This is a genomic window from Pedobacter frigiditerrae (assembly GCF_032678705.1).
GTDB lineage: Bacteria > Bacteroidota > Bacteroidia > Sphingobacteriales > Sphingobacteriaceae > Pedobacter > Pedobacter frigiditerrae_A.
In genome coordinates this window covers 1,095,760-1,557,132 of sequence record NZ_JAVTSS010000002.1, presented here as the reverse complement: position 1 = coordinate 1,557,132, position 461,373 = coordinate 1,095,760, and the positions used below count along the sequence as shown (strand labels likewise).

The 461,373-nt window shown below is 35.6% G+C and carries 371 protein-coding genes, 5 tRNA genes and 1 riboswitch (1 of these 377 only partly in view); of the genes, 108 read left to right on the top strand and 268 right to left on the bottom strand.

Annotated elements, in window-relative coordinates; all coding sequences use genetic code 11:
- The 5 genes from R2Q59_RS17365 to R2Q59_RS17345 all read right to left on the bottom strand — a co-directional run.
- On the bottom strand, positions 1 to 765 hold the 5' portion of the coding sequence (locus tag R2Q59_RS17365) for a hypothetical protein (RefSeq protein ID WP_316786529.1). The gene continues 126 nt to the left of window position 1, outside the view; 765 of the gene's 891 nt are visible here — the first part of the coding sequence; its start codon is at positions 763 to 765; the stop codon falls past the left edge of the window.
- A gap of 64 nt (positions 766 to 829) precedes the next feature.
- Positions 830 to 1,534, bottom strand: a complete 705-nt coding sequence (locus R2Q59_RS17360) for a DUF2490 domain-containing protein (RefSeq protein WP_316786527.1) — start codon at positions 1,532 to 1,534, stop codon at positions 830 to 832.
- 236 nt (positions 1,535 to 1,770) lie between these two features.
- A complete protein-coding gene (gene odhB / locus R2Q59_RS17355; RefSeq protein ID WP_316786526.1) occupies positions 1,771 to 2,988 on the bottom strand; it encodes a 2-oxoglutarate dehydrogenase complex dihydrolipoyllysine-residue succinyltransferase in 1,218 nt (405 codons plus the stop codon).
- A gap of 69 nt (positions 2,989 to 3,057) precedes the next feature.
- On the bottom strand, positions 3,058 to 5,856 hold the full coding sequence (locus tag R2Q59_RS17350; protein ID WP_316786525.1) for a 2-oxoglutarate dehydrogenase E1 component: 2,799 nt from the start codon (positions 5,854 to 5,856) through the stop codon (positions 3,058 to 3,060).
- 110 nt (positions 5,857 to 5,966) lie between these two features.
- Complete coding sequence (locus tag R2Q59_RS17345; RefSeq protein WP_316786524.1) at positions 5,967 to 7,253, bottom strand: DASH family cryptochrome; 1,287 nt, start codon at positions 7,251 to 7,253, stop codon at positions 5,967 to 5,969.
- 487 nt (positions 7,254 to 7,740) lie between these two features.
- On the opposite strand from R2Q59_RS17345, the gene R2Q59_RS17340 reads away from it, so the two are divergent.
- Together R2Q59_RS17340 and R2Q59_RS17335 are read left to right on the top strand one after the other, a co-directional pair.
- Positions 7,741 to 8,658, top strand: coding sequence for a TIGR01777 family oxidoreductase (locus R2Q59_RS17340; protein WP_316786522.1), 918 nt, complete (start codon positions 7,741 to 7,743; stop codon positions 8,656 to 8,658).
- Complete coding sequence (locus tag R2Q59_RS17335; protein ID WP_316786521.1) at positions 8,642 to 9,943, top strand: deoxyribodipyrimidine photo-lyase; 1,302 nt, start codon at positions 8,642 to 8,644, stop codon at positions 9,941 to 9,943. The genes R2Q59_RS17340 and R2Q59_RS17335 overlap by 17 nt, the downstream gene beginning before the upstream one ends.
- 49 nt (positions 9,944 to 9,992) lie before the next feature.
- Here R2Q59_RS17335 and R2Q59_RS17330 read toward each other — a convergent pair whose 3' ends face one another.
- From R2Q59_RS17330 to R2Q59_RS17255, 16 genes are all read right to left on the bottom strand, one after another.
- Positions 9,993 to 10,841 (bottom strand): FKBP-type peptidyl-prolyl cis-trans isomerase, encoded by an 849-nt coding sequence (locus tag R2Q59_RS17330; protein WP_316771303.1) that lies wholly within the window; start codon positions 10,839 to 10,841, stop codon positions 9,993 to 9,995.
- A gap of 7 nt (positions 10,842 to 10,848) precedes the next feature.
- The gene (locus R2Q59_RS17325) at positions 10,849 to 11,319 is read right to left on the bottom strand and encodes an FKBP-type peptidyl-prolyl cis-trans isomerase (RefSeq protein WP_316771301.1); all 471 of its coding nucleotides are present in this window, start codon (positions 11,317 to 11,319) and stop codon (positions 10,849 to 10,851) included.
- Between the two features lie 157 nt (positions 11,320 to 11,476).
- Positions 11,477 to 13,267 (bottom strand): acyl-CoA dehydrogenase family protein, encoded by a 1,791-nt coding sequence (locus R2Q59_RS17320; protein WP_316786519.1) that lies wholly within the window; start codon positions 13,265 to 13,267, stop codon positions 11,477 to 11,479.
- A 119-nt stretch (positions 13,268 to 13,386) separates the two neighbouring features.
- Positions 13,387 to 14,562: an acetyl-CoA C-acyltransferase gene (locus R2Q59_RS17315; protein WP_316786517.1), complete on the bottom strand. Its 1,176-nt coding sequence runs from the start codon at positions 14,560 to 14,562 to the stop codon at positions 13,387 to 13,389.
- Positions 14,563 to 14,697: 135 nt separating this feature from the next.
- Positions 14,698 to 15,048: a four helix bundle protein gene (locus tag R2Q59_RS17310; RefSeq protein WP_316771295.1), complete on the bottom strand. Its 351-nt coding sequence runs from the start codon at positions 15,046 to 15,048 to the stop codon at positions 14,698 to 14,700.
- Positions 15,049 to 15,152: 104 nt separating this feature from the next.
- On the bottom strand, positions 15,153 to 17,558 hold the full coding sequence (locus R2Q59_RS17305) for a 3-hydroxyacyl-CoA dehydrogenase/enoyl-CoA hydratase family protein (RefSeq protein ID WP_316786516.1): 2,406 nt from the start codon (positions 17,556 to 17,558) through the stop codon (positions 15,153 to 15,155).
- On the bottom strand, positions 17,539 to 17,994 hold the full coding sequence (locus tag R2Q59_RS17300; protein WP_131551086.1) for a MarR family winged helix-turn-helix transcriptional regulator: 456 nt from the start codon (positions 17,992 to 17,994) through the stop codon (positions 17,539 to 17,541). Before R2Q59_RS17300 ends, R2Q59_RS17305 begins: the two co-directional genes overlap by 20 nt.
- A gap of 604 nt (positions 17,995 to 18,598) precedes the next feature.
- Positions 18,599 to 19,918, bottom strand: coding sequence for an OmpA family protein (locus R2Q59_RS17295; RefSeq protein ID WP_316771290.1), 1,320 nt, complete (start codon positions 19,916 to 19,918; stop codon positions 18,599 to 18,601).
- A gap of 241 nt (positions 19,919 to 20,159) precedes the next feature.
- On the bottom strand, positions 20,160 to 21,893 hold the full coding sequence (locus R2Q59_RS17290; RefSeq protein ID WP_316786514.1) for a DUF885 family protein: 1,734 nt from the start codon (positions 21,891 to 21,893) through the stop codon (positions 20,160 to 20,162).
- A gap of 310 nt (positions 21,894 to 22,203) precedes the next feature.
- Positions 22,204 to 22,452 carry a GIY-YIG nuclease family protein gene (locus tag R2Q59_RS17285; protein WP_316786511.1) on the bottom strand — a complete coding sequence of 83 codons (249 nt, stop codon included), beginning with the start codon at positions 22,450 to 22,452 and terminating at the stop codon, positions 22,204 to 22,206.
- A gap of 232 nt (positions 22,453 to 22,684) precedes the next feature.
- Positions 22,685 to 24,403: a gamma-glutamyltransferase gene (ggt, locus tag R2Q59_RS17280; protein WP_316786509.1), complete on the bottom strand. Its 1,719-nt coding sequence runs from the start codon at positions 24,401 to 24,403 to the stop codon at positions 22,685 to 22,687.
- A complete protein-coding gene (locus tag R2Q59_RS17275; protein ID WP_316771282.1) occupies positions 24,375 to 26,150 on the bottom strand; it encodes a long-chain fatty acid--CoA ligase in 1,776 nt (591 codons plus the stop codon). The genes ggt and R2Q59_RS17275 overlap by 29 nt, the downstream gene beginning before the upstream one ends.
- Positions 26,151 to 26,360: 210 nt before the next feature.
- On the bottom strand, positions 26,361 to 27,938 hold the full coding sequence (locus R2Q59_RS17270; RefSeq protein ID WP_316786507.1) for a S8 family peptidase: 1,578 nt from the start codon (positions 27,936 to 27,938) through the stop codon (positions 26,361 to 26,363).
- A gap of 46 nt (positions 27,939 to 27,984) precedes the next feature.
- Positions 27,985 to 28,569 (bottom strand): pentapeptide repeat-containing protein, encoded by a 585-nt coding sequence (locus tag R2Q59_RS17265; RefSeq protein ID WP_316786505.1) that lies wholly within the window; start codon positions 28,567 to 28,569, stop codon positions 27,985 to 27,987.
- 299 nt (positions 28,570 to 28,868) lie between these two features.
- Positions 28,869 to 29,243: a response regulator transcription factor gene (locus R2Q59_RS17260; RefSeq protein ID WP_316771276.1), complete on the bottom strand. Its 375-nt coding sequence runs from the start codon at positions 29,241 to 29,243 to the stop codon at positions 28,869 to 28,871.
- Between the two features lie 120 nt (positions 29,244 to 29,363).
- Positions 29,364 to 30,608: an MFS transporter gene (locus R2Q59_RS17255; protein WP_316786503.1), complete on the bottom strand. Its 1,245-nt coding sequence runs from the start codon at positions 30,606 to 30,608 to the stop codon at positions 29,364 to 29,366.
- A gap of 75 nt (positions 30,609 to 30,683) precedes the next feature.
- Here R2Q59_RS17255 and R2Q59_RS17250 point away from each other — a divergent pair, with 75 nt between their 5' ends.
- Together R2Q59_RS17250 and R2Q59_RS17245 are read left to right on the top strand one after the other, a co-directional pair.
- Complete coding sequence (locus tag R2Q59_RS17250; protein ID WP_316786500.1) at positions 30,684 to 31,967, top strand: DUF2130 domain-containing protein; 1,284 nt, start codon at positions 30,684 to 30,686, stop codon at positions 31,965 to 31,967.
- 146 nt (positions 31,968 to 32,113) lie between these two features.
- Positions 32,114 to 32,845 (top strand): DUF4184 family protein, encoded by a 732-nt coding sequence (locus R2Q59_RS17245; protein ID WP_316786498.1) that lies wholly within the window; start codon positions 32,114 to 32,116, stop codon positions 32,843 to 32,845.
- A 152-nt stretch (positions 32,846 to 32,997) separates the two neighbouring features.
- Here the strand turns inward: R2Q59_RS17245 and R2Q59_RS17240 are convergent, their stop codons facing one another.
- The 5 genes from R2Q59_RS17240 to R2Q59_RS17220 all read right to left on the bottom strand — a co-directional run bounded on the left by R2Q59_RS17240 (position 32,998) and on the right by R2Q59_RS17220 (position 38,256).
- Complete coding sequence (locus R2Q59_RS17240; protein ID WP_316786496.1) at positions 32,998 to 33,480, bottom strand: GNAT family N-acetyltransferase; 483 nt, start codon at positions 33,478 to 33,480, stop codon at positions 32,998 to 33,000.
- Positions 33,481 to 33,603: 123 nt separating this feature from the next.
- The gene (locus R2Q59_RS17235; RefSeq protein WP_316786494.1) at positions 33,604 to 35,976 is read right to left on the bottom strand and encodes a phosphocholine-specific phospholipase C; all 2,373 of its coding nucleotides are present in this window, start codon (positions 35,974 to 35,976) and stop codon (positions 33,604 to 33,606) included.
- Positions 35,977 to 36,270: 294 nt separating this feature from the next.
- Positions 36,271 to 37,137: an aldose 1-epimerase family protein gene (locus tag R2Q59_RS17230; RefSeq protein WP_316786491.1), complete on the bottom strand. Its 867-nt coding sequence runs from the start codon at positions 37,135 to 37,137 to the stop codon at positions 36,271 to 36,273.
- Positions 37,138 to 37,198: 61 nt separating this feature from the next.
- A complete protein-coding gene (locus R2Q59_RS17225; protein ID WP_316786489.1) occupies positions 37,199 to 37,558 on the bottom strand; it encodes a hypothetical protein in 360 nt (119 codons plus the stop codon).
- A 2-nt stretch (positions 37,559 to 37,560) separates the two neighbouring features.
- Positions 37,561 to 38,256: a LytTR family DNA-binding domain-containing protein gene (locus tag R2Q59_RS17220; RefSeq protein ID WP_316786488.1), complete on the bottom strand. Its 696-nt coding sequence runs from the start codon at positions 38,254 to 38,256 to the stop codon at positions 37,561 to 37,563.
- A gap of 401 nt (positions 38,257 to 38,657) precedes the next feature.
- Here R2Q59_RS17220 and R2Q59_RS17215 point away from each other — a divergent pair, with 401 nt between their 5' ends.
- Positions 38,658 to 39,254: an insulinase family protein gene (locus tag R2Q59_RS17215; protein ID WP_316771257.1), complete on the top strand. Its 597-nt coding sequence runs from the start codon at positions 38,658 to 38,660 to the stop codon at positions 39,252 to 39,254.
- Here R2Q59_RS17215 and R2Q59_RS17210 read toward each other — a convergent pair.
- The 4 genes from R2Q59_RS17210 to R2Q59_RS17195 form a co-directional block, all read right to left on the bottom strand.
- Positions 39,249 to 40,199, bottom strand: coding sequence for an FAD:protein FMN transferase (locus R2Q59_RS17210; RefSeq protein ID WP_316786487.1), 951 nt, complete (start codon positions 40,197 to 40,199; stop codon positions 39,249 to 39,251). The two genes, R2Q59_RS17215 and R2Q59_RS17210, sit on opposite strands and share 6 nt — an antisense overlap.
- Before the next feature lie 71 nt (positions 40,200 to 40,270).
- Complete coding sequence (locus tag R2Q59_RS17205) at positions 40,271 to 41,593, bottom strand: Gfo/Idh/MocA family oxidoreductase (protein ID WP_316786485.1); 1,323 nt, start codon at positions 41,591 to 41,593, stop codon at positions 40,271 to 40,273.
- A gap of 31 nt (positions 41,594 to 41,624) precedes the next feature.
- Positions 41,625 to 42,554, bottom strand: coding sequence for a formylglycine-generating enzyme family protein (locus R2Q59_RS17200; protein ID WP_316786483.1), 930 nt, complete (start codon positions 42,552 to 42,554; stop codon positions 41,625 to 41,627).
- A gap of 373 nt (positions 42,555 to 42,927) precedes the next feature.
- Positions 42,928 to 44,496, bottom strand: coding sequence for a M20/M25/M40 family metallo-hydrolase (locus tag R2Q59_RS17195; protein ID WP_316786481.1), 1,569 nt, complete (start codon positions 44,494 to 44,496; stop codon positions 42,928 to 42,930).
- Positions 44,497 to 45,399: 903 nt separating this feature from the next.
- Between R2Q59_RS17195 and R2Q59_RS17190 the strand changes: the two genes are divergently transcribed.
- Together R2Q59_RS17190 and R2Q59_RS17185 are read left to right on the top strand one after the other, a co-directional pair.
- Positions 45,400 to 47,367, top strand: a complete 1,968-nt coding sequence (locus R2Q59_RS17190) for an NACHT domain-containing protein (RefSeq protein WP_316786480.1) — start codon at positions 45,400 to 45,402, stop codon at positions 47,365 to 47,367.
- Positions 47,368 to 47,543: 176 nt separating this feature from the next.
- Positions 47,544 to 48,008, top strand: a complete 465-nt coding sequence (locus R2Q59_RS17185; protein WP_316786478.1) for a helix-hairpin-helix domain-containing protein — start codon at positions 47,544 to 47,546, stop codon at positions 48,006 to 48,008.
- Positions 48,009 to 48,306: 298 nt separating this feature from the next.
- Here R2Q59_RS17185 and R2Q59_RS17180 read toward each other — a convergent pair whose 3' ends face one another.
- Both R2Q59_RS17180 and R2Q59_RS17175 read right to left on the bottom strand, forming a co-directional pair.
- The gene (locus R2Q59_RS17180; protein ID WP_316786476.1) at positions 48,307 to 49,581 is read right to left on the bottom strand and encodes a DUF1501 domain-containing protein; all 1,275 of its coding nucleotides are present in this window, start codon (positions 49,579 to 49,581) and stop codon (positions 48,307 to 48,309) included.
- A gap of 7 nt (positions 49,582 to 49,588) precedes the next feature.
- A complete protein-coding gene (locus tag R2Q59_RS17175; protein ID WP_316786474.1) occupies positions 49,589 to 51,553 on the bottom strand; it encodes a DUF1800 domain-containing protein in 1,965 nt (654 codons plus the stop codon).
- A gap of 331 nt (positions 51,554 to 51,884) precedes the next feature.
- On the opposite strand from R2Q59_RS17175, the gene R2Q59_RS17170 reads away from it, so the two are divergent.
- Positions 51,885 to 55,700, top strand: coding sequence for a caspase family protein (locus R2Q59_RS17170; RefSeq protein ID WP_316786471.1), 3,816 nt, complete (start codon positions 51,885 to 51,887; stop codon positions 55,698 to 55,700).
- Between the two features lie 59 nt (positions 55,701 to 55,759).
- Here the strand turns inward: R2Q59_RS17170 and R2Q59_RS17165 are convergent, their stop codons facing one another.
- The 10 genes from R2Q59_RS17165 to R2Q59_RS17120 form a co-directional block, all read right to left on the bottom strand.
- Positions 55,760 to 57,214, bottom strand: coding sequence for a glycoside hydrolase family 30 protein (locus R2Q59_RS17165; protein WP_316786469.1), 1,455 nt, complete (start codon positions 57,212 to 57,214; stop codon positions 55,760 to 55,762).
- A 368-nt stretch (positions 57,215 to 57,582) separates the two neighbouring features.
- Positions 57,583 to 58,848, bottom strand: a complete 1,266-nt coding sequence (locus R2Q59_RS17160; RefSeq protein WP_316771234.1) for an MFS transporter — start codon at positions 58,846 to 58,848, stop codon at positions 57,583 to 57,585.
- A 4-nt stretch (positions 58,849 to 58,852) separates the two neighbouring features.
- Positions 58,853 to 59,077 carry a hypothetical protein gene (locus R2Q59_RS17155; RefSeq protein ID WP_316771232.1) on the bottom strand — a complete coding sequence of 75 codons (225 nt, stop codon included), beginning with the start codon at positions 59,075 to 59,077 and terminating at the stop codon, positions 58,853 to 58,855.
- Positions 59,078 to 59,081: 4 nt separating this feature from the next.
- Complete coding sequence (locus tag R2Q59_RS17150) at positions 59,082 to 59,672, bottom strand: TetR/AcrR family transcriptional regulator (protein WP_316771231.1); 591 nt, start codon at positions 59,670 to 59,672, stop codon at positions 59,082 to 59,084.
- 48 nt (positions 59,673 to 59,720) lie between these two features.
- Positions 59,721 to 61,025: a M23 family metallopeptidase gene (locus tag R2Q59_RS17145; protein WP_316786467.1), complete on the bottom strand. Its 1,305-nt coding sequence runs from the start codon at positions 61,023 to 61,025 to the stop codon at positions 59,721 to 59,723.
- A gap of 576 nt (positions 61,026 to 61,601) precedes the next feature.
- A complete protein-coding gene (locus tag R2Q59_RS17140) occupies positions 61,602 to 61,907 on the bottom strand; it encodes a GNAT family N-acetyltransferase (RefSeq protein WP_316786465.1) in 306 nt (101 codons plus the stop codon).
- An 11-nt stretch (positions 61,908 to 61,918) separates the two neighbouring features.
- Positions 61,919 to 65,377: a TraB/GumN family protein gene (locus R2Q59_RS17135; protein ID WP_316786462.1), complete on the bottom strand. Its 3,459-nt coding sequence runs from the start codon at positions 65,375 to 65,377 to the stop codon at positions 61,919 to 61,921.
- Between the two features lie 97 nt (positions 65,378 to 65,474).
- On the bottom strand, positions 65,475 to 68,324 hold the full coding sequence (locus R2Q59_RS17130; protein ID WP_316786459.1) for a glycosyl hydrolase: 2,850 nt from the start codon (positions 68,322 to 68,324) through the stop codon (positions 65,475 to 65,477).
- Positions 68,325 to 68,335: 11 nt separating this feature from the next.
- A complete protein-coding gene (locus R2Q59_RS17125) occupies positions 68,336 to 69,175 on the bottom strand; it encodes a sugar phosphate isomerase/epimerase family protein (RefSeq protein ID WP_316786457.1) in 840 nt (279 codons plus the stop codon).
- A 5-nt stretch (positions 69,176 to 69,180) separates the two neighbouring features.
- Positions 69,181 to 69,996: a phytanoyl-CoA dioxygenase family protein gene (locus R2Q59_RS17120; protein ID WP_316786455.1), complete on the bottom strand. Its 816-nt coding sequence runs from the start codon at positions 69,994 to 69,996 to the stop codon at positions 69,181 to 69,183.
- A gap of 122 nt (positions 69,997 to 70,118) precedes the next feature.
- Here R2Q59_RS17120 and R2Q59_RS17115 point away from each other — a divergent pair, with 122 nt between their 5' ends.
- A complete protein-coding gene (locus tag R2Q59_RS17115) occupies positions 70,119 to 70,991 on the top strand; it encodes an AraC family transcriptional regulator (RefSeq protein ID WP_316771220.1) in 873 nt (290 codons plus the stop codon).
- Here the strand turns inward: R2Q59_RS17115 and R2Q59_RS17110 are convergent, their stop codons facing one another.
- The 4 genes from R2Q59_RS17110 to R2Q59_RS17095 form a co-directional block, all read right to left on the bottom strand.
- Entirely contained in the window at positions 70,992 to 71,672 is a 681-nt protein-coding gene (locus R2Q59_RS17110; RefSeq protein ID WP_316786453.1) for a GNAT family N-acetyltransferase, read from the bottom strand.
- 112 nt (positions 71,673 to 71,784) lie between these two features.
- A complete protein-coding gene (locus tag R2Q59_RS17105) occupies positions 71,785 to 72,009 on the bottom strand; it encodes a CDGSH iron-sulfur domain-containing protein (protein ID WP_131552474.1) in 225 nt (74 codons plus the stop codon).
- Between the two features lie 143 nt (positions 72,010 to 72,152).
- Positions 72,153 to 74,027, bottom strand: a complete 1,875-nt coding sequence (locus tag R2Q59_RS17100; protein WP_316786450.1) for a RagB/SusD family nutrient uptake outer membrane protein — start codon at positions 74,025 to 74,027, stop codon at positions 72,153 to 72,155.
- A gap of 13 nt (positions 74,028 to 74,040) precedes the next feature.
- The gene (locus R2Q59_RS17095; protein WP_316786448.1) at positions 74,041 to 77,115 is read right to left on the bottom strand and encodes a SusC/RagA family TonB-linked outer membrane protein; all 3,075 of its coding nucleotides are present in this window, start codon (positions 77,113 to 77,115) and stop codon (positions 74,041 to 74,043) included.
- 376 nt (positions 77,116 to 77,491) lie between these two features.
- On the opposite strand from R2Q59_RS17095, the gene R2Q59_RS17090 reads away from it, so the two are divergent.
- Complete coding sequence (locus tag R2Q59_RS17090) at positions 77,492 to 78,109, top strand: DUF2306 domain-containing protein (protein ID WP_316786446.1); 618 nt, start codon at positions 77,492 to 77,494, stop codon at positions 78,107 to 78,109.
- Between the two features lie 431 nt (positions 78,110 to 78,540).
- Here the strand turns inward: R2Q59_RS17090 and R2Q59_RS17085 are convergent, their stop codons facing one another.
- Positions 78,541 to 79,317: an alpha/beta hydrolase gene (locus R2Q59_RS17085; RefSeq protein ID WP_316771209.1), complete on the bottom strand. Its 777-nt coding sequence runs from the start codon at positions 79,315 to 79,317 to the stop codon at positions 78,541 to 78,543.
- Between the two features lie 98 nt (positions 79,318 to 79,415).
- Positions 79,416 to 79,985 carry a dihydrofolate reductase family protein gene (locus R2Q59_RS17080; RefSeq protein WP_316771207.1) on the bottom strand — a complete coding sequence of 190 codons (570 nt, stop codon included), beginning with the start codon at positions 79,983 to 79,985 and terminating at the stop codon, positions 79,416 to 79,418.
- 256 nt (positions 79,986 to 80,241) lie between these two features.
- Between R2Q59_RS17080 and R2Q59_RS17075 the strand changes: the two genes are divergently transcribed.
- Positions 80,242 to 81,618, top strand: a complete 1,377-nt coding sequence (locus tag R2Q59_RS17075) for a caspase family protein (RefSeq protein ID WP_316786444.1) — start codon at positions 80,242 to 80,244, stop codon at positions 81,616 to 81,618.
- Between the two features lie 89 nt (positions 81,619 to 81,707).
- Here the strand turns inward: R2Q59_RS17075 and R2Q59_RS17070 are convergent, their stop codons facing one another.
- The 8 genes from R2Q59_RS17070 to R2Q59_RS17035 all read right to left on the bottom strand — a co-directional run bounded on the left by R2Q59_RS17070 (position 81,708) and on the right by R2Q59_RS17035 (position 93,769).
- Positions 81,708 to 82,598, bottom strand: a complete 891-nt coding sequence (locus R2Q59_RS17070; protein ID WP_316771205.1) for a helix-turn-helix domain-containing protein — start codon at positions 82,596 to 82,598, stop codon at positions 81,708 to 81,710.
- Between the two features lie 74 nt (positions 82,599 to 82,672).
- Positions 82,673 to 83,491 (bottom strand): SDR family NAD(P)-dependent oxidoreductase, encoded by an 819-nt coding sequence (locus tag R2Q59_RS17065; RefSeq protein ID WP_316786443.1) that lies wholly within the window; start codon positions 83,489 to 83,491, stop codon positions 82,673 to 82,675.
- Positions 83,492 to 83,874: 383 nt separating this feature from the next.
- Positions 83,875 to 84,774, bottom strand: a complete 900-nt coding sequence (locus R2Q59_RS17060) for an AraC family transcriptional regulator (protein ID WP_316786441.1) — start codon at positions 84,772 to 84,774, stop codon at positions 83,875 to 83,877.
- A gap of 96 nt (positions 84,775 to 84,870) precedes the next feature.
- Positions 84,871 to 85,719, bottom strand: coding sequence for an SDR family oxidoreductase (locus R2Q59_RS17055; protein WP_316786440.1), 849 nt, complete (start codon positions 85,717 to 85,719; stop codon positions 84,871 to 84,873).
- A 112-nt stretch (positions 85,720 to 85,831) separates the two neighbouring features.
- Positions 85,832 to 89,047 (bottom strand): PAS domain S-box protein, encoded by a 3,216-nt coding sequence (locus tag R2Q59_RS17050; protein WP_316786438.1) that lies wholly within the window; start codon positions 89,045 to 89,047, stop codon positions 85,832 to 85,834.
- 299 nt (positions 89,048 to 89,346) lie between these two features.
- Entirely contained in the window at positions 89,347 to 90,522 is a 1,176-nt protein-coding gene (locus R2Q59_RS17045) for a cation:proton antiporter (RefSeq protein ID WP_410478922.1), read from the bottom strand.
- A gap of 91 nt (positions 90,523 to 90,613) precedes the next feature.
- Entirely contained in the window at positions 90,614 to 92,743 is a 2,130-nt protein-coding gene (locus tag R2Q59_RS17040) for a polysaccharide lyase family protein (RefSeq protein WP_316786434.1), read from the bottom strand.
- 177 nt (positions 92,744 to 92,920) lie between these two features.
- A complete protein-coding gene (locus R2Q59_RS17035; protein WP_316786431.1) occupies positions 92,921 to 93,769 on the bottom strand; it encodes a hypothetical protein in 849 nt (282 codons plus the stop codon).
- Positions 93,770 to 94,004: 235 nt separating this feature from the next.
- On the opposite strand from R2Q59_RS17035, the gene R2Q59_RS17030 reads away from it, so the two are divergent.
- Positions 94,005 to 96,479, top strand: a complete 2,475-nt coding sequence (locus R2Q59_RS17030; protein WP_316786429.1) for a mechanosensitive ion channel domain-containing protein — start codon at positions 94,005 to 94,007, stop codon at positions 96,477 to 96,479.
- A 108-nt stretch (positions 96,480 to 96,587) separates the two neighbouring features.
- On the opposite strand, the gene R2Q59_RS17025 is transcribed toward R2Q59_RS17030, so the two are convergent.
- From R2Q59_RS17025 to R2Q59_RS17015, 3 genes are all read right to left on the bottom strand, one after another.
- Positions 96,588 to 98,003, bottom strand: coding sequence for a Gfo/Idh/MocA family protein (locus R2Q59_RS17025; protein WP_316786427.1), 1,416 nt, complete (start codon positions 98,001 to 98,003; stop codon positions 96,588 to 96,590).
- Positions 98,004 to 98,391: 388 nt separating this feature from the next.
- Positions 98,392 to 99,129 carry a hypothetical protein gene (locus tag R2Q59_RS17020; protein WP_316786425.1) on the bottom strand — a complete coding sequence of 246 codons (738 nt, stop codon included), beginning with the start codon at positions 99,127 to 99,129 and terminating at the stop codon, positions 98,392 to 98,394.
- On the bottom strand, positions 99,122 to 102,187 hold the full coding sequence (locus tag R2Q59_RS17015) for an Eco57I restriction-modification methylase domain-containing protein (RefSeq protein ID WP_316786423.1): 3,066 nt from the start codon (positions 102,185 to 102,187) through the stop codon (positions 99,122 to 99,124). Before R2Q59_RS17015 ends, R2Q59_RS17020 begins: the two co-directional genes overlap by 8 nt.
- A gap of 215 nt (positions 102,188 to 102,402) precedes the next feature.
- Between R2Q59_RS17015 and R2Q59_RS17010 the strand changes: the two genes are divergently transcribed.
- The gene (locus tag R2Q59_RS17010) at positions 102,403 to 103,854 is read left to right on the top strand and encodes a hypothetical protein (RefSeq protein WP_316786421.1); all 1,452 of its coding nucleotides are present in this window, start codon (positions 102,403 to 102,405) and stop codon (positions 103,852 to 103,854) included.
- A gap of 96 nt (positions 103,855 to 103,950) precedes the next feature.
- Here the strand turns inward: R2Q59_RS17010 and R2Q59_RS17005 are convergent, their stop codons facing one another.
- From R2Q59_RS17005 to R2Q59_RS16985, 5 genes are all read right to left on the bottom strand, one after another.
- Positions 103,951 to 104,604 carry a J domain-containing protein gene (locus tag R2Q59_RS17005; protein WP_316786419.1) on the bottom strand — a complete coding sequence of 218 codons (654 nt, stop codon included), beginning with the start codon at positions 104,602 to 104,604 and terminating at the stop codon, positions 103,951 to 103,953.
- 475 nt (positions 104,605 to 105,079) lie between these two features.
- Positions 105,080 to 105,151, bottom strand: a tRNA-Glu gene (locus R2Q59_RS17000).
- An 81-nt stretch (positions 105,152 to 105,232) separates the two neighbouring features.
- A tRNA-Met gene (locus R2Q59_RS16995) sits at positions 105,233 to 105,305 on the bottom strand.
- Positions 105,306 to 105,404: 99 nt separating this feature from the next.
- Positions 105,405 to 105,476: transfer RNA gene (locus tag R2Q59_RS16990), tRNA-Glu, on the bottom strand.
- An 82-nt stretch (positions 105,477 to 105,558) separates the two neighbouring features.
- Positions 105,559 to 105,631, bottom strand: a tRNA-Met gene (locus tag R2Q59_RS16985).
- Positions 105,632 to 105,743: 112 nt separating this feature from the next.
- Between R2Q59_RS16985 and era the strand changes: the two genes are divergently transcribed.
- From era to R2Q59_RS16970, 3 genes are all read left to right on the top strand, one after another.
- The gene (gene era, locus R2Q59_RS16980) at positions 105,744 to 106,634 is read left to right on the top strand and encodes a GTPase Era (protein ID WP_316771187.1); all 891 of its coding nucleotides are present in this window, start codon (positions 105,744 to 105,746) and stop codon (positions 106,632 to 106,634) included.
- 296 nt (positions 106,635 to 106,930) lie between these two features.
- Entirely contained in the window at positions 106,931 to 108,232 is a 1,302-nt protein-coding gene (gene der / locus R2Q59_RS16975; protein ID WP_131552172.1) for a ribosome biogenesis GTPase Der, read from the top strand.
- Positions 108,233 to 108,524: 292 nt separating this feature from the next.
- Positions 108,525 to 109,043 carry a GNAT family N-acetyltransferase gene (locus tag R2Q59_RS16970; RefSeq protein ID WP_316786417.1) on the top strand — a complete coding sequence of 173 codons (519 nt, stop codon included), beginning with the start codon at positions 108,525 to 108,527 and terminating at the stop codon, positions 109,041 to 109,043.
- Positions 109,044 to 109,269: 226 nt separating this feature from the next.
- Here R2Q59_RS16970 and R2Q59_RS16965 read toward each other — a convergent pair whose 3' ends face one another.
- Positions 109,270 to 110,877 (bottom strand): S41 family peptidase, encoded by a 1,608-nt coding sequence (locus tag R2Q59_RS16965; protein WP_316786416.1) that lies wholly within the window; start codon positions 110,875 to 110,877, stop codon positions 109,270 to 109,272.
- A 191-nt stretch (positions 110,878 to 111,068) separates the two neighbouring features.
- On the opposite strand from R2Q59_RS16965, the gene murQ reads away from it, so the two are divergent.
- The 8 genes from murQ (at position 111,069) to R2Q59_RS16925 (ending at position 120,731) form a co-directional block, all read left to right on the top strand.
- Positions 111,069 to 111,872, top strand: coding sequence for an N-acetylmuramic acid 6-phosphate etherase (gene murQ, locus R2Q59_RS16960; protein WP_316786414.1), 804 nt, complete (start codon positions 111,069 to 111,071; stop codon positions 111,870 to 111,872).
- Between the two features lie 107 nt (positions 111,873 to 111,979).
- Positions 111,980 to 112,546 carry a hypothetical protein gene (locus R2Q59_RS16955; protein ID WP_316771181.1) on the top strand — a complete coding sequence of 189 codons (567 nt, stop codon included), beginning with the start codon at positions 111,980 to 111,982 and terminating at the stop codon, positions 112,544 to 112,546.
- A gap of 35 nt (positions 112,547 to 112,581) precedes the next feature.
- Complete coding sequence (locus R2Q59_RS16950) at positions 112,582 to 113,337, top strand: Bax inhibitor-1/YccA family protein (protein WP_316786413.1); 756 nt, start codon at positions 112,582 to 112,584, stop codon at positions 113,335 to 113,337.
- A 120-nt stretch (positions 113,338 to 113,457) separates the two neighbouring features.
- A riboswitch (SAM riboswitch) is annotated at positions 113,458 to 113,560 on the top strand.
- A gap of 115 nt (positions 113,561 to 113,675) precedes the next feature.
- Positions 113,676 to 117,404, top strand: a complete 3,729-nt coding sequence (metH, locus tag R2Q59_RS16945; RefSeq protein ID WP_316786412.1) for a methionine synthase — start codon at positions 113,676 to 113,678, stop codon at positions 117,402 to 117,404.
- 111 nt (positions 117,405 to 117,515) lie between these two features.
- Positions 117,516 to 118,469, top strand: a complete 954-nt coding sequence (metF, locus tag R2Q59_RS16940; RefSeq protein WP_316786409.1) for a methylenetetrahydrofolate reductase [NAD(P)H] — start codon at positions 117,516 to 117,518, stop codon at positions 118,467 to 118,469.
- A 30-nt stretch (positions 118,470 to 118,499) separates the two neighbouring features.
- Positions 118,500 to 119,897: a pyridoxal phosphate-dependent decarboxylase family protein gene (locus tag R2Q59_RS16935; protein WP_316786407.1), complete on the top strand. Its 1,398-nt coding sequence runs from the start codon at positions 118,500 to 118,502 to the stop codon at positions 119,895 to 119,897.
- A 62-nt stretch (positions 119,898 to 119,959) separates the two neighbouring features.
- Positions 119,960 to 120,274 carry a hypothetical protein gene (locus R2Q59_RS16930; protein ID WP_316786405.1) on the top strand — a complete coding sequence of 105 codons (315 nt, stop codon included), beginning with the start codon at positions 119,960 to 119,962 and terminating at the stop codon, positions 120,272 to 120,274.
- A gap of 43 nt (positions 120,275 to 120,317) precedes the next feature.
- Entirely contained in the window at positions 120,318 to 120,731 is a 414-nt protein-coding gene (locus R2Q59_RS16925; protein ID WP_316786403.1) for a hypothetical protein, read from the top strand.
- Between the two features lie 107 nt (positions 120,732 to 120,838).
- Here R2Q59_RS16925 and thrC read toward each other — a convergent pair whose 3' ends face one another.
- The 3 genes from thrC to thrA all read right to left on the bottom strand — a co-directional run bounded on the left by thrC (position 120,839) and on the right by thrA (position 125,673).
- Positions 120,839 to 122,146 (bottom strand): threonine synthase, encoded by a 1,308-nt coding sequence (gene thrC / locus R2Q59_RS16920; RefSeq protein WP_316786401.1) that lies wholly within the window; start codon positions 122,144 to 122,146, stop codon positions 120,839 to 120,841.
- Between the two features lie 74 nt (positions 122,147 to 122,220).
- Positions 122,221 to 123,150 (bottom strand): homoserine kinase, encoded by a 930-nt coding sequence (locus tag R2Q59_RS16915; RefSeq protein ID WP_316771166.1) that lies wholly within the window; start codon positions 123,148 to 123,150, stop codon positions 122,221 to 122,223.
- A 66-nt stretch (positions 123,151 to 123,216) separates the two neighbouring features.
- Positions 123,217 to 125,673, bottom strand: a complete 2,457-nt coding sequence (gene thrA / locus R2Q59_RS16910) for a bifunctional aspartate kinase/homoserine dehydrogenase I (protein ID WP_316786399.1) — start codon at positions 125,671 to 125,673, stop codon at positions 123,217 to 123,219.
- 592 nt (positions 125,674 to 126,265) lie between these two features.
- On the opposite strand from thrA, the gene R2Q59_RS16905 reads away from it, so the two are divergent.
- On the top strand, positions 126,266 to 126,685 hold the full coding sequence (locus R2Q59_RS16905) for a hypothetical protein (protein ID WP_316786397.1): 420 nt from the start codon (positions 126,266 to 126,268) through the stop codon (positions 126,683 to 126,685).
- Positions 126,686 to 126,889: 204 nt separating this feature from the next.
- Positions 126,890 to 127,810, top strand: a complete 921-nt coding sequence (gene rsgA / locus R2Q59_RS16900) for a ribosome small subunit-dependent GTPase A (protein WP_316786395.1) — start codon at positions 126,890 to 126,892, stop codon at positions 127,808 to 127,810.
- A 67-nt stretch (positions 127,811 to 127,877) separates the two neighbouring features.
- Here the strand turns inward: rsgA and R2Q59_RS16895 are convergent, their stop codons facing one another.
- Both R2Q59_RS16895 and R2Q59_RS16890 read right to left on the bottom strand, forming a co-directional pair.
- The gene (locus R2Q59_RS16895; protein WP_316786393.1) at positions 127,878 to 130,373 is read right to left on the bottom strand and encodes a hypothetical protein; all 2,496 of its coding nucleotides are present in this window, start codon (positions 130,371 to 130,373) and stop codon (positions 127,878 to 127,880) included.
- The gene (locus tag R2Q59_RS16890; protein WP_316786391.1) at positions 130,330 to 131,343 is read right to left on the bottom strand and encodes a hypothetical protein; all 1,014 of its coding nucleotides are present in this window, start codon (positions 131,341 to 131,343) and stop codon (positions 130,330 to 130,332) included. The genes R2Q59_RS16895 and R2Q59_RS16890 overlap by 44 nt, the downstream gene beginning before the upstream one ends.
- Positions 131,344 to 131,407: 64 nt before the next feature.
- On the opposite strand from R2Q59_RS16890, the gene dtd reads away from it, so the two are divergent.
- The 3 genes from dtd (at position 131,408) to R2Q59_RS16875 (ending at position 133,179) form a co-directional block, all read left to right on the top strand.
- The gene (gene dtd, locus R2Q59_RS16885) at positions 131,408 to 131,866 is read left to right on the top strand and encodes a D-aminoacyl-tRNA deacylase (protein WP_316771154.1); all 459 of its coding nucleotides are present in this window, start codon (positions 131,408 to 131,410) and stop codon (positions 131,864 to 131,866) included.
- Between the two features lie 9 nt (positions 131,867 to 131,875).
- Positions 131,876 to 132,202, top strand: coding sequence for a nucleotide pyrophosphohydrolase (locus tag R2Q59_RS16880; protein ID WP_316771152.1), 327 nt, complete (start codon positions 131,876 to 131,878; stop codon positions 132,200 to 132,202).
- A gap of 128 nt (positions 132,203 to 132,330) precedes the next feature.
- The gene (locus R2Q59_RS16875) at positions 132,331 to 133,179 is read left to right on the top strand and encodes a hypothetical protein (protein WP_316786389.1); all 849 of its coding nucleotides are present in this window, start codon (positions 132,331 to 132,333) and stop codon (positions 133,177 to 133,179) included.
- Positions 133,180 to 133,258: 79 nt separating this feature from the next.
- On the opposite strand, the gene R2Q59_RS16870 is transcribed toward R2Q59_RS16875, so the two are convergent.
- Positions 133,259 to 133,648: an HIT family protein gene (locus R2Q59_RS16870; protein ID WP_316771148.1), complete on the bottom strand. Its 390-nt coding sequence runs from the start codon at positions 133,646 to 133,648 to the stop codon at positions 133,259 to 133,261.
- Between the two features lie 75 nt (positions 133,649 to 133,723).
- Positions 133,724 to 134,197 (bottom strand): transcription elongation factor GreA, encoded by a 474-nt coding sequence (greA, locus tag R2Q59_RS16865; protein WP_131552149.1) that lies wholly within the window; start codon positions 134,195 to 134,197, stop codon positions 133,724 to 133,726.
- A gap of 190 nt (positions 134,198 to 134,387) precedes the next feature.
- Between greA and R2Q59_RS16860 the strand changes: the two genes are divergently transcribed.
- Positions 134,388 to 136,271 (top strand): M1 family metallopeptidase, encoded by a 1,884-nt coding sequence (locus R2Q59_RS16860; protein WP_316786387.1) that lies wholly within the window; start codon positions 134,388 to 134,390, stop codon positions 136,269 to 136,271.
- A gap of 122 nt (positions 136,272 to 136,393) precedes the next feature.
- Here the strand turns inward: R2Q59_RS16860 and R2Q59_RS16855 are convergent, their stop codons facing one another.
- The 3 genes from R2Q59_RS16855 to rsmA form a co-directional block, all read right to left on the bottom strand.
- Positions 136,394 to 136,870, bottom strand: a complete 477-nt coding sequence (locus R2Q59_RS16855) for an OsmC family protein (protein ID WP_316771144.1) — start codon at positions 136,868 to 136,870, stop codon at positions 136,394 to 136,396.
- A gap of 97 nt (positions 136,871 to 136,967) precedes the next feature.
- Positions 136,968 to 137,897 carry a 2-hydroxyacid dehydrogenase gene (locus tag R2Q59_RS16850; protein ID WP_316786385.1) on the bottom strand — a complete coding sequence of 310 codons (930 nt, stop codon included), beginning with the start codon at positions 137,895 to 137,897 and terminating at the stop codon, positions 136,968 to 136,970.
- A gap of 3 nt (positions 137,898 to 137,900) precedes the next feature.
- Positions 137,901 to 138,686, bottom strand: coding sequence for a 16S rRNA (adenine(1518)-N(6)/adenine(1519)-N(6))-dimethyltransferase RsmA (rsmA, locus tag R2Q59_RS16845; protein ID WP_316786383.1), 786 nt, complete (start codon positions 138,684 to 138,686; stop codon positions 137,901 to 137,903).
- Between the two features lie 219 nt (positions 138,687 to 138,905).
- Here rsmA and pdxA point away from each other — a divergent pair, with 219 nt between their 5' ends.
- The 14 genes from pdxA (at position 138,906) to R2Q59_RS16775 (ending at position 154,025) form a co-directional block, all read left to right on the top strand.
- Positions 138,906 to 139,985: a 4-hydroxythreonine-4-phosphate dehydrogenase PdxA gene (gene pdxA / locus R2Q59_RS16840; protein ID WP_316771138.1), complete on the top strand. Its 1,080-nt coding sequence runs from the start codon at positions 138,906 to 138,908 to the stop codon at positions 139,983 to 139,985.
- A 273-nt stretch (positions 139,986 to 140,258) separates the two neighbouring features.
- On the top strand, positions 140,259 to 140,885 hold the full coding sequence (locus tag R2Q59_RS16835) for a hypothetical protein (protein WP_316771137.1): 627 nt from the start codon (positions 140,259 to 140,261) through the stop codon (positions 140,883 to 140,885).
- Positions 140,882 to 141,718, top strand: coding sequence for a sulfurtransferase (locus R2Q59_RS16830; RefSeq protein WP_316786382.1), 837 nt, complete (start codon positions 140,882 to 140,884; stop codon positions 141,716 to 141,718). The genes R2Q59_RS16835 and R2Q59_RS16830 overlap by 4 nt, the downstream gene beginning before the upstream one ends.
- Positions 141,719 to 142,203: 485 nt before the next feature.
- The gene (locus tag R2Q59_RS16825) at positions 142,204 to 142,737 is read left to right on the top strand and encodes a DUF177 domain-containing protein (RefSeq protein ID WP_316786380.1); all 534 of its coding nucleotides are present in this window, start codon (positions 142,204 to 142,206) and stop codon (positions 142,735 to 142,737) included.
- 15 nt (positions 142,738 to 142,752) lie between these two features.
- Positions 142,753 to 142,944, top strand: coding sequence for a 50S ribosomal protein L32 (rpmF, locus tag R2Q59_RS16820; protein ID WP_131552139.1), 192 nt, complete (start codon positions 142,753 to 142,755; stop codon positions 142,942 to 142,944).
- 95 nt (positions 142,945 to 143,039) lie between these two features.
- Positions 143,040 to 143,978: a phosphate acyltransferase PlsX gene (gene plsX / locus R2Q59_RS16815; protein ID WP_316786379.1), complete on the top strand. Its 939-nt coding sequence runs from the start codon at positions 143,040 to 143,042 to the stop codon at positions 143,976 to 143,978.
- 16 nt (positions 143,979 to 143,994) lie between these two features.
- A complete protein-coding gene (locus R2Q59_RS16810; RefSeq protein WP_316786377.1) occupies positions 143,995 to 144,990 on the top strand; it encodes a beta-ketoacyl-ACP synthase III in 996 nt (331 codons plus the stop codon).
- Between the two features lie 162 nt (positions 144,991 to 145,152).
- A complete protein-coding gene (gene accB, locus R2Q59_RS16805) occupies positions 145,153 to 145,629 on the top strand; it encodes an acetyl-CoA carboxylase biotin carboxyl carrier protein (RefSeq protein WP_316786375.1) in 477 nt (158 codons plus the stop codon).
- A 32-nt stretch (positions 145,630 to 145,661) separates the two neighbouring features.
- Complete coding sequence (accC, locus tag R2Q59_RS16800; RefSeq protein ID WP_316771128.1) at positions 145,662 to 147,002, top strand: acetyl-CoA carboxylase biotin carboxylase subunit; 1,341 nt, start codon at positions 145,662 to 145,664, stop codon at positions 147,000 to 147,002.
- Positions 147,003 to 147,249: 247 nt separating this feature from the next.
- Positions 147,250 to 148,131: a twin-arginine translocase subunit TatC gene (gene tatC, locus R2Q59_RS16795; protein WP_316786374.1), complete on the top strand. Its 882-nt coding sequence runs from the start codon at positions 147,250 to 147,252 to the stop codon at positions 148,129 to 148,131.
- A 178-nt stretch (positions 148,132 to 148,309) separates the two neighbouring features.
- Complete coding sequence (gene rpiB / locus R2Q59_RS16790; protein WP_316786373.1) at positions 148,310 to 148,750, top strand: ribose 5-phosphate isomerase B; 441 nt, start codon at positions 148,310 to 148,312, stop codon at positions 148,748 to 148,750.
- Between the two features lie 54 nt (positions 148,751 to 148,804).
- Positions 148,805 to 150,451 (top strand): M28 family peptidase, encoded by a 1,647-nt coding sequence (locus tag R2Q59_RS16785; RefSeq protein WP_316786370.1) that lies wholly within the window; start codon positions 148,805 to 148,807, stop codon positions 150,449 to 150,451.
- 108 nt (positions 150,452 to 150,559) lie between these two features.
- On the top strand, positions 150,560 to 151,954 hold the full coding sequence (locus R2Q59_RS16780) for a LutB/LldF family L-lactate oxidation iron-sulfur protein (RefSeq protein WP_316786369.1): 1,395 nt from the start codon (positions 150,560 to 150,562) through the stop codon (positions 151,952 to 151,954).
- A 94-nt stretch (positions 151,955 to 152,048) separates the two neighbouring features.
- Positions 152,049 to 154,025 (top strand): dehydrogenase E1 component subunit alpha/beta, encoded by a 1,977-nt coding sequence (locus R2Q59_RS16775; protein ID WP_316786366.1) that lies wholly within the window; start codon positions 152,049 to 152,051, stop codon positions 154,023 to 154,025.
- An 89-nt stretch (positions 154,026 to 154,114) separates the two neighbouring features.
- Here R2Q59_RS16775 and R2Q59_RS16770 read toward each other — a convergent pair whose 3' ends face one another.
- The 7 genes from R2Q59_RS16770 to R2Q59_RS16740 all read right to left on the bottom strand — a co-directional run bounded on the left by R2Q59_RS16770 (position 154,115) and on the right by R2Q59_RS16740 (position 163,026).
- Positions 154,115 to 155,407 carry a secretion protein HlyD gene (locus R2Q59_RS16770; protein ID WP_316786365.1) on the bottom strand — a complete coding sequence of 431 codons (1,293 nt, stop codon included), beginning with the start codon at positions 155,405 to 155,407 and terminating at the stop codon, positions 154,115 to 154,117.
- A gap of 61 nt (positions 155,408 to 155,468) precedes the next feature.
- On the bottom strand, positions 155,469 to 157,667 hold the full coding sequence (locus tag R2Q59_RS16765; protein WP_316786363.1) for a peptidase domain-containing ABC transporter: 2,199 nt from the start codon (positions 157,665 to 157,667) through the stop codon (positions 155,469 to 155,471).
- Between the two features lie 147 nt (positions 157,668 to 157,814).
- Positions 157,815 to 158,960 (bottom strand): TlpA family protein disulfide reductase, encoded by a 1,146-nt coding sequence (locus R2Q59_RS16760; protein ID WP_316786361.1) that lies wholly within the window; start codon positions 158,958 to 158,960, stop codon positions 157,815 to 157,817.
- A 58-nt stretch (positions 158,961 to 159,018) separates the two neighbouring features.
- Complete coding sequence (locus R2Q59_RS16755; protein ID WP_316786359.1) at positions 159,019 to 159,282, bottom strand: hypothetical protein; 264 nt, start codon at positions 159,280 to 159,282, stop codon at positions 159,019 to 159,021.
- 399 nt (positions 159,283 to 159,681) lie between these two features.
- The gene (locus R2Q59_RS16750) at positions 159,682 to 160,761 is read right to left on the bottom strand and encodes a TlpA disulfide reductase family protein (RefSeq protein ID WP_316786357.1); all 1,080 of its coding nucleotides are present in this window, start codon (positions 160,759 to 160,761) and stop codon (positions 159,682 to 159,684) included.
- Between the two features lie 256 nt (positions 160,762 to 161,017).
- A complete protein-coding gene (locus R2Q59_RS16745; protein ID WP_316786355.1) occupies positions 161,018 to 161,377 on the bottom strand; it encodes a hypothetical protein in 360 nt (119 codons plus the stop codon).
- Positions 161,378 to 161,430: 53 nt separating this feature from the next.
- Positions 161,431 to 163,026 carry a cysteine peptidase family C39 domain-containing protein gene (locus R2Q59_RS16740; RefSeq protein WP_316786353.1) on the bottom strand — a complete coding sequence of 532 codons (1,596 nt, stop codon included), beginning with the start codon at positions 163,024 to 163,026 and terminating at the stop codon, positions 161,431 to 161,433.
- Between the two features lie 301 nt (positions 163,027 to 163,327).
- Here R2Q59_RS16740 and R2Q59_RS16735 point away from each other — a divergent pair, with 301 nt between their 5' ends.
- Positions 163,328 to 163,600: a helix-turn-helix transcriptional regulator gene (locus R2Q59_RS16735; RefSeq protein ID WP_316786351.1), complete on the top strand. Its 273-nt coding sequence runs from the start codon at positions 163,328 to 163,330 to the stop codon at positions 163,598 to 163,600.
- Positions 163,601 to 163,821: 221 nt separating this feature from the next.
- Complete coding sequence (locus R2Q59_RS16730; protein ID WP_316786349.1) at positions 163,822 to 164,637, top strand: hypothetical protein; 816 nt, start codon at positions 163,822 to 163,824, stop codon at positions 164,635 to 164,637.
- Here the strand turns inward: R2Q59_RS16730 and R2Q59_RS16725 are convergent.
- From R2Q59_RS16725 to R2Q59_RS16685, 9 genes are all read right to left on the bottom strand, one after another.
- A complete protein-coding gene (locus tag R2Q59_RS16725) occupies positions 164,589 to 165,200 on the bottom strand; it encodes a SprT-like domain-containing protein (RefSeq protein ID WP_316786347.1) in 612 nt (203 codons plus the stop codon). The two genes, R2Q59_RS16730 and R2Q59_RS16725, sit on opposite strands and share 49 nt — an antisense overlap.
- Before the next feature lie 388 nt (positions 165,201 to 165,588).
- Positions 165,589 to 167,691 (bottom strand): ferrous iron transport protein B, encoded by a 2,103-nt coding sequence (gene feoB / locus R2Q59_RS16720; protein WP_410478287.1) that lies wholly within the window; start codon positions 167,689 to 167,691, stop codon positions 165,589 to 165,591.
- A gap of 13 nt (positions 167,692 to 167,704) precedes the next feature.
- Entirely contained in the window at positions 167,705 to 167,920 is a 216-nt protein-coding gene (locus R2Q59_RS16715) for a ferrous iron transport protein A (protein WP_131552127.1), read from the bottom strand.
- Between the two features lie 126 nt (positions 167,921 to 168,046).
- Positions 168,047 to 170,827, bottom strand: coding sequence for an outer membrane beta-barrel family protein (locus R2Q59_RS16710; protein ID WP_316786345.1), 2,781 nt, complete (start codon positions 170,825 to 170,827; stop codon positions 168,047 to 168,049).
- A 265-nt stretch (positions 170,828 to 171,092) separates the two neighbouring features.
- Entirely contained in the window at positions 171,093 to 171,413 is a 321-nt protein-coding gene (locus R2Q59_RS16705) for a VanZ family protein (RefSeq protein ID WP_316771095.1), read from the bottom strand.
- Between the two features lie 78 nt (positions 171,414 to 171,491).
- Complete coding sequence (gcvH, locus tag R2Q59_RS16700) at positions 171,492 to 171,872, bottom strand: glycine cleavage system protein GcvH (RefSeq protein ID WP_316771093.1); 381 nt, start codon at positions 171,870 to 171,872, stop codon at positions 171,492 to 171,494.
- A gap of 97 nt (positions 171,873 to 171,969) precedes the next feature.
- Positions 171,970 to 179,133, bottom strand: coding sequence for a cell surface protein SprA (sprA, locus tag R2Q59_RS16695; RefSeq protein ID WP_316786344.1), 7,164 nt, complete (start codon positions 179,131 to 179,133; stop codon positions 171,970 to 171,972).
- A gap of 15 nt (positions 179,134 to 179,148) precedes the next feature.
- Positions 179,149 to 179,733, bottom strand: coding sequence for a Holliday junction branch migration protein RuvA (gene ruvA / locus R2Q59_RS16690; protein ID WP_316771089.1), 585 nt, complete (start codon positions 179,731 to 179,733; stop codon positions 179,149 to 179,151).
- A 6-nt stretch (positions 179,734 to 179,739) separates the two neighbouring features.
- Positions 179,740 to 182,058 (bottom strand): NADP-dependent malic enzyme, encoded by a 2,319-nt coding sequence (locus R2Q59_RS16685; RefSeq protein WP_316786343.1) that lies wholly within the window; start codon positions 182,056 to 182,058, stop codon positions 179,740 to 179,742.
- 509 nt (positions 182,059 to 182,567) lie between these two features.
- Here R2Q59_RS16685 and R2Q59_RS16680 point away from each other — a divergent pair.
- The 3 genes from R2Q59_RS16680 to R2Q59_RS16670 are packed head-to-tail and all read left to right on the top strand — an operon-like array spanning position 182,568 to position 188,513.
- Positions 182,568 to 185,855: a TonB-dependent receptor gene (locus R2Q59_RS16680; RefSeq protein WP_316786342.1), complete on the top strand. Its 3,288-nt coding sequence runs from the start codon at positions 182,568 to 182,570 to the stop codon at positions 185,853 to 185,855.
- Between the two features lie 24 nt (positions 185,856 to 185,879).
- Positions 185,880 to 187,655, top strand: coding sequence for a RagB/SusD family nutrient uptake outer membrane protein (locus R2Q59_RS16675; RefSeq protein WP_316786341.1), 1,776 nt, complete (start codon positions 185,880 to 185,882; stop codon positions 187,653 to 187,655).
- A gap of 21 nt (positions 187,656 to 187,676) precedes the next feature.
- Positions 187,677 to 188,513, top strand: coding sequence for an endonuclease/exonuclease/phosphatase family protein (locus R2Q59_RS16670; RefSeq protein WP_316771081.1), 837 nt, complete (start codon positions 187,677 to 187,679; stop codon positions 188,511 to 188,513).
- A 248-nt stretch (positions 188,514 to 188,761) separates the two neighbouring features.
- Here the strand turns inward: R2Q59_RS16670 and R2Q59_RS16665 are convergent, their stop codons facing one another.
- The 12 genes from R2Q59_RS16665 to R2Q59_RS16610 all read right to left on the bottom strand — a co-directional run bounded on the left by R2Q59_RS16665 (position 188,762) and on the right by R2Q59_RS16610 (position 200,822).
- Positions 188,762 to 190,183 (bottom strand): lytic transglycosylase domain-containing protein, encoded by a 1,422-nt coding sequence (locus R2Q59_RS16665; protein WP_316771079.1) that lies wholly within the window; start codon positions 190,181 to 190,183, stop codon positions 188,762 to 188,764.
- Between the two features lie 89 nt (positions 190,184 to 190,272).
- A complete protein-coding gene (gatA, locus tag R2Q59_RS16660; RefSeq protein ID WP_316771077.1) occupies positions 190,273 to 191,694 on the bottom strand; it encodes an Asp-tRNA(Asn)/Glu-tRNA(Gln) amidotransferase subunit GatA in 1,422 nt (473 codons plus the stop codon).
- Between the two features lie 30 nt (positions 191,695 to 191,724).
- The gene (locus tag R2Q59_RS16655; RefSeq protein WP_316771075.1) at positions 191,725 to 191,925 is read right to left on the bottom strand and encodes a twin-arginine translocase TatA/TatE family subunit; all 201 of its coding nucleotides are present in this window, start codon (positions 191,923 to 191,925) and stop codon (positions 191,725 to 191,727) included.
- A 36-nt stretch (positions 191,926 to 191,961) separates the two neighbouring features.
- Entirely contained in the window at positions 191,962 to 192,345 is a 384-nt protein-coding gene (gene tatA, locus R2Q59_RS16650; protein ID WP_316771073.1) for a twin-arginine translocase TatA/TatE family subunit, read from the bottom strand.
- Between the two features lie 47 nt (positions 192,346 to 192,392).
- Positions 192,393 to 193,682, bottom strand: coding sequence for a murein hydrolase activator EnvC family protein (locus R2Q59_RS16645; RefSeq protein WP_316771071.1), 1,290 nt, complete (start codon positions 193,680 to 193,682; stop codon positions 192,393 to 192,395).
- A 21-nt stretch (positions 193,683 to 193,703) separates the two neighbouring features.
- Complete coding sequence (locus R2Q59_RS16640; protein ID WP_316771069.1) at positions 193,704 to 194,498, bottom strand: DUF4292 domain-containing protein; 795 nt, start codon at positions 194,496 to 194,498, stop codon at positions 193,704 to 193,706.
- Positions 194,476 to 196,173: a tetratricopeptide repeat protein gene (locus tag R2Q59_RS16635; RefSeq protein ID WP_316786339.1), complete on the bottom strand. Its 1,698-nt coding sequence runs from the start codon at positions 196,171 to 196,173 to the stop codon at positions 194,476 to 194,478. The genes R2Q59_RS16640 and R2Q59_RS16635 overlap by 23 nt, the downstream gene beginning before the upstream one ends.
- Before the next feature lie 108 nt (positions 196,174 to 196,281).
- On the bottom strand, positions 196,282 to 196,713 hold the full coding sequence (dut, locus tag R2Q59_RS16630) for a dUTP diphosphatase (RefSeq protein ID WP_316771065.1): 432 nt from the start codon (positions 196,711 to 196,713) through the stop codon (positions 196,282 to 196,284).
- On the bottom strand, positions 196,713 to 198,200 hold the full coding sequence (locus R2Q59_RS16625; protein WP_316786337.1) for a lipopolysaccharide biosynthesis protein: 1,488 nt from the start codon (positions 198,198 to 198,200) through the stop codon (positions 196,713 to 196,715). Before R2Q59_RS16625 ends, dut begins: the two co-directional genes overlap by 1 nt.
- Positions 198,201 to 198,277: 77 nt before the next feature.
- Positions 198,278 to 198,562, bottom strand: coding sequence for an acylphosphatase (locus R2Q59_RS16620; RefSeq protein ID WP_316771061.1), 285 nt, complete (start codon positions 198,560 to 198,562; stop codon positions 198,278 to 198,280).
- A 138-nt stretch (positions 198,563 to 198,700) separates the two neighbouring features.
- Complete coding sequence (locus tag R2Q59_RS16615; RefSeq protein WP_316786335.1) at positions 198,701 to 199,654, bottom strand: nitronate monooxygenase; 954 nt, start codon at positions 199,652 to 199,654, stop codon at positions 198,701 to 198,703.
- A gap of 4 nt (positions 199,655 to 199,658) precedes the next feature.
- Positions 199,659 to 200,822 (bottom strand): amidohydrolase family protein, encoded by a 1,164-nt coding sequence (locus R2Q59_RS16610; RefSeq protein WP_316786333.1) that lies wholly within the window; start codon positions 200,820 to 200,822, stop codon positions 199,659 to 199,661.
- A 237-nt stretch (positions 200,823 to 201,059) separates the two neighbouring features.
- On the opposite strand from R2Q59_RS16610, the gene R2Q59_RS16605 reads away from it, so the two are divergent.
- Both R2Q59_RS16605 and R2Q59_RS16600 read left to right on the top strand, forming a co-directional pair.
- The gene (locus R2Q59_RS16605) at positions 201,060 to 201,365 is read left to right on the top strand and encodes a hypothetical protein (RefSeq protein ID WP_316771055.1); all 306 of its coding nucleotides are present in this window, start codon (positions 201,060 to 201,062) and stop codon (positions 201,363 to 201,365) included.
- A gap of 68 nt (positions 201,366 to 201,433) precedes the next feature.
- Complete coding sequence (locus R2Q59_RS16600; RefSeq protein ID WP_316786331.1) at positions 201,434 to 202,750, top strand: sigma-54 dependent transcriptional regulator; 1,317 nt, start codon at positions 201,434 to 201,436, stop codon at positions 202,748 to 202,750.
- Here R2Q59_RS16600 and R2Q59_RS16595 read toward each other — a convergent pair.
- Positions 202,735 to 205,200, bottom strand: a complete 2,466-nt coding sequence (locus R2Q59_RS16595) for an ATP-binding protein (protein WP_316786329.1) — start codon at positions 205,198 to 205,200, stop codon at positions 202,735 to 202,737. The two genes, R2Q59_RS16600 and R2Q59_RS16595, sit on opposite strands and share 16 nt — an antisense overlap.
- Before the next feature lie 110 nt (positions 205,201 to 205,310).
- On the opposite strand from R2Q59_RS16595, the gene R2Q59_RS16590 reads away from it, so the two are divergent.
- From R2Q59_RS16590 to R2Q59_RS16555, 8 genes are all read left to right on the top strand, one after another.
- Positions 205,311 to 206,000, top strand: coding sequence for a YafY family protein (locus tag R2Q59_RS16590; protein ID WP_316771050.1), 690 nt, complete (start codon positions 205,311 to 205,313; stop codon positions 205,998 to 206,000).
- 685 nt (positions 206,001 to 206,685) lie between these two features.
- Positions 206,686 to 207,183 carry a DinB family protein gene (locus tag R2Q59_RS16585; protein WP_316771048.1) on the top strand — a complete coding sequence of 166 codons (498 nt, stop codon included), beginning with the start codon at positions 206,686 to 206,688 and terminating at the stop codon, positions 207,181 to 207,183.
- Positions 207,184 to 207,677: 494 nt separating this feature from the next.
- Entirely contained in the window at positions 207,678 to 208,655 is a 978-nt protein-coding gene (gene rluF, locus R2Q59_RS16580; RefSeq protein WP_316771047.1) for a 23S rRNA pseudouridine(2604) synthase RluF, read from the top strand.
- 119 nt (positions 208,656 to 208,774) lie between these two features.
- Positions 208,775 to 209,008, top strand: a complete 234-nt coding sequence (locus R2Q59_RS16575; protein ID WP_316786327.1) for a DUF2683 family protein — start codon at positions 208,775 to 208,777, stop codon at positions 209,006 to 209,008.
- Positions 208,990 to 209,271, top strand: a complete 282-nt coding sequence (locus R2Q59_RS16570; RefSeq protein WP_316786325.1) for a Txe/YoeB family addiction module toxin — start codon at positions 208,990 to 208,992, stop codon at positions 209,269 to 209,271. Before R2Q59_RS16575 ends, R2Q59_RS16570 begins: the two co-directional genes overlap by 19 nt.
- A complete protein-coding gene (gene rlmN / locus R2Q59_RS16565) occupies positions 209,272 to 210,330 on the top strand; it encodes a 23S rRNA (adenine(2503)-C(2))-methyltransferase RlmN (RefSeq protein ID WP_316771043.1) in 1,059 nt (352 codons plus the stop codon).
- Positions 210,331 to 210,532: 202 nt separating this feature from the next.
- Positions 210,533 to 211,231, top strand: coding sequence for a ComF family protein (locus tag R2Q59_RS16560; protein ID WP_316786323.1), 699 nt, complete (start codon positions 210,533 to 210,535; stop codon positions 211,229 to 211,231).
- 3 nt (positions 211,232 to 211,234) lie between these two features.
- Positions 211,235 to 212,620, top strand: a complete 1,386-nt coding sequence (locus R2Q59_RS16555) for a hypothetical protein (protein ID WP_316786322.1) — start codon at positions 211,235 to 211,237, stop codon at positions 212,618 to 212,620.
- 186 nt (positions 212,621 to 212,806) lie between these two features.
- Here R2Q59_RS16555 and R2Q59_RS16550 read toward each other — a convergent pair whose 3' ends face one another.
- Both R2Q59_RS16550 and glyA read right to left on the bottom strand, forming a co-directional pair.
- Positions 212,807 to 215,578, bottom strand: a complete 2,772-nt coding sequence (locus tag R2Q59_RS16550; protein WP_316786320.1) for a PAS domain S-box protein — start codon at positions 215,576 to 215,578, stop codon at positions 212,807 to 212,809.
- Between the two features lie 10 nt (positions 215,579 to 215,588).
- The gene (gene glyA / locus R2Q59_RS16545; protein WP_316771035.1) at positions 215,589 to 216,860 is read right to left on the bottom strand and encodes a serine hydroxymethyltransferase; all 1,272 of its coding nucleotides are present in this window, start codon (positions 216,858 to 216,860) and stop codon (positions 215,589 to 215,591) included.
- Between the two features lie 230 nt (positions 216,861 to 217,090).
- Between glyA and dxs the strand changes: the two genes are divergently transcribed.
- Both dxs and R2Q59_RS16535 read left to right on the top strand, forming a co-directional pair.
- Positions 217,091 to 219,019 carry a 1-deoxy-D-xylulose-5-phosphate synthase gene (gene dxs / locus R2Q59_RS16540; protein ID WP_316786318.1) on the top strand — a complete coding sequence of 643 codons (1,929 nt, stop codon included), beginning with the start codon at positions 217,091 to 217,093 and terminating at the stop codon, positions 219,017 to 219,019.
- 205 nt (positions 219,020 to 219,224) lie between these two features.
- Positions 219,225 to 220,151 (top strand): GDP-L-fucose synthase, encoded by a 927-nt coding sequence (locus R2Q59_RS16535; RefSeq protein WP_316786316.1) that lies wholly within the window; start codon positions 219,225 to 219,227, stop codon positions 220,149 to 220,151.
- 207 nt (positions 220,152 to 220,358) lie between these two features.
- Here R2Q59_RS16535 and R2Q59_RS16530 read toward each other — a convergent pair whose 3' ends face one another.
- From R2Q59_RS16530 to R2Q59_RS16510, 5 genes are all read right to left on the bottom strand, one after another.
- Positions 220,359 to 221,453 carry a mannose-1-phosphate guanylyltransferase gene (locus tag R2Q59_RS16530; protein ID WP_316786315.1) on the bottom strand — a complete coding sequence of 365 codons (1,095 nt, stop codon included), beginning with the start codon at positions 221,451 to 221,453 and terminating at the stop codon, positions 220,359 to 220,361.
- Positions 221,454 to 221,615: 162 nt separating this feature from the next.
- Positions 221,616 to 223,202, bottom strand: a complete 1,587-nt coding sequence (locus tag R2Q59_RS16525) for a gliding motility protein RemB (protein WP_316786312.1) — start codon at positions 223,200 to 223,202, stop codon at positions 221,616 to 221,618.
- Between the two features lie 14 nt (positions 223,203 to 223,216).
- A complete protein-coding gene (locus tag R2Q59_RS16520; RefSeq protein ID WP_316787316.1) occupies positions 223,217 to 225,157 on the bottom strand; it encodes a nucleoside-diphosphate sugar epimerase/dehydratase in 1,941 nt (646 codons plus the stop codon).
- A gap of 302 nt (positions 225,158 to 225,459) precedes the next feature.
- Positions 225,460 to 226,860, bottom strand: a complete 1,401-nt coding sequence (locus R2Q59_RS16515) for an undecaprenyl-phosphate glucose phosphotransferase (protein WP_316786310.1) — start codon at positions 226,858 to 226,860, stop codon at positions 225,460 to 225,462.
- Positions 226,861 to 227,040: 180 nt separating this feature from the next.
- A complete protein-coding gene (locus R2Q59_RS16510; protein WP_316786308.1) occupies positions 227,041 to 228,375 on the bottom strand; it encodes an undecaprenyl-phosphate glucose phosphotransferase in 1,335 nt (444 codons plus the stop codon).
- A 704-nt stretch (positions 228,376 to 229,079) separates the two neighbouring features.
- On the opposite strand from R2Q59_RS16510, the gene R2Q59_RS16505 reads away from it, so the two are divergent.
- Complete coding sequence (locus R2Q59_RS16505) at positions 229,080 to 229,379, top strand: GIY-YIG nuclease family protein (protein ID WP_316786306.1); 300 nt, start codon at positions 229,080 to 229,082, stop codon at positions 229,377 to 229,379.
- Between the two features lie 848 nt (positions 229,380 to 230,227).
- Here the strand turns inward: R2Q59_RS16505 and R2Q59_RS16500 are convergent.
- The 28 genes from R2Q59_RS16500 to R2Q59_RS16365 all read right to left on the bottom strand — a co-directional run bounded on the left by R2Q59_RS16500 (position 230,228) and on the right by R2Q59_RS16365 (position 261,574).
- Positions 230,228 to 231,217, bottom strand: a complete 990-nt coding sequence (locus R2Q59_RS16500) for a UDP-glucuronic acid decarboxylase family protein (RefSeq protein ID WP_316786304.1) — start codon at positions 231,215 to 231,217, stop codon at positions 230,228 to 230,230.
- A complete protein-coding gene (locus R2Q59_RS16495) occupies positions 231,217 to 232,614 on the bottom strand; it encodes a nucleotide sugar dehydrogenase (RefSeq protein ID WP_316786302.1) in 1,398 nt (465 codons plus the stop codon). The genes R2Q59_RS16500 and R2Q59_RS16495 overlap by 1 nt, the downstream gene beginning before the upstream one ends.
- Before the next feature lie 247 nt (positions 232,615 to 232,861).
- Entirely contained in the window at positions 232,862 to 233,755 is an 894-nt protein-coding gene (locus R2Q59_RS16490; RefSeq protein WP_316786300.1) for a glycosyltransferase family 8 protein, read from the bottom strand.
- A 23-nt stretch (positions 233,756 to 233,778) separates the two neighbouring features.
- Positions 233,779 to 234,990 (bottom strand): acyltransferase, encoded by a 1,212-nt coding sequence (locus tag R2Q59_RS16485; protein ID WP_316786298.1) that lies wholly within the window; start codon positions 234,988 to 234,990, stop codon positions 233,779 to 233,781.
- 101 nt (positions 234,991 to 235,091) lie between these two features.
- Positions 235,092 to 236,309 (bottom strand): WcaI family glycosyltransferase, encoded by a 1,218-nt coding sequence (locus R2Q59_RS16480; protein ID WP_316786297.1) that lies wholly within the window; start codon positions 236,307 to 236,309, stop codon positions 235,092 to 235,094.
- A gap of 3 nt (positions 236,310 to 236,312) precedes the next feature.
- Positions 236,313 to 237,128, bottom strand: coding sequence for a glycosyltransferase family 2 protein (locus R2Q59_RS16475; RefSeq protein WP_316786295.1), 816 nt, complete (start codon positions 237,126 to 237,128; stop codon positions 236,313 to 236,315).
- Positions 237,129 to 237,150: 22 nt separating this feature from the next.
- Positions 237,151 to 237,717, bottom strand: a complete 567-nt coding sequence (locus tag R2Q59_RS16470; protein ID WP_316786293.1) for a WcaF family extracellular polysaccharide biosynthesis acetyltransferase — start codon at positions 237,715 to 237,717, stop codon at positions 237,151 to 237,153.
- 2 nt (positions 237,718 to 237,719) lie between these two features.
- On the bottom strand, positions 237,720 to 238,874 hold the full coding sequence (locus tag R2Q59_RS16465; protein ID WP_316786291.1) for a glycosyltransferase: 1,155 nt from the start codon (positions 238,872 to 238,874) through the stop codon (positions 237,720 to 237,722).
- Between the two features lie 11 nt (positions 238,875 to 238,885).
- Positions 238,886 to 239,548 (bottom strand): hypothetical protein, encoded by a 663-nt coding sequence (locus R2Q59_RS16460; protein ID WP_316786290.1) that lies wholly within the window; start codon positions 239,546 to 239,548, stop codon positions 238,886 to 238,888.
- Positions 239,545 to 240,684 carry a glycosyltransferase family 1 protein gene (locus R2Q59_RS16455; RefSeq protein WP_316786289.1) on the bottom strand — a complete coding sequence of 380 codons (1,140 nt, stop codon included), beginning with the start codon at positions 240,682 to 240,684 and terminating at the stop codon, positions 239,545 to 239,547. Before R2Q59_RS16455 ends, R2Q59_RS16460 begins: the two co-directional genes overlap by 4 nt.
- Positions 240,685 to 242,010, bottom strand: a complete 1,326-nt coding sequence (locus R2Q59_RS16450) for a hypothetical protein (protein ID WP_316786288.1) — start codon at positions 242,008 to 242,010, stop codon at positions 240,685 to 240,687.
- Positions 242,007 to 243,245, bottom strand: coding sequence for a glycosyltransferase family 4 protein (locus tag R2Q59_RS16445; protein ID WP_316786287.1), 1,239 nt, complete (start codon positions 243,243 to 243,245; stop codon positions 242,007 to 242,009). The genes R2Q59_RS16450 and R2Q59_RS16445 overlap by 4 nt, the downstream gene beginning before the upstream one ends.
- Positions 243,246 to 243,250: 5 nt before the next feature.
- Positions 243,251 to 243,844, bottom strand: coding sequence for an acyltransferase (locus R2Q59_RS16440; RefSeq protein ID WP_316786286.1), 594 nt, complete (start codon positions 243,842 to 243,844; stop codon positions 243,251 to 243,253).
- Entirely contained in the window at positions 243,832 to 244,953 is a 1,122-nt protein-coding gene (locus R2Q59_RS16435; protein WP_316786284.1) for a hypothetical protein, read from the bottom strand. Before R2Q59_RS16435 ends, R2Q59_RS16440 begins: the two co-directional genes overlap by 13 nt.
- Positions 244,954 to 245,030: 77 nt before the next feature.
- The gene (locus R2Q59_RS16430) at positions 245,031 to 245,864 is read right to left on the bottom strand and encodes a glycosyltransferase family 32 protein (RefSeq protein WP_316786282.1); all 834 of its coding nucleotides are present in this window, start codon (positions 245,862 to 245,864) and stop codon (positions 245,031 to 245,033) included.
- A gap of 10 nt (positions 245,865 to 245,874) precedes the next feature.
- A complete protein-coding gene (locus tag R2Q59_RS16425) occupies positions 245,875 to 246,465 on the bottom strand; it encodes an acyltransferase (protein WP_316786279.1) in 591 nt (196 codons plus the stop codon).
- A gap of 19 nt (positions 246,466 to 246,484) precedes the next feature.
- Entirely contained in the window at positions 246,485 to 247,561 is a 1,077-nt protein-coding gene (locus tag R2Q59_RS16420; RefSeq protein WP_316786278.1) for an acyltransferase, read from the bottom strand.
- The gene (locus R2Q59_RS16415; protein ID WP_316786276.1) at positions 247,542 to 248,720 is read right to left on the bottom strand and encodes a glycosyltransferase family 4 protein; all 1,179 of its coding nucleotides are present in this window, start codon (positions 248,718 to 248,720) and stop codon (positions 247,542 to 247,544) included. Before R2Q59_RS16415 ends, R2Q59_RS16420 begins: the two co-directional genes overlap by 20 nt.
- Before the next feature lie 6 nt (positions 248,721 to 248,726).
- A complete protein-coding gene (locus tag R2Q59_RS16410) occupies positions 248,727 to 249,674 on the bottom strand; it encodes a glycosyltransferase family 2 protein (protein ID WP_316786275.1) in 948 nt (315 codons plus the stop codon).
- Positions 249,664 to 250,737, bottom strand: coding sequence for a glycoside hydrolase family 99-like domain-containing protein (locus R2Q59_RS16405; RefSeq protein WP_316786274.1), 1,074 nt, complete (start codon positions 250,735 to 250,737; stop codon positions 249,664 to 249,666). The genes R2Q59_RS16410 and R2Q59_RS16405 overlap by 11 nt, the downstream gene beginning before the upstream one ends.
- Positions 250,734 to 251,567, bottom strand: a complete 834-nt coding sequence (locus R2Q59_RS16400; RefSeq protein WP_316786271.1) for a glycosyltransferase family 2 protein — start codon at positions 251,565 to 251,567, stop codon at positions 250,734 to 250,736. Before R2Q59_RS16400 ends, R2Q59_RS16405 begins: the two co-directional genes overlap by 4 nt.
- Positions 251,568 to 251,611: 44 nt before the next feature.
- Entirely contained in the window at positions 251,612 to 252,850 is a 1,239-nt protein-coding gene (locus R2Q59_RS16395) for a glycosyltransferase (RefSeq protein WP_316786270.1), read from the bottom strand.
- Positions 252,843 to 255,059 carry a polysaccharide pyruvyl transferase family protein gene (locus tag R2Q59_RS16390; RefSeq protein ID WP_316786269.1) on the bottom strand — a complete coding sequence of 739 codons (2,217 nt, stop codon included), beginning with the start codon at positions 255,057 to 255,059 and terminating at the stop codon, positions 252,843 to 252,845. The genes R2Q59_RS16395 and R2Q59_RS16390 overlap by 8 nt, the downstream gene beginning before the upstream one ends.
- Before the next feature lie 320 nt (positions 255,060 to 255,379).
- Positions 255,380 to 256,636, bottom strand: a complete 1,257-nt coding sequence (locus R2Q59_RS16385; RefSeq protein WP_316786267.1) for a polysaccharide ABC transporter ATP-binding protein — start codon at positions 256,634 to 256,636, stop codon at positions 255,380 to 255,382.
- Between the two features lie 46 nt (positions 256,637 to 256,682).
- Entirely contained in the window at positions 256,683 to 257,540 is an 858-nt protein-coding gene (locus tag R2Q59_RS16380; protein ID WP_316786265.1) for an ABC transporter permease, read from the bottom strand.
- 26 nt (positions 257,541 to 257,566) lie between these two features.
- Complete coding sequence (locus R2Q59_RS16375; RefSeq protein ID WP_316786264.1) at positions 257,567 to 259,936, bottom strand: polysaccharide biosynthesis tyrosine autokinase; 2,370 nt, start codon at positions 259,934 to 259,936, stop codon at positions 257,567 to 257,569.
- 29 nt (positions 259,937 to 259,965) lie between these two features.
- Complete coding sequence (locus tag R2Q59_RS16370; protein ID WP_316786263.1) at positions 259,966 to 260,751, bottom strand: polysaccharide biosynthesis/export family protein; 786 nt, start codon at positions 260,749 to 260,751, stop codon at positions 259,966 to 259,968.
- A 94-nt stretch (positions 260,752 to 260,845) separates the two neighbouring features.
- A complete protein-coding gene (locus R2Q59_RS16365) occupies positions 260,846 to 261,574 on the bottom strand; it encodes a tyrosine-protein phosphatase (RefSeq protein WP_316786262.1) in 729 nt (242 codons plus the stop codon).
- A gap of 399 nt (positions 261,575 to 261,973) precedes the next feature.
- On the opposite strand from R2Q59_RS16365, the gene R2Q59_RS16360 reads away from it, so the two are divergent.
- Complete coding sequence (locus R2Q59_RS16360) at positions 261,974 to 263,845, top strand: acyltransferase family protein (protein WP_316786261.1); 1,872 nt, start codon at positions 261,974 to 261,976, stop codon at positions 263,843 to 263,845.
- Positions 263,846 to 264,034: 189 nt separating this feature from the next.
- On the opposite strand, the gene R2Q59_RS16355 is transcribed toward R2Q59_RS16360, so the two are convergent.
- The 5 genes from R2Q59_RS16355 to R2Q59_RS16335 all read right to left on the bottom strand — a co-directional run bounded on the left by R2Q59_RS16355 (position 264,035) and on the right by R2Q59_RS16335 (position 268,064).
- On the bottom strand, positions 264,035 to 264,499 hold the full coding sequence (locus R2Q59_RS16355; RefSeq protein WP_316786259.1) for a hypothetical protein: 465 nt from the start codon (positions 264,497 to 264,499) through the stop codon (positions 264,035 to 264,037).
- Positions 264,496 to 265,170, bottom strand: coding sequence for a peptidoglycan-binding protein (locus tag R2Q59_RS16350; RefSeq protein ID WP_316786257.1), 675 nt, complete (start codon positions 265,168 to 265,170; stop codon positions 264,496 to 264,498). The genes R2Q59_RS16355 and R2Q59_RS16350 overlap by 4 nt, the downstream gene beginning before the upstream one ends.
- Positions 265,089 to 265,463: a hypothetical protein gene (locus tag R2Q59_RS16345; protein ID WP_316786255.1), complete on the bottom strand. Its 375-nt coding sequence runs from the start codon at positions 265,461 to 265,463 to the stop codon at positions 265,089 to 265,091. The genes R2Q59_RS16350 and R2Q59_RS16345 overlap by 82 nt, the downstream gene beginning before the upstream one ends.
- A gap of 157 nt (positions 265,464 to 265,620) precedes the next feature.
- Positions 265,621 to 266,379, bottom strand: coding sequence for a hypothetical protein (locus tag R2Q59_RS16340; RefSeq protein ID WP_316786253.1), 759 nt, complete (start codon positions 266,377 to 266,379; stop codon positions 265,621 to 265,623).
- Between the two features lie 773 nt (positions 266,380 to 267,152).
- The gene (locus R2Q59_RS16335) at positions 267,153 to 268,064 is read right to left on the bottom strand and encodes a hypothetical protein (protein WP_316786250.1); all 912 of its coding nucleotides are present in this window, start codon (positions 268,062 to 268,064) and stop codon (positions 267,153 to 267,155) included.
- A gap of 273 nt (positions 268,065 to 268,337) precedes the next feature.
- Between R2Q59_RS16335 and R2Q59_RS16330 the strand changes: the two genes are divergently transcribed.
- Positions 268,338 to 268,718: a hypothetical protein gene (locus R2Q59_RS16330; RefSeq protein ID WP_316786248.1), complete on the top strand. Its 381-nt coding sequence runs from the start codon at positions 268,338 to 268,340 to the stop codon at positions 268,716 to 268,718.
- Positions 268,719 to 269,176: 458 nt separating this feature from the next.
- A complete protein-coding gene (locus tag R2Q59_RS16325) occupies positions 269,177 to 269,398 on the top strand; it encodes a helix-turn-helix transcriptional regulator (protein ID WP_316786246.1) in 222 nt (73 codons plus the stop codon).
- A 665-nt stretch (positions 269,399 to 270,063) separates the two neighbouring features.
- On the opposite strand, the gene R2Q59_RS16320 is transcribed toward R2Q59_RS16325, so the two are convergent.
- From R2Q59_RS16320 to R2Q59_RS16095, 46 genes are all read right to left on the bottom strand, one after another.
- Positions 270,064 to 271,713, bottom strand: a complete 1,650-nt coding sequence (locus tag R2Q59_RS16320; protein WP_316786244.1) for a capsule assembly Wzi family protein — start codon at positions 271,711 to 271,713, stop codon at positions 270,064 to 270,066.
- 30 nt (positions 271,714 to 271,743) lie between these two features.
- Positions 271,744 to 273,348, bottom strand: coding sequence for a capsule assembly Wzi family protein (locus R2Q59_RS16315; protein ID WP_316786242.1), 1,605 nt, complete (start codon positions 273,346 to 273,348; stop codon positions 271,744 to 271,746).
- 39 nt (positions 273,349 to 273,387) lie between these two features.
- The gene (locus R2Q59_RS16310) at positions 273,388 to 274,212 is read right to left on the bottom strand and encodes a 2OG-Fe(II) oxygenase (protein WP_316786240.1); all 825 of its coding nucleotides are present in this window, start codon (positions 274,210 to 274,212) and stop codon (positions 273,388 to 273,390) included.
- Between the two features lie 137 nt (positions 274,213 to 274,349).
- The gene (locus R2Q59_RS16305; protein ID WP_316786237.1) at positions 274,350 to 275,402 is read right to left on the bottom strand and encodes a glycosyltransferase; all 1,053 of its coding nucleotides are present in this window, start codon (positions 275,400 to 275,402) and stop codon (positions 274,350 to 274,352) included.
- A gap of 6 nt (positions 275,403 to 275,408) precedes the next feature.
- Positions 275,409 to 276,551 (bottom strand): glycosyltransferase, encoded by a 1,143-nt coding sequence (locus R2Q59_RS16300; RefSeq protein WP_316786235.1) that lies wholly within the window; start codon positions 276,549 to 276,551, stop codon positions 275,409 to 275,411.
- Positions 276,544 to 276,813 carry a DapH/DapD/GlmU-related protein gene (locus tag R2Q59_RS20600; RefSeq protein ID WP_410478930.1) on the bottom strand — a complete coding sequence of 90 codons (270 nt, stop codon included), beginning with the start codon at positions 276,811 to 276,813 and terminating at the stop codon, positions 276,544 to 276,546. The genes R2Q59_RS16300 and R2Q59_RS20600 overlap by 8 nt, the downstream gene beginning before the upstream one ends.
- 304 nt (positions 276,814 to 277,117) lie before the next feature.
- Entirely contained in the window at positions 277,118 to 278,005 is an 888-nt protein-coding gene (locus R2Q59_RS16290) for a glycosyltransferase family 2 protein (protein WP_316786231.1), read from the bottom strand.
- A gap of 20 nt (positions 278,006 to 278,025) precedes the next feature.
- Positions 278,026 to 279,528: a lipid II flippase MurJ gene (locus tag R2Q59_RS16285; protein WP_316786229.1), complete on the bottom strand. Its 1,503-nt coding sequence runs from the start codon at positions 279,526 to 279,528 to the stop codon at positions 278,026 to 278,028.
- Positions 279,525 to 280,343 (bottom strand): glycosyltransferase family 2 protein, encoded by an 819-nt coding sequence (locus R2Q59_RS16280; RefSeq protein WP_316786227.1) that lies wholly within the window; start codon positions 280,341 to 280,343, stop codon positions 279,525 to 279,527. Before R2Q59_RS16280 ends, R2Q59_RS16285 begins: the two co-directional genes overlap by 4 nt.
- Positions 280,344 to 280,627: 284 nt before the next feature.
- Entirely contained in the window at positions 280,628 to 281,656 is a 1,029-nt protein-coding gene (locus R2Q59_RS16275) for a UDP-GlcNAc--UDP-phosphate GlcNAc-1-phosphate transferase (protein ID WP_316786226.1), read from the bottom strand.
- 19 nt (positions 281,657 to 281,675) lie between these two features.
- Positions 281,676 to 282,569 (bottom strand): NAD-dependent epimerase/dehydratase family protein, encoded by an 894-nt coding sequence (locus tag R2Q59_RS16270; protein ID WP_316786225.1) that lies wholly within the window; start codon positions 282,567 to 282,569, stop codon positions 281,676 to 281,678.
- Positions 282,566 to 283,438 carry a glycosyltransferase family 2 protein gene (locus tag R2Q59_RS16265; protein ID WP_316786224.1) on the bottom strand — a complete coding sequence of 291 codons (873 nt, stop codon included), beginning with the start codon at positions 283,436 to 283,438 and terminating at the stop codon, positions 282,566 to 282,568. Before R2Q59_RS16265 ends, R2Q59_RS16270 begins: the two co-directional genes overlap by 4 nt.
- A 198-nt stretch (positions 283,439 to 283,636) precedes the next feature.
- Positions 283,637 to 284,341, bottom strand: a complete 705-nt coding sequence (locus R2Q59_RS16260; RefSeq protein ID WP_316786223.1) for a glycosyltransferase family 2 protein — start codon at positions 284,339 to 284,341, stop codon at positions 283,637 to 283,639.
- Between the two features lie 125 nt (positions 284,342 to 284,466).
- Positions 284,467 to 285,327, bottom strand: coding sequence for a glycosyltransferase (locus R2Q59_RS16255; protein ID WP_316786222.1), 861 nt, complete (start codon positions 285,325 to 285,327; stop codon positions 284,467 to 284,469).
- Positions 285,328 to 285,356: 29 nt separating this feature from the next.
- Positions 285,357 to 286,523 (bottom strand): O-antigen polymerase, encoded by a 1,167-nt coding sequence (locus R2Q59_RS16250; RefSeq protein WP_316787314.1) that lies wholly within the window; start codon positions 286,521 to 286,523, stop codon positions 285,357 to 285,359.
- A 257-nt stretch (positions 286,524 to 286,780) separates the two neighbouring features.
- A complete protein-coding gene (locus R2Q59_RS16245) occupies positions 286,781 to 287,638 on the bottom strand; it encodes a glycosyltransferase family A protein (RefSeq protein WP_316786221.1) in 858 nt (285 codons plus the stop codon).
- A 1-nt stretch (position 287,639) separates the two neighbouring features.
- Positions 287,640 to 288,620, bottom strand: coding sequence for a glycosyltransferase family 2 protein (locus R2Q59_RS16240; RefSeq protein WP_316786220.1), 981 nt, complete (start codon positions 288,618 to 288,620; stop codon positions 287,640 to 287,642).
- A gap of 14 nt (positions 288,621 to 288,634) precedes the next feature.
- Positions 288,635 to 289,999, bottom strand: a complete 1,365-nt coding sequence (locus R2Q59_RS16235) for a hypothetical protein (RefSeq protein ID WP_316786219.1) — start codon at positions 289,997 to 289,999, stop codon at positions 288,635 to 288,637.
- Between the two features lies 1 nt (position 290,000).
- Complete coding sequence (rfbH, locus tag R2Q59_RS16230; protein WP_316786218.1) at positions 290,001 to 291,305, bottom strand: lipopolysaccharide biosynthesis protein RfbH; 1,305 nt, start codon at positions 291,303 to 291,305, stop codon at positions 290,001 to 290,003.
- 32 nt (positions 291,306 to 291,337) lie between these two features.
- On the bottom strand, positions 291,338 to 293,056 hold the full coding sequence (locus R2Q59_RS16225; protein WP_316786217.1) for a thiamine pyrophosphate-binding protein: 1,719 nt from the start codon (positions 293,054 to 293,056) through the stop codon (positions 291,338 to 291,340).
- Between the two features lie 6 nt (positions 293,057 to 293,062).
- Positions 293,063 to 293,974, bottom strand: a complete 912-nt coding sequence (locus R2Q59_RS16220) for an NAD-dependent epimerase/dehydratase family protein (protein WP_316786216.1) — start codon at positions 293,972 to 293,974, stop codon at positions 293,063 to 293,065.
- Positions 293,967 to 295,046 carry a CDP-glucose 4,6-dehydratase gene (gene rfbG, locus R2Q59_RS16215; RefSeq protein ID WP_316786215.1) on the bottom strand — a complete coding sequence of 360 codons (1,080 nt, stop codon included), beginning with the start codon at positions 295,044 to 295,046 and terminating at the stop codon, positions 293,967 to 293,969. Before rfbG ends, R2Q59_RS16220 begins: the two co-directional genes overlap by 8 nt.
- 3 nt (positions 295,047 to 295,049) lie before the next feature.
- A complete protein-coding gene (rfbF, locus tag R2Q59_RS16210; RefSeq protein ID WP_316786214.1) occupies positions 295,050 to 295,826 on the bottom strand; it encodes a glucose-1-phosphate cytidylyltransferase in 777 nt (258 codons plus the stop codon).
- Complete coding sequence (locus R2Q59_RS16205) at positions 295,823 to 296,857, bottom strand: ferredoxin--NADP reductase (protein ID WP_316786213.1); 1,035 nt, start codon at positions 296,855 to 296,857, stop codon at positions 295,823 to 295,825. The genes rfbF and R2Q59_RS16205 overlap by 4 nt, the downstream gene beginning before the upstream one ends.
- Positions 296,858 to 297,955: a lipopolysaccharide biosynthesis protein gene (locus R2Q59_RS16200; RefSeq protein ID WP_316786212.1), complete on the bottom strand. Its 1,098-nt coding sequence runs from the start codon at positions 297,953 to 297,955 to the stop codon at positions 296,858 to 296,860. It abuts the gene before it with no gap.
- 45 nt (positions 297,956 to 298,000) lie between these two features.
- Positions 298,001 to 300,463, bottom strand: a complete 2,463-nt coding sequence (locus tag R2Q59_RS16195) for an SLBB domain-containing protein (protein WP_316786211.1) — start codon at positions 300,461 to 300,463, stop codon at positions 298,001 to 298,003.
- 785 nt (positions 300,464 to 301,248) lie between these two features.
- The gene (gene gmd, locus R2Q59_RS16190) at positions 301,249 to 302,385 is read right to left on the bottom strand and encodes a GDP-mannose 4,6-dehydratase (protein WP_316786210.1); all 1,137 of its coding nucleotides are present in this window, start codon (positions 302,383 to 302,385) and stop codon (positions 301,249 to 301,251) included.
- 93 nt (positions 302,386 to 302,478) lie between these two features.
- Complete coding sequence (locus R2Q59_RS16185) at positions 302,479 to 303,759, bottom strand: nucleotide sugar dehydrogenase (RefSeq protein ID WP_316786209.1); 1,281 nt, start codon at positions 303,757 to 303,759, stop codon at positions 302,479 to 302,481.
- Between the two features lie 292 nt (positions 303,760 to 304,051).
- On the bottom strand, positions 304,052 to 304,912 hold the full coding sequence (gene rfbA / locus R2Q59_RS16180) for a glucose-1-phosphate thymidylyltransferase RfbA (protein ID WP_316786208.1): 861 nt from the start codon (positions 304,910 to 304,912) through the stop codon (positions 304,052 to 304,054).
- 155 nt (positions 304,913 to 305,067) lie between these two features.
- Positions 305,068 to 305,934 (bottom strand): dTDP-4-dehydrorhamnose reductase, encoded by an 867-nt coding sequence (rfbD, locus tag R2Q59_RS16175; RefSeq protein ID WP_316786207.1) that lies wholly within the window; start codon positions 305,932 to 305,934, stop codon positions 305,068 to 305,070.
- On the bottom strand, positions 305,934 to 306,476 hold the full coding sequence (rfbC, locus tag R2Q59_RS16170; RefSeq protein ID WP_316786206.1) for a dTDP-4-dehydrorhamnose 3,5-epimerase: 543 nt from the start codon (positions 306,474 to 306,476) through the stop codon (positions 305,934 to 305,936). The genes rfbD and rfbC overlap by 1 nt, the downstream gene beginning before the upstream one ends.
- On the bottom strand, positions 306,476 to 307,528 hold the full coding sequence (rfbB, locus tag R2Q59_RS16165; protein ID WP_316786205.1) for a dTDP-glucose 4,6-dehydratase: 1,053 nt from the start codon (positions 307,526 to 307,528) through the stop codon (positions 306,476 to 306,478). The genes rfbC and rfbB overlap by 1 nt, the downstream gene beginning before the upstream one ends.
- Positions 307,529 to 307,647: 119 nt before the next feature.
- Positions 307,648 to 308,211: a DUF3109 family protein gene (locus R2Q59_RS16160; protein WP_316786204.1), complete on the bottom strand. Its 564-nt coding sequence runs from the start codon at positions 308,209 to 308,211 to the stop codon at positions 307,648 to 307,650.
- A 106-nt stretch (positions 308,212 to 308,317) separates the two neighbouring features.
- On the bottom strand, positions 308,318 to 309,088 hold the full coding sequence (locus R2Q59_RS16155) for a DUF3108 domain-containing protein (protein WP_316770931.1): 771 nt from the start codon (positions 309,086 to 309,088) through the stop codon (positions 308,318 to 308,320).
- Between the two features lie 34 nt (positions 309,089 to 309,122).
- Positions 309,123 to 309,638 (bottom strand): DUF2480 family protein, encoded by a 516-nt coding sequence (locus R2Q59_RS16150; protein WP_316770929.1) that lies wholly within the window; start codon positions 309,636 to 309,638, stop codon positions 309,123 to 309,125.
- Between the two features lie 64 nt (positions 309,639 to 309,702).
- On the bottom strand, positions 309,703 to 311,793 hold the full coding sequence (locus R2Q59_RS16145; protein ID WP_316786203.1) for a SurA N-terminal domain-containing protein: 2,091 nt from the start codon (positions 311,791 to 311,793) through the stop codon (positions 309,703 to 309,705).
- Between the two features lie 132 nt (positions 311,794 to 311,925).
- Positions 311,926 to 312,417: a hypothetical protein gene (locus tag R2Q59_RS16140; protein ID WP_316786202.1), complete on the bottom strand. Its 492-nt coding sequence runs from the start codon at positions 312,415 to 312,417 to the stop codon at positions 311,926 to 311,928.
- A gap of 86 nt (positions 312,418 to 312,503) precedes the next feature.
- Complete coding sequence (locus tag R2Q59_RS16135; protein ID WP_316786201.1) at positions 312,504 to 313,835, bottom strand: hypothetical protein; 1,332 nt, start codon at positions 313,833 to 313,835, stop codon at positions 312,504 to 312,506.
- Complete coding sequence (locus R2Q59_RS16130) at positions 313,816 to 314,553, bottom strand: type III pantothenate kinase (RefSeq protein ID WP_316786200.1); 738 nt, start codon at positions 314,551 to 314,553, stop codon at positions 313,816 to 313,818. Before R2Q59_RS16130 ends, R2Q59_RS16135 begins: the two co-directional genes overlap by 20 nt.
- Before the next feature lie 98 nt (positions 314,554 to 314,651).
- Positions 314,652 to 315,542: a DUF6427 family protein gene (locus R2Q59_RS16125; RefSeq protein ID WP_316770923.1), complete on the bottom strand. Its 891-nt coding sequence runs from the start codon at positions 315,540 to 315,542 to the stop codon at positions 314,652 to 314,654.
- 348 nt (positions 315,543 to 315,890) lie between these two features.
- Entirely contained in the window at positions 315,891 to 316,877 is a 987-nt protein-coding gene (locus tag R2Q59_RS16120; RefSeq protein ID WP_316786199.1) for a glycosyltransferase family protein, read from the bottom strand.
- A gap of 28 nt (positions 316,878 to 316,905) precedes the next feature.
- Complete coding sequence (locus R2Q59_RS16115) at positions 316,906 to 317,757, bottom strand: UDP-2,3-diacylglucosamine diphosphatase (protein WP_316786198.1); 852 nt, start codon at positions 317,755 to 317,757, stop codon at positions 316,906 to 316,908.
- Positions 317,758 to 318,172: 415 nt separating this feature from the next.
- The gene (locus tag R2Q59_RS16110) at positions 318,173 to 320,668 is read right to left on the bottom strand and encodes a YfhO family protein (RefSeq protein WP_316786197.1); all 2,496 of its coding nucleotides are present in this window, start codon (positions 320,666 to 320,668) and stop codon (positions 318,173 to 318,175) included.
- A gap of 141 nt (positions 320,669 to 320,809) precedes the next feature.
- Positions 320,810 to 321,067, bottom strand: coding sequence for a DUF4834 family protein (locus R2Q59_RS16105; RefSeq protein WP_316770914.1), 258 nt, complete (start codon positions 321,065 to 321,067; stop codon positions 320,810 to 320,812).
- Positions 321,068 to 321,158: 91 nt separating this feature from the next.
- Positions 321,159 to 321,677: a TonB-dependent receptor plug domain-containing protein gene (locus R2Q59_RS16100; RefSeq protein WP_316770913.1), complete on the bottom strand. Its 519-nt coding sequence runs from the start codon at positions 321,675 to 321,677 to the stop codon at positions 321,159 to 321,161.
- A 148-nt stretch (positions 321,678 to 321,825) separates the two neighbouring features.
- Entirely contained in the window at positions 321,826 to 322,023 is a 198-nt protein-coding gene (locus tag R2Q59_RS16095; protein ID WP_316770912.1) for a YwbE family protein, read from the bottom strand.
- Positions 322,024 to 322,694: 671 nt separating this feature from the next.
- On the opposite strand from R2Q59_RS16095, the gene R2Q59_RS20595 reads away from it, so the two are divergent.
- Positions 322,695 to 323,243 (top strand): RDD family protein, encoded by a 549-nt coding sequence (locus tag R2Q59_RS20595; protein ID WP_410478921.1) that lies wholly within the window; start codon positions 322,695 to 322,697, stop codon positions 323,241 to 323,243.
- Between the two features lie 11 nt (positions 323,244 to 323,254).
- Here the strand turns inward: R2Q59_RS20595 and uvrB are convergent, their stop codons facing one another.
- The 3 genes from uvrB to R2Q59_RS16080 all read right to left on the bottom strand — a co-directional run bounded on the left by uvrB (position 323,255) and on the right by R2Q59_RS16080 (position 328,670).
- Complete coding sequence (gene uvrB / locus R2Q59_RS16090; RefSeq protein ID WP_316770908.1) at positions 323,255 to 325,291, bottom strand: excinuclease ABC subunit UvrB; 2,037 nt, start codon at positions 325,289 to 325,291, stop codon at positions 323,255 to 323,257.
- A 375-nt stretch (positions 325,292 to 325,666) separates the two neighbouring features.
- On the bottom strand, positions 325,667 to 328,075 hold the full coding sequence (locus tag R2Q59_RS16085) for a M1 family metallopeptidase (protein WP_316786196.1): 2,409 nt from the start codon (positions 328,073 to 328,075) through the stop codon (positions 325,667 to 325,669).
- Between the two features lie 10 nt (positions 328,076 to 328,085).
- On the bottom strand, positions 328,086 to 328,670 hold the full coding sequence (locus R2Q59_RS16080) for a HupE/UreJ family protein (RefSeq protein ID WP_316770904.1): 585 nt from the start codon (positions 328,668 to 328,670) through the stop codon (positions 328,086 to 328,088).
- Positions 328,671 to 328,758: 88 nt separating this feature from the next.
- On the opposite strand from R2Q59_RS16080, the gene R2Q59_RS16075 reads away from it, so the two are divergent.
- The 11 genes from R2Q59_RS16075 (at position 328,759) to R2Q59_RS16025 (ending at position 336,786) form a co-directional block, all read left to right on the top strand.
- Positions 328,759 to 329,268, top strand: a complete 510-nt coding sequence (locus R2Q59_RS16075; RefSeq protein WP_316786195.1) for a DUF6702 family protein — start codon at positions 328,759 to 328,761, stop codon at positions 329,266 to 329,268.
- A gap of 79 nt (positions 329,269 to 329,347) precedes the next feature.
- A complete protein-coding gene (locus R2Q59_RS16070; RefSeq protein WP_316786194.1) occupies positions 329,348 to 330,655 on the top strand; it encodes a polysaccharide deacetylase family protein in 1,308 nt (435 codons plus the stop codon).
- 164 nt (positions 330,656 to 330,819) lie between these two features.
- Positions 330,820 to 331,464: a uracil phosphoribosyltransferase gene (upp, locus tag R2Q59_RS16065; protein ID WP_316786193.1), complete on the top strand. Its 645-nt coding sequence runs from the start codon at positions 330,820 to 330,822 to the stop codon at positions 331,462 to 331,464.
- A 21-nt stretch (positions 331,465 to 331,485) separates the two neighbouring features.
- Positions 331,486 to 331,788, top strand: a complete 303-nt coding sequence (locus R2Q59_RS16060; protein WP_316786192.1) for a DUF4160 domain-containing protein — start codon at positions 331,486 to 331,488, stop codon at positions 331,786 to 331,788.
- 2 nt (positions 331,789 to 331,790) lie between these two features.
- On the top strand, positions 331,791 to 332,033 hold the full coding sequence (locus tag R2Q59_RS16055; protein ID WP_316786191.1) for a DUF2442 domain-containing protein: 243 nt from the start codon (positions 331,791 to 331,793) through the stop codon (positions 332,031 to 332,033).
- Positions 332,034 to 332,042: 9 nt separating this feature from the next.
- Complete coding sequence (locus tag R2Q59_RS16050; RefSeq protein WP_316770892.1) at positions 332,043 to 332,732, top strand: YjjG family noncanonical pyrimidine nucleotidase; 690 nt, start codon at positions 332,043 to 332,045, stop codon at positions 332,730 to 332,732.
- 26 nt (positions 332,733 to 332,758) lie between these two features.
- On the top strand, positions 332,759 to 333,286 hold the full coding sequence (locus R2Q59_RS16045) for a DinB family protein (RefSeq protein WP_316786190.1): 528 nt from the start codon (positions 332,759 to 332,761) through the stop codon (positions 333,284 to 333,286).
- Between the two features lie 4 nt (positions 333,287 to 333,290).
- Complete coding sequence (locus R2Q59_RS16040) at positions 333,291 to 333,878, top strand: hypothetical protein (protein WP_316770887.1); 588 nt, start codon at positions 333,291 to 333,293, stop codon at positions 333,876 to 333,878.
- A 30-nt stretch (positions 333,879 to 333,908) separates the two neighbouring features.
- Entirely contained in the window at positions 333,909 to 335,228 is a 1,320-nt protein-coding gene (locus R2Q59_RS16035) for a flippase (protein WP_316786189.1), read from the top strand.
- On the top strand, positions 335,225 to 335,872 hold the full coding sequence (locus R2Q59_RS16030) for an FkbM family methyltransferase (RefSeq protein WP_316786188.1): 648 nt from the start codon (positions 335,225 to 335,227) through the stop codon (positions 335,870 to 335,872). Before R2Q59_RS16035 ends, R2Q59_RS16030 begins: the two co-directional genes overlap by 4 nt.
- A gap of 14 nt (positions 335,873 to 335,886) precedes the next feature.
- A complete protein-coding gene (locus tag R2Q59_RS16025) occupies positions 335,887 to 336,786 on the top strand; it encodes a glycosyltransferase (RefSeq protein WP_316786187.1) in 900 nt (299 codons plus the stop codon).
- Between the two features lie 135 nt (positions 336,787 to 336,921).
- Here the strand turns inward: R2Q59_RS16025 and R2Q59_RS16020 are convergent, their stop codons facing one another.
- Both R2Q59_RS16020 and R2Q59_RS16015 read right to left on the bottom strand, forming a co-directional pair.
- Positions 336,922 to 337,671 carry a class I SAM-dependent methyltransferase gene (locus R2Q59_RS16020; RefSeq protein ID WP_316770879.1) on the bottom strand — a complete coding sequence of 250 codons (750 nt, stop codon included), beginning with the start codon at positions 337,669 to 337,671 and terminating at the stop codon, positions 336,922 to 336,924.
- Positions 337,672 to 338,101: 430 nt separating this feature from the next.
- Positions 338,102 to 341,299, bottom strand: coding sequence for a S41 family peptidase (locus R2Q59_RS16015; protein ID WP_316786186.1), 3,198 nt, complete (start codon positions 341,297 to 341,299; stop codon positions 338,102 to 338,104).
- Between the two features lie 74 nt (positions 341,300 to 341,373).
- On the opposite strand from R2Q59_RS16015, the gene R2Q59_RS16010 reads away from it, so the two are divergent.
- The 4 genes from R2Q59_RS16010 to R2Q59_RS15995 all read left to right on the top strand — a co-directional run bounded on the left by R2Q59_RS16010 (position 341,374) and on the right by R2Q59_RS15995 (position 344,750).
- Entirely contained in the window at positions 341,374 to 342,654 is a 1,281-nt protein-coding gene (locus tag R2Q59_RS16010; protein WP_316786185.1) for a glycosyltransferase, read from the top strand.
- Positions 342,651 to 343,406: a glycosyltransferase family 2 protein gene (locus tag R2Q59_RS16005; protein ID WP_316786184.1), complete on the top strand. Its 756-nt coding sequence runs from the start codon at positions 342,651 to 342,653 to the stop codon at positions 343,404 to 343,406. The genes R2Q59_RS16010 and R2Q59_RS16005 overlap by 4 nt, the downstream gene beginning before the upstream one ends.
- 5 nt (positions 343,407 to 343,411) lie before the next feature.
- Positions 343,412 to 344,116: a hypothetical protein gene (locus R2Q59_RS16000; RefSeq protein WP_316786183.1), complete on the top strand. Its 705-nt coding sequence runs from the start codon at positions 343,412 to 343,414 to the stop codon at positions 344,114 to 344,116.
- A 73-nt stretch (positions 344,117 to 344,189) separates the two neighbouring features.
- Complete coding sequence (locus tag R2Q59_RS15995) at positions 344,190 to 344,750, top strand: type 1 glutamine amidotransferase domain-containing protein (protein WP_316786182.1); 561 nt, start codon at positions 344,190 to 344,192, stop codon at positions 344,748 to 344,750.
- A 76-nt stretch (positions 344,751 to 344,826) separates the two neighbouring features.
- On the opposite strand, the gene R2Q59_RS15990 is transcribed toward R2Q59_RS15995, so the two are convergent.
- The 9 genes from R2Q59_RS15990 to R2Q59_RS15950 form a co-directional block, all read right to left on the bottom strand.
- Entirely contained in the window at positions 344,827 to 345,426 is a 600-nt protein-coding gene (locus R2Q59_RS15990; protein ID WP_316786181.1) for a thioredoxin family protein, read from the bottom strand.
- A 27-nt stretch (positions 345,427 to 345,453) separates the two neighbouring features.
- Positions 345,454 to 346,170, bottom strand: a complete 717-nt coding sequence (locus R2Q59_RS15985) for a 3-ketoacyl-ACP reductase (protein WP_316770865.1) — start codon at positions 346,168 to 346,170, stop codon at positions 345,454 to 345,456.
- Between the two features lie 126 nt (positions 346,171 to 346,296).
- The gene (locus R2Q59_RS15980) at positions 346,297 to 347,223 is read right to left on the bottom strand and encodes a lysophospholipid acyltransferase family protein (RefSeq protein ID WP_316786180.1); all 927 of its coding nucleotides are present in this window, start codon (positions 347,221 to 347,223) and stop codon (positions 346,297 to 346,299) included.
- A 433-nt stretch (positions 347,224 to 347,656) separates the two neighbouring features.
- Positions 347,657 to 349,459 carry a translational GTPase TypA gene (gene typA / locus R2Q59_RS15975; RefSeq protein ID WP_131551968.1) on the bottom strand — a complete coding sequence of 601 codons (1,803 nt, stop codon included), beginning with the start codon at positions 349,457 to 349,459 and terminating at the stop codon, positions 347,657 to 347,659.
- Positions 349,460 to 349,797: 338 nt separating this feature from the next.
- The gene (locus R2Q59_RS15970; protein WP_316786179.1) at positions 349,798 to 350,577 is read right to left on the bottom strand and encodes an alpha/beta hydrolase; all 780 of its coding nucleotides are present in this window, start codon (positions 350,575 to 350,577) and stop codon (positions 349,798 to 349,800) included.
- Between the two features lie 76 nt (positions 350,578 to 350,653).
- Entirely contained in the window at positions 350,654 to 351,241 is a 588-nt protein-coding gene (locus R2Q59_RS15965) for a Crp/Fnr family transcriptional regulator (RefSeq protein WP_316786178.1), read from the bottom strand.
- A gap of 86 nt (positions 351,242 to 351,327) precedes the next feature.
- Positions 351,328 to 352,107 (bottom strand): ion transporter, encoded by a 780-nt coding sequence (locus R2Q59_RS15960; RefSeq protein WP_316770852.1) that lies wholly within the window; start codon positions 352,105 to 352,107, stop codon positions 351,328 to 351,330.
- Positions 352,108 to 352,170: 63 nt separating this feature from the next.
- Complete coding sequence (locus R2Q59_RS15955; RefSeq protein ID WP_316770850.1) at positions 352,171 to 352,614, bottom strand: nuclear transport factor 2 family protein; 444 nt, start codon at positions 352,612 to 352,614, stop codon at positions 352,171 to 352,173.
- A 61-nt stretch (positions 352,615 to 352,675) separates the two neighbouring features.
- Positions 352,676 to 353,494 carry an alpha/beta hydrolase gene (locus R2Q59_RS15950; protein ID WP_316786177.1) on the bottom strand — a complete coding sequence of 273 codons (819 nt, stop codon included), beginning with the start codon at positions 353,492 to 353,494 and terminating at the stop codon, positions 352,676 to 352,678.
- A gap of 197 nt (positions 353,495 to 353,691) precedes the next feature.
- Between R2Q59_RS15950 and R2Q59_RS15945 the strand changes: the two genes are divergently transcribed.
- From R2Q59_RS15945 to R2Q59_RS15905, 9 genes are all read left to right on the top strand, one after another.
- Positions 353,692 to 354,396, top strand: a complete 705-nt coding sequence (locus R2Q59_RS15945) for an esterase family protein (RefSeq protein WP_316786176.1) — start codon at positions 353,692 to 353,694, stop codon at positions 354,394 to 354,396.
- Between the two features lie 92 nt (positions 354,397 to 354,488).
- Positions 354,489 to 355,580, top strand: coding sequence for a hypothetical protein (locus R2Q59_RS15940; RefSeq protein WP_316786175.1), 1,092 nt, complete (start codon positions 354,489 to 354,491; stop codon positions 355,578 to 355,580).
- A 26-nt stretch (positions 355,581 to 355,606) separates the two neighbouring features.
- Positions 355,607 to 356,710 carry a carboxylate-amine ligase gene (locus tag R2Q59_RS15935; RefSeq protein WP_316770843.1) on the top strand — a complete coding sequence of 368 codons (1,104 nt, stop codon included), beginning with the start codon at positions 355,607 to 355,609 and terminating at the stop codon, positions 356,708 to 356,710.
- Positions 356,711 to 357,538, top strand: a complete 828-nt coding sequence (locus tag R2Q59_RS15930) for a glutamine amidotransferase-related protein (protein ID WP_316786174.1) — start codon at positions 356,711 to 356,713, stop codon at positions 357,536 to 357,538.
- A 92-nt stretch (positions 357,539 to 357,630) separates the two neighbouring features.
- A complete protein-coding gene (locus R2Q59_RS15925; protein WP_316786173.1) occupies positions 357,631 to 358,815 on the top strand; it encodes a hypothetical protein in 1,185 nt (394 codons plus the stop codon).
- A gap of 127 nt (positions 358,816 to 358,942) precedes the next feature.
- Positions 358,943 to 359,104 (top strand): FeoB-associated Cys-rich membrane protein, encoded by a 162-nt coding sequence (locus R2Q59_RS15920; protein ID WP_316770838.1) that lies wholly within the window; start codon positions 358,943 to 358,945, stop codon positions 359,102 to 359,104.
- A 6-nt stretch (positions 359,105 to 359,110) separates the two neighbouring features.
- Positions 359,111 to 359,698, top strand: a complete 588-nt coding sequence (locus R2Q59_RS15915) for a Crp/Fnr family transcriptional regulator (RefSeq protein WP_316770836.1) — start codon at positions 359,111 to 359,113, stop codon at positions 359,696 to 359,698.
- 185 nt (positions 359,699 to 359,883) lie between these two features.
- Complete coding sequence (locus R2Q59_RS15910) at positions 359,884 to 360,414, top strand: YceI family protein (RefSeq protein ID WP_316770834.1); 531 nt, start codon at positions 359,884 to 359,886, stop codon at positions 360,412 to 360,414.
- A 43-nt stretch (positions 360,415 to 360,457) separates the two neighbouring features.
- Positions 360,458 to 361,324, top strand: a complete 867-nt coding sequence (locus R2Q59_RS15905; protein WP_316770833.1) for a pirin family protein — start codon at positions 360,458 to 360,460, stop codon at positions 361,322 to 361,324.
- A 220-nt stretch (positions 361,325 to 361,544) separates the two neighbouring features.
- Here the strand turns inward: R2Q59_RS15905 and ispF are convergent, their stop codons facing one another.
- Together ispF and porV are read right to left on the bottom strand one after the other, a co-directional pair.
- Positions 361,545 to 362,030: a 2-C-methyl-D-erythritol 2,4-cyclodiphosphate synthase gene (ispF, locus tag R2Q59_RS15900; protein WP_316770831.1), complete on the bottom strand. Its 486-nt coding sequence runs from the start codon at positions 362,028 to 362,030 to the stop codon at positions 361,545 to 361,547.
- Positions 362,030 to 363,211, bottom strand: a complete 1,182-nt coding sequence (gene porV / locus R2Q59_RS15895; RefSeq protein ID WP_316770830.1) for a type IX secretion system outer membrane channel protein PorV — start codon at positions 363,209 to 363,211, stop codon at positions 362,030 to 362,032. The genes ispF and porV overlap by 1 nt, the downstream gene beginning before the upstream one ends.
- Positions 363,212 to 363,510: 299 nt before the next feature.
- On the opposite strand from porV, the gene R2Q59_RS15890 reads away from it, so the two are divergent.
- Entirely contained in the window at positions 363,511 to 365,103 is a 1,593-nt protein-coding gene (locus tag R2Q59_RS15890) for an SUMF1/EgtB/PvdO family nonheme iron enzyme (protein WP_316786172.1), read from the top strand.
- A gap of 57 nt (positions 365,104 to 365,160) precedes the next feature.
- On the opposite strand, the gene R2Q59_RS15885 is transcribed toward R2Q59_RS15890, so the two are convergent.
- The 29 genes from R2Q59_RS15885 to R2Q59_RS15745 all read right to left on the bottom strand — a co-directional run bounded on the left by R2Q59_RS15885 (position 365,161) and on the right by R2Q59_RS15745 (position 391,991).
- The gene (locus tag R2Q59_RS15885) at positions 365,161 to 365,661 is read right to left on the bottom strand and encodes a biotin/lipoyl-containing protein (RefSeq protein ID WP_316786171.1); all 501 of its coding nucleotides are present in this window, start codon (positions 365,659 to 365,661) and stop codon (positions 365,161 to 365,163) included.
- Between the two features lies 1 nt (position 365,662).
- On the bottom strand, positions 365,663 to 366,247 hold the full coding sequence (locus tag R2Q59_RS15880; RefSeq protein WP_316787312.1) for a DUF4159 domain-containing protein: 585 nt from the start codon (positions 366,245 to 366,247) through the stop codon (positions 365,663 to 365,665).
- A gap of 116 nt (positions 366,248 to 366,363) precedes the next feature.
- Entirely contained in the window at positions 366,364 to 367,065 is a 702-nt protein-coding gene (locus R2Q59_RS15875) for a 16S rRNA (uracil(1498)-N(3))-methyltransferase (protein ID WP_316786170.1), read from the bottom strand.
- A gap of 13 nt (positions 367,066 to 367,078) precedes the next feature.
- Complete coding sequence (locus tag R2Q59_RS15870) at positions 367,079 to 368,482, bottom strand: hemolysin family protein (RefSeq protein WP_316770819.1); 1,404 nt, start codon at positions 368,480 to 368,482, stop codon at positions 367,079 to 367,081.
- Between the two features lie 17 nt (positions 368,483 to 368,499).
- The gene (locus R2Q59_RS15865; RefSeq protein ID WP_316786169.1) at positions 368,500 to 369,051 is read right to left on the bottom strand and encodes an inorganic diphosphatase; all 552 of its coding nucleotides are present in this window, start codon (positions 369,049 to 369,051) and stop codon (positions 368,500 to 368,502) included.
- Positions 369,044 to 369,718: a DedA family protein gene (locus R2Q59_RS15860; protein ID WP_316770815.1), complete on the bottom strand. Its 675-nt coding sequence runs from the start codon at positions 369,716 to 369,718 to the stop codon at positions 369,044 to 369,046. The genes R2Q59_RS15865 and R2Q59_RS15860 overlap by 8 nt, the downstream gene beginning before the upstream one ends.
- A 45-nt stretch (positions 369,719 to 369,763) precedes the next feature.
- Positions 369,764 to 371,137 (bottom strand): NADH-quinone oxidoreductase subunit N, encoded by a 1,374-nt coding sequence (locus tag R2Q59_RS15855; protein WP_316786168.1) that lies wholly within the window; start codon positions 371,135 to 371,137, stop codon positions 369,764 to 369,766.
- Between the two features lie 4 nt (positions 371,138 to 371,141).
- The gene (locus tag R2Q59_RS15850) at positions 371,142 to 372,593 is read right to left on the bottom strand and encodes an NADH-quinone oxidoreductase subunit M (protein ID WP_316786167.1); all 1,452 of its coding nucleotides are present in this window, start codon (positions 372,591 to 372,593) and stop codon (positions 371,142 to 371,144) included.
- A gap of 19 nt (positions 372,594 to 372,612) precedes the next feature.
- Positions 372,613 to 374,514, bottom strand: coding sequence for an NADH-quinone oxidoreductase subunit L (nuoL, locus tag R2Q59_RS15845; protein ID WP_316787311.1), 1,902 nt, complete (start codon positions 374,512 to 374,514; stop codon positions 372,613 to 372,615).
- A 23-nt stretch (positions 374,515 to 374,537) separates the two neighbouring features.
- The gene (nuoK, locus tag R2Q59_RS15840) at positions 374,538 to 374,867 is read right to left on the bottom strand and encodes an NADH-quinone oxidoreductase subunit NuoK (RefSeq protein ID WP_131551942.1); all 330 of its coding nucleotides are present in this window, start codon (positions 374,865 to 374,867) and stop codon (positions 374,538 to 374,540) included.
- The gene (locus R2Q59_RS15835) at positions 374,860 to 375,366 is read right to left on the bottom strand and encodes an NADH-quinone oxidoreductase subunit J (RefSeq protein ID WP_131551941.1); all 507 of its coding nucleotides are present in this window, start codon (positions 375,364 to 375,366) and stop codon (positions 374,860 to 374,862) included. The genes nuoK and R2Q59_RS15835 overlap by 8 nt, the downstream gene beginning before the upstream one ends.
- Before the next feature lie 101 nt (positions 375,367 to 375,467).
- Positions 375,468 to 375,965, bottom strand: a complete 498-nt coding sequence (locus tag R2Q59_RS15830) for an NADH-quinone oxidoreductase subunit I (RefSeq protein ID WP_316786166.1) — start codon at positions 375,963 to 375,965, stop codon at positions 375,468 to 375,470.
- 9 nt (positions 375,966 to 375,974) lie between these two features.
- On the bottom strand, positions 375,975 to 377,012 hold the full coding sequence (gene nuoH / locus R2Q59_RS15825; RefSeq protein WP_316770799.1) for an NADH-quinone oxidoreductase subunit NuoH: 1,038 nt from the start codon (positions 377,010 to 377,012) through the stop codon (positions 375,975 to 375,977).
- Positions 377,012 to 378,022, bottom strand: a complete 1,011-nt coding sequence (locus tag R2Q59_RS15820; RefSeq protein ID WP_316786165.1) for a 2Fe-2S iron-sulfur cluster-binding protein — start codon at positions 378,020 to 378,022, stop codon at positions 377,012 to 377,014. Before R2Q59_RS15820 ends, nuoH begins: the two co-directional genes overlap by 1 nt.
- Positions 378,023 to 378,024: 2 nt before the next feature.
- Positions 378,025 to 379,401 (bottom strand): NADH-quinone oxidoreductase subunit NuoF, encoded by a 1,377-nt coding sequence (gene nuoF, locus R2Q59_RS15815; RefSeq protein WP_131551937.1) that lies wholly within the window; start codon positions 379,399 to 379,401, stop codon positions 378,025 to 378,027.
- Complete coding sequence (locus R2Q59_RS15810; protein ID WP_316786164.1) at positions 379,401 to 379,916, bottom strand: NAD(P)H-dependent oxidoreductase subunit E; 516 nt, start codon at positions 379,914 to 379,916, stop codon at positions 379,401 to 379,403. Before R2Q59_RS15810 ends, nuoF begins: the two co-directional genes overlap by 1 nt.
- Positions 379,909 to 381,123 (bottom strand): NADH-quinone oxidoreductase subunit D, encoded by a 1,215-nt coding sequence (locus R2Q59_RS15805; protein ID WP_316786163.1) that lies wholly within the window; start codon positions 381,121 to 381,123, stop codon positions 379,909 to 379,911. The genes R2Q59_RS15810 and R2Q59_RS15805 overlap by 8 nt, the downstream gene beginning before the upstream one ends.
- Before the next feature lie 6 nt (positions 381,124 to 381,129).
- Entirely contained in the window at positions 381,130 to 381,630 is a 501-nt protein-coding gene (locus R2Q59_RS15800; protein ID WP_316786162.1) for an NADH-quinone oxidoreductase subunit C, read from the bottom strand.
- Positions 381,630 to 382,172, bottom strand: coding sequence for an NADH-quinone oxidoreductase subunit B (locus R2Q59_RS15795; protein WP_131551933.1), 543 nt, complete (start codon positions 382,170 to 382,172; stop codon positions 381,630 to 381,632). The genes R2Q59_RS15800 and R2Q59_RS15795 overlap by 1 nt, the downstream gene beginning before the upstream one ends.
- Positions 382,173 to 382,335: 163 nt before the next feature.
- Positions 382,336 to 382,707, bottom strand: coding sequence for an NADH-quinone oxidoreductase subunit A (locus R2Q59_RS15790; RefSeq protein WP_131551932.1), 372 nt, complete (start codon positions 382,705 to 382,707; stop codon positions 382,336 to 382,338).
- A 78-nt stretch (positions 382,708 to 382,785) separates the two neighbouring features.
- Complete coding sequence (locus R2Q59_RS15785) at positions 382,786 to 384,495, bottom strand: hypothetical protein (protein WP_316786161.1); 1,710 nt, start codon at positions 384,493 to 384,495, stop codon at positions 382,786 to 382,788.
- Between the two features lie 90 nt (positions 384,496 to 384,585).
- Positions 384,586 to 385,494, bottom strand: a complete 909-nt coding sequence (locus tag R2Q59_RS15780) for a substrate-binding domain-containing protein (RefSeq protein WP_316770783.1) — start codon at positions 385,492 to 385,494, stop codon at positions 384,586 to 384,588.
- A 246-nt stretch (positions 385,495 to 385,740) separates the two neighbouring features.
- On the bottom strand, positions 385,741 to 386,562 hold the full coding sequence (locus R2Q59_RS15775) for a TonB family protein (protein WP_316770780.1): 822 nt from the start codon (positions 386,560 to 386,562) through the stop codon (positions 385,741 to 385,743).
- A gap of 23 nt (positions 386,563 to 386,585) precedes the next feature.
- Positions 386,586 to 387,137, bottom strand: coding sequence for a biopolymer transporter ExbD (locus R2Q59_RS15770; protein WP_316770778.1), 552 nt, complete (start codon positions 387,135 to 387,137; stop codon positions 386,586 to 386,588).
- A 9-nt stretch (positions 387,138 to 387,146) separates the two neighbouring features.
- Positions 387,147 to 387,767, bottom strand: coding sequence for a biopolymer transporter ExbD (locus R2Q59_RS15765; protein WP_316770776.1), 621 nt, complete (start codon positions 387,765 to 387,767; stop codon positions 387,147 to 387,149).
- Between the two features lie 83 nt (positions 387,768 to 387,850).
- Positions 387,851 to 388,732, bottom strand: coding sequence for a MotA/TolQ/ExbB proton channel family protein (locus R2Q59_RS15760; RefSeq protein ID WP_316770775.1), 882 nt, complete (start codon positions 388,730 to 388,732; stop codon positions 387,851 to 387,853).
- Between the two features lie 291 nt (positions 388,733 to 389,023).
- Positions 389,024 to 390,628 (bottom strand): phosphoenolpyruvate carboxykinase (ATP), encoded by a 1,605-nt coding sequence (gene pckA / locus R2Q59_RS15755; RefSeq protein ID WP_316786160.1) that lies wholly within the window; start codon positions 390,626 to 390,628, stop codon positions 389,024 to 389,026.
- A 132-nt stretch (positions 390,629 to 390,760) separates the two neighbouring features.
- Entirely contained in the window at positions 390,761 to 391,111 is a 351-nt protein-coding gene (locus R2Q59_RS15750) for a translation initiation factor (RefSeq protein ID WP_316786159.1), read from the bottom strand.
- A gap of 1 nt (position 391,112) precedes the next feature.
- Complete coding sequence (locus R2Q59_RS15745) at positions 391,113 to 391,991, bottom strand: diacylglycerol kinase family lipid kinase (protein ID WP_316786158.1); 879 nt, start codon at positions 391,989 to 391,991, stop codon at positions 391,113 to 391,115.
- 229 nt (positions 391,992 to 392,220) lie between these two features.
- Here R2Q59_RS15745 and metK point away from each other — a divergent pair, with 229 nt between their 5' ends.
- A complete protein-coding gene (gene metK / locus R2Q59_RS15740) occupies positions 392,221 to 393,507 on the top strand; it encodes a methionine adenosyltransferase (RefSeq protein ID WP_316770767.1) in 1,287 nt (428 codons plus the stop codon).
- 54 nt (positions 393,508 to 393,561) lie between these two features.
- On the opposite strand, the gene R2Q59_RS15735 is transcribed toward metK, so the two are convergent.
- Positions 393,562 to 394,098 carry a biopolymer transporter ExbD gene (locus R2Q59_RS15735; RefSeq protein WP_316786156.1) on the bottom strand — a complete coding sequence of 179 codons (537 nt, stop codon included), beginning with the start codon at positions 394,096 to 394,098 and terminating at the stop codon, positions 393,562 to 393,564.
- 113 nt (positions 394,099 to 394,211) lie between these two features.
- Here R2Q59_RS15735 and R2Q59_RS15730 point away from each other — a divergent pair, with 113 nt between their 5' ends.
- Together R2Q59_RS15730 and R2Q59_RS15725 are read left to right on the top strand one after the other, a co-directional pair.
- Positions 394,212 to 394,559: a hypothetical protein gene (locus R2Q59_RS15730; protein WP_316770764.1), complete on the top strand. Its 348-nt coding sequence runs from the start codon at positions 394,212 to 394,214 to the stop codon at positions 394,557 to 394,559.
- 131 nt (positions 394,560 to 394,690) lie between these two features.
- Complete coding sequence (locus R2Q59_RS15725) at positions 394,691 to 395,713, top strand: LacI family DNA-binding transcriptional regulator (RefSeq protein ID WP_316770761.1); 1,023 nt, start codon at positions 394,691 to 394,693, stop codon at positions 395,711 to 395,713.
- A 37-nt stretch (positions 395,714 to 395,750) separates the two neighbouring features.
- Here the strand turns inward: R2Q59_RS15725 and R2Q59_RS15720 are convergent, their stop codons facing one another.
- Complete coding sequence (locus tag R2Q59_RS15720) at positions 395,751 to 397,097, bottom strand: Gfo/Idh/MocA family protein (RefSeq protein ID WP_316770759.1); 1,347 nt, start codon at positions 397,095 to 397,097, stop codon at positions 395,751 to 395,753.
- A 96-nt stretch (positions 397,098 to 397,193) separates the two neighbouring features.
- On the opposite strand from R2Q59_RS15720, the gene R2Q59_RS15715 reads away from it, so the two are divergent.
- Positions 397,194 to 397,613: a DUF5655 domain-containing protein gene (locus R2Q59_RS15715; RefSeq protein ID WP_316770757.1), complete on the top strand. Its 420-nt coding sequence runs from the start codon at positions 397,194 to 397,196 to the stop codon at positions 397,611 to 397,613.
- Positions 397,591 to 398,019 carry a hypothetical protein gene (locus R2Q59_RS15710; RefSeq protein WP_316770755.1) on the top strand — a complete coding sequence of 143 codons (429 nt, stop codon included), beginning with the start codon at positions 397,591 to 397,593 and terminating at the stop codon, positions 398,017 to 398,019. The genes R2Q59_RS15715 and R2Q59_RS15710 overlap by 23 nt, the downstream gene beginning before the upstream one ends.
- A gap of 60 nt (positions 398,020 to 398,079) precedes the next feature.
- On the opposite strand, the gene R2Q59_RS15705 is transcribed toward R2Q59_RS15710, so the two are convergent.
- From R2Q59_RS15705 to R2Q59_RS15685, 5 genes are all read right to left on the bottom strand, one after another.
- Positions 398,080 to 400,080, bottom strand: coding sequence for a RagB/SusD family nutrient uptake outer membrane protein (locus tag R2Q59_RS15705; RefSeq protein ID WP_316786155.1), 2,001 nt, complete (start codon positions 400,078 to 400,080; stop codon positions 398,080 to 398,082).
- A 31-nt stretch (positions 400,081 to 400,111) separates the two neighbouring features.
- The gene (locus R2Q59_RS15700) at positions 400,112 to 403,342 is read right to left on the bottom strand and encodes a TonB-dependent receptor (RefSeq protein WP_316786154.1); all 3,231 of its coding nucleotides are present in this window, start codon (positions 403,340 to 403,342) and stop codon (positions 400,112 to 400,114) included.
- Positions 403,343 to 403,817: 475 nt separating this feature from the next.
- Positions 403,818 to 403,891: transfer RNA gene (locus tag R2Q59_RS15695), tRNA-Asp, on the bottom strand.
- A gap of 137 nt (positions 403,892 to 404,028) precedes the next feature.
- Positions 404,029 to 405,102 carry a peptide chain release factor 1 gene (prfA, locus tag R2Q59_RS15690; protein WP_316770748.1) on the bottom strand — a complete coding sequence of 358 codons (1,074 nt, stop codon included), beginning with the start codon at positions 405,100 to 405,102 and terminating at the stop codon, positions 404,029 to 404,031.
- A gap of 197 nt (positions 405,103 to 405,299) precedes the next feature.
- Positions 405,300 to 406,046 (bottom strand): UDP-2,3-diacylglucosamine diphosphatase, encoded by a 747-nt coding sequence (locus R2Q59_RS15685; RefSeq protein WP_316786153.1) that lies wholly within the window; start codon positions 406,044 to 406,046, stop codon positions 405,300 to 405,302.
- Positions 406,047 to 406,217: 171 nt separating this feature from the next.
- Here R2Q59_RS15685 and R2Q59_RS15680 point away from each other — a divergent pair, with 171 nt between their 5' ends.
- The 3 genes from R2Q59_RS15680 (at position 406,218) to R2Q59_RS15670 (ending at position 409,856) form a co-directional block, all read left to right on the top strand.
- Entirely contained in the window at positions 406,218 to 408,344 is a 2,127-nt protein-coding gene (locus tag R2Q59_RS15680) for a prolyl oligopeptidase family serine peptidase (protein ID WP_316786152.1), read from the top strand.
- Between the two features lie 141 nt (positions 408,345 to 408,485).
- Entirely contained in the window at positions 408,486 to 409,496 is a 1,011-nt protein-coding gene (locus R2Q59_RS15675) for an NAD(P)/FAD-dependent oxidoreductase (RefSeq protein ID WP_316770741.1), read from the top strand.
- A 36-nt stretch (positions 409,497 to 409,532) separates the two neighbouring features.
- The gene (locus R2Q59_RS15670; protein ID WP_316786151.1) at positions 409,533 to 409,856 is read left to right on the top strand and encodes a 2Fe-2S iron-sulfur cluster-binding protein; all 324 of its coding nucleotides are present in this window, start codon (positions 409,533 to 409,535) and stop codon (positions 409,854 to 409,856) included.
- A 160-nt stretch (positions 409,857 to 410,016) separates the two neighbouring features.
- Here R2Q59_RS15670 and R2Q59_RS15665 read toward each other — a convergent pair whose 3' ends face one another.
- From R2Q59_RS15665 to R2Q59_RS15625, 9 genes are all read right to left on the bottom strand, one after another.
- Positions 410,017 to 410,997, bottom strand: coding sequence for a DUF1735 domain-containing protein (locus R2Q59_RS15665; protein WP_316786150.1), 981 nt, complete (start codon positions 410,995 to 410,997; stop codon positions 410,017 to 410,019).
- 13 nt (positions 410,998 to 411,010) lie between these two features.
- On the bottom strand, positions 411,011 to 412,627 hold the full coding sequence (locus tag R2Q59_RS15660) for a SusD/RagB family nutrient-binding outer membrane lipoprotein (protein ID WP_316786149.1): 1,617 nt from the start codon (positions 412,625 to 412,627) through the stop codon (positions 411,011 to 411,013).
- A gap of 14 nt (positions 412,628 to 412,641) precedes the next feature.
- Positions 412,642 to 415,779 carry a SusC/RagA family TonB-linked outer membrane protein gene (locus R2Q59_RS15655; RefSeq protein ID WP_316786148.1) on the bottom strand — a complete coding sequence of 1,046 codons (3,138 nt, stop codon included), beginning with the start codon at positions 415,777 to 415,779 and terminating at the stop codon, positions 412,642 to 412,644.
- Positions 415,780 to 416,020: 241 nt separating this feature from the next.
- Positions 416,021 to 417,712 carry a S41 family peptidase gene (locus tag R2Q59_RS15650; protein ID WP_316786147.1) on the bottom strand — a complete coding sequence of 564 codons (1,692 nt, stop codon included), beginning with the start codon at positions 417,710 to 417,712 and terminating at the stop codon, positions 416,021 to 416,023.
- A gap of 53 nt (positions 417,713 to 417,765) precedes the next feature.
- Complete coding sequence (locus R2Q59_RS15645) at positions 417,766 to 417,981, bottom strand: hypothetical protein (protein ID WP_131551886.1); 216 nt, start codon at positions 417,979 to 417,981, stop codon at positions 417,766 to 417,768.
- Positions 417,982 to 418,032: 51 nt separating this feature from the next.
- Complete coding sequence (locus R2Q59_RS15640; protein ID WP_316786146.1) at positions 418,033 to 420,675, bottom strand: gliding motility-associated C-terminal domain-containing protein; 2,643 nt, start codon at positions 420,673 to 420,675, stop codon at positions 418,033 to 418,035.
- Between the two features lie 65 nt (positions 420,676 to 420,740).
- Positions 420,741 to 421,532, bottom strand: coding sequence for a DUF4397 domain-containing protein (locus R2Q59_RS15635; RefSeq protein ID WP_316786145.1), 792 nt, complete (start codon positions 421,530 to 421,532; stop codon positions 420,741 to 420,743).
- 19 nt (positions 421,533 to 421,551) lie between these two features.
- On the bottom strand, positions 421,552 to 423,099 hold the full coding sequence (locus R2Q59_RS15630) for a SusD/RagB family nutrient-binding outer membrane lipoprotein (RefSeq protein ID WP_316770721.1): 1,548 nt from the start codon (positions 423,097 to 423,099) through the stop codon (positions 421,552 to 421,554).
- An 11-nt stretch (positions 423,100 to 423,110) separates the two neighbouring features.
- On the bottom strand, positions 423,111 to 426,194 hold the full coding sequence (locus tag R2Q59_RS15625; protein WP_316786144.1) for a SusC/RagA family TonB-linked outer membrane protein: 3,084 nt from the start codon (positions 426,192 to 426,194) through the stop codon (positions 423,111 to 423,113).
- A gap of 233 nt (positions 426,195 to 426,427) precedes the next feature.
- Here R2Q59_RS15625 and R2Q59_RS15620 point away from each other — a divergent pair, with 233 nt between their 5' ends.
- Positions 426,428 to 427,174: a DeoR/GlpR family DNA-binding transcription regulator gene (locus R2Q59_RS15620; RefSeq protein ID WP_316770716.1), complete on the top strand. Its 747-nt coding sequence runs from the start codon at positions 426,428 to 426,430 to the stop codon at positions 427,172 to 427,174.
- Positions 427,175 to 427,210: 36 nt separating this feature from the next.
- Here the strand turns inward: R2Q59_RS15620 and R2Q59_RS15615 are convergent, their stop codons facing one another.
- The 3 genes from R2Q59_RS15615 to R2Q59_RS15605 all read right to left on the bottom strand — a co-directional run bounded on the left by R2Q59_RS15615 (position 427,211) and on the right by R2Q59_RS15605 (position 432,940).
- Entirely contained in the window at positions 427,211 to 428,506 is a 1,296-nt protein-coding gene (locus R2Q59_RS15615; RefSeq protein WP_316770713.1) for a RagB/SusD family nutrient uptake outer membrane protein, read from the bottom strand.
- Positions 428,507 to 428,522: 16 nt separating this feature from the next.
- Positions 428,523 to 431,555 carry a SusC/RagA family TonB-linked outer membrane protein gene (locus tag R2Q59_RS15610; protein ID WP_316770711.1) on the bottom strand — a complete coding sequence of 1,011 codons (3,033 nt, stop codon included), beginning with the start codon at positions 431,553 to 431,555 and terminating at the stop codon, positions 428,523 to 428,525.
- Between the two features lie 185 nt (positions 431,556 to 431,740).
- Positions 431,741 to 432,940 (bottom strand): anhydro-N-acetylmuramic acid kinase, encoded by a 1,200-nt coding sequence (locus tag R2Q59_RS15605; protein WP_316786143.1) that lies wholly within the window; start codon positions 432,938 to 432,940, stop codon positions 431,741 to 431,743.
- A gap of 147 nt (positions 432,941 to 433,087) precedes the next feature.
- Here R2Q59_RS15605 and nagB point away from each other — a divergent pair, with 147 nt between their 5' ends.
- From nagB to R2Q59_RS15585, 4 genes are all read left to right on the top strand, one after another.
- A complete protein-coding gene (gene nagB, locus R2Q59_RS15600) occupies positions 433,088 to 435,007 on the top strand; it encodes a glucosamine-6-phosphate deaminase (protein ID WP_316786142.1) in 1,920 nt (639 codons plus the stop codon).
- A 104-nt stretch (positions 435,008 to 435,111) separates the two neighbouring features.
- Complete coding sequence (locus R2Q59_RS15595) at positions 435,112 to 436,260, top strand: acyltransferase family protein (protein ID WP_316786141.1); 1,149 nt, start codon at positions 435,112 to 435,114, stop codon at positions 436,258 to 436,260.
- Between the two features lie 55 nt (positions 436,261 to 436,315).
- A complete protein-coding gene (locus R2Q59_RS15590; RefSeq protein WP_316786140.1) occupies positions 436,316 to 439,159 on the top strand; it encodes a M16 family metallopeptidase in 2,844 nt (947 codons plus the stop codon).
- Between the two features lie 110 nt (positions 439,160 to 439,269).
- Entirely contained in the window at positions 439,270 to 440,508 is a 1,239-nt protein-coding gene (locus R2Q59_RS15585) for a hypothetical protein (RefSeq protein ID WP_316786139.1), read from the top strand.
- Positions 440,509 to 440,554: 46 nt separating this feature from the next.
- Here R2Q59_RS15585 and R2Q59_RS15580 read toward each other — a convergent pair whose 3' ends face one another.
- On the bottom strand, positions 440,555 to 442,093 hold the full coding sequence (locus R2Q59_RS15580) for a glycoside hydrolase family 10 protein (RefSeq protein WP_316786138.1): 1,539 nt from the start codon (positions 442,091 to 442,093) through the stop codon (positions 440,555 to 440,557).
- Positions 442,094 to 442,317: 224 nt separating this feature from the next.
- Between R2Q59_RS15580 and R2Q59_RS15575 the strand changes: the two genes are divergently transcribed.
- Positions 442,318 to 443,223: a hypothetical protein gene (locus tag R2Q59_RS15575; protein WP_316770702.1), complete on the top strand. Its 906-nt coding sequence runs from the start codon at positions 442,318 to 442,320 to the stop codon at positions 443,221 to 443,223.
- 4 nt (positions 443,224 to 443,227) lie between these two features.
- On the opposite strand, the gene R2Q59_RS15570 is transcribed toward R2Q59_RS15575, so the two are convergent.
- The 4 genes from R2Q59_RS15570 to R2Q59_RS15555 form a co-directional block, all read right to left on the bottom strand.
- On the bottom strand, positions 443,228 to 446,986 hold the full coding sequence (locus R2Q59_RS15570; RefSeq protein ID WP_316786137.1) for a HAMP domain-containing sensor histidine kinase: 3,759 nt from the start codon (positions 446,984 to 446,986) through the stop codon (positions 443,228 to 443,230).
- 36 nt (positions 446,987 to 447,022) lie between these two features.
- On the bottom strand, positions 447,023 to 447,904 hold the full coding sequence (gene fabD / locus R2Q59_RS15565; protein ID WP_316786136.1) for an ACP S-malonyltransferase: 882 nt from the start codon (positions 447,902 to 447,904) through the stop codon (positions 447,023 to 447,025).
- Between the two features lie 124 nt (positions 447,905 to 448,028).
- Positions 448,029 to 448,664, bottom strand: a complete 636-nt coding sequence (gene folE / locus R2Q59_RS15560) for a GTP cyclohydrolase I FolE (protein WP_316770697.1) — start codon at positions 448,662 to 448,664, stop codon at positions 448,029 to 448,031.
- Between the two features lie 11 nt (positions 448,665 to 448,675).
- A complete protein-coding gene (locus R2Q59_RS15555; protein WP_316786135.1) occupies positions 448,676 to 449,086 on the bottom strand; it encodes a 6-pyruvoyl trahydropterin synthase family protein in 411 nt (136 codons plus the stop codon).
- Positions 449,087 to 449,199: 113 nt separating this feature from the next.
- Between R2Q59_RS15555 and mqnB the strand changes: the two genes are divergently transcribed.
- Both mqnB and R2Q59_RS15545 read left to right on the top strand, forming a co-directional pair.
- Positions 449,200 to 449,838 carry a futalosine hydrolase gene (gene mqnB / locus R2Q59_RS15550; protein WP_316770695.1) on the top strand — a complete coding sequence of 213 codons (639 nt, stop codon included), beginning with the start codon at positions 449,200 to 449,202 and terminating at the stop codon, positions 449,836 to 449,838.
- Positions 449,839 to 450,015: 177 nt separating this feature from the next.
- Positions 450,016 to 450,867, top strand: coding sequence for a 1,4-dihydroxy-6-naphthoate synthase (locus R2Q59_RS15545; RefSeq protein WP_316770694.1), 852 nt, complete (start codon positions 450,016 to 450,018; stop codon positions 450,865 to 450,867).
- A gap of 279 nt (positions 450,868 to 451,146) precedes the next feature.
- On the opposite strand, the gene R2Q59_RS15540 is transcribed toward R2Q59_RS15545, so the two are convergent.
- The 8 genes from R2Q59_RS15540 to R2Q59_RS15505 form a co-directional block, all read right to left on the bottom strand.
- The gene (locus tag R2Q59_RS15540) at positions 451,147 to 451,710 is read right to left on the bottom strand and encodes a ferritin-like domain-containing protein (protein WP_316770693.1); all 564 of its coding nucleotides are present in this window, start codon (positions 451,708 to 451,710) and stop codon (positions 451,147 to 451,149) included.
- Positions 451,711 to 451,726: 16 nt separating this feature from the next.
- Positions 451,727 to 452,107 carry a hypothetical protein gene (locus R2Q59_RS15535; protein WP_316770692.1) on the bottom strand — a complete coding sequence of 127 codons (381 nt, stop codon included), beginning with the start codon at positions 452,105 to 452,107 and terminating at the stop codon, positions 451,727 to 451,729.
- A 1-nt stretch (position 452,108) separates the two neighbouring features.
- Positions 452,109 to 453,341, bottom strand: coding sequence for an ABC transporter permease (locus tag R2Q59_RS15530; protein WP_316770691.1), 1,233 nt, complete (start codon positions 453,339 to 453,341; stop codon positions 452,109 to 452,111).
- A 76-nt stretch (positions 453,342 to 453,417) separates the two neighbouring features.
- Positions 453,418 to 454,056 carry an MBL fold metallo-hydrolase gene (locus tag R2Q59_RS15525; RefSeq protein WP_316786134.1) on the bottom strand — a complete coding sequence of 213 codons (639 nt, stop codon included), beginning with the start codon at positions 454,054 to 454,056 and terminating at the stop codon, positions 453,418 to 453,420.
- An 80-nt stretch (positions 454,057 to 454,136) separates the two neighbouring features.
- Positions 454,137 to 454,721: a gliding motility lipoprotein GldD gene (locus R2Q59_RS15520; RefSeq protein WP_316786133.1), complete on the bottom strand. Its 585-nt coding sequence runs from the start codon at positions 454,719 to 454,721 to the stop codon at positions 454,137 to 454,139.
- Position 454,722: 1 nt separating this feature from the next.
- The gene (aroE, locus tag R2Q59_RS15515; RefSeq protein ID WP_316786132.1) at positions 454,723 to 455,466 is read right to left on the bottom strand and encodes a shikimate dehydrogenase; all 744 of its coding nucleotides are present in this window, start codon (positions 455,464 to 455,466) and stop codon (positions 454,723 to 454,725) included.
- Between the two features lie 81 nt (positions 455,467 to 455,547).
- Positions 455,548 to 456,315 carry a phosphosulfolactate synthase gene (locus R2Q59_RS15510; protein ID WP_316770685.1) on the bottom strand — a complete coding sequence of 256 codons (768 nt, stop codon included), beginning with the start codon at positions 456,313 to 456,315 and terminating at the stop codon, positions 455,548 to 455,550.
- Between the two features lie 66 nt (positions 456,316 to 456,381).
- Positions 456,382 to 457,785 (bottom strand): tetratricopeptide repeat protein, encoded by a 1,404-nt coding sequence (locus tag R2Q59_RS15505; protein ID WP_316770682.1) that lies wholly within the window; start codon positions 457,783 to 457,785, stop codon positions 456,382 to 456,384.
- Between the two features lie 245 nt (positions 457,786 to 458,030).
- On the opposite strand from R2Q59_RS15505, the gene R2Q59_RS15500 reads away from it, so the two are divergent.
- Complete coding sequence (locus tag R2Q59_RS15500) at positions 458,031 to 458,501, top strand: nuclear transport factor 2 family protein (RefSeq protein WP_316786131.1); 471 nt, start codon at positions 458,031 to 458,033, stop codon at positions 458,499 to 458,501.
- Positions 458,502 to 458,718: 217 nt separating this feature from the next.
- Here the strand turns inward: R2Q59_RS15500 and R2Q59_RS15495 are convergent, their stop codons facing one another.
- Complete coding sequence (locus tag R2Q59_RS15495; protein WP_316786130.1) at positions 458,719 to 461,229, bottom strand: M1 family metallopeptidase; 2,511 nt, start codon at positions 461,227 to 461,229, stop codon at positions 458,719 to 458,721.
- Positions 461,230 to 461,373 lie beyond the last annotated feature (144 nt).

The window sequence follows — 461,373 nt, the reverse complement described above, 5'->3', positions numbered from 1 at the left end:
TTGAATATAGAACTTTTTAGTGAAGTGAAATTTCAATCCTGCTTTTGCAGAAATACCATAACCAGCAATATTCCAGAAATTATTTTCGCCAACTCCGAATAAGCGCACATCAGTTCTTGGTATCATTAAACCAACCCCAACACCTGTTTCCATCGTTAACATATTCTTCTGCGATTTAGCTACCCAAATGTCATCATAACGCTCCAATTCTGTGCTTACGTAATTGAAACCGTCTGTATGTTCAAACTTTAACATATCACCTTTAACTGTTAACGGTGTGTTGTTATAAGTACCTGCATAAGCACCTGTTGGTATAGCTGGATCAGAAATAGTAGCATTGATATAACCATCTACATTTACTGTTTGTGGCACATCCATTACATATTTCATATGGTCCCAACCTAATGAAATACTATAATTATCCTTAATAAAATAGCCGAAACGAAAATTGAACTGCGGTGTGGTTAACTCTAAAGGATTTATATAATCTGTAGAAAGTTTTGACGGTCTATCCTTTGCTGTAATATTTTTTAACGTAAAATTATAGCCAGGTCCTTTGAAATTTAAATCGCTGGTATCGTACCAAGAAAAATTCCATCCCCAATGCACAAACCATTCGCCTTTACGAGAAAAGTTCCTCTTAACATCGTTGTTAAAAAGACTTTTACCAATTTTCACCTGATTAACTGGCGGTGTAATAATTTCTTGTGCACTCACCTTTCTACCAAACAGCAATGCAAATACGAGGATTGAAGAACGTTTCATTTACCCAAAGGTGAGTAAAAACATTTTCAATACAACTTAAAAGAATAAAAATGACTTTAAATCACTAAAACCTTGTATATAAGGCCAGTTGAGCAACTCTATTTGAGGTGTTTCTTGCTATTCCGTTAGTATATTGATTTAAATAGCCTGCCTCTAAATCGATATGTTTAGAAAAGCGATATCCACCGGCAATGTATAATCTATTTTGGTCAAACAAACTATCATTTAGCAATTCCTTATTTTGGATATTTAAGAACACTTCGTTTTGCAAGGCAACAAAAGGACCTTTACTAAACACTTCAACCCTACCTTGCAATGGCTGCATTAATCTAACGAAATAGCGAAATCTTTGTGCAAATATTTCATCACCATTGGTTTGTTCAATAAAGCGTTGTTCTAATCTCGCTCTGTGAGCTACAAAACTCGATTTTAATTTATGCGTAAAAATGTATTGCTGCCAAATTCTATGCTCATTGGTATTAACATCAGGAGCTCCAGTTAATTCTGTTTTAGTGGTAGCCAATAAATAACCGACTGTTACATTATTTCTATTGTTAATGAAATAGGTTATCCCAGGTCTTACCAGAACATTTCTAACATATTCCCAATTATCTGAAGAACGAGCTTGAACATCTAAATGTAATCCCCATTTCTCACTAATTTTTGTACTGTTTAATAAAAATAACCAACCAGAATTTTGAATGTTAGTTTGTGCTGATATTTTTCCAATTGCCATAAAAAGCAATAGACTTAATGCTAATTTTTTCATCAAATATTTTTTAAAGTTCTCAAACTTATTAGCGGTTCGTGGAGACACGAACCTTGGCTTCAAAATGTATATTCCAATTATATATTCCCACTTTGTCATTCTGACGAAGGAAGAATCCCGAAATTCGCATTCCAAGTTTGTATTCTTTCTATGAGATTCCTCCAAAGTCGGAATGACAAAACTGAAATAAAAAAAGCCCTAATGCAAAAACATTAGGGCTAGATATTTAGTCTAAATTATACGCCTAACAATAATCTAGCTGGATCTTCTAATAATTGTTTAACTCTTACCAAGAAACCTACAGACTCACGTCCATCAATAATTCTATGGTCATAAGATAGAGCAATGTACATCATCGGACGAATAACTACTTCTTTATTTTCTGCAATTGGACGCTCAATAATATTGTGCATTCCTAAAATTGCAGATTGAGGTGCATTAATAATTGGAGTAGACATCATTGAACCAAATACACCACCATTAGTGATGGTAAATGTTCCACCTGTCATTTCATCAATTGTCAATTTGCTATCTCTTGCTTTTGTAGCTAACTCAATTACAGTTTTTTCAATCTGTGCTAGGCTCATGCTTTCTGCATTTCTAATAATTGGCACAACCAATCCTTTTGGTGCAGAAACTGCGATAGAAACATCTACAAAATCATTGTAAACAACTTCTTCGCCTTCTATACGAGCATTAACTGCCGGAAAATCTTTTGCTGCTTCACAAACTGCTTTAGTGAAGAAACTCATGAACCCTAAACCAACACCATATTTTTCTTTAAATTGGTCTTTATATTTAGCTCTTAAATCCATGATTGGCTTCATGTTTACCTCATTAAATGTGGTTAACATGGCTGTTTCGTTTTTAACGGTTACCAAACGTTTAGCAACTGTTTTACGCAAAGGCGACATTTTTTCTCTACGCTCACCTCTAGAACCTGCAACTGCTGCCGCAACTGGTTGAGATGGAGCTGCTTTAGGCGCTGCTGGCTTGCTAACTTCAGCCTTTTGAGCATCCTCTTTGGTAATTCTACCATCAACACCTGTTCCTTTTACCGAGCCTGCATCAACACCTTTTTCTGCTAGAATTTTAGCAGCTGATGGAGATGGAGTTCCTGTTGCGTAGCTTTCGCCAGATTTTTCTGCAACTGGTGCACTAACCTTGTCAGCAACTGGGGCTGCTGGAGTTTCAGTTTTTGCTGGTGCTGCAGCTGCTCCACCTTCTTCAATTGAACAAACTACTGCTCCAATTGCTAAAGTATCGCCTTCGGCAGCTACAATTTTTAAAGTTCCTGCTTTTTCTGCTGTTAATTCGAATGTTGCTTTATCAGATTCTAACTCTGCGATGATTTCGTCCATTTCAACAAAATCTCCATCGTTTTTAACCCAACGTGATAAAACTACTTCTGTAATCGATTCGCCAACTGGCGGAACTTTTATTTCTAAACTCATAATGTATTTTTGTTTGGCGTTTGGCGATTAGCGATATGCGTTCATACGCAAAACGCTTTACGCTTATCGCTAGTCTATATTTACTAATTTTTTGGTTGCTTTTGCTGCAGTTTCTTTTACCTTTTCAGTTACAGGAACATCGAAAGCACTTGCAATAATGTATGCTTGTTGATTGGTATGCTGTTTTGCATAACCGGTTGCTGTACTGCTACTTTCTTTTCTAGAAATCACATCCATTTGGCTAAATGAAGTTTTTCTTAATTTACGCAGCAAGTAAGGCCAAGCTCCCATATTTTCTGGTTCTTCTTGTACCCAAACCGCATCTTTAGCATTTTTATAACGTTTGTAAACAGCTTCCATTTGGTCAACAGGAGTTGGATACAACTGTTCTACACGTACTAATGCAACATCGCCTTTGGCATTTGTTTTTTGTGTTTCTAACAATTCGTAATAGATTTTTCCACTACAGAAAACAACACGTTTAACATCTGCTGGTTTTACGTTCGCATCATCAATTACCTCTTTAAATTTACCTTCCGTAAAATCTGCAAGTGGGCTAACGCAAAGCGGATGACGCAACAAACTCTTAGGACTAAACACCACTAAAGGTTTACGGAAATCACGTTTAAATTGACGACGTAAAGCGTGGAAGAAGTTAGCAGGTGTAGTACAGTTTGCAATCTGCATGTTGTAATCTGCACAAAGCTCCATGAAACGCTCAATACGAGCAGATGAATGTTCTGGACCTTGACCTTCGTAACCGTGAGGCAATAACATCACCAATCCGTTCTCTCTTTGCCATTTTGTTTCTGCACTAGCAATATATTGGTCTACTACAATTTGTGCTCCATTAAAGAAATCGCCAAATTGAGCTTCCCAGATTGTTAAAGCATTTGGATTTGCCATTGCATAACCATATTCAAATCCTAAAACACCATATTCAGATAAGTGTGAATTGTAAATGTCAAACGGTGCTTGTTGCTCAGAAACATTTGCTAATGGAGTATATTCTTCTTCAGAATCTTCTAAAGTTAAAACCGCATGGCGATGAGAGAAAGTTCCTCTTTTTACATCTTGTCCGCTTAAACGAACTCTTTTACCTTCGGCCAATAATGTTCCATAAGCTAATTGCTCGCCCATTGCCCAATCGAAAACGTGGGTAGTTGTGGCCATTTTATTACGTTCGTCAAATAATTTCTCAATCTTTTTGAAGAACTTTTTATCAGATGGAAGCGTAGAAATTCTTTTAGCAACTTCTAATAAAGTAGTTTTTTTAACAGAAGTATCTGGAGAAACATCAAAGTCTTTTGCTGTTGCTAAACGCATATCTGCCCAAGCACCACCAAATTTAACATCGCTATAGGTTGATGTAATTTCTTTAGCTTCATTTAAACGCTCTTGTAAAAGGCCTTTAAATTGTTTTTCCATTTCCTTAGCTAAACCAGCTTCTAATTCGCCAGTTTTAGTTAATTTTTCGATATAAATATCACGAGGATTAGCGTGTTTTTCTATCGCTTTGTATAACAATGGTTGAGTGAATTTAGGCTCATCTGCTTCGTTGTGACCAAATCTGCGGTAGCATAAAATATCAATAAACACATCATTTTTATATTTCTGACGATACTCCATTGCCAAATTAATAGCATAAACTAAAGCTTCTACATCATCTCCATTTACATGGAATACTGGTGATAAGGTTACTTTAGCAATATCTGTACAATAAGTACTAGAACGGGCATCTTTATAATTCGTTGTAAAACCAATTTGGTTGTTAATGACCAAGTGGATGGTTCCACCAGTTTTATAACCTTCCAAACTAGCCATTTGTATTACTTCATAAACAATTCCTTGGCCAGCAACTGATGCATCGCCGTGAATTAATATGGGTGCCAAACGACTATTGTCGCCACTGTATTTGAAGTCGATTTTAGAACGAGACATTCCTTCAACAACCCCATTTACTGTTTCTAAGTGAGATGGATTTGGGCATAAGCTCAAGTGAACACTTTTGCCTGCATTGGTAGTTACATCTGTAGAATAACCCAAGTGATATTTTACGTCGCCACCAAATGGAGAATCTGCACTGTAACCTTTACCTTCAAACTCTGCAAAAATATCCTTATAGGTTTTTTGCATGATGTTTGCCAATACGTTTAAACGGCCACGATGTGCCATTCCAATCACAAACTCTTCAATACCCAGTTCAGCTCCTTTTTCAATTACTGAATCTAAAGCTGGGATAACTGCTTCTGCACCTTCTAATGAGAAACGTTTTTGCCCCAAAAATTTAGTGCCCAAAAAGTTCTCGAAACTTACCGCTTCATTTAATTTAGTAAGGATGCGTTTTTTCTCATCAATAGAAAACTTAGGTGTATTGCGTTCGCTTTCCATTTTCTGCTCAATCCATTTTAGGATTTCTGGCGTGCGAACATATTTATATTCAGCACCAATAGAAACGCAATAAGTTTGCTCTAGAAAAGCAACAATATCGCTCAATTTTGCAGGCGCACCAATACCAGTTTCAATAGCAGAATTAAATACAGTATTTAAATCGCTTGCTGCTAAACCGAAATTTTCGATTGCTAAAGTTGGCGTATGTTTACGTCTTTCTCTAACTGGGTTTGTTTTAGTAAACAAGTGACCACGTTGACGGTAACCGTTGATTAGGTTTAAAACATTAATTTCTTTTAAAAAATGCTCAGGTGCTTCAGTACTTACTGATGTAGCATCAGAAGTTCTGCCAAAATCAAAACCTTCAAAGAATTTCTGCCATCCAAATTCAACTGAATTACGGTCTTCTTTATAGCTTTGGTATAAGGATTCTATATATTCGGCGTTGGCGCCATTGAGATAAGATAAGTTATCCATTTGTGTATTATTTTCGATAAGTATTGCAAAATTAGGATTTTACCTTAAAAAATGGCAATAAACTTAACAATTAAATTAAATAAAAAGCTGTTTTTTGGTTAACAGAAAAGTTAAGCCCTAACAGCTTGACTATAAAGACCTTTAGGGTCAACGATTTTAAGTAGTTTTTCAAAATTGAAACTATTAGTTAAACGTTGGTCGTTTCCTACACCAGCTATATTTGCCCAATTCCCCCAGTTGCTTGCAGGATTATAATCAATCAGTTTTTCTTCAAAATAAGCGGCACCCATTACCCAGTTTAATCCTAATTCATAAACCAAATAAGTAGCTACTAATTGCCTAGCTGCATTATTGATGTAACCGGTAGTATTTAGTTCATACATCACTGCATCTACCAATGGCTGACCTGTATTCCCGCTTTTCCAAGATTGTAATAAATCATTATCTACCTGAGGTAAGGTTTTCAAGTTGGCAGCAAATCCCTCTGGTTTAAAAAATGTATTTCTATATTTCTTAAACATAAAGCGATAATAATCACGCCATAAAAGACCTAGAACAATCTGATTAAAATAAGGCTTTAAACCATAATTAGCTTCTGCTTCCTTCATTTTCCAATAAACCTCTCTTGGCGACAAACAGCCTAAAGCCAACCAAGCAGAAAGTTTCGAAACCACTTCGTTTTTCTTTAATGATGTATTAGACAAGGCCATATCCTCACCGGTATGCAAGAAATCATGCAAATGTTTGAAAGCCTCTTGTTCACCACCTTTAAATTCAGAATTCTCGGTCGAAACTTGTAATTCTTCATTTACGATAAGCTCACTTAACTTAGGCAATTCTCCCCAAGCTTCCACCTTAACAAAATTGATTTTTTCTGGCGTTAAAAAACAAGGTTTTACAATGGCATCACGTTCAGTTTTCTTTTTAAACTGAGCAAAAACATCAGGTATATCTCTTATTGGGAAAGGTAAATCTTCCTTATTGTAAAGGGTATGTCCAATAAAATGCTTCAAATTCACTTTTTGTTTCCAAAGCAAATCTTCAACATGGGTAGATACAGCGGTTTCTTCGCTAGCTACTTCTCTATGGTGGTAAACTTCTGTAATTTCATATTCGGCGACTAGCTTTGGCAACAAATCTTCAGGTCGGCCTTTTGCAATTAGAATATCTCCACCAAACTTTTGAAATGATTGACGAATGGCTTCGACACTTTCTAAAAGAAATTGAGCTCTCGTTATACCAGTCTTGATTGTATGATAGCGAGAATGCTCAAAATGACGTGGATCGAATACATAAACAGGCAAAATTTCGTCGGCCTTGGCAATGGCTTCCACTAGCATTTCGTTATCATGCAGGCGTAAATCATTCCTAAACCAAACTAAAATCTTTTTGCTCATATCCGTAGCCATTTATATTGGCTTGCAATTTGCACAAATTCTTACAATTGCAAGTCCAAACATCTTATTTTTTACAAAGCGATAACACACTTCGAGGAAAATGGAAGATGGAAGATGGAAAATGAAGCTTGTTCAAATTTAGGGAATTCGAAAAGCAAATCCATAAGCTTTTTTGAAGATTGGTTCCCGCTGTGCGCTTTACTGCGTGTCCGCTACCATCGGGTTTAAAGAACAGAATTAGGTGGTTCTTGGCATCATACAGCCCTAAATAGTTGCAAAGACAATCGTTTACTAAACGGGATAGCAGCGGAAATACTTTTGTGTGCGTTCATAATTTAGTAAGACACAAAAGATTGTAGCGCATAGCCCGACTAACATTAACTCAATTACTGCATTTGCTTTTCTAATCGCTTTAATTCAATCGATGGTAAGGCAATAAATTACTATCTTTCCTAAACCAAAACCAAACATTTATAGTATATATAGTATGGCAAAGAACATTCTCATAACCGGTGCAACTGGTTTAGTGGGGAAACAACTTATTCCTGCATTGCAAGAAAAAGGTTATAAAGTTTCCATTTTATCTAGAAAACAAACCAAAATAAAAGATGTAGATGTTTTTTTGTGGGACGTTTATAAGCAAACTATAGACCCAAACGCGTTAAAGGATATAGATACAATTATCCATTTAGCTGGAGAAGGCATTGCAGATAAAAAGTGGACCGATGAAAGGAAAAAAGAGATTATTGATAGTAGAGTTTTATCTGCCCAACTTTTATATAAAACTATTCAAGAGACAAAAGCTACTGTAACAACTTTTATTTCTGCTTCTGCTGTTGGTTTTTATGGAGATAGAGATAATGAGATTTTGGCAGAAACAAGCGAGGTGGGTAAGGGATTTTTATCAGAATGTTGTAAGTTATGGGAAAATGCTGCAGATGAAGGTCTTGAACTAGGAATCAGAGTGGTGAAAATTAGAATAGGCTTAATTTTAAGCAAAGACGACGGCGCTTTAAAAGCAATGGAAACTCCTATTAAGCTTTTTGTTGGCGCACCATTGGGTTCAGGTAAACAATGGATGCCATGGATACATTTAGACGATATCGTTAAAATCTTTACTAAAGCTGCAGAAGATGAGAAAATGAATGGGCCGTACAATGCTTGCGCACCCTTTCCAGTTTCGAATAAATTTTTAACAAAAGCAATTGCAGGAAAAATAAATCGACCTGTTTGGCCAATACATATACCTAAGTTTGCCCTCAAAGCAATCATGGGCGAAATGAGCATTTTACCCTTAATGAGTAATAACACCATAGCAAAAAAACTTTTAGAAGCAGGCTATAAATATGCTTATGTAAATTTAGACGATGCTTTAAATTCAATTTATAATGAAAAAAGAGATTAGTATTTGTTGGTTAAGAAGAGATTTACGTTTAAAAGATAATGCCGCTTTATATTACGCCCTGAAAGAGAAATTTCCAGTTTTGGTTTTGTTTATTTTCGATAAAAACATTCTTAAAAAATTAGATAATAAAAGTGATGCTCGTATAACTTTTATCTATCAAACATTAGCTGAAATTAAAGAGGAGCTAGAAAAAAAAGGCTCTTCATTGCTAGTAAAATTTGATACTCCTGAGAAAGCTTGGCCAGCAATTTTAGATGAATACAATGTAAAGGGTGTTTATGCAAATCACGATTATGAACCTTATGCTACAAAAAGAGATGATAGTTTAGGCGAGTTTTTAAGGAGTGAAGACGTAGCTTTTCAAACGTACAAAGACCAAGTCATTTTTGAGAAAAGTGAAATTGTAAAAGATGATGGCAAGCCATATTCTGTCTTTACACCTTATTATCGCCAATGGCTTAAGAAGTTGAATGATTTTTATGTTAAATCTTATCCCACAGGCAAATATCTAAAAAACTTATTTCAAACTTCTTCTCTTCCACTTTTAACATTAGAGGAGCTAGGGTTCAAAAAATCAGATCAGCAATTTCCATCTAATCATTTCGAGAAAAAGCTAAAAGATTACAATAAAGAACGCGACTATCCTGCTAAAGATGCCACAACACACCTTGGTTTACATTTAAGATTTGGAACGGTAAGCATTAGGGAAGTTGTTAGGGAAGCGCAAGTCCAAAAAGCTGACAAATGGCTTTCTGAGTTAGCTTGGAGAGAATTTTATATGATGATTTTGTGGCACTATCCCCATGTTATTAACCATGCTTTTAAACCTGCTTATGATAACATTAAATGGAGAAATAATGAAACCGAATTTAAGGTTTGGTGTGAAGGCAAAACGGGTTATCCAATAGTGGATGCAGGAATGCGCCAATTAAATGAAACTGGTTTTATGCATAATCGTGTTAGAATGGTGGTGGCCAGTTTTTTATGCAAACATCTTTTGATAGACTGGCGATGGGGAGAAACTTATTTTGCAGAGAAACTGTTAGATTATGAGCAAGCCAGCAATGTTGGTGGTTGGCAATGGGCCTGTGGCTCTGGCAATGATGCCGCACCATATTTCAGGGTTTTTAATCCAGAATTACAGCTTAAAAAATTCGACCCAAAAATGGAATATGTTTACAAATGGGCTCCTGAATATAAAAATGCACTATTACCCATCCCAATAGTTGAACATACATTTGCAAGGGATAGAATCTTGGCTGCATTTAAAAAAGCTTTGGCATAAAAAAAGCCATCAATTTTAGATTGATGGCTTTTAGAAATATTTTTATTATTTAATTGGTCACATCAACTAACTCAATATCGAAATCTAAAACTGAACTTCCTGGAATGTTTGTTTGTGCACTAAGTCCATAACCTAAATCTGATGGAACAAAAATTCTAACTTTTGCACCCTTCTGCATTCCTAAAAGTACTTCCCAGCCTTTTATTAAACTCATTAAGGGAGAAACAATTGTGTTATCGCCGCTGGTATCAAACACATTCCCATTTAGTGTTCTACCTGTATATTTTACAGTTATGGTTGAAGATATATCAACCGAAGTTCCAGTTCCTGCCGTTTTTACAATATAATATACTCTTAAAGGGCTTTTAGTTGCTGTTAATCCTTTTGCAGCTAAAAAATCAATAATTCGTTTATCGTCAATTTGCCATTGAGTTGGCAAAATATCAGTTGTAATGTCTGAAATGATCACTTCATTTGAAGGCACTGTTGCATTTCCGTTTTTACCATAGGCTAAATAAGAAGGCAAAATTACCCGAACTTTCGCCCCTCTATTAACACCTTCCAAAGCAGTTCTATAAGAAGATGGACTAATATAACCTAAATAAGTTCCTTCATTAGTATAAGCTGCAGTTGTATAATAGTTTGCGCCAGCTAAAGAACCTATAGACAAATTATATAAAACAGAGTCTTTATTTAACAACGGAGCACCCGTTCCTTGAGAAACTGTTTGATAATAAAATCCTGAAGGATCTTTTGTCATTGTTAAATTATTCTTTTTAATGTATGCCTGTATTTTTGCATCATCAATACTTTCGATGGTTTCATATTCCTTTTTACAAGAGTTAAAAAGAATAAGCATGCCTACCAAGGCTAAAGTGTATGTAGTTAGTTTACGCATTTTTATATTATTGTGCACCAATTAAATCTATTGTGAAATCTAAAACAGAGTTTGCTGGTATTGATGAACTTGGTGATGTATTTCCATAAGCCATAGACGAAGGAATAATTAACCTTATTCTTCCACCTTTTTGTATCAAAGGAATACCAATTTGCCAGCCTTGTATTAAATTTCCTAGTGGAAAAGTAGCTGCTGCCGACGATTTATCAAAAACGCTTCCGTTCAATAATCTTCCTTCATAGTTTACGGTAACATTTGTTGAGCTATTAATCGCTATGTTTCCTGTGCCTGGAGATAGGATTTGATAATAAAGACCTGAGCTATGTTTTACAGCGACTATACTATTTTTTGCGATGAAATCTACAATTAACGCCTCGTCTGTTTTCGCTTGCTTTTCTGCATCGTATGAATCTTTTTTACAAGATGAGAAAGCCCCAACAATTAAAAAAAGACCAATTATTATTCTGGTTTTTAACATAATTGCACAAAAATAAGCTTTTATTGCTGATGGCGCAATTTTTAACCAAATTTAACAATTAGACAAGACCAAAGCTGAAAAACGAAAGACCAAAGCGAAGGTCGTATACTTGACATAGTCTTCGCTTTGGTCTTTTAGCTTTAGTCTTTCCGCTTTCTTAAAAGATGTACTTATTCGCTTCAATAATTTGCTGTGCTACATTCTGACGGGCTTGTTTTACATTAAATGGCTCCATTTTAGTGAACCTACGCAAACCTACCAACATCATTCGTTGCTCATCGCCTTCTGCAAATGCCCATAAAGCTTCTTTACCAGCTTTGTTAGTGCCATCAACGGCTTCTACAAAATAGATTTTCATCATATCGATTTGACCTTTACAAGCTTCTTCTCCTTTTAATGAAACTAATTTTTCTGTTCTTAGCATAGCTGATTCGGCGATGTAAACATAACTCGCCATATCGGCGATGTTCATCAAAATCTCTTGCTCCTTAGATAAGCTCATCATCAACTTTTGAACCGCAGCTCCCGCCACCATTAAAGTTGCTTTTTTAAGATTTGAGATGATTTTCTTTTCTACTGCAAATAATGTAGTGTCTTCTTCGCCAAAATCGGGGATAGACATCAGCTCTGCCGCTACCGCTGTTGCAGGAGTCATCAAATCTAATTCTCCTTTCATTGCACGTTTCAACATCATATCAACTGTTAAAAGCCTGTTGATTTCATTTGTACCTTCGAAAATTCTGTTGATACGTGCATCACGATAAGCTCTATCCATTGGTGCATCAGCACTAAAGCCCATACCTCCATAAATCTGAACACCTTCATCAGTTACGTAATCTAATACTTCAGAACCCCATACTTTAAGAATGGCACATTCTACAGCAAATTGCTCAGTAGATTTCAGCTTTGCCTTTCCCTCATCCATTCCGCCAGCTACTAACTCCTCATAAGCATCATCAATGTTTTGTCCCGCCCTATAATTTGCTGATTCTACTGCATAAATTTTAGCTGCCATCTCTGCGATTTTAAATCTAATCGCACCATATTTGGAAATTGGCCTATCAAACTGAATGCGTTCGTTCGAATAATTTACCGCTTGATTCAAAACCTCTCTACTACCGCCTATAGCTGCAGCAGATAATTTGATACGACCAATATTTAAAATGTTAACCGCTATTTTAAATCCATTTTCTCTATCAGAAAGCATATTCTCAACCGGTACGTGGCAATCGTTAAAAAACACCTGACGAGTTGAAGAACCTTTGATACCCATTTTATGCTCTTCTGGGTTCATTGTGATGCCACCAAAATCCTTTTCTACAATAAATGCAGTCAAGTTTTTATCATCATCAATTTTTGCAAAAACAATAAAGATATCAGCAAATCCACCATTGGTAATCCACATTTTTTGCCCGTTGATGACATAGTGTTTTCCATCTTCCGTTAGTTTTGCTTTTGTTTTACCCGAATTGGCATCAGAGCCAGAATTTGGTTCAGTTAAACAGTATGAAGCTTTCCACTCCCCTGTTCCCAACTTAGGAATATATTTTGCTTTTTGTTCAGCATTACCATAATACAAAATTGGCAAAGTACCAATTCCTGTATGTGCAGAAAGTGCAACCGCAAAAGAGTGACCAGCTCCACAAACATCGGCCACCAACATTGAGGTGTTAAAGTTTTTACCAAACCCTCCATATTCTTCAGGAATGGATACTCCCAAAATGCCAAGTTCACCAGCTTTATCCATCAGTGATGGCATTAAACCTTCCTCTTGGGTATCAATCCTATCTAAAATTGGATTAATCTCTTGCGTTAAAAAATCACGACAAGTCTGCGCAATCATTTGTTGCTCTTCATCAAATTCTTCAGGAATAAATACATCCTGGTAAGTGGTTTCTGTAATTAAGAACTCGCCACCTTTAATTGTTTTTTTGTCTGTAGCTTCCATTTTAGTATTGTGTAGTGAGTATTGCGTATTGCGACAATACTCTCATTAATAATCTATTTAATTAATTGCGATAACCTATCGACTCTGTCTCAATACGCAATACGCAAATCTCATATCGCCTAAAAAACCTCAAATATCCCTGCTGCTCCTTGCCCTGTGCCTACACACATCGTTACCATTCCGTATTTTTTATCTTGTCTTTTTAATTCGTTAAATATTTGGACAGATAATTTTGCGCCAGTGCAACCAAGTGGGTGACCTAAAGCTATTGCACCACCATTCACATTGATTTTACTTTGGTCTAAACCTAATGTCCTGATAATGGCTAAAGATTGAGAAGCGAAAGCCTCGTTCAACTCAATTAAGTCCATATCATCTTGTTTTAAGCCAGCTTGTTTTAATGCTTTCGGAATAGCTTCGATTGGCCCAATTCCCATGATACGAGGCGGAACACCAGCTACACCATAACTTACCAAACGAGCTATCGGTTCTGCACCTAATTCCTTCATTTTCTTTTCAGAAACGACTAAAACAAATGCTGCTCCATCTGAGGTTTGCGAAGAATTACCTGCTGTGATTACTCCATTTGCAGCAAATACAGGCTTTAATTTAGCTAGTGCTGCTACAGTAGTATCTGCCCTCGGACCTTCATCTGTATCTACTACATAAGAGCGAGTTTGTTTCTTCATGTTCGCATCTAGGTAGTTTTCGTTTACCGTAATTGGTAAAACACCAGCTTTTAGATGTCCGTTTTTTATGGCTTCTACAGCTTTTTTATGCGAATTAAAGGAGAACTCATCCTGGTCTTCTCTATTCACATTATATTCTTTGGCAACCGCTTCTGCCGTTAAACCCATCCCCCAATACCAATCTGGGTTAGTTTTGGCCACCTCAGGATTTGGAACTAATTTCCATCCGCCAAATGGCATACCCGACATTACTTCTACGCCTCCAGCCACAATACAATCTGCCATACCAGCCTTAATTTTTGCAACAGCCGTTGCAATGGTATCTAAACCAGATGCACAATAACGGTTAATGGTTACACCAGGCACCTTATCAGTATCCAAGCCCATCAGCGAAATCATACGGGCAATATTTAAACCTTGCTCCGCCTCTGGAGTTGCATTACCCACAATCACATCGTCAATTTGCTCCTTATCCAAATTCGGAACCGAAGCCACCAACTCCCTAATTACATTTGCCGCCAATTCATCAGCCCTTGTAAAACGAAATACACCTCGTGGAGCCTTCCCCACTGCTGTTCTAAGTCCTGCTATTATATATGCTTCCATTTATTTAGTATTGAGTAGAGCGTATTGCGTATTGAGACAATGAGCCTACTTGTTAATTTTTGTTAGTATTGAGTAGAGCGTATTGCGTATTGAGACAATGAGCCTACCTGTTAATTTTTGTTAGTATATTATTATTTATTTTAATGCTGATTGAAGTTTATAATTCATTTTTTGGAGTTCATCTATATTATCTAATAACTTTTCACAATCAACTTCATTTATAAACCCTAGCTTTTCAGCAATAATCATTTGAGTTTGTAATTCATAAGAAGAGCCATTTGCTATTCCCAAAAACTGTCTAAACTCACCTTTAGTATTTCTTCCTGCGCCTTCAGATATATTTGAAGGGACAGAAACTGCGCATCTCCTAGTTTGAGATACAAGCCCAAAACGTTCATCTGCTGGAAATTTAGACGAGATTTCGTAGACTTTAACTGCCAAATCAATCGCTTTTTGCCAAATTTTAAGTTCTTTTATATTATGCATAATTTTAATTTTTTATGTCTTGCACAATAGGGATGTCCTTGACTTGTTATACTATTTCAGGCAAACTGGTCTCAATTCTCAAATCGCAATACGCAATACCACTCTTAATTTCTCAACGGTTTCCCCTTCGTTACTATACTCTGTATTCTCTCCAATGTCTTTCTCTCTCCGCAAAGCGACAAAAAGGCTTCCCTTTCTAAATCCAAAAGATATTGTTCAGTCACTTCAGTAGGCGATGATAAATCTCCACCGCACATTACCCAGCCCAATTTCTCAGAGATTTTTTTATCGTGTTCTGAAATATAACCCCCTGAATACATCGTGTTTGCACCAGCGTAAACTATTCCCAAACCTTGTTTACCTAAAACCTTAATGTCTTTTCGCTGAACAGGTTTAGTATATCCTGCGTCTGCCAGTTCAATTGCCTTTGCCTTAGCATCGGCAATTAAACGGCTCCTGTTCATACTAATGGCATATTTATCTTTTTGTAAATAACCCAATTCAAACGCTTCAACAGCGGATGTACTTACTTTAGCCATTCCGATAGTCAAGAAGCGGTCTTTCATCGTGTTCTGCACAATTTGGTCAGCTTTGTATTCGTCTGATGCTCGCAAAGCAAACTCTTTACTTCCACCACCGCCAGGAATAACACCTACACCAAACTCAACCAAACCCATGTATGTTTCTGCATTTAACTGCACGAAATCGGCGTGTAAACTAAATTCGCAACCACCACCTAAGGTTAAATTATGAGGGGCAACAACAACAGGAATTGAAGAGTAGCGAAGGCGCATTGATGTATTTTGGAATAAACGAACAGCCATATTCAGCTCTTCCCATTCTTGCTCAACTGCCATCATAAAAATCATTCCTACATTTGCACCAGCAGAGAAGTTTGCCCCATCATTTCCAATCACCACACCACGATAATCTTTCTCTGCCATATCAATGGCCTTGTTAATGGCTGACAAAGTATCTCCACCGATCGTATTCATCTTAGAGTGGAATTCTACATTTAAAATTCCATCACCTAAGTCAATGATAGATGCTCCACCATTTTTCCAAAGCACTTTATTGGCTCTTAAATTATCAAGGATGATAAATTCATCTGTACCTGGAATTTCTTTGTAACTTTTAGATGGGATATCGTAATATTTTTTAACGCCATCTTCAATTTTATAAAATGAGGTATGTCCGGCAGCCAACATTTCGGTTACCCAAGCAGCTGGTGTGTGACCCAATTGTTTCATTCCATCTAGCGAAGCTTGAATACCTACAGCATCCCAAACTTCAAACGGACCTAAATCCCAACCGAAACCTGCTCTCATTGCATCATCAATACGATACAATTCATCAGAGATTTCTGGAATACGGTCTGAAACATATTCGAACAAACCAAAGAAAGATGCCCTGAAAAGTTCAGCTGCTTTATCTTTTCCTGTCGCAAAAATTTTCATTCTATCCGCAACTTTTTCAATGGTTTTAGTCATTTCTAAAGTAGCTGATTTTACTTTTTGCTGCGGACGATATTCTAGCGTTTTTAAATCAAGCGCTAATATTTCTGTTTTGCCCTCTGGTGTTTTTGTCTTTTTATAGAAACCTTGTTTGGTTTTATCGCCCAACCAATTATTGGCTTCCATTTTCTGAACATATTCAGGAAGCTTGAACAAATCGTGAGCCTTATCATCCGGACAGTTATCATACAGTCCTTTTGACACCTTAATCATCGTATCTAAACCAACCACATCAGTTGTACGGAAAGTAGCTGATTTTGGTCTACCCAATGCCGGACCAGTAAACTTATCCACCTCCTCAACTGTCAAGTCCATTTTCTCTACCAAATGCAGTAAAGACATGATGGAATAAACTCCGACTCTATTGGCTATAAACGCAGGTGTATCTTTACATAAAACAGTTGTTTTACCTAAAAATTTATCTCCATAATGCATTAAGAAATCTACCAATTCTGGTTTGGTATGTGGCGTCGGAATAATTTCTAATAACCTTAAATAACGTGGCGGATTGAAAAAGTGTGTTCCGCAGAAGTTGGCTTTAAAATCATCACTTCTGCCCTCCGCCATCATGTGTATTGGAATACCCGAAGTGTTTGAAGTAACCAAAGTACCTGGCTTGCGGAATTGTTCTACTTGTTCAAAAACCTTCTGCTTAATACCTAAATTCTCAACTACAACTTCTATTATCCAGTCGTAATTGGCAATTTTAGCCATATCATCTTCAAAGTTTCCTGTGCTAATTCTTTTTAAAACACTTTGTGAATAGATTGGAGATGGATTAGTTTTAACAGCAGTTTGCAAAGCCGTATTTACGATACGATTTTTAACTGCTGGATGAGTTAAAACTAACCCCTTTACCTCCTCTTCTGCACTTAGTTCTTTAGGTGCAATATCCAAAAGCAAAACCTCTACACCAATATTAGCAAAGTGGCAGGCAATACGAGAACCCATAATGCCCGAACCTAATACGGCTACTTTATTTATTCTTTTCATCATTCTCTTTTATAGTTGCGTAAGCCAAGGTTAATTGGTTCACTTTATCTAAGGTTGATATCAATTGTTCTTTTTCTTTCGGACTTAGCTTATCGTTCAAATACTCATTGAAAGAGACCACAACATTTCTGGCTAACTTTCTTTTTTCTATTCCGAATGGTGTTAAGAAAACCTTCACTGAACGTTTATCACCTGTAGAAGTTTCACGATAAATTAAGCCCAACTCTTCCATGTTGTTTAACATTCTGGATAAACTCGTAGCTTTAACACCAAGTAAAGCAGCCAGAGCGGAAACTGCCGTTCCTTCTGCCTCAATATTGATGAGCACATAACCTATGGCTTGTGTAATACCAAAGCCACCGGCAATTTGGTTATAGGTGTTGGACACGTTTTGCCAAACCACCTTTAAAAAATAATCTACTGTTTCTTTCTGCTTCATTAATTACTATGCTTGCATAACAAATTTATAGAATTAGATTTTAGTATGCAAATAGAAAATGAAAATAATTTTTAGCTTAAACTAACTTTGACAAAGTTCTAACCAAGTGCATAGAACTTTGTCAAAGTTTAAGTTTTTTGAAGCGCATTTGTGAAGCATTTTTTAAAGTTTGCTCCTGCTTTTTGCTTCAATCTTTTGTGTTTCCTTCGACAAGCTCAGGATGACAACACAAAAGGATTTTCGCTTCTCCCGATAGCTATCGGGACAGGGCTAAAGAAAAATGTTTGTGCTACTATGAGGGGTTGCAAACTGCCCAAAGAACCACTGCCTTTGTTATATAAACCCTGCCTGCGGCAGGCAGGCTTATTGAAGTGAACACGTAGGGGTAACCCTTGCGGTTACCCGAAGTAAAACGGAAAAAAGGTCTGTAATTGCCGAAAGGTGATGGCATTGATTTTCTAAAAATAAAAGAATAAGCGAGGAGATTCCTTATTTACTAAACAACATTTACCACCCCGCCCTTCGGGCACCCCTCCAATGGAGGGGAATAAAAAAAAGCGTCCCGATTGCTCGAGACGCTTTAGATATTTTAAAGTTTAATCTACTAGTATAAAGTAAATTCTACTCTTCTATTTTGTTGGCGACCAGCCGGTGTAGCATTGGTTGCAATTGGTTGACTTTCGCCATATCCTGTCGCTTCAATTCTACTAGCATTAGCACCTTGAGAAACTAAATAAGCTTTTACTGATTCTGCTCTATCTTTAGATAAACGTAAGTTTAATGCATCAGAACCTGTATTATCTGTGTGACCAGCTAATTTCAAGCTAAAATTTTTCTCCATCAATAAAGCCGCAACTCTATTTAAGGTAGGATAAGATTTAGCACGGATCGTCGCTTTACCTAAATCAAATTCTAAGTTAGAAATTGCATCAGCAACAACTTTACGGTCAGCTTCAGTTACAATTACTCTTTCAGTTACTTGCGGAGCAGGAACTTTTAAAGGACATCCAGAGCCATCAACCACAGTACCAGCAGGAGTTCCAGCACATTTGTCCAATTTATCAGCAACACCGTCGCCATCGGTATCTTTTAATAAATCGTTCATGTCAGAACGTAACCTTGCATTTTCAGCTTTTTGAGCATCTAAATCAGATTTTAAAGCGTTAGCGGCATTTTTAGCAGCAACAGCCTCATCATAAGTTGCAGCAGTTGGACTAAAGAAAGCTAATTGTTTTCCTTTACCTAAAGCAAATTCTAAACCAGCATAACCATAGCTATATCTGTCGTTTCCACCTCTTGCATAACCGTCAAAATTATCTCCATCAACAAAATTCATGGTCCACCCTAAATCTAAATTAATCGCGTCAGATAAGCGGAATTTTGCACCTGCACCAACTGGAATAATTAATACATCGTCAGTTGCATTTTTAACAGAAGCGCCACCTGTACTAACTGTAGTTGTGGTATAGTTAGCGAAACCACCACCAGCAGAAACATAAAGTTGAGCGTTGTTTTGTTGTTTAAACATACTCCAGTTAACAAGATTTAACTGAGAGCTTAAGCTTGCCGAGTAATTTAAGTCAGTAGAATAAGAAGCAAAAGGAGTTACGTTAAATCCACCATCTTTATATGGCTTTGAATTGTCTGCTCTAACCTCACCTCTTTGTCCATCAATTTTTAATGAGAATGCAGGTGTAATTTGTTTTTTAATGTAAAGACCGTACCCAAAATTGTAATGTGATTTAGTGAAATCATACTGACCCCCTATTGGTGAGAATTGAGATAATACACCTCCAGTTAAGCCGATAGACCAAGTTCTAAAAGGTTCTGACGTTGTAGTTGTGGTTTCTTGTGCCATTGCAGAAGAACCAATAAATAGACCAGCTAAAGCTACTGGCATAAATTTTAAAAATTTCAGTTTCATAATATTGATTTTGTAAATAAGCGTTCTTGTTTATTTACAAGCCTTTAGGCAATACCTATACCAAAAACCAGCATGCCAAAATTTTAAAGCCCCATACTACACTAAACTACAGCGGTTTACACCTCATTCTAGCTAATTAAAAGAGTGTTAAAAAATGTTAAATGTTGTGTGCTTTGCTATACAAATAGATACAAAAAGTGTTGGGGCGCAGTGAAACAACCAAATACCTTTTTTGTTTGAATTATGGGTTTTCTCCTGCAAATTTCCATTTTGTGCTAAAATTTTCTGGCAATTGTTGATTATTTAAAAGCGCTCTCACCATTTCTACTGGCATATTGTTTTCTTTTAGAATTTTATCATGAAATTGGATATTGCTCATTTTCCCACTAGTAACCAATTCTTTATGTAAAGCCCTAAATTGTAAACCGCCTAGCATGTAACCAATTTGATAAAGTGGGCCATAGCCACCTGTAAAAGAGCGTCGAACTTCTGCTTCGGCATTTGCTCTTTCAAAACCTACTCTCTCAACCAAAAAGTCTATGCATTGTTTAGGTGTCCATTTGCCTAAATGATAATTCATAGAGAAGATAATTCTAGCACAACGGTGCATTCTCCAAAACAACATTCCTATTTTATCTTCCGGTGTTTTTGCGAAGTTTTTATCCCATAATAACATTTCCCAATATAGCGACCAACCTTCTGTCCAGAATGGCGTACCGAAACCTCGGCGATATGGTTTATATCTGCTTTGCATAAAATATTGCAAATTATGACCAGGGATTAATTCATGAAAGACTACTGCTCTAGAAAAATGACGATTGTTCCCTCTTAAGGTCATCATCTTTGCATCTTCAGTCATGTCTTCTGTAGGGTAGGCAATCAATACAGATTCTCCCCCTAAAAAGAATGGTGCAAATTGTTGTTCTTTTGGCGTTAACATTCTCATTCTCCAGCCTTCCTTGGCCAGTTCAGGAACAGTGATTAACTTGTTTTGCTCCACAAAATTAATGGCTTCATTTGCCAGTTCATAAACCAATTCTGGTTGTTTGCCTAATGCAGGATAATCTGTTTTAACTTTCTCTAAAGCTTTTTTCCAATCCTTACCAAAACCCATTGCCGTTGATGCTTTAATCATTTCTGCATCACACCAAGCAAATTCTCTCATCGCAATTGATTCAATTTGCTCAGGTGTATAGGCTATCATCTCATCCTTCAACAAATCTAAAAAGGCAGCTCTTCCTATAGGATTTCCTAAAATCCCACTACCGTCGTCTTTAGCGATTGATAACTTAGCAGTTTTCCCTAATTCAGCCGCTAAATTCCTTAATGCGGTTAAAACATCAGGATAAACATTTTTAGTTGCCTTGGTAAATTGTGGGTCGTAACCATCGTAGAATTTATAAGCTTCAGTAAAAACTTCCAAATATTGATTAACGGTTGTCTGCGCCCAACTTGCTTGTAATGGTGTTAATACTATTTTCTTATCATTTACATCTTTAGTAACTTGATTAATTTCCTCTTTTAGCTTATCGAAGATTTCTGCTGAAGTTTTACCATCTTGTTGTTTACCAACTCTTCTTTTCTGTTCAAATGCAATAATTGTATTAGCAAAAGGAATGGCGAACTTTGTATTTTTGAACTCCTCATTTGCTTGTCGTAATGCTCGTACGTCTACATTAATGTCTCGTTTCAGGAGTGTGTAATCAACTCGTTCATTTACGTTCAGCTTATCAAAAGGAAGCGCTTTTAATTTGGCTAACCAAGTGCTGTAAAATTTATCCATTCGTAGGAAGTATTCTTCAGAACGTTTTAGCGAATATTTGCGAGCCAACATATTCTCATCAGACTGATACTGATTGATTAAAGCACTAACAATGCTTACATCGCCACTAGAACCGATTGAACTGTTATTTTGAGCACAAGAAAGTTGAGCTAGTTGAATGATTAAGAAAAATGACAGGATAAGTTTACGCATTGCCGATGATTATATTTTTTGATGAAATTAGTCATAAAACTATTTAAGTCAATGCAAAATAAAGGTTACTTGTTTTAGGGTGTTTTTGCCACATAATATTGTTTGAAGGTTATTTTTCTTGTCAATCTAACTATGTGGTCAACTAAGTTTCGGTCGGTGAAGACGCCAACCGATAGGGAAATGACGACTTCATTTGAGGTTCGTCATTGCGAGGAGGAACGACGAAGCAATCTTTCATACTAGAGCTTCTAGCTTTGAATTACCATTCTTTTACTTCTTCCCATAAATCTTTCCATTCAGGATTTATGCGCTATATTAATTTAATTTTCTTAATTCTACTCCCACCTTTAATTCTTTTCTCTTCAGCAATAGCTTCTTCAATCGTTAAAAAAGAGTTGTAATAAACCAATTTATTAAGATTGAACCTTGCTGAAAATGAACCTCCATAAAACTTTTCTCTATGCTCAATCATCCTAAACAACAAATCAGAAGTCACACCTACATAAAGAGTGGTATGAGTAAAATTAGTAAGGATATAGACAGTTCTACCTCTTTCCATATAAGATTATTTAAAGAAAGGTTTTCCCCTCATAAAAGATTGCTTCACGCCAACGCTCGACCCCTGCTTCAGTTCGCAATGACGACTTCACTTGAGGTTCGTCCTTGCGAGGAGGAACGACGAAGCAATCTTTCCTGCAAGCTGTCCTTTCATAAAAGATTGCTTCACGCCAATGCTCGACCCTTGCTTCAGTTCGCAATGACGCAGAGACCCCAACAATTTTCCATCTGTTTTACCATCCCACTGCCTTATCATCTCCTCTAGGATCTGCACCACCTTGATAGTAGCCCCATTTGGTTTTTAGAATAGCGTCTACTCTTCCAATTGCTCCACGAGGAACGATTTTGTAACCTTTAGCTTTAAGTCTTATGGTTGTTAGACTGTCTAGTGCTTTTTCTTCCACATCTACTTGGTCTGGTAACCATTGGTGATGGAATTTCTTTGAGTTAACCGCAGCTTGCATCGACTGGTTAAAATCAACTACGTTTAAAATAGTTTGAAAAACTGAAGTAATAATTGTTGAACCACCTGGTGTACCGACAACCATATACAATTGACCATCCTTGGCTAAAATAGCAGGAGTCATAGAGCTTAACATTCTTTTATTTGGCGCAATGGAATTAGCTTCTCCCCCAACTAAACCATACATATTTGGCGCACCAGGTTTTACAGAGAAATCATCCATCTCATTATTTAAAAGGAAACCTGCACCTTTAACTACCACACCTGCACCATACGAACCATTTAAAGTTGTGGTAACGGAAACTGCATTTCCAGCTTTATCTACAATAGAAAAATGTGTGGTTTCTGGATGTTCTGCGGGAGGAATTTCACCTGCGCTTATTTCTGCACTTGTACTTGCTTTATTCCAATTGAATGTGCTCATTCTTTGTTTGATATAAGCATCTTCAATTAATTTTTTCTGTGGTACGGGATAAAAATCTGGGTCGCCTAAATGAGCTGCTCTATCTGCATAAACTCTTCTTTCTGCTTCAATCATTACTTGAACAGTAGAATCTGTATTGAAACCCCATTTTGATAATGGATAAGGCTCAACGGATTTTAGCAATTGTATCAAAGCAATTCCGCCGCTTGATGGAGGAGGCATTGTAACTACTTCATAACCTCTATAATTACCTGTTACGGGTTTACGCCAAACTGCTTTATAATTTGCCAAATCTTGTTTGCTAATGATACCTCCACCACGTTGCATTTCTGCAACAATTGAATCTGCTACAGCACCTTCATAAAAACCATTTCTACCCTGTGATGCAATTAACTTTAAGGTATTTGCCAATTCACTTTGTACCAAAACATCTCCTTCTGCCCAAGGTGTATCTTTTAACAATGCCGTACCTAAGGGATTTAATTTTTTGAATCTTCCCTTTAATCCGTTTAATTCTCTGGCTTGTCTTGCCGATAATTTAAAGCCTTCTTCGGCTAAGCGTACTGCTGGAGCAACCAAATCTTCCCACTTTAAATGACCGTATTTTTGGTGAGCTTCTACCATTCCCGCTACAGAGCCTGGCACACCAGCCGCTAATTGTCCGTATAAACTTTTATCCACTATCGGATTACCAGCTGCATCTAAATACATATCTCTTCCGGCATTTGCCGCAGCTTTTTCCCTAAAATCTAATGAATTGATTTCGCCTTTGGCAGAGCGATAAACCATGAAACCTCCACCACCAATATTACCAGCATTCGGATATGCAACGGCTAAGGCAAATTGTACCGCAACAGCCGCATCTACCGCATTCCCACCTTTTTTAAGGATATCTACACCAACCTCAGAAGCTATTTCATTTGCTGAAACAACCATTCCATTGTAATATTCGCCGCTATTATTTTTACCTAGATGACCACCAGCACAACTAAAGAGCAAACTAATAATCAATAAGTAACTGCCTATTTTTATTATGCTAAGATTCTGGCTTATAGTTTTCTGCATCCTTGTAAATTTTATCGATGGTATTTTTGTTTTTTTCTAATATAACTTTACGTTTAAAGCTTAGTTTCGGTGTTAACTCTCCTCCATCTATGCTAAACTCTTTGGCTAACAGTGCAAAACGCTTCACTTGCTCCCATTTGCCAAATTCTTTTCCAAGGTCGGAAATTATGCTGTCATATTTAGCTAAAACCTGCTCATTTTTAATCATTTCCTCATTGGTGGTATAAGAAATTCCTTTATGAGCACACCAAGCTTTTAAAGCTGGGAAAGTAGGAACGATTAATGCCGCAGGAAATTTCATGTTCTCACCCAACACCATTATTTGCTCTATTAAAGGAGATTCCTTGTATCTATTCTCTAACATTTGTGGCGCCACATATTTTCCTCCAGCCGTTTTGAAAATCTCCTTTTTACGATCCGTTATTTTAAGGTATTTACCATTTAAAATTTGTCCGATATCTCCTGTATGGAACCAACCATCTTTATCTATTGTTTCGGCAGTTAGATCATCTCTCATGTAATAACCTTTCATGATGTTATGTCCACGAGCTAAAATTTCACCATCTTCCGCAATTTTAATCTCAACACCTTCTATTGCCGTACCCACTGTACCAAACATGGTTTCCCCAAAATGATTTACAGTTATTACCGGCGAAGTTTCAGTTAAACCATATCCTTCAAAAATTGGCATACCTGCTGCCCAGAATATTCTGTTTAACCTAGGGTTTAGTGCTGCCCCTCCAGAAACGATAACAACAATACCGCCGCCTAAAGCTTCTTGCCATTTCTTAAACACCAATTTACGAGCAATTGCCAATTTGAAATTATACCACCAGCCATTGTTATGGTCAAATTTTTCGGCTAAAGCCAAAGACCAAAAGAATATTCCTCTTTTAATGCCTTTTAAGTCCTTGCCTTTTTCCATGATTTTATCATACACCTTTTCCAATAACCTCGGAACGGTAGAAAATGCATTAGGTTTTACTTCTTGTATATCTGCAACTATCGTATCTATGCTTTCGGCATAATAAATTGAAACACCACCGTAGGCATACAAGTAAGAAACCAATCGCTCAAAAATATGAGAAAGGGGCAAAAAGCTTAACGCCTTATCTATTCCGGCTGGCAGTAAAACTGATGACTTTTCGAAATTTTGCACCAAATTGTCATGCGTTAACATTACGCCTTTAGGTGTGCCTGTTGTTCCCGAAGTATAAATGATGGTCAAAATATCTTCGGCTGTTACCGCATTTCTATAAGTTTCTAAATCAATATCGGTCGCTTTTCCGGCCTCTACTAAACTCTCCCAATGGGTTGCGCCTTTAAATTGGTTAAAAGAATAAATCTGAATTGGATTTTTAAGCTGAGTAGCAACAGCTTTTACTTTATTGTATATCGCTTCATCACTTACAAAAACTGTTGTTATTTCTGCATTCTCGATGATGAATTTAACATCATGTTCTGCTAAAGTTGGATATAGTGGAATTTGATAAGCTCCAAGCTGCATGATGGCGAAATCGCAGATGTTCCATTCGGGTCTATTTGCCGACATGACAGCAACACGAGATCCCTTGCCAATACCTAAAGTAGTTAACCCACGACTTAAATTATCTGTGGTATCACAAAAGTCTTGAGTGCTATATTTTTTCCATGCCCCCTTTATCTTTCCACTAACAAATTCTTGTTTAGGAAATTTTTCGAGGTTATACTTTAAAAGGTCGAATACTCTTGTTATTGATGTAGACATGGAGTAGCTTATTAAATTTGGCTAGATAACTAACAACAATGTGGCTTTATTTAATTGCTGTTTCTCAAATCTAATAAATTATCTTTTCTGCAACAACCGATTTTAAATTTATTCTGCATGCATAGTAATTTATTACTTTTTTATGAGCTTAATAAATAGAAAAGCCCTCCCGAATTATTTCCGAGAGGGCACTTCATAAAATTTATGGACTTATTTATAAGTTGCAGCTAATTTTAAAGCATTGTAAGCATTTACAATTCCACCACTTACACATAAATCTGCAAACGGAATGCTAACCGTATCTGCACCTTTCATGGTAGATACATTGTGGTTAACTTTTACAACAGATTTCATAATGATATCTTTTACTTGTACTGCAGTTAATTTTGGATAATAAGAACGAATTAAAGCCGCTAAACCTGTTACTACCGGAGCTGCCATACTTGTTCCATCTTCTTCAATGTATTTATTGTTATCAGGCACAGTAGAAAGAATTCTTACGCCAGGTGCAAATACATCAACTGATGTTTTACCATAGTTTGAAAAGGCTGCCTTTAAAGTTTCATCATCCTTTGGTCCAGATGCACCAACTGTTAACCAAGAGCTAGCAATGCTACCATCTAAATATTTTGCGGTTGGGAAATTGTTCTCTACATCAACATCATTGTTGTCGTTGCCTGCTGCGTGTACCAATAAAACATCTTTACTTACCGCATATTTTACCGCTTCATCTACCACTGCTTTATCCCAAGAATAAGATTTACCAAAGCTCATGTTTAATACTTTTGCGCCATTGTCTGCCGCATAACGGATGGCATTAGCCACATCCTTATCGCGTTCATCACCGTTTGGCGTATTGCGAACACCGATAATGATTACATTATCTGCCACACCTTTTATACCAATTGTGTTGGTGCGGTCTGCGCCAATAATACCCGACACGTGAGAACCGTGTAAAGCGTCAGGGCCTTTAATGTCGTTATTACCATAAAAACGTTCTTTGCTATCATTTGGGTTATCACCAACAATACTTCTTGGATCGTAATCTATGTTTAAGTTATATTTAACTTGCTCCGTTAATTGTTTAACACCGGCTTCGATTTGAGTTTTATAAAATGTTTTGAAATCCATTTCACTTAGAATACCTAAAACAGCTGCTTTAATCCCTTCTTCTTGTTTGGTGGTTGCTTTAAATGCAGTGAAATCTGCAGCAGTTGGATTCTCTTTTCCAATTTTCTTAACCACCAAATCTAAATAATGTTTGAAACCCGTAATACCTTCTAAATCGCTTTTTGCAGTACCCAATTGCTTTTCTAATTCTGTACGATTATTTACAAAAGCTTCGTAATCTACTTTATCTTTTCCTGCCACAGTTGATGCAGTTACACCTGCAAAACGAGCATTGTCTCTGCGCACTAAACGAGTAAGTTCTAAGGTTTCAAATTCTACTGAACCAGTTTTACCACCAAGAAAGTTCCAGCCATGAACATCGTCTATATATCCGTTTTTGTCGTCATCTAAGCCGTTACCTGCTACTTCCTTTTTGTTAGTCCAGATTACTCTTTTTAAATCTTCATGATTTAAATCTACACCACCGTCCAATACTGCTACCAATACAGGTGTTGATTTTTTGCCTTTTAAAAGTTCTTTATATGCCTTTTCTGTACTGATACCAAAAATTGTATCTGTTTTAAGGTCTAGGTTTTGCCAGTTGGCTTTTTGTTGTGCGGATGATAAAAGTGGAAGTGCCGCTACGAGAGCAAGCGATAATAATTTCTTAATGTTCATGTTTTAATGTTAGTTATGGAGAACGTGTTTGGTTTGTTATTATTATTTAATTCTCAACAATGATACCATAATTAACCAATAGGCCGATTAATCCTTCTGGAGAAAATTTAGCTTTTCTTAATTGGTTTTTTTCTGGGTCGATGGTAAAATTATAGGAAGTTGTAAAATTTGCGCCACTTAAAATAGTTCTCATGAAAACAGCAGTGCTTAAATCACAACGCTCAAATCTAGCATCAGTTAAATCTGCTTCCGAAAAATCAGTTCCTTTTAACGAGCAATTTTTGAACTTACCTTTCTTATTTTTCTTTTTCATAAAAGCTGCATAATCTAAAATGCAATTAGAAAAATCTACACCAAAAAGAAAATCTTTTGTATTGGAGAAATCTACACCGACCATTTTACAATTAACAAATTCTACACCATCAAAACCAATAGCACCAAATTTAACCATACTGAGATTGCAATTATCGAAGGTGCATTTTATAAAATCACAACCATAAAAATCTGCTCCAGTAAGGTCGCAATTTTTAAAGGTGCATTCGTCAAATTGGGTTTCTCTTAATCCCTTAGGTAGGATTGAAATTTTTTCGAACGTTTGATTAATATGATAGTTACTTTCTTCGGTAGCCATTTTTAGAATTGAAGGCGCAAATTAAGAAAGAGATTTGAGATATGAGAATTGAGATGTGGGATTTGAGATTTTGCAGGAACACAGGTTCAAAAGAACCACAGGCTTTTGCTAGATAAACCTGATTGAAGTGAAAAGCCCACAGCGTAGCGAGGACTTGTAACGAAAAGCAGGACTAACATTAATTGGAATGCTGAATTTGCTTTTCTAATAACCCTACCCCAGCCCTCTCCTTAAGGAGAGGGAGCTATTTCGATAAACAAAAAAGGATGAACAATTTGTCCATCCCTTTAAAGTATTAATTACGCTACTTCTTTTTTATCTAGTAGTTTTTTAATTCTATTTTCGATATCATCCAAATCAAATGGTTTGCTGATATAATCATCTGGTGTTGCCATTTCGCTCATTTGTTTGCTACGAACATTGGCCGACATTACAATTACGGGGATGTGTTTGGTAAAAATGTCATTTTTTAAATCGTGGCAGATTTCGATACCATTACCATCTGGCAGCATAACATCTAAAATGAAAAGATCTGGAATTGAATCCTTTAATTTGCTTTTCATTTCCTTAAAGGTTGATGAAAGTTGCAATTCATATCCTTCATCTTTTAATAAAAACTCGATGATGTAACCTATGTCTTTATCATCTTCTAAAATGTGTATCCTTTTTTTCATCTATTAAGTTTGTTTTTTTGCAGTTTTATTGTCAGTTCCAAAAGCAACGAAATGCTTTCATAAATATGAAAACAGTTGAACAAACTAAATTGTTTGAGTCGTTTGAAGAAATATTTTTAGCTAAGGATTAACTTCTTCTTTATAGTTTAAGGCACTATAACCATAAGCGCAGAGTATCAACATGATAGTCATACAAATAAAGAGAACGTTGTAACCAAACTTTTCTGCCAGATAAAACCCTGCAATTGGGGCAACAACTTGTGCAATAGACCAGCTAATCATGTAACCTGCAGCATACATTCCCCTATTAAATTCGTTGCTTCTTTTGATAACAAAGGTATTGATGAACGGCATAGAAAACATCTCGCCAAACGTAAAACATACAATACTTAAAAGTGCTACCACAATCGGCAAAAACTTAGGAATCATTAATACTGCGAATGATACTCCTGTAATTAAAACCCCTGTTATGATATAAAATTGAGGCGAACGTTTGTTTTCTAGTTTGCTAATCATCACCATTTCTAGTAGTGCGATAATTGCGCCATTTACACCTAAAATTAAACCTATGGTTGCTTCATCTATATGCCATTCTTGCTTAAAAAATACTGGCACAACCCTAAACATTAAGAAAAAACAAGTGGCAAAAATGGTAGTTAGCAAAATGAATTTTACAAATAATGCATCTTTCCAAGGTTTCCTAACAGTGATGCCCACTAACTTTTCTTTTACTGCTTTTCTGAATCCTTTAACGGCTGGTAACAGCAAAAATATGGCAATGCCGACAGCAATACTCACCACTCCATCTACAATAAATAATAACTTGTAATTAAAAGAAGCGATGATACCACCCATTGTTATGCCAAACGAGAAACCAATATTAGTGGCCAATCTGTTTAAAGAATAAGAACGTGTTTCTTTTCCAGGTGCAGAATAAGCGGCAATTGCGGCAAAGTTAGCTGGACGAAATGCATCGTAAAAAAAGCTGATTAATAAGGATAAAATGCAAAGTGTGGTAAAATCATTTACTTGCGCAAATACCAAAAAAAATGCACCACCAATGATTGATGAAAAGATTTGAACTGGCCTGAAGCCAAACATGTCTGTCAATTTTCCTCCTGCCGTTGCACCTAAAATGGCGCCCACACCAAATAAGGAAATAATGATACCTGCATCAGACTCTGGACGATGTAAAGACTGCGTAACATATAAACCCATAAAAGGCACAGCCATGTAACCGCAGCGATTAAGCAGAATTACACAGCTTAACAGCCAAGTTTCTCTACTTAAACCAGAAAATGAGGTTTTATATGCGTTAAAGATGGAACGGAACATGATGGTTGGCTTGAAATCAAAAATAGACATTCGGCTGTAAAATCCTATCCATAATTTCTGTATTTTTGATTTCGCCCAAAAATTCGGGTCATCAAATCACAACACATGTCTACAGAAATAAAATGCCCTAATTGCAACCATACTTTTCCTATTGAGGAGGTAATGGCTGAAGAATATAAACAAGATTTACGTGAGAAAATGGTTTCTTTTACCAAACAAAAGGAAGAGGAATTTCAGAAAAAAGCAGAGGCATTTGAGCAACAAAAAAAGCAACAAGAAGAAGTTTTTGATAAACAAAAGAAGCAACAAGAGCTTGCCTTTGAGCAAAAATTAGCACAAGAAAAAGCCACCCTGCAAGCTTCGATGGCAGAAAACTTACGCAAAACGATTAGTGCCGATTTTGAGAATAAGCTAAAAATGTCTGAAGATGCCAACAAGGAAAATGAAGAAAAACTGAAATTGGCTCGTGCTAAAGAGATTGAGTTTTTAAAGGCTGCACAAGAATTAAAAATTCGTGAAGAGGAATTGGAATTAAGTATACAGCGTAAACTACAAGAACAACGTGAGGAATTGGTTGCGCAAGTCCGTAAGCAGGAGTTAGAGAAGAACAACCTAAAAGAAACAGAACATCAGCTTCGCGTAAAAGAACTAGAAAAGCAATTAGACGACCAAAAGAAACTAGCTGAAGAAATGAAGCGTAAAGCCGAGCAAGGTTCTATGCAATTGCAAGGCGAAGTTCAAGAATTGATTTTAGAAGAGTTATTGCGCAATACTTTTCCGTTCGATTTAATTGAAGAGGTTGGCAAGGGCGTTCGTGGCGCAGATTGTGTGCATAATGTGCGTAATCAATTCGGCCAAGAATGTGGTCGTATCATATATGAAAGCAAACGTACCAAAGATTTTTCGATGGAATGGATTGAGAAATTGAAAAAAGACATGCGTAGCATGGGTGTAGATGTTGCTGTTATTGTAACGCAATGTTACCCAAAAGGGATGGATTGTTTTGGTGAAAAGGATGGTGTATGGATTTGCTCATTTGATGAAGTTAAGGCTGTTTCTTATATTTTAAGAGATGGAATTATCAAACTTTTTGGCGCCACTAAATCTCAAGAAAACAAAGGTGATAAAATGCATATGCTTTATGATTACTTAAACGGCAATGAGTTTTCTGAACAATGGAAAGCTATTCGTGAAGGTTTTATGAGTATGAAATTATCTATACAACGTGAACGTGATGCAATGGAAAGACTATGGAAAAGCAGAGAGAAACAACTGGAAAAGGTTTTGTTAAACGCAGCGCATATTCGTGGTTCTATTGAAGGTATTTCTGGCAATGATAATATTCAATTAAGCTTAGGTGAGGATGATGACGATTTATTGTTGGATTAATTGTGGGGCTAATCGTGAGGAGATATTTTGCGTCATTTCGACCATAGGAGAAATCTGATAAAGAATTCAACATTTTAGATTCTTCGCTCCCGAAGAAGTCGGGACAGGTGCGCTCAGAATGACAAAAACTCCACAGATTTTATAAAATGCCATTTACATTCTCACATCCAGCAATTGTTTTACCGCTAAGTTATTTACCTAAAAGGTGGGTTTCGTTAACTGGATTGGTAATTGGAAGTTTAACACCTGATTTTGAATATTTCATCAGGATGAGAATTAAAAGCATATATAGCCATACATTAAGTGGTTTGTTTTGGTTCGATATACCTGTCGGTCTCTTATTAACCTTTCTATTTCATCTTTCAGTACGAAATACATTAATAGAAAATTTACCTACTTTTCTAAAAAGCAGGTTGTTAATATTTAAGGATTTTGATTGGATAAGCTACTTTAAAAAGAATTGGGTAATCGTATGTTTATCGGTATTAATTGGCGCTTTCTCACACGTTTTCTGGGATAGCTTTACACATGACACAGGCTACTTTGTTAGGAGAATGCCTGTCCTTCTAACAAAAAGTAATTTTTTTGGTTTATCTATTTCTGTTCATAAAATCATACAACATTCAAGCACAGTTATTGGTGCAATTGTGATTTTATTTTCAACACTGAAATTGCCTAAGCAAGAAGTATTAGGTAAAATCAATTTTAATTACTGGCTATTAATTATCAGCATTAGCTTATTAATTGTATTACTTAGAATTCTTTGTGGCTTACCGTTTGAACAATATGGAAATGTTTTGGTTACCGGAATGTCTGCTTTAATGATTTCGTTGATATTGACGCCGGTTTTAATGAAAAATTTTCGAGCTTTTTATTAGGTGTTCTATTTTTAATTATTAAAGCAATCGACACCCTGAATTTTTCAGTAGTTTCCATTGATTTTAGCCTTCAAGAAAGCTTCGCTGTTTATTTCAGGGTCTTTCCTGCAAGCCAGATGCTGAAATAAATTCAGCATGACGGACTTACTCAACTACAACTCCTTAACCATCCAAATATCACAACCAAAATGTCCTGAGTTTCCTAATGGCGAACATTTACGTTCAAAGCCCATACGCTCATACATACTTACCGCCTGATTAAGTTCTGGCATTGATTCTAAGTACATATTCTCATAACCTAACTCCTTTGCAGCAGTAAAACATTTATCCATTAATAATTTACCAAAACCTTTTCCCCTAGCTTCTGGATATAAATAAAGCTTAACCAATTCGCAAGTTGCTTCTGGTAAATTTGCTGTCGGAAAAATGCCACCACCACCAATTATTTTACCGTTTTCTTCTAAAACCCAATAAGCAGATTTTGGGTCTTCAAACACAGTTGATAGATGATCTGTTGATTCATCGAAAAATGCTGTACCTGGTTTATTAGCTTTAAACTCTGTTAAAACTGCCTTAATTAATTTGCCAAGCTCGGCATCGTCGCTTTTTCGGATAGGTCTAATTGTTGGTTGCATTTTGTAAAAATATGAATTTGTCATTCCGACTTTGGAGGAATCTAATAGAAAAAATTCAACTAATTAGATTCTTCGCTGCGCTACCGATGTCAAATCGGTACAAGTCTGGATGACAAGCAAGGTTTATAAAACTCCACCCATAAACGGGTCGGTAATTGAATCTTCTCCAGTTTCTACGTGACCAGCGTAATGTTTTAAAAAATCATTGTTGCCAGCTACTGAAATTTTGAAATCATACCAACCTTTGCTCTTTTGCAAATTGAGCGCAACTGTTTTTTGATTGTTTGCGGGAATAGTAATTGTTTTAGTATTGGCTTTGTAAACATCATCTGTTATCAAAATTTGCAAAGCTGATGTTTCTTTATTTTCAAAAATTAATTGAACGTTTCCAGTTGGCTTTTTAATTATTCCACTTAGTTCGTGTAAGCATTCTAAACTTAAATTAGGGTCAGTTTTTGAGCCATTAAATTCTCTATAAAAACCGTTTGGTCCGTTTACGATGAGGCTATAAGTATCGTTTTCAAAATTGTTGAGTTCCCAAGCATCGGTTAAATTGTCACCTGCTTTTACTGCATAAGCCCAAGTCCTGCCTTTATCTTTTTTATAGGTTCCCTTAGTGTACACATTAAATGGTGCTCCAGCTGATTCTAGCTTTTGTCCGAATGCAGTTTTTGCAGCTTTAAAACTTAGTTTTATTTCTGTTTTTTCGGCATTTACCCCCCCATCTACAAATAATTGATAAGGTAAGGCGCAAGCCAAACGAGTTCCCTTTTCTTGGGTTGGCGCAAATTCAGAAGCCTCTTTTTGGAAAGGCAATGATGTATTTATTTTATCAATATCGGCTTTGCTTAACGCTGTTGGTGTTACTTGTGCAGGCTTTAATCTTGCATTATGAATTTCAGTTATAACCTTTTCTTTTTTCAGCCTTGCTGGAACATTTAAGTTCTCTCCATTGTAAGGTCTAAAAAGAGAAGTTAAATCGCCACAAATCGCTCTGCGCCAAGGACTAATTGTTTCGCTTTTAATTTGCTTGCCTGTTTTATGACTTAAGAATTTCTCCAGAAACATTAAAGATGAAGTATGGTCGAAGACTTGAGAATTTACATACCCACCCTTGCTCCAAGGAGATGCAACTAGCATTGGTACACGATAACCCAAGCCAATTGGGCTATCCTTTTTATATTCATAGTCTGCCCAAGCGGTTAAACCTTCACTGGTTTTTCCAGTTGATGAATCTTCAGGTTTTGGCGCAACAAAAGGAGCTAAATGGTCAAAATAGCCATCATTTTCATCGTATGTTAAAATAAATATGGTCTTTTTCCAAACCTCTGGATTTTTAGTCAGAATATCTATTGCTTCAGAAACATACCAAGTTCCGTACAAAGGTGAACTTGTATGGTCTGAAAAACGTTGTGGAGCTACCAACCAAGAAACAGTTGGCAATTTTCCAGAATCTACATCTTTTCTAAATTGCTCAAAAATATCTTCTTGTGGGATGTTTAATGTTTCTTGTTTACCAGCTTCATTTGTAAACGTAAATGGTTGCAGTTTTAAATAATCTGGGTTATCAATATTGGTCGCAAACGCTTTATCAATTAAATTTTTTTCTCTTTGCGGCAGTTGATTATACTTGGTTAAAACTTCTTCTGCAGTTAACGCTGGATGATTTGTTTTATCCCCATTTTTACGGAAATAGGCCGATAATTTAACGTGATGTCGCTTTACATATTCTAAAGGATTATCGCCATAATTCCCTAACCAATCGTCTATTTCCCCTTCTGGTAAATTACTTGTCCATATTTCATTTTGGTAAACTTTCCAAGAAACCCCATTGTCTTCTAATATTTCGGGGAAGGTTTGCCAGTCTACGTAAGCATTGTCACGAGACTCTGCTTGCGAATTATTTACCGCCGCAATAGAATTTGCGTTTTGCTCAGGTCGAATTGTTCCTGTCCAAAAGAACAGTCTATTTGGTGTGGTACCAGTTAATGAGGAACAAAAATGATGGTCGCAAATGGTAAAAGCATCCGCCATCGCGTAATAAAAAGGGATATCTTCTCGCTGATAATAGGCCAAAGACATTAGCGATTTAACAGGCACCCATTTATCATATTTACCCTTATTTCTGGCCGCAACTTGATCGCTCCATGAATGTGGCAAACCACCTTGCCAAGTAATTTTTGTTTTATTGATGTCAACGTGAAATGGTGCAAATGTATTCCCCTTTTCATCATTCTGTAACCAAACCTTGTTCTGGTTTGGTAAAGTTTTGGCTCTTGGGTCGTTAAAACCACGAACACCTTTCATTTTACCAAACATGTGGTCGAAAGAACGATTTTCCTGCATTAGAAACACAATATGTTCGGCATCATAAAATGTACTGCCAGGTTCTGCATTTATTGCCATTGCCTTTTGTATAGACATTGGAATAACATTCGCTGCACCAACACTAGATAATAATGCTGCTTTTTTTAGAAAATCTCTTCTTGAATCCATTGTGTATAAATGTATAAGGATAACCTCAAAATACAAAGTGTTTTTTGTTTTAGGATTAATGGGGAGTTAAATTTATAACCGCAAAGAGTGGAAGAGCGCAAAGTTTTAGAGTGGGCAGACTGATATTCAGAGAGGCTATTCTTTAAAACGGTTTGCCTTTTTTGAACTTGCTTTGTTCCTAAACCCGATTGCGCCAAATAGCCCAAAGTGAGGAACGAACGAGGACTATGGGCAAAAGCGGGACTGCAAATGCGAAGAACTACAGACCGCTCATTTTCTAAAAACCTAAAGATTTTAAAAACAGGTTACCTGCCAAGTTCTTTGCCACTCGCCTTTTGCTTCAAGGGAAATTATGCCTTCTTTATCCCTCAACTGTTGGTTATGATTTATGCCATCGGCGATGCCACACCAAGGTTCTAGGCAAACAAAATCGGCATCTTTTGCAGCCCAAATACCGAAATAAGGGAAGTCCTTGAAATGAAAATCTAGTCCGTTATAATTTTTCGTGTTGAGTAAGGATATACTATCGCTCTTGAGGTTTTTTATGACCAAAGCATCATCATAAAACAACTCATGTATTAAAGGCAATTTCCCATCTTGTAGTTTTATGGTTGTTGTTTTATCAGAAATCAGGTTATCAACTATGTGATGAAAAGTGATTGCCTCATCCTTATTAAACTGCAAATAATAATCTGTGTAAATGCCTTGTTTATTTAAAGGAGCAGCAAATGCTGGATGAGCTCCGATTGAAAATAAAAGTTCGTTTGCTGATGGATTGGAGACTTCATAAATACAACATAAACTTGCACCATGAATTCTATATCGCACACTTAACATAAACTCAAAAGGATAAACTTTGAGGGTAGCTTCACTATTTTTTAATGTAAAAACAATTTCTTGTTCATTAACATGGTGATATTCGAACTCCATGTCTCGAGCAAAACCATGTCTAGGCAGATGATATTCTTTACCTTCAAACAGATAAGATTCATCTTTAATTGCACCAACTATGGGGAAAAGGATTGGACTAAACTTAGCCCAATAATTCGCATCACCACTCCACATGTATTCTGTTTCGCTGTCAGTTCCTTTAATGCTTTGCAGCTCTGCCCCTTTTGCAGAAAAAGAAGCTATGATATGTTCATTCTCAATAAAAATCATGATGTGTTAAAAATAGAGAATAGAAACTCGTTCACCTAAAAAATTAACAATAAATAACAATCTATCCTAAATTTTTTAAATAAACTTTAGCTTCTTCAATAGCTTGACTACAAATTGTGGTTATGAAATCAATTTTTTCTTTTATTTCCATTTCATCTGCATTTTCGTAAGATTCAAAATCCATATATTTTGACAACTTTTCATCTAAACCCATAATAGATATACTCGATTGCATGTGATGCAATGTTTTTTTAAGGTTTTGATGCGATTTTAATTCTAGATAAGTTTCTAGGTTAACTAAATTCTCAGGAATGATTTCTATAAATAGTGTTGTTACTTTCTTTTCATATTCGAGATCTCCCAAACTTATTTCTTGCATATAGGATAAATCAATAAGCTCAAATTTGGGTTGCGTTCTCATATTTAAAGTATTTGCATCCTTTTATTTAATGACGCCCTAAAACTATCAGAAACAGGCACAAAATTTCCATTGATAATTAACGTACCGCCTTCAATTGTATCTATTTTGCTAACGTTAACAATGAAAGATCGATGCACCCTTAAAAAGATGTGTTTTGGCAATTTATCTTCCACAGACCTTAATGAAGAATGAATCTGATAAAACTTATCCTTTACTTGAATTTTAACATAGTCACCTTTGGCTTCTAAAAATAAGATATCGTTAACATTAATTCTCCTTACGGTATTTGAGTCTCTTATAAATAAAAAGTCATCAGCTTGTTGGTTGAGTTTTTCATTTTTCTGCTGAAAAACTTCTTTTGCTTTTTCTATGGACTGCAAAAACCTAGAAGGTGAGATGGGTTTGGTAATAAAATCCACAACTTTTAAGTCAAAAGCATCTACAGCGTAATCTCTTTTAGCAGTTGTAAAAATAATCATCGGTTGTTTTTGACCTAAGCTTTTCGCTAGCTCAATACCATCCATCCCTGGCATTTCTATATCAAGCAGTAATAAATCAATAGGGTTAGATAAAATTTTATTTAAGCCTTCCTTTGCGCTGGCACATTCGGCGATTAAATTTAAAGAGGGATCTAAGGCAATTAACTGAATAAGTGTAAGCCTAGAAATTTGGTTATCATCAATTATCAAGCAATCCATTTGCATTATTTAGCCTAATACAATGTAATATTTTAATTTTTAAGAAAATATTTGAGTTTTGTTCAATCTGTTCATTTATTTTTTACGTAAGTAGGATAGTCTTTAGAAAATACCAGTTTAAAGAGTGTTTTAATAACAAGTTGGTTTAGAATTAAACACTCATAAAACGTTTTATACTAGCGATTTGGCATATAAATTTTAATTATTAAGAAATAAAATTTACTTTTGTTCATTCTGTTCATTTTACATCCCCAAAATGAACAAAGAATTTTTAACGACTAAAAATTATCGTTCATCGTGCGTAATTGCCTTTGTACCTACTGTATCTATATACGTTTAAAAACCTGAAGTAATTTTGCTTCAACAAATTAATTATTTAAAAAATTAGTAAATCCTTATTCATGAAATCAATAACAAAAATCGCAATTCTTTTTATTGCCCTATTATCTTTTAATGCTGCTTCTGCGCAAAACTCTATGAAAGCACCGGTTCGTTATAAACTTAAAAACGGTATCACCCTAATTGTAGCACAGAATAATGGTTTAGGCAAAATATACTCGAGATTAACCATTGAAAACCAGACTTGTGGGAATAAAGTAATTGCACAAGTATTTGAGAACTATTTAAATAACAAAGCGACTAAATTTAACGATTCGATGGCTGCAACAGGCGCAACATCATCAAAAGTAACAATCGCATACAATGAAGCTAATACCGCAACTAATATTGCCAATTTTGAGCCTGCCTTAAATTATGTTTCAACCCTTTTTCTAAATCCAACAACTGCTAAACAGGCATTTGATGAAATGAAATCATTATATGCTGGGAACAAAGCTGATTTAGATTCAATCACGCTAGAAGAAGTTCAGAATTACTATAACAAAAACTTTAAAGCAAGTGATACTTTCATCACCATTGCTGGCGATATCACTCCTTCTGATGCTAAAGAAATTGCTTCAAAAGCATTTGGAAACTGGAACGTTGTAGCAACCTTATAAATTATCCTCAATCATTTTTTTAAAGCCAGATGTTAAGGTATCAACAACCTTTCCATCTGGTTTTTTGTATATAAAATAGGCTTCAATATCTTTTTTCTGTTCTACAAATTTTAAAGCCTTTTCTACTCCCATTAACATCAGAGCATTATCGTAACCATCTGCATCTATTGCTTTTTTAGCAAAAACAGTAACGCTGATCACTTCATTATTTATGGGGTAACCAGTTTTAGGACTGATGATATGACCATAATTTTTACCGTTATAAGTGATAAATTTTCGGTAATTACCAGATGTTGTAATTGCGCCTTCCTTAAAAGAAATAATGTGTTTGATATTCGCATCCGCAAATGCATTTTCTGATGGTCCTTCTATTCCGATTTTAATCGTTTTCCCATCTGGTTTTGGTCCTTTAGCTCTTACCTCTCCACCAACCTCCACCACATAAATGTTAACGCCTTTCGTTTCAAAGAAATCTGCAATTACATCTACGCTGTAACCTTGTGCAATTCCATTTAAGTCGATTTCCATGTGGTTATTTGCCTTACTTAAAAAGTCTTTTTTCAATTTAATTTTATCCATTCCAGTAGTCCCAAAAAGGAAGGCTTTTATTCTTGAGGTATCGGGAGTTTGATTAGTTCCATCTTTATAAAAGCCCCATAACCTCATTAAAGGCTGAAGTGTAATATCAAATAAACCATCCGTTTCTCTATTGATCTGAAAAGATTTGACCAATACGCTTTTCATGTGCGAATCAACTTTAATCTTCCCCATTGGCATTTTATTAAACTTACTGATGGTAGAGTTTGGCTTATACAAAGACATTGATAAGTCGATCACGTTTAAGATGCTATCAATTTGGTTTTTGGTAACAAGACTATCTGCTGCGTAATAATTGACAGAATAAGTTGTGCCTTGCGCAAATCCAGATATTTTGAATTCACGCAAGGAAGAACTTTTTGTTGCCGATAGGAAGGCAACAGGTAATATTAAAATAAGGTATTTTAAACGATTAAGCACTAAGAAAGCACCTTTGTTTTCCCTGGCATTGCAACAGGATAAAGTCCATTTGCATCTGGGAGAACTTTAGGCATTGCATCCCAGGCTAATTTATCTGGAAATAAACTGTTTTCTGCTTTTAAGGCCTCATCCCATTTAATTATTTCTCCAGAATAAGTTGCGTATCTTCCAGCTATTGCTGTAAAACAACTGTTAGCTGCTCTTTCTGCATCCCAAAATTTATATTCGTTCCCAGCAATGGCAGCAAATAATTCATCATGTTCTGTTTGGTAAGGATTGGCATTACCTTTTGTATTATGGCTGAAGATTTCCTTTCCTTTGTGATCCCATAAAATCCCACTGTTATTTGCAGAAAGGTAAACTTTTCCTTTTGTACCTTGGAAACTTTCATCAACACGATTGGTTGTTCCCTCAAAGTGACGACACTGGCTATGAATTACAGAACCATCTGCGTAAGTTAATTCAACAGCGTGGTTATCATATATTTCTCCGTAATCTTTTCCTGTTCTCCAAGCTCTGCTGCCTGTGCCTTGAATAGAAACTGGAGTAGCATTTTTTACCCAATTAGCGATATCGATATTATGAACGTGTTGCTCTACGATATGGTCGCCACATAGCCAGTTGAAATAATACCAATTTCTCATTTGGTAGTTCATTTCTGTTTGACCAGCAGTGCGAGGTTTTACCCAAACGCCACCACTATTCCAATAAACCTGTCCGCCGAAAATATCTCCAATAGCACCGTCTTGAATTCTTTTGATGGTTTCTCTATAATTAGTTTGGTATCTACGCTGTAAACCAACAACCACATTTAATTTTTTCTGTTTCGCTAATTCAGCAGCTGCCAAAACCTTTCTTATTCCAGGTGCATCAACAGCAACAGGTTTTTCCATGAACACATGTTTACCTTGTTTTACAGCTTCTTCAAAGTGCATTGGCCTAAATCCTGGCGGCGTTACCAATAATACAACATCTGCCAATGCAATTGCTTTTTGATAGGCATCAAAACCTACAAACTGACGTTCTTTTGGAACATCAACCTTTGCACCAAACTTAGTAGAAAGTGCTTTATAGCTATTATCTAAACGGTCTTGAAATGCATCGGCCATTGCCACTAACTTCAAATTAAATTTAGTGTTCAGTGCCTGAAAAGCAGCACCAGTTCCTCTATCTCCACAACCGATTAGTGCAATTTTGATGGTATCATCTACAGACGAGTTAACGCCTGCCCATGAATAGCCGCTCATTAATACACCACCAGCTACTAATGCTGAGGCTTTTAGAAACTCTCTTCGTTCATTTAGTGTTTTGTTGTTTGTCATTAGTTCTCAGTTTAATATTTGGTATTTTTGGTTAATAATCTGCTATAGGAGCTTTGTTGTAATAAGCTTCAATTTCTGCTTTAGTTGGTGTTATCAATGGCCTAACTAATCTTATACCTACAAATGGCGCTTCAGGAAACCACCAGTTACTCTTCGGGATCTGAGGATCTATTTGTTTCCAAGAGGGGTCTGATGCTTTTCTGGCAGCGGAGCGAAGTAATTTTGCATCATCATCATAAGCACCACCGCGAACAACTAAAGGATATAATTTATCAGGAACCGCAATTGGGTTCTTCACTTCCGCTTTACCTAAACTTGCATAAAAATCTGGCTTATACTCGTCGTAAGTCCATTCTGCAACATTGCCCAGCATGTCATACAATCCCCAAGCATTTGGTTTTTTCAAACCTACCGGATGAGTTTTCTTTTCACTATTGCTCACAAACCAAGCATATTCATTTAGTTTTGAAGCATCGTTTCCAAAATGGTATTCATCAGCACTTCCCGCCCTGCTTGCATATTCCCATTCTGCCTCTGTTGGTAAACGGTAAAAAACGCCCGTACGCATGTAAATCCATTTACAAAATTGAATGGCATTATACTGAGTCATACCAATGGCAGGCTGACCTTGTTTACCCATTCCAAAAGTCATATCTAGATAAGGTTTTGTTGGCCTAGTTACCGCATCAACTTGAGGAGGAACAGGCGTTAAGCTGTTAGATTTTTCGTAATCTCTATAAAGAAACGGCTCGTAAACATCCCAAATTACTTCAAATTTACTCATCCAAAAAGCATCTAATTTTACTTTGTGAATTGGAAGTTCATCTGCATTTCCCTTTTTGCTTCCCATTAAAAAACTACCTGCTGGGATGGCTTGCATGTCAAAAGAAAGCTTTGTTCCATCAATTTTTTGCTGATAAGCTGCTTGTTCTTGTGCTTGAGATTGAAATGTAATCAACATCAAGCAGAATAAAATGCTCACTTTATAATTCATGGCACTAAAAATAGAAAAAGAAAATTGGAATTGAGAACAGATATTAACTAAGCGTATACATTTCTTAATCTAAAGTAAATGATGTGGCTAAGTTTTGTCTAACTCATCAGAAAAAGCCACATCAGTTTAACCTCAAGGGTCATTTGTTAAAAAGTACATATTTTTTAACCCTACGTTCAAATGGAAGATCCAGACCAATAATGAACTTATTATAGGTAAAGCTATAACATAAAGAAGCCTTCCAGTTTCCTGAAAGGCTTCTTTAGATATTGTTGTTCAGCTTTGCAATAAAGCAAGTAGTCTATTAACTATGGACTATCAACTCTTCTTCTTTCCATTTCTAATTCAATCCGCCTTTACGATTTGCCTTAACTGGAGCTGGCCAAACACCTGGCTGGTTTGTTCTAGGGTTAACCGACATTGGTGCTTTTTCATTCGATGTTCTCTCTGGGTCTTCGCAAGCCATGTAAACTAAAATAGCAGCTAAAATTGCATTGCTTCTAACTTCATCAAATACAACTTTATCATAAGTATCACGATTGGTGTGCCAAGTGTAACTGAAATAATCCCAAGGCAATGCGCCTAAAGAAAAACCTAATGCACCAGCAGCAACAAATGAAGCATTATCAGAACCACCACCACTTGGCGTACCTGGGAAATTAGTTTTGATTTGATTTTTAATGGTATCAGGAACAGCAGCTAACCATCTTGGTAAAAAGTCTTTTGCTTTCGCAAAACCAGCACCGCCAATATTTACAACTCTTCCAGTACCGTTATCTTGGTTAAACAATGCTTGTAAATTATTTATAATTTCTGGATGGTCTTCTGTAAACGCTCTTGAACCATTTAAGCCTTGCTCTTCACTTGCCCAATGCCCAACTAAAATTGTTCTTTTAGGATTTGGATAGAATTTTTTAAGCAAACGCATCGCTTCCATCATCATGATAGTTCCAGTACCGTTGTCTGTAGCACCGCTAGAAGCATCCCATGAATCAAAGTGAGCTGATAACATTACGTACTCATTTGGCTTCTCATTCCCTTTAATTTCTGCCAATGTGTTAAACGTTGGCACTACACCTAATTCTTTCGATTCAGACTCGATTCTAAGCATTGGTTTGTTGCCATATTCTGCTAAACGATAAACTAATCCATAATCTTCAACAGATAAATCTACTGTAGGAATTTTAGTGGTATTTGCACCAAAAACTTTATCAACTCCCCATCCTGCAGACCAGTTGTTGATAATGATACCAGCTGCTCCAGCTTTTTCGATAGCCAAAGCTAAATTTTTAGCATTCATACCAGTTTTTGCCAACCTATCTCTCCAAGCTTTTGCCGCTTCTTCTTTATCTTTCTTAAACTTCGCCAATCCGTCTTTTGTGGCAAAATCTTCGTAGTTTTTATCTGGTCGGCCAGAAATTTGCGCTTGCGAAATTAAAACCAATTTACCTTTTACGCTTGGCAACCATTTTGCAAATGCCATCGAATCTGCAACTAATGGCAATACGATTGCTTCTGCATTAATTGGTTTTCCTTTAACTGTAGATGGGCTCCAAGCCAATTGTGTACCCTCTAAAGTTCTTAATCTCGGGCTTACTAAATCAATGTGCGTAATTCCTCTTTCCCATCCACGCCATTCGCCCCACTTTTCCATTTTAGCAGAAATACCCCAATCTCCATATTTTTTTACTGCCCAATCGCCAGCTTGTTTCATTTGTGGTGTTCCAACTAATCGCGGACCAACAACATCAAAAAGTTCATGTGCTAATTTCTCTAATTGAGAATTTTCAGTAGCTTCTTTGGTAACGCTTGAAACAAATGCTTCCTTAGTTTGAGCAAAGGCTAAACTGCTGCTCAGCATCGTTGCCACAAAAAGCAACAATCTAGATTTTTGGGTAGTTTTCATCATTATATAATTTGTTTTTTAATAGCCATGAAGCTATCATGAGCATATTAATTGTATTTTAAAAGCTGTAAGCTCATGATGGTTTCATTCTATAAGTTTATGAGTTAGTTTTCTGTTTGAAAGATAAGGAAAGCCTAAGTTTTAAGCAATAATCATCAAATAAGTTACAGGAAGAGAGGGAAAGCTGAAAGACCAAAGCGAAAAGTACCAGACCTAACCAAACCGTTATTTCGAACGAGGAACAAAATTTAGTTCGTCATACCCAACTCGATTGGGTATCCTAATGCGATATAACAGCTGATAAGATAGGGATTCTCGTGAAGCAAGGCCTAGTGTTAAAATATCTCTAGAAAAACTCCAAAGGAGTCCCTTTGGGACAATGTCAGTATTTCATGGCAATTGCAGCCCTTCTTTTCACTACAACTCGAAAAGGTCGGGGTTTCCGTTTCTCCCGATAGCTATCGGGAAAGGTTTATAGTTTAACATTTGGCGGTTCTTTTGTTCAGTTGCTAAATGCCAAGAACAAGTAGCTTAATAAGATTTATAAATCCTAAATTAATCGAGTATATTCATTTATAAATGATTAAAAAAGGAAAAGTTGCGCCAAGCGGCGAGTTGGGCGTAATTTTGGGCGCTTACCTTTTCACCGTGCAAACCGTTACAGTTTCTTATAGCAACCGTCGAAAACTTTACAGCGTCAACAGTTTTTTAGGAATAGCTATTCCTTTCTGAGTTGATGATTAGCTGACCTGGATGTTCAGCAATAATAAAAAACTATTGGATTACTCCAATTGAGATTCACATTATAAAATCGACAATGGAAATTATTTAGTCGGAGTTAATCGGATATAATCGGTTAATCTAAAATGAGTAAAGTTGTGTAGATTTATAAAAATAAATACTAATATGGAACTTAACCTCTCAGACATTAAAGATATAGCAATAATTGCTAAGCCTTTTATTGACCCCATAATTACAACAATGATTTCACCTAAAATCAAGTTATTAGAAAAGTGGGTAAAAAAACAAAAAACTCAAGGGGATATGATTGAAAACTTCTTTGAAAGTAAATTCACAGAATATTTAAATAGATCATATCAGAAATTTAGCACACTTAACATATTGGTTTTCCCCAATCAACAAATAAATATTAAATCAATTTATCTTCCTCTTTCAATCCGTTCAACCAAAGACTATAAAGAATATAAAATTGATTTATTTAAGCAGGAATTTATAGAACCGTATCAAAGAATCGTAATAAGTGATACTGCCGGAATGGGCAAATCAACATTAATGAAATGGATAGGGCTTAGCCTAATTGAGCAAAAATTATCTATACCCATATTAATTGAGTTGAAAAAACTAAATGATAAACACAGTATAATTGATGAAATCTACAATCAACTAGATCCAATAGATCAATCTTTTGATAAAGACCTTGTAATTAAATTTTTAGAGCTTGGTGGCTTCACAATTCTCCTCGACGGATTTGATGAAATACAGTATGAATATCGAGAGAAAGTGATTATTGATTTAAAAGACTTTGTTTCCAAGGCAAGTAAAAATTGGTTTATTCTCACTTCTAGACCAGACTCATCGTTAACTTCTTTCGGAGAGTTTCAAATGTTTCATATAACACCTCTGGGAATTGAGGAATCTTTCGAACTTATAAAGAAGTATGATTCAATTAATAAGAATAAAGTTAGCGACCAGCTTATTAAAAATATAAAAGAAAAGGATACTCAAGTTCGTGAGTTTTTGGTTAATCCTTTTCTAGTTTCTCTCTTATATAAAACATACACTTACAACAAAGATTTACCATCTAAAAAATCCACTTTTTATGATGATGTATACGGAGCTTTATACAAACACCATGACTTATCAAAAGATGGATTTAAGAGAAATAAAAAATCAAACCTCGACATTCAAGATTTCAGACTGGTACTAAGGCAGTTAGCTTATGATACCGCAAAGATTGTGAAAGTCGAATATAATGAACAGGATTTAGTTAAATATATACATGAAGCAAAGGTCAAGTGCGTGGGATTAGATTTTAAGGAGAATGATTTCATAGAAGATATTGAGGCTAATGTTCCGTTATTCGTAAGAGAAGGAAGCATTCTTAAATGGGCTCATAAATCTTTACAAGATTACTTTGCTGCAGAGTTTATTGGAACATCAAAGGACAAAGAAAAAATAATTCAATTAATCTATGAATCTAGAAAGGAAAACTATCTTAACATTATTGATTTTTTATATGAAATTGAATACAAATCATTCCGTAAAATCATAGTTGGGAATATTGTTAGATCCTTTATCAATTACTGTGAGAATACATATCGAGATTTTAACGATATTAAAGAAATTGCAATTCGAGATCGACAAGCTATTTCGTTTGGAATTTCTCACGGTTTTTATTTGAGCGAAACCCGTTTAGAATTCAGCACTATTAGAAAGAAGTTCGAAGCCAAAATAAAGGAGCCAATGAACCAGATGATAAGTAGGCCTGTTTCAAAGAAAGAACATTTCTTTCAAATAATGGCTTCAACATATGAACAAGGAATTATTAATATTTTAATTTCTAAAAATGAACCGATATTTCGAATTAAAAATGCAAAAAATGCAAATACCGTAGAAAAAATCGTTAAAAATCTCCCCAAAAACAAAGCAATTTGTTTTGATGATGATATTAACAATCCTATCAATGTCAAGGAAATCTTTGACGTTATTACAGATGTTGCTCTATCTCAAGGATTTATGACCAGACCATATGAAAATCACATTTTGGACTATGAAAAATGTAAAGTACTTCTCGATAAAATAGAAAAAGAAAATGCGATTGATGAGCAAAAGGATACGCTAGCGGGGATATAACTACGCCTAACATGGGTTTTACAAAATGGGCGGAGATTCATCTTCAACCTGTTATAGTGCATAGAGATTTAATGTAACCGCCAACTTCGTAAAGCCCCAAACCGTTATCTATATTATAACCGGTCAAGAATTTTCCATTGAAGACATTAACAATTATCTACTAACTTTCGCAGAAGATGAAGACTAACATTAAGTTGCCACTTACCGACCTTGAAAAAGCAAATCTAAAAAGGAATAAAGTTAAGATAATTGAAATTCTTAACTATGGAATTGACGAATTAGAAGTATTGCTAAACTCAACAACCGAAAGAGCAAAAGAAATATATGCTTTGGCTGAATTTCAAACAGTCCCTTCAATTGGGATAAAATTTGCCGAAGATTTGGTGTTTTTAGGTTATTATTCGCTCAATGAACTAAAAAATAAGGACGGCGCAAAACTGACAGATGAATACGAACAGAAAAAGGGCTATTGGGTTGACCCTTGCGTTGAAGACCAATTCAGATTAGTAGTAAATTTTTCAGACACAAAAGATATTACTAGAACGTGGTGGAGCTTTACCGAAGAGCGAAAAAAATACCGTCTCAAAGAAGGTTACCCAACTGACAGACCTAAAAAAGCGTGGCACGAAATAATACAATAATTTCGGCGGTTGGGGACACCAGCCGATAGGCGAAAAGGTAGGGTTTCTATTTCAATAAAGTTTATATGTTAACGTTTGGGGGGTCATTTGTACGGTTGTTAGACGCCAAGAACCATTAGCTTTAAAAAATAAACCCGATATGAATGGATGCCAATTTTTCATTGGCAGAAATGGTAGCGGGGCAGGCTTAGCCAAACGCACAGACAATCGTTTTCAAATAAAATACCAATACAACAAAAATGGCTCGCTTTTCACGAACCATCTCTAAATACTAATTTCTAACTACTAAATACTTTTTTTAAACTCCCCTCATCACACCAATCTGTTTTCCAGACCAATCTGGGAAGAGCACTTTATCATTGTGTATGCCTAAGTGTTTATCGGCAACTTCACTAAATACTGCTCTAAAATCCGTAGTTACGGCTAAATCTCTGCCGTCTTCTAAATTTTCTTTAGCTAAAGGGTTAACCAAACCGTGAACCATTCCACCGCTTACACTATTACCTAAAATAAAATTACATGAAGCACGACCATGGTCTGTACCACCTGTTCCGTTTTGCGCTACGGTACGCCCAAACTCAGTCATCGTCATCACAGTTACTTCATCTTGGTATTTACCCATATCAGTCCAAAAAGCCATCATGCTTTCACTTAAGTCATTTACGTTACGGGCAAAAATCCCAGTTTCTGTACCTTGGTTAAAGTGTGTGTCCCAACCTCCAGATTCAGCAAATGCTACTTCCATACCAACATCCATTTTAATGAGTTGTGCAATTTGCTTTAATGAATTTCCTAAAGCAGTTGCAGGATAAATGGCATTATTCTCTGGCCTGTAATTTTTAGTGTCAGTTTTATCAAGCATCTTAATGGCATCGAAACTTTCCTTGCCAGTGTTTTTTAATAAGCCCGACGAAGTTTGGTCGTACAAATCTTCAAAGCTTTTTGACGCCATATTAGCACCAGCCTGATTTCCTTTCAACTGAATATTAAAATCTGCTAAGTTTTTTATCGCAACAGCGGGATTATCCCCATAAAAAGACCTTGGTAACGATGAGGTTAAACTAACACCTTGAAAAGGCGTAGTTGCTGCATCATGACCTAATAAACCAACAGCCCTATTTAACCAGCCACTTGCAGTTCCTTTGCTAAATGGTGTTCCAGATTCCATGTAATCTTGCGCATCAAAGTGCGAACGTGTATTATTTGGCGAACCAATACCATGCACAATTGCCATGCGTTTTTCACGAAACATAGGTTCAAAAGCACTCATCGATGGGTGTAATCCAAATTTACCATCAAGGTCAATTAGTGGTTTATTTTTTCCACCTTGCGCAGCAGTCATGAACAAGCCTGGTCTCGCCGCTTTTAAATATTGGTCGGTAAATGGCGTTACTGCCATCAAACCATCCATTGCACCTCTTTGAAAGATACAAACTAATATTTTTTTCTTTTTAAATAATCCTGGCGTAGTTGTTCCTGCAACAGCATCAGCTAAAAAGCCAGGAATACCACCTAAACCAATTCCAAATAATGCCAGTCCGCCGGCTTTGATAAAACCTCTTCTACTTGTCATGATAATTTTATTTACGTTGAAATTCTGGTGAACCTATAATTACGCCTACAACTTGAGACAACATTGTATTTGTACCTGTTTTTTGTTGTGGTGTTGCATTTGCAAATGCCTTTTTACCTTTTCCTTTTTGACCACCATCATCCATGATATTGGCATCTTCATTTGCCATGGTATTCATTTGCTGTGGTGGTGCCGATTTCTGCGCAGCATTTGCCACATTTGTTTGCAAATTTGGGTCATTCAGCATTGGCTTTAAGCGAGCAATAGTTTCATCCAATTTACGCTCTGGCATAAATAGTTTGCTATAAATAACTAAGGCTGCTTCAGCACTTTCTGGCTCGTGATTGTTATTCATCTTTGCCAGATTAAAAGTAACCCCTGGAATTCTTTGAGAAGCTAGAGCCAAGCCGAAGTTCATTCTATTTAACAACGAACCTGTATTTATCCAATATTGTCCTTTATCTGGAAAACCTGTAGGCGCCTGGTAATAATACATCTGCTGACCCATTTTGCTAATCCAAGTGTATAACTGATAAGGCTGGGTAACTTTTGCATCTAAACTTCTAACAGCGCTTATAGCTAATTCAAAAGGCGATTTAGTTTTCTCTCTTAAAGCTTCTTTAGACCAAAATTCTGGAGCACTTGCCATTGTAATCAAAACACTTTTAATATCCCCATCAGTTGATAAAAATGTTTTTGCCATTTTATCTATCAAACTTTGAGATGGATTATCGTTCACAAAACGAGTGGCTAATTTTCTAGAAATAAATTTAGCTGTTGATTGGTGATGAGCTAACATTTTTAATAACTCCACTCCTTCCTCATAACCACCACCAGCTGGGAATTTTTTGCCTAAAACTACTTTCTCTCCATTATCGTGACGATTTACAGCAAAAATAAAATCACCATCTAACACGAATCCTCTTTTAGCTAGATTTTCTTGTCCCACGGTTTCCATTAATTTTTTCATTGGAGCGCCGTAACCATTATCGCCCATTGGTGCAATTGTCCAGCCAGTTAAAACACGGGCAGCTTGGGTTACATCGCTTTGCGTATAACCACCATCAACACCCAAAGTATGCAATTCCATTACCTCACGAGCGTAATTTTCATTTAAGCCTGCTTTTCCTTTTCCTTGTTGTACTTTATTTTTTTGAACAGCTTGTTGGAATTTCTTTCTGCGTTGTTGCTGTTGAGCATTGCCTCCCATTTGCATATCGCTGGCAGCAGCTTCCATTGGCACATTAGTTCCAGCACTGCTGAAATTATCTAAATACATCAGCATTGCTGGAGATTTAGCGGTACTTAATACTAGGTTTTCAAACTTGCCAAACACATTAGGCCGAATAATATCTCGCTCGTAAGCCGGCACATAAGAAGCACATTGATTTTTACTTAATGAAACATTAAAATGATTAAACCAAAAATCTGTCATCAATTCTTGTAGCTGATTATTGGTGTACGTTGCCCTCAATATTTTTTGGCTAATAAACTGACGATATAATTCTTGTTGAGGCTTATAACCCTTGGTTTTCATATAGGCTAAAATCTGCTCCCTATATTCTTTGCCATTAGCTTTATTTACAGAATCTTTATGGATTACACCATCCTTAACCGCATAACGAACAATCTGTGCATTTCTTGGATAGATGTTTTCTACCTCTGTATTGGTTAAGTTAATGTCTTCGAACTTAGCTAACATTTGATTAAGGCTTGCATCATCTTGCTTACCAACTAATTGTTGTGTTAACCATTTTTCTAAGCCTTCTTTAACCACTGCATCAACATCACCTGCTTTGGCACCATAAGTAAAACGGCTTAATAAATGCGCAGCCGCTTGCTGTTCTGTTAATCCAGCTTTTTTATAAGGTAAGTTAAATTTTTCGACGGTTGAATTTCTTACGAAAGAAGAAAAAACTATTCCGCAACTAAATGCGACAAGGCAAATGTAGAAACTGTGAATTTTTTTCATAACTATTTGGCAATTACAATTGTATGACAAGATAAACGTAAGAAGGATTAATTGATTGTAAAAAATTTAATCATAACAAGTTTTAATTAAAACTAAAGACCTTTTATACTACAAGTTAACTTCACAGAAACCCTACTATTCCTTCAAAAAATATACCACTTATTAGGTATTGGTTAAACTAAAATTTGGAGGTAAATTGAACAGTATTATTTCAATTATGGTGATTCCTAAATTTTCAGTCTCTAAAAGCTCTTTACCAAAAATAGGATACTTTTTTACATACTTCTTTTTCCTTTTATCTCTTGTATCAAAAGCGCAAGAACCAAAACTAATGTTGCCTATTGGTCATACAAGTTATTTAAAATCAATTAAAATTAGTCCAGAAGGGAAAAAAGCAATCACTGTTGGAGAAGATAAAAAAACAATCTTATGGGATATTGAAACAGGTTATCGATTGGCGGATCTAACTAACGAAAATATAGGATTAGATGATGTTCTTTTCAATGCAAACGGCACAAGAATTTTAGGAATGCTAAAATACGCAGATGGGACAAGCATTCCATTATGGAATGGAAAAACGGGCGAGCTAATAACTCGTTTAACACATACAAAAAGCATTAGATATGCTGAATTTAGCCCAGACAAGCAGAAAATTCTTACTACATCTTACGATGGATTGGTGAAGATTTGGGACCCCAACAATGGAACTTTACTAGATAGTTTAACAGTTAACACTTTAGTTTTTAAAGCTATTTTTAGTCAGGATGGGAAACAGATTGTAACCGCAGATGCACGGAGCATCATCATTTGGGATTTACTAAAAAAAGTGCCTTTATTTACTTTAGATGGCCATACAGATATAGTAGCGGATATAACCTTTAGTCCAGATCAATCAAAAATCCTATCCTCTTCTTATGATCATACTTCGAAAATGTGGGATGCAAAAACAGGAAAACTGCTTTATACACTTAACTTAAATGACAAACTGGAAGAAGCTTATTTTAATGTAACCGGTAATGTATTTGTAACTAGAGTAAATGGCTTTGACCATAAAAACATCAAATTATGGGATGCAAATACAGGTAACTTAATTGAAACGCTTAGCAATGATAAAGATGAACCTAGATTTGCCACTTTTAGTCATGATGGAAAAATAATTGCTTCGGGATCGAGCACAGACGAAGTAAAGATATGGGAGGTGCAAACTGGTAAACTTTTACAAACTTTAAAAGGGCATTACGGAGGAGCTAGGGTGGCTCAATTTACACAAGATGATTCAAAACTAATTGTTGGAACAGGCTCTACTAATACCAAGTTTTGGGATTTGAAAACAGGGAAATTGCTTTTTGATTTTAAAGGCGATGGGAATGGGGTATTAACTATAGCGATGAGTCCTGATGGAAAAAGACTAATTACACCAATGGGCAATTTAGCCCAAGTTTGGGATTTGGAAAAAAATACCTTGATTACCCAACTTAAGGGAGCTACTACAAATGCTATTGAAAAAATTGAGTTTTTGGACGATCAAAAAACATTAATTACAGATAATGCAACACAAACATTTACCAGAATATGGGATATTGAAAATGGAGACATGCTTGGTGGTCAAATGTATGCTCAAAACGATATTGAGCGAATAATTTATGGCAAAAGCTACCTTAAAGCATTGGTACGTTATAAAGATTCGAAAACCAATGAGATTTGGGATTTGCGCAAAGGCACGTTAATTTCTACACTAGATAAAAAATACAGTGGTTATCAAAATCGTTGGGCATTTACGCCAGATGAAACCAAATTAGTTACCGCCGCTGCTTCTGAAAACTTAATCAATATTTGGGATAGCAACACTGGCGAACTGGTTAGACAAATAGATAGAAAAAATAAAGTTACCATTAATCATTTGCTAATTACGCCAGACAATAAGCTATTGCTTTGCATCGATAATGAATCAAATGCAATGATATGGGAGTTGGCAACTGGCAATGAAATAGCTACAATTAACAATATGAGCGGAAAATTCTTTCACAACTTTGCTTTTATTGGCCACAAAAACTGGTTTTTAACATCAGATAAGGGTAATGCTAAGATCTGGGATATCAGTACTGGAGCCTTAGTAATGAATTTAGCTGGGGTTAAAGAATCCATCCGCTATTGGAAAATTAGTGCCGACAACAAAAGATTTTTAACTGCAGAATTCTATCAAGAAAATGCAAAATTATGGAATTTAGAAACTAAAAGATTAATTGCAGAATTACCTGGTGCTAAAAGGGAAGTCGGGAAAATAGCAGTGAGCTCAGATTGGAAATATATTATTATTAGCTCTTCTTTTGGCCCAAAAATTAATGTTTTTAATGGTATTGACGGAACATTGATACACTCGATTGATGCCCATAAAACTTCTACTTCAAATTTAATGTTAGCTGATGAAACAACTACATTTTTTAGTTATGGTAGCGATGAAATTAAGAGATGGGATTTAGTGACTGGCAAACTACTGATGAATTACAGTTGGCAAAAGAAATATGCTTCTTCTTTTGCTTATGATTATAAAACTAAACAGTTATTAGCTGGCTCATCTGGAGGAGAAATAAGATTATGGAATGCTGAAACGGGGGAAGTTATTAATAATTTTACAGGTCATACCAGTTATGTTTATGTAGTAAAATTTGGTCCAAAAGAAAATACTATTATTTCTTCTGCCGAAGATCAAACAGTTAAAATATGGAATAGCCTAACGGGAAAAAATATCAGTACGTTTTTCCCTGTAGGTGAGGCAGATTTTTTAAATAAAGTTAATTATGGCTATTATAAATCTTCTCCTGGGGCATCCAAACTTTTGCATTATGTAAGTAAAGACTTACAGCCAATTAATTTTGATCAACTAGATGTAAAATACAACAGGCCAGACAAAGTATTACAAGAAATGGGAAGTGCTGATACCTCATTAATTACAGCCTTTCATAAAGCTTATCTAAAAAGAATTAAAAAGCTGGGCATAGATACCGGTGCTTTTAGAGCAAATTTCGCCTTACCAACATTAACCATTGTAAATAGAGACAAGCTTGCCTTTGAGCAAAAGGAAAACCTAATTTCCATTCATGTTAAAGCTAGTGATTCGGCAAATAAAATTGATCGTTTTAATGTTTGGGTAAATGAAACTCCACTTTATGGTTTAAAAGGCATTAGTTTAAAATCTAAAAAAATTCAGGTTCTAGACACCACAATTACCATTAAACTTAGTGATGGAAACAATCAGATTGACGCTTCAATAACAAACGAAAACGGCACAGAAAGTTATAGAGTTCCAATATTAGTTAGGTATGCTCCAGAAAAGATTAGTTCAGAGAAACTCTATTTTATAGGCATTGGGATCAATGATTTTGCACAAAAAGAAAATAATTTAAAATGGAGTGTTAAAGATGTGCGTGATTTAGCTAAAGCAATGAAATTAAAATATGGCGAGAACATCCTAATTGACACACTATTTGACCAACAGGTAACTATCGCTAATGTAAGCGCCTTAAAAGAAAAACTCAAACAAAGTAACATTAATGACAGGGTGATCATAACCTATTCTGGCCATGGCTTATTAAATAAAGATTTTGACTATTTTTTATCTACCTACGATGTTGATTTTAACAAACCAGAAAAAAATGGTTTAGCATACGATGTTTTAGAAGATTTGTTAGACAATATACCAGCTCGCAAAAAACTGCTTTTAATAGACGCTTGCCATAGCGGTGAGCTAGACAAAGATGAGTTGCTTAAAATAAATAATGCCGAACAAAGTTTAGCGAAAAACAATACTCAAGGGGGAAAAGGGGTTAAAGTAATAAATACTGGCAATAAGAAAGCTAATATGAAATCTAGCCTAGAACTCATGCAACAATTATTTGTAAACGTGGGTAGAAGTACTGGAGCAACTGTAATTTCTGCCGCAGCAGGAACTCAATTTGCATTAGAAAAAAATGATTTAAAAAATGGTGTATTTAGTTACAGCATTTTGGAATACATGCAAGCAAATCCGCATGCAACGGTAAATGATCTTAAAAAATATGTAAATAAACGAGTAGCTGAATTAACTGCAGGCTTACAAATTCCCACTACAAGAAACGAAACCAAAAACTTGAATTGGCAAGTTTGGTAAATCAAAAAAAAATAATCACAGATTAACCGATTAAAATCTGCTAATCTGTGGCTAAAAATTTATTTAATAATTAAAGTACTTATAGAATGAGGTTGGCTCACCGTTTCGGCAGCACTTCCTTTTATCCATAATTGATAAGGTAATTTTTGGTCTGTATTGTTCATGACCACAACTGCAATTGAACCATCTGGATTTTGAAACGCAGTGCTAATTAACATTGAACGACTAGGCGAACTGATAATTCTTTTCGCCCCTGGCTTAATGAATTTAGAGAAGTGGCCAATGTAATAATAAGAGTTAGTATACAAAAGTTTGCCTGTTCTTAAATCTGCGTGAATAGGGGCAAAACAGAAATTACCAACATGATTTGGTCCACCGTTTTCATCTAAAAGGATGTTCCAATCTGTCCAAGTGGTTGTCCCAGCATTAAAATCATTAATCATCGAAAGTCCATAACGTTCGCCTAAGGTCCAGTCATTAATTCTATCAAAGCCAAATTTCTCTACACAACCTTCAGTGAAAATTAACTGTTTTGTAGGGAAAGCTTCGTTAACTCTTTTTAAGTTTTCGAAGTTTTGAGTGCTACCAGTCCATGTTTCATACCAGTGAAAACCAATACCCCAAATGTATTTAGCTGCCAAAGGGTCTTCCAACAAAGTTGATGCTCTTTGATAAATTAAATCGCGGTTATGGTCCCAAGCAATTAATTTCTTGCTAGCCATATTGTTTTTCTGCAAAGTTGGACCTAAAAAATTCTTGATGAAGTCTCTCTCCTCTTCAGCAGTATAAAGACATGATTCCCATCTTTGGGTTGCCATTGGTTCATTTTGTACTGTTAAGCCCCAAATTGGCATTCCAGCTTTTTCATATTCTTGTATAAACCTTACATAATAATTAGCCCATGATTGGTTATAGGCAGGCAGTAAAGTTCCTCCCTTTAGCATGTTATTATTGCTCTTCATCCACGCAGGTGGGCTCCAAGGACTTACGAATAAGTTTATTTTTCCTCCAGCAGTTGCTGTAGCTTGTTTAATTAATGGAATTTTAAACTTGCGATCGTGATCAATATTAAAGGTTTTTAAAGCCTTATCATTATCCTCAACATAGGTATAGGTATCGCTGCTAAAATCGCAACTATTAATATTTGTACGAGCAATTGTATAGCCAATTCCTTTTGTTTTATCGTAATAAGCGGTTAGCAATTCTTGCTGAGTAGCTTTTGGCATTTTTGCAAAAACCTCTGCAGATGCATCCGTAATTGCACCACCAACTCCTATAAAAGTTTGAAACTTTCTATTTGGATCTACAAATACCAAAGTTTGGGTTTCCAATGGTTGCTTTAAAGTTTTAAAAGTTAAAATATCGGTTTGCGACATTGGCTTGTCTGAACCTTTAACAGTGGAATAAACTGTTACTTTTTTGCTTGCATAAGAAACTGGTTTTTGTTGTGCAAAAGCCGTAACGTTTGCTAATAACAAAGTAGCTAATAGCACTAGTTGATTAGATTTGTTCATTTGTATTTGAAGTTTGATTCGATAAAATCGATATGCAATTTCTTCATTTTAAAGGCACAAACCAATAGTTAGGCATCCTTTACTTGGTATAATTCTACGCAAAGGTTTGCCTAATCACTTAAAGAGGGTATTTATAAAATATGTAGGGTTTTTGTAGTGGTAGTAACACACTTATTCTATTGTTAAATTGATTAATTGCTGGCTTTTCTAAAATCAAAAAGGCTCAAGACCAGCGAGGTCGTATGTCTATAGCTAAATATGCAATTATGGTGTGCGACCCCAGCTGGGGTCGAATGTATGCTTTGTGATTTCCTACAGATATTTTATCCCGCTGGGATAAACAATTACTAGCAAGTTCACTAAAAAAATTATCCCAACTCTTCCACAACTGTGGGATGAACTTTAACTTCTTTTTCAGACACCAATTTACTCACTCTAGACATTAAGAAGATACTAATAAGCGTAATCACAACAATTACATAACCAACAACATTGTAATTTTCTAAAGGACTAAACTTACTTTCTTGCACTACAATTAAACCAGACACCGCAGCAGCAACACCACCAGCAATTTGTTGTAGCGAAGCATTGATACTCATGAACGCACCTCTATCTTCTAAATCTGGAATGGCACTGGTTAATGCCGATGAAGGAACCATTCTGCTCATGATGCCCATCATCATTAAAATATTAAGGCCAACTACAATCCAAAATGGAGTGATCGCTAAGTTGGTATAAATAACACACATGATCATCATCCATAATGAGGCAACCATAAATATTTTAAACTTGCTAATGCTATCACTTAATTTTCCGATAAGCGGCATGATTACCAATGAACTTATCCCAGAAATCATTAACAGCATTATCAATTGGTCATTACTAACACCTAGGTTGTTAATGGCAAACGCACTTCCGAAAGGCATCATCATAAAGCCACCAATTGATAACAAAGCTGTAGAAGTAAAACCAACTCTATGTCTTTTCTTAGCAACGGTATGCCATAGGTGCATAAATGCTGATCTATCCCTTTGCACTAATAGGTGAGTAGTTATAGGTTTCAACTTTAACATAATGACAAGCGCTATAATAATAGCCAAACCGGCAATCATCCAAAATGGAGCTTCCCAACCCCAAATGTTAGCTAGGTATAAACCAATTGGCACACCTAAAACCTGACTAGCGCCAAAGCCCATTTGCAAAAAGCCCATTACCCTACCTCGTTGTTGTAGGCTAAAGATATCGGTAATAATAGCCATAGAAATTGAACCAATTACGCCACCAAATAAACCTGTTATAATTCTTGCTGCAACTAGTTCTACGTACGTATGCGCTAATCCGCAGAAAATAGTACCTGCAATAAAACCAATGTAAAAGAATAATAACAGTTTTTTTCGATCAAAACGGTCTGCAAAACCTGCGGTTAACAACCCAGACAAACCAGCACTAAATGCATAAGCCGAAACTGCTATCCCAAAAGCGGAAGGTTTTAAGGAAAGTGATTTCATTAAAATATCGCCTAATGGCGACATCACCATGAAATCTAATATTACCGTGAACTGCGTTATAGCCAAAAGGAAAATCGCTAATTTTTGATAGCCCGTAAATGGCGTAGCTTCTGGTGTTGATTTCATTTAGTTAAGTTAATTCACAGCAAAAGTGGCCGTGAGTCTTTATAAGTTCTATTACTTGTTGATGGTTTAGCGATTCGGAAACTATTCTCAATACAAAATCCTCATCATCTAAGGCAACATTCCATTTAGAAATAGCTGAATGATTATCTAAAATAGATTGCAATTTCGCCTTACAATCTTCAGTCTTGATATCAGTTTTAAACAATAAGATATGGTCTAGGTTTTCCATACTTTTAATTTTTTAACGCTTTAATTACTAAATCAAATGTTTGCCATAAAACTTCATCAGTCATTTTAAATGGTTTACCACCCACGCTTTGCCCTTCATTATCAAACCTTACCAATGAATATAAGGGTGCATAAGCCACAGACCAAAAAACCTCTAATGGCATAGGATTCATTTCGCCCCTGGCTACTACATTATGCATAAACTCACTAATAACGACCTTAAATTTTTTCATGAAGGTTTCTAGGAACTTAACTTGATAGGTTGAAGTTCGCAGCTGCTCGAAAAACTGGTAAGCTAATGGATTTCCAACAACATAAGCATATCGATTTAACCATTGAATGCGCATTCCTTCTTCAAATGAGAGTGATGGCGTGAAATTTTCTATCATCGCAGTAGCCATTTTCTCACCTTCTTCATGCGCAAGGCTGATGATTAAATCGTCTTTGTCTTTATAATAGATGTAAAGTGTGGCAACAGAAATGCTACAAGCTTTGGCCAGCTTATTCATGCTAAATCCTTCAAAACCATCTTTAACTAGGCTTTCAAGTGCTTTTTGTTTTACTAGCTGAACTTTTTCTTCATCTCTTACTCGCATTCAGCAAATATAAGTGAATATTCATTCATTTATAAAATGTTTGAGGTTTTATTTTATATTTAACCAGCCAGTTTGATTATTTGCATCCAAAACCAACTGAAAATCGCCATAAGTACCAAGTACATTAAGGGTTTGTCCTTCTTTTAAATCTAACTTTACAGCTGCATCATATTCTGGTTTATCGAATAGCGATTGTGCTATTTTAATTTTTATTTTATTAAGTGGTTTTGAAACAGTTGTTAACGTTTTGCCTAATAAGTAACCTGTTTTCCCATCTGGCAATTCTAATCTATAATTATTTCCAGTTGCAGCCATAACTCTTAATACCGTTCCAGCTTTAAGACTGATATCATCAAGGCTGGTGTTTGAGAGTGTTCGCATAGTAGTGTTTAAATTAGTTAATGATGTTGCTATTTTTGGCAGAGTTTCAATTGCTGGATTGATAAAAGGATATGGGTCTATTGCTCCACCACTTGTATAAATGCCGAAATGTAAATGCGGTGGACCGCCTTGCGCATTGCCAGTATTGCCCATCCTACCTAAGGTATTACCATAATTAACAACTTGGCCTTCTGTTACGTTTTGTTCATCCAAATGGGCATAATATAAAGTATAATCTTTTCCGGCTGGCCTAAACCACACTACTTTCCCTCCCAAATTATTTGTATTTACACCTGTTACCCTACCCGAAGCAACTGCAATAACCGGAGTTCTAAAAGGCGCAAAAATATCTACACCCTCATGTCGTCGAGTATTATTATCCCTGCCAACTCCCCATAAACTTTGAATTTGATTTTTACTTGCAGCTTTTAAGGGATAGTTTAAGGATGGTCCTGTTGTAATTTCTAAAGTATACTCTCCACTGCCTAATAATTCTGGTTGCAGCCTTAAAATATAGGTGCCAGATTTATCAGCATCAAGCTGGATGGGATTTCCTAAGGTGTCGCTAGAACTTAGCAACTTAAATTCAGTGGTTGCTGTTGTTTCCCAGACATCAGCATAAATCATAAAACCAAGATCAGGTTTTTTCGTGATTTTAACTTCCAACTTTTGACCTCTCAATAGGTTAAATCGAAAGGCAGCCACATCAACCTTTTCTGCAGAAAAATATCCTTTCTCTTGATACGGCAATTTAATTGGTAATGCTTTTTGCAGGCTTTGTTGTGCATTATTAATCCACATGGTACCCATTGTTGTTTGATTAAGCCCTGCATTAATCAATTTCCTTTCATATTCTTGATGTGGCGAAGCTGGTTTTAGTAAATTAAAAGGTCCACTTTTACACGATGACAAAAATAAAATGCAAAGACATATTTTTGCTAATTGAATAGCTTTATTGCTAAAATTCTTCATTTTATGACTCTTTTTTACCCCAACCATTTTTCATTTTTTTATATGATTTCTTGCTTACGGTTTTTTTCCTTTTAGTCCGAGAAATTCCTTTCTTTTTTCTGGCGTTGATGTTATTAACCAAAGAGTTTTTAACACCAAGTTTATTCTTCTTAGTTCTCTTTTTAGATTTTGTCTTTGCCTTCTTTTTTGCTCGTGCCATTTTTCACTTTAAAGAACAACAAGTCAATTAATTAAATGGTTTAGAAGTAGCTTATTTTTTAGAATTGATTATTAGCATTATGTCAATGAAGAATTTTGATGTGACGAGAGAATACCCGAAAGCATATATCATTTAGTTAGCAAGTACGATCGTGAGGGTGATTTCCACAAAAGCTATTCCACATCTTATCCAGATGCCAACGATAAATCAATCGCAAAACAAAAAGGAGTAAAACAAGGCTTTGGCATTTCTATACATGGTAAAAAGCCAAATGCAAAAAGATTGGACAAATTGTTGCATCACCATACAAAACAAGGATATGGACACCTTATTGAAATATGTTGGCGATGGAACAGTTATAGAGATTAAAAAATAACTTATTCGTTTTCGTGAATCTTATTCCAAATATCTTCGTAATCTGCTGGATGCCTTTTGAATTGAGCATGCACATAAGGGCAAAGCGGAACAACTTTTAAGCTATTTTCTCTAGCATAAACCACCATGGCATTAAGCATTAATTTTGCCAAACCTTTCCCTTCTGCCTTTGGAGAAACTTCTGTATGGTAAACAATCAAATCTTTATCAACTAGGGCCAATACCATTTCGCCAAGTTGTTCATCACCATCTAAAACTACAAAAGCACCTTGGTTTTTTTCGTTTAGGTTTAATTTTACTTCTTCCATATCTTTAGTGTTTATTGTTCTGAATTATAGGTTTCTATTAACGCTTTGGCTTGTGTTTCCCAATCCTCTTCTAATTCATCATCCCCCAAGAAACCAAAAAGATTTTCGAAATCCAAGTCTTCACTTTTATCATTAAAAGCACCTGCAATAGCTAAATATTTTTTCACTTCTCCATCTTCATCGAAGCTTACCTCATAAGCGTAATAGGTCTTATCGCCTTCTTTTATTTTACCTAAAAGTTTAATCTCTTGTGGATAATAATCCTCTTCATTTGCGTAGTTATAAACCATTAGTTTGCCAAATTCATCGTGTTTCCGATATTTTAATGGCACTTCTTTTAACCTTCCAGCTGTCTTGTAAGCTTGCATAATTTCATACCTTGTACTTAAACTATCTAATTGCTCACTTAACATTTTTATGTCTAAAGGCAAATTCAGTTTAATTCGGGTTGCTAACGCCGTGGTGTGCATATAAATAGAAGAGTCTAATTTAAACACCTTTTTGGTAAACTCATCTGCCAAAGGTTTTAAAGCTAGCTTTGTTAAAATATTTAAATATGAATAAACATTTGAGGGATAGTCGCTTGGCTTAGAAATGTATTCATCAATATCTGAGATTGCCTTTGCAACAATTTTTTCCTTATTGGTATTAATTAAATCTTGATATAACGCTTTGTTATCATCTCCTAGCATTTGAGAAACAATGGTTAAAATTTGAGTTCTGTAACCTTCATCGTTCATTAATGGGATGAGCTCATTTAAATGTTTACCTGCGAATGAAAGTGAGTCATTTAAGGGGCGAAATAAACCCCAATAGTCTTTTATTTTTAAAGGTGGTGTTTCGATCAATTTTTTAAGGTACCAATCGTAATTGGTAGAATCAATAGCTGGTATTGAGCCTAAAATTTTAGCACGGATAACATCTGGATTTTTTGCTTGATATAATTCTTTAAGAAAAGGAATGGTGGTTTCATTTTTTAATTCTTTCAACTTACCAATCAATCTTCCTCTTACACCATAACCTATTGTATCATCATCATAAGTTAATCTTAATGCTTTATAAATAATGGGCAATTCATCCTTCTCAAAACCATAGTAATTTAATGCCTTAAATGCCGCTTTAAATGTAGTGGTGTCTTTGCTTTTCAAGTCGGCCATGATTAAATCGGCCTTAGAAGAAAACAAATTTATAGTTGAAGGATGTGGTGTGTAATTGATATTATTAAAAAAGTCTATCGATTGCTTCCCTAATATCTCTTCCTTGCTGGTTAGGGTAGTTTGAAAATAAAATTGATCTTTATCAATCCAAATGCGAAGCTTTTTCTCTGTTCCAGCTAAAGTATCTTTTGCGGTGTATTGCTTTGCTTTAATACTGCCGATAAGGATATCTTCTATTTTGATCAAGCTATCTGTTTCACCCTTTAATCCGTCTAACAGTGTTTTATATAAAGTATCTAAACTTTTGTAGCGAGCATACTTACTAATTTTGGCAGATTGCAGACCATAAACCCCTCCAGTATTATTGTTAACGGCATAATACAACTTCGTGTTTTGTATCTCTCCTTCATCTTCGTCTTCACTCGGCATGGTTAAAGGTTTGCTTGGCATTTGCACTTTTAAATTTCCTACACTGAAAGGAATAGTTGGTGATGCAATATAGTTTTCAAATTTAAAAGATTTGAAGAAAGGGTCTTCCTCTGGTTTTTGTTCCCCATTTAAATTTTGCTTTAAGAGCATATAAGTTCTATTGCCCCTTACAAACATTTGTGCTTCCATGTGGTAACCTTGCATGACCATCTCAACTGATCGTCCTTCGTAGCCATCTTTAAAAATCTTTGTGGGACCGCTAATAATCTCTGCTTTTCCTTCAAATGGTTTTGTTAAGGATTCAAAAACCACAGGTAGATTAGCTAAATATAATCCTGTCGGGAAATCATTATATCTCAAAATATAATTGATCAGCCTAACTTGGTCTGTTGCCAAATACATGTTAATTTGATAGGGGTAATCTGGAAAATTTGGGTTGGCAACTTCTTTTTTAAGTTCTTCGGGTTTTAAAGGCATTTTAACCGAAAAGGCACCGGCTTCATTTTTATGAGTAATCCAATTATCAGCACTAACAGCAACAGGTTTAGTGCTGTGAAAAGATTCTAAAAAATGATTACCAAAATAATCATGCAAGTTGTTTTTTGGCCCTTCTACAGAAACTGTGAAAAACTGACTGTTGTTATATTGAATTATCGTTCTAACAAATTTGCTTTTTGTTTTGGCTTCAAGTTCTAAGGCCGCAATGCCATCTTTAACTATTTTCTTTTGGCTGATTATTTCTACTGCTTCACTTTCAGCGTATGTTTTAGCTACTGTATCTAAATAACTTTCGGCATTGGCTGCTGTAATTGGACCTGTAAAACTAGCAGTTGCTGTAAATATTGTTTCAGTAGAAATATCTGAGTAAACAGTTACCGCAGACGTGCCTTTTTGAAACTTGCGGGCAGGCAATGATGGGAAATCTATGTTATAATTATACGTTGGATCTATATGATGATACCAATCCATTTTAGCATAATCAATTTGATAGTTTTTGGCAACACCAGTAAAGGTTGAGGTTACAGGCCTAACTTTATATCCATCTTTTTTAAGCAAGGCAATAAGTCCTTTATCGCCGGGTAAGTGAGCAGCGCCAACAACGGTAAAGACAGTTTCATTTTTAAACAGTTCTTTCATTCCGTTAGCCATTACAAGGTTACGAGCAATCGAATTGTCAGCATCTTCTACACCTTCCTCATCTTTCAGAAAATCATATATCTCATTAATATTTCCTCTAGCATACACAGCAATCATCTCTTCTACATATTCTTTTTGCTGTTCATTGTCGTCAAATAAAGCCAAAATATCTTCGTCGTCCTCATACAACAATTCCATTTGGTCCTCAATTTTCTCTAAGCCAAATATTTTTTTCTTCAATGTTCTGGCAATACCGTATAAATAAGCATCTACAAATGATGGCATATCATCAGGTTTAGCGTAATCTGGTTTCATTAATGCCGAAATCAATATCGGATTATTTAAGGTGGCACTATCTGCTTCAAAGCCATTTTTAGCCTTAAATCTTTTCATTAAGGTATCAATTTGCGCAGAAGATAATAGTTTTAGCACATCTCTTTTTACAACTTTCTCCTTGCTTTCATCGAAATAAGATTTGTTAACACTATCAGGATGTACTTCCATTACAAAAGCAGAACTTGAATCCATTGCTTTAATCACTGAATCGCTGAAATTAAAAATCCGTTTATCCTTTAGGTGCATGGATCCAAATAAGTAGGATGGCTTTTTAAGTCCATTACCACTTATTTCCCAGAGTAAACTGTATTTGGTAGGTTGCTGAGCGTAACTTTTAGAAAGGAAAGCAAAAAACAAAAAAGAGAACACATAGATTTTTAACAAAAACCTATTCAAAGAGGAAAATTTCATATTAAACAATAGCGCAATTTACGGATGGTTTAAGATAAATAATATTTAGAATTTTTAAGGTCTATTCTAAATTTATTCCATAATTGCTTTTGCTTGTTTAGCCCATTAACCTTACTGGCCCCAACATTCCATTAGAATATACTGGCTGATTTTTCCCTTTAATCCATTTTATAGAATCCTTATTGGTTTTTAGCGACCCAACGTAATTACCCATTGTTGTGGTAATTTTAATTACAATGGAATTACTGCCTAATTTTAAAAGCCCACCAAGCGAATATATCCTATCACCATACCATTTTACACCTGCACTTTTTCCGTTAATTATCAGTTCACAAACACCGTGTACTTTTCCCAAATCTAGATAATTTGCTTTAAGAATATCGGTTACATTGACTGTATTTTCATAAATGGCAACACCGCCAAAAATGCTCAAATCAACATCATCTTTAAAATCAACCAACTTAGCTAAAGTAATCTGTTTCGTACTACCATCTAAATGATTTAAACTCAATTTCCAAGGCGTTGAAATCGTTATTGCAGTCTTTTCATTTGGTTTAATAATGGAATATTTTTTACCAGTTTTATTTTCATCAAATACAATTAATTTTGATTCTGCTGGCCCCAATGGGATGTGTAATTTATTGCTAGCGCCATTTGTTGGATATAGCATTCTAGAACCATCTTCCGCATTCCAAATCCATGCAGTTTTACTGAGAGCTACATCAAATTCTGCGTTAAACTCGTGTCGTTTATCCTTACTATAATTGGAGATGAAGAAACAATCTAAAGCTCCATATTTATAATATACCTGACTAACAGAAGAGCTTGGTTTATCAATTTTAATAAATGGTTTAATTCCTGCTTTTGTTTGTAAATCTTTATACCAAGTTAAAATTTCGCCAGTTGGCGAAGGGTATTCGATGGCATTTGTTGGATATTTTTGTTTTGCCTGTTTGATAGTATCAAGAACTTGCTTATCCATTGCCTTTCCTTTTAAACCGGGTGCATGGCTTGGCTGTTTGCCAATGAATATAACTTTTCCGCCAGATGCGATATAGTTACTTATTGACTTTGCCGTATCCGGATGCATTGTTTCTAACTCAACAACTATTAAGGTTTTATATATTCTTGGTCCATAAGTTAGTTTGCCATTGGCAGATTTAGAATTTTGCAAAACATATTCGCTTACATAATCGCAACCGCCTCCATTTTGATGAATAGCTTCCCAAACATTATGAGCATAATCTGGAAAAGCTTTTTCTGGAAAAGGATCCCACTGCACGCTGTATTTGCTCCATAAATCTACCAATGGATGCATCAAAGCAATATCAGAGCGCATTTCACCTTCTTGAAAAATTGTAGATAATCGAGCTTTATAGGCAATCCATAGCTTAAAAAATTCATTGATTGGATTTCTTTCATTTACAAAAGTGCCATACCGAACCCAGCCTGGGAAAGGCGCATCTGGCGGACTGTAATTGAAACCGTGAATAATGCTATGATTTACACCAGAAAGATTGCTCTGATCTCCAGTTAATTTAATCATTTCCATTGTGGCATTAAAAACTACTTCGGTGTTGGTAATCTCTTCGCATGACACCAATTTTTTCCCGCTCAATTTAGCACCAGATGCTACAAATTTATTTACTGGAGAATAAGTTCTTCCTTGTGTATAATCATAATCCTTTAAGTCCTCCCCCACATATTTACGCATCCATGTTTCGCATTCTGGAATATCAATGCTCATGCTAGAATCTGATGGATGATATTCTCTTCCATAGGCTTGTACCCTCGATAAAACACCATTTTGTTTACACCAGGTTAAAAAGACATCTAAAAATCTTTCCTTAAAAAGTTCCATTTTTGTAGTCTCAAAATCGAAACGAATTCGCTCTACTTGATCTTGTAATTCTGATGAAAATTGTGCCCCATAAACCTCATTTATTGGCCTACCGTGTGTACCTGTTTTAAATAAAATGAATGGCAAATGTGGTCGCAAGGCATAACCTCTTCTTTTATCAAATTCCGCTTCAAAATCATCACACCAATTGGCTCCTTGCAACTCTAGGCTATCTACAAAAACAGATCTAAATAAATTACCCATCGATCCTAGTTTAGGTTTTATTGCATCTGATAATTTATTAAGATACATTTCGACCGCTATTTTATTATAGTGGTTTAATACAGGTCCATTTGCACCTGGAGCGCCATAAATTACATTCATGTAGCCTGTAATTTTTACTAGGAAATATAAAACGTGTTTGCCTTCTGGGATATTTAAAGTGATAATTTCTTGATTAATTTTACTGTCAAGATCTATCGCATCTGCTGGATTTTTAAGCGAGGCAGGAGCTAGTCTTAAAAAACTCAATTCTTTATAAGGTGTTTTATTTTTTGAGGCTAAAGCTGGGTCGACTAGCTTTAATAAATCTGCACGATTAACTTCTATGGTTTGTGGACCAGTAAAATCCTTTGTACCCAAGGCCATCATCTGGGTTTGCTCATCTTTTGTTAAAAACTCTGCTCCAAATGGCCAGCCAGAACCCATGATAATATCGCAAACCAATCCACGTTGCTTTGCACCTTCTACTGCGGTTTTCAGCATATCAAGCCACTCATCGCTTAACCAGTTCATTTCCTTATAATTTAAAGGATTTGAGGTGTCAGGAAACCTGATGGAATTAATTTCTACACCACCAACACCAGCCGCTTTTAATATATCAAGCTCACGCAAAAGTTCAGCTTTTACTACCCTGTTGCCGTTCCACCACCATCTTACAAATGGTTTCGCCGCACCCTTTGGATTTTTAAATAATTCATATAAATCTTCTTTTGGAGAAAATGCTGTATGATCATACCAAGCTGCCTGAGCAGTTAATTTACTTAATGGAATACCAGCAAGCGTTATAGAACCCAACTGTAAAAATCTTCTTCTGTGCAGTTTCATATTTGATTGGCTTAATTATTAGTGTATCTGCTTTTAAGTAAATTTTTCATAAAGCAATTTATTCCCCATTGACTGGCAATCGGCTTTGTAGTATTATTTTTATAAGGCATATATGGATATGGCCCAAACTCTGGTGTTATTGTACATTTTGATATTTTGTTTTTCTTTAAATGCGCTATCCATTTATCCCAAATTTTTAAATGATGTTCCAGGGCTTCTTTATTTTCATCAGCTCTAGGGTCTGTCACTTGTGGTCCTTCAGTATGTCCAACTCTTGCATGTAAATGCATGGTATGCTGTATGGCTAAATCTATGGCGTCTTGCTGATCTTCTAAATAACTTTCAGAAACACATACCCAATGCGAAATGTCTAAAGCCAGTTCAAGCGATGGAAACTTCTTTAAATAATCCTTAACAACATGAGCTGCATACGACCATTTATTTCGATGGGTTTCTTGAATAATTTTAATACCCGATTCCTTACTAATTCGATCACAAATGGCAAAACACTCCGCCATTTGATCTTGCGTATAATATTCCCTGCCCGTTTGCGTGGTAATAAACTGAGGTTTAATTTGATCATCTTGGTAGTCTACCAACTCGTATAAATTTCTTTCCAAAGCAAGCTTATACTTTTCAAAATCCTTACCTTCTTTCATTTCTGCATGAAGCAATGAAAACTCTAAATTATGTAAAGCTAACTGGCGAAGCATTTCTTCCTTTTCATTTGGAGATTGCAATGGATAAACTTCTACACCATCAAAACCAGCCGTTTTTACCTCCTCACAAAACCGAGCCCAAGGAATATCTTCTGAGCCCCACCTTGGGCAATAGAAATTAATATTTAGCATAAATTTTACCTATGATAAATTAACGGATTTTGTTCTTCGCTGTTTAGCAAATCACCCACCTTTATGGTTTTCAAATAAGCATCAGGCAAAATATTTGGCTCTCCGTTAAACACATTCCCATCAGGCATATAGGCGCAAGTCATCGCCCTGCGAAAACCCGGGGTCATGTTTGCATGTGCACCGTGAATGGTTAACCCATTATGAAAAGAGCAGCTCCCAGCTTTCATTGGGGCAGCAACAGATTTAGTAGTTTTAAATTGGGGGTAAAAATTGAATATTTCTCCCATATTTTTACCAATACCAGGATTTTCAAAGGTAGTTTCCTTGTAGGAACCCGGGATGAAAAACAAACATCCATTTTCGTAAGTAGCATCATCTAAGGCTACCCAAATAGACAATGCTCTGCGATCTGAAAACGACCAAAATGGCGTATCTAAGTGCCATGAAGTTGGATTTGCCCAAGGCCGTTTGATCAATGCTTGATCGTGCCAAATGCGAACCCCATCTGCTCCAGAAAGTTGAGAAACCATTTTACCAATACGTTCATCAAGCATGATATTCTTTACCTTTTCATTGGTTTGCCAAAGATTTAATAATTGATCAAAAACATTATTGAAATAGGCCGCATCTTTATTGATTCCATCATCCTCATTGATATTGATGTTTTTACCTGGCATCTTTAATCCATTTCTATCGGCAATGGATTCCATAACAGCTTCACGCCACTGCGCTAGTTCTTCAGGCGATAAAAAGTCTTCGATAACCACATAACCATTCTCTTGGTAAAAGGCTATCTGTTCTTTTGAAAGTTCAGCGTTCATAATTTTATTAAATAAATATTTGGTGATTTAAATTTATAAACACTAATATTGAAAAACGTACATAATCTGTTTAAAGATTTGTACATTTTGATATTTATGAGTATTCCGTTTATTAATAACTTATGAATAATTACAATAAATACTTATCATTTGGCAAACAAGAAGAGGATTGGGGCTTTTACATTACCACAACCGGTTATACTAAAATTGACACTAACCAATCTTATCCATTAAACAACCAACATCCCGATACGCATAAGTTCAATTGGGATAGCGGAAGAATTCTCGATGGATTTTATATCGTTTTTATATCCATGGGTGAGGGCATCTTCGAATCAGCGAATATCGAATCAACAAAAGTTAAAGAAGGCACTTGTTTTATACTTTTCCCAGGTGTTTGGCATCGCTATAAACCATTAAAAAGTGGATGGGAAGAATATTGGGTAGGCTTTAAGGGAAACTATCCAGCAATGCTGATGAAGAAATTTGATCCAGCCAATCCTTTTATTAAAACTGGCAGAAGTGATAATTTACTAAAGCTTTTTCACAATCTAATTGATCAGGTTCAGCAAGCATCACCTGGTTACCACCAAATGATTACTGGCACAACCTTACAAATTATAAGTTATATACAAGCGGTTTCTCAATATCATGAAATTAACATGGATAATACTGCTAAGCTAGTTGAAGAAGCTAAATTTTTGTTACGGGAATCCGTTCCGAACAAGGCTACTATTGAGCAAATTTTGAGCAAACTACCAGCTGGCTATTCTAAGTTACGCAAGGACTTTAAAAACCTCACTGGCTTATCACCAAATCAATACTTACTAAATTTAAGACTTGATAAAGTAAAAGAATTGCTATCTAATACAAGTCTCAGCATCAGCGAAATTGCCTACCAAACTGGTTTTGAATCTGTTTCCTACCTGTCAAAACTCTTTAAGAAAAAAGATAAGATTGCACCTAAAAATTATAGAGGTAGAAAAGCTTTTTAGCTAAGCTTTTTTAATCACATAAGCAATCATGCTAGTTCTAATTTTAAAACCCAGTTTTTCGTAAAGCTTAATGGCTCCTTCGTTATCATCTCTAACGTGTAAAAAAGGAATTTCATTTTTAGCTAGAATACGTTTAATCTGTTCTCTTAATAAACGATAGGCATAACCTTTGCCCAAATGATTGGGATGAGTACAAACCGCACTAACTTCTGTATAAGGTGTTGGATTAAAACGATGACCTGCCATTGAAATCAACTTTCCTCCTTCAAAAACGCCTGTGTAATTACCAAAATCTATCGTTTTTTCTAAAAATGGACCGGGTTCCGTTAACTGAACTAAGGTTATCATTTCATCAACGTGGGTTTCATTTAAATCTACAAATTCACTTTCATCGCCAGTTGGCACAGTTTGATATTCATAGACCAATTGAAACATATTAATTTGCTTTATGAGCTTCCATTGATCTGAAATTTCAAGAGGGTTGATAGAGAACACAATAAAGAAACTTTCTGGCTCACTGATTTCGTAAAGCTCTTCAAAATTAGCAGCAGAATTATCCTTTAAGCCAGCAAAAGAGGCGAAACTCGGCAAGTAATACCTTACTGTTTTTGTTCCCAACGAAATTGGATGATGCGCCGAAACTAAAGCATTATAAATTGGGTTATCTAGTAAATGTGGCATTGGGTGAGGCTTGATTAATCCAAATATATTAAAATGAATGTATGATGATGTGCCTATTAAAAGCAAAAAGCATCAACCCGATTAAGATTGATGCTTTTTGACATTGAGTAAATTAAACTTTTTTTGGCGGCAGATCAAAAGCTACTGCTTCGTGTTCAAAATGGCCATTATGTGAACCATCACAAAAAGGTTTGTTACTTGATAAACCGCAGCGACAAATTGAAAGAACCGTTCTTCCTTGTAAACCATAAGCGTTACCACTTCTATCTACAATTTCGAAATCTCCTTCTATTTTAACTGAACCGTTATTGTTAATTGTAAGTTTTGTTTTCGACATCATTAAATATTTGAAGCAAAGCTATAGCAATCCGATTGCATTATGGCATCTGTTTTTAATTTAGAAACATTCTCCCATAACAAAAAAGAGGCAATCTTTTTACGAACTGCCTCTCTTGGTTTTAACAACCATACCAAACTGTATTAAGGTATTTTATCTAATGCTGGAACGTTATTTTCATATCCAGTATATCCTTTGTTTTGATTGATACGACCATTTATATTAAAACGCTGTGCATCAGCAGGTATAGGCCATAAAACATGATAGGGCGAAATTTTAAAGTTCACCCCTGAAATTGTTGGAACTTGATTTTTGTAAAAATCGTTTTTCTCCATGATGCGGTCATAAAAAAAGTTTACATCAGAAAAGTTCGACATGGTATATGTTTTGCCATTGTAAGCTGGTTTTCCCGTTTTCGCAAAAATGTATGCCATTCGCGTAAGCTCCGTTTTACGTGGCTCTTCATAATATAGCTCCCTTGCTCTTTCATCTAAAATTGTTCCGATGGTAATTGTTGAAGGATCAGTTAATAAAGTTGCGTTTGCTCTTGATCTAACCTGATTAATATCAGCCATTGCTGAAGCTAAATCTCCTTTCCAATAATACACTTCGGCCCTCAATAAATAAGTTTCTGCAAGGCGGAAAACATACCAATCTGTATTTGTACCTCTAGGTGGCGACCAATACTTATCAACAGCCAAGGCGTTGGTAGAGTTAATAAAGGTTTTATAATGCGGCCACCCAAAAAAGTGACGGATTGTATCTGTTCCCTTATTTAAAAACATATTATTAACATTGGCAGGTGTAACATCAACTAGTGGCTTGCCAAAAAGTGCTCTTTCAGACACATTAGTTCCTGTTTTAATTGCAGGGTTATTATAAACCAAATCGGTCATGTTCATCCACATACCAGGTGCATGACGATAATCTGTATTATCTGTCCAGATATATTTGGTACTATAAGGCGTACCGCGATACCTACCAATTCCCCTACCGTACATTAATGTTAATGGAATTTCTGCCGTTACTCCATCTACAATAGCCTGTAATGCTCCAGATGGAGTTTTAAGGTTTGTAAAATGCCATGCAGGCACACAGTTTCTCATTACTTGAGACCCATTTGGCGTAAAACCAAGTAACGTTTCTCTATCGATAACCAAAAATAAGGCTTCTCTATTTGCAGCAATAGCCTTGTTATCCATACGGTGTAAATCCCAGATTACATTTTTTGTAGCATCTGCAGCGGTACTTCCAAAACGCGTTCTCATTAGGCCATATTTACCTCCATTTAAAACATTATTGGCAGCAGTTAATGCGCCATCAAAATCACCAAGAGCTAAACTTACTTTGGTTAATAAGTGACTAACTGCACCTTTTGTAACCTCTCCTTTATTTCCACCATCTAAAACCCATTGTTCAGCAAATTTTAAATCGCTTTGCATTCTAGTTAAGATTACTTCGCGTTTAGTTGAGTAAAAATCATCTTTCGAAGTAGTTAAATCTTGCAACAATAATGGAACATCACCAAACTGATGAACAAGTCTGTAATAATAATATGCTCTGTAGAAGTAGGCAGCACCAAGTATTGCATTTTTCTCGGCATCGTTTTTAAAGGTAACATTGCCAATGCTGCTGATGATTGTATTTGCAAATCTGACACCTCTAAATCCTTCGGTCCAATAAAATCCAATTCTATTGAAATCTGGACTGTTCAGATTGGCCTCAGGTGTTACCCTGGTGTTCATGTCTTGAGCTTGAGTACTTTTATCAGTAGTGCCATCTACTGCTACATCTGAGAAAATAGCCTCGGTAATGATTGGTGCCATATCATCAAAAAATTCTCGCCTAGTTTGGGCACCCAGCCCCGCCAATGCAGCATTCATACCGGCCAAATTTGTTAAAGAATTTGTTGGTTCATATTTTGAAAGCACTTCTGCATCTAAATAAGTTTTTTTACAACTGACAACAGTTAGCAGCAACAGTGCCGGAAGAATTATTTTTATATTTAAGTTTTTCATGTCTGTCTATTGATTATAATGAAAGATTTAAGCCCAACGTATAATATCTTGGTGTTGGTCCATTATTTTGTGGATCCCATTGATTCCAATCTGGAGCATACAGTGCTGCATTATTAATATTGAAATAAACTTTAGCACTTTGGATTTTTACCTTTCCCAAAATAGATGGAGGAATGGTGTAGGCAAGAGCAACTGTATTTAGTCTAATAAAAGAACTTTTGCTATATACATTAAAAGTGGTTCCACTAAAGTTAGAAGTTAAACGAGCATATTCATTTGTTGGGTTCTCTGGTGTCCAATATGGTAAAACATAAGAACTTGTACGACCAAAGCCTACACCACCTGGTTGGTTTAATCTTTGGTTATCTTGTGCTTTTTGCCCCCAGTTAGAAATCAACTGAAAGGAAAGATCGAAACTCTTGAATAGATTAAATTCATTACGAAGGGCCCAATTAAACCTCGGACTACGAAAGCCTATAAATTGCTTATCTGCATCAGTATATAAGTAATCACCGTTTACATCTTGTAGTTTAAAATCGCCAGGCCTAATGCCTCCTCTTGTGTATTTTGCTGCTTCTGCAACTTCATCGGCTTGCCATACTCCCAAAATTTTATAATCCCAAATTATGTCTATGTCCCTGCCAATGAACCAACCATTAACTAAATCATTGCTTGCTCCAGCTAATCGATCAATTTTATTTCTATTGAGCGAAAAATTTAATGTGGTATTCCACAATACTTTTCCACTTGTTAAATTCTTGCTGTTAATAGAAAATTCGAAACCTTTGTTACTTACTGCTGCCAAATTAGAGATTACGTTGGCATAACCAGTTACTGCCGAAAGAGATTGGCCAATTAATAAATCTGACGTCTTTTTATCATAATATTCAAAAGATCCGTTAATCCTATTATTCAAAATTCCGAAATCTAGTCCAATGTTTAATGCCTTTGTTCTCTCCCATGCCAAAGTAGAATTTCCCATTCTTGAATTTAGTGTAAGCGTGTTGGTTTCGCTTGCCACGCCATTCGGGCTAACTATTTGATATTTACCAGCATCAACTTGAGACAAAGCCACATAAGGATCGATAACCCCATTACTAGCATTTCTAATCTCACGGTTACCATTAATACCATAAGACACTCTCAATTTACCGTAATTTAACCATTTGATGTTTTTCATGAAACTTTCTTCAGTGAAACTCCATGCAAATGCAGCGGCAGGAAAGGTTGCATATTTTTTATCTGCTCCAAAACCTGAATATCCATCTCTACGAACAGAAGCGGTAAAATTATATCGATTCATTAATCCATAATTTAACCTCGCCAATAAGGCATCACCTGTATAAACAATATCATCACTACTGATGGAAGGTTTGTTACCTGTAGCTAAATTATGATAGCCTAAAATATCGCTTGGGCTGAAACCTTCATTAGTAGATAAAGTATACCAAGACTGGTATTTTTCTGCGTTGGCTAATAATGTTACATCAATCGAGTGAATTTTAGCGAAAGTTTTATTCCACTTTAATATATTATCAATTTGCCAATTGTAACGTGTTTCTTGTGCACGAGAAGCAATCCCTCCGAGTGTAGTTACATTTGGATTTTTTGAAGATTGCGTATTAAATGTACGATACATGTCTAATCCAGGACTAAAATTTAGCGTATATGTAATACCAAATGGCAGTGATGCTTTAGCAAACAAGGTTGAAAACAGTGTATTCTGTTTATTCATGCGGTCGTTATAAAACGGATTAAGAAATGGATTTCTAGCATTCAATCCATTATCATCTGTAGGAATTCTCCTTAAAGACCCATCAGCATTATAATAATCTCCATAAGGAGATAAATTGGTTAATTGTGCCCAATCTGCTTCAATTGCACCCTCATCGCGTGCTGCATATTGAAGATTAAGGCCTAAGGTTAGAAATTTAGCTGCTTTTGCCTCCAAGTTAACTCTTCCGCGAAAAGTACTAAACTCGCCACCTTCTATAAGGTTTTCATTTTTTAGATAACCCAAAGACATGTAATAGTTAACCTCATCTTTTCTTCCTGCAATGCTAACCGTATGGTCTTGACGTTGTCCTGTTCTAAACAATAAATCGTACCAATCTATTTCTTTTCCAGCAACATAGTTTGCTCTTTCATTGGCAACCAAGCCTAATCTCGTTAGCCACAAATCTGTTGGGTTAGTTGTGGTTTGGCCATTTAACCATTGTGTAAGCGTAACGCCCGCAGGTAAATTATTTGGATCGTTATAAATATAAGCTGGTTGTGTGCCTGGTGCCCTTAACACATCTGCACGCCAATTTAAAAAGCCAGCCCCATCGTAAACACGTTGATCTTTAGCGAGTGTTGCAATTCCGAAGTTGCTATTAACTGTAATTGTTGGGGCACCAGATTTGCCCTTTTTAGTGGTAATTGCGACTACACCCGTTGCCGCTTTGGCACCAAATACGGCTAGAGAACTTGCATCCTTCAACACATCAACACTTTCGATGTCATTTGGATTAATATCTGAAAGCTGCCCAATAAAAATTACCCCATCAAGCACAATTAATGGCGAAGTACTTGCGGTAAGTGTGGTTTTTCCTCTCACTAACAAATCTCCCCCACCTTTGGCACTACTGCTAAAACCAACACTTAAACCAGGAATGTTTCCTCTTAAAATATCAGAAACACTTTGTGGATTTTCATTTTCTAGTTGAGTTGCCTTAACACTAGAAACTGCTCCAGTAACATCTTTCTTTTGGGCTGTTCCATAACCAATAACAACAACATCGGTTAACTGACTAACTGACTCTAATAGTACAACGTCAATAGACGTTTTGTTGTTTACGGGAACCTCTTGGGTAATATAACCCAACATGGTAAAAACCAAAGTTGAGCTTGGCGGAACACCGATTGCATAAGCTCCATCTCCATTAGAGGAGGCCGCAATTTTAGAATTTTTAACATTTACAGAAACTCCAGGTAACGGAGCGCCGTCTTTGTCCTTGATACTACCTTTTACAACCACATCTTGCGCGAAACAAAATGTAAAGGCGGTGAGGACCATACTAACAAGTAGGGTAAATTTTTTTCTCATGTTTATATTTGGTTAGAATAAATTATGTGTGGTAAAACTATTTTAAAATGATGGGAAAACAAAATATTTTTTATCATAAAGTACTCATAATTAGTATGTTATGATAATTTTGATACGCTTAATCCGCAAGTGAAAACAATAAAAAAGTAGCTGTAATATTGCCGTGACCAATCTGGCAGATTTTGATTGATACGTTTAATTCGCAAGAAAAAAAATTAATCGAAGTTTAGTCAAAAGGGGTTAATTATGCATTAACAGCACATCAATAAATTAACACAGCATATTTTTTGATACTTTAGACTAAAGAATTGATAGACATTTTAAAATTCACCAACTGGAAACTGTAAAATACATCTTCAAAAACATCATTATTTATTTGGCATTAAGCATAGTTACCTTCTTGATGCTTAGGGGAATTGTAATTTATTTCCCTGTTCGTGATGATATTGGTTTTTTGCAATTCAAAAAAGAATACCTGCATATCCTACCTTGGAAAATTGCTTTTTATGCCCATGTTTTTACAATTGCATTTGCACTAATTGCTGGTTTTACACAGTTTTCTAATCATATCCTAAAATCGCATATAAAATTGCACCGTACGATGGGTAAGATTTACGTGTACGACGTTTTTATCAATTTTATTCCTGCTTTTATCATGGCGATATATGCCAATGGTCAAATGCCTTCAAAAATTGCTTTTATAATTTTAGATTGCCTTTGGTTATGGTTTACCTATAAGGCGGTGGCCGAAATTAAAAGAGGAAATGTAAAGGCGCATAAAAACTTCATGATCAGAAGTTATGCGCTTACCCTTTCTGCAGTTACTTTGCGTTTATGGAAACCTGTAATAGCCAGTCTTGTAGAAATTGACCCATTACATTTATACATGATCATTTCTTGGATGGGTTTTGTACCAAATTTACTATTCGCCGAATGGCTAATTTGGAAGAAACAAAAAAGACTACCTACTAATCTCGATGTTGTAAGCCATTAAGACAAAAATCGCTGTTATGATAATCAAGAAGCTTCCAATAAACGTAATTACACTAATTAATTTAACATTCTTATTTTCTGTTTTCCTTAATTTATTACGAGTAAATAGAGATATAAAATAAGCTGACACCAACGAAACAACGATTGGCAGAATTAAAAACAAAAAAGCAAGTTCCATTGGCTAATAATTAGATATTTAAATGTAGTGAAATTTTAGGGCCTGTTTATACAATAACCTTAAATGTCAGTCTTAGTGATGATTTATTTCATAAAAAATATCTATGATTCTTTTTTAAGTTGTTTTTAACACGATTGTCATTCTGATATGGGAAGAATCTGAGCTATGCATTTCTTTTTTTACTATACATTTGTTAATCCTAAATGAGATTCCTCGTTCCTCGGAATGACAAACTGTGGGTTAAATTATTACTATTAATTAGCTTTCAAAAACTCATCCATTAAAGCAGCTGTAATTTCTGGCATTTTACTTCCTTTTTCTACCGTGCAGACTTCTCCAATACAAGAACCGTGAACTCCTGGTAAAACAATTAGTTTAGCGCCTGTTATTAACTGAGACATTTTCACGGTATGATCAATGGTGATCACATCATTTTGAGAGACAATAAATAATGTTGGTGCTTTGATAGCTTTCATATCTTCATCTTTCCAATCCTGAAAATTAATCATTCTATCCCTGTCCTTTTCAAACATCACTTTTAGTCCGTCTTTATTTGGAGCAACTTTTAGGTAAGCTTCTTGCAATGGCGTTGGCATATTGGCAAGGGTTACACCTTTCATTCCTTCGAAAAAGCCAGCAATTAAACCATCTCTTTTACTGGCTGCAGACAGCGCTATTATTTTATTCACCACATCTGGATGTCTTATTGCAATTTGCAAAGTGGTAGAACCGCCATTGCTAAAGCCAAAAAAGTTCGCTTTTTCAATTTTTAAGTGCTTTACCAAAGCCGCCACATCATCGGCATCTTGAGCAAAAGATTCTGGTGCATTCCTATCACTTGTTCTGCCGTGTGCTTGTAATTCTACTGCTATCACCTTTCCATATTTAGCTAAAAAAGGAATAATATTCGCAAATGAAGTTTCAATTGTAGAGCCCCCACCATGTATCAGCACTAATGGAATTTTCCCTTCACCATAAATTTCATAATACATTTTGATGCCATTAATTGGCGCATAACCTGTAGTTTCCATCTTTACTGACTTATTATTTTGTTGTGCATTTACTGACATTGTCGATACAAGCATCAATAAAGCTAAAAAGAAAATTGCTCGCATATTGTCTAATACTATTATTTATCTACAATATAATTCAGTTCAGTTACACCTGAAGTAAATTGTCTCGTGTTCAATAATTTTAATTTTATTTTGTCTTTAACATTTACAAACAACGGAATACCTTCTCCTAAAATAATTGGGTTAACAAATAACCAATAACCGTCAATCAAGTTTTGTTGCATAAGTGAGTGTGTTGCTGTCGGACTACCAAAAAGCAAAATATCAGCACCTTCACCTTGTTTCACTTTATTTATGTTGTCTACAAGATTCTCATTAATAATTGTTGTATTGCTTAAATCTTGTCCTTCTAATGTTTTCGATAAAACAACTTTATGAACTTTAGCATACCACTTTGAATGTTCAATATCATGCCTACTCGCATCTGGTTTGTCTGCCGCAGTTGGCCAATAACTTTCCATCATTTGATATGTCACTCGTCCATACAATGCTGTATCTCCTTCGCCTATGCGTTTAGCGCCATGATCAAAAATTTCTTCATCAACTTTAATCCAATTCATTTCTCCATTCGGTCCTGCTACAAAACCATCAAGTGATATGTGCATAAATGAAATTATTTTTCTCATTAGTCTCTATTTTTTTATTCCCACTAAATTAGAATCATTTTTTTAATATAGATGAACTATTTCGAGACAATTAAGAGGCATAAATGCGACAAATTTTAGTTCAAAGATCATCAATTTAGGTTTGTTAAAAGATTTAAAAAAGAGTCTTCGACAAGCTCAGATTGACAGTTTAAATTATACCCACAATTGGGTATTTTTAGAATAGGCAAAAACCGCTACTTTAGTTCAGCTATCTAACTCGTAAATCGCTCTGCTCATGAAAGCCTTTATTTTATCAATAGCTCTTCTGTTTTGTGCATTAATCGGCTCTGCCAATACCATTTATGAAATTAAGTACAAATTTCAAGATGCAACGGAATACACCGCTTTTATGGTGAGATATGATAATAAAACAGGTTTTATTAGGGTTAAATATTACAATACCAAAAAGCAATATCGTGTGGTAAACATGGATTTCGTGGAGGAAGAAAGCAAACGAGATATTAATGGCGTGTTATATGATGCCTTGCGATTTGTAGGCAAAAATCCATCATTTATTTTGGGTAGCGATGAAGAAACAGAAGCCTACAACCCAGATTACATTTGGTTTTGCAAATTGCCCTCTCAAAAAGATTATAAACCTTGGGGTGTAACGTCTCCTGATGCCGACGGAAGTGTTACGCAAGGCACCATTATTAGTGTAAAGATTTTAAATACCAGTGAACTAACAGAGTCGTATGTGCATTCTTTCTTTAGAAGTGACGAAGCTTTCTACATTAACCTCTTTAATAAGCCTACTGCCATATTAACTTCGAACAAACCAAATACACCTCCAACAAAACCCAATACAAATCCTTATAAACCAAACACTACCAGTACAACCCAAACTACAACGGGGGCTAGTTTAAAGTTAATTATGGTTGCGAATACACTTGATGCAAGAATTGGAGTTACTTGTCAGCTCGATATAGATCGCGTAAAAAAAACATTTAGGGATATTGCCGTGGCCTTAAATTTAAATTTCGTTTATACGGAGGTGAAGGGTGTAGCGTTTAATAAAACAAATCTGTTGAACGCTGTAAACAATGTCACCTCTAAAAATAGCGACATCATTGTTTTTTGTTATACAGGGCACGGTTATCATTTTGAAAATGATATGCAAAATCCATATCCACAAATGGATATGCGAACAAGCCCTAAACAAGATGCAGCTACCAATACCGTAAATGTAACAGAAGTTTATGGTAAGCTAAAGACACAGTCTGCACATTTAAAGCTCATTTTAACCGATTGCTGTAATACCATTTTGGATGAACAAAAAATGTTTAGTAAACCCTTTGCCAGTACCATGCGCTCAAACATTCAATGGAGCAAATCTAATTGCGAAAACTTGTTTTTAAGACAAAGTGGTGTTGTAGTGGCCTCTGCTGCATCTATCGGAGAAATTGCTAGATGTAATTTAGAGTATGGAGGCTACTTCCTGTTTAATTTCTTAAAATCTTTAGATAAATCACTTAGTGTTTTTGGGTCTTCACAATCGTGGGATAACATTATTTCTGAAACCAGGGAAACGGTATTGAATATGTCTCGCATGCAAGAGTGTGAAGCTAAAGTTTGTACCCAGACCGCAGTGAGTTATGTAACGGTGAAATAAAGAGATTATTAGTTCATTAACACATTGGTTCATTAGTGAATAACCTATCGTACCATTATCAACCTAAAACCTGCAACCCACAAGCCACCTTAATTTAAAACTTGTTTTTTAAAGCCAATGGGACTGACGCCAACTTCTCTTTTAAATAATCTCGAGAAATAAGATAAATTCTCGAAGCCTAAGGCGTAAGCAATTTCAGAAACTGATTGTGTTTCTCCAATCAATCTATTTTTTGCCTCTGCTATTAAATAGATATGAATATGCTCCAAAGCAGTTTTACCACTTTCTTGCTTTAAGGTGTCTGATAAATAACCTGGTGAGATATTCAATTTATCTGCCATGTAATGAACAGAGGGTAAACCTTTACTATCTAACAAGCCACTTGCCATGTAATGATCTAATTCTTTGATGAACTTCGTTACTGTTTTGCTTGAAATCTCAAATCGATTAATGAATTGTCTTTTATAAAAACGTTGGGCATATTTAAGCATCGTATCTAAATTTGCCAGCATAATTTCCCTACTGTACTCATCTTGATTATTATTGTACTCATTTTCAATCTTGCGGTACAACTCCCAAATGGTTTTCTCTTCATTTGGCGATAGATGTAACGCTTCATTGGTTTCATAATCGAAATAATGATACTTTCTAATTTCATCATGAAGAATATGTCCATTTAAAAAATCTTCATGAACAAAAATCAGGAACCCATCTTCTTCTAAATGAAGTTCTTTCATTTCTATAATCTGTCTTGGTTTTACGAACATCATCGAACCACTTTCATGATCATATATGGTACGTCCGTATTTAATTACACCTGAAATCAATTTTTTAACTCCTATCATATAGAAATCGCTTGTAAATTCTCTTTCTATCATTGAGCATGCATGATTGCATTGGAAAATACTGAACAAGGGATTTTCTGGCGCAGGAAATCCATTTTCCTGATGTAATTCTGCCAAGCTTTTATAATGTTTCATCGCCTTTTTTGTAATCATCACAATCTACACAATTCACTGTATAGACTGTGATTTAAGCTATCTAAAATGATCTTTTAGTGACCGTGAGCATTTGCCGAAACTTCTTTCCACTCTTCAAATTGTGCCAATCGATCTGCATAAACCTGCTTAACACCAGGATAAGCTATTTTGCCTAATAAAAAGTGTAAAGGAGGGTTTTCGCTATCAATTAAAGCCAAAACAGCAGGTGTTGTTGCTTCAGGATTACCCCAAGAATCTGGCGTTGCTCCTTCTGCAAAAGCTTTTTTAATTGGTGCATATACTTCATTAGGTTCAGTTTGAAAAGCAGAAGCGCCAGACCAATCTGTAGAAAAGCCATTAGGCTCTATTAAACTAACTTTTATACCAAATCCTGCAACTTCGGCAGCTAAAGTTTCGCTCAATCCGTTCACCGCATATTTTGATGCATTATAAAGTCCTAAAACAGGTAAAGTTACCAAACCCAAGAAACTTGAAACTTGTATAATGTGTCCGCTTTGTTGTGCCCTAAATATTGGGAGAATGGCTTGTGTAACCCAAAGTACACCAAAGAAATTGGTTTCCATTTGTGCCCTTGCTTGTTCCTCTGTTGTTTCTTCTATGGCACCAAATAAACCAAAACCTGCATTATTAATTAATCCATCGATATGACCAAAATGTGCTTTTGCTTGATTTACTGCTGCGAAACAAGCTGATCTATCATTAACATCTAGTTGAATAGGAAAAACGGCATCTCCAAACTCTTCAACGAGGTCATTTAAGTGAGCTATATTTCTAGCTGTTGCGGCAACTTTATCGCCGCGTTTTAATAGGGCTTTTGCCCAAATTTTACCAAAACCACGTGAAGCTCCAGTAATTATAATTGTTTTTGACATGATAATAATTGTTTTTATTTACCATGTAAAGGTAGGTTCACCATACTCGCTAGTGTTTGAACAAAACCTTGGATCATTAACACATTTCAACTGTAGCTTGGTTTAGATTGATAATTAATAACAGCCTTACTATCCGACACGTCCTGCTGAATTTATTTCAGCATCTTTCCTGCAAGAAAAAACCTAAAAAAAACGGCGAAGCCCTCTTGAAGGCTATAGACAATATAAATACTGAAAAATTCAGGGTGACAGAGTTTGTAGATTTATTCAGCCTTCAATCGCATTACGATTGCCTTCCGATAGCTATCGGAACGAGCTGGCAATGACGCACATATTAAAAAAACATGTACAAACGCTTCATGACAGTTCAATCGCTTAAACAATTATATCCTGTAAGCCTTTGGTGTTTGGCTAGTTTGTTTTTTAAAGAAATTATTAAAGTGCGCAGGCTCTTCAAATCCTAGGGTATAACTAATTTCTGAGATGTTCCAGTTGGTGTGTTTTAACAAGGCGATGGCTTCGGTAATTAATCTTTCGCTAATATGGGTGGTTGTTGTTTTTCCAGTTGCTGTTTTAATTGCCCTGTTTAAATGATTTGGGTGTACATTCAGCTTTTCCGCAAAGTCTTTTGCCGAACGCATGTTAAACTGCTGTGAGCGAGATTCAATTGGGAATTGCCTTTCTAAAAGTTCGGTAAAAACCGCTGCAATACGAGCATTGGCATCAGCATGTTTATATAAAGTTTCTGAAGGTTGCAATTTCATAGCGCCATGAATTACTTCCATGATGTAATTGCGAATCAGATCAAATTTAAAAGCATAATCTGATTGTAGTTCCTCAATCATTTTAAGGAAGATTAAGGCAAAAGCTTCGTCTTGTTGTTTATTTAATAAATATGCTGGTTTGCCATTGGGCGAATACATGGGAAGGTTTTTTAGACTCCCCCGAATATATTCTGTAAAAAAGGCATCCTTAAAAATGCAGAAAAAGCCAGTTGCATCTTCGGTTAATGGCTCGAAAGTATAAGGCACTTCAGGGTTAAAAAACATCAAGGTACTGCCGTTAACTTCTAAAGTTTTATCGCCATAATGGTAAAGGTGCCTACCCCTCATTAAGGCAACTTTATAAAAATCTCGGCGACTATATTGCACAGGTGGCTTACCAGGTGCATTGCAATCTTCTAATCTAAAAACATTAAAATGTCCCAAATCGGCATTAATGCCTTCAAATTTTAAATCGAATTTCCTTTCATAAAAATCTTCGAGGGTTTCTAATGGCTCCATATTGTAAATTTAAAACATTTTAAGGATAATTTGTAACGCTTAAAAACTCAATCCTTTGCAACGAATTGAGTTTTCTAATTGATTTACCTTCAAAAATTAATTATCGAATCCGGTAGTTGTACCTAAGGCTCTAAAGATTTCCATGTCTTTTTGCACCAGTTCTATTTTGTTTTGTGCGGCTTGGTAAGCATCAGCACCTAAAAATAAATGCAATGCAGGATCAGCTTGATTGGCAACTTCGATCATTACATCGGCAGCTTTTTCTGGATCGCCTTGTTGATTGTTATTGATGTCGTTTACATGTGCATTTTGTACATCCCTCACGTTTTGATAAGCTGCAATTTCATTTTGTGGTTTTGCAATGGAATCGCCTTCTAAAAAGTTAGTACGGAAATAACCAGGCATGACTAAACTTACGTTAATTCCGAATGGTTTTACTTCGTGATGTAAAGATTCTGTAAAACCATGTACAGCAAATTTACTTGCACAATAAATGCCAAAAGCAGGAAATCCGCCAGTAAAACCACCAATAGATGAAATATTAAAGATGTGTCCGTTTTTTTGGGTTCTTAAATAAGGTAATGCTTTGCGAATTACGTTAAGAGAACCAAAAACATTTACATCAAAATTAGTTCTAGCTTCGGCATCGGTTAGTTCTTCCAAACCACCCATTTGTCCGTAACCTGCATTGTTTACCACTACGTCAATACTGCCAAAATGCGCTACGGTTTGTTTGATTGCCTTTTCTACATCTACTTCATCAACAATGTTCATTGCTAATGGTAAAAAGTTTGCGGTTTCTGCGCCAACTGCTTTTTTCAAAGCATCAATGGTGCGTGATGTTGCTGCTACATTATATCCTTGTGCCAACAATTTTTTAACTAAGGTAAGCCCTAATCCTTTAGAGGCTCCGGTAATAAACCATGTTTTTCTTGTGTTCATCATTATAAATTTTATAACACAAAGTTGATGGTATTTTAGCCTGAGCCGTTAGCGCTGTTCAAACAGATAATTGCAAAATTCAAACAATCGACAAGAAGTTTAGTTGTTGAGTTGGTTAGTTGCGAAGTTGGTTTAGTTGGGGAGTCGACAAGTCTTCCGTTTCAAATTCTATGATAAATTCTGAGCCTTTATTAGGTTCGCTTTTGATAGATATTTTACCTCCTAGCGTTTCCACTTGGGTTTTTACCATAAACAAACCAATGCCTTTTCCTTCGGTATGTAAATGAAAGCGTTTGTATAAGCCAAATATTTCATCCTCATATTTTTGAAGGTCAATGCCCAATCCATTGTCTTTAAATGTTAAAGTGACTACATTACCTGATAATTCGCTTGTCACTTCTATTTTTGGATTGACACCCTCTCTTTTATATTTAATACTATTTGCTATCAAATTAAAAAAGACACTATAGAGGTAGCTTTTCAATGTAGTAAGGTGATCAATAGCAGAAAAATCGCTCTTAATGCTCACATTTTCTTGCGTGATCATGTTAAGGATACTATTCTCTACATCTTTTAACAATTTAGACAATTGGACTACGCCTTTTTTCTCGCTTACCTCACGTTTAACTTGTAAAATATGATTAAGATCTTTGATTACATTATCTAGCTTTGTAACATTCAAGGAAAGTGCCTCCATCATTTCTACTTTCTCTACTTCACTTAAACCTGGTAAATGTAACAGGTCGGTAATACCAATTACATTTGCAACAGGAGCCCTTAAATTGTGCGAAATGATATAAGCAAACTGTTCCAAATCCTTATTTCGCTGTATAATATCAGCAGTCATACTGGTACGTTCTTGCTCGGCAATTTTTCTTTCAGTAATATCTCTATAAATCACAATGTAAGCGTTTACACTATCATTATGAAGTAAATTAGTCATGGTACCTTCAATCCAAATGTAATGTCCTTGTTTATGAATAATTCTATATTGTACATGTTGTGGAATGCCTGGTGAATCTTTTGCTCTTTGAAAATCTTCTCTTGATTTCTGCACATCACCAGGGTACATGAAATCTAAAATTGTTTTACCTTTTAACTCTTCTTTCGTAAAACCTGCGCTTCTGCCAAAAGAAGGGCTTTGGTAAATCACCTCAACTTTATCATTTATTAAAATTATGGTATCGCTAATGTTTTCGATTAGGGCTCGATGTTTTTCCTCGCTCTTTTTAAGTTTTTCCCTTGCTTGCCTACGTTCAGTAATATCAGTTGCAATAACCATGACACGTGAAATTTCACCGTTAAAAACAATAGGTACAAACCTTGAGCGAACTAGGCTACCATTACTCATTACACTTTCTGATTCTTGAGGCAGACCAGTTTTTAAACAAGCTTTAACAGAGGATCTGGCAATTTCTCTACTTTCTTCTGGTAAAATTGAAATGCTATCTAATCCAATCAATTCCGCCACTGTTCTACCACCTGGAAATCCTCTATTAATAGATTCTATTTTAAGGTCTCTGTTAATGATAAGGATGATATCTGGTGAATTTTCAAATTGCTGTTTAAAAAGTTCAGTCGCATTTTTGCGTTCGGTTATTACTTCGGTTAACATGATGATACCCCCAATTTTGCCTGAGGCTTTGTACCATGGCCTTGTTTCCCATCTTATCCAATCTATGGTGCCATCTGGGCGAACAAATGAATCTTCTTCCTTTTTTTCTACTTCGCCTTGTAAACAGCGTTGATGACCATCTCTCCAATGCTGAGGAATATCTGGAAAAATCTCATAGTGGCTTTTCCCTACTAAATTATATTGCTGTACATTGTTCTCATGTTTCCACCTATTACTGGTGGCTATATATCGCATCTCGGTATCAAACATCGCCAAGGATGCTGGGCTATGTTCAATAAATATAGCAAGCTGCTCTTTATGTTCTGCTAATTCGTTTTCTATGCGTTTCCGTTCGGTAACATTACGGAATGATCCATCGAAGTGATTAGGTGAACCATCAGCCCCATAAATAAGACGGGCGTTTAAGGATATAAAAACCTTTTCCCCTGATTTAGACTTGAAAGTTAATTCATAATTCTCCAATTCACCATTTGCCAAGAATATTTCTACCGCCTGCACTCTATCTGCTTCGTTATAATAAAGGGTAATTGCTCCCAATCCAATTAATTCTTCCCTAGTATAACCAAGGTGTTTAGCAACAGAAGGGCTTATATCTAAAAATATGCTATCCAGATCGGTTTGAAAAAATACATCTTGAACGTTTTCGAAAATATTACGGTATTTTCTTTCACTTTCTCTTAAAGCTTCTTCAGTTTGAATGCGGGTTGTAATATCTCTGGCAATAGCCAAATAGCCTATACCATCAAAAACACGTGTGTTGATCTCAACTGCCACCCTTGTACCATTTTTCCTTAACCATCTTTTCTCTAACAACAGTGTTCTTTTCTCTTCTAGCAAATCGAGTTGTAATGGTTGTTTTTCTAGGTCTTCTGCAGAAAAGAGTTGAGATAAATGCATACTTAATAACTCCTTTTCGGCATAACCAAGCAATTGGCACATGCTATTATTCACCTCCATAAAATAACCCCCTTTATTTAAAAGAAAAACAGGGTCTCCGGCATGGCTCAATAAAGATTGGTACTTTTCTTTGTTTTGTTTAAGGTTTTTAATTAATTCTCGAACATTATTAATCAAATAGTAAGAAAAGGCAAAGGCAAGTAAAAGGGATATAAAGATTAAAAAAATCGATTCTAGCAAGGCAGTATCATAAGCATTGTTGCTGCTGGTATAAACTTCGCTCCCAACCTTTACTTGTAAAGTAATTAATCTATTCAATTTAGTACTAATTGCATTTATTTGAGGATACAATTCATTATCTATAAATGCACTATCATCAAGTGAATCGTCATTTTTTAATACCTCTTTTAACTTTTGGATAGTTTTTGTTAGTTGCTTAACTAAGGCAGAAGATTGTTGGGCCAATCTATTTTCTTGAGGAGTGAGGTAAGTTGTCATGTAACTAGACCAATCTGCAGCAATCGCTTTTTCTGCTTTGTTAATTACCTCAATTCCTTCGGCATAAGAAATGTCTTTTGTTTTAATCCTTTCAGCAGTTATTAAAATACCAACCGTGTAATTATACTGCGTATGTGTAAGTTGTTGCAGAGGAAAGACCCTATCAGCATATAGCGTTTGCGTTCGCTTATGCATTTTCTCTAGCTCGAGAATCCCATACAAGCCTATGCCAATAATAGCCGTTGTCATAACGATTATTAACAGGTACAGTTTTTTAGATGCCTTTAACTTATCTATCATAGTTGTTTGTTGCAAAAACTAATTAAGATATAAGGGGGATGATAGTCTTATATATTCTTTAAAGTTTAATTATCCTTAAATATATATAAAAACTTATTAATTATAATTAGTGGCAAACCAATGATAATTATTTTTTGATAGAAATTAATTTAGGTTTTTGAAGAGACACCTATAAGTAAGGGTTCAACACTTGGATTCTTTATCTTATCTAGTTTAATTCAGTTACAATATGCCTGAAAAGACAACATAGTTGAACTTAGAAAAGCCTGAATAAGGACAAAAAGTATAATTCCATCATACTAATTAATTTCCTTTCCTTCTTTATTTACAACTAGGCCTGTCATCATTACCAAAATGCTAAGGATAATGAGTTGCAAAACCATTGGCTCATTTACTAGCGTTAGCTTGGCGCCAATTGGAATGGAGAGAAATAACATAATGGTAATTAGACCTCTAGGCGCAATGAATAACATCGGAAGTAATTTTTCTTTTGTAATTTTTAGCTGCACTAGTCTTACGAGTAAAACACAGACGAAAATACCTATCGAATAAGGGAGTGCTTGTAAATCAAATAAATCATTGATATCTATGCTGTAGCCAAAAAGAATAAAGAAGATAGTCCTTATCAAAAAAGCAGCCTCTCCAACCAGTCTGGTAAATCGATGTATCTCTACATCAAGTATTTTAGGCTTTAAATAACGGATGAAGGAAAACTGTTTAAACTCATCAAGATTATTAAGGAAAAGACCAAATATCAATATAAATAACAATGCAGGTAGGTGGTAAGCCTTGGCCACTGCATAGATAAGCACGATCATCATCATTATGGGTACCAACTTTACATGATGCTCTATTTTTTTAATTAAAAAAGCAAGGCCTATACTTGCAATAAGTGACACCACTAGCATAATTGCTAATTCAATTCCAAAGTGGACAAACGAGCCAAGATTAATCACTTCATTATTTATGAGAAAATCAAATAGCACTACGCCAATAATGTCAGACATGCTACTTTCATAAATAACTTGTTCTTTTTTCGCTCTGCCCAAATTTTGCACACTAGGTATGGCAATAGCACTGCTGATTACACAGAATGGCACCACATTAATCAAGCAATCTATCAGCTTTGCGCCGGTAAAAAAATGTAAGGAGACGCTTAAAATTGTTGCAAGCGCAATTAAAGGAAACAAGGCAGAAAGCACTGCTTTTTTAATTAGGGGTTTCTTTTGTTTATTTACCTCAAGCTCCAAACCTCCCTCTAGCACAATTAAAATTAAGCCTAATGTTCCAAATATTGGAAGTAAAGGCATTAAGTTAACCACCTGCAAATCAAACACAGCAATCAGTTGTTTAAGTACCCAGCCAATCACCAGTAAAAAAATTACTGTTGGCACTTTGGTATGCCGCGATGTAATATCGAAAACGTAAGCAATCAATATTAGTGCACAAATGGTGATGATTAGAGGAAGTGTCATAGGCAAATTGGCAAAGACAAAATTACGAATCTTTTTTAGACCTTCCGTTCGCAGCTAATCATTATGAGTTTTTGCAAGGGGATTAACTATTCTATTTGCTTACCTCTAACCTAATTACATCATAACACAATCCATTAGTTACGCTGCCTGCTGGTACAGTAAGTGTAATTGTATTTTTTCCTGCTTTCAGTAATGAGGCATCAAATTCAAATTTCTTTTCTACCCAAGTGCCTTCAATGCCGTCACGAATCATGATTGCTCCACCTCCATTTAAATCTGTAAATGGGCCTACTTCTTTTCCATTCACATTAATACCTAAAGAACGGGCACCAGAACCAGCAATACCGAATCTTAAAATAGCTTTTCCTTTACTTAAATCATTTGCAGCCATGTTGAAATTAATTTTCCAAGGTGTAGCTCTCCCCTGATCACGACCATCTGGTTTAAAATCTATATCATGTGGTACGTGATAAATGTACCAATCTTTAGCAGGATCTGATTTCCCTACTGTAAAATCAACATCATTAGGGAAAAACTTGGCATATTCGATATACATTCCCCAGTGCCAGTGATCATCACCTTTAAAAAATTCTTTTGCAGAGCGATTGGGAATACCAATCTCAAAAATTTGTTTTCCATAACGAACAGGTTTCCATTCTATAGTTCCTAAGTCTAGTTTCTCTCCTGCTTTAATGGTTACATTGGCTATTGCATCGTAAGCACCTAATACGCCATCGGCAACTGCATGCAATTGATAAGTACCTGGGCGAACATTAGGAATAGCAAAGGTTCCATCATCCGCGGCTTCTGTCCAAAACTCATAATGTTTGGCATCATTTTGCCAATTGATAGCCGGTTGATAAGCATTGCTAGGACGAAACGCCGTTTGATTAGGTGGAAGATAAGTACCTCGATTAGCCGGTTTTCCATTTGGTAAAGTATCTCTTTTTGTTGCTGGCTGCTGTTGGTTATTTCTCTGTTGTTGTGCCAATCGCATTTGCGCCATTGCAGCAGAATCTGCCTGTGGATTGCGAGCTAGACGAGGTCTTTCTGCTTCATCAGGGAAAGATAATCCTACCAGTAGATTAGTAAATTTACCTTTAACAGCCTGTGGGTCTACTAATTTCATTTTCCCTTTTACTATTGCTCGTTCAGCAACTGCTGGATAATCTACTCCTTTAACCCAAGCATAAGGCCATTGTGCCTGCTCTAGCTTCGCCTGCTTTTTGGCATCAACAAACATGGCATTAGGTTCTAATCCTGTAGGCACGTAGATAAACATTGGCCCCACAACTTTGCTCCAATATTCTTTATCACTAAAGTTAAGTACACTACCTCCATAATGTGTTCCTCGCCAATAATTCAGCAAGGTAGGGTCGGCTCCATCACCATTATCCAAGTGACCTGTTAGCTCAAAATGGTTCGGGCCACTAGATAAATATTCGAAAGATGGATTAATGATATAAACACCTACTTTTTCTTTTGTTGATGCCCAACCATAAGCAGGAATTTTAGATTGTTTGGCAGAGTAATCATATTTATGTTCGGCCTTGCCTTTAAAAACCCCAGTTGTTAATCTGCGTGCTTCTTTCATGTTCAGGTCTAGTCCTTCATCCCAATCTTTGCCAGTTGGCATCAAGCCATTTCGCTTTTCATCAATAGACATCCAGTCGAAAACTTTTCCCGACAGTTTAAAACCAAACCTCGATTCGCCAACCGAACCAGCAGGATACGTCGCTTGATGAGTAAATATGGCATACGTATATAATCCTTTAGCGCCACGTTCTAATGTATAACGAATTTCCAAGTCGGCAATGAGCCCGCCTGCTTGCCCTGCTGCTGTTGGGTTTTTACCAAGTATTGATTTTCCGTCTGAATAGCCTTTTACAAAGACTTCGCCTCGTTGTCCATTATTAACTTTAGGATCGATGGAAATACCCGTCACTCTTCGTGCTGCCAATGCCGGACTTTGCTCCCAATAACCTGCATGATGCCCAGAAACATAACCCATCAACTCTACATTGGGGCTAACCGAATTGGTTGTTTTTACAGAAATTAAATCTGCTGTTCGTTTATCAATCTTTAAAGTTAAGTAACCATTAGACATGGTATAGGTAAGTCCATCTTCAGTAATGGTAACCGACTGATTAGTTTGTGCAACGGAACCTAATGTTAAAAAACAAAACAAGGTTGCAAAGCTTAACGACAAAAGATTTTTCATGACAACAATTGGTTAAACAATAATCCATTGTTTGACAGAGAAATGCAAGGGTTTGAGGGATTGTGTTATAAATGATACTTGAATGTATTATAAAGTATCTAGGGCTATGTTTATAAAAAAGCACCAACCTTTATCAGATTGGTGCTTTTAAGATTCTATCAACAGTTGTTAAAAACCCTACTTCCTATACAACGGGCATCTTTTCAGTAAATATTCTAATGGACTAGTATAACCACCATCGGTACTACTTAAAAAAGCTTTATGGCTTTGATTATAAATACTTGCATTGTTGTCCATGTAAATGTGGAGGCTTACGGCTACATCATATCTTTGAGCAGCACTGCTATAACTCGATCCTGATGAAGACATACCTTTTAGTTTATCATCGCCGTCTCTTTTAACCTTGGTATTTGTGCCTACACTTGTTGTGCTGGTCTGGTACCCTTTATTCTGTGTTACCGAACCATCAATTACATATTCTACACCTAAAATATCGCAGATTTCCTTCATCGTGAAGTTCATCATTTTATCTCTTGTTACTCCTGCTTTACTTAACAAAGCATTAGTTGTTCGTGGGTCCAATAAAGTATATCCAGCACTGTGCTGAGAAAGAAAGCCATAAGTATCTTCTTGTGCTTTATAACCAACTGCATCTGCACCTGGCTGATTTTCCATTAAAAATGTGAATGGCAATACTGCAATCTTATTGTGATGATCAGCAGGTGAAGCGGCCATTGTCACTGTTTCTTTTTGGCGTTCTTGTGCTGGCAAAGCAGCCTGACCAAGTGTTTCTACCCTTCCACTAGAATAGGTAATTTTTGAAATATCCGATTTTTTGACAACATACTCAGCTGTTTCGCCAGCATAAATAAAGCTGATGTCGTTATCAGTAACCTTAGTTACTTTGCCTTTCATTTCTTCGCCGTTTGCCTTAACAACGACATCTATTTTAGGTTTAACGCCTGTTTGTGCAAACACATTTAATGATACAAAAACCAACAGCAAGAGGAAGTAATTTTTTTTCATAGGGATAAAATTGATACAAGTAAATATAATTGATTAAAATTAGATGTCAAAACATATAATGGCTTTTGACAGTAAATTTAATAGCTTCTTAATACATAGAAGGCATATTTTACTTTTTCTAAGAAAATCAATTGCCATAATGAAAAGCCAAATTATTAAGAGTGCAAATAAAAAACTACGGGTTTTTTGCTAACTTGTCCATATCTCCTTATTGTAAAACCATTAAATGGTGGATATGAAATTATTTTCTCGCCTCAGTGTATGCCTCACGTTTTTCTTGCTTGCGCCAGGGCTCCTTATTGCACAGCAAAAAACAGCTTTAAAAGACTCAACAGTTAAAGATAGCGTAATCACTTTTGTAGAGAAAATGCAGCTTTTTGCAAAACGGTCGGCAAGTAGAAGCGCTAAGGATTTTGAGGCAGATAAAGCTGTGCTTACCCAGAATAGAATTTTCGAAGAAGTTAAAAGAAACCTTCAAAAAGCTAAAATTTATCTAAATACATCAAACGATACCGCAAGCATAAAATCAAGTCTTGATGGAATCGAAAAAGATTTGAACACGGCTATCGACGGTGTAATTACAAACAAGGGAAGTGCCCAGACTTTTAGGAACCTTACGGCTACAGCTAAAATTTTAACAGAGCTACAGGTTAAAGCCACGAGGATTAAGGTTACGTTAGATTTACGCCAAAAAGAACTTAATACTTTCCGTTACCAATTGGATTCGTTACTCAGTATTCCAGAACTGTTTAAATTTTCAAACGATTCATTAACGCTGGCTAAATATATCCAGCAGATTAGGGTAGTTGCTTATCAAGAAGTACCTATAGACAGTGCTATTAAACAAAAGAGCATACACACCCAAGAGATGCTCAACAGAACCAATTTACTGGTTTTTAATCTGCAAACCAATCAGGAAGAGATTTTAGGCTATCAGCGTGACATGGCAAAAAACACTTTTAGAAGAGAATTTGCCAATATCTGGGATAAAGCCTCTTATGTTCGGCCTTTTAAGGAAATCTTAAATCAGGCTGTAGCAAAAGGCAACCTAACACTTGTTTTTTACTTAGAAAACAATCTTGGAAAGCTATTTATTCTTGCGTTACTGGTTATGGCATCTTTCCTTTATTTGCGTTCGCTAAAATCAATCTACAGAGAAAATAATCTTTTGGTTAATAATTTCGAGGGTCAGTTGGTGCTCCGGTATCCATTTCTATCGGCTTTGCTTTTGGTGGTAAACATTGGCCAATTTATTTTCTTTTCGCCTCCATTTATTCTTAATGTTATATTTTGGGCAATCTCTTGCCTTAGCTTAACCTTTCTTTTCCATAAGTTTATTACTCGTTATTGGATGGGCGTATGGCTGCTTATGGTGGCATTTTTTTTAATTACCGCTGCCGACAATCTTATTCTTCAAGCTTCGCGAGTTGAAAGATGGTACATGATTATCATTTCGTTAGCAGGAGCAATTGCTGGAATATTCATCCTCCTAAAAGGAAAAAAACAAGATCTTAGGGAAAAGTTGATTGTGATATCTATTGGGCTGATGACCATTTTGGAATTTGGCTCAACACTAGCAAATATGTTTGGCAGGTACAATCTATCAAAAACCTTACTTATTAGTGGCTACTTAAATGTAGTGGTCGCTATTTTATTCCTTTGGACATTAAGGCTAATTAATGAAGGTTTATTTCTGGCTTTTAATGTTTATACCCAACAAGACAAAAAACTATTTTATCTCAATTTCGACAAGCTAGGGAAAAAAGTGCCATCAGGTTTTTATGCGCTATTGGTATTTGGATGGCTAATCTTATTCGGGCGTAATTTTGCTGGTTTTGAATACATGGTTACGCCTTTGACAGAGTTCTTTGTTAAAGAACGAACCTTGGGCGATTATACTTTTAGCATTAATGGGCTGCTATTATTTTTCGTTATCATGGGGGTTTCTGTGGTCATCTCAAAAATTGTATCCTTTTTTGCATCAGATAAACATTTGGCGCATGACAGGGAAGATCACACTGTAATGCATGGCATTGGGAGTTGGTTGCTTTTAATTAGGATAATGATTTTAAGCATCGGGCTTTTTCTTGCCATTGCCGCAGCAGGAATTCCGTTAGATAGAATTACGATTGTGATTGGTGCTCTTGGAGTAGGTATTGGTTTTGGTTTACAGAACATTGTAAATAATTTAGTAAGTGGATTGATCATTGCTTTCGAAAAGCCAGTAAATGTTGGCGATATTGTTGACATAGACGGACAGGCTGGTACAATGAAATCAGTAGGGTTTAGAAGTAGTGTAATTACTACTTGGGATGGTGCAGATGTAGTAATGCCCAATGGCGATTTGCTAAACTCACATCTGATTAATTGGTCGTTAGCCGGAAATAGAAGACGTGTATCAATTGCACTTGGAATTGACTACGATTCGGACCTTGATTTGGTAAAAACTTTATTAAATACCATTTTTGATGAAGAGGAACGGATTTTAAAAAAACCCGCTCCAACTATTAACTACGATCAGTTTGGCAGTAGTTCTATAGATTTAAAGCTTTATTTTTGGGTTAAGGATTTTAAGGAGGCTTCGGCAGTTAAGAGTGATATCATCATGGCAATTGCCAATGGCTTGAAAGAAAATAAGGTTAAAATTCCTTATCCACAGCAAGAAATATTTATTCAGAACCTGGAACAAATCAAAAAACCAAAAAAGTAATTGTAAAAGTTCTTTCTAACTAACTATAATAGCCAAATTAAGGTGTTAATACAAAACAAGCACCAACCTTTATCAGATTGATGCTTGTTATTTACCTTAAGAAAATATTTATATCTTATAATATTGCTCCCAACCCTTACGTGGCGGTGGGCCTACTAGCAATTCATTAGCTTTTCTATTATTAGTAATTACTTTTTTCTCTCTATCAAATTTCAATTTATCACCAGTCCATTGCGCTAAAACGCCTAGGCAGAATACTTGGCTTAAAGGTCCTGCTATTGCAAATGGAGAACGAGTTTGTTCTTGCCCTTTACAAGCCAGTAAGAAATTGGCGAAGTGGTTAGATGGGCTTTTAGGAACTTGCGGCAACTTAGCAGCCATCCCTTTTGCTTTTTCTTCTGGAATGATAGATAAAGTACTGCCATGCGAACCTCCTTTAAAAGTAAGGTCTTTACTATAAATGATTTTACCGGGATTAAGTTTTGCTGGTTGTATGGCACCTGTACTTGGAGGCGGAATATTTGGGTCGAGACCAGATACACCGTAACCTGCAGGTATAGGCGGCAAATTGTCAACGCCATCGTACCAACTAATTTCTAATGGTGGCATTTCTCCACGTTTAGGAAATTTGAAAGATAGCGTGGTAGAAGTTGGGTAGAAGAAATCATTATGTCCTGTTAATTTCTTCGGTTTTACCTCATAAGGCAAACCAAGATTAAGGAACTGATGTGATGTATCTAAAATATGCGCACCCCAATCGCCCAATGCTCCCATTCCGAAATCGTACCAGCAGCGCCATTGCCCATTCACGAAATCTTTATTGTAGTTATGGTTATCGGTAGCCATCTGCCAAATGTCCCAGTTTAATGTTCCAGGTTTAGGTTCTGCCGCTGGGAAAGATTTTATTTTTGTATCCCATCCATGCCAACGCCTAGATGAATTCATGTGTGCTGTAATTGCAGTTACATCTTTAATGATACCTGCATCTACCCAAGCTTTGTATTGAAAATAATTAGCTTCAGAGTGCCCCTGATTACCCATCTGTGTTACCACCTTAGGATATTTCTCAGCTGCTTTCATCATGAGCTCTACTTCATTAAAAGTACGAGCCATAGGCTTTTCGGTATAAACATGGATACCTAAGCCCATTGCCATCATGGTGATAGGAAAATGAGCAAAATCTGGAACACCAATAGATACCGCTTCAATTTGCTTGCCCATTTTATCAAACATCTGTCTAAAATCTTGAAAACGGGGCACATCTGGAAACTGTTTTAAAATTTGTAATGTTTGTGGCGCACCCATATCTACATCACATAAGGCAACAACATTGGCCAAACCAGTTTTGTATAACTCTAGGGCAATTTCTGCTCCTCGATTACCAATTCCTATAAAGGCGATGTTAACCTTATCGGCAGGCCCAATCCATTTGCCATTCGCCATTAATAAATTAGGTGCTGCAATTGCCGCAGATGCCAGTAAGGCTTGTTTCAAGAATAACCGCCTCGAAGATTCGTTGTTCATTGTGTTAATATTTGGGTGATTTGAGCCCTCAAAATACATAAATTATGTAAAAAAACATATAATAGTTGAAAGCAAAGCAATAGAACCGCCAAAGGAATGGCTTACCTTTTCCGAGATGCTTAAAAGGTTTGGCACAAGCAAGATGGCTCTAAGAAGGCGTATGGCTGAAGGTATGCCCTATATTAAATTCGGAAATCAACTTCGCTTTTTTCCTTCTTTAGTAGATGAATGGGTGCTTTCTCGGAGTTAACAATTTAAGACAATTTTAAAGCCCTAAGTGCAACGAACATATATCTAAGTGGTAAAGTTATCAGCTTTAACAAAAGGGCAAATATTACGCAAATTTTAAGTGCTAAAATGCATAACGATAATATTTGCTTAAATTAAATTACTCAGTCACAACTGCGGAGTAATCAAAAAGTAGATGATAGATAGAAAAAATATCATAGTTATCAAAGCTTTTCTTGTGAGAGGATGAATATCCACCATCAAAATTACTGTGGAGGTCAATGCTTTTTAGGGGGCTTGTAGTATTAATGGTTGACCCTTTTTTTAGCTCATTGTTTATTTCACCAGAAATATGTAGATGATTAAGCTTTGAATTTTCTATAAAGCCTATCTGTCCTTCGAACGGCAATCTTAAATTAGAGTGATTTCGACTGCAAAATTTGGAAATATCGAGTATGTAGTTTTTAGTGTCAGAAAGTATCTTTATTCTTTTACACTCCACTGCAAAGTATATATTTTCATCATTCTCATTCCATTCTTTTTGTAATCCTATTTTATTGATATAGATGTCTATTTTATCAGGCTTTTGCTTTCCATCACTATCAATATACCTTTTTTGAGTTTCGGCGGAAAAATTAATATTCTCTAAAACCGAAAGCCTTCCATTCAAAAGATGTTTGTTTTTAACTAAATAATTATCAATGAGTTCGAATTTTAAGTAATCTTCAAATGAAATGGTCGTATTGGTTGCAACCCATTTTTTGGAATAGGGGTTAATGGTGTTTTTTAAAAAAAGATTGTTACATTCAATTATATACCATAAGATAGTCTTTATCCTTTTATCAGTTACAGAAAATATATTTTTTCTGTGTTGTATGAAGTTGGAAGCATTAGTCATTTATTTGGTCTTTTAAACTGTGCAGTTCTGCTAATTCTATAGCTTCTTTAAATTCTGCTACATCATACCAAGCTATTGCCCTATGCCAGCATTTATATTCGTTTGGCTTAATTATGTAAAATGAGTTTTTTTCAAAACCTTTAATATCTTTCTGCACAAATAAATTTTTTGTTGGGTCTTGGGTATTTGTAATTTGCTCTATGCTTAAATTATTTGCTAATTTTTTCAGAACTTCCTTTTCATCTTTATCATTTGGATAAATAATGGTTTTTTTTGGTTTTGAGCCTAAAAAGATAAAATTTAAAGCAATAAAATAATTTAAAGGATAAACCTCAACTTGCAAAAATTCTTCATCATAAATATTTTCGAATTCTTGTATAAATACATTTGCATATTTTTCAATAAAGGCTTCATTGGAGTCTATTGCCCTTGTGAATAAATGTTGTTTGCTTTCTTGAAATTGAAATCTCGATACATCCAATACATAATTAATAAGATCCTTTTCGTGCTCTTTAATTTTATATAAATTGTTAATCGTTGAATTGATTTCGTTTAATATTTTTTCATTTCTTTCAGGCTCACCTAAATTAAATTGATTAAAAAACTTTTTGTTTGGCTCCAAAAACTGATTTGCCAGACTAATTAATCTTGTTTTTGTTTCAGTGGTTGGTTCAATAAAGGGTAAATCAAGAAATTCTTCATCAAACCTCACAGCAGGTCTAGTTCCAACACCCCATGCTGCAGATATCAAATAGAGAAAATAGCATGTTAAGTCTGATTTAAAAAAGGTATAAAGAACTTTAATATAATTATCATCTTTAGAGGAAATTGAAAAAATTCCCTTTCTAAAAACTAAATCTTCTTTAGTATATGATACTAAAGGTTCACTTTCATTAAAAGCCTGTTCTTTAAATAATATTTTACTTCCTATAAATATATTTTTATTCCTTCCCCTTGACAGATGGATGTCTTTTTCCGTCAAAGCTTTTGTTTTCCAAATTCCGGAATAATCTTGTTTTATTTCACTGTTTTCTATAATGGGCAACCCTAATAATTCGTAATAAGGTTTTGGATCTTTGCCCCTTTCTATACCCGCACCTTTAAACAGAACATTATTATCAATTAACTCTTGAACGCTAGTGGTTTTTAATGAATATAATTTACTAATTAAGATAAAATCCATAGTGTTACCATATAGGGCAACTTTAAACATCCAGTCATTGTCTATAAAATGTTTTTGCAATATTTTTTTTTGGTCAAATTTCTCAATGACTAACATCTTAAAATATTTTAAAAACCGATTTGATTTTACAGATTGGTGATCTATGACATTATTCAAATATTCTTTTTCCTGAGAAAGCCTGTAATAAATAACAGTTGCAGGACTGTTTTTCTGTTCAAAGATTAATCTTCTTACTGGAGATAAATCAAAGAATTTGTCAATGCAATAAGTTGTTAAAAACTCATTCTTGAACTTCTTTGTAGTTTTTGAGACGTTATAAAAAATAGTACTTGTTACAATTAATGCTGCACGAGTATCACCTTGCATAAAATCTTTTGTTCTTAATAGGAAAGATTGCGCAATCTCGAATCTACCAACAATTTTTTTGTTATGCTTTAACCAGCTTGTATGTACAATATCATCCTTTTTACTTTTCCAAGGTGGATTTCCTAAAATAAATTTTGGACAACTTTGTTTAATTACCTTATTAAATTCATGTGCTGTATTAAAGAAATTCGCTTCAAATAAATTTTCATCTAAAAAATTTGGAAATGGGTATTGTTCAACATCTTTTGGCTCCTGATAATCTAACAAGGCAATATAAATTGAAAAACAAGTAACCTTTAATGCCTCTCTATTAATATCTATCCCAAAAAGATTACGCTTAGCAATATCTCTTATCTTATTACTAAATGCTTCTTTGTCATCTTTACCATTTAACTCAATCTCTTTTTCAATCATCCTTCGCAATGACTGAACAAGAAAAATTCCAGAACCTACGGCAACCTCAAATATTGTACATTCAGAAGACTGAGATTTATTTAGATAATCTTCAACCGTATCGCTTAAAATATAGTCAACTAAGAATGAGGGAGTATAAACAGCAGAATTAAGTTCTCTCGTTTCTTCATCTATCAAAGATTCATAAATCCCGGAAATTACTTCCACAGGAATTATTGAAAAATCAAAAATTTCAAAAAAGTATCCCTCAAATAATGTTCCTTGTTCTTGTAATTCACCTTTAAAAACATTCGCAAGATAATCTGAATGTGTTTGATCAAGTTGAATATCAAACTCCCTAAATAATACTCCGTTAAACTTGTCATTTAAATTAGCAAAAAGCTCTTTTAAGCGTTTTGGTTGCTTTATTATATTACTAAAACTCTTTCTCTTATCATTGGTTGTTTCTCCCGAAATAAAACCATTATCTATTTTAATACCTCTATCAATCAAATAGCGAATAAAAATTAATCTTAATATTAGAGAGTTTGCTTGTTTGTCATGCAAATGGTTCAAGTTATTTGTATCTGTCAAATAATACCTTACCTCTTTAATATTTTGGAACAGCCTTTCATTAACCCTTTTTCTTGTTTCTCTTTTCTTCGTGTTTTCTAAATAATCGTTCTGAAACCATTTCCATGTTTCCCCACTTTGCAAATTCCAAAAAGAAAACCTGACATCACGCTCTTCATCAGTCAAATTTATTTCTTCAAGCTCGCCACCATTACCTTCTTTATTTTTAATATAATTTAATGCATTAAAGATTTGAATAGTTGAACTTTTAACTATAAAAATAACTGGAGAATTATCAAAAGACCATACCTTTTTATGTATTTCATTTTCTCTAGCAACGTCATCGTCTCCTATTAAATCAAAAAATAAAATAAAGGGCTGCTTATTAAAAACGTAAACGGCATCGGGCTTTATAGTATCCAACTTGCTTTTAACGTCTATATGGAAATCAAAAAAATAAGTATTGCTATCTTCTGTCCTAAAGAAAACAGTATTTTCCAGTCCTAGTCGGGTTAATAGCTTAATTAATTGATTATTTTTCAAAATTACTTTTTAACAAATTTATAATTTAATTCGGGATTTATTTACTAATTATTTTAGTATTTTATTGTATTACTTACTACCCCATATTTATCACGCACTTGTTATTGTTAATCGAATTTCAAGGTCTCTTTCTAATTAAAGAATTTTAAGTTGATATGACAGAAGTAATAATGCTATATTTATTTTTTTCTAAACTCTCATAAATTAACGACTCAATGGAAAACAATCAGGATATTCAAATCATATTAATTCCAAAAGATACTACACCCCAACAAATTGAAACTTCAATATCGGCTTTCAATAAACCTCTTGCAGATTTACTTGAACATATCGGATTACCAACCGAAGATATTCTTTCACCAGTTGAAGAACGTAGAAAAGTTATATACGCTTTGGAAAGTACGATTGAAATTCTACCTCTTGATGAAAGAAATAAAGCAACTTACTTGTCAAAATTTACAGTTGCTGTTTCTGTTGGATTATTTGATGGTGCTTTAAATTTTCTTTGGGATGAAACGATAAAAGCACTTAGAAGGCTTGCATCAGATTTCGATCTTCAGTATTTTCTAATTGTTGCACATACTGTAAATTCAAAATATAAAACGTTAATTAATTCAGACGATTTAGCTGCTATAGGTGATCACGATTTATTAGAAATTTGTAGAAGAATAGGTTTGATAAGTGACATCAACTATAAAAGATTAGAAAACGTAAATTATCTAAGAAATCATGCAAGTGCAGCACATCCAAATGAAAATTCTGTTTCTGGAATTGAAATGCTTAGCTTACTGGAAAGTTGCCTAAAATATGCCATCACAGCTAAGCCAGACCATTCCGTAATACAAATTAAACAGCTTTTTGATAACTTACGTACTAATGAGATACCAAAAGAAGACTTTTCTATCATTGGTTCAGATTTAGTTAAACAACCTCAAGAGAGAATTGACGACTTCGTATTATCAATTTTTGGCGTCTATACAGACCCAAGAACAGATGCAAAAGTCAGGAAAAATATTGATCGATTAACACCATATATTTGGGATAATGTAACTGAGGACACAAAGTACAATATTGGTGCAAAATTCGGAGTATATAGAAAAAATGGTGACGTTGATAGAAAAGATGCAGTTCAAAAATTTCTTGAAACAGTTAGTGGCTTAAAATACAAAGATGAGGATAGCTTAACGGCGGAGTTAATAGAAAAATTACAAAACCTAAAAACGGTACATTTTGAGTGGAATAACTTCTATAATGAATATGCTCATGCTAAATCTATTGACGTATCCATTCCTCCTACAGGAATACCCGATAGTATTAGTAAGCTTTTTGTAAAAGTTATATGTCTTTGTTATGTAGGAAATGGAAGGGGCTATAAAGAAGGAGTTGATGTAGGTGCTGTTGAATATTACAATAAATTCATACAGTCATTTACAGTTAATGATATTAAGAACTTTTTATCATTGTTTAACGACCCTGAATTTACAACCGACTTTAACTACTCTGTACCCGATAGAAGATTGAAACAACTTGCTACATTTTTCAAATCAAAAACAAAAGATGCATACATAAACAAAGTTCTTGACTTAATTTTAAGTTTCCCCAGGGGAGCAATGCAAAACTTGTCTACAGATAGTAGATACAAGGAAGCAATGAAGTTCATTAAATAAACTCGCAGTTAAGTGTGTAAATGAGAGGGATCAAGACCTTTAATACGTAACCAACGATACCTTTAAATGAAAAAATTAGTGTTAAGCGGTATCGTTTTATTTAGGTCTTTTGTCACTGGTGTCAGTCGGAAATTGAACGACTGCTGGAACGTCTGAAGTTGGCAGGCTATCAACATTTTCAGATGATGTGACAACAACTTGTTCCTCATTAGGCTTAATATTATTTATAGGTTGTTTACTCTTATGCTTTGTCTTCTTGCTTTTCTTACTATAAGTTAAAACCTTCGGTGTTGATTTTTTCAAACGATTACTCTTCATACCAATTGCGATAATAAATCCTATGATTATTACCCAAAGAAAATATTTTACGTGTTTAATCTTCAAAGAAAAGGCTTTTTCAGTCTTTTTTGAGGTCTTTTCAATATTTGAAATAGGGTTATTAACAAAACTATTTCTCTTTTCTTTTAGCAACTGGTTTTTATATGCCAATTCTTCCTCAAGCTTTTTAAGCCTCTCGGAATGCTTTTTTAACTCTGACTGTTCACTAAGGTTTAAATCATATTTTCGTCGCTCCTCCTCATCGAAAAGAATCGTATAGGCTTCGTTAATCTGTTGAAACATTTGCGAAAAATAAGCATCCCCATCATTCTTGTCGGGGTGGAATTTTATTGAAAGCTTTCGATAAGCGGTCTTAATCTGCTCTTTACTTGCATTTGATGGAATCCCTAAGATATCGTAGAATGTACTCATTAACGACTATATATATACCATAAAATACCAATAGCTACGATTTACCAAAAAACCACTTTAGCATTGCCATACCAATCTATATGCTTGGCACATTTATAACAAACAGATCTAAGACCAAAATGGGTGCTTGTCCCAAAAGTTATGGTCCTGCCATAGTTTGTTCTTCTAGATTGACCAGTATAAACCTCTCTTCGATAATTTGCGTTAGAATTACCACACTGATAACATGTTGCCATACCTCTTCTATATCATAAACATTTGATATTGTGTTTTAAAGATATATAATTATAGATATAAACAAAGAATTGCTATCAAATCATAAGAAATTTGATGTGATGAAAATAGCACAAGATGAAAGAGGGGTAAATATAGGGGAAGCAAAACTCCTGACAGCCACGATACCGAACGATACCGTTAAACGAAAAAAAGTTGGTGTCCAGCGGTATCGCCTTAAACCAACTTTTTGTTCTTCCTGTAGCCCGCAGGGGAATCGAACCCCTATTTCCAGAATGAAAATCTGGCGTCCTAACCGGTAGACGAGCGGGCCATTTTATCAGTTTTGAGTTGAGAGTTTTGAGTAGTGAGCTAACTCACAACTTTTTACTCTAAACTCCAAACCTTAAAAAGGTAGCGGGAACCAGACTCGAACTGATGACCTTCGGGTTATGAGCCCGACGAGCTACCAACTGCTCCATCCCGCACTATTTTGTCGATGTTAAACTTGTAAGTCATAAAACCTTACACATCAACTTTGGTATTGATAAAAAAACCGCTCAACTTTTATTTGTAAAGCGGTTTCGTAGCCCGTAGGGGAATCGAACCCCTGTTTCCAGAATGAAAATCTGGCGTCCTCACCCCTAGACGAACGGGCCATTTTTATCAGTTTTGAGTTGAGAGTGTTGAGTAGTGAGCTAACTCACAACTTTTTACTCCAAACTCCAAACCTTAAAAAGGTAGCGGGAACCAGACTCGAACTGATGACCTTCGGGTTATGAGCCCGACGAGCTACCAACTGCTCCATCCCGCACGCTATACAATTCGAAAGCCAATTTGCAAATGTTCCTGCCCTTGTTCCGAATTGGAATGCAAAGATATAATTCGTTTCTTTGCAGAACAAATTTATTTCAAAAAATATTTCTATGTCACATAAAGCTGGTTTTGTAAGTATCATCGGGAAGCCAAATGTTGGTAAATCTACCCTAATGAATGCCCTAGTGGGTGAAAAGCTTTCTATCATTACACCAAAAGCGCAAACCACTCGTCACCGAATTTTAGGAATTGTGAACGAAGATGAGTTTCAAATTGTATTTTCAGACACGCCCGGCATCATAAAACCGCTTTACGGATTGCAAGATTCGATGATGAGCGCCGTAAGTGGAGCACTTAGTGATGCAGATTTAATTCTTTTTGTAACAGACATTCACGAGAAACATGACGAGAATGATGTACTAGAAAAAATCATCAATACCACCATCCCTATGGTTGTGTTATTAAATAAAATTGACAACGCCACACAAGAACAAGTAGATGAGAAGTTTGCTTACTGGCAAGAGAAATTAAACCCTAAACATATCTACGCTATTTCTGCCCTGCATAAATATAATTTAGAGGGCATATTGCCAATGATTTTGGAGAACATCCCAGAACACCCGGCATATTATGATAAAGAAGAATTAACAGACCGCAGTCAACGTTTCTTCGTTTCTGAGATTATTCGTGAGAAAATCTTCTTTAACTACAAAAAGGAAATTCCTTATAGCACAGAAGTAATCGTAACTGCTTTTAAAGAAGAAGAAAGTAAAGGCGGACCAATGGTTCGCATCACTGCAGAAATTATAGTAGAGCGAGATTCGCAAAAGAACATATTAATTGGTACTGGTGGAGCAATGCTGAAAAAAGTGGGTATGGAAGCCAGAAAAGACATCGAAGCGTTTTTAGAGAGCAAGGTATTCTTGGAAACTTTCGTTAAGGTTATACCAGACTGGAGAAGTAAAAAGAATTATTTGAAGAGTTTCGGCTACGATAGCTAGAAAAGGTTAATGGTCAATGGTTCATAGTTAATTGTCAGGTCGTTTACTTGAATGCAATACTAAGCCATTGAATAGTTCAAAAAACTCAAAACGAATTAGAATTTATTCTTCCAATAATAAACCGTACCTTTGCACTCCTTTTAAAAGGGTTAATACTTTAAAACAAAGAGAGTTACTATTGGCGGGTATACAATAGCTGATGGTTAGTAGCCAAGATGTATGCGTAAATACGTAAGCATCCAAACTATAAGCCATGGTCTATCAACCATCAACCAACATCACAAAACAATAACACCATGAGCAATATTATCGCAATTGTCGGAAGACCAAACGTAGGCAAATCTACCCTTTTTAACCGCTTAACAGAAAGTCGCAAAGCTATTGTAGATGATTTTAGCGGTGTAACTCGCGACAGACATTATGGTAAAGCAGAGTGGACTGACAAGGAATTTACCGTTATTGATACTGGTGGTTATGTAGCCAATTCTGAAGATGTTTTTGAAGCTGCCATTCGCGAGCAGGTTGTAATTGCCATTGAAGAAGCAACTGTATTGGTATTCATGGTTGATGTAACTACAGGCATTACAGATTTAGATGATGAAATTGCTTCACTTTTACGTCGAAGTAAAAAACCTGTATTTGTTGTGGTAAACAAAGTTGATAATCATCAATTAGAAAATGATGCAACTGTATTTTACGGTTTTGGTTTAGGTGAAATTTACACCATCTCTTCTATGACAGGTTCTGGAACGGGAGAATTGTTAGATCAAATCATCACTCACTTTGAAGATGTAGTTGAAGAAGAAAACGCTTTACCTAAAATCACTATTGTTGGCCGCCCTAACGTTGGTAAATCTTCATTAATTAACGCTTTAATTGGCAAAGACCGTAATATCGTAACTCCAATCGCTGGTACAACCCGCGATTCAATCCATATTCACTACAATCAGTTTGGTCACGAATTCATGTTCATTGACACTGCTGGTTTGCGTAAAAAAACGAAGGTAAAAGAGAACATCGAATTTTATTCGGTTATGCGTACCATCAAAGCTTTAGAAGAAGCTGATGTTGTAATGCTGATGATTGATGCGGAAGATGGTTTAGAGTCTCAAGATGTAAACATTTTCCACCTTGCCGAGAAGAACAAAAAAGGTATCGTGATTTTGGTTAACAAATGGGATTTAATTGAGAAGAACAATAAAACCATTAAAGAATTTGAAGACCAAATCCGCACTAAATTACAACCGTTTACAGATGTGCCGATTGTATTTATCTCGGTTTTAAACAAACAACGTATTTTCAAAACGATAGAAACGGCTTTAGAAGTTCATAAAAACCGTAGCAAGAAAATCCCAACTTCTAAGTTGAACGATGTGATGCTTCCGATTATCGAAAACTATCCACCACCTGCGTTAAAAGGAAAATACATTAAGGTAAAATATGTTACTCAAATCAACGCAACCTCTCCAATGTTTGCATTTTTCTGTAACCTGCCTCAATATATTAAAGAGCCTTATAAGCGTTTCATAGAGAATAAATTGCGTGAGCATTTCGATTTTTCTGGCGTACCGATACAAATTTATTTTAGACAAAAATAGTTCATTGGTCATTTGCTCATTAGTTCATTGGGCTAGGAGCAAAAGATAGTCGGAAAAGTCCGAAAGTCAGTAAAGTCCGAAGTAGTGAGTCGAAAAAGCCTCAGCGAAGCTAAATCTCTAACCTAAGAACTTCTGTTTTTGAAAACGAAAGTTAGTTTTTCATGGTAAATTGCAGTCCTGCTGTTCGTTTTACTTCTCCCGATGAAAAATCGGGATCGTGTTCACTACCATCAGCCTGCCTGCCGCAGGCAGGGTTTAAATAACAAAGGCAGTATTCCAATCATTCTGTACCATGCAAAATCACCTAGAAATTGTAAACAGCACAGCTGAAGATTTAACTACCATATTTGAGTTTTATGATATGGCTGTGGCTCACCAGAAAAAGGTCTCTGATAAGCACTGGCAAGGATTTGATGTTGAGCTAATCAAAAATGAGATCTCGGAGCAAAGACAATATAAAATATTAGTCGACGGAAAAGTAGCTTGTGTGTTCCTAGTTACCTTTAACGACCCACAAATTTGGGAAGAGAAAGACAAAGACTTGGCTATCTATCTTCATCGCATTGTTACCCATCCAAATTTTAGGGGGCATGGTTTTGTAAATATCATTACCAATTGGGCAAAGGCTTATGCTAAAAACCAGCAACTTCAATTTGTAAGATTAGATACTTGGGCAGATAATGAAAAACTATTTATCCATTACACCAATTGCGGTTTTAACCATGTTGGTAGTATTAAGATAGGAGCCGATAGCGGATTGCCAAAACATTATGAAGGGATTGCCTTGAATCTTTTTGAGATAGAGGTTTGAGAAGGAGTCGGGAGTCGTTAGTGAGAAGTCTTGAGCAAACTTACTTCGATCCTGCCGTCATTTCGAAATGAGCTTTTCGCGATTGAGAACCACAAAGTGCTCAGCGAAGCTAAATCCCCAACCCTCTTGAGCACTCGCGTATCGCTTATTGTGAAAACAAAGCCAACGCAATCATCCATCAAACAGATATCTCGTCGCTGCGCTCTGTCGATATGACATGAAACGACTATTGCAAACTAACCAAAGCCTGTTTTACCACATTATCCGTTAAGTTGTGTGCTTTGTAGTACCCAGCATAACCTAAATGATATTTGCAAAGCATCAACTTCAAATCATTATAAATTAAGGGCTTAGATGCGATTAGTTGTTTCACATCAATATTGATGTTTTTTGCCTGTATGTATTTCAGTAAATCTTTGTAATCTGTATCGTTTATGCTAAAAGTATTAAGCGATTGTGCCAAGTAAGTAGAAGTATATCTATCAGCCAAAACATCAAAAACGAAATCTATCAATACTTTTTTATCCACCAATGTTCCATAAAATTTATTGTAACCTAGTGTATCTAACTTCACATAAACATCAGGCTGAATGCCTCCACCACCATAAACTCTTTTTCCGCTTTGCGTAGTATAAATAAATGTTTTCTGAAGGCTATCTCTAGTTTTGGTATTCATCGCGGTTAGTTCTCCATCCTTATACCTATCTTCCAGCTCATGCTGATAGGCTACATAACCTTTTTTGTAAGATTTCTGGATACTTCTACCCAGTGGCGTATAATATCTGGCAATGGTTAGGTTTAGTGCAGAACCATCATCAAATGCAAATTGCTCTTGTACCAAACCCTTCCCGAAAGAACGCCTACCAATAATAATTCCCCTATCTAAATCTTGTATCGCCCCTGCGAAAATCTCACTCGCCGAAGCCGAGTTTTCATTTATCAGCACTGCTAATTTACCTTGTTCAAACTCACCTCCACCTGTGGTGTAATAATCTGTACGAGGCTCGTGTTTACCTTCTGTATAAACAATCAGTTTATTTTCCGGCAAAAATTGATTAGCTAATCCGGTTGCAGCAGTTACATAACCACCACCATTATCCCTTAGATCTAAAACCAATTTCTTCATCCCCTTGGTTTTAAGCGAACGAACGGTTTCTATGAAATCATTATCCGTATTAGCGCCAAATTTACTGATACGAACATAGGCAGTTTCATTATTGAGCATATAAGCTGCATCAATACTACTTACATCAACCTTTCCTCTTTTGATATTTAATAGAGTTGGGACAGTATTGCCAGGACGTAAAAAAGAAATCAATACCGAAGTTCCCCTTCTACCTTTAATCTTACCTATCATTTCTGAACGAGGTAAAGATTTTCCACTCACATAAGCACTATCTACTCTTAAAATTTTATCGCCCTGCTTAACTCCAGCAAAAAATGCCGGACCGTCTTTAAGTACATTGGTAACCAGCAAGGTATCGTTAAGGATATAATATTCAACGCCAATTCCCTCAAAATTACCTTCTAAAGCCTCTTCTAATTCGAAAGCCTTTGTTGCAGGTAAATACATGCTATGTGGGTCTAGTTGATGCAACAAACTATCTATAGGAAGATGATGAAGGCTATCTGCATTTACATCATCAACATAATTTTTATTAATGATGTGGATAATGTCTTCGACTTTTTGAGCTTCTGTAGTTGCTAAACGAGCATCTCGATTAATCTGAAATCCTTGGTCTTTTAAAAATTTATAACCCAAAAACATACCACCTATTAAGGTAACTGAATAGGTTAAGGCGATAAGGATATTAAAACGAGTACTTTTTTTCATTGCGTAGCGCCCTGCAAAGTTATGAATTTTAGCCTGTTAATCGGATAACAATACCTGTAACATTTTAGTTTTTTGAATATTTTAAGCTAAATATTTGCAATGGCGTAATCTTCTCTCTAAAATTGCAGGGATTTATTGATAATATTTCCTGTTAATTGAGAAATTAACGAACTTTAACATAAATGACTTCCATGAACAGAATAACCGAACAAGAATCTAAGTATAATGATATTGATAAAATGTCTGTTCTAGAGATTTTGACAAACATCAACAACGAAGATAAATTAGTTCCACTAGCCGTAGAAAAAGCATTGCCTCAAATAGAAAAACTAGCTTCGGCCGTTGCCGAAAGAATGAGTAAAGGTGGTCGTCTTTTTTACATTGGCGCTGGCACAAGTGGTCGTTTAGGCGTGGTTGATGCATCTGAATGCCCTCCAACGTTCGGCGTATCCTTTGACACTGTAGTTGGAATTATTGCTGGCGGCGATACGGCTATTAGGAGAGCTGTTGAATTTGCCGAAGACAATGAAACACAAGCTTGGGTAGATTTACAAGAATATCAAATTAATGAGAAAGACTGTTTAGTAGGCCTTGCTGCCTCTGGCACTACTCCTTACGTAATTGGCGGATTAAACACAGCTCGTAAATATGGCGTTTTAACAGGTTGCATCATTTGTAATGATGGCGGACCAATTGTAGCTGAATCTGATTTTCCAGTTGAAGTAGTTGTTGGTCCTGAGTTTTTAACGGGCTCAACAAGAATGAAATCTGGCACTGCTCAAAAATTGGTTTTAAATATGCTGAGCACAACTGTGATGATTAGATTGGGTAGAGTTAAAGGCAATAAAATGGTTGATATGCAGTTAACTAACCACAAGCTGGTAGATAGAGGTACGCAGATGGTGATGAAGGAATTGAATATTGGTCACGACGAAGCTGCAGATTTATTAAACAAATACGGAAGCGTTCGCAAGGCTGTTGAGGCAAGTAAATAAATTTACAATTGTAGATTTACGATTTACGCTAGCATTATCTATACAACTTTACAAAATCTAAAATCGTCATCCGATAGCTATCGGGTCTAAAATCTAAAATTTGCCTAATGCACGAAATTGAGCCTTTTTACTTATGGAGAGATGATTACATTGCTGCAGAAGACGACCGTTCGCCATTTTTTGAAACCGAATACTCTGAGTTTTATTACGATAAGCAGCTTTATAATTTCTTAATCCACCCGCAATGGGACACTTTTGGCTCTAATACACTTTACATAAAGGTATTATTTGTAGACTATGATAAGGAATATGCCATTATAGAGCTAATGGGCGAATGGAATGATGCGATTAACAATGATATCATGATGCTCAAAAGGGAAATTTTGGAGTTAATGGTAGATGAAGGCATCAATAAATTTATCCTAATAGGAGAAAATGTACTGAACTTTCACGCTTCAGACGATAGTTATTATGAAGAGTGGTTTCAGGATGTAGAAGAAGGATGGATTGCAGGGGTAAACTTCCACGAACACGTCATCAAAGAATTTAGGGATAACAGCATCGACTATTATATTAACTTTGGTGGTGAGTTGGATGATTTGCATTGGCGCAAGTTAAAACCACGTCAGTTTTTCAAAAAAGTTGAAGAACTGTTGACAAAAAGATTAAATTAAAACACGATATTTAAATACAATTATTTACAAATCAAATGGAACAACAAAATTATAATTATAACAGTGATAGTGTTTTTGTACAGGAAGGTTCTGTATCCAAGAAATTCTTTGCTAATGTATTTCTTTGGATGTTTATTGCTTTAGGCATAACTACATTAGCAGCTTATCTTTTTGCGTCTAGTCCAGAATTGATGCAATATATTAGAAAAACTGATGAAGTTACTGGAAGAAACAGTATGACTATTTTAGGCTGGATAGCTACTTTAGCCCCATTGGGACTAATTTTTGCAATGGGAAGTGGGCTTAATCGATTTTCTTATGCAACTATTTTAGGAGCTTTCTTATTATTTTCTTTCTTGTTAGGAATCAGTATGAGTTCTATTCTATTTAGATATGAAATTACTTCAGTTTACACCTGCTTTATCGCTGCTGCTGGTATTTTTGGGATCATGGCGTTTTTGGGCTATACTACAGATGTTGATTTAAGTAAATTCGGCCCAATTTTAATGGTTGGCTTAGTAGGTCTAATTATTGCCTCTGTAATCAATATGATTATTGGAAGCTCTACTTTACATTACATATTAAGCTTTGTGGGAATTGCCATTTTTACAGCATTAACGGCCTATGATGTTCAAAAAATTAAGAGGATTGGCCTAGGCATTGAGGAAAATGGCGGACAAATTGCAGCGGCCGACACAAAAAAATTGGTTTTAATGGCTGCATTGTCGTTATACTTGGACTTTATCAACATCTTCATTTATCTATTACAGATTTTCGGAAGCAGAAAGTAATCTTACCATTTTTCAGAATATAATATTGAAGGCTACGCAGATTTGCGTGGCCTTTGTAATTTTATTTGGCATTAGCACCCAATTTTTTGGAATTGATAATGCTTTGTTGCACCTTTGTACTGCTTATTAAGAAAGATGGAGGGATAGACCCTACGAAGTCTTAGCAACCTGTGCCAACAAGGTGCTAATTTCTAATCTCAGCAGTGGCGAGAGAAGATAAGTTTAAGGAGAAAGAACAATCCAGACTTTTACATAAGCCTATTAGATTTGAGTATAGCGTATTGCGTATAGCGATTTTGCTTTGAACTCAGTACGCAAATCTCAATACGCAATACCAAATGGATATTAGAGAAGAACTAGAAAAACGTATTTTAATTATAGATGGTGCAATGGGCACTATGATTCAGCGCTACACCTTAACTGAGGAAGATTTCAGAGGAGAGCGCTTTAAGAATCACCCTTGTGATGTAAAAGGCAATAACGATTTGCTAAACATCACTCGCCCTGATATTATCAAAGCTATTCACCTCGAATACCTAAAAGCAGGTGCAGATATTATCGAAACCAATACTTTCAGTACGCAACGCATTTCCATGGCCGATTACCAAATGGAAAACCTTTCTTACGAATTAAGTTTTGAAGGTGCGAGAGTTGCAAAGGAAGCTGCTACAGAATTTATGGCTGCAAATCCCGATAGGAAATGTTTTGTAGCGGGTGCAATTGGTCCAACAAACAGAACCCTTTCTATGTCGCCAAATGTAAACGACCCTGGTTACAGAGCTGTTTATTTTGACGAGTTAGAAGAAGCTTATTACGAACAAGTTAGAGGTTTAGTTGATGGTGGTTCTGATGTGTTATTAATTGAAACCATCTTTGATACCTTAAATGCAAAAGTGGCTATTGTTGCCATTAAAAAATATGAAGAAGTAATTGGTAGAAAGCTAGAAATTATGATTTCTGGAACCATAACCGATGCTTCTGGAAGGACATTATCTGGCCAAACAGCGGAAGCTTTCTTAAATTCTGTGATGCATGCCAATCCGCTAAGTATTGGATTTAACTGTGCATTAGGAGCAAAAGAAATGCGCCCACACATTGAAGAATTGGCGGCAAAAGCTGGCTGTTATGTTTCTGCTTATCCAAATGCTGGCTTGCCAAACGAGTTTGGTGCTTACGATGAAATGCCTCACGAAACTGCACATCTGGTGGATGATTTTATCGCCTCAGGATTTGTGAATATTGTTGGTGGTTGCTGCGGCACTACTCCAGAACACATTGGCTGTATTGCCGAAAAGGCAAGAAAAGCGGAGCCAAGAAAAATTCCTTCCATTGAGCCTTATATGCGTTTAAGTGGCTTAGAGCCTGTAACCATTACGCCAGAAAGTATTTTCGTAAACATTGGTGAAAGAACAAACATCACGGGTTCTCCTAAATTTTCTAAGTTAATTTTAGGTGGCGATTATGAAGCTGCCCTTGCCGTTGCCTTACAACAGGTAGAAGGTGGTGCGCAAATTATCGACGTAAACATGGACGAAGGGATGTTGGATTCGGAAGCGGCAATGACCAAGTTCCTGAACCTAATTGCATCTGAACCTGATATTGCCAAACTACCCATCATGGTCGATTCATCTAAATGGTCGGTGATAGAAAATGGCTTAAAATGTTTGCAGGGAAAAGGTATCGTTAACTCCATATCCTTAAAAGAAGGAGAAGAAAAGTTTAAAGAAAGCGCTCGTAAAATCATGCAATACGGTGCTGCGGTTGTAGTAATGGCTTTTGATGAGCAAGGACAAGCCGATAACTTTGAACGTAGAAAAGAAATCTGTAAAAGAAGTTATGATATTTTAGTAGGTGAAATAGGTTTCCCTGCTCAGGATATCATTTTCGACCCAAATATATTAACCGTTGCCACTGGTTTAGAAGAGCATAACAACTACGCTGTAGATTTTATCAATGCCACAAGGTGGATTAAACAAAACTTACCTTATGCAAAAGTAAGCGGTGGTGTTTCTAATATTTCGTTCTCGTTTAGAGGGAATAATACCGTTCGTGAGGCGATGCACTCTGCGTTCTTATATCACGCCATTCAAGCTGGCTTAGATATGGGAATCGTTAACGCAGGTATGCTAGAAGTTTATCAGGAAATACCACCTGAACTTCTAGAACGTGTGGAAGATGTATTGTTAAACAGAAGAGATGATGCTACCGAGCGATTGGTAGAATATGCTGATACCATCAAAAGTAAGGGCAAGGAAATTGTTCGTGATGAAGAGTGGAGAAAAGGAACAGTTGAAGAAAGATTATCTCACTCATTAGTTAAAGGTATTGTAGAATATTTAGATGATGATGTTGAAGAGGCTCGTCAGCAATATGACAGACCAATTCAGGTAATCGAAGGCCCTTTAATGGACGGGATGAACATTGTTGGAGACTTGTTTGGCGCTGGAAAAATGTTCTTGCCACAGGTTGTAAAATCTGCTAGGGTAATGAAAAAGGCGGTAGCTTACCTCCTACCATTTATCGAGCAAGAAAAGTTGGACAATCCCGACCAAGACCAAAATTCATCTGCCGGAAAAGTATTAATGGCGACCGTAAAAGGTGATGTTCACGATATCGGAAAAAACATTGTAGGTGTAGTTTTAGCCTGTAATAACTTCGAGATTATAGATATGGGTGTAATGGTTCCTGCACAAGACATCATTAAAAAAGCAAAAGAAATTAACGCAGATATTATTGGTTTAAGTGGCTTGATTACACCATCATTGGATGAAATGGTTCACTTTGCCAAAGAAATGGAACGCGAAGGATTTACCATTCCACTGATTATTGGAGGCGCAACAACTTCTAGAATTCACGCGGCAGTTAAAGTTGCTCCAAATTATTCTGGGCCAGCGATTCACGTTTTAGATGCATCGAGAAGCGTAACGGTTTGCAGCACTTTGATGAACCCTGAAACTAAGAATGATTACGTGGCTGGCATTAGGGCTGAATATGATAAAGCTCGTGAAGCACATTTAAACAAACGTTCTGACAAGAGATTTAAAACGATTGAAGAAGCAAGAGCTGATAAATTTCAAATCGAACTGGATAAGGTAGTTACTGAACCAACTTTTACAGGAACAAAGGTTTTTGAAGATTACCCATTGGATGAGTTAGTGCCATATATCGATTGGACACCATTCTTCCACACTTGGGAATTGAGAGGCAGTTATCCTAAAATATTTGATGATAAGTTTGTAGGTGATGAAGCCAAAAAACTATTTGATGATGCTCAGGTACTATTAAAAAAGGTAGTTGATGAAAAACTGTTAACCGCAAAAGGTGTGATTGGATTTTGGCCAGCTAATTCTGTGGGAGATGATATTGAACTGAATGTAAAAGGTAATCCCGATAATTATCGGGAGGAAAATGGAAAATGGTTTGAAGACACATCTTCCATCTCACCTCTTACATCTTCCATAAAAATCCATACCCTTCGCCAACAGGCGGAAAAAATGGCTGGTGAACCATATTATGCGTTATCAGATTTTGTGGCACCTAAAGAAAGTGGCGTACAAGATTACTTTGGCGGTTTTGCTGTTACAACAGGTATTGGAATTGATGAGTTGGTAGCCGAGTTTGAGAAAAACTACGATGATTACAACAGCATCATGATTAAAGCATTAGCAGATAGGTTAGCTGAAGCTTTTGCTGAACGGATGCATGAGTTAGTTCGTAAAGAATATTGGGGCTATGCTAAGGACGAGAATCTAAGTAATCAGGAATTAATTAAGGAAGAATATGCAGGTATTCGTCCGGCACCAGGTTATCCAGCTTGTCCAGAACACACAGAAAAAGGAACTTTATTTAACTTGCTTGATGCGGAAAACAAAATTGGATTACGTTTAACAGAAAGTTATGCCATGTATCCAACCGCAGCTGTGAGTGGTTTTTACTTTTCTCATCCTCAATCTCGTTATTTCGGATTAGGAAAAATTACTAAAGACCAAGTAGAAGATTACGCCACAAGAAAAGGGATGAGCTTGGAAGAGGCTGAGAAATGGCTTAGTCCGAATTTAGCTTATTAAAGATTTGAGTAAAGCGAATTGCGTATTGAGACATTAGCATTACATCAAATAATTAAAGAATAAATATTAAATTAATCTCAATACGCAATACTCACTACGCAATACGCTAAAATGAAGATTACAGACCATATAAAAAACGCAAAGGGTAAAACCTTATTCTCATTTGAACTTTTGCCACCTATAAAAGGGCAAAGCATTCAGTGGATTTATGATGCTATTGACCCACTTTTAGAATTCAATCCGCCTTTTATTGACGTAACCTCATTAAGGGAAGATTACATTTACAAGGAGCAAGAAAATGGTTTACTGCAAAAAGTTTCTTATCGCAAACGTCCAGGTACAATTGCTATTTGTGCGGCAATTATTCATAAGTATAAAATAGATGCTGTTCCGCATTTAATTTGCGGCGGTTTTACAAAAGAGGAAACTGAAAATGCATTAATAGACTTACAATTTTTAGGGATTGATAATGTTTTAGCTTTAAGGGGTGATGCTCGTGCTGCAGATACGTCATTTGTTCCAACAAAAGGCGGACATTGTTATGCAACAGATTTAATTGAGCATATTAAAAACCATAATGAAGGGAAGTTTTTGCATGAAGACATAGATACTTTCAAAAGTGATTTCTGTATCGGCGTTGCCGGATATCCTGAAAAACATTTTGAGGCTCCTAACCTAAATGCTGATTTCAAATTTTTAAAGAAAAAGGTGGATATGGGCGCAGAGTTTATTGTTACCCAAATGTTTTTCGACAATCAGAAATATTTCGATTTTGTAAATAAATGTAGGGAAAACGGGATTAATGTACCCATCATTCCTGGATTAAAACCCATCAGCACACTTACCCAATTAAATGTTCTGCCTAAAATTTTCCATATAGATTTACCTGAGGATTTAACTGATGCTTTATCACATGCTAAAAGCAATGCTGAAGCAAAAGAAATTGGAACAGAAGCTATGATTAAACAGTGTAAAGAGCTCATCGAATTTGGCGCACCTGTATTACATTTTTATACCATGGGCAGACCAGAACAAACGAAACAAATAGCTAGGGCGATATTTTAGTTTGTCTTTTTAACATTCAAAACTTTTATCATGAATAACTTAAATAAAGACGCACAAATTCTTGAGGAAATCTTCAATCAAGTTCAACAGCAAGGATTAGCTTATTTAAATACCATTCATGAAAGGTCCACTACAAGTCAGCAAACAGTAGCACAGGTTACCGATTTAAGTTACGATGGAATTGGGACATTAGATACACTCAAATATTTTAATGAGAGGTTTGAACCAATTATCGTTGCCTCTTCTGGACCAAGATATTGGGGATTTGTAACTGGTGGTACTACTCCTGCAGCTATTGCTGGCGATTGGTTATCAACTATTTACGACCAGAATACACAATCGATAAAAGGTAATGGTGATATTTCTGCCATCATAGAACTAGAAACCATTCAGTTATTACTTTCACTTTTTAACCTGCCAAAAGATTTTTTTGGTGGCTTTGTAACAGGAGCAACCTTATCAAACTTTAGCTGTTTAGCAGTTGCTAGGCAATGGATTGGCAAGCAATTAGGTAAAGACTTTAGTAGGGATGGCATTACAACCGGAATTAAAGTCTTATCAGCTACGCCACATTCATCAGCTATCAAATCTTTAGCAATGCTGGGAATCGGTAGCAATAATTTCATTGCCATAAAGGTTGGTGAAGGCAATAGAGAAGCAATAGATATTACAGATTTAACGGAAAAGATAAAAGCACTAAATGGCGAACCTTTTATTCTTATATCAAGTGCAGGAACAGTAAACACTGTTGATTTTGATGATTTTGAAGCAATAAACAAATTAAAGTCGGAATACAATTTTTGGTGGCATATTGATGCGGCATTTGGTGGCTTTGCTGCTTGCTCACCACTGTATAAGCACCTTGTTAAAGGCTGGGAAAATGCAGATAGTATTACGGTCGATTGTCATAAATGGTTAAATGTTCCTTATGAAAGCGCTGTGTTTTTCGTGAAAGAAAAACATCAACGTCTGCAAGTAGAAACTTTTCAAAATTCCAATGCCGCTTATTTAGGCGACCCTCAAGAGAACTTCAGCTACCTTAATTTCTTACCAGAAAATTCAAGACGACTAAAGGCATTGCCAGCTTGGTTTACATTAATGAGTTATGGCAAAACTGGCTACAAAGAATTGGTTGAAAGCAATGTTTTAATGGCTCAGCAATTTGCTGATTTTATCACCAACAATAAAAATTTCGAACTCCTTGCTCCTGTCCGTTTAAACACCGTTTGCTTTACTTTAGTTAACGAAGATTTAGTTACTGATTTTTTAAATCAGCTTAATGCTACAGGCAAGGTATTTATGACACCAACTTTCTACAATGGCAAAAAAGGGATAAGAGCTGCTTTTGTCAATTGGAGAACTTCAACAAATGATGTTGCGATCGCAACTGCGGAAATGGAGCGGATAGCCACTTCTTTGTGTATTTAAGTGTTTTACGTTATTACAAAACAATGGCACTCCAATAAATTATTGCTGTTATTTTTGGGGCAATGATTAAAAGCTCAATAAAACAACTAGGCTATGTGATGCTCATCACCTTAACTTTTTTAAGTTTTGGCAGTTATGTTTTATTGGAAAATTTCAAGGCTAAAACAGAAAATGTTAGTAATGAGGTTTCTGAAGAAAATGCAGAATCAAGCAAGGAAACTTCAAAAGAACTTACTAATAGCTATCTCTTTGAAAAAGCATTAAACCTATCCTGCCTTAACTACGCTAGCATTAAACAATTTCCTTTGTTGGAGATTAAAGTATCTTCATTTTCTGTAAAGCCAAGCACACCCCCACCAGATTTATTTGAGAGTTAGATCAAATAAAAAACATCCAAATTAATATATAATACTTTTTAATATGAAACAAATACTTTCTATTATAGCTATTGCTATGGTCGGATTTGTAGCACAATCTAATGCGCAAACCGTTAAACAAACTAATGTTACCCCAATTACAAACTCCTTATCCACAGTTGTAAAACTAGAGCCAATAAATTTCACTTATGATAAAGATTGGTTACAAAAACTTAATTTAAAACCTTCACAAAGTGGATTTAATATAGAACAACTTTCAAAGGTTAATCCAAAATTGGTTGTAAATCAACAATTAAATTATAGCGAAGGAAAAAACAACAATAAAACAGTTGTAGTTCAAAAAGTAGATTATGAAATGCTGATTCCAATGTTAGTTGGTAGCATTAAAGAACAACAGCAACAAATAGATGCGCTAAAAGCAGAGCTGAAAACGCTGAAGAGCAAGTCTGCGAAGTAGTAATATGTAACGTCATTTCGAAATGAGCTTTTCGCGATTGAGAAATCTGTTAGTTTTACCTCCTAGATTTCTCCTCGTACCTCGTTCGAAATGACAATTATTTCTCTTTATTCCTCCAACAAATACCCTTTAAATCCTTCAAAATCTTTTCCCAAATCATCATACAATTCTGGGTTATTTTTTAGACTTTCTACTTGTGCAGGTAATTTGATTTTCTCCAAAATTTCAGCAGGAAAAACTTCTGGGAACTTACAAGCGTGGGCAGTAGATAAAAAGACTTTAGCACTTTTATCACTTGGGTTTTCTTCTGCATAAGCTTTCGTTGCAAGATATGCAATGGCGGTATGCGGACAAGCAACATAATTGAATTGCTCAAAAATCTCGTTAATTCCGGCCAAGGTTTCCTTATCTGTAAAACGATAAGCTTTTACCAACTCTTTAATTGCATTTTTATCTTCATTAAACAAATTCATGATACGCACCCAATTGCTTGGCGCACCAACATCCATCGCGTTAGCGTAAGTTTGTACAGATGGTTTAGTATCATAAATACCTGTTTCTAAAAAGCGAGGAACAGTATCGTTAGCATTGGTAGCCGCAATAAATTGATGAACAGGTAATCCCATTTTGTAGGCTAATAAACCCGCTCCTATGTTTCCAAAGTTTCCACTAGGCACTGAAAAAACAACCTCATTAAAACCTTGTCTTTTCAACTGTGCGTAAGCATTAAAATAATAGAAGGTCTGAGGAATTAGCCTTGCAATATTTATCGAATTAGCAGAAGTTAACCTAAATTTTGCATTCAACTCGTCATCAGCAAAAGCTTGTTTAACTAATGCTTGGCAATCATCAAAAGTTCCATCAACAGCAATTGCCCTAATATTTTTTCCATTAGTAGTTAATTGCAAACGTTGTACTTCGCTTACTTTCCCTTTTGGGAACAGTATGGTTACCCTTGTATTTGGCACACCCAAGAAACCTAAAGCAACAGCACCTCCTGTATCTCCAGAAGTAGCTACTAAAACATCTAATAGTTGCTCTCCATCTTTTAAGAAATAAGCCATTACACGGCTCATGAATCGAGCACCGAAATCTTTAAAAGCTAAAGAAGGCCCGTGAAATAATTCCAGCACAAAAGTCTCTTCGTCTAATTTTACAACTGGAGCATCAAAGTTTGCAGCATCTTCAACCAAAGCTTTTAAATCAGCAGCTGGAATTTCATCCTTTAACAAAGTTGATGCAATTTTATAAGCAATCTCTGGTAAAGAATAGTTCTCAATATTATTGATGAATTCTTGCTCTAATTGAGGGATTTCTAAAGGCATATACAAGCCTCTATCTTGCGGCATACTATTAAAAACTGCTTCTTGGAAGGAAACACGTAAGTCTTTATTGTTGGTTGAATATAACTTCATAATTTATGGAAAATGGAAGATGGTTGATGGAAGATGTAGGCTTAGTCACATTTTCCATTTTACATCTTACCTGTCTACATTACTTTAGGCCCCTCAGCATTTACTGAAGACACGTAAGCGTTACTATTGATTTTTAATTCTGTTAAGTGTTTTTGTTGTGCATCAGTAATTTTTCGGGCAGTTGCCTCATCTTTGGCCAACGCAAAAACAGACGGACCAGAACCCGATATCCCGAAACCAACTGCACCATTTTCCATTGCTAGTTCTCTTAAAGTTTCAAAACCTGGAATTAAAATAGAACGAGTTGGTTCAATCAATACATCTTTCATACTTCTGCCCACTAAGTCGATATCGTTTAAAAACAATCCACTTACCAAACCAGCTACATTTCCCCATTGGGTAACCGCATCTTTTAATAATACCTTAGCCTTAATCATTTGCCTTGCATCTTTTGTTGGCACCTCAACTTCTGGATAAACAATAGCAGCGAACAAATTTTTTGGTGTTGGCAAAGCGATTAAATCTAATGGTTCATAACTACGAACCAACACGAAACCGCCCATTAGAGCGGGTGCTACATTGTCTGCGTGACCATAACCGCAAGCTAATTCTTCGCCTTTCATGGCAAAAGGAACTAATTCTTTAGCGGTTAATAAATTACCCATTAACTGATTAATGGCATATAATCCAGCAACTGTACTCGCCGAGCTAGAGCCTAATCCACTGCCGATGGGCATTTTTTTATGCAATTCTATTTCTACACCAACATCTTCCCTATTTAGATGTTTAAGGTAATGTTGCACACTTGCGCTTACGGTATTCTTTGCAGAATCTAATGGCAAACGACCATCATCGCCAGTAATTTTTAACAAACGAACACCTGGTTCATCCACTAATCGCATCACCACTTCATCGCCAGGTTCATTTACTGCAAAACCTAAAACATCAAATCCACAAACTACGTTGGCAACGGTGGCAGGAGCAAAAACTTTTATTTCTTTCATTTTATTAGATTTGAGATATCACATCATTATCTCTATAATTCTTTAAACTTTATTACTCTTTAGTCTTTAAGCTTTTTCTCCACCAACATTAATGATATCTGCAAAAACTCCCGCAGCAGTAACCTCAGCACCAGCACCTGGACCTTTAACTACTAATGGCCTAACCTTATACCTGTCAGTTGTAAAAGAGATAATGTTATCACTTCCCGAAAGCATGTAAAATGGATGGTTTTCATCTACCATTTGCAAAGTGATTGATGCTTTTCCATCTTCCAGTTTTCCAATATATCTCAATACCTTTTTACTAGCTTCTGCTTCTTGTTTCAATTGGGTAAAATAGTCTGCATTCAATTCTAATTGTCTGTAAAACTCTTCTACTGTTGGTGCTTGCAAACACGCATCTGGCAGCATATTTTGAATGCTTACATCAGCTTCTTCGAAAGCATAACCAGCATCACGAGCTAGAATTAGCATTTTACGCATAAAATCTTTTCCGTTCAAATCATCGCGTGGGTCTGGTTCAGTGTAACCTAGTTCTTGCGCTTCTTTTACAATTTCGTGGAAAGCAGCATCACCTTTAAAGTGGTTAAAAATGTAAGATATTGTTCCAGATAGAATGGCTTCTATACGAGCGATTTTATCACCACTCATCATTAAATCTTTTAAGGTTCTAATGATTGGCAAACCTGCCCCCACATTGGTTTCGTAATAGAAGTCTACACCAAACTTACGAGCTGTATTTTTAAAGGTTTCGTACTGAGCAAAACTTGCAGAATTACCAATTTTATTACAAGTAACTACCGAGATGCTTGCTTCGAAAACGCCTTGGTAAAATGGTACTGGTTTCGGACTAGCAGTATTATCTACAAATACACAGTTCGGTAAGTTCATTGCTTTCATTTGAGCTACAAAATCTTCCAAGTTTGCAGTTTCGCCTTGTGTATTTAGAGTTTCTTCCCAGTTTTCTAATGCTATGCCATTGGGCGATAAAAGCATTTTACGAGTATTACTAATGCCCATTATTTTTACCTGCAAATCATTGTTTTTAGCCAAGAAAGGCATTTGAACTTGTAATTGTTTGAACAAGGTTTTACCTATATTCCCAGTCCCTAAACAGAAAATGTGCAAAGTTTTATTCAGTTCAGTATAAAAAGCATCATGTACCGCATTTACTGCTTTCGATAAATCTCCTTTGGCAATAATTACCGAGATATTGTATTCTGATGAACCTTGCGCAATGGCGTGAACATTTACACCATTTCTGCCTAAAGAGTGGAACAACTTACCAGAAATACCCGGTGTACGTTTCATGTTTTCGCCAACAATAGCCAATACCGCTAAGCCGTCTTCAACTTCTGGCGCTTGTAATTTGTTCGCTTGTAGTTCTAAATCAAACTCTTTTGCAATTAAATTAACTGCTTTAACTGCATCTGTGGGTTTTACCGCAAAAGTAATGCTATGTTCAGAAGATGATTGTGTGATTAAAACTACGTTGATTTGCTCACGAGATAATAACGAAAACAATCTTCCACTAAAACCTGCTTTACCCACCATTCCACTACCAGCTAAATTAATGATGCTGATATCATCAATAGAAGAAATCCCTTTTATTGGCAACGCCGATGGTTTTGCACCGTGTAAAATATAAGTCCCTTTGAAATCTACATCAAAGGTATTTTTAATTACAATTGGGATTTTCTTTAAAAATGCAGGAGTCATTGTTGGTGGATAAATTACCTTAGCACCGAAATAAGATAATTCCATTGCTTCGATGTAACTTAATTCCTCCAATGGAAAAGCTTTTTTTACAATCCTTGGGTCGGCTGTCATCATACCGTTAACGTCAGTCCATATTTGGATTTCACTAGCATTTAATGCCGAACCTAAAATTGCAGCAGTATAATCACTGCCACCTCTGCCTAAGGTTGTAACACGGTTAGCTTCATTACTAGCAATGAAACCAGTAACAAAAAGCATTTTACCTGCATTGTTTTCGTAGAAATCCTTAACTAAAAAATCGGTTAATTGAGTGTTTACACGAGCCTGACCAAAATTGCCATCTGTTTTAATGAATAGTGTTGCATCTGCAAAAACCGCTTCAGGAAACTGTTGTTTGGCAATGTGACAAACCATAAAAGTAGAACAACGTTCGCCATAACTTAACACTAAATCTTTGGCTTGTAAACTCAGTTCTTGCAAATTATAAATGGCTTGCAACAATTCTTCTAACTCGTTGAAATACAATTTCAACTTTGTTAAAACTGGGTTTTGCGCAGAAGCAGGCAATAAAGCCCTAATCACTTCAAAGTGACGTTGCTCAATCGCTTTTAGCTCTTCATTATAATCTTGTCCCAATGCAGCTTTTTCTGCCATGGAAGTCAACAAGTTGGTTACACCGCTCATTGCCGACAAAACCACAACTGGTTTTTCTTGCTGCTGATTTTCTTTTGCCAAGATGTTCAACAAAGCACTGATGCTTTCTACTGAACCTACTGATGTACCGCCAAATTTTAAAATGTTCATGATATAAGGTTAAAAAAAAAGCGCTCCCGATTTTGTCGGGAGCGCTTTATATGTTGTGTTCAGTTATACCACTAGCGTTTCCCCATCAGGCTTTTGCCTGTTGTCAATGTTGTTGTTGTGGTAATAATTGAGTTGTTAAAAATCATTTTTTCTTAGTGTATTTTCTACACCGCTAAGTAGGCGATTATTTTTTACAATGTCAAGTATTATTTGAAAATAATTTTAATTTTTTATTAAAACGGTTTAGTAGTTGCCAAATTCGCAACATAAAAGGCTTTTTTAAGCATATTTTAAAATAATTATTTGAAAAGGTGCTTCAGAGATAATTGGATTGGTTCTGTCCCGCTGTTCCTACAAGCCCCGATGAAGAATCGGGGGCTTTTCGTAACCATCTGGTTTAGAGATGAAAGGCTTTTGCTACTATTGAAGTTTGCATTACAAATCGCAAAAATAAAGCTTGTCCTAATGGTCGGTGTCTCACCAACCATCTTATTATTCTAGTTCAAAACCCAAAGGTTTCTGCAGGTGAGACACCAGCCGATAAGCGAAATATTCCTCAAAATTCACTAATTTGCAATAAGCAAAAACTCAAATGGAAGATAAGGTTTATGATATTTTAGGCGGAATTGAATACGGTTCTTTCGAGTCAAAAATGTCTTGTTTAAATCAGCTTGATGATTTGATTGAATTTAAGCAATTATCAATAGACGAGCTAGAAGAATGTGCTACTAAACTAGTTGACATTGTTTTGTATGAAACAAATCCGCAGCTTGTTAGAGAGATTTTTAGAGCAATTGAAAACATCTTTTTGGCAAACTCAAGCATCAATGTTTCTTTAGAGGGTTTAATTGATGTATTTGAAGAAGACGAAGCCATTTTAGCCAACACATTAATCTTAATTCCCTTTACTGGTCAGAAAAAATACATAGAGCTGGTAAAAACCTACCTTAACCATAGCAATGAATTGGTTAGCAAAAATGCTGCTTACGCATTAAAGTATTTGGACAGGTAGTTTTGGTTCCTTGCACAGGCTTGTGTCTCTAAACCTGACAGTAGCGTAAATCCTTTTACCAAAGTCCCCTTCAGGGGATTTAGGGGTGAAAGATTGAAGCGAATGGCAGGACTATCCTCAAATTGAAACACTGCATTTGCTTTTCAAAATAATCCTACGCACATTTTCCATCTTACATCTTACATTTTCTTACATTTGTGCTTTATGCAAGGATTAGTCATTAAATCTACAGGGAGTTGGTACCAAGTTTACGCCGAAGATGGTAAAACCTACGATTGCCGTATTAAGGGTAAATTTAGGATTCAGGGTATACAAACCACTAATCCGATTGCCGTTGGCGATAAAGTTGGTTTCGAATTAGAGCCAAATGCAGAAACTGGTGTAATTGATACATTGCAGGATAGAAAGAATTACATTATCCGCAAATCGATTAATCTAAGTAAACAAGCACAGATTATTGCCGCCAATTTAGACCAAGCTTTTCTTATTGTAACCTTGGCTTCGCCACGAACTTCTTTAGGTTTTATAGACCGTTTTTTAGTGACTTCTGAAGCTTATAGTATTCCCACTTGTTTAATATTTAACAAGCTAGATTTATTTAGCAAACAAGGCTTAGAATTTTTGGCCGAGTACAAAGCCATTTACGAGAAAATCGGCTATCCTTGTTATGAAGTTTCTGCTTTAAAAGGCACAAACGTTGACCAAATTAAAGATTTATTAAAAGATAAAACGACTTTATTCTCTGGTCATTCTGGTGTTGGAAAATCTAGTTTAATTAATGCTTTGTTACCTGGTTTCGAGATTAAAACTGGCGAAATATCTGATTGGAGCGACAAAGGTCAGCACACCACAACATTTGCCGAAATGCATACTTTACCTTTTGGCGGCTACTTAATTGACACCCCTGGAATTAGGGAATTAGGTGTTTTTGACATTAAGCCTGAAGAACTAAGCCATTATTTTGTGGAGATGCGGGAGCGTTTAAACCAGTGCCGTTTTAACAATTGCCGCCATGTAAACGAACCAGGTTGTGCAGTAATTAAAGCTGTTGAAGAAGGCGAAATTGAAGTAAGCAGATACGAAAGTTACTTAAGTATTTTTCATAATAATGATACTCGTGCCTAATGGCACAGTCTAGAGTCAATAGTCCAAAGTCTTGAGTAAAAACAGACTCAGGACTGCTGACTTAAGACTATTGACTTCTCTTCAAAAAGTCTTTTAAATAACTGCACTCGTTTACTGCGGTTTTGTAAAATGGTGTTTTAGCATATTGATTTTTCATCTCTGCGAAGTATGGGTTTTCTGAGTTCATTCTTGTGTAAATGCGGTCTTGCTCCTTACCTAACTTTTCATAATCTTCAGTTTCATTCCAGGTTATAGCATCATATTTTTGCAGTATTTTTTTCTGTTCGCACCTAGCTAGCATAAAAGTACATTTAGCTTTAAAGTTTGCGTCTTTGCTTAATTCTCTAGCTTTTTCGAAGTATTCCTTGGCTTTCAAAGCTAATTTATAATCTGAATTGTAATCGTATTTCCCTCTATTCTGGTTAGCAAAAATTCGCCAATCATAACTTATAAAAAACCAAGCGTTGCCAAATTCTCCAGTTTGATAAAGTCCTTTTGCCATTTGATAATAATATTGCGCTGCATTCTTTTTATCTGTATTTGCTAGTCTTTGTAAGTTTAGCATTTTTTTTGCAAAGGTTTTCTTGTTTAAGCGGTTAGGTTTGTTTACATATTTTTTAGGATAATCCGTTACCGTTTCTGCAAAGGCATTAGCATATTGTTTATGAACTAAATGTTTACCGTTATCTAACCATTCCCACTCTTCAGGCATCCAATATTTATAAGTTTTAGACAGTTTATTGAAACATTCTATGGCCTTTGCATATTGGTGTGCACGTAGATGAGCAGTTCCTTGCAGTTCATAAAAATCATCACTACTAAATTGATTAAGACTTTTTGCAAGTAAACCATCGAAATTATCTATAGCTGTTTTAGTTTTATAAGTCGCAATTTTATCTAATGTATTTTCGCTTAAGCTTTGCATCCAATACATAGTAGTTTGATAGCTTAATGATTTTTTAAACTTCATATTTTTTAGCAATTTATATTTTGCATCGCCTTTTAACATTGCCAACGCAGCTTTTGCCGTATCGCCCAATTTTGTATAAGCTGGAGCTAAGACTTGCTGGTAAAAATTTCTGGTTGTAATAGTATAACGACTTTTTTCACCTTCATTCCAGCCATAATAGTACTCTGAATCCTTTGGTTGTACTGGGTTTTCTTCTAAACGTTTTTCATCAAGCCATTTTAATGCAGGTAAAAGTTCATTTTCATTAAAATTATTTCCTTTTTTAATCTGATTGGCTTTAACTAACAATTCTGTTATGCGATATTGGTCTTTTAGCTTAGGAGATAATTTTTCTAGATTAACCTTATTCAAATATTTCATAGCTAAAACATCATTATGTTCTATCCACGACAAGTAAGCAGCGGTAATATTACCAAAATCTGGTTCGATATATTTTTTCTCGTTAGCTATCCTAGTGGCAAAATCTCTTACTACTTTTAGGTGTTTTAAGTTAGCAGTTTTCAAACTATCTGCATTTTTACCATAATTAAAATAATTCCCATATATAGAGGCAGAAAAATAATCGTAAGCCATAGGAGATCGCTCTAACAGATTTTGCTCCAGCTTATTCACTTCTCTAATTACCAATGCACCCACTAATTGGTTTGCTGGATTACATTCATAAACATCTTTAACTAACTGTATCTCAGAATCTGGCTTCTTAAACCCATTAATTGCATAAATATTAGCTTTCTCATCCTCACTTTTAGCAAATTTCAATACATCATCCATTTTAGCACTTGTCCAAAAATAATTTCTATAAGCCACTATCCGTCTTTCTGGATTGCTTGCAAAAACCTTAGAAAATAAAAAGGCTGCTTCATCAGCTTTACCTTCAGCTCTAATTATACCCGCATATTGTGAAATTGCCCAACCTTTAACAGCGCTAGTTGAAGGATTATTGGCAATGTATTTCTCATACACCATTTTACTCTGCTGCTTATTGCCTGCATAACGATACATTCTTTGAATTTGATAAGCGTATCTCAGTTTTAGAAAATCATCTTTAAAGTTAGGTAGAAGCGCTAAGTTTTTATCAGCACATTTCATTAAGAAAACACTATCAACTATTGGTTGAGTCCAAGAACCATAGATATGCGAAATCATAGGTTCACATTGTTTTAGCAACCTGTAATAGTTTAATGCAGCTTTATTTTTACTTAAAGCGGCTAAAAAATTGTTTTTCTTTAAGCTATCTGGTAATGTGGATGTCCATTTAAAAGATGCCTTTTTTAATCTGACATCAGAGGCACTATCTAACTCGTACATTATCTTACGAACATCTTTTAGCTTTACGCCTAAATATTTTGCCCACTCAGCACTATTTACATTCTCTTCAGCCCAAACATCATCTTCACTATTTAAGAATAACAGCCCATTAAAAGCAAAAGGTTTGTATTGGTCACCCTGTACATTATTGTGGAAGTAAGAAACATAATAATCGTATGGGTCTTGTTCTGGTCCGCAAGCAATATTCACAGCTAATTCGCCAAAAAAAACGGCAAAAAAACTAACGCAAAATATTAGCGATTTCTTCCAATTGAGTGATTTCATAATTTTTAAGTAGATTTTTATCTAGGTGGTAGTAGATTAAATTTATTGGTTTTTCTGATAAATAAGATGATAAATATTCAGCCGTTTTTTTGAGGTCTTCTACCTTACTTTCTTCATATCTTACCTCATCATTTCTGCTTAATCCGAAAGCTGGTAAATCTGTTTTGGCAAGATATAACCCATCTTTTTGCAAGCTAAACAACGCTGATTTTTTCAAATCTGATAAGCTAACTCTTTTTGAAATTCCTGCATATTGTTTGTTTCTAAAAACTACGCTCCAAGAAAATAAGGGCAGAGCAACATCAATATCCATCGGATAAAAACCAAGATTTTCACCTGCATATTTTTTAAGTTCAGGTACATCTAAAATTGAATTTTGCGTTCCATACTGACGAAGATTACCCATATTATAACACATCAATAAAACTTTATCAACTGGCGGAATTCCACTTTTCTCTTGATTTTTTAATTGATGTAACCTTAATGTTGAGGATAAAAGCCTCGTTTTATTATTTGTTTTTAGCTTCTTAAGCAATTCGAAATATTTGGTTCTGGTGGTTGCCGTCCAATCACAATCTATCTGCAACTCTTCATAATCCTTTTGCCCAGATTGTAGCACTTTTGATTTTACAAAAGCCAAAATATTATAGGCTAATTGTTCTACTTGTGCATCACTTTGTGTTTTTAGGACTTCATTAACAATGAAAACCACAGGAACAATTTCAAGATTTTTCGGAATTGAATCAGTAAAATTTATTGGTGCAACTGGAACAGCTTTTAGATTGATATCTAAATCTACATCCATTATTCTCACATAAAACTTCTTACTGTGAAACTGGTTTAAATATTGGTTTTCAACTTTGTTTTGTTTATAAACCGTTTTCCAATAATAAAAAGACGTACTTACTTCTCGCTTTTGTTGGCAAGCAGTTAGTAGAATTATAAAAAACAATATATACTTGTATCTCATTAGCTAAAACTAATATTTAAAAAGATGAGAAGCTATACGTATTAGTAGGTATTTTTAATAAAAGATGAGAGCAGTTTTACAAAGAGTTACACAAGCCAGTTGCAAAGTAGATGGCCAGATTACTGGAGAAATTGAAAATGGTTTTTTGGTCTTATTAGGTGTTGAAGATGCAGATACCCGAGAAGATTTGGAATGGTTGGCTCAAAAGATTGCCAATATGCGAGTTTTTGGGGATGAAAATGACTTGATGAATAAATCGCTTGCAGACATCAATGGAAATATCTTATTGATTAGTCAGTTTACTTTGTTTGCCGCTACCAAAAAAGGGAATAGACCAGGTTTTACAAGGGCAGCAAGGCCTGATAAAGCTATCCCGATGTATGAACAAATGATTAAACAGTTATCAACTTTGTTAAATAAGGAAATCCAGTGTGGCATTTTTGGGGCAGATATGAAAATCAGTTTATTAAATGATGGACCAGTTACCATTTTAATGGACACGAAGGATAAAGACAACCATTAACAAAAAATCATGACGATAGAACAAGCGCAAGAAAGTGTCGACAACTGGATAAAAACAACAGGTGTCCGTTATTTTAACGAACTAACCAATACTGCTATTTTAATGGAAGAAGTTGGTGAAGTTGCTCGAATTATGTCTCGTAAATATGGTGAGCAATCTTTCAAAAAAAGTGATGAAGAAGTAAATCTAGCTGATGAAATGGCTGATGTTTTATTTGTATTGATTTGTTTGGCTAATCAGACTGGCATCGACTTAAACGAAGCATTGATTAAAAATCTAGAAAAGAAATCCATTCGCGATGCAGATAGGCACAAGAATAATGAAAAGCTAAAATAAGTCTGGAGTTGGGAGTCTTGAGTCTTCCGTCATCTTCCATTTTACATTTCCCATCTTACATCAAAAGCAACCTTAATTAGCATCGGTTCGTAACCATTAGTATTAAACTAATTTAAAACGAAATCATTATGTTAATTTATCTAAGAAAAACCCCAGTTGGCATTATTTGCCTAGCCTTATTGTTTGCCCTATCTTGTAAAAAGGATAAACCTGAAGAAACCCCTATTGTAAAAAAGGGCATTCAAATTTCCACCGATGTAAAATTTGGTGCAGTGTTAACGGATAGTGTTGGTAAAACTCTTTATTTCTTTTCTTCAGATGTAGCTGGAACAGCAAATTGTACGGGTGCTTGTGAAACTACTTGGCCAATTTATTATTCTGCCAATGCAAGTACAGATTTAAATGTCAATGCAGCAGAAGTTGCCGTTATTACTCGTGCTGATGGAAAAAAACAAAGTACCTACAAAGGTTATCCATTGTATTATTATATGAACGACTTAGCAGCAGGACAAATTAATGGAGATGGTGTTGCAGGAATTTGGTTTGTTGCAAAACCCGATTATGCGTTAATGGTTGCTAATTACCAATTAACTGGCTTAAATGGAAAAACTTACACCAAAACTTATGCAGAGGGAACTGGCAAAACAGTCTATTTTACAGACTCTAAAGGGAGAACATTATATGCTTTCTCTCCAGACAAAAACAATAAAAATACATTTACTACAGACTTAACTAAAAATGGTATTTGGCCAGTTTATGAAGGAGAGTTGAAAAGTGTGCCGTCCATCATCACAAAAGATTTGATTGCAGTAATTGATGTTACTACTGTCGGCAAAAAGCAATTAACCTACAAAGGTTGGCCTTTATACTATTTTGGTCAAGATGTTATTCGTGGAGATAATAAGGGAGTAAGTGTTGGTGCTGCACCAGGATTTTGGCCAGTGCTAACGGTCGCTACAACTGTTGCGCCTAATTAAACCAATGGCTTTTTTAATTTTAGCCGCAGATTCGCAGATTAATATATATCAAATCTGCGAACTTGCGGTCATTTATCATTTACAACTCAGCTTTAATTTTCGCCGCAGCTTCGGCTAATTCTTCTTGAGTAGGCTTTAGCTTTTCTTTACTAAAATTCATATCACTCACATTATTCATTGGTATCAAATGAATATGTGTATGTGGCACTTCTAATCCAATAACGGCAACACCTACTTTTTTACAAGGAAATGCTTTTTTCAATCCAATGGCTACAATTTTGGCAAACAATGTTAATCCAAAATAACTTTCATCATCCATATCAAAAATATAGTCGATTTCTTTTTTTGGGATAACCAAAACATGTCCCATTACTAACGGATTTACGTCTAAAAAAGCCATAAACTCTGTAGTTTCTGCAACAATGTGTGCTTGAATTTCGCCACTTACAATTTTAGAAAATATGCTCATTTTTGAGTATTTAGTTTTAGTATAAAGTATTAGGACAATCCATCTTACCTTTTACATTTTCCGTCTTACACCTAGTTATCTAGATATCTCTAATATTTCAAATTCCATTTTACCAGCTGGCACTTGGATTTCTGTAGTATCGCCAACAGATTTACCTAATAAACCTTGAGCAATAGGAGATTTCACAGAAATTTTTCCTGTCTTTAAATCAGCTTCGCTTTCGGCTACCAATTGATAAGTCATTGTAGCGCCGTTTTTAACATTTTTAATTTTAACGATAGACAAAGCCAAAACTTTAGTTAAATCAAGTTTGCTTTCATCAATCAGCCTTGCGCTAGAAAGTGTTGCTTCCATTTTTGAGATTTTAGCCTCATGTAAACCTTGTGCTTCCTTGGCCGCATCATACTCTGCATTTTCAGATAAATCTCCTTTATCCCTAGCCTCAGCAATAGCCTTAGATATTGCCGCCCTGTCCACAGTTTTTAATTTGTGTAATTCCTCTTTCAGTTTATCTAAACCTTCTTGGGTATAATAAGTTACGTCTGACATAATTGGTTATTCCTTATAAAATCCTCTAAAAAACAAACAAGACTACATCGGCATCTAGCCTACATAGTCTTGCTTCAATTAAAACGAAGATATAAGGCAATTTTTACAAAAGCAAATATTTTCATACTAATTATTTCATCAAACCTTCATCAGCATTTGCTAACTTTAAAATTCTAATTTTTATAAAACGATGAAAAGACTTAAACTATTATCACTTTTAGTTATTGCTACAATATCTATACAAAATCTTTGGGCACAAGATTTATATATGCCTAGAAATGTTAAGGCAGCTTACCAAAAAGGCACTCGTGCTGCAGATGGGAAACCAGGTAAAAACTATTGGCAAAATCACGGTAAATACAATATGGAAATTGCCGTAAATCCAGACACAAAAATTGTTAGCGGAACCGAAACCATCGATTACTCAAACAATAGTAAGGATACATTAAAATCTATTACCATTCGTTTTGTAAATAATTTACACAAGCCTACCTCATCCAGAGGAGGAGAAGTGAGTGAAGATTTTCTTTCAGCTGGATTAACCATTACATCTTTTAAAATTAATGGAGAAGTTTATAACATCAACGGAAAATCATGGGGAACTACGGGTGAGGTAAGATTAAAAAAACCATTACTCCCAGGTCAAAAAGCATTGCTAAATATCGATTGGAATTATCCTTTATCGAAAGAAAGCGGTCGCGAAGGGCAAATTGACCCAACAAGTATGTTTGTAGCTTATAGTTATCCTCGTGTTTCTGTTTATGATGATTATAATGGATGGGATAGATTGCCGCACACAGATAGACAAGAGTTTTATAACGATTTTAACGATTATGTTTTTTCCATTAAAGCTCCTAAAAACTATGTGGTTTATGCCACAGGCGATTTATTAAATCCCGATGAAGTTTTACAACCTGAGTTTGCTGCTCGATTAAAAAAATCTTATACCAGTGATGAGGTTATTCATATTGCTACTGAACAAGATATGAAAGGCGGAAAGGTTACCTTACAAAACGACTGGAATACGTGGAAATTCTCAGTTAACAACATAGTTGATGTTTGTTTTGCATTAAGCAGCACCTATTTATGGGATGCGGGAAGTGTAATTGTAGATAATAAAACCAACAGAAGAGTAAGCACACAAGCCGCTTATGATGTAAAGGGAACTGATTTTGTGAACTCTGTAAAAAACAACAATTATGCCCTGGCATGGTTCTCTAACAATTGGCCAGGCATTCCTTATCCATTCTCAAAAATGACTGCCTTTCAAGGTTTTGCAGACATGGAATATCCTGGAATGGTAAACGATTCGCAAATGGGTGACGCTTCATTTGCACAATTGGTACAAGACCACGAAATAGCACATACTTATTTCCCATTTTATATGGGTATTAATGAAACCCGTTATGCTTTTATGGATGAAGGTTGGGCGACAACTTTAGAGTATTTAATCGGCATTGCCGAAAAAGGGAAAGAAGCTGCCGATAAGTTTTACAAACAATTTAGGGTTAACAGCTACATTAAAGATAAGTCTGCAGAAGAAGACCAGCCTATTATTTCAATGTCTACGCAATTATCTGGAGCAGGTTACGGCAACAACTCTTACGGTAAGGCTTCCTTATCATATCTAGCATTAAAAGATATGTTAGGTGATGCTACATTCAAAAAAGCTTTGCATACTTATATGGATAATTGGAATGGAAAACATCCAATTCCTTGGGATTACTTCAACTCGATGAATACTGGCTCTGGGCAAAACTTAAACTGGTTTTTTAACAACTGGTTTTTTAGCAATAACTATATAGATTTAGCCATTTCAAAAGTATCAGCAACTGCTGGAAAAAATGTATTGAGCATTAAAAACGAGGGTGGTTTCGCTATTCCTTTTGATGTGGTTATTACTTATGCTGATGGAACCAAGCAGACTTTACATCAAACTCCAACGGTTTGGAAAGCTAATCAGAAACTGGCAACTGTAAATTTTGCAGGAGCTAAGAAAATTGCGTCAATAGTATTAGATGGAGGCATTTTTATGGATGCAACACCAGTTGATAATACTTGGAAGGTAAAATAATTTATAAGTCGTCATTGCGAGGAAGAATGACGAAGCAATCTATCTTGCAGGAAAGATTGCTTCGCTTTGCTCGCAATGACGAAATTATTCACTTTGCGCTCTTTGCGCCTTTGTGGTTAAAACTAACCGTTAATTGCATTACAAGTTGGCTGATGTTTTACTGGAAAGTTTAATGAATTAGCAATAAAACACATTTTATTCGCTTCCTCATGTAAAGCGTTTGCCTGCTCAATTTGCTCCTTTTTCGAGATTAAAACCTCTGGTTGCAATAAAATTGAAGAGAATTGCCCGCTTCCATCAGCATTTTCTACCATTGTACCCACTGCATTATCCTTATATTCCATCACAACAATATCGTTTTTAGAACATAAATGCAAATACCAAAGCATGTGGCAAGAAGAAACGGATGCTAATAACAAGTCTTCTGGGTTGTATTTGGTTTTATCACCCAAAAAAACCGAATCTGATGAGCCTGAAATTGGTTGTTTGTTTTCAATTGAGACAACAAAATCTCGGTCGTAAGAACGGTAATCCATAGTTCCTGAACCTTTGTTGCCTGCCCAAACTAAATTAGTTTTATACTGATGTTCTTTTGCCATACCTTATAGATTTGAGTATTGAGATGTGAGATTTGAGATGAAATCATCCAACCTCGCATCAAAATCATTTATATTTTGTTATGAGCAATTTATGGAATTATAATTTGATTTCCGCTAGCTTTTCAGCTAAAACTTCAGAAATTTTTCGATAAGAATCAAAGGTCCACCCACCAACATGTGGCGTTAAAATAACTTTCCCATTTCCTTTTAATTCATCAAACCAAGGTTGTTCTCCTAGGGCTGGGAATTTCTCGGTTTCTAAAACATCTAAGCCTGCACCTAAAATTTTTCCGCTTTTAATGTTAGCAAGCACAGCTGATGTATTTACAATTTCGCCTCTGGCCGTATTGATAAAAAATATCGGTTTTTTGAAGTGATAAAAATACTCTTCGTTTACCATTTGCCTCGTTTCTTTTGTCAACGGAATATGTAAACTCAACACATCACTATGTTTTACAATTTCTTCCATACTTACTTCACGAGCAAATTCGTTACTGAAACCTGTCTTGTATTTATCGTATGCAATTACATTTACCTCGAATCCAGCTAGTTTCCGAGCCATTTTTTGCCCCATAAAACCATAACCAACAATGCCTACCGTTTTACCTTTTAATTCGCAACCACGATTACCTTCCCTATCCCAAACTCCATTTCTAATTTCATTATCCGCATTGCGAAAGTTATTCATCAAAGCAAGTAAAAGTCCGATGGCGTGTTCTCCCACCGCATCTCTATTCCCCTCTGGAGCATTAATCAATTGAATGTTTTTTTCATTTGCAATGGCAACATCAATATTATCTAATCCTGCCCCTGCCCTAGCTACAAACTTTAAATTTGGTGCAACGTCAAAAAGTTCCTTGTCAATTCTAAACTTGGTACGCACAGCGATGCCAACATAATCCTTAATTACAGCTAATGTTTCAACTCTAGTTATTAATGGTTTATCATCAACTTCAAAACCTAAGGCTATTGCTCTTTCTTTAAATACAGGATGTAAATCATCAATTATTAAAATCTTCTTGCTCATGGATTAGGCTTGTGTCAATTGAGTTAAATGCTGTGTTAAAGTAATAAAATCTTCAACCGTTAACTGTTCTGCTCTTTTATCAAAAAACGGGTGGTCGTCCATTTTGTCTTTTGGGATTGTGCCCGACAAAGAATTACGCAAAGTTTTTCTGCGCTGATTAAATCCACCTTTAACCGTACGCCAAAACAATTTCTCATCGCAAGGCAAGGTCTCCATTTTATTTCTGCTTAAGCGGATTACGCCAGAGTTTACTTTTGGTGGTGGATTAAATGTTCCTGGTTTTACAGTAAACAAATATTCTATATCGTAATAAGCTTGAATTAAAACACTTAAAATTCCGTATTCCTTTGTTCCAGATTTTGAAGCACAACGTTCAGCTACTTCCTTCTGGAACATCCCTACCATCTCTACCACGTTATCCTTATGTTCTAAAATTTTAAATAGAATTTGAGAAGAAATATTGTAAGGAAAATTACCTATCACTGCAAATTTGCCTGGGAAAATAGAAGTTAAATCAAGTTTTAAAAAATCGCCGCTTATTAACCTATCTCCCAACTGGGGATATTTACCAGCCAGAAAAGCAACAGATTCAACATCAATATCAATTAAAAACGTTTCTAGATTTTCTCTTTCTAATAGGATATCAGAAAGGATCCCCATTCCTGGTCCAACCTCTAAAACCTGACGATATTGGTCGGTATGAATGAGTCCATCCACAATTTTTTCGGCAATTCTTTTATCTGTTAAAAAATGTTGCCCTAAATGTTTTTTTGCTTTTACTAAACTCATAATTTTATTTTACCGCAAAGAGCGCAAAGTTTACGCTAAGAACACAAAGTTAAGGTTATTATCTAAATGGTTTTATCATTTAACCATAAAGAGCAAAACCTTACAAAAATCGCTTCTTTTCTTTGCGATAATCTCAGCGTTCTTTGCGTTTAACTTTTGTTGCGCTTTTGCGGTTAAACTTTATATTCGCTAATTTGCGCTAAATTCTTTCAAATAATAATGAGCGATAAAGTTAAAATAGGTATCAGCATAGGTGATGTAAATGGCATAGGTTTAGAAGTAATTTTAAAAACCTTTGCAGAGAGTAAGATGCTAGATTACTGTACGCCTATAGTTTACGGACATACAAAAGTGGCTTCTTTCCATAGAAAAGCATTAAATTTTGGCGAGTTGATGTTTAATGTAATCAGCAATGCTGCAGATGCAAACCCACGTAAAGTAAATATGATTAACGCTTGGGAAGAAGATGTAAAAATCGACTTAGGCGTAGCTAACGAAACTGGCGGAAAATATGCTTTATTATCATTACAAAAAGCCACGGATGATTTAGTGAGTGGTGCTATTGACGCATTGGTTACCGCTCCAATTAATAAGAATAATATCCAATCAGAAAATTTCAGTTTCCCTGGTCATACAGAATATTTGCAAGAACGCAGCGGAAGTAGCGATGTATTAATGTTTTTAATCAGCGAAACTTTGCGTGTTGGCGTTGTTACCGGTCATATCCCTGTTTTGGAGGTACCAAAGGCAATTACACAGGAAAAAATTGTTAAGAAAATTCAATTAATAAACGAAAGCTTAAAGAAAGATTTCTGGATTGAAAAACCAAAAATCGCTGTTTTAGGTTTAAATCCACACGCTAGCGACAATGGCTTATTAGGAAAAGAAGAAGCTGAAATTATTTCTCCAGCCATTCAAGAAGCATTTGATAAAGGAATTATTTGTTTCGGACCATATCCTGCTGATGGATTTTTCGGCAATGGTACTTACAAAAAATTTGATGCAGTTTTAGCTATGTATCACGACCAAGGCTTAATTCCTTTTAAAACCATCGCTTTTGATACAGGTGTAAATTATACCGCGGGCTTAAAATTTGTCCGCACTTCTCCAGACCATGGAACTGGTTATGATATTGCCGGTAAAAACATAGCAGACCCAACCTCATTCATGGAAGCTGTTTTTGCAGCAGTTCACATTGTGGAACATCGCCGTGAGCAAGAAAGCCTACTGAAAAATCAATTACGCAGTGGTGGAAAATTAATCGAAACCGCTAGTGACGTAAAGGATGACGCCAACTAGGTAGAAGGTTTAGTGTGGATTGCTAAATGTTAGCGCAGCAACTAAAACATTAACCGACATTTCTGGCATAAGCTTTGTTTAAAGACTTATAATTAACTGCTTGCGATGCTTAGATTAATATTTTCTTTTTTGTGTTTAACACTTATAACCAAAACATCTTTAGCTCAAAAGTTAATAATTCATCCTAAAAAAGGCGAAATCCACTTTTCTTCTAAAACAATTATTAAAGACAAACAAGCATTTGAGACTGCAATAAATCAAAAACGCGACAAGTTGGTTGAAGCATTATTTTCAACATTTAATGGCATGTATGATTCGGCAATTGTTGATTCAGCATTTCTAAAAAAAGTAAAATCTGAAATGAAAGATGAGCCTTTTAAAGTTGAAGATTTTGATTATCATCAGGTTTATTTAGATACAATTATCAAGAGCTATATTACTAATGCAGATACTTTGGTGGGCGATTCCACAATCATCAATGTCAAAAAATCAACGTTTGTTACACAATCAAAAAAAGATAATTTAAAAACTTTTAGTAGTCCAGAAGAGTTCGCTTTCAGCAAAAACAAAGATGTTACCATTAAAGAATTTAGAAATGAACGAAAGGTAATTAACGGCTACAATTGTTTTAAAGTAATTTATAAATTTAAGGTTGATTTTAGTGACGTTGAGGAAATTGACGGCGTAGATATTTTAGGTATTTTGGGCGTTGACCAAGTTAACACAACTGAATTTTGGGTTACTGAAAAAATTCAATCTCTTTTTCACCCAATATGTAGGGACAAAGAAATTTTAGAAAAATATTATCCGTTAGAGATTCTTCAACAAACCTCGTTTTTTAAAGGAATGACAATGTCCTATACATTAAAATCCATAAGTTTAACAAAAAATTTGCCATGAGACTTTCTCCAATTATTCAGCCTGCTGAGCTACTTACTTTAAATCAAGATAAATTTGTGTTAATTGATGCAAGTGCAGGTTCGAAAGCTAGATATGATGAAAATCATTTAGCTGGTGCATTATATATTGACTTAAATACTGATTTAGCAAATATTAAAGATTTTGCCATCGGCGGAAGACATCCTTTACCTAGCATCGCACATTTTACAGCAGTTTTGCAGCGGTTCGGAATCGATGCAGATACTCATGTTATAATTTATGATGATAAGAATGGCGGTAATGCAGCTGCTCGTTTTTGGTGGATGTTGAAAGCAATTGGACATATAAAAGTTCAAGTTTTAAATGGTGGTTTTGATGCTGCAGTTAAAGCTGGATTTGCCACTAACGCAAACAAGGAGACTCCCAAATCTGTGGGACAATATAAAATCACGCACTGGAATCTGCCTTTGGCTGATATTAATGAAGTAGAAACAGCAAGCAAAAAAGGTAATCAAACTATTGTAGATGTTAGAGATGCCAATCGTTTTGCAGGCTTAACCGAACCTATCGATTTAATTGCAGGTCATATTCCTAATGCCATAAATATTCCTTTTACAAATAGTTTAGATGAGAATGGGTTTTTCTTTAATTCTAAAGTGCTAAGAAAAGTTTTAGAAACGGCATTAGAAGGCGTAAAATCAGAAAACCTAATTGTGCATTGCGGTTCTGGTGTTACAGCTTGCCATTTATTATTGGCAATGGATTATGCAGGTTTGGAAATTCCGAAGTTATATGTTGGTTCATGGAGCGAATGGAGCAGGAATGATAAGGATATGGTTTTGGCAGAGAAATAGTTTTTTAAACCATCTAAGAAACCTAAGACCAACAAAGAGCATATTTTTAAATTCTTAATGACTTTAATTACCTAACTATGAGGGGCAACCCATTTCCCTAAGAACCACCACCCAAGTTAACTAAACCTTATTGAAGCGAGCACGAGGCTCGATTCTTCATCGGGACGAAGTAAAGCGGAAAGAAGGGCTGAATTAAGCGAAAAGCAATGTCACTGTTTTTCAAATTATTTATTGTGACGAACTTTTTTAATCTGCTAATCTGTGGCTATAATTTTTATTATAAAATAATTCCCCACTCCTTAGATCCCTGCCTGTCCGGCAGGCAGGCTTCGCCATGCTCTGGATGACAAAGCCTTAATTAAACCGCATTTAATCGCGTGATTTTACAAGAGAGATTCTTCAATGCGTTCAGAATGACAAAAATGTAAAAATATTTCATTTTATAAATATATTTCCTACCTTTGCAGGCTAAAATTTAGTTACAATTGAAGGCATTAAAACAATTTTCAATCCCGTTTACCGGCTTAAAATTGGGCAAACATCAATTCGAATTCGAAGTTGATAAAAGCTTTTTTGATGCATTTGAGTACTCTTTAGTAAAAAATGGAGCACTTAAAGTTGAGGTTGAATTAGATAAACAGGAAACAATGTTGATTTTGAATTTCCATATTTTGGGAACCATTCAATTGAATTGCGATAAATGTTTAGCTGAGTTTGCACAACCGATTGACATAACTGAAAGGCAAATTGTAAAGTTTGCAGAAGACGATTTAGAAAGTGATGATTTAGAGATCATCATGCTAAACAAAAAGGAAAGTGCGCTTGATGTTTCGGAAATAATTTACGAATTAATCAATGTTTCAGTTCCTTATATAAATACTTGCCAGCAAGTTGGCCAAACTGTAAAATGCGACCCAGAAATGATAGCAACCTTAGAGAAATTGGCAAGTGGATCGGCAGAACAAGAAGAAGAACAAAATGACGACCCTCGTTGGGCGGCATTAAAAAAATTAAAATAATAATTAAACAAGACAATGGCACATCCAAAACGCAAGATTTCTAAACAAAGAAGAGATAAAAGAAGAACTCACTACAAAGCTGTGGCTCCTTCTTTGGCTACATGCCAAACTACTGGTGCTATACACGTTCCTCATACAGCTTACAATGTTGATGGTAACTTGTACTACAACGGTAAATTAGTTATAGAAAACACTTCAATAGGTTAATTTTCTGAAAAATTTTTGTGTTTTCCAGTGGTTTAAGTTTAACTTAGATTGTTGGAATTAATTAGCATTATGCTTACACACAAAAGATTTTTACTATGAAAATAGGTCTCGATATTATGGGCGGAGACTATGCTCCCAAAGCTAACGTTTTGGGGGCAATAGCAGCTCATCAATCCCTTACTCCCGATCAGCACTTGGTGCTTATTGGCGATACCCAGCAGATTAAACCGCTACTTTCAGAGAATGGATTCAATCCGGATCACTTTGAATATGTACATACTGATGAAGTAATTGGTATGGGTGAGCACCCAACAAAAGCCATTCTTCAAAAACCAAACTCAAGTATTGCAGTTGGCTTCCAATTATTAAAGGAAGGCAAAATTGATTCATTCGCTAGCGCAGGAAATTCTGGTGCTATGCTTGTTGGTGCTGTATTTAGCGTAAAAACAATCCCAGGAATTATTCGCCCATGTTTATCAACCATTGTTCCTAAATTAAAAGGAGGAACAGGATTGATGTTGGACGTTGGTGCCAATGCAGACTGTAAACCAGAGATTTTATTGCAATTTGGTGCTCTAGGAAGTATGTATGCTGAGCATATCATGCAAATAGAAAATCCGAAAGTTGCGTTAATGAATATTGGTGAAGAGGATGAAAAAGGGAATATACTTTCATTGGCTACTTTTCCTCTAATGAAAGAAAGCAACCTTTTTAATTTTGTAGGTAATGTAGAGGGAAGGGATTTATTTAATGATAAAGCTGATGTTATAGTTTGTGATGGTTTTACGGGAAATATAATGCTAAAATTAGCAGAATCGTTTTACGTATTAACCATTAAAAAAGGATTAAAAGATGAATTTTTTGATCGTTTTAATTACGAGAACTATGGCGGAAGTCCTGTTTTAGGTGTAAATGCTCCTGTGGTAATTGGCCACGGAATTTCTAGCCCTGAAGCTGTTAAGAATATGATTTTCCAATCTAGAGATATGATTTTAACTGGATTGGTTGGAAAAATACAAGCCGCATTCCAATAATTTAACATAGATAAAAATGAATAAAATTCACGCTGCCATTACCGCTGTTCATGGTTATGTCCCAGACTATATCTTAACGAACAAGGAAATGGAAACCTTTGTAGATACATCTGATGAATGGATAACATCTAGAACGGGTATTAAGGAGCGAAGAATATTAAAGGGTGAAGGTTTAGGCACCTCAGATATGGCTGTGCATGCTGTAAATGGTCTGCTTAAAAAGAGAGGAATCGATGCATCAGAAATTGAATTAATCATTTTCTGCACCACTACTCCAGATTTTACCTTCCCGGCAACCGCTAATGTATTAGCTGATAAAATTGGGGCAAAAAATGCTTGGGGTTACGATTTACAAGCAGCTTGTTCTGGCTTTCTATTCGGCTTATCTACAGGAGCCTCATTTATAGAATCGGGAAAACATAAAAAAGTATTAGTAGTTGGTGGCGATAAAATGTCGTCTATCATTAATTATAAAGACCGTACCACTTGTATCATTTTTGGTGATGGTTGTGGTTGCGTTTTATTAGAACCAAATGAAGAAGGATTAGGTGTTCAAGATTCTATCTTGAGATCTGATGGCTCTGGAAGAGATTTCTTAGGTATGAAAGCTGGGGGTTCTGTTAAGCCAGCAACTCACGAAAGTATTGATGCTAACGAACATTTTGCACATCAAGAAGGTCCAACCGTATTCAAATTTGCTGTAACAAATATGGCAGATGTAGCTGCAGAAATCATGGAACGCAATAGCTTAACTGCTGATGATGTGGCATGGTTGGTTCCTCATCAAGCTAACAAAAGAATTATTGACGCTACTGCTTCAAGAATGGGTGTAAATACCGATAAAGTTATGATTAACATTGAGCGTTACGGTAATACTACAAACGGAACTATCCCTCTTTGTTTATGGGAATGGGAAAGTAAACTTAAAAAAGGCGATAATTTAGTTTTAGCCGCATTTGGCGGAGGTTTTACTTGGGGTTCTGTATACTTGAAGTGGGCTTACGGCGAATAAATCTAATGCAAATGGTCAATGGTTAATAGTTAATGGTTTGGACGCTTAAGCTATCGTCCATCAACTATAGACTATCAACCAATTTCTTTCTAAAATAAAACAAAAAAACTATAACTTAGTTAATTCATTAAGACACCAATTTTTTAACATAACAACAAAAGAATGGATATCAAACAAATTCAGGAACTCATTAAATTTGTTTCTCGGTCAGGAGTAAATGAAGTTGCTATTGAGCAAGAAAACTTCAAGATTACAATTAAAACTAACCAAGCACCAGTTTATGTAAATGCAGCTTTACCAGCAGCAGCGGCTCCACAGCCAGTTGCTCCGGCAGCAGCACCAACAGTTGCAGTTGAAACTAAAGCACCAAGTGCTCCAGAAGTTGAAGATACTTCAAAATATATTACGGTAAAATCTCCAATGATTGGTACTTTCTATCGTTCTTCTAGTCCAGATAAACCATCATTTGCAAATGTTGGCGATGAGATTGGCGTAGGTAAAGTTGTTTGTATCATTGAGGCAATGAAATTATTCAATGAGATTGAAAGTGAAGTTTCAGGTCGTATTGTAAAAGTATTGGTAGAAAATGCATCTCCAGTAGAATACGATCAACCATTATTCTTAGTAGAACCTATTTAATTCATTAGCTCATCAGCTAATTAAAAAAAATTATGTTTAAAAAAATATTAATTGCCAACAGGGGCGAAATCGCTTTGCGAATTATACGTACCTGTAAAGAAATGGGCATAAAAACGGTTGCTGTTTACTCTACTGCAGATAGAGAGAGTTTACATGTTCGTTTTGCCGATGAGGCTGTTTGTATAGGTCCGCCCCCTAGTAAAGATTCTTATTTAAGTATTCCAAATATCATTTCAGCAGCTGAATTAACCAATGCCGATGCTATTCATCCTGGTTATGGTTTCCTTTCAGAAAATGCTAAATTTTCTTCTGTTTGTCGTGATTACGGAATTAAATTCATTGGTGCTACACCAGAGCAAATCAATGGTATGGGCGATAAAGCTTCTGCTAAAGAAACAATGAAAATTGCTGGCGTACCAACTATTCCAGGTTCTGAAGGTTTGTTAGAAAGCGTTAAAGAAGGCATTAAAATTGCCAACGGAATGGGTTATCCTGTTATTCTAAAAGCTACTGCCGGTGGTGGTGGTCGCGGAATGAGAATTGTTTGGAAAGATGAAGAGTTTGAAAATGCTTGGGACAGTGCTCGTCAAGAATCTGGCGCTGCTTTTGGTAATGATGGTCTTTATTTAGAAAAATATATCGAAGATCCACGTCACATTGAAATCCAAATCATTGGGGATCAATATGGAAAAGCTTGTCACTTATCAGAAAGAGATTGCTCTATCCAACGTCGTCACCAAAAATTGGTTGAAGAAGCTCCATCTCCATTCATGACACCTGAATTACGTGAAAAAATGGGTGAAGCTGCTATCAAAGGTGCTTTAGCTGTTAGTTACGAAGGTGCTGGAACTGTAGAGTTTTTGGTAGATAAACATCGTAATTTCTACTTTATGGAGATGAATACTCGTATTCAAGTAGAACACCCAGTTACTGAAGAGGTAATTAACTTCGATTTAATTAAGGAACAAATTAAGGTTGCTGCAGGTATTCCAATCTCTGGAAATAATTATGTGCCAAATATGCATGCAATTGAATGCCGTATCAATGCAGAAGATCCTGCCAACAACTTTAGACCATCTCCAGGAAGAATTACAAATTTCCATTCTCCAGGTGGTCATGGGGTAAGAGTTGATACACATGTTTATGCAGGTTATCAAATTCCATCTAATTACGATTCGATGATAGCAAAGCTGATTTGTGTGGCACAAACACGTGAAGAAGCAATTTGTACCATGGAGCGTGCTTTAAGTGAATTTGTTATTGAAGGAGTTAAAACAACGATTCCTTTTCATTTACAATTGATGAAAGATCCGAACTTTAGAGCTGGTAACTTTACTACCAAGTTCATGGAGACTTTCGAATTTTCAGCATAAATATGGACTTACTTATTCCTGAATACAGCCTAATCATTTTTCAGACATTAATCTTTATTTTAATCGTTGGATTAGCTTACTTATCCTTTAGATTAATTAAATATTTCTTAAGATTAGATAAAAGAAATAAGTAATATTTGACCAGACTATCTTATTTATCAGCAAAAAATAATCTTTTTTAAGATATTAACCGTAAATACCATTCTATATCAAACAGAATGGTATTTTTGTTTAACAAATAATTTCAATGAGCGATAATAAAGCAAAGGATCTAATCGATTCTATAAAAAATAAAGGAAAAAGTTTAGAGGCTGAAATGTCGTTTTTCGACCATATCGACGTTTTAAGGAAGCATTTATTAAGAGGCTTAGCCGTCGTAACCTTATTTACCTGTGTTGCTTTTTATTTTTCAGATTTTATTTGGAGCAAGATTATCATGGGTCCAAAAGACCCTACGTTTTGGACTTATAGAATGGGTTGTAAGATTGCAGCAATGATTCCATCCTTAGCTCAAGATTTCTGCATTACAAAAATAGACGCGAAGATTATTAATACAGAAATGTCGGGTCAGTTTACCTTGCAAATGACATCTTGTATCATGGCTGGCCTGATTTTAGGAATACCTTACCTTTTATTTGAGGTATGGCTTTTTATTAAACCTGCCTTGCTAGAGACAGAAAGAAAATCATCTCAAGGATTTGTATTCTTTGCATCGGTATTATTTTTATTAGGTGTTTTGTTTGGTTACTATTTTATAGCGCCTTGGTCTATCAACTTCTTGATTAATTTTACGGTAGATCCTGGAATTGAAAATACATTTACTATTGATTCTTATCTCTCAACAGTATTAACCTTAACATTAGGAACTGGGATCATCTTTCAACTACCTGTTGTTATTTTTATTCTTTCGAAACTTGGAGTAATGACGCCGCAGTTCATGCGAAAAAATAGAAGATATGCAGCTATTTTAATTTTGGTAATTGCTGCTATTATTACACCAACAGCAGATCCATTTACCATGATGATTGTTGCCTTGCCTTTATTCTTATTGTATGAGTTGAGTATCATGATTTCATCGAACATTCAAAAGAAAAAATTAAAAGCAGAAGCGTTATTCTTTAAGAATTAATTCTTGTCATATTTACTTTGTCAACTTTCTTACCAATTAAAAAAAGTTGACAAAGTTCCAAATTCCAAGATTCTTCAGGTGCTACCGAGATAAAATCGGTACGGGTAAGAAAGACAAGCAATTTGGTTAATAACAAAAAATTTACGCATTTGCTGTATTATTCTACATAAATTTGAAAATGCCTTTAGAAGATAAATTAAAGATAGCAATCGGTGCAGATCACGCTGGTTTCGAATACAAAGAGATTTTAAAAGATTTCTTGGCGAACTATGAAATAAAAGACTTTGGGACACATACTGCTGACTCAGTAGACTACCCAGATTTTGCTCATCCTGTTGCTTCTGCAGTAGAAAGTGGCGAATTCCATTTTGGTATTTTAGTATGTGGAAGTGCAAATGGAGTAGCCATTACAGCAAATAAACATCAAAACATAAGAGCTGCTATTTGTTGGGAAAACGAATTAGCTGCATTATGCAGACAGCATAATAATGCAAACATCATCTGTATTCCTGCTAGATTTGTATCCACCAATGTGGCAAAAGAAATGACCACTACTTTTTTAACGACAGCATTTGAAGGTGGTAGACATCAAAACAGAGTAAATAAAATATCCTGCTAACAAAAATTATAAAACCCACTAGTGAGTAAACCGCACTAGTTAAAACAAACATTAATGAAAAAAATATTTTTATTCACCGGCTTTGCAGTAGCGCTTAGCTTGAGTGCTGCAGCTCAGAAGAATGCTGATGCAGTAAAATTCAGTGAAACCATCAATAAAAAGAGAGGTTACGATCACTTATCAATTTTAGCATCAGATGAGTATGAAGGTAGAGAAACTGGTAAAAAAGGTGCTTGGATGGCAGCTGAATACATCAAAAAACAATTTCAAAGTTTTGGCTTAAAAGGGCCTGTTAAAGACAGCGCAGATCCTTATTTTCAGAAACTAGGTTATGCTTCTTTGAGTTTGTCTAAATCAGTATTATCAATTAATGGTCAAGCTAAAGAAAGTCTTAAGGATTATTATATTACTCCTGCTTCTGTAAGCTCAACTGGTTATGACATCAAAGCAACTTCGGTTTTATTTGCTGGTTACGGCTTAAATAAAGAAGGATTTAATGAATACGAAGGACAAGATGTTGCTGGTAAAGTTGTAATGATTTTTGCAACTGGCGATCCAACTGCACCTGCTCAAGCTCCACAAACTGGTGGTCGTCGTGCAATGTCAAGCGTTGGTAGTCAACAAGCAAAAATTAAATACCTATTAGACAATAAAGCTGCAGGTGTTTTAGTGATTAACGCTAACGTTGATAACATGGATCCAAGGTTGAAAAACGCTTTGCAAAATGGAAATCCATACCTAAAAACTGCAGACAGAATTAAAAACATGTCATCAGCACAAGGCTTACCTGTTATTGTAATTGGAACAGCTGTTGCTAACCAATTATTAGCTACGGTTAATACCAATTTAGATGATATAAAAAAGAAAATCACTGAAAGTAAAAAACCAGCTACAGTTGCTATAAATATACCTGTTGCATTTAGCGCTAAAAGTGTTGAAACTGATGTTAGAGCAGAAAACGTTTTAGGTTTCTTAGAAGGTTCTGACCCAAAACTAAAAAATGAAATCCTGGTACTTACTAGTCACTATGACCATATTGGTTTGGTTTCAGATCCTAATGCAAAAGATAAAGTAAACAACGGTGCTGATGATGATGGTTCAGGAACAACTGGCGTATTATTAATGGCTGAAGCATTTGCTAAAGCGAAAAAAGCTGGTAAAGGTCCTAAAAGAAGTATTTTATTTATGACTGTAGTTGGCGAGGAAAAAGGTTTATTAGGTTCTGAATGGTATTCTGAGCACCCAGTTTTCCCAGTAGAAAATACAATTGCTGATTTAAATACAGATATGATTGGTCGTGTCGGTGAAGAATATCTAGGCAAACCAGATAGTGCAAACTACATCTACTCTGTTGGTTCATTTAAATTGAGTACTGAACTAGGTAAATTGAGTGAGCAAATAAACGAAACTTACACGAAAATGAAATTGGATTATAAATATGATGATCCAAAAGACACACAACAAATCTACTATCGTTCAGACCACTATAACTTTGCTAAATTAGGTATTCCTGTTATTTTCTATTATGATGGAATGTTAGAGCAAGATTACCACAGACCTGGCGATGAGGTTAGCAAAATCAATTTTGATTTGTTAGCAAAACGTGCGCACTTAACTTTTTACACTGCTTGGGAATTGGCTAACAGAGCTAATAGACCAGTAGTTGATAAAAACGCAGACGGTACGCCTAAAACAAAATAGGTTCATCTAAAATATCAAATCCCGATAGTCAAAAGCTATCGGGATTTTTTTTGTCTATTCCCTTTACATTTTACATCTTCCCTTTTACATTTTCTAGTATCTTTGAATATGATGAATATTGCTGAGGAATTTTTGGAAAAAGCTGATGAAAAGGCGTTTGATTTACCGCATCGTAAAACTATAAACCATAACATTGGGAAATATAATGTAGCGGTTGAAAGGGGTTTATCAAAATTCGAAAATCTAGAAGCATCAAAGAAAAAGGCACACGTTATCAAATGGCGTGTAATGGAAAACCTAGACAAGTTTTTACCTGAATTTGAATCTAACTTTCAGAAACGTGGAGGAAAGGTAATTTGGGCAAATGATGTGGAAGAAGCTCAAAGAGAAATTCTGAATATCATCCAAAAAAATGGCGGCAAAAGTGTCATCAAATCTAAATCTATGACTACAGAAGAAATTCATATCAATGAGTTTCTAGAACAGCATGGGATTGAGTCTTTAGAGAGCGATTTAGGCGAATACATTGTGCAATTGTTAGGTCAAAAACCTTATCACATTGTAACGCCAGCTATGCATTTAAGCAAGGAAGAAATTGCACAATTGTTTCATGAAAAATTTGGAACACCGATAGATGCTACACCACCACAATTAGTTCAAAAAGCGAGAGAGCTACTAAGAGAGAAATACCTGCAAGCCGACATTGGTATATCTGGAGGGAATTTTTTGATTGCAGACACTGGAAGTATCGCCTTAACGGAAAATGAAGGCAACGCTCGTTTATGCACTACTTTTCCTAAAATTCATATCGCCATTGTTGGCATTGAAAAGGTAATTCCATCCATTGCAGATTTAGATCTATTTTGGCCACTATTAGCAAGCCATGGAACTGGTCAGAACTTAACGGTTTATAATAGCATTTTAACAGGTCCGAGGCAAGCAAATGAAACTGATGGGCCAGAAGAAATGTATGTTATCCTTTTAGATAATGGCAGAACTAATCTATTAGCTCAGAAAGAACAAAGACAAGCACTTTATTGCATTCGTTGTGGAGCTTGTTTAAATGCTTGTCCTGTTTATAAAAATATAGGCGGTCATACTTATAATACAACTTATAGCGGTCCGATTGGCTCGATCATCACTCCCCATTTTAAAGGGATGAAAGACTTTAAACATTTAAGTTATGCTTCTAGTCTCTGCGGAAAATGTTCTGAAGTTTGCCCAGTTAAAATCGATATCCATAAAATGTTGCTCTTAAATAGAAGAGACGCTGCCACTGAGCATATCAATACCAAAAAAGAAGATATTGGTTGGAGCCTGTGGAAAAAAGGAATGAAAAAACGTTCGCTAATGGACTTTGTTGGCGGTAAGATGAAAAATTTCTTCCTTAAACAATTCTTTAAAAAGAGCTGGGGAAAATATCGTGATATGCCAGAAATAGCTGAGAAATCTTTCTCTAAGCAATGGGAAGAATCTAAAAAAGTCCAGAGTCCTGAGTCGTAAGTCAGGAATCTTGAGTAAACATTCAAGTTTTGAGTTGGGAGTTTTGAGTTGAGAAAATCCCTAAATTAAAACGAAACACTAATATTAACCAAATATGCAGTTCGACAGGAAAGATAAAGATGATGCAAGCCTTTTAGCGCTTTACAAAATATTACTTTATCCAAGGATGGTAGAAGAAAAAATGCTCATTCTTTTGCGTCAAGGTCGAATTGGCAAATGGTTTTCTGGAATTGGGCAAGAAGCCATCGCCGTTGGCAGTACTTTGGCCATGCAGGGCGATGAATATATCTTGCCGATGCACCGCAACCTGGGTGTGTTTACCAGTAGAAATATTCCGCTTAAAAAACTGATGGCGCAATGGCAAGGTAAAATATCTGGCTTTACTAAAGGCCGTGATCGTTCTTTCCATTTTGGCACGCAAGATTATAAAATCATTGGAATGATTTCCCATTTAGGTCCGCAAATGGCGTTAGCCGATGGGATTGCATTGGCAGATTTAATAGCCAACAGAAAAAATGCAACTTTAGTTTTTACTGGAGAAGGTGCAACTAGCGAAGGAGATTTTCACGAAGCTATTAATGTGGCGTCAGTTTGGAATTTACCAGTTATCTTTTTAATTGAGAACAATGGTTACGGTTTATCAACTCCTATTAACGAGCAATTTAATTGCAAACATTTAGTAGATAGAGCAATTGGTTATGGTATCGAGGGAATTCAAATTGATGGCAATAATATTTTAGAAGTTTATGATAAGATTTCTGAAGTTGCCAAAAGCATCAGGGAAAATCCGAGACCAGTTTTAATAGAGTGTTTGACCTTTAGGATGCGAGGCCATGAAGAAGCTTCAGGTACCAAATACGTTCCTCAACATTTGTTTGATACTTGGGAACAAAAAGACCCTATTAAAAATTTCGAGAAATTCTTAATAGCTGAAAAGATTTTAAATGAAGATATAATTGCAAGCATAAAAAGTGGATTCAAATCTGACATTGAACAAGAAGTCGAAGCTGCTTTTATTGAGGAAGAACCAATAGCAAATAATACCACAGAGTTGGATGATATGTTTGCGTCTCACATCTATAAAGAAACTCTTCCGAGCGAAAATAAAACTGAGAAAAGATACCTAGATGCGATAACGGAAGGATTGCGAGAAGGAATGTTACGCTACGATAATTTAGTTATCATGGGACAAGATATTGCAGAATATGGTGGTGCATTTAAAATAACTGAAGGTTTTTTATCGGAGTTTGGCAAAGCTAGAGTTCGCAATACCCCAATCTGCGAATCTGCTATTGTTGGTGCTGGTTTAGGTCTTTCTATAAATGGTTATAAAGCTGTAGTGGAAATGCAATTTGCAGATTTTGTAACCTGTGGCTTTAATCAGATTGTGAATAATTTGGCAAAAACTCATTATCGTTGGGGAGAAAAAGCAGATGTTGTAGTTCGGATGCCAACGGGAGCTGGAACAGGTGCAGGTCCATTTCACTCACAAAGTAATGAAGCTTGGTTTACTAAAACTCCAGGCTTAAAAGTTGTTTATCCTGCTTTTCCTTATGATGCAAAAGGCTTGTTAATTGCAGCCATCGAAGACCCAAACCCTGTTATATATTTTGAACATAAATATTTATACCGCAGCTTAAGCGGGTTAGTTCCCGACGGCTATTATACCGTAGAAATTGGGAAAGCCAATGTGTTAAAACAAGGTGAACAATTAAGCATCATCACCTATGGTTTAGGTGTACATTGGGCTTTAGAATATCTAAATAATCATCCCGAAATTTCTGCCACATTGGTGGATTTAGTAAGCTTACAACCTTGGGATAAAGAAGCCGTTGCAAATGCCATTAAAGCGACTGGAAGGGTAATCATTTTACACGAAGACACTTTAAGCTCTGGCTTTGGCGCCGAACTATCTGCTTGGATTTCAGAAAATTGTTTTGAATACTTGGATGCCCCTGTTATGCGTTGTGCCAGTTTAGATACAGCCATACCAATGAGTAAAGTACTGGAAGATAGTTTTTTAGCGAAAAGCAGGTTGGGAGAAAAAGTAAGCAAATTATTGGGGTATTAGGTTTCGTCATTGCGAGCTTCTGTTTTTCACAGAGCGAAGCAATCTGCTTGGAGCTTAGGGCTTGAAATCAAAAGCAATTCAATTTCAAACTACCTTCCCCCATCCAGCATCTTGGTCATATTCCTTATAAATCTTTGCAGAAGAGAACTTTCTCTTGTTATGATTTCGGCATCAGCCATCATCCCTGTTTTTAGCACGATGGGATGTGTGCTGTCTTTCTGCTCGAAATTGGTAAAATCTATCTTTGCCACAAATACGCTATCCTTTAGGGCAGCATCTGTAATGTAACTGATCTTTCCATTTATGATGCCATATTCCTCAAATGGAAAGCTTCGCATCTTAATTAAGGTTCGTTGACCCAAGCTTACCTTTCCCATATTATATTGAGGTATTTGAACTTCTCCAAAAAAATTAGTGTTGCCAGGGTTAACGATGAAGAGCTCTTGATTAAGGTTTACATTTTGGTTTTCTTGCAAAATACCCGCATAACCAACACGACCAGCCAAGGGCGACAAGACCACATATTTCATGATCCAGCCATCTGTTTCATTCATCATCGTACTTAATGCCTGCCTAAATTTAGATTGTTGTTCCTTTATGGTATTGTTTAAAGTAGCCACCTCTTTTTCCTTTGCCAAATAAGCCGAATTATTATTGAGTAAGGCAGTTGCAGATTGTTGCAATGGGTATTTACTGGAAAGGTATTTATTCTCTTGCTGTTTAAATTCGCTATTTGAAATAACGTTCTTGCTCTTCAATTTTTGATAGGCCTTATATTCCTCTTCTGCATTGGCATATTCTTGTTGCTGTATTTTTTGCTGTTGATTGATTTGCTTTTGCAGCTTCCGTATCTCCAATAAATCGTTCTCTAAATAGGTTTTCTGTGTTAAATAAAAACCTCCATTTTGAGTATTGATAAACGCCAAGTATTCTTGGTAAAAGGATTGATAACTATTCTGCAACTCGCCTAAATTTAAACCTTTAGTCTCAAGGTCTTTAGCTGTTATTGCTTGTGCGTCATTCAGCTTATCCTGTAATGATTTTAATTTTTCAGAAAAGCTGAGCACATCGGTATGTATGGCCGTACTTTCTATAAAAGCCAATGCTTGTTTATCCTTAACCATTTCATTATCCTTAACCAATATTTCAACCAGCTTACCAGCTTGGTGGGCAATAACCCCCTTAGGCGAATTCAAGGAATTTACTTTCAATGATGTCTTAACTATATCTGGGTAACGAATAAAAGCCGATAATGCAATAATCATAACCAATATCAAAAAAATTAGTGCAATACCTCTTCTCAATATCCAAGACGGTACTGCGGTAATGATTTCATTAACTTCTTCGCTACTCTGATATATTAATTCTTGTTCTATTGGCATAATTTATTTTTTTTTAAACTTTGCACTCTCTTCCCTTTGGGAAGGGTTGGGGATGGGCTCCTTATTCCCCCAACTCTAATTGATTTTTAACTAATTGATAATATTCTCCTTTACTCTTTGTTAATTCGGCATGCGTTCCTTGCTCTATAATCACACCCTTGTCAAGTACAACAATATTGTCTGCATTTTTTACGGTACTTAACCTATGCGCCACCACCACTACGGTTTTACCTTTAAAAAATTCTTCTAGGTTTTGCATGATGATGCTTTCGTTATTAGCATCGAGCGAGTTAGTGGCTTCATCAAAAAAGATGTATTCTGGATTTTTATAAACTGCCCTAGCTATTAAGATGCGTTGCTTTTGCCCTGCACTAATTCCGTTACCTTCTGCACCAATCTTGGTATTTAAGCCCAAAGGTAGACCTTCAATTAAATCGTTAATATTGGCCATTTTTATGGCATGTTGTAATTTATCCGAATTAGGGTAATCATCTGCCACTGCAATATTTTTTGCAATGGTATCAGAAAAGATAAAACCATCTTGCATAACCGTACCACATTTGCCTCGCCAATACCTATAACTTATTTGATCTAAATTAGTTACACCAACTTTTAATTCCCCTTTTTGTGGCGTATAAAACCTTAACAATAGTTTTAAGATAGTGGTTTTGCCGCTCCCGCTCATACCTACAATGGCAGTCGTTTTTCCTTCTGGGATATTTAAATTGATGCCTTTAAGCACAAGCTCGTTACCTGCGCCTGGGTAGGTAAAGCTTAAATTGTTAATGCTAATGGTTTTGTTATTGGGCAACTCCTTTAAGAACACTTTGTCCAATGGTTCTTCATCTTCCATTTGGTGTATTTCATTTAAACGCTCTAAGCTAATTTTGGCATCTTGCAATTGTTGGATAAAGCCTAATAGTTGTTCAATTGGACTATTTACCTGACCAACAATGTATTGTATAGCCATCATTCCGCCCAAGGTTAAATTTCCATCAATAACAGATTTTGCCACCAAAAACGTAATGATGATATTTTTACCCTCATTAATAAAAAAAGCACCTGCTTGTTGTATTTGCCCCAGCGAAAGGCTTTTAATACTAAACCTGAACAAACCAGCTTGCAGGTGTTCCCATTCCCAGCGTTTTTGTTGTTCGCAATTGTTCAGTTTAATTTCTTGCATCCCATTGATGAGTTGCACCATACTACTCTGGTTTTTAGCAGAAATATCAAAACGTTTAAAATCTAACTCCCTGCGCCTTTTTAAAAATGCAATTACCCAGAGGGAATACAAAACACTGCTTACCAAAAAAATGAAAAAGATATTTACATTAAAATAGGCCAATACGCCTGTAAACACCACCAAATTAAACATAGAAAAAATGGTGTTTAAAGTTGTACCCGTCAAGAAACTTTCTATTCGTTTTTGGTCGTTCATCCGCTGCATGATATCTCCTGTCATTTTGGTATCGAAGAAACTCATAGGTAGCTTCATTAACTTAATGAGGAAATCTGTAAGAATGGAAATGTTAATTCTAGTGCTAATGTGCAATAAAATCCAAGACCTGATGAAATCTACACTCATCCGGCCCAAAAAGAGCATAGTTTGTGCAATGAGGATGATGTAAATAAAATTAAGGTTGCGGGTATTGATACCTATATCTACAATTGATTGGGTAAGGAAAGGAACAATTAACTGCAATAAACTACCTACGCCTAAACCCACAAATAATTGAATAACCAATTGTTTATAACGGTACAAATAGCGTAACAGATAACTAAAATCTAAGCCTGCTGTTTTATCTCCCTCCTGCTCGTAAAATGCTGGTGTTGGGCTAAGTATTAATGCTATACCATAATTGTTATCGCTTAACCAATGTTTCAAAAACTCTGCCTCAGTATATTTAATTAAACCTTTTGCAGGATCTGCGATATACCAATAGGCACCTTTACGTCCCCTTCCCTTTGGGAAAGGTTGGGGATGGGCTATGACAAAATGGTTTTGCCCCCAGTGCAAAATGGCTGGCAATTCTGTTTGTTGCAATTGTTGTAAGGTTAACTTGCAACTCATTGTTCTAAAACCAATCTTTTCTGCAGCTTCACTAATACCTAAAAGTGAAACGCCTTCCCTATTAATGCCAGCAATTTCCCTTAGCCGTTGCAGACTGAAATTTTTACCATAATATTTAGCTACCATACGTAAGCATATAGGGCCACAATCCATTTGGTCTGGTTGTTTATAGAAGGGGAATTTTTTCAAGGGTAAAAGTTTGTATAGATTATTGCTTAACAGCTCTAACAGTTCAGTCTATGTTCTGCATATAATTCAATAGTTAGTGGCCCAATAGCCATTGTTTGGTGACTGATGAATAGCTAATCAACAGTTAAAAGGCAATAAATAATTACATTATTTATCTAATAATTGCTTAATCAGGTCTAAATCTGTAATGTTTCTTGAGATAATTTTCCCTTTGTCATCTACTAAGATATTTGCAGGAATGGCATTTATTTTATAATTTTTTGGTATAACTGATAAATGTCCTTTACCATCAGAAATATTAAGCCATGGATAATTTTCTGCTAAACTTGCTTTTTTCCAACTAGCCATATCCTCATCTAGCGAAACTAAAACAACATTAAAATTTTTAGATTTATTCAAATAATAAAATGAATACAATTCTTTAAGAGATTCTTTACAAGGGGCACACCAACTAGCCCAAAACTCAACTAATGTTAATTTATTGTTGCTTTTTTTGAAGTATTCTTCATTCAGTAATATTTTATCTCCTGATAAAGTATTGCCTAGAATTGGAATTAAATCCTGATTTGATATTTCGGTTTGTTTTTCAGGTTTTAAATTTCTCACATATCCGTCTATACTTTCTTTCAATGCGATGCCATAACTGGTACTCTTAATTTCGTCAGTTAAGTTTTCATAGATTTTTTGTTCTTCTAGATCATAATCAAAATTTTTTGTCAAAATATAAGCAGAAATGATATTATCCGGGTTTTTGCTGGCAATACTTTTTCTGAGATTACGAATATCAATCTTGAAATGGTCAACCAGTTTTAAAGCACTATCAGCTAATATTGATTCATTAGCTGCTATGAATTTTTTATGTAACACAATTCTATCATCTTTTAATTTGTTTAAACTATCTAAACCCTCAAAGAAATATCTTAACAAATGATCAGATATTGAATTGCTAGTTATATTGAACTTCTTATTTGACATATCCAAAGTTATCTCATACTTAGCATGGGGGTCAATAACAATTTTATAAGAAAGAAATTGAGAACCAAACTCTAAACTTAACATAGCAACTTCTGATTCTCCAATAGTATCTTTAAACCTTGCTTGCTTGTTTTCAATAGTGGCGTTATATATATGTTTTACTTCTTGTCCAACAGTCCTGTTAAATGTTTTTAAAACCCAATTACTATTATCTAATATTTTGTTCTCAGGATCAATAATTTTTATATTAATCTCAAAAATTTGAGCGTATAAAATTTTGGGAAGAAATATGATGAGAAAGGCAAAAATTAATTTCATTATCTTTTTTTAATTGGTGGCTTTTAATAATAAAAAGCCACCAAATGTAAATTCATTTTTAAACGCCACATTCTACTGATACGCAGAATATATCATGTGCACAAAAATCTTGTGCAAATAATTCTGCAGTCGAATAAGGAGCACCACTAGGAACTGTTACACTTCCACTTTCAGAAGTGCCATTTGTAAAATAATAAGTACATGGTACACTGATAGCACCACTGCCATTTTCCACCAAACCACCCATTACATTTTTCATTTCGGCTCTGCTAAGTTGGGTTGCACCTGCAAAAGCATTTGGATTTAATTTTAACGTTTTCATAGATTTGTTTTTTTAATTGTTATGCCTCCCTCTTTCGCAGGGGCGGCTTAATGCGCCACCAATTTAACCTTGGTGGTAGGTTTAAAGCTAACATCCGTTAGCTTGGAGGCGGCTTCGCTTGCAATCGGGCTGCCTCTTTACCCCTAATACTTTCTTCAAAAAGTATTTTGTTCGAACTTTGGGATTTCTTAACTCCCTTCTCTTTGGAGTAGGTTAGGAGCCTAACTGCATAACAGGTAGGATTTTTAATTTATCAAATATTTTAAGTCCAATTATTTCAAGCTTTAAAGAGGGTGTGGTAGGGGGATGTTATGTAGTTAACATCGTAATTTAGAATCTTGACTTTAAAAAAATACATAATCAACCTACAGGGTTCACCAGTTAAATGAAATCTAAAAACTATCTTTGAAAAATCTCATTGAGCTTTAGACTTAAATCTCTAACTTGTTCTACCCCTTCATAATAACTTAAAATAATTCCATTTTTATCAATCAAAACCAAGGTTGGCAAAAGATTTATTGCATATTTGTCTGCAATAGACATTGATCTGTTAAGGTTTCCATTCATATCTTTTTTGATATCGTTCAAAACATGGTGCCAAATTTGGGTTCCATCTTGAAATATTGCCTTTTTCCAGTCGTTTGGACTAAAATCATCTGCTATACTAATAATTTCTAAACCACTATTATGATATTTTTTAAATATCTCAATTAACGCAGGCGTGTTTTCTCTACATGGTTTACACCAACTTGCCCAAAAATCGAGTAAGACATATTTTCCTGTAAAATCTGAAAGATTTATTATCTTGTTTTTGAGATCAATTGACAAGAAACCTTTAGCTGGTTTTCCAGACATATTATTAATTCTTCTGTTGATGGTTTCGATTATTTTTATTCCAATAAAACTGTTTCTAACCCCATTACTTAATTTATTATATAAAAAACTAACTGTATCAATTGGCCAACCCTTGCTGTAAAGTCTTAATGCATAGCAGCTTACAAAAGATTCTGGATTGCTTATAATAAATTGTTTATAAATCTTCTCCATTTTAACAAAAAGATCGCTTCCTTTATCTTCGAGCTTCTTTATTTTATCATTTAGAAGTTCATATTCTAATTGAGTTTTCACACCACTTATCTTTAGGTTCTTAAATTCATTATATTTAAGCTCAACATCAATAATAGTAGGTTCAATATAAAAAATTACTGCATTTAAATCAGTATCAGAATTTGATTTCACAGCTCCCCTTAACGCAACTCTAGTTGGCTCTGTTATTTCTCCTGTGAAATAAAATTTTCCATTTTGTAATAGACAGGTATCACTTTTATTGGTATTAAGATTTTTTAGTATAATTTTACCATTTTCTTGTCCTAATACTTTGCCATTCAATATAAAAAAAGAGCTAGTTGATGTTTCTTGAGCCGCCACGCCGATTAAATTGCAGAAATAAAGGGTTAGAAAAAAAAATAATAATTTCATATTGATATTAATTTAATTTTCTTAATAACACAATAAAAATCCTTTTCCTTAAGATACATCCACCTCAAATCATCCATTTTAAAAAAAACTTGTCCATACATTAATCTTATTAGCTTGGCAATATATTTCCATTAATTACTGTCTAGCAAAATATATATCTAATTATTTTTTCATAGATTTCATTAACCAAAAAATATTATAACAAATCAATAAATTCTTTAAGTGGATCTGTTATAATATTTTATCTAATTTTAGTTTATTCCTTTACACATACATCATCCGAACAATCTAGACCAGGGCAACAGCCTTTAGGACCACAAGGATCCATTTTTTGTCCACAAGCTTCATCACTTAATGATATTTCTAAAGACCCTCCCATAACATTTTTCATTTCAGCTCTGCTCAGTTGGGTTGCACCTGCAAAAGCATTTGGGTTTAATTTTAAAGTTTTCATAAAATTGTTTTTATTTAAATTTTTTTGTGCCACCCTTTTTGCGCTGGGTAGCTTAATGCGGCACCAATTAACCTTGGGGCAGGTTTTAAAGCTAACATCCATTAGCTTGGAGGCGGCTTCGCTTGCAATCGGGCTGCCTCTTTCCCCTAATACTTTCTTCAAAAAGTATTTTGTTCGAACTTTGGGTTTTCTTAACTCCCTTGGAGGTATAGGCTTTAGTTTATCAAAAATTTTAAGTCGGCAATTTGGTAAGGTTCGGGCAGCTTGTAACCATTTATAAGTATAGTTGGAGTTACAGTAATTTCAGCTAAATCGCACCATTGTTTTTGTCTTTTTGATATATTGTTAACTTGTTCATTTATTTCTACATGATAATCTCTTGCCCAAACATCATATTTTTTTTCTCGTAAGGCATACCAATCATTTAAAGCTTTTTCTACCAAGGTTGCATTATTTGTTAAATTTAATGCAGCTATGTGGCGTGCTATTTTTGTTTTTTCATCATTATCATGGTCAGCAGTAGCAAACACAATTTTCAGCCGAATATCATCTCTATTATCTAACAATTTTTCTAAAGTCTCGTGGGCTTTGGCGCAAGGACCGCAAAATGGATTGCTTACCATAGTAATAATAGTTTCGGCAATTGGATTACCTAAAACGGTTGGCATTAAATCATCAGGCACGGCATACCTAGCTTGGCTAGTTAAAGCCTGATTAAACAATTGAGAATTATATTTAAACTTATTTAATTGGTTTTTAAGCACTCTATATTCGCTAGCTTTTAATAATATTGGCTTTAATATATACCAGATTAATACTGGAGCAATAAAATATAAAGACAATAGGTAAAGGGATGGAATTATGAAAGCTTGAGGATTTAATGCAAAAAAGCCAAAACCCAAAAATAGAGTGAGGATTTCTAACCATAAAACAACCTGTACCGTGCAACATAACACGCACCAATTTTTATGGATGTATTGATAGTGGATAGACCAAAGCGTATATGGCAAACAAAGTATATTAAGCCAAAACAACAAACTTAAAGACGATGGCAAAAAGAGCAATGATAAAAAACTACCAGCAAAATAGAAAAAACCTACTTCGCTCCAACTTAACCAAGAAGTTACTTTAGCTGCTTCTGATTTTAAAATGGCATTGCAGTTATTCTTTTTGCCTAAGCTGCATAAATTTTGCACCAAAGGATTGTTAGCATCTATGCTATAAGTTAGCAATAAAATAGAAGAAGCTAAACCAACTATTTTAAGGAGTAATATAAGATAATATCCCCAATTATAGATATTTAAATTGAAACCCGTTAAAATGGCAATCAAAATAATTGTTACAAGCATCGGGACTTTTAATTGCTGTAAATTATTTTGTATCTGTTTAAGCTGATAATTCTTTTCTCCACTGTCTGTGTCAGCTTCAGCATATAATAAACTACCACTCCAACTTTTTAAAAATTGATTTTCTGCTATTTTTTGGTCTTTCTTTTTTTCATCACTAATAAATACTTCGCCATTTTCTATATTATGTACTAACACAAATGTGCCTCCATTTGCTTTACTATGTGCAATAAATGGGAATAAACAATTTTGTAGATGGAAATTTTCTTTAGACCAATTTAATATGGTATGTGGCACATTAAATTCAGTCAAAATATTTCCAACAGCCAATATGCTTGGAAAACTGGGATGATTTTCGATTTTGTCTGTTAATGTACCTTGACTAACCTTAACACCCAACACTTTTAAAAGCATACCTGTTACTGCTACTGCATTAGCTTTTTTTGTTGTAAATAACCTTGCCATGATCAAAAATTAAAATAGATTAAAACCTTTAATTTTTGTGCTTGCCAAACTACAAGTTCGGCATATTTTATGCAGGGAGGGGTATTAAATTTTTGTGTTTTCATTGCTATAAAATTATCCCATCTTTAATTTTTAGTTGTTGTAACACGTAATAACTAAATAATTAGTTTAAAGCTAGACAGTTTATTTTAATTTTTTTGTGATTTGTTTTCACATTTTGTGATTTATAATCACAAGCTATAAATGCATTAAATTAATTTGTATTTTGACGCCAATCTCCCGGTTAAAAACATACTACTTTATGAAAATTGGTTTTATATTAAAAGAGCTACGCTCTTTAAAGGGAGTTTCACAGCAAAAAATTGCTGATTTATTAAACATTGAGCGAAGTACCTATTGCAAATGGGAAACAGATACGATTGTGGTTAACGTTAATAGGCTGCAAGATATAGCAACAATATACGGTCTAGACCTAGAATATATGGGCAGGTGCATAGAAGCACAAAGAATAATTTCTAAAAACGACGTTACGAGATTTATACAAATGGCTGAAGAAAAGGTTAAAAACATATAACCCTTGGCACGATAATAGCCTTATCATAAATAAGATACATCGAGTCTGTTTAAAATTTATCTAATAATTTGTTTATGCTTCTTTTCGGCTGCAACTTCGTTTTGTTTTTTTGAGGTAGAAGCGCCGCTATCTCTGCAAAAACAAGCCTTGTTTCGCTCAAAAATAAGTTATAAACATTTTCATAACATAAATTTAAACAAACTCATATTTATGAAAGCGCTATGAAATTGTACACTATTCTAATCCTCCTTGCTGTTTTTAGCACAATTACTGGTTGTAATAAATTCAAGTCCGATCATCCACAAGCAGAAATTACCGACCAATATACTACAGACCTAACTGCTAATTCAATTCTACACTACGCAGATTCGATAAATAAAAACCTAAACCGCTACACCAAAGCCACTAGTCTGGTTTATATGCTTGGCGATTTATCATTCTATGTAGAAAAATATAGCGAAGCTGATCAGCCCATTTTATTAATTGAACACGCCTTTAATGGCGGGGTAAGCAATAGCCTCAAGAAATATTATTTTAGAAACGACAGCTTGATTTTAGAAGAAGAAAAAAATCAATTGGCTAATGATGATGGCTCTATATTTAAGGATTCAAGAACATTTTTAAGAAGTAATACCATATTTAAGGTAGAAAACAGAACAGCTTCGGTGGGTGGCGAAATTAAATCTTTACCTTTTTTAGATGTTCCGTTAAGTGTTAATAAAACCGCTGATAAAACCTTATTAGACAATGTGAAAACATTAAATGATGTAATTAACAGGGTTGATAGATTTGATGTTGTTTTTGAAAGCATTACCACTTTCCCAGATTCGAGATATATTGTTTTAAGAAGTAAGATTCAGAATAGCTATACGGCCAGTATTCTAGTGCAAGAGAAAGATGCATTTATTGATAGTCTATTAAATGATCCAATGACTTTTAAAGATCAGAAGTTAAACTTTACTTGGGCAATAAAAGATAAGGAAGCAGTCTATGTTCCAGTGGCCAATAACACTTCAGCAAGCGGGTTGAAAAGATAAATATTTCCATTGTCCAAACATTCGCATCTGTAACGTTTTCTTATCCGCTCTCCTTTCTTGAATTTCCTACCATCTTTTAAAGTAAATATAGCATGAATAGGAAGCTCCTCAACCCTGGTGGTTGACAAATGTGTGTCGTATTTTTTTAAGGCTCTTGCAAGCGTTAAATCTGTACAACTGGAAGCCGCTGGATTGTTTAAATAATTGGTAATGGTATGATGAATATCTGGTGGAAAAACCTGAATTTCAAAAAATGGTTTCATCATTCTTTTAAAATTTGTCTTCCATTCTGTGCCGTGAGGTTTCGCTTTATTTTTATGGTCGTTCCAAGTTAACAAATGTGCAAACTCGTGCACCGTGGTTACCAGAAAAGCATATTGATTTAAATCGTTATTAACGGAAATTTTATGGCCTTTATCTTTGAATGGGTGACGATAATCGCCAAGTTTAGTAGAACGATTTTTTGAAATTTTAAATTCACACTGAAAGTAATCAATCCATTTGGCAATGATAGGTGCCGCAGGTGCAGGCATATATTGTGCTAATACGTTAACCTTATCCATTTATTTTAAGAGAATTGAATGCAATTTTTAAAAATAAACAAAATTCAAAAATAGATTGTCATTTGATTGCGTTTTGTAGTTTATTTAGCCGCAGATTCGCAGATTAGGTTTTATGCATTATTGCATTAGGATACCCAATCGAGTTGGGTATGACGCACAATGCAAATACCTATAATAAAATGATGCGTTTTGTAATAATTGAGTTGAGGGGAATTGCAGTTTGTAAGCGTGAAGGATAGTAGCGGAAATACTTTTTTGCCTTAAAGGCGCAGCCTGGCAAAAAAGATTGAAGCGAAAAGCCTGACCCTTGCGTAGCTTGGGGCACGCCCAAATCAGTGAGCAGTTCCCAATTATCAGTTGGCAAATTGCTTGAAGGTATGATAGAAAACTATTTTAAGAATTGATAGGCAATCAGTGCCGCCACGTAAGCCATTGCTGTCATGTAAACCAATTGAATAACTGGCCATTTCCATGATTTGGTTTCTCTATAAACAACCGCAACCGTACTCATACATTGCATGGCAAAAGCATAAAAGAACATGATTGAAATACCTGTAGCAAAAGTATAAACAGGTAACCCAGTTTTGCTATTTATTGAAGCTAGCATGCGTTCGCGAATTGTTGTGGTATCCTCATCACCCCCATCTACACTGTAGATTGTTGCCATAGTACCTACAAAAGCTTCTCTTGCGGCAAATGACGTTATTAAGGCAATACCTATTTTCCAATCGTAACCCAATGGTCTAATTGCTGGTTCTATCCAATGACCAAGAATACCTACGTAAGAATTTTCTAGTTTTTCGCTATTAATTAGCACATTAATATGGTCAGTGTTTTTTGTGGTATCAGCCAAGGCTGATGCATATTTTTTATCTATGTTATCAAAACGGTCTCCAGGCCCAAAAGATGCCATTACCCATAACACGATAGAAATTGCAATGATTACCTTACCTGCTTCAAACACAAAAGTTTTTGATTTTTCATAAACAGTAAGGAACACATTTTTCCATCTTGGCATGCGATATACTGGCAATTCCATGATGAAATAAGATTTCTCTTTAGCTTTGATGATAAATTTCATCACCCAAGCAACTATTACTGCCGCCGCAATTCCAACTAAGTACATCGCCATTAGAGCCAATGCCTGTTTATTTATTATTCCAAAAACGGTTTCTGAAGGGATAATGATAGAAATGATTAAAATGTAAACTGGTAACCTTGCCGAACAACTTACTAATGGTGTAACCATAATTGTAATCATCCTATCCTTCCAGCTTTCTATATTTCTGGCTGCCATGATAGAAGGAACGGCACAGGCTAAACCACCAATCATAGGTACTACAGATTTGCCACTCAAGCCAACCTTACTCATCATTTTATCCATCATAAAAGTAACCCTAGACATATAGCCAGTATCTTCTAGGATAGAAATAAATGCAAACAAAATAGCAATTTGAGGCACAAATATAACAATACCACCTAAGCCAGCCACCACTCCATCTAATAATAAACTAGTCAATAAACCTGTTGGTAAATGTTGATGGCCAAATTCCGTAATCCATCCAAATGAGGCTTCAATCCAATCCATAGGATAGGTTGCCCATGAAAAGATAGCGTTAAAAATGACGAAAAGAATTAAAATAAATATGGCAAAACCCCAAACTTTATGAGTTAAAATAGAATCAAGTTTATCGGTTATTTTAAATTTCTTTTCTGCCCCAGTATCAAAAACAATATCTGTTAAAACTGTGCTTAAGTATCTATACCTAGCAACTGTTTCTGCTCCTTGTAGTTTAGCTGACTCAAATTGATGTGCTTTTTCAATTGCTTCAATCTCATCTTGTTCAGTTTCGGTAAAAAATGCCAAATGCTCATGTTGGTGTAGAACCTGTAAAGCATAGTAGTCATTCTCAGTTTTTATTTTTTCCTTTACTTCCGCAATAGCTTCTGGGGCAAATGGTTTTACATCTACTCCATTAATTTGTGTGCTTATTGCTGTAGTATGAGAAATTGCTTTTTTTAATACATCAAGACCGTCGTTTTTTCTCGCAGACATGGCAACAACCTGTATGCCCAAACGCTCTGAAAGTTTGTTAACGTTAACGTGTATGCCTTCCTTTCTTGCTAGGTCGGTCATATTTAGCACCAGCAACATAGGCAAACCCAAATCTGCAACTTGTGAGCATAATAAAAGATTACGACGAAGATTTGTCGCATCTACCACCATTACAATAACATCTGGGTAGCTTGAGTTATTTTTATCAGCTAAAACCTGAAATACAATACTTTCGTCTTTACTTTTTGGATATAAGCTATACGTTCCCGGCAAATCAATAATCTCAGCATTTTGGGTTGAGCTAAGTTTGCAATAGCCTACTTTTTTATCTACGGTTATTCCAGGAAAATTTCCAATTTTTTGGTTTAACCCAGTTAACAGATTAAAGAGGGTAGATTTTCCGGTATTTGGATTACCAACTAATGCAACTTTAATATCTGCCAATGTACTATTGAATTATAATTACCGATGCTTCGCTTTTGCGTAAACAAAGTTGATATCCCGCAACGCGGATAGCTATTGGATCGCCAAGTGGGGCAAAGCGTTCTACTTCTACAACTTCGCCCGGAAGGCAACCCATTTCCATTAACTTCACAGACATTTCTAAATCTGTAAATGCTACGATTGTACCTTGTTCTCCTGGGTTTAACTGCGAAAGTTTCATACTTTAAATATGGCGCAATTTACCCTTTATTTATATTAAATACAAATAAGGACACGGCTAATGTTTAAATAAAAAAGGGGTGCAATCAATTAGATCGCACCCCTTTTTATGAAAAATGTAATTGGCTTACATTCCGCCCATTCTCATACCACCCATTCCTTGTCTTTGGCCGCCTTGTCCACCTGTACTAACACCAGCAATTTTGCTTAATGAGAAAGTAAATGAGAACATATAATAACGTTTCAACACGTTGAAGTTTTGATCTGTTATAGAGTTACCTCCAGTTGAACGTGTTATACCTGTGTTTTGATTAAACATATCATTTACTGATAATTTAAATGTTCCTCTGTTATTAAAAAACTGACGGCTTATATAACCGTTTACTGTTGTAAAGTCGGTATCATATCCTGCACCACCACCTGTTTGTCTATTATAAGTAACATCAGTTTGTAAACGAATATTACCTGGGAACAAATAACTGATATCTATATTTGGTGCAAGTTTATAAAACCTTGTATTGTTACCAATGGTATAAGTAGCTCTAGTTACAGTTCCAGTAATTCCTGCGATTAAATCTAACTTATCTAGATTAGACACTAATTTATAGCCATTACTTGCACTAAGTTCTTTGGTTATGTTTTCTTTACCTTCACTTATGTTTGTGCTTTTTGCATAACTACTACTTGCATTGATTTGTAAGGTCAATTTATTCCCCTTTATAAGTGGCAAACCAACATTACCGAATAAATTAGCGTTAAAATTACCATCCACGTTAGCGTAACCATTAGCAATTTTCCCAGCGTTATCACCAGTAAGAATCAAACTTTGATCGTTACCAAATGCATTAAATGTTTGTGTTAAAAATGCACCAATGAATAAGGTACGGTAGCTTTTAAAATCAAAATTATTGTAGAAAACTCTTAACGTGTTAGAGAATGAAGGTTTTAAATTGGGATTACCAATAGGCACACTTACTGTATTGCTATTATCTGCTATAGGTTGTATTTGATCTATAGTTGGCTGATTTGTTCTACCGTCATATCTAATGTTTAAACGTTTAGTAGTACTGAAGTTATATCTAAAAGTAGCTGAAGGCGTTAGATTAACAAAATTTTGGGTAAATGAAGTAGATTTAGTTAAATTTTCATTTTCACGATGAGTTTGCTGTAATCCCAACCCAATGTTCCAGTTGTACTTTTTCTCATTCTTATTGAAGCTAAAACCAACACCATTAGTTAAAGTTTTATTTTCAAATTTATTGCTGTAATCCAAATCTACAACATCATATTGTTGCGTAATAGAATTAAAGTCATAAGTATACCTCTCTTTATTATCATAAGCAAAACCATTTTGATAGTTAAGTTCTAAGCTTAAGGTCTTACTAAGAGGCTCAGTATAAACTAATCTTGCTGTACTATTAAATGCTTTTGTATCATTGTCAATAAGTTGATTAAGTGATTGATCAGACACAACGTTTGTTGGAGAAGTCAAAATCTCTGGATTCAAGTTGTAATTATCAGCATCAGCACTATTATAACTTGTATTTACATTTAAAGACAAAGTACGTCCTCTACGTACAAATTTTTTCCTTATTAACATACTATTACTAAAAGACGGAGATTTTGAGTTAGTATTCAATGTTTGCTTTCCTACCGCATTACCCCTTATTGACATTCTATTGTAATTTTGCACGCTATTGCCTTCGTTATCCGAATAGGAGAAGCTAGGTTGAAGTCTGATAGAAGTACTAGAATCGATTTTTGTATCAATAGTAAAATTCAATCTATGATTTAAACGTTCTGTTGTACTATTTAAATCACTTCTATTTGTATTTGTATTACTTCCTAAGAACGTTTGAGAGAATGTATTATTCGTATTAAATAAAGATGTTTTGTTAAAGAAATAGCTTCCATTAACTTGAGTGCCATTTTTATAAGTATCTGCAAAGTCTATACCTCCAGCATTAGTTGTGGTGATTCCAGATTGTTGGCCACCACCAGTAGAAAACTGCATTCCTCGGCCGCCGCCGCCGCCGCCGACACCGCCACCAAAGTTTTGTTTATTTACATTATTAAATTGACCTAATAAAGTAATACGTTGATTTTCATCAAATCTTGTAACACTTAAATTCACATCATATCTATCGTCAGTTCCATAACCTACTGTGTTATTACCTACGAAACCTTTGTTTTTAACACCGTTTTTTGTGGTAATATTGATGATTTTCTCACGATTTCCATCGTCTACACCAGAAAATTTAGCTTGATCTGACATGTCATCAATAATTTGAATCTTATCAACCATATCTGCAGGTAAATTTCTTGTAGCTAATAACGGGTCGCTACCCATAAAATCTTTACCATCTACTTTAACACGTTTAATGGTTTCGCCTTGAGTAGTTACCGTACCATCTTTAGAAACCTCAACACCGGGTACTTTTTTCAATAAGTCTTCTACTACTGCATTTTCCTTTACTTTAATAGTTTTAGCATCAAATTCCAAAGTGTCTTTTTTAACTACAACAGGAGGAATTTCACCTTGAATGGTAACACCTTTTAAGGTTACACCAGTATCTTCCATTGTTAAGTTGCCAAAGTTTTTTGAAGGTGCAGCTGCAGTTATCTCAAATTCTTGGTTAATAGATTTTAAACCTATGTAAACTACATATAATTTATATTTACCTGGAGCTAATCCGCTAACGGTAAAAGTTCCTGTTTGTGTAGTATTAGTTCCTCCAACTGTAACTGAATCGCTTAGGCGTTTAACTGCTACGGAAGCGTAATCAACTGGAGATTTATCCTTACCATTTAATACCTTACCAGTTGCCGACCCAGTGTTTTGGGCAGCCGCCGTATAGCTAATAAATAGTAGGGCAGCAATTATTGTTCTTTGTAAAAAATTCTTCATTTCGGTTTTATAATATTTTGTAAAGTTACCTATCAGACTATGGATAGCCAGAAAAGTTTGTTAATGTGTGTTAAAAAGAGGGTAACAATTTAAATACAACTAACTTTATCGTTACAGTTGCAAATAATAAGGGGGTAATTTTAAAGAGTTGAGGGGTTAATATTGAGCCTTGTAATGGTTTCTCGGCATTTTTGGGCAGTTGCAAGATGGTTTGAATAAGCTGCAAGAACTTAAACAAACAGCAAGTAATAAAATTAATAAACCACTAAACCTTTTCATTGTAATTAGATAAATGTAGTAATATATAACTGAAGACGCCCATAAAAGCGCCTAGCATATCACAACCAAAATCCCACCATTCTGCAGATCTATAGGTGAATACTTTCCATTGCAACAACTCTATTCCCCCACCAATTATTGCATTTATTAAAATTACTTTAAAAATCGTGAGGGAGCGAAAGCTAAAATTATGTTGGTACTTTATTTTTCCATAGAATAACAATATTGTTAAAATATAGAAGAACCCTAAATGGGTCATTTTATCAAATCCCTCAAAAAAGAATCCCTGGCTTTTTGGGGGTTTCATATTACAAAGTATTAAAATAACGATGGTCCAAACAATAGACCATATCTGATACCTTAATACCTTGTAATTCTTTTTCAACTATGCTCCTACTAAAGCTTTATAATCATCTGCACTTAGTAAGCCTTCAAGCTCGCTATCGTCAGAAATAGTAATTTTAATGATCCAGCCATTTCCATAAGGATCAGAGTTAACCAACTCAGGACCATTATTTAACTCATCATTAATTGCTAAAATAGTTCCAGTAACAGGCATATACAAGTCAGATACAGTTTTTACCGCTTCAATAGTTCCAAAAACTTCTTCTTTACTTACTTCAGTACCTACTGAGTTGATATCAACATAAACAATATCACCTAATTCACGTTGTGCAAAATCAGTAATACCAATTGTTGCTTCGTTGCCAGAAATGCTAACCCATTCGTGATCCTTTGTGTATTTTAATTCTGATGGAAAATTCATTGTATTTATTTTAAATTTTATGTTTTTTGGTTTATTAAGTAGGCTAGCAAAACTAACTTGCCCCAAAGGTAGTTAATATACCCATTTATAACAATTACTAATTAAGTGTAACACGTAAACTAAATCCGAAACTGCTAAATGAAGTATTAAATGATTGAGATGTGTAAGGTTTGGTAATATTAGAATCATAGAATAGTTTAACATTAAACCTTTGATTTAAAACATAATCAATACTTGGTCTAAGTGTTATATTTTTAGCTCCAGATGAAACCTCAGCTTCTGTTATATCTGCTCTATAAATAACCGTCTTATTATCCCTTACAGAAACATCAAGTTTAAAATCCATATTATTATCCATCTTTAGCTGACTGAACAAACCAAATGGGAACCTGAATTTCGTAGTACGATAGCCTAAACCAAAAATCAAATTATTTTCAGATAGTTGCGCCAATTGCGCATTTGATAAACTCAATGCCATAATTCTGGTTTTATTGATCTCAAAATTGGCTGTTAAATTATTTTTCAATCTTGTGTCAATCCCTATTAAAGGTGCAAATTGCTCTGAAATACTTACTTGAGCAAATTGATATAATGGCAAGAAATTCTGAGTAACATCTCTTGTACTTACATAACCATTTGTTTCTTGATATTTTAGCAAACTATTGAAACCGTTAACACTGTAAATAGAACGATAGCCATGTCTTAAACTTAACTCTGTAAATCTATCTGCAACAAATGGAATTTTTGATAAACCTCCATAAGCGATTCTCCAATTTGGTAAAGGAATTTTGGGTAAGCTATTTAAACTTGAAGTACCTGCATTTTTACCTGTATAGGCCGCTATAAAAGATGAGATAATCACATCTTGTGAATTTTTATCATATCCATCTGCATAACCGCCAGAGCTGCCATTGGAATTCGGATTTTCGTTACCTAATCGGTTAGAGACAACTTGCCTATTGGCCATGAACTGATTAAACAAACTTGACACCTTGCTTCCATTTTTATCTTTAAATGCTGTACCAAGGGTAATGATAGATACACTGTAATCTCCTGTTGTTGTAGGGCTTAAATTTCTAAAGTTTTTAATGCTATTATCGTATCTAAAATTTGTAGAATAGTTCAATGTTCTATTTTTGGTGGCACTTAACGTAACCTTAAAATCTTTTAAAGGCTCTAAAGTACTTGTTAACTGAAAATCTTCTCTTAGCGTATTGATGTATAATTGCGTTTGTAATTCATCGGTAGTTAACCAACCATTTATCAAGGCCCTTTCTCTAATATCTTCTTGACTACCAAACACAAATCCCAAGCCAGGCGCTCCCGTTTTGTCAATACCAAAATATTTTGTTTTAGGCAAATAACCTGGCATAAAAGTTCCCTTTGTTTGCGTAAAGGCCACATTAACATTTCTCACACTAGTTAATAAGCCAATCAAAACATCACTAAATTTCTTAACCGTATCTGCACTGTTTGCACTTCGCTTAATGAAACCAAATTTATTATAAAGGCTAACTAAATTTAATGTTGGGTTTACTTGAATCGTTCTAGAGTTTTGTATGGTGTTACCTAAATTGATATTCGGATCTCTTAAAGTCGACAATGGTTCTGTTTGCCAATTAAAGTTCGTGCCATAAGTTGTTGCAACAGTAACCCAATCTAATCCAGGTATTTTGTTAATTGGCAAGGTATATCTAATGTTTAAATTGTGGCTATAATCTGTTGTGCGACCTAATGTTTTAAGATTTTGCCAAAGCGTATCTCTTTTTAATCCATTAATTCTTCCTTCTGGTTCATCAATAATTGAATAATTGGTTGCATCAAAATCAAGGCTTAATGAATTGGTTAAATCCCATGCAATTCCGTATATCCTCGAAACTAAAAAGTTCTTATTAAAGGTAGTATTGATAGGAATATAGTTATTTGGATCGTTATTTCTTAAGGTATTTTCAGCGTAAAAACGATCTACATCAACCCTAAAGTTGATAGATTTTGGCATCAATGTAAAATTGAAATCCTTTAATAATTTCAGCGTATTCGATTTTATTATCTTTTCAAATGGTTGATAGCTTCTTGGAGAACCAGCATAATTATAACCTAATGATGCTTTGTAAGTGTGTTGTATACTTGTTTCATTTATAAAATCGCGATGTGCAAATTTGGTTTGCGCATAAGTAACATTAAAGTTTTCTATATCCCAAAGGTGATTTTTTGTATCGTTTGCGGCTCTTTCTTTGCGAACATTGGTAAAGTTTATGCTACTTCTGGTGGTATAATCTTGAGCAAAATTTAAAATAGAATCTTTTTGAGCCCTGCTGGAAGCATTTAAAGCATTTTTTAATTCAATATCTGGTGTGCGAGGATCGAACTGAGGTGTTAAAATTTGTTTAGAGTAACTAATGTACATTGGTATTTTAATTCCAGTTTTTTGAGGCAAGAACTTACCTAATTCAATACTTGATGAAACATCGAAAAATTCATTGTCTGTTCGGTTTCGCTCACTTACCTTTTTCTCTAAGGAACCAAAACCTATGGTCGATTTACTTCCAGAAATATTTAAATCGGCAAAGTCCGCTAACTTCGCATTCATCCTTGCCGTTGCTGCCCATCCGCCACGTTCATCAAATTCTGTTAAACGAAGTTCATTAAACCACACTTGTGCAGACTTTGGCAAGCCATCATCGCCAGCTGGTGAAGCAAGGTTACGTAAAGGATTTTTTAAGCCCAACATGTAAACCCTAACCTTACTCATATCTGGCTGCCCTTTTACAATAATGGTATTTCTTCCATCGCTATAAGTAAAAGGAACGTTAATTGGCCAAGGCAAACCACCTGTAGTTCGGGCATTATTTCTAGCGGTTTTTGCCTTTTGAAATAACTCCAATTGGATATCCATTTTGTTCTGATCTGGCCAAATGGCATAAGGATCGCTCGTGCCAGGCTGAGTTACTTTTAAAGGCTGATTATATTCGTAGTAGTTATCCTGATTATCTGTTCCAATACGTAAAAACGCACTTAAATCATTATCTGCAATAGAAACCTCACCTACAGTTTCTAAGTGGATGTACATTTCTAATCGTTTGTAAGATCTAAAATCATTGATAGCGGTTTTAAAAGCTGCTCTACCATAACCATCTTTTAAGTCTTTAATAATAACTGCTAGCGATTGTTCATTTTGGCGGGTATCACCACGATAGTTACTAAAATCTCGCTCACGCTCTATTCCAGGAGGAATAACATACGGTATTGGTGAACGTTTTCCATTTTCTTCTATGTTTACAGTCGCCACTTCAATAGTAGAACCATCTGGTGGAGCTGGTAAAAGTGATGGATCTGCAATTACGTTTATAGCCTGATTTTTTGCATTATATTGGCGCCATTCTCCTCTAACCAATTGCACTTTTGCAAATCTTAAGATAGCTGTATCAGCAAAGTTGGTCATGAACATTCTGATGAACCTGATAGATTTAAAGTCTTGAATGCCGCCTACCTTTTGTTGATATTGAGCTAAGGGAATACGAATTTGATACCAAGTTGCATTTTGTGTTTGGCCATTAGCCAATTTTACTTGAGAAACAACCTTATCTGTTACAAAATTCTGGCCCACTTCTAAATCTCCAGGGCGCATAGAAATTTTGTACTGAAAATATTCATCAGACTGGGTCATGTTATTATCTCTGTTAATGTCTTCACCATCTGGCAAAGAAGTAGAGGCAGAGTTTTCAATTCCTAACTCATCACGAGATTGCTGCGATGTTTTTGAGTTACCTTCTGGTCCGTTATAGTTTTGATATCTCCTTAAAACACCAGCGTTAATATTATCTAAATTGCTTCCTCTGAAATAGCCATAATCATCTGATGATGGATCATTATCCAATGCCGAAGCAGCGTCAGGATTTAATTGCGCTTTAATTTGTGCGATTTGTGCAGCAAATTTTACTTTTTCATTTGCGTTTGATAAGCCATCTAAACCAACATCTTGTGCTTTCCTAGCCGCTGGTTCATTATCGAAAGCTTGTACAACAGGTTGCAGTTTTGATACACGCCCCCAATTTGTCTCATCGTATTTAGTTGCATCCTCATTGGCAGGTAAGCCATTTTCTAACGCTTTTCTTCCATCCTTTAATAAATCTTCAGAAATGTTTCCAATGTTAAAGTATAAATCTCCACCTTGTGATGCAGGCTTATACATAAACGGATCCATTACCCAAAGCTCTATATATTCGATATTATTTGCTTCGAAATCATTTACATCTATTCGCCTAGAAATACCACCCCATCTGGCTTTTGGATTGCTTAAAAACCCATTGGCTGCAAAGCCAGTAGGTGTATAATTATATGGTCCACGCAACATTGGATAATAAGCTAAATCTAATGTTGGGAGCCTGATCGATTGCCCTGTACTTGTTTCCTTAAATGGAAAAACTTCTTGTTCAATTATCTCTCTCACATAATGATTAGATAACTCTGTTCTGTTATTTTTTAAACTAGCTGGCAAATCTGATGAACCAGTAGTGTAAAATGTTGGGTCTATGTTATAGAAAGCTAATTTTGCCCTATTGTACCCATAAGCCAAATTATCTACCAACTGCGATTCTGAGAAAAATTGTGGTGTAGATGAAATTTGCCAAGGCACAGAACTTTTAAGGTCAATAATGGAACGAGAAGCTTCAAAATCATCAAGGTAACTTGCACCACCTTTTTCACCACCAGAATTAATAGCGCTTGGATGTCCAGGAATTAGTTGTGCATACTCACCAGAAAATGAAATACTCGATGGCGCCTTAGTAGAAATGAAAGGAATTTTATCAACCAGTTTAGTTAATAGCCTAGAAGGAGAACTATAGTTCATATCCAAACCCCATATCGTGTTCGAGATAGGTTCTTCTCTGTAATTAACTTTTTGGGTAAGTGGTTTTTCACTAAGGTGCATTAACGTTCCACCAAACGTTAACTTATTGTTTACGTGATAGTCGAACCTTGTTCCAAATAGGGATTTCTGCTGTAAGCCAAAAAGTTCATTGTTTTCTGTGGTAATTCTAATCGGTTGACCCGAGATCAAAACAGCAGTATTAATAATTCTAACTCTACCACCTTGATAATCTACAGTATAATCTGAACCTTCAATTAATGGAATTGTACCTGCAAAAACCTTAACAGAACCTTCAGTAACATTAATTGAGTTTAATGAAAATTCTGATGAAATTTCTGATTGATAATTACCTTTGATGATGTATAAATCCTTATTACTAAATAATTGCTGTGCTACAACCTTCGTAGAATCATACAACTGCGGAAAAGTATATTTATCAGCCAGAACCTGTTCGCCTGGCAAGCTAAATTTAGCCGCTAGATCAGTACCAAACGGCTCTAACAATGGAAAAATAATACGACCATTTAGGGGATCAATAGTTACATACCCATTATTGGTATTGTTAATTAAAGGACCAACACCAGAACCCGAAGAGCCAGGGAAATTACTTTGAGAAGTATTTTGTTGTGCTAATTGGCTAAGTGTAAATGGTTTGTTTTCAGCTTCAAAATCAAAAATTCCATCAGGCTTCTTTTCCTTTTGTTGATTTAGCTGATCAAGGTTAGTTAAGGAAATGTATTGTTTTAATGATGTTCTAGAGCCTTCCCTAATCAAAGGCATTTCGATGCCTGTTTTATCATCAATTCTAAAAATGTCTAGTTTAAAGTTTTGAGGACTAATTTGGTATCCGCCAATGGCGTAAATATTTTTCATCATCAAATCCCAAGTAGGCAAATTGGTTTTGATGGTTTCATTTTTTAACAATTTGGTATACAAAACTTTCGGCGTTGCCTGATCAAATGCAACATCAGTAGAAAACTCTCCTACTTGATATTCTACTCCATTGTAGGTATAACGGTAAGAAACAGCCAATACCTCATCGGCATTAAGCGGATTGTTTAAGGAGATATAACCTAATTGAGGTTGAAAGTTATATTCTCTTTCATTCAATTTCCTTGCATAAGTTAGCTTGGCAAAATTATCCGTTGCTCCATTTGCAGCAAAATAAGAAATTACACTATTGCTATTGGTATTCCTAGCATCTGCAGGAAGATTTGCCAATAGATTATTTGACTGTGTTGGAAAATTTGGATTTGTAAAAGCAGAAGGTAAAACTGATGCACCCCCAGTAACCTGTGCAGTATTATACGGTGCATTTTCACCCAAATCTAAAAAACCTAAAACATCTCTAGAATCTTGCGTATTTCCAGTTTTGTTGGTAATCCAAACTTCAATTTTCGTTACTAAAATACCTGATAAAATTGTTGGCGGATTGGCTAATGCCCTATTGTAATTATCCCTAAAATATTTTGCTAAAAAATAGTGCTTGTTAGCTTCGTAATCACTTCCAGTAATTCTAAACTCATTCTGTTGTGCTCCATTATTTATTTGCAATTCTTTTGACTGAGATTTTTGCTGAGAAAATACCGCAGACACATCTAGTTTACCAAATTGTAATTGTGTTTTAACCCCAAATAAAGATTGAGTACCACTTATGAGCGAGCTATTTAAAGGCAAACTAACATTACCAGCCTCAATCTTTTTAATGATGTCATCTTTACCGCCTGTATAATCTAGCTTAATCTGGTTTTCAAAATCAAATTGAGCTTCGGTATTGTAGTTCATCTTGATTTTCATCTTCGTACCGATGTTACCAATAACATCCATTTGTATACGCTGATTAAAATCGAAATTACTTTGCACCCGCTGCCTTTCGTTAAACAACGGATTCTCATTTTTATTAATACGGCCTAAAAAAGTAAGTTCTGCATCGCCTCTTGGCTGAATATCAATTGTTGTTCCTCCAAAAATCTTTTCAAAAACTCGACTATTAATTTTTACAGGTGGTATGATACCCGTCTTTCTTACCTCGGCAACTTCAGCATTAGATAAGTCACGCCAATTCTGGCGTTTCATTTCGCTATTTACCAACCTTAAATATTGGTCAATCGTTAAATATTGCGGAACAGAGTAAAGTTTATCTCCTACTTTTTCTACAATGATGTATCGTTTGTTTAGCGCATCATAAGTAACTTCCCTTGTAATATTTGATGGGAGGGTTAAAAATGGATTAGCGAAATTTCGTAAACCGAGATTACTTTTTTCTTTAGGATTAAAGGAGTTTTTAAGCGAATCTGTTCCTGTTCTTGCCGGTGTAACCTGAGAAAAGGCGTTAGTTCCAGCAAAAGAGAAAAGTAAGAATACAAGGAGAGTAAGTTTGTTTCTCAATCGCAGTTAAATTAATTATAAATTTCTCAAAGCTGTTTTGATCATTTGTTCTACTGTTAAATCCTGATCGCTTTTTTTAACAGCATTGTCTATGGCTTTTTCTGCAACTTGTTTGCCAAAGCCAAGCATAATTAAAGCAGATAACGCTTCATCCTTTGTTGTATTATGTAGTGGCATAGAAATTAATGAATCTGAGCCCTCCTTCTTCAATTTGTCCTGTAGCTCTAGTACAATTCGTTGAGCAGATTTTGCCCCAATTCCCTTAATTCGCTGTATTAATGCCACATCGGCATTTATAATTGCCGTTTGTATTTCTGTTGGTGTAATTGACGATAACATCATTCTGCAAGTTGCTGCGCCTATACCAGAAACAGATATGAGGTGTAGAAACAATCGTCTTTCTCCCTCCTCTGCAAAACCATATAAGGTATGCGAATCTTCTTTTACTTGCAACCAAGTATAAATTTTACATCGCTCTGCATTGCCAATTGCAGAATAAGTATTAAGCGATATATTGATGTGATAACCAACACCTCCAGCTTCTACCACAACATAAGTTGGGCATTTAAATGTTAATTTCCCATCAATATACGCGTACATAAAATTTTATTTCTTAACTATCTTGTTTAATAAACCTCTTTTTTTGCCAGCATTTGCCACTTCTTCTTTTCCTTGCACATCTAATACTGCAATAGTAACCATATTTACTATTTCTCTAACAGAACTTCCTAACTGAACAATATGAACAGGCTTTTTTAAGCCCAATAAAATTGGCCCAACCGCTTCAGCTCCGCCTAATTCCTGTAAAAGCTTGTAAGCTATGTTGCCTGACTCCAAGTTAGGAAAAACTAATGTATTTGCAGGTGCATCTGCCAAACGACTGAACGGAAAATTTTCTCTCAGCAAAGAGTTATTTATGGCGAAGTTACCTTGCATATCGCCATCCACCACAACGTTTGGATGTTTGTCGTGTAAAACCTTAACAGCCTTACGTACTTTATCAGGGATTACACCTTCATTTGAACCGAAATTAGAATAAGATAACATTGCAATACGAGGTTGAATATTAAACTTCCTAACCGATTTATCTAACAATAAAGTTAAGTCTACCAGTTCTTCTGCAGTTGGATCAACATTAACCGTTGTATCTCCAAAAAACACAGGCCCTTTTTGGGTCATCATCATGTACATTCCTGCAACACGATTTACGCCTTCTTCGGTTCCAATTATTTGTAAGGCAGGTTTAATGGTAGAAACATAGTTTTTCGTTAAACCAGAAATCATCGCATCTGCCTCGCCAAACTCAACCATTGCAGCGCCAAAATAATTCCTGTCACGCATAAACTTCGTTGCTTCATATAAACTTACACCTTTACGTTGGCGTTTGTTATACAAAAACTCAGCATACTTTTTACTTCTTGCCGGCTCTAAAGCTGGCTCAATGATTTGAACGCCTTCTAAATCCAAAGCGTTTTCTTCAATCAATTGCTGAATAACTTCTTTGTTTCCTAAAAGGATAGGAATTGCAATATTATCATCCTTAACAATTTGTGCCGCTTTTAAAATTTTATAATTATCAGCCTCTGCAAAAACCACACGTTTTGGTGCCGATTTAGCTTTGTTGGTCAAGGCACGCATAATGGCATCATCCATACCTAAACGGCGTTTCAATTCTTCAGCATACGCATCCCAATCGGTTATGTTTTTACGGGCAACACCAGATTCTATTGCAGCTTTAGCAACAGCCATCGAAACATTGGTCATTAAACGGAAATCCATTGGTTTCGGAATGATATATTCCTTACCAAACTTGATATTACGTTCGTTGTAAGCCATATTTACTGCTTCAGGAACAGTTTTTTTAGCTAATTCTGCAATGGCACGAACGGCTGCAATTTTCATCTCCTCATTAATGCTGGTGGCTCTAACATCTAAAGCTCCTCTAAAAATATACGGGAAACCTAACACGTTGTTAACTTGGTTCGGATAATCTGAACGACCAGTTGCCATGATAATATCCTTACGGGCATTAATCGCCAAATCATAAGCTATCTCTGGGTTAGGATTAGACATTGCAAAAACGATTGGGTTTTTAGCCATCGATTTTAACATTTCAACAGTAACACAGTCAGCAGATGAAAGACCAATAAAAACATCAGATTCTTTCATCGCTTCTGCCAATGTATTTAGGTTTCTGCTAGTAGCAAACTCCTTTTTAATATCATCTAAAACAGCTCTATCCGCACGGATAACACCAGTTCTATCGCACATCACAATATTCTCTATTTTAGCTCCAAGCGAAACATATAAGCGAGAACAAGAAATTGCAGCGGCACCAGCACCATTCACAACAATTTTAACCTTGTCTATTTTTTTCTTCTGTAAATCGCAAGCGTTTAACAAAGCAGCTGCAGAAATAATTGCAGTACCATGCTGGTCGTCATGCATTACAGGAATATTCATTTCCTCTTTTAAGCGACGCTCAATTTCAAAACACTCTGGTGCTTTAATATCTTCTAAGTTTACACCGCCAAATGTTGGCTCTAAAGCTTTAACGATTTTTACAAAATCATCAACGTTTTTAGTATCTAATTCTAAATCGAAAACATCAATATCAGCAAAGATTTTAAACAACAAACCCTTGCCTTCCATTACTGGCTTACCAGCTTCCGGACCAATATCCCCAAGTCCTAAAACAGCTGTACCATTACTAATAACTGCCACCAAATTACCTTTGGCAGTATATTTATATACATCTTCTGTATTTTCTGCAATTTTTAAACAAGGCTCTGCCACACCTGGCGAATAGGCCAGCGTTAAATCTCTTTGTGAAGAATATGGTTTGGTAGGTACAACTTGGATTTTCCCTGGTCGCCCTTGCGAGTGATAATCTAGTGCGTCTTGTTTTCTATTGGTCTTACTCATAATATACTATTTGTAACAGGCAAAGTTACAATTATTTTCGCAGGGTATATATGATTTTTAAGGATTAGAAAAGCAAAATTAAAGCATCAATTTGCGGATAGTCCTGCTGTACGTTACAAGCCGCTCCCTATAAAGATTAGGGATTGCGGGCTTTTCACTGCCATCAGGTTTATTTAAAGAAAGGCAGTGCAACTATCTAAAAATGCATGCGCAAAAAGCATTAGATTCTTTAATAAAAAACTTAAAGCATTATTAACAAAAGTTAAAAATTAAACCTTACACTTCTTATCCACTTAATATTCACTTCACATTGCGCCAATACTTTTGCGCTGTTCAATTAAGGGTGAACATTCACAAAACTAACATTACTACAAAAAATATGATTTAATATTAATAAAGGAAACTCGATTCTGAAGCAGAATCGGTTTCCTTCGGCAGTAAAATGGATTGAGGCCCCATACTGCTGAACCCAGCAACCATAAATTATTAATCACTAAGTATTCAAAAATATGAAAATAAATTTACTAGAGTTACGCAAAGCGTTTTTTATAGCATTAATTCTTTGCGCTCAAATCTTATTCATCTTTATTACCCAACAAGTTCATGCTACAAGCAATATTAACATTGCTGATCTTGGAAAAATTACTGGGAAAGTAATAGACGAAAATGGTCTACCTTTTCCTGGCGCTACCATTAAAATTGTACAAACCAATCAAATCTTACAAAGTAGTACCGATGGGAGTTTCTCATTTAGCGTACAGCCTGGAACATATACACTAAACATTTCTTTTCTATCTTATCAATTGCAAGTAATAGATAACGTAATTGTTAAATCTGGAGAGACCACCAATCAAACTATTAAAATGGTTCCAGATCAAAAATCATTGAGCGAGGTTGTAGTGGTTGGTTATGGCACACAAAAGAAAGAGAATTTAACTGGTGCTGTAGATCAAGTTACTTCAAAAGCTTTAGAAAACAGGCCAATTACCAATTTAACTCAAGGTTTACAAGGCGCATTACCAAACCTTAACTTAAAGATGATGGACGGTAGACCAACGCAATCTCCGAGCTATAACATTAGGGGTACAACTTCTATTGGGCAAGGTGGTAATGCTTTAATTTTGATTGATGGCGTAGAGGGAGACCCAAGTTTGCTTAATCCAAATGATGTAGAAACTGTAACCATGCTAAAAGATGCTGCAGCTTCTTCAATTTATGGAGCAAGAGCTGTTTTCGGTGTAATATTGATCACTACAAAAAAACCAATTGGAGGTAAAACTACAGTTAACTATTCTACAAATTACGCCACCAAAAGTCCTCTACAAGTTCCCGATTTTGTAACAGATGGTTATACTTGGGCAAGAATGTTTGCAGAAGCATTTGTAAATGGAGATGGCGCTTTCCCTCAAAATGCTAACAAGTCTCAAAAATTCTCGCAAGCATATTTGAACGAGTTTAAGAGAAGAGCAGAGTCTGGCCAGCCTTATAATCAGGTAGAGATAGATCCAAGCACAGGAGAGTATGTTTATTATGGCAGCACCGATTTTTACGAGCAATTATACAAAGAAAATACTGGTGCAAATGAGCACAATCTTTCTTTAACCGGAAGTGGAGAAAAAATTTCATATTTAGTTTCTGGCAGGTATCAAAAGCAAGCTGGTTTGTTTAGATATAACTCTGATGATTATAGCATGAAGAACTTTAGAGCCAGAGGAGCTATTCAATTGCTTCCTTGGTTAAAGTTAGATAACAATGCCGATTTCTCTGTAATGAACTATCATAACCCATTAAGTGTTGGTGAAGGTGGTGGTGTTTGGAGAAATATTGCCGATGAAGCTCACCCAACATCGGTTATGTTCAATCCAGACGGATCCTTATCAATGTCTGCAGCTTACGGCCCTGGAGATTATTTTTATGGCAAAAGTGGTTCTGATACCAAAAGACAGGTTTTTAGAAATACAACCTCATTGTCTTCTAAGTTCTTAAAAGATAAACTAAGCATTAATGGCGATTTTACCTTTCGCATAACAAATAACGACGTTGAACAAAAGAGAGTACAGTTGCCTTATAGTAACAAGCCAGGAGTTATTTCTTATTTAGGAACGACAACTAATGACCTATTATACGACAGAAGAGAAACGCAATACATTGCTAACAATCTTTATGCGTCTTATGAAGATACATTTTCTGATGCACACTATTTTAAAATAATGGCAGGTTATAACTACGAAGAGTCTACTTATAAACGCTTAGCAGCTCAAAGAAATGGTATCATTTTCGAAGATGCAACTGATTTAAACTTAGCACTTGGCCAGGCAATTACAACTGGCGGTGGTTACGAAAAATGGAATGTTTTTGGAGGATTTTCTAGACTTAACTATGCTTTTAAAGATAGGTACTTATTAGAAGTAAATGCAAGGTATGATGGTTCATCAAAATTCCCATCAGACCAAAGGTTTGGTTTTTTCCCATCGGTTTCTGCAGGGTGGAGAATTGCCGGAGAGCCATTTTGGAAAGTATCACCAAAATTCATATCTGATTTAAAAATAAGAGGATCTTATGGTTCACTTGGAAACGGGAATATCGGATCATATTTGTTCCAGGAGAATTTTTCTATCTCTCAATCTAGTATCATTTTGGGTGGGGTAAAACCTCAACGTACTGGTCAGCCTGGTGTTTTACCTGATGGCTTAACTTGGGAAACATCAACCACAAGCAACATCGGTTTAGATATTTCTATGTTAGCTAACCGTTTAACAATTACAGGAGATGCCTACATCCGTAACACTACAGATATGTTTACTGTAGGCTTAACTGCACCAGCTGTTTTTGGTGCAACTGTACCAAAAGGTAATTATGCAGATTTACGCACAAAAGGCTGGGAACTTAGTTTAACTTGGAGAGATAAAATTAATACCAAGAAACCTATTAACTATAACATCAGGTTAACGGTGGCAGATAACACATCTAAAATAACTAAGTATAACAATCCAGATAAGTTACTTTCAGATTATTACGTTGGACAAACCATCGGTGAAATTTGGGGGTACACCACAGAGGGTTTTTTTATTGACCAAGCTGATATCGATGCTCATGCGAAACAAAGTCCGCAAATGAGGGCATCACCAACAAACATTTGGTATCCTGGAGATATCAAATTACAAGATTTAAACAAAGATGGTTTTATCAATGTTGGTAAAAACACCGTAAATGACCCTGGGGATAGAAAAATTATTGGTAATGCCGCTCCAAGATATACTTATGGTGTTAGTATCGGTGCAGACTGGAATAACTTTTTCTTCTCTACATTTTTTCAGGGAGTAGCTAAACAAGATTGGTACCCGAGTACAGAAACAGAATTTTTCTGGGGACAATATAATCGTCCATATAATAATATACCCACTTTCCATTTAGGTAACATGTGGACACCAGAAAATACAAATGCTTATTTCCCTAGAACAATGTCTCGTGCTGCTTCATCAAACACCAACAGAACTTTAGGCGTGGCGCAAACAAAATACTTGCAAAATGTGGCTTACATCAGAATGAAGAATATTCAAGTGGGCTATAATTTACCTGCAAAATGGGTATCAAAATTCAAGGCTAGTAGCGCAAGGATTTACTTCTCTGGAGAGAATTTATTTACCTACACTCCACTTTACAAAATAACAAAAACACTTGATGTGGAGAATACAGTACCAGCCGATCAAGGTTTTAATTCAGGTGCCACAAATGGAGATGGATATAATTATCCTTTGCTAAAAAGCTATTCTCTTGGCTTAAGCTTAACCTTTTAATTATAAGAACTAAAAAATATTATTATGAAAATAAATAAGTTATGGTTGCTTTTAGTTGTCATTAGCGTAGTAACCGCTTGCAAGAAACTAGACCAAGAACCCCAATCCACTGCTTCAAAATCTGCAATTTTTGGTAGTGAAAATGGATTACAATTGTATGCAAATTCATTCTACAGCATTTTACCAGGTAACTCTACAAGCTTGGATGCCATGTCTGATTATTTAGCCGTTAAAGAAGTACCCAGTTTTATACAAGAAGGTGTTTATGCACCAAACTTAAGTTCTGGCTGGAGCTGGGGTGATTTAAGAAACATTAATTATTTCATTGTAAATAACATTGACCAAAAAATATCACCTGAAGCTAGGAGAAATTATTTAGGGTTAGCGAGGTTTTTTAGGGCCTATTTTTACTTTGAAAAAGTAAAAAGATTTGGAGATGTGCCATGGATAAATAAACCACTTGAAGTTACCGACCCAACACTTTATAACGGGCGTGATAAAAGAACTCTAGTGATGGATTCTGTATTAGCCGATATAAATTATGCAGCTGAGAACATCAAAAGTGTAAATGACCCTTCTAGAAGCACCATTACAAAAGACGTAGCATTAGGATTAAAATCTAGAATTTGTCTATTTGAAGGTACTTTTAGAAAATACCACACGGAGTTAAATTTGCAAAATACAGCAACAGAATGGTTAAACAATGCTGCCAGTGCTGCAAAAATAATAATGGATAAAAACACCTATTCTATTAACACCGCAGGTGGAACGAATAGCTCTTATCGTCAGGTATTTATTAATCCAACACCAGTTAGTAGCGAAGTCATGTTGTCTTCAATATGCGATTTAACCTTAAATGTTTTAAACGAGGCAAACTGGTGGTGGACCAGCGGAACATATGGTGCAAAAGCTAGTTTTACAAGAACCTTTATCAATACCTATCTTAATATTGATGGAACACCTTACACAGACAACCCTAACTATCCAACTATGTTATTTAAGGATGAGGTAAAAAATAGAGATTTAAGGCTTAAACAAACTATTCGTTCTGCAGATTATAAAAGAATAAGTGGCGGCACACAAGTTCCAGCTCCACCGGTATTTTCTTATACATTTACAGGATATCAGCCAATTAAATGGACTTTAGACGATATGTATTACGATGCTGGAGCATTAAATATTAACTCTATTAGCATGATGAGATATGCAGAAATATTGCTAAATTATGCTGAAGCAAAAGCAGAGTTGGGAACACTTACAGATCAAGATTGGATTTTGACAGTTGGCAAATTGCGTTCTAGAGCCGGTATTACAGGTGGTTTAACTACAAAACCTACAACAGTTGACCCTTATCTAGTTGCTAACTATTTCCCGAATATTACAGATGCTAGTATTTTAGAAATTAGAAGGGAACGAGGTATTGAATTGAGTTTAGAAGGACTACGATTTAGCGATATTTTGAGATGGAAAAGAGGTGAACTAATGGAGAAAGAATGGAATGGATTTTACGTGCCAGCCCTTAACACACCAATGGACTTAAATGAAGATGGCATTTTAGATGTTGCATTTTATCAGGGTACAAAACCAACTCCCGCAGTTACAGGCGTTACTTATGTAGATGTTTCCAATACAATTGGCGGAAAAGTTAACTCGCAAAGATTAAAAAACGGAACTTCTGGCCAACTAATTTGGATGAATGAAATCTCTAGAAAATGGAGCGATAAACAATATTATTACCCAATTCCTCAGGCAGATGCACTCAGGAATCCAGCCCTTGGTCAAAATCCAGGTTGGTTTTAATTATCCATAAATTTAAATAAAATGAAATTAAAATTCTTATTCATTGTTTTGATGTTTGCCATGACATCATTTAGCACAAGTGCACAATCATTTAACATCGCCACTTTTAACATCAGATATGATAACCCAAGAGATTCTGGAAATCTCTGGATTGATCGTGCCCCAATAGTTTCTAACCTCATTCGCTTCCATGAATTTGACGTTTTCGGCGTTCAAGAAGGACTAAAAAATCAATTAGACGACATAAGCAAGACTTTGCCAGAATATGCAAGATATGGTCGTGGTCGTGATGATGGTAAAGAGGCCGGAGAGCATTCAGCTATTTACTATAAAAAAGACAGGTTTAAGTTATTAAAAAGTGGTGATTTTTGGTTGTCAGAAACACCTAATACACCTGGCAAAGGTTGGGATGCCACATGTTGTAACAGAATATGCTCTTGGGTTTACCTAGAAGATATAAAGACCAATAAAAAATTCTACACTTTTAATGTTCACTTTGATCATCAAGGCGTTGTGGCTCGCAAAGAAAGTGGCAAATTAATGGTTCAGAAAATAAAGCAAATAGCTGCTAATGAACCTGTTTTATTAACCGGTGATCTTAATGGAAATAGAGAGAGCGAATGGTATTTATCAATAGCAAACTCTGGTGTAATCAAAGACACATTTACCGATGTTAAATATCCTTACTACAATAACTCATCTAGCAATGGGTTTAGAACTCCTCGCGGAATGGGCGTTATTGACCACATCTTTATGTCAAAACAATTTAAAGTTACCAGATGGGGCATTTTAACAGATACTTACTTCGGGAAGTATCCTTCTGATCATTTCCCCGTTATAGCGACGGTTAATTTATAAATAAAAAAAACATCACCTCAAAGGCTTGGGAACTAATCATTCTCAAGCCTTTTTTATTAACAAGTAATACCACAGAACAACATTTAATTATGCTCTTTTTTAGAAAAGCGGGGGCAGTAGCAGTTAAGCAAAATCAGTCCTGCTATTGCCTATAGCCCTCATAAAAATTCGGGGCTGCCGGCGCTATCAGGTTTATTTAAGAAAAGATTGTGGTTCTTGGAAATAAAAATACAGACTTTAGATTTAACCTAGCTCTTTATCTTCAAAACCATACCTGGTTGTAAAGCAGCTTTTTTTAATCCATTAGTCTTTTTGATACTCGCAACAGTTGCGCCATCAAATTTTTCGGCTATGCCTGATAGGGTATCTCCAGCTTTAACTTTATAAGTAATAAATTCTGGCTTTGCTATTTTTTTAGGAAGTGGGGCAACATTTGAACCATAGATTTTTAAGCTTTGCCCTGGAATAACTGTATTGCTTTTTAAGTCATTCCAAACTTTTAAATCTTGAACTTCTACCTTAAATAGGTTAGCTATTATAGTTAAATTCTGACCAGGCTTAACCTTGTACAGGTTACTTTTTGGTTTAGTAACGATGGGTTTATTTGCCAAAGCTTTTTTTCGCAAATCCCTAACATCATCTGTAGATGCTAAGAAAACACTTCTATCTGTTTCAATATCATTATTTAAAACATCATAAAGTTTAGCAAAATCATTTTGGTCTATTCTTGGCAATATTAACCTTTTCGGTAAACCATTTGTTCCATTTACAATCTTCTTTTTATAAGACGGATTTAATCCATACAAAGTAGATTCATCATAATTAATTGCCTTAGCAATATCGGCCAATGCCACAAAATGATTAACCTGAATGGTATCTGTTTTTAAATTGATAGATGGCGCTTGAGATACAATACCGTGAGTTTGAGAATAATTCATTAAATAAACCGCAGCTATAAATGCAGGCACATAATCTCGAGTTTCTTTAGGTAAGAATTTTCTAATTTCCCAAAAATCTCTAGAACCAGCTTTATCGATAGCACGGGTAACGTTTCCTTTTCCGCAGTTGTAAGCTGCAATGGCTAAAAGCCAATCGCCTAGTTCTTCGTAAGCATCTCTAAAATAAGCAGCCGCAGCATAACTTGCCTGAATTGGGTCTTTGCGTTCGTCAACAAAGTTATCCATATTTAAGCCATAAGCTTTTGCAGTACCAAACATAAATTGCCACATCCCAGTTGCGCCAACCCTAGAAATAGCGTGTGGATTCATCGATGATTCAATAATTGGCAGGTATTTAATTTCAGCAGGAATATTATAAGCTTTTAAAGCCCCCTCGAATATCGGGAAATAATAAGTTGAAAGACCCAACATTTTGCCCATTCTATCTTTTTGCTTTCCCAAAACATCAATGAAATTTTGAACGTATTCATTATAGCTTAGTGGCACGGTTTTCTGAATAGAATCTAAACGAAGTTTATAAGTTAAGTTCTGATTATAGAATAATAAATCATTTACAACGGGAACAGAAACGGTATCTGGAGTTGCACTGGTAATCTTTTTAAAAAGAGAGTCACTTTGTGCAGAACCGATGGCTATCGGTTTTACAGGATTTTGAGCTTGAGCAGAAAAAAAAGCTAAAAAACTCAACAGGGTTAGTACTATTCTTCTCATAGGCTATTTTAATCTTTGTCATTTCGACGTTAGGAGAAATCTGTTAATCAGATATCTCAGTCGTTCCTTCTTCGATATGACGAAAAAAATTATTCGTTTAAAAAACTATGTGATAAATTGAGCAACTCTTGCTCGTTAAAGTGTTTGGTCATTAACTGAACACTTAACGGTAAACCGCTTTTATTATTGCCCAAGGGCAAAGCAACTGCCGGAATACCAGCCAATGAGGCTAAAACCGTATAAATATCTGCCATATACATCACCAACGGGTCTTGCATATTTTCGCCAATTTTAAAAGCTGGTGTTGGTGTAACAGGACTTAATAAAAAATCATATTTACCTAACAATTCATCAACCTTGTTTCTAATTAATCGACGAACCTGTTGTGCTTTTTGATAATAGGCATCGTAATATCCTGCGCTTAAAACAAATGTTCCAAGCATAATTCTACGCTTTACCTCTTCGCCAAAACCTTCAGCTCTAGATGTTTTGTACAAGTTGTTTAAACTTTCGGCCTGTGTATTTCTATAACCATAATGAACGCCGTCATAACGAGAAAGATTAGATGAAGCTTCGGCTGTGGTTAACACATAATAAGCAGGAACCATGTAATCTAATAAATCAAACGAAACGTACTCTATACTATGCCCTTGAGATTTTAAAGTTTCAATCGCGTTTAAAATGGCAGCTTTAATTTCAGAATCCAAAGCATCATTCTCAATGGTCTCTTTTAAAACAGCTATTTTTTTATTTCCGCCTTGCGATAAATTTTGAGAATATTTTGGAACAGGAAGAGACGAAACTGTACTATCAGCATCATCAACACCTGCTAAAACTTCTAATAATAAAGCAGCATCGCTAACTGATGTAGTGATGGTGCCAACTTGGTCGAAAGAAGATGCGTAAGCTATAATGCCATAACGAGAAATGCGGCCGTAGGTAGGTTTAAAGCCAATGTTACCACAAAATGCAGCAGGTTGACGAACAGAACCGCCAGTATCTGTACCTAATGCAGCCAAACACATATCTGCCTGAACAGCAACTGCCGAACCGCCAGAAGAACCTCCAGCAACCCTTTCTTCATCAATAGCGTTTTTAACTGGCCCGAAATAAGAGGTTTCATTTGAGCCACCCATCGCAAATTCATCGCAATTTAATCTGCCAATGATAATGGCATCTTCAGCCAGTAAACGATTAACAACAGTTGAAGAATATGGAGACACAAAACCTTCCAACATTTTAGATGAAGCAGAAACCTGATGGTCTAGGTAACAAATGTTGTCTTTAATACCGATAACCATACCAGCAAGTTTGCCAGCGGTGCCTTTATCAATTTTTTGTTGAACTAAATCAGCTTGCTTTTTTGTGGAATCAAAAAACACCTCATTAAAAGCATTGAGGTGTTGATTTTTTTCTATTTGCTCAAAATAATGAGTGATTAACTGTGATAAGGTTAACTGCTTTTGCGCAAGTTCTCCTTGTATCTCCGTTAAAGAGGTATATTTCTTCAAAGTTTAAATTTAAATCAAGAAACGATAGAACTAAGGTTTGGTTTGGTTTTGATTGCTGTTTGGATTATCGCTATCAATACCGTCTTTACCATCTTTAAATTCTTTCATTCCCTTACCTAAACCACGCATTAATTCTGGAATTTTTTTACCTCCGAACAATAACAATAAGGCTAATACGATTAATGTAATTTCCATTGGCCCAATTGCCGCTAATAGGGTTGGTTGTGTCATGATATTTTATATTTAGTTTTTTTAATCAATTTTTAATTACGAATAAGAATCTCTTTTCGCTTTTTCTTCTGCATCAATTTCAGGCTTTACCTCTTCACTTGATGTAGGATTTACTTCTTCAGTTAATTCAGATTGAATTGGTTCATCTACTTCGGTTGGATGATGACGTTCAGCATGATTTTCTTCTGTAATTTTTTCTTCTTCCTTAGTCTCTTCTTCACTAGTTACGGAATTAATGTTGCGATGGATTTCTCTCTTCACACCTTCCGAAGCATCTTTAAATTCTCTGATGCCTTTTCCTAAACCTCTTGCCAATTCGGGTAATTTTTTACCTCCAAATAACAAAAGTACAGCCACCATGATGAGCATCATCTCACCACCACCCATATTTAAGAACTCTAATAACGTGCTTGAATACATTTTAAACTTATTTTATACAAATATAGACAATTAATTTGCCTAATAGATTAACGAGCTAACCAAGCTTCTGGATTTAAAAAAGTTTTTCCGCTTCTACTGATTTGAAAGCCAAGCTCAGGAACACCATCTGTGTTAGCAACAACTCCAATATTTTGTTTCGTAGTAACACTCGCACCTCTTCCAACGCTTACGCTTTTGAGATTATAATAAACCGTAAAATATTCCCCATGTTTAATTAAAACTACATATCTTCCTGCAACTGGAGTAATACTTGTAACTATGCCGTTAAATACGGCTCTTACACTTGCATCTTCACTAGTATGATACTTAACTCCTTCCTCATTCACAGTAGCTTGCTCAAATTTACTAATCCCAAAATGAGTGCTTATGTACCCATTTGAAACAGGAGCAGGCAAACTACCTCTGTTATTTTCAAAAGCAGTAGATAGTCTTTCTGCTTCGGGTGTTGCCCTTAACACCTCACTGTTTGTCTTTTGTTTTGTGGGTATATTAACTGGTGCTGGTTTGTTATCGGCTTTTGCCTTTAGAGCAGCCTGTCTAGCGGCCTCACGCTCCTCATCTTCGGCCTTTTTACGAGCGATTGCAATCTGTCTTTGGATTTCAGCATTTATTTGACGCTGAATCGCCGCCTGTTGCTGCCTATTTTTTTGAATGTCTTGTTTATATTTACGCTCGTCCTTACTTAGGTTATTTAACACAACCGCTTGTTCGCTTTTCTTTTTATCTAATCTATTTTTTTCGTTTAACTGCTCCTTAAGTAGATTAGTTTTATTTTTCAAATCGTGGTCTAAAACAGAAATTTGGTTATTTAAATCCTTTTCCGTCCCTTGGATGTAAGCAGCTTGTTTTTTACGGTATTGCCCAAACTGTTGTAAATATTTAATCCTTTTGTAAGCTTGATTAAAATCATTTGCGGCAAAAATAAACATCATTTTATCGTATGAGTTTCGGTTGCGTTGAGCGAACCTTATCATCCCAGCATATTCCTTTTTTAAATCTACCAAACGGGTTTGAAGGTTGTGTACCTTGCCTGTGTTTTCGGTAATTTTATTATCCAGACTTCTCATCTCCGAATTGATGGTAGAAATCTTATCTTGCATTAAACGCACTTGAGCCTTGATGGTATTTATCTGTCCTAAGGTAAGTTTCTTACCATTAGCTGTTTTATTTAGATTTTTTTGTGCTAACTCAATTTGCCTTTCTATGGCTTCTTTTTTCTGCTTAAGTTCTTTAAGCTCCTTACTTGTTTGTTGCGCAAAACCTGCTGTACAAAAACCTACAAATAGCAGGGAAAGAAATAGTTTGTTTAACTTCATTGCGCCAAAAATATAAAAAATTTAGTTGATTACCTCGTAACTTTTAGGGACAGAGAACGGGAAATCAACAGGTACATTACTCTCAATTTTAACAAATTCTATAGAAATATCAATCTTTTTTGCGCCAGACATCGAGTTTATTTTTAAACTTGATGGAAATAGAGCATTATTAACCGGTGTATATTCTCCATAAACAACCTTTAATGCCTGCGCATTTTTCACATCGTTTAAATTAGTTTCATTAGGTTTTAAAAGCGTATTAAACAAAATACGATAAGCCAAATCTTCAGCATTTCCATTTAAAAGCCAAACACCATTTTCTTGCTTTAAATCAGATTTTTCTGTCATAAATTCTGAAATTGTATTTCCAGAAAGAATTGCCTGCAACATTTTAAAACTAACTTGTTTACTTGTAAAGCTATAAACATAACTAAATGGCTTTTTAGTATATGTCTTCTGTAAATTATTCCTTAACAATAAACTATCTGGAGTAATTACCGCTCTTGCACCTTCTATTCCTGCAAGCCCCGTAACACTAACCCATATCTTTTTGTCTCTCTCCATTCTTATGTTCAGCGTCACATTGTTTTCATCGCCATCTACCTTTAAACTCGTTTTCCCTTTTAAGGATAAGGTATTAAATGGCAAGTCTTTGCTTTTTAAAAGCGTTAAATTTTGTGGTTTTTCATCTGCTTTTACCACAACTTTTTCTTGAGGAGCATCTGGTGTAGCTACAATTACTTTTTTTGGCCTACAGCCTACAGCTAGCAATACAATTGCAATTAGCGAAAAGCTATTTAATATATTTCTTCTCATTGATTTTCTTATTTAATTTTTCGGAATCATTTCCAGCTTGTTTGGCTTTTTGCCATTGCACTATAGCTTTATCCTTTTCTCCTTTTAGAAAAAGAATATCACCGTAATGCTCCAAGTAAACAGGATTTGAAGCCTCATTGTTTTGCAAAGCCTTTTCTATCCAGCTTAAAGCTAAATCATACTTGCCCAATTTGAAGAGAACAATTGCGTAAGTATCTAATACCGAAGCATTTTTTGGCAATGCCATTGCAGCTTTTGCGGCCAAGGTTTCAGCTTTAGCTAGATTCTGGTTTCTCAACGCCAAATAATAAGCATAATTACTACTGGTTAAATAATTATCTGGCGCTAATGAAACGGCTTTATCAAATGCTGCGTCCGCTTCTTTCAGTTTTTCTTGGTCAATCAACACTTCGGCCTGTAAAGCAAAAATCATCGCCTTTAAATTATTATCATCCCCATCTAATAGCAAAGCCGATTTAATTTCTAATCCAGCTTCTGCATTCTGACCATTCCTGTGCAAGGCAAAAGCCCTGTAATAATACAAAATAGCCTGATTTGGATAAATCGATAAAGCATCCTCACCTGTTTTTATCGCTTCTGTGTACAAGCCCATCAAAGTTTGAACACCTAACAATTTTTCCCAAGCTAAATACAACTGGTCTGATATTTTTAGTGCAGCCTGATATTTTTCTTTTGCCTCTTTTAAATTTCCTTGCTGGTAAAGTACATCGCCATATAAAAGCAATAACTTAGCATCTGCTTGATGAGTTTTTACCGCTATTTCTGCTAAATCTGCTGCATCTTTAGCCACTAATTGATTACTAAATCGTGGCAACATTGAGCTAACGATTTTAATTTTATTAGCGATAGGCATTTGAGGATTTGCAAAAGCAGATTTTAAAGGAACAATCGCTAACTCATTTTTTTTCTGCGATTGATAGATATCAGCCATTGCCAAATCGACTTCGAAATTATCTGGCTCCAAGGCTTTCGCTTTTAGTAACATAGCGATGGCATCATCCTTTTTATTCTTCTCTAACAAGATGCCGCTTAAATAAAGCATGTTTTTTACATCAGTCGGATTTTCTGCCAACAACTTATTAATGTCATCGTTGTTCGGCGTAGTGCTGCTTTGTATGGTTACGCGTTGTTTCGCCAAGATTAAATCTTTAGATGAGCCGAACTTTTTTTCAATCTCATCATAAACTGCTTTTGATTCTTCAACTTTACCCGAAATGAAAAGTGCATTTGCCTTGTCGAAATAATAATTGTCTTCTTCTGGCTCTAATTGGATAAGCTGATTAAAAACTTGAACAAGCGCATCCATATTGCCATTTCGTTTATATATCTCTGCTTGAAGTTTTAAATACCAAACGTTTTTGGGGTTAATTTCAATTGCCTTTTTTATGGAAGTTTCGGCATCTAGCAATTTATTCTGGCGATAGTTTACCGTCGCCAACTCAAAATAAGCAGCATCATTTTTACCATCAAGCGCAATAATTTTGGTGAAATTAGTGCCCGCATTGGCATAATTCTCAGCCATTTTTTCTTTGATGCCTGCAAAAAAAAGTTCTTTTACTACATTGCCTTCTCTACTTTCTGGAAGCGGAGGTTCTTGCGCAAACAAATTAATGTTTACAAAAAGCAAGAAAAGAAATGTTAAGCTGAACTTCATTTTTTAATTAATTATTGAATTTTGAGTGATTAAATGAGTGAATCTAGGATGCCTTTAATTTATAAATCTTCTTTAATGCTGTCATTCAAAATTCAATAATTCAAAATTTTATTTCCCCGTATGACCATAACCTCCAGCTCCACGAGCCGTATCACTTAATTCTTCTACATTTTCCCAACTAATGGTTTCGTGTTTTGCAATTACCATCTGTGCAATCCTATCGCCATCATTAATTGTAAAATCAGTATCTGATAAATTCACTAATAATACTTTTATCTCACCACGATAATCAGCATCTATAGTTCCAGGCGAATTAACAATTCCAATTCCGTGTTTAAATGCCAAGCCACTACGCGGTCTAATTTGCGCTTCGTAACCAATTGGTAATTCTATATGTAAACCAGTTGGAACTAAAAGTCGTTGTAAAGGTTTAATTGTAATTTGTTCTGGAGTAAAAGCCCTTAAATCCATTCCTGCCGCATGTGCTGTTTCGTAAGCAGGCAATGGATGTGTAGAGTGATTGATGATTTTAATATTCATTATTTTGTTGTCAGTATTCTTTTAACGTTATCTTTTTCCATAAAATATATTCCAGCTAGAAACACTAGCAAAAGTCCGTTTCCAATGTAAATATTTTGCTCAAATACATAGAATGATAAATATACCAAAATCAGCGAGATGCTTAAATAAGCAATCATTCTTTTTAAATTGTAAGGTATTGGATAAAATTTCTGTCCCAATACATAAGAGATTACCATGATGATAAAATAAGCCATCATACTTACCCAAGCAGATGCCATGTAACTGTATTTAGGGATAAAAATAATATTCATCACAATAGTGAAAACCGCACCAACCAAAGAAATATATAGCCCATAACGAGTTTGGTCTGACAAGCGATACCAAACCGATAAATTCATATAAATACCTAGGCAAACGTAGCCAAAAAGCAAGTATGGAACTGCTGGCAAACCCACCCAATATTTTTCATCAATAAAATGTTTAATTAGGTCAATGTTTGCTATTAAACCAACAAACAAAATAGCTAGAGCCAACACAAAATAGTTAAGAATATTGGCATAGGTAGTTTTCGCATTTTCATTTTTAGCGTGACTAAAAAAGAAAGGTTCTGCCCCAAGCCTAAAGGCCGTATTAAAAATGCTGATAAAGATTGCGAGCTTACAAACTGCGCCATAAATACCGGTTTCAATATCTGCAATTTTTGCAGGAAGATACTTGCCTAGTAATATCTTATCTAGATTTTCATTGATGATGAACGATAGATTAGCTACCAAAATCGGCCAACTATAGGCTAACATTTTATAGAAAAGTTGCTTATCAAACTTTAGCTGAAGGGCCCCAAATTCTGGAAGTAATAATAAAAATGTGGATATGCTGGCTACCAGATTCGCTATGAAAACATAACCAATCCAGTTAGGTTCGAACCAAGTGGCAAACCATTCTGCCCCTGCTAAATCGTGTTTAATAAATGCTGGTATAACATAGATAAAAACTAAGTTAAGCCCTACAAAAACGCCGATATTGAAAAATTTAACGACGCTGTATTTAATTGGTCTTCCATCTGCTCGTAACTTGGCAAATGGTATTACACAAATGGCATCGGTAAATAAAATCCATATTAAATACTGAACGTATTTTCTTTGGTCTTCATAGCTGGAATGGCTTTCGCTACTAGAGGTGAATTTTGTAATATAGTCTGTAAAAACTAAGCCTGTTATTAAAAAAAGAACTGAGATAAATGCAATAACCAAAAAACTATTATTGTAAACTTCTTGCTTTTTATCTTCGTGTTTGTTGAGGTAACGAAAAAAAGTAGTTTCCATACCAAATGCCAAAATTGCATTGATAATGGAAGCATAGCTGAACATTTTCGTAAAAATCCCGTACACGCCTTGTGCATAAACACTGGTGTAAATTGGGGTAAGAATAAAATTAAATAATCTAGAGAATATGGTGCTAATACCATAAATCATCGTTTGACTAGCAAATTTTTTATATACAGACATCTTCTAGTATTGAGATATGAGATGTGAGATTTGAGAGCAATTCCAACAATCTAGCAATTTAACAATTGAGCAATGTTCTACCACAGCAAGTTCTTTTTTACAACTTCAAAGTTGCGATAATTTTTAAGTTCTCCATCTACAACTTCCACATTTTCTACTTTAGCTTTTTCTGGCCCTTCATTACACCAATCAATGAACATTTCTAAGGTGCTAGCATCAGCCTCTGCTTCTATGTAAACAGTGCCATCTTTTTGATTTTTAACCAAACCTTTTACACCCATTTGGTCGGCAACAGCTTTTGTGCTTGCCCTAAAAAAAACACCTTGAACTTTACCTGTTACTTTTATATTGATGTGTTTCATTTTAACTATTTCTTACTCTTAATCTCTGTATTTACTTTTCGTTGAGGTTGATTTTTGGCTTTTTGTCTTACCAAATAAATAGCAACCACGAGCAGAATAACTGTTATTAAAGCTAATATTCTTTTATAAATCATTTAATTAATTATTAAAATCTAGTGCCTGTAATTTTTGTTTTTCCTTCACAAATTCAGTCCAAATTTCATTTAAAATTTCAGCAGCGGGTTTTATTTCATTCAACATGGCAGAAACTTGCCCAATCTCCAATTCACCTTCTTCCATATCGCCTTCAAACATACCTAATTTTGCTCTTGCCCTACCTAAAAGTTCAATCAATTCTGCTGTATTTGCACCCTGAGCCTCTGCCTGAGCAACCGCATCTGCAAATTCGTTCTTAAGCAAACGTACAGGAACTAGCTTTTTCATCCTTAATTTGGTATCGCCTTCGGCTGAAGAAATGATTTTTTCCTTAAATTTTGGATGAGCAGAAGATTCCTCAGCAACTGCAAATGCAGAACCAATCTGAACGGCATCTGCGCCCAAAGCAAAAGCAGCTAACATGGCTTTTCCGCTTCCAATTCCACCTGCTGCAATAACTGGAATTTTAACCGCAGCCTTTATCATTGGAATTAAACAAAGTGTAGTCGTTTCTTCTCGTCCGTTATGCCCACCTGCTTCAAAACCTTCAGCAACAATAGCATCAACACCGCATTGTTCTGCTTTTAAAGCAAATTTTGTATTAGCAATAACGTGAACTACGGTTATGTTTTTATCTTTTAAAAAGGCTGTCCAAGTGGCTGGATTACCTGCTGATGTAAAAACAATTTTCACATCTTCTTCCACCAAGATATTCATGATCTCGGCTACATTAGGGTAAAGCAAAGGAACATTTACTGCAAAAGGATTTGATGTTGCTGCTTTACATTTTTGAATATGAGTACGCAAAACATCTGGATACATTGAACCTGCGCCAATAATACCTAATCCGCCTGCATTAGAAACAGCAGCCGCTAATTTCCAACCACTACACCAAACCATTCCTGCCTGAATAATTGGATATTTAATGTCGAAAAGTTCTGTAATGCGATTAGCCATTGTGCTAAAATAATCGTTTTATGGTAGTTTCTTTTTCTATCATTCCATCTTCGGCAAGGCTGATTAAAACAATACCAGGTTTTTTCCCTTTTTCTAAACTTCCGTATTGCGAGTTTATCCCTAAAAATTCCGCTCCATTTATAGTTGCCCATTTTAAAGACTCTTCAAAAGAAATATTTTTTTGGTCTTGTAAAGTTTGCATCTCTGCCAAAATACTTAATTGATGATTACTGGCTAAACTATCTGTACCTAAAGTGATTTTTAAACCTTCATTTTTTAACAAATCTACGTCTGGCAAATTATTTTCGATGTAAATATTTGCATTCGGACATAAACACCAATATAATTTTTGATGGGTTTGTTTAGCAAAATCAACATCAGCCTTGCTACTAAATGTATTATGTACTAAAAGGGTATTTACCTTTTTAGATAGTTTTGGCAAGTGATATTTCAATGAATTTGCTCCAGAATTATGGGCATCACTTTGTGCAATTCCGAGCTCGGCAAAAAAGTCGGCAAATTTCCCTGTCCCATTTTCAAAAAGTTCGTTCTCACCAATTGTTTCTTGGTTGTGGATACTTAAAATATCATCAACGGTTGTTACTTTTTCAATTTCATTAAATAAAGATGCTGAAACAGAATAAGGTGCATGAGGCACAATCGAGGCTTTTAAAGGTTCAAAACTTTTTTTAAGCTCTACACCAGCAACAATAATTGGCTCAGATGGTCTATTGAAGCCAAATACTTCCACAAATGTGTGATAATAGATTTTACTTTTAAGCTTTACTGATTTTGAAATAAGCAGGTTTGAAATATCGCCAACTGCAACTATCCCATTATTATACATTTCTGTATCTGCATTTTGCATAGCTGAAATGATTTCTTCTTCTGGCTGTTGCCGCTGACTTAATATTTGCTTAATAAATGCTGTTAACCCTGTTTTCTCTTCGATTTTTCCTCGCAGGTGCGAAAGCTCTAAATGACAATGTGTATTGATAAATCCAGGAACTATTATGCCATCATAATGTTTAATATTTTCAATGCCTTTCGCATCTTCGGCAGAAAGGATGGCGAAAATACTTCCATCTTCATTTAGACCAATAACTCCATTCTTAATTGGAGGGCTATTTACAGGAAAAATCCAATCGGCAGTTATATGAGCTTCCATTAATACAAATTAAGCTTAATAACCGCAAAACTTGAAAATTTTATTGAATTGAAATTATGTTATCAGTGTTTATTGCAGAGAAAGTCATCACATTGTGGAGAAAGTCAACACTTTTTAATTAGGCTAATTTTCTTAAATAACTGACTATTAGCCAATTAATTTCCCGTGCCAAACTAGGCATTGTTTTGTAGCCTTAGCAATTAATATTTCACAAATAAATTTTAAAAGAATATAGTTATGAAAAAATTAATTTTATCAGCAGCATTTTTAGCATTCGCTGGATTTGCTACAGTTCAAGCAAGTGACTTAAAGAAAATCGAAACTGTTTCAGTTCAAGACAGTGTTATTAAAACTCCAATTAAATTAGAAGAATTGCCAACTGCAATTAAAACTGTTTTAGCAACAGAACCTTATAGTAAATGGACACCAACTGCAGCTTTTAGCGTTAAAGAAGGTGCAAAAGAATGGTTCCAAGTAGACGTTAAAAAAGAAGAGCAAGTAGGTTCTTTAAAATTTGATAAAGAAGGTAAACCAGTAGAATAACCCCCGAAAATTAATATTGTAATAGTAAAAAGCCGGATAATTTATCTGGCTTTTGCTATTTTTGCTATATGGCCAACGTACTAATAATTGAAGACGACACCACTTTTGCGCAAATAATTGAAGGCTTTTTATTAAAAAATGGCTTTACAGTTACGTTGGCGACCAGCTTAAACCAAGCCTATAAAATTGTAGCCCAACAAGAATTTGATTTATTGCTATTTGATTATAGATTGCCGGATGGAACTGGAATTGATGCTTTAAACCATGTAAGGCAGAAAGGGCACAAATCGCCAGTTATAATCATGACCAGTTTTAATGATGTAAGAACAGCCGTTAAATCTATTCAGCTGGGTGCTTTCGATTATATTACCAAGCCCATTAATCCTGATGAATTATTAATGGTGATTAATAATTCATTATCAAAAAAAGAGGATAAAGATTTATCGACCACTGATTTAATTAAAGGGAAAAGTGATGTTGCAGATAAACTTTACGAGCACATCAACCTTGTTGCGAGTACGGATATGTCTGTTTTGATACAAGGCGAAAGTGGAACTGGAAAAGAATTTGCCGCTAAAACCTTACACTTACAAAGTAAAAGAGCGGCTAAACCCTTTATTGCAATTGATTGCGGCGCTCTATCTAAAGATTTGGCTGCAAGTGAACTTTTTGGACACATAAAAGGTTCGTTTACTGGAGCTGTTAACGATAAAAAAGGCCAGTTTGAAGTTGCTAATGGCGGAACATTGTTTTTAGATGAAATAGGTAATTTAAGTTATGAAGTTCAAGTTAAACTACTACGAGCTTTGCAAGAACGCATTATACAACCTATCGGCAGCAACAAACAAATTAAGGTTGATGTTAGAATTATCACGGCTACAAATGATGATTTAACCAACAGCATTAAAAACGGGGATTTTAGAGAAGATTTATACCACCGTTTAAATGAATTTAAAATTCAGTTGCCTCCTTTACGTGAACGAGGAAAGGATTTAGAACTTTTCATTAATCATTTTGTGCAATTAGCTAATACCGAATTAGGAAGAAATGTGCAGGAAATTGATGCAGAAGCAAAAGACTTATTGCTAAAATACGACTGGCCAGGTAACTTAAGAGAGCTTAAAAACGTAATTAAGAGAATGGTCTTATTGAGTCCTAATTCAATTGCTACTGTAGATGCTTTGCCCGAAGAAATGATGATGGCGATTAACACTTTGCCAAAATCAAATCAGTCTGATTTAAAGGCAATAAACGAGTTGAATGAAAAAGCATTAATTGCTGATACACTACTAAAAGTAAAAGGTAATAAGTCTAAAGCGGCAAAGCTTTTAAACATAGACAGAAAAACCTTGTACAGCAAGATGGAACGTTACGGTATCGAATAAATTTTAGCACTTAAAAAACCCATAAATTCTTCGAGTTTTGAAATTAATGCTTCTGTTTCTTTCTTAATCTTTTGGTCAACTTTTCGTTTACCAGCAATTTCTTGCTCCAATAGCCTAAACGAATTACCCAATTCTCTAAAACCAATTTGTGAAACTCTTCCTGCCAAGCGATGAACAATTAGACGGGCTTTTACAACATCGTTCTCTTGAATACTTAAGGTTATTTCTGCAATATCTGTTGAGCAATCTGCTATAAATCTACTTAAAATTCGCTCCATCAACTGCTCGTCTCCCATTGTCATTTTCTCAAGAGAACTGAAATCAAAATCTAGCTTTGGCTCGAATTCTTCTATCCCAAAAACTGCCATCAAATCATATTCTTTAAATGGCTTGATGATAATTTTTTCGAAGCCTTCTCGCAAAATTTCAGCTTGTTCATCTGGCAATACTTGTGCAGTCATCGCATAAAAACTAATGCTACTGTTAAGCTTTTCTTTTAGTTTTTTGGTTAATTCCACTCCAGACATTTCAGGCAATCTCATGTCTACTAAAATATGACTGAGATTATTTTCTGCTTTCGCTGCTAACACATCATGCACATTATTAAATAAACGATGTGGTATTTGATGACGTTCTAAAATATACCCACATAAGTCTAAAATAAGCTGGTCGTCGTCAATTACCCAAACCATCTCTGCAGTATGATTTGAGTTTTTCTTTGCTTCCACTTTTTCATCAGTAACAACTGCTTTTTGGTAACTTAAATGAACGCTAAAGGTTGTTCCTTTTGCCAATTTACTTTTCACATTTATTTGCCCATGCTGACTATCAACAAGCGTTTTTACAATGGCTAATCCTAGGCCCGTTCCATTCTGGTTAATTTCATCCTTTTGGGGGATTTCTACTTGTTCAAATTCAGTAAAAATTCTTTCCAAATCTTCATCTTTAAAACCTATACCAGTATCCTCAACTATAAAATTGTAGTGTATGTTTTCTTCTTTTGATTTACAGGTAACCTGAAGACTAACCTTACCTGCTAAGGTGAATTTAATTGCATTTCCTAATAAGTTAAACAAGACCTGTTTTAACCTAAAAGCATCCCCTAAAACCATATAATGATTGCCTATATCAAAATCATAAACTAATTTGATTTCCTTTTTTTCTGCCAAGGGTTGCATAATGGCAATCACCTCATTTAGTACCGCTCCAATATCAAATGGTTTTTTTTCAAATTTAAATTCCCCTGAAATAATTCGGTTGTAATCTAAAATCTCGTTTACAATTTGAAGCAAGTGTTCTGATGATTTATAAATGGCATCAATATCACCTTTTCTGGGTTTATCTTGTTGATTAATTAATTCTGCATAACCTAAAATAGATTGTAACGGTGTTCTAATTTCATGGCTCATATTGCTTAAAAACCGCTGTTTGGCTTTCCCATGATACTCCGCCTCATCCTTCGCCAATTCTAATTCTTTTCGGTATTTATTGCTTTTTGTAATATCAGATAAAATAAGGTAAACCAACACCAGCATAATTAAGAAAAAGATGATGATGATGGTCATAATCTGACTCACACCATCATTTACCACTGTTTTCGCTTCGCTACCATTCAGCTCAATTTGGGCTAAAGTTTCTGCTTCAACTTCTTTAACAATAGACAGCATTTGTTTGGTTAACGTGTTACTAGAATTGGCTAAATCTGCTTCTCTTTTTAAAAATTTGCTGCTTTTTGCCTTTTGTTCTAGCTCAATATTTTTTAAGGAAGTTTTAATGTCATTCATCACGCTATCTTCTGCAACAGCATTAAGGGTATCTCGTTTTATTTGATATTCTTCATTAATGATTTTATAAACCTCGGCCTCCTTTTTACCAAACAACCTACTTAAAAAACCCTTAGATTTTGCCTCCTGCGGTTCTAACAAAGTTGTGGAGGTTGAGGTGGTAAAAACGGCACTATCCACTTTTCTAGATTTCTGCGACAGCAAATCATTTAAAACCTTAACCTTATCTGAAAATGATTTTGTGCTAACGAGCGTTTCCTTTACCTCCAAATAGTTTAAGAATTCTTTATTTCTTCCTATCAACAACTGTTTGATGGAATTTATTCTGGCCAATTGAAGGGAATCTTTTGCATAAAGTAAGGATAGCGAATCTAGCCTCTTCCGTATCTCTCGTGTCTCTTTTAAAAAGTTTCTGCCCTTTATGTCTTTATTTGTGCCCTTATCGCTTTGCAGTTGATCTAAACCTGCAATTTGATTTGAAATTTCATTTACTATTCTCAATTTGGTATTCGGAGTAGAAAGTTTTTCTACTTTATCCAACATTTCCGCGAAAACGAACTTGCTAATTCCCCACGCCAGCAATAACGCAAAACAAGCAAACAAAAAGCCTATTACAACCTTCCCTTTAATGGCGTTTATAAAAAAGTTTTGTTTCTTATGGGGCATAATTAAATTAAGGGCTTTTAAATACGTGTTTTAACAACAATCTTAATGCCTAAATAAGAATGTGATTAATTATTAATTGAACGAATTGTTGTTTTCATTATTTTTAGGCAATGAATCGCATCGATAGACTTTTTGGAATTTTAATACTTTTACAATCGAGGAAATATGTAACCGCGGAGAAAGTGGCTCATCAATTTGGCATCAGCGTTCGTACGGTTTACAGAGACATGAAGGCGCTTGGCGAACAAGGCATTCCCCTAAGTTTCGAACCTCATAAAGGCTATTTCATTGTTCAAGGCTATTTCCTGCCTCCAGTTTCCTTTAATTCTGATGAGGCAAATGCCTTAATTTTAATGGAACGTTTTTTAGCAGGTTTTTCAGATAAGTCAATTACCCAACACTATACAACAGCACTAAATAAAGTAAAAGCTGTGCTTCGAACCTCGCAAAAAGAAAAGTTAGAAAAATTAAACGAGCACATTAAACTTCAACTGCCAGAACGTTTAACAAATGATGTAGAGCATCTCTCTGTTTTGCAAAATGCAATTTCCGCAAAATGCATCATCGAGATAGATTACAAAAACAATAAAGATGAAGTTAGTAAACGAGAAGTAGAACCAATCGGCCTTATTTTTTATGCTTTCAGCTGGCATTTAATTGCTTGGTGCCATTTAAGAAACGAGTACCGAGATTTTAAAGTTAACAACATCATCGAAGTTAAATGCACTGATTCCCCCTTTATCAAAACCGAGCACATGGCGTTAAACGATTACATGAAATTGCTGCCAGTTAATTATTAGAAAAACAATGCCTGTGCGTTTGGCTAAGTCCTATCGTGTGGACAAATCTTTTTTGCTTCTTGCTTTTTGGGCTATTTGCCAGGTTCCTTTCATAATATTTATGTCTTTAGCCAAGAACGACCGTCAATCCCCAGTGCCAGCTTAATCAAAAAAACAGTAGCACAAAAGAAAAACCAGCACTACCAAACCTAAAACGCAGTGGTTTTGTGCTCATTCTTACACTCACTTTCATTTATCACCGACAAACAAACCCCGAAGGGCTCAATCAGACAAATAAAAACAATAATAAATCCTGATTAAACAAAGTGCCGCTGTTTTTTTGATGAGCGGGGGTCTGTGAAAAGGCACCTAGTGGATTGACAAGCATTTTTGCATACTTTTGATGCTTCAAAAGTTTGATGCCTGCCGGCAAAGAGGCAAAAAAAGAAACCAATACTTGTGTTTACACGATACGATGAAAAATCGGGACTCGTGCCATTTCAATAAGGTTTATATAACTAAGCCACTGGTTCTTTTAAAACTTCAGTCCCTTTCAAAATTGGCTATCCTATATGTTCTTTATAGCACATTTAAAATCTGCGAATCTGCGGCTTAAATAAAATGAAAATAATTAATTTTTATTTTTCTGCACTGCCATAGGGTTGTCAGTCGCTCATCTTTTCTTTGTATTATAAACTTAGAAATCATGAACATTATCAAATTATTATTATCAGAATTAGAAAGCGAAGCGCAAACAACTCGTAAATTTTTAACACTTGTTCCATTAGAAAAAGGCGATTGGGCTCCTCATGAAAAAAGCATGAAGATGAAAGCGTTAGCCTCACATATTGCCGAACTACCTGCTTGGATTAAGTTAGCATTAACAACAGAGGAATTAGATTTTGCTACGGCACCTTATGAACCAGTTCAAGTAGAAAGCAACAACGACCTATTATCCCTTCTAGAAAAAAGTTTAGAAGAAGCTAGAACAAGTTTAAATGAGGCTAAGGAAGAAGATTTTAGTAAAAGATGGCTATTAAGAACTGCTGAAACCATTCACGCAGATATGTCAGTTTATGAAATGATTCGTGTTTCATTTAGCCAAACTACGCACCACAGGGCCCAATTGGGTGTCTACTTCCGCCTGTTAGATATTCCTGTTCCTGCAAGTTATGGTCCAACTGCAGACGACCAGAATTTTTAATTAAGAATTCTCGTCATTGCGATCCCGATTTTTCATCGGGAGAAGCAATCTCCTTCTTCGCCTTGATAGCTGGAGGTTGCTTCGCTAACTTTTAACACCGACGGTATGCAAAATTCAGATTAACAACAAAGGATAGATTATAAATCACACATAATTTTTGAATGAGTTTTTAAAGCACTTTGCTAGCGTTAACGATGGAAGCGGCATCCTTTTTGGCTGTCATCCTGAGCGTAGTCGAAGGACAGCCAAAAAGATACAGCGGACAGCGTGTCAAAACGCCCAAATTAATGGCGATTTATTAACCCTTCAACTACTTAGGCTAAGCTCTATATACTTTAATCCTTCCTTTATTTATTTTCCTGATGACCATCGTATTTAAACCTTTTTCCCATCAACACCTCAAGTTTATTACGATGGGCTTATGTTTCTACTTGCTTTTAATGTATAGATGTGTTAAAATGTTAACTTTGTGAATTATTTACTAATTCTACCCAATGGCCGAGGTTACAACACGATTAAACAAATACATTAGCGAAAGTGGTTTATGCTCAAGAAGAGCCGCTGATAGATATATTGAGCAAGGTCAGGTTTTCATTAATGGACGTAAAGCTAAAATTGGCGACAAAGTCTTCTTTGGCGATTTAGTAAGTGTTAATGGAAATAACATCGAACCTCAAAAAGCAGAAAATTCTATCCTTTTAGCTTACAACAAACCAGTAGGCATTACCAGTACAACAGAAGCGAACGTAAAAGGCAATATTGTTGACCATGTTAATCATAGCGAACGTGTTTTCCCTATCGGCAGATTAGACAAAGATTCTCAGGGGTTAATTTTCTTGACCAACAACGGCGATTTAGTTAACAAGATTTTACGTGCTGGTAACAACCACGAGAAAGAATACATCGTTACGGTAAACAAACCGCTAACACCTCAATTTATTGAAGGAATGTCTAAAGGCGTTCCTGTTTTAGGTGTAATGACTAAAAAATGTAAAGTGACCCAAGAAAGTCCTTTTGTTTTTAAAATTACATTGATACAAGGCTTAAACCGTCAAATTAGGAGAATGTGTGAGCATTTTGGTTTTGAAGTGACCAAGTTGGAGAGAACCAGAATAATGAACATTACGCTAAAAGGTTTGCCAACTGGCGATTGGAGAGAATTAACTGAAGAAGAACAGGCTGAAATTTTCAAATTGGTTGCTAAATCAAGTTCTGAAAAACCAGCTACCCCAAAAAGAGTGACTAAAAAGTCAGCTCCAGAAAAAGAAGAAAAACCAGCACAACGTTTTGCAAAAGATAAAACTCGTGGCAGCAAAACAAAAGGCGACCATAAAACGGCTGGGGCTCCTTCAAGAGGTAGTGCACCAAGTTCAGATTGGTTTAAATCTGGCCCGAGCAAAAGGTCAACCCGACCATCAAACGGCAAATCAGGTGTTCCAGGTGCAAAAACTCGTAGTCCGAAAAGGAAATGATAAGTATCGAGTAGTCAGTATCGAGTATCAAGATAATTTCATCTTCTGCCTTCAACCTTCTTAGCTTCAAGCTTTTTAACTACCTTTGTATTATATTTTTGTTATTAGAGAAAACTCCTATGGAAACATTAATTATGCATCCTGAGAACAAAGAGCAATTAGCGGCCTTAAAAGCTGTTGCAAAAGCTTTAAAAGTTCCTTTCGAAAAGAAAGAACTTTCTGAAAGGGAAAAAACAATTGAGCTGTATGGCAAGGATTTGGTAGAAACTGTAGAACGTGCAGAAAAATCTATCAAAGAAGGAAATTTTAAAACAATGGACCCATCAAAATCTTTATGGGAAAATATACTATAGTTTTAGAAGCAAGAGCGGAAAAGGACCTTAAACGACATTATAAAGCTGGAGATAAGGGAACTATCAAAAGAATAAACCAAATTTATGATGAATTAAAAATTCATCCAACTACAGGAATTGGGAACCCAGAAGCTTTAAAGCATAACCTTTCAGGCATTTGGTCTAGAAAGATAAATTCAAAAGATAGATTAATTTACAAAGTTGAAGAAAATATCGTTACTGTTTTTATTATCTCGGCTTTAGGTCATTATGGCGATAAATAAATGTTAACATCAACAAAAAAAATAGACATCCGTTCCTTGGATTTGCCAAGCCTGCAACAACATTTCACTGAAATGAAAGAGCCAGCTTATCGTGCAAAACAAGTATATCAATGGCTTTGGGAAAAATCTGCTCGTAGTTTTGAGGAGATGAGTAACCTATCTAAAGACCTACGCAAAAAATTAGATGATAACTATAGCATCAACGTTGTTGAAATAAATAGTGCTCAATTTAGTAACGACCATACCATTAAAAATGCTTTCCGTTTATATGATGGCAACATTGTCGAAGGTGTTTTAATTCCAACAGAAGAAAGAATGACCGCTTGTGTAAGTTCTCAAGTTGGCTGCAGTTTAACCTGCAAGTTTTGCGCTACGGGTTATATGGACCGTAAGCGAAACCTCAACGCGGATGAAATTTACGACCAAGTAGTTTTAATTGACCAACAAGCAAAGAAAAACTATAATATCCCTTTATCGAACATTGTTTACATGGGGATGGGCGAGCCATTATTGAACTATGCTAATGTGCTTAAATCAATTGAAAGAATTACAGCTCCAGATGGTTTAAATATGTCGTATAAACGTATTACTGTTTCTACGGCTGGCATCGCAAAAATGATTAAAAAATTAGGTGACGATGGCGCTAAATTTAATTTAGCACTTTCCCTGCACGCAGCTAATGACATTAAACGCCACGAAATTATGCCAATTACTGAGCATAATTCCTTAAAAGCATTAGCCGAGGCTTTAAAATATTATTTCCAGAAAACGAAAAACCCTGTTACTTACGAATACATTGTTTTCAATAATTTCAATGATGAAATTCAAGACGCCATGGAATTGGTTAAATTCTGCAAACACGTTCCTTGTAAGGTAAACTTAATCGAATATAACCCAATTCAGTTTGCAGATTTTATTAATGCAGAAGGCGATAAAATTGATGCCTTTGCAGACTATCTACGTAAAAACGGAGTAAATACAAACATCAGGCGAAGCCGTGGCAAAGATATAGACGCCGCCTGCGGACAATTAGCAGTAAAAGAAACCGCAGGAAATTAGTTGGCAGTTATCAATTGACAATTTGCAGTTCCCTCTTCAATCTCAGATTTTCCTATTCCCTATTCCCTATTTCTCAAAATCCCAAAATCCATCTTCCATTTTACATCTTCCCCGTTCCCTATTTCTCAAATCCATCTTCCATCTTACTTCTTCCATTTTACATCAATTTCTCTTTTTCTAGAGAAATTCACTAAATTGAATTATGATTGCCGTAAAACGTTTAGCTACAGACATGATAGAATTGCTTTTTCCTGAGCTTTGTAATGCTTGTGGCACACATTTATACTACGGAGAAAAAGAAATTTGCACCAAATGTCTTTATGATTTACCTTATACAGATTATCATCTTCACGCAGACAATCGAGTAGCCAAACAACTTTGGGGAAGGCTACCTATAAATGCCGCAATGGCAATGTTGTACTTTAGAAAAGGAACAAAGGTTCAAAATCTAATGCACAGTTTAAAGTATAAAAGCCAAACTGATGTTGGAGTTAAACTTGGAAATTTATTAGGTGATAGAATAAAATTAGGAAGCCAGTACGAGGATGTAGACTTAATTATTCCTGTCCCCTTACACCCTAAAAAAGAAAGAATAAGAGGTTATAACCAAAGTGAGTTTATTGTCAATGGCATTTCCAAAGTATTAGATATTCCAGTAAGTACAAGCCATTTGCTTAGAGATAAATCTACCGAAAGCCAAACCAAAAAAGCAAGATACACTCGATATGAAAACATGCAATCTGTTTTTAAAATCAACAATAAAGAACAATTAGAAAATTTGCACGTTTTATTAATTGATGATGTAATTACAACTGGCGCAACATTAGAAGCTTGTGGAAATACATTATTGAGTGCTGGAATAAAAAAATTAAGTATAGCAGCAATTGCTTTTGCAGAATAATATATGCGATTAAAACTACTTTTCTTAGGTATAATCTTCTCTTTCCTTTTTGCAGCTTGCAATAAGGATGAAGATATTACATTTGATGTGGATGCAAAAATTGCTTTTTCAACCGATAGCGTTTTGTTCGATACAGTTTTTACAGCAATAGGTTCTAGTAGTAGGAGATTAAAAATTTATAATCCTAACTCCAAAGCTATAATCATCAACAGCATAAAGTTAAGCGGAGGAAATGCATCAGCCTACAGCTTAAATATTAATGGCATTGCAACTGCTGAAACAACCGAACTAAAAATTAATGGGAATGATTCCATCAATGTTTTTGTGAAGGTAAATATCAATCCAACCATACAAAATTTACCCTTCATCGTAGAGGATTCTATTCTATTTTCCTTCAATGGCAAAAAACAAAACATCCCTTTGGTAGCTTACGGGCAAAATGCAAACTTTGTAAATGGTAGTACCATTCAAACAAATACGGTATGGAATAGCAAATTGCCTTACATCATCTATAAATCGGTAACTGTTGGTAAAGATGCCAATTTAACCATTGCTCCAGGCACAAGAATTCTATTCCATGGAAATGCTACCATGAGCATTAAAGGAACTTTAACTGCCATAGGAACTAAAACAGATACTATTTTATTTGCTAGTGATAGATTAGAAAAACTTTACAAAGACGAAACAGGTCAGTGGAATGGTTTACATTTTTATCCCGATAGTAAGGATTCTCATATCAATTATGCTATTATTAAAAATGGAATTGCTGGTATTACGGTAGATTCTTTATCATTAAACAACAAACCAAAATTGCTACTAACTAACAGCATCATTAAAAACATGGAAGTTGTTGGTTTTTTAGGTTATCAAACAGAATTAGCAGCTTTTAATAATTTATTTTTTAACTGCGGGCAATATTTACTTTACGGAGTTGGTGGCGGTAGGTATAACTTGAAACAGAATACTTTTGCTGGGTATAACATTAATTTTGCTCGTAAAACACCAGCGGTTTATTTATCAGATTATATAAGTAGTAGCCAAGCCTCAAATCTTTCAGTAGACCTTTTAAACAATATCATCTGGGGAAACTTAAAAGATGAGTTGATGATTGACAAAAAATTGTCCAACACAATACTAACTTCGAACATAAAAAATAACCTTTTAAAAAATACGGTTACTGCCTATGACCTAAATGGGAATATCTCAAATGCTGATCCCTCATTTATTAATGTAGAGAAGGGAAACTTTAAACTAAATGCAACTAGCCCAGCTAACAATAAAGGTTATAACTTAAGTACTGATGCATATTTTGGAAGCTATTTAAACAAAGACCTAAACAATAAATCAAGAATATTTCCCTCAGAATTAGGGTGTTACGAGAATAATTAAAAATATTTAAACTTTTTAAAAACTTTATTCTGCGTTATTCGTTTATTTATTCGAGAGCGTTAATTTAGATGGTAAGGGTCGATATTTCTTCTGAAGTATCGGCCCTTTACTTTTTCGGCCATTTTGATCAATGTCCCCTAACCGCTAAACCCTAACCCTCTAAACATCCCAAACGCCACCACGCCTCTACCCCTTAAAGTAATTCGTCAATACTTCCTTAATTTCATCCGGATTAAATGGCTTTAATATGTGTCCATTCATACCTGATTCTTTAAACTTCATATTTTCATTATGGAGCGTAGATGCCGTAAGTGCTATAATTGGTACTGTTTTAAAATAATCACCTTGAATTTCTCGGATGATTCTAGTGGTATCAAAACCATCAATTCCAGGCATTCTGATATCCATAAAAATAAGGTCATAAATGTTATTCACTACCTTATTTATAGCTTCCTCGCCATTGGTGGCAAAGTCAATAATTAATCCCCATTTCGTTAAAAATCGCTTAGCAATAAGGATGTTTACCTCATTGTCATCAACAACTAAAATCTTTTTGCCTGTAAACACAGTTGTAGAGCTGGCTTGTTTGGTAGCTACATAGGAGTCTGAAAGTAGATTGAATTTAATTGCAAAAGAAAATATGGTGCCCTTACCTTCCGTACTTTCAACATTGATTTCTGAATTGTATAGCTTTAGAAGTTTTTTGGTAATGGCCAGTCCTAAGCCCGTACCACCATATTTTCTTGATATATCAGCTCTAGCTTGAGTAAAAGTCTCAAAGATGTAAGACTGTTTATCTTTCGGAATTCCAATACCAGTATCTTTTATTTCGAAATAAATGGTTACTTCGTTATCGGTTTTTCCTTTAACCGTAATAACTAAGTCTATTTTTCCATTTTCAGTAAACTTAATGGCATTGCCTATTAAATTAATAATAACTTGGTATAGTCTCGTTTTATCCCCTAATAATTGCTCTGGTATAGTATCGTCATAAAATAGGTTTAAAAGATTACCTCTTTTACCCGCACTCATTTGCAATGAATTAATTATATCAACGCTGAGCGAATGCAAATCAAAAGGTGACGACTCTAATTGAAGGTTCCCTGTCTCAATCTTGGTAAAATCTAATATATCATTGATGATGTTTAATAAGTTTTCGCCAGAAAACTTTAAGATATTCAAATCATTGATTTGAGATGCTTTTGGGTTATTATCCAACAACAAATGTGTCATGCCGATAACTGCATTTAATGGCGTTCGTATCTCGTGACTCATCACCGAAAGGAACATCTCTTTTGCTTCACTTAATTGTAAAGCTTGCTCACGAGATTCGAGCATCTCTTTTTCAATTTGTTTACGTTTGGTGATATCGTAAATAAGTTCAACCTGTCTTTCTAGCTGACCTATTGCATTTATAATAGGTGTATTGGCCACTGACAGCCAAATTGGCGTTTTGTCCTTTTTATGAGCTAGAACTTCAATGGTATAAGCTTGTTTGTTTAGGGCTTTTTCTCTAGCGTTAACAATTACTTCTTTGTCGGTTTCTGAAGAAGAAAGCAAGTCTCCCAACATGCTGCCAGAAAGTTCATCTAAGGAATAACCCACCAAGTTCTCCAAAGCTTCATTTACCCAGGTAATTTCACCTCTTTCGTTAGTAATGGCAACTCCTGTATCTGTTTTACTCGCTACAAGAGACAAAATTTGAAGTTCTTCTTCAGCCTTTTTCTTTTCGGTAATGTCAATAATAATTTCAACTTCTGTTTCTACCTTACCATCTATATCTAAAACAACCGTATTGTAAATAGACAACCATATTTTTTGTTTGTCCTTTCTGTAAGCTAAAATATCAACTGTAAATGATTGTTTTTGCCTTGTTAAAGTTCTGGCATTTTCAATCAGCGACCAATCTGTTTCTGGTCCACTAATCAAATCGCCTAGGGGTTTACCTTTTAAGTCTTCTAAATTAAATCCTGTAATTTTTTCGAATGCATCGTTAACCCACATTACATTATTCTGTGGGTCATTAATTACAACACCGTTATTTACTTTGCTAGCAACAAACGATAGTTTTGTTAATTCTTGCTCTACTTTTTTCGCTTCACTTATGTCCCTGCCATAACAATACCATCTTTGCTCTTTGGCAACCATTCCCCAACTAATCCATTTCACCTCACCAGTTTTGCTAACCAATCTAAAGTCTAACCTAAACTGTTTCTCTTTATTTCTAAGCCCTCTTTCTATGGCATAAACTATCCTGTCAATATCATCTCTATAGCAATAGTTCCATATATCTTTGCCAGTTACCTCGTTTACAGAATACTGTAGCATAGGCGTCACGGCATCATTTATAAAAAGGATAGCCCCATTTCTATCTAAAATACAATGGATTTCTGGTGAAACCGTAAAAATATCTATAAACTCATCATAGCGTTGAGTTTGAGCTATGAGTTGCGCATTTTTCCTTTTTAAAGCTAATTGCGCAACAACCTGTACCGCAAGCGTTTCTAGCGCTTCTATTTGATTTTCTGTTAGGTTCCTGGCAACATTGTCTAATAAAACCAAACAACCCAATTCAAAACCATCTGCATCTTTTAAGGGTGCGCTTGCATAAAACTGAATTCCATTGTTTAAGGACAACATCGAATTTGTAGATAGTTCGGCATCTAAGGAAACATCAGGCACCAAGAAAATTTTGTCTAACATCATCGTATGCTGACAAACAGTTACATTTCTAGGTATGATTTTGTATTCAGATCCAATCCCAAAAGCTGATTTTAGGATAATATTTTCCCTATCAACAAAGGAAATATAGGCCATTGGCACGTTAGCAATTTGAGCAGCTAACTTTACAAGATTGTCTAATTCATCCTCAAGTGCTTCTCCTAAAATATCATAAGAATACAATGCCGAAAGACGTTGTTTTTCATATTCAGGAGAAACACTAGGACTCTTAAACATTTAGTATGATCTATTTATAAAGCGGAAAACGGCTTACAAGAGCCTCAACTTTAGCTTTTACACTTTGCAAGTTACTTTCATCTTCCGGATTTGTTAAAACTTCATCAATCAAATCAACAATTTGTTGCATTTCAGTTTCTTTAAAACCTCTAGAGGTTATTGCCGCTGTTCCTACACGCATTCCCGAAGTAACAAATGGAGATTTGTCGTCAAAAGGAACCATATTTTTATTTACGGTTATTTCAGCTTTTTCTAACGCAGCCTCTGCTACTTTACCAGTTATATTTTTGTTTCTTAAATCAATTAACATCAAGTGGTTATCTGTTCCACCAGAAATAATTCCGTAACCTTTAGCAACAAATGCCTTGGCCATTGCCTGTGCATTAGCACCTACTTGTTTAATATAAGTTAAATAATCATCAGTTAAAGCTTCACCAAAAGCAATTGCTTTAGCTGCGATAATATGTTCTAATGGACCACCTTGCGTACCCGGAAATACTGCCATATCTAGCAAAGCCGACATCATTCTGATTTCGCCTTTTGGTGTTTTTAAGCCCCAAGGATTTTCAAAATCTTGTCCCATCATGATCATTCCACCACGTGGTCCACGTAAAGTTTTATGAGTTGTAGTAGTTACAATATGACAATGAGGAAGAGGATTTGCCAATAAACCTTTTGCGATGAAACCAGCTGGGTGAGAAATATCAGCTAAAACTAAAGCTCCAATTTGATCCGCTACCTTGCGGATGAAAGCATAATCCCATTCTCTAGAATAGGCCGATGCACCACAAATGATCAATTTTGGTTTTTCAGCCAATGCAACCTCTTCTAATTTAGCATAATCTATTAAACCATCTTCTTTTTTAACCCCATAAAAATGTGGTTGATATAACTTACCAGAAAAGTTTACCGGAGAGCCATGTGTTAAGTGTCCACCATGTGAAAGGTCAAAACCTAATATTTTATCTCCAGGCTGAATAACTGCTAACATCACAGCAGCATTTGCTTGTGCACCAGAATGTGGTTGAACATTTACCCATGCTGCACCAAAAAGCTTCTTCGCCCTTTCAATCGCTAAATTCTCAATCTCATCAACAACCTGACAACCGCCATAATAACGTTTCCCAGGCAAACCTTCAGCATATTTATTCGTTAATACTGAACCAGCTGCCTCCATCACTTGTTTGCTCACAAAATTTTCTGATGCAATAAGCTCTAGACCATGCTCTTGTCTGTTTAGTTCCTTGTCGATTAAATCAAAAATTAAAGTATCTCTTTTCATTATGGGAAAGTGTTTTTTTGGTAAAAATAGCTATTTTATTAATAATTCTATGAATGCAATAGACATTAGTTGTGCAGATTTTCCAATATAATGAGTTTAAACATAAATAGGCTTTGAAATAGAAATATCATACTTTGAAATTCAAAGTGTGGATTATTTGTTATAAATTTGAAATAATTCTTAATGAATTGTTAAAACAAAATACCGTAATTTGTAATTTATATTATTGCATGGAAGTTAAAACCGGACCTCTATTATCAACTATCAATTATCCTGCTGATTTAAAGCAGTATAGCGAACAAGATTTAGAGCAAATATGCCAAGAGTTACGTCAATACATTATTGATGTGGTAAGTGTAAATGGAGGGCATTTTGGTGCCAGTTTGGGCGTTGTAGAGTTAACGGTAGCTTTGCACTATGCCTTAAATACACCCTATGATAAATTGGTTTGGGATGTGGGCCACCAAGCTTATGGACATAAGATCCTAACTGGAAGAAGGGGGCAATTCCATACCAACAGAATTTTGAATGGCATAAGCGGCTTCCCTAAAATCAGCGAAAGTGAATATGATACTTTTGGTGTAGGTCACTCTTCTACCTCAATCTCTGCAGCTTTAGGTATGGCTGTAGCTTCACATTATAAGGGAGAAAAAGACAGACAACACGTAGCTGTAATAGGTGATGGCGCAATGACAGCAGGCCTTGCATTTGAAGGTTTAAACCATGCAGGGATAGAGAACTCTAACCTATTAGTGGTTTTGAATGACAACTGCATGTCAATAGACCCTAATGTTGGCGCATTAAAGGAATATCTAACCAGCATTACCACTTCCAAATCATACAATCGTTTCCGTGATGATGTATCCAATGTATTAACCAAGCTATCGGAACTTGGCCCTAATGCACATAAATACGTTAAAAAAATAGAGAAAAGCATAAAAGGCACATTGCTGAAACAAAGCAACATGTTCGAGGCGCTAAACTTTAGGTATTTTGGTCCAGTAGATGGGCATGATGTTAAACGTTTGGCTAGTATCATAAAAGATTTAAAAGACATACCTGGTCCAAAATTGTTGCATTGTGTTACGGTGAAAGGTAAAGGTTTCGCATTGGCGGAAAAAGACCAAACCAAATGGCATGCACCTGGCTTATTTGATAAAATTACTGGTGAAATTAAAAAATCAGTTCCCGATAAACCTCAACCACCAAAGTACCAAGATGTATTTGGACACACCTTAGTTGAATTGGCCGAGGCAAATGCCAAAATTGTAGGCATCACACCCGCCATGCCTTCTGGTTCCTCAATGAATATCATGATGAAAGCCATGCCAAGTCGTGCATTTGATGTTGGTATTGCCGAGCAACACGCGGTAACTTTCTCAGCTGGTCTAGCTACACAAGGCCTAGTTCCTTTTTGCAACATCTATTCAAGTTTTATGCAAAGAGCGTACGATCAAGTTATCCACGATGTGGCCATACAAAACCTGAATGTTGTTTTCTGTTTAGATAGAGCGGGTTTAGCAGGTGCTGATGGCGCAACCCACCATGGCGCTTATGATTTAGCTTACATGCGCTGTATACCTAATATGGTGATCGCATCTCCAATGAATGAAGAGGAATTGCGCAACCTGATGTTTACCGCCCAACAAGAAAATATTGGGCCATTTACTATTCGCTATCCACGTGGTAGTGGGGTAATGGCAGATTGGAAAAGACCTTTTAAAGCCCTAGAAATTGGAAAGGGGCGTAAAATTTCCGAAGGTGAAGATGTAGCTATTTTATCAATTGGCCATGTCGGTAATTTTGCTGTCGATGCTTGTAAAGAATTGAACAGTGAAGGAATTCATCCAGCACATTACGACCTAAGATTTGTTAAACCGCTCGATGCCACAATGTTGCATGAAGTTTTCAGTCGTTATAAAAATATCATTACCATAGAAGATGGTTGTTTACAAGGTGGCATGGGTAGTGCCATCATAGAATTCATGGCCGACCATAACTACCAAGCCAATGTAGTGAGATTGGGTATCCCCGATGAGTTTATTGAACATGGTGAACAGCCAGAACTTTGGGCAATTTGTGGATATGATACCAACGCGATTATCAACGCTGTAAAAAAATTAGCGGTTAGCCGCACCACTAAAACAATGGCATCTTAAATAAGATTTGTCATCGGATGAATATAGGCTACCCTACCATTTTCATCCGACGACTACTAATAAAAAAACCTGTCATCGGACGAATATAGGCTACCAAGTTTTTTTCATCCGACGACTACTAATAAAAAAACCTGTCATCGGACGAATATAGGCTACCAAGTTTTTTTCATTCGGTATTTAACTAACAAACACTAATATTAAAAAATTGGAAAAAAACTCAAAAATATACATCGCTGGACACAAGGGAATGGTAGGTTCTGCCATTTATCGCAAACTGCAAAAAGAAGGTTTCTCGAACATCATCACTAGAAATTCAAGTGAATTAGACCTAAGAAATCAACAATCTGTTGCGGATTTTTTTTCTAATGAAAAACCAGATTATGTTTTTTTAGCTGCAGCAAAAGTAGGCGGAATTGTAGCAAACAATACTTACAGAGCAGATTTTCTATATGAAAACCTAGCTATTCAGAACAATGTGATTCACCAATCTTATGTAAATCAAGTTACAAAATTGATGTTCTTGGGTTCTAGTTGTATTTATCCAAAATTAGCACCACAACCGCTAAAAGAAGAATATCTATTAACAGGTTTATTAGAAGAAACGAACGAACCTTACGCGATCGCAAAAATAGCAGGCATTAAAATGTGTGACGCCTACAGGGCTCAATACGGCTGTAATTTTATCTCAGTCATGCCGACCAACCTTTACGGCTATAACGATAATTATCATCCGCAAAACTCACACGTACTACCTGCATTGATCCGTAGATTTGATGAAGCCAAAAAAAGTGAAGCAAAAGAAGTGATCATCTGGGGATCTGGAACACCTATGCGGGAGTTTTTATTTGCAGATGATTTAGCTGATGCTTGTTATTTCCTAATGCAAAGCTACAATGAGCCTAACCTAATTAACATTGGCACGGGGGAAGATTTAACCATTAAAGACTTAGCTTTAACCATAGCTGGCATTGTCGGTTATAAAGGAGCGTTAACCTTTGATAGCACAAAACCAGATGGTACACCACGTAAATTAATGGACGTCTCTAAATTGCATGGATTAGGCTGGAAACATAAAATTGAGTTGGAGGAGGGCTTAAAGCTAGCCTATCAAGACTACTTAAGCAAAATTTAAATGTCATCGGATGAATATAAGGTACCATACTATTCTCATCCGACGACTAACGACTCATATAAACGAAGATCACCTTATCGATATATTAGGTAAATCGTTATGAAAGGATCTTTTCAACTCTTCACTAGACTATAACGCAAGGCGACATACCCAGCTGCCCAAATACCTATCTGGAGGGCATCTTAATGCGAAGCAAAGGACTTTCTACTATTGGTAGTGTTCACCAAGCTTTTCGACTACTTCTGCGGAAACCTTTTTTATTTCTTGTTCCAAGTTTTTGGGGTAAATCATTAAAACCTTTTCATCATCAACGATAATGAAGTTCGACAAACCCTTGATCACTGCAATTTTTTCCCTAGGAAGCTGAACCAAACAGTTTTTCGTTTCAGTTAAAACAACAGATTTTCCAGAAAATGAATTTCCCTCGCTATCTTTGTCCATCACTTCATGCAAGGAAGCCCAAGTACCTAAATCAGACCAACCAAAATCGCCTGGTGTAGTGAAAACATTATCGGCTTTTTCCATAATGGCATAATCAATCGAGATATCTTCACATAATGGATAATGCTCCGCAATAAAGTCCAATTCCTCAACCGTATTGTATTGGTCCTTCCCTTTTTCGAATATAGCGAATATAGAAGGCGAACTTTGCTTAAATGCATTTAATACAGCTTGAACATTCCATATAAATATTCCCGCATTCCAAACATAGTCACCACTTGCTAAGAATTGCTGTGCCTTGTCAAGGTTCGGTTTTTCAAGAAACTGCTCTACTTTTTTTATTTCCATACTGGAAGGTATATACTTAATATATCCATAACCAGTATCAGGTCTTGTTGGTTTTATCCCTAAAGTAAGCAAGGCGTCGTTTTCACTTGCAAAAACCAATGCCTCTTTTATACTCCCTACAAATACATCTTCTTTTAAAATCAAATGATCTGAAGGAGCTACAACAATATTTGCATTTGGGTTAAGTGCAGCAATCTTAAAAGCAGCATAAGCTACACAAGGTGCTGTATTTCTTCTGCACGGCTCACCAATAATATTGTTGACAGAGACACCTGCTATTTGCTCTACAATTAAGCCAATGTAACTTTCATTGGTTAGGAAATAAATATTCTCTGGCAGACAGACTTTTAAAAACCTTTCATAGGTTAGTTGCAATAAAGACTTTCCTGTGCCTAAGATATCTATAAACTGTTTAGGGAAACTATTTCTGCTTTTCGGCCAAAATCGGCTACCTACACCGCCTGCCATGATAAGGACATAATTATCCTTGTTAAATTCAGTTTGATCACTCATTAAAAATCGTAATATATAAAGTTATTGCATAAATCAATTGATCACTTTTATAATGCCAAAAACCAATGTGCTAATTGGCTCTGATTGTTGTTGTTAATCTATCTTCCAACAAATTAAAAAACAACTAGACTCGAGACTGCCGACTCAAGACTTGAGACTACACTAAAAATCCTGATAGATATTTCTAAAGCTACTTCTCAAACCAAAGGTAATCATCGTAGTTTTATCAGTAGATAAGCTATTCTTTTCTTGTCTAAATATCGCACCGGCCTCAAATCTTAAGTTGTACTTTGGATTAATGATATAGGAAACTCTTCCATCTAAATAAGCAAAATTAGTCTTTAAACCTCCCGCGGTTTTGTATCCATATTTCCTGGCACGTGTTTCGTAAGATTCATTAATGTCCTTCCCAACATTTTCACCATTATTTAAACCATAAGTGGCATAATTAGCTTGTGCAGAAAAAGCCCATTTATTAATTTGATAATTCCAAATGGTTAAAAACTCCCTAAAATTAGCTCCCATCGGATGTGCCAGCGCTTCGGCATAATGCCCATAGTTTAAGGTCGAACTTCTTTGGGTATAAGTAAATGGACGGGCGGTGTTAAATTCTGCCAAGTAATTTAAACCGGCAACTTTAAAAGCATCAAATCCCTTAACACCTAGCTGGTAGGCAAACTTATTGGCCCAATAACCCTCCCCTGAAAAAACTTCCTTCGCCGTAAACTCATCGGCTACGGCTTGTCCATATACTGTTAAGTTTTTTAGTAATTTATATTTCCCCGTAAAACCCAGCAGTGCGTTATCCGGCGATCCATTTATCCCTTCAACCGTTCTTAAAAAGACAATAGGGTTTAAATAAGTTACATCAAAACCTCTTCTGCCTGTTTCATCAGCCCCTTGCCAAATAATCGCATCAAAAAACCCTACAGAAAGCCTATTGTTAACGTTCCAATCTAAATAATGAAAAGCACCCCATTTTTTTCTGAAACCATTATCATAAGAAAGCTTTGGTGCCAAGGGATCTTGAAATTGCGACCACATGGCCATGTATTTTACATTGCCTAGCGTAGCTGTAAGCCTTAAAAAGGGATAAGGAGAAGCCACATCAGAGAATAACATTGAACGATAGCCGTCTCCAATAAAATTTTTGTCTTGACCTAGCGTAACCGTTAGGTATTTATTCACATCATAGTTTAAGACCGCAGTAGCATAAGCCCAATCTTTTGTGGTGTTGGCGGGATCAAATTTATCATTTGCCTGTCCCGGAATCACACCTTTGCTTACAATGTACTTAGTTAAATAATTGTTAAATCGAGCTTGATTCTCAAATCCACTGCTATAAAAACTGAATTTCTTTCCAACATGACCACCAACCTGATAACCCCTTGTGTTTAAAAAGGTATTGATTTTATGTTCATTATCCCTTCCTATCTGTAAATCAGTTAAAAAATCTAAGTAAAAACTATAGTCTTCCTTTTTTATTTCGACTAAGTGTTCATTAAATAATTTACGCCCAACCCAGGTGTTTTTTGCTGTTATACCAACGCTAAGCAAAGAATCTAGTTTTTTAGTAATCACACTATCATCACCAATCACTGGTTTCAACGAGGTATGAAAACGTGTATCTAAACTATATTGCGACTTATTTAGTTTTTGGTATTGGTAATAGCTATAAGGTATAATTTGTTGAGCATTTAAAGTTGAGGCGACAAAAATCAGAAGGAAACTTAGTAATCTTATTTTCATAAAGGGTGTTTATTTTAATCGCTAGCATGATGGTCAAGTTCTTCGAATACAGAGTTTTTACTCTTATACTCCTTAACTAAAGCCTTCATAGTGACAACAACATTTCTATCGTCGTTTCTCTTGGCGTAATCTAATAGTGTATATATTTGTGATTCAATCTCTGAGAATACATATTCACGCACCTTACCAATCATAATTTTTTCATGGTGAGTAGGCATTGTGTTTTCGCTGTCATTCAAAAGCTCTTCAAATAATTTCTCCCCAGGTCTTAATCCTGTGAACTGAATTTTTATCTCTTGATTAGGAATTAAACCTGCCAAACGAATCATCTTTTTGGCCAACTCTACAATTTTCACAGATTTACCCATGTCAAATATAAAGATCTCACCCCCCGTGCCCATACATCCCGCCTCTAACACCAAGCGACAAGCTTCTGGAATGGTCATGAAATATCTGGTGATTTCTGGGTGGGTAACTGTAATTGGTCCACCCTTCTCTATTTGTTGCTTAAATCTTGGTATTACAGATCCATTTGACCCCAATACATTACCAAATCTGGTCGTGATAAATTTGGTAATGGGCTTTACTTCTAGTTCATTAATATAGCTCAGCCCGTTACTAAAGATAAAATTAGGTCGATGAAGCGAGTTGTTTAAGGATTGTACATAAATCTCAGCAATCCGCTTAGAAGCACCCATCACATTGGTAGGATTAACCGCCTTATCGGTAGAGATCATCACAAATTTCTGTACACCATGCTTAACCGACAGATCTGCAATAGTCTTAGTACCTAAAACATTTGTTTTTATAGCTTCTGCTGGGTTATCTTCCATTAGCGGAACGTGCTTGTAGGCAGCAGCATGATATACGTAATGTGGTTTGTAAGTTTCAAAGAGGTGGTTCATCCTCTTTTCATCCTTTACATCACCCACAAAAGCATGAAAATTAATATTAGCATGTGCTTCCTCTAACTCTAAATAGATATGGTGTAAAGCAGTTTCAGACTGATCGCATAGAATAATCAAGCTAGTTTCAAACTTCATCAGCTGACGAACAATCTCACTTCCAATTGAGCCTGCCGCACCGGTTATCAAGATTCTCTTTCCTTTAAGTTGATTTTGTATACCTTCAATATCAATTTGGATAGCTTTTCGGTTAAGCAAATCTTCAATATTGATATTCTGTATCTGACGCGTATGCAATTTGCTTTTAGACCAAACATCGGATGGTGGTATGTTTAACACCAAAATATCATTCTCTAGGCAAATGTCAACGATCTGGTTTTTACGTTCAACAGGAATGGTATAAGAAGCAAAAATAATTTCATCTACTTCATGCTCAACAATCAAGCTTTCTAATTTCTGACCAGCTATAATTTTGACGCCATCAATGGTTTTCCCTACTTTCCGATCATCGTCATCTACAAAGGCAATGATGGTCTTGTTAACCTTGCCATCATGGTCAAAAGTACGCTTAGTAGCCAAGCCTGCCTCTCCTGCGCCGTAAATAATTACCTTCCTCTTGTCAAGGGTTAGGTTTTTAATGTACATGAAAAAGTACTTGATCAATACCCTATAAGTAATTAAAAACAGAAAACTCGTTAGCCCATTGATCACCAATACAATGTTAGAAATATATGGATCTCGGTTAAAGGCTAATACAGCCATATTAATGAAAAAGAAAGTCCCGTTGGTAGCGATAACCGCATAAAGAACCCTAAAAGTATCTTGAGCACTGGTGTACCTGATAATGCCTGAGTAGGTTTTCACATTTAGAAAAACCAAAACATTAATTACGGTGATAATAACCACATTTCTCCCAAACTCTACAGGTTGTATGCTATTAAGATCAAAGTTATATCGTAGAAAATAAGCAATAAATAAAGAAAATAGGCAGATACCTAAATCCAGTAAAAAAATAATCCACTTAGGAACGATATTAATCTGACTAAACAATTTCATTTATTTTAAACCAAATATAGTAACAAATATAATACCACTGTCAAATCTTTTTAATTGCACCAACGTTGGTCGTTGATCGTCTGTCGTTCAAAGCAAACAACGAACAACGAACAACCCTTAGACTTCTAAGCACTAACCCCTACCCTCACCAACCTTCGCCCATCGTCTGCCGTCAATTGTTTTCGTTCAAACAAACCACCTCCACAACTCATCATCTTAACAACTCACCCCTAAACCCTAAACCGGCTTCACAACTCTCCATCTCCACACCTTAACAACTTACCCCGCTCAACGCCCTAATAAGCATTATCCTCACCTCTTAACACATTTATAATGGTCATGAAAACAATCTTCACATCGAGCATGGCTGTCCAGTTTTCTAAATAATAAATATCGTATTTTACCCTACTCTCCATCGCTTTATCTTCCTTTGTCTCCCCTCTTAGCCCATTTACTTGTGCCCAACCAGTTATACCTGGCTTCACAAAATGGCGGACCATGAACTTATCTATAATCGCTTTGTATTTTTTAGTATGCGCCAACATGTGTGGTCTCGGACCGACCACACTCATTGTACCTAAAAAAACATTAAAAAATTGTGGCATTTCGTCTAAACTCGTTTTCCTTAAAAAAGCGCCAATTTTCGTAATCCGTTGATCCTGCTTAACTGCTTGTTTTTCATGGCTTTCTGCATTCACACGCATACTCCTAAATTTATAACAATAAAACGGCTCATCTTTTCTACCGCTTCTCTTTTGCTTGAATAAAACTGGGCCACTACTTTCCAATTTAATCAGAATTGCCATAATTGGATAGAGCCAACTCAAAATAAAAACAATCACAAACGAACTAAATAAAACATCAAATGCTCTTTTCTTGAACCTGCTTCCCATCTCCTCTAATGGTTCATGCCTAAGCGTAATAATGGGGAATTCGTTACCGAGATAGCTAATCCCGTAGTTGGGAGATAAGTGAAGCCCCAAATCAGGCACAAATTTTATCCTGATTCCCTGCGTGTCTGCCTCTTGTATGAGATTCTGCACCTCAGACATTTTATTCGGATCCACAGCAACATAAATATCCTTAACTCCAGCTGCCGCGGCAGTGCTTAATTTTTGCAATACAAGGGTAGCGGTTGTATGATTATTATGGTCGTAGATAAACTCATCCCCTCCTAAGGTACCATAGTAAGAAAGATTTGGTTCGCTTTCAAAATAAGTAATTAGCTTCTGCGAAGTTTCGTGCGCACCTATAAAAGCTACCTTTTTGGCCACATTAAATTTAGATAATACCGTATAGTGAAACGAGGTTCCCAAAAACCTATTGAAAATAAAACATACAGTTACTAATACATAAAAGATGCCCACGAATGTCCAGGAAAGGTGCTTCTCCATATGAAAAGCAAGATAAAACGTGTATAAAACAAAATGGGCAGCGACGCTTTTATAAGTGGATCGGTACACTCGCTCTATTTTTCTGTTCCCTAAAATACTATAAAGGCCAAAATATGCTGTACAAACCAGCCAGATCAAATTACATACAATAATGTGATTGTAATTTTTCTCTACCAATACTATATTCCTTCCTAACATCGTGGTGATGTAGTTAGCCACAAGATAAACACCATTGATCATGATCAGGTCTACCAAGGGCAAGATATACCTTAAAAGAAAACTGTAACGGTTTTGGTGAGCCATGCTAGAGTGAGAGGTTGTTGTCGATTGCTATATATAACTAACTGACTTAGGGTCTAAAGTTACAACTTTTGTTTAACAATTTTAAAATGAAGGCTCAAACCAATCTAACTTGTTGTTTTTCATTATATGTCTCCCGGTGATGACTAATAGATGGTCGAAAGAATATACGCTTTTGCAGATTTAAAACGCATTTTCTTCGCCTCTAACCGCATTGATAATGGTCATAAAGACTATTTTTACATCTAACATCCCCGTCCAATTTTCTAGGTAATGGATATCCGCTTTCACCCGATTTTCCATATCTCTTCTTTCGCGAGTTTCACCTCTAAATCCATTTACTTGTGCCCAGCCTGTTATGCCCGGTTTCATGAAATGCCTTACCATGAACTCATTGATGATCTCTTTATATTGTTCGGTATGTTTCAGCATGTGTGGTCTAGGGCCTACAACGCTCATTTCCCCTAAAAAAACATTAAAAAACTGTGGCATTTCATCCAAGCTTGTTTTTCTCAAAAAGCGTCCTATGGCAGTTACCCTAACATCGTCCTTGGTAGCTTGCTTGTCGTCACTCTCCTCGTTAACAGTCATGCTCCTAAACTTATAACACCAAAATGGTTCGTCATTTCTGCCGCTTCTCAATTGCTTAAATAATACAGGACCTCTGCTCTCCAGTTTGATTAGTAGGGCAATAATAGGATACAGCCAACTCAAAATAAAAAAGATAACCAGACTACTAAAAATTACATCAAAGGCACGTTTTTTAAAACGATTGCCCATGTCTTCCAATGGTTCGTTCCTGAGTGTGATGATGGGAAACTCACCTCCCATGTAACTAATGGTAAATGGCGAACCCATATTTGCGCCTAGATCAGGAATAAACTTTAATCTTATACATTGTTTATCTGCTTCTGCAACCAAGGCCTTTACATCAGACATGCGTTGAGGAGCAACGGCCACATAAACTTCTTTTACGCCATAATTAACGGCTTCATTTAATTTTTCAGAAACAATTTCTGATACAAATCCTTTATTCTGATCGTATATTGAATCATCATCGCCCACAAAACCATAAAACTCTACATTTCTTTGTTTTTGTAAATAGGTAGATAAGCGTAAGGCCGTGCCATTAGAACCCATTACGGCAATTTTTTTTGCTTCTTTAAATTTATTGAGTACGATGTATTGAATAGACGTCCCTATAAAACGGTTTAGAATAAAAGCTGTGGCAGTTAATAGATAAAAAATGACTAAAAATGCCCTAGAAAAATCATCTTCATTAAAAAAGATAAGGTAACTGATAAAAAGTGCAAAATGTAAAGCTATACTTCTCCAAGTTCCTCTATAAATTCTTTCCAATCTTCTGGCGCCATAAGCTGTGTATAAGCCAAATATTGCCGTGCTGATGAACCATAGCAAAGTGCTAATGACTACATGATTTTTATTAAGTTCGTCATGTAATGTTTTGCCAAAGCTTGCCGCAACAAAAGAGGCTAGATAATATATTCCAATGAGCATTAAAACGTCTGTTATAGGCAAAATAAACCTTAACAGGTAATTATAACGAGTTTGAAGAGCCATAATTTAACTAGGGATTAAGAAATTATACTTTTTACTAACTTCAATTAACAAGAAAGCAAAGTTATCATTTAAAAAGCAAAATAAAATACCTAATAACAGGTATTTTATACTAAAACTACCATTTCATCGACTATTTCCACAAAGTTAAACTTCGATAAACATTATTTTAACAATTTGTTGATCATTAAATCCGCAAAATTCAGCCGAACTTCATTCACTACGGAACAAAAACACCTATCTACTTCATCTCGCTCGAGTTTCGTCATCTCGACAGTCGGAGAGATCTGCAAGCAAAACTCCCGTCATCTCCACCCAGCCAGTCATCTCGCCGAATCCGTCATCTCCCGCGTCGCGTCATCTCGACCTCGGGAGAGATCTGTTAATTAACTCCTTTTGCATATCTCTCTTCGCAAGAGCTCCGTCGAGATGACCAATACTTATTATGTCATCTCCCAGCGTCACCTCATCCCCTCCCAGTCCGTCATCTCGACGATAGGAGAGATCTGTGAATTAATCCCTCTCGAAGATCTCTCGTCGCAGCCTGTGATAGGCAGGCGCTCCGTCGAGATGACGAACACTTATTACGTCATCTCGACATTAGGAGAGATCCATAAGTCAACTATTTTAACTAATTTAATCCTATGGAAAGAGGCGGCTGCGTATACATCATGACAAACTATAACAAAACAGTTTTGTATATCGGCGTAACATCTGATCTATTCAGCAGAATCCTAGAACATAAGTCTGCCAAATACCCAAACTCCTTTTCTGCTAGATATCAATTAAAATACTGCGTTTATTATGAGTCACTCTTTACCATAGAAGAGGCAATTGGCAGAGAAAAGCAAATCAAGAAATGGCGCAGGGAAAAGAAAGATGATTTGATAAATAGCATCAACCCTGATTGGAAAGATTTATGGGAAGTTATAAAAGAGTGGTAATAAATATTCGCCATCTTCCCGCGTCGCGTCATCTCCCAGTGTTATCGTCATCTCGACGATAGGAGAGATCTGTGAGTCACATTCAAGCGTCACGTCATCTCAATCAAGTCCGTCATCTCGACCTTGGGAGAGATCTGTAAGACAAATCCCTCTCGAAGATCTCTCGTCGCAGCCTGTGATAGGCAGGCGCTCTGTCGAGATGACGCTTACGTGAGATCATCTCCCAGTGTTATCGTCATCTCCCTGCGTTATCGTCATCTCGACCTTGGGAGAGATCTATGAGTCACATTCAAGCAGATATCTTCCCGATATAAATCCGATAGCTATCGGATCGGGACAGGCTCTCGCTGCGCTGCGTTCGAAATGACGAACACTTATTACGTCATCTCTACCTTGGGAGAGATCTGTGAGTCACATTCAAGCGTCACGTCATCTCAATCAAGTCCGTCATCTCGACGATAGGAGAGATCTGTGAATTAATCCCTCTCGAAGATCTCTCGTCGCAGCCTGTGATAGGCAGGCGCTCCGTCGAGATGACGAATACTTATATGTCATCCCCCGCGTTATCGTCATCTCCCAGTGTTACCGTCATCTCGACCTTGGGAGAGATCTATGAGTCACATTCAAGCGTCACGTCATCTCAATCAAGTCCGTCATCTCGACCTTGGGAGAGATCTATGAGTCACATTCAAGCATATATCTTCCCGATATAAATCCGATAGCTATCGGATCGGGACAAGCTGTCGCAAGAGCTCGTTCGATAGGACGACTGGTTTCCAAAAAAAAACACCCTAACACTAATGCGCTAGGGTATTTATCAATAAAATCCTTGAATAAGCTGGCAATAACTACTTCGTAAAACCTTTAAAATCTTTATGGTCCTTACTATAAAGCACATCCTCCGGAAGAGACTTAAAATACTCATAAGTAATCTTTAAACCATCTGCCCTATTCACTTTCGGCTCCCAGCCTAAAATTGCTTTTGCTTTGGTAATATCTGGTCTGCGTTGTTTAGGATCATCAACCGGCAAATCCTTCAAAATCAGTTTCTGGTCACTACCTGTTAACTTGATAATCTCCTCCCCAAATTGTTTAATGGTGATTTCATCCGGATTACCAATATTCATCGGCTGCGCATAATCACTTAATAACAATCGGTAAATACCTTCCACTAAATCGCTCACATAACAAAACGAACGGGTTTGTGAACCATCGCCAAAAACAGTTAAATCTTCTCCACGTAGCGCCTGACCAATAAAAGCAGGCAAAACCCTTCCGTCGTTCAAACGCATCCTTGGCCCATAAGTATTAAAAATCCTTACAATTCTGGTTTCTACACCATGAAAAGTATGGTAAGCCATGGTAATTGCCTCCTGAAAACGTTTAGCCTCATCATAAACGCCTCTTGGGCCTACCGGGTTAACATTACCCCAGTATTCTTCAGGCTGTGGGTTCACATTAGGATCGCCATATACCTCAGAAGTTGAAGCAATTAACATTCTAGCCCCTTTGTTTTTTGCCAAACCTAACAAGTTGTGCGTTCCCAAAGAACCTACCTTTAAAGTTTGTATCGGTATCTTTAAATAATCTATCGGACTAGCTGGCGAAGCAAAGTGCAAGATATAGTCTAATTTACCCGGCACATAAACAAAGTTAGAAACATCATGATGAGCAAACTCGAAGTTCTCCAATTTAAACAAATGCTCAATATTTTGTAAATCGCCAGTGATTAAATTATCCATGGCAATTACATGGTAATCTTCTGCAATAAACCTGTCGCACAAGTGTGAGCCTAAAAAGCCTGCCGCTCCTGTGATTAATACTCTTTTACGTTCCATTACCTTACACCAATTGAAGTGACCTTAAAACCTATTTTCCTTAATTTCTCTGTATCTAGTATATTCCTACCGTCGTAAATCTTGGCAGGTTTTAACATGCTATCATAAATTCTTTGCCAATCATAAGTTGTGAACTCGTCCCATTCAGTTAAAACAGCAATAGCATGTGTATTTTCACAGGCACGGTAAGGATCTTCATAAACTTTCACCGAAGCTGCATTTTCTTCAGGCTTGCGGGTAGCTAAATAGTCCAAATCGCCTAAAATCTGACTTTGCCCTACCTTAGGATCGTATACGCGAATATTCGCTTGTTCATTTAACAACTCATCTGCCACATAAATCGCTGCAGATTCCCTTGTATCATTGGTATCCTTTTTAAAGGCCCAACCTAAAAAAGTAATCTTTTTGCCAGATACGGTATTGTATAAATCCCTTACCATATTTAAGGCAAAACGCTTTTTCTGGTGATCATTCATGATAATTACTTGTTCCCAGTAATCGGCAACCTCACGCAAACCGAATGACCTAGATATATAAACCAAGTTTAAAATATCCTTCTGAAAACATGAACCTCCAAAACCAACGGAAGCCTTTAGAAACTTCGGACCAATACGGCTATCTGTACCGATTGCCCTAGCCACCTCATTGATATTAGCCTCTGTTTTTTCGCACAACTCAGAGATAGAGTTGATAGATGAAATACGTTGCGCCAAATAAGCGTTAGCTACCAATTTAGAAAGCTCAGAAGACCAAACATTGGTGGTCAAAATTCTTTCGCGAGGAATCCAATTGGCATATACATCTACTAAGGCCACAACTGCTTCTTGACCTGTTGGAGTTGAATCACCACCAATCAAAACGCGATCAGGCGCCATCAAATCCTCTACAGCTGTACCTTCCGCTAAAAATTCTGGATTAGATAAGACTTCAAATTTTACCCCATTTCCAGCATTGTGTAAAATATCGCGAACCGCCTCAGCCGTACGTACAGGTAAAGTAGATTTTTCTACGATAATTTTATCGGTTTTAGAAACACGTGCAATTTGGCGAGCACATAACTCAATCCATTTTAAATCGGCGCCCATACCCTTACCAGCCCCATAAGTTTTGGTAGGCGTATTTACCGAAATAAAAATCATCTCCGCTTCTGCAATAGCTGCATCTACATCAGTAGAGAAAAACAAGTTTCTGCCCCTAGCTTCTGCCACCACCTCACTTAAACCCGGTTCGTATACCGGAATGTTGTTTACATCTTCATCATTCCATGCCGCAATTCTTGCTTCATTTAAATCTACGATAGTAACCTTAATGTGAGGACATTGTTTGGCAACCACTGCCATAGTAGGACCGCCGACATATCCTGCACCAATACAGCAAATGTTAGTAATTTTTTTCATTTAATAATTTTGTGATGTAGTGCGCTAATAAACATAAATTTATGACATTATAAGGCTTCAGATCCTTTTATAGAGGCTTAGTGTGAAAACCACACAAATATAATGTTTTACTTGAGAAACAACCTGTTCCATTGGGCAAACTTCAATTTCTGTTAGCATCGATAAACATAAATAGGTTTTTTTAAAGTATTTATTAAAATTTTGTTTTAAAAGCTAAAAGCAATAAAAAACTATTTTCGAGACAAAATCATTTCTTTAATTTTAGTTTCATCACCCTAAAATACGATCTTCTGATTTTCCAAGCTCTTTTCAAATCTCCAAGAGACAGTTTACTATAGTGCTTAGCCCAATACGGATTTAAATAGCTCTTCCAAGTTAAATGTCCATTGTGAACCAAAAAGCCCAAAATATCCCAGGGCTTAGGCGACCCAACAAAATGAAATATCATCTTTTTACCAGTGGCTGGTTGTTGATGATAAGGCAGCCACTCACAGTTAAAATGAGCAGGGAGCGAAGAAAACTTCAAGAACAAGGCATTCAAGATCGTTTGATCGCAAGAAAGCAGTTCCATTGGGTATCTAGAGGCAAAAGCTAAACATTTTTCTTTAAGTTTATCCTCTCTCCAGCGATCTAAATTAAACAGCAGTACACCTGCATTAAATGTTGGCGTACTTGGAGAGATCCCTAACACTTCTACAAAAAACTTACGCTCCAGTGTATATTTGATGAGGCCGCTATTTACAACAGCCAATGCCATATCTTGAAAATCAAAGCCCTCAACTTCCAGCACATCAGCTTCAACAACTAGATCGGCATCTAAATAGAGTACACTTTTCTCTTTAATCAATTCGGGCAATAACAACCTTCCATAAGTAGTCCAATCTCCATGCAAGGACTTGAACGACCCAAACGCCTTAGATGCTTCGAAGTCCATAAATGCTACGGAACCCTTATAATTTTCTAATTTTAACAATTCATTAATATTGTTCTTGTCATCATCAGTTAGCCCAGCGCATAAAAAATTTAGCTTCAACTTGCTGGTCTGCGCACAATTCCTTACTAACGAAGAGATGGTGACCCCTAGGCCTATTAAAGCAAGTCTATTGATGCAAAATGCGATATTTACAGTAGAACTATTCATATTTTATCTTTTAACATTAATTTTTAAGGGGCAGGATTGAGAACAGCATTCAATTCTGTTTTCTTTAAACTTTCCTTTCGTTTATTTAAAAATGGCTTTTCAAAAGCTAAAAAGAAAAGATAAGCCAGACCTACCACTATTGAAGTTCCTAATATGATTAAAACAAGTGTCGCATAATACGCCGAACTTATGTTAAACAAAGGAATTAGATAAACCGAAATTAGTTCTAAAATAGGTGCATGAACTAAATAAACGCTATAGGCAAACATACCTAAGAAAACCAAAGGTTGCCAAGAAAAAATCTGCTTAAAGAATCTTAGGAAAGACTTTTCATATTTCGGCCTGCCACAAATCACAAGCAAACAAAAGCAAACAGCGCCAAAAATCAAATCTGCAATTGCTGTTTCATCATCCAAATCTAGCTGGACGTTGAGAGTGAACAACATCTTTTTAAACAGCACAAAAACGGCAATTAAGAAGATCATCACTGTGCCCAAATGTAGACGGTCAATGAATCTTGACAATCTTGAGTCCGAAAAAGACATATCCGCAGCAAACATTCCTAAAACAAAAAGAACAATATATGGATTCACACCTGAAGCAAGATTGATATCCTCGTATCTGTTACTAAAGTGGGTAAGAATGATGTAAAGGAAAGCGGAAAAGAGTATCGTAACTACCAATGTAACCACTGGACCAAGCCTCTTCCAAAAGAAAACGATAAGGGGAAAAAAAAGGTAGATCCTACATTCTACAGAAATTGACCATAATGAATGGTTGATTTTATAGACATGGGACAGAAATAAATCATGTATCAAAAATAAATGGGCAAGCACTGTATTAAAAGTCACTGGAATACTCATGTGCCAATGAGTCAAAGTTTTTTGCGTTCCAATAAAAAAGTATATTAGTAAAAGAGATAAAAGTAGGGAAATGTAATAGGGTGGCAGAATCCTCTTTACCCGCCTCCAATAAAAGTCTGAAACATTCGGCACCACATAACCCCTTTTTATTGCAGGAAGCATTAGAGAATATCCAGAGATCACTATAAAAAGGCCTACAGCATAGTGGCCAAAAGACAAGCCACTTAAAGTTAGCTTCTGAATGGGCGAAAGCTTAGTTGTATCCAAGATGTAATGCAACTTAGCATGATGCATAACTACATAAATGGCTGCTAAAGCTCTAAGACCGTCAATAAAGAGTAATTTATCGGGCGACTCTAAAGGATTTTTCATAAGGAGCGTTCTGTTATACAGTGTGTCAATTATCTATTATTAAATTAGCAATAAGAAGACTGCGTATGGCAATTTCAATGTATCTTAATTATATGCTCACTCTAAAAATTGGCTAAAAATGCATTCAAAATATTGTATTTATTAAGATATTTTGAAGCATATTCCCTGGCCCTTAAACGTTGCTCGGTATAAGTTGCTAAGGAAAACTGTTCAATTGCTTGTTTAAGTGAAACATCATTTTCAGGCTGAATTACAATTCCCATCTTATTTTGAGTTATTACATCAAATAAGGTTGTACTTTCATGCGCTGTTACTAAAGCTAAGCCTCCCACAGCTAAAATGGTAGTCAGTTTAGAAGGCATAACCAAATCACTTGCATCTCCTTTTTGTAAAACTAAATGGAGGTCTGCCATGTTTAAAAAACGATTGAAAACCTCACTTTGCTGTAAGGGAGAAAAAAAAACATTACTAAGGTTTGCCGTCACAGCCATAGCGATTAATCTTTCCTTATAAGGCCCTGTCCCGCAAATTATAAATTTAAGATGTGGGAGGTGTCTTAGCCCATCTGCTATACGAACAATGACGTCTAGACCTTGTTTCTCCCCAATACTGCCAGAATACAAGATAATTTGCTCTTCAATTTTATAACCCCATTCTAATTTCAGTTCCTCCCGATTCATAAGAGGGTAAAAACTATCAGTATTCACCCAGTTCGGAAAAAAAACTACCTCCCTGTATACTTTTGCCTTTACCCGCTTAATCATCCCTTCAGAAATGGTGCTCACCATATTCACCTTTTTAAGAATTAATCGCTCGAGCCAAAATAAAACAGAAAATAGACCATTTGGTAGCATCTTTAATTCTCTAGCCGCATCGACTTGCAAATCTTGGATATGATACACAATTTTACCACCCTTAAAAAAGCGATAAAACAAAGCTAAAAATCCTAAATGAAATGGTGGTGCAACTGCGAGGATCAATTCATTTTTCTTTTTAAATAGCAATAGAAAGACAACAAAAAACGAACTGATTAAAAAGCTTGCTTCATGCAATAACCGCCTTATCCCAGTTGGCTTTTTTGGTATGTACATGGGACAACGATAAACCTTTAACTTACCGCCCTTTAAAACTTCTTTTTTATAAAAACTACCTGTATAAGGTTGCTGCACCGTCCAATAGGGATAGTAGGGAAAACTAGTTACCATGGTGGTCTCATATCCCTTCTCCGCTAACCAGTGAACCATCTCGCCCGTATATTTTCCAATGCCAGTTAATTCGGGAAAAAAATTGATACCAATTACCAGTATTTTTTTAGACATATACTATGATTTATTCTTCAGTTTTATTTCCCGCATTTTTATTTGTATCAAAAACTCATAGTAAGCCATATTTACACAATAGATAAATCCTGGCTTACCTTCCATAAAGCCAAAACTTAAGATGTAAGCTTGCGTAAACCTTAATAATGGCCAACCTGGTAAGTGACTTAACCATGATTTTAATGCTGGATTTCTAACGCTGGTATTTTTACTAAATACGCTTGCAAAAGGCGGCCTGCTTTCTAGTCTCGCAATTGCTTCCTGACTTGAGTATTTGTTATGTCTTTCGATCCATTGACTCCATCCTTTAGAAAAGCCGAAATGCAAATAAGGCTCTTTGATATATTTTATCACACCGTTCACTTCACCTTCCTTCTGTCCGTGGCCAAAGTCAGTAAAGTGGGCCCTTCCCTTTTTCAAAAGGCGAAATTGCCATTTAGGAAAATTATCACAGTGCTTTAACCATTTTCCATCTAACATCATCTTCCAACAACAATAAAAGCCAGCAACTTCCGAATTAGAGGCTTGGATGTTTCGTATCATGGCAGCATGAAACTTGGCCGTAACTACCTCATCTGCATCTAGGAACAAAATCCATTCGTATCTAATATCTAAATGATCTAATGCAAAATTTCTTTGGTCACCAAAGCTTTTAAATGAGTTTACGCTAATCGAAGTTTTAAAGCTTTTCGCTATTTCAATCGTCCTATCTTCACTTCCAGAATCTAAGATATGTATATCATCACACCAAGTTATGGAAGCTAAACAGCTAGGCAAATCTTTTTCTTCATTTTTAGTTAGAATTATTACAGAGATCATTTATCTTATGCAAACTATAAATTCATATTGGCAAATCTGTTATCACTCTATCTTTAATTGGTCTTGCCGGATTGCCCGCAAAGACCATCCACGCTGGCAAATCCTTCACCACTACGGCTCTCGCTCCAACCACAGTACCCTCGCCAATGGCTACTCCTGGGTGCACAAAAGCCTCTGCAGCAACCCACACATTTTTACCAATATAAATTGGTGCCGTTATTAATGGGAAACCAGCTTTGGTATAATCATGCGTACCTGCACATAAGTAGGCCCCTTGAGAAATGACTGCTTTTTCACCAATAGTTATCTTGCCTTGCGAATACAAATTTGCACCACTGCCCACACCACATTGATCATGGAGCTCTAAATTCCAGGGCGCCCAAATTCTTACTCCAGGATAAATATGTACACCCTTACCAACCTTGGCACCAAATAGCTTCAACAAAAACGATCGCCATCCGTGTAAGGGTTTAGGTGAAAACCTAAATAAAATTTGATAAACCACACTCCAAATTACCCTTGCAAAACGATTCTTAAAGGAAAAAGACGCTCCAGTATGGGTATCTACATTAATTAATTCAGATTTCATAACTATTTAATAGCTCCAAGCAGACATTTAGCCGCATTTTCTACCGAAAAGCGACTATTAAAGGTATCTAAAGCAAAAATACACATATCTTTCTTTTCTTTATCCTTTTTTTCGAACCAATCTCGCAATAAATTGTAGGTCCCTAATTCTGTATCATTAGCTACCAATCCAGCTAGTCCTGCAACAATTTCATTCCAGATATTTACTTGATCAGAAATTAAAACAGGTTTACCACAAGCCAATGCCTCTACCACTGCAATACCAAAATTTTCTTGATGACTGGGTAATATAAAGGTTGATGCACCATAAAAAGCTCCCCATTTTGCATCCCCACTCAGCATCCCTGGAAATAGCACATTTTTATTACCATTAACCAATTGCAAAATTGCCGCCCCGAATGGTGTGTCTAAACCTGGCCCAGCAATAACTAGGGGAGGCAAATTTTCTTTTTCTGAGACTAATCTTAAGTAGGCTTTTACCAATAAGTCTACCCCCTTTTTTTGATCGATTCTCCCTAAATAAATTAAGTACTCCTTTAGCGATTTGCCTATTTTTTCATTAAAAGCAGCCTCCATCCTTGGTGTAAACATAGGTGGTGCCTCTACTCCCAACCCAACAACAACTGTTGCTCGGGGTTGATACGGACTAAAAGTTGTAGCAGCTAAATTCCTTTCAGCTTCACATGTAAACAGAAGGCCAGTTGCATTATTTACTAACTGTTTTTCTATTAGTTTCCAAAAAGCCCAATTTCTTATGGCTTTAATTTTACGTCCCTTAGCTTTTTGAAAATAAGGGTCTAGCATACCATGGGGCATCACATACAATTTTGGCTTGATACCTTTTAAAGTTTTAATTGCTTTAATCGTGGCATAGGTGTGGTATTGCCAAAGTCCATGTACAATAACAACATCATAACCATCCATATTTATCTTTAACCAATTTAAGAGCGCTGGAGCAAACTTCCAGGGTGTTTTATTAGGTCCAAAAGCGTAGATCTTAAAAGGTAAATTACTTAAGAAAGAGTTCCTAGGATCGTCTAAACAAGCCACTTGATTGTTTACTTCCAACTCATTTAAACCATTAATCATAGTTTTCACAGCTTGAGTTACCCCTCCCGCCGCCGGATCTAAACTAGACATTACATGAAGTATCTTCATTTTTTCAATCGTTAATATACAAAACCGCTTGTTCTCGTAAAATACTTCGCATCCATGGATAGAGCGGCGATTGGTTTCGCTGGCACCCCGCCATAAATCTTCCACTCTTCATGAAAGCTTTTATTTAACATGGACTTTGCCGCTAGCAAACAATGAGAGGGAAGAATTGCCCCCCCTAAAACAACACAATTTGTTCCAATAAACGTATAATCACCAATAATGATAGGCTTACTGTCTTGCCTATTTTCATACACGTCGATCGAATGGGTTAACAACTGTGTTTGATAGCCGGCAACAGTAGAGAAGTTACCAATCTGAATAAGATTTGTGCAATCTATGTGATGGTTTTTTGTAATTGCACTTTCTTTTCCAATCAATAGTATTGACCTTCTTTCAATTTGGTGAGCGAAATGTTTGCTAGTTCCAAAACTAGAGAAACCTGTAATCCAATTATTTCTACCAATAGAGGATTGCTCACCAATTTCAACCCTATCTAAATGCAGTGCAACCGTGAAATGATCAATTCTAGCATGGGCATGCATAATCAATTCCGTAGGGAAAACCCACGCCAAACCAATTTTTGCGGTAGGATGTATGGAATAACCAAACCATTTATTTAAAGCCCTCCTCCTCAGCCCCCATGGAAGCAACGTACTGATTATTTTTTTTATCATTTATATCCTGGCTTATATAAATTAATGAACTGTGTGGTTAAAGTTTCAGGATCAAACCGCTTACAATTTTCATATCCTCTTTCTATTAAAGAATCTTTTTCTGTTAGCAACCGCGAAAATGCTTTCGCAAAACTTGCAGCATCATATGGATTTGCATGCAAAGCGCTCCCATTACTTATCTCTGGCATTGGTGCAGCATTGCTGGCTAAAACTGGTGCACCACATGCTTGTGCTTCAATTAAAGGCCATCCGAAACCCTCAGAAAAAGACGGAAAAACAAAAGCGGTACAGCTACTATATAAAGCCACTAACACTTCATGACTAGGCGTTTCTATGCCAATTAGCCGGTGTTCAAGACCTAAATCCCTGGCATGGTTTACAAGGGCCTCATCTATGCTTTGACCAGCGTAACAAATTACGCCATTCCAGTGTTCTCCTAGTTCATGAACCATATCCAACAACATCTTCCGGTTTTTTCGAGCCAAACTTGAGCCGACATGTAAAATAAAATCACGGTTTTCTGGAATCTTTGCAGCTAAAAGTTTCTTCGCCTTAGCGCTAGCCATTGGTTTAAATTCTGCATTAAAGGTATTATAAATAACTTTCCATTGCGCATGTAATTTAACTGGCTCAAATTCACACAACTCCACAAGCTGCTTCATAGTAAGATGCGATACAGCAGTAAGTATCGTTGTTTTTTTTAAATGGCTTAAAATCCACCTTTGCAAAATTTTCCCTGTTCGAGAAGCCTCACAATGAGCATCTTTATCGCCAAATGCGCCTCTTATCGCCAATACATCATGGCAAGTAATCCCGCTCCTCACTGCAGGCAAATAGTTAAGGTAAGGTGAGTTAGAATGGTCGCAAACATGAAAAGAAATATCCCTAAAATGCTTTTTCCTCATGAACAATCTAGCGCTAATAACAATTGGAAAAATTAGCCACTTGTCGATATAATTTAGCCATTTTCCTAAACCATGATGAGGTGATTTAACCAACCTACCAAAAAAAACTGTGGGTAACCAAATTTCAACACTCACTTTTTTTTGTTTTAGATTATACGCAAGACCATTGGTATACCTCTGCATACTTTCTTGTTGATCGGGAGGATAATTGCCAATTAATATAAACTTCATTTAAGCTTGGGTTTGGTTAATTAAATTTGGGTTGGAACTAGGAATTGGCCTAAATTTCAACGAAGCGATAAGAATTCCTGTAGCAAAAACCCCAAAACCTAACGAGGTTGGTTGTGCCCATTGACCTTGAGGAAGGTTTAAGAGTACAAAACTCAATAAAATCCAAGGCAAGGTATCATTTATCCTCAACCTACTATATGCTTTACGGGCTAGATCCCAACTTAATCCAAGCCTAAAAGAAATGGCTAAGAGGCCTAAAACTGGGCCCATTTCACCTATCAGCCTTCCCCATTCACCTTCTGAAACTAAAAAGGTTGTGCCTTTCCCAGTAATCAGGGCAGCACCTGCGTTAGTACCCATCCCAATGCCTTGTCCAAAAAAGGGTTGTTCAGCAGACGACTTGATAGCAGCAATGAGCCCCCCTAGATAACGGTCAGCAAATACGCCATTTAAGCCGCCCTCTACGGTATTTGCGGTCTCAAAACGCGAAGTAAAGGCCTCTGTAGCGGTTTGAAAAAAACTCATTTGATTTAAACCAACCAAGCCTAACATCACAACTATAGTAACCACAATGATCTGCCCAAAATATTTACCACCTTTTAGGGCAGGAAGCAGTGAAAACATCACAGAAACACCAATGCCGAATAGCAATGATCTACTAATAGAGAGAGGGATAGCGACCATCACCGCAATCGAAGCCCCAAGCAGTAACCAGCGGCTAACAATGTTAGGGTTAAGCCAAAAGTAAATGACATACACCGCTACAAAACTAAAAAAGAGGGTCGTTCCGTTGGTAAACGAAAAAGTACCAGGCGGTCTAAAAAAGCCCAAGGCACCACTAAAACCAGCCCCAGCCATATCACCCCCAACGCCTCTATTTACCCAGGCGCTTTGAGGACTATAAAACTGCATGGCCACCAATAATGCCATAGGGATAGAAACATAGAGCAATACTTTGCCCACCTGTAGTACATCCTCTCTATCAAAAACCCTACCCATTGCAAAAATAAATGGGAAATGAATCAGTAAAATCCTTGCACCATATAAGGATACACTTAAACTGCCATGCCCAAACAGCATGCCCGTAAAAACAGCAATAACCGTAATCACAACCATACCCGTTAAATAATTTGACTTTGGCATATTACCAGTTTGCCAAACCATAAAAATCACATATAACGCAACTGGATCTCTGGCAACGAGCAGTGGTGTAGCCAGTCCTGGAAGAAACCATTTCCTCAGTGCTCCTTCAAAAACTAACAACAAAAAATAAAGCCAAACAGCCTTTTTAATATTATTTAATTTTTCTCCTCCAGAATTTTTCATTCAATGATCTTTAATACGGCTTCGCTCAGCTCTTTTTCATATTTAGCCCAAGGCCTTTGTTTGGCGGTTTCCATAGCTAAAAAGCCGTTCTGCTCAATAACTGCAGGATCGGCTAAAATCACCTCGATTTGTTTGGTTAAAGCATTGGTGTTGCCAGCTTCAATCAACCATCCATTCTTTCCATGTTCAATTAAATCCGGCCCGCAGGTTCTTTCTGTCGTGATAACAGGCGTTCCTTGAGACATTGCCTCGGTAATAACTAATCCAAAACCTTCGAATAACGAAGGGAAGACAAAGATATCATTTTCACGCATTAGTTGTAAAATCTCATGGTGTGGTAAACTAGGGATCCAATGATGTTGCTCAAGATACTCATCTAAAGGGCGGCAATCTAATGAAGGTTTTCTGCCAACTACCGTTAGGGTCACCTTATCACCAAAATTTGCCACTGCCTCAAACAAATTAGCAATCCCTTTTCTTTGCGATAGGCCACCAACGAACAACAATCTCAAAGGTCTATTTATCAAAGGTTCATATGTTTTCGGAAATCCAACTTCTGGAAAACCATATGGGATAACGGTAATGGGTGCCAATTTATACGGATAGGCTTGTAATGTTTTTTTAGTAAAATCACTCGCAACAAATATATGATCACTCATCCCCAATTCCTGATCCTTGCGCTCTAATTTCTGTAACGAGTCATTCACCCCACCCATGCTTGCTGCCCAGGCTGGCCTGCTCTTTATCTCCACATTTAACAATTCATGCATACTTCGCCAATATCCAATAGGTAAATCGTAAAGACAAATCAGGCTTTTTTTCTTTGCTGCGCTAAAGCTAGCTAAAGCCGCATCTTCGTAAGCGTACACTGCATCTATTTCCCCTTCTTTTGTTATTAGTGCCGCTACCTTACCATCCAAATGCCTGCAAATCGAATCAATGCTGAACTTGCCTACTTCGTGATTTACCAAAGCCCTTAATTTCAATTTTAAGGCCATCATCCTTGCCAATTCGTTCCAAGGGTATTTTGTGGTGATCTTTTTCAAAGAATCCGGGAAAGTTCTTCGCCGAAACTCTTTCAATGGTCCGATACCAAATATACTAAAAGCAAATGTTCCTTTAAAAACCGCAATGGCAGTTACAAACTTAGCTAGTAGATTTGCTTTGGCAAAACCATTGGCAGCAGCCTTTACATTTGCGTTTCCGGTAGGATGACTTAAAATTACTTTTTTCATATAAACTATCCAATAAGCCAAGCTCTATTACCAGCCAAAAATTCACATGGATTATAATTCAAATCCAGTGCTCTTTTTTTATTTATAGGTTTTGCTGGATTTCCTGCGACAATCTCACCTGCGCCAACATTTTTTGAAACTACTGCACCAGCACCAACTACGGCACCCCGTCCAATATGAACACCTGGTAAAACTATTGCATTTGTACAGATCCACGCATAATCATCTATCACTATTGCTCCTTTTTTGAGTTTCCATTCCGGATCTGTAAGATCATGAGAGGCCGAAAGAAGATTTACGCCATCGTTTATACAAACACGCTCACCTATGCTAATTTCTGTATGCAGTGCTAAAATGGCATTACCAATAAAAGAGTACGCACCTATCTTTAGATTTCTCTTATCTCCATCAATCTTAGGACTACCAATCTCTGCTATTTCACTGATTATGGCGCCAGCTCTAATCAACTTGCGGCGCATATGATTTCTGCGAACCACTTCTGAAAGGGTTAGCGCTCTTTTGGCCCACGATTTCCAAAACTTAAGTGACCCAATGCCAAATTTTGCTCGGTTAGTAATTAGGTAACTTAAGCTGGCCATATTTCTATTAGACTTTTGGTAAACATCTCCGTACTCATTTTTAATTTAGTTTGTAAGACCTTGGTTATGTCTCTTTTCATCGTCGCTAGTGCCAATCGACTAAAATCAAACTCATCATCTACAGCTTGTTCCTTACCCCTATAACCACTCGGAGTCCATTTATTGGCAACATTGATAATAAATAAACCGTGTTCCTCCATCGCAGCTACTGATCCGCTCTTTTCATCCAATACTAGTGGCGTTGTCGACAATCCAATGTCACATTGCTGTAGCAGAGTCGATATCTCCACCTGGTTTCGAACACCGTGCACAAGATTCGCTATCCCATATTGAGAAAAAACATCCACCCATTCAGTCAAGTTCGAACCATTTTTGCCCACAAAATGAACTTCAAAAGAAGCCTCCTCTTTGTCCTGTAATTTAGCAATCATTCTTGCAAACGGCAACAGCTTAGTATTAGAATGAATGTTACCAAACACCACTATTCGTATGGATGAGGTGTAATCATCTTTTTGTTTTAACTGTGTTATGGGTATATTCCCAAATAAAGGCAAACGTTTCACATCCATACCCATTTTAGTTAAATAATATTGATAAAGTTGAGTTTGGGTATGCATCAAGCTTGGGCGCAAATCTTTAATCATCCGTTTAATAATATGGTATTGTACTTTGCCCCACCATTTCAATTTATAAGAAGAATTAATATCCATTCCAACCCAAAGTTCATGAAACATGACATGCCATTTCCTGACTCTTCCTAATTTCTTCAATTTCCCTGATAGCGAAAAGGGTAAACCTTTAGGATGATACGAAAATGGTACATATTGTAAGCTTAGCCATTCAGGATCAAATTTTTCTATAAAATTGCTGATTGTATCTGTTTTCTCACTCCATTTGTAGCAATTGGGCATTCTCAACACACTTATTTTTTTATCACTTGCATACTGATGCTCATTTACGGGTATTTTAATATAATTATCGTTTATGGAAACAAGTTGCACAGTGAAGCCATCTTCTATCAATGCGCCAGCTAGCCTTCGGGTATAATCACCTACACCATCTGCACCTGGCTCTAAACATCCACAAAAAAACATTATTTTCTTTTTCATCAACAGTTTAAAATAGCTTTCTTGACTTATGGATCACTCAACACCAATAGCCTAAAATATTTTATCTCTTTATAGGTTTAAAACAGCTCGCCCATTTTTCTTTTCACTTTATCAAAGAAAGTAATGAACGGATAAAAGCTTGGATATTGATTTCTAACATTGTACTGGAATTTTTCGTAATTAGTTTTCTCCTTCCAACTTCCATTACATAAATGAATGGCATAAGATTCTTTTGTCAAAAACACAGAGTTGCCAACAAAGATTTCAGGTTTAAATATCTTCATGTTGTTATCCAGCATTTGTTCCTTTTCATGGTAAAGATACCCATAGTTTTCAGCTATTTTTGACATGTAGGGACCTATAATAAACTGTACACTCAGACTTTTGCCCTCCGCATCTAAAAAATGTTTGTCATGATAAAATTCCATGCATTCTTTTATATAGGGATTACCCTTTGTTCCTCCCATTATTGCTGCTTGTACATTTAATCCAAACACATAGTCATCCTTTGCAATAGGTCTTCCGCTTTTGTCTAATTTATTTCGTTCAGCATTTGTAAAATTACCGGGATGTATCTCATGAGAAGTGAAAAAATCATACCTTAAAAACTCATCGAAAGGCTTAAATACCATTACATCCGAATCAAAATAAATACCCCCCTCTGTATAAAGCGCATACAATCTGATATAATCAGCTACAAATGCCCATTTCTTTACAGAAAAAGCTTCCTTTACAAAGGGTACGGTGTCAAAATCAAAGCTATTTGCATCCCATAATCGGATCTTATAGTCTGGCATAACCCGTTTCCAACTATCTATGCAGTCTTTAAGAAATATTGGCAACTCTTCTCCACTAAACCAACAGTAATGAATAATCTTTGGTATTTTATCGTGCGTATTTGTTCCTTCCATTATAATGAATTTAGTGTTGATTTGAATATTTGCTATCCTTGCGCTCGCCAATTTTAACTGCTGGTACTCCCGCCCATATTTCATAAGCAGGGACACGTTTATTTACAACCGCACCAGCCCCAATAATACAACCTTGACACAAATGTACACCTTGCAAAATTTTCGCCCCTGTACCAATCCACACATCTTCCTCTACAACTATTCCCTTTAACTTTGTAGGCTGCTTACTAATTATCCCCTCCTTAGCAAAAGTATGGGCCGAATCAACAAACACCACAGCACTTGCAATTAAACAATTGTCACCTATTTTTATAAAATCACAACAATTAAACTCCGTATTTCTACCAATAAAAACATTATCTCCTATCGTAATTCTATTTGAAGCATTAAAGGGACTTTGTACCCAGAAGGCGATGTTATTTTGGACGGTACAGTTTTTTCCAAACGCTACGCTTCCCGGCCATTCAATGTCAATTTTTCCCAAAAATGTTCCTTCTCCCGTAGTGAGGCCTTGTAACCGAAGGTAAAATCTACGGAAACCGTTTCTTAGGGTTCGAAATCTGTAAATAATCTTCGCGGCGAAGTTTTGTGTGCTTTTCATTCAAATTTAAGTAGTAATGTTAACCTACCCGATGTATTTTCTTATTACAAAAAGAAATGATCGGCTTCTCAATAAAAAAAGTAAAAATATAAGAAAAAATCACTGATAGCGCTAAAAAAAGCAACATTAAAATCAGATAGAAATTGTTATATCCATAAAAGATACTTAATAAGGTTTTAAGGTAATCTAAATAATAAAGTAATATTGCATGGATTAGATACAGCGGATAAGATATTAACCCCAATATATAAATTGGCTTTGTGCTCATTAGTTTTGATACAACATTATTATCGTTGGTTAAACTTAGGATTAAGGCGACAAATAAAATAACGATTAATAGATCTGCCTTAGCGAAAGATAATAAGCAGATCAAAATAAAAATTATTACAATGGAAGTTATTCCCGCTATCTCTTTTGATTTTGGATAGTGACTAAATATTTTAAAAGCAAATACACCTAAAAAATAATCGCCAAAGCACCTGAATAACCCATAGTAGCCACCATTTATTACAAAGCTAAATGGTTGTATAGCATATTCTTTGTAGTAAAGTACACAAGTAGAATATAGTATTAAAATTCCAATTAATATTAAAAGTTGCCACTTTAAAAGCCTTGCAGCAGAAAAAAGTCTATAGAGAATCGGGTAGGTCATATAAGTAACCCATTCTGTGCTCAACGACCAAAAATGACCAACCAGATAGGGCAAGCCAAATAAAGAATTTAAAAGGCTAAAGCTTAATAAGAAATTACCCACCCTATGTGTCTGTCCAGAATAAAAAAAAGTAACTATAAGAATTATTGCATAAGTTGGATAGATTCTTATCCATCTTTTTATCATAAAATTCTTGTAATCTTTAAACTCAAATTTATCCTCAAAATATTTACTAGAGGTAAGGGTGATTACAAACGCACTCAATATAAAAAACAAATCAACTCCGAGATAACCATGGTATAATAAAGAATGTAAATAACTGTTTTTTGACAAGAAATTATTACTATTAGATTGAGTATAATGAAGATAAAAATGAAAAACTGCTACATAAATTGCTGCAATACCTCTAATACCTGTCAAAGATTTAATTTCCTTTTTTATCATCTGAGAAAGTGTTATAAACATCAATAAATTCAGCAGCAATACTACTGAGCTTATAATTCAAAGAGATCGCCTTACAGTTTGCCGACAACAATAAATAATCTTCATTTTTCATCTCCAATAATCTTTTAGCCTTATATACAAACTCTTCTATGTTGCCAGGTTCGACTAGAAGTTCATTGTCAAGTTCAGCTAAAATATCTTTGGGACCTGGCACCCTGTATGCTACTATCGGTATGCCACATGCCAATTGTTCGATAATTGCAAGTGGGAAGCCCTCTACATAGCTAGGAAAAACACCTATGTATGCCCTATTTAAAATGCTAATCAAACTTTTTGAGTCATAAGTAGGTATTACTTCTAACTTCTGCTTTTGCTCATCCGAAAAGTCTCTTAAAATCTCTTCCTCTAATGTAAAACCGCCTACTAACATGAGCTTGCTAACGCCTCCTTTTTGATCAAGTTTGTTTAAGATCTCACTTAAATCCTTAACTCCCTTCCTCAAAGTCCAAGAACCCACAAATGACAATACGTTTTCTTTCTTTGTTACTATTCTATCATTACATTCCTCAATAAATTTATCTCCTATTCCATTAGGTATAACAAATAGTTTTCTCTTAGCTACCCCAGCATTCAAGTAGTACTTATATTCATCATAGTTAAGACAATGGACAATGTCTGCATGTTGGATAGATAGATTAAAGTCATTTTCATTAACTTTCTTTTGCAACTTTCTGTACAAATTCCCTATTCGAGTTTTAAGCTTTGGTTTCTTATCAAAAGCTTTCAAGGTATGTCTATACCGCTCTATATGCTGTTCTGCATGTCTGTAAATTGGTCCTATGCCATGAGACCGAACTAAAACTATGCCTTTAAAATCGTACTTATTTTTAGGGTGTATGATACAATGAATATTGGCATCGATAATGTCGTAATGACGAGCATTCTTTTTCAAAAATTTATGAATTTTACTGATGTAAAACTCACCAAAGATCTTATCGAAGGCACTCTGTCCGTTAGGATACAAATCCTCAAAAGACAATTTGTCTACATGATAACCAATCTTTTCATATTCTTGTTTTAGCTCTATATGAACTTTGGCTGCACCTAGTTTTTCGGTCCAATCCGTTTGGGTAATCAGTAAAATTGCTTTTTTTTTCATTTTTTATTAGAAAATATTTGCCATTTGTTTTCTAAACAAGCCAACCTTCAACCGCAGTAAATAGGTGAACATTTGAAACAAGTGAAGCGGATTGATTTTCAATTTTAAAGTTTCATTAATCATGATTCTCATCTCCATACCCAATTGTTTGTAAACTTTATTTTTGGTAGCAACTGTTAGCTCATTTAACTCATCCCAAAGGAAATAGCGGACCATTGAACGTTCTCTAAGATAATTTAATGTAGACTTCGTGCCTTTTTTAAAATTATTGGTACCATATTTAAAATAGTTAAGTGGTTTTGCACAATAGGCAATTTTCGTTTGTAGCGCCATTGACATCAGAAAATACCAATCACCACAATATTTAAACTTGAAAAGCTGGTCAAAGTCCAAGCTATTCACCAAATCTTTCTTGAAAATAGTAGCACTCATGTTATTTATAGTGCACTCAAAAACAAGATTAGCTTCTATTTCCTCAATACCTGTTATTACATAATCGCTGTTCCATTTACTAGTATTAAAATTTTTATTCCTAAAATTCTTATAATAGTCGTTATGGATAATTCCATTGTGATCTACCACATTCGAATCAGAGAAAACAATTCCTACATCATCTGAAATCCTATCAACCAAGCTTGTCAAAAAATTTAAGTCAGCATAGTCATCACTTTCCGCTATCCAAATAAGCTCACCACTTGTAAATCCCAGCGCTTTTTTCCATTGGTAAAAGGGAACACCGCCATTCACCTCATTATATATAATACAGCTAATTTTTGTATGGCCACGGTAATTTTCAATTACGTCTCTACTATTGTCCGTAGAGCAATCATCCAAAATAATCACTTCAAAGTTTTGGTAACTCTGGTCAAGCACAGAGTCTAACCGTTTCTTTAAATAGACCCCGTGATTATAGTTGGGTATGATTACCGATACTAGAGGTGCCTTATTGCTCATCTATTTTGCTCTTGGTCATTTCTAAATAGCGTTTGCCCCATTTCTGGCAGGGTTCCAAGTGATTACCCTCTGCCCACTCATTCCAAGCATTAATGAATAGATATTTATTTGGGGCATTAGCCAATTTATATTTTGAAACGATATGCTGTAACCACTTCCCATACAATTCTGGGGTAGATCCCTTGAATATTGTTGCATTCGCTTTCCTTCTCGCCGCGTTATCCCACATAGGTGTAATCCCTGGATAAATGTCTTTATTAACAATAAATCTGTTCATTGCATTTTCAACAAGCTTTGCGTAAGAGTATATGCCATTTGCAAAATCATACCTTTTTATACCCACCTTATTGTATAACTTACTTAAAAGTGAGAATTCTGGATAGGGTTTGTTAGCGTAACTTGGCTCAAAGTTAATGGCCATGTCAAAGCCTAAGGTGCCCGGAGGGGTGTTATTATTAAAGCTCTGAAAGTAGGCAATATGCAACCCTTCAAGACCTAACTTTAAGGCTTCTTGCCTCCATACAGCCAGTGTTCTTGAAATATCCGGAAAAAGATCAGGCCTATAGATGGCCACAAAGGGTTTACCATCTACCTTAATATATCTAACATCACTAAAAAAATGATTTATCAAAAAGTGAATGTGTGCGATATCATCTGCTTCACTGTAATTCTGTTTCATTAAAACTTCTTGTTCCTGCCCATCCCAGCGTCTAGTCCAATTTTCATTAGCCCAACAAAGCATAAATGGGAAATCTTCTTCTTTATTTAATAACATTCGGTCCAAAGGTTCCTGCATTAAACGTTTTCCATTAAACCAGTAGTGATAGTAACAAAAACCATAAATGCCATATTCTTTAGCTAGGTTAATTTGGGCAAGCCGAGCCTCCGCTAAACGCAGATCGTAAAACCCTAAATCGGCAGGCAAATGAGGTTGGTAATGCCCTTCAAATAAAGGCTTCCCCTTAACCACATTAGTCCACTCTGTAAAACCTTTCCCCCACCATTCATCATTTTCAGGAAATGGATGAAATTGAGGTAAGTGAATAGCTATTGGTTTAATCATATACTTAAAATTCTAATATTTTTAATCCTAGACAACAGTTCGATACAGATAATTCGTAGCCCCTTGAATAATTGCTTATTTCTAATTTTCTTCTCTCCCTGAGCAAAGTACTGATAATCATATATCCTTAAATGATGTCTCATTAAGCTGTTGTCAAAATACTCAAATACGTTGTCATAAAAATCCTCAACAAATGGCTCATCTTTTTGACTGGTACTGGCGCCACCTGCATTAAATTTAGCTACAATTATATCCACATAATATAATTGATGTTTTGCTGCAACACGTAAGTTAAAATCGTAGTCAGCACAAATCTTATACTTCAAATTATAAGGGCCACATTCTTCAAAGATACTCCTTTGGTAAAATATTGCTTGATGAGATATATTGGTAACTAAAAGCTTCCCAGTGCTAAACTCACCATCAAAAACTTGCCCATCTTCACCCCATATTGTTTTACCAACCAACACTACATTCCCATAAATTAACTTCTTAGTCCCGTCAAGTGCAATTGGGGATATTTCGCTCAGCACCTGCTCATCATGCAGTTCATCATCGCTGCCTAAAAAAAGCAGCCATTTACCTGTAGCATAGCTCACTCCCTTATTCATGGCGTCATAGATCCCATTGTCCTTTTCTGAAAACACTTTTATTCTATCATCATTATATGAATTTGCTATGTCTACTGTGGTGTCATTTGATTTTCCGTCAATAATCAGAACTTCATATTCGCTAAAGCTTTGCTTCAAAATACTTTCTATTGCTCCTGCCACAACTGCTGCGGAGTTAAAAGTTGGAATAATAATCGAGAAAAGACATCCATTGTCCATATCCTATATCTTATTTCTTTTCGTAAAATATTTTCGTAGCATACTTAATTTTCAACTGGTCCTAACAATTCTTTATATAAAGCATAATGAGCGGCTAGCTGCTTCTCCTTGTGGAAATGCTCTCCCGCAAAGCTTGAGATTTTCTCTCTATCAAATGAGCTGTAATTGTCAATCAAACTCTTTATTGCTCCAGCAAGAGAAGCAGGAGAACCTTCTTCAGCTAAAACTCCGGTATCTAATGGCAAAATGTAATCTTTTTGCCCACCAATGGTAAAGCCTACTACTGGAGTACCACAAGCAAGCGCTTCTAACATTACATTTGGCAAATTATCCTCCCTTGATGGCATTACGAAAACGTCAGCACTTGAATAAATAATGGCCAGTTTTTTTTCATCTAATACTTTACCGAAAGACTTGTATTTAAAACCACTTACACTTAGTTCCCCGCCACCGACAGATATGACTTGTATTTTTGTTGGCGTTGTTGTTTTAAGTAAGGGCAAGGCATCAATTAAAATATCTAAACCTTTCCTATAGTTTTTTAGGTTTTCAGAAACAACCAACATCACGAAAGAATCCTTTTCAAGATTCAATTGATTTCTTGCGTCTTCTTTCACTGTTGGTTTAAATACATTGACATCAACGCCATTGGGAATCTTTTTATAATTAAATTTCGCAAAAACTTCATTTTTCTTGGCCTCTTTTTGAATCCATTCACTTAATGACACAACACATATGTTATTGGATTTTTTTAGACTGTCTTTTTTTATTCTGAAGGCCTTTTCATCCAAATCTCTTAACGCCAAATTGCTAGCCTTATCACCGAGATAATGAAAAATCCCCATAAAAGGATTCATGTCATGTAGCGTCCAAACTATCTTTTTCTTTTTTAGCTTACTAAAAAATGTTGGAAAATTTATAAATTCCGCTACCCAATGGAGGTGTATAATGTCAGCTTCTTTAATTACTTGCTCAAGTTCAACGTTAAAATGGGTTTCTGGCCAACTAACTAATTCATAATTACCCTCTTGAGCTGATATCTCGAGGCCGAAGTTAGTACTATTACCAAGCAGGTGATCTATTCTATTGAGCACTCTTTTTTTTAGTGTAACAGGTTTTGGTCCAACTTCAATTACATTCTTTTCTCCCTTGTGTATACCTGCATCTCTACATACCAAAATTGATTCACAATCGGCACGCTGCATTAAACTTTGATGCAACCTGTATGCAGCAATACCAGCCCCTCCTGTTGTGAATGTACTTATTTGGACAACTTTAATCATTGTAATTTGCTATTAAGTCGTCAACATTTACCAATTTCTCAATGCAGTTGTTGTCAGATAGGTAATTGTTAATTTTACCCCCCATTGTGTAATCTACTGCAGTGAAACTAGTCTTCAGTGTGTGTGCAAAAACAACCGAATGAAATCTCATGCAAATATTATGTGATGAATTTTGCATCGATTTTACAATCGAATCAACCGTAGCAAGATATTTATCGTAGCTAACTAAAGTATCTTCCCAGTCCTTAAAATATTGGTCAAGAAAATATCTCGAAAAATCTCTGTCATCGTTTCCGATCACGAAGTTATGCATATTCTCAAAGCGGATCTCTCTAGCACCAATCTCTAAAGCCTTACGTTTTATGAACGCTGCCAATGCTCCTTCGAAGCTTAGCTTTTTCAAATAAAAATCATCTTGGGTCATTTCAGCTGCATATTCGTGAGTCCATTCCCTCACGTAACACCTTAGTATTTTTGGGTCTGACTGCTTATCTGGATATCTGCTTAAGTAGATTTTAGCTGGATCACCAGAAAGTGTAATCTCTTTCTCAATTCTAAAGCTTGACTTGGCAAGTTTAATACTTTTATTGTCGCGCAACCTAATGTCATCTGCCAACTTTAATATTTCGGATACAACATTTATGTATCTCGTTTTAGTCAATGGCCCTAAGCCACATCCGTAAATGATAGTTGAATTACCTTCTAATTTGGCATACTGAAATGCTCTTAAAGGTATTGCTAAATCTTCAAGATCCATCAAAGGGCCACCTCCCATAATTACAACATCCGATCCCTTCGAAAAAGCAATTAGCTCCTTTGAATAGGCGTCTATTACGTTTGCATTAAGATTTAATTCCTTACATGTACGCTCGGTGATAAATGGAAAGATACTTGCTATAACTAGTTGATAATTATTTTGATACAGGCTATCAAGTTGATCTACTATACCTCCAAGAATTGCCTTGTCACCAACTGTTTCGGTACCATACCAACCAACTATCAATACCTGTTTAATGCCTTTTTTTACTAACCTTCTTGGTTTGATGAATCTATCGGAGAACAAAGGCCCCTCGGAATCAATGTTTAATCTGTTTCTCCAAAAATGGGCGGATAAACTCTCCTTATAGGCCGCGCCAGTAAGCGGGGCATGATAATCATGAATACACGCATCACATTCCTGATCTAATATTCGGCGCCGCTCATCAGTGTTGGTATCATAAATTAAATTCGAACTTTCATTGAGCCCATTACCGATAATTGATGATTTAGGCGCACAATAAGCTAGTTCACCACGTGAGTTGAGAACTACTCCATCACCTTGGTAGGGGCAACCCACCAACCGCTTACCCCCGTTCAATATATTAATAATGCTTCTATATGTATTTATATAGGTTTCATTGGTCTCGTAAGTATAAATGAGTTTGTAGAAAAACAACATGAGTTGATAAATTTCATCCTCATCAAAGTTCCGAATTACATTTGCCTTGTTGTCATTATAGAGCCTTTTGATAAACTCAGCAACCCGAAATCTACCATAAATTTTGTTATTCTTCATAAAGAACAGTAATTCCTCAACATCCCATACATTCACCTTTGAAATTGTACACCCAATTGCCAATGGAATCTTTTTTGCCTGAAAGTGATTGATAACGTTTACAGCAGTAACAAAATTTCCTGGTCTACCGCGAACCTTATCGTGCATATCTCCATACCCATCAAGCGAAACCATCATATTAAAATCCTTATTATAATGGTGCACTTTCTCAATTACTTTCTCAATTCTTGATATAACATCTTTCTCTTTAATAGCATTAGTTATAATACTAAGCCCTTTAAGGCCAGGTATCGCGTGGATAACAGCCTCATAAAGTTCAGGTAAATCTTCCCTGAGGGTCGGTTCCCCCCCCGTTATGCCCACATGTTTCACTTCACTATAAAGTGGGTCTTGTAAAATAAATTTTAATTGTTCGGGTGTAACTTCAAAATCTTGCTTCTGCTCCCAAATATTACACATTGCACACTTAGAGTTGCATATATCATTGGCATTTAAATTCACCACTGTGGGTTTTCGCTGTTCAACAATGCGCCCAGACAACGGTGGCTTCGCATCATCATACAGTTGCTTAAGGAGATGAAGATTACTTAGTTGAGCATTTGTGATAATCTTTCTCGTCAAGGTCTTAGTAATCGTTTTTAGAACGCCGATCATTTCTTTTTTTTTAATCTTTATATAATTTTCTTTACAACCGTTTTACCAACTAAAAACGCAATAAAAAACTCCAATCAACATATTCGACCCAGCTAAATAAATTAGACGTTTCTTTGTATGGCCTTTTATCAGCCGTCTTGTGCCACATTCACTTTTTTTTATGTAAACACCTGAATTTTCCTGATTTTGCACAATAATTAACACTTCAAATTTAGAACTAGGAAAATCATTCCCCACTGTTGTAATGCCAAGTATTAAACTAGTTGAGCAAACTTTAGAAGATAACGTTTGTTATCACAACAAAAAACTTACATAAAAGACTAGACTTTAATTGTATTATTTATATAGTTAGCATTTGGCCTCAATATTCCTTCCCTAGTATCAACAGACTGAGAATTCATATCTTCTTCAATTTCAAAGGAAAGTAGATCTTCATAAAAATCAAACCTTTCACTTTTCATATCTGAAAATGAAAACGTGCATCGATAGATATTGGGTGAAAGTAGACTAATTGGTATTGAAAACTTAACACTGTATTCCCCAAGAGTTTTGCTAAATAACTCCGGTTTTATGTCATTATCCCGTAAAGTGATAATGGCCGTACCTGTGCCATTTGTTAGCTTAACTGCTACCACTGCTCCTACATTCCGTCTGACAACATACGTCAATGAAACATCGAGAGTAACTTTATTTTGGGCATCAATTTTCGCAGTTAACAATTCAATTGGTTTGTCAAGTTTGGGATAATTATTAAAATAGGTTAAATTTGAACCGGTATTAATTTGATTGGAATTTTGGTAAAGTTCAGCAACCTCCGAGGTTGGGCCCATTTTCACAAGTGTCCCTTGGCTCATAAAAATACATGAATTTGTAAGCGCATAAATTGAACTGATATTGTGGCTAACAAACAAAACAGTTCTTCCCTGCCCCTTGCTAACATCATTCATCTTGCCCAAACATTTTTTCTGGAATTCTGCGTCTCCAACAGCTAAAACTTCATCTACTATTAATATTTCTGATTCTAGATGCGCAGCAACAGCAAAAGCCAAGCGTACATACATACCCGATGAATATCTTTTAACAGGGGTATCGATGTAACGCTCGATGCCTGCAAAATCGACAATAGCATCAAAATGTTTTTTGATCTCATGCTTGCGCATTCCCAGAATCGCACCATTGAGAAAAATATTCTCTCGTCCAGTCAGTTCCGGATGGAAGCCAGTTCCCACCTCTAATAGGCTGGCAATCCTTCCCTTCACTTTTACTGAACCAGTAGTAGGCGCAGTTACTCGGCTTAACACTTTTAACAAGGTACTTTTTCCTGCTCCATTACGCCCAATAACTCCGACAGCATCGCCTTGCCTGATTTCGAAATCAATGTCCTTCAAACTCCAAACGAAATTGCTATCTGCCTTAGTGGTTCTATCATTGGTAGCCCCAACTGTTAAAAACTTATCCTCCTTACCCCTGAGATTAGCAAACCAACGTTCAACATCCTGACTAATCGTACCGGTAGAAAATTCGCCGATCTGGTACATTTTGCTTACATTTTCAGCTTTGATTACTATGTTTGACATTTAAAATTTTTATTTTATCATTTATTTAAGAGAGGAACTCAATCCCTTAGATTGTATCAACAAAATTTTTCTCTACTCTATTGAAAACGATTAAACCACAGAAAAATATAATTACAGCAAAAATTGCACTGTAGGCGAAAGCCCCAGGATAGAAGTGACCAGCTCCTGTAAAACCATAGCGGAAAGTCTCAATAAGACCACTCAAAGGGTTTAAGGATATCAAGTCTCTGTATTTTTCAGGAGCAGCTGACAATGGATAGATTACAGGGGTCGCATACATTAACAATTGAACACCAAATGTGATTAAAAATATTAAATCCCTGTACTTAGTTGTTAACGCTGTGATTACCAATCCTAAACCTAATCCTAACAAAGCCATTAGCAGCATAATTACAGGAAATAACAAAATGTATAAGTTGGGGCTGATACTATCTCCTTTAAAAAGATAATAGGTTAGCACCAATAAAAAAAGCGCAAATTGCACACCAAATTTAACCAAATTGCTAATAATGATACTAAGGGGCATAATCAATCTGGGAAAATATACCTTTCCAAAAATGCTCGCATTATCTTTAAAAACAGATGCAGTTTTAGTAAGCCCATCAGAAAAATAACTCCATGCAATATTACCAGCCATGTAAAATAAGATAGGTGGTATCCCGTCTGTACTAATCCCTGCAAGTCCACTAAAGATGATAATAAATGTTACCGTTGTGAAAATTGGCTGAATAAAAAACCATAATGGGCCAAAAATGGTTTGTTTGTAAAAAGCTACAAAATCCCTTCTTACCAGTAACCAAAGTAAATCCCTATAATGCCAAACATCCTTTAAATGAAGATTAAACACGCTGTCTCGCGGTTTAATCTCTAAGTCCCAATATTCTGTATTGTTATTCTCTGTCATATTTTACTTTATTTTTTTATTTGGAATTACCTAGTTTTTAGCCAAGTCCAGAAGCCTTTTTTGCCTTTCTTCGTAGTTACACTTCCATATTCGCCATAACCGTAACCATAGCCGTAACCATAGCCATAACCATAGCCGTAACCTGCCGTATTTTTAACGTCATTCACCAAAATAGCCACCTGTTTCATTTTCTGATTACTGTAAATATCTTGAGGAATCCCCAATTGGTCCTTAAGGGTATAACCTTGTCTTACCACATAAAGAGTTAAATCGGCGTATCTACTTAATAATTGAGCATCCGTTACTAGGCCTACTGGAGGCGCGTCAACAATGATATAGTCAAATGTAGCAACAAGTTCTTTCATCAATAGCTCTGTACGCTCATTCAAGATAATCTCTGAAGGGTTGGGCGGTATATTACCGGAACTAATGATGAATAAATTAGCATGTACGCCTGAGGGTTTGATAATTGCTGTGGGTACAACACTAGTGTTAACGATGTAATTGGTGAAGCCAAAATCATTTTTAATATTCAATTTGTTAGACAAATTGGGTTTACGCAAATCCATTTCCATCACCACTACCTTTTTGCCAGAGATGGCCAAAGCACTCGCTAAATTTAAGGATATAAAGGACTTCCCTTCTCCAGACATGCTCGAGGTAGTTAAAACCGTTTTACTGTTGTCCTTTAAGAAAAAGGATAGATTGGTACGCAATGCCCTAAACTGTTCGGAGATAGGCGTCCTAGATCCTTGCAGTACGGCAATTGCTCCTTCTTGGGTGGCGCTATTACCAATTTCGCCAATAATAGGTGCTTGGGTAAGGTTTTGAATTTGATCTCTAGACAGGATTCTTGTATTAAGTTGATCCCTTAAAAGGATGATGCCAAATGGGATTAAAATGCCAACCAGAAAACCATAACCATAAATGGTGTTTCTGACTGGGCTAATTGGCCCCGCAGAAATTGCGGGCTCAATGGTTTTACAATTGGCAATATTAGCTGTTTTAGAGATGGCCGTTTCTTCCCTTTTTTGCATTAAGAATAAATACAGTTCCTGTTTAATTTTTTGTTGCCTGGCTAAATCCAAATAATTTCTTTCTACCACCGGTACTTCATTCACTTGCCCCGCAATTTCAGCTGCCCGCACCCTTATTCTACTTCGAGAAATATTTAATGCACTGCGTAAACCACTTAGGCTACTTAACATGTCTCCTCTTGCGCCTGCAATCTGCACATTAAGGTTTTGCATGTAAGGATTATCTTCGGTTTGACTGGCACTGGCTTTTTCTTTTTCTAGCACAAGGGCATTGTAACGATTAACCAGCGTAGTAAAATTCGGATCTTCTATTAATGCTCCATTGGGAATAATTCGCTGGTTTGTTTTTGTATTGGTGAGAAAAGCCTCTAATGCCCCCAATAAAGCTAGTTGCGTTTCTACCTTGGTTAATTCTGTAGTACTTGCATTGGTTAAACCACTTAGTATACCAGACTGGTCACCGATATCCATAATTTTGTTTTTTTGCTTGAAGGTTTGTACGGTGCCTTCTATATCCCCCAATTCTCGCCCAACATAAAGCAAACGATTTTCGATAAAAGCTATGGTACTGTCAGCTATCCTGTTTTTATCGGCCAAATTTTCTTTCACATAAACTTCAATCAGTTTGCCCAAGATATCTTCAGATTTTTTGGGAACTGTATTTGTAAAATCCAAGGCAAGGATGCTTACATCCTTGTTGGGCATTGATACACTCAAATTGCCCATAGACACGCCAACGGTTTGACCAATGGTGGCCACATTAACTACATAGGTTGCATCCAATGCGGGTTTACTGCGGCCAGGTTCAACTTGTACAAAACCCAAACCTGGCACCTTAAATGGTTGGTAAAAAGCCACGGATTGATTAAAGTATTCATTGGAAAGCGTAACACCGGCTTTTGTGAATTTTACATCTAAACTGACGTTGCTAATGCTGTCTGGTGAATTAAACAAAGTTATTTTAAATGGCGAATCCTTATAAAGATCCACCGTAAGCACTTGTCCTTTGTGATAATAGCTAATATAGGTTTTTAAATCTCGCACGACTTTTTCCATGAGAGACCTAGTTTTTAAAATTTCTATTTCTCCATCTACGCCATTTGAGGTATTCATTTGCCCACTCAATGCTTTAGCCAATGCAGCATCACGGCCCGAGCCTGCAACTTGATTACTGGTGATTAGGATTTTTGCCGTAGTAAAATAAACTGGTGCAGTGTACCTTAAATAAATGTAAGAGATAGCTAGTGTTATTATTAACGACAAAACAAACCAGAACCAATTACGTACCAGCTTTGCGACCAAGTATTTAAAATTAATCTGACTTTTTTCACCAAAGGTACTGTCCGGAGTCGTGCTCATATTAATATTACTCATATACTGATAAAACCTTAAAATAGTCTAAAAATGGTGATAGCGAAGGCGGCCAAAGAAACACCTATAGAAATCAATTGATTCCTTGGCGCATCATTTGCGGAGAATTTGGCCTTGGTGGCTTCCACATAGAGCACATCATTCTGTTTAAGGTAAAAATAGGGTGAAGTTAACACCTTCGACGAACTTAAATCTAACCTAATCATTTCCCTCCTACCATCAATTTCTCGCATCAACAACACATTTTCTCGCTTTCCAAACACCGTTAAGTCGCCCGCCATTGAAATCGCATCTAAAACACTCACCTTTTCATTTGGCAGGTTATAAGCAGCGGGTCTAGCTACCTCTCCTATAATGGTAATTTTATAATTCGCAAAACGAACTTGAACGGTAGGATCCTTGTAATATTTGGCTGCTCGTTCGCGAACAACCTCTTTGGCTTGAGCGGTGCTTAAACCTTTCAATTTCAAGACGCCCAAAATAGGCATCTCAACATTTCCAGCCTTATCTACTAAAAAGCCACCAATTGAACCAGCAGTGCCAGCGGCCGCAGCAGTAAGAACTGGAGCCTGATTTAAGGCCGCAGAGCTAGCAACATCAACTGTTTGTACCGAAATACTTATAATGTCATCTACTTGGATCAAAGGTTCCTTAAACTCGGCAAGAGGTAATTGTGCTATCTTTGAAGTGTCAAGATCTCCGAAATAGGTTTTATGTTTAGTTGTACCACAGGATGACAAAAAAATTGTACAAGTGATTACTAGCAATAAAGAGATCGTAGTTGTAGTCGAAGTTTTATTCATAGTTAAATAATAATACAGCAAATTTAACTTTTTAATTATAAATTAATGCTAAAAGGATAGGTATTTACTAATTCTGTCTTTTAATGCAAGCGAACTAGAAAATTTCCTTGTTTTTAAAGGGATAGTCCCCTAATTTTTCGTAGAGCTTACCCGATACTACAACTGAGGTTAACGCTTTTAAGTGATTTTCATGGTGCAGATCTGTGGCAGCTAAATCGTAATAGTGCTTTTCTAGTAAAAACTCTGCTGTTCTTTTAACTTCCTTGCCATAATACCCAGTTACCGATAATAAATTCAACTGAAACAAAACTCCCATGTCTTTATAACGCTCAAACTGGTGGTAGTTTTTATAGTAAAAGGTATACCGTTCTGGGTGAGCTAAAACAACCTGGTAACCAGCTATCTGTAAATCAAAAATTACCTGTTCAATCCGAGGCGACTCATAAAGGTAAGACATCTCAATTAAAATGTACTTGTCTTTTAAACAGAGTAAATCATCGTTAACCACAAAATTATCATCAATCATGTGCTCGCCAGCCGCAGCAATGCTTACAGGTAAATTAGTGGTTTTAATTTTTGTTTTCACCAAAGCTAGGGCAGGCATAATGGTTGCCGCCGTGTTTGGATAAAGTTCTTTAAAAATATGTGGTGTGCAAATGAGTCTTTCAAAGCCCAACTCATACAGGCTTTTGATCAAATGCATAGAAGTCTCTACATCGGGAGAGCCATCATCTAGGCCAGGTAATAAATGCGAATGAAGATCGACCCCAAGCCAGCCAATGTCCGTAACAAGGCTTTTTTTCTTTTTAAAAAATGAGAGCATAGGCTAATTTCTCAGAATAGTTAGTGTAATATATACAATATCTTACTTACGCCTCTAAATTAGAAATAATTATTTAATAAAAAGGAACTATCAAAGTTATATCTTAATTAAATTTAACAAATACACAAACCGACTAGCCCTTAACACACAATCTTAAGATAGATTACTTACAAATAATAATAAAAAATATTAAGAATGGCATTTTTTCAGCGGCAAAGCACATCCAAAGAGCAAAATTATAAATACAGGCTAAAAAAAGCTATCCAAACCGCAATATCTCTAAAAATATTCTTGAAATTATCTTTTAATACCCCCTTATACATAAAATTATGTATTTTTGATTAAATACTTACCGTTCATCACTACGCATTCAATTATTCATTCGCTTTCCAATAACCGATGCCAAGGTCGAAAAATTTAGCAGTACCACATCAAAAATCCGATTTTAGATTTGATATTAACGCACTTAGGGCAGTCGCAGTTGTTGTGGTAGTTTTTTTTCATTTTAAAATTCCATATTTTGATGGAGGCTTTGCAGGAGTAGATATATTTTTTGTGATTTCAGGCTATTTGATGACTAAAATAGTTATAAATGGGATGAATGCGCATAAGTTTTCTGTTGCAGGTTTTTATGGTAGAAGAGCACAACGAATCGTCCCAGCACTATTAATGTCGGTGACAGCAATGCTGCTTGCCGGCTTTTTCATTTATTTCCCTGATGAATTTCATTCACTTACAAAAAATGCATTAGGTAGTTTATTGTTCTATTCAAACTTCAATTATTATAATACTAATTACTTTGATGCCTCGTCAGAGACCAACCCTTTTTTACATACTTGGTCACTTTCGGTAGAATGGCAATTTTATTTATTACTACCTATTATTTTAGTTTTAGTTAATAAAATCTTTAAAAATGATAAAAGAAAATTTTTAATTTTTTTCAGCACAACTACCTTTCTTCTATTTCTATTATCGATTTACGTGACCAAAGATCATTATTCTGCTGGTTTCTACTTATTGCCATTTAGGGCTTGGGAGATGCTTGCAGGGGGCACTGCTTTTTTATTGAGTGGGGTCTACAAACTAAAGCATAACATACTGATCTCTATTTTAGGATATGTGGTGTTATTTACTAGCCTTTATTTTCTAGATAACCAAGAAATATGGCCCAGCCTATTTACCTTGCTACCCGTGTTAAGTACAGTCGTAATTATTCTAGCCAACAGTAATGATTACAAATTTTTAAAACTACGGGGCATTCAAATAATTGGCAAAATTTCTTATTCTTTATACCTATGGCATTGGCCGCTATATGTGGTAGCAAACTATTTTGGGTTTCAAATGTCACCATCAGTAACATTGTTACTTATTGCGATATCTTTTGCTTTAGCTGCATTTTCTTATAAATATATTGAAAATTCTAGTTACAATACCACAAGAAATATTTCTATAGCTACAGCTGTTATTGCTTCAATATCCATCGTTTTGTTTTTCAATGACTTCAACAAGCTGAGACTTAAAAAGGAAACGCTATATATTGCGAACTATAAGGAGGATCATATGGATCAGATAAAGAAGCAATTTAGCAGAGGAATATGTTTTAAACAAGATAATAAAGATATTTTCAACTATGGCGAATGTTTGACATTGAGCAAAAACGAAAAAAACATTTTGTTAATTGGTGACAGTCATGCTGCCCACCTTTCAGAATCTTTAAGAGAAATTTTCGAAAAGAGAAATATACATTTGTTGCAAGCCTCGGGAGGAAGTTGCCTACCAACGATAAAGAAGAGAAAATCTCAGTGCAATGAAATATTCAATGAAATATTTTATAAATATATCCCATCAAATGCCACTGAAATAGACGGCATTATCCTTTCTGGGAATTGGATAGCTGAAAATCATAAAACTATGGTGGTTGACCTTAAACAAACAATAAGTTACTTAAAAAATTTCGGCATTCCTGTAGTGATTGTGGGACAAAATGAAAATTATAAAATAGCTTACCCAACACTCGCCGCAAGAGAGCATGAACTGTCAGCTAATATCAGTTCTGAATATATCACACCTCAATCAATCACCACAAATGACATACTAAAAAATAATTTCTCTAATGTTTACATAGATATTTTTAGTATTAATAATGACCATAAACTATCCGTTGATTATATTCCCTACATCATTGATGAAAATCATTTTTCAAAATATGGAGCCGATATTGTTGTAAACACAATTGTGAAAAACAAAATTTTCTCTAATTTCTTGCAATAATCGCTTGCTGGTGCAATCGTGGCGCTTGATTGTCTTCCAATCTCTTGTCTAAAAATTAGCAAATTTTGATAGACGAATGTTGAATGTCAGCGCTAGTTAAATGGGATGAAAGTTCACTTCGGGAAGCTGAGCATGACGCTTGCCTTTATAGCCGCTAAGACAAATTACCCAGACCTTACCCACCTACACCTAACCTAGTTTCAATCTTTTCCAAACTAACCAAAAACCAACTGCAACAGCCAGAACTAAAACCCAAGCTCTATAACCCTTTCCTTCCCATTCTACTTCTTTTTCCTTCAGCTTTACCACAATTTCTTTTTGCGACTGCTGTTTAGTGCTTTTGGCCCCTTGGTCCAATGTGACATCCCTCTGCTGCATTAAATGAGCGTGTTTGCCTTGAACTTCCATTTTAAAGGCCTCACCAACAAACCCCATGGATGGCGAAAAGGTAAAAGGCCCCTTTGGCCAAATGGTAAGCTGCATCATATTGTCGATGCTGTCACGACTATTAATTGACCGTTGCACTCTATGGGTCTCCTCAATTTCTGAAGCAAGCGTTTCCTTAGTTATGTTCTTGCTGAATAATTTGTCCTTTTTCAAAGTGCCGCAGCCTATCGACCAGAAGGCTAGGACGATAACTATTAATTTTTTCATTTGATTCCCTCCTTTCTTGGCTCGTTTAACCAATCAGCAAAATGTTTAATGGCTTTAATGTGCCTTCGTTTTCTATAAACCCCATCTCCCTCCCTATTGCCCCCAACATTTGTGTTACCTTCTATGCCGATGATATAATTTCCACAACGCTTTTCAACTAACCCACAATGCGCTATCCTTTTTAAGGAAGGAAAATAAATACCAAAAACAGCGGCTTGTTGTGGCTGCAAGGTTTGCCTTGCCAAGGGAAATAAATCTGGAGACCAAGCTGTTTTGGGCTGTGCAAACCCAGCCTTTCCGAAAACCCAAGACACAAATGAGCCACACCAAGCATCTCCTTTTTTGTTGCCAGTGTAACGCAGGTACGATTCTACTGCGAAACCATCGTTTTTGCCTTTAGCTTCACGGATACCTAATTGCGATTGGGCAATGGCGGTGATGAGTTTGGAGTTGGGAGCTGTTAAGTTTTCAGTTGGGAGTTTTCGGTTTTCAGCTAAAAACCCACTAACCCTAACCCCTTCCCTAGGCTTTAAACCGCTAACCTTTTCTCTAAACCCTAACCCTCTAAACTCAGCCTTCCTAATCTTTTCTAAAGTACTGCTACCAAACAGCCCATTGCCGTAACTAATAACAAGGCAAAGGATGCCCAGTAAAAACTTATTTGTTGCCATGACGTTAATGTTTTAAATTGTAAAACCAAATTGTTTAGTTGAGGTAGGCCTAGGTTTTGCCAATAATGATGCAGCAACCACCAGCAAAGTGCAACTATACCCATAAATGATATAATGGAGAGTAAAATCAATTGCCAAATCCCTTCATCAAGCAGTCCCACGGTGGGTTGCCAAATTGATAACAGCTTAGGAAGCGTAAACCACAGTAGCAGCAGGACAAAAACCATCGCCGAATTAGTTATCGTCTTGTTTGATAACTGATAGCCAGGTATATTATAATCTAATGTTTTCATAATTGTATCGTTAGTTGTTAAATTTTATGAAACTTGCAAGGTTTCATTTTTTGTTTAAAGAATGCCAGCGCTAGATCAATGAGATCAATTTTATCGTTTCCATACGTGGAGGCGTTTCCCTGGGTCTTGGCTGGCATTCTAATTAATTAAATTCCAGTTATGGCGTATCCACCGCAACTGTACAAAGTGGATTGAAGGCCCCATTGTTCATTGGGTACATCAAGGTATTTACCTCTTGGTAAAAGCTAATACCGAATACCAACAGAATAGCACCCAATGCATTTGGCGGTAATGTACTGGTTAGCACCGAGGCCACCAAGACTTCGCCCACAGCTTGGTAATTGGAAGATTCCATCAGCATAACACTCGGCTCAATCTCTTCATCTAAGCTTATTAAGGCTGCGCCAGCGGTAAGGCGAAAGTGCGTAGATCCTTTTGGCTGCGCCAGATGAATCTCTGGCATAATCTCAGGAATGGTCAGTTCTACCACACCACTTACACGGTCTATGCTCGCCACCGCAGTAACAAATAAGGTATTGTTCAGTGGCGCTGCCTCATTGAAGTTGAAATCCTTCAATAACCCGAAATTTTCAGGGAGTACCTTTCTCGCACCACGCACATTTACAAGGTCGGCCTTGATCATCTTAAATACTCTAGATGTTAAGCGGGTGGCCATCTTAGGATCATGTGTTAACAAGATCATGCTACGAAGCACGTCTCTAATAATCTTTGATGAGCCAGTTACTTCCGTGAACTCCGCATTGTTTTCTCGGGTACGCTTGTAGTTAGGATCGTTCTTGATGCGATCGGCACTTACGCCTCCCTTTGTTCTGGCTTGGTAGCCGTCTTTTGTTTTGAAAAAGGATAAGTCCCCGACTTTTCCGTTTAGCTTGATAAAGCTGTCTTGTCTTGCCATGTTATTTATGTTTCTAATGAGCTCCAAAGGTGCAGGAGATAAAAAAATAGGCAGTCGCTTATGTACCACTTTATCCCATTGGCACGCATCAATACCTTTTTGTACGCATTAGGTATATGGTTTAAGGGAAGCTGAAGCAAGGTTAAAGTGGTGGGTCCGTTAGTCTCCCGTCAATAACCGGTGCATTGTCCTTGCACAACCCTTGCTTGCCTTCCCTATGATACTTCAGTAAAACATCGTTTCAGGAGAACTATACCGAGACCGCAGGGTTATGCAAGCGCTGTTATGGGATTGAAGAAGGAAGGCGGGCTATGGACTAAGACAAAGAAGGAAATGGTTGGAGAAGACAAACAATAGGGATAATTCATCTTATTTACAGACCGCGGTGATCAGCTGGAGCTCGATGCCCATGTATTCTGAAAACTCATTGATGGTAACGAACTGATGCTCGTCTTTGTTCAGTGCAAATTTGATGTTTTTAAGTAACCGCTGCGACCAACGTTGGCCTTTGCCCGTGATGAGACTTACGTCTTTGGCATAGATACATAACCTGTTCATTTGAATTTTGCTTAATTAAAGAAAACATTAATTATGGCATGCAGATCCGATATACTGCCAGGTATTTTTGCTGCCCACCTTAACCGAGGTGTTGCTTTATGGGATTGAAGCCCCATCACCTTAGCCTGTCCTTTTGGTGGCATTAATCAAATATAATTAATTGGATAGGCACATACAAGGCACTTTAAGGTACAATTTGGTTTTTTTACGACAGGTTAGGAGTTAAATCTCATCCACTTCTTGAAATTACTGGATGCGCCTTGGCTTACATAACGCTGGCTGTCATGAACAAGATGGTTAAAGGGATGCCGCAACCGTAGGTATAACCTACGGGAAGGACTGATCTCCTCATAAGAAAAAACCAACAATCGATGATAGAAACAATAAGGATTAATTCTCGCATAATCAGTTGCTTTCAAAGGCAAAAGTAACTTAGAGATAGAGTCCTTTACAATTTCGGTTGTTTGGTCAAAATAATGGATCGTGATTACGTCATCTAATTTATAGGCACAGGCAATCTCAGCCTTTGTGATATTTAGGCAGTTTAAGTTGAAGTCTATCAATGAAACAGGTGCATTTTTTATTACCTCATATCGATGCAGTTCTTTTAGCACACTTAAATCCTTTAAGGCCGGAATAATTTTATTTTTATAGGTAGCCCTAATTTTCAGATTTGCCCTTAGTTGGTGGTTCGCATAGGCATAAAAGGCATTCACCAATAAGATGTAAATAGTAACCAGTATAAAATCTGCATCGAAAAAGGTATTGGTTAAGATGCTTTCGCCTTTTTGATTAAAGAATAACTCCACTGCAATCAGTTCAAATGCTAAAGGGACAAATATGCCAATGGCAAAATGTAATGTCCAGCGTCTTGGACTCTCGTCCTCATGGTATTTATTATTGAGCCAACCATTAACCTCATGGATATAAACAGTAAACAAGAATGCAAGTGAGAAAGTAAACAAGTAGGCAGAAATGAAATTGGGTGCTCGCAACGAGCCAAAAAAGCCCCAACCAGAATTGAAGGCAATTAGCGTATAGGAGACCAACGACAAAACCAAAAAGACTTGACTTTTGGAATGGAATGGACTTTTGAAAAAACGCTCCAAGATTGATTTTAAATTCATAAAAATTGTGAAATAAGTCAAACAGGGAGGATATTTCAAGTTTAAGAAAACAAATTCAAAAACAAGGAAAAATTTTAGGCAAATAAAATGCATAGATTGGAAACTAAACTCATACATCCCGTATGAGTTTCTAATTTTTACGGTTTAAATGTTCAAAATATTTACTTATGACAGCTTAAAGGATGTTTTTAACTTGAATCACTATTGCGGCAGATTGATGTCTAGCATAATTTTACTGCCGAATTAACCAAGTAGTAAACTTAAATCTAAGCTATGATTAAATTTCCTTTAACCCCTGAAGGGGTTGCTGCCATGTGCCAGCATTTTTTTAAACTACCAGCTGCTACACTTGAAGCTGCAGCTGAAGAACTTGCAACCGACTTACCTCGATGGGTCCAAAACACTTTCCATTTAGAAGAAAGTCAAGTTAATTATCTCAATGACATTTCGCCAAACGTTATTTCATTTATGGCCGCTAATGCCAGTTTTGCTTTAGTTAATAAGTGTATGATTGTGCTTGAAAAGGAAGCTCACCAAGATGAACAGCTTCCTGAAAGTAAGTTAACCAAGCCCAAAAGTAAGCTAGCTGCCGTTATTCTACCCAAGGGAGGATTTACTGTTGAGGGTGAGTTTGTAATTGCAATAACTTACTAAAAAGTCTGGAGATCCGAAACAGACAAATCAAACAACCATTTGCTTAGTGCTTGAGCAAATGGTTGTTTTTAATAGCTTCTACCAACAACTAGTTGCCCCATTCCAAATCATTCTCATGTGGGACAAATTATCACCAAATAAGATTTTTGCTTAAAAGCCGCTACAAGACCTCGCTAACTCTTTCTAGGTAGCACCTATTTTTACAATGGTTAGTTTATTTAATATCTTTTCTGATCAGCTAGTGTAGTTCATACGTGTCCAGGCATATTTTCAGAAATATTTGGCAAAAGCGGACGGCTTGAATTAACCAACATTAACTTAAATTATTGCTTAACCGCCCGCTTTAGTATTTTGCTATACTCGAATTAATACCTTCTTATTGAAATAAATATAACAAAACATTAGCCACTAAACAAATACGTTTAGTTAATAATTTCAAAATCTGCGGAGTTTGCAGTATGTCTGATGATTTGGAATTTTTCAAAAAAGCTTTAGGTAAAAGAATAGCAGCTTTACGTGAAGAGAAAGGTTTTTCACAGGCATACTTAGCCTCGCTTATCAATAAGGATTTTCAAAGTTTAAGCAGAATAGAAAATGGCAGAATAAATGCTTCAGGTTATATCCTAAAGCAAATTGCAGACGCTTTAGAAACTGATATGAACAACTTATTCAAAGTATAAGTATTCAGAAGTTCGGAAATATTTAAAATTCTTCTTCGGTTGGTGTTATCACCAAGCACCATTCTTTTGTAAGTTAATAACAACTACACTGGCCGCCTTGTAGGGTAATAGAGACAAGTGATGAGGCTGTGTCGTTAGGTATGACGTGCAGACCTATTAATAAGTTTTTATTATTTTAATGGTATTAATGATTCATCTGGTTTCTCCCAAGATCGAGATGACGGCAACGCGGAGATTACCTGAGTGAAGGAGAGATGGCGGGTTCGTAATATCGTAATCTCGACAGAGCGAAGCGACGAGAGATCTATAACAGGAGTTAACTCGAAGATCTCTCCTATCGTCGAGATGACGCAAATATTAGAGATGAGGGGCAAGAGGAGATGACATAATAAGTATACGTCATCTCGACAGAGCGAAGCGACGAGAGATCTATAAAAGGAGTTAACTCGAAGATCTCTCCCAAGGTCGAGATGACGGTAACGCGGAGATGACGGATTGGGCGAGATGGCGGACTTGTAATATCGTCATCTCGACAGAGCGCAGCGACGAGAGATCTACTAGTTGAGTTAGCCGTATAGATCTCTCCCAAGGTCGAGATGACGGACTTGGTCGTGATGACGAAATAAGTAATCAGAACTTAGAAACTGCCGAAGCTGCCAAAGCTGTTAATCACCAAAATTATACATCACTCCCACTTTTAACTGTACGTTATTAACTCCTGTTTTTCCAAAATCCAAAAGTTTTTGGCTTTCTGTGGGCACATACAAATAGTTAATCGTTCTGATGTAATTGAGTTGCGAACTGAAGATTAAGTTTTTATAAGACCAATCGAATTTACCTGTCATGGTTAAATCCGTCCAAGGTACCACCTTTGCAAAGCCCTTTATATCATTATTATTCTCTGTTTTTTCTATTTGAAGGCCAATTTTTTTAAAGCCTTTTACCCAGCTCACCTCTAGGGTTTGCATGTTACTGCCTGAACCGATACCAGCTCCTAGGTATTGTCCTCTGTTAGTATAGCCATTCGGCACCAGACCATGTACATACCAACTAGGTTGCGCCCTTATACCTCCTGTATGGGAGCCTTCAATTTTTGTGAGTTCCAAGCCAACTTGCAGGTATTCATCGACTTTGCCTAAACTGACTAATTTCCGAAAACCTGCGATATATGCACTACTATGTTCTGGCTGCACCAATAAGTCACGAACATCATAAGGATGATCATTTCGGCCAAATTGAAAATAGATTTCTGCCTTTGTTTCTGGCAAAACCCATCTGATATATGCTGATGCATATTGATCACGATCTCTAGTATCTTCTAAGAACGTATTTGGATCATTTTGATCTACGAGTGCTGTTTTCCTTAAAGAAGAAAAAAGTGGGAAATAATCGGAAAAACCATTACCCAAGTTCGCCTTACTCACGATAAACGATCGATCGAAACCCAAAAATAAATTTGGTACCCATTTCGGCTGATAAGTAAGCGCAATGCCCGCAAAATAGGTCCAGTCTTGCGATTTTGGTTTGAAACCATAACCGGCAGGTGGTTGAATACCTGACGCCTCTAAATGCCCTCCTACTATTTGCGTCTCAAAAGAACCTATATAAGTTTTGATGGGCCTAGTGGTATTTAAGGTCAGGTGTTTAAAACCCTCCGCATTATTACTCATCAGCAAGGAATTCCTTACGCCAGGCCCCCACCAAAGATTTTCAGTAGAGAGGCCGATAGACACAGGATTGAAAGTTAACCTGATATTACTTTGTCCCCAATTTATTCGAGAATAGTAACCATTGTCAAATTTCTGAGGTAAATCTATTCTGAAAATATCAAGTGCAACGGGATTGCCAACAAGGCCGCCGGTGGGTGAACGAAGATCAGACCATTTAAAAAAATCTCTATTTTCTGCGAACACGAATTCCGGCCGCAATTGCACACTTAGTGGGCCAACTTTGGCAAAAATTCCTGTCGAAATTTGGCTCTGGTAACCCCTAGCCAGGATCATTGCCCCATCGTTAATACCGTAAGGTCGATTGGTAGTATATTGTTGTTGCAAAACAATTGGTAACAAGAATACCTCTGCCCTTAGTTTGGCATTGGTGTACAGCGATTTTTTGAACTGATTACCAATGGCATTTAATGGCCGGATCATATAAGAATTACCTATACTATCTTCACCCAATAGTTGCTTGCGGCGAAATCCGTCATCTAAACTTTCTAGCATACCGACAGGTAATGTTTGTGCAAAAGACTTTAAACCTAACAAGCTAACAATGAAGAGCAGTTGCAACAAGGTTTTTAATTTAAATATCTTCATCTGGTGTTTAAGCTCAAATATAAATGATTGTTAGAAGCGATACATTATGCCAAGTTTAACATGCAAGTTGTTAACATCTTGTTTGTCCCATTGCCAATAGGCCTTGGTGGCGCTTGGCTTAAATTCATATTGGTAATTTAAAGAATGTACATAACTAACTTGATTGCTGAAAATTAGGTTTTTATATGTCCAGTCAAACTTACCCCCCATTGCAAGGTCTACCCAATTTAACCTGATCTCTCTCACGGCTTCATAAAATAAATCATTGTTGTGTACTACTCGTTCTAATTGTAAACCAATCTTTTTAAGCCCCTTAACCCAACTTACTTCTAATGATTGTTGGCTACTTCCCGTGCCTATCCCCGCTCCTAAAATTTCTCCTCTATTGGTATAACCGGCTCTAACACGACTATGTACGTACCACGAGGGCTGTTCTAAAACCAAGCCACTTCTGGCCGATTCTAAACTGCTCATTTCAATACCAACTTGGATATATTCATCAACTGCTTTTAAAGCTAAAAGCTTCCTAAAACCAACAACATAGGCGGTAGCACTTTTATTAACAGACTTCGTGGCACTTTCATAAGGGTGGCGATCGCTGCCCAATTGGGCATATATCTCTGCACGGCTCTCTGGCATGACCCATCTGGCAAAAAAGGAAGCGTATTTACCTTTTCCGTTCGGAACATCTTCTCCTCTATCGGCATTGTAAACTGTAGTGGTTTGATCAAAACCCAAATATAGATTAGGAACCCATTTAGGCTGATAGGTGAATGCGATTCCCGTAATTAGCCTCCAATCATCGGGTTTAGCGGTAACTAAGGGATTATTTATTACAGTGACACCAGACTGCTCCAGCCTGCCGGCAATAACCTGTGCCTCAAAAGAGCCAACAGGGGTATTAACTGGCCTACTGGTATTTAAGGTAAGGTGTTTAAACCCAGGCGCATTATTACTCATCAATAGGGAGCTGCGTACACCTGGGCCCCACCACAGGTTTTCATTAGATAAACCTATCGATACTGGATCAAAGGTTAACCTGATGCTACTTTGCCCCCAATTCATTTTAGCATAGGCTTGCTCACCAAAACGTTCAGGCAAGTCAATTTTATTATAATAATTGCTGAGGTATAAATTCGTGTTAAAGTAAGGGATGTTAGGCACATCCTGCAATTCCCGAAATGCCTTGTTTTGCGCATAAACGTATTCTGGTCGCAATTGAATGCTCAATGGCCCAGCTTTGGCATATAGCCCCGCCGCTATTTGGGCTTGATAACCTCTTGATGGGATCATAGAGCCATCATTGCTACCATAGGGATGATGACTATTGAACTGTTGCTGTACCGTAATGGGTAACAGATAAACAGCATAGGCGTTATTATTGGTAGAAAAAATCTTTTTGCTAAAGTTGGCCAGGTTAATATTTGAAGAGGCATCTAAAACTAAATTATTTCGATTAGCTATATTTATTGGCCGTATCAAAAATGAACTTTTAGACGTATCATTACCCAATAACTGCTGTCTTCTGAAACTATCATCTGTATTTTCCAACAATCCTACCGGCAATGTTTGACAAAAAGTCTCGACATGCATTAAAAGCAGAAAAAAGGTAATGAAAACAAAAATTTTCTTCATGGATGATGGGTAAGTACAACAAATATACGTTGTTAGCCGTTATGAAGACCTCTTTTTTAGCAATTTAATAATCACAGGAGGAATATAGTCCAAAAGAACTGTTTTAATCGGCCGTTTCAATGGCCTTACATCATCCTCTACTGCTTTTCTACTCACAAAGGCAGTTGTATTCTCGGCCAAATCGGAATTTATTTCAGTGATTGGCCTTCCATGGGTATAATAATAGAGTGCAAGCGATTTACGGCTCCTATCTGGTGGGCAGTTAAGCGGATCCGGATGCCCATGGTAGGAGAAGTCTGTGGTTGAAAAAATAGCGACAGTGTTAAATAGTGGCAATACCTTTTTTACTGCACTTTCCATATCCTTATCCCACAGCTCGAAATGTCCCCCAAAATCTGCTTCCCAATCTTTATTTAAATAGACCAATAAATTTATCCTTCTATCCAGCCCGGTGAGACGATGTTTGTTAAAATCAGCATGCACCTTTAGTAACCCCCCTTGTTTAATTTCATGACAACCACCACCAATAAAATAAGGGTCGGGCACTAATGTTTCTTTAATACCGGTAAGCTCCTGCAGAAACTTTAGTATTGGGCCCGAATTTAGATAATGGAGTAATAAACGCGTGGCATCTCCAAAAAATGCTTCATTACTGGTTCCAAATTTCTTTTCGTTATGGTTATTAAAGGATTCTGCACCTTGCAATTTTTCAAGGTCAGGGAATTCTGCCAAGACCTTATCTAGCATTTCGGCATCGAAGAAATTCTCAAACACAATACTTGGGAACGGGTCTGCTGTTTGATATCTTTTTTTGTTCAAGCTGGCAAGGTTCTCAAGCTGAGTATCGGGATGTAGAAACTTCATGCGCTGTTGGTTTAGGCGAAAATGATACCACAAATATAAACAACAAAGTACTAGAATTTAGACTGATTTTTAAAGTTCGCCGCTCACATATTTGTTAAAAACATACAAAATACCCGAACCTGCCAGCTAAGCAATTGTTAGTTTAAGCTAACTCTTTTGTATAAGGCGATGTATCTTGCTCCCATTTTACTGAGGGTGTAGTTTTGAATATAATAGTTATAGGCTGAGTCACTAAAGAACTTACCACTAGCTAAGGCTTTATCACAAGCTACACCCAATCCATCAATGTCATCCAGCTGAAAAAAAACAATGCCTGAGGAGCTAAATTCTCCGGTTAAAGAAGGAATGGCGGATGCCACAATTGGAACCTTTAACGCCATGGCTTCTAACAAGGCTAAGGGCATGCCCTCTGATCTGGACGGCAAAAGATACAAGTCAAAAAGAGGAATATATCGATAGCCCTCTTCCCTGAACCCTATTACCTTAAATCTTTCGGCTACGCTATTAGCTTGTGCCAATTCTATTAGGCTTTCCTTTAATGCGCCATCACCAACAACAACAACAGCGAAATTTTTACGTATGACTAATAACTCAATCAGTTGGGTTAGACCCTTGCGTTCGTCGATGCTGCAAACTGTACCTAATACTACATACTGCTCTCTTAAGCTGCTAATGGCGGCTAAATCTTGGGGCAATAGAGCTGGCCAATGTTCTGGGAGGTCCCTCCCATTATTAATCACGCTTATCTCTTTTGCCTTTAGCCCATTATAATAACCCTTCGCTAGGTCAGTTAGTACCACCAAATGGTGTATTCTTTTCCATGCCGCTTCCCAGAAAAAAATAAGTATCTGGCTTTTTAGGTTGCCATAGGTAAAAGCTAGGTCATCATAAATGGCAGTATGTATAGTGCTCATCAATTTTGCCCCAGAGCGCTTGATCTTCTTTTGATGAATGGCACAGTAAACATCAGGCCTAAAAAGGTGTGAATGAATGACTTGATAATTATTGAAGTTAATGGCTTCTAGGAATTTGATTTGCTGGGTAGGACACGCAAAGGACAGTTCATTGATAGCGTCAAAATAGTAGACCTGGCAGCTGTAACCTTCCAATACCAAATGCTGCACGAGTGATTGAACCATGATAATCGGACCTTTGTTTGCAAGAGAGGGAATAATAAATGCAATTTTCATGGACAATTAAAGATAAATATTCGTCAATTCTTTCCCTAGCGTTTCCGCCTTGAAAAACGGCAATGCAGTTGCCATATAATTTTTTATTTGCTGTGTGAGTCCCTCATCCGTCTGCAACCTTATAATGGCATTTGCTAACACCTCTGGTTTATTAACCTCATAAAGCAAGCCCGTTTTTTCATGTATTACCGTATCGTTTAATCCATCTATCGCATGGGCAATTGTTGGTACTCCAAAATAATACCCCAAGGAAGTTACTGCGGTTTGGGTTGCAGAGTGATAAGGCAAGACCACACAAAGCGCTTTTTTAAAGAGGCATGCCATCTCTTCATCTGCGATGTACCTATTTAAGAACGTGATATTCCCTTCTTTATCCTCCTTTTCCCGCTTAAAATAAATCTCACCTTTACCAGCGATAACCAAATTCAGATTAGCCAAAATAGGAAGATCGGTAAATGCCTGATATAAAACTTCAATGCCTTTATACAATTCTATGCGGCCAAAAAAAAGCACATATTGATCAACATCCTTAAGTTCTTCAATGCGCTTGTCGCCATTTTTTACAGCGGGAACAACCAGGCTAGGCATTGAATGCCAAAATATACGTTTTTTCGGGTAAAGTTGTTCTAAAGCCTTTTTTTGGTGTATACTATTAGTGACTAGATTTTCTACTGCTCTTGTTAAAAGCTCATCTTTTCTTATTCTAAAATAATAATGTTTTAACCTCTGAAACGCACTTAATTTTGCAGGATGTGGAGTAAGGTCGTGAACCGTATAATAAAGTTTAAAGTTGTTAAACATCGATAAATGCCCACACAATATGACGTCTTGGGAGATGAAATGAATTTTAGTGATTTGATGTATTTCGGCAAAACGCTTTACCTGATTAAGGTATTTTAACGTTGCCAAATTTCTGACAACTTTATTGGCAGCAAGCATGTTAACTCCAATTCTAGCCTTTTTTTCTAATGGAAGCCCCAACGATGCGAGTATTTTTTCATCAATTTCACCCTCTTTCCCACTTATAAAAATATAAGCATAACAATCCAATCCTGTATGGTTAAGGGCGGCATTAATCACACCAACGCTATAGCTGATTAGCGCAGGCACGGTACAGACCATTAATGTTTTTTCGTTTTGCCTAATCATAAGGGAAAAACCAAGTTGCTGAATAAGTTAAATCCCTGTTGCGTTCACCAATTTTTACTGCAGGTATGCCAGCTACTATTGTAAAAGGCGGTACATTCTTAGTCACTACGGCACCCGCTCCCACCACCGCTCCCTTGCCGATGTGCACTCCAGGTAACACCGTTACTCTACTTCCTAACCAAACATAATCATCGATGGTAACTGCTGCACATATGTATCCAAAATTAGGACTTTGAACATCATGGCTACCCGTAATCAGCATACACTCGCTAGAAATAGATACATTGGCACCTATATGAAGTGGTGCCCTACAATCTAAATGACATTTTCTATTAATTGTACTGTTAGGTCCTATTGCCAATTGTTTGTCATAAATAAAAGCACCTTTATGTATACTACTCCCTTTTCCAATTTTAATACCTAAAATAAATTTATAATAACCATGCCTAATCAAATAACTTGGCACATGCGCTATGATGCTATTTGGTATAAAATGTAAGTAAAATTGCTTAACATACATATATATATTAAAAACAACAAGCCATACCTTATGCTTTTGGTTCATATTAGTTGTTTAACAAAATATAAGCAGATTGAAGATAATTTCTTTTTAATCTCAAGCAAAAAAAGAGCATTGCCTGTAGCGCATAAACTTTATTGATACCAAAAGCCGTAAACTTTTGATTTGTCATTATAAAATATAGCCTTCTACTTTTTGCCATATACTGTATCTTGCTTAGATTGTATTGCTGTTGCTTAAAAGAAGCACTTTCTAAGTGTATAATTTTAACAGTAGGGATAATTACCGAACGGTAACCCGCAGTCGTGATTCTTTTTGCAAGTTCTACCTCTTCAAAGTAAAGAAAAAAATCTGGGTTAAAGCCTCCTAAATCATCTAATATTGACTTTCTGATAAACAAGTCTGCACCAGAAATAAAATCTACCTCCCTTATATCTTCAAAATGGATAATCACTCCGCTATTGAGATGGGCTTCAAAAATTTTTTTAAAAACCAGATGTAAACCCAACATAAAAATTGCTTCTGTTAAGCTCGGAAAATTACCGTAAGACACCTGTTTAAATCCGTTCTTGTTAACAAGTTCTGCACCACAGCAAGCTACTTTTTTATTTTCAAACGCCTCCATATAGTTAAAAAATGTGTGTGCGGCATCACTGGTCAATTCGGTATCGGAATTTAACAAAAACACATACTTACCCTTTGCAATTTCAATACCTTGGTTATTTGCTCGTCCAAAGCCAACATTAGTTTTATTGGTGATCAGGATTACTTTTGGATAGGACAATAGTACCTCATGAATGGAAGGAGTGGAGGAAGCGTTATCTATAAGAATAACTTCAAATGAATTTATCTTGGTATGTGCATAAATTGATTGTATACAGGCGATGGTGAGCGCTGTGGTATTGTAGTTTACAATAATAAATGACAAATCCATAAATTGGTTTTGAATTTTTGCTAGGCAAATAACTTTTTAAAATATTTTTGAATGATCTTGCGCTCCTCAAACTTCGCGATAAATATAGCCGTTACTAATATAAGGCTTATTATCACGATATTTAAGATGATGGTAAAAATCGCCGCCTCAGGGAAGACCATATATTTATTGAAAAAGTACATGAGAAGGGCCAGCATAAAAATCAAGGTACTATACTTGATGCTAACCATCAGCAATAGCCTATTTTTTAGCGGAAAATGAAAAGCCATGATTGCCGCGGCAATAAAATGTGAAGCGCCCAAAGACAAGGGAAAAACATACACCCCGTAATCTTTAAAAAGATATAGATTCAACCCAATCATTAACAGTTGAGCCACTGTACCATATAATGCAAATAGTTTGCCTTTTTTCACGGTTAACAATGACAAACCGTAAATATGATACAAAAAGACGCCGAATGCAGACCAGCTGTAAAACATGGTCAGCTTACTGATTTGCTGTAGGTGTGTTGTCTCAACGTTTCCCTTATGGTATAAAAAATCGACAATGGCACCAGCACACCCAGTGAATACCCCTATCACGATGGCGATGATTAATAATCCAAATTGATAGATCTTCAGGAAATCAGTTAAAAAACCTGCCTTAATTTTTTGCGTAAAATGAGCACTGAGCACTGGAACAAGCATGGTAGTTAAAATACCGATCAATACATCTAATGGGATGTCTATAAACTTTCTAGCATAATCTAAAACAGACACCATTCCTTCCGCAGATGATGAAGCTAATGATTTCTCTACAACCAGGTTAACCTGTGACACAAAATGCGGTATAAAAAAGGGAAGGGAAAAGGCAAAAAATGGTAGGGCAGCCTTGAGCTGTGCCTCGAAAAGACGGTCAAATAAATTGATTTTATGTTTTATCATCTGTAAGATTAGCAGGACTAACAATAAGCCGAAACCTAAATAATAAGCTATTGCTAACGACAAGATCCCCATTTTTGGTGCAAAAATGATGATCACCACTAACGTGCACATTTGGCTAATGAGCCCTGCTACCTCGGGCACAATAAATGATTGATAGGTGTTTAGAATACTGGTGAAGATTTTAGTTACTTGATTTAATAAAAATGTTGGTGCGAGTAGGCGGATCATAAATATTAAGGGCGCTAGCTTTTTTGCTTCGAAGCTTGGCGCCAATATTTTAGCCAATAATTCAGGAAAAAGCATAATTAAAATGACCACCAATAGTGTCACTAAATTGACCAGTAACAGCAATGATTTGGTCTGCTCTAAGGCAACTTGTATCCCTTTTTCTTCTTTTGTAAAGAGGAACTTTGCTCTAAATGTATCATTTAAGGGCGCCCAAATCGCTACATCTAATATGATAATGGCATTCATTGCCAACAACCAAATATCGCGATCTAAGCTTACACCAAAATACTTTGCAGCAACGGAAAGATTTAGAATGGCAAAACCCAATCTAACAACACGCATAAAAAATATGATGCTGGCCTTTTTTCTCAAGGTGATTGCTGAATAGTCTCTAAAACTTCTTGGTTCAACCTATTTCTTTCCCTATCTACTAACCAACCCCACTTGTTAAAATATTTAATAGCAGAGTGGATGTGCAGTCCCAACAAATTCAACTCTTTATAGGAACCTTGTACGTACCCGTGTAAAATGCTCACCTCAGGAAAGAATAAGGTTTTAGCATGTTGGTTGATCCGTCTACTTAGGTCGTAGTCTTCTAGGTAAACAAAAAATCGCTCGTCGAATAATCCTATTTCCTTTAAAACATCAGTTCTCATGAACATGAAACAGCCAGACAAACAAGGAGTGTTTAAAATGGTATTATAATCAAAATCATGCAACTCATATCGCTTATTTTGTTTCGATGCCCATTCGGTTTTGCTTAAAAATCTTCTCCCAATCAAATCAAATGGAGTGGGTAACAATCTACATAACCGTTGGATGCTTCCATCACGATAATGTATTTTTGGCATTAGAGAGCCTACATCTGGATTTTGTTCTAAGTAAGCTACCATCTTTTCGAGGGTTCCTTTCTTAAAACTAATATCGGGGTTCATCACGATGTGATAGTTGATATTATCTTTTATAGATTGTTGCAACGCCATATTATGCGCTGTACCATAGCCTAAATTTTTATTATTAAATGTATAGCTGATCCGGGAGTCGTTAGCCAGTTTCTTGAGTTTGTCTGTCTTAGAATTATCGATCAGGTAGAGTTTGAGTTCAATTTCGGAATTTAAGACCGATTGAATTGCTTCGAGAAGCTCTTCACCATTATGAAAAAGGACTATGGATACGGCTAACTTCATTGGGAGCTTAAAATTCTGACAAAAGGGACTTCATTTAATATACTTGTCAATAGTAAAGGGATGTTTACTGATCTTCTCATTAAAATAGCTAATTTATTGAAGAGTGACCTCCAAATTTATTTTTACCATCGTAATTCTCGCCTGTATAAGTTAAAAATTAGGCTGGTATGACGCGTTAAGCCAGATAAAAGTCTTATTAATCAAAATTTTAGGAGCTTTTTTCTAATACGACCTGATAAATGTAAAAAAAGAGCATTGCTGTAAAGATAAGCATTAATTTTCTATTACAGATTAGAGTTACTGGCTTTTAGTAGCGTATCCTTTCCTTCTACCAAAAACCTCAATCCTATAAACAAGGCAGCCGCTATCAGTATTATACCAATTATTTGGGAAAAACTGCTAGGTAATGCGATGATTAAAAGAGAGTTTACAGATAATTGTAACAGACCATACACTGCTGCTACAAATAAATGGGACAACTTTTTTTCATTTACTAAATATTGGTAAAAATGACTTCTGTGGGCTTCGAAGATATTTTCCTTTCTGAAAAGCCTAAAGGCAATGGTAACAGCCGTATCTAATCCATAAATCAGTAATAGAAGGATGTAAGCCAAATTTCCCGTTTTAAAAATAAGTTGCCCAAGCAGAAAGACAACAATAAAAGCGATGGAAACACTACCTACATCCCCTGCAAAACATTTAGCTTTTTTTCTGAAATTAAAGAAGTTAAAAACCAAGAGAGAAAGCCCTATTATGATCAATAAATCATTAGCGGTAAAACTCACAACTTCGTTATTGATATAATAAAGGCTAACGAGCGCAATAAGACTGTAACACCCCGTCATCCCATTAATACCATCCATAAAATTGTAGGCATTGATTATCCCAATAATTATAATACCGGCCAAGATAAGCCAGTACCATTCAGTTTGAAGTAAATCCCATTGACAAAAAAGAAGGGTCACAGCAAATAAATGGACAGCGAGCCTAATTTTATTATTTAAAGTCAGAATGTCGTCTAAAAAACTAATAGTCGAGATTGAAAATAATCCTACGATGAAAAAAGAATACTGGAAACCTGAGAGCGCATAAAACAACAGGCCAGCTAGGCAAAAGACAACACCCCCGCCTCTTAATGTAATAGACGTATGGGAGCTACGGGCATTCGGCTTGTCGGTAATGTTATAACGTTCTGCTACCTTAAAATAGATAAGCGTTAACAGAAACAAGACGATCAATGTAATTAATGAAGGTAGAAGCGACATCATAGCATAAAAGAGTGTGAACGGGTAATCATATATTATTAAATCCAACCGGCACTGGAGGATGGTTTTATTTGACTTTAAAGTTGGTAGCTACTGAATGAGGTTTCCAGTTTACAACACTTCTGATTTTTCTATCATCAAAGGTTAATTCAGATGTGATTTTGTTTAACTTATGGCTATTTATAGGTGCTTTATTCCCGATTAGATTGCCAAAGATTGCAACAGTTCTTGCTAGCCACAAAGGAATGTTAAGCGGCTTTTTTTTATCTAATTGCTTTGCTATAACTTCGGCGATCTCAAAGAATGATGGGTGATATCCATCAGTAACGTTATACACCCCACCTATTTCAGCCACCATTGGAATCAGTTTGGCAACATCTGAAGCAAATACCATACTCTTTTTTGCTTTGCCACCAGCAATATTAAAATAATAACCGTGCTTAATCCCATTTATCATCGCACCTAAATTACCCGGCGGATTTTCACCTACTAAAAGAGGTAGCCTTAATATACTAACTATAACATTATTCGCCTTACACCAATCTAATACCAATTGCTCTGCTTGTATCTTACTTTGTCCATACGGATCCTTAGCTTCCAGCTTAGCACTTTCATCTACCAAATGTCCAGTATCAAGCCCATAAACGGCTACGGTACTTATCAATACAAATGTATGCGGCAAGAAGCCAGACCTTTCTAATCCTTTTAACAAATTATTAGTGCCAGTTAGGTTAACATCAAAAAATTGCTTTTTCTCGACAGCATTTTTTGGCATAACGTGTGCTTTGCCTGCAGCGTGTATTACTAAATCAAGCTCGGGCAAGTCAGGTACTTTCTTCGTCAAATCTGTATTTATAACTGATCCGTTTCTAGAAAGTGTAATGACCTCGCTAAAGCTAGAAAGTTCAGCAAAGATATATTTTCCTAGAAACCCAGAAGCGCCTGTTAATAGTGTTGTCATCGTGTAACAAGATTTTTCAATGCATCCTTATTAATCTCTTTCCTACGTTTGTCAAAAAACCAGCCCCATTTGTTAAAATAATAAATAGCCGATTGCATACCTATCTTCGTTAGGCGCCAAGATTTATGTGAACCTTTTTCAAAATGATGATAGATATTTACCATTGGGTAGAATACTGTTTTATACCCCCCATCTATTAATCTTCTGCATAAATCCGTTTCCTCTCCATACATAAAAATTCCCTCATCAAAAAAGCCGACCTTCTTTAACGCGTTTACGCTTAAAAACATAAAGCACCCCGATAAGTAAGGTACTTCCATTACCTTATCATAGTTAGTAAACCTCAACTCAAAGAGATTATTTCGTTTTTCTACGGCCTTTTTAAAAGGACTAAAGCGACGGCCAATCCAATCATAAGGCGTAGGCAGCAATTTACAAAGATACTGAACTTCTCCGTTTGGATAGAGCACCTTCGGCATTATGTTACCGATTTCCGGATGGTCAGTCATATAAGAAACTAATTCCTCTAATACTCCGGATTTAAAATAAACATCCGGATTGAGCACTAAATGATAGCTTGCGCCCTCCTTAATAGCCATCTTTATAGCGATATTATGCGCAGCACCAAAGCCTGGATTAGATGGGTTAAAAATGTAATCTACTTTTTCATGGATCTTTAGAGCTCTTAGCTCATCAGTTGGTGAGTTATCAATAAGGATTAACTTAACATTTAAATCGGTCTCTAGGAAACTATTAATAGCCGCAGCAAGCATCGACTTATCATTTTTAAACATTACCAAACTACAAACTATATCATACATTCCGGCTCCTTTTTTTTTGCAAGGCGTTAGTGATTTATGCGTGCCCATATAAAATAACATAATACTAATTAGCTACCCATTTATTTATAAAAATCATTTTACTCTCCCACTTGCTTAATAATACCTTGATCAACATAATAATCATCAGAATTTGAAATGCCCATGACATCTCCAGAAGCAAATTTTATCCCCGTATTCAATTTATCACAATCTTAAGCGTACCGTAAGGCTCTTCATTTTCTTGTTCTACAAACTCCTTTTCAATACGGCCGCCAATAGATTGACACGAAATTTGATCATAGACCACAAAGTCTCATTACTTGTATAATCTTCATTCAAGTAAGTAGCATTTCCTCCATGCCTCCTGTATATCATTAATTTTTCAGGAATAAAAATTGTTTTATAATGTAATTCTCCCATCATTCCTATCCATAAGTCATGCATTGGAATATTTGCGGGAAAAGGAAGTATTTTTTCTAGAATGGTGCTTTTGAATGCCATACAACATCCCAAATATGAATTTTTATAAAAGTTTTTTAATACTCCTGTTTTAGAATTGCGCCACTCAAAGTAGGAATCTCTAACAACATTTAGGTCGGCATCTCCTATATAAGCATCACTAACAACAATATCATATTTTTGTAACTGTTCCATCATGAACTGCACCTTACCATCAAGCCATTTATCATCTTGATCCGAAAGAAAAATATAATCTCCCGAAGCTTGCTTAATTGCATTCTCGAAATTTTTAATTAAATTTTTGTGACTAGAATGAAATATTTTAATTCTTAAATCATTTAGTGACTCGATTAGGCTTAATGTTTTATCTGTTGAGTTATCATCTGAAATGATAATTTCGGCATCTTCGGGCAATTGCTCAAGAATTGACCTCAGCTGTGTTTCTACAAACTTTTCGCCATTGTAAGTAGCTATGCAAACAGAAATTCTCATAGATTATTTAGTGTCTTTTTAATATATAAAAGCAGGTAAAGATAGTATTTAGACTACAAAATATCTCACGCTATTAAAAAACATCGTCTAAATTAATGCCATAGTCGCAGATTGATTAGAAATATTTAATACTTGCCAGGCAACAAAAATTTTTGCATCAAAACTTTGATAAAAATTGGGTTTTTATATTTAAATGTCAATCGGGCAGCCCGCCTACCGGCAACTAAAAAACTTTGCCGCATAGACCTCCTATTTTCGCTTGTATTAATCAAACCTTTACACAAACTTTCGAACCTAAACAATGAACTACTAAGAGAGGGTTTCTCGAATGATGAAAGCCCATGATCGAACTCCAGCGGTAATAAAAAAAATCTATCCACATGATTTTTAACACGATCAATAAAAGCATAGTCACTATAGTCTAGTGGCACACTTTCATTATAACCCCCAACCTTAAAAAAAGTAGCGAGAGAGATTGCAATTCCGCTATTCAAAGGGGAAAGCTCCGCAAAATCCTTTAGCCCAAAAGTTAACGATTTTATCGATCTTCCTCTTCTATTTTTAAATATTGATGGCGATACAATGTAATTATTGCTAATTAACATTGGTGAGAACAGCCGAATATCCTGATATTCATTAATATGCCTGATATAAATTTCTAGCGCCCCATTTGTAATTTTCGTATCCTGATCAAACAAGATTAACCATCTCATTTTCTGCTGCTTTGCAAATTCAGCTGCATAATTATAGGCATGACTAACTCCAGGATTGGATGGATCATGAAAATATTTGATAACTTTAAGATCAGTAGTGTTTATATTAGAATCAGCTTCTAAACTATTATCATAAACAACAAGGTTCATTTGACCAAGATTGTCAGCAGTTGTAGCTACTAATAATCCTTTATAAGTATCCGTATCTACCAAATTTTTACCGTATAACACGATTACTATTGCAATATCTTGTAGTGTTATTTTTTGTTCCATCTATGAATCGCTGGGTTGATTAACTACTGTTACAAACTGTCTGGCTTTTTCTCCAGATTACTATTGGTAAGCAGCGCATTTAAAAGTATAGAAAACCAAATAAAAAAGCTTAAATAAAAATTAGTAAATGGCGCCATTATCATACAATAAACAACTAAAGAGTAGTTTACAATACTTGATGTATTAGCTTTTCTATAAAATGATTTGAAGGTGTTCATCGCCAAGTAACCAATAAGAAAATTAAAAAGGATTGCTCCAATAATATGAAAATCGGAAAATGGCTCTATCATATATGTGCCAAGACGAGTAAATCCATCGTAGTTACTGTCGTAATAGACCAATCCCAACCTATCTAGAAAAAGCAATGATATGATTGGTTTTAATGTATAAATCCCATATCCATAATTGCTATTATTTATTGTTTTAATCACCAAATCATCAAAGGTGGTAAAGTTCTTGGAGGAATATAGGGTAACATAAGTTTCACTTAAATGCACACTTTTATCTATGTTCGCATAACTCTTAAGGCTTTCATTAACTATTTCAACATCAGAAGAGTCAGCTCGTAGATTCCCAACAAATATGAACATCGCCACTGCTGCTAGCCCCATCAATATAATTTTCATATTCGAGACCTTAGTAAAATAAGAATATGAAAAAAATAGAGATAAGAGCAGTAATAGAATTGTTTGTCTACTCAAAAAATTAACGATGATGAAGAACCCGATGATAGAAACCACTATAAAGATCAGAAAATTGATCCTTTTCAATTTCCAAAAAGTATAGGCAATTGAAGGCATCAAAGCCATAAAAAGAACAAGGTAATGACCAAAAGGTATCAGATTTTCATTTGCCTCACTATAAACGTCTAAACCACCACCAAGGTTTAGTATCGGCATATATCCTATCTTCACAATCTCCAGCAGAAATATAAGGATACCTAGTATAACTGTAAGCATAAATAAAATTTTTAGCATCGGTAGCGTGAATTTCGGTAGTTTAAATCGCCTAGGATCGCTTCGATGAAAAAAACATCCAGCCAAAAAACTAAATACAGATGAGAAAAAAATTAATTCGGTAAGCCAATAATATGATTTATGTTGATCATTAGAAATGGGCAAATAACTATAACCCATGAAAAATACGAAAACTGAATAAATGGTGACTGGATTTAGTATACTTTTAAATTTAAGCATACCCCACACTGCCAAGAAAAGGGAAAAGTCTATAATAATTAAGGACTTTGTGATATTTAAAGAGTTTATTTTTAACTCGTAATAATAATCAGCGTAAGAAAAGTTGAATGTAACTATTAAAACTATTCCAAAGCATATCGAAATTATATATTTGAAGGGGGTTAATAACTTTGTCATTTATTTCAATTTTCTAAGGAATAGCTCATTAAACGTCATTTTACAATCTCTTTATTTTACATGACTTATTAAGCCCCAATCTACAGCTTACTTCGCTGCGATTTATTAAATAATAAATTGTTTTTTAGCAGATATATCAGATATTTTAATTGCCTAACTGGAGCGAGCAGGATTAGGCCAATTTTATATTCAGGGGAATTTGCAACTCTTACATACTCAAAATAATGGGTAGGATTTACAAAGTATTGGCAGAATAGTTCTTTATGATTTTCCCAGATCTGATACCTGAGTCGTTGTTCTTTTTCTGAAGAAATATTTTTATTTCTGGAAGCACCCAATAAACGATAATAAAAGGTTGCCTTGGTAGCACAGGCAACAGTGCAATTTCTTTTGAGGATGGAGATCCAGAAGTCCCAATCTTCAAAACCTTCTTTCATATTTTCATTGAAACCACCAACTATATCGAAATCAATACGCCTGAATAATGAGGTTACGACAAGCTGATTAGCAGCTAAAATTATTTCTAAATTATAAGAAATTACCTTTAAGGTTCCATAACTTCTTCCAAAAAATTTAACTAAGGATGTAGCGACCCCTAAATTAACATCTGACTGCAACAAGTTAACAGTCTCTTCAAGGAAATTTTCAGAGATTAAGTCATCAGCATCCAGACATAAAACATAATCGCCAATGGACTGCTTAATTGCTATATTTCGTGCTACACAAACGCCTGAATTATCCTGATAAATATATTTGAATCGTTGATCTTCTTTTATCTTCTCCAAAATAACCGCTTCACTATTATCAACGGAACCGTCATTAATAATAATACATTCCCATAAGGAGAAGGTTTGTAAAGAAACACTGTCTAAAGTTTCTTCAATATATTTCTCACTATTATAAACTGGAATAATAATAGATACCAACGGCTTATCCATATTATTTTTTAATCTTTTTTGCTAAAGGAATTGTCTTATTTAAAACAAAGGGTATCCAAGTAAAAAAAGCATTTTTTGATAAAATCATCATAAGGGCTTTAAAAAACATTGTAGGTGTGTATCGTATTGCATTTAATAGTCCTTGACTACCTATTATGAATTTCAATAGATGCAATTTTTGTCTTTGACCCACATTGGAGCTTTTCCGATCCAATAATAATAAACTATAGTTTGTTATATGATGCCCTATAAATAATGTTTTTTGATATCTTTTGTTGTATTTTGTACCAAAGGCATCCAAAAACAAAAAAGAACGATTAATAAATCTTTCATAATTCCACCCAACATCTTCATTCCATTTTTCAATGATCGCTTTATTCAAATATATACAATTGCCTGAATCATTTTTCTCAACATATTTAAGCACTAAAATCATAGTACCAACCATACTTGAGATGTTCGCATAATAATCAATTAAGGAATATTTCAACATCGACATATTATACAAGCATCTTGACATGGTAAAAGAATCACAATATACTACGCCAGATTTAAACTTATTACTTAGCTCCTCAAAATTTCGAGTTTCGAAATCTTCTTTCTCCCAAAAACAGAAAAATAGTGCTTCTCTCTTACTTTCGATTTGTTGTATAATTGTCTCAACAGCATTTTCCTTTACAAAATCATCATCGGATAAAGTCCAAAGCCAAGTAGTTTCACAATTCTCAAAACATCTTGCAATGTTAGCGTCAGCCCCGACATTTACCTTATTTCTAACAAGCTTAAATTTTAGCAATTCTTCTTTGCTGAAGTATTCACTTATCGGAATTGTAGAGCAATTATCATAAACCACTAAATTGACTTGTTGACTTAGTTGCGGTAGTAGTAATCTTACTTGCGTTTGTACTTCGTCATATCTATTATAAGTAGGTATAGCAATGGTTAAGATTACCTCTTCTGCCTTATTATTTTTATCAATCATGTTTAATTTCTACATTAAATATGCCATTCCTTTTTCTTTGCTGAAAAAGTTATATAAGCCCAGATAAAACTCGCTATCGTCAATATCATATATCCAAATGTAATCCCAAATGCTCCAAAATATTTCCCCAAAGTAATTGTAGAAACAGAACAAAGCAAACCGATGACTAAGCTTTGAACTAGCATAGGCTCTTTTTTGTGACAACGCAAATATGTTCCCCAAGCCCCAATAATATGATTTAGCATAATTGGGATCATCATAAAAAGCATCGGTAAATAGGGTAGCAAACGATCTGCAAAGTTTTTCCCTGATATTTTAATGTTGAAATGGCGGAATAGAAAAATAACACAAAAAAAGACAACAAGAGTTGAAACATTTAAAATTGTTGATTGTAGCAGTGTTTTATTGAATAGTCTATCTAATTGTTTATAATCATTTTGAGCTATCAAGTTAGAAAACAAAGGTACTTTAGTTGAAATCCAACTAAATGCGATGGCAAATATGGCATTCAATACTGTTAATGTCATCCCCATCTGCCCAGCCACAATAGGTCCTTCTGTAGCAAAAAGTACAGGATTGAATAGTTGAAAAATAAAATAACCGCTTATCCAACTTAAGGCTATTTTCCATTGAAAGGGAAAGATCTCGAGGCGATAATTTACATGCCATTCCCCTATTTTATGCCATATAAAAGTAAGTAATTTTATCTTTGAACTAAGTAGTATCCAAACTGGTACTATTGCAAAAGCTAAAATTGCAGCTAATGGACTTGAATACAAATTAAAGTGAAGCGAAAAAAGAAGCAAAACTAAAGAAAGTTGGACAATCTGCTGAAAAAACCTGACTTTAGCCACTTCCTTAACCAAACCCAGCCCCTCAAAGAAAGCTAAAATCGGAGAAACCATCAAAGATAACGAGGTTGTAATGGATAAAATTACCCAAGGAATTTGCCATTCGACTGATCCGTCATTTTTTCCGAATTTACCAAAGAAAAAATAGCCTGAAGCTAAAAGTCCTAAAAATAATAATATTGCTATCACAAAAAACCACTTAATAGTAAACCGTAATAGTGAAGATAATCTTGAACTTGATTCTATTGAACCCGTAAAACTAATTTTATCGTTCCAAATTAAATTTGCATTTTCGTGTGCTACAAACTGGGTAATAATTCCTGAAAGTCCCAATTCAAAAAAAATCTGAATAGCCAATATACTTCCAAAAGTATAATAATAACCTTGCTCTACCTTAGTTAAGTTTTTGGCAATCACAATAAGTGTCAATACACCGCCTGTAGACTGAATAAATCTTGAAAGTAACGTAAAAGCAATAGCACCGTCTATACCAATTTTTTTAGAAAGACTTTTAATTAGCTTTACCACTTTAAGAATTTAAATACGCCCTGATTACATTAGCTATATAATCGTAATGGCTTTCATTTAAACCTGGCCAAACCCCTAGCCAGAAGGACTGATTCATAATGGTGTCGGTGTTTTTTAGATCTCCAACTACACGATGCTCAATATTAGCATAAGCAGGTTGTCGTAATAAATTACCACCAAACAATAACCTTGTGCCAATTTTCTTCTCTTCAAGATGTTGTACTAACATATGTCTATCGGCAGCATCTCCTTCTCGTAATGTTAACAGGAATCCAAACCAAGAAGGTTCAGAGTTTAGCGTCGGCTCAGGTAGGATAAAGATTTCCTCGAATTCTTTCATACGCTCGTAAAGTGCAGCATAATTCTCCCGTCTCCGCTGTACAAAATGATCAATTTTTTTAATTTGAGATACACCAAATGCGGCTTGCATATCCGTAACCTTTAAATTAAACCCTATGTGGGAATAGGTATATTTGTGATCATATCCGTAGGGTAGGGAGCCTAGTTGCTGGCCAAAACGACATCCACAAGTATTATCCTTACCGGGCTCGCAATAACAATCCCTTCCCCAATCTCTAAAACTTTCTGCCAATTTTGATAGCTCAGGGTTGTTAACTAAAACTGCGCCCCCTTCTCCCATAGTTATATGGTGCGCTGGATAGAATGAAAATGTAGAGATATCCCCGAATGTGCCTGTTTTTTGTCCCTTATATGTGGCACCAAGTGAATCACAATCGTCCTCTACCACCCAAAGGTTATACTTTTTTGCCACACGCATTACTTCATCCAAATCAAATGGATTACCTAAAGAATGCGCAATCATGATAGCTTTTGTTTTTGGTGAAACGGCTTTTTCAATATCTTCGGCTAAAACATTGTGTGTTGCAATATCAACATCAACAAAAACAGGAATTGCTCCAAACTGAATCAGTGGATTAATCGTTGTTGGAAAACCTGCGGCAACTGTAATCACTTCATCGCCAGGCTTTATGGCACGTTCACCTAATTTAGGCGAAGTTAAAGCATAAAATGCTACTAAGTTTGCTGAAGATCCCGAATTAACGAGTAACGCTTTAGGAGCACCGAAATAAGCCGCAAAATCATGCTCAAATTTGTTCGCAAATCGGCCTGCTGTTAACCAACCGTCTAAAGCAGCATCAACTCCCAATAATATATCCTCTTCATCTAAGACCTTCCCTGTAACCGGTATATAATTTTCACCAGGAACTATTATTTGGGTAGTTTTTCTAGTTGCTATTTCTCTTAAGGCATTTTTAAGAGTTTCATCTGTTATGTTTTGTAACATAAATTATTTATATCTAATTAATAAAGTAAAAATTAAGTGCCTTCCATATCTATAGGCTTAGCAAACGGTTCCATTTCCGTTATTGGTTTTCCAAATGCAATTTTCGGGTAAGTATTTGTATGTGGATCTACCATTACTTGAAGCAATTGCGGATGATCTTTGTTTTCCTCACTCCATAACCAAGCTATCCCTTTTTCAATATCTTCAGGATCTTCAATGGTTATGGCATCTATACCATAAGCAGTTGAAACTTTTGTGAAATCGGGAGCACTATAACCCCAATAAGTAGATTGATAGCGAGATTCAAAATAACTATCTTGGAATTGCCTAATCATGCCTAATGTCCGGTTGTTTAGTACAATAATCTTTACCTTGAGGTTATTCCTCACTATAGTCTGTAATTCTTGAATATTGATTTGCATACACCCATCTCCTACTAAAACGACGACTGGTTCGTTATTTAATGCAATACACGCTCCTATAGCCGCTGGAAGAGAAAAACCCATAGCTCCCATTCCTCCCGAAGTTAAAAAGTGCTGTCCCTTGCTTATTTCCAGTGATTGTGCTGCCCACATTTGGTGACTTCCCACATCAGCTAGATAAACTTTTGCAGCCTTACTCCCTTGTGAAAGGGCATGCATAAACTTATTTGGATTTATCCCTAAAGGAGCAAGTTCATTTGTATCTTGCCAACGCATTCTCAGTCCATTTACATACAATAACCAATCTTCTTTCAAAGAAAATTCTTCATTGGCAATTTTTTGATTAAACTGTTCAAAAAAATCATTTAAATCTGCCAAAATGGGTATACAGCCTGTTACTCGGTTATTTATTTCACCCTGTTCGCAATCTATATGGTAGATGATACGATTCTCTATGAATTTGGTATCTGCACCAGTTTGGCGAATATCGAGTCTACTTCCTAGTACAATCAATAAATCGCACTCACCAAAAGCTATATTTGCCCATCTATTCCCGTAACTTCCAATGAAACCTACTCGAAGCTTTTCCTCATATCCTATTGTATCCAAGCCTAACAAAGTAGTCACGACGGGAACCTGTGTGTTTTCAATAAATTGATCAAATAACTTTTGAGTATTTGAGGCTTTGATCCCTCTTCCAGCCAAAATTAAAGGTCGTTTAGCTCTTTTTATATCGGCAATCAGTGATGAGATCTTTCCACCGTCTATATTAGTATGTTGCCTGTTAGCCGTACCACTGTTCTTAATTTCTATTTGCGCACGTTGTACGTTCATTGGAATATCGATGAGTACAGGCCCCGGCCTTCCTTCGCAGGCTATTTGAAATGCACTCTCAAAAACCTGTTCTAAATCACTTGGGTTATTAACTAAAAAACATGCTTTGGTGATCGGTGTTGCCATTGCAATAATGTCGGTCTCTTGAAAACCTAATTGCCTTATGTTTTTGGCTCCCTTTTGTTCATGGGTATTTACTTGTCCTGTTATAAATATTGCTGGCGTCGAATCAAAAAAGCAACTCCCAATTCCCGTAAGTAAATTGGTTGCACCAGGTCCGCTTGTTGCTAATGCAATGCCTGGCAATCCTGTTATTCTACCATACCCTTCTGCAGCAAAAGCTGCAGCTTGCTCATGGTGCATGGTGACAATTTTTATGTTTGTAGTTTGATTTAAGGAATCAAGAATATGAGTAATCATTCCACCTGAAAGCTCGAAAACACTTTCAATACCTTTTTTTTTCAAGAAACTTGCAATAAAATCTGATGCTTTCATTGGGTGTTAGCTAGATGTGTAATATTTTAGTGTATTTGACAAAGCTACGTTAAAATCGGTAAACTCAAACGAATCAATTTCATTAAAAAGCTTAGCGGTATCTCCTTGTATGTGCATAGATTGGTTGCTCCTGTATGGAACTGCGCCGAAGTTTAACACAAATTCTGGGTTAATTTGATCTCTTATTGATTCAATCAGTGACTTCAACTTAGTTGCTACATTAGCTGATACGTTGTATATTCCTGAATTTACGTCTTTCAATAGAAGAGACAAAACTATTTTAGCGAAGTCCTTCGCATACAAGTATGCATATCTCTGTTCTCCTGATGTGAAATTCATTTCACTTTTTTCCTGCATAGTTTTAATTAGGGACGGTATCAACCACGAGGGGCTTTCTCTTTCTCCAAAAACAGAAAATATGCGTAACCATAACCAATTAATGTTATATTCTTGTGCATAGGCTTTCAAAAGCTCTAAACTTGCTAACTTAATTCCGCCATAAGCACTACAAGGTTCTACAGGGAAGCTTTCCTTAACCAAACCTTCTAAAATGCCATACTCTGCTTGAGATCCTAGGAAAATGAATTTTCTTATTTTCAAACAACTAACTAAATCTAAAATATCGGTAAGCAGTTTGATATTTTTTCCTTGTTCTACCCAATTATCTCTGTCCTGCGCTTCAACACCGATCCAGGCACCGTGTACAACACATTCTGGATTTTTTTGCACCACAATTTCTTTCCAGTTATTTACATCGTCAAGATCAACCCAATCAATTCTATCCTCAAATTCTCTGCATCGCCAAGTATCCGAGCCAGTTCTCTTAAGGCCTATAATTTCAATATTATTTTGACAAAGGATCTCAGCAATATGAGAACCAAGAAAACCTGTTATACCTGTTATTAATATTTTAGGCATCTAAATAACTTAATATCTGTTGGGCTGTAAATGAACTTATATTGCTTTCTTCATCATTAAAGGCTTTATACCAATCAATAGACATCGTTACTGCCTGTTTTGCATCATATTTTGGATGCCACTTAAGCTCTTTGATAGCCTTGCTAATATCGAGTTTTAACAGGCCCGCCTCATGGGGTTGACTTGTGGATTGTTCAACCCTATATGTTCCCTTACCCCAACACCCGATAGCTAAGTCTAACATTTTAGCTACTGATAATGCATCAGCTGCGTGGGGACCAAAATTGTACGGCTGACTAAATTGAACAGGCTGCGCCTTCAAACAAGTTCCCAACAGCAAATAAGCCACTACCGGTTCTAACACATGCTGCCATGGTCTTACTGAATTTGGATTTCTAATTATAATCTCTTTATTTATGCTAAGGGCTTTGGCAATGTCTGGAATCAATCTGTCTTTTGACCAATCACCCCCACCAATTACGTTGCCTGCCCTACCTACGGCAATGCCTTTTTTATGTTGATCGTAATTATTTGTATTAAAAAATGAATTTCGGTAAGAATCTATTACTAGTTCCGTACAGGCCTTACTTGCACTATAAGGATCATATCCACCTAGCTTATCATTTTCACGATAAGGATAATCCCATTCGTTGTTATGATAAACCTTATCTGTAGTGATTAGGATTACAGCGCATGGCTTAGCCAATGTACGAACCGCATCTAATAAATTTGCTGTTCCGATTGCATTTACCTCAAAAGTTTCAGAAGGAATTTCATAAGAAAGTCTTACTAACGGCTGCGCAGCTAAATGGAAAATGAAGTCAGGCTGGAAATCTAAAACAGCCTTTTTTAACGCATCTCGATCTCTTAGGTCACTTATTATTGAGTCGCACAGTTGATCTCCATCAATCAAATGGTATAAATCATTTGGTGTCTGAGGAGCCAATGCATAGCCTCTGATTTCTGCGCCGAAGATACTAAGAGTTTTAAGTAACCAAGCCCCCTTAAAACCGGTATGGCCTGTTACAAAAACCTTTTTTCCCTCGTATATCTCTTGTAAATTTTGTAACATATCTTACCAGATTTTCCATTTTGCTTCACCGCTGTTCCACAATTTTTCCAATTCAATTCTATCTCTTAAAGCATCCATTGGCTTCCAAAATCCATGATGTTTATAAGCAGCTAATTCACCATCATTTGCAATCTCCTTTAATGGTTTGTTCTCCCATTGTACATCTTCAACATCATCTTCTAAATATTTAAAAATACCAGGTTCTAATACAAAAAACCCTCCATTAATCCACATTCCATCCCCCTGTGGTTTTTCTACAAAATGTTGAACCTTTCCCTCTTCATCCATTTCAATATTTCCAAAACGGCCTGGTGTTTGGATGCTAGTCAATGTAGCTAACTTACCATGGCTTTTATGAAATCTCAGCAATTCATTTATATCAATATCTGCAACTCCATCCCCATACGTTAACATAAACGTCTCATCAGCAACATATTTCTGTATCTTTTTTATTCTCCCAGCGGTATTGGTAGTTACTCCAGTGTCAATTAAAGTTACTTTGAAAGATTCGGAATTGGAAAAGTGAACATCTACTTTGTTCTTACTGACATCAATTGAAACATCAGAATTATACAAATAGTAATTAAGAAAATATTCTTTTATACTTTGCGCTTTATAGCCTAAACATAGCACAAAATCATTGTACCCATAGGCTTCATAAATTTTCATGATATGCCATAGGATTGGTTTTCCACCTATTTCAACCATTGGTTTTGGCCTAGCCTCGGTTTCTTCCATCAACCGTGTCCCTAGACCGCCTGCTAATATAACTACTTTCATATTTTTGCTATTTCTATATAAACATCATGAGACAAGGGGTGGGCGCAACAGGTTAAATACTCATCAGCTAAAAGATCTTCCCTAACCTTTGTTAAACCAATCATTTTTGCTGCGCCGCTAATCAACTTTCCTCTACAGGTACTACAGTTACCGGTTTGGCAAGAATAAGGTAATTCAATGCCAGCATCTAAAGCGCTTTCTAAAATGCTTTTACCTTTTATAATTTCTAACGTATATTCTTGCTCTGCAAACCTGAGCTTAATATTTTGGGTTTGAATGGTTTCAAAATCCTTGGGGTCTCTTACTAATTCGAAGTCTTCTGAAAATATATGGTTTTCCGGAATGCATTTAATGGTTAAGGCTTCTTTTACTGAACTTTTCAATCCTGAAGGACCACAAATGTAATGAGCTGAAGTTAAAGCTTCAGTATTTTCCAAAATATTTAAAGCTTTTTCTCTATCGATTCTGCCTTCAATTAAACCTTGAATATTTGGATTTATCTCTAACTTAGTATGGAAGTGTCTAACTACAAATCTCTTTGTAAATTGCAGTTGCAATTGATCGATTTTATCTAAAAATATCGTGCTATCGTGATTCCGATTACCGTAGATTAAGTGTACGATTGTGTGATTATAAGTGGCCAAAACTTGCTTAGCAATTGAGATTAATGGTGTTATCCCGCTACCAACACCCCATAAAAAAATTTGATCATACGATGTTTCACATACAAAGTCTCCCATTGGCGGCATTGCCTCTAAACTATCTCCTACATTTACAGTATCGTGGATATGATTAGACACTGTTCCGTTAGGAACTCTTTTAATTGTTACATCTAGTGTTCGATCCACCGCAGGTGCCGAAGAAAAAGAATAGGGACGAATGTAGCGGCGGCCATTTATTCTAAAAATCAATGTTAGGTATTGCCCCGCCAAATATTTAACCTTGCGTAAGGCAGGTTGTTTAAAACATAAAGTTAAAGTATCTTCTGTTTCCTTTTTTATATCAATTACTTTTAATGTATAGTTGTCCATCTATCTCATTAACTCTTTAAATAGTTGGCGTGTCAATAGAAAGAGGGCAGTCAAAAAACCTAATAAAACACCTCCCAAGATTATTGCTTTTGCCTTCCCAACTTTGTCCTTTTTTAAGGGGAATATGGGCTGATCTATTACCTGTATCAGCGGCGTTTCCTTTTGTAAAGACATTTTTGTAATTTCTAAATTTTGAACTAGTGTACTTAAAACTGCCTTATTTGTTTCTGCAGAAAATTGCGCTTTTTGTGCAGGCGCTACCCTTTGTACTTGCCTAGTAGGGTTTAAATTCGGCGTGGCATCGGCTACAGCCACAGCGGCATAAATTGCTCCATTCATTACCGATCTCACAGAATCTGTTTTATGCTGTAAAATCTGAACGCTCGTTAGAGTCTTTTTTGTTTTTGTAATGATGTAGAATTCATTTACATTTTTAACCAATTGATCATTAAAAGCTTTGGCAAATAGTTCATCCTTCGCTTTAACGTCAACTTGTATGGTACCCAATTTCTTATCCGGTTTGGCTACCTCTAAATAATTATTATTTATATCCGTTACGATAACTCCTAAAATGCTATCTCTTAAACGATTGGGCTTTAAAATAGAAAAGCCATCTTGAACGCCATCTTTGGTGAAATTTAAACTCTGTAAAGCTTTATCAGTCCATTTTTGTTTCAATTGATTAACTTCTATATACCTGTCGACTAGCAATTGATCACTCCCATTAATTGCTACAACAGATAGTAAGGTCTTCTCCAACATCGATCTAGACTTATACAAGCCCAAAATATTTTCCCCTTGAAAAATACCTCCACCGCTACCTCCTAAATCTACTCCCGCCATTGAAGCAAGTCCCGCCAAGTTACTCAAACCCCCACTACCTTTTTCATCTTCCAATACAAAAGTTGTTGTAGCTATATAAATCGGCTTTTTTAAATAGGCGTAAGTAAATCCTAATATACTTCCAAACAAACCAAAGGCAAGAATAATTATCCATTTCGATAAAAGGTAATACCACCATTCTCGTGTTTTTAAAATAATATCTTTTAATGAGACTTCATTATCGGTGGGTACTTGCTTATTTTGAATTTCGCCCATATGTTTAATTAACTAATCTTTCAACTAGTTGATGATATAAAACTTTTATTTCAACAAACTTACAATAATTGCAGCTAAAGAAGCTACTCCAGTTCCGATTCCTATCCAAGCCTGTGCGCTAATTCTTTCTCGTTCTGCACGCTTTGGAACTAATATTTCCGCTCCTGGTTTAACCACTGGATAGTTATTAAAAAACAGAAATTTACTTACTGCAGCTGCTGATCCGTTGGCGTACCGAATGTAAGTACCTCCTTTACGAGCATTTGCCGTAAAGCCACCAGCACCATTAATGTATTGTTTTAAACTCTTACCAGATAGATAAACAATGCTATTAGGATTTAGTACTTCTCCTGTCACCTTCACTGTTTGCAAGGTATGTGGTACACGGATAACGTCTCCGTCTTCCACAATCAAATCTTGTTTAGACAATGGCGACTTTAATATTTTGACTAGGTTAATACCTACTAAATCACTTTGAATTAATTGCTGTTCAACTTCTACTGCGACTGTGTCTTTAACTCCACTTTCCTGTAAGCGCTTTAAATTCAATAATTTTTTATCTTCTTCTTCTTTTACGTTGATGGCATTTTTGTCATTAGGACTTACAGCCTTGGCACCTGGCCTCTTCAAAGAGGCTCCGTCTGCATAAGCAGAAGAAGTTAGCCCCCCAGCACGTTTGATTAGTTCAGAAATCCGCTCATCTTTACGTGTAATGGTATAAATGCCAGGATAAACTACTTCTCCTTCCAATTTTACCTGCTTTTGTACAGAGTAACCTTCTGAATTCCTCACCGAAATGATGTCAAAAGGTTTTAAAATAAAAGGCTCGCCCTGTAACGTCAAGTCTTCACTTACATTCACGGTAAACACCTCCGCTGTACGAGCTGTGGAAGATGTAGCATCGCTATTTTTTACCCTTCTTGAAACTTCTATCCGATTTGGTGTGGCTCCCTCTTTAAAACCTCCTGCCATTTGTATCACAGATTCCAGAGTCATGTTATCTGCGTAATCGAAAGTTCCTGGGCTTCTTACTTCTCCCTGAATGTTCACGATGTATTCATCCCTCAAATCGAACAAAGAATTGATGGTTATTTTGTCTTCGCGTTGTAGAGTGATATCGCTTTCGGTACCGGCCATGACTTTTTGCAAGTCGAACGGAATTAGGGCCTGTGTGTTGTCGGTATTTAATCTATTAATATACCCACGGTTCAAAAAAGCATCTTCTTTTAATCCCTCAGCCTTAGCAATTAATGCTTTCAAAGTCAAGCCGTTTTTTAGCTCAAAAATGCCAGGCCTAAATACGGCTCCAATAATTTCTACCCTATTCTGAAACCTATCTAATATAGGTTCTACTATGAATTTGTCGCCATTTTGGGGTCGATAACTGCCCCATTCTGCTTTAGCTACATCTACGATCTTACGATCTTGGTCTGTATTTTGGAATGCTTTAATCCTTGCGGTATAAGCTTGCATACTAAATCCGCCAGCAAAATCAATTACGTCTTGTAAGGTCTCATTATTATTCACTTCGAATAGCGCTGAACGCTTAACCTCGCCAATAATCTCCACTCTTTTATTATAAACGGGTACATTGATGATATCTTGATCTTGTAAGCGAACATTTGCTTGCTGGATCCCTCTTAACAAAAAATCATAAACATCAACAGTTGCAATGATTTTGTTATTTCTTATGATTTGTATGGCTCTAAAGGAACCGTTTTCTGCTGGCCCACCTGAGGCATACAGCGCATTATAAACTGTGGATAATGAAGACAAGGTATAAGTTCCAGGTTTAACTAAGTAACCTGTTAAAGTAACCTTGATACTTTTGATATTCCCTAAATTTACAGCCACACTAGTTCTGCCACTAGGTATTGATGGATAGGTTTTTGAAAGACCTGCCTTAATTTTTGAGGTTGCCTGCTCTATGGTTAAACCACCCACGGCAACTCTGCCTAAATATTGAACATTAATAATTCCTTCAGCACTCACCTGTAGATTGTAGCTGACTTCATTGTCACCTGTTAAATCAATTAATAGCTTATCATCGGGTCCAATAATATAACCCTTGGGAGTGGCAATACGTAGATTAGGTTCAAAGGTGATATTGCCATTACGGAATAAGTCAGCACCGAATATTTTTGGAGCTGAGGGCAGCCCTTCATTATTCCTATCCACGGTGTTAGTGCCTTGAGTAGCTTCGCTTTGTTGTCTTCCTTCACTTGAAGACTGCACACCAACATTCGCACTGGCACCTTGTTTACGAATTTTTTCTACCCTTAAACGTAGCTTTTGAATTTCCTCCGCTTTCATACCCTGGGCTGCTGCCATTTGTTCTAACTGCGCATCGTTATATCCAATTGACTCTGCCTTTTTGATCATCTCCACAATGGTGGCGTCAGATAATTCGTCAACCTTTACATTTGAATAATTCTGAGCAATAGCAACCTCAGTTACGAGTAATGTAAACAAAAAACACATTACTGTAAAGACTCTTCTAAACTTCATATAGATAGGGATATTGTATTTAAGTTATACATAAAAAACCAAATATGTCTCAATACAAACATACGGAAATATTTGATAACCATCTTTTGTAAAAATCCTTTGTCAACGATAATAACTGGATAAAAAATAATGAATATCTACGGAAATGGACATTATTCCTTAGTTTTTTTTACCCAGACGTAGCGGTCAGTGACACATTTAGGGCACCAATAAATACGAATCGGCAAAAAACCTAGGAGTGACTTAAATAATACACCACGCGGAACTTGGTAATGGAAAGCAGTTTTACACTTTCTGCAGTTATAATCTTGATAGCTCATAGACAATATTAGATGTTATAGAAATTGGTTTTTTCTATCTCAAAGCAAAGATATATCTCTCCTATAATAATGCCAAAAACATATAAAATTCAGAGACTGAGCATTAACTACTCATTATCAACCTATTAAAATTGATAAATTTAAAACAATAAACGAATCGTTTTGTTTGGGTGTGTCTAAACATAGACACTAATTGCATTTTGTTGCCAATACGGGGAATGATTACCCTAGTCTAATTTTTATGAGATATAGTAACGCCATTCGCTAGTACGTAGGTGTCATTTTCCGCTTGGAAAAGCTAGTGCAAAAGTAGATACGTATATTAGAAATCAGAGCTCCTTTTAAAGCAAAATGCAAGGTCTAAAATACTGTATATAGCCTTTAGCCTTGCATTTTTTATACGTTTAATACCTAAACCTATTAAGACAAAATCGGTTACGATCTTAAACTTTCGATATGATATGACTATTCAAAATAATTAAGCGTTTTGAAATCACCTTCTTTTAAGTACTCGTCTTTTTTCATCAGTTGCAAGTCAGCTTGCATCATGTCTTCCACTAATAATTGTAAGTTATATTTAGGTTCCCATCCTAGTTTAGTTTTAGATTTTGTTGGATCACCCAGAAGTAAATCTACTTCAGTTGGTCTAAAATATTTTGCATCTACTTTAACAACAGTTGTACCTAATTTTATTGTATCAATGTTTAAACCTAAACTAGTTAACTTCTCTACATCTACACCAACGATAACTCCCATTTCGTTTTCATCTTTACCAGAAAACTCAACGTCAATTCCCAATTCGGCAAAGCTCATCCTTACAAAATCACGAACTGTAGTAGTAATTCCAGTTGCAATTACGAAATCTTCCGGTTTTTCTTGTTGTAAGATCAACCACATTGCTTCAATATAATCTTTTGCATGCCCCCAATCTCTTTGAGCTGATAGGTTACCCAGATATAAACAGTTCTGCAGTCCGAGTGCAATTTTACAAGCAGCTCTTGTAATTTTACGAGTTACGAAGGTTTCCCCTCTCAATGGACTTTCATGGTTAAACAAAATACCATTACATGCGAACATACCGTAGGCTTCGCGATAGTTAACAGTAATCCAATAACCATAGATTTTAGCTACTGCGTATGGAGAACGAGGGTAAAATGGTGTAGTTTCACTTTGAGGCACCGCTTGCACCAAGCCGTATAATTCTGAGGTAGAAGCTTGATAAATTCTCGTCTTTTTGGTCAACCCTAAAATTCTAACTGCTTCCAACAAACGTAAGGTGCCAATTCCATCTGCATTTGCCGTATATTCTGGCATTTCAAAACTTACTTGCACATGGCTCATGGCGGCTAAGTTATAAATTTCGTCTGGTTGCGTTTCTTGAATGATGCGTATTAAATTGGTTGAGTCAGTTAGATCGCCATAATGTAACTTAAAGTTAACATTTGCTTCATGTTGATCTTGATACAGATGATCTATCCTGTCTGTATTAAATAAAGAACTTCTTCTTTTAACACCATGCACAAAATAACCTTTTTTCAACAGAAATTCTGCCAAATAGGCACCATCTTGACCTGTAACCCCAGTAATTAACGCAACCTTCATATGATTCTAAATCTTTTCTTGCAAACATAATAATTTTGCGCAAAAAAGAAAATAAAATGCTCTTATTTGAGAAAAATTAATTTATAATTAACATCATAACCTTGAATTTACTAAATCCCTAGCAATAAAAGATTTGGTATCAAAAATAATAGCACCCTTATCTCTAAATTGCTGGAAATTTATCTCATTAAATACCTTGTGTGCTACGGCAAGAATGACTGCATCATAATTTATAATTGGCAAATGGTCAAGCAATGTAATCCCATACTCTGCCTTCACCTTATCCTTATCTGCCCAGGGATCAAAAACATCCACGTCAACGCCAAACGAAGTTAGCTCTGTATAGATGTCTATTACTTTAGTATTTCGGGTATCAGGACAGTTTTCCTTAAATGCAAAACCTAAAATTAATACTTTAGCATTTTTGATTACCTTATCTTTGGCAATCATCATTTTAATGACTTTGTTGGCTACAAACATGCCCATATTGTCATTCACTCTTCTTCCTGATAATATCACCTCTGGTTTATAACCTAATGCTTCTGATTTATGAGCAAGGTAGTAGGGATCTACGCCAATGCAATGACCTCCAACTAAGCCTGGTTTGTAATTGAGGAAATTCCATTTGGTGGCTGCAGCTGCCAAAACATCTGAAGTATCGATGTTCATCCGATCAAATATTAACGCCAATTCATTGACAAAGGAAATATTCACATCCCGTTGTGCGTTTTCTATGGCCTTAGAAGCTTCTGCCACTTTGATACTTGGCGATAAATGTGTGCCTGCTGTTATGATACTGGCATACAAAGCATCTATCTCAATTGCAATGGCTGGTGTAGAACCAGAGGTTACTTTTTTGATTTTGGTAAGCGTGTTCACCTTATCCCCTGGATTAATGCGTTCGGGCGAATAGCCACAAAAGAAATCCTCATTAAACTTTAATCCTGAATATTTTGCTAAAACCGGCACACAGTCTTCTTCAGTACAACCTGGATATACTGTTGATTCATAAATAATGATGTCTTGCTTCTTTAGCACACTACCAATCATGGCAGAAGCGTTTAGCAAAGGTTTGAGATCTGGGACTTTTAAATGATCTACAGGCGTAGGCACGGTAATGATAAACACATTACAATGGCTTAAGTCATTTAGTTCATTCGAAAAGTTCAGTCCGCTTTTCGCATTAAATGAAAGGACGGCTTGCAGGTCAGCCAAATTCGCCTCTTGGGTAAGATCAATCCCAGCTTTTAGATCATTGATCCTTTTTTCATCGATATCAAATCCTACTACCTTATATTTTTTAGCAAATTCAATAGCGAGAGGCAAGCCCACATACCCTAATCCAATTATTGCTATCTGCTTCTTTTCTTTCATATTTATGCCCGAATTGGTAAAGGTAAGCATTGAGCTTAATTATTGCATCTTGTACTCTTAAAGAAGATTAGCGACTGTCGCTTTCGAAGGTTTTGATTATCAATTAATAGATCCCTGCACTACCCGCAGGAAGGGACTATTCCATAGGAATAAAACGCCTGGAGCAGGCTTTCATTTAGTCATCGGATGAAAAAGGCATAACTGTCTATATTCATCCGATGACATTATTTTACGACGCAAGACTATCGAATCCTAAAATCCTTAAATCTCAAAAAACTCCAATTCAGACAAGTTATTTAATCAACCTTAGCAGATAGGCTCCATAACCACTTTTCACTAACGGTGTAGCTATTGCCCTTAATTCTTCTTTGGTAATAAAGCCCATGCGATAGGCAATCTCCTCAATGCACCCGATTTTTAGACCTTGACGTTCCTCAATAATCTGTACAAATTCTCCTGCTTGCATTAACGAGTTAAATGTACCTGTATCTAGCCAAGCGGTTCCTCTACTTAACACACCTACTTTTAATTTACCTTGTTCTAAATAAACTTTGTTTACATCGGTAATTTCGTATTCACCTCGTGGAGATGGTTTAATATTTTTAGCGATTTCTACCACAGTATTATCATAGAAATATAAACCTGGAACAGCATAATCCGACTTAGGCGCTGAAGGTTTTTCTTCTATTGATATGGCTTTTTTATTTTCGTCGAACTCAACAACGCCATATCTTTCAGGATCTGCAACTTGATAAGCAAAAACAACTCCACCATCTGGATCCGAACTAGCCTGAAGTAATTTTGCCATGCCTTCTCCGTGGAAGATGTTATCACCTAAAACTAAGGCTACTTTATCATCACCAATAAAATCTGCTCCGATTACAAAAGCCTGTGCTAAACCATTTGGTTCGGCTTGTACGGCGTAAGAGAACTTGCACCCTAAATTTGAACCATCGCCTAATAATTTTTCGAAATTTGGCAAATCATGAGGGGTAGAAATGATCAATACCTCTTTAATTCCTGCTAACATTAGCGTCGAAAGTGGATAGTAAATCATCGGTTTATCATAAACCGGCATCATTTGTTTACTACAAGCAAGTGTTAATGGATGCAAACGCGTTCCGCTACCTCCAGCTAAGATTATACCTTTCATTTTGTATGGATTTGAGATGTGAGATGTGAGATTTACCCACAATCATATCTATAATTATTTTCTAATTTATTTAATACGCCTAAACTTGTTATCTTTTACATCCATAAACGATTGAAAAACAACCACTTATCCTGCAAACTCTAACCACCTAAACTCTACCCCTCTAAACCCTTTATTCTCGAGATGCACTCTACCAAACTATCTCTCCAATAAGGGATCTCAATGTTAAATGTAGTTTTTATTTTACTTTTATCCATTACAGAAAAAGAAGGTCTAATTGCTCTAGTAGGATAGGCTGAGCCAGGTATAGGATTAACTTTGACGGTTGTCTCGCTGATCTCAAATATCGTCTTGGCAAAATCGAACCAAGAAGTTACGCCTTCATTGCTGTAGTGAAAGGTTCCGTAAGTGATGTTATTCGATCCGATGATATCAAAAATAGCGTTAGCTAAATCGATTGCGTAAGTTGGGGTTCCAACTTGATCAGCAATAATATTTAGTTCATCTCTATCCGCACCGAGTTTCAACATCGTTTTCACGAAATTATTGGCATATTCTGAATAAAGCCAACTGGTACGAATAATGACATGTGCTGCCAGTAATTTGGCAATGGCTAGTTCTCCATCCAACTTTGTCTGACCATAAACATTGATGGGTTTCGCTTCATCATCCTCTTTTAATAACTTTACCGTATTGCCTTCGAATACAAAATCAGTAGAAATATGGATTAAAGTAGCATTATTATTTTTACAAACTTCAGCCAAGTTTTCTGCTCCTGTTTCATTGATTGCCTTTGCTAATTCGACATCGTCTTCTGCCTTATCTACTGCAGTGTAAGCGGCACAATTGATCACATATTCTGGTTGTTCTTCTACAAACAATTCATTTAATAGTGCAATATTAAGAATATTTCCGTCTTGCTCTGATGGGAAAACAATGTCTGTAATTGATCTTCGTTGTGCTACAGTTTTTATACATTGACCTAATTGCCCAGCCGCACCTATAATTAATATTTTTCCCATTAAGAAAGCGATGAAAAAGTATTTAGAACTAAATCCTTATCTGAAACTGCTGCAACTTCAGCAGGGATTAACCAATCTATATTTAATTGTGGATCATTATACATCACACCTAATTCTGAAGCCTTGTTATAATAATTATCACATTTATAGAAAAACTCTGCTGTTTCACTTAATACAGAGAACCCATGTAAAAAGCCTCTCGGCACATATAATTGTAATTTATTCTCTGCGCTCAGTTTTACAGAAATGTGCTTGCCATAAGTTGGAGAACCTGGCCTGGCATCAACGGCAACATCTAGTACCTCGCCTTTAATTACGCGAACTAATTTTGCTTGTGCAAACTCACCACTCTGTGCATGTAAACCCCTAATTACCCCATAGGAAGAATATGACTGGTTATCTTGCACAAAGTTGCCAGACAAACCGGTTTTCTCTTCAAATGTTTGTTGATTAAAACTTTCGAAAAAGTATCCTCTAGCGTCGTCAAAAACACGAGGTTTGATGATTAAACAATCCTTTAGTCCTGTTTCTTGTATTTCCATTAAGTGTTTTGGTATTGTTGCTTATAGTAAGATTGATAGTTACCCGATGTTACGTTTTCCAACCATTCATTGTTCGTTAAGTACCAATCAACAGTTTTAGCTAAACCCTCTTCAAATTGTAAACTAGGGACCCATTCTAATTCTTGTTGTAGTTTAGTCGAATCAATCGCATAACGTAGATCGTGACCTGCTCGATCAGTTACATAGGTAATTAATTTAGCCGACTCTCCTGGTTCTCGATTCAATTTCTCATCCATTATTTTGCATAACAGGTTAATCAAATCAATGTTTTTCCATTCGTTATGGCCGCCAATATTGTAGGTTTGGCCAGTTTTAGCTTGATGAAAAATCACATCGATAGCTCTTGCATGATCTTCAACCCAAAGCCAATCACGAACGTTTTCGCCTTTACCATATACAGGTACTGGTTTATTGTTCTTGATGTTATTGATGGCTAATGGGATTAATTTTTCCGGAAAATGGTGAGAACCGTAATTATTGGAACAATTTGAAATTACACAATCCATTCCATAAGTATCGTGATAAGCCCTCACAAAGTGATCTGAACTCGCTTTTGATGCAGAATATGGACTATGTGGATCATAAGCTGTAGTCTCTGTAAACATCCCAGTTTCACCCAAAGCACCATACACTTCGTCGGTACTTACGTGATAAAAACGTTTAGTTGCATAATCACCTTTCCAATATTCTCTTGCAGCATTTAATAAGTTTACCGTACCAATCACATTGGTCATTACAAAAGCTGTCGGATCAGTGATGGAACGATCTACATGACTCTCAGCTGCCAAATGGATAACTGAATCAAAGTTTTCAGTCTTAAACAACTCCATCATCTCAGTGGCATCAGTAATATCTGCTTTAACAAAACGATAGTTCGGCTTATTTTCAACATCTGTTAGGTTGGCTAAATTGCCAGCATATGTTAACTTATCTAAGTTAACAATTTGATATTGAGGATAATTATTTACGAAACGGCGCACGACGTGTGAACCGATAAATCCGGCTCCTCCGGTAATTAGGATTTTCTTCACTATAGATTTTGTTTTATTTTCAATGGGCTAAAGTAACAATCCCGTAGGAATTATCCAAAGCCTAACATTGGTTATCTGTAAAGGTATATTAAAAGTAGATTAAACAATCCAATTACTTGCTACAATCCTCTCACACTCTCTTCCAATTCTGTATACCATTCCAGTCCATATTTTCTAATTAATGGATCTTTTAAAAATTGGTAAACAGGGACTTTCAGTTCTCTTCCGAAAGAGCAAGCGTCATGGCAAATGTGCCACCTATCATAATTTAGCACCTCAAACTCTGGATATTTAGTAATCCTAATGGGATATAGATGACAGGAAATAGGTTTCTTCCAGTCGACCAAACCTTGCTCGTAAGCCTTTTCAATGGCGCATTTTGTAATGCCACCCTCAAATGTAACATAAGCACATTCTTTATGCCCGTCTACACAAGGTGTGGTTAAATCGCCGTCTGCATCTATTACAGAAGTTCCTTGTTCTTCGATAGCTTTAATTCCTTTCGGAGCCAGTAAATGTTTAATTTTAGGATAAATTTCGGCCAATATAGCCGTTTCTGCGACTTCTAGTGGAGCGCCTGCATCGCCTTCTACACAGCAAATTCCCTTGCACTTATTTAAATTGCACACAAAGCTTTCGCGAATCACATCTTCATGCACTAAAGCATTTTGTACTTCTATCATTTCTTGTTAAGTTGTTTATTTGGTAAGTCATTTAATTTGTGAAGTTGGGGAGTTGTTGATTTGTAAAATACATCTTACCAGCTAAACAACTTACCTACTTATCTCCCTATTTCCCTATCGGATATTTTAACCCTTCGGCTGATTTAATTTCTAATGTTACTGAGCCCACCAATATTTCTACGTTAGCCTTTACGGGCACCCTGTTGCCATCATCAGTAATCCAAAGATAAAGTTTACTGTCTTTTTTAAAGATACGCCCTGGCTTAATAGATGGGCTAAATTTTAGGCACCTGATATTTCCTAACTTACTTTTGATGGTCTCCTTACCCACATAGGCTATCTCTAATTGAGAAATTTCATCACCTAAAAAGTAGTTAAGCTTAAAGACTTCCCCAATTTTTAGTTTCGATATATCTAAACTCCTTGCAAAATAATAGGCCGAAACCAAATCAAATGTTTGGGTAGTTGGTGTAGCAAAGGTACCTTTATTAGCGATTACCTTTTTTGAATCTTGATAAAACCTTGCCTTATCCTGACGTCGGTAACTTGCTTCGCGTATATTTTCTTGATAGAAATAAGGCGTTAAGTCTGTTTTATCAATATAAGAATCATAATGATCCCTTACTTTATAAAAGATATCAAATGTGCCTGAGGTTTCTGCGTCTACTACTAATCTATAAGTTGGCTTATTATCAAACTTTACATCAGTTGCTACTACTTTAATGGTAGCTTCAGCAGCTGTTATAAATCCATATTTCAGTTTATACTGCAATACTTCCCCTTCTTTAAAAATGGGGTCTTTTTTTAGAGGTAGTTCCTGAGCAAAGCTAGCTATGCTTAGTAAGGAAAGGGCGAAAATTAGCGTGAGTCTTTTCATATTTGTTATGCAAACAAAAAGCAATCCAAATTTGTTAATCTTTCCTTTTAAAGATTGGCACAGTAGAGCATGGCTCACCATACATGATGCTTTTAGCTATCGGCGTAAGTAATGCTGTGATTTCCACATAGGCAGAAACTGGCACATCTATATCCGCACAGCCTTTAATTACTACTCTTTCCCCCGCAAATGAATTGATGTCAATTTTCGACAAAGCTTTAGTGTAAAGAACTGCTTCAAGTGTTTCTAAGCTGCCAAATACCACTTCATTGGCAAATGGCTTAAACCTATTTGCTAATAACATATATGCCCAAGTTGGCACAATCGCATCTGCACTGCAAGTAATAGCTATATTTTTATCTTTATACTGCTCCCAATTGTGTTCCTTGATAAACGCCCTAAAGTCTTGTTCTTTTAAAATCAGTCCGTGAAAAAGATTGTCTTTAATATCATACACCAAACGTTCCCCTTTGTGGAAATATTCTTCCAGATTTAAGGTGATTAAACCACTAGAAGCTACCTTATTTACAATGTTCTCTTGAATGTCCATGGCTTTAAAATAAAAAACCGCCCCGATGTATAGTCGGGACGGTTACAAAATTACGTAATAAAGATTAATAGAATTTCACCCTATTGTCTTTTATCTCAGTTTTCTCTTGCAATGCTTGGAAAGCTGCACCTAAAGAGCGTTGTGTAACGCCCAATATCATTGTTTCTTTTTGCTTAAATGTATTTGCCATTGGAGCAGGGCTTGTGAAACCTTGTACAGCAAACACATATACACCTTTATCGCCCTCAATTGGCTTAGATACTTTACCAACTTGTGATCCAAATACCGCACCTACCACTTTGTTTTCTTGAGCTAAACCTGGAATAATTGGATTTGCAAACACCATATTTTGAACTGGCATTGCAGTTTTACCTAATTTAGCAGCAACTTGATCAATAGATCCGCCTAAAGCTTTATTGAACTTTTCAGTTAGCATTTTAGCTTTAACTGCATTCATCACCATTGGTTGAATTTGTTTTTTCACATCCTCTAAAGATAATTGGCCTTTAGGCATTACATCTGTTAGGTGAGCAACAACGTAAGCGTTATCCATTGAATATACTGTTGGTAATACATCACCTTTTTCGGCAGCATACGCATCTTTAATTAATGGACGTGGGTTATCTAAACCTGGAGCAAATCCTTGAGTTGCTGTAACTTTATCAGCTAATGCTATCGTATAACCACTTTTTTTAGCTAAGTCTTTAAAAGTATCAGCTTTAACGTCTGCTAAAAATGTAGTTGCTTTTTTATAAGCTGTTTGTCTGGTTTTTTCACTCGGTGCTAAAGATTTCTCTATATAGGCTAATTTAACAACTTTTGAAGAACCTACTTGCTTTTCAATTTTAAGAATGTGGATGCCGAATTGAGATTTAATTATTTTAAGATCTCCAGTTTGACCATTAAAAGCGGCATTCTCAAACTCAGGCACCATCGTACCACGAGCAAAAGTTCCTAAATCGCCCCCTTTTCCTTTACTTGCATCTGTATTATAAGTATCAGCAAATTTAGCAAAACTCGCTCCACCTTGTATAGCTTTCTTAAGTGAATCTGCTAATTTATAAGCATTTGCCTCTCCACCTAATTTACTTGGATCTAATAGGATATTACTAGCTTTAACAGAATCTGGTGAGAAACGGCTATCTATAACTTTAATTAATTTATAAGAGTTTCCGGAGAATACTGGTCCATAAAAACTTCCTGCTGGATAGTTGAATATTACTGAATCAACCGCTGGATCTAATTTTCCTTTTGAAAGGTAAGTGTAAGGAACTTTTACATCAGAATTATTTGCCGCAAACAACGAGTCGTTTGGTGTAGTTTTAAAATCAGCTGCTAGTTTATCTACCTGAGCTTTAACAACTGCTGTATCAGCCTTGGTTGGTTTAATGCTAAAAGAAACATACTCAAATCCACGGGTTTCTGTAGGATTATCGAAGCGTTTTTTGTTAGCATCATAATAAGCTTGATAATCTTCATCAGTAATCTTAACATCCTTATCTAAAATAGAGCTATAGTCTAAATTTACGTATTTAAAACTCGCCAATTTATTACGGTTGTTATACTCATCAGCAGCTTCTAAAGTAGACACATAAACAGAGTTACGAATTAAGTTGGCATACTTTTGTTGTAAAGCTTGTTTCTCAATCTGATCCTCTAACTGCAACCATTTTGTTTTAAGCTCTGGGTTCGATTCTCTTGCCTTTAAAGAACTCATTAAACCATTACGATCTAATTGTCCTGTTTGTTGATCAGAAAAATTCTGAAGAATTAATTGACTTGGTCTTTCACCATTAATTAGGTCATACAATTCATCTCCGCTAACAATTAACCCTAATCTAGCATACTCTTTCCCTAAAAGGATCTCTCCAACCTCGGCTTGCCAAGCATTATCAATAGCCATAGCTTGCATTTGAGGGTTGATGTTTGAACCATATTGTTGTCTAAATTGTGCTAGACTTTGTTCAACCTTTGGATTAAATTCTTCGTATTTAATTTCTTTTCCATCAATCTCTCCAACTGAATTTCTAGATGCGCCAAAAATCGCTGTACCTTGTTGTAGCAAAGGCTCCAAAACAAATAACGCTAATACCACTGCAATACCTCCTACTAGAAAATATCCCATCTTGGTACGCATGAATGTCATTACTCCCATATTATTATTATTCTTATTTTTTATTTTTTTAAGAGGGCGCAAGATACAAATTTGGAACTAATTTGAAAATATTAATTTTATTTGATTTTGCCCTTGAAAACTAAGTAGATAGTGCCTCTTTAAACACCTGAATTATTGCCCTAAATCGCCTTTTACATAACCCTGCCCCGTCCCATCATGAATGGTATAAGTACTTAAATCTTGAGGTGCGGAAAACGCCGCTCCATTTAACACGTTCCCATCTTTAGTGGTAACTGTTCCAGAGGGAGAAAAATACATCCGTTTGTTTTCATCCCAAGTTAGCTCTTCCGTGGTGAAAGTAATTTTATCTGTAACAATAATTACGTTCCTTCTAAAAATGGTTATTTTTTCAATTTCTTTATTAATGGCATAATCAGACTTGATGGTTCCTGTGGGTTTTAAAAACTCATCAAAGAATTGGATTTTTACACCGCTTGGCATTTCGTTATAACTCGCCCCTTGAGACGGAACAACTTTATCGTAAATTGGCGCATAACCTTTTGCTTTTACTTTAGCAGAATCACTATAAATTATCTCGGCACCATAGGTTCTGTCTTTACTTAAGGTTATTTGTTTAGAAGAAACTGAAGAGACATTTTTCATATCATCATCATTACATGACGACATGAGCAAGATTATTGCAAGTGTAAAAATTAAATGGAGACCAGATTTAATATCCGAAGCTTTCATTAATCAAACCTAAACCTTTGGAACCAGCTATTAGTATTAAGTGCAAATCCTAAGTGAATGTTAAGGTATTTTTCTTGTAATAACCCATTGTTGGTATTCCCCCTTTTCCCTAACTCTGCACTTAAATTCATTCTGTAAATAGAACCTCTTGAATAAGAAGATAAGGGTAAGCCTACTCCAAGCGTAACTGCCATTTGTTTCACATCTTGCTTATTCAGTTGAATATATGTTTTATCGTATGAAAACCCTAAACGGTAATCTACTCTTTTAAAATAACCGCTAATGGAAGTAATGTCTGGTGTATATTGACCTCCAACAGATACTCCATAAGTATCTTGTAAACCTTGATTTATTTTGTCTATACTTAATTCAGACCATTTGCCCATTCTATAATCTGCTCCAATTAACCATTTGTTTTCTTTTACGATACTAAAACCAAAATTATGAATTAAAGGCAATTTTAAGTTTGTTGGACTATTTTCTACAAATAATAAGGTATCCAAAGCAGTTTGCTCATCGCCATTGGCATCATTAAAATATTGTGTGGCAACTTGAGTTTTCTTAGAGTTTATTCTCGAATTAGAAGAACCTGAATAACCTAACACCAATGATGTTTTATTGCCTAGATTGAAATCATATTGTGCACCATAGGTGAAAGCTAAACCACCTACACTATTTTTTGATTGTAAGCGTGAATTTATTGCACCAGGTTCTTGTACATATTCTGTAGACCTATTCTCTGTAAGATTTCCGAATAAATATTCCGCATTAGCACCAATTCTGAAATGATCTCCAAATTGAACGCCATAACCTAAATAGGCTTTTGTTAAGCCGCCTTCACCTAGATATTCATAATCTACTGTTTTAGTATTAGCGGTAGTAGTACCCACTTTCACTGTATTTTTAAAATTATACCCTAATTCAGAGTAAGGTAAAATACCGAAGCTTAAACCAGATTTTCTAGACAATGGAAAGGCAAAGGCAATATGACTTAAGGTTGAGTTAAAACTTTGTTCAGTTTGGGAACTGTTTTTTAACTCTGTGAAACTACCGCTTAACCCCATATCTACAGTTGTAATGGCAGTACCTGCATAAGATGCAGGGTTTTGAATATTGATGTTATTGAAATAGTTAGTTCTGAATATTCCAGTTGATAAACCACCCATTGCTCTAAACATTGGCAACGAACCACCTTTAATATTTCCAACGCCAAATCTTGAATATGGAGACTGTGTGGTAACTTGTGCATTTGCAATAATGCTTGTTAATAATAGACAAACTGCAAACGTATATTTTAATCTTTGGTACATATTATAATGTAATAACTTCATTTAATCCTTTTAAAACCAAATATGGTTCATGTATAATTTGGGTGGCAAAGATGCTGTTTTTTAATTGTTTGTTCAAAAAATCTGCATCACCTCCAGTAATAATTACTTTGAGGCCTTTGTTTTTCTTATTTTCAATTGCTATAAATCCTTCAACTTCGTTTAAAACGCCCTGTAAAACACCGTTTCTAATCGCATTTTGAGTGTCATTTCCATTAGGGATATCAGTTTCCTCTTTATTCCAATCTATTAATGGCAATCTTCCAGTATAATGATTTAAGGCTTCAAACCTCATTCTTATACCCAAACTAATACTTCCTCCAAAGTATTCGCTGTTTGCAGTTAAAACATCATAAGTGATACAAGTTCCTGCATCTATCATTAGGCAGTTTTCTCCAAAGTAGAGTTTATAAGCTGCAATTACTTTCGCCCATCTATCTAAACCTAATGTATTTAGCGTTTGATAGTTGTTTTTTATACCGCCAATATTTTTCGTGGTAAAAGGCAGATAATTTACTGATTGTTTCAAAAACGCTCCAAGTTGTTCAACATCTTTATTAACACTTGAAACTGTAGCATTTTTGATTTGATATTTTTCAATCAATTTTGTTAGTTCAATTTGATTCAATTCTTTCAATCGCTCAAAATGAACCAGCTCTTTTTCCTTAAAAACTGCCAGCTTACTATTTGTGTTTCCTATGTCGATTACCAGATTACGCATTAAAATCTAGGCTAAAAACAATACGGTAAATGCCAAACTTCACGACACAAAGCTATTAATCTTTAGCTAGTTTCAAGGTGTGAAATTGTTAAAAAAGGTTAAACGAATAAAAAATACTGTATTGACAGAACTAATACCACAAATAAGGATTCATAGAACCAACGTTTTTTAGCATTTGAGAAGTAATAGGCCAACAAAACTGCTCCAGGTGGAACACTTAATAAAAAATGATAGAGCCTAAAATCTGGTTTGGTATAAAAACTAATGATGGCCACCACAAACATAAAAAACAACATCTGAAAAGCCTTTCTTGTACTGATAAAACTCCTAAAGAAATTTTCTCTTAACTGTAAAGCGGCCAATACCATAATTACACTTACAGGAATTAGCACCAAATAATCATTGTATTTAATTTGAAGATTAGAGGGGAAAAGGTTAGTTAATGGGCGCCAAATTTTATAAAACTGAGTGATGTTATCATTCCAGTAATAAAAAACTGCAATGAAGAAAAATATGGTCAAAAAACCAATAAACCCAGCAATCCATTCTCTCCAATTAAAAGAACGGTATAGCAATAAGCTTAACCATAACATGATCAACAAGACAATAAAAGGGAAATAAATTAGGGTCCCAAAGGCGATGATCATTCCCACGTCGAACATGGTCATCATGGCGTTTGGCGTTTTGCCGATCTTTAGAAATTTATCCATAACCCAGATCAGTAAAAAATTACAAATAAGGGGCGGACTTAATATTAAAAACTGCAAAAATAAACTAGATCCTGTAATGTATAATAGAGCTGGCAAGTAACTTGGTTTTGCTAAAAGGCCATGGTTATTGATTATTCTATTGAACAATAAGGCTTGGATAAATACGATGATTGTAGCAAAAAATATATTTGTAGTTGGCGAAAAACTGTTTGACAACGGAATTTGGATAAAAAACTTGGCGTAAGGTTCCAGAAACTCAAAGTTTAATTTTTCTGGCATATTTATAAAAATAGCCAATCGCATAAAAACAGTATATGCTGCAAGCAATATTAAGTTTAATGGATTTAGATTTCGAAACTGATTGATCATGCCGATTTAATAACGGCAAAGTAAAGAAAAATTTATCGCTAATTTGATTACAACTGATTGAAGATTCTTGATAGATTGCTCTCGATGTAAACTATATCGTTGGAAGGATAGTTGGCTAGCGGATACTTTGATTTAAAACCACCCCGTCTGCTGCGCATCCACCCCTCCAATGGAGGGGAATTGTAAAACGCTTTAAAAACCGCATTACGATTCCCTCCTGCGAGGGAATAACGTTACTTTGTGGGAGAAATTAATAACTTACCTTGCATACTTGTTTACCACATTAGCCACAATTTCCGCAGTTTCGTCTGGGAAGTTAAATTGATGTGATTGTGTATTGGCTACAAAACCTTTTAAAATAGGCAACCAATTTCTATTGCTACCCCAGATCACTGGCAAACCTAGCTCCTTTAGCGCATAGGCATTACACTGTTGTTCGTATTGAAATCTCATTGGCGCCACCAGCAGCTTTTTCCCTAGAAATAATGCCTCTGCTGGCCCCTCAAAACCTCCGCCAGTAAATAGCCCAGCAGAACTGGCCATACTTTGATTAAATTTTATATTGTTTACTGGTTCAACAAAAACATTTCCATCGTTATAACCCGTTTTTGTATGTTTTGAGAAAACCTCCCAGCGGACTGAGGGAATTAGTTTAAGTAATTTTACTAAATCCCTATCGTCTATGGCGGGAAGATAAACGGTATAATGTCCTAAATTTGTGTTCACCAATTCTCTTATTTCACTTCTTATTACTGGTGTGTAAATAAAGTCATCGTATCTTTCGAAATGAAAGCCAATGTGATGAGTTGTTGGCGCATAGCGACTTAATATTAACTTACCCCAATCAATGGTTCTGGGTCTAGGTACTTTTTTAGATTTGAAAGAAGCTTGGTGACTAAGAGAAACACTTTCTATGCCCTGACTTTTGCAAGCCCAAGCAGTTACAGGTTCAAAATCGTTAATGATAAGGTTATAGTCTTTAAGTGGTACAGCACTCATGTCTTTCTTGAAACGAAATAAATTCATATTCTTCCAAGTCTTGAAATGGTCTACCCCACCTTTTTTACCAAAAATAAAACTGAAACCATGCAGTTGAAATTTAACTTCTTGAGCCAATTTTACATCCGCTTGTGTACCCGAAATTAAGATATCTAAATCGCCATGCTTTTGCAATAACGGAACGATTTCCCTTGCTCTGCTAACGTGTCCATTTCCGGTGCCTTGTATGGCGTAAAGTATCTTCATCGTTGGCTAATATCTGTATTTTTTTGCTCTACACAATCTCCAATTTAATCTTTTCTAATAAGGTGTTAATATTTAGCTTGCTATGTAAATCCTCGCTATCAGACAACTCCCCTAATTCAACCTCATCTTTTTCGAAATCCTTGTGGTTGTATCTAAATATTTTCCACTCTTTGTTTGCATACTCCAAAGCAGTTAAACTTTCTACCCAATCGCCACTGTTCAAATAGATAACATCACCGAGTTCGGTTGTTATTTTTCTATTTTCTGCTTGATGAATATGCCCACAAACTACATACTCATAACCTTTTTCGATTGCTAGTTCGGCAGCTGTTTGCTCAAAACTATTGATGAATTTTACAGCGTCCTTAAATTTGGCTTTTATCTTTTGGGAAAAACTCATTTTTTGTCTACCAATTAAAGCCAAACACCAATTAACAAAGCTGTTGATTAAGATTAAGCTATCATAACCAATTGCACCCATTTTTGCGAGCCATTTAGAATGTTGCATGGTTACGTCAAAAACATCACCATGAAAAAACCAACCCTTCTTACCATCAATATCTAATACCAACTTATTTTGTAAATGAAAAGCGCCCATGTGTAAATCAGCGAACTTCCTTAATAACTCATCGTGGTTTCCTGTTAAATAATAAACAGGCACACCTTCAACAACAAACTTCATCAACTTTCTAATGACTTTCATGTGTGTTTCTGGCCAGTATCTTTTACTAAACTGCCAAATATCAATGATATCACCATTGAGGACAATCTTTTTTGGCTTGATGCTTTTAAGGTATTTTAAGAGCTCTTTGGCATGACAGCCGTAGGTACCTAAGTGTACATCAGAAATGACTACAATTTCTACTTCTCTCTTTTCCATATGCTAAATTTTGGTGATAAAAAGCTCATTGCCAGCAAACTGACATCTATTTTTAAGGAAATGATTGTGTCAATCTTCTTCTTCCTCCATAGTCAACTCATACGGACTAAAGAAAAAAGCGATGATTACAATTACACAAACAGCTAAAAATAATTCTGGCATATTGTTGTTTTTACATCTACAAAACTGCAAATGATAGATTAACAACATGTTAAGTGGAGGTTATGAATTTCGTTGAGCGTTATTCGTTGTTCGTTGTTCGACAAACGGCAGAGGACAAACGAGAAATGCTTAAATAAAAAAGCCACAGATTTACAGATAAAATCTGCGAATCTGCGGCTAAATAATATTAACTCGATCAGCTTTTAGTTGCTCATTGCTCGACAGCCGAAAAACGGCTGACGAAAAACGCTTACTAAGCTACTTTCTTTTTCTTGTTATCGGTATAAATTCCAAAACCTAAAAATGCGATTAATAAAATAGAACCAGCTAATGAGATTTTTTCTCCTGTATAATAAGATTTAGGCTCAAATTTAAACTCCACCCTGTGGTTACCAGCCTCTAATTGAGCAGCTCTTAAAACGTAGTCTGCTCTAAAATATGGCTTCTCTTTTCCATCAATGTACATATTCCATCCTTTATCATAGTATATCTCCGAAAAGACAGCTATTACATCCCTAGGGGCACTATATGAATATTCGATATGATCAGGATGATATTTTTCCATCTTGATAAATGCAGTTGGGTCAGCACCTAAACGTGTAGTGTCAATTAGTTTTTTGTATTGCTCATCTACAATTGCTTCTTGCTTAGGATCAAAACTGCTAATGGCTTTCATTTCCTCATCAGCATTTTTTACAAACTGTACACCTTGCACTATCCAAGCATTACCTAAAGCAGTTGGATTTCTAGACATTTTGAAAGAACCATTTTGAGGATCTTGTGTAATGAAGTATTTGGTATTTAACATATCCAAAACATCTTGGTTTACACTTTTCGAGAATTGATTTTGAATTAACTCATCAAATCTTTTCAGTTTTGCAGCATGGTAACCACCTACAGTCTTGTGGAACCTTGAAGCATTGGCGCTTGTAAATGTTGGAATTGATTGGTCATAAACCCTAAAGTTAGGGTCTTTATCTGCTTCAATAAATGTATCTACATCACGAGGTTGTAAATCTGCATTCATATCAGATTTACTTTTAAAGCTCGTGTTATTTAAATAACGACGGTCTACTTGCCACATGTCGATTAAAACAGCAAAGGCCAATAAGCCAAAAGCCAATTGCATATTCAGCTTTTTAGTGATGAATGCCCAAACTATTCCAAAAGCAATGGCAATAAACAAAAATGCACGAATGGCATCTGCTCTTGCAATTGAAATACGGTCTTGAATTAATGCATCGGCAATCTTATGCGCCATACTAGCGTCGTTCTTTAAAACCTGAGTTAGCGCTGCTAAAATTTCTGTATGATTATTCGTTTTAAAACTGAAGAATAACGTTGGTATCACAGCGACTATTAAAGCGAATCCGCCAGTTATGCCTGCAGACCAAGTTAATTTTTTGATTAAAGTTTTCTGGTCGATATTTCCTTCTTGTGCTTCTTTAATCGCAAGGAAAGCCAAAACAGGGACCAATAAACCTACAACGGCCAGAATTGATTCTACAGCTCTGAATTTATTATAAAGTGGGAAATAGTTATAAAATAAGTCTGAAACGTATGGGAAATTTTTCCCGAATGATAAAAGGATGAACAATACTGTTGTAGCTAAAATCCACCATTTTAAACGACTACGAACGATAAACAATCCGAATACAAATAAGAAACAGATTATGGCACCAAAATAATACCCACCAGATGTACCAGGTTTCTCGCCCCAATATTGTTGCATATTTAACTGTTGTCCTAAGTAACCTATTGCATCTGTTGTTGCTTTAGGGTCGCCACCTGTAACATTTTCAGCCACCGCTTTGTACAAATGACTTTCTGGTTTCACCAACTGGTCGATGCTTGTTGCGCCACCATACAAATCTGGAATAAGGAAGGTAAAACTCTCACCTACACCTTGGCTCCAACCATAAGCATATTCTTTAGTCATACCAGACTCCTTCTCAGTGGATGTACTAGTTAAATTAGATTTACCACGATTAGTTTCCTTTGCATATTCTGAGGTGGTCCATAGCAAACTGGCATTAACCATTACTGCAATAACAACCGCAGCGCCTAAGAAACTAATGGCTTTCCCTAAAGCTGGCAATGTTTTGTTTTTATAAGCCTGATAGATTTCAATTCCCATGAAAATAAGAATAGAAAGCAATAGGTAATAGGTCATTTGAACGTGGTTTGCCCTTATTTCGAGAGCTAAAAATAATGCCGTTAAACTTGCCCCAAGCCAATATTTACCTCGTAAGGTTAAAATCAGCCCTGCTATAATTGGAGCAAAAAATCCTATAGCTAAAGCTTTGTTGCTGTGACCTGTTGCAATTAACACAAAGTTATAGGTGGTAAAGGCAAAGGCAACGGCCCCTGCCGCAGCAAGCCAAGGATTTATTTTTAAAGTAATAAACAAAAAGTAAGCGCCTACTAACAGTAATAACACTGTGCCAACTGGAGTTGGAAAAGTTTTTGTAATTAATGCAATACCATAAGTAGCTCCGTTATATGCGTATTGTACCCAGATTTGGTAAGCTGGCATACCACCAAACATTTGATTTGTCCAAAGTGGCCCTTTACCATCTTTGTCCTTATACTCCATGATTTCCTTTTGCATAGCCTTAGCCTGTATCACATCACTTTGTGATAATACGTGACCATCTAGTAAAGGCTTAAAGAAATAAGCAAAAGAAATAACTACAAATATTGCAATGATGGCTAAGTGAGTGCCATTATTTTTAAACCAATTGTTCATTAAGGCTATTTTTAATTTAAACTAAGCCTCAAAAATAGAAAATTGATACAGATTAAGAAGTATTTTTTTTAGTATCAAGAAATGAGTATCAAGTATCAAGATTTTGGATGCCAAACTGGCAACTGAAAACCGTAAGCTGAACTACTTCACTTCTTCGTAGTCTACAAAATCGCCAAGTTTATCGGCATTGCCTTTTTTTTCTTTCTTAGGCATATAATCAATAGATATAGAACCTTCTGGTCTTGAATTGGAAGAACGTTGTTGTTGATTTGCATTTGCTTGATTTTGCACATTGCTAAAAGCGTTTCTAAGCACTGCTGGAAAAATCATTCTGATGAGTACCCTGAACACCCAAATAAGAATGATGGAAATAAGTATGAATTTTAAAAAGAATGCCATATATAAAATTATTAACACAAATATAGACGAGCAGTTTTATTTTTTGTTACTTTTTGAAAAGATAATTGCAATGTGATTACAAAAGCACTTTCTACTTTGTTTCTGATATAGCTAGATATTTCCCGTTGAAAGGTAGCCTATTATCAGCGTTTGAATTAGCCTCAACTATCACGGCTTTAATTTTTTTGTTTGATGGCAAGAATATTGAATCTCCTTGAATAAGTGCATTATTTGAATAGATAGGTAGCTTTCTTGATGCCAAGTCAATTTTATTCTTTGATAGAATTTTATTTACTGAATGAGTTTTGATGTTCTTTTTTAAAATGATTATAATGACACCATTTTTGGCTGATGAGCCATATTTACTCGATGCATCATTACCTTTTGATACTTTTATATCTTCAATATAGTTTGGATTTAATGCCGACAAGTTTAATTGAGTTATTACCTTGCCATTAACAACCCATAATGGTTGTTTAGAAGGGTCTTTTGGCCCGCAGCATAAACAAATTATCGAATCTTTATTTGAAGTTGTTGTAGTAACTGTTACTTGTGCAAAGCCTTTGAAGCTAAGAGTGATTAACGCAAAAAATAGTATAAATCTTTTCATTTAATGATGATGAATAAATTAATTAGATTCCATAATTATATTCCAGATGCACAGTCTTAGCCCGCAGAAAGGCGCAAATCACGCAGATTGAAGAGGATTTTGCGATATTAAACCCTTATCTGCAAAATCTGCGGGAGCTAATAACAACCTACACTTCAACTATTTCGCAAACCCTACCTACTTGTCCGTCTTCTAACCGAACTTTTATTCCTCTTGAATGATATAATGAAGAAGTGAGTAATTTTTCTACCACACCATAAGTTACTGTTCCGTTTCGCTGATCTTTTTTAAGGATGATGCCAACTTCTAATCCTGGGTAAATATCTTTTCTGTTTTGTCCTTGCATAATTTTAGATGTGAGTATTGAGAATTGAGATGTGAGAAATGATACACTGAATTTAATTAAATCATTGTTTTAAGATATAACTTTGACAAAATAAAGGCTTAGGGCTTGAATTTTGTCAAAGTAGCATTTACTTTTCAAATCGCTCTGCGAAAACTTTTCTGTTTAGTCCTTGCATAGATTAGTTGTTAGTGAATGGGTTAATTGATTCTTTTGCTTTTTACAAACATTACTAATTTTTTTGTGCCTCCAAATTCAATTTTTTGTAGCTTAGATTTCTAATTCTATTTAAACCAAAACCATGTCAGCCCAGTTACATAAAGTAAAAGTAATTATAGCTTTACTCGTCCTATTTAATCTATATAATCTTGTTGATTATGGTCATGGAATAATTAGATTTTCCAATCTAATTCAGGAAAGAAATACTGAGGACTACCGCGGTTTTATTAATTTCTATCTGAGCTTAAATTGGGAATCTTATATTAATCCTATTATTATCTTTCTCAAAATAATTGCCTGTGCATTATTTATTATAAGCAAATATAACAGTTCGAAATTACTACGAGCAATCTTACTATTCGAATTACTAATTACTAATTACTTGCATTTACCTTCCACCTGTAATTTACCATTCCCTAAATACAATCTCAACAATTCCAACATCCAGTCTATTAATGCTATTAATTAGCCTTTCATTATTTGCATTTAATATTTATTCATTAATCTATTTACAAAATAGCTTGTTACCAATTATAAAAACAGATGAAGATGGACAACACCTATTTGTCATGACAACAAAATCTCAACGGTTTGTACATCGTATTTTTGATTATTTCATCTCTATTTTTTTTCTATATCTCGTCTTAGAACGTTACCAGTCCTATTTTTTCAATAATCGGGGCCTTAGGTTTAGAGAAGCTTGGGATTATATATTCTTTTTGGAATCACGCTTCTTGTTGCATATGATTTTTACGAGTTTTTTTTATTACTTTTTCTCCGAGGTAATCTTCAAAACGTCTATTGCCAAAATAATTCTGGGTAACCTAGTCATAAATTCTTCAGGAGAACCAGCTTCTATTGGCCAGAGAATAGGAAGATGTTTTTGTAGATTAATTCCCTTTGAGGCATTTTCTTTTCTTTTTAGCACAAGAGGTTGGCATGATAGGATTACCGGAACTTGGGTTGTTAAAGCAGATAACACTGGGATACACAGAGAAAAATGAAACTTAAGTACTTACTTTTCAAATCGTTCGGCGAACACTTTTTCCAAAGCAAACATTTCATCACGCATACGAGCTGCCATTAAGAAATCCATTTCCTTAGCTGCTTTCTGCATGTCTTTTCTTGTTTTGTCTATGGCTTTTTGCATTTCTGGTTTAGTCATGTACTGCACAATAGGGTCTGCAGCAATGCTTACTTCGTCAATTTCTACATAAGCTTTGTTTCTAGCCTTACTTTCAGAGAAATCTAATACAGAACTTTGTTCGATGATTTCTTCCCTGGTTTTACCAACAGTTTTTGGTGTAATTCCGTGTTCTAAATTATAAGCAACTTGTTTTTCCCTACGTCTATTGGTCTCATCAATGGTTCTTTCCATCGACTGTGTCATGTTATCGGCATACATAATTACACGACCTCTATCATTACGGGCCGCACGACCAATGGTTTGTATCAAAGCTCTATCAGACCTTAAAAATCCTTCCTTATCGGCATCTAAAATAGCCACCAAACTTACTTCTGGTAAATCTAATCCCTCACGTAGTAAGTTAATCCCAACTAAAACATCAAACTCCCCTAAACGTAAACCCCTTAAAATTTCTACACGCTCTAAGGTTTTAACTTCGGAGTGGATATAACGACATTTAATGTTCAACCTATCCATATATTTGGTCAACTCTTCAGCCATGCGTTTGGTTAAGGTTGTTACCAAAATACGGTCGCCCATTTTAATAGTTTTATCGATTTCGTCAAGCAAGTCATCAACTTGATTTATCGCAGGGCGAACTTCTATAACTGGGTCTAACAATCCTGTTGGTCTAATTACTTGTTCAATAACCACACCATCTGTTTTTTCTAATTCATAATCTGCCGGAGTTGCGCTTACATATATTGTTTGCGGCGCTAATCTTTCAAATTCATCGAAGTTTAAAGGGCGATTATCTAAGGCAGAAGGCAAACGGAAACCATATTCTACCAGACTCATTTTACGAGACCTGTCGCCACCATACATCGCTCTAATTTGAGGAACGGTTACGTGGCTTTCGTCTATGACCATCAAATAATCATCTGGAAAATAATCTAACAAGCAGAAAGGACGCATACCTGGTGAACGCCCATCGAAAAATCTGGAGTAGTTTTCAATCCCAGAGCAATAACCTAGCTCCTTCATCATTTCGATATCAAAGTTTACCCTTTCTTCTAATCGTTTTGCTTCGAGTAATTGTCTATCGTTTAATAACTGATTTTTACGCAACTCTAATTCTTCTTGAATGCCCCAAATAGATGAGTTGAATTTTTCTTTTGGCGTTACGAAAAGATTAGCAGGATAAATTGCCATATCCTCTAACTTCTCTAAAGTTTTCCCAGTGATTGGGTCAATAACCGAAAGTTCTTCGATATCATCTCCAAAAAAGGAAATTCTATATGCACTATCCAGATAAGCTGGAAAAATATCGACTGTATCGCCTTTTACCCTAAAAGTTCCACGTTTAAAATCGTTGATTGTTCGAGCATATAAAATCTCTACCAAGCTATGTAAAAATGAATTTCTGCTAATTCTTGTCCCTACCGCAAAGCGGAAAACCGATTTCGAAAAATCTTCAGGGTTTCCCATACCATAAATACAAGAAATGGATGAAACCACAATTACGTCTCTACGACCAGACATTAAAGCTGATGTAGTTCTTAACCTCAGTTTTTCTATTTCCTCATTAATGCTTAAATCTTTTTCGATGTAAGTATTGGTAGTTGGCATGTAAGCCTCTGGCTGATAATAATCGTAATAAGAAACAAAATAGTTAACTGCATTTTCTGGAAAGAACTGTTTAAATTCTCCGTAAAGCTGTGCAGCCAAAGTTTTGTTGTGACTTAAAATCAGGGTTGGCTTTTGAGTTTGCTCTATTACGTTTGCAACCGTGAACGTTTTCCCAGAACCCGTAACACCTAGTAGAGTTTGATAATTCTCATCTGCATTAACCCCTTCAACTAATTGTTTAATCGCATTGGGCTGGTCGCCAGTTGGTTTATATTCTGATACTAATTTGAACTTCATTGTAGGTAAATATAAAGATTAAAGATGGAAAAGGTAAAATAGGAAACGGAAGATGGGAGAACAATGATAAACGAGGAAAGTTTCTTAGAATGTTGAAAGACTAAAGATGAAAGACCAAAGAATGGAAGAAGCCAAAATAAACCAACCTAGTAAATCAAAAGTTTGATTTTGGATTTACTAGCTTGATAGAGTTATCTTTCACCCAGAGGGGAGATTTCTTCAGGCGACAAAAAATCGACCTCCGAAGTGTCGGACAGGCTCTCGAAATGATGAAACTCCTTAAAAACGAAAAACCCGAAGCGTTTATTCCTCGGGTTTTTGTTTCGACCCTTCGACTACGCTCAGGGCGACAAAAATTCATCGCAATGCGAAATACTATTTAGATTTCTTCTCCATTTGCATTGGATTAGAACCAACAGATTGTCCTCTTGCTGGTGCGCCACCCGCTCGCATTTTAAACATTTGGAATTTAGATGGTGTCGAGCTTCCGCCCCAATTATTATTGGTTTCATCGATATCTGCTGTTTCACGCATTGGGTCTAATTTAATTGACACTACCTCTTTATCATGCACATAGAATTTAGAAGTTTTCAATTCATTCAATCTCCAAATCTGAGCTGGAATTCTATCAATCATTTTTGTTCCGTCTTTAAATGTAAACTCTACAATAATTGGCATTACTAATCCGCCTTTGTTACTGAAGTTTAACTCGTAAAAGAATTTGTTGCCATATTTTGCCTTTTCGTCTGCAGTAAATTCTTCCATTGGCAATCTAGCTGGCTGAGTACTTGGTTTTGCTGCCAAAGTTGTATCAACAGTAGCTAAACCTCTATCGTATTTCCAGTAAAAATCTCTTGCCGCTAAATCTTTATCGGTATAAAATTTCACATTTGCATCTTGGCGGTTTCTAATTTTAGAGATATCCTCAAAAGCATTTACCGCAGGTTGGTCAACCCTAACACCACCTGGTCTATTTCCGCCACCAAATCTACCCGCACCACCAGCTGCTGTTGTAGAGAAATCTGGTTTTGCATATCTTACGCTATCCAAAGAAATATCCACTGGGTCTGTTCCATAAAACCAACCTCTCCAGAACCAATCTAGGTCTTCACCACTTGCATCTTCCATTGTTCTAAATAAATCTGCAGGTGTTGGATGCCTGAATGCCCATCTTCTAGAATATTCCTTAAAAGCATAATCAAATAATTCGCGACCCATAATGGTTTCACGAAGTATATTTAATCCAGTTGCTGGTTTTGAGTAGGCATTTGGCCCGAAGTTTACAATGTTTTCTGAGTTAGACATGATTGGCTCTAACTGGTCTTTTGGTAATTTCATATAAGGCACAATGGTATAAGCAGGACCCTTTTTGCTCGGAAATTTATTATCCCAAAGTTCTTCAGTTAAATACTCTACAAAAGAGTTTAAACCTTCATCCATCCAAGTCCACTGACGTTCATCACTATTGATAATCATCGGGAAAAAGTTGTGACCAACTTCGTGGATAACTACCCCCAACATACCGTTTTTAGTGCTCTCACTGTAAGTTCCATCAGCATCTGTACGACCATAGTTGAAACAAATCATTGGATATTCCATTCCGTTAGCAGCCTCTATACTTTGCGCAACTGGGTATGGATAAGGAATGGTAAAATCTGAATAAGTTTTAATGGTATGTGCAACTGCACGAGATGAGAATTTACTGTAAAGACTATAAGCTTCTTTTCCATAAAAACTCATACACATCACGTTTTTACCTGCAATTGGTTGTGCCATTGCATCCCAAACAAACTTACGAGAAGATGTCCAGGCAAAATCACGAACGTTATTTGCTTGGAAAACCCAAGTTTTTTTAGCTTCTGATTTTTTAGTTTCCGCTGCCTTTGCTTCAGCTAAAGTTACAATCTCAACTGGAGCAGTAGTACTTGTTTTAGCCTTGTTATATCTTGCTAACTGAGTTGGTGTTAACACTGCGCTGTAGTTGATACATTCTCCAGTTGAGCCAACCATGTGGTCTGCTGGAACTGTCATTTGCACCTTGTAATTTCCAAAAGTTAAAGCAAATTCACCTCTTCCAGTAAATTGGTGGTTTTGCCATCCTTGAAAATCGCTATACACACACAAACGTGGGAACCATTGTGCCATAGTAAATAAGTGGTTGCCATCTTGGGGAAAGAACTCATATCCACCACGACCACCACCAGCAATTCTATCAGTAATTTTATAACTCCAATCAATGTTGAAGATAAACTGAGTGCCAGACTTCATTGCAGGCACTTCAATACGCATCATTGTTTTGTTAATCGTATAGCTTAATCTTTTACCAGTTGCATCAGTTAATTTTTTGATGGTGATACCATAACCATTACTTTCAGTTTTTGGCGCTAAATTATCCACCTGTGCAGTAGTTGCACCAGCAGGCATTCTGCTGCTATTTTGATAACCAGCATTTCTTAAATTGTTATGCTCATTCTCATCTAACTGAATCCAAATGTAGGTTAACACATCTGGCGAATTATTATAGTAAGTAATCGTTTCACTACCATTTAAGGTTAGATTTTTTTCATCAAGTTCGCACTTAATGTTATAATCGGCCCGTTGCTGCCAATATTTTACACCAGGTGCACCACTTGCGGTACGCTGCTCGTTGGGCGTGTTTAAAATTGTACCCAATTGTTCGAATTTATTTCCGTGGTTACTACCAGGATTATTCAAAATGTTTTGAGCAACGGCAATTTGACTTGTAATTGCCAATAAAGTGAAAAGTTTGTAAAATTTATTCATCGTATATTGATTAATAAGGAATTCGTTCTAAAGCCATTTTTAAAGCCAGGCTAAACACGGCTGCTGATAAAAATATAACCCAATCTCTTCTTTTGATTCTAAAAAAAGATAATCCGACCCAAGTTGCGCATAAAATGATGATGACAAAAGCAATTTGTCCAACTTCTAAACCCACATTAAAACCAAATAAGCCCCAGCCAATATTTTGGTCTTTGGCCAACATCATTCTTACCGAGTTTGCAAATCCCATTCCATGGACTAGCCCAAACAGCAATGCAAGATAGTAATTTGTATTTACTGCTTTTCTCGAAAAATCCTTTTTAAATAAATTACTTAGTGCTGTAATGAATATGGTGCAAGGTATTAAGAATTCTACCCATTTGCTTGAAAATCTAATCATATCTAAAACGCTTAACAATAAAGTTAAGGAATGTCCAATTGTAAAAGCAGTAACCAAAATTAAAACCTGCTTTAAGTTTTTAGAAGTGTAAACAGTTACTAGCGCCAGTATAAATAATTGATGGTCTAGGGCATCTAAACTCACAATGTGCGACCAACCTAACTTGAAATAAAACAGAAAATCTGTTAATGGCATAATGAATGTGTGTTATTCGTATAGCTTTGTTATTTTTGACACGCTAAAAATAAATTCTTTTTTATCATTTTAACAAAATCGTAAACAAATGGCAGCTATCTATTCAAAATTGTTACTTGCTTTAATGATTTTTCCATTTTTTTTGGAACCATCAGTTAAACATCCACTACACGTGAGTACAACAGAGATAGAATTTAACTCTAAAGAAAAAAATTTAGAGATTAGCTGCCGCATCTATACTGATGATTTTGAAACCGTGTTGGCAAAACAGTTTAAAACAAAAGTTGATTTGAATAAACCAGCCATGCATAAAGCAATGGATGAACTGGTGAAAAAATACATGAACACTAATCTTCAATATAAAATTAACGGGAAAAATCTAACTGCTACTTATGTGGGTTTTGAGCGAGATAATGAGGCTACAAATGTTTATTTGGAGATTGAAAATGTAACTTCCTTGCAAAGTTTAAGCTTAAGCAATAGCATTTTGTATGATTTATTTGATGACCAAATGAACATCCTCCATGCTGTAAAAGCTGGAACAAGAAAAAGTGTAAGGGCAAATTATCCTAATAAAGGATTGAATGTTACCTTCTAGCTAAAGATTACATAATAGTTCAAAACTTTTACATTTTCTTACTACAACATTTAACTTTTAGGAATATCTTTAAGCAATTATGCCTTTGTTAATTTACACACCTAAAGTTACTCCTCGAATAAAATATATATTCAATTTTATTTTCAGGGAGATTTTAATTTGCGATTTTGAATTTACTAGCATTGCTGCAGACTTTGCTAAAAGTAGCTTACCTAAAATTAGCTATAATGATTTGCCATTGGGCGATGAACCTTTCTTTGGTTGCTCTCCTCTATTATTAAAACATAAGCTTGAGCCAATAGATGTTAACCTTACTGTATTTGGTGACCAACAAGTTCCTTTCAAAGTTGAAAATGGGGCATTGCCATTTGACGTTTTTGCCGCTTCGTTTTACTTCTTGAGTAGATACGAAGAATATTTACCATTTGAAGCAGATGAACATCAACGCTATCCTGCTGAAGTAAGTTTACAATACAAATTAGCTATTTTAAAAACCCCAATAATTGATAATTGGGCCATTATTTTAAAGAATATCTTGGTCAAAAAATTCCCCAATCTAACATTCGGCAGAAGGAAGTTTCAATTTGTGCCAACAGTTGATGTAGATAGGGCTTTCCAATTTAAATCGAGCGGCTTAATAAAAAATACTGCTCGAATAATTAAGGCCGCTGTAAACTTAAACACCGATAAAATTGTTGACATACTTAAAACGGGCTTAGGTCAAAATGACCCTTTTGACACCTATGAATATCTAACCGAAATCCATACTCAGTATAGGCTTAAACCAATTTTCTTTTTCTTATTGGCTAGAAAAGGTCATGAAGAATATGACCAGAACATAAACCCAGAAGATGATGCCTTTAAAACCCTAATAAGTGATATTTCTCAAAATGCACAAATTGGTATTCATCCATCTTATGCTTCAAATACTGAAACGAAAAAGATAAATGAAGAGCTGATTGCCTTGCAGGAAATAACGCAGAAAAAAATTGATGCTTCTAGGCAACATTTTTTAAAGATACATTTACCTCAAACCTATTTACAATTAATAAAAGCCGGAATTAATCACGATTATTCGATGGGTTATGCTTCTCAAGTTGGCTTTAGAGCAGGTACTTGTACTTCATTTTTTTGGTATGATTTACAACTAGAAAAACAAACCTATTTAAAAGTACACCCATTCGCTGTGATGGATGTGACTTTACAACAATATCTAAAGTTAAAACCAATCGAAGCCATTGCCAAAGTGGATGAATTAATGTCGAATGTTAAATTGGTAAATGGAACATTCTGTAGCTTATGGCATAATGAATCGCTTTCTGAAAGTGGCAAATGGAAAGGCTGGAAAGCTGTTTATGATGAAATGTTAAAGAATTCTTTGGATTAAAAAGGTTTGGCCCCTAAGACACGAAGTCAGTAGGGAAAAATTAAATTGTCATTCAGAGCGAAGCGAAGAATCTCAAGTAAAAAAAGAAAATTATTACTTCCTCAAATGAGATTCTTCATTGCATTCAGAATGACAAAGCCGCAGTTTTTCCTTATCTTTATGATATGATTTTCGACTTAAGCAGAACAAATTCTATTGCCAATACCTTCATTGCCGAAATGAGGGATGAAACGATTCAAAAAGATTCGATGCGTTTCCGCAAAAACTTAGAACGGTTGGGAGAATTTTTTGCTTATGAAATCAGTAAATCCTTAACTTATACGGAAATTGAAACCCAGACACCACTTGGCATTGCTAAAAGTAAGATTTTAAAAGAGCAACCCGTATTAGCCACTATTTTAAGAGCTGGTTTACCGATGCAACAAGGCTTGTTAAATGTGTTTGACAAGGCAGATTGTGCATTCATCACTGCTTATCGCAAAACCAAAAAAAGTGGAGACTTTATCATCCAGATGGAGCATATTTCTGCACCTGATTTAGAAGGGAAAACGGTAATTTTGGTCGACCCAATGTTGGCCACAGGATTAAGTATGGTACTTTGTGCCAAGGAATTAATTAATCGTTATAAAATTGAAAAACTACACATTGTAGCCGCCATCGCAAGTACAGAAGGCATCAAACACGTCAGAGCTAACTTACCTAAAGCAGATTTATGGCTAGGTGCTATTGATGAGGAAATGACCAGTAAATCTTATATTGTTCCTGGTTTGGGCGATGCTGGAGATTTGGCTTTTGGAATTAAGTCATAAAAATCAATTAAGTACTGAAAAATGCCAAAATTATACGAATATTTAGGTTTAATAATCTTATTCTATTCCAATGAACATAAGCCAATTCATGTACATGGGAAATATCAGGGTATGGAAAGTAAAGCTGAAATAATTTTTGTTGATGGTGTTTTTAAAGAAATTAGAATCACAGATGTTAAAGGCAAGAAACCTTTGGACAAGAAAAACCTAAAGAATTTCAGTACTTTTGTAGAAGCGTATAAGCTTGACATCGTGAACAAATGGATTGAATTTTTTGTTTACAACAAAGCAATAGAACCAGAAATCATTACTAAAAAACTATAGTTATGGTTATAGAGATTAATAAAGCAGATTATTTAGAAGACTTTAAAATTAGATTTGTATTTTCTGATGGGCAGGAACGTACGATTGATTTTACTGATTTTTTACAATCTGCTAAAAACCCAATGACTAAAAAATATTTGGATAAAAAAGAATTCAAAAATTTCAAAATTGAATTTGGAGATATTGTTTGGAACGATTATGAAATGTGTTTCCCTATTTGGGATTTACATGAAGGAAACTTATAACTATTCAAATTGACTAAACATATTTTCTTCGACCTTGACCATACCATTTGGGATTTTGACCGCAATGCACAAGAAACTTTATTAGAGCTTTATGAAGTTTATCAATTAAAAACTTTGGGCTTGCAATCGGCCATTGAATTTATAGAAAGATATACCGAGAATAATCATCGCCTTTGGCAACAATATCATTTAGGAGAAATTACAAAGGAGCATTTAAGGCAAGAGCGTTTTAGGAAAACATTTTTAGATTTAGGCATCAAACCAGAGCACGTTCCTCACCAATTTGAGGATGATTATGTAAGAATTAGTCCGACCAAAACTAACTTATTTGCTGGGGCTGAAAAGGTGTTAGCTTACCTTCAAAAAAAATATCAATTACATATTATTTCTAACGGATTTAAAGAAACTACGCTAACTAAAATGCATCTTTCTGGCTTGAATCCATATTTCACAAACGTGATAATCTCAGAGGATGTTGGAGTAAACAAGCCTAACAAACTCATTTTCGAACACGCTTTGGCTAAAGCATCAGCCACTAAAGAAGAAAGCATCATGATTGGAGATAGCTTAGAAGCAGATATTCGCGGTGCGCAAGATTTTGGACTGAAAGCTATTTTTTTTAATCCGCTAAATGCAGAAAAACCTGATGATGTAGAATGGCAAATTTTTCATTTAGAAGAGTTGTTAAATCACTTTTAAATGAGAAATAGTTCTAACTTTATTAAATGAATACATCCCGTGTTTATAAATCGATTACGAAAATAGTAAATGCTTATAAGGCTAAATTAGCTACAAAAAGCGAAGAAGATTTTGTTTTAACTCCAATAAATGGTGGTTGGAGTTATAGTGAAGTCTATTCTCACATCTTTGACTCCAGTCTATTATCTTTAATGGCTTTGAATAACTGCATAAAGGGTGATGGAGAAAAAAAACCTGCTCATTTTGCAACAATAATGATTTTATTTTTTGGTGCTCTTCCTCCTGGAAAGAAATATAAAGTACCTAAAAGATTAGCCGAAAGGGTTAAAAAAATTAACTTGATGGGTGCTGAACAATTTATGACAGATTTTGAATTACAACTGATACAAGTTTTGCCTCAGATTAAAAAAGCAGACCCAAAAATCAGGACAAAACATCCGAGATTAGGTTATTTAAATGCAGGACAGTGGCTAAGATTTATTGAAATCCACTTAAATCATCATTTAAAACAATTAGTAAGAATAGAAAAAGGGTTTAAGAAACAAAAAGTATAAATTTATGAAACGTTTACTTTACATTTTGGTAATTGTTGGCTTCACCTCTTGTAACACAAAAAAACCTGAACCTACTCAGAATTATGTAGCTAAACCAGAAGATTTAGCCAGTTTAAATCAGCGAATAAAAACTCCAGTTGTAAATCCGGTTGGCACTTCAGGTGGGTTAAATCCAGCTCATGGGCAACCTGGGCATCGCTGTGATATAGCTGTTGGCGCTCCATTAAATTCTCCTGCAAAAACTACAACATCCGCTGTTCAAACTACAACAGTCGCTCAACCTGTTACAGCACCGACAGCCGTTACAACCACACCTGCGACTCAAACTGCGACAGTAAATGCAAAAGGAGAAAAGTTGAATCCTGCTCATGGACAACCAAATCACAGATGTGACATTGCTGTTGGCGCTCCATTAAACTCAAAACCTACTCAAGCCGTGATTAGTACACCTAATCCAAAAGTTACTGTTACACAACCTACAGCAACTACAACACAAGTCCCTTTATTAAATGAAAAAGGTCAAAGGTTAAATCCTGCCCACGGACAACCAAACCACAGATGTGATATTGCTGTTGGTGCTCCATTAACCTAAAACCTCAATTATTTTTACATCTTTGCGTTAATGAAGCTACCATTTCTAAAAGGTTTTGACGAACAAGCATTAAACAAGTATTTAAAAAATACGGGTTGGTTAATGTTCGGGAAGGTTTTAGGCTTAGCAGCTTCACTTGTTGTTACCCGTTATTTAGGCCCAGAATTATTTGGCGATTTAAGCTTTGTATTGGCATTAGTTACCATAACGGGTGCTGTGGGTGCCTTGGGTTTAGATACATTTATCATTAGGGAAATTATAAATGAACCTAACAAACGTGATGAAATATTGGGTACAGCTTTATGCTTAAGGTTAATTACCAATAGCGCTTTAATCCCTATTACAATTGGTATTTATTTAATATTCCATTATTTCTCAGCCACACCAGGAGATAATTTAAGCACATTTGTTGTATTGCTTTCCTTTATTTCGGTGTTTAAATCCTTTAACGTAATAGATGCCTATTTCCAATCTCAAGTACAGTCAAAGTATGTTGTTCATGTACAAAATAGCTGTTTATTTATTACAACAGGGTTGAAGTTTGCAGTGGTATTGCTGGGCTTACCCTTAATATATTTAGTGCTGGTATTGGTATTTGATGCCTTCATTTTGGCAACTGGTTTAATCATCACTTATCAAAATAAGGGCATTAGCATATTTAATTGGAGTTTTAATAAAACAAGGGGCATTAAACTATTAAAGCAATCTTTCCCATTGATATTGTCTGCAGTGATGGTTACGGTTTATATGAAAATTGACCAAGTAATGCTGAAATCAGTTGGAAGTGCAGCCGTTGGTATTTATGGCGCCGCAGCAAATTTAAGTGAAGCTTGGTTTTTTATTCCAACTTCAATTATTTCTTCTGTTTTTCCAGCAATTATAAATGCTCGTAAAACGGATTTAGAACGTTATCAAAAACGTTTAAAAAATCTTTACGATTTATTGGTTTTAATCAGTTTACCTGTAGCCATCTTTATCAGCATATTTGCTAATGATATTATTCACCTTATTTACGACACGAAATTTGAAGGCGCTGGACCAATGTTGTCTATCCATATTTGGTCGGGCATTTTTGTATTTCTAGGAGTAGCAAGTTCACAGTTCTTGTTAGCAGAAGGTTATACCAAAATCTCTTTTTACAGGACTTTAACGGGCGCAATTATTAACGTTTTGCTTAATTTGTGGTTAATTCCTTTATATGGTGGCGTTGGCGCATCTATCGCTACATTAATTGCCTGCTTCATCTCCACATTCTATCTTTTATTTATCCCCAAAACACGCCAACAAGGAATAATGATGTTAAAATCACTATTTTTGGTGTCTGCATTTCAAAAAATATTTAAACGTTGAGTAAATTCAAAGCATTAGCAACATTAGTAAGCAAGCCGAAAAGGCTTAATGCCCTTTTATCTTATGGTCATAAAGGATATTTAGCCACCATCGGCTGGTTTACGGCCTTTGATACCCATCAAGCGGTGGATGCAGCTGGAGAACCTTTACCATGGGTAACTTACTCCTTCATCGATTTTATCAAAACCAGATTAACAAAAGACCTTTCGATTTTTGAGTATGGCTCTGGAAATTCAACTCTGTTTTACGCTAAAAGGGTTAAAAGAGTAGTTTCAGTTGAGCACGATGAAGCTTGGTTTAATAAAATTGTACAAGAGAAAGCAACAAACGCCGAAATGATTTTTACTCATCTAGAAAAAGGTGGAGAATACAGCAAAAAAGCTGCTTTACTTGGTGAAAAATTCGATGTGATTATTGTTGATGGCAGAGACCGAGTTAATTGTAGTAAAAACAGTGTTGAAGCTTTAACACCGAATGGTGTGTTGGTTTTAGATGATTCTGAAAGAGAAATTTATCAAGAAGCCAGAACATTTTTAACTGAAAAAGGATTTAAAGAATTACCATTTACGGGCATATCTCCAGGATTGTTTTATAACAAGGCAACTTCTATTTTTTACAAGGCAGATAACTGTTTGGGCATTTAAACCGTTAGCAAATTATGCAAAATCTTGCCCCAATTTCTTTATTTGTTTACAATCGCCCTCAACATACCGAGCGTACTCTAAAGTTTTTAAAACAGAACGAACTAGCAGCAGATAGCAGATTATTTATTTTCTCTGATGGAGCAAAAAGCACAGCTGATGAAGATAAAGTCGCCGAGGTTAGGGAGTTCATTAAAAAAGTTGATGGGTTTAAATCTGTAGAGATTATAGAAAGTAAAACCAATATGGGTTTGGCTAACTCTGTAATTGCTGGCGTAAACAAATTAACTTCAACTTATGGTCAAGTTATTGTTTTTGAAGATGATTTAATTTCTTCTCCATATACATTGACCTATTTTAATGAGGCTTTAAATCGCTATCGCGATGAAGAAAAAGTAATGCATATTGGTGCTTATATGTATGCTTTGAAAGATGACACCTTACCAGAAAGTTTCTTTTATAGAGCAGCTACGAGCTGGGGTTGGGCAACTTGGGCAAGAGCTTGGCAAAACTTCGAACCAAATATTGATACCTTGATAGAACAATTCGATTCTAAAAAGAGAAATGCTTTTTCTATAGAAAACACCATGAACTTTTGGAAACAGATGGAAGGTTTTAAAAGTGGCAAAAATAACTCTTGGGCCATTAGATGGTATGCTTCCATATTCTTAAAAGGCGGATTAACCTTAAACCCTTCTCAATCATTAGTCAATAATATTGGACACGACGGAACAGGTATTCACTCTGGAATGAGCGATATTTATAATGTGATTATTAATCCGCAGCCAATCAAAGAATTTCCAACCGTTGTTGTTGAAAACCAAAAGGCTTATCAAGCTATTAAACACTTTTTAGCCAATAGAAAAGGGAGTTTATGGGCGAGGATTAAAAGATATATTAAGGAGAGATTGAATTGATACTTTACTAGATAACGTCGTGCTGAATTTTTCAGAAGTCTATATTGATTTTGGTCCTCAAGAGAGCTTCGCTGTTTATTTTAGCATCCTCTTTGCAAGGCAGACCCTGAAATAAATTCAGGGTGACGGAATATGTTATTTTTTCCTAGCCTCCAAAATAATATAAGGAGATAATTGTTTCGAATCAAATGGAAAGATTTTAGAAAATACTTTTCCGGCAACCCAAATTGACTTTTTAAGTAACCTCACTCCTGCTGACTTTTGCTTTTCATTCTCCAGCCAAACACTAAAGCCTCCAAAAAAACGAGATTGAATAACTTCTAAGCCTGCGTCCTTACAAATTTGGGCAAGCAAAGCTGGATTCATACAATCGATATTATGTTTATCGTAATTATCCTTATCAAAATTCTTTTGAAACCAGCCATTTACAGCGTTAAAGTTTGGCAAAGTGATAAACAATGTTCCACCTGGTTTTACAAAAGCAATATGTCTGTTTATAATATCTGCCGTATCATTAAAGTGTTCAATTAAACCGCAGCTAAGTACTAAATCATATTGTTTTTCGGGCTGATATTTAAATAAATCTGTTTCGATGATATGAATATCATCAACTGCCAAATCATTTGTTTTTAGCAATTGTTGTGTAATAGGAGGATGAACGAAATAATCTAATAGTGTAACATCGAGTTTTAGATATTTCTTCAGAAAAACTGCGTAATAACCAGGAAAACCACCTAATTCTATCGCTGTTTTCACATTTTGTTTTTGTACAATATCAGCCAGTTGGCGATGAAATAAATAATTTTCTGGTATTACAACCGACAAATCAGTTTTACTTTCCCAATACTTTACCCAAAAATCTCTGTCGGTTAATAAATTACTCATTCTTAATTTTATTCTAGCCTCAAAGAAACGGAAAAAGGTTAACTGTTAAAAATGATTAGTTGAATTAGTCTCAACGATTAACCATCTTTAAAGTCAAAGATATCATATTAGGCAATCTTTACTTGTGGTTGGTGTTATCACCAATCCACATAACTACAAAATTGGTCGGTGATAACACCGACCAAAGGTCAAATAGTGTCAGTCTGAGCGTAGTCGAAGACCATTTTAATTTGTCAAAATCAAAAAAGATTCCTTCGACTACGCTCAGGATGACATCTTTTTTGTGCTATTGCAACTGTTATAAAGGTATATCTTGTAGATCTACACCCAGTACGTCATTGCGAGCAAAGCGAAGCAATCTCCTTTCCGCAGTAGCAGCAATGAGATTGCTTCGCCCTGTGAAAAACAGATGCTCGCAATGACGTCTTTTTTATTTCAACTGTTTCAAAATCTCTGCAACAGCTCTTTCTATTTGTGGGTCTCTATTTGCCAGTCTATCTTCAAAAGTATTTTTTACAAAAATATCCGGTTTCACACCTTCTTTCTCCAAATCCTGTCCATCCATTGTATAACATCCCCATGATGGTAAACGGTAAGAAGAGCCATCTACCAAGCCTTTTGCTGAGGTAAAAATTATCCAACGGTAAGTTTCAGTTCCGATGATTTTTCCCAATTTCAGTTCTTTAAAACCCGCTGCTGTCATTTCTGCATCACTTAAAGATTGTTCGTTAATTAGCAAAACAATAGGTTTTGCTGCAGGCGCAAAGTTGCTTTGAGGAGATAATTTACCACCACGATATTTCCATTGCAAATAAGGTCTTTGAGAAAGAAATCTTAAGACTTCATCGTGAACATTTCCGCCTGTGTTATATCTTAAATCTAATATAATGGCTTCCTTGTTATTCTCTTGCTCAACCATATCTAATAGGAATCTTTCTAACTCGCCACCACCCATATTTTTCATATAAGAGTAAGCAATGCGATTATTCCCCAACTTATCTACATTATCACGATTTTGATTAATCCACTCATCATACAGATTTGTTTTTAAAGCTCCAGAACTCTGCGGATGAACATTTACAGTAACAGATTTACCACTTCGTAAAAATGTTAAGGTCATTTCTCTATCTAAGGATGGCTTGCTGAAATAGTAATCCCTATCCATTTTTTCATCAACCTTAACTCCATTTACTTGAGTTAAAACATCTCCAGCTACAATTTTATCACCCACTAAGGCTGCATTACTTTTGGCAGCTATTCTTTCTACTTTATAAGGATTTTCATTAGAGAAAATCAACCCTGTTTCGTTTGTAACATAATTTAAGTTTTTACGTTCTTCTGCACCAAAACTATTAAAGCCCATGTGCGACGAGTTTAACTCTCCTAACATGTCATTTAGTAATATCCTTAAATCAGTTCTACTGTTTACGTAAGGCAGGTAAGCCGCGTATCGGGTTTTCATTTTCTCCCAATCTACATTATGAAATTTATCGTCGTAAAAGTTTTCATCTAAACCAACCCAAGTCTCATAAAACATTTGGTTAAACTCTGCATTTAAGTTTTTGCTGAATTTATAAGCAATGTTTATTTTATCTAATTTATTGCCTTCCAAACTGTATTTACTAATTTCTCCTCTGGTTAAAGTAAAAAATTTATCGCCACTTGCTACAATGTTAAAATCTCCTCCATCGGTAACTTTTTCTGTTTTATTAGCTTCAAACTGTTCAATTGTAGTTCTAAAAATACCAGGTGTTCCTCCTTCATGGTTCGATGCAAAAAACACATACGTTTTATCGCCTTTGGCAAATACATCTGCTAAATATTGTCCACCAAATGGTTGGCTTACCAACTCAATTCTATCTAGAATTTTTTGAGTGTTAATGGTAATTAAAACGGGAGGTTTTGGTGTTGGTTTGGTTTCAGTTTTTTTCTTAGCTGTATCTGTAGGCTTAGATTTGGCCTTAGGGTCAGTTATTGCAGGTTTTACATCTTTGGGTTCTCCTGGTTTATCTTCTTTAAACAACTCATCAAATTTATCTGAACGGAAAGGTGCATCGTAGTTATTTAGCGCCATACGATAAACGTGTGGGTCTTGCAATCCGCTTGGGTAAGATGGTTTTAAACGAGAACTGGTAAAGAAAATATATTTGCCATCTGGCGACCAAACCGGACTAGTTTCTGTAACACCAGTATTGGTTAAATTGATTGTTTTATTGGTTTTAATTTCGTGAACTAATACATCTTGTTCAAAATTTCTAAAGGCTGTAAATAAAACATATTGGTCATTTGGCGAAAAGTTAGGTGTTGAGTTTTGAATCGCCCAAAATTCATCCTTAACAATCGTTTTGCTTTCTAAGGTTTTTAAATCTAGTATTCTTAACTCATTTCTTCCACTCAAGTAAACGGCTAAAGTTTTGGTTTTATTAAAAGTGATATCACGATTATTTGCTTTGTCTGAAGTTAATTGCTTAGTTGTTCCTTTTCCATCGCCAGTAATGGTAAACCAATTCTGATAACCATTAATGGTCTGATTAAATAAGATTGTCTTATTATCAGCCATCCATTTAACCTCTAAAGCACGCTCCCCAGTATTGCTTATTTTACGAACAAATTTTCCTTCTGCATCACTCACAAAAATTTCTCCCCTAGAAATAAATGCTAATTTTTTGCCATCAGGCGATGCATCAAATGCAGAAATGGTTCCTTTAACATCATATTCTTGCTCTTTACTTAAAATCTGATTTCTGGTAGAACTGATGCTAACCTTCTCTACCTTTTTAGAAGCAACGTCATAAGTATACAATTGATAATCTTTCTCGAAAACTATTGTTGTTCCGTTTGCTGCAACAAATGGACGTTTAATGGAAGTTTCAAATTTCGTTAAAGCTGTTTTTTTGCCTCCTATAAAAGTGTACAAATTGTATTCTTCGTTACCTTCATCAGATACAAAATAGATATTCCCTTTTTGGTCTATGCTGGTCCAAAAATCCTTACCAATAAAATCTGTATAGCGTTTATAAGCTTTCGTTTTTGGGTTGTAAGATTGTATATCTGGGTTATACGCTCCCTTGTAATGTTTTCTATTGGCAGCATTTCTACTTTCCCAAGTATCGCTAAAGAAAAGTTCGCCATTTGGTGCTTCTACAATGTTGTGAGTAGTATTAAAAAAATTGTCGAACAAGCGAACTGCTGTCCCTCCATTTACACCAACCTTATAGCTTGAGGCAGAATTATATCTCGTTGAGGTAAAGTATATTGTTTTAGAATCCCAACTCCAGTTATCAACTTCATCTGTGCCATCGTTGAAAGTTAATTGTCTAATATCTCCACCTGCCATTGGCATTAAATAAACATCGTTATTACCAAATTGGTTAGATGAAAATGCTAACCATTTGCCATCGGGCGATATTTTTGGATTAATTTCATCTCCAACCATTCCTGTAATTCGAGAAGCCAAACCACCTTTTACTGGCACTTTCCAAATATCACCATCATAACTAAACACAATTGTTTGTGCATCAGGGCTTAAAGAAGGGTAAGCCGTAAAATAAGTTTGGTCTTGCGCATTTGTTAAAATTGGAAATACCAATAGCATTACGCAAAGCGTTTTAAAGATGGTTGTTTTCATGAATTAGTTTGTTTGTTGATTGGTTGGCTGAAAATACACAACAATTTTATAATCCTAAACAAATAAATGTATTTTTGATTGATTTGAAAGTTGTACACCTAAATACCTACGATGGAAATGGAGGAGCCGGAAGAGCTTGTCTCCGTTTGAGTAATGCATTGGTAGAAAATGGCATAGACTCTAAAGTAATTGCTTATTACAAATTCGGCAAAAACCCTAAAATTGCTACTTTTACCAAAGGCATTTTTGCTAAAATAAAAGCAGTTTTTAACATCATGGCAGAGCGATATTTGGCAAAAATATTTGTTAAAGCTGTAAAAACACCTTTCTCTTTACAATGGTTTGGCAAATCAATCATTAATCATCCCGACTTAAAATCAGCAGATATTATTCATTTACATTGGGTTAATCACGGGTTTTTAACACCTAAATTTTTGGCAGAAATTGATGAATTGGAGAAGCCAGTAGTTTGGACTTTCCACGATAGCAATGCTTTTACTGGTGGTTGTCATGTGCGTTACAGTTGCGAGCATTTTCACAAACAATGCGGCGATTGCCCAATCTTAAAACTGAGTGGCAAAAACGACATCTCCCACAAAAATTGGTTACGCAAACAAAAAGCTTATTCAGAATTTAATTTCCACATTGTGGCACCAAGCCGATGGATGTCTAACTCGGTTAAGCAAAGTAGTTTATTGGGCATCAGAAATGTTTCGGTTATCCCAAACACCATAGAAATTGATGTTTTTAAGCCTTATGTAAAAGCAGAAGCCAAAAAAATCCTAAAAATTCCTGCTAATCACTTTGTGTTAATGAGTGGATTTATGCCTTCTAAAAACGATAAACATAAAGGAACTCAATATCTAATTGATGCCTTAAACGAGCTTGCTGCCCGCCCAGAAATACCTAACGAATTAATTGAGCTGGTTATTTTTGGAAACAAGGATGAAAAAGATGTGCCAACATTCCCTTTTAAAACAACTTTTTTGGGCACCATCAACAAAGACGAACATTTGGCCAAATGTTACGCAGCTGCGGATGCCTTTATAACGCCATCTCTGGAAGACAATCTGCCAAACACCGTAATGGAAAGCTTGTCTTGTGCTACGCCTGTAATCGCATTTAAAACTGGCGGAATACCAGATATGGTTAAACATTTAGAGAATGGGTATTTGGCCAATTACGAATCAGCATCTGATTTAGCTGATGGAATCGAATGGTTGATTTTACACGAAGACAAGGAATCGGTTCAAAAGGAAGCCAGAAGAACAATTTTAAATCATTTTGCTCCTACAGTTGTTGCCACTAAACACGAAGAATTATATCAGACACTAATTAACGCTTTGCCTCAATGACCGTAAATCCTAAACTTAGCGTAATTACCATCGTTTATAATAATGCAAAAGATATAGAAAGAACGATGCTTTCGGTATTAAATCAAACCTACACCAATATTGAATATATTATTATCGATGGCGCCTCAAATGATGGCACTGTTGATATCATTAATAAATACAAAGATAGATTAGCAATTGTCGTGTCTGAACAAGACAGGGGAATATATGACGCCATGAATAAAGGTTTGGCTCTAGCCACAGGCGACTATGTTTTGTTTATGAACTCAGGCGATGAAATTTATGCGCCAGAAACAGTGACTGATGTTTTTTCTTCAGCGGCAGCTGGAGATATTTACTATGGAGAAACCGAGATGTTTGATGAAAACTGGAAAAGTTTAGGACAACGTAGGCACAGAGCGCCAGAACATTTCGATTGGCATAGTTTCAAATTTGGGATGAATGTTAGTCACCAAGCGATTTACATTAAAAGAAGCTTAACCGAACCTTATGATTTGCAGTATAAATACAGCTCAGACATAGATTGGATTATTAAGGCAGCCAAAAAATCATCTAACGTAGTAAATACGCATTTATACGTGGCAAAGTACTTAGTAGGCGGAATGTCTAAGAAAAAACACTTGGCTAGCTTAACAGAGCGTTTTAAAATTTTAAGTCATTATTATGGCATCATACCAACGGTGATTAATCACATCTTCATTGCATTTAACTTGGCGCAATATTTCATTAGGCATAGAAGGACTAATGATTAAAGAAAATGAACGAAGAGCTTAACGAGATATTGCGGTTTTATGAGGAAGAAAAGCAAGGGCTTGAAGACATTATTAAATCCTATATTAAAGAATTTGAGTATAAAGCTGCTTATTTTCACTCGAAAAGATTAAAAAAAGTTAGTCAAAAAATTCAGCTCCTAAAAAACTTAAGCAATCCTTATTCTGACAAGATAGAGAGTTTACAAAGAATGAGGGAGATGTATAACATTGTTAATCCCATCTTAAAAGATAATACAGAATATTCAAATTACCTAGCTAACCAAAAAAACAATATTGATATTCAAATTGAAAATCTAATTAATCAAAATAAAGGCGAACGATTAGATGGACAAGAATTTGATGACTTAATTTTTAGTCTCGTTGAAGACCGATTGCAAAATTTTAGATTTTATCTTAATAAGGAATCAAATCTTTTTTTAGACTTTAAAAAAAATAATAACTCATTAGTTATTAGTATCCCAAATTATAATTCTTTAAAAGAAGACCACATTCTTAGAAAATCATCAATTAGGTTATTAAAGGGAATTGGAATGAAAAAAGATAAGATTGAAAAGAAATTAATTTTAAATTTCCCACTTTATAATTTCAAAAACTCAATTGAAATTAAAACTTTAACTAGTAGAATTATCTATGATGGATTTGGCTATCATAATCTTAAAAACCCTTCTATAATTTTAATTATTGAATAACGAATCTCATATTCTAAAAACAATAATTTCCAATAGCTGTATTTAATACATCAATTTATTAAATACATTAGTTATGGGACAATTAAGTAATCGCACTATTGCAGTGCTATCAGAAAATGGGTTTGAAGAAAGTGAATTAACTGAACCAGTAAAGAGATTAAAAGAGGAAGGTGCAACTGTACACATTATTTCTTCTAAAAGCGGTAAAATTAAAGGCTGGAGCGATGGTAATTGGTCGGGTGAAGTTGAGGTAGATAAAACTCTAAGTGAAGCAAATGCTGATGATTATAATGGCTTGGTATTACCTGGAGGCGTGATTAACCCAGATAAGCTTAGAGCTAATGAAGATGCAATAGCATTTGTAAAAGCATTTTTTGAAGCAGGAAAACCTGTAGCTGCTATTTGCCACGGGCCACAAACATTAATAAATGCAGGTGTGGTTGAGGGACGAAAAATGACATCGGTAAAAAATATTTCACAAGATTTAATTAACGCTGGAGCAGATTGGTCTGACGAGGAAGTGGTTGTGGACCAAGGCTTGGTTACTAGCCGTACGCCTAAAGACTTACCAGCATTTAATGATAAGATTGTGGAAGAATTTGCTGAAGGTGTTCACGAAGGACAGCATGCTTAAATTATTTCAATTAAAAAGCCGCAGATTGTAATATCTGCGGCTTCTCTTTCTTCTATATATTGAAGAATTATTTAAATTATTTCTCAGAAGTCTTTACAGGTGTAGTTGTGGTTTCAGGCTTGTAAGCAGGGTCATTTTTTCTGAACCTTGCGTAAATTTTTGCCAATTCAGCATCAGTTAGTTTTGTAGTTGCTTTAAGCGATTTAACGAAAGAATCTACCTCTTCTTTTGCTGCTGGACAACCTATAATATTCTTTCCCTTTACCTCCATTCCTACACCTTCTGGTCTTAAATGAGAATCAACAAGCAATTTGCCATTCTCATCAAAAATAAACCACAAAGGAATTCCGAATCCATCACTATTGTATTTTTTCATCAAATCCATAGCACCAGGATTTTCTAAATTTTCCTTGCCTTTAGATTCCATTACAATTAGATGTTTTATCACAAAACTTTTATCAAAATATGCTTTCAGTTCTGGGTCATTCATACTATCATCCATTTTGTGGCACCAACCACACCATGAAGCACTAAACTTAACAAATACTTTCTTCTTTTGTGCTTTAGCTTCTTTAAAAGCTTCAGCTAAAACTTGGTCAGACGATGGAGGTGAAGTTTGTGCAAAAGTTGTATTGACAACAAACATTGCAATAAACGCAAATAACAAGTTTTTCATAATTAAAAGGGATTATCTTTTACTAATTTAAGGATTTGTAGACCAAATTCCACTTTCTTTAACGAAAACCCTTCTGTTTAATTTCAATTGAGCAATTAATAGTTCTGCAAAATCTTCTGGTTGCATTACTTTATCAGGATTTCCATCTGTTAATTTCAAATCAATTGCCATATCTGTAGCAACCGTGCTAGGCAACATTGTACTTACTCTAATATTATGTTTACGCACTTCTTGCATTAATGATTCTGACAAACCAATCAGCCCAAATTTTGATGCGCTATATGCACTTGTTACCGCAGCTCCATTTTTACCAGCAGTTGATGAAACATTAATGATGTCTCCAATTTGTCTTTCTATCATTTCTGGCAACACCGCCCTAGTTACATAATAAACTCCTAATAAATTAATTTCGATAATTTGTTTCCATTGTACTGGCTCCAATTCCATAAACTTACCGAAAGCACCAACCCCAGCATTATTTATCAAGATGTCAATTACACCAAGTTCTGCTTTTACTTTGGCAACAGCCGAATTTACAGCATCAATATCTGAGACATCTGCAATGGCTATTGAGGTTCTTACATTGTATGTTCTTAACCCTTCCGCAACGGCAATTAGGTCTTTTTCAGTTCTTCCAACTAATCCAACGTTTACTCCTTCTTGAGCTAAAGCTATTGCGATTGCTTTTCCTAAACCTTTACCTGCTCCAGTAACTATAGCATTTTTTCCTTGTAGTGATTCCATAATAATTGTATTGAAACACTAAAGTAGAGAAAAGGGAATTTAGAGAAGTTTGGTTGATGTAAAATTTGGGATTAGCTACTTAATGGTAAAAGCTAAAAAATGAATTAATATCAAAATTCAATATAATTAACCCTCGATATTTTCTTCTTTCAAATCTTTTGATAATCTTTCTCGAACTGGTTTTTCTGGTTTATATTTCCACCTCCTATGACTCCAAAGCCAATAAGCTGGTTCTTCTCTAATGAAATCCTCTAAAAAACGAGTATGTAATTCGGTTATTTCAAATTCTGCGGTGCTTGCAGGATTTAAAGAAATAGGCACACAATCAACTTCGTAGTAACCACGTTTTACATAACTGGTTTTTAAAAAAAATACTGGTCTATTAGTTTTCTTAGCTATTTTTTCTAGACCGAGTTGTATTGAGGCCTCTTGATTTAAAAGTGTTGTCCAATATTGAGAATCTTCTTTTGACGGTGCTTGGTCGCTGCCAAAAGTAAACATACTTGGGTAATGCTTGGTAGACTGAATTGCCCTGATTGTTTGACGCATTGAAATCATCTGGTTGCCAAATCTACTTCTCATGTTAAAAAACCAGTTGTCAAAAATCTTACTGCTTAATGGTTTGTAAATTGGGTAATGTTGGCCAGAAAATGTCATTCCAATGGACATACAAACCCATTCGTAATTTCCATAATGAGAGGCACAAAAGAGTATGCTTTCGTTGTTCTTTAGGTAAGCTTCAACTAAATCTACATTTTTGAATTTTACACGCTTATTTAGCTCCTTTTTAGAGATACGTTGCATTTTGATAATCTCAAAAAATAAATCAGCAAAATATTTATAGAATTTCTTTTCTATTGCAATAATTTCATTAATGTCTTTTTCGGGAAATGAATTCAGTAGATTTTCTCTAACTACTTTTTTTCGATAGCCAAAAACTCTATAAATTAACAAATAAAAAACATCGCTTAAAAGGTATAAAAAACCTAAAGGCAATAGAGATAATGACTTTAAAAAATATATTCCTAGGTAGGGAAATGCCTTTTTAAACATAAAAATAAGGGTGATAATGCAAATTTAAAACCTTTGGGAATATTAATTGCCACCCGATTGTTAGATTTTTAAATTGTTATGTTATAGCGACTTATAGCATTTCATTATCATTCGTGAATGATATGCAGATAATTTAAGGCTTGTCATTAAAGCGCTTGCAATGAAAAGGTTCATAGTTGCACAATCCTTTCAACTCTAAACCTTATTGAAGCGGTATCCTTTGTAGCGAAGCGAAAAAGATTTAGCGGAAAGAAGGGCTAACATTAATTGACGCTGTGTCTTTGCTTTTCTAAAATCTTTTACCACCTAAGGCACCAAAGAAAACCTAAGCACATTGTAATACAAGACGACCTTTGCTTTCTTAATCTTTAAACAAAAAAGCCTGTAAACTTACGCTTACAGGCTTTTATATTTAAATTCTAATAAGGAATTATTAGTTTTTACTACCGTTTGCTTTACGTAATTGTTCTGTTAAGAAGATTTTACGTAAACGCATACTTTGAGGCGTTACTTCAATATATTCATCAGCTTGGATATACTCCATACATTCTTCTAAAGAGAATTTAATAGCTGGTGCGATACGAGTATTATCATCTGTACCAGAAGCACGCATGTTAGTTAACGCTTTTCCTTTAACAATATTGATTACCAAATCATTATCGCGAATGTGCTCGCCTAAAATTTGACCTTCGTAAATGTCTACTCCTGGATCCACAAAGAAACGGCCTCTATCTTGTAACTTATCGATAGAATAAGCAGTAGTCATACCTTTATCCATAGAAATTAATACACCATTTAAACGACCAGGAATTGTACCTTTCCAAGGCTCGTAAGCTTTGAAACGGTGTGCCATAATCGCCTCACCAGCAGTTGCAGTTAATACGTTGTTACGCAAACCGATAATACCACGAGCTGGGATTTCGAATTCTAAGTGCTGTAAATCGCCTTTTGGTTCCATAATTAACAACTCACCTTTACGCTGAGTTACCAATTCAATTACCTTACCAGCAACATCACCCGGTACATCTACAATTAATGTTTCAATTGGCTCACATTTTTTACCGTCAATTTCTTTAACGATAACTTGAGGCTGTCCAACCTGTAACTCATAACCTTCACGACGCATCGTTTCGATTAATACTGATAAATGGAGAATACCACGGCCATAAACTAACCATGAATCTGCACCTTGAGTTTCAACAACTTTAAGTGCAAGATTTTTCTCCATTTCCTTCATCAAACGATCTTTTATACGTTGTGAAGTAACCAATTTACCTTCTTTACCAAAAAACGGAGAGTTGTTAATGGTAAACAACATGTTCATTGTTGGCTCATCAATACTAATTACTGGTAATTGTTCTGGTGCCTCAAAATCAGCGATAGTATCACCAATATCAAAACCATCAATACCTACAACCGCACAAATATCTCCAGAACCTACTTCTGTAGTTCTAATTTTACCTAAACCTTCAAAAGTATAAAGTTCTTTTACTCTAGATTTAACCATTTTACCATCACGTTTAATTAACGTAATAGGTTGGTTTTCTTTAATAGTACCACGGTGTACACGTCCAATTGCAATACGACCAACAAAAGATGAATAATCTAATGATGTAATTTGCATTTGTAAAGTACCTTCGTTAATTGGTGCAGGTGGAATAGTAGCCACAACTGTATCCAATAACGCAAAAATATCTGTAGTTGGCACTTTCCAATCAGTACTCATCCAACCTTGTTTAGATGAACCGTAAATTACAGGGAAATCTAATTGGTCTTCAGTTGCTTCTAAGTTAAAGAATAACTCAAAAATTTGCTCGTAAACCTCTTCTGGTCTACAGTTTTCTTTATCAACTTTGTTTACAACAACAATTGGTTTTAAACCTAAAGCCAAAGCTTTTTGCGTTACGAAACGAGTTTGAGGCATTGCACCTTCAAAAGCATCACATAATAACAATACACCATCAGCCATTTTCAATACACGCTCAACCTCACCACCAAAATCCGCGTGACCAGGAGTATCAATGATGTTAATTTTTACGTCTTTATATTGTACCGAAACATTTTTAGAAACGATTGTGATCCCACGTTCACGCTCTAAATCATTGTTGTCTAATATCAACTCTCCTTTTTGTTCGTTATCACGAAAAACAGAACAAGAGTGTAAAATCTTATCAACCAATGTAGTTTTACCGTGGTCAACGTGTGCTATAATAGCTATATTTCTAATCTTTTGCATAAAATGCGCCTATAAATTTGGCGCAAAGATATGATTTTTAATTGGATTTTTAAGGGTTTTACCTACTATTTATGTCATTATATTTTTGTTAAATTTTGATAGTCAATAGATTGTATGCTACCTGTGCGTCATTTCGACCGCAGCGCAGCGAGGAGAAATCTGTTAGTGTTTAATAGGTAAAGCAAAACCAATGCTCATCGGAAACATCAGTCCCGCTCTTTGCTACAATCTTTTTTAAATGTCCTTCGACTACGCTCAGGATGACATTCAAAAAAGGATTTTCGCTCCGATCGGGTTTAGTTAACAAAAACCTGTGCTAAAATTCAAGCCTTCCTTGCCTATTTACTAATCCAATTGTAAACGTAAGTAGCTACTTCTTCCCAGTTTTCATCACCACAAATGTAGTGACCTCTACCTTCGAACATTTTAAAGTCTGTGATACTATCTGCATTTTTGTAAGCTTTAAAATTTCTTTTGTTTAAGCTCGCAGGCATAATGTTGTCTTTTTCGCCTGCAATAAACAACAAAGGTTGATGCGCTTTTTTGAAATCTACTTTAGCATAACTTTTTAAAGTTCCCCAAGCAATTGCCCTACTTTCTGGCACTGCAATTTCATCAAACACTTTATCTGATTCTACTCTTGACAAAGTATTACCAAAAGTATAATGAAACCATTCCTTAGTAGGCATAAAAACAGAGTTGCCTTTAAATGGATTAACTACTGTGAAATTAGATTTCCAAAAACTAAACTCGAAAGGAATAACACCCATTGGGGGAGCACCATCTATCATTACACCAGCTTCGCCTTTACCTAAATCCATTAATTTCTGAACGGTTAAACCTCCTAATGAATGACCGATAAGGATTGGTTTTTCTGGTAAGGCATCAATAAATTTTACTAGGTTTTCTACAACATCTACAAAGTTCACCTTGGTTAAATTTAGGTCGATGTTGGTTCTTAAGTCTGCAGGATTACCTGAGTGAGATGGGTTTGCTGGATTGTAAACTGTATAACCTTTTGCTTCGAAGAAAGCTTTCCAACCTTCCCAGCTTAAGTTGTTTACAAATAGACCATGTACTAATACGATTGTTTTTGATTTTAGATTTAAAGTTTTCATAATGTTTTTTCTTTTAATTTGATGACTCAAATCTCCAGCTTAAAAACATCAATAATTTTAACCTAAGTTAAAATCGTCATTTACCTGTTAATCTTTTTCTTATCCTACTTAAAGACGGTCCTTGAATACCTAAATAAGAAGAAATATGATAAAGCGGAATGCTATTAAAAATTTGTGGATGGTATTTAATTAAATCGAGATAACGTTGCTCGGGTGTTTTAAAAAAGAAACTTTCTGTTCTGTCCATTGCAATGTTAAAAGCTTCCTGAGCCAGCAACCTACCAAAAGTTTCCCATTGATGCGATTGCTGATAGAGCTTCAATAAATCATCTATATGGATATAAACAACCGTTGCATCTGTCATCGCTTGCGTATGGTAATCGCAAGGCATTTGATTAATGAAACTCTTAAAAGTAACTACAAACTGATTTCCAGAATAAAGAAAGACATTTTTCTCTTCGCCACTTTTTTCATCCACAACATAAGAGCGAAATACACCTTCAATAATAAATCCTAAAAACTTACAAACGGTTCTATGCTGATTATAAAACTCTCCTTTTTTATATTGTTTTAGTTTCCAATGTGGCTTAGAATGTTCAAATTCTTGAGCATCCATTTTGGCAAATTGAGAGAAGGCGAAAGCAACAACGTCTATTTCTTGCATTTATTGAGCAGTTAATTTTAGCCAATCTTCATCAGATTCAACTCCTAATTCTGGCCGGCTATCTCCCTCTAATATCGCTATAAATTCTAAAACTTCAATCCACACTGATTACAATAATGTGCATCATCAGGATTATCATGTTTGCAAACTTCACAAACCTTATCCTCTGATTTATTTTTAGCCAATTCAACAGAAATAATTCCAGTAGGTACGGCAATTATGGCATAACCCATAATCATGGCTATGGATGAGAGAAATTTGCCAAGAACCGTTTGCGGAACAATATCGCCAAAGCCAACAGTTGTTACGGTAACAATTGCCCAATAAATACTTTGCGGTATACTGGTAAATCCATTTTCGCCGCCTTCAATAACGTACATTAAAGTGCCTAGAATTACCATAATAGAAATAACCACCATTAAAAAGACGGCGATTTTATAACCGCTTCCTTTCATCGCTAAAAGCAATTTTTGGGCTTCTCTATTAAATCTAACTAGTTTTAATATTCTAAACACCCTTAACAACCTAAATATTCTAATGGCCAATAAATAATGGAAACCAAAGTTAATTAGCTCTAAATAAGTTGGCAAAATAGAAAGCAAATCTACTAAACCCCAAAAACTAAAAATATATCTGAAAGGTGTTTTACTACTCCAAATCCTTAATAAATATTCAATAGTAAATAATATAGTGATTGTCCATTCGGCATAGAAAAAGAAATTGGCAAATCTTCCGTTTAGTGAGGGTACACTTTCTAAAACAACAATTACAACACTAATTAGAATTACCCATAAAAGAATAATATCAAACAACTTGCTTGATTTGGTATCATGTCCAAAAATAATCTGGTTTATTTTTTCTCTCATCCTGCAAATTTGTACTAAAAACAATTTAAGATGTAAGAAGTTCTAAACATCAACAATAAGCTGCTATTTTTTTCCTTTCAATAAAGTAGAATGTAAAAGAGTCATTTTCCATCTTCCTTCTTCTTTAACCATCACCACACTTTCAAGCCATTTAACTTTGTCAACTTTACCGCTCTCCTCAAAATCAGCAGTATTATAGTAAATAACCCAAGCTGTATTTCCCTTTATTACTGTTTTGGTAAATTTTAAAGTATTTGTTCTTTTTACGCCAGTGCTAACCATTGGTTTAACTCTCCCAATTAACACATCTAAATTCCACACTTCTCCATATTCTATAAACTCAATATCTTTTGTGTAATACCTCATTTTATCAAAATCAAAAGCAGATAAAGCGTCGAAAAATTTAACTATGGTTTGCTCAACTTCCTTTTGCGGAACAGTTTTATCCTGTGCATTTAGAGTAAACGCAAAGAATGAAAGAAATAAAAAGGGTAATAATTTTTTCATGGCTCATCAGATTGATAAACCAAGTTAAGCATTATTGCACAAGCTAATTGGTTATGAGTTTTTAAATTCTCGTTTTAGGAAATGCCCATTCCAAGAACTTCGGCATTGCTTTAGCCCAAGTTGGCACATCGTGTTTGCCTCCAACCATCTCGTAATAGAAAATATCTTGCGGTCTCTGATATCCTTTTTTCATTAATTCCTTAACTACATCTATCGTGTCGTCAATAGAATCTATAATAAAGTTGTGGTTACGGTCTGCCAGTTCATCATTTGTACCTGTCATTAACCAAAATTTAACAGCCGGATTTGTTTTAGTATCGCGAATCATTTCATGAACAATACGGTCATCATCAGTATAACCAGCATTTAAATCTTTTTTCCTCCACCAAAAAGAACCAGAGAAAACACCAACCGCATCAAAATAATTATCGTTGTTCCATGCAATATCAAATGCGGTAATTCCGCCTAAAGAAAAGCCAGCAAAGGCACGTTTACCATTAATGGTTACATCAACTTCGCTCTGCACAAAAGGCATTAACTCCTTGATAATAAAATCCGTGTATGCTTGTGCTTTTGAACCTCTTTTTTTAAAATCTGGTTTTCCTGCGATGCCATATTCTAAAATTCTTTCATCACTAGCCTTAATACCTATAACTACAGTTGGTTCAATACACCATCTTTGATACAGAGATGTTAATGTTTCCTCCATTTTCATTTGCGCCAAATCTTGCCCATCGTTTACTAACAAAAGGTTAACACGCTCGTTTCCCAATAAATTATCAGGACTGAAAATTTCTAATTCTACTTCTCTTTTTAAGTAAACTGATTTTAGCTGAAGGGTCGTTTTAATAACTGAAGGTAATAATAGTGTGGTGTACATAGCTTTCTCACAAATCTGCGGCAAAGATAATATTCTATAAGGAAATAGAAAACAGGAAATGGGGAATAGATTAGGTCCATCTTGTCAATTTCCTATTACCTATTCCCTATTTCCAATCAACCATATACAAATAATAACTTAATTTCTTTGTGTATTGACATAGATTTTTATACCTTAAAGCATCTAATTCAAAGCCCGTGAAAGAAGAACTAAAAGAATGGTATAGTCCAAACCTAAACATGGATATTAAAACCCTAATTTTTGGGCACAGCGGATATCCTATCCTACTTTTCCCAACAAGTATGGGAAGTTATTACGAAAACAAAGACTTTAAATTAATCGATGCCATTTCTGGTTTTATCAATGATGGAAAGGTTAAGGTTTATTGTCCAGATGGGATTGATAAACTAAGCTGGTATAACAAAGGAGTTCATCCGGCAGACCGTGTTAAAAATCATATTTGGTATGATAAATTTTTGCTGGAAGAACTTGTTCCATTGGCAAAACACGAAACTGGCCATCATAAAGTTATTACAGCTGGATGTAGTTTTGGAGGTTATCATGCCGCAAATTTTGCTTTCCGCCACCCGTGGACAGTGAGCCACATGTTTAGCATGAGTGGTGCATTTGATATTTCTGGTCAACTAGATGGTTTTTATAACGATGAAACCTACTTTAACAACCCTGTAGATTTTGTACCAAATGACATGAACCAAGAACTTTGGCACATGAAAATTGTTCTAGGTACATCAGATAGAGACATGTGCAAAGGAGACAACGAGAGATTATCTGAAATTTTAAACAGAAAAGGCATCAATCACTGGTTAGATGTAAGGCAAAACGCCGACCATGATTGGCCAACTTGGCGACAAATGTTTCCAGAATACTTAGCACAAATTTAAATAAAACGTTGTTCGTTTCTCGTTGAGTGTTGTTCGAAAAACGACAGACGAACAACGAAAAACCCATATTAAACATTAACCACATTATACTTATGAAGAAGATAGGAATTTTATTCGGCCAGGAACGCTCATTTCCAGAGGCTGTAATTGAGAGGATTAACCAAAAAGGAGAAAAAGATATTACTGCAGAGGCAGTTAAAATCGACAAGATGTTTCAGAATGCTCCATTGGGTTACGCTGTAATTATTGATCGTATTTCGCAAGATGTGCCATTTTATCGTGCATCATTAAAAAATGCAGCAATTACCGGAACAGCGGTTATCAATAATCCTTTTTGGTGGAGTGCTGATGAGAAATTCTTCAACAATGCCTTGGCAGAACAAATTGGCGTTCCGGTACCAAAAACAGCATTAATTCCATCGAGACAACATCCTGATGGAACAACTGGAGAATCATTCTCAAACTTAACAATGCCTTTAGATTGGGATGCAATTTTTGAATACACTGGTTTCCCTGCCTACATGAAACCTTTTGATGGGGGTGGATGGAGAGATGTTTATAAATTACACGATAAAGAAGATTTCTTTAGCAAACACAATGGCACAGAGCAATTGGTAATGCTTTTACAAGAAGAAATCATTTTCGAAGAATATTTTAGATGTTACTGCATCGGAGGTAAATATGTTCGCATCATGCAGTATGAGCCTCGTAATCCACAACACTTACGTTATGTTGTAGATGGAGAACCAACAAGCCCAGCATTATTAAAAACAATTGAAGAATATACACTTAAATTATGTGCTTATTTAGGTTACGATTTTAACACAGTGGAATTTGCTGTGCGTGATGGAGTGCCTATCGCTATCGATTTCTGTAACCCTGCTCCAGATGCTGACATTAAAAGTGTTGGACAAGAAAACTTCGACTGGGTAGTAGAAACAACTGCAAACTATGCAATTGAAAGAGCCAAAGCCCAAAAACCTGGTCAGGATAATTTAACTTGGGGCAAATTTGTAAAAGCTGGCGCTGCTGGCTTGCCATTAACTACTGATTCTTTACCAAAGGGAGTAAAAGTTAGTCCGGCAATTAAAGCGGTTAAACCAAAAGATGAAGTTAAGCCGAAAGCCAAAGCAGCTCCAAAAGCTAAAGCTCCTGCAGCTGCCAAAAAAACACCTAAAAAATAATTGGGATTAAATAAAAAGGGAATAAGATGATGAATGAATTTACGCTCGGCATAGAGGAAGAGTACATGGTAGTTGATCCCGTTACCAGAGAACTGACCTCACACGATCAAAAAATTGTAGAATCTGCACAAAAAATCCATAAGGATCAAGTTAAGGCAGAAATGCACCAAGCTGTAGTTGAAGTTGGAACTGGTATTTGCCACAACACCGAACAAGCTAGAAAAGAAATCTCGCAATTGCGATATACCGTTTCTCAATTAGCAGGAGAACAGGGTTTACGTATTGGTGCTGCTGGCACCCATCCATTTTCTCATTGGGAAAAACAACTGATTACAGAACATCCGCGTTATAGCGAAATTGTAAACGAATTACAGGAGGCTGCTCGTTCGAACTTAATTTTTGGCTTGCACGTTCATGTTGGTTTTCAATCTCGTGAATTGGCAATTCACATTGCTAATCAGGTAAGATATTTCTTGCCTCACGTTTTTGCACTTTCTACCAATTCTCCATTCTGGGAAAGTAGAAATACAGGTTATAAATCGTTTAGAACAAAGGTTTTTGACAAATTCCCTAGAACCGGTATTCCTGATATTTTCAATAGCATTGAAGATTATGATAACTATGTAAAGTTGTTAATCAAGACAAACTGTATGGATAACGCCAAAAAAATCTGGTGGGATATTCGTGTCCATCCATTTTTTGATACAGTAGAATTCCGCATTTGCGATTGCCCAATGTTAATTGATGAAACGATGGCCTTTACAGCTTTGTTCCAAGCATTATGCGCAAAACTGTATAAACTTCGTTTACAGAATATGGAGTTTATCAGCTATTCAAGGGCATTAATCAATGAAAATAAATGGAGAGCTGCCCGTTATGGAATTGATGGAAATTTAATCGATTTCGGAAAAGAAATGGAAGTAAATTGCCGCAATCTGATTTTAGAATTACTTGATTTTGTAGATGACGTGGTTGATGATTTGGGTAGTAGAAACGACATCAACTATGTTCATAAAATTTTAGAAAACGGCACTGGGGCAGATAGGCAATTGGCAGTTTATCAGAAAACTGGTAACTTTGAATCGGTTGTAGACTACATTACAACACAAACGTTAATAGGTGCAGGATAAATGAGCGAGAAAAATAACATCAAAGTAGCCGTTATAGACATGAACAATGGCAATCCCAATCAGGGCATGAGAGGGATACAGGAAATTCTACAAAACTACCGTGATAAAAACCAGTTAAACTTAACATTAGATATTTTTGATATACGCACAAAGGGCGAAGTGCCAGATTTAAACTACGATATTTATATCTCTAGTGGTGGCCCAGGTAGTCCTTTTGATGGTGAGCAAGAAAAGTGGGAAAGAGACTTTTTCAATTTATTAGATGATATTGAATCATTTAACACTGAAAACGAACATAAAAAATATGTCTTCTTAATTTGTCATTCTTTCCAATTGGCTTGTAGGAAGTATGGTTTGGGAACAGTAACTAAAAGAAAATCAAATGCTTTCGGAATTTTCCCTATAAGTATAACTGATAATGGAGAACTGGAAACTGTCTTTGATGGTCTACACAATCCATTTTACTCAGTCGACAGTAGAGATTGGCAAGTGATACAACCTGACGAAGCAGATTTTATTGCCAAAGGGGCAAAGATTTTGGCGATAGAAAAAGAACGCCCGCACGTTGATTTAGAACGTTGTATCATGGCTATTCGTTTTTCTGAGCAAATCATTGGCACGCAATTTCATCCAGAAGCTGATCCTGTGGGGATGAAAATGTACTTGTTGCAAGACGAAAAGAAAGCAGCCATTATTGCAAATCATGGAGAAGACAAATACTTTGATATGTTAAACAGCTTGGATGATCCAGATAGAATTACACTAACACAAAGTGTGATTTTACCTAATTTCTTAAACGAGGCCATTCATACTTTACAAGAAGCGTAAGCTTAAAAATTATAACCACATAGGCACATGGTTAACTCAAGCTATATTTCCTATGTTTCTATGTGGTCATTATTATTTTTAACTCATCTAACATGATTCAAAAATACCGTAAAGCTTTTAACGAAAATTTCACTGCAGAAAAATACAATTACTTCTTAAAGGAATTAGGAGAAGGCTTTCCAGAAATTCCATTTAGAGTAGCTGAAACTCCAATTTTCATTCCCGATGCTTTAAAACAAAAATTAATTACAGCGGGAGAGGAAATCATTTCATTAATAAAACAAGATAATTTCAAGGAGTTAACTCAAAAAGCTATTCCGCAAGAATGGAATGTGCCAAATGAAACTGCTCATCCTCATTTTTTAACATTCGATTACGGTTTATGTAAGGATGAAAATGGAGAGGTAACGCCAATGCTAATTGAGATGCAGGGTTTTCCATCATTATATGGATTTCAATCTCATTTAGCTAAAACTTACAAGGAAGAATTTGATTTGAATGAAAATCTAAGCCCGTATTTTAATGGATTGGATGAGACATCTTACTTCGAATTGTTTAAAAAGACCATCATTGGCGATTATCAACCATACGAAGTAGCGCTAATGGATATTGATGCGCCGAATCAAAAAACAGCTATTGATTTTTATGTAACGGCGAAACATTTAGGCATTAAAATTCTGGCGCTAGAAGACATTTCAAAAGAAGGTAATCAGTTATTTTATGAAGAGAATGGGCAACAGATTAGATTAAAGCGCATTTATAACCGATTGATTTTTGATGAAATTGGAGAAAACACTGATATATTCAAGAACAGTTTCGACCCAAGAGAAGAACTGGATATCGAATGGATTACACATCCAAACTGGTTTTATCGCATCAGCAAATACACCATGCCTTTTTTAAAAAGTGAATTTGTACCTGAAACTCGTTTTTTAAATACCATAGAGAACATTCCAACAGATTTGGAAAATTACGTTTTAAAACCACTCTTCAGCTTTGCTGGAATGGGTGTAATTATAGATGTGACCGAGGCAGATATTACAGCAATTAAAGACCCAGAAAACTGGATTTTGCAGCGAAAAGTTACTTATGAACCTGTAATTGAAGCACCAGATGCAGGTGTAAAAGCAGAAATTAGAATGATGTATTTGTGGACAGAAGGCGAAGAGCCTCAGCTTTGCATTAACCTAGGAAGATTAAGTAGAGGCAAAATGATTGGGGTTCGCTACAATGCAGATTTTGATTGGGTTGGCGGTAGTGTTGGGTTGATGGAGTAGTCTGTCATCTTCATGCTGAACCTGTGGAAGTAAAGCAAGAGTCTTCGACAAGCTCAGACTGACACCGCATCTCTAAATTTTGACACTAATCTGAACCCTCCTATTTAATAAATCGTAATTTTGTGATATGGATATCCAGTTCATCTTAATGATTATCATTTTCCTAGCCGCATTATTTTATGTAGGCCGAATGATTTATCGTTCTGTTTCTCCAAAAAGTGATGGGTGCGCTTCTGGCTGTGGTAAATGTGCAGCAAACTTTGATAACATTCCTCAGCCCAAGAAATAATTGCCAATGCTCGACAAATTTGCAGCCTACCTTAAAAAAAGATTAACCCTTACCGATGAACAGGCAACTGAAGCAGTAAGCTGTTTAAAAACAAAAACCATTAAAAAAGGTCAAGTTCTTTTAAGTGCTGGCGATTTAAAATCAGAAGCATACTTTGTCAATAGTGGTTTGTTAAGGTATTTTTCAATTGATGAAAAAGGCAAAGAGCACATCATACAATTTGCCCCAGAAGATTGGATGTTATCAGACAGAGACACCACGGTTTTTAATGAGCCTTCGGTATTTTATATAGATGCAATTGAAGATACAGAAGTTGTTGTTGTAAAACGGGATTTCTTTCCAGCTATTAAACATATCGTTCCGGAAATATTAGAGCTGAACATTTTAATGTTGCATAATTCTATCCGTTTCATGCAAAAAAGATTAAATATGTTATTATCAGCAACTGCTGAAGAAAGGTATTTAGATTTTATTAAACTCTATCCAAATCTTACTTTACGCGTACCGCAATGGATGATAGCCTCTTATTTAGGCATCACGCCAGAATCTTTGAGTAGAGTACGTAAAGACTTGGCTAAGAAACACTTTAGGTAGGTTGGCCAATAGTTAATGGTCTATGGCTGATAGCCTGAGTCCCTTAGCATCATCTTAATATTTTGAGCCATAGACTATAAACCATTGACCATAGCCTCGTTTTCTTACCATACATCAATGTGTAGCTGAACAACCTGCCTTAACTTTGTGTTATTAATTTAAACATAACATAAAAGCAAAATATCATGGCAACTACTAAATGGGCATTAGACCCAACCCACAGCGAATTACAATTTAAAGTAAAACATTTAATGATCACTACAGTTACTGGTAGCTTGAAATCTTTTTCGGCCGACTTAACTTCTGAAGGTGATGAGTTTACAAATGCAGACATTTCTTTTAAAGGAGAACTTAGTTCTTTAGACACTGGAAATACTGATCGTGATAACCACTTAAAAAGTGCTGACTTTTTTGATGCAGAACAATTTCCAAGTATCGAATTCAAATCAACTGCTGTTGATAAAGATGGTGATGATTACAAAGTAACTGGAGATTTAACCATTAAAGGAACAACTAAACCAGTAAAATTAACCGCAGAATTTGGTGGTATTGCAACCGATCCTTGGGGACAAACTAAAGCTGGATTTACTTTAAGCGGAAAATTAAATCGTTCTGACTTCGGTTTAACCTGGAATGCAGCATTAGAAACTGGCGGTGTAATGGTAAGTGAAGAAGTTAAAATTTTAGGCGAATTACAGTTTGTAAAACAAGCTTAGTCAGTTTTCAGTACTCAAATCTCATATCTCACTTCTCATATCTATGAAAGTAAAACAAGTTTCGGCAGTACTAAGTCCTGCTGCACCACACATGGTTGGCGATGGATTTAGAGTTCACAATTTTTTTCCTAGCGGATACAAATTGAACATGAGCCCATTTTATATGCTTGATTACAATGCGAAGATTGAATTTTCCGCTCGTAACGAACCTCGTGGTGTTGGTGTTCATCCACATCGTGGATTTGAAACTGTAACCATTGCCTATCACGGCGCTGTTGCTCATCATGATAGTGCTGGCAATAGTGGTATTATTTACCCTGGTGATGTACAGTGGATGACTGCTGCGAGTGGCATTTTACATAAAGAATATCACGAAGAGAATTTCAGCAAAAAAGGAGGTTTATTTCAAATGGTACAACTTTGGGTAAACCTTCCTGCTAAGGATAAAATGAGTAAGCCGAAATATCAAGGTATTACACAAAGTGATATTCAAAAATTTGTTTTGCCTGAAAATGGTGGCACAATTGAAGTTATTGCTGGAGATTATAATGGCACAAAAGGTAGTGTTTCTACCTTTACGCCAATTGAAATGTATAATGCCAGACTTAATCATGGTTCAAAAGTTGATTTTAATTTCCCTGCTAATTTTAACACTGGTTTTGTAATTATTGAAGGAAGCGTGAAAGTAAATGGTCTTGAAATCGCTAAAACAGACCAATTTATTCATTTTAAAAATGATGGCGAAAACATTGAATTAGAAGCTTTAGAAAACTGTGTGATTCTGATTCTGAGTGGCGAACCAATTGACGAACCAATTGTTGCTTATGGCCCTTTCTTAATGAACAAACCAGAAGAGATCCAACAAGCATTAGCAGATTACAATGAAGGGAAATTTGGGTATCTAGAGTAACATAAAAAATCTTTCTACAGAAAGTCGGCATTATTTAAGTAATAGTCGACTTTTTTTTGAAAAGCAAAGACAAAGGCTTCAATTAAAGTGTGTCGGGCTATACACTCCAATCTTTTTGTACACTTCGACTGCGCTCAGTGTGACACAAAAAGGATTTACGTTGCTATCCCGTTTATAAAACTTAAACTTGTAATGCTATTGGCGGTTGCTTTTCCTACATTTATAGAAGCTTCTTCTCTATCAAACAAACTGCGTAAGCTACCACACCTTCCTCCCTACCAACAAAACCCATTTGCTCATTAGTTGTCGCTTTTATTGAAATATCTTCAATAGAGATATCAATAGCTTTGGCAATATTTTCTTGCATTTGAGGAATATGGGGATTAATTTTTGGTGCCTCTAGGCATAGCATCGCATCAATATTTCCAATTTCCCAACCCTTTTCTCTGATCAATTTTACGGTCTCTTTTAGCAATACGATACTGCTAATTCCTTTCCATTGCGGATCTGTGTTTTTGAAATGAAAACCAATGTCCCGCAAATTTGACGCACCCAAAAGCGCATCGCAAATGGCATGTAATAAAACATCTGCATCAGAATGCCCAAAAGCTCCTTTATGATGTTCTAAATTTACACCGCCAACAAAAAATGGGTGATTGTCTTTTAATTGGTGAACATCGAAACCAAACCCTACCTTAATCTTCATTATTTTGTATCGCCGAAATTGAATAACAAGCTAAACCTTAATGTATTAGCAAGCGGACTTTTTTGTGGATTTGCCAATAAATAAGCAAAATCTATATTAAAAATATTATACTTTAAACCAGCTCCAACGGTAAAGTAACGTCTATCTCCCTTTTCTGGTGCTTCGTAAAAATATCCTGCCCTTAGCGCAAATTGCTGATTATACCAATACTCTGTTCCAAAGCCAATACTTACTTCTTTCAATTCTTCACTAAACCCACCTGGCGCATCGCTAAAAGAACCGAAAATTCCAGCAGGAACAGAACGATCAGGGTCTTTACCTGAAATGATGTTTCCATTCGTATCTCTAATTGGCTGTGTAGGCACCATCAATTTGTTAAAATCTAATGCAAAAGTAAACTGACTGTAATCATCAACTATTAATGTTGTTGCTGCACCTAATTTCATATTTGTTGGCAAGAAGAATTTCTGCCCACCATCAACATAACTTATTTTGGTTCCAATATTTGAGAAATTTGCACCTGCTGATACAATGGCATCTTTACCAAACAAAACTGTTTGCGTTTTATAATATCCAGAAACATCTACCGCTAAAGCTTTACCCGCTTTAGTTTCTTGTCCTGCAGAAAACTGACCAGATGTTAAATTTGAATAAATAAATCTAGCGGTTGTTCCTAAAGCAAATTCATCACCAAACCTTTTTGCATAAGTGGCGTCAAAAGAAAATTCGTTTGGGCTGTAAATCCCTAAATCATTTTGTCCAGCATCTACCAGTTGTATTTGCCCTAATGAAAAATATCTCAATGAACCTGCTAAAGTACTCTGATCATTTATTTTATAAAAGCCACTTATATAGGCTAAATTAATATCGGGCACTAAACTTTTTAACCAAGGGCTGTAAGAAGCAGAAAAACCATAAGGTTTATCTAAAAAAGCTAATTTGGATGGATTTATGCTTGCACTATTAGCATCTGGTTGTACAGCAACACCCGCATCGCCCATACTTGCTGTTCTAGCATCAGGAATAATCAATAAAAAAGGTACAGCAGTTGTAACGTTATTTGATTGGCTACCATTAGTCTGAGTACCTGGCTGCACAACTTGTGCTTGTAGTTTAATACCACAGTACATTGCCAAAGAAAACATGCTAAAAACAGCAGTGCTAAAATACTTCAGATTCATTAGTTAATTATAGACATATAACGGAATGCAAGTTAACATAGTGTTTACTTATTTCAAAGTTTTAAAAATCTATATTTTAATTGAATGTTATTGATTACATAGTTAAAATTATCGAAAAACAATAAACCTTAAGTAATTACGTTTCAAGATATTATAATATAATTGAGTTAATAACTATAAATTCTAGGTTGCAGAAAAATAAAGTGCTTTTAACTACGGGTCAAATAAAAAAGATTTTTTTTGGCGGATAGCTCTTTTTTTATGTAATTTTATCAATTAGGTGTTACAAAGCACAATTTATGAAAAAAACATACTTATATTCTTTTGCATTTTTGGTTATTGTTTCTGTCCTTATATCGTGTGGCGGAAAAAAAACTGCTGTTTCAAATAAAACTGGATATGCTTATAATGATAAATCTAATGGCGGATTTGAAGTTGCAGACAAATACAAACGCGGTCATGAAACTAATGCTTACGGATTAATTGAAATTGAAGGTGGTCAGTTTATCATGGGCGGGAGTGCTGTTGATGTTCCAGGGCAAGACATGAGTAACTTAAATTATAAAAGAGAAGTTACTGTAAGTTCTTTCTATATGGATGAAACTGAGGTTTCTAACACCAACTGGTTAGAATACCTAAATTGGATAAAACGCAGTTTTCCTACTGATGCCCAATATTATTACGAAGAATTACCCGATACTTTGGTATGGCGTAGGCCCTTATCGTTTAACGAGCCTTACGTAAATAACTACTTAAGACACCCTGCTTATCAAAATTACCCTGTTGTTGGCGTAAGTGCATTACAAGCAGAAAGATATTGCCAATGGAGAACAGATATGGTAAATGAAAAGCTTCTACGTGATGCTGGTTACATGAATTCTTTCGCAGCAATTAACGGAACCGCTAGAGGAAGAAACGCCCCTACTACTCCTATCGCCAAACCAGCTACACCATTCAATACTGAAGGCTACTTAAATAACCAAATTGATGACAAAGGCCCTAGAGCAAAACAAGATTTAAATCCCGCGGCCACACCTGGTGCTACCACAACGGCTACTACAAACAGAAGAAATGCTGGCCCTACAAGAAATGTGAGGTTAGAAGACGGCGTGATTTTACAGCCATTTAGATTACCAACTGAAGCAGAATGGGAATATGCAGCATTAGGGTTGATTGGCAATACACAATATGAGAACGTAAACGAGAAAAAAATATATCCTTGGAATGGTTTAGGCATTACCTCTGCTAAAAAATCTACTAGAGGAATGATTTTGGCCAACTTTAAAAGAGCCAAAGGAGATTATATGGGTGTTGGTGGATCTTTAAATGATAAGGCTGCATTTACAAGCGAGGTCAAACATTATCCTGCAAATGATTTTGGATTATATGACATGGCTGGAAATGTGAATGAATGGGTTAGCGATGTTTATCGTGCTGCTACCTATGAGCAAGCCGATGCGTTAAATCCATATAGAGGTAACCAATATCAAAATAAAGATAGAGATCCAGCTAATGCTAAATTAAAAATGGATAAATACGGCAAACCAATTATGGTTACAGCCAACTCTGCTAAAAAACAAACTTGGGAAGAGTTGCAAGCCGGTAAAGCTGCTGCTGTTGCAACAGGTTCAGCACCATTTACTGCCGATCAAAGAGGCTTCCGTGACCCACAAAGCAACCTATATGGCGTAACAACTTTAGTTAATGATAAATCTAGAGTTTACAAAGGTGGTTCTTGGGATGATCAGGCACAATGGTTAAATCCTGCTACTAGAAGACATCTACAAGAAGATGATTCAACGGCCGATATTGGCTTCCGCTGTGCGATGACAATGTTAGGTAAGGCCGAGATTAGGTCTGCTGGTAAACCTCAATTTAAGACTGGACGTTAATACAATATCATATCAAAGAAAAGGCTCGATAAAAAAAAATTATCGAGCCTTTTCTTTTTAAGCGAAACTGATTAGTAATTCGTTTTTCTCTACTTTATCACCTTGGGTAATTGTTATCTTTTTAATTATTCCATCGGTTGGCGACTTAATCATATTTTCCATCTTCATCGCCTCTAGCACTAAAAGATTATCTCCTTTTTTAATCTCGGCTCCTTCTTCTACTAATACATTTAACACTAACCCTGGCATTGGAGCTTTAATTTGAAGTATCTTGGTAGCAACTAGGCTATCCATTCCCAACTGTTTTAATAACTGATCAAACTGATCCTTTATTGATAAATTGTAGATGTTTCCATTGACTTTTAGGGTTGCTATTTTTTCTTCTTTATTAAGAGACACCAGCTCAATGTTGTAAGATTTATTTTTATATAAAACGCTAGAGGTATTCTCATTAAGATTTATTGTATCTAAAATCACTTCCTCACCATTAGCCTTAACGCCATCGTTATCTGCAGTGATGTTGAAGCTATATTTATCGCTAACTTTTATCTGGTACATCTTACTGAGTTAAGGCATATTGAATTAGATTAGCGCCCATTTTAAAAGCTTTATTTCTACTTTCTTGTGTATCTGTTGGATATGTTCCATAATCCTCCCAACCATTACCCAAATCACATTCAAATGTATAATAACAAACTACCCTTCCTTGGTAAACTAAAGCAAAACCTTGTGGTCTTTTACCATCGTGTTCGTGTATTTTAGGTAAGCCTGATGGAAATTTAAACTTTTGATTGTAGATCTTATGATTTGATGGCAGTTCAACAAAGCTTAATTCTGGAAATACTTTTTTCATTTGAGGCCTGATGAATTTATCCAATCCATAATTATCATCTATATGCAAAAAACCGCCACCGATTAGATATTTTCTAAGGTTAATTGCTTCTTGATCGTTAAATATCACGTTGCCGTGACCAGTCATGTAAACAAAAGGAAAATTGAACAATTCGGCACTACCAACGTCTACTATGCTTTCATCAGATGAGAAATTAGTTGATATGTTTTTATTACAAAAGTCAATTAGATTTGGCAATGCAGTTCTATTCCCATACCAATCTCCACCACCACTATATTTCAATTTACCCATTTTATAAGTTGGGGCAGTAAAGCTATTAAGAAAGATTAAAGTTAAAAGACTTAAGACCAAAGCGAATTGCTTTGATTTCCATACTGATAACTGATAACTGACTACTGAAGATTGCTTCATCTGTTAATATAATTTGTTTCAAAACACGCAGCCAATGCAGCTGTTTCCGTTCTCAATCGGGTATTACCTAAAGTTACAGGTTTGTAACCATTTTGCAAAGCGATATCTAGCTCGGCAGATGTAAAATCTCCCTCTGGACCAATTAAAATTAAATAAGATTGAAATGGTTTTGTGATTTGATTGATATAAGATTTTTCTCCCTCCATACAATGAGCAATCATTTTTAATGAATCGCTATTTTGGCTTATTAAATCTGTAAATGAGATAGCCTGATTAAGTTTTGGATGATAGGCGGTTAAAGATTGCTTAACTGCAGATGTGATTACCTTTTCTAATCTTTCTTCCTTAACAATTTTACGTTCAGACCTGTCACAGATAACTGGTGTAATCACATCAATTCCAATCTCAGTAGCCTTTTCTAAAAACCACTCTAATCTATCAATGTTTTTTGTGGGCGCTATCGCGATGTGTAAGTGATGGTTTCGTTTACCAAATTTCGTTTGCTTGTTGAGCACCTTAAGCTGTACATTCTTTTTGGTAATTGCACTTATTTCCGCTTCATATAAACCACCCCTACCATCAATTAGATGAATTACGTCACCTAAATTTAAACGAAGTACTCTACTGCAGTGTTTACTTTCTTCTTCATTTAAAGTATAAATGTCTGAAGAAATATCTGGCGTATAAAAAACATGCATTAGCTAAAGAGATTTAATGCGTATCAACCATATCGCTTTTGTTGATGACCAACTCAAGTTTGATGGTTTCTATATTTTGTTCTGTCTTTTTTAGAATAGTAAATAAATAACCATAACATTCTTCGCTATCACCAACTTCTGGGATTTTTCCAAATGCGTGAGAAACTAATCCACCAACCGTATCGAAATCTTCATCTTCAGGCAGATCATGAGGTAAGTGTTCATTTACATCATAAACCGTTGCGTAAGCGTTGATTACAAATTCTGTATCAGAAATTTTTTCTACCGTTGGTTTTTCCTCATCATATTCGTCTTGAATCTCTCCAACAATTTCCTCTACAATATCTTCTAAAGTAACCATACCAGCTGTTCCGCCAAACTCATCAATTACAATTGCAATCTGAATGCGTTTTTGCTGTAACTCACTTAGTAAATCATTAATTTTTTTTGTTTCAGGAACGAAATAAGGTTTTCTAATGATATCGCTTAAAGCCCAATCTTTATTTTTAGCTAAAAGTGGCAGTACATCTTTAGCATGAATAATACCAATAATCTTGTCTATAACTTCGTCAAAAACTGGCATTCTCGAATAACCTTCGCCAATAATCTTCTCTACAACTTCTTCTTTTGAAGTACTCAATTCAATTCCAGATATCTTGGTACGAGGCACCATGATGTTTTTCACAACACGCTCATTAAAGTCGAATACATTTTTAATGAGTTCGTGTTCATTGTCTTCTAGCGCACCGCTTTCCTTACCTTGATCTAATAAGTATTGAAGCTCCTCATTGCTGTGCAGAGAATCGTGTCCACCTGCTGTATTAATACCAAATGGCTTTAAAATGATAGCTGCCAAGCTGTTCAAGGCCCAAATGAAAGGTCGAAATACAACATAAAAAATTTGTAAAGGCACAGAAACAAACATCGTAGTTGCAACTGGTCTTTGTATAGCCAAAGATTTTGGCGCCAACTCACCAAAAACAATATGCATAATGGTAATAATAGAAAAAGCAACAATAGTTGATGCAGAATGAATAAAAGCTTCACTTACATTTAAGTTAAAACCATTAAACATATTCTGAAATATAGTGTGCATTACATCTTCACCAACCCAACCTAAACCAAGTGATGCTAACGTAATACCCAATTGAGTGGCGGCTAAATATCCATCTAAATTATGGACGATATTTTTAGCCATTTTTCCAACCCTACTGCCAGACTTTGCTTTAATCTCGATTTGAGAAGCTCTTACTTTTACGATTGCAAACTCAGCAGCTACAAAAAACCCGTTTAATAATACCAGAAATAGGGCAAATAATAGCCGCCAACCAATCGAACCTCCATCTGTATCTGGTGTTGCTACAATAGCTAATACAGATACTGGAAGAAATGCACCAAAAACTGCAAGGGTTGACATACTGACGGGGTAAATCATTAATCGTTATTTCTAAAAGTTTTGTCGTATAACTCTATACTTTCTTGAATTACCTTGTGGGCGTAACGTTTGCCTAAAAGGTGCTCAATAGTTACTTGCTTTTCTTCTAATGCTTTGTAATCTTGGAAAAATTTAACAATTTCCTTCATTGTATGTGGAGGCAATTCTGATAAATCATTGATATAATTTACCGACATGTCATTTTTCGCAACTGCAATGATTTTATCATCTTGTTCACCATTATCTACCATGTGCATTACACCAATAACTTTTGCTTCAATAATTGTCATTGGATAAACGTCTACTGAACATAAAACCAAAATATCCAATGGGTCATTATCATCACAATACGTTTGTGGAATAAAGCCGTAATTAGCAGGGTACATTACAGATGAAAACAAAACTCTATCCAATTTAATTAGATTAGAATCTTTATCAATTTCGTATTTCGCTTTTGAACCTTTAGGGATTTCGATAATAGCATTTACAGTTTCTGGTCGTTTCTCGCCAGGAGAAACGCTATGCCACGGGTGGTGATTGTCTTTACTCATTTTTTTCTTCTTCAATCTCTATTTCATCTTCATCTTCTACTTTACTCACTCGTTTTTTCACAAAAGTGACAACAAGTGGTATAGTAGTAATGGCAATGAAACCTATTATAATATAAACCAAATATTCTTCTATTTGTTCGGCAAAACTTCTGCCTAAAAAATACCCTAACAAAGTTAAGGATGCTATCCATAATATTGCACCAGCAATGTTATAAAGTGCAAATTTTTTAATCTCTAATCTAACAACTCCCGCAAAAATAGGAGCAAAGGTTCTAACTATTGGCACAAATCTACCCATAATTAAAGCAAAAGCGCCTTGCTTTCTATAATATTGCTCTGCAGCTTTAAGGTACTTCTTCTTAAAAAAGAAAGTATCTTTCCTTTTATATAAAACTGGACCGGTTTTTCTACCAAACCAATAACCAGTAAAGTTACCTGATACCGCGGCCACTATTAAAGCTAAAACAAGAACGTAAATATTTACATCCAGTCTGCCAGTCGCGACAAACATTCCTGCTAAAAACAATAAGTAATCTCCTGGTAAAAAGAAACCAAAGAATAAGCCGGTTTCTGCAAAAATTACAAACACAACAACATAAAAACCACCCTCTTTAAGTAATTTTTCAGGGTCAATGAAATGCTGTAATGAATTCCAGAATTCTTGCATGGTTTGATTATTTGTAAAACTACAAATAATAATCTACATCTTAGTCTATATCAAATTTAAAATCAAATCAGGATAAACACCTAATAATAAGGTGACTATTACAGAAAGCAGCAACACGATTTTATATTGAAAAGGAGTATCTAGAACTACTTCATCACCTTCTTTAAACCACACCGCAATAATCACTTTGAAATAGTAATAGAAACCTACCAATGCATTTAAAATAGCAATTACTACCAATGCAACTTGGTAGTTAGCCATTACATTTAAGAACATAACGTACTTTCCAATAAATCCTGCGGTTAATGGAATTCCTGCCAAAGAAAGCATGGCAACAGTCAATGCAAAAGCAGCAAACGGATTTCTTTTACCTAAACCATTAAAGCTATCAATTGTGTCGCTACCAACTTTTTGCTTAACCAAAATTAATACCGCAAAAGCGATGATACTTGCAAACGTGTAAGCAGCTGCATAAACCAATACATTACTTGCAGAGTTAGCTGAAAGTACAACTAGAGAGAACAATAAATATCCAGCGTGAGAAATACTTGAATACGCAAGCATTCTTTTAAAGTTCTTTTGATAAAGTGCAGTTACGTTTCCAATACACAGGGTGATGATAACGATTACCATTAATGCAGGTGCCCAGAAATCATGGAGTGGTTCAAAAGCACCAGCAAACAATCTCAAAAATGCCGCAAAGCCTGCAGTTTTAACAACTGTAGACATAAATGCGGTAATCAAAGATGGAGAACCTTCATAAACATCTGGTTTCCAAAAATGGAAGGGTGCTGCTCCAACTTTGAAGCACAAACCGATCATTACTAAAATTACACCAGGATAAAATAATGGAGAGATGGTTTTCACATTATCAACTAAATATTGTTGAATGACAGCGATATCAAATGAACCTGTTGCTCCGTAAATTAACGTGATCCCAAACAATAAAAATCCTGTAGAAAATGCGCCCATTAAAAAGTATTTTAATGATGCCTCGTTTGATGCAAAATTTAACTTTCTAATACCTGCGAGAATATATAAACTTACAGACATGATCTCTAGCCCAATAAATAACATCGACATATTTTGGTAAGAAACCATGATTACGATACCAGATAAGGCAAAAAGAATCAATGTAAAGTATTCCGCGATATTATCACTTCCTTCGGCAAAATATTTTTGCGTTAGTAAGAAGATAAAAAATGTGCCTACAATTGAAATAGCTGAAAACGCTAATGCGAAATTATCCATTCGCATCATACCGTAGTAAGTTGTTGGATTATTCCATGAACAAGCTACAAAGCCCAATGCAACCAATAAACCTAAAAGAGTTAGTGGTAACAAAGCTTTTTTTGCTTTAAACAAACCTGCATAAAGTACTACAAAAGCTGTTATAGCTATGGTTATAATAATGTTCATCTGTTTAGTTTAACCCTTTTAATTTTATTTGTTCTAATAAATGCTGTACCGATGCTTCAGATAAATGCATGATTGGTTTTGGATAAACACCCATCACAATAATTAATGCACAGATACTGTACAACACAATTTTTTCTGTTCCTTTAATATCAGTAAAGCCAATTGTTAAGTCGTTGGTAGTGCCCAACATTACTTTTTGATACATTCTAAGCATATACACCGCACCAAAGATGATGGTTAACCCTGCTACAATGCCCAACCACATGTTGTAGTTATAAACTCCGTACAACAATAAAAACTCTCCAATAAAACCATTCGTTCCTGGCAAGGCTACTGTTCCTAAAACTATAATCAAGAAAGTGATGGCTAATTTCGGAGCAACTTTTGCCAACCCACCCAGTTCTTCAATTTTATTTGTTTTAAGGCGAGATGAAATGATATCCAATACGAAAAACAATCCTACCACATTAATGCCGTGACTTAACATCTGTACCATTACACCTTGTAAGCCTTGAGTACTCATTGCAAAAATTCCAGCAGCAATTAACCCAACGTGTGCAATTGATGAATAAGCCACTAATCGTTTAGCATCTTTCTGCGTAAAGGCAATTAATGAAGCGTAGATAATTCCAATTACTGAAAGAACCATCACCACACAAATCCAATCATTTACACCTTGTGGTACAATTGGCAATAACCATCTAATTACACCGTAGATACCCATTTTTAACATGATACCTGATAACAACATTGTTCCAGTTGTTGGAGCTTCTGTATAGGTATCTGGTTGCCAAGTATGGAAAGGGAATATTGGCATCTTAATAGCAAAAGCAATAAAGAAAGCCCAGAAAACCCATCCTTGTTGATATGAATCTAGGTTCAAAGCATAAAATGCAGTTATATCAAAACTTTTAGCTTGAAGGTATAAATAGATTAATCCTACTAGCATGAAAAGTGAACCTGCAATGGTGTAAACGAAAAACTTCATGTTTACCTTAATTCTATCTTTTCCGCCCCACATTGCGCAGATAAAGTAAATTGGAATTAAAGCTGCTTCCCATCCTATATAGAACAAAAACCCATCTAAAGCAGTAAATACCAATAATAATCCGCTCTGCATAAACAAGATTAATGCATAGAAAGCATTGGCTTTTTTGTATTCGTGTTTAAAGCTTGCTAGAATAATCAACGGCATTAAAACGTTTGTTAAAATAACCGTTATCATACTTATGCCATCAATACCAGCATGGAAGTTGATTCCTAATTGCTGTATCCATGGATAATTTACTGCAAACTGTGTTGTTGCATCTGGCGTAAATTGAGTTAATAAACCAATTGTAACGCAAAGCGATAAAAGTGCAAAACCTAAAGCACTTACCTTGGCAGAATTGCCCTTAAGTAGTGAGGTAATAATTGCACCTACAAGAGGTAAAAATAGGAGTAATAATAGTTCCATTTATATTTGTTGAACCGAATTAAGCGATAGATAAATAAGTATACAATAACAAAGCGACGATACCGAATACCATCATAAATATATAGAAGCCAACATTACCAGATTGTAAAAGACGTAAGCCTTTACTTCCTTCTGTTGCCGACCAACCAAATCCATTTACCAAACCATCAATAACTTTTTTATCTATAATGCGATAGAAAAATTTAGAGAATGCATCTAAAGGTTTAGTGATAATAGCATTATAAATCTCATCCAAATAGAATTTGTTATATGATATTTTTGCCAAAATTGAACGTTTACCTTCTTCAGGAACTGGAACATAAGCATTTTTAACATATTTAGTATAAGCGTATCCTAATGCAACTAACGCTGCTAAAACTGAAGCACCCATTAGAGCAAACTCTTCTGTATGACTTAATTCTAATTCTTTTGGAGCAATGCCAGCACCGGTTAACCAATGAGCCAACCATTCGTTACCACCAAATACGTGTGGAATATTTATCAGTCCACCAACTGCTGCTAAAATAGCTAACACAATTAAGGGATAAGTCATCACTTTTGGTGATTCGTGAATATGCTCTTCTGCATGATGTGTTCCACGGTATTTTCCTGAGAATGTCAAGAACATCATTCTGAACATATAAAATGCAGTTAAGAAGGCCGTTAATAAACCTATTGCCCAAAGCACTTTATTGTATTCGAATGCGTGAGCTAAAATTTCATCTTTTGAAAAGAAACCTGAAAATGGTGGGATTCCCGCAATTGCGATAGTACCAATCATCATAGTCGCAAAAGTAATTTTAAGCTTAGATTTTAATCCACCCATGTGGCGCATATCTTGCTCATGATGCATGGCGTGAATTACAGAACCAGCACCTAAGAATAACAATGCTTTAAAGAAAGCATGAGTTAAAACGTGAAAGAATGAACCTGTATAAGCACCAACGCCTAAACCTAAAAACATATACCCCAATTGAGATACGGTTGAATAAGCCAATACTTTTTTAATATCTGTTTGTGTTAAAGCAATAATTGCAGCTATTAAAGCAGTGGCTGTACCAATGATTGCAATAATCATTTGAGTAGTTGGTGCTAAGTTAAATAACACGCTTGAACGAGCAATCATATAAATACCAGCCGTAACCATTGTTGCAGCATGTATCAATGCAGAAACTGGTGTTGGACCAGCCATCGCATCTGGCAACCAAGTAAATAAAGGTAACTGTGCAGATTTACCGCAAGCACCAATAAATAATAAAATGGTAATTAAAGTCATCACTCCTGCTCCAGGCATCATACTTGCAGCTTGAGGAAATACTTTTGCAAATTCTACACTTCCGAAAGTATTGAAGATTAAAAATACACCAATCAAAAATCCTAAATCTCCAATTCTATTCATTACAAATGCTTTTTTAGCAGCACTTGCATAATTGCTATTGGTATACCAAAATCCTATTAGTAAATAAGAACATAAACCTACACCTTCCCATCCGATGAACATCACAATATAGTTTGACCCTAAAACTAAAATCAACATAAAGAAGATAAACAGGTTCAGATAAGCGAAGAATTTACCAAAACCAGCATCTTCATGCATGTAACCAATTGAATAAAGATGGATTAAAAAGCCAATACCTGTTATAATCAACAGCATAATTGAACTTAATGGGTCGTATAAAAACGAAAGTGGAATATGTAAATTACCAGCACTAATCCAATCGAAAAGTTCTACTGTGAATTTCTGATTATGTTGAGCCAATTGTAATTCTGTAAACAAAATTACACTCAATATGAATGAAGCAAGTATAGTCCCACTTCCAATTAAACCAATCAATCCTTTGCTAAATGTATTTCTGCCAAGACCATTTATGATAAAGCCCAATAATGGAAGCAGAGGTACAAGCCAAAGTATATTATCTATTGTCATTCTTTTCTTCTATATAATTACCACTTAAGGCGATTTAACACATTAATATCTATTGATTGGGTATTTCTGTAAACCATTACAATAATTGCCAGCCCTACTGCTACTTCAGCCGCTGCTAAAGCCATGATAAAAAATACAAATACCTGGCCAGATGGGTCGTTATGGTGTACTGAAAAAGCAGTAAGTAATAAGTTAACTGAGTTTAACATTAACTCTACCGACATAAAAATCACTATGGCATTTCTTCTGGTTAAAACACCAATTACACCAATGGTGAAGATTATAGCACATAACCAGATGTAATGGTTAAGTGGAACTGTTTGCATTGTTGATGTTAAATTATCCATTTGCTTTTTCTTCTTTTTTAGTTAACAATACTGCGCCAACCATTGCTGTAAGCAATAAAATTGATGACAATTCAAATGGCAACATAAACGGTCCAAATAATTCTTTACCCAAGTTTTTAACCAAACCTAAGTTAGGGTTTTGCAAAACTAGTGGACTATTAATCGATACTGCTTTAAAAGAACCAACTAAGGTTACAAGCAAACATCCACCAGCAATAACGCCAAGGATTTTTACCAGTGCTGATTTATTAGGTTCGTTTTCCTTGTTTAAGTTTAATAGCATCAACACAAATAGGAATAAAACCATAATTGCACCCATGTATACTATGAAATTTACAACTGCTAAAAACTGTGCATTTAGTAACACATAGTGAACCGTGAAGGTAAAAAAGGTAAGAATCAAGTACAAAACACTGTGGATAGGATTCTTCGAAAAGATAACCATCAGCGAAAAGATGATGCTTAATGTTGCTACAAAATAGAATACTGAAGTACCCATTAATTTTTATTTGTTTAGTTATTCGTTTTTCTATTAATTGTTATGCTGAGCTTGTCGAAGCATTTCTATGTTAGATTCTTCGCTACGCTCTGAATGACAAACTATTTTTCTAAAGGTGCTTCAACCAATTTATCTTTCCCATAAATAAAATCCTTACGCAAATAATCAGATGGCACAATTGGTCCATCTAAATAAATAGCTTCTTTAGGACAAGCTTCTTCACATAACCCACAGAAAATACAACGCAACATGTTAATTTCATAAACTGCTGCATATTTTTCTTCTCTATATAATTCCTTCTCTTCTGGTTTACGCTCAGCCGCAATCATGGTAATCGCCTCTGCAGGACATGATAATGCACATAAACCACAAGCTGTACAGCGCTCCCTTCCTTCTTCATCTCTTTTTAAAGAGTGCATTCCTCTCCAGTTGATAGAAAATTCTCTCTCTTGCTCTGGATACCTAATGGTAGAACTTTTCTTAAAAAAGTGGCTCATTGTAGTACCTAAACCTTTAACGATAGCAGGCAAATACATGCGCTCTGCCAAGTTAAGTGGTTTTTGTTCAAGTACTTTTTTCTTATTACTTAATGATTCCATATCTCTCTCTTAAAACTTATTTACAACAGCGATAACAATACCTGTAATAATGATGTTTGCAATAGCTAGAGGGATTAATCCCTTCCAACCTAAATTCATCAACTGATCATAACGGAAACGAGGGATTGTCCAACGTACCCACATGAAGAAGAAGATAAATGCAAATATTTTTATGAATAACACAACTGTTCCAATTAATGCTGCAGTATTCGGACTAACCATTCCAGCAACAGTATCCATCCAAGGATAATTGTAACCACCAAAATATAAAGTTGCCATCACGGCTGATGAAACAAACATATTGATGTACTCAGCAAATAAATAGAAACCTAATTTCATTGAAGAATACTCTGTATGGTAACCACCAATTAGTTCAGTTTCACACTCTGGTAAGTCGAAAGGTGCACGATTAGTTTCAGCAAAAGAACAAACCATAAAAATGATAAATCCTAGTGGCTGATAAAGTACATTCCAGTGCCAACCATGTTGTTGTGCAACAATTTCCTTTAAACTTAAAGTATTGGTCATTAAAAGCAGAGCAATGATAGATAAACCCATTGCCACCTCATAACTGATGTTTTGAGATGCCGCTCTAATAGCACTTAATAATGAATACTTATTGTTAGATGCCCATCCGCCAATCATTACACCATAAACACCTAATGATACTACTCCAAATAAATAAAGTACACCAACGTTTATATCTGTTACTTGCAATGGAACTGCTCTTCCGTTAATAGTTAAATCTTGACCCCATGGAATAACTGCTGTACCAATACAAGCACAAAGCATTGCCAAACCAGGACCTACCATAAACAACCATTTACTTGCATTTGAAGGGATAATTTCTTCCTTCATGAACATTTTTAAACCATCTGCTAATGGTTGTAAAATACCAAAGGGACCAGCTCTATCAGGTCCAAGTCTATCTTGTAAAAATGCCGCCACTTTACGTTCTGCGTAAGTAGAATACATCGCTATTACCAAGCTAATGGAAAATAAAATAGTCACCAGCAAAAACTTCTCGATTACAAAATTTATATCCATTAGAATTTAGTGCTTTTTTCTAGTTCAACTTTATTTGCTTCTTGTAAAGCTAAATTTTCTTTAATAACCGGTAAAGGTTTAAAAGTATCGTAGTGATTTGATGCAATTACTGAAGTATCAGCAATAGCAGTTGGTTGTTCAATGTTCCAATCTGAAGTTGCTTTTTTCTCAAATCTACATTCATTACAAATAAACTCTTCAACCTCTCCAAATTGGTCTTTACGGGCTGTAACACGTAAAACATCAGCTCCTTTATACCAAAGCGTAACCTTACCATTGCACTTTTCATGGTCGCAATTTCTATGTGCATCTACAGGTTTAGTAAACCAAACTCTATTTTTAAACCTGAAAGTTTTATCTGTCAACGCTCCTACCGGACATACATCGATTACGTTTCCTGAGAAATCGTTATCAACTGCTGTTTGGATATAAGTAGAAATTTCTGAATGGTCTCCACGATTTAAAATTCCGTGAACACGCTTATTGGTAATTTGGTCGGCAGTAAACACACAACGATAACATAAAATGCATCTGTTCATGTGCAACTGAATTTTATCACCTATATCAATTCTTTCGAAAGTCCGACGTTCAAACTCATAACGAGTACGTTGTAAGCCATTTTCGTAGCCTAAATTTTGTAAATCGCACTCACCAGCTTGGTCACAAATTGGGCAATCTAATGGGTGGTTAATCAATAACATCTCAACAACACCATTTCTAGCTTCTAAAACCTCAGGAGAAGTAATATTTTGAACTTCCATTCCATCCATCACCGTAGTACGGCAAGAAGCAACTAGCTTAGGCATCGGACGAGGGTCTTTTTCAGAACCTTTACTTACCTTAACAATACAAGTACGACATTTACCACCACTACCTTCTAACTTAGAATAATAACACATCGCAGGTGGCACAATATCACCCCCAATTTGCCTTGCGGCATTGAGAATACTTGTACCCGGTGCTACTTCTACCGTTATACCATCAATAGTAACTTTCATTAAATCACTCATGGTTAAAGATTATCCTGTTTAACTTCTTCAACTTTTTTCTCTATCGGAACAGCGTAATTGGCCAAACCATAATTACTGCTTAAGCTTTTAACTGGCTCTTTTACATGCCATTCAAACTCATCTCTAAAATGTCTAATTGCACTTGCAACTGGCCAAGCCGCTGCATCGCCCAATGGACAAATTGTATTTCCTTCAATTTTTTTAGACACATCAACTAACAAGTCGATATCGCTCATTTTTCCGTGTCCGTACTCTAATCTATGTAATACTTTTTCTAACCAGCCAGTACCTTCACGACAAGGAGAACATTGTCCGCAGCTTTCATGATGATAAAAACGAGAGAAATTCCAAGTATTTCTAACAATACATTGGTCTTCATCAAAAGCGATGAAACCACCTGAACCCAACATCGTTCCTGTTGCAAAACCACCTTCAGAAAGTGATTCGTAACTCATTAAACGAGGTTCACCATTGGCATATTTTAAGGTTAAATTGGCAGGCAAGATAGGCACAGAAGAACCTCCAGCTACAGTAGCTTTAAGTCTTTTACCATTTGCAATACCACCGCAATATTCATCAGAATAAATAAACTCTTCAACTGGTAAGCCTAATTCAATCTCATATACACCTGGTTTTACCAAGTTTCCAGAAGCTGATATTAATTTTGTACCTGTACTTCTACCAATACCAATTTTAGCATATTCATCCCCACCATCGTTAATGATTGGCACAACTGCAGCAATTGATTCAACATTATTTACTACTGTCGGACAACCATATAACCCCGCAATTGCAGGGAAAGGAGGTTTAATACGAGGATTCCCTCTTTTACCTTCTAGCGATTCTAACAAAGCAGTTTCTTCTCCGCAGATGTAAGCACCACCACCTGGCTGTACATATAATTCTAAATCGTATCCTGTTCCTAAAATATTCTTACCTAAAAACCCAGCAGCCTTAGCTTCAGCAATTGCTTTTTCTAGAATACGGATTTGAGGCATCATTTCACCACGAACGTAGATGTATGATGTTTTAGCACCAAGGGCAAAACTTGCGACAATCATTCCTTCAATTAAAGCGTGAGGAATGTAAGTCATTAAATATCTGTCTTTGAAAGTTCCAGGCTCAGATTCATCGGCATTACAAACCAAATAGCGAGCAACGCCTTCTGGTTTTGCCAAGAAGCTCCATTTCATCCCCGTTGGGAAACCTGCACCACCTCTACCACGTAAGCCTGATTTCTTAACTTCTTCAACCACTTCATCAGGAGTTAAGGTTTTAAGTGCTTTTTCTACTGCACGATAACCACCTTTTTCTCGATAAACAGCTAGCGTGTTAATGCCAGGTACGTTAATATGTTCTAATAATAGTTTACGTCCCATTATTTATTGCGTAAATTGTCTATTAATGTATCAACTGATTGTTCAGTCAAGTTTTCGTAGAAAGTGTATTCAGGGCCAATTTGTAAAACTGGAGCATATCCACAAGCCGCTAAACACTCAACACCTCTCCAGCTAAATAAACCATCAGCCGTAACTTCGCCTTCTTTAACACCGAGTTTTCCTTCAATATGTGACATTATTTTTTCTGCGCCAACTAAACAACAAGGTCCAGTTCTGCAAACTTCTAACACATATTTTCCCTTAGGTTGTAAAAAGTACATGCTATAAAAAGACGCCACTTCATAAACCTCTATTGGCTCGATATTCAAATACTCAGCAACTTTATCCATTGCAGGAGCACTAGTCCAACCAAATTCTGCTTGTACCAAATGTAATAAAGGTAGCAAAGCTGATTTTTGTTTTCCAGCGGGATAACGACTAACAATCTCATCAAACTTTTCTACCAAAGCCGATGAAAATTCTACAGGTTGTTGTTGTTCTTCTATTTTAAGCATCTAATTCTCCTGCAATAATGTTCATGCTACTCATGTTAATAATGGCATCTGATAAAAGCATACCTTCACTCATTTTTGCGAACATCGAATAATTAATAAAACTTGGCCTTCTAAAGTGCAAACGATAAGGTGTTCTACCTCCATCGTTTATCAAATAAAAACCTAGCTCTCCGTTACCACCTTCAACAGCGTGATAAACTTCTGCTTTTGGTGCATCAATTTCTCCCATCACAATTTTAAAGTGATAGATTAATGCTTCCATGTTATTGTAAACTTGTTCTTTTCCTGGCAAGTAAAATTCTGGCACATCAGCGTGGAAAATACCTTTTGGCTCGGCTTTTAGTTTCTCTAAAGCTTGCTCAATAATCCTCACACTTTGCCACATTTCTTCGTTACGAACTAAGTAACGATCATAAATATCACCACTTGTACCTACAGGAATTTCAAAGTCGAAATCTTGATAAGATGAATATGGTTCACTAGTACGAACATCATAATCAACCCCTGTTGCACGTAATAAAGGGCCAGTCCAACCAAAACTTAAAGCATTTTCTTGACTTACTTCAGCAACACCTGCAGTACGATCAATAAAAATACGGTTACGGTTTAACAGACTTTCAAATTCTCTTAATGCTACAGGGAATTCTTTTAAAAACTTATTGATTTTCGCAAACGCGATATCATTAAAATCTCTTTCTAAACCTCCAATTCGACCAATGTTAGTCGTTAAACGAGCACCACAAATCTCTTCGTAAATCTCGTAGATATGTTCTCTAAACTGGAATAAGTAAAGGAAAGTTGTAGTTGCTCCAGTATCTTGGGCAATAATAGTGTTACAGATGATATGATCTGAAATCCTTGCCAATTCCATGATAATTACACGGAGGTAATCAACACGTTTTGGGACTTGGATGTTCAATAATTTCTCAACCGTCATGTGCCATCCCATGTTATTAATAGGAGATGAACAATAATTTAAACGATCGGTTAAAGGTGTAATTTGATAGAATGGACGATGTTCAGCAATTTTCTCAAATGCTCTATGGATATATCCAATGGTAGAAACTCCGCTAACAATACGCTCGCCATCTAATTGCAAAACGTTTTGAAAAACACCGTGTGTAGCAGGGTGAGTTGGACCTAAATTTAGGGTTACCAATTCGCTCTGCGGATCATTATCTGTATATACTGGTTGATTGTGCTTCATTAGTTCTTATCTACCAAAGTATTCGTCTTTTTTATCAACTCTGTTTGGATCTTCTAGTGGATATTGTTTAAGCATAGGATGTACACCCAAATCGTCCATATTTAAAATCCTTCTTAAATCAGGATGTCCTTCAAACTTAACTCCAAAAAAATCATACGTTTCTCTTTCCATCCAATTTGCAGCGTTCCACAAAGTGGATGCAGTTGGAATAGCTGCGTCATTCTCATGTAAGAAAACTTTAAGCCTTACTCTAATTCCGCTAACCATACTGTGCAAATGGTAAACCACTGCTATTTGATTTTTTTCTGGATAGTGAACTGCTGTTAGGTCAGTCAGGAAGTTGAAATTGATTTTTCCATTTTCCTTTAAGAAAGATAAAACATTAATTACTTTATCTTTTGTGGTAGAAAAAGTAAGTAAGCCATATGGTTCTGTTACATCAAAAAGTTGCTCTCCGAATTTCTCGCCAAGCAAATCAATAATTTCTGTATTTGTTGCTTTAGCCATTATTCTATTCCGTAAGAAGCTAACATTTGTTTGTATTGATCAGAATATCTTCTTCTGCCAGATTCGTTCTTAACCAGTTCCTGTATCTTACCAAAGCCATCTAAAATAGCTTCCGGACGAGGAGGACAACCTGGAACATAAACATCAACAGGAATAATCTCATCAATGCCTTGTAAAACGGAATAAGTATCAAAAATACCTCCGCTAGATGCGCAAGCACCAACAGCAATTACCCAACGAGGCTCTGCCATTTGTAGATAAACTTGTTTTAAAACAGGACCCATCTTTTTTGCAATGGTACCCATCACCATCAAAAGGTCTGCCTGGCGTGGAGAAAAACTTAATCTTTCTGCACCAAAACGACCAAAATCGTAATGCGAACCCATGGTTGCCATAAACTCGATACCACAACAAGAAGTTGCAAACGGTAAAGGCCACAATGAATGTGAACGAGCCAAACCGATAACCTTATCTAAAGAGGTAGCAAAAAAGCCTGAGCCTTCTATACCCGGTGGCGCATCTACTATATTAATTTCACTCATGTTCTTAAACAAAAAATGCTTATTCCAAATTGAGAATAAGCAACAAATTTACAATATTTTAAAAGTAAATTGATTAAGGTATTGGCATTTAGAACCTTTCTAAATAAGTTTGAATTTGGAGCTGGAAGACTATTTAAACTCCAAACTGTATACCCAAACTCAACTATGTCCAGTCTAAAGCTTTTTTCTTTAAAATATAGATGAAACCTAACAAGAGTGTTCCCATAAAGATGAACATTTCGATGATTCCATTCCATCCTAATTCTCTAAAATTTACAGCCCAAGGATACATAAAAATAACCTCTACATCAAAAAGCACAAACAATATAGCAACTAAGAAATATTTAATAGAAAATGGCTGACGAGCATTACCTACCACTTTAACACCTGCCTCAAATGTCGAAAGCTTATCACTCGTTTTACGTTTAGGACCTAAAAAGTGTGTAGCAAACAATGTTACTACCACAAAGCCTAAAGCAACAATAACTTGAAATATAATAGGTAAAAAATCTTGTGCCGAACTTGCAGTTTCCATCTTGAATTATTTTAGGCAAAATTAAAAGAAAAAGGCAGGATTACAAACCCTGCCTTTTCTTTTATCTATTAAGAATTACTATTTTTTAATTGGTGCTTTTTTAGCAGGTGCTGGCGGAGCACTTAATTGTTTAAGATTATCAGCTGCATAAGTGTTAGCTGGATCAATAGCTAATGTTTTCCCAAAATATTCTTTAGCTTTTTCTTTATCAGTACCAGATACAAAGAAACCTAAGTAGTTATAAGTTTCAACTAAATTTTTAGCATTTGCAGCAGCTTTTTCAGGTTTAGTAACCGTAACTAAATCAATAAATTTCTGATAGAAAGGAATAGCTAACCCTTTTTGAGTTTCAGGGTTATCAATTGCATCTATATATTTATTGATTCTCGCTCTATATAAAAGAGCTGCCTCAGTTTCCGGTGATAACACAGTCAGTTTAGAAAACGCTGAGTCCGCTTGAACAAGTAAAGCCCTATCTTTTCCATTTGCTGCAACATAACTAGCAATACCTAAATAGAAGATATTTTGTCCCATTGCAGGGTTCTTAGAGTTTAAACCAATAACCTTTTTATATACTTCTGCAGCTTTCCCATATTTTTTGTCTGTGTAATATTTCTTAGCTATCACTGCTAATTCCTCAGCTTTTGTTGAATCCAATTCCACAGCCTTAGTAATATTAATTACAGCTAAACTATCATTACCTGTTCCCTGTAAAGCTTTACCCAAATAAAGATAATCAGAGCCTAAAATACGTGAAGCATCTTGTTTTCTTGCAAAAAGCTCATTCATATATTGTAATCCCTGAGGGAAGTTTTTGTTCTCAATTGCTGAATAACCACGCATACGGATAACCACAAAAGTTTTAGGGTTATTTGGATCTGGCGAATTTAATGTCGCGACCTCTTTTTCTAAGGTAGCAAAATCATCAGCAAATACTAAGAATTGAGCATAACGCAAACGCGAATCAAATGATTTGTCAGTTAAATCTAGGTATTTACGCATATTAACTAATGCTGATGCTCTTTTCGCTTCAGCATTTTTTGCGTCAGCACGAGACCATTGCATGTCATTTTCTGCTAATTCGCGGTAAGCAGGTCCATAATTAGGGTCACCAGCTACTGCTTTTTTCAATTCAGTATCTGCTTCTGGAAATGCGAAAGCCATTTTATACATTCTACCAATTTGTACATTCGCACGGTATAATGCTGGGTTAATATCCAACGCTCTTAAATACAATGGATAAGCTTCTGTATTTTTAACTTGCATAGCCCAATAATCAGCTAATGCTAAGAAAGTTTCTGGGTCTTTATCTTTTGAATCTAATTCATCTGCCTTCTGCAAATTTGGTAATGCAGCAGCATAATCTGGCGTTTTCTGACCTAAATAAGCCTTTCCAATTTGCAAATAAGTTTGATAATCTTTCGTTCCTAATTGTAAAGCTTTATCAAAATTTGTTTTTGCAGATGTAGCATTGTTTGCCATCAAATCTGCATGGCCAAGGCCAACAAAGTTTAATGCATTTTTAGGATCAGCAGTTGTACCACTAGTAAAAACAGCTCTTGCTGAGTCGATCTCGTCTGTTAATAAATAAACATTACCAAGACTAAAGTAGTTATCGCCATCTTTAGCTTGAGATGCCACCAATGTTTTTAACATTGATGTAGCTTTCTGGTACTGTTCAGCGTCGATTGCCTTCTTGGCATCAGCTAAACTCTGGGCAAATGAGGCAGTACCACCCATCATTACTAAGCCTAAACTTAAGGCTATCGCTTTTTTAATCGTTTTCATTGTCTTCATTTGTTTTAGTTAAATAAAATTATTGGGCCTATATTTGGTTCTGCGCAACAATTATATTCATTTAATTTTTAAATTAAAAATTTAGTTCGTGTTCTTTATGTTAAAATCCCTTGATATCATCTTATGAGGACCTAGTCCTGATTTGAGTACGATTAACTGACCACGAGGGCTATTTAACCAATTTGCAAATCCTGTGCCTAAACCGTCTCTCCCTTCAGCATTAATTAAGTAAACATTTCTTAAAAATGGATAAAGTCCATTGATCAATGCATTTTGAGTAGGTTTGTAATAAGAATCACTTCCTTTTTTCCCAGTTACATTTTTTACTCCCATTATTTTTATGTGAGGCAAATATGACAAAATGTCTTTGTTGCTCTCTGACAACCAGTTAACTCCAACAACTCCTATGTAATCCTTATTTTCTGATACATATTTAATTACATCATTATTGGTTTGTAAAGTATACACCCCAACCTTTGGTAATTGCGTAACTTTTGCCGAATCCATAAAATACTTTACCGTACTTGAACTTGCATTATCAAAAACAAGTTTTTTACCAGCCTTTGAGTTACCCTTCATGATATCAAAGACTTCATTAACGGTGATATTGGTATCTAAATTGTTCGCATTAGCAATTAATGCTATTCCATCTATCGCAAACCGATCAGTATAAATAGCAAATTTCAACTGATTATAATAACTCTCTTCAGAAGGTCTTAGCATTCTAGACAAAATAATCATCTTAACTTCACCATTTAAAAACTTTGGTAAAATTTTATATTCATTCCCTACAGTAGTTGTAACCGAAGCATCCGGATACTCGCTTTTGAAAACCATAATTTGATCATCCAAAATTCTTGAAAACGATTCGTCAACCAAAATTTTGGTCGTCCCTGAAGTTCTGGTTTCAGGAATTTTATTTGTTTTTTTTCGGTTACAAGAAGCGATTACCCCAACTGCAAAAATTAATAAGAAAATTATTTTTTTCATTATCACTTAGTCTTTTCTACTTGTAATTCTATTGAACCTAATTATCGAATACACTACTAATAGTACTGCAAATGCAATACGATACACTCTAGGGAATCTTTCTGGATCGAGATTAATTAACTCACCAAAAAATGCAATTAGTATTGCCAAGCATACAAAAATCAATATCATGGCAAGGCCTAAAATGAACAGAAATCGCTGTTGAGGCGATTTCTGTTTAAAATAATCAAGATTAAACATCCTATATTATTGCGCTAAGTTAAAGCTAATTGGAATGTTATATTTTACACGAACTGGTTTACCGTTTTGCATACCTGGATTCCAGCGTTTGCTCAATTTTAATACCCTCATTGCTTCTTCATCCGTACCATAGCCTAATTTACGTTCTACTTTTAGATCTGTTAAAGATCCGTCTTTTTCTACCGTAAATGAAACCAATACCTTACCTTGAATATTGTTCTCAGCAGCCATTGGTGGATATTTAATGTTATCACCTAGGTATTTGTAGAACTTGTCCAAACCTCCAGGATAGTTAGGTGGATTTTCCATACTAACAAAGTTATATACGGTGTTATCCTCTACAACCTGTGCTTGTTTTGGTCCTTCACCTGCAGGAGCTATCTGAACGATATCTGCCGTTGGATCACCTTCAATAGTTTTCTGACCGGGGTCTGCTTTCTTCAAGTCTTCCAATTTAGGCGGCTCTTCATCTTGCACCTCGTTATCTGGTTTCACAATTGGAGGAGGGAATTTAATCTGATCCTGCTTTGGTGGTGGTGGTTCAACTGGCGGCGGTGTTTTTACTTCCGGATTAATTGGTGGAGGTGGTTGCATTGTCACCTCAATCATTTTTTCTGGAGGTGGTTCAGGCAATATTCCTGCTATTAAGGCGTAAATTTTAGGCCCAACAAACAGTAATATAAATATCGCCGATGCAATTAATAATGATTTAGTTGTATTCTTTGCATTTGTTTGACGAAGCTCATAAGCTCCATAACTTTTATTCTTTTTTGCAAAAACTACATCAAGCCATTCTTTGTTAAATAAATCTATTTTAGATCCAAACATTGCTTAATATTTTAATTGTTAACTTATTTTAAAATCCCTTGAGCTCTCATAAAATCCTTCTCACTATCCATTAAATGGGCAGGATCATCATCAATTGCTGGAGCATTGATATTTGTTTTAGTAATGCTTAACTCATCCATGATATCTACAAAATTTTTGTAAGTAGAACCGTCGGTTGGTTTAATTACTATAACTATATCCTTACCACCCATTTTTTCCTTAACTTCTTGCTTATTTTTTAATAAAGAAGCTCTAATATCTCCAAAGCCTTCAATTGTAGGAGGAGTATTTGGAGATGGAACGCCCATATACCAAGCAATTTTATTGTTTTTACCTAGTAAAATAGTCATTGTTTGAGATGCTTTCAGTTCTTTTCTGTTTTCATCTTTTATATCCTTATCGGGTTTAGCGATGTCCATTGCTAATGGTTTAGATAAGGAAGTGGTTAACATGAAGAAAGTAATTAACAAGAAAGCCAAATCAACCATTGCGGTTAAGTCTACTCTTGTAGATTGTTTTTTACTTCTTACTTTACCACCTTTATCGCCACCCCCGCCGGTATTTAATTCTGCCATGTTTTTATTTTATTTAGCAGCAGCTTCGGCTGATGTGATTAAACTAAATTTGTTAACTTTTTGCTTTTGAAGCACTTCTACAATTTTCCTAACAACTGGATATTCCTCTTCAGAATCTCCTTTTATGCTTACACGCATTTCCGTATTATGTAATTCAGCAACAGCTCTACGAGATTGCTCAATCCATCTATAAAGATCATTGTTAGTTGTAGAGTCTGTGGGAATACCTTTTAATGACTCCTCTATCTGCTTACGATCTTTAGCATCAGCATTGATAAATTGTTTTAGATTTCCAAATGGTATACCAAATGAACCTATTACACCAAAACGTTCTGCTTCTGATTTTGTAAACTGAGTGCTGTACAAGGCCGCCATTTTTTGGAGGGTTAACATTTTCACATCTTTACCAATGATCTCAATGAAAACTTTTCCTTTACCGATACTTAAAACTGCTAAGTCTTTATCAGGCACCTTGAAGAGAACCGTAGACGATGGAGTTTTAATATCCAAAGGATCTGGTTGACGTGAAGTTGCCGTTAAAATAAAGAAAGTTAACAACAAGAAGGCCACATCGCACATTGCGGTCATGTCTACTGAGGTACTCTTTCTTGGAACTTTTACTCTAGGCATAATATAAAAATTATAATATTTTAATTAATGATGTTAATTCTTCCGGTTTTCCATAAAGCCGGTAAAAAAAATTAAAATAATTTTTATTTATGGGTACTAGCGTAAGTTTGGATGATGCTGAAACCTGCCTCATCGATAGCGTAAGTCAATTTATCGATCTTAGAAGTTAAGATATTATACATGATAATAGCGATAGTAGAAGTACCAATACCAGTAGCTGTATTAATCAAAGCCTCAGAAATACCTGTTGCTAACGCTGCTTGATCTGGCGCACCTGAGTTAGCCAAACCACCAAACGCTTTAATCATACCTGTTACTGTACCCAATAGACCCATTAAAGTACCTACTGATACCAAAGTAGCAATGATAGTTAGGTTTTGCTCTAACATTGGCATTTCTAATGAAGTTGCTTCTTCGATATCTTTTTGAATAGCTAAACATTTTTGGTCAGTATCCATATTTTGCTCAGTTTCCATCTCGCCATATTTTTTAAGACCAGATTTGATAACGTTTGCAACTGAACCTTCTTGTTTATCACATTCTGCAGCGGCTGCTGAAATGTTTCCTGAACTTAAAAGTGATTGAATTTTTTTAACAAAAGCATCTAAGCTTCCTTTTCCTGTTGCTTTACCGATAACAATTAAACGCTCAATTGAGAATACGAATACCATTAAAAGCATACCCATTAAGATTGGCACGATGAAACCACCTTTGTAAGCCATACCACCATAGTTACCTGGATGAGGTAAAATAGCGTGAGTATCTTCATTATAGAAAGCTAATGATAAGCTACTGTTAGCACTGGCTACAGCTGGATCAATTTGGAAATTTGACGGTTTCCCTAATACAAAGATGAAAAGTGTAACCCCGATAAGGATACAAATTGGAATTACAAGAGTTGCAAATAAATTAGATGCAGTTGAGCTCTCTTTTTTAACTGTTGTTGGTTTTGGTGCGTTTGCCATTTTTTTTTAGTTTTTTAGTTTTAGTACTTTGTTTTTAAACTTTAATAAAATTAGTTAAAATATTTTATAGTAATACACACAACGTTTCTTATAACTAAATGTTGCGTTGACAAATTTATAAATTGATTTTAATTTACAAATTAAATTAACGTTACACAATTAATTCGTTACGTTGTAACCTTTACAATAAGGCTACCTGTATAACTAAAAAAGATTGCCATTAGTTTGACAATCTTCCGCAATTAAAACTAAAAAATTGCTTAAAAACAAATTTTAAGCAAAAAAAATACATTAAATAACGTTTTCAACAACTTTAGGAAGTGCATTTAATATCTTTTCATCTGCAAAATCTTCAAATTGTTTAAAGTTGTTAATGAAAGCCTGAGCAAGTTCATTTGCTTTATGGTCGTAATTATTTTTATCGGTCCACGTATTTCGAGGATTTAATATCTCACTCGGCACTTCTGCACAAGTTTTAGGCATCAATAAGCCAAATACAGGGTGTTCCTCATAATCTGCTTTTAACAAGCCCCCATTTAGCGCTGCCGTAATCATTGCTCTAGTATAACTTAACTTCATTCTATTTCCAATCCCATAAGGGCCTCCACTCCACCCTGTGTTAACTAACCATACATTAACATTGTGTTTTACCATTTTTTCGCCAAGCAATTTTGCATATTTTGTAGGGTGCAATGGTAAGAAAGCTTTTCCAAAACAAGCCGAGAAGGTTAATTGTGGTTCTGTTACACCAGCTTCAGTTCCCGCAACCTTTGCTGTATAGCCAGATATAAAATGAAACATGGCTTGCCCAGTTGTTAATTTGGATATCGGAGGCAAAACTCCAAATGCATCTGCGGTTAAAAAGAAAATGTTTTTTGGAATTGACGCTACTGATGGCTCAATGGCATTTTCAATATAATTTATAGGATAAGCAACCCTAGTGTTTTCTGTTTTTTCAATGTTAGAAAAGTCTACGTTTCTTGTTCCTTGAAAATAGTTTGTGTTTTCTAACAAAGAGCCAAATTTTATAGCATTATATATTTGAGGTTCTTTTTCTGCAGTTAGATCAACGCACTTAGCGTAACAACCGCCTTCGAAGTTAAAAATAGAGTTCTCACCCCAACCATGTTCATCATCGCCGATTAGACCTCTTTTAGGATCCGCTGACAAAGTCGTTTTTCCTGTTCCTGACAATCCAAAAAATATAGCTGTGTCTTTATTTTCCCCAATGTTTGCAGAACAGTGCATTGATAAAGTTTTCTTTTGTTCTGGTAGAATAAAATTCAATACAGAGAAAATACCCTTTTTAATTTCTCCTGTATAGGCTGTACCTCCAATTAGAATTATTTTCCTTGAAAAATTTAAAATCGAAAAATTTGGTTGTCTAGTTCCATCAACCTTAGGATCAGCCAAAAAAGAAGGCGCTGCAATTATTGTCCACTCTGGTTGCTCGATAAGCTCATCTTGTTTAAATCTTAGAAATAGATTATTGGCAAATAGATTTTGAAATGCATGTTCTGTTACAACTCTTATAGTTGTTTTGTATTTTTCATCTGCACAAGCATAAGCATCTCTCACATAAATCTGTTTTTCGCTAAGGTGATTGGTTATTTTTTGAAGCAAACCATCAAAATGCTGATCGCTTATTTTAATATTAACATCGCCCCACCAAACAGATTGATCAGTAACTTCATCGCAAACAATGAAACGATCTTTAGGAGAACGACCAGTAAATTTGCCTGTATCAATTGCTAATGCTCCGCTATCTGCTAATGTGCCTTCGTTATTTTGGATTGCCTCCTCAACTAGTTCTGCTACACTAAGCTGATATTTTATTTTTTTGGCATACAGATTTAGATAACCCAAGTCAGGTTGCTGTTCATTAAAAGTGCTCATATATTTGGTTTAATATGCTGCAAAGCTAAGCAGATATAAACTCAAAAAATGCAAATTTTAAGGAAAAATTTTACTTATTGTGGCTAATACACTAACACATAAAAAGTTGACAATCAATAATTTATACTCAATTTAACCTCCAGATTTTTTTACTTTATAGCCCTCCTTTTGCAGTAGCAAAAGCACCTTATCTCTAAAATCTCCTTGGATTAAAATTTCGCCATCTTTTGCCGCCCCACCAACTCCGCATTTAGTCTTCAACATTTTTGCCAAAACATCTAATTGCTCTTCCCTGCCTCTAAACCCCGTTATTAAGGTAACCGCTTTACCTCCACGATTTTTCCTGTCAAGCTGTACTCTTAAATCTTGTTGAGAATTTGAGATATTTTCTTCTATTTGCGATTCTTCTTCATAAACAAAAGATGGATCAGTAGAAAACATAATCCCTCCAAAATCATTGATAACTTTCTTTTTAGGTTTCATTCTATTTTGCGATAATGTTTAAAGATAACGGAACTATATTAATGTTAATCTCTTTGCCCATCAAAAAAGGCTCACCATCAAGGTGGATTGAGTCTTCCTTTTCCCTTGTGATTTTAATTTGCTTACCTCTAATAATCTCCACCATTTCAGATTTATCTGTTGTAGCTCGCAACATCTGATAAGCAAGCACAACAATTTTATATAAAGGAAAAGGTTTAACTATACAGATATCCAACAAACCATCTGTTAAAGAAGATTTTGGCGAGATATGTACATTGTTTCCATATTGTGAAGAGTTGGCAATACTAACTACGTAAGCCTTTCTTTTATAAACAACTCCATCAATATCTATATGGTAGGTTTGAGATTGATAGGAAGTCATCTCTTTTAAACCCATTTCTACATATCCTTTAAGCCCTCTGCTTTTGTTATTGGCAAAAACAGAACTGATGTGTGCGTCAAATCCCATCCCCGCCATGTTAAAAAATGGCTTATCGTTTAGTACAGCAGTGTCAATCAATTTCACATTTAAAGTATTAATCAATTCAATCGCTTTTACCGTATTCATAGGGATTTTTAAAAATCTGGCTAATCCGTTCCCAGAACCAAAAGGAATAATGCCTAGTATTTTACCTGTTTGGATAACCTTAGGAGCAATTTCATTAATTGTTCCATCTCCACCCACGGCAATAATTACATCAAAACTTTTATTACCTGCCTCTTCAGCTATTTCTGCAGCATGGCCGATATATTCAGTAAAACTAAAATTTGGATTAAACCTTTCCTTATCTAGATGCTTATCTATAACAGCAGGTATTTGTTGTTTTTTCTTGCCTCCAGAAATAGGATTTATAATGAATAAAATATTAATTTTTACCAATGTATGATGATTAATCTAGCACAAAATAATTGATATTTTTTGACTATTAATAATATATGTAGTAATTTTGTGGTGTTAAGAGTGGACTGATTTGCGATGCTATGAAATATGAGCTGGATTGCAACCACGTAAAAAAAAGTGCTAATTATTACCACACTTCATTTTACTGCCCTTTTTAAAGGTTTCAGGTTCCTTTTACAATAGTTTATTTTTATATTAATTATTTAAAATGTCGTATTTATTTACATCAGAATCTGTATCTGAAGGCCACCCTGATAAAATTGCAGATCAAATTTCAGACGCGTTAATCGATAACTTTTTAGCATTTGATACAGAATCGAAGGTAGCTTGTGAAACCTTGGTTACTACCGGACAGGTTATTTTAGCTGGTGAAGTTAAATCTAAAACCTATTTAGACGTTCAGCAAATTGCAAGAGATGTAATCAAAAAAATTGGTTACACTAAAAGTGAATATATGTTTGAGGCTAACTCTTGCGGAATTCTATCAGCAATACATGAGCAATCTCAGGATATTAATCAAGGTGTAGACAGAACAACTAAAGAAGAGCAAGGTGCTGGTGATCAAGGAATGATGTTTGGTTACGCTACAAACGAAACTGAAAACTACATGCCATTAGCGCTTGATTTATCTCATGCGTTATTGAGAGAATTAGCCAATTTGAGAAGAGAAAATTCTGAAATTACTTATTTACGTCCAGACGCAAAATCTCAAGTTACTTTAGAATATTCTGATGATAACAAGCCTCAAAGAATCGACGCCATTGTAATTTCAACTCAACATGATGACTTTGTTAAAGCTCAATCTAACTCAAAGGAAGATAGAGATGCGGCGAACGAAGAAATGTTGGTTAAAATAAAAAGTGATTTAATTTCAATATTAATTCCAAGAATTAAGGCAAAATATCCTCAGTACGCTCATTTGTTTAACGACAACATTACCTATCATATTAACCCAACTGGCGTATTTGTAATTGGCGGTCCGCATGGCGATACAGGCTTAACTGGAAGGAAAATTATTGTGGATACTTACGGAGGTAAAGGTGCTCATGGTGGTGGTGCTTTCTCAGGAAAAGACCCAAGTAAAGTAGATAGAAGTGCTGCGTATGCAACTCGTCACATTGCTAAAAATTTAGTTGCGGCTGGTTTGGCTGATGAAGTTCTAGTACAAGTTTCTTATGCAATTGGTGTAGCAAAACCTACCTCAATAAATGTGGTTACTTATGGCACTTCAAAAGTGGATTTAACGGATGGCGAAATAAGTAAAAAGGTTGAATCTATCTTTGATATGCGCCCTTATTTTATTGAGCAACGTTTAAAATTGAGAAATCCAATTTATAGTGAAACTGCTGCTTATGGGCACATGGGACGCAAACCTGAAACAGTAACTAAAACATTTAGAACTCCAAATGGTGAAGAGAAAGTTGTTACGGTTGAGCTATTTACATGGGAAAAACTAGACTTTGTGCCTCAAGTTAAAACAGCTTTCGGCTTATAAAATTTCTAACGATATACAAAAGCGCTTCAAAATAAATTGAAGCGCCTTTCTTATTTATATGCCTTTTATTTTCATAAAAGACTTTTCTTGATCTAAAATGTATTTATCATCAATAGCATAAGATTCAATCCCATTTATATTCATTTCATCTATAACATCTACAAAGTTTTTATAAACGGAAGTTGCCGTTGGTTTAATAACAATCAACATCCTTTTTTCTTTTTCTATTTGATGTGTTTTTTGAACCATTAGTTTATTTGCAATAATTTGAGTTTTAATAGTGGCCAAACTTGCAACATTCATTATCGCATTCTTCGCTTCCCCCATGTAATAAACTACTTTATTATCTTTTCCTAAAAGGATGCTCATTGTTCGAGAAGCTGGCCATTGCCCAAAATTTTCGGTAACGTTAGTCGGATCGGGTTTTGCAATATCAACAGCTTTCATCTTTGATAAAGAAGTGGTGAGCATAAAAAATGTAATGAGTAAAAAGGCTAAATCTACCATTGCGGTTAAATCTACTCTTGGTAATGCTTTTGCGTTTCTTCCTTTTGTGGCCTTGCCATTTTCAGGAATGTTAAGTGTTGCCATGTTGTTTGAGGTTTTTAAACAGGATGACATTTAATTAGCTATTTCATAAATCTTTGGAAATAAAAAACCAATCACACTAACTGTTGTTTTAAGGATATAAAAAATTAACAATCATGGAACAGCCAATAGAAATGAATACGCTAAGTCAGATCTTAGAAAAGCTAAGAATTAAAGGCAAGGACAATGAAATTAAAATGTCTGATCATGGTAAAATGCAATCTGTAAATCTTAATAAGATTTACAAACCAGAAGACCTGACCATTGTAAAAACATATCGATTTGAAGGAATGTCTGATCCTGCAGATAGCTCGGTATTGTATTTAGTAATAGATAAAGATGGAGATATAGGTTATATGTTAGACGCTTATGGCACTTATAGCGACAACGAGGGACCGGCTTTTGATGATTTTCTAAAAAAAATACCTGTTGCCGATAGAGATGAGCAAGAGCTCTTTAGCTAATTACAATTAGCAAATCGATTTAGCAACTAAAAGTTAATTTAATTACTATTAGATTAACTCTACACAAACGTTTGATATTAAAAGTATGCAAAAAATATTTTATCTTCGGGAAGCCTTTAGGGATTTTGCTGATGATAAAAAAACCAATTACTATAAAAGAAATTGCTAAGAAACTTGATTTATCAATATCAACAGTTTCTAGGGCACTCCATGGCCATCCAAGCATCAGCTTAAGCACACAGCAAAAAGTGAAGCAAACGGCCCAAGAAATGGATTATGAGCCTAATCAAGCTGCCATATTCTTTCAGAAAGGTAAAACGTTTACCATTGGAGTTATTTTGCCTGAGTTGGCCGAAGCGTTTTTCTCAACAGCAATTAGTGCTATAGAAGATATAGCCTATAAAAAAAATTATACTATTCTACTAGCACAATCTCACGATGAAGAAGACAGGGAAAAACAACTAGTAGAAAAAATGAAAAACAACAGGGTAGATGGACTGTTAGTTTCTGTGGCCAAAAGAACCTCCAACTTTGATCATTTTGATCAATTAAAGAAATACAACATCCCCGTAGTATTTTTTGACAGAATTCCTCCTTTAAAGAACATCCATTCTGTAGCTTGTAATATAGAAACTGGTAGCGTAGAAGCTGTTAATTATTTGCTAAAAAGAGGACACCGCAGCATTGGTTTAATTAATGGGCCAAGCACGCTTATTGCCAGTGGGCAGCGAAAAGAAGGATATATCAAAGCGCTTCACAAAAACAGGTTAAAATTTGACCCAACATTGATAGTTAACTGCGATCTTTCTGAAACAAGTACTAACGAAGCGCTAGAGATATTATTAAGTCACAAACGCAAACCAACGGCAATTGTAACCTTTAACGATTATGTTTCTGCTTTTGCAATAAAACATGCTTTTAAATCTGGGCTAAACCCAAATCATGCAATTGAGTTTGTAAGCTATGCTAACTCTCCTGTTATCGGGTTTATGGATCATCCTCCGGTAGCTTCTGTAGAGCAATTTCCAACAATACAGGGGCAAAAAGCAATAGATACTTTATTAGACATTTTAAATGCTGATGAAACTGAAGAAACGCCTGCTTTTTATAAGATAGTTATCGAATCTCAGCTGGTTGAAAGCAATAAACGTTAAACAAAGAAGGCTAACAATGTTAGCCTTCTTTGTTTATTTAAAATCCACTATCATCTAGTGCGAAAGTGCTTTTTCTATCTTTCCATTTTCCACGTGTAAAATCAGGGAACTCTTGTGGCTTGTTTCCTTCTTTTAGAGATTTTGTTGAAAGTGGAGTAATTACACTCATTGTTACTGAGTCATAAACATCAATTGGTGTTTGTTTTTTGTTTTTAACCGCTACTATAAATGCATTAAATACAAACCAATCCATACCGCCATGACCTGCTCCAACAGCTTCTTTTTCGTATTTTTTCCAAAGTGGATGATCATATTTATCAAACCATTCTTTTACTGGATCCCAAGCATGAGGCTTTGTTTTTCCTTCAATATGAATTGATTTATTTACATCCATCCATAAACCATTAGTTCCCTGAACCCTAAATCCTAATGAATATGGTCTTGGTAAATGCACATCATGCGTTAACATAACGGTTTCCCCGTTGGCACAATTAATTAACGTTGTAGTTACATCTCCATTTTTATAATTAATCTTAGCATTTGGATGCCCAGGAGATTTAGATTCTACATAATTTGCTAAACCTTTAGCTTTTGAGCTAAATGAGACTAAATTCGTGAAACGATTTCCTTTATTGATGTTTGCATAGTTAATGATAGGTCCAGCTCCATGGGTTGGGTATAAATCGCCATCTTGATCAATATTAAATTGGGTTCTCCATTGTGCCTCACTTAATGCCTTTGGACCGTATTCTACTCCACCACCATAATATTGTTTACCATTGTTAAAAAGCACTTCTCTTAAATCATGTTGATATCCACCCTCTAAGTGAATTACTTCACCAAACAATCCTTGTCTTAACATATTTAATGCAGCCATTACATCTCTACGATAAGAAACATTTTCTAGAGTCATGTATGGCATTCCTGTTTTTTCAGAAGTATTTACGATATCCCAATGCTCTTTAACCGTTAAACCAGCAATAACTTCACAACCTACATATTTACCAGCATTCATAGCGTAAATAGCCTGCTCGTAGTGAAACTGCCAAGGCGTAGCAATTATTACAGCATCTATGTCTTTTCTATCCAGCATGGCTTTATAAGCATCGGTACTACCAGTATACTCTTTTGCCGCTGGCCTACCATTCTTCGCAATGAATGCCCTACAACCTTTTAAAGAACTTTCTTGGGTATCGCAAATGGCCACAATTTCTACATCATCTCTTAAAACTCCTTCACTAATATGACTCATTCCTCTTGCTCCAACTCCAATGTATCCTAATCTTACTTTTCCATTGTCTTTGGCAAACAAAGTTCCGGTAGGTAAAATGCTTAAACTTGCAGCAGCTAAAGTGCCATTCTTAATAAAATCTCTTCTTTCCATTTTGTAAATTGAGTTGTGTGGTTCTAAAATTTAAATCAAGATAGAAAAAGCTTTAGCTAAATTCACTAGTTTTAGCAACGCAAACGTTTGATAATTATGTGGGAATGCCCTTTATGCAATCGAATTTTTAAAAACAATCATCAATCCCATTTTTGCGCAGATAAAAGTGTTGGCGATTTTTTAACTGGAAAATCTGACAGCTCGTTAGCATTATTTGATTATTTTATTTCAAAATTTGAGGAGATTGGCCCTATTAAACTCTATGCTACAAAATCTATGGTAGTGATTGCTGCAGATATAGGATTTGCATATGTCATTAATTTAGGCAAGAGTTTTGTTGATGTAGTATTGCCTTTTAAAGAATTACATGAAGATAATTTATGCTTCCGAAAAATGGCACTAGTTCCTGGAAGTAATGATTACAACCATCACCTAAGAATCATGTACAAAGAAGATATTAATGAAGAGGTATTTGAATTTATGAAAAAAGCTTATGCAAAAGGAAAAAACGTATGAGCTGAGTGGCCATAAATTATTGGTTTTGTTTAATGACAAAATTATTCAAATTCAAAAACCTAAGACATTAAAAAAGTTCCTCTCAGAGGACATTGATTTACGTTCTGAAATATTAGTCAATTACATTAAGCAAGATTATTTCAATTTTATTGGCAAAGAGCTAATTATTACTAACGACTCGATGATTATAGAGATTTGGGGACATATTTTTGCAAGTCATTTTGCAAAAGCGATGAAGAACCTTATCTGTTTAAAGCTTGTTGAAAATGCAGCAGATTTCATCATCAAAAAGAGTGATTACATAGATTGCGGGGAAAGTGATATTGACCTTAACAGGAAGTTTTGGGACCTACTTGCGAATTTTAAAAAACCAATTATAGCTTTCTTACCAAAATCTATAAAATAGCATATAATCAAAAAGCCTTAACAACAGTTAAGGCTTTTTGATTGATTTTTATATTTCTAGCTACCAATTAGGGTTCTGCATGGCTGTTTTTTGAGCACCCGTTAACGGAGCTCCATTTGATCTAATCACATCTAAGAAAGACTGTGGTATAGGTCTTAAATAATGTTTATTATCAGACGGTCTAGCTTCATCATTAAAAGCTAGTGTACGTGCCACCAATGTTTTTGTACGAGCTAGATCCTCCCACCTCATCAATTCTCCCATTAATTCCCTAGAACGCTCATTTAACATGAAGGTTAGAAATTTATCTGCTTGAGATGAAACACTAAGCTTAGTATAAAAATCTCTACTTGAGTTAAAGATATCTGCTTCGCTGTTTAAGTGCATACTAGATAAAGTATTTGTAGTAGTAACCGGAATATTATTGGATTCAAAATATGAGTTTCTATCAGAATACGAAACTAGACTTCCGGCAGGAACAGCAGCATTAGTTTTATAAGCTACACCACCATCTACGTGGAAAGAGCGATCTTCACCATCTTTGTACGCAGCCCTATCTCTCACCTTGTTAAGATAAGGTAGTGCTTGCGCAAATTTTCCTTGCCTGCCATAAGCCTCTGCAGCAATTAAATAGGTTTCTGCCAAACGGGCTAGTATTCCATCTCTTTGGCCAAACTGAGAAGGCACAGCATTTCTAGACCCATCTGCAAACTTAGATAAGGCAACGTATTGATTGGTGCTAAAATTGCCATGGCCGCCTAAATAACTTTGCGGTTGACCAGCAAAATACCTTACAAACATACTTGGCGCTCTTCTGGTAATTGATGTTGGTAAAACAACTTTAGCTGGATCGGGTTCTGCTGAAGTATATCGAGTATCGCCTGCATCATTAACAATATATAAAACTGCTTCTTCACCCCCAACAAACTTTGGCTTACCCGCTAAAGCAGGTGTAGGTGCTGCATTTGCTGGCCAATTTGGCGCACCTGTTGGCCTATTACATAAATATCTGGTTTTAAAGCTTTTCCAGAATCTTGAGTCATTAACCCTATCAAAAACATCTAATGCATAATCAGTAGATCTCATTCTTTGAAACTCACGCCCACCTGGAATATCACGTATCATACCTGGTAGTGTTTGATAAATTGATGGATAATATAAGTGGATTTGATTACCATAACGTCCTTGAGTTGCAGTATTGTTCGAAAACTGAGCTGCCAAAATAATCTCCTTATTGCTTTCATTTGGGCCATCTGGAGCGGTAAAATTCCATAAGTCGCTAAAGTTTGTAGCCAATGTATAACCACCAGTATTAATTACCAAATCAGCATATTTAATTGCATTATCTAAATCAGCAGTCTTAGTATCGGTATTCCATCCATTATTTATCTCACTTGCTCTAAACAGATAAGCTTTTGCTAAAAAGTGTGCTGCTGCCCATTTAGTAATCCTGCCTGTTTCTGCGGCTGTTGACGGCAATAAGTTGTAAGCCTGAGTAAAATCTTGAATTACTTGTTCATAAACCTCCTTAGGTGTGTTTCTAGTAAATTCTTCTTGAATAGTTTCTGAAGGTTCTAATTTTAAGGGAACTCCTCCAAATTGTTTTACAAGTTTAAAATAATCAAAACCACGCATAAAATAACCTTCTCCTAAGCGTATATTTTTATTGGCACCTTGATAAAATTCAGGTACATTTTTAATAACTATATTAGCAGAGTTAATATTCCCGTACATATTATCCCAAATACTTGTCGCATCGCCTGTAAGAGAATTTAGTGTTCCATCATAAGAATTCCACATTTGCTCAGTTCTATCTCCACCTACTGCAAATTCATCTACACCATAATTAGTTGTTGTATAAGACCAAGTATAATTGAAGTGAAATTTTAAGCTTTGGTACATCCCTATAACAAGTCCATCAAGTCCATCTGCTGTTTTAAAATCTGCAGTGGTGCGGGCATTTACAACTTCTTCATCTAAGAAGCTTTTTTTGCAGGAAGTAGGTATAATCATTAGCCCTACTAAAGCTGCACACGTTAATAATTTTATAATCTTTTTCATAATCTATTTCTTTGAAATATCTATTAATAAATTAAAGGCCTACGTTAAGTCCAAAAACAAAACCTCTGTTAAATGTAGAGCTTACACTGTTATTTGAGGCAAAAGCCGCATCAGGATCAATCCAATCTACATTAGAGTAAATCAGCCCTGGATTAAGCACTTGTGCATATACCCTTAATTTAGATAAGGTTAATTTTTTAGCTATACTTTGCGGGAAAATATATCCCAATGATATATTTCTGATTTTCACAAAAGAAGCATCTTGATAATTCATAGATGTTCTATAAGTATCACCGATCGCATTTCCATAATTTGGTGCTGGATAATTATTAGTTGGATTTGTAGGAGTCCAATAATCTACTAAACGTTGTGCGTATCTTCCTTGTAGAACCTCTGCTCCTGTTGCTATTAAGAAATTGTTACGAGAAATAATAAAAATAGATAGATCGAAGTTTTTGTAGTTGAAAGTGTTGGTCATACCGCCCGTCCAACTTGGTGTATAACTTCCTCGTACCCTTCTGTCAAAATTGGCATCAATTTTATAATCACCATTAAAATCCATTACTCTTATACTACCTGGCTTAAATGCACTTGCTGCAGGCAAATTTGCATTAAACTTGCCCATTTCCACTAAATCTTCTGGTGTGTTTTGCCAAATTCCAACTTTTACAAAATCATAAGCTACCCTAACTCTTTCGCCAATAAATAGATTACTTGCAACTACATCGCCATTGGCTAATTTGGTAATTCTATCCTTACTAGCTGAAAAACTTATTGTTGTAGACCAACTAAAGTCCTTTTTTTGCAAGTTCACGGTATTTAAGGTAATGTCTATACCTTTATTTTGTGTTTCACCAATATTATCAAACGATGAAGTATAACCATTGATAGATGGGATAGGCTTTTCTAAAAGCAAGTCGGTGGTGGTAGATTTATATAAATCGATTGAACCTCCAACCCTTCCTTTCACTATACTAAAATCAAGACCTAGGTTATATTGTAAAGTATGCTCCCAACCTAACGCTTTATTTGGAAGTGTAATAGGGTTAGCTAATGAAGCATCAGAAGATACATAACCGGTTTGAACTGAACTACCAAAAGTATAAGTTAAAGGTTGCAACTTACCAAGTGTAGTGCCATAAGCTATTGCAGAGTTACCAACGCTACCCACACCTAACCTAAGCTTAAGCTGATCAACCCATTTAATATTCTTAAGAAAATCTTCTTGATCAATACGCCATGCAATTGCTGCTGAAGGGAAGAAATCCCATTTGTTTCCAGGAGCAAGTTGTGATGCACCATCCCATCTAGCAGATGCTGTTAAAAGATATTTACTATTAAAACTATAATTAACCCTAGCCATGTAAGATATCAATGAGTTTTCACTCAAATCTGTACTAAATCTATCCAAACTTGGAATATTTGCACCACCTAAGCCATACCAAAGTGGCTTACTTAATGGAATTTTAGTGCCCTCCATTGAAGAGCTTTCTTGCTTGAATCTTGATGAACTTTGCAATAGAGTTACACCGAAATTGTGCTTCTTAATGGTTTTATCATAGTAAAGCAAATGATCAAGTGTATATGCAAATCTATTGTTTTGAGTTAATGAGGCTGAGTTTGTTGACCCAGGCTCTCCTGCCCCTCTATTAATTGCCTTTGCATCTTGGTACCTACCGTTATATGAGTTCAAGAAATCAGGACCAAAATTGATTCTATACTTTAAGCCTTTCAAAAGATTAAGCTCTGCATATACAGATCCAATAGTTCTCAAAATCTTTGTCAAATTAACATTATAAAGTTCTTCTCCTACCGGATTTAGAATTCCAATATCTGCTCCAGGCAAATTAATTCTATTCCCATTCACATCATAAGGAACGGCAAGTGGCAACATACCCTGGGCAGCACCATATAAACTAGTTGGGCCTGTTGCATTACCGGTAGAAAAACCATAGTTCTGCAATCCGTAAGATCCTGTAACATTTAGCCCCATCTTGAACCATTTTACAGGATTTATCTCTACACTCAATTTAGTGCTATAACGATTATAGTCTTGCCCTAACTGCGTACCAAGTTGATTCAAATAGCCAAACGAACCGTAAGCTTTCATTTTATCAGTTCCTCCACTTACACTAAGTGAATGGTCATGTGTAATACCAGTTTGTTTAACAAGACCTGTCCAATCTGTTGTTGGCACCAAGCTGCCATCAAATACTCCATTAACCCAACCCTTATCTATATTTTCTAAAACATACGGATCGCCTGCAAATATTTTTCTATCAGAAGCTTGTGTTGCAAATGCTGTAGGATAATATAAAGCATTGTTAGTTGGCAATACCCTTGTAGCATTACGACGAAACTCAATATATTCTGCAGAGTTCATCATTCTGGTTCTATCTTGTATAGTTTCAAAATTTGTTGTTCCAACATAATCTAGTGTTAACCTACCTGCTTTACCTGTTTTTGTGGTTACTAAAACTACCCCATTTGCTCCTCTTGAACCGTAAATAGCAGTTGCCGAAGCATCCTTTAGGATATCAATAGTTTCAATATCATTAGGATTAATCGCCTCGATACCTCCAGCAGATAATGGAATACCGTCAACAACAAACAAAGGTGAGTTACTAGCATTAATTGAACGCATACCACGAATTAAAATCGAACCAACTGAGCCTGGGCGCTCGTTTGAGGTAATATCAACACCGGCAGCTTTACCTTGTATTGCTTGCAAAGCATTTTGAACTGGCCTTGATCTAATTTGCTCGGCATTTACACTAGATACGGCACCTGTTAAGTCACTTTTTCTTACTGTATTATAACCCACAACCACAACCTCATTCAAATCGTTAGTTGTACTAATCAATTGAATATTCACTGTTGTTTGCCCACTCACAGATTTTTCTACAGTAGCAAAACCTATGTATGAAATTACTAAAACGGGATTTGTAACGTTGGAAGGTATTGAAATACTAAAGTTTCCATTTGCATCCGTGGTTGCTGTTGCAGTACCATTTTTTAATTTAATACCCACACCAGGCAGCACTTCGCCTTTTTCATCAGTTACTTTTCCTGTAATAATAGTATCAAATTTTTTAGCAACTGAAATTTTGTTTTTTGATGCATTTCGAAGATTCGTATCCATTGCTTTAACATTGTTCACGAATGCAACTATGGCTAAAGTTGATAGGCCTAGTTTCAGCAGCTTTCTGCTAAATAATCCTTTTCGCCAACAACGTTGATTTGAGTAAGAATTTAAATTCATAATCTGATAGAGTTGATAAATATTTAGGTTTTGTTTAGTTGATTAGAAGTTTAGGACTAAAAAAAGAGAGGAGAAACTATTTAGCCAATATTTTCAAATGTATTTTAGCAATATGTATTGCTTTTTACCACGCAAAATTGCTTGACGGAAGAATCATCACACAGAGAATACCCAAGAAAGGACTGATTATTGTAGTTAAAATGCATTGTGATAAAATCTAAAGTACTATTTAGCATTTCTATCGCTGCTGAAGAGTTAGCAAAACTTTTCATAGGGATTTATGTTTGGTTATACGAGATTAAGCGTATTTTTTTATAAATCCATCCTGTACCATCCTGTCGAAATAAATATTCTTTTTATAGGTGAATGCTATTATCTTAGAAAAACGCATTCAATGATGTGTATATAGATTTTACAACATCGAATATTGGATCCACTTAGAATCAAAAAAGCCTCAACTTTCGTTGAGGCTTTGCGGACCGGACGGGACTCGAACCCGCGACCTCCGCCGTGACAGGGCGGCATTCTAACCAGCTGAACTACCGATCCGTTTTCCTAAAACAAAATCTCTTTCGTTTCGGGATTGCAAATATAGCGTCTTTAATTTATTTTACAACAATTATTTTAAAATAATTGCAAGTCTTTGTTTGTCAACACCTTTATTCTCTGCACTTGTTTTTATAACCTTAAATTACAGCACCTTCTTTCATCTTCTCTGCATTCTCGGCAAACTGCAAAGCGTCAATTAACTCTTGCACGCCACCATCCATTACTCCATTTAGGTTATATAAAGTTAAGCCAATACGGTGATCCGTTACCCTTCCTTGTGGATAATTGTAAGTTCTGATCTTCGCAGATCTATCTCCGGTTGACACCATCGTTTTACGTCTTGCCGCAACATCTCCATTCTTTTTCTGCAATTCAATGTCGTAAAGTTTACTACGCAACATCTCCATCGCAATTAAACGGTTACCCAATTGCGACCTATCTTGCTGACAAACCACTACAATTCCAGATGGTTTGTGTGTCAATTGAACTTTTGTTTCAACCTTGTTTACATTCTGACCACCTGCACCACCTGAACGTGAAGTATGCAACTCGATATCAGCTGGATTAATGTACAAATCAATTTCTTCCGCCTCTGGCAAAACAGCTACCGAGGCAGCAGAAGTATGCACACGGCCTTGAGTTTCTGTATCAGGCACGCGTTGTACACGATGTACACCAGATTCATATTTCAACTGACCATAAACATCATCGCCACTAACCTTTAAGATTACCTCTTTGTAACCACCAGCTGTTCCTTCAGTAACATCAACTGTTTCTACTTTCCAGCCCTTAGTATCAAAATAACGACTGTACATGCGGTATAAATCTCCAGCAAATAAAGCTGCCTCATCTCCGCCTGTTCCACCTCTAATCTCAAAAACTGCATTTTTAGCATCTTCTGGATCTTTTGGTATCAACATCAAACGAATTTCTTCTTCCATTTTCTCTTGTTGAACCAATAACATATCCAGTTCTTCTTTTGCCATTTCACGCATTTCTGGATCCTTTTCAGTACTCAAAATCTCTTTATTGGCATCAATGTTACTCATCACGTTTTTGTAGATTTTATATTCATCTACAATTTTGCCCAAGTCTTTATATTCTTTGTTTAAAGCTGCAAAACGCTTCATATCCTGCATCGTATCAGGATTGCTCAATTGCTCTTCTACATCTTCCCAACGCAATTTTATCGCTTCTAATTTTTCTAACATAGTATTAAATTCTTTTGAAAATCTGCTTCGCTACAATAAACAAAGCAAGTCCCGCTTTACGTTTAAAATTTTCAGAAAAAGAAAATTCCACTTCAATCGGGTTTATTAAACACAAACCTGTGCTAAATAAGGATGCAAAAATAAGGAAAAAAGCCGAAAGACTAAAGACCAAAGCAGAAAGATGGCTAAAAGCCTCTTTAGGGGTTGGAGTAGTATTCCAACCTTAAATCCTCGCCATCAAAAACGCCATAAGAACTGTAATTAATCCACTCCCCTATGTTTAAATATCTACTATTTTCATTTAGATTAATGTCTAAGGGTAAATGTCTATGCCCAAAAATAAAGTAATCGAAATGTTGTTTGGCTAATTGTTCTTTGGCATAAATCGCCAACCATTCACTTTCCTCACTTATAAATACTTCTTTTTTATTGCTAGCCACCCTACTACTTCCCGACCAACCGTTAGCAATTGACAATCCAATACGAGGGGGTAAAATAGAAAAAGCCCATTGGCAAAATGGATTTCTGAAAATCTTACGCAAAAATTTATATTTTGCATCTCCAGGCCCTAATCCATCTCCATGATGCAAGTAAAATTTCTTCCCATTTCTTTCAATGATCAATTCATCACTAATGATCTCTATCCCAATTTCCTTGGTAAAATAATCATTTACCCACATGTCATGATTTCCTTTAAAGAAATAGATTTTTATTCCCCTATCAGCCATTTGCGCTAGTTTCCCTTGCAAACGAATAAATCCTTTTGGCACTACAGTTTTGTATTCAAACCAAAAATCAAATACATCACCCATTAAAAAAAGCTCGCTGCAATTAGGCTCAATAAAATTTAGCCAACTCACAATACGTTCTTCTCTTTTACGACTTTCATTATAATTAGGAGAACCCAAATGAAAATCAGAAGCGAAATAAATATTCTTTGCCATGATCAATTCCAAAGGTAATTCAAAAAGCTTAAAGCAGAAAGGCTAAATCTAAAAGACTAAGACTAAAAGCTAAACATCAACTAATCAATAACTTTTACCCATTTGTACTCCATTTATGGTTAAGGTTTTTACGCATTGAAAAACATATATTAGTAATAAAATATTTTTGATATGAAAAACCCACTCATTTTCAGCTTATTTGCAATCGCACTAATTGCTTGTAATCAAGGTAAAAAACCTGCAGAAAAAATTACTTTAATGGCATATCCAGAAACGAAAAAAGATTCAACTACCGATAATTACTTCGGCACAACTATAGCAGATCCTTATCGCTGGCTAGAAAACGATACTTCTGCTGAGACCAAGAAATGGGTTGAAGCACAAAATAAAGTAACACAGAATTACCTATCTCAAATTCCATATAGGGAGGATTTTAAAAACCGATTAACAGAGATCTGGAATTATCCTAAAGAGTCAGCACCATTTAAAGTTGGAGCATATTATTTCTTCACTAAAAATGACGGATTGCAAAATCAAAGCATTTGGTTCTTGAAAAAAGGATTGGATGGAAAAGAGGAAGTTTTCTTAGATCCAAATCAATTATCTAAGGATGGAACAGCATCAATATCATTGTTAGGCTTTTCTAACAACAAAAAATTTGTTGCTTACTCAATCGCACAATCTGGCTCTGACTGGAGCAATATTTATGTGATGGAAATTGCCACAAAGAAAAAATTAGCTGACGAATTAAAATGGACTAAGTTTTCTGGTGCCGCCTGGAAAGGTGATGGATTTTATTATAGCAGGTATGATGAACCAGCGAAAGGAATGGAATTATCAGCTGCTAATAAATATCAGAAAGTATACTTTCATAAACTTGGTGATTTGCAAAAAGACGATCAATTGGTATTTGAGGATAAAACAAATCCAAATTTGTATTTTGGAGCACAGGTTACTGAAGACGAACATTTTTTAGCCATTTATGCGAGTGCTGGAACTTCTGGAAATGCATTGTTCTATCAAGATTTAACTTCGCCAAATAGTAAAATTGAATTATTAGTTAAAGGTTTTGAAAACAACCATAATGTAATTGATAATGTTGGCGACAAATTATTAGTAAATACGGATTTAGACGCTCCGAATAAACAAGTCGTTCTAGTCGACCCTAAAAATTCTCAACCTAAAAACTGGCAAAAGATAATCCCAGAATCAAAATTAGCATTAGAAGGAATTAGCACTGGTGGTGGCTTTTTATGGGCATCCTATTTAAAAGACGCCAGTACAAAAATTGTCCATTTTGATTTAACTGGCAGAAAAATTAAAGACGTAGAATTGCCTGATATCGGAACTGTTAGTGGTTTTGGAGGTTTTAAAGATGATGCTGAGTTCTTCTATTCCTTCACAAACTTTACTACTCCTGGTTTAACTTACCGTTACAACATAAAAGAAGCCAAATCTGTACTGTATAAAAAATCAGCGTTAAAGTTTAATACTGATGATTATGAAACCAAGCAAGTATTTTATCCATCAAAAGACGGAACTAAAGTACCCATGTTTATCGTTCATAAAAAAGGAATCAAACTGGATGGAACCAATCCTGTTTTTTTGTATGCCTATGGGGGATTCCAAATTTCTCTAACACCTAGTTTTAGCTTATCTAGAATGTTATTTCTAGAAAAAGGAGGTATCTATGTACAGCCTAGTTTGCGTGGCGGAAGTGAATATGGCGAAGCTTGGCATAAAGCAGGGATGCTAGAAAAGAAACAAAATGTTTTTGATGATTTTATCGCTGCCGCAGAATATCTTATTAAAGAAAAATACACAAGCGCTGATAAAATTGCTATTTCTGGAGGATCCAATGGAGGGCTTTTAGTTGGAGCTTGTATGACCCAGCGTCCAGAATTATTTAAGGTTGCATTACCTGCTGTTGGCGTTTTAGATATGTTGCGTTACAATAAATTTACTGTCGGCTGGGGATGGGCTGTTGAGTATGGAAGTAGCGATAAAAAAGAAGATTTTGATTATTTAATTAAATATTCGCCCCTACATAATGTTAAGGCGGATGTAAATTATCCTGCTACGCTAATTACAACTGCAGATCATGATGACCGTGTAGTGCCTGCACACTCTTTCAAATTTGCTGCAACCTTGCAGGAAAAGTACAAGGGAACCAACCCAATGTTAATTAGAATTGAGACAAAAGCAGGCCATGGAGCAGGCAAACCAACGGCCAAAATGATTGAGGAAGCTGCAGATCTATGGAGTTTTGTATTTCAGAATTTGGGAATGAACTATTAATACGGAATTAAATTCTGATTAAACTAGTGATAATTAGCATTGTAATTAAAAACTACCAATTTAATAGATTTTATTAAAATAATGTAGAATATGTCTAAATAATGTGGTTGATTTCGTAACTTTGCATCAAACTTTTTGTGAATGATCTCTACTGATATAGCCATAATTGGCGCCGGTCCTGTTGGTTTATTTGCCATCTTCGAAGCTGGCTTACTAAAAATGCGTTGCCATTTAATTGATTACTTACCCCAAGTAGGTGGTCAACTTTCAGAAATATATCCTAAAAAACCTATTTATGATATACCTGGCTATCCTACTGTTTTAGCTCAGGAATTGATTGATAATTTGGTTGAGCAAGCTAAACCTTTTCATCCTGGTTATACTTTAGGTGAAAGAATTGAAGGTTTAGAAAAACGTGGTGAGGCTGATTTTGTGTTAACCACCAATATGGGAACCATCATTGAAGCTAAAGTTGTGGTTATTGCTGGTGGTTTAGGTTGTTTCGAACCTCGTAAACCTGCTGTTGCTGGTTTAGAGCAATTTGAAAATGGTAGAGGTGTAAATTACATGATTCTAGACCCTGAGAAATATCGTGGTCAGAAAATGGTTATTGCTGGTGGAGGCGACTCTGCATTAGATTGGACAATTTTCTTAGCAGATGTTGTTTCTGAATTAACCTTGGTACACAGAAGTGAAAGTTTCCGTGGCGCACCAGATTCGGTTAATAAAGTAATGGAATTAGCGGAGAGTGGAAAAATCAACCTTGTTTTAAATAGTAACTTAAATTCTGTTTCCGGAGAAGGTAAATTAGAAAGCGTAGAAGTAATTCATAATCGTACTATGGAGACCACTTCTTATGAAGCAGATCACTTAATTCCTTTATTTGGTTTAAGCCCTAAATTAGGCCCTATAGAGCAATGGAATTTAAATATAAGTAAGAGTGCAATCGAAGTGAATACGGATGACTACTCGACTAATATACCGGGCATATATGCAATTGGCGACATTAATACTTATACAAATAAATTAAAGTTAATTTTGTGCGGTTTTCATGAGGCTGCTTTAATGAGTCACAGCGCTTATCAATACATGAACCCAGGCATTAAATATACCATGAAATACACCACTGTAAACGGTGTAACAGAATTTTAAACCCCTAACCCCTAAAGGGGAACAAAATATTTTATAATGAGCGATATTAACATTGTTGTAGAAGACAGAGAAGGAAATACTACGGAACTTGTAGCTCCTACCGATATGGGCTTAAGCTTAATGGAGTTTTTAAAGGCTTGCGAATATGATGTTTTAGCCACTTGTGGCGGCATGGCTTTATGTGCTACCTGTTGTGTAGACGTAATGGAAGGTGAAGAAAAGCTAAATGAAATGTCTGATGACGAATATGCAATGCTTGATACCTTACCTGATTTGCTGCCAAATTCTAGATTAGCTTGTCAGCTTCAATTAAGCCCTGTAATGAATGGACTTAAAGTTCGTTTACACGCAATGGATTAAAAGAATAATTTTAATAAAACAAAAAAGGGTTGCTAAAATAGCAGCCCTTTTTTGTTGGGATAACCCGAATATGATTTCTTTTCAAACAGTTTTATAAAAAAAAGCGGGTGTTATTACCACCCGCTTTAATCAAGGTACCAACTGCACCTTTAAGGTCTCATTATGGTCTTGGGCCTTTATACTTTAAGAATGCAACAATTTTAGTAGGTGCAAAACCTGGCTGTGTCATAAAGAATTGTAAATAAACGTTATGAGTAACAGGGTCAAAATAATTAGTTGTAGCTGGTGCAGCAGGATCAATAGCCATTGCTCTTCCATTTGCAGGTGCAGCAATACCGTTAACAACTGAAACTACTTTATTAGTAGCTGGATCAAATGTAATTTGAAGGTTTGTTGAGCCAAATCCACTAACACCATTTGTATTTGAAAGAATAGGAATCAAGTAATCTCCAAAAGCTCCATTCCATAAACCGTTAGAAGCAGCGCCTGATGTCCTTAGTTGAATATCATAAGCTACAGGATACAAAAATTCTGTATTTTGCAAAATTGTAGGCCTATCATTAGCAAAAATTGTTGATGTATAAGTATATGAGCCATCAAATTTATTTTTTGCAGCTAGATTTAATAAAATATTACTAAAGTTTGCACTAATTGTACCAGATGAAACACTTTTAATTTTCAATGGCAAAGCATAAGATTTACTTAAATCAAACAATGAAGTTTTAACTGAAACGGTAAAAGTTGCAGTTTTTTTACCCTTAGGAATTACTACTGAAGTTGCGTTAATAGTATAAACAGCAGGATCCATTATAGTAAATGTTTTTGCATTTTCTGTGTTATATTGCGTAATAGTTGCAGCATCACCTAAGCCAACATTAACTGTTATGTCTTCTGGTGCTCCGTCAGCTGGCCCAGAATAACTTACAGTAACAGGCAATTCCGTTGGAGTTGCAACAATTGGAAATGCTATAGAATACAATGCATATGTGCTACCATGAACTGCTATATCCGATGGGTTTTGAAATTCTATAACATTAGTTCCTTTAGCAGGATCTAAAACCAATCTATCGTCTTTTAAACAAGAAGATAAAGTGGCAATGGCTAACAAAAAGCCAAGTGATTTAAAAATATATTTTTTCATAATTTCTATAAAATTAATTTACGTCCCAGAATATTTTAGAAGTATATAGGCCAATGTTTGTAGGCACATTACTAGGATTTAAATTGTACTCTTCTTGTGGATACAATATTCTTGTAATGATTTTATCTGGTGTTGTTGCAACTGAAGCTTTAGAAGCGAAGGTGTCTGTTGGAGGATTAGCACCATTAGTTACTACTCTTGGCCATGCTGTACGTCTATACTCATTAAAGGCCTCATCATTATTGATATTAGCTAATGCAATATACTTTTGAGTAATGATTGCTTCAATTCTTTCAGGCAAAGTAGTAGCTAAATTATAATCTACTAATTTGCTGCCAACGTTTGCATTTAAATAAGTACCACCTACAACTCCAGCTGTAACATTAATGTAAGCATTAACCTCTGCTGTAGTTTTAGTAGCAACATCACTTGCATTTTTATATAAATAGTTATATGAAGCGGCAATGCCATTAACAAATGCTTGTCTTCCTGCATCAATAGAAGTGATGTAACCACGAGCTTGTGCTTCTGCTTGTAAGAAATCGCTTTCAGCTTTTAACATAATTACTGCACCTTGAGTTGGTCCTTTGGCCACTCCCAATGCTGTCGTGTTAAAATCAGCACCGGTAAACCAAGCAGTATAAGTAGCAATAGGAGCAACAGCACCTGCACTCTCATCACCTAACTGGTTTGCAGGTGTATTAGGAAATGCTCTAAAAATAACTGATCCTCTAGCAACATCATTCAACTTCACTCCATTATAAAACGCTAACATCCATTTGGTAGTAGTAGCAGAAGTTTGTGAACGTACGTTAGTAGCACTTGCAGCTAAAGAGCCATACACTGGGTTCATTCTACCTGCTTCTTTAATGTAACCTGGGTTCACCAAAGCATCATCAGTTAAATAACCTACAGATGCAGTTGTCGCAAAAAGAGGAGTAGCATAAGCTGTTAAAGCTGGCACACCTGCCATTTTAATCAACATACGTAACCTTAAAGTATTAGCAAAACGTTTCCATTTATCCATATCACCTTTGAACATAGGGTCTGCAGTTGACGCAATTGCAAGCGTAGCAGCAGAACCTTGAGCAGCAGTAATTGCAGCAATTGCTTCAGTTGTTTCTTTTACTAAATCTTTGTAAACATCTTCCGCTTTATCATAGGTTGGTGTTAAAGCACCAGTTCCTAACAATGCCTTGCTGTAAGGAATATCATTATACTGATCAACCATTCTAGCAAATGCAAAAGCTTTCATAATTCTAGCGATAGAAGTACTATATGCTAATGTTGCATCAGTTCCATTCTGATCAATTACATATTTATAGTCAGTTGCATTATCAAGTGTTGAAGTCCAAAGACCTGTAAAACTTGATGTAGTATATGCATAAGTTAGGGTAGCACCATAACCACCTACACCAGCAACATTTGCAAACATACCGGCAGGATATGAATAGCTCTGACTGAATGTATTAGAGATTGATGCCGTTCCTACAATTGCCTGTGGCAATACAAGTGCTGCTGTTGCTTCAGTAGCACTATTAGGATTTGTATTTACATCTAGAAACTTTTCACAAGATGAAAACCCTAATACCACGGCACTTATTAATAAACAATTTAATATCTTTTTCATATTTTTTTCTCAAATTATAATGTTAATGAAAGAGTAGCGCCAAAGAATCTAGCTGGAGGAGTTTGTCCTAAAGATGTAAATCCAATTGCATTACTATCAGAACCAGCAGCACTATACTCTGGATCTGTGTAAATATTAGTTTTTGGAGTCCACAAGAACAAGTTTCTACCTTGAACACTGATACGTGCACCTTTAATATATTTAAGGCTACTTAAAACTGATTTAGGTAATTCATAAGTTAATGAAAGCTCACGAAGTTTCCAGAATGCAGCTGAATATAAATAGTTTTCATTTACCGCTGTATTTGTAGGTCCATTAGTCCAGAAATCTACACCACCAGTTCTAGTTGTAATATTTGTATTCGCTACATAAGTATTAGTTACTGGATCTAAGTAAGAAGAATTAGGAACTACGAAACGTTCTCTGTTGAAATAAGTAGTTCTAATACCTGCTCCAGAGAAATCAAAACTACCAGCAGAGTTAAACATTACGTTACCACCTCTATACTCGAATAATCCAGCTAATCTGAATCCTTTGAAATTAACAGTTGCATCTAAACCTAAACGGTGAACTGGCTCTGTTTGACCAAAATCTGAAGTTAAAACAGTAGCTGATGGGAAACCAGTTACTTTATCTACAACGATTCTACCTTGAGGATCTCTAACATAAGTACTTCCTTTTAAGAAAGGGAATGGAGAACCTGGTCTTGCAATAACTTGAGAAGTACCAGAACTCGCTAAACCTAACTGAGGTAAATCTTGACTAATCGACAATACTTCATTTGTATTGTAAGTATAGTTAGCACCAACAGAAACTTCTAAACCAGTAGTTTTATTTTGCACAGGAATTACTCTAATTGCAGTTTCAATACCGTGATTTTCTACTTCTCCTGTATTAGTTAAGAAAGAGGTATAACCAGTACTTGAAGGTACGCTAACTGGAACTGTTTGATCCGTGGTATTAGTTTTGTAATAAGTGAAGGCACCAGTAATTCTCGATTTGAATAATTCAAAATCCATACCACCTTCATAACCTTTTGTAATCTCAGGATTAATGTTAGGAGCAACAATACGATTTCCAATAGTGAAACCAGCAACACCATTGTAAGGGAAGCCATAAGCTTGACCAAATGTTGGAGTTAATGCATAAGCACCTGCTACTGGGCTACTTCCAGTACCTAAGTTTACTAAACCAACTTTAGACACACCAGCTCTTAATTTTAATGAGTTGATTACTTTAGAATTTTTAATTACTGGGATTGCATCGGAAGCAATAAATGCAATATCTGCAGATGGATAGAAGAATGATCTATTCTCTTTAGATAGTATTGAACGCCAGTCATTTCTACCAGTTACGTGTAAGTATAAATAATCTTTAAATCCTAAACGAGCATCAGCATATACACCCATTTGGCGTACTGTTACATTACTTTCACCAGCACCAGGATTAACCAAACTGTTTGAAATGTTAAATAAACCACCTTGAATCAAGTTGTTTGCGCTAACAGATACCCCTTTGGTTGTATTACTTCTAGAACTAGCTCCTAAAATTGTATTTAAAGAGAAATCACTACCGAACCTTTTAATGTATTGAGCTTGAAACTCTGGACTGATTTGAGTACTGAAACTTGAACCATCACTTACACTACCTTGAATGTTAGCAAAGTTAGAAGTTAAACCTAATCTATAAGTAGAATAGTTAAATTTATCTGTATAAGCTTTGTTAGAAGCATTTTGTGTATTAATACTAGTACGGAACATAAAAGATAACGCTTTGATAGGATACCATTTAATTTGAACGTTACCAGTCAAATAATCATTCCTCACTAATTGTCTATTATTATCGATTGTGAAGTATGGGTTAGCATAATATTCATTAAAATAACCATTTGGATGAGCAAAATCATCTGTTTTCCAGTTTTGATAAGTAGTTAATGGAATTTGAGCAGGTGTTTGCAAAACATTATCAAAAATTGTAGCGGTAGCAGTTGTTAAATTATATCTGTTTTGGATATAGTTTACGTTAAAGCTAAAATCAACGTTGTTACCTAAATCTTTTTTACCATTTAATCTAATTGTAAAACGATTGTATAGATCATTTTTAACTGTTCCTGACTGATCAAAGTATTGCGATGACAAATAATAAGAACCTTTATCATCTCCAGAAGAAATAGCAAAATCACTTTGGCTAGCAACACCAGTATCCCAGAAATCATCTTTACCTTGAGAAGATGGAGAATATTGAACAGTTTGAATACGACCATCAGCTAATGGCTTACCAATAATTCTCATTGACCCATCGAATCTTGGACCATACTGCTGATTTTCATAAGGAGTGTATGTAGGAATATCATCGTTACCAGTACCTGAACCAAACTCTTCTTGTAACTGAGGTAAGAAGTTTACATTCTCGATACTTACAGTTTGACCAACAGTAATTGAGGTAACACCACGTTTACCAGTTTTAGTTGTAATAATCAAAGCACCGTTTGAAGCATCTGAACCATACAGAGATGCCGCACCAGCACCATTCAATACTTGAATGTCTTCAATATCTTCAGGATTTAAGTTACCTAAAATATTGTTTGGTACAATTACGTTATCTACAACAACCAAAGCTTGGTTATTACCTAATAATGAACGATTACCACGTAAAACTAATCTTACGTTAGGGTTAACACCTGAACTTACAGCATTTACTTGTAAACCAGCTACTTTACCAGTTAAGGCAGTTGCAACGTTAAATGCCTTAGCTTGCGTTAATTGTTGTGAATTAATAGTTGTTGATTGGTTACCTTGCTCACGGCGTTTAATGGTAACACCACCCGCTGTAACAACTACTTGATCTAAAGTTTTAGAATCTAAAACTAAAGAAACATTCACAGCATTATTTGAAATAGCTACCTCTTGAGTAAGGTAACCTAAGTAAGAAACCTGTAAAGTTTTACCGTTTGCAGGCACCTTTAAGGTAAACTTACCATCTACTCCTGTTGTTGTTCCAACTGCAGGAGCCTCTTTTACTTTTACGGACGCACCTGGGATAGGTAATCCGTCTTCACTTGCTTTGATTGTACCTGTTACTGTACGTTCTTGAGCGAACGCGGTCACAGTAAGTGCACACAAGATGAATAAACTTAGTACAAGTTTTTTCATAAATTAATAAAATTTAGGTTAGTTAATAGTTAATTAATCCCTAAATATGGATAAAACTACTTTGGAATCAAAATTTTAGCGTGTTAAAAAAAATGTCATTTTTCATAATGTACTGAAAATGAACGTGTTAAAATTTAACACTTTTTAACACTTGAACAGGAGATTTAGTTTTTAGTTAAATAATTGATAAAAAACAAGTTAAAACTTAATTCTTAGTTACAAATTTGGAAAGAAAAGAGGGTTAATTATTAGAATTTGATATTTTAGAGGGATTTCCGATGGTTCTATAGCTTCCATCTCCTTTTAAGATAGCAAAAATTTGAGATTGATTGCCAAAAAGTGATTTTGCTTGAGCTATTTCCTTATCATATTGAAAAGCTTGTTCTATTTTCCCTTTTTCGAAATAATACCTACTGATAATTTGGGTTTCCAAAACCCGTTTAATTTCAGCTTTGTGTGTTATCAAATCTGTTTTCTTTGCACTTAACATTTTCGACTTCAGCTCTTCTAAATCTACTTTTACAGCTGCTAATTTATTTTCCTTTTCAGCTTCAGATTTTAAATCCGACAATAAACGTTCGGTTTTTGAAATATAACTATAATCTTTACTTGCCAACGAATTTACAAATTGAGTATAATTAGCATCACTTAACTGAAATGTTTTAACATTAGGCACTTCTTTGTTAGCTTTTTTATAGGCGTTTGCATAATCAAAGAAAAGGTTCTTATTTGCCAATGATAAGGTTATTGGGCTATATTTAACTGGCTCTACAAAAACATCTGGATAAACTCCATTACCATTATAAACCGTTCTTCCGCCTTTAGTTCCGAACGCTTTCATTGCTGTATCTGCAAATTTCTCTGCAATTCCATTCTCATCTTTATGTGCATAATCTAGGGCTTGTATACATCGCCCAGATGGCGTATAATATTTAGCAACTGTAACTTTTACTAAACTATTATAGGGAAGGTTGAAAGTTTGTTGCACTAGACCCTTACCATAGCTACGCTGACCAATCACTATCCCTCTATCCAAATCTTGCAATGCACCTGCCACAATCTCAGAAGCTGAGGCCGAAGAACCATTAACTAGAACAACCAAAGGTACTTGAGGTGAAATGGGTTGGCTTGTTGTTTGATACCTAATTGTTTTTTCGGGATTTCTTCCTTTTTGCACAACAACCAAGATATCCTTTTGCACAAATAAGTTTACAATCTTTACAGCTTCTTGAAGAATCCCACCGCCGTTGTTTCTTAAATCTAATATAATGCCCTTTGGATTGGATTTATTAATGCTTGTAAGCGCATTTTTTACCTCTTGTCCCGAGTTTTCTAGAAATTTGTCTAATTTAATGTAGCCAATTTGATCTTCTAGCATACCCGAATAAGAAACATTTGGCTGTTTAATTTCTTCCCTTATCAGCGTTTTATTTAAAACAGCGCCCTCTCTTATCAAAACCAAACTTAAAGACGATCCTTTTGGCCCTCTTAGCAATTGGCTAATTTGGTTACGGTCTTTACCTTGTGTATCTATGCCATTAATTTTAACAATCTGGTCGCCAGGCTTTATATCTTGCTTATTCGCAGGATTTCCTTCGCTTACTTCATTTACAAAAAGCTTGCCTTCAATATATAAAGTTCCGGCGCCTATACCTCCATATTGGGTGCTTACATAATTTAGCTTGTAGTTTTCTATCTCAGATTCTGGGATGTACTCCGTGTAAGGGTCTAAACCTTCAAGCATGGCATCAATACCCGTCTTCATTAAATCGCCTGGGTTAGTTTCCTCAACATAGTTGATGTTGATTTCCTTATATAAGGATGCAAAAATATCTAGGTTTTTTGAAATTAAGAATAAGTCTTCCTTAAATGCAACTGTTATTATTGCAAAACAAGTAACCATTAATAAGACACTAATCTTTATTTTCTTCATACCCATTAAATTAGCAATAAACTTACAAAAAAGAATATTGATATAAAATAGGCCTAGAGCCTATTACCTGCTGGATCAGCTAATGCTTTTTTGATTGTAAATTCTATATAGGCTTGATCTCTTTTAACTAAAGACATTAGCTGTTGTACCAATTGATCTTCCTGTCCAGGAGAAAACGATAAGTTAGCCGAAGTTAAATCGCGATATTTTCTTAAAAATTTTATTTTAACTCTTTCCCAAGATTCTGGGGTTAGGGTAAAGCTTGCCATAGTTGTATACTTTGATTGCAAAAATATAAATTTTTAGAGAGTTATGTCTTATTATCTTAAAATGGTTAAGCTGCCACTCATTTTACCACAATCTGTTTTGAGATCTATTATATAATAATAAACTCCAGTAGGCAGCGACTTGCCATTATACATCCCATCAAATGCTTTCGAATATCCTCTTGAATAAAATATCCTATTTCCGTCTCTACTATAAATGCTAAAGTCACCATCGGGATAACTTTGGAAGCCTTTGATATCCCAAAAATCATTTATTCCATCTCCATTTGGCGTAATTGAATTGGCAAAACTTAAGGAAGTATTCTTTATTAACGTAAAATCTATAGGCGCAGTACCACTTATGCACCCATACTTATCTGTTACCATTAATTGATATTTTCCTATTGCTATTCCTTTAAAGTTCAATTGATCAGAAACAACATTACCATCTTCATCGGTCCATTTAAAAGTATATGGGTTTGTAGATCCATCGATACTCAGACCAGTCGTACTCACTAATTTACCGTCACAGCTAAGAAACTTTTGCATAGAGTCAAAATTTATCACTGGCATCTTTGCTTCTGGGACTATAAACTCTCCCACTAAATTTGAACAGGTATTTATGTTGTATGCCATTAATTTATAACTGCCTTTATACAAATTATTTATAGCTAATGATGTTCCTACCACATTATCATTACCATCAAACCATTTAAATGTATAGTCAGTTGTTGCACTATATCCTGTTACCTTAATGCTTCCTGTTGGTTGGCCACAGCTTGATTCAGTAATTACAAAGTCTCTTAACTCGTAAGTGGTTGCTCCATTTTGGATAGCATAGGTTGCAGATTTAACTAAGCAACTACCTGTGCCTACCGTAAAATAATAGTTGCCGATTGGCATGTCTAACAAATCATTTCCTGCACTTACTATTTGCCCTGCAGCATTGTACCATGTTTTGGACATATTGTTTGAAACGGTTATTCCTTTGATGCTACCATTTGAAGAAGTACAATTCGCATCTACTATTTTTTTGGCAGTTTCATTAATGATGATGGCACTTGTTGGCACATTGTAGGTTGCAGATACAATGTCACAACCACCATTTTGACCAACCTTTAAATAATAATTTCCTGCTGGGATATTTGTCAGCGTTAAATCAGTACCAACTAAATCTCCATTTGTATTATACCACGCTAAAGATGTATAGTCATAAGCACGCATTAAAGTTATACTTCCATTTGCTTGCCCACATATACTTGGCAAAACCCTCCTGAATGCATCATCAATATCAGGCTTAGAAAAGGATGAGGTTGCTCCATCTAAGTTAGTGCCCATACTGGTAACTTGACCAGTTATAGCCCCATCATAACTCCAAACCCCATTTGCATTCGCAACGACAGTACCAAGCCAAGTTTTACCTTGGCAATCTAAACAAGTTCCTGTATAAAAAAGTTCTACTGTAGCATTGGGTAAAAATGTACCACTTAATTTATTTGGTGTAATCGTGGTAATTCTTGCTTTAACAATCTTCGTAGGGTCTGGCAAATTTTTAAAGGTTATAGCCTCACCATTGCAATAAAAGCTGTTCTTGTACATAGATATTGGATAGGTAATTTCGATTAACACGCCTGTTTTATTGTATGCAATTGAATTTCCATCAGTTGTCGAATTTCCTCCAATAGTTCCCTTGTTGCAAAAATTAATATGAATACCTGTTTCATTTCCGAAATTCTCTGTACCTAAAGGACCCGTACCTATTTTATTGCCTGCTACAAGAAATCCACCATTCACGAAATCTATTTCTAATCCTATTTTCTGTGCGCAAATTATATTTTTAGATATGACTGGGATAGAGACTTGGCCATTAACATAAATCCCTATTGCGGAAGATGAAGGTATGGCTTTGATAAGTGTTCTATCTAAACCAATTAAATTATTTGTTATTTTAATATTTCCATCTGCGGCAGCTAAGGCTAAACCCTTTACTGTATTTGAGGTGATCAAATTCCCTTCTTCTGGAGTGTCACCACCTATAACACTGTTTTTTAAAAAGCTCAAATCTATTCCTGTTTCATTAGGTTGAGCATTAAGACCATTTTCTCCCATGCCTAAAATATTAGAAGATATCTTAATATTTATCACATCAGTTCTGGGGATAATATATGGAGATAGTATACCTGCATAATTGTTGTTAAAACAATTTGGTTTGCCTGGAGCCCCAATAATAACATCAGCGGTGTTTAAGAGAAATATCCCTGCTTTTTTTTCATCGACAGCCCCAAGTGGATCAGACTTAAAATTGCTGAACGATAAACCATAAATCTCAATATTTTTCGCATTATCCAGTCTTAGTCCTGAAAAATATGGCGTTACAACTCGTGTCAAATAAATTCTGATATTTGGGTTTGGCAAAATTAAGCTGGGAGCTATGGGCTGAGTTGTAGCATCAATTGTAATATTGGAAGTAAGGATAGGAAGTTCACTTTCCAGAGCAATGGTGAAATCATTAACGGAATTGCCCTGTATACTAAAATAAATATAATCTGTTTGCCCTACCCCATTTCCATTTGCTAAGTTAATTGCTTCACGCAAAGTTCCAGAGCCAGCATTTGCATTAGAGGTAACTGTAAATACCGCAGCCTTAAGGTTATTGATAAAATATACCAAACATAAAAATAGGAATATCTTTTTCATTTAAAATGTCAAGATACAAAAAAAACCAAGTCAGGTTATGACTTGGTTTCAATTTTAATTCCTTCTTAATAGAAGGTTGTATAAGTTCCAAAGGCTGGAGGATAAGTTGAATTACCAAAAACTCCGCGAATATAAATGGTATATGCCCTTCCTTTAGTAAGCGAGCCTGAAATATTAGATAACAATGGCAAATTGGTAGCCGCATTATTTAATGTATATAAAATTGTAGGGGCAGCACCTGGCCCAGGGTTTGTAATTTCTGTCCAAGGTGAAACTTGACCATATGCTACATTTGAAGCAAGTTTTACTCCTGTCGTATTTCTAATAAAATCAAGGTTAGGCCCGCCGTTATATAGGTTTATAAAACGTATTGCGAGTTTAGATGTATCAAGCGGCGGTTTGGTATCCTCTACAACAAGAATAGGACCTATGGATTTGTTAGTTGCGCTGTATTGGCCTGTAGTAAAAATGGTATAATATTTACCTGCTTGAGGTGCAATAGTGGTATTTAACACTTCTAAGCCTTTATCTACAGTTGCAGTAGGTATAATATTTGCCGTTACTTTGTGACTGCCAGGAGAGGTGACTGCATAACCAAGATCTGGGTACAATCCATTATACGCATAGCCTGCATTTTCTATCCCTGAAGATGATAGTGCTGATGAAAATTTTACACCATCTAGATAGTAGTTTGAAACTGGACTACCAGGAGTTACATTTAAAAACTTAAGATAAGAATACTTAGGGTCTCCAGGGGCAACTTTCTCATATTCAGTATTTTCAACAGTCATTCCATTTTTTTTGCAAGCTGCCAGTAACACTGTGCAAACCGCAATAAAATATAATATTTTTTTCATTTTTCTTTCAATTAAAGGGTTAAGGTTGAGCAAACCACATTGGAACGGTATGATAATCGATTTTATCTGCGCCAATTTTTTTGAGGGCAGCTACATTCCAAATATATTCTGAGTTATATCTTGGGCGATAGCGCTGAGCGGGTTTACCTGCATTGTCAGCATAAAATGAAGTGGGGAAAAAATACACATTTACATATGGATTGTTTCCTTTTGCATCACCTGTAATGTAATTATATTTACGTAAATCACTCCAAGTTTCAACAAAACCATATCCGTACAATGCCAAGTACTTCTGTAGCATAACATCTCTTAGTGTTAATGCTGCTGCACTTTGTGGCACGGAAGCACTTGTTAAATATGCAGTTTTAGCAGCAGGAGTAATTGCCACGCCTTGACTACTTACAAAATCTATACTTTCAGAAATACCTTTTAAGAATGCTGTGTAAGCAAGCGTTGGGTTATTACTTCTTAACGCTGCTTCAGCCTTGATAAATTGGATTTCAGTAGAAGTCATGATTGGGAAACCAGCTTTATCTTTAAAGATATACTTTCCAAAACCAGCACCAGGGTTAGCACCAGCATATACTCCCCAAAGGTTAGCAATTTGATTTTTTGCGGCAACAGTTCCAGGATCACCTGAATAAGGTGATGTCCCTCTAAATACTCCATCAGGAGATGCTGTGATCATATTGTCTCTACGTGGATCCACAACCAAACCAGGCGTACCTGTAAAGTAGCTTCCATCCAGCAAACCAACAATAATTCTGGTTTGGCGATAAGAACCCATATTTTGTCTTAATGGTCCAAAAAAGTTTGCATCTGCTGATAATGCACCATTATTAGGCACAATAAAGTTATCGGCATTTGACGCTAATGATTTATCACAATATTCGATAACTTTTGCCGGATCGTAAGTTGATTTATTAACTAGGTTATTACCGTTTCTCGCCAATAATCCGTAATTAAATTTAATCCATTTAGCAGCGTCACCTTGATATACTAAATCAGGCCCAGCCAATTTTGCAACTGTACCTGCTCCATCAGTTCTACTGAAATTTTTGATAGATTCATTAGCTAAACGAACTACTTCAGCATATACATCAGATTGAGGATCATAATCAAACACAAAACGGTTTGGTTCATAAGCTTGCTTTAAAATAATATCACCATGATAATCTGTGGTAATTTGCCAACCCCAAGCTTTTAGGGCTTGCGCCATACCCACATAATTCCACTCTTGTTTAGCTTCACTACCACTTATAATCAAATTTAAGTTAGCACCCAACCCATAATAATTAGTACGCCAAATTTCACCCATGGCATCGCTAATTGGTAACCAACCATGTTGTTCGCCTACATTCACAGCTCCGCCAAAATATTGGATCAAGCCGCCTAGGTATCTTGCGTCGAATTGTACGCCACGTTCCATTTGTGCAAAAAGTGGTGGTGTTAATGTTTTACTTTCCGGATTTTGAGGTGTTGCAGGGTCAGTATTTATATCGAAATACTTTTTACAACCCGAAAATGTAATTGCTAATGCAATTAGTACAAAATATATTTTTTTCATCGTTTTCATAATTAAAATCCAACCCTTAATCCAAAACTAAAACTTCTTGGCTGGCCAGATGATCCAAAATCAATACCAGAACCACCAGTGCCTCCAGATGCCGCACTTAAGCCATTAACAGATGGGTCCACACCTGAATAATTGGTCAACAACCATAAATCTGTTCCTGTAACAAAAACAGAAGCACTTTTAAAGGTTTTGCTACCAGTAAAAAGTGTTTTTGGCAAGGTATAACCTAAGGTAACATCTTTCAATCTAATCCAATTGATATCTTTTTCCAAGAAATCTCTTGTATTATAATTCGTAGAATAATAAGATGTAGTGATATAAGGAATAACGACAATATTGTTGGCAGTTGGTGTAGCACTATTCTCTAAACCATCTCTCAATACCCCTTTTATAATTCTAGGTTCTTCTCTATCTAAACTTGTTTTAGACATACCTCTTGCATACAGATAAAGTTCTGTAGCGTTATAAATATCTCCACCTTTACGAATATCAAATAAGAAAGACAAATTGAAATTTTTATAAGTAAAACTATTAGTTATGCCAATTCCAAAATCTGGAGCACTATCGCCAATTGGAGTCCAATTGGTATCCTTTATTGGCATTCCATTAGCTGGATTAATTAATATCTCTCCATTCTTATTTCTAATGTAGTCTAAACTTGCAAGAGAAGAAACTGAACTTCCAACAAAATATTGTCTCCTAACATTATCAAATAGCCATGTATCAGACACATAAAATGTTTCCTGATCTCCTGGTAAAGCAGTTATTTTACCTCTAGCACGGGTAACATTTGCAGAAACATCCCACGATAAATTTTTATTTCTTATTGGTGAACCTTTTAGAGTTAACTCAAAGCCCTGATTTACAACTTTTCCGCTATTGATATTCTCTAAAATAGCTCCTGTTGCATAACTTAATCTCGGAGCAGTAATTTGACCATCACTTACTAATTTATAATAAGAGAAGCTTGCAGATAGTCTGTTTTTTAAGAAACTTAAATCGATACCTGCTTCTGTAGAAGTAGTAAACTCAGCACGTAAATCTGGATTACCTAAAGTTACATCCACTGCAAACCCGCCACCTGTTGTAGTTTGAGGTACTAATTTAGTTTTTGTAATATAAGCATTTCTAGGATCTTTACCTGTTTGCGCCCACGAACCTCTTAATTTAGCTTGAGATAACCAGCTCATTTTCTTAAACACTGGCAATTCAGAGAATATAAAACTTAACGAAGTACTAGGGTAGAAAAATGTATATCTTTCAATTGGCAAAGTCGAGGTAAAATCTTCCCTACCTGTTAAAGTTAAATATAACATATCATCATAACCTAACTCTGCTTGTCCAAAAACACCCATTTTACGAATAATTGGGTTGGCATAAGCTACTCTTTGTGTTGTAGGATCTGTGTTGTTTAAGCTATAAAAATTAGTTTGATAAAATTTGCTCCCGAATTGAGAGGTTACATCTTCCACTTTGTCTGAAATATCATAACCTACACGTAATACTGGCTTAAATTTACCATAAGTTTTTGTAGCTATACCAATTAATGAAGCATTAAATAATCTAAAATTATCAGAAAAGGTGTTAATTCCTCCCCCTGCATAAACACCAGTCACGTTAGCATTGTAGGATTGTGGATGGTATGCACCTAACCCTTGCTGAGAATAAATATCAGCACCTGCAGTACCTTGAAAACTTAACCATTTAGTAGGTTTGTATTTGAAGCCAATATTTGTTAAAACCCTGTTTACTTTATCCCAATTTGGATTGTTTTCCATTCCCCAAAGTGGGTTATCTAGCTCGCCACTTAAACTTCCAGTAATTGTCCTTCTGTCTCCGGTTGCTGTATAACGATTTCTAATGTCGTCTACAACAGGCCAAGTTAGTACACTTAGCATTGGACTACCTACACCTTTATATGTTTTATTAGTTTTTGAGCTAATAAAATTTACTGAGGCATTCATGCTTATTTTTTCACTAATTTTAGCAGTACCTGAAACTTTAGCATTTAAGGTTGTATAATCAGTACCATCTATCACACCAGTTTGGTTAACATAACTTAAACCTGTTCTAACAGAAAGAGCTTCAGATCCGCCTTCTACAGAAGCATTGTGCCTTTGTGTCCATCCAGTTTGATAAAAACTACCGAGGTTGTCATAAATTTTATATTTCTCAGGATACTTAGAGCCAAAAAATGTTCTTGTACGAATTTCTTCATCAAAAATACCTCCAGCACCACCACCATATACATCTTGTACTTCAGGAAAGCGATAAGGTGTTTGTGATGTAAACGAATTACTATAACTCACTCTTGCCGCACCTGCTTTAGCTTTTTTAGTAGTAATAATTACTGCACCAGAAGCTCCTTGAGTACCATATAAAGCCGCCGCTTCTGGTCCTTTTAATATAGTTACAGATTCTATTTCCTCAGGATTAATATCCATAGCCCTGTTTCCATAATCATTCTGCCTGTTAAAAGTACCTTGACCAACCAAATTATACTCACTAAAGGTATTATTAGAAATTGGCAAACCGTCTACAACAAACAATGGTTGATTATCTCCATCTAAAGAAACAGCACCTCGAATAATAATTGATGATGAAGCACCCGGCGTTCCATTTGTAGGTGTTATGGTTACACCAGCTACACGACCCTGAAGGCCATTAATGAAGTTTTCACGTTGTGTTTGCGCTAGATCTGTCCCTTTAACAGTTTCTGCTTCATAGGCCAAAGATCTTTTATCTCTTTCGATACCGAAAGCCGTTACCACAACCTCGTTCAATTTATTGGTGTCAGACAACAATGTTACGTCAATTACAGTACTTGAGCCTACCGTTCTTTCCTGAGTCAACAAACCCAAATAAACGAACTGGAGAACATCCCCTGCTTTTGTTTTAATAGAATAAGTTCCTGCGGTACTTGTTTGAACAGCAATGGCCGTTCCTTTAATTTTTACAGAAGCACCTGGAATGGGCAATCCATCTTCTGCAGAAGTTATTTTTCCAGTAACAGTTACCTGTTGAGCCATCGCTTGGATAGCAGTTAGAAAAATGCCCAAAAACAGCATGAGTAATTTTTTTTTCATAAACATGGTTTTGGTTAAAAATAAGTTTTGTTTGTTGATTGTTTTGTTCTTGCAAAACACGCATAAATGCGCATTTTAATAATAGTTAAGTAAATATCATAAATGTTTTTCACTATTAAAAGAATTATTTTAACAAAAAGTAACAGTTATAACAAATTAATATTGCAGAAACCTGCAAAAAACCGCATATAATTTTTAATTTTATAATTACATATTCCTAAAAGCTATTTTTTATGCTAAAGAAAGAAAGGCACGACTTTGTCATGAAGCAAATAAACCTGCATAACAGGGTTTTAACATCAGATCTTGTACAATTATTAAACGTTTCGGAAGATACAATCAGAAGAGACTTACAAGAAATGGCTGACGACAATCTTTTATACAAAGTTCATGGTGGTGCTCTTTCTAAATCTTACCATTCTACTTTTGATGACAGTTCTGTTTATGCAAAAGAGGCCAAAATAAATATCGCAAAAAAAACAACCAAATTAATTAAAGATGGAATGGTGGTTTTAACTGGTGGCGGCACAACCATCATAGAGCTGGTTAAACAATTGCCTGAAAACTTACAAGCCACATTTTTTACAATTAGCCCTTTAGTGGCAGTTGAGTTAGCAAAATATAGAAAAGTGGAAGTGATTTTAATTGGAGGCTTGTTCTCTAAGAATTCTCAAATTACGTATGGAGGCCACGTAATAAGCCAACTTTCAGAAATTAATGCTGATTTATGTTTATTGGGTACAAGTGCAATACACCCAACTAACGGATTGACTGATACCGATTGGGAGATTAACCAATTGAAAAAAACAATGATGAGTTCTTCAAGGAAATCTGCCGTTTTATGTATTTCAGAAAAATTAAATATCTCCCTAAGGCTTAAGGTAGCGGCTTTGGAGAACATCACCTACTTAATTACCGAGTTAGATTCTTCCGACGAAAAACTAATGAACTATCAAATTAAAAATTTGAAAATCCTTTAAATAGAAAAAGGGGAACTTTCGCTCCCCCTTTTCTATTTAAAATGCTGGATTTGCCGGCGTGTTTGTATTATTATCTCGCTCTTGAAACGGATAAGGGAAAAAGTTTCTCTTACGATCTGTCGTAGGCTGGGTAAATCTCCTCATGTCTTCTAATTTTAAGCCAGACATAAATAACTCAATACAACGATGTTTATAAATCAAGTCCAATAGTTGTTGTTGCGTATATGGCCCTGTTAATGCAGCTAAAGCGGCTCCTAGACCAAAAGGATCTGTTGCTGCTGTTTTAGTTACTACCTTATTAAGTTCTGTTAATGAACTTGATAAATTGGGAGTAGCTTGACGAGCATACGCTTCAGCTTTGATCAAGGTAATCTCCCCTGGTAAATAGACTGGAATTTGCGTAAATGTTCCTGCACCAAAACCATTTATACGAACAGTAGTATTTACAGTTGTGTAAAATGGTATCCTTAAATCCCCTGCATCTGGCACATTTACACCTGTTTGACCTAAATTTAGATTTTTAGGCTGGATTACGTTGTTTGTGGATGTTGCAATTTCAAACAGTGGGTTAAGATTTAACGCATCGTAAGTAAAAGTAGATTTTTTGGTTAAATCTACCGCATTTGCAGCTGTTAGTGCTAAAGCATAGTTACCAGCAAATAAAGCATATCGTGCCTTTAGTGCATTCAGTGTGTTTACAATATCAATTCCCGCTGGGATATTTCCCGAAAATGAAGTGCTAATTGGATTTGCAACAATTACAGCTAAGGCATTATCAATAGTGGCAATTGCCTTATTGTAGCCCTCAATCCTGGTAACAAATTGAACGTTTTTTCCAGTACTTGCTGGAACATTTTCCCAAAACTCTGATAAATTACCCAACGCCAAGGCTTTAAAAATACTTGAGTGTGCAATTAAACCAGCAGCATAGTTTTTATCAGGCAAATTCGCAGCGTTGGTAATTACGTTATCAGCATCATAAATTATTTTATTGGCACCTGTCCAAACGTTACCTAATATGGTATTCGATCCATCTACTTGAACACCACCAGCAGCTAACCTTTCTTCGTTTGTGTTACCAGTATTAATAGATATCAATTCATTAGTTGTTAACCCATTTAACGTGATAGATGCATACAGTACACTTGGTCTTGTAGTAGAATAGCTTTTTTGCAGACCAACCGTTACTCCAGTTAATCCTTTTGCAGAAGTTAACACATCATCAGCCGTTGCTGCATTAGGGTTTAAATACTCCTTATTACAGGCAACAGAAAATGTTATTGCCGTAAAGAGAAATGTGTAACCTATATATTTTGATTTTAAATTTTTCATAAAAAAGGTTTTTAAATTAGAATTTTGCTTGCAAGCCTAAAGAGAAAGTTCTAGGAATAGGTACTGGACCGAAATCAATATTTCTTAAAAGAGTAGATTGACCACCAGAGTTTAATTCTGGGTCATAGCCCTTGTAGTTATCCCAAGAGAATAAGTTCCTACCACTTAGATTAATAGCTAAATTCTTGATGAATTTTACTTGTCCGATATTATAACTTAAAGAAATTTCTCTCAATTTTACGAAAGAGCCATCATCTATGCGCCATTCTTCAACATTATAAACACCGGCAACATAACCTCTAGGCAATTGCCCCCTTTGCTCTGCCTCTGCAATCTTTCCATTACCAACTCCTTGTCTTGTTCTCCAATCCGCATTCCATACATCGCCTCCTTGTACTGCATCTAATTGTACACGTAAACTTAATTTTTTATAAGTAAATTCATTTACAAATGAGGCTGTGTAATCAGGATTAGGATCGCCAATAACTTTACGTTGTACGTTACCTGCCGCTTGACCAGCTGTTAAAGGGATTCCTGCTGCGTTTGTAGCAATATTTCCATCAGAAGTTCTTTCAAAATAGGTTCCATAAAATACGCCTATCGGATAACCATCTATAATAGATACTGGCGCTCCTGGATTTGTAGAAAATGTTTGTCTTGCTCCAGAGCCAACAATTTTATTTCTGTTTCTGTTGTAAATTAAAGTTGATGTCCACGTAAAATCTTGCGATTTAATAGGCACGCCAGTTAGCATCAGCTCAACCCCCTTATTTTTAAGTGTACCGCTAATATTATCTAGCAAACTAGAGAAACCTGTGGTTGGTGCTACAGAAACTTCTAAAAGTAAATCTGAAACAGTTTTATTATAATAACTGAAAGTTAAACCTAATCTGTTATTATAGAACGACATATCAGTACCAATCTCTAACTCTTCTTGGCGTTCAGGCACTACATCTGTGTTTGCTAAAACTGATCTCGAAGTAAGCGTAGTTTTACTGTTTAGCGCATTTGGCAAATAAACATTAAAACGGTCATAAGCGCCAATACCTGTTAAGTTACCCGACTGGCCATAAGCAGCTCTAATTTTGAATGTATTCCACCATGAAGAAACTCCAAAATCTTTCCAATAATCTGCAGAAGACAAGACGTAACTAATATTAGCCTTTGGATAGAATTGCGTCCTATTATCTTCTCCAAATACAGTAGACTGATCTACCCTAATTGCGCCTGTTACAAACAAGTGATCTTTATATTTAAAATTTTGTTGCAAGTAGGCACCGCTGATAGAAAATTCTGATCTACTATCTGCACCTGTTAACATTGTACTAGCACCATTTACCACTTGTACAAAAGGAGCCAAGCCACGTCCGTTTGTTAAACTGTACAAATCTTTTTGATATTGATACGAACCGCCTAGTTGCGTAGTAGAACTTAATAAATCAGATATTTTTGTATCGTAAGTAAAGTTCAATTCATTATTAAATAACGTGGTGGTTGCATTAGCCGCACTAGCATAACCATTTAATGATGGGTCTAAGGTTGGGCCACCACCATAGAAACCTGTGCTTACATTATAAGCGAATGGAGGAATAAAGGTTGTTCCATTTTGGATGGAGTTATCCAAACCCATTGTATAATCTATGGTTAAGTTTTTAATGGGGTTTAGTTTTAAGCCAGCATTTGCAATAACACGATTTGTAAATTGGCGTTGTTTAATATCTTCAATTACAGAAACTGGATTTACACGACCACGCTCACCTACAGCTTTTAAATTACCCAGTGCGTCTCTTGCAAAGATGTCATGGAAATTACCAATAATGGTTACAGAGTTCATCGGTGAGAAGAACGAATTTCCATCAGGCTTTTCATTTGCATTACTGTGGATGTAATTAAACCCAGCAGTCATTTTAGCCCATTTATTAATTACCTGATCAAGGTTTGCTCTAAAGTTAATACGTTTAAAATCTGTATTTTGAATAATACCTTGGTTAGAAAAATAACCAGCAGAGGTATAGAACTTAGTGTTCTCAGTTCCTCCAGCAACAGTAACAGCATTATCTGTACCTACGCCTGTGTGAAAAATATAATCTTGATAATTATACCTAGTTACTGGAGTTGTATTGGTTAACGCTGGAGATAATACATCCTGTGTTTGTGCTGTAGGCCCATCTGTGGGTCCTCCAAATTTAGTTGGAGATTGATTAACATCTATCTGTTTGCGTAATTCGCTAATTGTTAAACTTGAATTAAAATTAACCTGAGTAGCACCTGATTTCCCTCTTTTTGTGAAAATTTGAATTACTCCAGCATTTGCTCTAGATCCATAAATTGCAGCTGCAGCAGCACCATTTAACACCTCAACACGATCAATGTCTGCAGGGTTGATGTCTACCATTCTATTCTGCCCAATATTACCTATAAAGTTTCCTCCATCATAGTTCGAAGAGGTATTGGTAACTCTTGTGGTTGAATTGTTTACGATTACCCCATCAATAATATATAAAGGTTCCGAAGAAGAATTTACTGAACTAACTCCTCTTAACCTAACTGATATACCTCCTGCTGGATCACCAGAATTTTGGCTAATCTGTGCGCCTGGAGTTTTACCTTGTAAAGAAGCTAAGGCATTACCACTAGGTGCTTTATTTAAATCATCTCCTTTAACCGTACTCACATAACTTCCCAGTTGTTTTCTTGTTGTACCTTGAGAAGTACCTGTAACAATAACCTCATCTAATCCCATAGCATCTTGAGCTAAAGAAAAATCTGCAGTTACATTATTATTACTACCCAATGTGATTTGTCTAGTAATGGTTTTATAACCTATGTATGTTGCTGCAAGCTGATAAGTTCCAGGCGCAAGGTTGGCAACTAGAGAATAAGTACCATCGCTGTTAGCGGCTACTGCGAAGTTAGTTCCCTGCACTTTAACACCTGCCCCAGGAATAGGAGTTTTAGTGGATTCCTCTATTACCTTACCGCTAATTACATAACGATTCGTTTGTGCGCTTGCTGAAGAGAACAACAACAACATAAAGATTGGTGTCAAAAACAAAAAAAATAGTTTTGAGCACCGTAACATGTAAAATCTCGTCATACTTAAAAATTTAAATGGTTAGAATTACAGCTAAGCTGATTAATTTATTTTTCTGGCCTTTAGCAGCTTTGAAAAATCTATTAAAGATGAAAAAAATGTTTGTTTTAACTTCAATAAAACTTATAAACAAACTAACATTAATTAGGCAAGCTAATTTTACCCATACAAACCGATGGAACACCCTCTCTATCGCCAAAATTTATTGGGTTCCCTGCAATTGTTTCATTAGCTAACAAAGCAAATAAGACCGCCTCTTTGGCATCTGGATTAATTTCTAATTCATCTGTTGTACTGAATAGGGCAGTTGGCAATGCTTCTTTTAAAATTTCTACTAATAAAGGATTATGCATACCACCACCACTCATGAATATTTTTGGCATGGTCGATGAATCAATTGTTCTTTTAATAGCATCTATTATCCCTCTTGCTGAGAAATGGCAAAGCGTTGCCAGCATATCTTCCTCACATAAATTTATTGTGCCACTTACTTCTTGCGCCTGTATTAGATAGGCTAAACTAAATAGTTCTGGTCCTGTTGTTTTTGGGAATCCTATTGTAAAAAATCCATTATCTAATAATGCATTAAGCAAGTCGTTATTTGGTTTGCCTGATTTTGCTCTTCTCCCGTCTTTATCGTAATACTCGCCCGGAAAATGTTTTTGAACAAAGTGGTCCATTAATGTATTCCCTGGCCCCACATCTGTTGAAAATACTTTGGATGCATCCCTGTCGCCAGGTAAAAAAGTAAAATTGGCTATACCTCCAATATTTAACATGATCCTATCCTCTCCTGTTTTGCTAAAAACCAAATAATCTCCATAAACAGCAAGTGGAGCTCCTTCGCCTCCTGCCGCTAAATGTTTTTGCCTAAAATCTGAAATGGTAATAATACCTGTTTTAACGGCAATATGGTCACCATCTCCAATTTGCAAGGTAGCATTTGGATAGTTATCCAATTGATGTAAGGATTTGGGCGCATGGAAGATTGTTTGCCCATGACTTGCTATTATATCGACTTGCTCAACTGACACATTCCATTTTTTTAAAGATTGTAAAATTAAATCCGCATGTGTAATTCCAATCAATTCGTTTAGCAAGCACACCTTTTGTAAATCTGCATCTCTTCTAGAAAATATACTCTTAACATCGGCTCTAAAATCATCCAGATATGGCATGGTAATAAAATTCAATAACTCTACCTGTGTTTGGCTACCATTATTTTTACAGTGACAAAGGGCAACATCAAGGCCATCCATGGAAGTTCCCGACATTAATCCGATAATTAACCGCTCATTTTTATTGGCAATGGAATAGAGCTTTTGAATGGAATTATTCATAAAAAATATTTACAATTAAACAAACGTTTGATTTGATACGCTAAAGCAATCTTTAAAAATACTTGCAATAAAAGTAAATAACCTTTGGTAAAAAGTGTGCATTACTCTCTATATTTACCGCTCCGTTCACTAAATAATAACAGATTAATGGCAAGATTAAATCTATTAGAAGAAACGAGGTTCGAAAAACTCCCAGTTACTGTTTTTAAAAATCCTAAGGAAGCTTCTATCAATGTAGCGCATCGTATTGCGAACATCATTAAAGAAAAACAAGCAAAAAATTTAAATGCTGTACTTGGTTTAGCTACTGGCGCTACCCCAATTGCTGTTTATGCAGAATTGGTGCGACTACACCAAGAAGAAGGCTTAAGCTTTAAGAATGTAATTACTTTTAACCTAGATGAATACTACCCTATGCAAGCAACTGCTGCACAGAGTTATGTTTCATTTATGAATGAAAATTTATTTGACCATATTGACATTGATATAAACAATGTTCATATACCAGATGGCACTTTGAAGCTTGAGGACATTCCTGCTTTTTGTTTAGCTTATGAGAACAAAATCGGCGAATATGGCGGTTTGGATATGCAGATATTGGGTATCGGCCGTACTGGTCACATCGGCTTTAATGAGCCTGGTTCGGCACCAAATTCTGGCACTCGACTAGTAACATTGGATGATCTTACACGTAGAGATGCGGCAAGAGATTTCGGAGGTAAGTCTTTTGTGCCAACAAAAGCCATAACAATGGGAATTGGTACCATTTTCAAAGCTAGAGAAATTGTTTTGATGGCTTGGAATAGAAAAAAAGCATCTATTATTAAGAAAGCTGTTGAAGGCGAAATGTCTAGTGATGTTCCTGCTACTTACCTTCAATTATCTGATAACGTAGAATTTATACTAGATCAAGAAGCAGCGTCATTATTAACAAGATTTGACACGCCTTGGTTAGTTAAGGATTGTATTTGGACAGATAAATTAACTCGTAAAGCAGTTATATGGTTAGCTAATCAGCTCAACAAGCCTATTTTAAAATTAACTGAAGATGATTTTAACAATAATGGAATGGCGCAATTGGCCTTAGAAAAAGGTCCAGTTTATAATATCAACATCCATATCTTTAACAAGTTACAGCATACCATTACTGGTTGGCCAGGAGGAAAACCAAATGCTGATGACAGCCAGCGACCAGAAAGGGCTGAACCAGCTAAAAAAAGAGTCGTTCTTTTCTCTCCGCACCCTGATGATGATGTAATTTCTATGGGTGGTACATTCATTCGCTTAGTAGATCAAAGACATGATGTACATGTTGCATACCAGACTTCTGGAAATACAGCAGTTTGGGATGATGATGCATTACGTTTCGTGGAATTTAACATAGATTTCTCTGAAAAAATGGGAATGCCACAGCCTCAGATGAGAGAAACGTATACAAAAATGCGTCAGTTTATAGAGCAAAAGAAACCCAATCAAGTTGACATTCCAGAAATACAGACCGTTAAAGGTTTAATTAGAAAAGGAGAAGCGATTGCTGGTGCTCGTTATTGCGGATTAGAAGATGACCATATCCATTTTATGGCATTACCTTTTTACGAAAGCGGTAAAAATGTAAAAAATCCTGTTACAGAAGCTGATGTTTTGTTAACAATGGAATTACTTCAGAAAATTAAACCAGAGCAAGTTTTTGCCGCTGGGGATTTTGAAGATCCACATGGCACTCACATTGTTTGTTTCAACATCATAATAGAAGCCCTAAGAAGATTAGGTAAAACTGAAAGTTGGGTTAAAGATTGTTGGCTATGGATGTATAGAGGTGCTTGGCTAGAGTTTGAAACACACGAAATCGAGATGGCAGTTCCGCTTAGCCCGCAAGAAGTTGAACGTAAAAAATTCGCCATTTTCAAACATCAATCCCAAAAAGATAGAGCCGTTTTCCCAGGAGATGATGCTAGAGAATTTTGGCAAAGAGCTGAAGATAGAAACAGAGAGACTGCTAAATCTTATGACAATTTAGGTTTGGCTGATTACGAAGCCATGGAGGCTTTTGTAAGATTTAAATTCTAGTACCTAAAAGGTCTTTTAGGAAAACATTTAAAATTATCCTCTATATTAGTTCTTAATTCTTTAAAGAGGATAATGGACATAGAGGATAATTTTAAATTAATAAAATGGAACTAAAACCTCAGCGGTTACTATCGCTCGATTTTTTCCGTGGCCTTACCGTTGCCACAATGATTTTGGTTAACAATCCAGGTAGTTGGGGCCATATTTATGCTCCGCTTGAACATGCAGAGTGGAATGGTTGTACACCAACTGACCTTGTTTTTCCATTCTTTCTTTTTATAGTTGGTGTGTCTATAGCTTACGCCATGGGCAGTAAAAAGCTAGATCCATCCAGCCATAACAAAACTATTTTAAAAGCACTAAAAAGAGGTTTAATTCTTTTTGGCCTAGGAATATTTCTTTCCATCTTTCCAAGAAAATTTAGTGACTTTGATTTTATTGAGGCAATAAAACACGTACGTATTCCAGGTGTTTTGCAAAGAATTGGCGTAGTCTTCTTTATCTCTTCTGTTCTATTCTTAAAACTTTCTGAAAAGAATATTTTTAGAGCTATTATAATTATTCTCATCACCTATTGGGCTTTAATGATGTTTGTTCCAGTACCTGAAGTTGGCTATGCAAACCTCGAAAAAGAAACCAACCTTGGGGCTTGGTTAGATCGTACAATTTTAACTGAAGCACATTTATGGAAGTCGGCTAAAACTTGGGATCCGGAAGGGATTTTAAGCACCTTACCTGCAATAGCAACAGGTTTATTTGGTGTTTTAGTTGGCGTTTACCTTAAGAGGAAAGATGTAGAACCTGCTAAAAAAATTGCTTGGTTATTTTCTGTTGGCACGGTTTCGGTTTTAGCTGGTTTGTTATGGGATTTAGAATTTCCCATTAATAAAGCATTATGGACAAGTTCTTACGTTTTATATACTGGTGGATTGGCAACCATTGTTTTATCACTGTCTTATTGGATAATTGATATAAATAATTATAATCGCTTTACAAAGCCATTCGTAGTTTACGGCGTAAATGCAATAACCGTGTTTTTTGTATCAGGCTTGATGCCGCGTCTATTAAATATGATTAAAATTAAGCAATCAAATGGCGATGAAACCGGAGCTTTAAGCTGGTTTTATCAGACATTTTTCCCGCCTTACTTTTCTCCAATAAACGCATCATTAGCTTATGCAATTACATTTGTTCTGTTTTTTTATGTAATACTTTGGATCATGTACAAGAAAAACATAATTATTAAAGTTTAATGAAACATATTATTTTATTTAACATCTAATCTATACATACAATTAAAAACTATTTATGAAAAAACACTATCTAATTTATGCACTTGCCTCAGGTTTATTTATACAACCCGTATTGGCGCAACAAAAGAAAACATCGGCATCTGCCACAAAAACAACTACATCAAAGACTGATAATTCAGTTCCGTTAGATCCTGCAGTAAAAGTTGGAAAATTGCCAAATGGTTTTACGTACTACATTCGTAGAAATGTGGAACCTAAAAATAGGGTAACTATCTATCTGGCCAATAAAGCTGGTTCTATTTTAGAGAATGACAATCAACGTGGATTGGCGCATTTAATGGAACACATGAGCTTTAACGGCACAAAGAATTTTCCAAAAAACGAGCTAGTTAATTACCTACAAAAAACAGGTGTGCGTTTCGGGGCAGATTTAAATGCTTACACCAGCTTTGACGAAACTGTTTATCAACTTCCTATACCTAGTGATGACCCTGTTATTGTTAAAAATGGCCTACAAATTATGCGTGACTGGGCACAAGATGCCACCTTGGATCCCGTAGAAATTGACAAAGAAAGAGGAGTTGTTTTAGAAGAGAAAAGATTAGGTAAAGGTGCGCAACAACGTATGCAAGAGAAATACTTGCCAATGCTTTTTAACAATTCTCGTTACAGTAACAGGTTGCCAATTGGTACAGAAGATGTACTGAAAAACGCCACACCGCAAACCATTAAAGATTTTTATAGAGATTGGTACAGACCAAATTTACAAGCATTAATTGTGGTTGGCGATATTGATGTAAATGAAATGGAGCAGATGATTAAAGCGAAATTCTCTGACTTAAAAAATCCGGTTAATGCTAAACCTAGAACAAAATACGACATTCCACTTAGTGGTAAAAATCAGTTTGTTGCTGTAACAGACAAAGAATTCCCTGTAACCGTTGCTCAAATATTAATTAAACATAAAGAACAACCCTTATTAACTAAAACAGACTTAAAAAATTCTGTTACCCGTTCATTGTATAATCAAATGCTTGGTGCCCGTTTTAGCGAATTGAGTAAACAAGCAAACCCTCCATTTTTGCAAGCAGGAAGTAACATTTCTGGCTTCCTAGCTGGCTTAGATGCCGCAACAACATTTATCGCAGCTAAACCAGGCGAGTTTGAAAAAGGCCTAAAAACCACTTTTACAGAGGTAGAGCGGGTTAAACGTTTTGGATTCACAGCTACAGAACTTGAAAGAGCAAAAGCTTCTTTTTTAACCTCTCAGGAGTCGGCGTTTAAAGAAAAAGATAAAACTTCTTCTAACAGCTTTGTACAAGAATATGTGCAATTGTTTTTAAAAGGCACGGTTAGTCCTGGAATTGAGTACGAATACAATTTCTATAAAAATGCATTGCCTTCAATTACTCTAGCAGAAGTTAATGCCTTAGCAAAACAATATATTACTGATATCAATCGTGATGTAATTATCATGGCGCCAGATAAAGAGAAGGACAATTTACCTTCTGAAGCTAAAGTTAACGAATGGATAAATAGTGTTGTAGCTGATAAAAGTATCACTGCTTATGTAGATCAGGTTTCTGATAAACCATTGTTAGCTAAAAAACCAGTTGCAGGCAAGGTTGTTTCAGAGAAAAAAATCACTGAAATTGGCGTAACAGAATTAACTTTATCAAACGGTGTTAAAGTAGTTCTTAAACCTACAGATTTTAAGAATGATGAAATTTCATTTTATGGCTTTAGCCCAGGTGGAACTTCATTATACTCCGATGCAGATTATCAATCGGCAGCAAATGCTGCTTCTGTAATAAGTAGAGGTGGTGTTGGCGAATTTAATTCTATACAGTTACCAAAATATTTAAATGGTAAAAGGGCTTTTGTTTCACCAATGATTTCTGAGCGCAGTGAAGGTATTTCTGCATCTACAACTCCTAAGGACTTAGAAACCGCCCTACAATTAACATATTTATATTTTACAGCGCCACGTAAGGATCCTGAAATCTTTAAAGGAATTATCTCTCAGCAAAAAGGAAATTTAGCGAACAGAGATAGCGATCCAAATTCTGTTTTCGGTGATACAGTATCTGCAGTAACGGGAAATTATAATGTTAGAAGAACTGGGCCATCAGTAGAAAAACTAAATCAAATTAATTTAGATCGTGCTTTTGAAATTTATAAGGAACGCTTTGCAGATGCTAGTGATTTTACTTTCACCTTTGTAGGCAGCTTTGATGTGGCTAAAATAAAGCCATTATTAGAGCAGTATTTGGGCTCTTTACCTTCTACAAATCGAAAAGAAAAAGCGGTTGATTTAGGCATTAGGGTTCCTGCTGGATTAATTACTAAAACTGTTTTAAAAGGCCAAGAGCCTAAAGCTACAGTGAGGTTGTTATTTAGCGGAGATTATACTTACAACTCAGCCAATAATAATCAATTAGATGCATTGGCAGAAGTTTTAAATATTAAATTAATTGAAAGATTACGTGAAGATGAAGGTGGGGTATATGGTGTAAATGCTGGTGCTTCATATAGCAAGTATCCTGTAAACCGTTATTCATTATCAATTTCTTTTGGTTGTGCTCCAGAAAATGTAGAGAAATTGATTGCTTCTACTTTAGACGAAATCAAAAAGATTAAAATCAACGGAGCGGTTGCTGTTGATATTCAAAAATTTGTAGCTGAAGAAACGCGTAGTACAGAAACACAATTAAAATCTAATCAATTCTGGTTAGGGAATATTGTTGGCTCTTACCAAAATGAAGAAGATCCGAAAGAGGTTTTAACTTATATTGATTCATTGAAATTGGTAACTCCTGAAAGCTTAAAATCTGCAGCGAATACTTATTTAAGTGGCAAAAACCTTATCAAATTTATATTACTTCCTGAAAAGAAATAGAATTTATAAATTGGCAAAAAAGCTTCCTGAATTTTCAGGAAGCTTTTTTATTTAACTTACTTGTAGCGTTTTAACATCTTGTAACGTAATATGAATAAAACCAACAAACCATGAAAAAAATTTTACTTAATGTATTGCTGTTACTAGTAGCTTTTATCACATTTACCCAATGCAAAAAAAACAATGAAGGGAAATTAGAGATTATCCAAATCGCAAAAGTGATGTCTGTTGACGCCATGAGAACATTACCTGTGGGGTCAATCAAAGCAACCCAACCAAAAAAAACAGGAAAGATTTATGTTTACAATGATTTACTTTTCATTAACGAACCAAATAAAGGCATTCACATTTATAGCAATGTTAATCCAAGCACACCTGTTAACCTAGCTTTTTTGCAAATACCTGGCAATGTAGACCTTGCAATTAGCAACAATATCTTATACGCAGACAGTTATGTCGATTTATTGGCATTCGATATCTCTAGCATCACAAACATTAAGCAAGTAAAAAGATTAAAAGATGTTTTTAAGCAATTTTATATCTCTGGTAATGGCGTACAAAAGTATGTAGTAACTTACAAAGACACTTTAATAAATAAGGAAACTTATTACAGTAAAGATATGGCGCTGTATTCCTCGTCAAGCTCAACCGCAAGTAGTTCATCAGGGCAGGGTGGCTCTATGGCGAGGTTTACTTTAATGAATCAATATCTTTATACAGTAGGGCAAGCAGACTTAAGCTTGTTTGATGTACGAACTGTATCAAACCCAACTTTCGTAAAGACGATAAACTTAGCTTGGGGCGTAGAAACTATTTTCCCATACGAGAACAAACTTTTTATAGGCACCAATAATGGCATGCATATTTTTAATGCAACTGACGCCAGCAATCCAGTAAAACTATCTACTTATAGCCATGTAATTGCATGCGACCCAGTAGTAGTACAAGGGAAATATGCATATGTAACTTTGCGTACCGGTAATTTTTGTAGGCAAGCTGTTAATCAGTTAGAGGTAGTTGATATAGAAGATCCAACACAACCTAAACAAGTGGCTGTTTTCCCAATGCAAAACCCCCATGGATTAAGTGTAAGTGGCAATAATCTATTTTTATGTGAAGGCACGTTTGGGATAAAAAGCTTTAATATTACTGACAAAAATAAGATTGGGAATAATCTCCTTCAGCACTTAGATAATATCAAGAGCTTTGACGTAATTGCTGGTCCAAAATCTTTAATTGTTACAGGAGAAGATGGTGTTTATCAGTTTAACTACAACAATGCATCCAAATTAACTCAGTTAAGCAAAATTAAAGTACAAACATCCTTAACTAAATCAATTTTCAATTAAGCAATATCTTTTATAGAACTGAGGCTAGCCAAACTTGGCTGGCCTTTTATTTTGCTTGTACGCCTACCGGACCACTTGGTTCACTTTCGTTTTTTAATCTATCTAAGGCAGTAACCAAGTAATTATATCTTTTTCCCTTTTCAACACTACTATCCAGATAAAAAGTAAAATCTTCAAAGCTAATCCTTAAGATATTCTTTGGATCTAGTATGTTTACCTTTTCTCCTTCTACAAAGCGATAAATTACATAACCAGAAGCCGTTTCTCCATCTTTTGCAGGTGCTGGCTTTGTCCATTTCAAATTAACTCCATCTGGCAATGCATCTGCGGTTAATGTTTGTGGCTGATTAGGCATTACATCATCTAACCAAGGCATTTGAGGTGGTAACGCTGGATATTTATAAAAATCATTCCTTAAAGAATCTGTTAATGATTTTGCATTAGTAGAAAGGGATTTAGAGCTAAAAAAGATACTTCCCTGTACCCTATTATTTTGTCGCATTGCCCTAATTTGATTTGGCACCTCAGTCAACCTCATCCAAGTAGGATCTACCCGTGTTACGGTATTAACTAAATATGCAGCTTGTCCAATGTACAAATGCCTGCCAAAAGTATTGTTGCCCCACCAATCTAACAACACACCAAAAGGAGCCGCAGATCTATTAAAGGTGAAATAAATTTGAGGATTAATGTAATCTACCCAACCTTCTTTTATCCACTTCCTAGAGTCAGCATAAAGTTCTTCGTAATTAGACAAACCATTTGTTTTCGAGCCTAGTGTATCTTCCCTATAATTTCGCCATATACCAAAAGGGCTTACTCCAAATTTGATATACTTTTTGTAATGATGAACACTGTCGTTTACCATCTTAATTAATAAATCAACATTGTTTCTACGCCAGTCGTTAATCTTAGTAAAACCATTTGGATATTTTGAAAACGTTGAACTGTCGTTAATTCTTTGCCCAGCTATTTGATATGGATAAAAATAATCATCGAAATGAACTCCATCTATATTATAGCTTTTTACAACGTCCAAAATAATTTGTGTGATATACTCTCTAACCTCAGGTATTCCTGGGTCAAATAATTTTTGTCCTCCATAGGTATAAAACAATTCAGGACGTTTCTTAACTATGTGATCTGGACTCACTACCTGCGTAGCTGTCATGGTTGCCCTGTATGGATTAAACCAAGCATGCAATTCAATTCCCCTAAAATGGGCTTCCTTAATGGCGAATTCTAAGGGGTCGTAACCAGGCGTTGGTGCTAAACCTTGCTTACCCATTAACCAATGACTCCATAGCTCTCTAGACTTTGCATAAAGTGCATCAGCGGTTGGTCTAATCTGAAGCATTACAGCATTTAAACCACTTTTTTTGTGCTGCTCTAATATTGCTATGAGTTCTTGTTTTTGTTGATCAGCCGTTAAGCCTTGTTTTGAAGGCCAATCTATATTACTTACAGAAGCCACCCAAACCCCTCTAAATTCGCGTTTTGGAGCAATTTTTGTGGTGTTTTGAGCAATTGAAAAAAGTGGCAAGACGATTAAGACGAAAAGTAGGAATATAGTGCTTTTATGCATTAAATTTATATTACAAGAAGAATATTTGGGTTGATTTGTAGTGTTCAAAGTACAGTATTAATTTTTAAACTTTAATTGAGTAAACGGTTTTTCGCTTAAATCTTGTACAAAAGTGTCATTATTTTTACAATTTTCATTTTTTTATATTATGTTAGCTGTCCATTAAAACAATAAGACACTAAGATCCACTCGTATCTAAGTGTAAAATGAATTTTAATCATATTATGCAAGATCAAGAACCTGTAAATAAAGTTGATAGAAATAAGGTTGTTTTTTTAGTTATTGTTATCACTGCTTTATTAGGCATAAACGCCTATTTATACATAAAAGACAAACAGCAAAGTAGCCGATTTGTAACTGTAAGTACAGAAAAAGAACGCCTAAACTTAGAAGTTGAAAAGATAGAGGCTGAGCTTGACAAAGTAAACTCATTAAATATTGTATTAAACGATAAGTTAACACAAGAACAAAAAATAGCTAGAGACAAGATTAGTGAACTTAAATCGGCATTGCAAAAAGGGCAGCTTACACAGGGCGATTTGGATAAGGCAAAACAGCAAATTGAAGAGCTTAGAGAGTTTGTGAAAAACTATAATGATCAGATTGTTAGACTGGAAAAAGAAAATCTTTACCTGAAGACTGAACGTGATAGCCTGAAAACATCTGTAAATAACTATAGTGAAAAAGCTGAAAATTTAGAACGTGAAAACGAGAATTTAAATGCAAAAGTTAAAGTTGGCGCTGCATTAAAGGCAAGTAATATAAAGATTGAAGCCTATAAAGTTAAAAGTAGCGGTAAAAATGTTTTGGTTACCAGGGCCAGTACAGCTAATAAACTAACCATTAACTTTGCAATTGTTGCTAATCCATTGGCAGAAAAAAATTACCATAAAGTATATTTGAGAGTATTTGATCCTGCCGGAAATTTAATTGCCAATGAGAATAACCTGTTTGAGATTAATGGACAGCAAATGCAATACAGCAGCGCAATTGAGTTTTCATATAATGACGATGAAACTTCCTATAAAATTGACTGGACTAACCCTAAAGAGTTTATAAAAGGTAATTATTCAATTATTTTATATGCTGATGGTTATGTGATGGGAAAAAGCCAGATTGAGTTAAGGTAAGCTACTAAACCAATGGGAAGGTTAAATTAAAGGTTGTTCCCATATTAATTTCTGAAGTAAAATCTATTGCGCCTCCGGCATTCTCTATTGCTTGTTTTACGAAGGCAAGTCCAAGTCCTGTTCCAGATGATTTAGTTGTGAAATTAGGCACAAAAATTTTGTCTTTTAAAATTGCTTCTATTCCCTTTCCATTATCTTGAACTTCTACAAAGACATTCTTCTCATCATTTAATAGTTGAATTTTTATCAAACATTTCTCTTTTCCTTCGCTAGCTTCAATGGCATTTTTTAAAAGATTGTTAAAAGTCCTTAATAATTGGTCTTTATCTCCAAGAACAATAATCTTTTTATTTGTACGGTTTAAAACCAGAATTTCTACATTCTCTGCGGTGTTAAATACACTAATTGTTTGTTCTATGATAGGTAATAGTTCTAACTCTTCTAATTTAGTATCAGGCATCTTAGCAAAATTCGAAAACTCAGATGCAATAGTTGCCAAACTATCAATTTGTTCTATAAATGATTTATTAAAACTTGCGAATTTCTTTTCAAAATTTGGATCACCCTCTTTCCAAGACTTCTCTAATAACTGCACACCCAGTTTTAGTGGTGTTAATGGATTTTTAATCTCATGAGCAACTTGTTTTGCCATCTCTCGCCAAGCACTTTCCCTCTCAGACCTAGCTAGTTTATTGGCACTCAACTCTAATGCGGCAATCATTTTATTATATTCCTTTACCAAAGCGCCTATCTCATCTTGGCGATGCCAAACAATAGGTGTATTTTTTTGACCGAGTTTGGTCTTACGGATATTCTCCTGAATAAATGTTAGTGGATTCGTAATCTGATTAGCCAAGAACACAGCAAGTACCCCAATTAATACGAAAACGAGTGCGTAGATATTGATTAACGTATTAATAAATAAGCCAATCTTAGCCTGATAATCTGATTCATTAGCGTAATAAGGCATCCCTATATAAGCTATAGTTTTGTTTTGTGCATTTCTAATCGGAGCATAGGCGGCAGCGTATTGGAAAGACCCTATTTTTTCTGCAGTATTTAAGAACTCAGACCTTTGCAGTAAGCTCAGTTCAATAAATGCTTTTGGACCCATTTTTTTTCCAACTATGCCCAAATCGAACATTTTTGGCAAAGAAGTTAACCACAAACTTCCCTTTGTATCATAAAGATTTAAAAAGGTCGAGTTAACATCAGCAAATTGATTAAACTCAAACTGTGTTTCATCATCATTTCTAATTGCTTCAGCATTTAAAATCTGTTTCTCATACGCCAATTGAACTTTCCTAACTTTCTCTCTAATTGCATTTTCCTGTTGGGTTTGGTATTCTTTCTTGATATAGAAAAAGGTTGCCCAACCTACTATTAACAAAGTGGCAACTACTGATAAAACAATAGAAACTTGGATACGTGTTTTGTATAAAATCTTATTCGCATTTATCATTAAATAGCGATTTAGATTAAACCATCCAGAAGTATTATCGTTTATATTTTTAATGATAAATATTAAAATGTAAACTGTAATACCAAATAAAATAAATACCAAGAAGAAAAATGATAAAGTGGCCAATCGCTCGAGATAGGGGACCTTTTCTTTACTTATAACAATAAGTTTAGCGTTATCTGGTCGGTAGGTTGCGTGGTTATAAAGGGCACTGCTTTTACCCCCTAAATTTACAACGTCTTTTTCTTCATCATTAACAAATTCTACTTTCCCTATTTCTCCCTTAAACCTCTTATTAACCATGGCATAAGTGTATTTACCAGATTGCAGGTAGAGTTTATCGTCCTTATAGAAAGCTATAGAATAATCGGTAAAGTCTTCATCGCTTTTAAGTTTTCCATCAATTAATAAATCTGGGAAATGGCTATTATAATCATAAGATTGGGACTTCAAGTCTATAACAAGTGTCCCTAAAAGGGTAGATCCATCAAAAATTGGGATTATACCAAAATAAACTTGATAGCCAAACGTATCGTTAATACGGTAAAAATAACTGTTTTCTTGGGTCTTAACAGCACCCGATGTAACTAGATTCTTATATTTTGATAAGGAAACTAGCTGCTCATTTATTTTGAGGGCATTACCCAAGTTATTGTATTCGTATATTTTATATTCAAACCTTGATAAATAACCATCTAAATAGGTTTTTGTAATATAATTATGAAAGCTAAAGCTCTGCATCACCATTGGTGATTTAAAATATTTAACTATGGATGAGTCTGAAGAAACTCCTTTTTCAAAGCTTTCAATTGAATTAATGACTTTTGGATCGTCAGCATTTAATAGCTTTTCGGCAATATCTCTCCTATTTTCGTGTTCCTTTATTGTACTAAACTTGGTGTATTTAATTGAGGTAAGAAATGCCATACACAAAAAAAGCAAGGCAAAAATACCGACAGAAAATTTACGAAATTGAACATAGTTGTTCCATCCAATTATGAAAATCAGTAATGCATATACCAAAAAGAATACATTAAAATCATCTATTAATTTAAAGATGAACAACCCGGTAAGTAAGGTTAAAAAAACAATTAATCTTTCCCTGTTTGTGACATTCAATTGTTTACTTATCTCAATTGTAACATTGCTAAATAGGTATATGTTAAACCAAGCTAAACAAAGTGTTAAAATACTGATCCAACTGATCCACCCTAAACTTATGATGTTGGTGATATCAAGGTTTATTTTGGAGTTATTAATCAATCCAAAAAAAATCTCATCAAACAAAAAAGCAACTAACGCTAAACCAACTAATATTAAGATATGATATGTTAACCCAATGATTTTACTTTTAATAATCCATTTAGGCAGAACGTACTCATGCCGATGTATATAAGCAAAAAATCCAATCCATGTTAAAGCAACTAAGTGTAAGAATAAATCTCCTAAAGATGGCAAAAACTCGCCCTGCGCATACACATAAGGGCTAAAGATGGAAAGATTAAACTGGTGATTAAACCAAAAAAACTGCAAATCAGATAAGCGAACCCCTGCAAAAAACAAGCTTAAAACTAAAGTTGCCGATAATGCAAAACCTCTTTTAGCCAGCCATGAACAGTAAGAATTTACAAAAGCGCAAATGCTAATTAAGCCAACAATCCACAACCACAGTTGTATATCGGCATACATATTTTTAGAAACCTCATCAGTAAGTTTTACTGTAAATAAATATTCCTTATTAAGGCTAAAGATTTCTTGAACCTCCTTATCGGTAAAAGTAGCTAAATCTAAGGTGTTACGTGAGAAAAGCTCAGGAGTTATTCTATTCTGTAAGTACTGATTTTCAATACTATATTGAGATTTTATAGATATTAAGAAAATAAAGACATAGTCATCAACAGTCTTTTTTATCAGTTCATAATAACCATTAGATAACTGTTTAAGGGAAGGCCCTTCCTTTATCAATAGAATATTAGTAGGAAATGCCTTAGCTGAACTCCAGAACTCTAGTTTTTCATTCTTATAAACTAAAACATTTACCCCGTTCTCTCTATAAGCATCTATAAAAGCAAGCGCAAGCTTATCATTTCTCTTGAGTCTTTTTAGTTCATTTATTTTTTCTGGGTTAGAAAGATAATTTTGAACTATTTGCTGTTTTACATCTAAATTTTGTTGTAACTCTTCAGCTTCGTGAACAAGGAGGTCGCTTTTTGTAATTGAATTATTTAAAGATAATGCTGTAATAATACAACATATCCCCAAAAGCAATAACAGAAACCTAATTTTACCTCCAATACTCACTTTATAGTTTTTTAATAAAAGGTATTTATTTTATATTTATAACATTGTTGCACTACTTGTTTGTACCTCTCTACTCACTTTTTTAACCAAACCTTGAAGTACGTTTCCTGGGCCAACCTCCACAAATTCTGTTGCACCATCGGCAATCATGTTTGTAGCAGTTTGTGTCCATCTTACAGCGCCAGTTAATTGTGCAATTAAATTTTCTTTTATAGTTGCAGGGTCTGTAGTTGGTTTTGCATTTACGTTCTGGTAAATTGGGCAGATTGGAGATAAAATATTTGTATTCTCAATTGCCGCTTGCAATTCTACTTTGGCTGGCTCCATTAATGGTGAATGAAACGCACCACCAACATTTAATTTCAATGCCCTTTTTGCACCTGCAGCTGTTAATTTCTCGCAAGCCTCATCAATTCCTTCAATGCTACCAGAAATCACCAACTGTCCAGGGCAGTTATAATTAGCAGGAACAACCACTGCATTTATACTAGTACAAATTCCTTCTACAACTTCATCGGCCAAGCCTAAAATTGCAGCCATTGTAGATGGTTGAATCTCACAAGCTTTTTGCATTGCATTAGCACGAGCAATAACCAATCTTAAACCATCTTCAAAAGACAAAGCATTTGCCGAAACCAATGCCGAAAACTCTCCTAAAGAATGACCAGCAACCATATCAGGTTTAAAATCATTACCCAAAACCTTAGCTAAAATTACTGAATGCAAAAAGATGGCAGGTTGCGTAACATTGGTTTGTTTTAACTCTTCATCTGTACCGCTAAACATGATATCGCTAATGCGGAAACCTATGATTTCGTTTGCTTTTTCGAATAATTCTTTAGCCAATGTATTTTCGTAAAGGTCTTTACCCATTCCTACAAATTGAGCGCCTTGCCCTGGAAATATATATGCTTTCATTCTATTTAGATATGAGATATGCGAATTGAGATTTGAGACATATTCAAAAATGCCAAAAGGATATCTTTTTTATTAATATTTGATTATGCATCCAATCAGGATACTTTATATTATTTAGTTTCTACTAATGCAGGTTTGCAGTTATTAACCTCAAAAACTCTGCCCTTGTTTTATCGTTACTTAAAAATCCGCCAGTAAATGCTGATGTTGTTGTTACAGAGTTCTGTTTTTGCACACCACGCATAGCCATACATAAGTGCCTACACTCCATTACAACTGCAACTCCTGCGGGCTGTAATGTATCTTGAATGCAATCTCTAATTTCGTTTGTTAAACGTTCTTGAACTTGTAATCTTCTTGCAAAAGCATCTACAACCCTAGGTATTTTACTTAGGCCAACAATATGTCCCTTCGGAATGTAAGCGATGTGCACTTTACCAAAAAATGGCAACATGTGGTGTTCACACATAGAATAAACTTCAATGTCTTTTACCACAACCATTTGGCTATAATCTTCTTTAAACATCGCAGAGCGAAGAATTTCTGAAGGGTCAATATCATAACCATGGGTTAAGTATTGTAAAGCCTTAGCTACACGTTCAGGCGTTTTTAAAAGACCTTCACGTTCTGGATTTTCACCTAGGTTACTTAAGATATCTTTATAATGAGTAGCCACAGAAGTGATTTTTGCATCATCATATTGGTCAATTTTTTTGTAGCCCAAAAATTCTTCTTCGTGATCGTATTTATCGTTCTCCATTTTTATTTTAATTAACCTAAATACTCAACAAAGTTATTTTCGGTTTCGTAAATTTTTATGCTGTGCAACTGTGCACCACTTTCATTAACATGAGGCAATAAAATATCCCAAATAGCAATTGCCAAGTTCTCTGTCGATGCTAATTTACCTTTCATGAAATCAACATCCAAATTCAAATTCCTATGATCAACCTTATCGATTACATGAACATTGATAACTTGTTTTAACCATTTCAAATCTACCAAAAAGCCAGTTTCTGGATTTACTTCTCCTTTAACCGTTACGTATAAATGGTAGTTATGACCATGCCAATTTGGATTAGCGCATTTACCATAAACTTCTGTGTTTTTCTCTTCGCTCCAATCTGTTCTCGATAATTTATGAGCCGCATTAAAGCTTTCTCTGCGTGTTATATAAATCATTATTTTATCAAATAAAAAGCAAATATACGTATTAAGGTTCAAGCTAAAAGACTAAAGGAAAAAGCTAAAAGCTAAAAACGTTAATTCTCAATCATAATTTTTAATTTAGAAGAATGAAACTACTAGTTGTTGCCGCAACCCAAAAAGAGTTAACAAAGGTTTACGAGCACTTTAACTTACCTACAGAAGATTTTATTGAGACTTCAAACTTTGACATTTTGATTACTGGGGTTGGAATGACGGCAACTGCTTTTTCATTGGGACAGCAACTTGATAAAAAATACGATTTAGTTTTAAATGTGGGCATTGCTGGAAGTTTCGACAAAAACACCCCTCTGGGAGATTTAGTAAATGTTTTTCAAGATACTTTTGCAGAACTTGGTGCCGAAGACCATGATGGTTTTTTAACTATTGATGAATTGGGCTTCGGGAAAAGCTCCTATAGTTCTAGCTATAATTTAAGTGATTTACCAAAAGTTAATGGTATTACGGTTAATAAGGTTCACGGTAATTCTGATAGCATTGAAGTTATAGTAAAAAGGTTTGCACCACAAGTAGAAAGCATGGAAGGTGCGGCAGTATTGTATGCCTGCGAAAAATTAAATATTCCTTGCTTACAAGTAAGAAGTATTTCTAATTATGTTACGCCAAGAGCGAAGGAAACTTGGAAAATTGGATTGGCGATAAAAAATTTGAATGAATGGGTAATTGATTTTTTAACCACAGATAACTTAAATCGTCCTCGTTTGTAACGAGGGTGCAAGTGCCGTACATTTGTAATGTGCCATGATCTATGGACGAAAAAATCGTCCAATTCAATCATTCGTTGCAAACGAGCACGATACATTTATTTTACCCATATTTAACCAAGATTTGTAAAAAAATCTGTTAAGCTGTGGCTTCTCTTCACAAAGCTTTATTTTTACTTTATGAAACTTACACTTGGTTTTTCGCCATGCCCTAACGATACTTTTATTTTCGATGCGCTAATTCACAATAAAATTGACACCGAAGGTTTATCATTCGATGTTTCTTTTGATGATGTAGAAACCTTGAATCAAAAAGCGATGCGTGGAGAGCTGGACATTACCAAATTGAGTTTTCATGCTCTTGCTTATGTAGTTGAAAAATATGCACTGTTAAATGCAGGTAGTGCCTTAGGTTTCGGTGTTGGGCCATTGTTAATTTGCAAGGAGGGAAACATCAACAAAATCAACTCTCAACTCTCAACTCCAAACGCCCAACTCAAGGTTGGTATTCCTGGTAAATATACTACAGCGAACTTTTTACTAGGTGTTGCCTATCCACAATTAACCGATAAAAAAGAAATGGTGTTTTCTGAAATTGAAGACGCTTTGATAAACGATGAAATTGATTTAGGCTTAATTATCCACGAGAATCGTTTTACATACCAAGATAAAGGTTTACATAAGGTAGTTGATTTAGGTAGCTATTGGGAGGAACTAACAGGTTGCGCCATCCCTTTGGGCGGAATAGTAATTAATAGAAACCTGGATTTAGAAATTCAGCAAAAGGTAAACAAGTTGGTTAGAAAATCTGTAGAGTTTGCTTTTGCTAACCCCAAGTCTGCTCTAGATTTCATTAAACAACATGCACAAGAAATGGATGAAGCCGTAATGTACAAACACATAGAATTGTACGTTAACAAATATTCTATTGATTTAGGAGAAGAAGGCAAAAAGGCAATTGATACCTTGTTTGAAATGGCTACCAAAAACAAAGTAATCCCTAGTTTTGATTTAAGTTTATATGTCGATTAAATTTAGCCACAGATTAAACAGATTTTAAGCAATGATGATTGAGGTATTCTTGAAACTTTAAACGTTTCAACCTCCAAAATTTCATCCCAAAGGGCAATGCCATTATTAAGCACAATGGCTGTCAGTCTGAGCGTAGTCGAAGACCTTTCGTTGGTCAAACAAAAATAATTTGCCCTTCGACTACGCTCAGGATGACAATTATTTGTTGTTTTCTTCTTAACTTAAAGAAACCAGGAGCCTATTTATTTGGGAATGACGCACAAATTAGTTTCAACTTTTTTACTTCTTACAATAATCTCCAGAATTTTCTGACGGTTGTTTATTGGCTAAATCGATATTGTTGGCGCTAGTATTTGCTCCCCAAGAAAATACTTTTTCGAAAAAGGGTAAAAATTTATCATCCTTAACCTGTTCTAAAAAATAGACTTCATGCTCTTTTTCCTTGATACCCATTTCATACAAAGCATGGTCGTGTTTTATAATCCCAATGCTATTGAAATATTGTCGCATTCTAAAGTATTCACAAACATTGCCGCTCTCTAGTTTTCCAGCGAAGAAAAAAGGCATAAATCTGCCAATTACATAACACAAAGCAGAAATAGTTCTGCCAATGATATGATACTTGAACTCATAGAATTTTGATATTGGAATATCATACTCAGTCATAATTTCCAGCACTTCTTTTCTATGACCCCATTCATCCAGCTCAATTTGTTTAATGGCTAACTTTTCGGCTTCATTTTTTACATTTTTGGCATGGCCGATGTATGCAAAGGCTGCTGCTTTTTCTGCAGAATAAGCTTGCTGTAAAAGTTTTGTTAAAGCAGGATGATTAATTTTCAATAGAAAAAGCGTTTAATTATTGCGAACAAGGCCCGTCGGGAATTTGCTTACTTATTTTGAGCAACTTTGTTACCACCATTGTAGAGTCATAATCGCCTGTTACTTTTGAGGTATCAGATTTTACAAGTTTACATTCTACTTCAATATAAACGGGTGTATATGGTTTTTCGAAGCCCAAGTTACTATAAGCTAATTCTAATGTTTTAGCACTATCTGCAACCCAAAACTCTCTTCCATCCTCACATTCGGTGAAAGATTTAATCTCTGGACCATAACTATACAGACCCTTTATCACTAAAGACTTATTCTTGTCAGCATCTTTTTTATCATCATTACAAGCAGCTAGTGCTACCATAGAAGCGAATAAAAAGAACATTAATTTTTTATATGTATTCATCTTAAAGGTCTTGATTTAATTGGTCTATCTTCTTAACGCTTAAATTTGATGCCAAAGCTGAAGCAATTAAAGAAAAGAAACTAACAGTTATAAAAACAAGCACAAAATCTTTCCACTTTAGTGCGATTGGATAGGCATTAGAAAACAAAAGTGTAGATTCTCCCATCTTAAACCAACCAAATCGCTGTTGTAACAAGCAGAAAATAAATCCTATTATTAACCCAAAGATACAACCAGTTAAAGTTATCATCATCCCTTCAATTAAAAATATTCTTTTGATTAATTTTTTCCCAGCTCCAAGGCTGTTTAAAATCGAAATATCTTTTAATTTATCTATCACCAACATGGTTAGCGAGCCTATGATATTAAAAATGGCGATAATTAAAATAAAGGTTAAAATGATATAAACCATCCACTTTTCAGAGCCTAAAACATTATACAAAGCTTGGTTTTGTTGCACTCTATTTTTAACAACAAAAGCCGCTCCGAGTTTACTTTCAATCTCTTCTTTCAACTGCTCTTCGTCAATTCCATCCTTTACATTAATTTCTATTGCCGAAACCTTATTTTCCTCTCCAAACAGTTTACGGGCAAAACTTAATGGCACTACTATAATATTATCAAAATCTTGTTGTACCTCAAACACACCAGAGGGGGGAATTGTTAACACAGTAAAATCATCCATCGGATTAATTGAACTTGCAGTTACACCTCTTTTTGGAGAAAAAATTTGTAATTGCTCAAATGGGTCTGACGAATTTACCCCTAAAGTGGCTTGTAAAGCTGATCCAATAACCGCATTTGGGCCATTATCGTTTTCTAAAATAAAATGTCCTTCAACCATTACTGTATCCAGACCTTTATTTTTAAGGAAATCACTGCTCACACCTTTCACCAGTGCGGGAGATTGTTTATTATTATATCTTATTAAAGCATTTTCAGACAATACCTCCGTGTAAGAAAAGATAGTCTTATTGCCTTGAAGTTCCTTAAAATAAGCCGTATTGACATCAAAAGTTTTGCCTTGAGCTGGCGTTATTAATATTTGAGGTGTAATGGTATTAAACATTTTTAATACTACTTCTTCAAAACCATTAAATACCGATAAAATTATAATCAATGCTGTGCTACCCACAAAAACACCCAACACAGAAATTGCCGAAATGATATTAATGGCATTGGTTGACTTTTTTGCAAAAAGGTATCTTTTGGCGATGTAAAATGCGGTGTTCACGCTGTAAATATATGGAAAATGTAAGAGGTAAAAGGGCAGATGGAATTAAAACATTTTCCATTTTACCTTTTCCATCTTACACCAGAAAAGGGTTATTCATTTTCTCAAAACCAATGGTTGTAGATGGCCCATGACCAGGAAATACTTCGCAGTCATCCGGCAACTGGAAAACGTTTTCTTTAATACTTTTTATGAGTTGCTGATGGTTTCCTCCTGGCAAATCTGTTCTACCAATGCTGCGATAGAACAATACATCACCACCAATCAAGAAGTTTTCTTCTTTTGCATAAAAACACAAATGCGCTGGCGAATGCCCAGGCGCAAAAATTAAATCCAGCTTGCTGTTACCAAATGTGATAAATCCAGTCTCTTCTAAAAAAACCTCAGGTTCTGGCGATAGTTCATAATGCATTCCCATTTGTGGCGCATAACCGGCAACAGCTTGTAAAATATATAGCTCGCCCTTATGGAATTGCGGTTTCAAAGACCAATTATCAAACACAAACTTGTTTCCTAAAACGTGGTCTATATGGCAGTGGGTATTTAATAAAAGTTCTGGCTTAAGTCCATTTTCTTTAATGAAGTTTACCAACTGATTTTGCTCAGCTCCATCATACATTCCTGGGTCTATAATTACACAACTATTTGTTTCATCATATAAAACATAAGTATTTTCTTGGTATGGGTTGAATGTGAATTTTTTCAGTTGAATCATAATAGAGCAATAGTTTATAGTAGATAGTAATGGCTTGGGCGTTTAAGATAGTCTCAACAATAAAGCAATTTAACAATTCATTAGTTCTTCCATTTAAAAGTTTCAATCATCTTATCGATGTCTTTTTTTATAAACTTTACCACTGGCTGAATCGAATCATATTGTGGTCGTTCATTAAAATATAAAGCACCTCTAAAATAATGATTGACACTATCTGTTAAGAAAAACTGAACTGAAGAGGCTGTATTTCCTTCAATGGCATAATAAATACCATAAACCTTCTTATCAGGATAGTTGATTAGTTTTTGGTCTATTGCATTTGCTCTAATGGTATGTTTCATTGCCAAAGTTCTAGCGGCTTCGGTCATATTATTATAATCCTTTTCAGAAAAAACTCCATGATAGGTTAAGTGTAAATTGCCGTTGAATTGAGTAAATTGCATATTTAACCAACAAGGTTGAGCATTCTTCTCATTATCTACTACAAGATTTGCATACACTGGATATTCAAATGTAAACGGACAGCCAGCATCATAAACCTTATATTCTTTTTTTGGAAATTTAATGCGAAAATATCCTTTAGGTTTAGGCGTATAAGTGTTATCACTTGTACAAGCAGCAATGGCTGATACCAAAACGAACAGGATAAATATGGCTTTCTTCATTTTATGTATTCCAAATATACCAAGAACGTTCGGCTTGTAGGTATAACATTTCCAAGCCGTTTTTAATTTTTGCACCTTGCGCTTTTGCCTTTATTAGAAAAGCTGGCTCTTCTGGATTATAAACTAAATCGTAAGCTAAATGTTGGTCAGTAATAAACTGATAAGGAATTGGGGGGAAAGAGTCCAAGTTTGGCAACATTCCAAGTGGCGTGGTGTTGACTAAAATTTTATACTCGTCTAATATTTCTGCGGTAACAGCCGAATATAAAATTGCATTTGCAACTGGATTTCTAACCACAACCAGAAACGGAATTTGTAATTGCTCTAAAACATATTTTACTGCTTTTGCAGCACCACCATCTCCAAATATCAAAGCTTTTTGATGGTGTTTTTCTAACAATGGCTTTAAAGATTCTGCAAAACCATAAGCATCGGTATTATACCCTTTTAGAACTGGTTTATTCCCACTTTGATCAATTGAAATACAATTTACAGCCCCAATGTTTTTTGCTGCATCATCAATCTCTGTTAAAAAAGGAATAACATTTAATTTGTGAGGTATGGTAACATTCAATCCACAAAGTGATGGATTTTTATTAATCAAACCCATCATTTCATCAGCCTTTTCAATTGGAAATAACTCATATTTACAATTGGCTATTTGTTCTTTTTCGAACTTTTCTGAAAAGAACTTTTTTGAAAATGAATGTGATAAGGGATAACCAATTAATCCGAATGTTCTCATTTGAGGGAATGGGGAATGGAAAATAGGAAATAGGTAACTTCCTATCTATTTCCTATTCCCTATTTTCTAATATTTAATCTATTATACACCTTTGTTCAAGAAATAATCAAAAGTATCGCCTCTTAATCCCAAACGAATGGTTTCTAATGGAATAACTTCCGCAGGTGCGATGTTACCTAAATTAACGTTTGTACCAATTAATTTAATAAACCAAACCTGTTGCTCTTTTTGAGGTGCTTCCCAAATAATTGTTTCTTCTGGTATTTGTGTTAAAATCTCATCGACTAATCCTTCTCTTACCTCTCCCGTACCACGATAGATACCAACATTTCCACCTTCACGAGCTTCCGCAATTACTTTCCATGAACCAGCTTCTATTTCCGCTTTCATTAAGGCAATCCATTTGTATGGGGCAAATATTTTAGCTGCATCTTTAGAACCCACCTCAGAAATTACCGTAACTTGAGATGATAACGTGCGAATGAATTCACATTTCTGGTCATGTTCAATATCCATAGAACCATCAGAAACTTCCGCATATTCCATTCCGAATTCTTCTAAAACCCTTCTATAATCATCAAACTGATTACGAATAGCAAAGGCTTCAAATAATGTTCCGCCAAAATATGTAGGTATGCCTGCACTGCGATAAAGTGCTAATTTCTCTTTTAAATTAGGTGTTACGTAAGATGTAGCCCACCCTAATTTAACGATATCTGTATGTACACCTGCAACATCTATAAAATCTTCAACTTGTCTAAGGCTCAAGCCTTTATCCATTACCATGGTAATACCACCATTACGAGGTTTTACAGGGCGCTCTGGAATATCATTTAATTTGTAATTCATATTCGGTGCAAAGGTTAAAAAAACTCTGCAATTTTTTAAATTTTAGAAGTTAATATCTGTTAATTACTATTTGATATATTTATTTATCACTTGAAGGATTAAACCATTATCTTGCAATTGCGGTAGATATTCAAACAAAATATAGTGTTTCTCTGGGTCGGTTACCAATGCAGTTTCTAAATAGGCAATCGCATCATTACTTTGTCCTAAGGCAAACAAATAAGCTACCATCCTGTAATACAACTCTGCAGCATCAGGATTATTCTTTATCGCCTCGGCCATCGTTTCCGATGCCTCTAACAACTTTCCTTGCTCATATAACACAGTTGAAAAATCCAACCAAGCTTCTATATCCAGTGGATTGTATTCTAATACTTTATAATAAGCTTCAATAGATTCTTCTATCTGACCTAGTTTATAATGTGCATCTGCCATTGCAAACCAGAAATCTGGATTTTCTTCATCTAACTCTAAAGCCTTTTTATAGAAATGCAATGATTCGAAAAAGCGTTCTTCGAAGTTTAAAGTAACCCCTATTCCAAACCATGCATCGGCCATTTTAGAATCCATTTTTACTGATTTTTTATAGTAAGAACGGGCCTCATCCATTTGCTCTAATTTCTCATAACATTCTCCAATTGCACAATAAGTATCTGCATTTGGTTGTTCATATTCGAAGGTTTGTTTGTAAACATCAATGGCTTCTTGGTATTTATCCAATTGCACTAAAGCATTTCCTTTGTTGTAATAAGCAGAGGCGAAGTTTTCTTTAATCAAAATCGCATAATCATACGCATCAATAGCTTTTTCGAATAAATCTAACTTATGGAAAGAGTTGGCCAAGTTGTACCAAGCTGCGTAAGAATAAGGATCAGTATCTATATATTCTTGATAAAATTGGATGCTTTCTTCTTGTTTATCTAAAATATCATAACAAAAGGCTAGCTCGTATAAGCCGTCTTTATTTTCCATGTTTTGCTCTAAGCTACGCTTGATATAAACAATTGCAGTTTCATAGTCATGCATATTTTGGTACACATAAGCCATTTGCAATAAAATCTCATCAGTAGTTTCTGCAAGTGTCAACGCTTTTTCGAAATTTTCTAAAGCTTCAGCATGGCGATCTAGATTTTGATAAATGTTACCACGTAAAACATAAATATCAGGCTCTGATGCCTCTAACATTTCTGCTTTTTCTAGTGCTGCAAAAGCCTTATCAACCTGATTGGTAAATAACAATAATTGTGCTTGCTTAATTAAAAAAACCGCAGCATAGGGATGCTGATTTAAAGCATATTCTACAACCTGTAATGCTTTAACGGGATCATTCTTTTCTATGTAATTATCGATGATGTATTCAAATGCTTGGGCATCAAAAAAGTACTGATCCTGGTTGCGGATCATTTCTTCGTAACGTTCTACTGAGTGTTGCGCATCATCATTAAAATCAAATTCAAATTCTTCTTCCATGTATTGAATATTTAAAGAACAAATCCCTTTATTTTAAAATCCTTATAAGTTTAATTATTTATAAAGCGAGTAAAGAAAATAATTTTCAACATACAAACACCCTCAAAGGGTAATTAACTAGTAATAAAACTTTTAGGTATGTTAAATCGAGAATGCCGTTAGGCTTGTTCGTCTATAGAGATGTGTTCCTTTTTAATAATTACAAAATAACATATATTTAATTAAAAATCAGTAAAATTCAAGTCATGAAACAGATATACCTTTTTTTATTATTAATTGTTTTAAGTTTTGACCAAGCATTTGCGCAAGCCAAAAGCGAAGAAGATGCAGTAACGGCAACCATTAATTTATTATTTGATGGAATGAGAAATGCAGATACAGCAATGTTAAGAAAGGCATTTGCTACCAAGAATACATTGGAAACTATTGTTAAAATGAAGGATGGAAAATCGGTAGTAAGAACAGAAAATATTAACGATTTTATTAAAAGCATTGCGATTCCTCATACTGAAAAATATGATGAAAGAATTGTGTTTACAAAAATCTTAATCGACGCTAACCTTGCCAGTGTTTGGACTGATTATAAGTTTTACATTGGAGATAAGTTTAGCCATTGTGGTGTAAACTCATTTCAACTTTTTAAAGGAGAAGATGGTTGGAAAATTATTTACTTGATTGATACAAGAAGGAAGGATAATTGTAGCCTCTCCCTATGAAAGGCTTTGGTAAAATAAAGTCCTGTGCAATCCCTCTCCAAAAGAGAGGGAAAACTCAAGACAATGCTTTTAAACCATTTTCTGAAATACTATATTAACCTACAGCCCTTTAAATCCCTCACTTTTGGAGAGGGGCTTCAACAATAAAAAAGCCGCAGATTCGCAGATTTTGTTAATTAATAATCTGCGAATCTGCGGCTTAAATTTTTAAATAGATTTATTTCTTCGCTAATTCATCAGCTGCAGCTTTGAAATAAGCAGCTCTTTTAATCAAGTTATCTTTATCCGTTCCTGTTGCTGCAGTTTCTGCTTCTTTTAATTTTGCTTGCTCTGCATCAGTAAAATTCTTCACAAATTGTTTACCCCAATATTGTGTCAACTTTGTTCTATCCATATTGGTAATAATAGCTTGCAATCCACTTTGTGTAATTTTAGGATTTTGATTTTTCAATAAATACCCATAGTAACCCCCAACTGTTTGAGCTAATTTATTGATGTCGGCTTTATTAATGATGTTTAAATAGAATTCATTATAAGAATCATCTCCTAAAGCGGCATATACTAGTGCTAAATCATTTGGGATATGATTCTTTGTATCCGCATCTAAACCTGCAATTACACTAGATAATGAGCTAGGGTCTAATTTATTTATGCTTTGCACTGCTGCACCAATAACTTTGTATGAACGGTCTTTTAATGCTGCTTGCGCAATTGGCAGATATGCTTTATCTCCAGAACTAGCCAATTTTGATATAGCAGCAGCTCTTACATTGGAAGTTTTATCTTGCTTAGCTAATGAAACCAAAATTGGTGCGACAGCTGCTTTAACTTTTTCATTTTTTAAGTCAAACCCTTTAATTGCCAATGCTCTAATTGCATCATTTTGGTCTTTTAATGCCAAGGTTAATAATTGTTGGGCGGCTGGTTCTTTACTTTTAGCAACAGCATATTCAATCGCTTTTATTCTATTTACGTAAGATGGTGCGTTGCTATATTGGAAGATGTAATTTTCTAATGTTTTAGTGTCTTTTAATTCACCTACCAATATTTTATCTACATCAAAATTAATTAAATCTGGCTTTGCCGAAACAGGAAAACTGAAGTTTTGCTCCCTGCTATTGATTATTATATCTTTTGAGATTTTCTTGCCACCAGCATAAATATCAACCTTTAGGGGCAACGTAAATGTTTGCACATCTGCGGCTTGCGTTTGTTTTACACTGATGGTAGCGTTGCCATCTTTGTAATCGTATTTTACATCTAAAATCGGGTGACCGCCAGCATAATACCATTGGTTAAAATACTGAGATAAATCTTTACCCGTCACTTCTTCAAAAGCCAAACGCAATTGTTGCGCTTCGCCATTTTTAAAAGCATTGGTCGTTAAATACCGATTTAACGACTTATAAAACGCATCATCTCCCAATTGATTTTTAAGTGCATATAAAATTACAGCTCCTTTTGGATAGCTGACTTGGTCAAAAACATCCATTTTATTATTGTAATTAAAACGAACCAAAATTGGACTTTCACCATTTTCTGTAGAATTTAGATATGAATTTAAACTTTCATATCTGTCTCTATCTTCTGCGTCTTTACCTGCATCATGCCCTTTCCAAAGAATGGCACCCAATGTTGCCATTGACTCGTTAACGGTAATATTTGACCAAGATTCTGTGGTCACATAATCGCCAAACCATTGGTGAAATAATTCATGAGCGATTGTACTTTCGCCACTACCATCTAACAATTCTCTTTCTGTAGCCTGTATGCTTTCACCATGCAAAGTTGCCGTTGTGTTTTCCATTGCGCCAGAAACATAATCACGGGCAACAATTTGTGCATATTTATTCCAAGGATAGGGTACGCCTGTAATCTGAGAAAAGTAATCTAACATTTTAGGCGTTTTGCCAAAAATAGCCTTGGCATATGGCGCATACTTTTGCTCTAAATAATAACTTACTTCCTTACCTCTCCAAACATCTTTTGTGATTTTAAAATCGCCTACTGCCATCATGAATAAATAAGGCGAATGAGGTAAATCCATTTTCCAAGTATCTGTTCTTGTACCGTTTGTATTTGCTTTTTGCGAAACCAATTTACCGTTAGACAATGTCACGTATTTAGATAAAACCGTCATAGAAAGTTCTGATGTAGTTTTCTGGTTTGGTTTATCAATTGTTGGGAACCAAGCCGATGAAGATTCTGCTTCACCCTGCGTCCAAATTTGAATTGGTTTTTCTTTATCAGTACCATCTGGATTGATGAAATACAAACCTTTTTCATCTGTTATAGCCGCACTACCACTTGCTTTTAATTCATTTGGTTTAGAAACATAGTCGATGTAAACTGTGTATTTTTCATCCTTCGAATATTTTTTATTCAGTTGGATGTAGATTTTTTCTTGGTCGTAAGTAAATTTTAATGGTGTGTTGCCTTTTGCTCCAACCAAAGCAACCGTTTTAAGTTCCATTCCCTTTGCATCAAGCGTTAAAGTATCCGTGGTGTAAAAGTGTGGTCTTAGTGTTATCCAAGCTTTTCCGTATAAATAACGTTTTGCGTAATCAAATTTAACATCCAGTTTTGTATGTACTAAATCGTTAATTTTTGTTGCCGTAGCACGATAAGTTGGATTTACCTTTGGTGCAGCTTCTTGTTGAGCATTTGCCGTAGGAAAACCCAATAAAATTGCCAGACCAACAAATCCAGCTATTAAATTTTTATTCATGTTTATATTTTTTGGTGTTTGATAATTTCAATGAAATAAAGTTACAACAATGTAAGTAACAAAAACATTGTTTAAATTTTTATTGAACGCTTTGGCATACAGCTATTGCTTCTGTGTCTCTATTTGGTTAAAAATGACGGTAAG

Excerpts from the sequence above, each read along its gene's own strand:
- R2Q59_RS17360 (WP_316786527.1), bottom strand. The coding sequence starts at position 1,534 with ATGAAAAAATTAGCATTAAGTCTATTGCTTTTTATGGCAATTGGAAAA.
- odhB (WP_316786526.1), bottom strand. The coding sequence starts at position 2,988 with ATGAGTTTAGAAATAAAAGTTCCGCCAGTTGGCGAATCGATTACAGAA.
- R2Q59_RS17350 (WP_316786525.1), bottom strand. The coding sequence starts at position 5,856 with ATGGATAACTTATCTTATCTCAATGGCGCCAACGCCGAATATATAGAA.
- R2Q59_RS17345 (WP_316786524.1), bottom strand. The coding sequence starts at position 7,253 with ATGAGCAAAAAGATTTTAGTTTGGTTTAGGAATGATTTACGCCTGCAT.
- R2Q59_RS17340 (WP_316786522.1), top strand. The coding sequence starts at position 7,741 with ATGGCAAAGAACATTCTCATAACCGGTGCAACTGGTTTAGTGGGGAAA.
- R2Q59_RS17335 (WP_316786521.1), top strand. The coding sequence starts at position 8,642 with ATGAAAAAAGAGATTAGTATTTGTTGGTTAAGAAGAGATTTACGTTTA.
- R2Q59_RS17330 (WP_316771303.1), bottom strand. The coding sequence starts at position 10,841 with ATGCGTAAACTAACTACATACACTTTAGCCTTGGTAGGCATGCTTATT.
- R2Q59_RS17325 (WP_316771301.1), bottom strand. The coding sequence starts at position 11,319 with ATGTTAAAAACCAGAATAATAATTGGTCTTTTTTTAATTGTTGGGGCT.
- R2Q59_RS17320 (WP_316786519.1), bottom strand. The coding sequence starts at position 13,267 with ATGGAAGCTACAGACAAAAAAACAATTAAAGGTGGCGAGTTCTTAATT.
- R2Q59_RS17315 (WP_316786517.1), bottom strand. The coding sequence starts at position 14,562 with ATGGAAGCATATATAATAGCAGGACTTAGAACAGCAGTGGGGAAGGCT.
- R2Q59_RS17310 (WP_316771295.1), bottom strand. The coding sequence starts at position 15,048 with ATGCATAATATAAAAGAACTTAAAATTTGGCAAAAAGCGATTGATTTG.
- R2Q59_RS17305 (WP_316786516.1), bottom strand. The coding sequence starts at position 17,558 with ATGATGAAAAGAATAAATAAAGTAGCCGTATTAGGTTCGGGCATTATG.
- R2Q59_RS17300 (WP_131551086.1), bottom strand. The coding sequence starts at position 17,994 with ATGAAGCAGAAAGAAACAGTAGATTATTTTTTAAAGGTGGTTTGGCAA.
- R2Q59_RS17295 (WP_316771290.1), bottom strand. The coding sequence starts at position 19,918 with ATGAAACTGAAATTTTTAAAATTTATGCCAGTAGCTTTAGCTGGTCTA.
- R2Q59_RS17290 (WP_316786514.1), bottom strand. The coding sequence starts at position 21,893 with ATGCGTAAACTTATCCTGTCATTTTTCTTAATCATTCAACTAGCTCAA.
- R2Q59_RS17285 (WP_316786511.1), bottom strand. The coding sequence starts at position 22,452 with ATGGAAAGAGGTAGAACTGTCTATATCCTTACTAATTTTACTCATACC.
- ggt (WP_316786509.1), bottom strand. The coding sequence starts at position 24,403 with ATGCAGAAAACTATAAGCCAGAATCTTAGCATAATAAAAATAGGCAGT.
- R2Q59_RS17275 (WP_316771282.1), bottom strand. The coding sequence starts at position 26,150 with ATGTCTACATCAATAACAAGAGTATTCGACCTTTTAAAGTATAACCTC.
- R2Q59_RS17270 (WP_316786507.1), bottom strand. The coding sequence starts at position 27,938 with ATGAACATTAAGAAATTATTATCGCTTGCTCTCGTAGCGGCACTTCCA.
- R2Q59_RS17265 (WP_316786505.1), bottom strand. The coding sequence starts at position 28,569 with ATGGCTACCGAAGAAAGTAACTATCATATTAATCAAACGTTCGAAAAA.
- R2Q59_RS17260 (WP_316771276.1), bottom strand. The coding sequence starts at position 29,243 with ATGAAAAAAAGGATACACATTTTAGAAGATGATAAAGACATAGGTTAC.
- R2Q59_RS17255 (WP_316786503.1), bottom strand. The coding sequence starts at position 30,608 with ATGTCTATTTTTGATTTCAAGCCAACCATCATGTTCCGTTCCATCTTT.
- R2Q59_RS17250 (WP_316786500.1), top strand. The coding sequence starts at position 30,684 with ATGTCTACAGAAATAAAATGCCCTAATTGCAACCATACTTTTCCTATT.
- R2Q59_RS17245 (WP_316786498.1), top strand. The coding sequence starts at position 32,114 with ATGCCATTTACATTCTCACATCCAGCAATTGTTTTACCGCTAAGTTAT.
- R2Q59_RS17240 (WP_316786496.1), bottom strand. The coding sequence starts at position 33,480 with ATGCAACCAACAATTAGACCTATCCGAAAAAGCGACGATGCCGAGCTT.
- R2Q59_RS17235 (WP_316786494.1), bottom strand. The coding sequence starts at position 35,976 with ATGGATTCAAGAAGAGATTTTCTAAAAAAAGCAGCATTATTATCTAGT.
- R2Q59_RS17230 (WP_316786491.1), bottom strand. The coding sequence starts at position 37,137 with ATGATTTTTATTGAGAATGAACATATCATAGCTTCTTTTTCTGCAAAA.
- R2Q59_RS17225 (WP_316786489.1), bottom strand. The coding sequence starts at position 37,558 with ATGAGAACGCAACCCAAATTTGAGCTTATTGATTTATCCTATATGCAA.
- R2Q59_RS17220 (WP_316786488.1), bottom strand. The coding sequence starts at position 38,256 with ATGGATTGCTTGATAATTGATGATAACCAAATTTCTAGGCTTACACTT.
- R2Q59_RS17215 (WP_316771257.1), top strand. The coding sequence starts at position 38,658 with ATGAAATCAATAACAAAAATCGCAATTCTTTTTATTGCCCTATTATCT.
- R2Q59_RS17205 (WP_316786485.1), bottom strand. The coding sequence starts at position 41,593 with ATGACAAACAACAAAACACTAAATGAACGAAGAGAGTTTCTAAAAGCC.
- R2Q59_RS17200 (WP_316786483.1), bottom strand. The coding sequence starts at position 42,554 with ATGTTGATTACATTTCAATCTCAAGCACAAGAACAAGCAGCTTATCAG.
- R2Q59_RS17195 (WP_316786481.1), bottom strand. The coding sequence starts at position 44,496 with ATGATGAAAACTACCCAAAAATCTAGATTGTTGCTTTTTGTGGCAACG.
- R2Q59_RS17190 (WP_316786480.1), top strand. The coding sequence starts at position 45,400 with ATGGAACTTAACCTCTCAGACATTAAAGATATAGCAATAATTGCTAAG.
- R2Q59_RS17185 (WP_316786478.1), top strand. The coding sequence starts at position 47,544 with ATGAAGACTAACATTAAGTTGCCACTTACCGACCTTGAAAAAGCAAAT.
- R2Q59_RS17180 (WP_316786476.1), bottom strand. The coding sequence starts at position 49,581 with ATGACAAGTAGAAGAGGTTTTATCAAAGCCGGCGGACTGGCATTATTT.
- R2Q59_RS17175 (WP_316786474.1), bottom strand. The coding sequence starts at position 51,553 with ATGAAAAAAATTCACAGTTTCTACATTTGCCTTGTCGCATTTAGTTGC.
- R2Q59_RS17170 (WP_316786471.1), top strand. The coding sequence starts at position 51,885 with ATGTTGCCTATTGGTCATACAAGTTATTTAAAATCAATTAAAATTAGT.
- R2Q59_RS17165 (WP_316786469.1), bottom strand. The coding sequence starts at position 57,214 with ATGAACAAATCTAATCAACTAGTGCTATTAGCTACTTTGTTATTAGCA.
- R2Q59_RS17160 (WP_316771234.1), bottom strand. The coding sequence starts at position 58,848 with ATGAAATCAACACCAGAAGCTACGCCATTTACGGGCTATCAAAAATTA.
- R2Q59_RS17155 (WP_316771232.1), bottom strand. The coding sequence starts at position 59,077 with ATGGAAAACCTAGACCATATCTTATTGTTTAAAACTGATATCAAGACT.
- R2Q59_RS17150 (WP_316771231.1), bottom strand. The coding sequence starts at position 59,672 with ATGCGAGTAAGAGATGAAGAAAAAGTTCAGCTAGTAAAACAAAAAGCA.
- R2Q59_RS17145 (WP_316786467.1), bottom strand. The coding sequence starts at position 61,025 with ATGAAGAATTTTAGCAATAAAGCTATTCAATTAGCAAAAATATGTCTT.
- R2Q59_RS17140 (WP_316786465.1), bottom strand. The coding sequence starts at position 61,907 with ATGGAAGAAGTAAAATTAAACCTAAACGAAAAAAACCAAGGTGCTTTT.
- R2Q59_RS17135 (WP_316786462.1), bottom strand. The coding sequence starts at position 65,377 with ATGAAATTTTCCTCTTTGAATAGGTTTTTGTTAAAAATCTATGTGTTC.
- R2Q59_RS17130 (WP_316786459.1), bottom strand. The coding sequence starts at position 68,324 with ATGAAACTGCACAGAAGAAGATTTTTACAGTTGGGTTCTATAACGCTT.
- R2Q59_RS17125 (WP_316786457.1), bottom strand. The coding sequence starts at position 69,175 with ATGCTAAATATTAATTTCTATTGCCCAAGGTGGGGCTCAGAAGATATT.
- R2Q59_RS17120 (WP_316786455.1), bottom strand. The coding sequence starts at position 69,996 with ATGAACGCTGAACTTTCAAAAGAACAGATAGCCTTTTACCAAGAGAAT.
- R2Q59_RS17115 (WP_316771220.1), top strand. The coding sequence starts at position 70,119 with ATGAATAATTACAATAAATACTTATCATTTGGCAAACAAGAAGAGGAT.
- R2Q59_RS17110 (WP_316786453.1), bottom strand. The coding sequence starts at position 71,672 with ATGCCACATTTACTAGATAACCCAATTTATAATGCTTTAGTTTCGGCG.
- R2Q59_RS17105 (WP_131552474.1), bottom strand. The coding sequence starts at position 72,009 with ATGTCGAAAACAAAACTTACAATTAACAATAACGGTTCAGTTAAAATA.
- R2Q59_RS17100 (WP_316786450.1), bottom strand. The coding sequence starts at position 74,027 with ATGAAAAACTTAAATATAAAAATAATTCTTCCGGCACTGTTGCTGCTA.
- R2Q59_RS17095 (WP_316786448.1), bottom strand. The coding sequence starts at position 77,115 with ATGAGAAAAAAATTTACCCTACTTGTTAGTATGGTCCTCACCGCCTTT.
- R2Q59_RS17085 (WP_316771209.1), bottom strand. The coding sequence starts at position 79,317 with ATGGAAACTACAGGTTATGCGCCAATTAATGGCATCAAAATGTATTAT.
- R2Q59_RS17080 (WP_316771207.1), bottom strand. The coding sequence starts at position 79,985 with ATGAGAAAAATAATTTCATTTATGCACATATCACTTGATGGTTTTGTA.
- R2Q59_RS17075 (WP_316786444.1), top strand. The coding sequence starts at position 80,242 with ATGAAAGCCTTTATTTTATCAATAGCTCTTCTGTTTTGTGCATTAATC.
- R2Q59_RS17070 (WP_316771205.1), bottom strand. The coding sequence starts at position 82,598 with ATGAAACATTATAAAAGCTTGGCAGAATTACATCAGGAAAATGGATTT.
- R2Q59_RS17065 (WP_316786443.1), bottom strand. The coding sequence starts at position 83,491 with ATGTCAAAAACAATTATAATTACTGGAGCTTCACGTGGTTTTGGTAAA.
- R2Q59_RS17060 (WP_316786441.1), bottom strand. The coding sequence starts at position 84,774 with ATGGAGCCATTAGAAACCCTCGAAGATTTTTATGAAAGGAAATTCGAT.
- R2Q59_RS17055 (WP_316786440.1), bottom strand. The coding sequence starts at position 85,719 with ATGATGAACACAAGAAAAACATGGTTTATTACCGGAGCCTCTAAAGGA.
- R2Q59_RS17050 (WP_316786438.1), bottom strand. The coding sequence starts at position 89,047 with ATGATAGATAAGTTAAAGGCATCTAAAAAACTGTACCTGTTAATAATC.
- R2Q59_RS17045 (WP_410478922.1), bottom strand. The coding sequence starts at position 90,522 with ATGACACTTCCTCTAATCATCACCATTTGTGCACTAATATTGATTGCT.
- R2Q59_RS17040 (WP_316786434.1), bottom strand. The coding sequence starts at position 92,743 with ATGAAAAATCTTTTGTCGTTAAGCTTTGCAACCTTGTTTTGTTTTTTA.
- R2Q59_RS17035 (WP_316786431.1), bottom strand. The coding sequence starts at position 93,769 with ATGAAAAAAAATTACTTCCTCTTGCTGTTGGTTTTTGTATCATTAAAT.
- R2Q59_RS17030 (WP_316786429.1), top strand. The coding sequence starts at position 94,005 with ATGAAATTATTTTCTCGCCTCAGTGTATGCCTCACGTTTTTCTTGCTT.
- R2Q59_RS17025 (WP_316786427.1), bottom strand. The coding sequence starts at position 98,003 with ATGAACAACGAATCTTCGAGGCGGTTATTCTTGAAACAAGCCTTACTG.
- R2Q59_RS17020 (WP_316786425.1), bottom strand. The coding sequence starts at position 99,129 with ATGACTAATGCTTCCAACTTCATACAACACAGAAAAAATATATTTTCT.
- R2Q59_RS17010 (WP_316786421.1), top strand. The coding sequence starts at position 102,403 with ATGGAAAACAATCAGGATATTCAAATCATATTAATTCCAAAAGATACT.
- R2Q59_RS17005 (WP_316786419.1), bottom strand. The coding sequence starts at position 104,604 with ATGAGTACATTCTACGATATCTTAGGGATTCCATCAAATGCAAGTAAA.
- era (WP_316771187.1), top strand. The coding sequence starts at position 105,744 with ATGTCACATAAAGCTGGTTTTGTAAGTATCATCGGGAAGCCAAATGTT.
- der (WP_131552172.1), top strand. The coding sequence starts at position 106,931 with ATGAGCAATATTATCGCAATTGTCGGAAGACCAAACGTAGGCAAATCT.
- R2Q59_RS16970 (WP_316786417.1), top strand. The coding sequence starts at position 108,525 with ATGCAAAATCACCTAGAAATTGTAAACAGCACAGCTGAAGATTTAACT.
- R2Q59_RS16965 (WP_316786416.1), bottom strand. The coding sequence starts at position 110,877 with ATGAAAAAAAGTACTCGTTTTAATATCCTTATCGCCTTAACCTATTCA.
- murQ (WP_316786414.1), top strand. The coding sequence starts at position 111,069 with ATGAACAGAATAACCGAACAAGAATCTAAGTATAATGATATTGATAAA.
- R2Q59_RS16955 (WP_316771181.1), top strand. The coding sequence starts at position 111,980 with ATGCACGAAATTGAGCCTTTTTACTTATGGAGAGATGATTACATTGCT.
- R2Q59_RS16950 (WP_316786413.1), top strand. The coding sequence starts at position 112,582 with ATGGAACAACAAAATTATAATTATAACAGTGATAGTGTTTTTGTACAG.
- metH (WP_316786412.1), top strand. The coding sequence starts at position 113,676 with ATGGATATTAGAGAAGAACTAGAAAAACGTATTTTAATTATAGATGGT.
- metF (WP_316786409.1), top strand. The coding sequence starts at position 117,516 with ATGAAGATTACAGACCATATAAAAAACGCAAAGGGTAAAACCTTATTC.
- R2Q59_RS16935 (WP_316786407.1), top strand. The coding sequence starts at position 118,500 with ATGAATAACTTAAATAAAGACGCACAAATTCTTGAGGAAATCTTCAAT.
- R2Q59_RS16930 (WP_316786405.1), top strand. The coding sequence starts at position 119,960 with ATGATTAAAAGCTCAATAAAACAACTAGGCTATGTGATGCTCATCACC.
- R2Q59_RS16925 (WP_316786403.1), top strand. The coding sequence starts at position 120,318 with ATGAAACAAATACTTTCTATTATAGCTATTGCTATGGTCGGATTTGTA.
- thrC (WP_316786401.1), bottom strand. The coding sequence starts at position 122,146 with ATGAAGTTATATTCAACCAACAATAAAGACTTACGTGTTTCCTTCCAA.
- R2Q59_RS16915 (WP_316771166.1), bottom strand. The coding sequence starts at position 123,150 with ATGAAAGAAATAAAAGTTTTTGCTCCTGCCACCGTTGCCAACGTAGTT.
- thrA (WP_316786399.1), bottom strand. The coding sequence starts at position 125,673 with ATGAACATTTTAAAATTTGGCGGTACATCAGTAGGTTCAGTAGAAAGC.
- R2Q59_RS16905 (WP_316786397.1), top strand. The coding sequence starts at position 126,266 with ATGGAAGATAAGGTTTATGATATTTTAGGCGGAATTGAATACGGTTCT.
- rsgA (WP_316786395.1), top strand. The coding sequence starts at position 126,890 with ATGCAAGGATTAGTCATTAAATCTACAGGGAGTTGGTACCAAGTTTAC.
- R2Q59_RS16895 (WP_316786393.1), bottom strand. The coding sequence starts at position 130,373 with ATGAAATCACTCAATTGGAAGAAATCGCTAATATTTTGCGTTAGTTTT.
- R2Q59_RS16890 (WP_316786391.1), bottom strand. The coding sequence starts at position 131,343 with ATGAGATACAAGTATATATTGTTTTTTATAATTCTACTAACTGCTTGC.
- dtd (WP_316771154.1), top strand. The coding sequence starts at position 131,408 with ATGAGAGCAGTTTTACAAAGAGTTACACAAGCCAGTTGCAAAGTAGAT.
- R2Q59_RS16880 (WP_316771152.1), top strand. The coding sequence starts at position 131,876 with ATGACGATAGAACAAGCGCAAGAAAGTGTCGACAACTGGATAAAAACA.
- R2Q59_RS16875 (WP_316786389.1), top strand. The coding sequence starts at position 132,331 with ATGTTAATTTATCTAAGAAAAACCCCAGTTGGCATTATTTGCCTAGCC.
- R2Q59_RS16870 (WP_316771148.1), bottom strand. The coding sequence starts at position 133,648 with ATGAGCATATTTTCTAAAATTGTAAGTGGCGAAATTCAAGCACACATT.
- greA (WP_131552149.1), bottom strand. The coding sequence starts at position 134,197 with ATGTCAGACGTAACTTATTATACCCAAGAAGGTTTAGATAAACTGAAA.
- R2Q59_RS16860 (WP_316786387.1), top strand. The coding sequence starts at position 134,388 with ATGAAAAGACTTAAACTATTATCACTTTTAGTTATTGCTACAATATCT.
- R2Q59_RS16855 (WP_316771144.1), bottom strand. The coding sequence starts at position 136,870 with ATGGCAAAAGAACATCAGTATAAAACTAATTTAGTTTGGGCAGGCAAC.
- R2Q59_RS16850 (WP_316786385.1), bottom strand. The coding sequence starts at position 137,897 with ATGAGCAAGAAGATTTTAATAATTGATGATTTACATCCTGTATTTAAA.
- rsmA (WP_316786383.1), bottom strand. The coding sequence starts at position 138,686 with ATGAGTTTAGTAAAAGCAAAAAAACATTTAGGGCAACATTTTTTAACA.
- pdxA (WP_316771138.1), top strand. The coding sequence starts at position 138,906 with ATGAGCGATAAAGTTAAAATAGGTATCAGCATAGGTGATGTAAATGGC.
- R2Q59_RS16830 (WP_316786382.1), top strand. The coding sequence starts at position 140,882 with ATGAGACTTTCTCCAATTATTCAGCCTGCTGAGCTACTTACTTTAAAT.
- rpmF (WP_131552139.1), top strand. The coding sequence starts at position 142,753 with ATGGCACATCCAAAACGCAAGATTTCTAAACAAAGAAGAGATAAAAGA.
- plsX (WP_316786379.1), top strand. The coding sequence starts at position 143,040 with ATGAAAATAGGTCTCGATATTATGGGCGGAGACTATGCTCCCAAAGCT.
- R2Q59_RS16810 (WP_316786377.1), top strand. The coding sequence starts at position 143,995 with ATGAATAAAATTCACGCTGCCATTACCGCTGTTCATGGTTATGTCCCA.
- accB (WP_316786375.1), top strand. The coding sequence starts at position 145,153 with ATGGATATCAAACAAATTCAGGAACTCATTAAATTTGTTTCTCGGTCA.
- accC (WP_316771128.1), top strand. The coding sequence starts at position 145,662 with ATGTTTAAAAAAATATTAATTGCCAACAGGGGCGAAATCGCTTTGCGA.
- tatC (WP_316786374.1), top strand. The coding sequence starts at position 147,250 with ATGAGCGATAATAAAGCAAAGGATCTAATCGATTCTATAAAAAATAAA.
- rpiB (WP_316786373.1), top strand. The coding sequence starts at position 148,310 with ATGCCTTTAGAAGATAAATTAAAGATAGCAATCGGTGCAGATCACGCT.
- R2Q59_RS16785 (WP_316786370.1), top strand. The coding sequence starts at position 148,805 with ATGAAAAAAATATTTTTATTCACCGGCTTTGCAGTAGCGCTTAGCTTG.
- R2Q59_RS16780 (WP_316786369.1), top strand. The coding sequence starts at position 150,560 with ATGATGAATATTGCTGAGGAATTTTTGGAAAAAGCTGATGAAAAGGCG.
- R2Q59_RS16775 (WP_316786366.1), top strand. The coding sequence starts at position 152,049 with ATGCAGTTCGACAGGAAAGATAAAGATGATGCAAGCCTTTTAGCGCTT.
- R2Q59_RS16770 (WP_316786365.1), bottom strand. The coding sequence starts at position 155,407 with ATGCCAATAGAACAAGAATTAATATATCAGAGTAGCGAAGAAGTTAAT.
- R2Q59_RS16760 (WP_316786361.1), bottom strand. The coding sequence starts at position 158,960 with ATGAAATTAATTTTTGCCTTTCTCATCATATTTCTTCCCAAAATTTTA.
- R2Q59_RS16755 (WP_316786359.1), bottom strand. The coding sequence starts at position 159,282 with ATGAAAACGTTAAAATTAAATCCAAATGCTTTTGCAGGTGCAACCCAA.
- R2Q59_RS16750 (WP_316786357.1), bottom strand. The coding sequence starts at position 160,761 with ATGAAATTATTATTTTTTTTTCTAACCCTTTATTTCTGCAATTTAATC.
- R2Q59_RS16740 (WP_316786353.1), bottom strand. The coding sequence starts at position 163,026 with ATGGCAAGGTTATTTACAACAAAAAAAGCTAATGCAGTAGCAGTAACA.
- R2Q59_RS16735 (WP_316786351.1), top strand. The coding sequence starts at position 163,328 with ATGAAAATTGGTTTTATATTAAAAGAGCTACGCTCTTTAAAGGGAGTT.
- R2Q59_RS16730 (WP_316786349.1), top strand. The coding sequence starts at position 163,822 with ATGAAATTGTACACTATTCTAATCCTCCTTGCTGTTTTTAGCACAATT.
- R2Q59_RS16725 (WP_316786347.1), bottom strand. The coding sequence starts at position 165,200 with ATGGATAAGGTTAACGTATTAGCACAATATATGCCTGCACCTGCGGCA.
- R2Q59_RS16715 (WP_131552127.1), bottom strand. The coding sequence starts at position 167,920 with ATGAAACTTTCGCAGTTAAACCCAGGAGAACAAGGTACAATCGTAGCA.
- R2Q59_RS16710 (WP_316786345.1), bottom strand. The coding sequence starts at position 170,827 with ATGAAGAATTTTTTACAAAGAACAATAATTGCTGCCCTACTATTTATT.
- R2Q59_RS16705 (WP_316771095.1), bottom strand. The coding sequence starts at position 171,413 with ATGAAACCCCCAAAAAGCCAGGGATTCTTTTTTGAGGGATTTGATAAA.
- gcvH (WP_316771093.1), bottom strand. The coding sequence starts at position 171,872 with ATGAATTTTCCATCAGAATTAAAATACACAAAGGATCACGAATGGGTT.
- ruvA (WP_316771089.1), bottom strand. The coding sequence starts at position 179,733 with ATGTACGCGTATATTGATGGGAAATTAACATTTAAATGCCCAACTTAT.
- R2Q59_RS16685 (WP_316786343.1), bottom strand. The coding sequence starts at position 182,058 with ATGAGTAAGACCAATAGAAAACAAGACGCACTAGATTATCACTCGCAA.
- R2Q59_RS16680 (WP_316786342.1), top strand. The coding sequence starts at position 182,568 with ATGAAAATAAATTTACTAGAGTTACGCAAAGCGTTTTTTATAGCATTA.
- R2Q59_RS16675 (WP_316786341.1), top strand. The coding sequence starts at position 185,880 with ATGAAAATAAATAAGTTATGGTTGCTTTTAGTTGTCATTAGCGTAGTA.
- R2Q59_RS16670 (WP_316771081.1), top strand. The coding sequence starts at position 187,677 with ATGAAATTAAAATTCTTATTCATTGTTTTGATGTTTGCCATGACATCA.
- R2Q59_RS16665 (WP_316771079.1), bottom strand. The coding sequence starts at position 190,183 with ATGAGAAGAATAGTACTAACCCTGTTGAGTTTTTTAGCTTTTTTTTCT.
- R2Q59_RS16655 (WP_316771075.1), bottom strand. The coding sequence starts at position 191,925 with ATGACACAACCAACCCTATTAGCGGCAATTGGGCCAATGGAAATTACA.
- tatA (WP_316771073.1), bottom strand. The coding sequence starts at position 192,345 with ATGTATTCAAGCACGTTATTAGAGTTCTTAAATATGGGTGGTGGTGAG.
- R2Q59_RS16645 (WP_316771071.1), bottom strand. The coding sequence starts at position 193,682 with ATGAAGTTAAACAAACTATTTCTTTCCCTGCTATTTGTAGGTTTTTGT.
- R2Q59_RS16640 (WP_316771069.1), bottom strand. The coding sequence starts at position 194,498 with ATGAGAAGAAATATATTAAATAGCTTTTCGCTAATTGCAATTGTATTG.
- R2Q59_RS16635 (WP_316786339.1), bottom strand. The coding sequence starts at position 196,173 with ATGAAGTTCAGCTTAACATTTCTTTTCTTGCTTTTTGTAAACATTAAT.
- dut (WP_316771065.1), bottom strand. The coding sequence starts at position 196,713 with ATGAATATTAAAATCATCAATCACTCTACACATCCATTGCCTGCTTAC.
- R2Q59_RS16625 (WP_316786337.1), bottom strand. The coding sequence starts at position 198,200 with ATGTCTGTATATAAAAAATTTGCTAGTCAAACGATGATTTATGGTATT.
- R2Q59_RS16620 (WP_316771061.1), bottom strand. The coding sequence starts at position 198,562 with ATGAAACACATCAATATAAAAGTAACAGGTAAAGTTCAAGGTGTTTTT.
- R2Q59_RS16615 (WP_316786335.1), bottom strand. The coding sequence starts at position 199,654 with ATGGCTAATCGCATTACAGAACTTTTCGACATTAAATATCCAATTATT.
- R2Q59_RS16610 (WP_316786333.1), bottom strand. The coding sequence starts at position 200,822 with ATGGAAGCTCATATAACTGCCGATTGGATTTTTCCTGTAAATAGCCCT.
- R2Q59_RS16605 (WP_316771055.1), top strand. The coding sequence starts at position 201,060 with ATGAAAAAATTAATTTTATCAGCAGCATTTTTAGCATTCGCTGGATTT.
- R2Q59_RS16600 (WP_316786331.1), top strand. The coding sequence starts at position 201,434 with ATGGCCAACGTACTAATAATTGAAGACGACACCACTTTTGCGCAAATA.
- R2Q59_RS16595 (WP_316786329.1), bottom strand. The coding sequence starts at position 205,200 with ATGCCCCATAAGAAACAAAACTTTTTTATAAACGCCATTAAAGGGAAG.
- R2Q59_RS16590 (WP_316771050.1), top strand. The coding sequence starts at position 205,311 with ATGAATCGCATCGATAGACTTTTTGGAATTTTAATACTTTTACAATCG.
- R2Q59_RS16585 (WP_316771048.1), top strand. The coding sequence starts at position 206,686 with ATGAACATTATCAAATTATTATTATCAGAATTAGAAAGCGAAGCGCAA.
- rluF (WP_316771047.1), top strand. The coding sequence starts at position 207,678 with ATGGCCGAGGTTACAACACGATTAAACAAATACATTAGCGAAAGTGGT.
- R2Q59_RS16575 (WP_316786327.1), top strand. The coding sequence starts at position 208,775 with ATGGAAACATTAATTATGCATCCTGAGAACAAAGAGCAATTAGCGGCC.
- R2Q59_RS16570 (WP_316786325.1), top strand. The coding sequence starts at position 208,990 with ATGGGAAAATATACTATAGTTTTAGAAGCAAGAGCGGAAAAGGACCTT.
- rlmN (WP_316771043.1), top strand. The coding sequence starts at position 209,272 with ATGTTAACATCAACAAAAAAAATAGACATCCGTTCCTTGGATTTGCCA.
- R2Q59_RS16560 (WP_316786323.1), top strand. The coding sequence starts at position 210,533 with ATGATTGCCGTAAAACGTTTAGCTACAGACATGATAGAATTGCTTTTT.
- R2Q59_RS16555 (WP_316786322.1), top strand. The coding sequence starts at position 211,235 with ATGCGATTAAAACTACTTTTCTTAGGTATAATCTTCTCTTTCCTTTTT.
- R2Q59_RS16550 (WP_316786320.1), bottom strand. The coding sequence starts at position 215,578 with ATGTTTAAGAGTCCTAGTGTTTCTCCTGAATATGAAAAACAACGTCTT.
- glyA (WP_316771035.1), bottom strand. The coding sequence starts at position 216,860 with ATGAAAAGAGATACTTTAATTTTTGATTTAATCGACAAGGAACTAAAC.
- dxs (WP_316786318.1), top strand. The coding sequence starts at position 217,091 with ATGGAAGTTAAAACCGGACCTCTATTATCAACTATCAATTATCCTGCT.
- R2Q59_RS16530 (WP_316786315.1), bottom strand. The coding sequence starts at position 221,453 with ATGAGTGATCAAACTGAATTTAACAAGGATAATTATGTCCTTATCATG.
- R2Q59_RS16525 (WP_316786312.1), bottom strand. The coding sequence starts at position 223,202 with ATGAAAATAAGATTACTAAGTTTCCTTCTGATTTTTGTCGCCTCAACT.
- R2Q59_RS16515 (WP_316786310.1), bottom strand. The coding sequence starts at position 226,860 with ATGGCTCACCAAAACCGTTACAGTTTTCTTTTAAGGTATATCTTGCCC.
- R2Q59_RS16510 (WP_316786308.1), bottom strand. The coding sequence starts at position 228,375 with ATGCTCATTGGAATATATTATCTAGCCTCTTTTGTTGCGGCAAGCTTT.
- R2Q59_RS16505 (WP_316786306.1), top strand. The coding sequence starts at position 229,080 with ATGGAAAGAGGCGGCTGCGTATACATCATGACAAACTATAACAAAACA.
- R2Q59_RS16500 (WP_316786304.1), bottom strand. The coding sequence starts at position 231,217 with ATGGAACGTAAAAGAGTATTAATCACAGGAGCGGCAGGCTTTTTAGGC.
- R2Q59_RS16495 (WP_316786302.1), bottom strand. The coding sequence starts at position 232,614 with ATGAAAAAAATTACTAACATTTGCTGTATTGGTGCAGGATATGTCGGC.
- R2Q59_RS16490 (WP_316786300.1), bottom strand. The coding sequence starts at position 233,755 with ATGAATAGTTCTACTGTAAATATCGCATTTTGCATCAATAGACTTGCT.
- R2Q59_RS16485 (WP_316786298.1), bottom strand. The coding sequence starts at position 234,990 with ATGAAAAATCCTTTAGAGTCGCCCGATAAATTACTCTTTATTGACGGT.
- R2Q59_RS16480 (WP_316786297.1), bottom strand. The coding sequence starts at position 236,309 with ATGTCTAAAAAAATACTGGTAATTGGTATCAATTTTTTTCCCGAATTA.
- R2Q59_RS16475 (WP_316786295.1), bottom strand. The coding sequence starts at position 237,128 with ATGATCTCTGTAATAATTCTAACTAAAAATGAAGAAAAAGATTTGCCT.
- R2Q59_RS16470 (WP_316786293.1), bottom strand. The coding sequence starts at position 237,717 with ATGAAATCTGAATTAATTAATGTAGATACCCATACTGGAGCGTCTTTT.
- R2Q59_RS16465 (WP_316786291.1), bottom strand. The coding sequence starts at position 238,874 with ATGAAGATACTTCATGTAATGTCTAGTTTAGATCCGGCGGCGGGAGGG.
- R2Q59_RS16460 (WP_316786290.1), bottom strand. The coding sequence starts at position 239,548 with ATGATAAAAAAAATAATCAGTACGTTGCTTCCATGGGGGCTGAGGAGG.
- R2Q59_RS16455 (WP_316786289.1), bottom strand. The coding sequence starts at position 240,684 with ATGAAGTTTATATTAATTGGCAATTATCCTCCCGATCAACAAGAAAGT.
- R2Q59_RS16450 (WP_316786288.1), bottom strand. The coding sequence starts at position 242,010 with ATGAAAAATTCTGGAGGAGAAAAATTAAATAATATTAAAAAGGCTGTT.
- R2Q59_RS16445 (WP_316786287.1), bottom strand. The coding sequence starts at position 243,245 with ATGAAAAAAGTAATTTTAAGTCATCCTACCGGAAACGCAAATGTAAAG.
- R2Q59_RS16440 (WP_316786286.1), bottom strand. The coding sequence starts at position 243,844 with ATGGCCAGCTTAAGTTACCTAATTACTAACCGAGCAAAATTTGGCATT.
- R2Q59_RS16435 (WP_316786284.1), bottom strand. The coding sequence starts at position 244,953 with ATGAAAAAGAAAATAATGTTTTTTTGTGGATGTTTAGAGCCAGGTGCA.
- R2Q59_RS16430 (WP_316786282.1), bottom strand. The coding sequence starts at position 245,864 with ATGGAAGGAACAAATACGCACGATAAAATACCAAAGATTATTCATTAC.
- R2Q59_RS16425 (WP_316786279.1), bottom strand. The coding sequence starts at position 246,465 with ATGAAAAGCACACAAAACTTCGCCGCGAAGATTATTTACAGATTTCGA.
- R2Q59_RS16420 (WP_316786278.1), bottom strand. The coding sequence starts at position 247,561 with ATGATAAAAAAGGAAATTAAATCTTTGACAGGTATTAGAGGTATTGCA.
- R2Q59_RS16415 (WP_316786276.1), bottom strand. The coding sequence starts at position 248,720 with ATGAAAAAAAAAGCAATTTTACTGATTACCCAAACGGATTGGACCGAA.
- R2Q59_RS16410 (WP_316786275.1), bottom strand. The coding sequence starts at position 249,674 with ATGAGCAATAAGGCACCTCTAGTATCGGTAATCATACCCAACTATAAT.
- R2Q59_RS16405 (WP_316786274.1), bottom strand. The coding sequence starts at position 250,737 with ATGATTAAACCAATAGCTATTCACTTACCTCAATTTCATCCATTTCCT.
- R2Q59_RS16400 (WP_316786271.1), bottom strand. The coding sequence starts at position 251,567 with ATGGACAATGGATGTCTTTTCTCGATTATTATTCCAACTTTTAACTCC.
- R2Q59_RS16395 (WP_316786270.1), bottom strand. The coding sequence starts at position 252,850 with ATGATTAAAGTTGTCCAAATAAGTACATTCACAACAGGAGGGGCTGGT.
- R2Q59_RS16390 (WP_316786269.1), bottom strand. The coding sequence starts at position 255,059 with ATGATCGGCGTTCTAAAAACGATTACTAAGACCTTGACGAGAAAGATT.
- R2Q59_RS16385 (WP_316786267.1), bottom strand. The coding sequence starts at position 256,636 with ATGTCAAACATAGTAATCAAAGCTGAAAATGTAAGCAAAATGTACCAG.
- R2Q59_RS16380 (WP_316786265.1), bottom strand. The coding sequence starts at position 257,540 with ATGACAGAGAATAACAATACAGAATATTGGGACTTAGAGATTAAACCG.
- R2Q59_RS16375 (WP_316786264.1), bottom strand. The coding sequence starts at position 259,936 with ATGAGCACGACTCCGGACAGTACCTTTGGTGAAAAAAGTCAGATTAAT.
- R2Q59_RS16370 (WP_316786263.1), bottom strand. The coding sequence starts at position 260,751 with ATGAATAAAACTTCGACTACAACTACGATCTCTTTATTGCTAGTAATC.
- R2Q59_RS16365 (WP_316786262.1), bottom strand. The coding sequence starts at position 261,574 with ATGCTCTCATTTTTTAAAAAGAAAAAAAGCCTTGTTACGGACATTGGC.
- R2Q59_RS16360 (WP_316786261.1), top strand. The coding sequence starts at position 261,974 with ATGCCAAGGTCGAAAAATTTAGCAGTACCACATCAAAAATCCGATTTT.
- R2Q59_RS16355 (WP_316786259.1), bottom strand. The coding sequence starts at position 264,499 with ATGAAAAAATTAATAGTTATCGTCCTAGCCTTCTGGTCGATAGGCTGC.
- R2Q59_RS16350 (WP_316786257.1), bottom strand. The coding sequence starts at position 265,170 with ATGGCAACAAATAAGTTTTTACTGGGCATCCTTTGCCTTGTTATTAGT.
- R2Q59_RS16345 (WP_316786255.1), bottom strand. The coding sequence starts at position 265,463 with ATGAAAACATTAGATTATAATATACCTGGCTATCAGTTATCAAACAAG.
- R2Q59_RS16340 (WP_316786253.1), bottom strand. The coding sequence starts at position 266,379 with ATGGCAAGACAAGACAGCTTTATCAAGCTAAACGGAAAAGTCGGGGAC.
- R2Q59_RS16335 (WP_316786250.1), bottom strand. The coding sequence starts at position 268,064 with ATGAATTTAAAATCAATCTTGGAGCGTTTTTTCAAAAGTCCATTCCAT.
- R2Q59_RS16330 (WP_316786248.1), top strand. The coding sequence starts at position 268,338 with ATGATTAAATTTCCTTTAACCCCTGAAGGGGTTGCTGCCATGTGCCAG.
- R2Q59_RS16325 (WP_316786246.1), top strand. The coding sequence starts at position 269,177 with ATGTCTGATGATTTGGAATTTTTCAAAAAAGCTTTAGGTAAAAGAATA.
- R2Q59_RS16320 (WP_316786244.1), bottom strand. The coding sequence starts at position 271,713 with ATGAAGATATTTAAATTAAAAACCTTGTTGCAACTGCTCTTCATTGTT.
- R2Q59_RS16315 (WP_316786242.1), bottom strand. The coding sequence starts at position 273,348 with ATGAAGAAAATTTTTGTTTTCATTACCTTTTTTCTGCTTTTAATGCAT.
- R2Q59_RS16310 (WP_316786240.1), bottom strand. The coding sequence starts at position 274,212 with ATGAAGTTTCTACATCCCGATACTCAGCTTGAGAACCTTGCCAGCTTG.
- R2Q59_RS16305 (WP_316786237.1), bottom strand. The coding sequence starts at position 275,402 with ATGAAAATTGCATTTATTATTCCCTCTCTTGCAAACAAAGGTCCGATT.
- R2Q59_RS16300 (WP_316786235.1), bottom strand. The coding sequence starts at position 276,551 with ATGATTAGGCAAAACGAAAAAACATTAATGGTCTGTACCGTGCCTGCG.
- R2Q59_RS20600 (WP_410478930.1), bottom strand. The coding sequence starts at position 276,813 with ATGCTGATTACGGGTAGCCATGATGTTCAAAGTCCTAATTTTGGATAC.
- R2Q59_RS16290 (WP_316786231.1), bottom strand. The coding sequence starts at position 278,005 with ATGGATTTGTCATTTATTATTGTAAACTACAATACCACAGCGCTCACC.
- R2Q59_RS16280 (WP_316786227.1), bottom strand. The coding sequence starts at position 280,343 with ATGAAGTTAGCCGTATCCATAGTCCTTTTTCATAATGGTGAAGAGCTT.
- R2Q59_RS16270 (WP_316786225.1), bottom strand. The coding sequence starts at position 282,569 with ATGACAACACTATTAACAGGCGCTTCTGGGTTTCTAGGAAAATATATC.
- R2Q59_RS16265 (WP_316786224.1), bottom strand. The coding sequence starts at position 283,438 with ATGGGCACGCATAAATCACTAACGCCTTGCAAAAAAAAAGGAGCCGGA.
- R2Q59_RS16260 (WP_316786223.1), bottom strand. The coding sequence starts at position 284,341 with ATGAGAATTTCTGTTTGCATAGCTACTTACAATGGCGAAAAGTTTGTA.
- R2Q59_RS16255 (WP_316786222.1), bottom strand. The coding sequence starts at position 285,327 with ATGGAACAAAAAATAACACTACAAGATATTGCAATAGTAATCGTGTTA.
- R2Q59_RS16250 (WP_316787314.1), bottom strand. The coding sequence starts at position 286,523 with ATGCTTAAATTTAAAAGTATACTAAATCCAGTCACCATTTATTCAGTT.
- R2Q59_RS16245 (WP_316786221.1), bottom strand. The coding sequence starts at position 287,638 with ATGGATAAGCCGTTGGTATCTATTATTATTCCAGTTTATAATAGTGAG.
- R2Q59_RS16240 (WP_316786220.1), bottom strand. The coding sequence starts at position 288,620 with ATGATTGATAAAAATAATAAGGCAGAAGAGGTAATCTTAACCATTGCT.
- rfbH (WP_316786218.1), bottom strand. The coding sequence starts at position 291,305 with ATGTTACAAAACATAACAGATGAAACTCTTAAAAATGCCTTAAGAGAA.
- R2Q59_RS16225 (WP_316786217.1), bottom strand. The coding sequence starts at position 293,056 with ATGAAAGCATCAGATTTTATTGCAAGTTTCTTGAAAAAAAAAGGTATT.
- R2Q59_RS16220 (WP_316786216.1), bottom strand. The coding sequence starts at position 293,974 with ATGCCTAAAATATTAATAACAGGTATAACAGGTTTTCTTGGTTCTCAT.
- rfbG (WP_316786215.1), bottom strand. The coding sequence starts at position 295,046 with ATGTTACAAAATTTACAAGAGATATACGAGGGAAAAAAGGTTTTTGTA.
- rfbF (WP_316786214.1), bottom strand. The coding sequence starts at position 295,826 with ATGAAAGTAGTTATATTAGCAGGCGGTCTAGGGACACGGTTGATGGAA.
- R2Q59_RS16205 (WP_316786213.1), bottom strand. The coding sequence starts at position 296,857 with ATGGACAACTATACATTAAAAGTAATTGATATAAAAAAGGAAACAGAA.
- R2Q59_RS16200 (WP_316786212.1), bottom strand. The coding sequence starts at position 297,955 with ATGGGCGAAATTCAAAATAAGCAAGTACCCACCGATAATGAAGTCTCA.
- R2Q59_RS16195 (WP_316786211.1), bottom strand. The coding sequence starts at position 300,463 with ATGAAGTTTAGAAGAGTCTTTACAGTAATGTGTTTTTTGTTTACATTA.
- gmd (WP_316786210.1), bottom strand. The coding sequence starts at position 302,385 with ATGAAGGTTGCGTTAATTACTGGGGTTACAGGTCAAGATGGTGCCTAT.
- R2Q59_RS16185 (WP_316786209.1), bottom strand. The coding sequence starts at position 303,759 with ATGAAAGAAAAGAAGCAGATAGCAATAATTGGATTAGGGTATGTGGGC.
- rfbA (WP_316786208.1), bottom strand. The coding sequence starts at position 304,912 with ATGAAAGGTATAATCTTAGCTGGAGGTAGCGGAACGCGTTTGCATCCA.
- rfbD (WP_316786207.1), bottom strand. The coding sequence starts at position 305,934 with ATGGGAAAAATATTAATTATAGGTGCGGCTGGGCAATTAGGTCAATGT.
- rfbC (WP_316786206.1), bottom strand. The coding sequence starts at position 306,476 with ATGGAAATACAAGAAACAGGACTAAAGGATTGTTTAATCATCAAACCT.
- R2Q59_RS16160 (WP_316786204.1), bottom strand. The coding sequence starts at position 308,211 with ATGATAGAAGTACAAAATGCTTTAGTGCATGAAGATGTGATTCGCGAA.
- R2Q59_RS16155 (WP_316770931.1), bottom strand. The coding sequence starts at position 309,088 with ATGAAAAGACTCACGCTAATTTTCGCCCTTTCCTTACTAAGCATAGCT.
- R2Q59_RS16150 (WP_316770929.1), bottom strand. The coding sequence starts at position 309,638 with ATGGACATTCAAGAGAACATTGTAAATAAGGTAGCTTCTAGTGGTTTA.
- R2Q59_RS16145 (WP_316786203.1), bottom strand. The coding sequence starts at position 311,793 with ATGGGAGTAATGACATTCATGCGTACCAAGATGGGATATTTTCTAGTA.
- R2Q59_RS16140 (WP_316786202.1), bottom strand. The coding sequence starts at position 312,417 with ATGAAAAATGTCTCTTCAGTTTCTTCTAAACAAATAACCTTAAGTAAA.
- R2Q59_RS16135 (WP_316786201.1), bottom strand. The coding sequence starts at position 313,835 with ATGAAGTTATTACATTATAATATGTACCAAAGATTAAAATATACGTTT.
- R2Q59_RS16130 (WP_316786200.1), bottom strand. The coding sequence starts at position 314,553 with ATGCGTAATCTGGTAATCGACATAGGAAACACAAATAGTAAGCTGGCA.
- R2Q59_RS16125 (WP_316770923.1), bottom strand. The coding sequence starts at position 315,542 with ATGCCAGAAAAATTAAACTTTGAGTTTCTGGAACCTTACGCCAAGTTT.
- R2Q59_RS16120 (WP_316786199.1), bottom strand. The coding sequence starts at position 316,877 with ATGAAGATACTTTACGCCATACAAGGCACCGGAAATGGACACGTTAGC.
- R2Q59_RS16115 (WP_316786198.1), bottom strand. The coding sequence starts at position 317,757 with ATGGAAAAGAGAGAAGTAGAAATTGTAGTCATTTCTGATGTACACTTA.
- R2Q59_RS16110 (WP_316786197.1), bottom strand. The coding sequence starts at position 320,668 with ATGAACAATTGGTTTAAAAATAATGGCACTCACTTAGCCATCATTGCA.
- R2Q59_RS16105 (WP_316770914.1), bottom strand. The coding sequence starts at position 321,067 with ATGGCATTCTTTTTAAAATTCATACTTATTTCCATCATTCTTATTTGG.
- R2Q59_RS16100 (WP_316770913.1), bottom strand. The coding sequence starts at position 321,677 with ATGAAAAGATTTATACTATTTTTTGCGTTAATCACTCTTAGCTTCAAA.
- R2Q59_RS16095 (WP_316770912.1), bottom strand. The coding sequence starts at position 322,023 with ATGCAAGGACAAAACAGAAAAGATATTTACCCAGGATTAGAAGTTGGC.
- R2Q59_RS20595 (WP_410478921.1), top strand. The coding sequence starts at position 322,695 with ATGCTATTAATTAGCCTTTCATTATTTGCATTTAATATTTATTCATTA.
- uvrB (WP_316770908.1), bottom strand. The coding sequence starts at position 325,291 with ATGAAGTTCAAATTAGTATCAGAATATAAACCAACTGGCGACCAGCCC.
- R2Q59_RS16085 (WP_316786196.1), bottom strand. The coding sequence starts at position 328,075 with ATGAATAAATTTTACAAACTTTTCACTTTATTGGCAATTACAAGTCAA.
- R2Q59_RS16080 (WP_316770904.1), bottom strand. The coding sequence starts at position 328,670 with ATGCCATTAACAGATTTTCTGTTTTATTTCAAGTTAGGTTGGTCGCAC.
- R2Q59_RS16075 (WP_316786195.1), top strand. The coding sequence starts at position 328,759 with ATGGCAGCTATCTATTCAAAATTGTTACTTGCTTTAATGATTTTTCCA.
- R2Q59_RS16070 (WP_316786194.1), top strand. The coding sequence starts at position 329,348 with ATGCCTTTGTTAATTTACACACCTAAAGTTACTCCTCGAATAAAATAT.
- upp (WP_316786193.1), top strand. The coding sequence starts at position 330,820 with ATGATTTTCGACTTAAGCAGAACAAATTCTATTGCCAATACCTTCATT.
- R2Q59_RS16060 (WP_316786192.1), top strand. The coding sequence starts at position 331,486 with ATGCCAAAATTATACGAATATTTAGGTTTAATAATCTTATTCTATTCC.
- R2Q59_RS16055 (WP_316786191.1), top strand. The coding sequence starts at position 331,791 with ATGGTTATAGAGATTAATAAAGCAGATTATTTAGAAGACTTTAAAATT.
- R2Q59_RS16045 (WP_316786190.1), top strand. The coding sequence starts at position 332,759 with ATGAATACATCCCGTGTTTATAAATCGATTACGAAAATAGTAAATGCT.
- R2Q59_RS16040 (WP_316770887.1), top strand. The coding sequence starts at position 333,291 with ATGAAACGTTTACTTTACATTTTGGTAATTGTTGGCTTCACCTCTTGT.
- R2Q59_RS16035 (WP_316786189.1), top strand. The coding sequence starts at position 333,909 with ATGAAGCTACCATTTCTAAAAGGTTTTGACGAACAAGCATTAAACAAG.
- R2Q59_RS16025 (WP_316786187.1), top strand. The coding sequence starts at position 335,887 with ATGCAAAATCTTGCCCCAATTTCTTTATTTGTTTACAATCGCCCTCAA.
- R2Q59_RS16020 (WP_316770879.1), bottom strand. The coding sequence starts at position 337,671 with ATGAGTAATTTATTAACCGACAGAGATTTTTGGGTAAAGTATTGGGAA.
- R2Q59_RS16015 (WP_316786186.1), bottom strand. The coding sequence starts at position 341,299 with ATGAAAACAACCATCTTTAAAACGCTTTGCGTAATGCTATTGGTATTT.
- R2Q59_RS16005 (WP_316786184.1), top strand. The coding sequence starts at position 342,651 with ATGACCGTAAATCCTAAACTTAGCGTAATTACCATCGTTTATAATAAT.
- R2Q59_RS16000 (WP_316786183.1), top strand. The coding sequence starts at position 343,412 with ATGAACGAAGAGCTTAACGAGATATTGCGGTTTTATGAGGAAGAAAAG.
- R2Q59_RS15995 (WP_316786182.1), top strand. The coding sequence starts at position 344,190 with ATGGGACAATTAAGTAATCGCACTATTGCAGTGCTATCAGAAAATGGG.
- R2Q59_RS15990 (WP_316786181.1), bottom strand. The coding sequence starts at position 345,426 with ATGAAAAACTTGTTATTTGCGTTTATTGCAATGTTTGTTGTCAATACA.
- R2Q59_RS15985 (WP_316770865.1), bottom strand. The coding sequence starts at position 346,170 with ATGGAATCACTACAAGGAAAAAATGCTATAGTTACTGGAGCAGGTAAA.
- R2Q59_RS15980 (WP_316786180.1), bottom strand. The coding sequence starts at position 347,223 with ATGTTTAAAAAGGCATTTCCCTACCTAGGAATATATTTTTTAAAGTCA.
- typA (WP_131551968.1), bottom strand. The coding sequence starts at position 349,459 with ATGCAAAAGATTAGAAATATAGCTATTATAGCACACGTTGACCACGGT.
- R2Q59_RS15970 (WP_316786179.1), bottom strand. The coding sequence starts at position 350,577 with ATGAAAACTTTAAATCTAAAATCAAAAACAATCGTATTAGTACATGGT.
- R2Q59_RS15965 (WP_316786178.1), bottom strand. The coding sequence starts at position 351,241 with ATGCAAGAAATAGACGTTGTTGCTTTCGCCTTCTCTCAATTTGCCAAA.
- R2Q59_RS15960 (WP_316770852.1), bottom strand. The coding sequence starts at position 352,107 with ATGAGAGAAAAAATAAACCAGATTATTTTTGGACATGATACCAAATCA.
- R2Q59_RS15955 (WP_316770850.1), bottom strand. The coding sequence starts at position 352,614 with ATGAAAAAATTATTACCCTTTTTATTTCTTTCATTCTTTGCGTTTACT.
- R2Q59_RS15950 (WP_316786177.1), bottom strand. The coding sequence starts at position 353,494 with ATGTACACCACACTATTATTACCTTCAGTTATTAAAACGACCCTTCAG.
- R2Q59_RS15940 (WP_316786175.1), top strand. The coding sequence starts at position 354,489 with ATGAAGAAGATAGGAATTTTATTCGGCCAGGAACGCTCATTTCCAGAG.
- R2Q59_RS15935 (WP_316770843.1), top strand. The coding sequence starts at position 355,607 with ATGATGAATGAATTTACGCTCGGCATAGAGGAAGAGTACATGGTAGTT.
- R2Q59_RS15930 (WP_316786174.1), top strand. The coding sequence starts at position 356,711 with ATGAGCGAGAAAAATAACATCAAAGTAGCCGTTATAGACATGAACAAT.
- R2Q59_RS15925 (WP_316786173.1), top strand. The coding sequence starts at position 357,631 with ATGATTCAAAAATACCGTAAAGCTTTTAACGAAAATTTCACTGCAGAA.
- R2Q59_RS15920 (WP_316770838.1), top strand. The coding sequence starts at position 358,943 with ATGGATATCCAGTTCATCTTAATGATTATCATTTTCCTAGCCGCATTA.
- R2Q59_RS15915 (WP_316770836.1), top strand. The coding sequence starts at position 359,111 with ATGCTCGACAAATTTGCAGCCTACCTTAAAAAAAGATTAACCCTTACC.
- R2Q59_RS15910 (WP_316770834.1), top strand. The coding sequence starts at position 359,884 with ATGGCAACTACTAAATGGGCATTAGACCCAACCCACAGCGAATTACAA.
- R2Q59_RS15905 (WP_316770833.1), top strand. The coding sequence starts at position 360,458 with ATGAAAGTAAAACAAGTTTCGGCAGTACTAAGTCCTGCTGCACCACAC.
- ispF (WP_316770831.1), bottom strand. The coding sequence starts at position 362,030 with ATGAAGATTAAGGTAGGGTTTGGTTTCGATGTTCACCAATTAAAAGAC.
- porV (WP_316770830.1), bottom strand. The coding sequence starts at position 363,211 with ATGAATCTGAAGTATTTTAGCACTGCTGTTTTTAGCATGTTTTCTTTG.
- R2Q59_RS15890 (WP_316786172.1), top strand. The coding sequence starts at position 363,511 with ATGAAAAAAACATACTTATATTCTTTTGCATTTTTGGTTATTGTTTCT.
- R2Q59_RS15885 (WP_316786171.1), bottom strand. The coding sequence starts at position 365,661 with ATGTACCAGATAAAAGTTAGCGATAAATATAGCTTCAACATCACTGCA.
- R2Q59_RS15880 (WP_316787312.1), bottom strand. The coding sequence starts at position 366,247 with ATGGGTAAATTGAAATATAGTGGTGGTGGAGATTGGTATGGGAATAGA.
- R2Q59_RS15875 (WP_316786170.1), bottom strand. The coding sequence starts at position 367,065 with ATGCATGTTTTTTATACGCCAGATATTTCTTCAGACATTTATACTTTA.
- R2Q59_RS15870 (WP_316770819.1), bottom strand. The coding sequence starts at position 368,482 with ATGTCAACCCTTGCAGTTTTTGGTGCATTTCTTCCAGTATCTGTATTA.
- R2Q59_RS15865 (WP_316786169.1), bottom strand. The coding sequence starts at position 369,051 with ATGAGTAAAGACAATCACCACCCGTGGCATAGCGTTTCTCCTGGCGAG.
- R2Q59_RS15860 (WP_316770815.1), bottom strand. The coding sequence starts at position 369,718 with ATGCAAGAATTCTGGAATTCATTACAGCATTTCATTGACCCTGAAAAA.
- R2Q59_RS15855 (WP_316786168.1), bottom strand. The coding sequence starts at position 371,137 with ATGAACATTATTATAACCATAGCTATAACAGCTTTTGTAGTACTTTAT.
- R2Q59_RS15850 (WP_316786167.1), bottom strand. The coding sequence starts at position 372,593 with ATGGAACTATTATTACTCCTATTTTTACCTCTTGTAGGTGCAATTATT.
- nuoK (WP_131551942.1), bottom strand. The coding sequence starts at position 374,867 with ATGGATAATTTAACATCAACAATGCAAACAGTTCCACTTAACCATTAC.
- R2Q59_RS15835 (WP_131551941.1), bottom strand. The coding sequence starts at position 375,366 with ATGGGTACTTCAGTATTCTATTTTGTAGCAACATTAAGCATCATCTTT.
- R2Q59_RS15830 (WP_316786166.1), bottom strand. The coding sequence starts at position 375,965 with ATGGAATCATTAAGTAATAAGAAAAAAGTACTTGAACAAAAACCACTT.
- nuoH (WP_316770799.1), bottom strand. The coding sequence starts at position 377,012 with ATGGATATAAATTTTGTAATCGAGAAGTTTTTGCTGGTGACTATTTTA.
- R2Q59_RS15820 (WP_316786165.1), bottom strand. The coding sequence starts at position 378,022 with ATGAGTGATTTAATGAAAGTTACTATTGATGGTATAACGGTAGAAGTA.
- nuoF (WP_131551937.1), bottom strand. The coding sequence starts at position 379,401 with ATGGGACGTAAACTATTATTAGAACATATTAACGTACCTGGCATTAAC.
- R2Q59_RS15810 (WP_316786164.1), bottom strand. The coding sequence starts at position 379,916 with ATGCTTAAAATAGAAGAACAACAACAACCTGTAGAATTTTCATCGGCT.
- R2Q59_RS15805 (WP_316786163.1), bottom strand. The coding sequence starts at position 381,123 with ATGAAGCACAATCAACCAGTATATACAGATAATGATCCGCAGAGCGAA.
- R2Q59_RS15800 (WP_316786162.1), bottom strand. The coding sequence starts at position 381,630 with ATGGCTAAAGCAACAAATACAGAAATTATTGATTTGCTTGGCGAGAAA.
- R2Q59_RS15795 (WP_131551933.1), bottom strand. The coding sequence starts at position 382,172 with ATGAGTGAAATTAATATAGTAGATGCGCCACCGGGTATAGAAGGCTCA.
- R2Q59_RS15790 (WP_131551932.1), bottom strand. The coding sequence starts at position 382,707 with ATGGAAACTGCAAGTTCGGCACAAGATTTTTTACCTATTATATTTCAA.
- R2Q59_RS15785 (WP_316786161.1), bottom strand. The coding sequence starts at position 384,495 with ATGAAAACGATTAAAAAAGCGATAGCCTTAAGTTTAGGCTTAGTAATG.
- R2Q59_RS15780 (WP_316770783.1), bottom strand. The coding sequence starts at position 385,494 with ATGAAAAAAATAATTTTCTTATTAATTTTTGCAGTTGGGGTAATCGCT.
- R2Q59_RS15775 (WP_316770780.1), bottom strand. The coding sequence starts at position 386,562 with ATGTTTGGATCTAAAATAGATTTATTTAACAAAGAATGGCTTGATGTA.
- R2Q59_RS15770 (WP_316770778.1), bottom strand. The coding sequence starts at position 387,137 with ATGGCAGAATTAAATACCGGCGGGGGTGGCGATAAAGGTGGTAAAGTA.
- R2Q59_RS15765 (WP_316770776.1), bottom strand. The coding sequence starts at position 387,767 with ATGCCTAGAGTAAAAGTTCCAAGAAAGAGTACCTCAGTAGACATGACC.
- R2Q59_RS15760 (WP_316770775.1), bottom strand. The coding sequence starts at position 388,732 with ATGGCAAACGCACCAAAACCAACAACAGTTAAAAAAGAGAGCTCAACT.
- pckA (WP_316786160.1), bottom strand. The coding sequence starts at position 390,628 with ATGAGCACTTTTAATGAACAGCAACCTGACTTGGGTTATCTAAATCTG.
- R2Q59_RS15750 (WP_316786159.1), bottom strand. The coding sequence starts at position 391,111 with ATGAAACCTAAAAAGAAAGTTATCAATGATTTTGGAGGGATTATGTTT.
- metK (WP_316770767.1), top strand. The coding sequence starts at position 392,221 with ATGTCGTATTTATTTACATCAGAATCTGTATCTGAAGGCCACCCTGAT.
- R2Q59_RS15735 (WP_316786156.1), bottom strand. The coding sequence starts at position 394,098 with ATGGCAACACTTAACATTCCTGAAAATGGCAAGGCCACAAAAGGAAGA.
- R2Q59_RS15730 (WP_316770764.1), top strand. The coding sequence starts at position 394,212 with ATGGAACAGCCAATAGAAATGAATACGCTAAGTCAGATCTTAGAAAAG.
- R2Q59_RS15725 (WP_316770761.1), top strand. The coding sequence starts at position 394,691 with ATGATAAAAAAACCAATTACTATAAAAGAAATTGCTAAGAAACTTGAT.
- R2Q59_RS15720 (WP_316770759.1), bottom strand. The coding sequence starts at position 397,097 with ATGGAAAGAAGAGATTTTATTAAGAATGGCACTTTAGCTGCTGCAAGT.
- R2Q59_RS15715 (WP_316770757.1), top strand. The coding sequence starts at position 397,194 with ATGTGGGAATGCCCTTTATGCAATCGAATTTTTAAAAACAATCATCAA.
- R2Q59_RS15710 (WP_316770755.1), top strand. The coding sequence starts at position 397,591 with ATGCAAAAGGAAAAAACGTATGAGCTGAGTGGCCATAAATTATTGGTT.
- R2Q59_RS15705 (WP_316786155.1), bottom strand. The coding sequence starts at position 400,080 with ATGAAAAAGATTATAAAATTATTAACGTGTGCAGCTTTAGTAGGGCTA.
- R2Q59_RS15700 (WP_316786154.1), bottom strand. The coding sequence starts at position 403,342 with ATGAATTTAAATTCTTACTCAAATCAACGTTGTTGGCGAAAAGGATTA.
- prfA (WP_316770748.1), bottom strand. The coding sequence starts at position 405,102 with ATGTTAGAAAAATTAGAAGCGATAAAATTGCGTTGGGAAGATGTAGAA.
- R2Q59_RS15685 (WP_316786153.1), bottom strand. The coding sequence starts at position 406,046 with ATGGCAAAGAATATTTATTTCGCTTCTGATTTTCATTTGGGTTCTCCT.
- R2Q59_RS15680 (WP_316786152.1), top strand. The coding sequence starts at position 406,218 with ATGAAAAACCCACTCATTTTCAGCTTATTTGCAATCGCACTAATTGCT.
- R2Q59_RS15675 (WP_316770741.1), top strand. The coding sequence starts at position 408,486 with ATGATCTCTACTGATATAGCCATAATTGGCGCCGGTCCTGTTGGTTTA.
- R2Q59_RS15670 (WP_316786151.1), top strand. The coding sequence starts at position 409,533 with ATGAGCGATATTAACATTGTTGTAGAAGACAGAGAAGGAAATACTACG.
- R2Q59_RS15665 (WP_316786150.1), bottom strand. The coding sequence starts at position 410,997 with ATGAAAAAATATATTTTTAAATCACTTGGCTTTTTGTTAGCCATTGCC.
- R2Q59_RS15660 (WP_316786149.1), bottom strand. The coding sequence starts at position 412,627 with ATGAAAAAGATATTAAATTGTTTATTAATAAGTGCCGTGGTATTAGGG.
- R2Q59_RS15655 (WP_316786148.1), bottom strand. The coding sequence starts at position 415,779 with ATGAAAAAACTTGTACTAAGTTTATTCATCTTGTGTGCACTTACTGTG.
- R2Q59_RS15650 (WP_316786147.1), bottom strand. The coding sequence starts at position 417,712 with ATGAAGAAAATAAAGATTAGTGTCTTATTAATGGTTACTTGTTTTGCA.
- R2Q59_RS15645 (WP_131551886.1), bottom strand. The coding sequence starts at position 417,981 with ATGGCAAGCTTTACCCTAACCCCAGAATCTTGGGAAAGAGTTAAAATA.
- R2Q59_RS15640 (WP_316786146.1), bottom strand. The coding sequence starts at position 420,675 with ATGAAAAAGATATTCCTATTTTTATGTTTGGTATATTTTATCAATAAC.
- R2Q59_RS15635 (WP_316786145.1), bottom strand. The coding sequence starts at position 421,532 with ATGAAAAAAATATTATATTTTATTGCGGTTTGCACAGTGTTACTGGCA.
- R2Q59_RS15630 (WP_316770721.1), bottom strand. The coding sequence starts at position 423,099 with ATGAAAAAAATATATTTTGTACTAATTGCATTAGCAATTACATTTTCG.
- R2Q59_RS15625 (WP_316786144.1), bottom strand. The coding sequence starts at position 426,194 with ATGAAAAAAAAATTACTCATGCTGTTTTTGGGCATTTTTCTAACTGCT.
- R2Q59_RS15620 (WP_316770716.1), top strand. The coding sequence starts at position 426,428 with ATGCTAAAGAAAGAAAGGCACGACTTTGTCATGAAGCAAATAAACCTG.
- R2Q59_RS15615 (WP_316770713.1), bottom strand. The coding sequence starts at position 428,506 with ATGAAAAATTTAAAATCAAAATATATAGGTTACACATTTCTCTTTACG.
- R2Q59_RS15605 (WP_316786143.1), bottom strand. The coding sequence starts at position 432,940 with ATGAATAATTCCATTCAAAAGCTCTATTCCATTGCCAATAAAAATGAG.
- nagB (WP_316786142.1), top strand. The coding sequence starts at position 433,088 with ATGGCAAGATTAAATCTATTAGAAGAAACGAGGTTCGAAAAACTCCCA.
- R2Q59_RS15595 (WP_316786141.1), top strand. The coding sequence starts at position 435,112 with ATGGAACTAAAACCTCAGCGGTTACTATCGCTCGATTTTTTCCGTGGC.
- R2Q59_RS15590 (WP_316786140.1), top strand. The coding sequence starts at position 436,316 with ATGAAAAAACACTATCTAATTTATGCACTTGCCTCAGGTTTATTTATA.
- R2Q59_RS15585 (WP_316786139.1), top strand. The coding sequence starts at position 439,270 with ATGAAAAAAATTTTACTTAATGTATTGCTGTTACTAGTAGCTTTTATC.
- R2Q59_RS15580 (WP_316786138.1), bottom strand. The coding sequence starts at position 442,093 with ATGCATAAAAGCACTATATTCCTACTTTTCGTCTTAATCGTCTTGCCA.
- R2Q59_RS15575 (WP_316770702.1), top strand. The coding sequence starts at position 442,318 with ATGCAAGATCAAGAACCTGTAAATAAAGTTGATAGAAATAAGGTTGTT.
- fabD (WP_316786136.1), bottom strand. The coding sequence starts at position 447,904 with ATGAAAGCATATATATTTCCAGGGCAAGGCGCTCAATTTGTAGGAATG.
- folE (WP_316770697.1), bottom strand. The coding sequence starts at position 448,664 with ATGGAGAACGATAAATACGATCACGAAGAAGAATTTTTGGGCTACAAA.
- R2Q59_RS15555 (WP_316786135.1), bottom strand. The coding sequence starts at position 449,086 with ATGATTTATATAACACGCAGAGAAAGCTTTAATGCGGCTCATAAATTA.
- mqnB (WP_316770695.1), top strand. The coding sequence starts at position 449,200 with ATGAAACTACTAGTTGTTGCCGCAACCCAAAAAGAGTTAACAAAGGTT.
- R2Q59_RS15545 (WP_316770694.1), top strand. The coding sequence starts at position 450,016 with ATGAAACTTACACTTGGTTTTTCGCCATGCCCTAACGATACTTTTATT.
- R2Q59_RS15535 (WP_316770692.1), bottom strand. The coding sequence starts at position 452,107 with ATGAATACATATAAAAAATTAATGTTCTTTTTATTCGCTTCTATGGTA.
- R2Q59_RS15525 (WP_316786134.1), bottom strand. The coding sequence starts at position 454,056 with ATGATTCAACTGAAAAAATTCACATTCAACCCATACCAAGAAAATACT.
- R2Q59_RS15520 (WP_316786133.1), bottom strand. The coding sequence starts at position 454,721 with ATGAAGAAAGCCATATTTATCCTGTTCGTTTTGGTATCAGCCATTGCT.
- aroE (WP_316786132.1), bottom strand. The coding sequence starts at position 455,466 with ATGAGAACATTCGGATTAATTGGTTATCCCTTATCACATTCATTTTCA.
- R2Q59_RS15510 (WP_316770685.1), bottom strand. The coding sequence starts at position 456,315 with ATGAATTACAAATTAAATGATATTCCAGAGCGCCCTGTAAAACCTCGT.
- R2Q59_RS15505 (WP_316770682.1), bottom strand. The coding sequence starts at position 457,785 with ATGGAAGAAGAATTTGAATTTGATTTTAATGATGATGCGCAACACTCA.
- R2Q59_RS15500 (WP_316786131.1), top strand. The coding sequence starts at position 458,031 with ATGAAACAGATATACCTTTTTTTATTATTAATTGTTTTAAGTTTTGAC.
- R2Q59_RS15495 (WP_316786130.1), bottom strand. The coding sequence starts at position 461,229 with ATGAATAAAAATTTAATAGCTGGATTTGTTGGTCTGGCAATTTTATTG.